At 66.6% G+C, this 461,373-nt stretch carries 396 protein-coding genes, 1 tRNA gene, 24 pseudogenes and 1 riboswitch (1 of these 422 only partly in view); of the genes and pseudogenes, 173 read left to right on the top strand and 248 right to left on the bottom strand.

The window, feature by feature from the left end; translation table 11 throughout:
- On the bottom strand, positions 1-461 hold the 5' portion of the coding sequence (locus tag EET10_RS03160) for a TetR/AcrR family transcriptional regulator (protein ID WP_036398777.1). It extends 226 nt beyond the left edge of the window; only the first 461 of its 687 coding nucleotides appear in the window; the start codon lies at positions 459-461; the stop codon falls past the left edge of the window.
- Between the two features lie 352 nt (positions 462-813).
- On the opposite strand from EET10_RS03160, the gene EET10_RS03155 reads away from it, so the two are divergent.
- The 8 genes from EET10_RS03155 to EET10_RS03120 are packed head-to-tail and all read left to right on the top strand — an operon-like array spanning position 814 to position 9,588.
- Complete coding sequence (locus tag EET10_RS03155) at positions 814-1,233, top strand: MmpS family transport accessory protein (protein WP_036398779.1); 420 nt, start codon at positions 814-816, stop codon at positions 1,231-1,233.
- A complete protein-coding gene (locus EET10_RS03150) occupies positions 1,230-4,136 on the top strand; it encodes an MMPL/RND family transporter (protein WP_036398781.1) in 2,907 nt (968 codons plus the stop codon). The genes EET10_RS03155 and EET10_RS03150 overlap by 4 nt, the downstream gene beginning before the upstream one ends.
- Before the next feature lie 51 nt (positions 4,137-4,187).
- Complete coding sequence (locus EET10_RS03145) at positions 4,188-5,504, top strand: NAD(P)/FAD-dependent oxidoreductase (protein ID WP_036398782.1); 1,317 nt, start codon at positions 4,188-4,190, stop codon at positions 5,502-5,504.
- Positions 5,498-6,217 (top strand): DUF1365 domain-containing protein, encoded by a 720-nt coding sequence (locus tag EET10_RS03140; protein WP_122501894.1) that lies wholly within the window; start codon positions 5,498-5,500, stop codon positions 6,215-6,217. Before EET10_RS03145 ends, EET10_RS03140 begins: the two co-directional genes overlap by 7 nt.
- Positions 6,214-7,494, top strand: a complete 1,281-nt coding sequence (locus EET10_RS03135) for a class I SAM-dependent methyltransferase (RefSeq protein ID WP_122501893.1) — start codon at positions 6,214-6,216, stop codon at positions 7,492-7,494. Before EET10_RS03140 ends, EET10_RS03135 begins: the two co-directional genes overlap by 4 nt.
- The gene (locus EET10_RS03130) at positions 7,491-8,285 is read left to right on the top strand and encodes a DUF1295 domain-containing protein (protein WP_063466946.1); all 795 of its coding nucleotides are present in this window, start codon (positions 7,491-7,493) and stop codon (positions 8,283-8,285) included. Before EET10_RS03135 ends, EET10_RS03130 begins: the two co-directional genes overlap by 4 nt.
- A gap of 44 nt (positions 8,286-8,329) precedes the next feature.
- On the top strand, positions 8,330-8,893 hold the full coding sequence (locus tag EET10_RS03125; protein WP_036399602.1) for a sigma-70 family RNA polymerase sigma factor: 564 nt from the start codon (positions 8,330-8,332) through the stop codon (positions 8,891-8,893).
- Entirely contained in the window at positions 8,890-9,588 is a 699-nt protein-coding gene (locus EET10_RS03120; protein ID WP_036398788.1) for an anti-sigma factor, read from the top strand. The genes EET10_RS03125 and EET10_RS03120 overlap by 4 nt, the downstream gene beginning before the upstream one ends.
- A gap of 62 nt (positions 9,589-9,650) precedes the next feature.
- On the opposite strand, the gene EET10_RS03115 is transcribed toward EET10_RS03120, so the two are convergent.
- Together EET10_RS03115 and EET10_RS03110 are read right to left on the bottom strand one after the other, a co-directional pair.
- Positions 9,651-10,499: a hypothetical protein gene (locus EET10_RS03115; RefSeq protein ID WP_063466945.1), complete on the bottom strand. Its 849-nt coding sequence runs from the start codon at positions 10,497-10,499 to the stop codon at positions 9,651-9,653.
- A gap of 21 nt (positions 10,500-10,520) precedes the next feature.
- Positions 10,521-11,054, bottom strand: a complete 534-nt coding sequence (locus tag EET10_RS03110; RefSeq protein ID WP_036398792.1) for a mycothiol transferase — start codon at positions 11,052-11,054, stop codon at positions 10,521-10,523.
- 63 nt (positions 11,055-11,117) lie between these two features.
- Here EET10_RS03110 and EET10_RS03105 point away from each other — a divergent pair, with 63 nt between their 5' ends.
- The 3 genes from EET10_RS03105 (at position 11,118) to EET10_RS03095 (ending at position 14,866) form a co-directional block, all read left to right on the top strand.
- Positions 11,118-12,845: an N-acyl-D-amino-acid deacylase family protein gene (locus EET10_RS03105; protein ID WP_122501892.1), complete on the top strand. Its 1,728-nt coding sequence runs from the start codon at positions 11,118-11,120 to the stop codon at positions 12,843-12,845.
- Between the two features lie 94 nt (positions 12,846-12,939).
- Positions 12,940-14,400 (top strand): PPE family protein, encoded by a 1,461-nt coding sequence (locus tag EET10_RS03100; protein WP_122501891.1) that lies wholly within the window; start codon positions 12,940-12,942, stop codon positions 14,398-14,400.
- 70 nt (positions 14,401-14,470) lie between these two features.
- Positions 14,471-14,866 (top strand): pyridoxamine 5'-phosphate oxidase family protein, encoded by a 396-nt coding sequence (locus EET10_RS03095; RefSeq protein ID WP_122501890.1) that lies wholly within the window; start codon positions 14,471-14,473, stop codon positions 14,864-14,866.
- A gap of 151 nt (positions 14,867-15,017) precedes the next feature.
- On the opposite strand, the gene groL is transcribed toward EET10_RS03095, so the two are convergent.
- Complete coding sequence (groL, locus tag EET10_RS03090) at positions 15,018-16,640, bottom strand: chaperonin GroEL (RefSeq protein WP_063466942.1); 1,623 nt, start codon at positions 16,638-16,640, stop codon at positions 15,018-15,020.
- Positions 16,641-16,926: 286 nt separating this feature from the next.
- On the opposite strand from groL, the gene EET10_RS03085 reads away from it, so the two are divergent.
- Entirely contained in the window at positions 16,927-17,406 is a 480-nt protein-coding gene (locus EET10_RS03085) for a cupin domain-containing protein (RefSeq protein WP_099187981.1), read from the top strand.
- Here the strand turns inward: EET10_RS03085 and EET10_RS03080 are convergent.
- Complete coding sequence (locus tag EET10_RS03080) at positions 17,391-18,830, bottom strand: flavin-containing monooxygenase (protein ID WP_036398796.1); 1,440 nt, start codon at positions 18,828-18,830, stop codon at positions 17,391-17,393. The genes EET10_RS03085 and EET10_RS03080 overlap by 16 nt on opposite strands.
- Positions 18,821-19,300 (bottom strand): VOC family protein, encoded by a 480-nt coding sequence (locus EET10_RS03075; RefSeq protein ID WP_036398798.1) that lies wholly within the window; start codon positions 19,298-19,300, stop codon positions 18,821-18,823. The genes EET10_RS03080 and EET10_RS03075 overlap by 10 nt, the downstream gene beginning before the upstream one ends.
- A 68-nt stretch (positions 19,301-19,368) precedes the next feature.
- Between EET10_RS03075 and EET10_RS03070 the strand changes: the two genes are divergently transcribed.
- Positions 19,369-20,331 (top strand): SDR family NAD(P)-dependent oxidoreductase, encoded by a 963-nt coding sequence (locus tag EET10_RS03070; RefSeq protein WP_063466939.1) that lies wholly within the window; start codon positions 19,369-19,371, stop codon positions 20,329-20,331.
- A gap of 17 nt (positions 20,332-20,348) precedes the next feature.
- A complete protein-coding gene (moeA, locus tag EET10_RS03065) occupies positions 20,349-21,554 on the top strand; it encodes a molybdopterin molybdotransferase MoeA (protein ID WP_063466938.1) in 1,206 nt (401 codons plus the stop codon).
- Between the two features lie 2 nt (positions 21,555-21,556).
- On the opposite strand, the gene EET10_RS03060 is transcribed toward moeA, so the two are convergent.
- Positions 21,557-21,784, bottom strand: a complete 228-nt coding sequence (locus tag EET10_RS03060) for a hypothetical protein (protein WP_036398803.1) — start codon at positions 21,782-21,784, stop codon at positions 21,557-21,559.
- A gap of 92 nt (positions 21,785-21,876) precedes the next feature.
- On the opposite strand from EET10_RS03060, the gene EET10_RS03055 reads away from it, so the two are divergent.
- From EET10_RS03055 to EET10_RS03045, 3 genes are read left to right on the top strand one after another with little or no spacing between them, the layout of a single operon-like run.
- Complete coding sequence (locus EET10_RS03055; RefSeq protein ID WP_081260480.1) at positions 21,877-22,635, top strand: phosphatidylserine decarboxylase; 759 nt, start codon at positions 21,877-21,879, stop codon at positions 22,633-22,635.
- Positions 22,632-23,492, top strand: coding sequence for a CDP-diacylglycerol--serine O-phosphatidyltransferase (gene pssA, locus EET10_RS03050; RefSeq protein ID WP_036398805.1), 861 nt, complete (start codon positions 22,632-22,634; stop codon positions 23,490-23,492). Before EET10_RS03055 ends, pssA begins: the two co-directional genes overlap by 4 nt.
- Positions 23,489-25,693, top strand: a complete 2,205-nt coding sequence (locus tag EET10_RS03045) for an AAA family ATPase (protein WP_099187979.1) — start codon at positions 23,489-23,491, stop codon at positions 25,691-25,693. Before pssA ends, EET10_RS03045 begins: the two co-directional genes overlap by 4 nt.
- 36 nt (positions 25,694-25,729) lie before the next feature.
- Here the strand turns inward: EET10_RS03045 and EET10_RS03040 are convergent, their stop codons facing one another.
- The 5 genes from EET10_RS03040 to napA all read right to left on the bottom strand — a co-directional run bounded on the left by EET10_RS03040 (position 25,730) and on the right by napA (position 29,242).
- Positions 25,730-26,377, bottom strand: coding sequence for an LON peptidase substrate-binding domain-containing protein (locus tag EET10_RS03040; protein WP_036398807.1), 648 nt, complete (start codon positions 26,375-26,377; stop codon positions 25,730-25,732).
- A gap of 44 nt (positions 26,378-26,421) precedes the next feature.
- Complete coding sequence (locus tag EET10_RS03035) at positions 26,422-27,585, bottom strand: glutamate--cysteine ligase (RefSeq protein ID WP_423793595.1); 1,164 nt, start codon at positions 27,583-27,585, stop codon at positions 26,422-26,424.
- The gene (gene sodC, locus EET10_RS03030; protein WP_036398809.1) at positions 27,566-28,282 is read right to left on the bottom strand and encodes a superoxide dismutase[Cu-Zn]; all 717 of its coding nucleotides are present in this window, start codon (positions 28,280-28,282) and stop codon (positions 27,566-27,568) included. Before sodC ends, EET10_RS03035 begins: the two co-directional genes overlap by 20 nt.
- Before the next feature lie 114 nt (positions 28,283-28,396).
- Entirely contained in the window at positions 28,397-28,870 is a 474-nt protein-coding gene (locus EET10_RS03025) for a LytR C-terminal domain-containing protein (protein ID WP_036398811.1), read from the bottom strand.
- 63 nt (positions 28,871-28,933) lie between these two features.
- A complete protein-coding gene (gene napA / locus EET10_RS03020) occupies positions 28,934-29,242 on the bottom strand; it encodes a nucleoid-associated protein NapA (protein WP_023370272.1) in 309 nt (102 codons plus the stop codon).
- Between the two features lie 372 nt (positions 29,243-29,614).
- Here napA and EET10_RS03015 point away from each other — a divergent pair, with 372 nt between their 5' ends.
- From EET10_RS03015 to EET10_RS31900, 5 genes and pseudogenes are all read left to right on the top strand, one after another.
- Positions 29,615-30,208 (top strand): peptide deformylase, encoded by a 594-nt coding sequence (locus EET10_RS03015; RefSeq protein ID WP_036398813.1) that lies wholly within the window; start codon positions 29,615-29,617, stop codon positions 30,206-30,208.
- The gene (locus EET10_RS03010; RefSeq protein ID WP_036398815.1) at positions 30,208-31,098 is read left to right on the top strand and encodes an N-acetylglutamate synthase, CG3035 family; all 891 of its coding nucleotides are present in this window, start codon (positions 30,208-30,210) and stop codon (positions 31,096-31,098) included. Before EET10_RS03015 ends, EET10_RS03010 begins: the two co-directional genes overlap by 1 nt.
- A 17-nt stretch (positions 31,099-31,115) precedes the next feature.
- Positions 31,116-31,931, top strand: a complete 816-nt coding sequence (locus EET10_RS03005; protein WP_174719724.1) for an exodeoxyribonuclease III — start codon at positions 31,116-31,118, stop codon at positions 31,929-31,931.
- Positions 31,932-32,058: 127 nt separating this feature from the next.
- Positions 32,059-32,505 carry a hypothetical protein gene (locus EET10_RS03000; RefSeq protein WP_036398818.1) on the top strand — a complete coding sequence of 149 codons (447 nt, stop codon included), beginning with the start codon at positions 32,059-32,061 and terminating at the stop codon, positions 32,503-32,505.
- A gap of 733 nt (positions 32,506-33,238) precedes the next feature.
- Positions 33,239-36,853 (top strand): annotated as a pseudogene (locus EET10_RS31900) (HAD-IC family P-type ATPase); the annotation flags it as partial.
- On the opposite strand, the gene EET10_RS30460 reads toward EET10_RS31900, so the two are convergent.
- Positions 36,816-37,091, bottom strand: a complete 276-nt coding sequence (locus EET10_RS30460; RefSeq protein ID WP_244601825.1) for an Rv1535 domain-containing protein — start codon at positions 37,089-37,091, stop codon at positions 36,816-36,818. The pseudogene EET10_RS31900 and the gene EET10_RS30460 overlap by 38 nt on opposite strands.
- 63 nt (positions 37,092-37,154) lie before the next feature.
- On the opposite strand from EET10_RS30460, the gene EET10_RS02990 reads away from it, so the two are divergent.
- Positions 37,155-37,430, top strand: coding sequence for a hypothetical protein (locus EET10_RS02990; protein ID WP_099188630.1), 276 nt, complete (start codon positions 37,155-37,157; stop codon positions 37,428-37,430).
- Positions 37,431-37,468: 38 nt separating this feature from the next.
- Here the strand turns inward: EET10_RS02990 and EET10_RS02985 are convergent, their stop codons facing one another.
- From EET10_RS02985 to EET10_RS02975, 3 genes are all read right to left on the bottom strand, one after another.
- Positions 37,469-41,323: a SpoIIE family protein phosphatase gene (locus EET10_RS02985; protein WP_122501888.1), complete on the bottom strand. Its 3,855-nt coding sequence runs from the start codon at positions 41,321-41,323 to the stop codon at positions 37,469-37,471.
- 9 nt (positions 41,324-41,332) lie between these two features.
- Positions 41,333-41,701: an STAS domain-containing protein gene (locus EET10_RS02980; RefSeq protein WP_036398821.1), complete on the bottom strand. Its 369-nt coding sequence runs from the start codon at positions 41,699-41,701 to the stop codon at positions 41,333-41,335.
- A 93-nt stretch (positions 41,702-41,794) separates the two neighbouring features.
- The gene (locus EET10_RS02975; protein ID WP_081260477.1) at positions 41,795-42,490 is read right to left on the bottom strand and encodes a PAS and ANTAR domain-containing protein; all 696 of its coding nucleotides are present in this window, start codon (positions 42,488-42,490) and stop codon (positions 41,795-41,797) included.
- Between the two features lie 146 nt (positions 42,491-42,636).
- On the opposite strand from EET10_RS02975, the gene EET10_RS02970 reads away from it, so the two are divergent.
- From EET10_RS02970 to EET10_RS02955, 4 genes are all read left to right on the top strand, one after another.
- Positions 42,637-44,421, top strand: coding sequence for a PE family protein (locus EET10_RS02970; protein WP_122501887.1), 1,785 nt, complete (start codon positions 42,637-42,639; stop codon positions 44,419-44,421).
- 61 nt (positions 44,422-44,482) lie between these two features.
- A riboswitch (TPP riboswitch) is annotated at positions 44,483-44,593 on the top strand.
- Complete coding sequence (thiC, locus tag EET10_RS02965; protein WP_423793554.1) at positions 44,578-46,218, top strand: phosphomethylpyrimidine synthase ThiC; 1,641 nt, start codon at positions 44,578-44,580, stop codon at positions 46,216-46,218. (Overlaps the previous riboswitch by 16 nt.)
- Positions 46,219-46,295: 77 nt before the next feature.
- On the top strand, positions 46,296-47,123 hold the full coding sequence (gene thiD, locus EET10_RS02960) for a bifunctional hydroxymethylpyrimidine kinase/phosphomethylpyrimidine kinase (RefSeq protein WP_063468393.1): 828 nt from the start codon (positions 46,296-46,298) through the stop codon (positions 47,121-47,123).
- A complete protein-coding gene (locus EET10_RS02955; RefSeq protein ID WP_063468373.1) occupies positions 47,120-47,740 on the top strand; it encodes an alpha/beta hydrolase family protein in 621 nt (206 codons plus the stop codon). The genes thiD and EET10_RS02955 overlap by 4 nt, the downstream gene beginning before the upstream one ends.
- A 25-nt stretch (positions 47,741-47,765) precedes the next feature.
- Here EET10_RS02955 and EET10_RS02950 read toward each other — a convergent pair whose 3' ends face one another.
- From EET10_RS02950 to EET10_RS02920, 7 genes are all read right to left on the bottom strand, one after another.
- Positions 47,766-49,283, bottom strand: a complete 1,518-nt coding sequence (locus EET10_RS02950) for an HNH endonuclease signature motif containing protein (RefSeq protein WP_122501886.1) — start codon at positions 49,281-49,283, stop codon at positions 47,766-47,768.
- Positions 49,284-49,596: 313 nt separating this feature from the next.
- Complete coding sequence (locus EET10_RS02945; protein ID WP_036398829.1) at positions 49,597-50,079, bottom strand: Rv1419 family lectin; 483 nt, start codon at positions 50,077-50,079, stop codon at positions 49,597-49,599.
- Positions 50,080-50,325: 246 nt separating this feature from the next.
- The gene (locus tag EET10_RS02940; protein ID WP_051490274.1) at positions 50,326-51,822 is read right to left on the bottom strand and encodes a neutral zinc metallopeptidase; all 1,497 of its coding nucleotides are present in this window, start codon (positions 51,820-51,822) and stop codon (positions 50,326-50,328) included.
- A 189-nt stretch (positions 51,823-52,011) separates the two neighbouring features.
- The gene (locus tag EET10_RS02935) at positions 52,012-53,469 is read right to left on the bottom strand and encodes a M28 family peptidase (RefSeq protein ID WP_063468387.1); all 1,458 of its coding nucleotides are present in this window, start codon (positions 53,467-53,469) and stop codon (positions 52,012-52,014) included.
- A complete protein-coding gene (locus EET10_RS02930; RefSeq protein ID WP_036398831.1) occupies positions 53,466-54,962 on the bottom strand; it encodes a M28 family metallopeptidase in 1,497 nt (498 codons plus the stop codon). Before EET10_RS02930 ends, EET10_RS02935 begins: the two co-directional genes overlap by 4 nt.
- Before the next feature lie 152 nt (positions 54,963-55,114).
- The gene (locus EET10_RS02925) at positions 55,115-55,540 is read right to left on the bottom strand and encodes a DUF2752 domain-containing protein (RefSeq protein ID WP_036398833.1); all 426 of its coding nucleotides are present in this window, start codon (positions 55,538-55,540) and stop codon (positions 55,115-55,117) included.
- A 9-nt stretch (positions 55,541-55,549) separates the two neighbouring features.
- Positions 55,550-55,879 carry a CD225/dispanin family protein gene (locus EET10_RS02920; protein ID WP_036398835.1) on the bottom strand — a complete coding sequence of 110 codons (330 nt, stop codon included), beginning with the start codon at positions 55,877-55,879 and terminating at the stop codon, positions 55,550-55,552.
- A 516-nt stretch (positions 55,880-56,395) separates the two neighbouring features.
- Between EET10_RS02920 and EET10_RS02910 the strand changes: the two genes are divergently transcribed.
- Entirely contained in the window at positions 56,396-56,917 is a 522-nt protein-coding gene (locus EET10_RS02910) for a hypothetical protein (protein WP_063468388.1), read from the top strand.
- Between the two features lie 3 nt (positions 56,918-56,920).
- Here EET10_RS02910 and EET10_RS02905 read toward each other — a convergent pair whose 3' ends face one another.
- The 4 genes from EET10_RS02905 to thiO are packed head-to-tail and all read right to left on the bottom strand — an operon-like array spanning position 56,921 to position 59,661.
- Positions 56,921-57,691, bottom strand: coding sequence for an SGNH/GDSL hydrolase family protein (locus EET10_RS02905; RefSeq protein WP_063468389.1), 771 nt, complete (start codon positions 57,689-57,691; stop codon positions 56,921-56,923).
- Positions 57,688-58,392: a thiazole synthase gene (gene thiG / locus EET10_RS02900; protein WP_244601821.1), complete on the bottom strand. Its 705-nt coding sequence runs from the start codon at positions 58,390-58,392 to the stop codon at positions 57,688-57,690. Before thiG ends, EET10_RS02905 begins: the two co-directional genes overlap by 4 nt.
- A 52-nt stretch (positions 58,393-58,444) precedes the next feature.
- A complete protein-coding gene (gene thiS / locus EET10_RS02895; RefSeq protein ID WP_036398839.1) occupies positions 58,445-58,642 on the bottom strand; it encodes a sulfur carrier protein ThiS in 198 nt (65 codons plus the stop codon).
- Positions 58,639-59,661 (bottom strand): glycine oxidase ThiO, encoded by a 1,023-nt coding sequence (gene thiO, locus EET10_RS02890; protein WP_063468390.1) that lies wholly within the window; start codon positions 59,659-59,661, stop codon positions 58,639-58,641. The genes thiS and thiO overlap by 4 nt, the downstream gene beginning before the upstream one ends.
- A 193-nt stretch (positions 59,662-59,854) precedes the next feature.
- Here thiO and thiE point away from each other — a divergent pair, with 193 nt between their 5' ends.
- Positions 59,855-60,514 carry a thiamine phosphate synthase gene (gene thiE, locus EET10_RS02885; protein ID WP_122447163.1) on the top strand — a complete coding sequence of 220 codons (660 nt, stop codon included), beginning with the start codon at positions 59,855-59,857 and terminating at the stop codon, positions 60,512-60,514.
- Here the strand turns inward: thiE and EET10_RS02880 are convergent.
- Complete coding sequence (locus EET10_RS02880; RefSeq protein ID WP_036399624.1) at positions 60,486-61,109, bottom strand: NUDIX hydrolase; 624 nt, start codon at positions 61,107-61,109, stop codon at positions 60,486-60,488. The two genes, thiE and EET10_RS02880, sit on opposite strands and share 29 nt — an antisense overlap.
- A 183-nt stretch (positions 61,110-61,292) precedes the next feature.
- On the opposite strand from EET10_RS02880, the gene glnX reads away from it, so the two are divergent.
- From glnX to EET10_RS02865, 3 genes are read left to right on the top strand one after another with little or no spacing between them, the layout of a single operon-like run.
- Positions 61,293-62,612 carry a protein kinase G-activating protein GlnX gene (gene glnX / locus EET10_RS02875; protein ID WP_036398843.1) on the top strand — a complete coding sequence of 440 codons (1,320 nt, stop codon included), beginning with the start codon at positions 61,293-61,295 and terminating at the stop codon, positions 62,610-62,612.
- Positions 62,612-63,589, top strand: a complete 978-nt coding sequence (locus EET10_RS02870; RefSeq protein WP_036398845.1) for a glutamate ABC transporter substrate-binding protein — start codon at positions 62,612-62,614, stop codon at positions 63,587-63,589. Before glnX ends, EET10_RS02870 begins: the two co-directional genes overlap by 1 nt.
- Positions 63,589-65,877, top strand: a complete 2,289-nt coding sequence (locus tag EET10_RS02865; protein ID WP_099187971.1) for a serine/threonine-protein kinase PknG — start codon at positions 63,589-63,591, stop codon at positions 65,875-65,877. Before EET10_RS02870 ends, EET10_RS02865 begins: the two co-directional genes overlap by 1 nt.
- Positions 65,878-66,267: 390 nt before the next feature.
- Here the strand turns inward: EET10_RS02865 and EET10_RS02860 are convergent, their stop codons facing one another.
- On the bottom strand, positions 66,268-67,128 hold the full coding sequence (locus tag EET10_RS02860; RefSeq protein WP_036399626.1) for an endonuclease domain-containing protein: 861 nt from the start codon (positions 67,126-67,128) through the stop codon (positions 66,268-66,270).
- A gap of 218 nt (positions 67,129-67,346) precedes the next feature.
- Here EET10_RS02860 and EET10_RS02855 point away from each other — a divergent pair, with 218 nt between their 5' ends.
- Together EET10_RS02855 and EET10_RS02850 are read left to right on the top strand one after the other, a co-directional pair.
- Positions 67,347-68,657 (top strand): DUF1800 domain-containing protein, encoded by a 1,311-nt coding sequence (locus EET10_RS02855; protein WP_122501885.1) that lies wholly within the window; start codon positions 67,347-67,349, stop codon positions 68,655-68,657.
- Entirely contained in the window at positions 68,654-69,835 is a 1,182-nt protein-coding gene (locus tag EET10_RS02850) for a DUF1501 domain-containing protein (protein ID WP_036398849.1), read from the top strand. Before EET10_RS02855 ends, EET10_RS02850 begins: the two co-directional genes overlap by 4 nt.
- On the opposite strand, the gene EET10_RS02845 is transcribed toward EET10_RS02850, so the two are convergent.
- The 3 genes from EET10_RS02845 to fgd are packed head-to-tail and all read right to left on the bottom strand — an operon-like array spanning position 69,797 to position 74,067.
- Complete coding sequence (locus EET10_RS02845) at positions 69,797-70,969, bottom strand: acetate kinase (RefSeq protein ID WP_036398851.1); 1,173 nt, start codon at positions 70,967-70,969, stop codon at positions 69,797-69,799. The genes EET10_RS02850 and EET10_RS02845 overlap by 39 nt on opposite strands.
- Positions 70,959-73,049: a phosphate acetyltransferase gene (gene pta, locus EET10_RS02840; protein WP_122501884.1), complete on the bottom strand. Its 2,091-nt coding sequence runs from the start codon at positions 73,047-73,049 to the stop codon at positions 70,959-70,961. The genes EET10_RS02845 and pta overlap by 11 nt, the downstream gene beginning before the upstream one ends.
- A 7-nt stretch (positions 73,050-73,056) precedes the next feature.
- Positions 73,057-74,067 carry a glucose-6-phosphate dehydrogenase (coenzyme-F420) gene (fgd, locus tag EET10_RS02835; RefSeq protein WP_036398855.1) on the bottom strand — a complete coding sequence of 337 codons (1,011 nt, stop codon included), beginning with the start codon at positions 74,065-74,067 and terminating at the stop codon, positions 73,057-73,059.
- A 217-nt stretch (positions 74,068-74,284) separates the two neighbouring features.
- On the opposite strand from fgd, the gene EET10_RS02830 reads away from it, so the two are divergent.
- Positions 74,285-75,049, top strand: coding sequence for an MBL fold metallo-hydrolase (locus tag EET10_RS02830; RefSeq protein ID WP_036398857.1), 765 nt, complete (start codon positions 74,285-74,287; stop codon positions 75,047-75,049).
- A gap of 136 nt (positions 75,050-75,185) precedes the next feature.
- On the opposite strand, the gene EET10_RS02825 is transcribed toward EET10_RS02830, so the two are convergent.
- The 3 genes from EET10_RS02825 to EET10_RS02815 all read right to left on the bottom strand — a co-directional run bounded on the left by EET10_RS02825 (position 75,186) and on the right by EET10_RS02815 (position 77,611).
- Positions 75,186-75,869 (bottom strand): class I SAM-dependent methyltransferase, encoded by a 684-nt coding sequence (locus EET10_RS02825; protein ID WP_063467539.1) that lies wholly within the window; start codon positions 75,867-75,869, stop codon positions 75,186-75,188.
- Positions 75,870-76,299: 430 nt separating this feature from the next.
- Positions 76,300-77,205 carry an SAM-dependent methyltransferase gene (locus EET10_RS02820; protein ID WP_122501883.1) on the bottom strand — a complete coding sequence of 302 codons (906 nt, stop codon included), beginning with the start codon at positions 77,203-77,205 and terminating at the stop codon, positions 76,300-76,302.
- Between the two features lie 25 nt (positions 77,206-77,230).
- On the bottom strand, positions 77,231-77,611 hold the full coding sequence (locus EET10_RS02815) for a DUF3054 domain-containing protein (RefSeq protein ID WP_036398861.1): 381 nt from the start codon (positions 77,609-77,611) through the stop codon (positions 77,231-77,233).
- A 35-nt stretch (positions 77,612-77,646) separates the two neighbouring features.
- On the opposite strand from EET10_RS02815, the gene EET10_RS02810 reads away from it, so the two are divergent.
- Together EET10_RS02810 and EET10_RS02805 are read left to right on the top strand one after the other, a co-directional pair.
- Positions 77,647-78,834 carry an acyl-CoA dehydrogenase gene (locus tag EET10_RS02810; protein WP_122502730.1) on the top strand — a complete coding sequence of 396 codons (1,188 nt, stop codon included), beginning with the start codon at positions 77,647-77,649 and terminating at the stop codon, positions 78,832-78,834.
- Between the two features lie 83 nt (positions 78,835-78,917).
- Entirely contained in the window at positions 78,918-79,544 is a 627-nt protein-coding gene (locus EET10_RS02805) for a hypothetical protein (protein WP_099187967.1), read from the top strand.
- Between the two features lie 47 nt (positions 79,545-79,591).
- Here EET10_RS02805 and EET10_RS02800 read toward each other — a convergent pair whose 3' ends face one another.
- The 3 genes from EET10_RS02800 to lpqS all read right to left on the bottom strand — a co-directional run bounded on the left by EET10_RS02800 (position 79,592) and on the right by lpqS (position 80,822).
- Entirely contained in the window at positions 79,592-80,011 is a 420-nt protein-coding gene (locus EET10_RS02800) for a PE/PPE C-terminal domain-containing protein (protein WP_167480121.1), read from the bottom strand.
- Between the two features lie 107 nt (positions 80,012-80,118).
- Entirely contained in the window at positions 80,119-80,328 is a 210-nt protein-coding gene (locus tag EET10_RS02795) for a PPE domain-containing protein (protein ID WP_081260638.1), read from the bottom strand.
- Between the two features lie 185 nt (positions 80,329-80,513).
- Positions 80,514-80,822 (bottom strand): putative copper homeostasis (lipo)protein LpqS, encoded by a 309-nt coding sequence (lpqS, locus tag EET10_RS02790; protein WP_051490226.1) that lies wholly within the window; start codon positions 80,820-80,822, stop codon positions 80,514-80,516.
- A 399-nt stretch (positions 80,823-81,221) separates the two neighbouring features.
- Here lpqS and EET10_RS02785 point away from each other — a divergent pair, with 399 nt between their 5' ends.
- Positions 81,222-82,637, top strand: a complete 1,416-nt coding sequence (locus tag EET10_RS02785; protein WP_063467543.1) for an NAD(P)/FAD-dependent oxidoreductase — start codon at positions 81,222-81,224, stop codon at positions 82,635-82,637.
- Between the two features lie 388 nt (positions 82,638-83,025).
- On the opposite strand, the gene EET10_RS02780 is transcribed toward EET10_RS02785, so the two are convergent.
- The 3 genes from EET10_RS02780 to purT are packed head-to-tail and all read right to left on the bottom strand — an operon-like array spanning position 83,026 to position 86,063.
- Positions 83,026-84,255, bottom strand: a complete 1,230-nt coding sequence (locus tag EET10_RS02780; protein ID WP_036399631.1) for an O-succinylhomoserine sulfhydrylase — start codon at positions 84,253-84,255, stop codon at positions 83,026-83,028.
- 21 nt (positions 84,256-84,276) lie between these two features.
- Entirely contained in the window at positions 84,277-84,699 is a 423-nt protein-coding gene (locus tag EET10_RS29950) for a rhodanese-like domain-containing protein (RefSeq protein ID WP_036398871.1), read from the bottom strand.
- On the bottom strand, positions 84,696-86,063 hold the full coding sequence (purT, locus tag EET10_RS02770; protein WP_099187965.1) for a formate-dependent phosphoribosylglycinamide formyltransferase: 1,368 nt from the start codon (positions 86,061-86,063) through the stop codon (positions 84,696-84,698). Before purT ends, EET10_RS29950 begins: the two co-directional genes overlap by 4 nt.
- 396 nt (positions 86,064-86,459) lie before the next feature.
- Here purT and EET10_RS02765 point away from each other — a divergent pair, with 396 nt between their 5' ends.
- Positions 86,460-87,791 (top strand): PPE family protein, encoded by a 1,332-nt coding sequence (locus EET10_RS02765; RefSeq protein ID WP_122502729.1) that lies wholly within the window; start codon positions 86,460-86,462, stop codon positions 87,789-87,791.
- A 7-nt stretch (positions 87,792-87,798) separates the two neighbouring features.
- Here EET10_RS02765 and EET10_RS02760 read toward each other — a convergent pair whose 3' ends face one another.
- Both EET10_RS02760 and EET10_RS02755 read right to left on the bottom strand, forming a co-directional pair.
- Positions 87,799-88,449, bottom strand: a complete 651-nt coding sequence (locus tag EET10_RS02760) for a PaaI family thioesterase (protein ID WP_122502728.1) — start codon at positions 88,447-88,449, stop codon at positions 87,799-87,801.
- A gap of 14 nt (positions 88,450-88,463) precedes the next feature.
- Complete coding sequence (locus tag EET10_RS02755; protein WP_063467547.1) at positions 88,464-89,762, bottom strand: adenylosuccinate synthase; 1,299 nt, start codon at positions 89,760-89,762, stop codon at positions 88,464-88,466.
- A gap of 87 nt (positions 89,763-89,849) precedes the next feature.
- Here EET10_RS02755 and EET10_RS02750 point away from each other — a divergent pair, with 87 nt between their 5' ends.
- The 4 genes and pseudogenes from EET10_RS02750 to EET10_RS30455 form a co-directional block, all read left to right on the top strand.
- Positions 89,850-90,497: a hypothetical protein gene (locus EET10_RS02750; protein WP_036398873.1), complete on the top strand. Its 648-nt coding sequence runs from the start codon at positions 89,850-89,852 to the stop codon at positions 90,495-90,497.
- A 10-nt stretch (positions 90,498-90,507) separates the two neighbouring features.
- A complete protein-coding gene (locus EET10_RS02745; protein ID WP_036398875.1) occupies positions 90,508-91,287 on the top strand; it encodes a site-2 protease family protein in 780 nt (259 codons plus the stop codon).
- A gap of 42 nt (positions 91,288-91,329) precedes the next feature.
- On the top strand, positions 91,330-92,238 hold the full coding sequence (locus EET10_RS02740) for a cation diffusion facilitator family transporter (RefSeq protein ID WP_063467562.1): 909 nt from the start codon (positions 91,330-91,332) through the stop codon (positions 92,236-92,238).
- A 2-nt stretch (positions 92,239-92,240) separates the two neighbouring features.
- Positions 92,241-92,630, top strand: a pseudogene (locus EET10_RS30455) (GNAT family N-acetyltransferase); the annotation flags it as partial.
- A 563-nt stretch (positions 92,631-93,193) separates the two neighbouring features.
- On the opposite strand, the gene EET10_RS02730 reads toward EET10_RS30455, so the two are convergent.
- Entirely contained in the window at positions 93,194-93,607 is a 414-nt protein-coding gene (locus EET10_RS02730) for a DUF3151 domain-containing protein (protein WP_081260640.1), read from the bottom strand.
- Between the two features lie 150 nt (positions 93,608-93,757).
- Here EET10_RS02730 and EET10_RS02725 point away from each other — a divergent pair, with 150 nt between their 5' ends.
- Positions 93,758-94,588, top strand: a complete 831-nt coding sequence (locus tag EET10_RS02725; protein WP_063467550.1) for an Rv0361 family membrane protein — start codon at positions 93,758-93,760, stop codon at positions 94,586-94,588.
- Between the two features lie 72 nt (positions 94,589-94,660).
- Here EET10_RS02725 and fbaA read toward each other — a convergent pair whose 3' ends face one another.
- Complete coding sequence (gene fbaA / locus EET10_RS02720) at positions 94,661-95,692, bottom strand: class II fructose-bisphosphate aldolase (protein WP_036398877.1); 1,032 nt, start codon at positions 95,690-95,692, stop codon at positions 94,661-94,663.
- 96 nt (positions 95,693-95,788) lie between these two features.
- On the opposite strand from fbaA, the gene EET10_RS02715 reads away from it, so the two are divergent.
- On the top strand, positions 95,789-96,472 hold the full coding sequence (locus EET10_RS02715; RefSeq protein WP_063467551.1) for a VTT domain-containing protein: 684 nt from the start codon (positions 95,789-95,791) through the stop codon (positions 96,470-96,472).
- Here the strand turns inward: EET10_RS02715 and EET10_RS02710 are convergent.
- From EET10_RS02710 to EET10_RS02665, 10 genes are read right to left on the bottom strand one after another with little or no spacing between them, the layout of a single operon-like run.
- Positions 96,461-97,576, bottom strand: a complete 1,116-nt coding sequence (locus tag EET10_RS02710; protein WP_036398878.1) for a glycoside hydrolase family 76 protein — start codon at positions 97,574-97,576, stop codon at positions 96,461-96,463. The genes EET10_RS02715 and EET10_RS02710 overlap by 12 nt on opposite strands.
- 11 nt (positions 97,577-97,587) lie before the next feature.
- Positions 97,588-98,790 (bottom strand): vWA domain-containing protein, encoded by a 1,203-nt coding sequence (locus EET10_RS02705; protein WP_425293758.1) that lies wholly within the window; start codon positions 98,788-98,790, stop codon positions 97,588-97,590.
- 10 nt (positions 98,791-98,800) lie between these two features.
- Positions 98,801-99,433: an SRPBCC family protein gene (locus tag EET10_RS02700; protein ID WP_063467553.1), complete on the bottom strand. Its 633-nt coding sequence runs from the start codon at positions 99,431-99,433 to the stop codon at positions 98,801-98,803.
- 13 nt (positions 99,434-99,446) lie between these two features.
- Positions 99,447-100,334 carry an AAA family ATPase gene (locus EET10_RS02695; protein ID WP_122501882.1) on the bottom strand — a complete coding sequence of 296 codons (888 nt, stop codon included), beginning with the start codon at positions 100,332-100,334 and terminating at the stop codon, positions 99,447-99,449.
- Positions 100,331-100,906: a nucleotidyltransferase family protein gene (locus EET10_RS02690; protein ID WP_122502727.1), complete on the bottom strand. Its 576-nt coding sequence runs from the start codon at positions 100,904-100,906 to the stop codon at positions 100,331-100,333. Before EET10_RS02690 ends, EET10_RS02695 begins: the two co-directional genes overlap by 4 nt.
- A complete protein-coding gene (locus EET10_RS02685) occupies positions 100,903-101,775 on the bottom strand; it encodes an XdhC family protein (RefSeq protein ID WP_036399638.1) in 873 nt (290 codons plus the stop codon). Before EET10_RS02685 ends, EET10_RS02690 begins: the two co-directional genes overlap by 4 nt.
- Positions 101,776-101,781: 6 nt before the next feature.
- Positions 101,782-104,193 carry an aerobic carbon-monoxide dehydrogenase large subunit gene (locus tag EET10_RS02680; RefSeq protein ID WP_063467554.1) on the bottom strand — a complete coding sequence of 804 codons (2,412 nt, stop codon included), beginning with the start codon at positions 104,191-104,193 and terminating at the stop codon, positions 101,782-101,784.
- Positions 104,190-104,666: a (2Fe-2S)-binding protein gene (locus EET10_RS02675; RefSeq protein WP_036398884.1), complete on the bottom strand. Its 477-nt coding sequence runs from the start codon at positions 104,664-104,666 to the stop codon at positions 104,190-104,192. Before EET10_RS02675 ends, EET10_RS02680 begins: the two co-directional genes overlap by 4 nt.
- A gap of 2 nt (positions 104,667-104,668) precedes the next feature.
- On the bottom strand, positions 104,669-105,559 hold the full coding sequence (locus EET10_RS02670) for an FAD binding domain-containing protein (RefSeq protein WP_036398886.1): 891 nt from the start codon (positions 105,557-105,559) through the stop codon (positions 104,669-104,671).
- A 31-nt stretch (positions 105,560-105,590) separates the two neighbouring features.
- Entirely contained in the window at positions 105,591-106,760 is a 1,170-nt protein-coding gene (locus EET10_RS02665; protein WP_063467555.1) for an XdhC family protein, read from the bottom strand.
- Between the two features lie 33 nt (positions 106,761-106,793).
- Here EET10_RS02665 and EET10_RS02660 point away from each other — a divergent pair, with 33 nt between their 5' ends.
- Both EET10_RS02660 and EET10_RS02655 read left to right on the top strand, forming a co-directional pair.
- Entirely contained in the window at positions 106,794-107,759 is a 966-nt protein-coding gene (locus tag EET10_RS02660; protein ID WP_036398888.1) for a LysR family transcriptional regulator, read from the top strand.
- A 17-nt stretch (positions 107,760-107,776) separates the two neighbouring features.
- Positions 107,777-107,995: a dodecin family protein gene (locus EET10_RS02655; RefSeq protein ID WP_023370097.1), complete on the top strand. Its 219-nt coding sequence runs from the start codon at positions 107,777-107,779 to the stop codon at positions 107,993-107,995.
- Positions 107,996-108,134: 139 nt separating this feature from the next.
- On the opposite strand, the gene EET10_RS02650 is transcribed toward EET10_RS02655, so the two are convergent.
- The 5 genes from EET10_RS02650 to ttfA are packed head-to-tail and all read right to left on the bottom strand — an operon-like array spanning position 108,135 to position 111,882.
- Positions 108,135-108,779: a TrmH family RNA methyltransferase gene (locus tag EET10_RS02650; RefSeq protein WP_036399640.1), complete on the bottom strand. Its 645-nt coding sequence runs from the start codon at positions 108,777-108,779 to the stop codon at positions 108,135-108,137.
- On the bottom strand, positions 108,776-109,669 hold the full coding sequence (locus EET10_RS02645) for a hypothetical protein (protein ID WP_122501881.1): 894 nt from the start codon (positions 109,667-109,669) through the stop codon (positions 108,776-108,778). Before EET10_RS02645 ends, EET10_RS02650 begins: the two co-directional genes overlap by 4 nt.
- Before the next feature lie 10 nt (positions 109,670-109,679).
- The gene (gene pyrE / locus EET10_RS02640) at positions 109,680-110,219 is read right to left on the bottom strand and encodes an orotate phosphoribosyltransferase (protein ID WP_036399641.1); all 540 of its coding nucleotides are present in this window, start codon (positions 110,217-110,219) and stop codon (positions 109,680-109,682) included.
- Positions 110,206-110,979, bottom strand: a complete 774-nt coding sequence (locus EET10_RS02635; protein ID WP_036398890.1) for an SDR family NAD(P)-dependent oxidoreductase — start codon at positions 110,977-110,979, stop codon at positions 110,206-110,208. The genes pyrE and EET10_RS02635 overlap by 14 nt, the downstream gene beginning before the upstream one ends.
- 45 nt (positions 110,980-111,024) lie before the next feature.
- The gene (ttfA, locus tag EET10_RS02630) at positions 111,025-111,882 is read right to left on the bottom strand and encodes a trehalose monomycolate transport factor TtfA (protein WP_036398892.1); all 858 of its coding nucleotides are present in this window, start codon (positions 111,880-111,882) and stop codon (positions 111,025-111,027) included.
- A 254-nt stretch (positions 111,883-112,136) separates the two neighbouring features.
- Between ttfA and EET10_RS02625 the strand changes: the two genes are divergently transcribed.
- On the top strand, positions 112,137-112,577 hold the full coding sequence (locus EET10_RS02625; RefSeq protein ID WP_211187884.1) for a DsrE family protein: 441 nt from the start codon (positions 112,137-112,139) through the stop codon (positions 112,575-112,577).
- A 12-nt stretch (positions 112,578-112,589) separates the two neighbouring features.
- Positions 112,590-113,543 carry an enoyl-CoA hydratase/isomerase family protein gene (locus EET10_RS02620; RefSeq protein WP_036398894.1) on the top strand — a complete coding sequence of 318 codons (954 nt, stop codon included), beginning with the start codon at positions 112,590-112,592 and terminating at the stop codon, positions 113,541-113,543.
- Here EET10_RS02620 and clpB read toward each other — a convergent pair.
- Positions 113,447-115,993 (bottom strand): ATP-dependent chaperone ClpB, encoded by a 2,547-nt coding sequence (clpB, locus tag EET10_RS02615; protein ID WP_036398897.1) that lies wholly within the window; start codon positions 115,991-115,993, stop codon positions 113,447-113,449. The two genes, EET10_RS02620 and clpB, sit on opposite strands and share 97 nt — an antisense overlap.
- Before the next feature lie 303 nt (positions 115,994-116,296).
- On the opposite strand from clpB, the gene EET10_RS02610 reads away from it, so the two are divergent.
- From EET10_RS02610 to EET10_RS02595, 4 genes are all read left to right on the top strand, one after another.
- Complete coding sequence (locus EET10_RS02610) at positions 116,297-116,944, top strand: GAP family protein (protein WP_036398899.1); 648 nt, start codon at positions 116,297-116,299, stop codon at positions 116,942-116,944.
- A 136-nt stretch (positions 116,945-117,080) separates the two neighbouring features.
- On the top strand, positions 117,081-118,247 hold the full coding sequence (locus EET10_RS02605) for an FAD-binding oxidoreductase (RefSeq protein ID WP_063467559.1): 1,167 nt from the start codon (positions 117,081-117,083) through the stop codon (positions 118,245-118,247).
- 101 nt (positions 118,248-118,348) lie between these two features.
- The gene (locus EET10_RS02600) at positions 118,349-119,239 is read left to right on the top strand and encodes an aldose 1-epimerase (RefSeq protein ID WP_122501880.1); all 891 of its coding nucleotides are present in this window, start codon (positions 118,349-118,351) and stop codon (positions 119,237-119,239) included.
- Positions 119,240-119,405: 166 nt separating this feature from the next.
- Positions 119,406-129,428: a PPE family protein gene (locus EET10_RS02595; protein WP_122501879.1), complete on the top strand. Its 10,023-nt coding sequence runs from the start codon at positions 119,406-119,408 to the stop codon at positions 129,426-129,428.
- A gap of 305 nt (positions 129,429-129,733) precedes the next feature.
- Here EET10_RS02595 and EET10_RS02585 read toward each other — a convergent pair whose 3' ends face one another.
- Genes EET10_RS02585 through dnaK form a run of 4 tightly spaced genes read right to left on the bottom strand, consistent with a single transcriptional unit; the run spans position 129,734 to position 133,878 of the window.
- Complete coding sequence (locus EET10_RS02585) at positions 129,734-130,105, bottom strand: heat shock protein transcriptional repressor HspR (protein ID WP_036398901.1); 372 nt, start codon at positions 130,103-130,105, stop codon at positions 129,734-129,736.
- Positions 130,105-131,292 (bottom strand): molecular chaperone DnaJ, encoded by a 1,188-nt coding sequence (gene dnaJ, locus EET10_RS02580; protein WP_036398903.1) that lies wholly within the window; start codon positions 131,290-131,292, stop codon positions 130,105-130,107. The genes EET10_RS02585 and dnaJ overlap by 1 nt, the downstream gene beginning before the upstream one ends.
- A 58-nt stretch (positions 131,293-131,350) precedes the next feature.
- Entirely contained in the window at positions 131,351-132,016 is a 666-nt protein-coding gene (grpE, locus tag EET10_RS02575) for a nucleotide exchange factor GrpE (protein ID WP_036398905.1), read from the bottom strand.
- Complete coding sequence (dnaK, locus tag EET10_RS02570; RefSeq protein WP_036398907.1) at positions 132,013-133,878, bottom strand: molecular chaperone DnaK; 1,866 nt, start codon at positions 133,876-133,878, stop codon at positions 132,013-132,015. Before dnaK ends, grpE begins: the two co-directional genes overlap by 4 nt.
- Positions 133,879-134,532: 654 nt before the next feature.
- Between dnaK and EET10_RS02565 the strand changes: the two genes are divergently transcribed.
- The gene (locus EET10_RS02565) at positions 134,533-135,960 is read left to right on the top strand and encodes an amino acid permease (protein WP_036398908.1); all 1,428 of its coding nucleotides are present in this window, start codon (positions 134,533-134,535) and stop codon (positions 135,958-135,960) included.
- On the opposite strand, the gene EET10_RS02560 is transcribed toward EET10_RS02565, so the two are convergent.
- On the bottom strand, positions 135,949-136,497 hold the full coding sequence (locus EET10_RS02560) for a nucleotidyltransferase family protein (protein ID WP_036398910.1): 549 nt from the start codon (positions 136,495-136,497) through the stop codon (positions 135,949-135,951). The two genes, EET10_RS02565 and EET10_RS02560, sit on opposite strands and share 12 nt — an antisense overlap.
- 392 nt (positions 136,498-136,889) lie before the next feature.
- On the opposite strand from EET10_RS02560, the gene EET10_RS02555 reads away from it, so the two are divergent.
- The 5 genes from EET10_RS02555 to EET10_RS02535 are packed head-to-tail and all read left to right on the top strand — an operon-like array spanning position 136,890 to position 141,840.
- On the top strand, positions 136,890-139,229 hold the full coding sequence (locus EET10_RS02555; RefSeq protein WP_099187955.1) for a xanthine dehydrogenase family protein molybdopterin-binding subunit: 2,340 nt from the start codon (positions 136,890-136,892) through the stop codon (positions 139,227-139,229).
- Positions 139,226-140,113 carry an FAD binding domain-containing protein gene (locus tag EET10_RS02550; RefSeq protein WP_122501878.1) on the top strand — a complete coding sequence of 296 codons (888 nt, stop codon included), beginning with the start codon at positions 139,226-139,228 and terminating at the stop codon, positions 140,111-140,113. Before EET10_RS02555 ends, EET10_RS02550 begins: the two co-directional genes overlap by 4 nt.
- Positions 140,106-140,609 (top strand): (2Fe-2S)-binding protein, encoded by a 504-nt coding sequence (locus EET10_RS02545; RefSeq protein WP_036398914.1) that lies wholly within the window; start codon positions 140,106-140,108, stop codon positions 140,607-140,609. Before EET10_RS02550 ends, EET10_RS02545 begins: the two co-directional genes overlap by 8 nt.
- Positions 140,610-140,667: 58 nt before the next feature.
- Complete coding sequence (locus EET10_RS02540; RefSeq protein ID WP_036398917.1) at positions 140,668-141,219, top strand: hypothetical protein; 552 nt, start codon at positions 140,668-140,670, stop codon at positions 141,217-141,219.
- A gap of 36 nt (positions 141,220-141,255) precedes the next feature.
- Positions 141,256-141,840, top strand: coding sequence for a hypothetical protein (locus EET10_RS02535; protein WP_036398919.1), 585 nt, complete (start codon positions 141,256-141,258; stop codon positions 141,838-141,840).
- A gap of 126 nt (positions 141,841-141,966) precedes the next feature.
- Here the strand turns inward: EET10_RS02535 and EET10_RS32130 are convergent, their stop codons facing one another.
- Entirely contained in the window at positions 141,967-142,539 is a 573-nt protein-coding gene (locus EET10_RS32130) for a hypothetical protein (RefSeq protein ID WP_136624705.1), read from the bottom strand.
- Here EET10_RS32130 and EET10_RS02525 point away from each other — a divergent pair.
- The gene (locus EET10_RS02525) at positions 142,514-144,271 is read left to right on the top strand and encodes an Hsp70 family protein (protein WP_036398921.1); all 1,758 of its coding nucleotides are present in this window, start codon (positions 142,514-142,516) and stop codon (positions 144,269-144,271) included. The two genes, EET10_RS32130 and EET10_RS02525, sit on opposite strands and share 26 nt — an antisense overlap.
- 5 nt (positions 144,272-144,276) lie before the next feature.
- On the opposite strand, the gene iniC is transcribed toward EET10_RS02525, so the two are convergent.
- From iniC to EET10_RS30445, 3 genes are all read right to left on the bottom strand, one after another.
- Positions 144,277-145,758, bottom strand: coding sequence for an isoniazid-induced dynamin-like GTPase IniC (iniC, locus tag EET10_RS02520; protein ID WP_036398923.1), 1,482 nt, complete (start codon positions 145,756-145,758; stop codon positions 144,277-144,279).
- A 16-nt stretch (positions 145,759-145,774) separates the two neighbouring features.
- On the bottom strand, positions 145,775-147,598 hold the full coding sequence (iniA, locus tag EET10_RS02515) for an isoniazid-induced dynamin-like GTPase IniA (RefSeq protein ID WP_122501876.1): 1,824 nt from the start codon (positions 147,596-147,598) through the stop codon (positions 145,775-145,777).
- 102 nt (positions 147,599-147,700) lie between these two features.
- A complete protein-coding gene (locus EET10_RS30445; protein WP_082273169.1) occupies positions 147,701-148,663 on the bottom strand; it encodes a hypothetical protein in 963 nt (320 codons plus the stop codon).
- A gap of 240 nt (positions 148,664-148,903) precedes the next feature.
- Here EET10_RS30445 and EET10_RS31535 point away from each other — a divergent pair, with 240 nt between their 5' ends.
- Positions 148,904-149,641 carry a hypothetical protein gene (locus EET10_RS31535; RefSeq protein WP_281280113.1) on the top strand — a complete coding sequence of 246 codons (738 nt, stop codon included), beginning with the start codon at positions 148,904-148,906 and terminating at the stop codon, positions 149,639-149,641.
- 627 nt (positions 149,642-150,268) lie between these two features.
- Here EET10_RS31535 and EET10_RS30435 read toward each other — a convergent pair.
- Together EET10_RS30435 and EET10_RS02505 are read right to left on the bottom strand one after the other, a co-directional pair.
- Positions 150,269-150,361, bottom strand: a pseudogene (locus tag EET10_RS30435) (IniB N-terminal domain-containing protein); the annotation flags it as partial.
- A gap of 275 nt (positions 150,362-150,636) precedes the next feature.
- Positions 150,637-151,176 (bottom strand): Rv0340 family IniB-related protein, encoded by a 540-nt coding sequence (locus EET10_RS02505; protein ID WP_036398928.1) that lies wholly within the window; start codon positions 151,174-151,176, stop codon positions 150,637-150,639.
- A 205-nt stretch (positions 151,177-151,381) separates the two neighbouring features.
- Here EET10_RS02505 and iniR point away from each other — a divergent pair, with 205 nt between their 5' ends.
- The 4 genes from iniR (at position 151,382) to EET10_RS02485 (ending at position 160,036) form a co-directional block, all read left to right on the top strand.
- Positions 151,382-153,823: an isoniazid response ATPase/transcriptional regulator IniR gene (gene iniR / locus EET10_RS02500; RefSeq protein WP_244601818.1), complete on the top strand. Its 2,442-nt coding sequence runs from the start codon at positions 151,382-151,384 to the stop codon at positions 153,821-153,823.
- 169 nt (positions 153,824-153,992) lie between these two features.
- Positions 153,993-156,914, top strand: a complete 2,922-nt coding sequence (locus EET10_RS02495; RefSeq protein ID WP_063466333.1) for a (Fe-S)-binding protein — start codon at positions 153,993-153,995, stop codon at positions 156,912-156,914.
- 30 nt (positions 156,915-156,944) lie between these two features.
- The gene (locus EET10_RS02490) at positions 156,945-158,234 is read left to right on the top strand and encodes a pyridoxal phosphate-dependent aminotransferase (protein WP_036398932.1); all 1,290 of its coding nucleotides are present in this window, start codon (positions 156,945-156,947) and stop codon (positions 158,232-158,234) included.
- A 251-nt stretch (positions 158,235-158,485) separates the two neighbouring features.
- A complete protein-coding gene (locus tag EET10_RS02485) occupies positions 158,486-160,036 on the top strand; it encodes a PE family protein (protein WP_063466332.1) in 1,551 nt (516 codons plus the stop codon).
- Between the two features lie 237 nt (positions 160,037-160,273).
- Here the strand turns inward: EET10_RS02485 and EET10_RS02480 are convergent, their stop codons facing one another.
- On the bottom strand, positions 160,274-160,663 hold the full coding sequence (locus EET10_RS02480) for a hypothetical protein (protein ID WP_036398934.1): 390 nt from the start codon (positions 160,661-160,663) through the stop codon (positions 160,274-160,276).
- A gap of 115 nt (positions 160,664-160,778) precedes the next feature.
- Here EET10_RS02480 and EET10_RS02475 point away from each other — a divergent pair.
- A pseudogene (locus tag EET10_RS02475) lies at positions 160,779-161,038 on the top strand (transposase); the annotation flags it as partial.
- On the opposite strand, the gene EET10_RS30430 reads toward EET10_RS02475, so the two are convergent.
- The 3 genes from EET10_RS30430 to EET10_RS02465 all read right to left on the bottom strand — a co-directional run bounded on the left by EET10_RS30430 (position 161,034) and on the right by EET10_RS02465 (position 162,892).
- Positions 161,034-161,492 carry a DUF6262 family protein gene (locus tag EET10_RS30430; RefSeq protein ID WP_244601817.1) on the bottom strand — a complete coding sequence of 153 codons (459 nt, stop codon included), beginning with the start codon at positions 161,490-161,492 and terminating at the stop codon, positions 161,034-161,036. The pseudogene EET10_RS02475 and the gene EET10_RS30430 overlap by 5 nt on opposite strands.
- A gap of 4 nt (positions 161,493-161,496) precedes the next feature.
- Entirely contained in the window at positions 161,497-161,718 is a 222-nt protein-coding gene (locus EET10_RS30425) for a hypothetical protein (protein ID WP_246013594.1), read from the bottom strand.
- Positions 161,719-161,869: 151 nt separating this feature from the next.
- Positions 161,870-162,892: a tyrosine-type recombinase/integrase gene (locus EET10_RS02465; protein WP_246013593.1), complete on the bottom strand. Its 1,023-nt coding sequence runs from the start codon at positions 162,890-162,892 to the stop codon at positions 161,870-161,872.
- A gap of 339 nt (positions 162,893-163,231) precedes the next feature.
- On the opposite strand from EET10_RS02465, the pseudogene EET10_RS02460 reads away from it, so the two are divergent.
- Positions 163,232-163,477, top strand: a pseudogene (locus EET10_RS02460) (globin family protein); the annotation flags it as partial.
- Between the two features lie 32 nt (positions 163,478-163,509).
- Here EET10_RS02460 and EET10_RS02455 read toward each other — a convergent pair.
- A pseudogene (locus tag EET10_RS02455) lies at positions 163,510-164,343 on the bottom strand (molybdopterin-dependent oxidoreductase); the annotation flags it as partial.
- A gap of 112 nt (positions 164,344-164,455) precedes the next feature.
- On the opposite strand from EET10_RS02455, the gene EET10_RS02450 reads away from it, so the two are divergent.
- The gene (locus EET10_RS02450; RefSeq protein ID WP_036398936.1) at positions 164,456-165,754 is read left to right on the top strand and encodes an IS256 family transposase; all 1,299 of its coding nucleotides are present in this window, start codon (positions 164,456-164,458) and stop codon (positions 165,752-165,754) included.
- A gap of 46 nt (positions 165,755-165,800) precedes the next feature.
- On the opposite strand, the pseudogene EET10_RS02445 reads toward EET10_RS02450, so the two are convergent.
- From EET10_RS02445 to EET10_RS02405, 7 genes and pseudogenes are all read right to left on the bottom strand, one after another.
- Positions 165,801-166,751 (bottom strand): annotated as a pseudogene (locus EET10_RS02445) (cytochrome b/b6 domain-containing protein); the annotation flags it as partial.
- 406 nt (positions 166,752-167,157) lie between these two features.
- A complete protein-coding gene (rfbA, locus tag EET10_RS02435) occupies positions 167,158-168,024 on the bottom strand; it encodes a glucose-1-phosphate thymidylyltransferase RfbA (RefSeq protein ID WP_036398940.1) in 867 nt (288 codons plus the stop codon).
- A 10-nt stretch (positions 168,025-168,034) separates the two neighbouring features.
- Positions 168,035-168,409: a nuclear transport factor 2 family protein gene (locus tag EET10_RS02430; protein ID WP_036398942.1), complete on the bottom strand. Its 375-nt coding sequence runs from the start codon at positions 168,407-168,409 to the stop codon at positions 168,035-168,037.
- An 11-nt stretch (positions 168,410-168,420) separates the two neighbouring features.
- Positions 168,421-169,176, bottom strand: a complete 756-nt coding sequence (locus EET10_RS02425; protein WP_036399656.1) for a maleylpyruvate isomerase family mycothiol-dependent enzyme — start codon at positions 169,174-169,176, stop codon at positions 168,421-168,423.
- 167 nt (positions 169,177-169,343) lie between these two features.
- Positions 169,344-169,637, bottom strand: coding sequence for a DUF4190 domain-containing protein (locus tag EET10_RS02420; RefSeq protein WP_081260806.1), 294 nt, complete (start codon positions 169,635-169,637; stop codon positions 169,344-169,346).
- 251 nt (positions 169,638-169,888) lie between these two features.
- The gene (locus EET10_RS02410) at positions 169,889-170,746 is read right to left on the bottom strand and encodes a nucleoside phosphorylase (protein WP_244601814.1); all 858 of its coding nucleotides are present in this window, start codon (positions 170,744-170,746) and stop codon (positions 169,889-169,891) included.
- Positions 170,704-171,066, bottom strand: a pseudogene (locus tag EET10_RS02405) (NAD(P)/FAD-dependent oxidoreductase); the annotation flags it as partial. The gene EET10_RS02410 and the pseudogene EET10_RS02405, both read right to left, overlap by 43 nt.
- A 6-nt stretch (positions 171,067-171,072) precedes the next feature.
- Here EET10_RS02405 and EET10_RS02400 point away from each other — a divergent pair.
- Positions 171,073-171,408: pseudogene (locus EET10_RS02400) on the top strand (NAD(P)/FAD-dependent oxidoreductase); the annotation flags it as partial.
- Between the two features lie 84 nt (positions 171,409-171,492).
- On the opposite strand, the gene EET10_RS32125 reads toward EET10_RS02400, so the two are convergent.
- Positions 171,493-171,783 (bottom strand): hypothetical protein, encoded by a 291-nt coding sequence (locus EET10_RS32125; protein WP_051490230.1) that lies wholly within the window; start codon positions 171,781-171,783, stop codon positions 171,493-171,495.
- Between the two features lie 101 nt (positions 171,784-171,884).
- Here EET10_RS32125 and EET10_RS02390 point away from each other — a divergent pair, with 101 nt between their 5' ends.
- Together EET10_RS02390 and EET10_RS02385 are read left to right on the top strand one after the other, a co-directional pair.
- Positions 171,885-172,613, top strand: a complete 729-nt coding sequence (locus EET10_RS02390; RefSeq protein ID WP_122501875.1) for a TetR/AcrR family transcriptional regulator — start codon at positions 171,885-171,887, stop codon at positions 172,611-172,613.
- A gap of 25 nt (positions 172,614-172,638) precedes the next feature.
- Positions 172,639-173,265 carry a class I SAM-dependent methyltransferase gene (locus tag EET10_RS02385; RefSeq protein ID WP_036398948.1) on the top strand — a complete coding sequence of 209 codons (627 nt, stop codon included), beginning with the start codon at positions 172,639-172,641 and terminating at the stop codon, positions 173,263-173,265.
- On the opposite strand, the gene EET10_RS02380 is transcribed toward EET10_RS02385, so the two are convergent.
- Positions 173,246-173,845 (bottom strand): TetR/AcrR family transcriptional regulator, encoded by a 600-nt coding sequence (locus EET10_RS02380; protein ID WP_036398950.1) that lies wholly within the window; start codon positions 173,843-173,845, stop codon positions 173,246-173,248. The genes EET10_RS02385 and EET10_RS02380 overlap by 20 nt on opposite strands.
- A 57-nt stretch (positions 173,846-173,902) precedes the next feature.
- Here EET10_RS02380 and EET10_RS29445 point away from each other — a divergent pair, with 57 nt between their 5' ends.
- Positions 173,903-174,064 (top strand): hypothetical protein, encoded by a 162-nt coding sequence (locus EET10_RS29445; RefSeq protein WP_167480118.1) that lies wholly within the window; start codon positions 173,903-173,905, stop codon positions 174,062-174,064.
- A 19-nt stretch (positions 174,065-174,083) separates the two neighbouring features.
- On the top strand, positions 174,084-175,433 hold the full coding sequence (locus EET10_RS02375) for a cytochrome P450 (protein WP_063468370.1): 1,350 nt from the start codon (positions 174,084-174,086) through the stop codon (positions 175,431-175,433).
- Here EET10_RS02375 and EET10_RS29440 read toward each other — a convergent pair.
- Positions 175,408-175,545: a hypothetical protein gene (locus EET10_RS29440; protein WP_167480117.1), complete on the bottom strand. Its 138-nt coding sequence runs from the start codon at positions 175,543-175,545 to the stop codon at positions 175,408-175,410. The two genes, EET10_RS02375 and EET10_RS29440, sit on opposite strands and share 26 nt — an antisense overlap.
- A 344-nt stretch (positions 175,546-175,889) precedes the next feature.
- On the opposite strand from EET10_RS29440, the pseudogene EET10_RS31895 reads away from it, so the two are divergent.
- The 3 genes and pseudogenes from EET10_RS31895 to EET10_RS02360 all read left to right on the top strand — a co-directional run.
- Positions 175,890-176,198: pseudogene (locus EET10_RS31895) on the top strand (rhodanese-like domain-containing protein); the annotation flags it as partial.
- 117 nt (positions 176,199-176,315) lie between these two features.
- Complete coding sequence (gene mddA, locus EET10_RS02365; RefSeq protein ID WP_036398956.1) at positions 176,316-177,080, top strand: methanethiol S-methyltransferase; 765 nt, start codon at positions 176,316-176,318, stop codon at positions 177,078-177,080.
- Between the two features lie 474 nt (positions 177,081-177,554).
- Positions 177,555-178,022: an aminotransferase class V-fold PLP-dependent enzyme gene (locus EET10_RS02360; protein WP_051490231.1), complete on the top strand. Its 468-nt coding sequence runs from the start codon at positions 177,555-177,557 to the stop codon at positions 178,020-178,022.
- Between the two features lie 77 nt (positions 178,023-178,099).
- Here the strand turns inward: EET10_RS02360 and EET10_RS02355 are convergent, their stop codons facing one another.
- The gene (locus tag EET10_RS02355) at positions 178,100-178,774 is read right to left on the bottom strand and encodes an Rv0324 family HTH-type transcriptional regulator (protein ID WP_063468366.1); all 675 of its coding nucleotides are present in this window, start codon (positions 178,772-178,774) and stop codon (positions 178,100-178,102) included.
- A 105-nt stretch (positions 178,775-178,879) separates the two neighbouring features.
- Between EET10_RS02355 and EET10_RS02350 the strand changes: the two genes are divergently transcribed.
- From EET10_RS02350 to EET10_RS31890, 3 genes and pseudogenes are all read left to right on the top strand, one after another.
- On the top strand, positions 178,880-179,233 hold the full coding sequence (locus EET10_RS02350; protein WP_036398960.1) for a DsrE/DsrF/TusD sulfur relay family protein: 354 nt from the start codon (positions 178,880-178,882) through the stop codon (positions 179,231-179,233).
- Positions 179,234-179,252: 19 nt separating this feature from the next.
- Positions 179,253-180,467, top strand: a complete 1,215-nt coding sequence (locus EET10_RS02345; RefSeq protein ID WP_036398962.1) for an NAD(P)/FAD-dependent oxidoreductase — start codon at positions 179,253-179,255, stop codon at positions 180,465-180,467.
- Between the two features lie 27 nt (positions 180,468-180,494).
- A pseudogene (locus EET10_RS31890) lies at positions 180,495-180,933 on the top strand (PIG-L family deacetylase); the annotation flags it as partial.
- Positions 180,934-180,967: 34 nt separating this feature from the next.
- Here EET10_RS31890 and EET10_RS02335 read toward each other — a convergent pair.
- From EET10_RS02335 to pcp, 6 genes are all read right to left on the bottom strand, one after another.
- Positions 180,968-182,299, bottom strand: a complete 1,332-nt coding sequence (locus EET10_RS02335; protein WP_036398965.1) for a UDP-glucose dehydrogenase family protein — start codon at positions 182,297-182,299, stop codon at positions 180,968-180,970.
- 76 nt (positions 182,300-182,375) lie between these two features.
- A complete protein-coding gene (locus EET10_RS02330; protein ID WP_423793615.1) occupies positions 182,376-183,833 on the bottom strand; it encodes a DUF7159 family protein in 1,458 nt (485 codons plus the stop codon).
- Between the two features lie 134 nt (positions 183,834-183,967).
- Positions 183,968-185,527 carry a DUF7159 family protein gene (locus EET10_RS02325; RefSeq protein WP_244601813.1) on the bottom strand — a complete coding sequence of 520 codons (1,560 nt, stop codon included), beginning with the start codon at positions 185,525-185,527 and terminating at the stop codon, positions 183,968-183,970.
- A gap of 96 nt (positions 185,528-185,623) precedes the next feature.
- Entirely contained in the window at positions 185,624-186,196 is a 573-nt protein-coding gene (dcd, locus tag EET10_RS02320; protein WP_036398966.1) for a dCTP deaminase, read from the bottom strand.
- Between the two features lie 81 nt (positions 186,197-186,277).
- Complete coding sequence (locus EET10_RS02315) at positions 186,278-186,934, bottom strand: VldE C-terminal domain-containing protein (protein WP_122501874.1); 657 nt, start codon at positions 186,932-186,934, stop codon at positions 186,278-186,280.
- A gap of 118 nt (positions 186,935-187,052) precedes the next feature.
- A complete protein-coding gene (pcp, locus tag EET10_RS02310; protein ID WP_036398969.1) occupies positions 187,053-187,721 on the bottom strand; it encodes a pyroglutamyl-peptidase I in 669 nt (222 codons plus the stop codon).
- Between the two features lie 42 nt (positions 187,722-187,763).
- Between pcp and EET10_RS02305 the strand changes: the two genes are divergently transcribed.
- From EET10_RS02305 to EET10_RS02290, 4 genes are all read left to right on the top strand, one after another.
- Positions 187,764-188,519 (top strand): ZIP family metal transporter, encoded by a 756-nt coding sequence (locus EET10_RS02305; RefSeq protein WP_099187951.1) that lies wholly within the window; start codon positions 187,764-187,766, stop codon positions 188,517-188,519.
- Between the two features lie 29 nt (positions 188,520-188,548).
- Positions 188,549-188,622 (top strand) — tRNA-Gly (locus tag EET10_RS02300).
- Between the two features lie 173 nt (positions 188,623-188,795).
- Entirely contained in the window at positions 188,796-189,191 is a 396-nt protein-coding gene (locus tag EET10_RS02295) for a hypothetical protein (protein WP_122501873.1), read from the top strand.
- On the top strand, positions 189,158-189,571 hold the full coding sequence (locus tag EET10_RS02290) for a hypothetical protein (RefSeq protein WP_122501872.1): 414 nt from the start codon (positions 189,158-189,160) through the stop codon (positions 189,569-189,571). The genes EET10_RS02295 and EET10_RS02290 overlap by 34 nt, the downstream gene beginning before the upstream one ends.
- Here the strand turns inward: EET10_RS02290 and EET10_RS02285 are convergent.
- From EET10_RS02285 to EET10_RS30415, 17 genes and pseudogenes are all read right to left on the bottom strand, one after another.
- A complete protein-coding gene (locus EET10_RS02285; RefSeq protein ID WP_167480116.1) occupies positions 189,568-190,413 on the bottom strand; it encodes a DNA adenine methylase in 846 nt (281 codons plus the stop codon). The two genes, EET10_RS02290 and EET10_RS02285, sit on opposite strands and share 4 nt — an antisense overlap.
- Before the next feature lie 178 nt (positions 190,414-190,591).
- On the bottom strand, positions 190,592-191,167 hold the full coding sequence (locus EET10_RS02280; protein WP_122501870.1) for an EVE domain-containing protein: 576 nt from the start codon (positions 191,165-191,167) through the stop codon (positions 190,592-190,594).
- A complete protein-coding gene (gene istB / locus EET10_RS02275; protein ID WP_051490151.1) occupies positions 191,164-191,979 on the bottom strand; it encodes an IS21-like element helper ATPase IstB in 816 nt (271 codons plus the stop codon). The genes EET10_RS02280 and istB overlap by 4 nt, the downstream gene beginning before the upstream one ends.
- On the bottom strand, positions 191,976-193,235 hold the full coding sequence (istA, locus tag EET10_RS02270) for an IS21 family transposase (protein ID WP_036398116.1): 1,260 nt from the start codon (positions 193,233-193,235) through the stop codon (positions 191,976-191,978). The genes istB and istA overlap by 4 nt, the downstream gene beginning before the upstream one ends.
- A gap of 78 nt (positions 193,236-193,313) precedes the next feature.
- Positions 193,314-194,744 (bottom strand): tyrosine-type recombinase/integrase, encoded by a 1,431-nt coding sequence (locus EET10_RS02265; protein WP_122501869.1) that lies wholly within the window; start codon positions 194,742-194,744, stop codon positions 193,314-193,316.
- A gap of 1 nt (position 194,745) precedes the next feature.
- On the bottom strand, positions 194,746-195,066 hold the full coding sequence (locus EET10_RS29075) for a hypothetical protein (RefSeq protein ID WP_136624703.1): 321 nt from the start codon (positions 195,064-195,066) through the stop codon (positions 194,746-194,748).
- Positions 195,063-195,266: a hypothetical protein gene (locus EET10_RS02255; protein WP_122501867.1), complete on the bottom strand. Its 204-nt coding sequence runs from the start codon at positions 195,264-195,266 to the stop codon at positions 195,063-195,065. The genes EET10_RS29075 and EET10_RS02255 overlap by 4 nt, the downstream gene beginning before the upstream one ends.
- On the bottom strand, positions 195,263-195,925 hold the full coding sequence (locus EET10_RS02250; RefSeq protein WP_122501866.1) for a recombinase family protein: 663 nt from the start codon (positions 195,923-195,925) through the stop codon (positions 195,263-195,265). The genes EET10_RS02255 and EET10_RS02250 overlap by 4 nt, the downstream gene beginning before the upstream one ends.
- 95 nt (positions 195,926-196,020) lie before the next feature.
- On the bottom strand, positions 196,021-196,377 hold the full coding sequence (locus tag EET10_RS02245; protein WP_136624702.1) for a hypothetical protein: 357 nt from the start codon (positions 196,375-196,377) through the stop codon (positions 196,021-196,023).
- Between the two features lie 250 nt (positions 196,378-196,627).
- The gene (locus tag EET10_RS02240; protein WP_122501864.1) at positions 196,628-198,313 is read right to left on the bottom strand and encodes an IS1634 family transposase; all 1,686 of its coding nucleotides are present in this window, start codon (positions 198,311-198,313) and stop codon (positions 196,628-196,630) included.
- 590 nt (positions 198,314-198,903) lie between these two features.
- Positions 198,904-199,461, bottom strand: coding sequence for a hypothetical protein (locus EET10_RS02235; RefSeq protein ID WP_122501863.1), 558 nt, complete (start codon positions 199,459-199,461; stop codon positions 198,904-198,906).
- A gap of 6 nt (positions 199,462-199,467) precedes the next feature.
- The gene (locus EET10_RS31885; RefSeq protein ID WP_342774186.1) at positions 199,468-200,637 is read right to left on the bottom strand and encodes an AAA family ATPase; all 1,170 of its coding nucleotides are present in this window, start codon (positions 200,635-200,637) and stop codon (positions 199,468-199,470) included.
- Positions 200,635-201,135 (bottom strand): annotated as a pseudogene (locus tag EET10_RS31525) (bifunctional DNA primase/polymerase); the annotation flags it as partial. The gene EET10_RS31885 and the pseudogene EET10_RS31525, both read right to left, overlap by 3 nt.
- Positions 201,136-201,312: 177 nt before the next feature.
- Positions 201,313-201,552, bottom strand: coding sequence for a hypothetical protein (locus EET10_RS02225; RefSeq protein ID WP_122502726.1), 240 nt, complete (start codon positions 201,550-201,552; stop codon positions 201,313-201,315).
- Positions 201,553-201,712: 160 nt separating this feature from the next.
- A complete protein-coding gene (locus tag EET10_RS02220) occupies positions 201,713-201,907 on the bottom strand; it encodes a hypothetical protein (RefSeq protein ID WP_122501861.1) in 195 nt (64 codons plus the stop codon).
- Between the two features lie 162 nt (positions 201,908-202,069).
- Complete coding sequence (locus EET10_RS02215) at positions 202,070-202,762, bottom strand: hypothetical protein (RefSeq protein WP_122501860.1); 693 nt, start codon at positions 202,760-202,762, stop codon at positions 202,070-202,072.
- Positions 202,759-202,902: a hypothetical protein gene (locus tag EET10_RS30415; RefSeq protein WP_246013592.1), complete on the bottom strand. Its 144-nt coding sequence runs from the start codon at positions 202,900-202,902 to the stop codon at positions 202,759-202,761. Before EET10_RS30415 ends, EET10_RS02215 begins: the two co-directional genes overlap by 4 nt.
- Positions 202,903-203,087: 185 nt before the next feature.
- Here EET10_RS30415 and EET10_RS02205 point away from each other — a divergent pair, with 185 nt between their 5' ends.
- The 3 genes from EET10_RS02205 to EET10_RS02195 all read left to right on the top strand — a co-directional run bounded on the left by EET10_RS02205 (position 203,088) and on the right by EET10_RS02195 (position 206,249).
- Positions 203,088-204,488, top strand: coding sequence for an IS1380 family transposase (locus EET10_RS02205; RefSeq protein WP_122502310.1), 1,401 nt, complete (start codon positions 203,088-203,090; stop codon positions 204,486-204,488).
- A 316-nt stretch (positions 204,489-204,804) separates the two neighbouring features.
- Positions 204,805-206,016 carry a hypothetical protein gene (locus EET10_RS02200; RefSeq protein WP_246013591.1) on the top strand — a complete coding sequence of 404 codons (1,212 nt, stop codon included), beginning with the start codon at positions 204,805-204,807 and terminating at the stop codon, positions 206,014-206,016.
- 5 nt (positions 206,017-206,021) lie between these two features.
- Positions 206,022-206,249, top strand: a complete 228-nt coding sequence (locus EET10_RS02195; protein ID WP_122501857.1) for a hypothetical protein — start codon at positions 206,022-206,024, stop codon at positions 206,247-206,249.
- Between the two features lie 120 nt (positions 206,250-206,369).
- Here EET10_RS02195 and EET10_RS02190 read toward each other — a convergent pair whose 3' ends face one another.
- Positions 206,370-207,290, bottom strand: a complete 921-nt coding sequence (locus EET10_RS02190; RefSeq protein WP_246013590.1) for a hypothetical protein — start codon at positions 207,288-207,290, stop codon at positions 206,370-206,372.
- A gap of 662 nt (positions 207,291-207,952) precedes the next feature.
- Entirely contained in the window at positions 207,953-209,770 is a 1,818-nt protein-coding gene (locus EET10_RS02185; protein ID WP_122501856.1) for a flavin-containing monooxygenase, read from the bottom strand.
- A 203-nt stretch (positions 209,771-209,973) separates the two neighbouring features.
- On the opposite strand from EET10_RS02185, the gene EET10_RS32120 reads away from it, so the two are divergent.
- The 3 genes from EET10_RS32120 to EET10_RS02170 all read left to right on the top strand — a co-directional run bounded on the left by EET10_RS32120 (position 209,974) and on the right by EET10_RS02170 (position 213,157).
- Positions 209,974-210,453, top strand: a complete 480-nt coding sequence (locus tag EET10_RS32120) for a nucleotidyl cyclase domain-containing protein (RefSeq protein WP_425461681.1) — start codon at positions 209,974-209,976, stop codon at positions 210,451-210,453.
- Positions 210,454-212,100: 1,647 nt separating this feature from the next.
- A complete protein-coding gene (locus EET10_RS02175; protein WP_051490237.1) occupies positions 212,101-212,460 on the top strand; it encodes a hypothetical protein in 360 nt (119 codons plus the stop codon).
- Between the two features lie 358 nt (positions 212,461-212,818).
- A complete protein-coding gene (locus tag EET10_RS02170; protein ID WP_167480115.1) occupies positions 212,819-213,157 on the top strand; it encodes a lipoprotein LpqH in 339 nt (112 codons plus the stop codon).
- Positions 213,158-213,299: 142 nt separating this feature from the next.
- Here the strand turns inward: EET10_RS02170 and EET10_RS02165 are convergent.
- The 6 genes and pseudogenes from EET10_RS02165 to EET10_RS02140 form a co-directional block, all read right to left on the bottom strand.
- Positions 213,300-213,614 (bottom strand): annotated as a pseudogene (locus EET10_RS02165) (alpha/beta hydrolase); the annotation flags it as partial.
- Positions 213,615-214,276: 662 nt separating this feature from the next.
- Positions 214,277-216,169 carry a serine/threonine-protein kinase gene (locus EET10_RS31520; RefSeq protein WP_036398998.1) on the bottom strand — a complete coding sequence of 631 codons (1,893 nt, stop codon included), beginning with the start codon at positions 216,167-216,169 and terminating at the stop codon, positions 214,277-214,279.
- A 36-nt stretch (positions 216,170-216,205) separates the two neighbouring features.
- Positions 216,206-217,702: a bifunctional phosphatase PAP2/diacylglycerol kinase family protein gene (locus tag EET10_RS02155; protein WP_036398999.1), complete on the bottom strand. Its 1,497-nt coding sequence runs from the start codon at positions 217,700-217,702 to the stop codon at positions 216,206-216,208.
- Between the two features lie 21 nt (positions 217,703-217,723).
- Positions 217,724-218,338, bottom strand: a complete 615-nt coding sequence (locus EET10_RS02150) for a muconolactone Delta-isomerase family protein (protein WP_063467805.1) — start codon at positions 218,336-218,338, stop codon at positions 217,724-217,726.
- A 60-nt stretch (positions 218,339-218,398) separates the two neighbouring features.
- A complete protein-coding gene (locus EET10_RS02145; RefSeq protein ID WP_063467817.1) occupies positions 218,399-219,280 on the bottom strand; it encodes a glycoside hydrolase family 16 protein in 882 nt (293 codons plus the stop codon).
- Positions 219,281-219,456: 176 nt separating this feature from the next.
- Complete coding sequence (locus tag EET10_RS02140) at positions 219,457-220,476, bottom strand: NADP-dependent oxidoreductase (RefSeq protein ID WP_063467806.1); 1,020 nt, start codon at positions 220,474-220,476, stop codon at positions 219,457-219,459.
- 56 nt (positions 220,477-220,532) lie between these two features.
- Here EET10_RS02140 and EET10_RS02135 point away from each other — a divergent pair, with 56 nt between their 5' ends.
- Positions 220,533-221,267, top strand: coding sequence for a DUF3060 domain-containing protein (locus EET10_RS02135; RefSeq protein ID WP_036399002.1), 735 nt, complete (start codon positions 220,533-220,535; stop codon positions 221,265-221,267).
- A gap of 4 nt (positions 221,268-221,271) precedes the next feature.
- Here the strand turns inward: EET10_RS02135 and EET10_RS02130 are convergent, their stop codons facing one another.
- From EET10_RS02130 to EET10_RS02115, 4 genes are all read right to left on the bottom strand, one after another.
- A complete protein-coding gene (locus tag EET10_RS02130; RefSeq protein WP_036399004.1) occupies positions 221,272-221,658 on the bottom strand; it encodes a hypothetical protein in 387 nt (128 codons plus the stop codon).
- A 67-nt stretch (positions 221,659-221,725) separates the two neighbouring features.
- Positions 221,726-223,129: a DUF7159 family protein gene (locus EET10_RS02125; RefSeq protein WP_122502724.1), complete on the bottom strand. Its 1,404-nt coding sequence runs from the start codon at positions 223,127-223,129 to the stop codon at positions 221,726-221,728.
- A 226-nt stretch (positions 223,130-223,355) separates the two neighbouring features.
- Positions 223,356-225,251, bottom strand: a complete 1,896-nt coding sequence (locus tag EET10_RS02120) for an Hsp70 family protein (RefSeq protein ID WP_063467808.1) — start codon at positions 225,249-225,251, stop codon at positions 223,356-223,358.
- Positions 225,252-225,404: 153 nt separating this feature from the next.
- On the bottom strand, positions 225,405-226,634 hold the full coding sequence (locus tag EET10_RS02115; protein ID WP_036399007.1) for a hypothetical protein: 1,230 nt from the start codon (positions 226,632-226,634) through the stop codon (positions 225,405-225,407).
- 43 nt (positions 226,635-226,677) lie between these two features.
- Here EET10_RS02115 and EET10_RS02110 point away from each other — a divergent pair, with 43 nt between their 5' ends.
- Complete coding sequence (locus EET10_RS02110) at positions 226,678-227,190, top strand: nuclear transport factor 2 family protein (protein WP_036399009.1); 513 nt, start codon at positions 226,678-226,680, stop codon at positions 227,188-227,190.
- A 9-nt stretch (positions 227,191-227,199) separates the two neighbouring features.
- Here the strand turns inward: EET10_RS02110 and EET10_RS02105 are convergent, their stop codons facing one another.
- Both EET10_RS02105 and EET10_RS02100 read right to left on the bottom strand, forming a co-directional pair.
- Positions 227,200-227,856: a L,D-transpeptidase family protein gene (locus EET10_RS02105; protein ID WP_036399011.1), complete on the bottom strand. Its 657-nt coding sequence runs from the start codon at positions 227,854-227,856 to the stop codon at positions 227,200-227,202.
- Positions 227,857-227,958: 102 nt separating this feature from the next.
- Positions 227,959-228,627 carry a phosphatase PAP2 family protein gene (locus tag EET10_RS02100; protein WP_122502723.1) on the bottom strand — a complete coding sequence of 223 codons (669 nt, stop codon included), beginning with the start codon at positions 228,625-228,627 and terminating at the stop codon, positions 227,959-227,961.
- A 57-nt stretch (positions 228,628-228,684) separates the two neighbouring features.
- Here EET10_RS02100 and EET10_RS02095 point away from each other — a divergent pair, with 57 nt between their 5' ends.
- The 3 genes from EET10_RS02095 to EET10_RS02085 all read left to right on the top strand — a co-directional run bounded on the left by EET10_RS02095 (position 228,685) and on the right by EET10_RS02085 (position 231,361).
- A complete protein-coding gene (locus EET10_RS02095; RefSeq protein WP_036399013.1) occupies positions 228,685-229,167 on the top strand; it encodes a hypothetical protein in 483 nt (160 codons plus the stop codon).
- A 55-nt stretch (positions 229,168-229,222) separates the two neighbouring features.
- Complete coding sequence (gene bluB, locus EET10_RS02090) at positions 229,223-229,873, top strand: 5,6-dimethylbenzimidazole synthase (RefSeq protein WP_036399015.1); 651 nt, start codon at positions 229,223-229,225, stop codon at positions 229,871-229,873.
- A gap of 66 nt (positions 229,874-229,939) precedes the next feature.
- Positions 229,940-231,361 carry a sulfatase family protein gene (locus EET10_RS02085; protein WP_036399017.1) on the top strand — a complete coding sequence of 474 codons (1,422 nt, stop codon included), beginning with the start codon at positions 229,940-229,942 and terminating at the stop codon, positions 231,359-231,361.
- A gap of 557 nt (positions 231,362-231,918) precedes the next feature.
- Here EET10_RS02085 and EET10_RS02080 read toward each other — a convergent pair.
- Entirely contained in the window at positions 231,919-232,701 is a 783-nt protein-coding gene (locus tag EET10_RS02080) for a trans-aconitate 2-methyltransferase (RefSeq protein ID WP_036399681.1), read from the bottom strand.
- A 152-nt stretch (positions 232,702-232,853) separates the two neighbouring features.
- On the opposite strand from EET10_RS02080, the gene EET10_RS02075 reads away from it, so the two are divergent.
- Positions 232,854-234,065 carry an alpha/beta hydrolase family protein gene (locus EET10_RS02075; RefSeq protein ID WP_122447160.1) on the top strand — a complete coding sequence of 404 codons (1,212 nt, stop codon included), beginning with the start codon at positions 232,854-232,856 and terminating at the stop codon, positions 234,063-234,065.
- On the opposite strand, the gene eccE is transcribed toward EET10_RS02075, so the two are convergent.
- The 18 genes and pseudogenes from eccE to EET10_RS01985 form a co-directional block, all read right to left on the bottom strand.
- On the bottom strand, positions 234,052-235,056 hold the full coding sequence (eccE, locus tag EET10_RS02070; protein WP_036399019.1) for a type VII secretion protein EccE: 1,005 nt from the start codon (positions 235,054-235,056) through the stop codon (positions 234,052-234,054). The genes EET10_RS02075 and eccE overlap by 14 nt on opposite strands.
- Positions 235,053-236,453, bottom strand: a complete 1,401-nt coding sequence (gene mycP, locus EET10_RS02065) for a type VII secretion-associated serine protease mycosin (protein ID WP_063467811.1) — start codon at positions 236,451-236,453, stop codon at positions 235,053-235,055. Before mycP ends, eccE begins: the two co-directional genes overlap by 4 nt.
- Positions 236,450-237,868, bottom strand: coding sequence for a type VII secretion integral membrane protein EccD (gene eccD / locus EET10_RS02060; protein WP_099187947.1), 1,419 nt, complete (start codon positions 237,866-237,868; stop codon positions 236,450-236,452). The genes mycP and eccD overlap by 4 nt, the downstream gene beginning before the upstream one ends.
- A gap of 63 nt (positions 237,869-237,931) precedes the next feature.
- Positions 237,932-238,837: an ESX secretion-associated protein EspG gene (locus tag EET10_RS02055; RefSeq protein ID WP_036399021.1), complete on the bottom strand. Its 906-nt coding sequence runs from the start codon at positions 238,835-238,837 to the stop codon at positions 237,932-237,934.
- 8 nt (positions 238,838-238,845) lie between these two features.
- The gene (locus EET10_RS02050) at positions 238,846-239,136 is read right to left on the bottom strand and encodes a WXG100 family type VII secretion target (protein WP_023369886.1); all 291 of its coding nucleotides are present in this window, start codon (positions 239,134-239,136) and stop codon (positions 238,846-238,848) included.
- Between the two features lie 27 nt (positions 239,137-239,163).
- The gene (gene esxG / locus EET10_RS02045; protein WP_023369884.1) at positions 239,164-239,457 is read right to left on the bottom strand and encodes a type VII secretion system protein EsxG; all 294 of its coding nucleotides are present in this window, start codon (positions 239,455-239,457) and stop codon (positions 239,164-239,166) included.
- A 33-nt stretch (positions 239,458-239,490) separates the two neighbouring features.
- Positions 239,491-241,053, bottom strand: a complete 1,563-nt coding sequence (locus EET10_RS02040; protein WP_099187945.1) for a PPE family protein — start codon at positions 241,051-241,053, stop codon at positions 239,491-239,493.
- Between the two features lie 2 nt (positions 241,054-241,055).
- Positions 241,056-241,364, bottom strand: coding sequence for a PE family protein (locus EET10_RS02035; protein WP_036399023.1), 309 nt, complete (start codon positions 241,362-241,364; stop codon positions 241,056-241,058).
- Entirely contained in the window at positions 241,361-245,353 is a 3,993-nt protein-coding gene (gene eccCa, locus EET10_RS02030; RefSeq protein WP_099187943.1) for a type VII secretion protein EccCa, read from the bottom strand. The genes EET10_RS02035 and eccCa overlap by 4 nt, the downstream gene beginning before the upstream one ends.
- Entirely contained in the window at positions 245,350-246,930 is a 1,581-nt protein-coding gene (eccB, locus tag EET10_RS02025; protein ID WP_036399025.1) for a type VII secretion protein EccB, read from the bottom strand. The genes eccCa and eccB overlap by 4 nt, the downstream gene beginning before the upstream one ends.
- Positions 246,927-248,780, bottom strand: a complete 1,854-nt coding sequence (gene eccA, locus EET10_RS02020) for a type VII secretion AAA-ATPase EccA (RefSeq protein ID WP_036399027.1) — start codon at positions 248,778-248,780, stop codon at positions 246,927-246,929. The genes eccB and eccA overlap by 4 nt, the downstream gene beginning before the upstream one ends.
- Before the next feature lie 585 nt (positions 248,781-249,365).
- A complete protein-coding gene (locus tag EET10_RS02015; protein WP_036399029.1) occupies positions 249,366-249,656 on the bottom strand; it encodes a WXG100 family type VII secretion target in 291 nt (96 codons plus the stop codon).
- 29 nt (positions 249,657-249,685) lie between these two features.
- Positions 249,686-249,979, bottom strand: a complete 294-nt coding sequence (esxG, locus tag EET10_RS02010; protein WP_036399031.1) for a type VII secretion system protein EsxG — start codon at positions 249,977-249,979, stop codon at positions 249,686-249,688.
- Positions 249,980-250,025: 46 nt separating this feature from the next.
- Positions 250,026-251,360 (bottom strand): PPE family protein, encoded by a 1,335-nt coding sequence (locus EET10_RS02005; protein ID WP_063467815.1) that lies wholly within the window; start codon positions 251,358-251,360, stop codon positions 250,026-250,028.
- Positions 251,357-251,671, bottom strand: a complete 315-nt coding sequence (locus EET10_RS02000) for a PE family protein (RefSeq protein WP_036399035.1) — start codon at positions 251,669-251,671, stop codon at positions 251,357-251,359. Before EET10_RS02000 ends, EET10_RS02005 begins: the two co-directional genes overlap by 4 nt.
- A 540-nt stretch (positions 251,672-252,211) precedes the next feature.
- Positions 252,212-253,686: pseudogene (locus tag EET10_RS32580) on the bottom strand (PPE domain-containing protein).
- Between the two features lie 138 nt (positions 253,687-253,824).
- Positions 253,825-254,730 (bottom strand): class I SAM-dependent methyltransferase, encoded by a 906-nt coding sequence (locus EET10_RS01990; protein ID WP_099187939.1) that lies wholly within the window; start codon positions 254,728-254,730, stop codon positions 253,825-253,827.
- Positions 254,731-254,740: 10 nt separating this feature from the next.
- Positions 254,741-256,140 (bottom strand): annotated as a pseudogene (locus tag EET10_RS01985) (PPE domain-containing protein).
- A 290-nt stretch (positions 256,141-256,430) separates the two neighbouring features.
- On the opposite strand from EET10_RS01985, the pseudogene EET10_RS30395 reads away from it, so the two are divergent.
- A pseudogene (locus EET10_RS30395) lies at positions 256,431-256,982 on the top strand (PE family protein); the annotation flags it as partial.
- Between the two features lie 930 nt (positions 256,983-257,912).
- The gene (locus EET10_RS32105) at positions 257,913-259,202 is read left to right on the top strand and encodes a hypothetical protein (RefSeq protein WP_425461702.1); all 1,290 of its coding nucleotides are present in this window, start codon (positions 257,913-257,915) and stop codon (positions 259,200-259,202) included.
- A 117-nt stretch (positions 259,203-259,319) separates the two neighbouring features.
- On the opposite strand, the gene EET10_RS01975 is transcribed toward EET10_RS32105, so the two are convergent.
- Positions 259,320-260,228 (bottom strand): oxygenase MpaB family protein, encoded by a 909-nt coding sequence (locus EET10_RS01975; RefSeq protein WP_063467071.1) that lies wholly within the window; start codon positions 260,226-260,228, stop codon positions 259,320-259,322.
- Positions 260,229-260,317: 89 nt separating this feature from the next.
- Between EET10_RS01975 and EET10_RS01970 the strand changes: the two genes are divergently transcribed.
- Positions 260,318-261,037: a TetR/AcrR family transcriptional regulator gene (locus EET10_RS01970; protein ID WP_036399039.1), complete on the top strand. Its 720-nt coding sequence runs from the start codon at positions 260,318-260,320 to the stop codon at positions 261,035-261,037.
- On the opposite strand, the gene EET10_RS01965 is transcribed toward EET10_RS01970, so the two are convergent.
- Entirely contained in the window at positions 260,970-261,518 is a 549-nt protein-coding gene (locus EET10_RS01965; RefSeq protein ID WP_036399041.1) for a hypothetical protein, read from the bottom strand. The genes EET10_RS01970 and EET10_RS01965 overlap by 68 nt on opposite strands.
- Positions 261,515-262,099 (bottom strand): VOC family protein, encoded by a 585-nt coding sequence (locus EET10_RS01960; RefSeq protein WP_036399043.1) that lies wholly within the window; start codon positions 262,097-262,099, stop codon positions 261,515-261,517. The genes EET10_RS01965 and EET10_RS01960 overlap by 4 nt, the downstream gene beginning before the upstream one ends.
- Before the next feature lie 89 nt (positions 262,100-262,188).
- Between EET10_RS01960 and EET10_RS01955 the strand changes: the two genes are divergently transcribed.
- The 4 genes and pseudogenes from EET10_RS01955 (at position 262,189) to EET10_RS01940 (ending at position 266,613) form a co-directional block, all read left to right on the top strand.
- Positions 262,189-262,797: a TetR/AcrR family transcriptional regulator gene (locus EET10_RS01955; protein WP_036399045.1), complete on the top strand. Its 609-nt coding sequence runs from the start codon at positions 262,189-262,191 to the stop codon at positions 262,795-262,797.
- 1 nt (position 262,798) lies between these two features.
- Positions 262,799-263,914 carry an alpha/beta hydrolase gene (locus tag EET10_RS01950; protein WP_036399047.1) on the top strand — a complete coding sequence of 372 codons (1,116 nt, stop codon included), beginning with the start codon at positions 262,799-262,801 and terminating at the stop codon, positions 263,912-263,914.
- Positions 263,915-263,985: 71 nt separating this feature from the next.
- Positions 263,986-264,332, top strand: a pseudogene (locus tag EET10_RS01945) (NAD(P)-dependent oxidoreductase); the annotation flags it as partial.
- Positions 264,333-264,405: 73 nt separating this feature from the next.
- A complete protein-coding gene (locus EET10_RS01940; RefSeq protein ID WP_036399049.1) occupies positions 264,406-266,613 on the top strand; it encodes an acyl-CoA dehydrogenase family protein in 2,208 nt (735 codons plus the stop codon).
- A 74-nt stretch (positions 266,614-266,687) separates the two neighbouring features.
- Here EET10_RS01940 and fadD2 read toward each other — a convergent pair whose 3' ends face one another.
- Positions 266,688-268,358, bottom strand: a complete 1,671-nt coding sequence (gene fadD2, locus EET10_RS01935; RefSeq protein ID WP_036399051.1) for a long-chain-fatty-acid--CoA ligase FadD2 — start codon at positions 268,356-268,358, stop codon at positions 266,688-266,690.
- A 67-nt stretch (positions 268,359-268,425) separates the two neighbouring features.
- Between fadD2 and EET10_RS01930 the strand changes: the two genes are divergently transcribed.
- On the top strand, positions 268,426-269,673 hold the full coding sequence (locus EET10_RS01930; protein WP_425461680.1) for a DNA polymerase domain-containing protein: 1,248 nt from the start codon (positions 268,426-268,428) through the stop codon (positions 269,671-269,673).
- Here EET10_RS01930 and EET10_RS01925 read toward each other — a convergent pair whose 3' ends face one another.
- Positions 269,674-271,050 carry a NarK family nitrate/nitrite MFS transporter gene (locus EET10_RS01925; protein ID WP_099187934.1) on the bottom strand — a complete coding sequence of 459 codons (1,377 nt, stop codon included), beginning with the start codon at positions 271,048-271,050 and terminating at the stop codon, positions 269,674-269,676.
- A gap of 170 nt (positions 271,051-271,220) precedes the next feature.
- Between EET10_RS01925 and EET10_RS01920 the strand changes: the two genes are divergently transcribed.
- The 8 genes from EET10_RS01920 (at position 271,221) to EET10_RS01885 (ending at position 278,695) form a co-directional block, all read left to right on the top strand.
- Positions 271,221-272,213: an ABC transporter substrate-binding protein gene (locus EET10_RS01920; RefSeq protein ID WP_063467075.1), complete on the top strand. Its 993-nt coding sequence runs from the start codon at positions 271,221-271,223 to the stop codon at positions 272,211-272,213.
- Between the two features lie 113 nt (positions 272,214-272,326).
- Entirely contained in the window at positions 272,327-272,989 is a 663-nt protein-coding gene (locus EET10_RS01915) for a 5-oxoprolinase subunit B family protein (RefSeq protein ID WP_036399055.1), read from the top strand.
- Positions 272,990-273,003: 14 nt separating this feature from the next.
- Complete coding sequence (locus EET10_RS01910) at positions 273,004-273,882, top strand: 5-oxoprolinase/urea amidolyase family protein (protein WP_036399057.1); 879 nt, start codon at positions 273,004-273,006, stop codon at positions 273,880-273,882.
- 7 nt (positions 273,883-273,889) lie between these two features.
- Positions 273,890-274,435 (top strand): GNAT family N-acetyltransferase, encoded by a 546-nt coding sequence (locus EET10_RS01905; protein WP_036399059.1) that lies wholly within the window; start codon positions 273,890-273,892, stop codon positions 274,433-274,435.
- 351 nt (positions 274,436-274,786) lie between these two features.
- Positions 274,787-276,199: an MFS transporter gene (locus tag EET10_RS01900; protein ID WP_122501851.1), complete on the top strand. Its 1,413-nt coding sequence runs from the start codon at positions 274,787-274,789 to the stop codon at positions 276,197-276,199.
- A 78-nt stretch (positions 276,200-276,277) separates the two neighbouring features.
- Positions 276,278-277,420: a uroporphyrinogen-III synthase gene (locus tag EET10_RS01895; protein WP_036399063.1), complete on the top strand. Its 1,143-nt coding sequence runs from the start codon at positions 276,278-276,280 to the stop codon at positions 277,418-277,420.
- Positions 277,417-278,142: a sirohydrochlorin chelatase gene (locus tag EET10_RS01890; RefSeq protein WP_051490242.1), complete on the top strand. Its 726-nt coding sequence runs from the start codon at positions 277,417-277,419 to the stop codon at positions 278,140-278,142. Before EET10_RS01895 ends, EET10_RS01890 begins: the two co-directional genes overlap by 4 nt.
- Positions 278,143-278,239: 97 nt before the next feature.
- Entirely contained in the window at positions 278,240-278,695 is a 456-nt protein-coding gene (locus tag EET10_RS01885) for a TetR/AcrR family transcriptional regulator (RefSeq protein ID WP_023369818.1), read from the top strand.
- Positions 278,696-278,732: 37 nt separating this feature from the next.
- Here EET10_RS01885 and nirD read toward each other — a convergent pair whose 3' ends face one another.
- Together nirD and nirB are read right to left on the bottom strand one after the other, a co-directional pair.
- A complete protein-coding gene (nirD, locus tag EET10_RS01880) occupies positions 278,733-279,089 on the bottom strand; it encodes a nitrite reductase small subunit NirD (RefSeq protein ID WP_036399068.1) in 357 nt (118 codons plus the stop codon).
- Between the two features lie 14 nt (positions 279,090-279,103).
- Positions 279,104-281,677 carry a nitrite reductase large subunit NirB gene (gene nirB / locus EET10_RS01875; protein WP_122502722.1) on the bottom strand — a complete coding sequence of 858 codons (2,574 nt, stop codon included), beginning with the start codon at positions 281,675-281,677 and terminating at the stop codon, positions 279,104-279,106.
- Positions 281,678-281,893: 216 nt separating this feature from the next.
- Here nirB and EET10_RS01870 point away from each other — a divergent pair, with 216 nt between their 5' ends.
- The 6 genes from EET10_RS01870 to EET10_RS29435 all read left to right on the top strand — a co-directional run bounded on the left by EET10_RS01870 (position 281,894) and on the right by EET10_RS29435 (position 286,771).
- Positions 281,894-282,355 carry an Hsp20/alpha crystallin family protein gene (locus tag EET10_RS01870; protein WP_036399070.1) on the top strand — a complete coding sequence of 154 codons (462 nt, stop codon included), beginning with the start codon at positions 281,894-281,896 and terminating at the stop codon, positions 282,353-282,355.
- A 228-nt stretch (positions 282,356-282,583) separates the two neighbouring features.
- Positions 282,584-282,880 (top strand): hypothetical protein, encoded by a 297-nt coding sequence (locus tag EET10_RS01865; protein ID WP_036399072.1) that lies wholly within the window; start codon positions 282,584-282,586, stop codon positions 282,878-282,880.
- A gap of 78 nt (positions 282,881-282,958) precedes the next feature.
- Positions 282,959-283,783 carry a hypothetical protein gene (locus EET10_RS01860; RefSeq protein ID WP_036399075.1) on the top strand — a complete coding sequence of 275 codons (825 nt, stop codon included), beginning with the start codon at positions 282,959-282,961 and terminating at the stop codon, positions 283,781-283,783.
- Between the two features lie 40 nt (positions 283,784-283,823).
- Positions 283,824-285,758: a fumarate reductase/succinate dehydrogenase flavoprotein subunit gene (locus tag EET10_RS01855; protein WP_036399077.1), complete on the top strand. Its 1,935-nt coding sequence runs from the start codon at positions 283,824-283,826 to the stop codon at positions 285,756-285,758.
- Positions 285,758-286,504, top strand: a complete 747-nt coding sequence (locus EET10_RS01850; RefSeq protein WP_036399078.1) for a succinate dehydrogenase/fumarate reductase iron-sulfur subunit — start codon at positions 285,758-285,760, stop codon at positions 286,502-286,504. Before EET10_RS01855 ends, EET10_RS01850 begins: the two co-directional genes overlap by 1 nt.
- 111 nt (positions 286,505-286,615) lie before the next feature.
- On the top strand, positions 286,616-286,771 hold the full coding sequence (locus tag EET10_RS29435) for a hypothetical protein (protein ID WP_167470566.1): 156 nt from the start codon (positions 286,616-286,618) through the stop codon (positions 286,769-286,771).
- Positions 286,772-286,849: 78 nt separating this feature from the next.
- Here the strand turns inward: EET10_RS29435 and EET10_RS01845 are convergent, their stop codons facing one another.
- A complete protein-coding gene (locus EET10_RS01845; protein WP_036399079.1) occupies positions 286,850-287,338 on the bottom strand; it encodes a flavin reductase family protein in 489 nt (162 codons plus the stop codon).
- Positions 287,339-287,833: 495 nt separating this feature from the next.
- On the opposite strand from EET10_RS01845, the gene EET10_RS01835 reads away from it, so the two are divergent.
- Positions 287,834-289,669 carry an acyl-CoA dehydrogenase gene (locus EET10_RS01835; protein ID WP_036399083.1) on the top strand — a complete coding sequence of 612 codons (1,836 nt, stop codon included), beginning with the start codon at positions 287,834-287,836 and terminating at the stop codon, positions 289,667-289,669.
- 305 nt (positions 289,670-289,974) lie between these two features.
- Here EET10_RS01835 and EET10_RS01830 read toward each other — a convergent pair whose 3' ends face one another.
- Positions 289,975-291,303, bottom strand: a complete 1,329-nt coding sequence (locus tag EET10_RS01830; protein WP_051490243.1) for an acetyl-CoA C-acetyltransferase — start codon at positions 291,301-291,303, stop codon at positions 289,975-289,977.
- A gap of 166 nt (positions 291,304-291,469) precedes the next feature.
- On the opposite strand from EET10_RS01830, the gene EET10_RS01825 reads away from it, so the two are divergent.
- Positions 291,470-292,834 carry a 3-oxoacyl-ACP reductase gene (locus EET10_RS01825; RefSeq protein ID WP_122501850.1) on the top strand — a complete coding sequence of 455 codons (1,365 nt, stop codon included), beginning with the start codon at positions 291,470-291,472 and terminating at the stop codon, positions 292,832-292,834.
- Positions 292,835-292,851: 17 nt separating this feature from the next.
- Complete coding sequence (locus tag EET10_RS01820) at positions 292,852-293,694, top strand: MaoC/PaaZ C-terminal domain-containing protein (protein WP_122501849.1); 843 nt, start codon at positions 292,852-292,854, stop codon at positions 293,692-293,694.
- 3 nt (positions 293,695-293,697) lie between these two features.
- Here the strand turns inward: EET10_RS01820 and EET10_RS01815 are convergent, their stop codons facing one another.
- Genes EET10_RS01815 through EET10_RS01805 form a run of 3 tightly spaced genes read right to left on the bottom strand, consistent with a single transcriptional unit; the run spans position 293,698 to position 296,841 of the window.
- The gene (locus tag EET10_RS01815; RefSeq protein WP_036399091.1) at positions 293,698-294,960 is read right to left on the bottom strand and encodes a chloride channel protein; all 1,263 of its coding nucleotides are present in this window, start codon (positions 294,958-294,960) and stop codon (positions 293,698-293,700) included.
- 9 nt (positions 294,961-294,969) lie between these two features.
- On the bottom strand, positions 294,970-295,608 hold the full coding sequence (locus EET10_RS01810; protein WP_036399093.1) for a TetR/AcrR family transcriptional regulator: 639 nt from the start codon (positions 295,606-295,608) through the stop codon (positions 294,970-294,972).
- 57 nt (positions 295,609-295,665) lie between these two features.
- Positions 295,666-296,841, bottom strand: coding sequence for a glycoside hydrolase family 3 N-terminal domain-containing protein (locus EET10_RS01805; RefSeq protein WP_036399095.1), 1,176 nt, complete (start codon positions 296,839-296,841; stop codon positions 295,666-295,668).
- Between the two features lie 455 nt (positions 296,842-297,296).
- On the opposite strand from EET10_RS01805, the gene EET10_RS01795 reads away from it, so the two are divergent.
- The 5 genes from EET10_RS01795 to EET10_RS01775 all read left to right on the top strand — a co-directional run bounded on the left by EET10_RS01795 (position 297,297) and on the right by EET10_RS01775 (position 304,706).
- The gene (locus EET10_RS01795; RefSeq protein WP_023369784.1) at positions 297,297-297,470 is read left to right on the top strand and encodes a DUF2613 domain-containing protein; all 174 of its coding nucleotides are present in this window, start codon (positions 297,297-297,299) and stop codon (positions 297,468-297,470) included.
- A gap of 58 nt (positions 297,471-297,528) precedes the next feature.
- Positions 297,529-301,770: an alpha-(1->3)-arabinofuranosyltransferase gene (locus EET10_RS01790; protein WP_122501848.1), complete on the top strand. Its 4,242-nt coding sequence runs from the start codon at positions 297,529-297,531 to the stop codon at positions 301,768-301,770.
- 1 nt (position 301,771) lies between these two features.
- Positions 301,772-302,533 carry a glycerophosphodiester phosphodiesterase family protein gene (locus EET10_RS01785; RefSeq protein WP_036399100.1) on the top strand — a complete coding sequence of 254 codons (762 nt, stop codon included), beginning with the start codon at positions 301,772-301,774 and terminating at the stop codon, positions 302,531-302,533.
- 71 nt (positions 302,534-302,604) lie between these two features.
- The gene (locus EET10_RS01780; protein ID WP_036399102.1) at positions 302,605-304,050 is read left to right on the top strand and encodes a lipase maturation factor family protein; all 1,446 of its coding nucleotides are present in this window, start codon (positions 302,605-302,607) and stop codon (positions 304,048-304,050) included.
- A 332-nt stretch (positions 304,051-304,382) separates the two neighbouring features.
- Positions 304,383-304,706, top strand: coding sequence for a GNAT family N-acetyltransferase (locus EET10_RS01775; RefSeq protein ID WP_036399104.1), 324 nt, complete (start codon positions 304,383-304,385; stop codon positions 304,704-304,706).
- A gap of 15 nt (positions 304,707-304,721) precedes the next feature.
- On the opposite strand, the gene EET10_RS01770 is transcribed toward EET10_RS01775, so the two are convergent.
- The 3 genes from EET10_RS01770 to EET10_RS01760 all read right to left on the bottom strand — a co-directional run bounded on the left by EET10_RS01770 (position 304,722) and on the right by EET10_RS01760 (position 310,716).
- Entirely contained in the window at positions 304,722-308,051 is a 3,330-nt protein-coding gene (locus tag EET10_RS01770; protein WP_122501847.1) for a serine/threonine-protein kinase, read from the bottom strand.
- Between the two features lie 54 nt (positions 308,052-308,105).
- A complete protein-coding gene (locus tag EET10_RS01765) occupies positions 308,106-308,684 on the bottom strand; it encodes an OsmC family protein (RefSeq protein WP_051490244.1) in 579 nt (192 codons plus the stop codon).
- A 382-nt stretch (positions 308,685-309,066) separates the two neighbouring features.
- Positions 309,067-310,716 carry an acetolactate synthase large subunit gene (locus EET10_RS01760; protein WP_122501846.1) on the bottom strand — a complete coding sequence of 550 codons (1,650 nt, stop codon included), beginning with the start codon at positions 310,714-310,716 and terminating at the stop codon, positions 309,067-309,069.
- A 66-nt stretch (positions 310,717-310,782) separates the two neighbouring features.
- Between EET10_RS01760 and EET10_RS01755 the strand changes: the two genes are divergently transcribed.
- The gene (locus EET10_RS01755) at positions 310,783-312,156 is read left to right on the top strand and encodes an NADP-dependent succinic semialdehyde dehydrogenase (protein WP_063467080.1); all 1,374 of its coding nucleotides are present in this window, start codon (positions 310,783-310,785) and stop codon (positions 312,154-312,156) included.
- A gap of 101 nt (positions 312,157-312,257) precedes the next feature.
- Here the strand turns inward: EET10_RS01755 and EET10_RS01750 are convergent, their stop codons facing one another.
- From EET10_RS01750 to EET10_RS01740, 3 genes are all read right to left on the bottom strand, one after another.
- Positions 312,258-313,208, bottom strand: coding sequence for a R2-like ligand-binding oxidase (locus EET10_RS01750; RefSeq protein ID WP_122501845.1), 951 nt, complete (start codon positions 313,206-313,208; stop codon positions 312,258-312,260).
- On the bottom strand, positions 313,205-313,888 hold the full coding sequence (locus EET10_RS01745) for a TetR/AcrR family transcriptional regulator (RefSeq protein WP_036399110.1): 684 nt from the start codon (positions 313,886-313,888) through the stop codon (positions 313,205-313,207). Before EET10_RS01745 ends, EET10_RS01750 begins: the two co-directional genes overlap by 4 nt.
- Positions 313,889-314,073: 185 nt before the next feature.
- The gene (locus tag EET10_RS01740; protein ID WP_122501844.1) at positions 314,074-315,783 is read right to left on the bottom strand and encodes an acyl-CoA dehydrogenase family protein; all 1,710 of its coding nucleotides are present in this window, start codon (positions 315,781-315,783) and stop codon (positions 314,074-314,076) included.
- Positions 315,784-315,922: 139 nt separating this feature from the next.
- On the opposite strand from EET10_RS01740, the gene EET10_RS01735 reads away from it, so the two are divergent.
- Positions 315,923-316,903: a phosphotriesterase family protein gene (locus EET10_RS01735; RefSeq protein ID WP_023369760.1), complete on the top strand. Its 981-nt coding sequence runs from the start codon at positions 315,923-315,925 to the stop codon at positions 316,901-316,903.
- A gap of 11 nt (positions 316,904-316,914) precedes the next feature.
- On the opposite strand, the gene EET10_RS01730 is transcribed toward EET10_RS01735, so the two are convergent.
- Positions 316,915-318,081 carry an acyltransferase family protein gene (locus tag EET10_RS01730; protein WP_099187928.1) on the bottom strand — a complete coding sequence of 389 codons (1,167 nt, stop codon included), beginning with the start codon at positions 318,079-318,081 and terminating at the stop codon, positions 316,915-316,917.
- Between the two features lie 177 nt (positions 318,082-318,258).
- Between EET10_RS01730 and pgfA the strand changes: the two genes are divergently transcribed.
- Both pgfA and EET10_RS01720 read left to right on the top strand, forming a co-directional pair.
- Positions 318,259-319,548 (top strand): cell envelope lipid trafficking protein PgfA, encoded by a 1,290-nt coding sequence (gene pgfA, locus EET10_RS01725; RefSeq protein ID WP_165800733.1) that lies wholly within the window; start codon positions 318,259-318,261, stop codon positions 319,546-319,548.
- A gap of 9 nt (positions 319,549-319,557) precedes the next feature.
- Complete coding sequence (locus EET10_RS01720; RefSeq protein WP_036399114.1) at positions 319,558-321,255, top strand: MmpA family trehalose lipid delivery protein; 1,698 nt, start codon at positions 319,558-319,560, stop codon at positions 321,253-321,255.
- Between the two features lie 11 nt (positions 321,256-321,266).
- On the opposite strand, the gene EET10_RS01715 is transcribed toward EET10_RS01720, so the two are convergent.
- Positions 321,267-322,430: a glycosyltransferase family 4 protein gene (locus EET10_RS01715; protein WP_122501843.1), complete on the bottom strand. Its 1,164-nt coding sequence runs from the start codon at positions 322,428-322,430 to the stop codon at positions 321,267-321,269.
- A 280-nt stretch (positions 322,431-322,710) separates the two neighbouring features.
- On the opposite strand from EET10_RS01715, the gene EET10_RS01710 reads away from it, so the two are divergent.
- The 3 genes from EET10_RS01710 (at position 322,711) to EET10_RS01700 (ending at position 326,818) form a co-directional block, all read left to right on the top strand.
- Positions 322,711-323,472, top strand: coding sequence for a class I SAM-dependent methyltransferase (locus EET10_RS01710; protein ID WP_051490279.1), 762 nt, complete (start codon positions 322,711-322,713; stop codon positions 323,470-323,472).
- Between the two features lie 44 nt (positions 323,473-323,516).
- The gene (locus EET10_RS01705; protein ID WP_036399118.1) at positions 323,517-324,986 is read left to right on the top strand and encodes an aldehyde dehydrogenase; all 1,470 of its coding nucleotides are present in this window, start codon (positions 323,517-323,519) and stop codon (positions 324,984-324,986) included.
- Positions 324,987-325,198: 212 nt separating this feature from the next.
- Complete coding sequence (locus EET10_RS01700) at positions 325,199-326,818, top strand: hypothetical protein (protein WP_136624700.1); 1,620 nt, start codon at positions 325,199-325,201, stop codon at positions 326,816-326,818.
- 45 nt (positions 326,819-326,863) lie between these two features.
- Here the strand turns inward: EET10_RS01700 and EET10_RS01695 are convergent, their stop codons facing one another.
- Positions 326,864-327,676, bottom strand: a complete 813-nt coding sequence (locus tag EET10_RS01695) for a crotonase/enoyl-CoA hydratase family protein (RefSeq protein WP_174719668.1) — start codon at positions 327,674-327,676, stop codon at positions 326,864-326,866.
- 308 nt (positions 327,677-327,984) lie between these two features.
- Here EET10_RS01695 and EET10_RS01690 point away from each other — a divergent pair, with 308 nt between their 5' ends.
- Positions 327,985-328,623, top strand: coding sequence for a TetR/AcrR family transcriptional regulator (locus EET10_RS01690; protein WP_036399120.1), 639 nt, complete (start codon positions 327,985-327,987; stop codon positions 328,621-328,623).
- A 55-nt stretch (positions 328,624-328,678) separates the two neighbouring features.
- Here EET10_RS01690 and EET10_RS01685 read toward each other — a convergent pair whose 3' ends face one another.
- The 3 genes from EET10_RS01685 to EET10_RS01675 all read right to left on the bottom strand — a co-directional run bounded on the left by EET10_RS01685 (position 328,679) and on the right by EET10_RS01675 (position 330,770).
- Complete coding sequence (locus EET10_RS01685; RefSeq protein WP_122501842.1) at positions 328,679-328,975, bottom strand: hypothetical protein; 297 nt, start codon at positions 328,973-328,975, stop codon at positions 328,679-328,681.
- Complete coding sequence (locus EET10_RS01680) at positions 328,972-330,459, bottom strand: class I adenylate-forming enzyme family protein (protein WP_036399124.1); 1,488 nt, start codon at positions 330,457-330,459, stop codon at positions 328,972-328,974. The genes EET10_RS01685 and EET10_RS01680 overlap by 4 nt, the downstream gene beginning before the upstream one ends.
- A 122-nt stretch (positions 330,460-330,581) precedes the next feature.
- A complete protein-coding gene (locus EET10_RS01675) occupies positions 330,582-330,770 on the bottom strand; it encodes a methyltransferase family protein (RefSeq protein WP_244601809.1) in 189 nt (62 codons plus the stop codon).
- 1 nt (position 330,771) lies between these two features.
- Here EET10_RS01675 and EET10_RS01670 point away from each other — a divergent pair, with 1 nt between their 5' ends.
- Positions 330,772-330,963 carry a TetR/AcrR family transcriptional regulator gene (locus EET10_RS01670; RefSeq protein WP_167480113.1) on the top strand — a complete coding sequence of 64 codons (192 nt, stop codon included), beginning with the start codon at positions 330,772-330,774 and terminating at the stop codon, positions 330,961-330,963.
- Between the two features lie 69 nt (positions 330,964-331,032).
- Here EET10_RS01670 and EET10_RS01665 read toward each other — a convergent pair whose 3' ends face one another.
- From EET10_RS01665 to EET10_RS01645, 5 genes are read right to left on the bottom strand one after another with little or no spacing between them, the layout of a single operon-like run.
- A complete protein-coding gene (locus tag EET10_RS01665) occupies positions 331,033-331,815 on the bottom strand; it encodes a crotonase/enoyl-CoA hydratase family protein (RefSeq protein WP_036399126.1) in 783 nt (260 codons plus the stop codon).
- 42 nt (positions 331,816-331,857) lie between these two features.
- Complete coding sequence (locus tag EET10_RS01660) at positions 331,858-333,267, bottom strand: WS/DGAT/MGAT family O-acyltransferase (RefSeq protein ID WP_036399128.1); 1,410 nt, start codon at positions 333,265-333,267, stop codon at positions 331,858-331,860.
- 52 nt (positions 333,268-333,319) lie between these two features.
- The gene (locus EET10_RS01655) at positions 333,320-334,531 is read right to left on the bottom strand and encodes an alpha/beta hydrolase (RefSeq protein ID WP_051490245.1); all 1,212 of its coding nucleotides are present in this window, start codon (positions 334,529-334,531) and stop codon (positions 333,320-333,322) included.
- Positions 334,532-334,559: 28 nt separating this feature from the next.
- Positions 334,560-335,102: a hypothetical protein gene (locus tag EET10_RS01650; RefSeq protein ID WP_036399132.1), complete on the bottom strand. Its 543-nt coding sequence runs from the start codon at positions 335,100-335,102 to the stop codon at positions 334,560-334,562.
- 1 nt (position 335,103) lies between these two features.
- On the bottom strand, positions 335,104-336,417 hold the full coding sequence (locus tag EET10_RS01645; RefSeq protein WP_036399711.1) for a molybdopterin-dependent oxidoreductase: 1,314 nt from the start codon (positions 336,415-336,417) through the stop codon (positions 335,104-335,106).
- 264 nt (positions 336,418-336,681) lie between these two features.
- On the opposite strand from EET10_RS01645, the pseudogene EET10_RS29425 reads away from it, so the two are divergent.
- A pseudogene (locus tag EET10_RS29425) lies at positions 336,682-337,614 on the top strand (hypothetical protein); the annotation flags it as partial.
- Positions 337,615-337,620: 6 nt separating this feature from the next.
- Here EET10_RS29425 and EET10_RS01625 read toward each other — a convergent pair.
- Positions 337,621-337,896 carry a hypothetical protein gene (locus tag EET10_RS01625; RefSeq protein WP_136622872.1) on the bottom strand — a complete coding sequence of 92 codons (276 nt, stop codon included), beginning with the start codon at positions 337,894-337,896 and terminating at the stop codon, positions 337,621-337,623.
- 103 nt (positions 337,897-337,999) lie between these two features.
- On the opposite strand from EET10_RS01625, the pseudogene EET10_RS01620 reads away from it, so the two are divergent.
- Positions 338,000-338,224: pseudogene (locus EET10_RS01620) on the top strand (alpha/beta hydrolase fold domain-containing protein); the annotation flags it as partial.
- Positions 338,225-338,289: 65 nt separating this feature from the next.
- On the opposite strand, the gene EET10_RS01615 reads toward EET10_RS01620, so the two are convergent.
- The 3 genes from EET10_RS01615 to EET10_RS01605 are packed head-to-tail and all read right to left on the bottom strand — an operon-like array spanning position 338,290 to position 341,803.
- Complete coding sequence (locus tag EET10_RS01615; protein ID WP_063468289.1) at positions 338,290-339,612, bottom strand: amidohydrolase family protein; 1,323 nt, start codon at positions 339,610-339,612, stop codon at positions 338,290-338,292.
- Positions 339,606-340,763, bottom strand: a complete 1,158-nt coding sequence (locus tag EET10_RS01610; RefSeq protein ID WP_063468288.1) for a CoA transferase — start codon at positions 340,761-340,763, stop codon at positions 339,606-339,608. Before EET10_RS01610 ends, EET10_RS01615 begins: the two co-directional genes overlap by 7 nt.
- 29 nt (positions 340,764-340,792) lie before the next feature.
- Entirely contained in the window at positions 340,793-341,803 is a 1,011-nt protein-coding gene (locus EET10_RS01605) for a MaoC family dehydratase (RefSeq protein WP_063468287.1), read from the bottom strand.
- A gap of 78 nt (positions 341,804-341,881) precedes the next feature.
- Between EET10_RS01605 and EET10_RS01600 the strand changes: the two genes are divergently transcribed.
- Positions 341,882-343,009, top strand: a complete 1,128-nt coding sequence (locus EET10_RS01600; RefSeq protein ID WP_425461701.1) for an acyl-CoA dehydrogenase family protein — start codon at positions 341,882-341,884, stop codon at positions 343,007-343,009.
- A gap of 82 nt (positions 343,010-343,091) precedes the next feature.
- Positions 343,092-343,499, top strand: a complete 408-nt coding sequence (locus EET10_RS01595) for a CD225/dispanin family protein (RefSeq protein WP_036399140.1) — start codon at positions 343,092-343,094, stop codon at positions 343,497-343,499.
- A 38-nt stretch (positions 343,500-343,537) separates the two neighbouring features.
- Here EET10_RS01595 and EET10_RS01590 read toward each other — a convergent pair whose 3' ends face one another.
- The 5 genes from EET10_RS01590 to EET10_RS01570 form a co-directional block, all read right to left on the bottom strand.
- Complete coding sequence (locus EET10_RS01590; protein ID WP_122501841.1) at positions 343,538-344,491, bottom strand: enoyl-CoA hydratase/isomerase family protein; 954 nt, start codon at positions 344,489-344,491, stop codon at positions 343,538-343,540.
- 3 nt (positions 344,492-344,494) lie between these two features.
- Positions 344,495-346,024: a fatty-acid--CoA ligase FadD4 gene (gene fadD4 / locus EET10_RS01585; RefSeq protein ID WP_036399144.1), complete on the bottom strand. Its 1,530-nt coding sequence runs from the start codon at positions 346,022-346,024 to the stop codon at positions 344,495-344,497.
- Between the two features lie 612 nt (positions 346,025-346,636).
- Positions 346,637-347,155 (bottom strand): NifU family protein, encoded by a 519-nt coding sequence (locus EET10_RS01580; protein ID WP_244601805.1) that lies wholly within the window; start codon positions 347,153-347,155, stop codon positions 346,637-346,639.
- A gap of 47 nt (positions 347,156-347,202) precedes the next feature.
- On the bottom strand, positions 347,203-349,116 hold the full coding sequence (gene feoB, locus EET10_RS01575; RefSeq protein WP_099187920.1) for a ferrous iron transporter B: 1,914 nt from the start codon (positions 349,114-349,116) through the stop codon (positions 347,203-347,205).
- Complete coding sequence (locus tag EET10_RS01570) at positions 349,113-349,397, bottom strand: FeoA family protein (protein ID WP_122501840.1); 285 nt, start codon at positions 349,395-349,397, stop codon at positions 349,113-349,115. The genes feoB and EET10_RS01570 overlap by 4 nt, the downstream gene beginning before the upstream one ends.
- A 222-nt stretch (positions 349,398-349,619) precedes the next feature.
- Between EET10_RS01570 and EET10_RS01565 the strand changes: the two genes are divergently transcribed.
- Positions 349,620-349,967, top strand: a complete 348-nt coding sequence (locus tag EET10_RS01565) for a hypothetical protein (RefSeq protein WP_063468285.1) — start codon at positions 349,620-349,622, stop codon at positions 349,965-349,967.
- A gap of 371 nt (positions 349,968-350,338) precedes the next feature.
- Here the strand turns inward: EET10_RS01565 and EET10_RS01560 are convergent, their stop codons facing one another.
- The 5 genes and pseudogenes from EET10_RS01560 to EET10_RS32100 all read right to left on the bottom strand — a co-directional run.
- On the bottom strand, positions 350,339-352,162 hold the full coding sequence (locus tag EET10_RS01560; RefSeq protein WP_122501839.1) for a phosphoenolpyruvate carboxykinase (GTP): 1,824 nt from the start codon (positions 352,160-352,162) through the stop codon (positions 350,339-350,341).
- 201 nt (positions 352,163-352,363) lie between these two features.
- A complete protein-coding gene (locus EET10_RS01555; protein WP_244601804.1) occupies positions 352,364-353,926 on the bottom strand; it encodes a hypothetical protein in 1,563 nt (520 codons plus the stop codon).
- Positions 353,923-354,990, bottom strand: a complete 1,068-nt coding sequence (locus EET10_RS01550) for a hypothetical protein (protein WP_099187918.1) — start codon at positions 354,988-354,990, stop codon at positions 353,923-353,925. The genes EET10_RS01555 and EET10_RS01550 overlap by 4 nt, the downstream gene beginning before the upstream one ends.
- Positions 354,991-355,131: 141 nt before the next feature.
- A pseudogene (locus EET10_RS30390) lies at positions 355,132-355,335 on the bottom strand (STAS domain-containing protein); the annotation flags it as partial.
- Between the two features lie 103 nt (positions 355,336-355,438).
- Positions 355,439-355,993: pseudogene (locus EET10_RS32100) on the bottom strand (reverse transcriptase domain-containing protein); the annotation flags it as partial.
- Positions 355,994-356,731: 738 nt separating this feature from the next.
- Here EET10_RS32100 and EET10_RS01540 point away from each other — a divergent pair.
- Positions 356,732-357,040 (top strand): annotated as a pseudogene (locus EET10_RS01540) (ISAzo13-like element transposase-related protein); the annotation flags it as partial.
- A gap of 46 nt (positions 357,041-357,086) precedes the next feature.
- Here EET10_RS01540 and EET10_RS01535 read toward each other — a convergent pair.
- From EET10_RS01535 to EET10_RS29415, 7 genes are all read right to left on the bottom strand, one after another.
- Entirely contained in the window at positions 357,087-358,625 is a 1,539-nt protein-coding gene (locus tag EET10_RS01535) for an FAD-dependent oxidoreductase (protein ID WP_063468279.1), read from the bottom strand.
- A complete protein-coding gene (locus EET10_RS01530; protein ID WP_063468278.1) occupies positions 358,622-359,128 on the bottom strand; it encodes a hypothetical protein in 507 nt (168 codons plus the stop codon). Before EET10_RS01530 ends, EET10_RS01535 begins: the two co-directional genes overlap by 4 nt.
- 139 nt (positions 359,129-359,267) lie before the next feature.
- Positions 359,268-362,186, bottom strand: a complete 2,919-nt coding sequence (locus EET10_RS01525) for an MMPL/RND family transporter (RefSeq protein ID WP_099187916.1) — start codon at positions 362,184-362,186, stop codon at positions 359,268-359,270.
- Complete coding sequence (locus tag EET10_RS01520; protein WP_244601803.1) at positions 362,183-362,629, bottom strand: MmpS family transport accessory protein; 447 nt, start codon at positions 362,627-362,629, stop codon at positions 362,183-362,185. The genes EET10_RS01525 and EET10_RS01520 overlap by 4 nt, the downstream gene beginning before the upstream one ends.
- Before the next feature lie 109 nt (positions 362,630-362,738).
- Positions 362,739-363,314 (bottom strand): class I SAM-dependent methyltransferase, encoded by a 576-nt coding sequence (locus tag EET10_RS01515; protein ID WP_051490251.1) that lies wholly within the window; start codon positions 363,312-363,314, stop codon positions 362,739-362,741.
- A 25-nt stretch (positions 363,315-363,339) separates the two neighbouring features.
- Positions 363,340-363,951, bottom strand: coding sequence for a TetR/AcrR family transcriptional regulator (locus tag EET10_RS01510; protein ID WP_036399157.1), 612 nt, complete (start codon positions 363,949-363,951; stop codon positions 363,340-363,342).
- A 174-nt stretch (positions 363,952-364,125) separates the two neighbouring features.
- The gene (locus tag EET10_RS29415) at positions 364,126-364,293 is read right to left on the bottom strand and encodes a hypothetical protein (protein WP_167480111.1); all 168 of its coding nucleotides are present in this window, start codon (positions 364,291-364,293) and stop codon (positions 364,126-364,128) included.
- Between the two features lie 164 nt (positions 364,294-364,457).
- On the opposite strand from EET10_RS29415, the gene trmB reads away from it, so the two are divergent.
- From trmB to mmpL3, 3 genes are all read left to right on the top strand, one after another.
- Positions 364,458-365,264 carry a tRNA (guanosine(46)-N7)-methyltransferase TrmB gene (gene trmB / locus EET10_RS01505; protein ID WP_036399723.1) on the top strand — a complete coding sequence of 269 codons (807 nt, stop codon included), beginning with the start codon at positions 364,458-364,460 and terminating at the stop codon, positions 365,262-365,264.
- Complete coding sequence (locus EET10_RS01500) at positions 365,265-366,020, top strand: NYN domain-containing protein (RefSeq protein ID WP_036399159.1); 756 nt, start codon at positions 365,265-365,267, stop codon at positions 366,018-366,020.
- Positions 366,021-366,112: 92 nt separating this feature from the next.
- Positions 366,113-368,968 (top strand): trehalose monomycolate exporter MmpL3, encoded by a 2,856-nt coding sequence (gene mmpL3, locus EET10_RS01495; RefSeq protein WP_099187914.1) that lies wholly within the window; start codon positions 366,113-366,115, stop codon positions 368,966-368,968.
- On the opposite strand, the gene EET10_RS01490 is transcribed toward mmpL3, so the two are convergent.
- Positions 368,965-370,119: an AI-2E family transporter gene (locus tag EET10_RS01490; RefSeq protein ID WP_082273180.1), complete on the bottom strand. Its 1,155-nt coding sequence runs from the start codon at positions 370,117-370,119 to the stop codon at positions 368,965-368,967. The two genes, mmpL3 and EET10_RS01490, sit on opposite strands and share 4 nt — an antisense overlap.
- 171 nt (positions 370,120-370,290) lie before the next feature.
- On the opposite strand from EET10_RS01490, the gene EET10_RS01485 reads away from it, so the two are divergent.
- The gene (locus EET10_RS01485; protein ID WP_036399163.1) at positions 370,291-371,472 is read left to right on the top strand and encodes a lysylphosphatidylglycerol synthase transmembrane domain-containing protein; all 1,182 of its coding nucleotides are present in this window, start codon (positions 370,291-370,293) and stop codon (positions 371,470-371,472) included.
- Positions 371,473-371,503: 31 nt separating this feature from the next.
- Here the strand turns inward: EET10_RS01485 and EET10_RS01480 are convergent, their stop codons facing one another.
- A complete protein-coding gene (locus EET10_RS01480) occupies positions 371,504-372,103 on the bottom strand; it encodes a hemophore (RefSeq protein WP_081260412.1) in 600 nt (199 codons plus the stop codon).
- Between the two features lie 243 nt (positions 372,104-372,346).
- On the opposite strand from EET10_RS01480, the gene EET10_RS01475 reads away from it, so the two are divergent.
- Both EET10_RS01475 and EET10_RS01470 read left to right on the top strand, forming a co-directional pair.
- Positions 372,347-375,379 carry an MMPL family transporter gene (locus tag EET10_RS01475; protein WP_122502719.1) on the top strand — a complete coding sequence of 1,011 codons (3,033 nt, stop codon included), beginning with the start codon at positions 372,347-372,349 and terminating at the stop codon, positions 375,377-375,379.
- Complete coding sequence (locus tag EET10_RS01470) at positions 375,376-375,897, top strand: hypothetical protein (RefSeq protein WP_036399168.1); 522 nt, start codon at positions 375,376-375,378, stop codon at positions 375,895-375,897. The genes EET10_RS01475 and EET10_RS01470 overlap by 4 nt, the downstream gene beginning before the upstream one ends.
- 8 nt (positions 375,898-375,905) lie before the next feature.
- On the opposite strand, the gene EET10_RS01465 is transcribed toward EET10_RS01470, so the two are convergent.
- Entirely contained in the window at positions 375,906-376,607 is a 702-nt protein-coding gene (locus EET10_RS01465; protein WP_036399170.1) for a membrane protein, read from the bottom strand.
- Complete coding sequence (locus EET10_RS01460) at positions 376,604-377,242, bottom strand: hypothetical protein (RefSeq protein WP_063466734.1); 639 nt, start codon at positions 377,240-377,242, stop codon at positions 376,604-376,606. Before EET10_RS01460 ends, EET10_RS01465 begins: the two co-directional genes overlap by 4 nt.
- A 42-nt stretch (positions 377,243-377,284) precedes the next feature.
- On the opposite strand from EET10_RS01460, the gene EET10_RS01455 reads away from it, so the two are divergent.
- Positions 377,285-379,288, top strand: coding sequence for a M13 family metallopeptidase (locus tag EET10_RS01455; protein ID WP_246013589.1), 2,004 nt, complete (start codon positions 377,285-377,287; stop codon positions 379,286-379,288).
- On the opposite strand, the gene EET10_RS01450 is transcribed toward EET10_RS01455, so the two are convergent.
- The 6 genes from EET10_RS01450 to ricR all read right to left on the bottom strand — a co-directional run bounded on the left by EET10_RS01450 (position 379,272) and on the right by ricR (position 386,341).
- Positions 379,272-379,997 carry a hypothetical protein gene (locus tag EET10_RS01450; protein WP_122501837.1) on the bottom strand — a complete coding sequence of 242 codons (726 nt, stop codon included), beginning with the start codon at positions 379,995-379,997 and terminating at the stop codon, positions 379,272-379,274. The two genes, EET10_RS01455 and EET10_RS01450, sit on opposite strands and share 17 nt — an antisense overlap.
- Before the next feature lie 359 nt (positions 379,998-380,356).
- Positions 380,357-382,612 (bottom strand): molybdopterin-dependent oxidoreductase, encoded by a 2,256-nt coding sequence (locus EET10_RS01445; protein ID WP_122501836.1) that lies wholly within the window; start codon positions 382,610-382,612, stop codon positions 380,357-380,359.
- A complete protein-coding gene (locus tag EET10_RS01440; protein WP_099187912.1) occupies positions 382,609-383,196 on the bottom strand; it encodes a TetR/AcrR family transcriptional regulator in 588 nt (195 codons plus the stop codon). Before EET10_RS01440 ends, EET10_RS01445 begins: the two co-directional genes overlap by 4 nt.
- Positions 383,197-383,506: 310 nt before the next feature.
- Complete coding sequence (locus EET10_RS01435; RefSeq protein WP_036399179.1) at positions 383,507-384,532, bottom strand: L,D-transpeptidase; 1,026 nt, start codon at positions 384,530-384,532, stop codon at positions 383,507-383,509.
- Between the two features lie 119 nt (positions 384,533-384,651).
- Positions 384,652-385,908 carry an MFS transporter gene (locus EET10_RS01430; protein ID WP_051490252.1) on the bottom strand — a complete coding sequence of 419 codons (1,257 nt, stop codon included), beginning with the start codon at positions 385,906-385,908 and terminating at the stop codon, positions 384,652-384,654.
- Positions 385,909-386,050: 142 nt separating this feature from the next.
- Positions 386,051-386,341: a copper-sensing transcriptional repressor RicR gene (gene ricR / locus EET10_RS01425; RefSeq protein WP_036399730.1), complete on the bottom strand. Its 291-nt coding sequence runs from the start codon at positions 386,339-386,341 to the stop codon at positions 386,051-386,053.
- A 123-nt stretch (positions 386,342-386,464) separates the two neighbouring features.
- Between ricR and ilvD the strand changes: the two genes are divergently transcribed.
- Positions 386,465-388,159 carry a dihydroxy-acid dehydratase gene (ilvD, locus tag EET10_RS01420; protein ID WP_036399181.1) on the top strand — a complete coding sequence of 565 codons (1,695 nt, stop codon included), beginning with the start codon at positions 386,465-386,467 and terminating at the stop codon, positions 388,157-388,159.
- 3 nt (positions 388,160-388,162) lie between these two features.
- Here the strand turns inward: ilvD and EET10_RS01415 are convergent.
- Positions 388,163-388,300 (bottom strand): annotated as a pseudogene (locus EET10_RS01415) (O-methyltransferase); the annotation flags it as partial.
- 137 nt (positions 388,301-388,437) lie between these two features.
- Between EET10_RS01415 and mymT the strand changes: the two are divergent.
- Positions 388,438-388,593 (top strand): copper-binding metallothionein MymT, encoded by a 156-nt coding sequence (gene mymT / locus EET10_RS30380; protein WP_281280104.1) that lies wholly within the window; start codon positions 388,438-388,440, stop codon positions 388,591-388,593.
- A 37-nt stretch (positions 388,594-388,630) separates the two neighbouring features.
- Here mymT and EET10_RS01405 read toward each other — a convergent pair whose 3' ends face one another.
- From EET10_RS01405 to EET10_RS01390, 4 genes are read right to left on the bottom strand one after another with little or no spacing between them, the layout of a single operon-like run.
- On the bottom strand, positions 388,631-390,700 hold the full coding sequence (locus EET10_RS01405; RefSeq protein ID WP_036399736.1) for a beta-glucosidase: 2,070 nt from the start codon (positions 390,698-390,700) through the stop codon (positions 388,631-388,633).
- A gap of 44 nt (positions 390,701-390,744) precedes the next feature.
- Complete coding sequence (locus tag EET10_RS01400; RefSeq protein WP_036399183.1) at positions 390,745-391,257, bottom strand: TIGR04338 family metallohydrolase; 513 nt, start codon at positions 391,255-391,257, stop codon at positions 390,745-390,747.
- Positions 391,254-392,003 carry a DUF2786 domain-containing protein gene (locus EET10_RS01395; RefSeq protein WP_036399185.1) on the bottom strand — a complete coding sequence of 250 codons (750 nt, stop codon included), beginning with the start codon at positions 392,001-392,003 and terminating at the stop codon, positions 391,254-391,256. Before EET10_RS01395 ends, EET10_RS01400 begins: the two co-directional genes overlap by 4 nt.
- Positions 392,004-392,038: 35 nt before the next feature.
- Complete coding sequence (locus EET10_RS01390; protein ID WP_036399187.1) at positions 392,039-392,878, bottom strand: alpha/beta hydrolase; 840 nt, start codon at positions 392,876-392,878, stop codon at positions 392,039-392,041.
- 94 nt (positions 392,879-392,972) lie between these two features.
- Here EET10_RS01390 and EET10_RS01385 point away from each other — a divergent pair, with 94 nt between their 5' ends.
- The 5 genes from EET10_RS01385 (at position 392,973) to EET10_RS01365 (ending at position 398,881) form a co-directional block, all read left to right on the top strand.
- Positions 392,973-393,956, top strand: coding sequence for a sigma-70 family RNA polymerase sigma factor (locus EET10_RS01385; protein ID WP_036399189.1), 984 nt, complete (start codon positions 392,973-392,975; stop codon positions 393,954-393,956).
- Between the two features lie 7 nt (positions 393,957-393,963).
- On the top strand, positions 393,964-395,400 hold the full coding sequence (locus EET10_RS01380) for an alpha/beta hydrolase domain-containing protein (protein ID WP_063466739.1): 1,437 nt from the start codon (positions 393,964-393,966) through the stop codon (positions 395,398-395,400).
- 137 nt (positions 395,401-395,537) lie between these two features.
- Positions 395,538-396,263 (top strand): pirin family protein, encoded by a 726-nt coding sequence (locus EET10_RS01375; protein WP_036399738.1) that lies wholly within the window; start codon positions 395,538-395,540, stop codon positions 396,261-396,263.
- A 47-nt stretch (positions 396,264-396,310) separates the two neighbouring features.
- Positions 396,311-397,693 (top strand): YhgE/Pip domain-containing protein, encoded by a 1,383-nt coding sequence (locus EET10_RS01370; protein ID WP_122501835.1) that lies wholly within the window; start codon positions 396,311-396,313, stop codon positions 397,691-397,693.
- A gap of 75 nt (positions 397,694-397,768) precedes the next feature.
- Entirely contained in the window at positions 397,769-398,881 is a 1,113-nt protein-coding gene (locus EET10_RS01365; RefSeq protein ID WP_099187906.1) for a phosphodiester glycosidase family protein, read from the top strand.
- Here the strand turns inward: EET10_RS01365 and EET10_RS01360 are convergent.
- The 14 genes from EET10_RS01360 to fadD5 form a co-directional block, all read right to left on the bottom strand.
- A complete protein-coding gene (locus EET10_RS01360; protein ID WP_036399195.1) occupies positions 398,874-399,581 on the bottom strand; it encodes a YoaK family protein in 708 nt (235 codons plus the stop codon). The two genes, EET10_RS01365 and EET10_RS01360, sit on opposite strands and share 8 nt — an antisense overlap.
- A 23-nt stretch (positions 399,582-399,604) precedes the next feature.
- Positions 399,605-400,477, bottom strand: coding sequence for a hypothetical protein (locus EET10_RS01355; protein ID WP_063466741.1), 873 nt, complete (start codon positions 400,475-400,477; stop codon positions 399,605-399,607).
- Complete coding sequence (locus EET10_RS01350; protein WP_036399198.1) at positions 400,444-400,998, bottom strand: hypothetical protein; 555 nt, start codon at positions 400,996-400,998, stop codon at positions 400,444-400,446. The genes EET10_RS01355 and EET10_RS01350 overlap by 34 nt, the downstream gene beginning before the upstream one ends.
- Complete coding sequence (locus EET10_RS01345) at positions 400,995-401,981, bottom strand: RDD family protein (RefSeq protein WP_122501834.1); 987 nt, start codon at positions 401,979-401,981, stop codon at positions 400,995-400,997. The genes EET10_RS01350 and EET10_RS01345 overlap by 4 nt, the downstream gene beginning before the upstream one ends.
- Entirely contained in the window at positions 401,978-402,754 is a 777-nt protein-coding gene (locus tag EET10_RS01340) for a hypothetical protein (RefSeq protein ID WP_036399202.1), read from the bottom strand. The genes EET10_RS01345 and EET10_RS01340 overlap by 4 nt, the downstream gene beginning before the upstream one ends.
- Positions 402,724-404,280 (bottom strand): virulence factor Mce family protein, encoded by a 1,557-nt coding sequence (locus tag EET10_RS01335; RefSeq protein ID WP_036399204.1) that lies wholly within the window; start codon positions 404,278-404,280, stop codon positions 402,724-402,726. Before EET10_RS01335 ends, EET10_RS01340 begins: the two co-directional genes overlap by 31 nt.
- On the bottom strand, positions 404,274-405,398 hold the full coding sequence (locus EET10_RS01330) for a virulence factor Mce family protein (protein WP_246013708.1): 1,125 nt from the start codon (positions 405,396-405,398) through the stop codon (positions 404,274-404,276). Before EET10_RS01330 ends, EET10_RS01335 begins: the two co-directional genes overlap by 7 nt.
- 269 nt (positions 405,399-405,667) lie before the next feature.
- The gene (locus EET10_RS01325; RefSeq protein ID WP_063466743.1) at positions 405,668-407,275 is read right to left on the bottom strand and encodes a virulence factor Mce family protein; all 1,608 of its coding nucleotides are present in this window, start codon (positions 407,273-407,275) and stop codon (positions 405,668-405,670) included.
- Complete coding sequence (locus tag EET10_RS01320) at positions 407,272-408,861, bottom strand: virulence factor Mce family protein (RefSeq protein ID WP_099187904.1); 1,590 nt, start codon at positions 408,859-408,861, stop codon at positions 407,272-407,274. Before EET10_RS01320 ends, EET10_RS01325 begins: the two co-directional genes overlap by 4 nt.
- Complete coding sequence (locus EET10_RS01315; protein ID WP_036399208.1) at positions 408,858-409,898, bottom strand: virulence factor Mce family protein; 1,041 nt, start codon at positions 409,896-409,898, stop codon at positions 408,858-408,860. Before EET10_RS01315 ends, EET10_RS01320 begins: the two co-directional genes overlap by 4 nt.
- A complete protein-coding gene (locus EET10_RS01310; protein WP_063466745.1) occupies positions 409,895-411,214 on the bottom strand; it encodes an MCE family protein in 1,320 nt (439 codons plus the stop codon). The genes EET10_RS01315 and EET10_RS01310 overlap by 4 nt, the downstream gene beginning before the upstream one ends.
- A 4-nt stretch (positions 411,215-411,218) precedes the next feature.
- Positions 411,219-412,088, bottom strand: coding sequence for an MlaE family ABC transporter permease (locus EET10_RS01305; RefSeq protein WP_036399210.1), 870 nt, complete (start codon positions 412,086-412,088; stop codon positions 411,219-411,221).
- Position 412,089: 1 nt separating this feature from the next.
- On the bottom strand, positions 412,090-412,806 hold the full coding sequence (locus tag EET10_RS01300) for an MlaE family ABC transporter permease (protein ID WP_425461700.1): 717 nt from the start codon (positions 412,804-412,806) through the stop codon (positions 412,090-412,092).
- A gap of 306 nt (positions 412,807-413,112) precedes the next feature.
- The gene (fadD5, locus tag EET10_RS01295; protein WP_036399214.1) at positions 413,113-414,762 is read right to left on the bottom strand and encodes a fatty-acid--CoA ligase FadD5; all 1,650 of its coding nucleotides are present in this window, start codon (positions 414,760-414,762) and stop codon (positions 413,113-413,115) included.
- A 147-nt stretch (positions 414,763-414,909) separates the two neighbouring features.
- Between fadD5 and EET10_RS01290 the strand changes: the two genes are divergently transcribed.
- Positions 414,910-415,629 (top strand): GntR family transcriptional regulator, encoded by a 720-nt coding sequence (locus EET10_RS01290; RefSeq protein ID WP_036399216.1) that lies wholly within the window; start codon positions 414,910-414,912, stop codon positions 415,627-415,629.
- On the opposite strand, the gene EET10_RS01285 is transcribed toward EET10_RS01290, so the two are convergent.
- Positions 415,626-416,066 carry an SRPBCC family protein gene (locus EET10_RS01285; RefSeq protein ID WP_036399218.1) on the bottom strand — a complete coding sequence of 147 codons (441 nt, stop codon included), beginning with the start codon at positions 416,064-416,066 and terminating at the stop codon, positions 415,626-415,628. The genes EET10_RS01290 and EET10_RS01285 overlap by 4 nt on opposite strands.
- Positions 416,067-416,144: 78 nt before the next feature.
- Positions 416,145-416,681 (bottom strand): acyl-CoA thioesterase, encoded by a 537-nt coding sequence (locus tag EET10_RS01280; protein ID WP_082273181.1) that lies wholly within the window; start codon positions 416,679-416,681, stop codon positions 416,145-416,147.
- A gap of 14 nt (positions 416,682-416,695) precedes the next feature.
- Here EET10_RS01280 and EET10_RS01275 point away from each other — a divergent pair, with 14 nt between their 5' ends.
- Complete coding sequence (locus EET10_RS01275; RefSeq protein ID WP_036399743.1) at positions 416,696-417,802, top strand: alcohol dehydrogenase catalytic domain-containing protein; 1,107 nt, start codon at positions 416,696-416,698, stop codon at positions 417,800-417,802.
- 23 nt (positions 417,803-417,825) lie between these two features.
- Here the strand turns inward: EET10_RS01275 and EET10_RS01270 are convergent, their stop codons facing one another.
- Complete coding sequence (locus EET10_RS01270) at positions 417,826-418,374, bottom strand: hypothetical protein (protein ID WP_036399220.1); 549 nt, start codon at positions 418,372-418,374, stop codon at positions 417,826-417,828.
- 172 nt (positions 418,375-418,546) lie between these two features.
- Positions 418,547-419,716 carry a CaiB/BaiF CoA transferase family protein gene (locus tag EET10_RS01265; RefSeq protein WP_036399222.1) on the bottom strand — a complete coding sequence of 390 codons (1,170 nt, stop codon included), beginning with the start codon at positions 419,714-419,716 and terminating at the stop codon, positions 418,547-418,549.
- A 379-nt stretch (positions 419,717-420,095) separates the two neighbouring features.
- On the opposite strand from EET10_RS01265, the gene EET10_RS01260 reads away from it, so the two are divergent.
- On the top strand, positions 420,096-420,797 hold the full coding sequence (locus EET10_RS01260; protein WP_036399224.1) for a DUF427 domain-containing protein: 702 nt from the start codon (positions 420,096-420,098) through the stop codon (positions 420,795-420,797).
- Between the two features lie 14 nt (positions 420,798-420,811).
- Here the strand turns inward: EET10_RS01260 and EET10_RS01255 are convergent, their stop codons facing one another.
- Together EET10_RS01255 and EET10_RS01250 are read right to left on the bottom strand one after the other, a co-directional pair.
- Complete coding sequence (locus tag EET10_RS01255; protein WP_063466748.1) at positions 420,812-421,726, bottom strand: LLM class F420-dependent oxidoreductase; 915 nt, start codon at positions 421,724-421,726, stop codon at positions 420,812-420,814.
- A gap of 4 nt (positions 421,727-421,730) precedes the next feature.
- Positions 421,731-422,612 carry an acyl-CoA thioesterase gene (locus EET10_RS01250; RefSeq protein ID WP_063466749.1) on the bottom strand — a complete coding sequence of 294 codons (882 nt, stop codon included), beginning with the start codon at positions 422,610-422,612 and terminating at the stop codon, positions 421,731-421,733.
- A 171-nt stretch (positions 422,613-422,783) separates the two neighbouring features.
- Here EET10_RS01250 and EET10_RS01245 point away from each other — a divergent pair, with 171 nt between their 5' ends.
- Complete coding sequence (locus tag EET10_RS01245; protein ID WP_036399228.1) at positions 422,784-423,332, top strand: TetR/AcrR family transcriptional regulator; 549 nt, start codon at positions 422,784-422,786, stop codon at positions 423,330-423,332.
- Between the two features lie 15 nt (positions 423,333-423,347).
- Here EET10_RS01245 and EET10_RS01240 read toward each other — a convergent pair whose 3' ends face one another.
- Entirely contained in the window at positions 423,348-424,688 is a 1,341-nt protein-coding gene (locus tag EET10_RS01240) for an FAD-binding oxidoreductase (protein WP_063466767.1), read from the bottom strand.
- A 131-nt stretch (positions 424,689-424,819) separates the two neighbouring features.
- Between EET10_RS01240 and EET10_RS01235 the strand changes: the two genes are divergently transcribed.
- From EET10_RS01235 to EET10_RS01215, 5 genes and pseudogenes are all read left to right on the top strand, one after another.
- Positions 424,820-425,710, top strand: coding sequence for an alpha/beta hydrolase (locus EET10_RS01235; RefSeq protein WP_036399229.1), 891 nt, complete (start codon positions 424,820-424,822; stop codon positions 425,708-425,710).
- A 124-nt stretch (positions 425,711-425,834) separates the two neighbouring features.
- Complete coding sequence (locus EET10_RS01230) at positions 425,835-427,343, top strand: PE family protein (protein ID WP_063466751.1); 1,509 nt, start codon at positions 425,835-425,837, stop codon at positions 427,341-427,343.
- A gap of 175 nt (positions 427,344-427,518) precedes the next feature.
- Positions 427,519-429,000, top strand: coding sequence for a PE family protein (locus EET10_RS01225; RefSeq protein ID WP_036399230.1), 1,482 nt, complete (start codon positions 427,519-427,521; stop codon positions 428,998-429,000).
- Between the two features lie 133 nt (positions 429,001-429,133).
- Complete coding sequence (locus EET10_RS01220; RefSeq protein WP_063466752.1) at positions 429,134-430,690, top strand: PE family protein; 1,557 nt, start codon at positions 429,134-429,136, stop codon at positions 430,688-430,690.
- Between the two features lie 198 nt (positions 430,691-430,888).
- Positions 430,889-431,059, top strand: a pseudogene (locus EET10_RS01215) (PE-PPE domain-containing protein); the annotation flags it as partial.
- Between the two features lie 405 nt (positions 431,060-431,464).
- Here the strand turns inward: EET10_RS01215 and EET10_RS01210 are convergent.
- From EET10_RS01210 to EET10_RS01200, 3 genes are all read right to left on the bottom strand, one after another.
- Positions 431,465-431,731, bottom strand: coding sequence for a hypothetical protein (locus EET10_RS01210; RefSeq protein WP_136622871.1), 267 nt, complete (start codon positions 431,729-431,731; stop codon positions 431,465-431,467).
- A 25-nt stretch (positions 431,732-431,756) separates the two neighbouring features.
- Positions 431,757-432,209: a hypothetical protein gene (locus tag EET10_RS01205; protein ID WP_136622870.1), complete on the bottom strand. Its 453-nt coding sequence runs from the start codon at positions 432,207-432,209 to the stop codon at positions 431,757-431,759.
- 248 nt (positions 432,210-432,457) lie between these two features.
- A complete protein-coding gene (locus EET10_RS01200) occupies positions 432,458-433,090 on the bottom strand; it encodes a TetR/AcrR family transcriptional regulator (RefSeq protein WP_036399235.1) in 633 nt (210 codons plus the stop codon).
- Between the two features lie 183 nt (positions 433,091-433,273).
- Between EET10_RS01200 and EET10_RS01195 the strand changes: the two genes are divergently transcribed.
- Entirely contained in the window at positions 433,274-433,399 is a 126-nt protein-coding gene (locus tag EET10_RS01195; protein ID WP_099187902.1) for a hypothetical protein, read from the top strand.
- 273 nt (positions 433,400-433,672) lie between these two features.
- Entirely contained in the window at positions 433,673-435,136 is a 1,464-nt protein-coding gene (locus EET10_RS01190; RefSeq protein ID WP_099187900.1) for a PE-PPE domain-containing protein, read from the top strand.
- Positions 435,137-435,174: 38 nt separating this feature from the next.
- Here EET10_RS01190 and EET10_RS01185 read toward each other — a convergent pair whose 3' ends face one another.
- From EET10_RS01185 to EET10_RS01170, 4 genes are all read right to left on the bottom strand, one after another.
- Complete coding sequence (locus EET10_RS01185; RefSeq protein ID WP_063466754.1) at positions 435,175-436,599, bottom strand: NAD(P)(+) transhydrogenase (Re/Si-specific) subunit beta; 1,425 nt, start codon at positions 436,597-436,599, stop codon at positions 435,175-435,177.
- On the bottom strand, positions 436,596-436,931 hold the full coding sequence (locus tag EET10_RS01180; protein WP_036399237.1) for an NAD(P) transhydrogenase subunit alpha part 2: 336 nt from the start codon (positions 436,929-436,931) through the stop codon (positions 436,596-436,598). Before EET10_RS01180 ends, EET10_RS01185 begins: the two co-directional genes overlap by 4 nt.
- A 4-nt stretch (positions 436,932-436,935) precedes the next feature.
- On the bottom strand, positions 436,936-438,045 hold the full coding sequence (locus EET10_RS01175; protein WP_122501832.1) for a Re/Si-specific NAD(P)(+) transhydrogenase subunit alpha: 1,110 nt from the start codon (positions 438,043-438,045) through the stop codon (positions 436,936-436,938).
- A 244-nt stretch (positions 438,046-438,289) separates the two neighbouring features.
- Complete coding sequence (locus EET10_RS01170; RefSeq protein WP_036399748.1) at positions 438,290-438,751, bottom strand: nuclear transport factor 2 family protein; 462 nt, start codon at positions 438,749-438,751, stop codon at positions 438,290-438,292.
- A gap of 151 nt (positions 438,752-438,902) precedes the next feature.
- Here EET10_RS01170 and EET10_RS01165 point away from each other — a divergent pair, with 151 nt between their 5' ends.
- From EET10_RS01165 to EET10_RS01140, 6 genes are all read left to right on the top strand, one after another.
- Positions 438,903-440,123 carry an acyl-CoA dehydrogenase family protein gene (locus EET10_RS01165; protein ID WP_099188611.1) on the top strand — a complete coding sequence of 407 codons (1,221 nt, stop codon included), beginning with the start codon at positions 438,903-438,905 and terminating at the stop codon, positions 440,121-440,123.
- Entirely contained in the window at positions 440,116-440,928 is an 813-nt protein-coding gene (locus tag EET10_RS01160; RefSeq protein ID WP_036399240.1) for a tyrosine-protein phosphatase, read from the top strand. The genes EET10_RS01165 and EET10_RS01160 overlap by 8 nt, the downstream gene beginning before the upstream one ends.
- Positions 440,929-441,032: 104 nt before the next feature.
- On the top strand, positions 441,033-442,673 hold the full coding sequence (locus EET10_RS01155; protein WP_063466755.1) for a PE family protein: 1,641 nt from the start codon (positions 441,033-441,035) through the stop codon (positions 442,671-442,673).
- Between the two features lie 97 nt (positions 442,674-442,770).
- Complete coding sequence (locus EET10_RS01150) at positions 442,771-444,453, top strand: PE family protein (RefSeq protein WP_122501831.1); 1,683 nt, start codon at positions 442,771-442,773, stop codon at positions 444,451-444,453.
- 270 nt (positions 444,454-444,723) lie between these two features.
- On the top strand, positions 444,724-446,496 hold the full coding sequence (locus tag EET10_RS01145; protein ID WP_063466768.1) for a PE-PPE domain-containing protein: 1,773 nt from the start codon (positions 444,724-444,726) through the stop codon (positions 446,494-446,496).
- Positions 446,497-446,781: 285 nt separating this feature from the next.
- Positions 446,782-448,527: a PE family protein gene (locus EET10_RS01140; protein WP_122501830.1), complete on the top strand. Its 1,746-nt coding sequence runs from the start codon at positions 446,782-446,784 to the stop codon at positions 448,525-448,527.
- Here the strand turns inward: EET10_RS01140 and EET10_RS01135 are convergent.
- From EET10_RS01135 to EET10_RS01100, 8 genes are all read right to left on the bottom strand, one after another.
- A complete protein-coding gene (locus EET10_RS01135) occupies positions 448,524-449,492 on the bottom strand; it encodes an NADPH:quinone oxidoreductase family protein (protein ID WP_063466757.1) in 969 nt (322 codons plus the stop codon). The genes EET10_RS01140 and EET10_RS01135 overlap by 4 nt on opposite strands.
- A 5-nt stretch (positions 449,493-449,497) precedes the next feature.
- On the bottom strand, positions 449,498-450,358 hold the full coding sequence (locus EET10_RS01130) for an SDR family NAD(P)-dependent oxidoreductase (RefSeq protein WP_036399243.1): 861 nt from the start codon (positions 450,356-450,358) through the stop codon (positions 449,498-449,500).
- Between the two features lie 90 nt (positions 450,359-450,448).
- Positions 450,449-451,957, bottom strand: coding sequence for an aldehyde dehydrogenase family protein (locus EET10_RS01125; RefSeq protein ID WP_036399245.1), 1,509 nt, complete (start codon positions 451,955-451,957; stop codon positions 450,449-450,451).
- 146 nt (positions 451,958-452,103) lie between these two features.
- Positions 452,104-453,405: an MFS transporter gene (locus EET10_RS01120; protein WP_244601801.1), complete on the bottom strand. Its 1,302-nt coding sequence runs from the start codon at positions 453,403-453,405 to the stop codon at positions 452,104-452,106.
- Between the two features lie 266 nt (positions 453,406-453,671).
- Entirely contained in the window at positions 453,672-454,616 is a 945-nt protein-coding gene (locus tag EET10_RS01115) for a class I SAM-dependent methyltransferase (RefSeq protein WP_036399247.1), read from the bottom strand.
- On the bottom strand, positions 454,616-455,548 hold the full coding sequence (locus tag EET10_RS01110; protein ID WP_122502718.1) for a class I SAM-dependent methyltransferase: 933 nt from the start codon (positions 455,546-455,548) through the stop codon (positions 454,616-454,618). The genes EET10_RS01115 and EET10_RS01110 overlap by 1 nt, the downstream gene beginning before the upstream one ends.
- A 219-nt stretch (positions 455,549-455,767) precedes the next feature.
- Positions 455,768-456,406, bottom strand: coding sequence for a TetR/AcrR family transcriptional regulator (locus EET10_RS01105; RefSeq protein ID WP_036399249.1), 639 nt, complete (start codon positions 456,404-456,406; stop codon positions 455,768-455,770).
- A 2-nt stretch (positions 456,407-456,408) separates the two neighbouring features.
- Positions 456,409-457,392 carry a pirin family protein gene (locus EET10_RS01100; protein ID WP_036399250.1) on the bottom strand — a complete coding sequence of 328 codons (984 nt, stop codon included), beginning with the start codon at positions 457,390-457,392 and terminating at the stop codon, positions 456,409-456,411.
- A gap of 118 nt (positions 457,393-457,510) precedes the next feature.
- On the opposite strand from EET10_RS01100, the gene EET10_RS01095 reads away from it, so the two are divergent.
- Entirely contained in the window at positions 457,511-458,950 is a 1,440-nt protein-coding gene (locus EET10_RS01095) for a chloride channel protein (RefSeq protein ID WP_063466758.1), read from the top strand.
- Between the two features lie 7 nt (positions 458,951-458,957).
- On the opposite strand, the gene dps is transcribed toward EET10_RS01095, so the two are convergent.
- A complete protein-coding gene (dps, locus tag EET10_RS01090; RefSeq protein ID WP_122440589.1) occupies positions 458,958-459,503 on the bottom strand; it encodes a DNA starvation/stationary phase protection protein Dps in 546 nt (181 codons plus the stop codon).
- A gap of 85 nt (positions 459,504-459,588) precedes the next feature.
- Positions 459,589-460,533, bottom strand: coding sequence for a DNA-3-methyladenine glycosylase family protein (locus tag EET10_RS01085; protein ID WP_122501829.1), 945 nt, complete (start codon positions 460,531-460,533; stop codon positions 459,589-459,591).
- A gap of 53 nt (positions 460,534-460,586) precedes the next feature.
- On the opposite strand from EET10_RS01085, the gene EET10_RS01080 reads away from it, so the two are divergent.
- On the top strand, positions 460,587-460,970 hold the full coding sequence (locus EET10_RS01080; protein WP_036399754.1) for a nuclear transport factor 2 family protein: 384 nt from the start codon (positions 460,587-460,589) through the stop codon (positions 460,968-460,970).
- Between the two features lie 7 nt (positions 460,971-460,977).
- Here the strand turns inward: EET10_RS01080 and EET10_RS01075 are convergent, their stop codons facing one another.
- Positions 460,978-461,358 (bottom strand): DUF427 domain-containing protein, encoded by a 381-nt coding sequence (locus EET10_RS01075; RefSeq protein WP_036399252.1) that lies wholly within the window; start codon positions 461,356-461,358, stop codon positions 460,978-460,980.
- Positions 461,359-461,373: the final 15 nt, after the last annotated feature.

Raw genomic sequence — 461,373 nt, 5'->3', positions numbered from 1 at the left:
TCGATCGCGTCCGCGAGCGCGATCACGGCGGCGGTGCTGGTGCGCTTCACCTCGACCACCCGGTCGACATCCACCTCGTGTTCGAGGTGCAGGTGAAGATTGGCCAGCAGGTCACAGAACAGCGGATCGGCGGCCAAGCCGTCGGCCAGAGCCTGCGCCACCCGCGAGTGCGACATCGGGCCGGGCTCACTCAAGCTCTCGCATACCGTCTTCGACCACCGCACCCAGCCCTCGGCCGCGAGGTGGAGCAGGACCTCCTTGTGGGAGGTGAAATAGCGGCGTACCGCCGAGTAGTGAATCCCGGCGCGGCTGGCGACGGCGGTCAAGGTCACCGACGCCACCCCGGTTTCGGACGCCAGCGAACGCGCCGCTTCCATCAACGCCGCGGCACGCCGGCGTTTGTTCTCCTCGGTGCGGGCGCGCCGGAACGTGAGTTGCGCCACTGGCAGAGGATAACGCACATCATGTGATTTGCGAGCGGTAAGCCAACCGAGTACCGTGCCGTTACGCACGTGATATGCGTTACACTGCCCCGGGTGGGGGAAGGCGTCGTTCCGCACACCGCAATGATTTACTTAGGCAAGGCTAGGCACAGTATTACGGGCTCGAGGTGATTCAGGATGACCCACGGCGGCTTGCCGCGGCGACCGGGGTCTTGGGCCCGGCTGATCGAGTGCGTGGTCGTGGTGCTCTGTCGTTGGAAGCCGTCGAAAGCCCTTGAAAGGCCTTGAAAGCTGGGAAGGACTTTCACGGGGCGGGTATGGTTCGCCCGTAGCAAATACCAACCGGCGAAGGGAACTTGAGATCTTCAAGGTGCTGTCGCGGACGTGGATCGCACTGGTAATCCTGGCGGTGATCATCGTCGGGGGGTTCACCGTGCACCGGATTCGGGGCTTTTTCGCGTCCGAGAGGCGGGAGTCCTATTCCGACAGCAACCTCGACAGCAAACCCTTCAACCCCAAGCAGATCACCTACGAAGTGTTCGGGCCACCCGGGACGGTGGCCGATATCAGCTATTTCGATGTCAATTCCGACCCGCAGCGGGTCGATCAAGCCGTGCTGCCGTGGTCGTTGCACTTCACCACGAATTTGGCGGCAGTGATGGGAAACCTCGTCGCCCAAGGTGATACCGACAGCATCGGCTGCCGGATCACCGTGGACGGCGTGGTCAAGGCGGAGAAGGTTTCACACGAGGTCAACGCGTACACCTACTGCCTGGTGAAGTCGGCGTGACCATCAAGTACGCGAACGACCCCGACACCGGCAGCCACGCCGAAAAGCCGTTGATAGCGCGGATCATCCACGCGTTCGCGGTGCCGATCATTCTCGGCTGGCTGATGATCTGCGTTGCGCTCAGCGTTTTCGTGCCGTCGCTGGAAGAAGTCGGGCAGGAGCGCTCGGTGTCGCTGAGCCCCAAGGAAGCGCCGTCGTACCAGGCCATGAAGCACATCGGGCAGGCGTTCAACGAAGGCAACACCGACAGCGTCGCCATGATCGTCTTGGAGGGCAAACAGCCACTCGACGACGCGGCCCACAAGTATTACGACGTTCTCGTCCGCAAACTGCGAGCCGATACCAAGCATGTCCAAAGCGTCCAAGACTTCTGGGGCGATCCGCTCACGGCGGCCGGGGCACAAAGCAACGACGGCAAAGCCACCTACGTCCAGCTGAATCTCGCCGGCAACCAAGGCGAGCCGTTGGCCAACGAGTCCGTCGAAGCGGTGCGCAAGATCGTCGCGGACACGCCGGCGCCGCCCGGGGTCACGACGTACGTCACCGGCGCCGCGGCGCTCGTCGCGGACATGCACCACAGCGGCGACAAGTCGATGGTCAAGATCACGGTGACGACGGTCGTGGTGATCTTCGTGATGTTGCTGCTGGTCTACCGCTCGCCGATCACCGTCATCATGCTGTTGCTGACGGTCGGGGTGGAATTGACCGCGGCCCGGGGAGTGGTCGCACTGCTCGGCCACAGCGGGGCCATCGGACTGTCCACCTTTGCCGTCAGCCTGCTGACCTCACTGGCCATTGCCGCCGGCACCGACTACGGGATCTTCATCTTCGGGCGCTACCAGGAGGCCCGTCAGGCCGGGGAAGACCGGGAAACGGCCTTCTACACGATGTACCGCGGTACCGCCCACGTCATCCTGGGCTCGGGCCTGACGATCGCCGGCGCGACCTTCTGCCTCAAGTTCGCCCGGATGCCCTACTTCGAAACCCTCGGCATCCCCTGTGCGGTGGGGATGCTGGTGGCGGTGTTCGCGGCGCTGACGCTGGGGCCCGCCGTGCTGACCGTCGGCAGCCGATTCGGGCTGTTCGACCCCAAGCGGCTACTCAAGGTTCGTGGCTGGCGCCGGGTCGGCACCGTGGTGGTGCGCTGGCCGCTGCCGGTACTGGCCGCCACGTGCGCGGTCGCCCTGGTCGGTCTGCTCGCGCTGCCCGGATACCGCACCAACTACAACGACCGTTCCTACCTGCCCACCTTCATCCCCGCCAACGAAGGATTCGCCGCCGCGGAACGCCATTTCTCGCAGGCCCGGATGAAGCCCGACGTGTTGATGATCGAGTCGGATCACGACATGCGCAATCCCGCGGACTTTCTGGTGCTGGACAGGCTGGCCAAAGGCATCTTCCGGGTTCCGGGCATTTCCCGGGTGCAGGCGATCACCAGGCCCGACGGAACGGCGATGGACCACACGTCGATCCCGTTTCTGATCAGCATGCAAAACGCCGGCCAGGTGCAGACCCTGAAGTATCAGCGGGACCGGATCGACGACATGCTCAAACAGGCCGACGAGATGGCCAAGACGATCGCGATCATGAAGCAGATGTACAGCCTGATGTCGCAGCTCGCCGAGAATACTCACCACATCGTCCGCGACACCGAAGAGATGCAGCAGATCACCAACGAACTGCGCGACCATATCGCGGACTTCGACGACTTCTGGCGCCCGATCCGTAGCTACTTCTATTGGGAGAAGCACTGTTACGACATTCCCATCTGCTGGTCCTTCAGGTCGATATTCGACGCGCTGGACGGACTCGACCAGGTCGACGAGAAACTCAGCGCTCTGGTGGCCGATACCAAGAACATTGACCGGCTGATGCCGCAGATGCTGGCGACCTTCCCGCCGATGATCGACAGCATGGAAAGCATGCGGATCATGATGCTGACCATGCACAGCACCATGGCCGGCTTCTACGACCAGATGAACGAGATGAGCGACAACGCGAACGCCATGGGGAAGGCGTTCGATGCCGCCAAGAACGACGACTCGTTCTATCTGCCGCCCGAGGTCTTCAAGAACAAAGACTTCCAGCGCGCCATGAAGTCCTTCCTGTCACCCGACGGGCATTCCGCCCGCTTCATCATCTTGCATCGGGGAGATCCGCAATCACCCGAGGGAATCGCGAGCATCAATGCGATCCGCACCGCGGCCGAGGAGTCGCTCAAGGGAACCCCGCTGGAGGACGCCAAGATCTATCTGGCCGGGACGGCGGCCGTCTTCTACGACATCGCCGACGGCGCCAAATGGGATCTCCTTATTGCCGGGATCTCTTCGCTGTGCCTGATTTTCATCATCATGCTGATACTGACGCGCGCCTTTGTCGCGGCGGCGGTGATCGTGGGCACGGTGGCGCTTTCGCTCGGTGCCTCATTCGGGCTGTCGGTGCTGTTGTGGCAGCACATCCTCAGCATCGAGTTGCACTACATGGTGCTGGCGATGTCCGTCATCGTTCTGCTGGCCGTGGGGTCTGACTACAACCTGCTGCTGGTCTCGCGGTTCAAGGAGGAAATCGGCGCCGGGCTGAACACCGGCATCATTCGCGCGATGGGCGGTACCGGCAAGGTCGTGACCAACGCCGGGCTGGTGTTCGCGTTCACCATGGCGTCCATGGCCGTCAGCGATCTGCGGGTGATCGGCCAGGTGGGTACCACTATCGGCCTGGGTCTGCTGTTCGACACGTTGATCGTGCGTTCGTTCATGACGCCGTCGATCGCCGCGCTGCTGGGCCGCTGGTTCTGGTGGCCGATGAAGGTGCGTTCACGTCCGGCCCGAATCCGGTCGGCACCAAGCGGTTCCGGGGAGGAGCCGCAAACCGACCGGCTGATGGCGATGAGCGGCGAACACTAACGCCGGTTTGGTCCATCCCGTCCGAGCTGCCGACGGTTCCGAATACCTGATGTGCAGCAACGACACCCCTCAGAACGCTCGATAGCGGTCATCGGCAGCGGCGTGGCCGGCCTGACCGCCGCCTACGTGCTGTCCGGCCGTGACCGAGTCACCTTGTACGAGGCCGACACCCGGCTCGGCGGACACGCCCACACCCATTACGTCGATCGCGGCGACGGGGCGCACGACGGCAGCGTCATCGCGGTCGACTCGGCATTCCTGGTCCACAACGACCGCACCTACCCGACGCTGTGCCGACTGTTCGACGAACTGGGTGTCGCCACCCAGGAGTCGGACATGTCGATGTCGGTGCGCGCCGACGGCATCGGCCTCGAATATGCCGGGGCTCTGGGAGTCCGGGGACTGTTCGCCTGCCGGCAGGCACTGCGGCCCCGCTACCTGCTGATGCTCGCCGAGATCTTGCGCTTCCACCGTGCGGCCTCGCGGCTGCTGCGCGAGGAAGCCGGCGACCGACTCGAAACATTGGAGGCGTTCCTCAAGCGGCACCGCTTCTCGTCGTTTTTCGCCGACTACTTCATCACTCCCCTGGTGGCCGCGGTGTGGTCGTGTGCGAGCGAGGACGCGTTGCGCTACCCGGCCCGGTATCTGTTCGTCTTCCTGGACCATCACGGGATGTTGTCGGTGTTCGGCTCGCCCACCTGGCGCACCGTCACCGGGGGCTCGGCCACCTACGTGCAGGCGATCGCCTCCCGGCTGGCCGAGGTGTCCACGGGCACCCCGGTGCATTCGCTGCGCCGGGTCGCCGGTGGCGTGGTGGTGCAAGCCGGTCACGACACGCCGCGATTGTTCGACGCCGCCGTCGTCGCCGTGCATCCCGACCAGGCCCTGCTGCTCCTCGACCCGCCGACCGCCTGGGAACGGCACGTGCTGGGAGCGATCCCCTACTCGACCAACCGGGCCCAGCTGCACACCGACGAGTCGGTGCTGCCCCGCCACACCGGCGCCCGCGCGTCGTGGAACTACCTGGTGACACCGGGCACCGACCACGTGGTGGTCAGCTACGACGTCAGCAGGCTGATGCGCATCGACGACAACCGAAGGTTCCTGGTCACCCTCGGCGGCCATGACCGGGTGGACCCCGGGTCGGTGCTTGCCGAGATGACCTACAGCCATCCGCTGTACACACCGGAATCGGTTGCAGCCCAACGCTTATTGCCCACCCTCGATGACGATCGGGTGGTGTTCGCCGGGGCCTACCACGGCTGGGGGTTCCACGAGGACGGCGCCGCCTCCGGGCTGCGCGCGGCCCGGAGGCTGGGGGCGGACTGGCCGGCCGCAACCCGAAGGGAAGTGGTGGTGCCATGCTGACTCCGGCGATCTACCGCACCACCATCACCCACGCGCGACGCGCCCCGGTGCACCACTCGTTCGAATACCGAAGCTACAGCTGGTATGTCGACGTCGACGAGCTGCCGCAGCTGCCCTGGTGGCTACGAACGTTCGCCCGATTTCGCGCCGACGACCACTTCGCCGCCGCGTCGTCGGGCACGCCGCACGGTTCGCTGCGCGACCGGCTGGAAGCGTTCTTCGATGAGCGCGGCGTCGCTGTTCCCGACGGCCGGATCACCGCACTGCTGCAGGCCCGCGTGCTCGGGCATGTCTTCAACCCGTTGAGCGTCTATTGGTGTCACGACCGTGACGGCCGGGTGCGCCATGTGGTGGCCGAAGTGCACAACACCTATGGAGAACGGCACGCGTATCTGCTGCCGCCGGCCGACCTGCCCGTGGTGACGGCCAAGAAGTTCTACGTCTCGCCGTTCAATGACGTCGAGGGGCATTACGTGGTGCGAGCGCCGCGGCCCGGCGGCGAGGTCGACGTCACGGTGGCGCTACACGGCGAAAACCACCCGGCGTTCCCGGTATTCGTCGCGAACCTCCGCGGGACACGACGACCCGCGACAACCAAGGAAGTCGCACTCATGCAATGCATTTCACCGTTGGCCCCGTTGGTGGTGGCCGCCCGCATCCGGATACAGGGGATCACACTGTGGTTACGTCGAGTGCCAGTGGTACCGCGATGAGCATCGAAACAATCGGAACACCTTCGGTCACAATAGATTCCGAGCGCTGGCCGGCTGTCGCCGAGGTGCCGTCCGGACCGGTCGCCGCGACGTCGGCGGCCATCGCCGACTGGCTGTTGCGTCGCGCGGTCGCCCGACTGCCGCTGCGACTGGTCTACCCGGACGGCACGGCAGTCGGCGCCGGCGACGCCACGTCGGCGAGGCTGACGGTTCACCGCCCGAAGGCGCTGGCACGACGGATCGGGCGGCACGGCCTGATCGGCTTCGGCGAGTCCTACCTGGCCGGTGAATGGTCGTCGGAGGATCTCACCAGAGTGCTGACGGTCCTGGCCGAGTCGGTCGCCGACCTGGTTCCGGGCCCGCTGCAGTGGCTGCGTCCGCTGGCGCCGGCGTTCGAGCCGACCCGGGGCGATCCCAGCCGCGATCAGGCCCGGCGTAACGTCGCCGAGCACTATGATCTGTCGAACGACCTGTTCGCTGAGTTCCTCGACGAAACCATGACCTATTCGTCCGCGCTGTTCCGCGATCTTCCCGCCGCGTGGCCCGATTTGGCTGCCGCCCAACGGCGCAAGATCGATCGGCTACTCGACATGGCCGGTGTCGGGCCGGGCAGCCGGGTGCTCGAGATCGGCACCGGCTGGGGCGAGCTGTGTATCCGGGCGGCCGCCCGCGGGGCCCGGGTGCGATCGGTCACGTTATCGGTGGAGCAGCAGCGGCTGGCGCGTCAGCGGGTCGCCGCCGCGGGCCTGTCCCATCGGGTGCAGATCGACTTGTGCGACTACCGCGACGCGCGGTCGGGGCATGACCCTTATGACGCGATACTCTCGGTCGAGATGATCGAGGCCGTCGGATACCGCTCCTGGCCAACGTATTTCGCGGCGCTAGACCAGCTGGTGCGCCCGGGCGGCCGAGTGGCGATCCAGGCGATCACGATGCCCCACGACCGGATGCTGGCCACCCGCAACACCCGCACCTGGATCCAGAAGTACATCTTCCCCGGCGGGCTGTTGCCGTCCACGGAGGCCATCGCGGCGATCACGAACCGCCACACCAGCCTGCGCACGGTCGACACCGCCTCGCTGCGACCGCACTACGCCGAGACTCTGCGGCTGTGGCGGGAGCGGTTCGTCCAGCGGCGAGACCGGTTGGCACACTTGGGTTTCGATGAGGTGTTCGCCCGGATGTGGGAGTTCTACCTGGCCTACTCCGAGGCGGGATTCCGGTCCGGGTACCTGGATGTCGTCCAGTGGACGTTCGAGCGCAAGGATGACCGATGAACGAGGCTGCCATCTTCCAGGTATCGGGTGCTTCGGCGCTGGCGCTGGCCGTGGTGCATTCGACGACCTTCCTGATCGGCAGGTGGCTCGGCCGCTACAACGTCGTCGACGTCGCCTGGGGGTTGGGGTTCATCGCAGTAGCAGCCGTGGCGGCCGTATTCGGCACCGGTGACCCGGCCCGGCGGTGGCTGCTGCTGGCGCTGGTGACGGTGTGGGGGCTGCGGCTGAGCTGGCACATGTACCGCAAGACCGCCGGCAAGGGTGAGGATCCCCGCTATGCCGACCTGCTGCGCGGCGCCACCACAGGTCAGGTGGTGCGCAAGGTCTTCGGACTGCAGGCCTTCCTGACGCTGTTCATCTCCTTCCCGCTGCAGCTGTCGGCGATCACCGGGCCCACTCCGAAGCCATTGCTGGCGGTCACCGGTGTCGGCGTGGCGGTGTGGCTGGTCGGGGTCGTCTTCGAAGCGCTCGGTGACCGCCAGTTGCGGGTCTTCAAATCCGACCCGGCCAATCGCGGGGCCATCATGGACCGTGGCCTGTGGGCCTGGACCCGCCACCCCAATTACTTCGGCGACGCCTGTGTCTGGTGGGGGTTGTGGCTGATCACCATCACCGGCTGGGTGCCGCTGCTCACGGTGGTCTCGCCGTTGTTGATGACCTACTTCCTTGTCGACGTGAGCGGGGCCCGGCTGACCGAGAAGTACATGAAGGGCCGTCCAGGTTTCGCCGAATACCAGCGTCGTACAGCGTATTTCGTGCCCCGGCCACCGCGATCGGCGCGTCAGTTATGACCGGTTTGGCGATTTCGGTGCGACCTGACGATAGGCTACCGTCGATGACGGGACCGCCACGGCTGAGCAGCGACCTCAGCGCCCTGTTGCACCAGATCGCGCGGGGCGACCGTGACGCGTTCGCAACGTTCTACGACCACACCAAAACCCGGGTGTACGGACTGGTGGCGCGGGTGCTGCGGGACCCGGGCTACAGCGAAGAAACCACCCAGGAGATCTACCTCGAGGTGTGGCGCACGGCGTCGGAGTACGACGCCGTCAAGGGCTCGCCGCTGGCCTGGTTGCTGACCATGGCACACCGGCGCGCCATCGACCGGGTACGCGCCGAGCAAGCCGGCAGCCAGCGGGAGTCACGCTACGGCGTGGCCAATATCGACCCGGCCAGCGACGTCGTCGCCGACTCCGCGATCGCCGGTGACGAACGGCGCCGGGTCGCGGCATGCCTGGGCGGGTTGACCGACGCGCAGCGGGAGTGCATCGAACTGGCCTACTACGGCGGCCTGACGTACGCCGAGGTGTCGCACCGGCTGGCCACCAACCTGTCGACGATCAAATCGCGCATGCGTGACGCGCTGCGCGGTCTGCGGAACTGCCTGGGTATGTCATGACCGAGCCGACCGATTTCGGACTGTTGGAGCTGGCGATCCCGTATGCCCTGCATGCGATGTCCGACGAGGAACGAGTCGACATCGAGCGCATGGTCGCCGCGGCACCCTCGGCGATGACGGCGGCCTTCAACGAAGAAGTCCGCGCGGTCCGCGAGACGATGGCGATCGTGTCGGCGACCACGGCCACCGAACCGCCGGAACGACTGCGCGCGGCCGTGCTGGACACCGTCAAGCCGACCGCTAGCCGCCGTCAGTCACGTTGGCGCACAGCCGTTTTCGCGTCTGCAGCCGCTGTGGTGGTGGGACTGGGCGCGTTCGGCCTGGGCACCGTGCTGCGGCCGCCGGCGCCGCCGACGGTCGCCGAGCAGGTGCTGGGCGCGCCGGATGTGCAGACCGTTTCGCGCCCGTTGGGCGGCGGGACCGCCACGGTGATGTTCTCCCACGACCGCAATGCCGGCGTGCTCGTGATGAACGACGTGCCGCCGCCGTCCCCGGGCACCGTCTATCAGATGTGGCTGCTGGGCGCCAACGGCCCGACCTCGGCGGGGACCATGGGCCCGGCGGCGGTGGCGCCGTCGACGAAGGCCACGCTGACCAACCTGGGGAACTCGACCGCGCTGGCGTTCACCGTCGAACCGGGCACCGGTTCTACGCAGCCGACCGGCGCGATCCTGGCCGAGCTGCCGCTGCGTTAAGAGGGGCGCCAGCGCGCCCGCAGCCATGACCCCACTCGCGACCTGTGACGCTACCGCAACGGCTACTTCCACAGGCTTCCCAGCACCGCCGCCAGCACGCCCAGCACCACCAGTGCCGCACCGGCGACCAGCGTCAGGTTCAGCCACAGGTGCAGGCTGCGCTCCGCCGTACCGACCATGACGTCGGCCACCCGCCGGATATCGCCAGTGGTCCGATTGAGCGCGTCGTTGATATACCGCCTGCCGATCTCGATACCCGCCCAGCCGCCCGCGCCGACGAGCAACGCCGAAACGCCGAGGCTGGTCAGCGCCTTGCCTCGGCGGCGCGCGGTGGCCAGCATCAGTAACGCGCAGCTCGCACCCGAGGCTGCGGCGCCGATACTGACCCACGGCCCCCACACCGCCAGCCGCCGCAGCTGTCCCTGGTGCACCGGCCGGGGCGCCGACACCGTCAGCGGAACCTGCAGCGTCGCCGGCACCGTGACGTGGTAGCCGCTCAACACCTGCTGCATCGAGCTGTCTTGCAGCATCGGGGCCAGATCGACCACCCATTGATCACCGGCGCGGCCAGAACGCGGCTCGCCGAACAACCAGCCGTGCGCGACCCGGTTCGCCCGGGCGAACAGCGGCGGAAACGCCGGGCCGGCGGTGAAGGCTGCGGCAGCATCGTGCACCGTCGAGTTATCGACCGGAGAACTCGGGCGCCCATGCCGGGCGATCAGCGCCAGGGCGCGGGTAGTGAGCTCGGCCGCCATGGCGGACTGCAGAACCGGGTCGCGGGCGGCCTTTTGGGCCAGCGCGGCATAGCCGTCCTCGTCGATGATCGTTGTCTGCGCCCACGCCGCGGGGACGGCTACCGTCAGCGCGACCGTGGTGGCCAGCCAGAACACCACCGTGGCAGCAAATCGCACGCCTCACAAGCTACTGGGCAGCTACGGCACGATCCCGCGCAGGTAGGCGGCCTGACCGAGGTGTTGCGCGCAATCGTCGATGATGCTGACCAATCGCATGCTGGCGGTTACCGGCGGATCCCAATGGGTGTCCACGATGCGCGCCAGCTCGTCTGCGGTCACGCCTGCGACGTACTCGAGGGTGAGCTGGTGCACCGCGTGGTAGTAACCGGACAGCAGCCCCGCCGGTGCGCGCACCTTGCCCACCTCGGCGGGGCTGTGCCCGTAGCCGGTGTCGTCGCGCGGTAGGTCAAGGCCGAACCGGTCGACCCAGCCGTCGCGCGTCCACACCTGCTCCACGCCGGCGATGTGGGCCAGCTGGATGTCCTGGACGCGGGCACTGTGCCAGAGCAACCAGGCGATGCTGTTGGCGCTCGGGGTCGGCCGGTAGGCGGCGACGTCGTCGGTCAGGCCGTCGGTGAGGTCGTCGGCGTGTTCGATCAGGCGGGTGAACGCGTCACGCAGCAGCTCCCGGGCCGGGGCGTCGTCGGCGTCGTTGGCATCGGGGCCGGCCATAACGGCGACTTTACGGGCGGGGCAACGATCATGGCACCATCCACGCGGTCGTAGATTAATTAGATGACCTACGACCTGCTCATCCGCAATGGCACTATCGTCGACGGGCTGGGCGGCGAACCGTATGTCGGTGACGTCGCGGTGCAAGACGGCGTCATCAAGGGTGTTGGTGTTGTCAACGGCGAAACCGCCAAGCGCGAGATCGACGCGACCGGACTGCTGGTCACCCCGGGTTTCGTCGACCTGCATACCCACTACGACGGCCAGGCCATCTGGTCCGACCGGCTGACACCGTCGTCGGCGCACGGAGTGACCACGGTGGTGATGGGCAACTGCGGGGTCGGCTTCGCGCCCTGCCGCCACAAAGACCACGACGTGCTCGTCGACGTGATGGCCGGGGTCGAGGACATTCCCGGCGTCGTCATGACCGACGGCCTGCCGTGGACCTGGGAAACCTTTCCCGAATACCTGGACGCGCTGGAGACGCGCCAGCGTGATATCGATGTGGCCGTCTACCTGCCGCATTCGCCGCTGCGGGTTTACGTGATGGGGCAGCGCGGCGCCGACCGCGAGCCGGCCACCGCCGAAGACCTGGCGAAGATGCGGGCGCTGGCCAAGGAGGCGGTCGAGGTCGGCGCGCTGGGCTTCGCGTCGTCGCGGTTGACCATTCACAAGACCGAAAGCGGTTCCCCGATCCCGAGCTACGAGGCCGCCCGCGAGGAGATCGAGGAGATCGCCAGGGGTGTGGTCGACGGCGGCGGCGGGCTGCTGCAGTTCGTGCCCGACATTCCTGCCGGCGGCTATCAGCCGGTTTTGCAGATGGTGTTCGACGTCGCCGAGGACGTACGGCTGCCGGTCACCTTCACGCTGGTGGTCGCCAACACCGGCGATCCGACGTGGCCCGACGCCATCACGATGATCGAGAAGGCCAACGGGGCCGGTGGAGACATCACCGCGCAGCTGCTGCCCCGCCCGATCGGGCTGATCATCGGGCTGCAACTGTCCGCCAATCCGTTCGTGCTGTACCCCAGCTACCGCGAGATCGCGCACCTGCCGCTGGCGCAGCGGGTCACCGAGATGCGCAAGCCCGAGGTACGCGCCCGCATCCTGGCCGACAAACCCGGCCACGGCCATCCGATCCTGTATGTGGCCCAGGCCTGGGACTGGATCTTCCCGCTGGGCGACAGCCCCGATTACGAGCCGGACCCGTCGGGCAGCATCGGGGCCCGCGCCCGAGCCCGCGGGGTGAACCCGATGGAGGAGGCCTACGACCGGCTGCTCGACGACGACGGTCACGCCATGCTGCTGGTCGCCACGAGCAACCTCGAGAACAACTCGCTGGATACCGTCGGCAAACTGCTGCACCGCGACGACGTGGTGCTCGGCCTCGGCGACGGCGGCGCCCACTACGGCATGATCTGCGACGCCAGCTACTCGACGTACTTCTTGGCGCACTGGGCGCGCGACCGGGCGTCCGGGCGGTTCACGGTGGCCGAGGCCGTGCGCGAACTCACCTCTGTTCCGGCCCGGGTGGCCGGGCTGGCCGACCGCGGACGCATCGCCGTCGGCTACAAGGCCGACCTCAATGTCATCGACCACGGCGCGCTGCGGCTGCACAAACCGGTCATCAGATACGACCTGCCCGCCGGCGGGCGGCGACTGGACCAGACCGCCGAGGGCTACGTCGCGACCGTCGTCTCGGGCGAGGTGATCGCCGAGAACGGTGTTCCCACCGCCGCCCGACCAGGCAAGCTGGTCCGCGGACGTCGGTCCGCTCCGGCCCCCGCCTGAGCACTTAGGGGGTTCCTGTGCACCGGGTATGGATATGCAGTTTTCCTGCGCCGATATGGCCACGTCGAGGGGCTCGGGCGGGTAGTTTGGGCTAGTGACAAACCCGCATTTCGCGTGGTTGCCGCCAGAGATCAATTCGGCACTGATGTTCGCCGGTCCCGGCGCGGGACCGCTCCTTGCCGCGGCCGGGGCCTGGAGCGGCCTGGCCGAGGAACTGGCGTCGTCGATGTCGTCGTTCAGCTCGGTGGTCGCCGAGCTGACCAACGGCTCTTGGCTGGGTCCGTCTTCGGCGGCGATGATGGCCGTCGCTACCCAATACATGGCGTGGCTCGGCGCGGCCGCAACCCAGGCCGAGCAAGTCGCGGCTCAGGCCGCGGCCACGGCCACGGCCTTCGAGGCGGCGCTGGCGGCCACAGTGCAGCCCGCGGTGGTCGCGGCCAACCGTGGCCTGATGCAGGTGCTGGCGGCCACGAACTGGTTGGGGTTCAACACCCCGGCCATCATGGACATCGAGGGCGCCTATGAGCAGATGTGGGCGATGGATGTGGCGGCGATGGCGGCATACCACGCCGACGCATCCGCGGCCGCGTCACTATTGGCGCCCTGGCAACAGGTGCTGCGCAACCTCGGCATCGACATCGGCAAGAACGGCGCGATCAACCTCGGCTTCGGCAACACCGGCAGCGGAAACATCGGTATCGGTAACACCGGCAGCGGCAACCTGGGCATCGGCAACACCGGCAGCAGCAACATCGGCGGCGGCAATACCGGCAACAACAACGTCGGCATGGGCAACCTGGGCAATAGCAACCTCGGCATCGGCAGTACCGGCAATCATGACGTCGGTGTTGGGCTGACCGGCAATAACCAGGTCGGTTTCGGCGGCCTCAATTCCGGTAGCGGCAACATCGGCTTCGGCAACTCCGGCACCGGCAACGTCGGCTTTTTCAACTCCGGCAACGGAAACCTGGGAATCGGCAACTCGGGCTTCCTCAATAACGGGTTTGGGAACTCGGGAAATATCAACACCGGCTTTGGCAACGTCGGCGGCATGAGCGCGGGCCTGTGGCCGTCGGTGATGCAAGGCAACGTGCCGGGATCGGCCGGCTTGGACGCGGGGTTGGCCAGCTCCGCGAGCTACGCAACCGGTGGCACGGCAACCTTGAGCTCGAGCATCCTCAGCTCCGCCCTCGGTCAGACGGGCGGCCTGCACCCGGGTCTGGCAAACGCGCTCAACCCGGCCCCGGCCACACCCCCGGCCGCGACGCCGATCACCCCTCCCGCCGGAATTGACCCCGGGACCGCGAACACCGGCAACGCCAATGCCGGCACCGGCTCCCCTGCCAATGCCGGATCGCGCAGCGCGGGCAGCGGGTACACCAGTTTCTACAACTCGGGCAACAACGATACGGGTGTGCGCAACACCACTGTTCGCGAGCCGGTCAGCGGGGCTCCGGTCCTTCCCGGGTCGGGCATCCCCAAGTCGACCTTCTACCCCAGCCGCGAACCGGCCGACCCCGGCACCGGCATCAAACTGCCGGTTCGCTCAGACTAGCCCCAACTAGCCCCAACCAGCCCGGCAGCGCACGTCCTCCCGTCCGCACCGGGCGTCTACTCTCGACTGCATGGGCGCTAAAAAGGTAGACCTCATGCGGCTGGCCGCGGCCCTGGCCGACTATCCATTCGCCTACCTGATCACCGTCGATGACGACTACCGCGTGCACACCGTGACCGTCGAGCCGGTACTGCGCGGGGCAGTCCTCGACGTAGGGCTGGTCGGCGGAGGAACCCGCAAGAACCTGGCCCGTCGCCGCGACGTGACGCTGCTGTGGCCCCCGCGTGAGCCCAGCGGCTATTCGCTGATCGTTGACGGCAGCGCCGAAGTAACAGGAGCCGGTGAGGAGACCGTCCGTCTGTGGGTGGCGCCCACCCGCGCGCTGCTGCATCGCGAGGCCGACCCCGGCTCCGCCGCGGCGGCGAAGGGATGCCGCCACGACTGCGTGGTGTTCTCGACGCCGTAGCTCAAGCCCTGCGCGCGCGCCGAGACTGCGGTCATTGCGTCGAAACTGCGGTGAGCGCCCGCGTTCCCGCCCTCCTATCGCGCTGTACGCAGTCTCGGCGCGCGAAAAAGCCCGGCCCCCTGCGAGGGCCGGGCTTCTTCGCTTGCACGGACTAGAAGTCCATACCTCCCATGTCGCCGCCACCGGGCATGGCAGCCTTTTCCTTCTCCGGCTTGTCGGCGACGACCGCCTCGGTGGTCAGGAACAGCCCCGCGATGGACGCCGCGTTCTGCAGCGCCGAACGGGTCACCTTGACCGGGTCGGCAACGCCGGCCTTGAGCAGGTCCTCGTACACGCCGGTCGCGGCGTTGAGGCCGTGTCCCGCGGGCAGGTTGCGCACCTTCTCCGCGACCACGCCGGGCTCCAGGCCCGAGTTGAACGCGATCTGCTTCAGCGGAGCCTCCAGCGCCACCTTGACGATGTTGGCCCCGGTGGCCTCGTCGCCCTCGAGCTTGAGCTCGTCCAGCGTGGGCGCGGCCTGCAGCAGCGTCACACCGCCGCCGGCGACGATGCCCTCTTCGACGGCCGCCTTGGCGTTGCGCACCGCGTCCTCGATGCGGTGCTTGCGTTCCTTGAGCTCCACCTCGGTGGCGGCACCGGCCTTGATCACCGCGACGCCGCCGGCCAGCTTCGCCAGGCGCTCCTGCAGCTTCTCGCGGTCGTAGTCGGAGTCGCTGTTCTCGATCTCCTGACGGATCTGCGCCACCCGCCCGGCGATGGCGTCGCTGTCGCCGGCGCCCTCGACGATGGTGGTCTCATCCTTGGTGACGACGACCTTGCGAGCCTTACCGAGCAGGCTCAGGTCGGCATTCTCCAGGGTCAGGCCGACCTCTTCGCTGATCACCTGACCGCCGGTGAGGATCGCCATGTCCTGCAGCATCGCCTTGCGGCGGTCACCGAAGCCGGGGGCCTTGACCGCCACCGACTTGAAGGTGCCGCGGATCTTGTTCACGACCAGGGTGCTCAAAGCCTCACCCTCGACGTCCTCGGCGATGATCAGCAGCGGCTTGCCGGCCTGGATGACCTTCTCCAGCAGCGGCAGCAGGTCCTTGACCGTCGACACCTTGGAGCTGACCAGCAGGATGTAGGGGTCTTCCAGCACTGCTTCCTGACGCTCGGCGTCGGTGACGAAGTAGCCGGAGATGTAGCCCTTGTCAAAGCGCATACCCTCGGTGAGCTCGAGCTGCAGGCCGAAGGTGTTGGACTCCTCGACGGTGATGACACCCTCGTTGCCTACCTTGTCCATCGCCTCGGCGATCAGGTCGCCGATCGACTGGTCACCGGCCGAGATGGCCGCGGTGGCCGCGATCTGCTCCTTGGTCTCGACCTCCTTGGCACCCTTGAGCAAGGTCTCGGTGACCTTCTCGACGGCCTTCTCGATGCCGCGCTTCAGGCCCAGCGGGTTGGCGCCGGCCGCCACGTTGCGCAGGCCCTCCTTGACCAGCGCCTGCGCGAGCACAGTGGCCGTGGTGGTGCCGTCGCCGGCGACGTCGTCGGTCTTCTTGGCGACTTCCTTGACCAGCTCGGCGCCGATCTTCTCGTACGGGTCCTCCAGTTCGATCTCCTTGGCGATGGAAACCCCATCGTTGGTGATCGTGGGGGCGCCCCACTTCTTCTCCAGGACGACGTTGCGGCCCTTGGGTCCCAACGTCACCTTTACCGCGTCGGCGAGGGCGTTCAGGCCCCGCTCGAGGCCGCGACGGGCCTCTTCGTCGTACGCAATTGTCTTGGCCATTGCGAAGTGATTCCTCCGGATTGGGAATGAAACTGGGGTCACCGGGTGACCCCGTTACTTACGCTGGCCGGGCGCAGTGCCCGCGACGGACGATCGCAGCTTGCGTGCTGGACCTCACCGTCCCGACCTAGCACTCGCCGGTGGAGAGTGCCAACGTCATTCTTAGCACTCGCCCATGACGAGTGCAAGGACGCCGGCGACGATGCGCGCCGCGGCGGCACGCCGGGGAGCGAGCCCGTCGCCAACGGCTCGGTCAGGTCGAGGCAGACTCGGGCACACTGGATAGATGTCGTATCCCCCGCCCCGGTACACCGGCGACAAGGGGGAAGTCAGTGCCCGGCTCACGCGCTTCGACGAGCCACCCGATTTCGAGTTCGGCGGCACCACCTACCACTACCTGGCCACCCAACAGTCCACTGACGGCGATTTCGGCCTCTACCGGGTCGACATCGCCCCCGCCGGCGGCGGTCCCGGTCCGCATTTCCACAAGACGATGTCGGAGTCGTTCTTCGTCCTGTCAGGGTCGATGCGCATGCACGACGGCCGGGACTGGATCGACGCGTCGGCCGGCGACTTCCTTTATGTACCACCCGGCGGAATCCACGGCTTCCGCAACGAGTCTGGGCAGCCCGCGTCGATCCTGATTCTGTTCGCTCCGGGGGCACCACGCGAGGGCTACTTCGAGGGCCTGCCCGGCCTGGCCGACATGACCGACGACGAACGGCGCGAGTTCTTCATCGGTCACGACAATTACTGGATCCAGTAGTCGCCGGGCACCATGGCACGGGTGCGCTCGAAGAACGTCCGGCCGCTGTAAGGCAATTGGGTGACGACCTTCCCACTCGGATGCCGGAAGTAGTTGGCACACGCCAGCCACACCTTGCCTTCCATGGCGGCCTGGATTTCGTCGTTGTAGCGCCGCTGCGCCGCGGGCGTCACCTCGACGGTGCGTGCCCGTCGGCCGGTCAGCACGTCGAGGATGTGGCGGATGAAGGTCGTCTGCGCCTCGTGGATGTAGATGATCGAGTTGACCCCGTTGGTGTTGGGGCCGTAGAGCGTGAAGAAGTTCGGATATCCGGCGACCAGGGTGCCCAGATACGCCTCCGCGCCGTCGCGCCAATCCTCACGGAGCCGGCGGCCGCCGGTCCCGTACACGTCGATGCTGGCCAAGTAGTCGGCGGCCTTGAACCCGGTGCCGTAGATGACGGTGTCGACGCGATGTTCGACGCCGTCGACGGTGCGTACGCCGTGTTCGGTCAGTTCGGCGATAGCGGTGGTTTCCAGGCTGACGTTGGGCAGCGAAAAGGTGGGGTACCAGTCGCGCGACATCAGCGGTCGCTTGCAGCCGACCGGGTAGTCCGGAGTCAGCTTGGCGCGCAGTGCGGGGTCGGCCACCTTGCGCAGCAGGTAGCCGCGCGCCAGTTCGGTCGCCTCACTGGTCTGCGCCGCGTCGATGTCGAAGCTGGAGGACTCGTAGGAGTCGAACGCCTCGTCGCGCAGTTTCCGAGCGGCGGCCGGGTCGCACTCGAACAATTCCTGCTGCTCGGCGGTGAACGGAATGTCGAATCGTGGCGAAATCCAGATCGGGGTCCGCTGGAACACCGTCAGCTGCGCGGTCCGCGGGGCGATCGCCGGAACATACTGGATCGCGCTGGCGCCGGTGCCGATGGACGCGACCCGCTCCCCGGCCGTCGACTTGCTGTGGTCCCAGCGCGCCGAATGGAACCGCCGGCCGCGAAACCGTTGCGTCCCTGGGATGTCCGGGATGCTGGGCAGGTCGAGCATGCCGACGGCGCTGACGACGACCTCGAATTCGTGCCGGCGGCCGTCGTCGGTGGTCAGCATCCAGCGCTTGCGGGCATCTGACCAGCGTGCCGTGATGACCGCGGTGTTGGGCCGCAGCTGGGCCTGCAGCCCGTAGTCGGCGGCGACCTTCTCCAGATAGGCCAGGATCTCCGGCTGGTTCGCGTACGTCTTGCTCCAGCGCGGGTTGGGTGCGAACGAGTACGAGTACAGATGCGACGGCACGTCACAGGCCGCGCCCGGGAACGTGTTGTGACGCCAAGTGCCGCCGAAGCCGTCGGCGCGGTCGAAGATGGTGAAGTCATACCCGCCGGCGGCGAGTTGGATGCCCATCGCGATGCCGCCGGCGCCAGCTCCGATCACCGCGACCCGCGGCTTCAGTCCCATTGCGCGAAATAGGGTCGTTCCGGCCGGCTCTTCTCGACCAGAATGAACACCACTCCCCACGGGTCGGCGAACCACGTGGTGCGGACTCGCGCCACCTCTGCGATCCCGTCGACCAGGAAGCGCACCCCTTTGCTTTCCAGGTCGGCGCGGGTGGAGTCGAGATCGTCACAGATCAACGCGACGTGCGTCAGGCCGTGATCGCTCAGCGCCGCCGCGGCCCGGTGGCCGGAACCTTCGATGTTGAGGTACTCGATGACCTCGAGGACGCGGTCGCCGTCGCCGGGCAGGCCGACAATCGCCGCCTTCATCGTGGGGTCCGACACCAACCCGCCCATGTCGTCGCGAATGGCGTTACCGGCCATGACGAACGGCGGCGAGAGCACTTGCAGGCCTAATACCTCGCGATAAAACGCCACCGCCGCCGCACAATCGGGTACGCAGATGCCGGTGTGCGCCAAACCGGTAATCACGTTCTCAACTTTACCCAGTCAAGCAGCGCCGGGCGCCGCCGTCGACGCCACTGAGTATCTTGTGCCCCATGGCCTCTGACGTCTCGAAAAACGCCACGGCTAACCGAAGGTGGACGCGGGCCGACATCCCGGATCAAAGCGGCCGGGTGGCCGTCGTCACCGGCGCCAACACCGGCCTGGGCTACCACACCGCTGCGGTGCTGGCCTTCCGCGGCGCGCACGTGGTGCTGGCGGTACGCAACCTCGAGAAGGGCAACGCCGCCCTGGCGCGCATCGTCGCCGCCGCGGGCCAAAATGCCCGGAAAGTAGACGTCACGCTGCAGCAGCTCGACCTGAGCTCGCTGGGTTCGGTACGCGCCGCCGCCGACGCGCTGCGTGCGGCGTATCCCCGCGTCGACCTGCTGATCAACAACGCCGGGGTGATGTGGACGCCCAGGCAGGTCACCGAGGACGGGTTCGAGTTGCAGTTCGGCACCAACCATCTCGGTCACTTCGCGCTGACCGGCCTGCTGCTCGACCGTCTGCTGCCGGTGCGAGGGTCGCGGGTGGTGACGGTCAGCAGTCTGGGTCACCGGATTCGCGCCGCGATCCACTTCGACGACCTGCAGTGGGAACGCGGCTACGACCGCGTCGCCGCCTACGGCCAGTCCAAACTGGCCAACCTGCTATTCACCTACGAGCTGCAGCGCCGCCTGGCGGCGGATCCCAAAGCCGCCACCATCGCCGTCGCCGCCCACCCGGGCGGCTCCAACACCGAGTTGGCGCGCCACCTGCCGCGGATGGTGCGACCGCTGTCCAACATCTTCGGGCCGGTGCTGTTCCAGAGCGCGGAGATGGGTGCGCTGCCGACATTACGGGCCGCCACCGACCCGTCCGTCGAGGGCGGGCAGTACTGCGGTCCCGACGGTTTCGCCGAGCAACGCGGCCACCCTAAGCTGGTGCAGTCCAGCGCTGCGTCACACGATGAGGATCTGCAACGCAGGCTGTGGGCGGTCTCCGAGGAACTGACCGGCGTCCACTTCCCGGTCTAGCGGACCATAATGGCCGGGTGCGATCAGTAGCAGAACACCAGCGCGTCGTCACCGACATCATCCGGGCACGTCCGGCGGTGACACTCGCGTTGAGGGAAGCCCAGGGCCTGGTCCTGGCCGGCGACGTGGTCGCGCAGCTGTCGCTACCGGTGTTCGACAACTCGGCGATGGACGGGTACGCGGTTCGCGCCGAGGACACCGCGGGTGCGACGGACGAGCATCCGGTGATGCTGCCGGTGGCCGAGGACATCCCCGCCGGGCGCACCGACGAATTGCGGCTGGCACGCGGCACCGCGCACCGCATCATGACCGGCGCGCCGATGCCGTCCGGCGCCACGGCTGTCGTGCCGGTCGAAGCCACCGACGGCGGCGTGCAAACGGTGGCGATCCGACAGCAGGCCACGCCGGGTAAGCACATCCGGCGTGCCGGCGAAGACGTCGCCGCCGGCACCACCGTGCTGCACGCCGGCCAACACGCGACGCCGGCCGCGCTCGGTTTGGCCGCGGCCCTGGGACTGCCCGAACTGACCGTGATTCCGCGCCAACGGGTGCTGGTGATCTCCACCGGATCCGAACTGGTGCCGCCGGGTAGCCCGCTGCGGCCGGGGCAGATCTATGAGTCCAACGCCGTCATGCTGGCCGCCGCGGTGCGCGACGCGGGCGCCGTGGTGGCGGCCACCGAGACCGCCGGCGACGACGTCGCGCAGTTGGCGGCGATCATCGAGCGCTGCGCGGGTGACGCCGACCTGATCATCACCAGCGGCGGCGTCAGCGCCGGGGCGTACGAAGTGGTCAAAGACGCCTTCGGCCGGGCCGGCGACCAGGGCGTGGAATTCGTCAAGGTGGCGATGCAGCCGGGAATGCCGCAGGGCGTCGGCGTGGTGGCGGGCACACCGATCGTGACTCTCCCGGGTAACCCGGTCAGCGCGCTGGTGTCCTTCGAGGTGTTCATCCGGCCGGCACTGCGCATGGCCATGGGTTTTCCCGATGCGTTGCGGCCGCGGCGGGCCGCGATGCTCACCGAGTCGGTGACCTCGCCGCGCGGCAAACGGCAGTTCCGGCGGGCGGTACTGGACGCCGACAGCGGGCAGGTCACCAGTTACGGCCCGCCGGCCTCCCACCATCTGCGCTGGCTGGCCTCGGCCAACGCGCTGCTGGACCTGCCGGAGGACGTCGTCGAGGTATTCGCCGGAACCGAGGTGCAGGTCTGGGATCTGTCCTGATCTCAGACCGCCGGTGACACGATCGCGTCGCGGTGGCATTGGCCGGCCGCTTCGAACGCGCCGGTGTAGTGGATCGCTACCGAGGCAACCGAGATCGTCAGCGCCGTCGGCACCAGCGCCATACCGGCACCCAGCGTCGCGAATCCCGGCACGCTCAGCACCGGATTGGCGCTGACCAGCGCCCAGGACTGGGCCGAGGCTCCCCCGATTACTCCATCCCCGAGGGCCACTGCAGCCAAAGTCCGGCAGTCGCGGAGATCGGCCGGATCGGCACCGGATCGACTCGGGCACACCGGACGCCCGCCTTCCGTAAGATGACCGCGTGGCACGACGCCCCCGCCGCCCTTCCGCTCAGGAGGGCCCCTCCTACCCGGAACCGACGCTGAGCCCGCAGCACCTGCTGGCGTTGGTGCGATCCACCGTTCCGCCGATCCACCCGGCGGGGCGGCCGTTCATCGCTGCCGGCCTGGCAGCGGCGTCGGCCGGGATTCTGGGCCAGGCCGCCACCGGACGCAATCTTCGCTGGCTGCGCCGGACGGGTCTGCTGGCCGCGGGCGCATGTGCCGGGTTCTTCCGGCACCCCTCCCGGGTGCCACCCACCCGGCCCGACGCCATCGTCGCACCCGCCGACGGCGTGATCTGCGTGATCGACTCCGCGGCGCCGCCCGCCGAACTCAGCATGGGCGCCGCACCCCTGCCCCGGGTCAGCATCTTCTTGTCGATTTTCGACGCCCACGTGCAGCGGTCACCGGTGAGCGGCGAGGTGATCGCCGTGCAACACCGGCCCGGCCGTTTCGGGTCCGCCGATCTGCCCTCGGCCAGCGACGACAACGAGCGCACCAGTGTGCGGATCGGCACCCCTAGCGGCGCCGAGGTGGTCGCCGTGCAGATCGCCGGGTTGGTGGCGCGCCGCATCGTGTGCGACGCACATGTCGGGGACAAGCTGTCGATCGGTGACACCTACGGCCTGATCCGGTTCGGCTCGCGGCTGGACACCTACCTGCCGCCGGGCGCGGAACCCGTGGTCAGAGTGGGCCAGCGGGCGATCGCCGGCGAGACTGTACTGGCCGACCTGCCATGATGACCAAGCCCCGGATCAGGCGAGGGGTGAACCTGCATCTGTTGCCCAGCGCCATGACCGTGCTGTCCATCTGCGCAGGCTTGACTTCTATCAAGTTCGCCCTCGACCACAAGCCGATACCCGCGATGGCGCTGATCGCGGTGGCCGCCATCCTCGACGCCCTGGACGGCCGAGTGGCCCGCATCCTGGATGCCCAGTCGCGGATGGGCGCCGAAATCGACTCCCTGGCCGATGCCGTCAACTTCGGCGTGACGCCCGCGCTGGTGGTATACGTGACGATGCTGTCCAAATGGCCGGTCGGCTGGATGGTGGTGCTGCTATATGCGGTATGTGTGGTGTTGCGGTTGGCCAGGTATAACGCTCAGCTGGACGACGGCACCCTGCCCCCCTACGCGAAGGAATTCTTCGTCGGAATGCCCGCGCCGGCGGGCGCGGTGTCCATGATCGGTCTGATCGGCCTCAAACTGCAGTTCGGCGAAGGCTGGTGGACGTCGGTGTATTTTCTGGCCTTCTGGATCACGGGCACGTCGCTGCTCATGGTCAGTGCCATCCCAATGAAGAAGATCCACACCGTCGCGGTGCCGCCGAACCTGGCGGCCCCACTGTTGGCGGTGCTGGCGATCGTGGCGGCCGCCGCCGTCCTGGCACCCTACATCCTGATCTGGGCCATCATCATCTCCTACGTGTGCCACATCCCCTTCGCGGTACGCAGCAAACGTTGGCTTGCCGAACATCCCGAGGTGTGGGGCGAAAAACCCAAGCAACGACGTGCCGCCCGGCGCGCGATCCGCCGAGCCCAGCCGCACCGGCGGTCGATGGCGCGGCTGGGGCTGCGTAAGCCGGGCGGGCGGTTGTGACTCGTTCCGGCGACCCGGTTGGGACTCGCCCCCTCGGGGCCCCGCAGCTGACGCTGACCGCCCGGCTGAATACCTCGGCCGTCGACTCGCGCCGGGGTGTGGTGCGGCTGCACCCGAGCGCCATTGCCGCCCTGGGCATCCGGGAGTGGGACGCGGTATCGCTGACCGGGTCCCGGACGACCGCGGCGGTGGCCGGCATGGCCGGCCTGCACATTCCGGTCGGCACCATCCTGCTGGACGACGTCACGCTGTCCAACGCCGGAGTACGGGAAGGCACCGCGGTGCTCGTCAGCGCGGTCACCGTCTACGGCGCGCGAACGGTGACGTTGAGTGGCTCGACGCTGGCCTCTCAGTCGATCTCGCCGCTCACCCTGCGCCAGGCCCTGCTCGGCAAGGTGCTGACCGTCGGCGACGCGGTGTCACTGCTGCCCCGCGACCTGGGTCCCGGCACCTCGACGTCGGCGGCCACCCGCGCGTTGGCAGCGTCGGTCGGGATCAGCTGGACCTCGGAGCTGTTGACGGTGACCGGCGTCGATCCCGAAGGACCGGTCAGCGTGCAGCCGAACTCCCTGGTCACCTGGGGTGCCGGCGTACCCTACCGGGCGTCGACGGCCGCGGAGAAGGCCAGCGTCGCCACCCCGGAGATCCAGGTCGAAGAGCTCAAGGGCACCCAGCCGCAGGCCGCCAAGCTCACCGAATGGCTCAAGCTGGCCCTCGACGAGCCCCACCTGCTCAAGACCCTGGGGGCGGGTGCCAACCTGGGGGTGCTGGTGTCGGGTCCGGCCGGCGTCGGCAAGGTGACATTGGTTCGCGCGGTGTGCGCCGGGCGCCGGCTGGTGGAGCTGGACGGACCGGAGGTCGGCGCGCTGGCCGCCGAAGACCGGCTCAAGGCCGTGGCCGCTGCCGTGAAGGCAGTGACGGCGGTGCGTGACGGCGGCGGCGTGCTGCTGATCATCGACGTCGACGCCCTACTGCCGGCGACCCCCGAGCCGGTGGCCTCACTGATCCTGGCCGAGTTGCGCACCGCGGTGGCCACCGACGGCGTGGCGGTGATCGCCACCACCGCCCGGCCCGACCAGATCGATGCGCGACTGCGCGCGCCCGAGCTGCTGGACCGGGAACTCGGTCTGCCGCTGCCCGACGCCGGCACCCGCAGGGCATTGCTGGAAGCGCTGCTGCGGCACGTCCCCACCGGTGACCTTGACCTCGACGAAATTGCTAGCCGCACACCGGGTTTCGTCGTTGCCGACCTGGCCGCGCTGCTGCGCGAGGGGGCACTGCGGGCCGCCTCGCGGGCCAGCGCGGACGGCCAGTCACCGAAACTGAACCAGGACGACCTGGTCGGCGCGCTGACCGTCATCCGGCCGCTGTCCCGCTCGGCCGGCGAAGAGGTCGCCGTCGGCAGCATCACACTCGACGACGTCGGCGATATGGCCGAGGCCAAGCAGGCGCTGACCGAATCGGTGTTGTGGCCATTGCAGCACCCCGACACCTTCGCCCGGCTGGGCGTCGACCCGCCCCGCGGGGTGTTACTCTACGGCCCGCCCGGCTGCGGCAAGACCTTTGTAGTGCGAGCGCTGGCCAGTACCGGGCAGCTGAGCGTGCACGCGGTCAAAGGCTCCGAGCTGATGGACAAGTGGGTCGGCTCGTCGGAAAAGGCGGTGCGCGAGTTGTTTCGGCGCGCCCGCGACTCCGCGCCGTCCCTGGTGTTTCTCGACGAGGTCGACGCGCTCGCACCCCGGCGCGGCCAAAGCTTCGATTCCGGAGTGAGCGACCGGGTGGTGGCGGCGCTGCTGACCGAGCTCGACGGCATCGACCCGCTGCGCGACGTCGTCGTGCTGGGCGCCACCAACCGGCCCGACCTGATCGACCCGGCCCTGCTGCGCCCGGGGCGGCTGGAACGCCTGGTGTTCGTGGAACCACCGGACGCGGCGGCGCGGCGCGAAATTCTGGGTACCGCCGGCAGGTCGGTCCCGCTGGCCGCCGACGTCGACCTGGACGAGGTGGCCGCGGGGCTCGACGGGTACAGCGCCGCCGACTGCGTGGCCCTGCTGCGGGAGGCTGCCCTGACCGCGATGCGGCGTTGCATCGATGCCGCCGACGTCACCGCCGCCGACCTGGCCGCCGCCCGGGAAATCGTACGGCCGTCGCTGGATCCGTTGCAGGTAGCGGCGCTGCGTAGCTTTACCGAGGGCCGTTAGCAACGCGGGCCGGCTGCACGACCGATAACCGGCGCGTTATCCGGACAGCTGGAACTCCACTATCGCGGCCACCGCGTCGACGGCCTCGCCCAGCGCTGCCAGCCGGCCCGCCGCCGACGGCGCCGACAGCACCGCGTAGCGATCAGCGGTGCCCATCGGAATCCGAGATGCCAACGCATACAGACGTTGCCCCGCTTCCGGGTCGGCACGGCCGTAGCCCAGCAGTTCGTCTCGACCCGGCAACTGCGCACCACGGGCCGCCGCGATCCGGTCGAACAACGCCATCACCCGATCCTCGAGTTCGAGCAGCTGCGCTTCGGTCACCGGTTCTGCGGGCTCGTCGGGCCAGCTGTGCGCGATCGCCCGCGGATAGGGATCGTCGGGCAGCCACTCGGCCACCCGAATGCGTTCGGCGGTGCGGCAACGCAACAGGAATCGGCCGAGGCCGAGATCGGCGCATTCCTCGATCCTGGCCAATGTCCCTACGTCACAACGTGTTTCACCACCACCGACCTCACGCCCGCGCGAGATCAGCACGACGCCGAACGGATCGCCGCTGCCCGTGCAGTGCCGCACCAACGCGGTGTAGCGCGGCTCGAAGATGCGTAACGGCAGGTCCTGGCCGGGCAGTAGCGCCGTCTCGAGCGGGAACATGGGCAGCTCCACCGGTGCGAAAGACGCCATCAGCTAAACCTAAGGCCATCGAGGCGGGAGTTGATAGCCCGACCCTAGATGTCGAGCTCCGCAACCAGTGCGTCGACGACGGCGCGCAGGTCACCGTCATGGTCCTCGGCCACCCGCCGCTGCCGCTGGTAGGAAGCACCCACCCGGGGGATCTCGGCCACCGCGGCCAGCTCGTCGGCACAGTTCAGCGATTTGGCGACCGGCTCCAGCCGGGTCAGCAGATCGTCGAGGTCCTCGGTGACCAGCCGCTCGTTACTGTCGGCGTCCAAGATGATCACCGCGTCCAGGCCGTAGCGAGCGGCACGCCACTTGTTTTCCTGGACATGCCACGGAGGCATGGTCGGCAGCGTCTCCCCGGCGTCGAGCCGGCGGTCCAAGTCGACCACCAGGCAATGGGTGAAGGCGACCAGCGCGCCGAGCTCACGCAAGTTGGAGATGCCGTCGCACACCCGTATCTCGATCGTGCCCAGATGCGGTGAAGGTCTTATGTCCCAACGGATTTCGTCTATATGGTCGATGATGCCGGTCTTCTTCTGGTCGTAGACGAAGCCTTCGAACTCGGCCCAGGTTTGGAACTGGAACGGCAACCCGGCGGTGGGCAGCTGCTGAAACATCATGGCCCGGTTACTGGCATAGCCGGTGTCTTCGCCGCCCCACCAGGGTGAGGATGCCGACAGCGCCAACAGGTGCGGGTAGTAGTTGAGCAGCGACGAGATGATCGGCATCACCTTGTTGGCCGACGAGATCCCGACGTGGACGTGCACGCCCCAGATCAGCATCTGGCGGCCCCACCATTGGGTGCGTTTGATCAATTCGGCGTAGCGCGGCGCGTCGGTGAGCTTCTGGGTCGACCACCGCGCGAACGGGTGGGTACCGGCGCAGAACAACTCCATGCCGCGGTCCCGGACGATCCGGCGCGCAGAGCCCAGGGTGTCACGCAGATCCTGCATCGCCTCGGCGGCACAGTCACAGATACCGCTGACCACCTCGACGGTGTTGCGCAGCAATTCCTTGTGGACGCGCGGGTTTTCGCCGATCTCGGCGATGACCGCGGTGGCTTCGTTGCTCAGATCCCGGGTCTGCGCGTCGACGAGGGCGAACTCCCATTCCACACCGACGGTCGGCCGTGGTGACGGGGCGAAATCGATTCGGACATCACCTTTGTTGGGCGTCCTGTTGACCGGCGAGCTAGCCGGCACCGATGACACCACACGCGACCCGCTTGCCGGCGTCACCGGTGGTCATCGTGGTCTGATCGGGTCCCGGTGTCCCGTTGGCCTGGGTGTAACGGTCCGCCGGGATGTTGGCGAAATTGTCGGCTCCGGCGTGAATGATGATCGCGGTTTTTTCGCCGCTCACCAGGTCGTCCATGGTGAAGGCATCGGTGGTGGTCACCAGCGTGCCGCTGCCGTCACCACGCACCTGCAGCGACGTCAAGTCACCATTGGATTGTCCGGCCTTAGCACGCCCGGGCACCTGGAAGTGCCCGCCGGCGGACAGGAAGTCGCCCGGAGCCCCGCCGGACGGGGCGACCGAATTGGGCTCGCATTTGCCCGCCTGGTGGATGTGCACGCCGTGGAAGCCGGGTGCGAGGCGACCGGTGCCGGTTGTCACGATCGTGATGGTCGCGTACCCGTTGGCGAACTCGAACTTGGCGGTCGCAACCTCGGTGCCGTCGGGTGCCCGCAGCTGGGTGGTCAAGCCCTGTGCGCCGGGCACTCCCTCCTGATGGCCCCGGCCCTCCGACGGCGCGGGTGATCCGGTCCAGACTGACGGCGTGGTACCCGGTGTTGTCGAGGCGTGTTGCGGTGACGAGCACGCACTTGCCAGCGCGACGCAAGCGGCCGCGGACAGGGCGGACAGGGTGGCGGCTACGACGGGGCGGTGACCGGCGGGCATAGACATAGCGGAGAGCCTAGCCTGGCGCCCAAGCGGGTCGAAACGACCCGCTTGGAAGCCGGGCGATTAGACCCAGCCTGGCGCCCAAGCGGGTCGAAACGACCCGCTTGGAAGCCGGGCTCAACCCGTGACGAGGACGATGACGCCGGGCGGTTGGTCGGCAAGTTCGGCGATGCGCCGCTCGACGGGCGCTCCCAGTTTCTGTCCCACCGCGTCCGCGGTGGCGCGCTCGCCCTCGGCATCGCCGTAGTAAACGGTGGTGGCGGAGACATCCGACACGGCGAGGTTGGTGACCTCGGTCACTTTGAAACCGGCCGCCTTGAGTTGGTCCGCGGTCCGCCCGGCGACTCCCTCTTTGCCGGAGATGTTGTACACCCGCACCTCGGCCTGGTTCGCTGCGGGCTTGGCGCTGGTCGAGCTGGGCGCGGTGCTGGTGGTCGTCATGCCGGCCACCGTCGACGAGTCGTCGTCGGATTTCCCGGACGAACCCAGGGCTTGCCAGCCCAGCAGCAGGAAGATGACACCCAAGAACAGCAGCACCATCACCATGGCCCGCAGGGGAAGCCCCGTAGAGTCGGGTACGCGCTCGTTCATCGAGCCCACTGTAGCCAGGAGTGGCCCGAAACCTGTAACGGCACGTCAAAAGGTGGACGGGTGTCAGGTCACCTCGAAGCCGAGGCGCCGCGCCGCCCGCGCCTTCTGACGGCTGGCTCGCAGCCGCCGCAGCCGTTTTACCAGCATGGGGTCGGCGGCCAGCGCCTCGGGCCGGTCAACCAGCGCATTGAGCACTTGGTAATAGCGTGTCGCCGACATGGAGAACAGCTCTTTGATCGCTTCTTCCTTGGCACCGGCGAACTTCCACCATTGACGTTCGAAAGCCAGGATGTCGTGCTCGCGACGGGTCAGACCTTCGGCAATGTCAGAGTCGTCCCCCGCTCGATTTGCCCGCGCCATAGCGCCGTCCATATTGGTTCCCCTGGGCCCTTCCGGCGAATGCTCACTTGGCTCGAATGACTTGACCTACAAAGGCGCATGTTCCGGCGAATATTGAACCACGCCGGGAACTGTTGCCCGGTGAGCCTGACCCGCGAGTCGGCCGATTGACTGCACGCAGCGCGGTGATCGCCCAAGGCCGTCACGTCCACATGAGTGTGCGTTGGAGGCTTCGAGAGTGCGAATACGGCGGCCCACAGGCGTCAGGCGCACCGTCCGTACACACTCAAAGCCACCAATGCACAGGCGGCCGGGCTGGGCGACTCGACGGGCCAACTCGACCGCCCACGTTGTCCACCCGCCGCGGCGCGGCGCGGATGGTCGGCCCGCCTAAGCTAGCCGACCATGGCAGTTGTACCTATCCGCATCGTGGGCGATCCCGTCTTGCACACTCCGACCAAGCCGATACCGGTCGGCGCCGACGGATCGCTGCCGGCCGATCTGCCGCAACTGATCACCGACATGTACGACACCATGGACGCCGCGTACGGCGTCGGCCTGGCCGCCAACCAGATCGGCTACGGACTGCGGGTGTTCGTCTACGACTGCGCCGAGGACCGCGGCAAGACCGCGCGCCGCCGAGGGGTGGTCGTCAACCCGGTGCTGGAGACTTCCGAACTCCCCGAAACCATGCCCGACCCGGATAACGACGAAGAGGGCTGCCTGTCGGTTCCCGGCGAGTCGTTTCCCACCGGGCGGGCCAAGTGGGCGCGGGTCACCGGTCTCGGCGCCGACGGCACACCGGTCGACATCGAGGGCACGGGCCTGTTCGCGCGGATGCTGCAGCACGAAACGGGACACCTGGATGGCTTCCTGTACCTGGACTGCCTGATCGGCCGGTATGCCCGCAGCGCGAAACGCGCGGTCAAGTCACACGGCTGGGGCGTGCCCGGCCTGTCGTGGCTGCCGGGCGAGGGCCCCGACCCATTCGGTCACTGATGGCGGTCTCGTGGCCGGACGCCGGGACGCGGGTGACGGTTCGCTACCGTCGGCCCACCGGGTCGGTCCCGCCGCTGACCGACGCGGTCGGCCAACTGCTGACAGTTGACCCGACGGTGCGGGTGCGGACGAAGACCGGCGCGACCGTCGAGATCGCACCCGCCGACGTCGTGGCGGTGCGGGTACTGACCGATGCGCCGGTACGCACCGCGGAGATCCGGGCCATCGAGCACGCGGCGGCCAAGGCCTGGCCCGGTGTGGAACATGCCTGGCTGGACGGCTGGCTGCTGCGAGCCGGTCACGGAGCCGCTCCCGCCGATTCGGCAGTGCCGCTGGACATCTCGGCCCGGGCCGGCACCGTGCCCGCGATCGCCGACTGGTACCGGGCCCGCGGCCTCACGCCTCGGCTGGCCATCCCCGACCGGCTGCTGCCCCAGCCGACCGGATGGGTGCCCGAACACACCGAACGCCTCCTGGTGCGCGACGTCGACGACGTGGAAGAAGTAGCCACCCGCCGAACCGACCGCTCGATCACCGTGTCCGCCCGTCCCGACGAAAGCTGGCTGCGGCTCGACGACCGCCGGATACCCGTTGACGTCCTTATCGCAGTCGTCGACGGTGAACTCGCTTTCGGCAGCTGCCCCGGGGTGGCCGCCGCACGCGCGGCCGTCACCGACGCACCGGACGGCACGCGGTGGGTGGGGCTGTCGGCACCCCGCGACGGCGAGCAGTCCCGCGCCGCCCCACTGTATGAAGCACTGCTGGCCTGGGGCGCTCGCCGCGGCGCGACCCGCGCATACCTGAGCGTGCCGGACGCCGGCCCGGCCCAGCTACTGGGTTTCCGGCCGCACCATCGCCGCCGCTACCTGCGGCCACCCGATAGCCTCTAGCCATGCCCGAGGGCACCCTGCGGCTGGCCACCTGGAACGTGAATTCGATTCGCACCCGCCTGGACCGTGTCCTCGACTGGCTTGCCCGCGCCGACGTCGACGTATTGGCCATGCAGGAGACCAAGTGCGCCGACGGCCAGTTCCCCGCGCTGCCGCTGTTCGAACTCGGCTATGAGGTGGCACATGTCGGCTTCGATCAATGGAACGGTGTGGCAATCGCATCCCGGGTCGGTATCGACGATGTCCAGATCGGCTTCGACGGCCAACCCACCTGGAGCCGTAAACCGGAGGTGGCGGCCACGGCGGAGGCTCGCGCCCTGGGTGCCACCTGCGGCGGCGTGCGGGTGTGGAGTCTGTACGTGCCCAACGGTCGCGCCCTGAACGATCCGCACTACACCTACAAGTTGGATTGGCTTGCGGCGCTGAAGAATACGGCCGAAGGATGGTTACGCGACGATCCCGCCGCCGCCATTGCGCTGACCGGCGACTGGAATATCGCTCCGACCGATGACGACGTCTGGAGCACCGAGTTCTATACCGGAGCCACGCACGTCTCCCAGCCGGAGCGCAACGCGTTCAATGCCATTGTCGACGCCCAATTCGCCGATCTGGTAAGGCCTTTCACCCCCGGACCGGGGGTCTACACCTACTGGGACTACACCCAGCTGCGGTTTCCGAAGCGGCAGGGAATGCGTATCGACTTCATCCTCGGCTCGCCCGCGCTGGCGCGCCGTGTCGTCGACGCGCAGATCGTCCGCGAGGAGCGCAAGGGTAAGGCGCCCAGTGACCACGCGCCGGTCTTCGTCGATGTACGCGACGACTCGACTGCATAACCGACAGACACTCTCCGGTCACTCTTCGTTGTCCTGGCGTTGGTAACGTGGCAGGCTTTTAGTAGACATGCGTGCTGTGAAGTGTGCGGCCCAGAGTAGATAAACGATTACAAGCCAGGGAGTCATCATGGGAGTCGTCGGCGGAGCGGTCCGCAGCGTTGGTCGAACGGTGAGTCAGGCCGCCACGGTGACCACGGCGGCCGCCGGCGCCGTCGGCGGCGCGGCGGTCAACGGCGTTGTCGGCGGCGTAAAGGGAGCCGCGGAAGGCATGCAGCGCGGACTCAGCACCGGCACCAAGTCGACACCGGCGGCCGCGTTGGCCATCGGCGCGCTCGGCGTCACCGGAATTGTCGAGTGGCCGATCCTGTTGGCTGTCGGGGGCGGCGCGTTGTTGTTGCGCCGGATGAACAAGAAACCCGGGGACTCCGGGCCGCCGGTGAAGGCGAAACTCACCTCGGTACCCAGCGAGTCCGAGCCGGAAAAGGCCCCACCGCAAAAGACAACCGGCAAGGCACCAGCCAAGAAGACGGCCGGGCGTCGGGCAGGTAGCACCGAGCTGCGCAGCACCAACTGACGGCGGTGTTGAGCACCCGTTGAGCATTGCCAAGTCCATAACACGGTCTCTGCCGCTGCGCGCCCTCGCGACTGGCATTCAAGCGACCACCGCGCTTACTGTCGCATCGGTCACGGTCGCCGCGGACGTCGCCGAAACGCTGGGCAAGAGGGCGGGTTCGGTCACCAAGGTGTGTTTCGAGGCGTGTTTGGAGGCCGGCACCGCGCCGCTGCGCGACGGAGCCAATGCGGTTTCCGGCGAGCTGTCCCGCGAGACACTGAGCCGGCACTGCTGGCGCGGTGACGACCGCGCCTGGATCGAGGTGCGGGGCCTCGGCGACGACGGCGAACTCGGCCGCCTCGTGCTCGAGTCGATACGGGCCCACCCCGGCGTGGCGTCGGCCAGCCTGAACTACCCGTTATCCCGTGTCGTCGTCGGCATCGACGAGCCGGCGACAACGCTGCGGGAGCTGTGCCGGGTCGTCGCTGATGCCGAAAAGCGTTACTGCTCAACGCACGACGCGTATGTCCGCACGCCTGCCCGCAGCCTGCCGGGCGATGGCGTGGTGCTGGCTACCCGAGCGGTGACCCTGGCCGCCAACGCCGCCGGGCTGGGCCTGGCGGTCAGTGGCCGGGCCCTGCGCTGGCCCCGATTGCCGATCAGCGTGCTCGCGGGCGTGGTGGCGCTGGACTATCAGCCGCGATTGCGCGGCCTGCTCGAAGAACGCATCGGCGCCGCGGCGACCGACACCGTCATGACCCTGGCCGTCGCCGCGGCAGAGACGCTCACGCAGGCGCCGGCGTCGCTGTCGGTGGGCCTGGCGATGCAGACGCTCAAAGCCGCCGAATCCCGTGCCGCCGCGCGGGCCTGGCACTACCACGAACCACTGTTGGCGCGGTATGCGGACCAAGCCCCGAGGGAACCAGTCCGCCGGTCCGCGCCTACCGTCGAGCGCGCTACCGGGCGTTTTGCGCTCATCCAGGCGATCAGCGCCGGTCTGGTCGGCGCCAGCACCCGCAACCTGGACATGGCCGCCACCGCCACGCTGGTGGCCACGCCGAAGGCCAGCCGAACCGCCCCCGAGGCGTTTGCCGCCGCGCTCGGGCAGGGGCTGGCCGATCACCATCGGGTGTTGCCGTTGCGCCCCGAGGGCCTGCGCCGCCTGAGCAAGGTCGACGCGATCGTCGTCGACCCTCGGGTACTGTGCACCGAAAAACTGAGGGTGGCCCGCATCGTCGGCGCCGAGCAGGACGAGCTGTCGGCGGCCTGGAACCGCGCGCAGCTCCTCCTGGAAAAAAACGGTCTTCGTCCCGGCTGGCACCCGGTTCCCGGAATGACTTCTGGCACAACGGACTCCGGTGTCAGAGCGCTTTTTCTGCCGGCCCACGACCCATTCGCCGCGGCCGTGGTGGCCGAGGCACATCGCACCGGAGCGGAACTGGTCGCGGTCGACGACGGCTCGTTGGGCGAGCTGCGGCCGGCATTCGACGATATCCGGCCGCTGCGAAAAGGCGCGCCCAACGGCTCGATCGACGATGCCCTGGCCGGCGCGGTGGCCGATCTGCACGAGGCCGGCCGGACCGTAGCGGTGTTGTCCGCAATTGGTGGGCAAGCCATTTCGTCGGCAGATGTGGCGCTGGGGGTATTGCCGCGCGACGTGGCCGGCCCGACGTGGCATGCCGACCTGTTGCTACCCGACCTTGCCGCCGCCTGGCGCATGATGCACGCCATTCCCGCGGCCCGGGAAGCACGCCGGCGTGGCATCGAAATCTCTGGTGGCGCATCGGCTTTGGGCGCTTTGCTGATGCTGCCCGGGGTCCGCGGGCTGGGTCCCGGACCAGTGACCACCGGAGCGGCGGCGGGGATGCTGTCGGGATATCTGTTGGCGCGCAAGATCGTCGGTGCGCAGCCGCCGCGCCCGGCGGCCTTCCACGAGTGGCACGCAATGTCTGCCGAGCAGGTCCGTAAACTCCTGCCGTCACCGGATGACCCGGCGCAGCCGGCACCGGAGCACTCGACACTGGCCACCCGCGCCATCGCCGGTGGCATTCACACGGCACAGCGCGGTGCCCGGATGACCGTGGGGCCCGCGCAGGCGATCGGGCAGTTTCTCGGTGCGGTGCGCGCGGAATTGTCCGATCCGCTGACCCCCATGCTGGCGCTGGGCGCCACCGCCAGCGCGGTGCTGGGGTCGCCCGTCGACGCGGTGATGGTCGGCTCGGTGCTGACCGGCAACTCGGTACTCGCTGCGACTCAGCGGTTGCGCGCCGAAAGCCGACTGAATCGCCTACTGGCGCTGCAGGTTCCGCCGGCCCGGAAGGTGGTGACCGGCGCGGGCGGACAGCGGGTGTACCGCGACGTCATCGCCGAGCAATTGCAGCCCGGCGATGTCATCGAGGTGCGAACCCACGAGGTGGTCCCCGCCGACGCCCGGGTGATCGAGGAGGTCGACGTCGAGGTCGACGAATCCGCGCTCACCGGCGAATCGCTGTCGGTGACCAAACAGGTCGACGCCACCCCGGGTGCGGACCTGGCCGAGCGCCGTTGCATGTTGTACGCGGGCACCACCGTCGTCGCGGGTACCGCGGTCGCGGTGGTGACCGCCGTCGGCGCCGACACCCAGGAACGGCGCGCGGCCGAACTCGTTTCCAGCGACCTGTCCAACGTCGGTCTGCAATACCAGCTGAGCCAGCTCACCAACCGGGCCTGGCCGGTCAGCATGACCGGCGGCGCGGTGGTCACCGGGCTGGGGCTGCTGCGCCGCCAGGGCCTACGGCAGGCGGTGGCCAGCGGCATCGCGGTCACCGTCGCCGCCGTCCCGGAAGGCATGCCGCTGGTGGCGACGCTGGCACAACAAGCCTCGGCGCGACGGCTGACGCAGTTCGGCGCGTTGGTCCGCATCCCGCGGTCGGTGGAGGCGCTCGGCCGGGTCGACATGGTGTGCTTCGACAAGACCGGGACACTGAGCGAGAACCGCCTGCGCGTGGCCAAGGTGCGCCCGGCGCCGGGGTACAGCGCTGACGAGGTGCTGCGCTGCGCCGTGCACGCCGCTCCCGCCACCAACGGCGGCCCGCAGCTGCATGCCACCGATGTCGCGATCGTGGCGGCGGCGCCGTCCGGTGTGGCCGGCAACGGGGACCCACCCGACGCTCACCTTCCGTTCCGGTCCGGCCGGGCGTTTTCGGCCTCGGTGTCGGGCACCGAGCTGACGGTCAAAGGTGCGCCCGAGGTGGTCTTGGCGGCCTGCGGCGCCGATGGCCCCGACATGGACCGGACGGTCGCCGCACTGGCCGCCGACGGGTTGCGGGTGATCGCGGTCGCGCGTCGTGAGCTCGACCCGCAGCAGGCTCGCTCGGTGCTGGACGACCCCGACGACATCGCCCAGTTCTGTCGCGACGGCCTGTCCCTGGTGGGCTTCCTCGGGCTGTCGGACACGCCCCGCGGCCCGGCCGCCCAACTGCTCGCGGACCTGCACGAGCACGGGCTCGACGTGCGGCTGATCACCGGCGATCACCCGATCACCGCCGCCGCGATCGCGCAAGAACTGGGTATGTCGGTGACCACCGACCAGATCATCAGCGGTGCGCAGTGGGATGCGTTGTCGCGCAAGGACCAGGAACAGGCGGTGGCCGAGCGGACTATCTTCGCCCGGATGACCCCGGAGAACAAGGTGCAGATCGTGCAGACGCTGGAACGCAGCGGGCGGGTCTGCGCGATGGTCGGCGACGGCTCCAACGACGCCGCCGCGATCCGGGCCGCCACCGTGGGGATCGGTGTCGTCTCGCACGGTAGTGACCCCGCCCGGGTCGCCGCCGACATGGTGCTGATCGACGGCCGCATCGAATCGCTGCTGCCCGCCATCCTGGAGGGTCGTCAACTGTGGCAGCGGGTCCAGGCGGCGGTGTCGGTGCTGCTGGGCGGCAACGCCGGCGAGGTGGCATTCGCGATCATCGGCAGCGCCATCAGCGGAACCTCGCCGTTGAACACCCGACAGCTGCTGCTGGTGAACATGCTGACCGACGCGTTGCCCGCCGCGGCGCTGGCGGTCAGCAAGCCCCGCGACCCGACGAGCCCGGACGCCCGCGGCCCGGACCAGCGTGTGCTGTGGCAGGCGGTAGGCGTCCGCGGGGCGACCACCGCTGCCGCGGCCACTGCGGCGTGGACGATGGCGAGGTTCACCGGCCTGCCGCGGCGCGCATCGACCGTGGGACTGGTCGCACTGGTCGCGGCCCAGCTGGGCCAAACCCTGCTGGACTCCCATGACTGGCTGGTGGTGCTCACCGCGCTGGGCTCACTGGCCGCGATGGGAACCCTGATCAGCATTCCCCTCGTCAGCCAGCTGCTCGGCTGCACCCCGCTCGGCCCGGTCGGGTGGGCGCAGGGCCTGGGGTCGGCCGCCGCCGCGACCGCCGCGATGGCCGTTCTGAACCGCATTCTGGACAGTACGGATGCGGAACCGGATCCATCGGGCCCGCTGCCGGCTTCCGCTCCACGATCTCCACGACCCCGACACGCCACAGCAGCGCGTAAAGCTCCCGCAACGGCACGCTCAGCACCGCGGCTATCGACGAAACCAGCGGATCGGCCAGGGCGTCGGTCGTCGACATACTCCCGACGGTGACCCTACGACACTGCTCGGCGGCAAACCCTTCGTTACTGAAAGGCAAATGATGGTAGAAAAGAAGGCTCGTCGCGGAACATCGCAGCGTGAAGCCGTGAAGAAGATCAGAGAGGGCGAGACCTTCGTGGTTAATCTTCCGTTGGTAGGACAACTCGAAGTGCCGCGGCCCGAACAACTGGCCTACTACGGCGGTCTGGCCGCGCTGGCCGCCCTCGAACTCATCGACTGGCCGGTCGCTTTGGTGATCGCGACCGGACACGTCCTGGCGAACAACCACCACAACCGGCTCCTGGAAGAACTCGGCGAGGCGATGGAAGAGGCCTAACTCCTAACCAGGTCTGGTCAGGTCTGGTCAGTTCCCCGTCAGTGCCCTGCCGCGCCGTCGAACTGCAGCGCAACCCGGGTTCCGCCGGCAGTACGGACGGTGTCGACCCGGTCAGCGAGCCCGCCCATCAGGGTGAGCCCGCGTCCGCGCCGCTGGCTGCGCAGGCTGGCCGAGGAATCACCTGCCCACCGGCCGGAGTCGCTGACGGTGACCACGACCCGGTCCCGGTGCAGGAAAGCCTCGATGGAGACGGTTTTGCGGGCATCGCAGCCGCTGCCGTGTTCGATTGCGTTGGTCACCGCTTCTCCCGTGGCCAGCAGGATCTTGTCGCTACCGGCGGGTGCGATGTCGAGGGTTGCCAACCAGTCCCGCAGGCGCTGCCGAGCGCCCGGGATTTCCGCCGGCACAGCGCGCAACACGGTGGCGAAACTGCGCGTCCCGACATGGCTGGGCCGAAGCGCCAGCACCACGACGTCGTCGCGGTAGCCGTCCGGGGGGCACATGCGGTGCAGCAGTTCGGTGCAGACCGCGTCGACGGGCAGCCCGGCGCATGCTGCGGCCGCGGTGTGCAGACGGGCGAATCCCTGGTCGAGCGTCTCCCCGGCCCGTTCGATCAATCCGTCGGTATAGAGCAGGATCAAACTTCCCACAGGTAGCTCAGCATGGCCGGTGGCCTCGGCGGAGTCTTCTCCGTACGTGGCCACCGGGGGCCGCCGGCCCGACCGGAGATAGACCGGGCGACCGTCCGCGGAGACCAGCAGCGGATAGGGATGCCCGGCACACAGATACCGCATGGCTCCGCACCCGGCATCCGGTCGGGCGTCGATGACGGCGTAGGCAACGGTGGCGCCGCGGGCACCGGCGATGGTAGCCGCATACTTGTCCAGCGCCGCCAGCACATCGGACGGCTCGGCCGACGTGAGCGCGGAGGCAGCCACCGCCGCGCGCAGTCGGCTCATCACGATCGCGGCGGGCAGACCATGCCCGACGACGTCACCCACCGAGATCCCGATCGTGCCGTTGTCGTCCAACGGCGTCACCGAATACCAGTCGCCGCCAACCCGCATCGCTTCACCCGCCGGTTGGTACACCGCGGCCACCACCGCGGCCGTCGACCCGCGATTCAGGTCGAGAAGGTGCTCCTGGAACGAGACGGCAATCCGGTGTTCCTGGGCTCTGAGCAGCACCCGGTCCAGTGCGGATTGGGTGAATTCGGCGATCCGGGTAAACATGTCGAGTTCGGCGGCGTCGAACTGGCGCGGCGTGGGCCAGAGCAGGATCAGCACTCCGACGACACGGCCGGTGCGACCGCGCAGCGGGTGGGCGACACAGGCGCGCACACTGGCAGCGGTGTCCTGCACGGCGTGTTGATAGCGCGGCGGCAGCGCCAGGGTGTCGCTGACGACCATGGGTGTTCCGCGGCGGATGACGTCGGGTCCGACCAGGGGGCTGTTCAGCGAGACCACGTGATACCGGTCGCGCACTTCGGCGGGAAGCCCGCCGGCGTATTCGAAGCGGGCGTAATCGCCGTCGACAACCCCGATTCCGACCGCGGCCGCGTCCGAACCGAACCGGGAGTCGAGCATCGCGGCCAGTATTCCGGCCACCGAGTCGGTGGCCTGCAGCGCGGCGTCAAGCTCGGCCAGATCCACCGCCAGTCCCCGCCGCCTGCGCTCGCGGTCGACGGCGGCCAGCCGCGACTTCACCCGTTCGACGAGTTCCTGGGACCGGAACGGCTTGGGCAGGTAGTCGTCGGCGCCGCCGGCAAGGCCTTCGCTGACGGCTTCGGCGCCGGCCCGGGCGGACAGCATGATCACCGGCGTGGCCGCCAGGACCGGATCATCACGAATTGCCGCGACGAATTCGAATCCGTCCAGGGACGGCATCATGACGTCGGTCACGATCACATCCGGGTGCAGCCGGCGAGTCGCATTCAGCGCCGCCTCGCCGTCGGCGACCAGCACGGTCTGCCAGTGCGGCGACAACACCCGGTCCAGATAGGCCCGCATGTCGGCGTTGTCGTCGACGATCAACACCAGCTCGCCGCCCTGGTCACGGGTGATCTGCGTGCGCGGCGCCGACGACCCCACCCACTGGCTGGCCTCCTCCACGTACGGATTGTTCCCGCCCTTCGTTCGGGTGTACGGCGGGTCGACCGCGGTGTCGCCCACCGACGACGGAAGCCGAATGGTCACGGTGGTACCGCGACCCGGTTCACTGTCGATCTGCACCGTGCCGCGCTGCAGCTCGACCAGCCCGCGCACCAGGGACAGTCCGATGCCGGTGCCCTCCGCGCTGCGCCCGCTGACGTTTGCCGCCCGGTAGAAGCGCTCGAACAGGCGGCCCAGGTCGTGTCCGGCAATCCCGACTCCGGTGTCGCGCACGGCAGCGCGGCAGTGCGCGCCTTCGCTGCGCACCTCGACCGTGATCGATCCGGTCAACGTGTACTTGACGGCGTTGGACAGCAGGTTCAACACGATCGTCTCCCACATGTCCGGATCGACATCGGCTAACACTGGATGACAGTCCAGCACCAGATCGAGACCTGCGCGCGCACACAGCTCGCTGAACGAGGAAGCGATATCCGAGGTCAACGCCCCCACGTCGGTGCATGCCAGCTTCGCGTTCGCCCGGCCGGCTTCGATGCGGGAGAAGTCCAGCAGCGAGTCCACCATCCGCTGCAGACGCTGCGCGTTACGTCGCGCAGTGCCCAGCCGTTCGGCCAGGAGTGTGCCGGACCCCGCGTCGGACTGCGCGTCGTCGAGCGGCCCGAGCAGCAGCGTCAGGGGCGTGCGGAACTCGTGGCTGACGTTGGTCAAAAAGGCTGTCTTCGCCCTATCCAGTTCGGCCAGCGCATCGGCTCGCCGCCGTTGCTGCTCATAGGAGCGCGCCGCTGCGAACGCCGCGGACAGCTGGTCGGCGAGCAGCTGGCAGAAGCTGTGATACAGCGGGTCCAGCGGACGGCGCGGATTCGTCCCGACTACCAGCGCCCCGGGGGCCGAGTTCTCGCCGAGCGGCAGCACCAGCGCCTGCCTCGGGCAGTCCTGGGTGAAAACTGTGTCGATGCCAGGCATCAGCTCGTCAAGGTGGCCGATGACGAGCGCCGTCTCCCGCGATCGCACTGCGGGATCCCACCCTGTCAGCAACGCCAGGTCGGCGGGCAGCACCGGCTGCATCGACGGCGTGGCACCGCGCAGCGGGGCCCCGTCCCTATCGGTGTCGGGCCCGTCGCGCACGTAGACCGCGATGAACGGCAGATCCTCGGGCTGGCCGGCACAGGCGGTGACGGCTGCGCTCACCGCGTCGTCGATAGTGCGGGTCTCCATGGTCGCCGATGCCACGGCATTGAGCAGGTGCAGGCGGCGCTCGCTCAGCACCCGCTGGGTGGTTTCGATGACGGCACAGAAGACGGCGGTGACGGCGCCGCGGCCGCCGATGATCGGGCTGTAGGTGAACGTGAAGTACCGCTCCTGCGGCATGCCCGCCGTCACCAGCGGCAACATCAAGTCATCCGACCAGGTGGCCTTGCCGGTCGTCACGACTCCGGCCAGCATCGGCCCGATCGCTGTCCAAATTTCCGGCCACACCTGCCGGCCGGCAGCGCCCAGAGCCGCCGGATGCTTGTCACCCAGGATGTGCGCATACGCGTCGTTGTACATCAGGAACAGCTCTGTCGGGCCCAACCACAAGACGATGGGAAACCGCGACGTCAAAGCCACCGCCACCGCCGCACGAATCTCGGGTGACCAGTCGGCGGGGGGGCCGAGCGGATGAACTGCCCAGTCGAATTCGGCGAAACGCCGGCCCATCTCACCACCCAACGGGACCGCGGCCGCCAGGTCATCGGGTAGCTGTCGCCTACCGGATGTGCTGGGCGGGGCCGGCTCGCTCATCGCGCCTGTTCACAGCTCCTTGGGTCGGGCCGTCTGCAGTGCCTGCGCCAGGGTTGGGTAGATCTGGAGAATGCGGTCCAGCTCGGTCACCTTTATCGGCTGGGTGACCTGACCGTGGCCGGCGACCAGCCGGACCGACGTCCCGGCGGCGGCGCCCTGCTCGTGGCAATCCAGTACCGCGTTCAATCCCGCGCTGCCGAAGAACGTCACCGGCTGCAAATCGATGACGACCAGGCGGGCGGGGTGGGTGGCGGCCAGCTGCAGGGCCGTGGTCAGGTGGGCGGTGAGTTCGTCCACCGTGGTCGAGTCGATGTCACCCTCGGCACGCACCACAACGGCGTCCTGGCGAACCTCACACTCGACCGCCAGCAGGTCCATGGCCCTCACTCCGCCCGCGAACATGTCGAATTCCGGTTGCTAACTGGGGCGGGGCGCCCGACCCACGCCTGCGCCGTCCTAGATCGCTACAGCCTAATCCGGTCCGGCCGGGATACGTTCATGCACCGTCAGCAACAGGTGGTCGAACTGGCTTTGGACCGTCGCCGACGGGGCCGGCAAGGTGGCGACTTCGGCGACCAACTGCTTTGCCAGTGCGCGCACTTTGGTATTGGTCTCTTGCGACCGCCACTGCAGGACACGGAAGGCTTGCTCGGGACTGACCCGGTACACGGCCATCAGCACACCCTTGGCCTGCTCGATCGCCGCGCGGTTCTCGAACAGGTCGGGTAGGGCCTCGTCGAGCACTTCCTGCCGGGCTTCGTCGAAGGTGTCGGTGAGGTCGATGTAATAGCCGGCGGTGCCCAACACCGCACCCGAATCGTCGAGCATGCGATCGGCCACGACGATCGCGTCGTGCACGTTGCCCCCGGTGTCGACGAATCGATGACGGCTCGAAAACGAGCCACCCGAGCGCAACGCGTAGTCGAGCAAGTCCTGGACATGGGCGCGATCGTCGGGATGTTTGTGCGACAGCAGCAGCTTCGTCGTCGGCACAACCGATCCGGGTTCGTAGCCATGCATTCGTGCTACTTCGTCGGACCACTCCCAACGTTGACCGACGAACCAGAAACGAAAACCGCCGACATTCAAGTATTCACTGGCCCCGGCGGGCAATGCGCCGCCGGTCGGATGGTCACGGCAGTCGGGCAGGTGCACGTGTGAAATCATCCCACTTCGTCAGCCGACCGGCCAGCAGGATCCAGACGCATCGACACAGCTGTGCCGCGCTGCGCGGCCGCGAGCACCTTCTGTTAAATACGCCAAATCCGGCGGTCAAGCGGCGGTAAGCTACTTTAGCCTGACGGGAGCACATCATGTCCTTTGTGATCATGTCGGCGGCTGAAGTGGCCTCGGCAGCAACGGATCTCAGCAAAATCGGTTCGACAATCGGCCTCGCCAACTCGATGGCGGCCACCCCGACGACTCAAGTGCTCGCCGCCGGCGCCGATCAGGTGTCGGCCGCGGTCGCGGCGCTATTCGGTACCTACGGGCAGCAGTATCAAAAGCTGAGCTCCCAGATGGCCGCGTTTCACGACGAGTTCGTGCGGACACTCAACGCCGGAGCCGCGTCCTATGCCAGCGCCGAGGCCGCCAGCGTCCAGCAGATGCTGCTAGACGCGATCAACGCGCCGACCCAGGCGCTGTTGGGCCGCCCACTGATCGGCGACGGAGCCAACGCGACGACGCCCGGCGGTAACGGCGGGGCCGGCGGCATCCTGTTCGGCAACGGCGGTAACGGCGCGCCGGGCGCGTCGGGCCAGGCCGGCGGTAGCGGCGGACCCGCCGGGCTGATCGGCAACGGCGGCGCCGGCGCGACCGGAGGCTTGGGCGCACCAGGGGGTAGCGGCGGCGCCGGCGGGTGGTTGCTCGGTAACGGCGGAGCCGGCGGAACCGGTGGCGCAGGTGTGGCCAACGGTGGATCCGGCGGCGTCGGCGCCCCCGGTGGTGCCGGCGGCAGCGGCGGTGCGGCCGGACTCTGGGGCAGTGGCGGGACCGGCGGAGCTGGTGGCGTGGGCGGGTCCCTAGATGTGAACGACACCGAGGGCGGGGCCGGCGGGGTCGGTGGCTCCGGTGGGGCCGGCGGGCTGCTCTACGGTAACGGCGGGGCCGGCGGATCCGGCGGGGCCGGCGGGGCCGACACCGGAAGTCCCATCGGGCTTGGCGGAACTGGCGGCACCGGCGGCGCCGGGGGCGCGGCGAGGCTGTTCGGCGTCGGCGGGGCCGGCGGGACCGGCGGGAGCGGAGGCACGGCTAACGGCACATCTGGGGCCGGCGGAATCGGCGGGCTGGGCGGGCACGGGGCTGGCGGCGGGTTGCTGTGGGGCGATGGCGGAGCGGGCGGTGCCGGCGGCAACGGGGGCGCCGGCACCATCTTCTCGCTCGGGGGGATCGGCGGTGACGGCGGCAGCGCCTCGCTGATCGGCACCGGCGGGGCCGGCGGGGCCGGCGGCAATGCCGACACTTCAAGTGCCAACGGCGGTTTCGGCGGGCACGGCGGTAACGCCGGTAACGGCGGCCAGCTGTTCGGCAATGGCGGAGCGGGCGGCGCCGGCGGAAACGGAACTATTGCCGCCGATCAAAACGGCGGGGGCGGCGGCGGTGGCGGTCGCGGCGGTTTCGCCGGGCTGATCGGTAATGGCGGGGCCGGCGGCGCAGGCGGAAACGGCGCGGCCAGCTCGGCTGCGTTCGGGACCGGCGGGTCCGGCGGCGCCGGCGGGGCCGGCGGCGACGCCAAGCTGATCGGCAACGGCGGGGCCGGCGGGGCAGGGGGAACCGCGGACCAGGGCGGGCCCAACGGTAACGGCGGTAAGGGCGGTAGTGGCGGGGCCGGCGGCCATGGCGGGGGGCTGTTCGGCGACGGCGGATGGGGCGGGGCCGGGCAGGCCGGCGGGGCCGGTGGCGCCGGTGGATCCGGCGGCCAGGGTGGCTCGGGCGGCGACGGCGGTGACGCCGTGGGGTTGATCGGCAACGGCGGCAACGGCGGGGCCGGCGGCGGCGGTGGGCTCGGCACTCCCCCCGGTGGCGGCGGCAGCGGCGGCAAGGGCGGTACCCGTGGGCAGCTTTTCGGTACTCCCGGTGCGCCCGGTGCGCCAGGCTGACGGTAAGACTCCGCCGCCCCTGCACAGCGGTGCCGCGCTGCGCTAGCGTTGGGTACATCCACCTAATCCACACGGGAGCGCACGCCTAGTGCGCTGAGAGGACGGCTCGGGGCCGTCGACCGTACGAACCTGACCGGGTAATGCCGGCGTAGGGAGATGACAATGACCCTGACCACCGAACCGTCGGCACCGTCGGTGACCACCGGACCCATCGCGGGCAGCAGCAAGGCTTATCGCGTTCTGGACGGGGTGCCCGGCGCTCGCGTGCCGTTTCGGCGGGTGCACCTTTCCACCGGCGATCACTTCGACCTCTACGACACCTCCGGCCCCTACACCGACCCCGACGCGGTCATCGATCTGACCGCAGGCCTGCCCGCGCGGCCCGGGGTGGTGCGCGATCGCGGCACCCAGCTGCAGCGCGCCCGTGCCGGCGAGATCACCGCCGAGATGGCGTTCATCGCCGTGCGCGAAGGGACGCCGGCCGAGCTGGTCCGCGACGAGGTCGCCCGCGGGCGCGCGGTGATCCCGGCCAACCACAACCATCCCGAGAGCGAGCCGATGATCATCGGCAAGGCGTTCGCGGTCAAGGTCAACGCGAACATCGGCAATTCGGCGGTGACGTCCTCGATCGCCGAGGAGGTCGACAAGATGGTGTGGGCCACCCGGTGGGGCGCCGACACCATCATGGATCTGTCCACCGGTAAGAACATCCACGAAACCCGCGAGTGGATCCTGCGCAATTCGCCGGTGCCGGTCGGCACGGTGCCGATCTATCAGGCGCTGGAGAAGGTCAAGGGCGACCCAACCGAGCTCACCTGGGAGATCTACCGAGATACCGTGATCGAGCAGTGCGAGCAGGGCGTGGACTACATGACCGTGCACGCCGGGGTGCTGCTGCGCTATGTGCCGCTGACCGCCAAACGGGTGACCGGGATCGTGTCCCGCGGCGGATCGATCATGGCCGCCTGGTGCCTGGCCCATCACCGGGAGTCATTCCTGTACACGAACTTTGAAGAGCTGTGCGATATTTTCGCGCGCTACGACGTCACATTCTCGCTGGGCGACGGACTGCGGCCGGGTTCGATCGCCGATGCCAACGACGCCGCGCAATTCGCCGAGCTGCGCACCCTGGGCGAGCTGACCAGGATCGCGAAAGCCCATGGCGCACAGGTGATGATCGAAGGACCAGGCCACATACCCATGCACAAGATCGTGGAGAACGTGCGCCTGGAAGAAGAACTGTGCGAGCAGGCCCCGTTCTACACGCTGGGGCCGCTGGCCACCGACATCGCGCCGGCCTACGACCACATCACCTCGGCCATCGGCGCGGCCATCATCGCCCAGGCCGGCACCGCGATGCTGTGCTACGTCACCCCCAAGGAACACCTTGGGCTACCCGACCGCAAGGACGTCAAGGACGGGGTGATCGCCTACAAGATCGCCGCGCACGCAGCGGATTTGGCCAAGGGGCATCCGCGTGCGCAGGAAAGAGATGACGCGCTGTCCACTGCTCGATTTGAATTCCGGTGGAATGACCAGTTCGCCTTGTCGCTGGATCCCGACACCGCACGGGAATTCCACGACGAGACGCTGCCCGCCGAACCGGCCAAGACCGCACACTTCTGCTCGATGTGCGGGCCGAAGTTCTGCTCGATGCGCATCACCCAGGATGTGCGGGACTATGCGGCCAAGCATGGTCTCGACAGCGAAGAGGCCATTGAGGCAGCTATGGCTGAGAAGTCCCGCGAGTTCGCCGAGCACGGCAACCGGGTGTATCTGCCGATCACACAGCGGTGATCGCAAGCGCGGCGGAGCCGGGCGCCGCGGGTCACCGCTCATCCGACTCATCCGACTCATCCGACTCATCCAACACCGTGAACTATCTGCCCGTGCCGCCCTCGGGGACGACCCCGCTGCGGGTGCTGACGATCGCCGGGTCGGATTCCGGGGGCGGCGCCGGCATTGAGGCGGATATGCGGACCATGGCGTTGCTGGGGGTGCATGCGTGTGTCGCCATCACCGCCGTTACCGTGCAGAACACGTTGGGCGTCAAGAGCTTTCACGAGGTGCCCTCCGATGTTGTCGTCGGCCAGGTCGAGGCCGTGGTCACCGACATCGGTATCCAGGCCGCCAAGACGGGGATGCTGGCGTCCTCGCGCATCATTTCGGCGGTGGCCGCAACGTGGCGCCGGCTCGAGTTGGGCGTTCCGCTCGTCGTCGACCCGGTCTGCGCATCCATGCACGGCGACTCGCTGCTGGCCGCGTCGGACCTGGATTCGCTTCGCGCTGAATTGTTTCCGCTGGCCATGCTGGTGACGCCGAATCTGGACGAGGTGCGCCTGCTGGTGGATATCGACGTGGTGGACGGCGAATCGCAGCGTGCGGCGGCCAAGGCCCTGCATGCCCTGGGTCCGCGCTGGGCGCTGGTCAAGGGCGGGCATCTGCGGTCGTCGGAACGCAGCTGCGATCTGCTTTACGGTGGGGCCGATTTTTACGAGTTCGACGCGCCGCGGGTGAGTACGGGCAATGACCATGGCGGGGGCGACACGCTGGCCAGCGCGCTCGCCTGCGCACTGGCGCACGGATTCACCGTGCCCGACGCGGTGGCCTTTGGAAAGCGTTGGGTCACAGAATGTTTGCGCGCCGCCTATCCCCTGGGGGCCGGGCACGGCCCCGTCTCGCCATTGTTTCGGCTGTCATGAACCTCGATCGGATCGCGGGCATCGCGCATGAACCCGACGGCCGCGCCAACGGCGTCGTGGTCGTGACTCACGGTGCTGGTGGTAGCCGTGAATCTGTTCTGCTGCAACAGCTTTGCGACGAGTGGGCGCGGCGCGGCTGGTTGGCCGTCCGGTATAACCTGCCCTACCGTCGCCGCCGCCCGAAAGGGCCGCCGTCCGGCTCGGCAGAATCCGACCGTGCGGGCATCGCCGAAGCGATCGAGCTGTGCCGTGGCCTGGCGGACGGCCCGCTGATCGCGGGCGGCCATTCCTACGGAGGCCGGCAGACGTCGATGGTGGTGGCTGCCGATGGCGCAGCGGTGGACATCCTGGCACTGTTCTCCTATCCGGTGCACCCGCTCGGCAAACCGGAGCGAGCCCGCACCGAGCACCTGCCGAACATCACCGTGCCCACGGTGTTCACCCACGGCAGCTCCGACCCCTTCGGTAGCATCACAGAGCTGCGCGATGCCGCGGCGCTGATCACCGCGCCCACCGAGATCGTCGAGATCACCGGCGCCCGACACGATTTGGGCTCGAAGACCGTCGACGTCGCCGCGCTGGCGGTCGACGCGGCGCTACGCCTGCTGTCCGGCTGACTCCGGACAGACCGGACCCTGTCCGCTAAAAGGGCGGTGGTTCGTCGTCCACGACGACGGCGATGTCCTGGTCCTCCGATTGCTGCTGGACGGCGACGCGCTCGTGGATCTGGTGGTTTTTTCGCCTTTCGGCGGCGATGTAGCGAGCACGGTTCTGCGCCCGGGTGGTGGCCCGCAGCGCCATCTTCGCGGTACGGTCGCCACAACACGCGGTGGCTTGCGAGGCTTGCCGGGGTGCCTCGCCGGTGGGCGCACACAAGCTGGGAAACAGCAGCGCGCTGCCCGGGGTGGTGACGTAGGTATCTCCGGACGGAGAGGTCCAGATCACCGCGCCGTCGGGCAGTTGTTTGTCGCGCCATCCCCAGAAGGTTTTCAGCAAATGATGTCGGCGGCAAAGGCATTTCAAGTTTGAAGCGTGGGTGGCACCGCCGTCGCCGTAGGGGATGGTGTGGTCGATGTCGGCGTGCATCGCCGGGTGGTCGCAGCCGGGAAACCGGCACGTCAAATCCCGGCAGCGGACAAAATCAGCCAACGCCTGCGACGGCGTGTAGCCGCGCTCGGGCGCCGCATCGACCGGGTGCACGACCGGGCGCAGGCGCGCCGACTCGGCCAACTCGGCGAGCAACTCTGCCGGGATGAGGCCCTCGGCGCCGACCAGTGCGCCCGGATTTGTCGAAGTGCCGTCCACGCTGGCCCGGTCGGCGACCACGTGGATCACCACCGGCCGCGGCGCCGGCGTCGTCCCGGTAGGGCACGCCGACTGCCCGCAGCGACACTCCAGCCGCTCGGCTCCGGCCGCCAAGGCCCCCAGTGCGTCGGCACGGCGCTGGTCGCGGGTACGCGGGTCATCTACACATACCGCGGCGGCCAACGCATCCAGCCGCGCATCAAGCGCCATGGCATCGCTGGTGACCATCCTGCCGCCGACTTCGGTAAGACCGTTGCCGCTGCCCCAGATCGAGAATTCCCGCTCGGCCTGCCGCTCCCGGACGCGCCGCACGGCATCACGATCCGCACGCGCGACGACCCGGTCGATATAGGCGGACAGGCGAGAGCGTGTCATCGACGGCCATCGGCTCGCCTTCATGGCAAGCTCGGCGTCCACGGCGGCCATTACCTCGGGATCTTCGATCAGCTCGGTGCGATACACCATCGTCTGGAACATCGCGTAGCTGATGTCGCCGGCCAGTAACGCCGCACCGGACTTCGGCAGCCGGTTGCGCACGGCGCGTGAATAGTGCAGGTAGCTCGACGCCAAAGCCTGGCTGATCCGCAATGCCGCCGAGACCTCCGCACTCACCGCATCCCAGGTATCGGTCCCCCACGACTCGCGGTCGCCAGAAGCCCTCAGCCGCAACACATCCAGCTCGCCGATGGCGGCCAGCCGCTCACCAGCGGCCCGGTTTTCCGCCCGCGACGCCGCGCAAAGCCGGTCCACGATGGCGGCAGATGCCGGCGTGGTCGGCGGATGGCGCCGCTCGGCCATGGCATCGAACCTCTCGATCACCTCTGGTGGCGACACGGTGACGCTGGCATCGAACATACTTTCGATTCTACACCGCTCCGCTGACAGGTGCGCATCGACGGCGATCAGAGCCGGGTCGGCACCGGCCCGGCCGGGTGGGGTGTCACCTCCACCACACCAGCAAGTCCGCGCACCGAGGCCCCAGTGACGGCGCTACCGTCAAGGATTGACGAATCCGCAATGCCTGCAATCACATTCGTGACCATGCGCGATTATCGCCGGTAGGCGCACGACACCAGGACCGAGCGGCGGGAGCGCAGTCACCGCTGCTGAGTCGCCGGAATACATCGGCCGGCTACTGCCCTTGCTCGGCCCACTCCGGCAAGCGCGATCACGGAACGCTATCCCACTGCTGTTCGGGTGCATCGGCGTTGCACCAGCGGGTGGACACCCAGGTTCCGGGATCCGGGCCGCCGAGAACGGCGAGACAGCCACCAAGGCCATTGCCGATCTGGCCGTTGGGCTGGATTGTCCAATGCTGGCTGATCCAATTGCTACAGGGATTGAGCTTCGCCCAGAAACCCTCCCCCGGTTGTTGCAGGCACTCCCCGGGAAAGGCCACGCTCTCGATCTCTCGGTCACCGTTGACATTCCAGCGCTGGAAGTCCGTGCCATTGCAGGGGTTGATCACCACCGGGCTGACCCAGCTGCCACTCGGGGCGTCCAGACAGAAATCGCCTAATCGGCTTTTCAACTGGACCGGGCCGTCGGCGCTCGCCGTGCCGGCGCACAGTATCGCGACGCCGAACACCGCGCCCGCAAGGGCAAGGACGCGGGTCCGGCGCACACTGGTCGTCAACACCGGTTCACCCATCCCGACTCCATTACCACCTCGGCGAAGCTCCACCGACCGCGCGGCGCAGTTCGCACCGAAACCACAGCCGCCGCAGCCGGTTTGCCACGGATAGCGAGATCCTCACTTTAGCCCGCGTCCAACCACTTCGCATCTGGTGAGGCGTTCCCCGCTGGGACTCCGCATGGCCGTGGGCACCTACACCGGCGAGTTTCACCGGCCAATCCTGCTCGGGGCAAAGGACTTCCGAGCGATCCAACGCGTGCGCTACAGCGCGTAACGCGAATAGCAGGCCTCCATGTCGCCACCCACTCCGGCACGGAATGCCGCGATCCGGGTGAACCCGGCCGGCACGCTGATCCCGTCGGCGTCACTGGCCACCATGTGGTTGGTCAGCAGTCCGGAAACGGCTTCGTCGAGATCACCGGCGGTCAAAATGAGTTGCTGACCGGAGGGCAGGTCGATCGGCTCGGCCATTTTCCGGTGCGCAACGCCCGTCAGGCAGGCCGTCCGCAGGGCGGTCCACGGACTCTGCATCGCCAGCCCGCGTTCATGCTGCGCCGCCAGTGCATATCTCGACATCACGATCGACAACGCGGTGTCATCGCCTTGCGGCAACGACTGTTCGTCGGTGCCGGCGACCTTTCCCATGGTCGCCAACGCCGCCAGGTCAACGACAATCGTGTTGCTGGCCGGACAGTATGACGCCGGCGGGCTGGGCTTGGCATCTCGGCAGCCGGTGGCCTGGTAGGACAGCGTGGGCGGATTCTTGGGCGAAAAGATCTTGCCCATCAACTCCATCAGCGTCTTCAGTGTGTCTTCGTTGATCGCGACCTCACCGGTCTCCTGGCTCCCGCTGCTGTCGACCCGCAGGCCGGTCGGCAGGTCGCCACGGCGCCGCTCGATCTCGGACTTGTTGATCGCCGCGCAGGCCTCGGTCCCGCTGAGGAAGCCCATCTGGAAGGCGCTGACGCGGTCCAGGGCGGACCCGTGCTCGTCGTCGTTTTCCGCATCCGCGTCCATCACCGGGTCGCGGGTGGTGATGATCCCGGCGAGCACGTGGTCGAGCCCGTCCGCGGTGCTCAACGTAAAGCGTGGCGACTTACCCGCGGCCACCCAGTACAAATAGACGCCGGCGAAGCAATCCGCTTGTTGCTCACGGACAATGGTGGCGTCGTTGCGGGTCACCAGCTTCGCCATCACCTGAAGGGCATGCCCGAACTCGTGTGCTAACACTCCGGTGACGGAGATGTCGCCGAAATACCTCTCGGCGACCGGCATGAATACTCCTCGGTCCCAGGCGATCATGTTGCAGCGCGAGGTGAAGAACGCGTTGACCAGCTGATAGGTCTCGTTGTTGCAGACCATCGGGCTGCTGGGGTCGTTGGAGTCGTAAGACACCAGTTTGTCGACAGGCTTGAACGTGCCCTTGAGGGCTTCGCTGTAGACGGCTTTCCAGTAATCCTGGATGTCGTTGACCGACAGCAACGACAACTTGTCGATCGGTCCGTTGTTGGTGTTGATCACCGTGCCCGTCGCAGCGGGCCCGTCGGGACGGGGGCCGCTGGGACCGTTGGTAGCGGGCAGACCTCCGACCCGGAACGGGTCGTTGAGGATCGACAGCGCACGTCCCTCCACCATCGTGGTACAACCGGCCACCACCAGCATGGCACTCAGGCCGGCCGCCGCGGCGCGTAGCGATGCGGTCAGCCCGCGTGTGCGTCGCCGCCGCAATGGACGTCTTGCCCGACCGCAGTTATCCATGTAATCGACCCCGATCCCGACCGCCTGCACCCAAGGTTCCCAGTTTAGATCGGTTGGTTGGAACTCAGTGCGCAAACCAACCAGCGACGCCGCAAAAAGTCCGGGTGCCGCATACGGCCCGAGCAGGCCCGTGCCACAACGGTTTCTATAGATGCCGGAGCTGCCGGACCCCGGCCGGCGCGGCAACCGCTACGACACCGGCGCGCGATGGCGCTTGTCGTGTGGGGTGACGCCGTTGACGCCCCCGACGGACTGCGCATAGCTGCCCACCGCGAACGCCACTGCCGAGCCCATCACCGCCAATGCCTCGCGGTTGATGTTGTCGACGGTGTCCCGAGGGCTCAGGTAGTTGGGATCGAATGCCACGCCGGCCTGACCCCCCCAAAGGCGTGCCTGCACAGTGGTTTTCGTCTGGGAGGCACCGGTGGTCAGACCGCCGATCGGCACCCCGGCGACCAGGAAAGAATGGTAGTCGGCACCGGCGGTCAGCGGCATGTCAGCGGGCCGCTTACCCGCCAGGTTCACATAGCCGGCGAGGGTGCGTTCGATGCCGGCCGAACCTTCCGGGACATCGGCTGACGCCACACCGGGACCCGGCGGCCCGGACTGGTCACCGTCGTCGGTGAAGAAGCCCGCGTTGGGCGAGCCCAGCATGTCGAAATTCAGGTACATCGCGATGTTGTTGAGCTGTTCACCATTCAGACCGAAGACGTAGTCCATCGCACCGGTGAGCCCGGCGCCCCAGAAGGCGAACCGCACCGCATTGTTGACCGCCGGCAGCGGCCCCAACTGCAGCGCTGTTTCCAGCACCGCGGCCACCCCGGACCCGCCGTCGTTGATGCCCGGGCCCCCGGCTGGGCTGTCGAGATGTGCGCCGAGCATGATCACCTCATTCGGCGTCCCGGTTTTTGTCTGCGCCAACACATTCCGCGATGTGATCTTGACGTTTTCGGTGTCCAGCACCAGCCGCACCTGGGCGGTCGCGCGTCCCAGGGCAGCGGCGACGTCGGCGTCGACCACCGCGACGGGCACGGTGAGCCGGTTGTAGTAGCCGGGGCTGAAGAGGGTCGGCGGGCTTCCCCGTCTCGTGGGCTCACTCACCACGATCAGCCCGATAGCACCTTTGGCGAGGGCGCTGTTCTGCTTGTCGACGATCGAACAGCGCGTATCGTCCACCACGGCGATCGCGCTCTTCGGCAGGACGGACGGGTAGTCGCCGACGGCACAGCCGGCCGGTTGGGTGGGCCGCGCCGGCTGGCCGGTCAGGCCACCGGGTGGCGTCCGAACCAGCAGCGAGGCCTGATCGACGGGATAACTGCGGCCGGCGACCGTCAGCGCCGGTTTACCCTGCGACGCGGTGTACACCCGCTCGAACTGTGGGGTTGATACCTCAAACCCCTTGGTGCGCAGCGCATTCGCCACATAGTCGACGCTAGCGTCGTAGCCACGCGTACCCGTCGCCCGGTTGCCGTTGTTGGCGTTGGCGATGGCCTGCAGCGCACGCAGGTGGGTGAACATCCCGTCGGCGGTGACCTTGCCGGCCAACATGCGACCCAGGTCGGGCGCCGCAGCCGGCGGCGGCTTGGGCGCCGAGCATGCGGCCGGCAGGCAGGCCAGTAGCAGCGTCGCTATCAGGCTCCGCATCATGGCTTGACGAGCACGTGACGGGTGCGATCCTCTATCGGGGGAACACCGTTACGGCCGGTCAGGTCCTGCGCGTACAGGCCCACTGCGTAGGCGACACCGGCGCCCTGGATGCCCAGCGCCGTGCGGTCGATGTGCTCTAAGGTGTCACCCTTTTGGTGATAGTTGGGATCGAAGGGCTCGTTTGCGGTGCCGCCCCACAGCTTTGCCTGCTCGTCGGTCTTCTTGACCTCCGCGCCGGCAAAGAGCCCGCCGGACGGGATCCCCGCCAAGGTGAATCCGTCATAGTCGGAACGACCGTCGAACGCCGTGTCCTGCGCGGTCTTGCCGGCCAACTTCAAATACGCGACCAGCAGCCGCTCGATTCCGGCCGAGCCTTCGGGCACTACCGGCTGGCCACGGCTGTCCAGTGGCAGCGACTGGTCTCCGTCATAGGTGAAATAGCCCGGATTGGGGGACGCCAGCATGTCGAAGTTCAGATAGAGCGCTATGTTCCTCAGCGCGTCGAGATTCAGCGACTCGACATAGTTGCGGGAACCGATCAGCCCCAGCTCCTCGGCACCCCAGAATCCGAACCGCACCGCGTTGTGCACCTGTGGCGAGTTGCCCAGTTGAACTGCGGTTTCCAGAACCGCGGCCACTCCGGAGCCGTTGTCGTTGATACCGGGACCCTCGGCCACGCTGTCCAAATGGGCGCCTGCCATCACCACATCGGTGGTGGACCCGGTCTTCGTCTGCGCGATGACGTTGCGCGCCTTGAAACTCTGGGTGCTCGCGGCGAGCTTGACCGTTGTCGGCCCGGACTTCCCGCGCAACTGCATGCCCACCGACTTGGTGACACCGACGACCGGAATCTTGACGTCGGTGTTGACCCCCAGGGTGCCGCCCATCGACTGCTCGTCGACGTTGTCGACGATGATCAGCGCCGCGACGCCCTGCTGTGCGGCGACGTCTTCTTTCTGGGCGAACTCGCAACTGCCACGGTCCACCAGCGCCACGGCACCCCGTGCGGGCAGTTTGTCGTAATCGGCGGCGGTGCAACCCGGGCTGTCGTCGGTAGGAACCGACAGCAATGGCCCGCTCACCCCGTCCGGGGCGGTGCCGAGGCTGTACTCCAGCGCATGTGCCTCCACGGTCAGGCCACCGACGGTCACCGACCCCTTCTCGGCGTGGAACACGCGGGCCGAAAACTCGGGTGTCTGCACGTCAAAACCGCTGTTGCGCAAGGTGTTGACGACGTAGTCGACGCTGGCGTCATAGCCCGGGGTGCCAACCGCCCGGGTGCCGTTGTTGGCGTTGGCGATGTCCTGCAGTTTGGCAAGATGCGCCATCATCGCTTCGGTATGCACCCGGTTGTGCAACGCGTCGGCGAACTCGGCCGCGGCGGGATTGCCGGTAAGGCTCCGCGGACAGGCCGACGAATGAACACAACCGACCACCAGCAGGGCAACGACCCCCATCACGGCCATCACCGCGGTCCTTGATTTGTTCGCCATCGCGCCCCAGATTAGACCGCGGTCCAGCCATGGCGCCGCTTGACACCCATCCGGCGGGCAATCGATTCGGGCTTAACTGAATCCAGGTGAACCCAGACAGACCCGGCCAGACCCGGCCACACGCAGCCAGACCCAGACGAACTCAAACGAATTCAGACGGACAAAGCGGTGAACGGCGCCACCGGGATGTTGCGCACCACGAACCAGGCCAGCACCAGCGACAGCGTCACCAGGGCAGCCCAGCGATTGCGCTGCCAGCCGCCTATTCGACGGCCCACCAGGCGACCATACGTCCACGCCAGGTAGGCCCACACCAAGAGCACCACCGCCGCCAGGCCGAGAGCGTTGAATCTGGCGGCGGCCAACAGATTGCCGTGCACCAGGCTGTACAGCATCCGCAGGCTGCCACAGCCGGGGCAATCGATTCCCAGCAATGCCTTGGTGGGGCACACCGGCAGCGGACCGTTCGGCGTCGTCGGGTCACCCACCCAGATAACGGCGCACACCGAGACGGTGGCCGCGGCCACCAGCAGTGGCGCACCCAACCGCAACGGCACCGACCCTTGGTGGGTCACCATGTGCTCGCCCTAAACCATCCCCACGAGGATGGCCGCGCTCGACGTCCCCGCGTTCAGCGCGCCGACCGCCATCAAGATGCCGTAGATGACGATCACGACCACACCTGCGATGGCCGACCACATCACGAACTTCTTGGCGCTGTCGGCGGCCGCCTGGGCCTCTGCATAGCGCCCCTGTGCCCACAGCCCACTGACCTGGGTGGACTTGACGATCGCAACGATTCCAAGCGGAAGACAGCAGAACAACGTCACCAGAATGGACCACACCAAGTAGTTGTCAGGTTGTTGCCCGGCAGGTGGCTGCTGCGGCGGGTAACCAGGCGGTGGTGGTTGTGTCATGAAAACTCCAGATCAAGAGAAGTTAGCTGGCCTAAAGCGTTGCCTACCATACCCGAGAGGCGTCGCGACGGCATCACCTAATCGAAAAATTCGCGCGGCGGCAGGCGCCCGCCGAACCGACTTCCGTGCCGCAGTCCGGCGCCCTTGTCTGAATCGGCTCGACCCGGATTACCCGGGCGGCAATCGTTTACCGCTGCGACCAGGGTCAGCCGGAGCCAGAACCCACAGTCGATCTCGAGCAAAACGTATTGTCCGACAGTCGATTTCAGCAACAAAGGGCACCAGCGCCTAGACGTGCTGGCAGCTTGATCAATATTTGCCGCACACCAAAATTAATGTCACGACAGACAATTTCCCACAGAATATGTGTTCGGGCGCAGACATAGACCTGTAACGGGCCCTATAACGGCCCTTCCATACCGATCGGCAAAGCCCTGTTTTCCGACCAGCGACACCAATACACTCACCGATGTCAACGCAGCCGCATCGTCGGTCCGACACACCAAGGAGTCAAGGATGTCTCACTTCACCACCGCGCTGCGAGCCGCGACGGCTGCAGCACTCATGGGTAGCCTCGCTTACCTGGGTACTGCCACCGCGAATGCCGACCCCACCGGCGCTGCGTCCGACGTCAACACACTCGCCGGTTCGGTGTCGAAGGGTTACGGCCTCAACAACTGCACGGCCCAGACGATCACCAGCGGCGAACTCGCCGCGCTTTCCTGCGGGCAAAACCCCGACGCCGCGGGACCCGCCCTGGCCAAGTACATCCTCTTCGCCACCCCCGACGATATGAACGGCTCGTTCAAAGCCAGCATCAAGGACGAAACCCTCACCGCGTGCGGGGACAGCGGCCAGTCGCCGACCACCTGGCGCCAGGGCAGCGCGGGCGCCACGGCCGGACAGGTGGCCTGCGGCACCTACCAGGGTGCCGCCGAGATCATCTGGACCACCGACGCCAAGAACGTCCTCAGCTACATCCGTGCCGGCAACTCGGATGTCCCCGCGCTTTACCAGTGGTGGCGGACCAACGGCTGACGCTTACAGTTGGGCCGCAACCAGTTTCGCCACCGCGCGCATCCCGGCGGCATTGGGGTGCAGCGGCGCCGGTCGCGCCGGTAGCGGCACCCCGAGCCGTGCAGGCTTTTCCGTCCACGGCTCGGGTGACCATGCGTGGTGGTCGCGGCTGGCTGCCGCGGCGCGCACGACCTCACAGCCGGTGAGCGCGGCGGCGTCAGCGGTAAGCCGCTCCAGCGTTGCGGCAACGTGGCGGCCGAGTTCGCTGTGCGCCGCGGACAGCGGCGGAGCCGGCACGCCCGCCGGTGGCAACAGCGTGAGGTAGTCGACGAAGAAAACCCGCGCCTGCGGCGCCTGCCGGCGTACCGACCGGCCGACCTCGCACAGCGAGTCGAAAACCTGGGCCAGGGCCTGATCGCGGGAGTTACGGTCCAGCAGTTCGGCGATCCACGCGCCGAGCATCGGCAGGCGCCGCGCCGGTCGCGGCAATGCCGCGGCCATCAGCAGCGGGATGTAGCCGACGTCGTTGCCCCCGATGGTGACCGTGACCAACGACTCCGAGCCGTCCAGCGCGGTTATCTGGGGCGGCGCGCCGTGCTGGTGATCACGCAGCACATTGGCGGTGGTGGCGCCGGAGTAGGTGACGTCCACCAACTCCAGGCGTTGTTGTTCGGCGACCAGGTGCGGGTAGTTGCGGGCCGATCGGCCGGATCGCCACGGCGCGCCGGCCGCCCGGGGCCGGATGCCCGGACCAGCTGCCATCGAGCTGCCAAGCGCCACATAGCGTTTGGTCATAGCTCGGGGCTGGAGGCCTGTGCCCAAAAGCGTTTCGGGATCCTGCCGGCCCGGCGCGCCAGATACCCGGCGGTGACGGCCGCGGCCATGGCGGCGGCCATCGCCGGGGGATCTGCGGCCCGGGTCACCGCGGTGGCCAGCAACACCGCGTCACAGCCCAATTCCATCGCCAGCGCGGCATCGCTGGCGGTGCCGATGCCCGCGTCGAGCACCACCGGAACACCGGCCTGCGCCACGATCATCTCGATATTGTGCGGGTTGGTGATGCCGAGGCCGGTACCGATCGGTGAGCCCAGCGGCATCACCGCCGCACAACCGGCGTCCTCGAGGCGGCGGGCCAGCACCGGGTCGTCATTGGTGTAGGGCAGCACCACAAACCCGTCGTCGACCAATTGCTCTGCGGCCCTGACTAATTCAACAGCATCGGGTAGCAGGGTGCGCTCGTCGGCGATCACTTCCAGCTTGACCCAGTTGGTGTCCAGCGCCTCGCGGGCCAGCTGCGCGGTCAGCACCGCCTCGGCGGCGCTCCGGCACCCCGCGGTGTTGGGTAGCGGCACGATACCCAGCCGGTTGAGCAGGTCGAGCAGACCGGTTCCGCCCTCGGCGTCGACCCGGCGGATCGCGACGGTGGTCAGCTCGGTACCCGAAGCGACCAACGCCTCTTCCAGCACCGCCAGATTCGTCGCTCCCCCGGTGCCCATGATCAGCCGCGACGCGAAACTGCGGTCGCCGATCGTCAGTTTGTCACCCAGGTCAACCACCCTGCACCGCCGTCACCACCTCGAGCCGATTACCTTCGGAAAGCGTTGTCGCCCAGTCAGATCGAGGAAGCACCGCGCAGTCCAGGGCTACCGCAACGCCGCGGTCCGGGAAACCCAGCGACTGCAGCAGCGCGGCCACGGTGGTTTGCTCGTCGATCTCCACCTGCTGCTCGTTGACGACGACGATCATGCGCTCGCTCCGACCGCAGCGAGTTCGGACATGATCTGCTCGGCCGTCCACGGCGCCAACAGGAATCCCGATCGGCCATGGCCCGCGGCGACCAGGGTCCGCGCGTCCAGGCGTTGCACGATCGGCAGGTTGTCGGGCGTCATCGGCCGCAGTCCCGCCGAGCACTCGGCCAATTCGTACTCACCCAGGGCCGGCAGCACCGCGCACGCGTCGTCCAGCAGGTCACGCACACCCGACACCACCGGTGCGGTGTCGCGGCCGTGTTCATACTGGGTGGCGCCCACCACCACCCCGTCCGCCCGCGGCACCAGATACACCTGACGGCCATGGACCCGGGCTCGAATCACTCTGCGTGACAACGGCATACAACCTTTCCGCCAGCGCAGCCGTAACACCTCGCCCTTCACCGGGCGCACCGGCAGTCCGGGCCACAACGCGGGAGCGTCGATGCCGTTGGCGATCACCACCACGTCACCCTGGGCGTCGGACAACCCGGTCACCGGAGCAGCCCAGGCGACGCCGAGGCGCTCACAGTCCACGATCAGCGCGTCGAGCAATGCGCGGTTGTCCACCGCCAGTTCGGTAGGCGCGCGAAAGCCGTGCCGGATGCCTTGTGCCAGCAGGGGTTCGACGTCGCGGGCGGCCGACTCCCACACCACCGGGTGTCCCTGCTGCGACAACCAGTCCGCAACGGTATGCAGGTCGGCGACGTCGGCCCGGTCGACGGCCACCACCAGCGACTCGCGGGCGGTGACCACGTGTGACGGCAGCCCGTCCAGGAAACCGCCGTCGTGCCACAGCCGCAGCGACTCCAGCCCGAGCCGTAACAACCGTTCCTCGCCCGGCCAGCCTTCGCTGTGCGGGGCGATCATGCCGCCGGCGACCCACGACGCGCCGGGCTCACCGCTGCGATGCACCCGCACCGACCATCCGGCCCGGGCCGCCCGGCGCGCCACCGACAAGCCGATGACCCCGCCGCCGATCACGGCTAGTGACCCCGCGGGTGTGGGTGCTGACATCCTTGCTCCCTTCGCCGGCATGACCCGGATCAGGTGTGACGGTCAGGACAGGTCCAGGGTGCAAGTTGGCTTGCACAATGGAGGTGCCCACTCTCAGTCCCGCTGGTTACCCGGGACTCCCGTGCCTACAGGGGTTGTTCTGGGTTCCAAACTAGCGCGCTAGCGTCGCAGTGTGCAGTCCCGTCTGGCCCGCGTGGCTCGTCTTACCGAGGCGCGGCTCTATCTATGCACCGACGCCCGTCGTGAGCGCGGCGACCTGGCCGAGTTCGCCGACGCCGCGCTGGCCGGCGGCGTGGACATCATCCAGCTGCGGGACAAGGGCTCGGCCGCGGAACAGCGGCTCGGCCCGCTGGAGGCACTCGACGAGCTGGCGGCCTGCGAAATCCTGGCCGACGCGGCCCGCCGGCACGGCGCCCTGTTCGCGGTCAACGACCGCGCCGATATCGCTGCGGCCGCAGGCGCCGACGTGCTGCACCTGGGTCAGCGCGACCTGCCGTCGAGCGTGGCGCGGCAGATCGTCGGGCCGGGCATGCTGCTCGGCCGGTCCACCCACGACAACGACCAGGTTGCTGCGGCCGCCATCGGAGATGCCGACTACTTCTGCGTGGGACCCTGCTGGCCCACCCCGACCAAGCCCGGCCGACCGGCGCCGGGGCTGGACGTGGTGCGGGCCGCCGCCGCGATCGGTGGCGACAAACCGTGGTTCGCGATCGGTGGTATCGACGCGCAGCGCCTGCCCGAAGTCATTGCTGCCGGCGCCCGCCGGATTGTGGTGGTGCGCGCCATCACGGCGGCCGACGACCCGAAGGCCGCCGCCCAACAGCTCAGGTCAGCGCTTCCAGCAGCGAGCTGACCCGAGGGCTCAGCTGCGACGGCGCCAGGTCCGCGTCGCCCGGCATGCACCACACGAACACTCCGTCCTCAATTTCCACCGTGCACGGCAGGCGTCGCCGGCGTTCGTCGCCCCGGTGCAGCGGCACGGTGACCGGGGCACTGCGCAGCAGCTGCCAGCTGGCGGCGAATCCGGGATGCAGCGGCAGGTCGGTCACGTCGTCCTCGGCAACCCAGCGCAGCTCGGCGCTTTCCCGGTTGGGCACGGTGTGCAGCAACTCGTCGGTGTCGGCGACGACCGTCGTATAAGTCCAGGCGGTGCCGCGTGGGCTGGCTGTCACCAGTACCGCCCGCACGACAAGGCGGTCGGCGGCCAGGCCCGCCTCTTCCCGGGCTTCGCGGACCGCGGTCTGTTCCGGGGTCTCATGGCTGTCCCGGGCGCCGCCCGGCAAGCCCCAGGTGCCACCCTGATGGCTCCACACCGCCCGGTGCTGCAGCAGCACCGCCGGGCCGCCGTCGGGCAACGGGGCCCGAAGTAGCAGCCCGGCCGAGCCGAATCGGCCCCAGTAGTGGGCGCCGTTGTCGGATACCACCCATCCGTCCCCGTCGCCCTGCACCAATTCAGGATATGTACGCGAGCCGCCGGGGACTCCCAGGTATTCGAGGGTGATTAGGGTAATTAGGTCTGCCTCCCCACATCTGTCGGCGCATTCTCTTAGAATTCGCTTATCCGGGTTGGTGACTGAGCCGAACAAGCCGAACAAGCCGAACAGATATCGAAAGCTGAGGTCGCAGCAGACGTGACGGTTGAGCTGGCGCACCCGTCGACCGAGCCGCTGGGATCGAGGTCGCCCGCCGAACCGGCCCATCCGCGCTGGTGGTTCGTCTCGACGACACCCGGGCGGATCCTGACCATCGGCATCGTGTTGGCAGCCCTGGGCGTGTCCAGCGCGTTCGCCACGTCGACGACGATCAACCATCGTCAGCAAGTGCTGACCACCGTGCTGGAACATACCGAGCCGCTGTCGTTTGCGGCCGGACGGCTCTACACCACACTGTCGGTGGCCGACGCCGCGGCAGCCACCGCGTTCATCGCCCAGGCCGAACCCCGCGCCGTCCGGCTGCGCTACGAGCAGGCCATCACCGACGCGGCGGTGGCCGTGACCCGCGCATCGAGTGGGCTCACCGATGAGTCGTTGGTGCAATTGCTGGGCCGGATCAACGCTGAACTGGCGGTCTATACCGGCCTCATCGAGATCGCACGCACCAACAACCGCGCGGGTAACCCGGTCGGGTCGTCGTACCTGTCGGAGGCATCGGGGCTGATGCAGTCGACGATCCTGCCCGATGCACAACAGCTGTACCAGGCGACGTCGGAGCGGGTCGACACGGAAACCACCGCATCCACCCAGATCCCGGCGCCGGTGATCCTGGTCGTCACCACCACGGTGGTCTTCGGCGCCTTCTCGCATCGCTGGCTGGCCCGGCGCACCCGCAGACGGATCAATCCCGGTCTTATCGTCGGTGCGCTCGGTATTCTTGTCATGGTGGTCTGGGTCGGAACCGCATTGACAATCTCTACGGCCGCCAGCCGTAGTGCCAAAGACACGGCGGCGGAGTCGCTCAAGACCGTCACCAATCTGGCGATCACCGCCCAGCAGGCGCGAGCCGACGAGACGCTGTCGCTGATCCGGCGCGGCGACGAAGAGATCCGCAAGCAGTCGTTCTATCAGCGCATCGACACCATGCACCACCAGCTCGAGGCCTACATGGCCCGCCGCGACGCCGTCGACAAACCCGATCTGCAGGGCGCCGATCAGCTGCTGGTCCGCTGGCAGCAGGCCAACGACCGGATCAACTCCTACATTTCGGTCGGCAACTATCGGGCCGCCATCCAGGTTGCGTTGGGCAAGGGCGAGGACGACGCCACGCCGGCGTTCGACAAGCTCGACGAAGCGCTGACCAAAGCGATGGAGCAAAGCCGTATCCATCTGCGCCACGACATCCTCCACGCACGCCGAGGGCTGGCTGGCGCCCAGCTGGGCGGCGTGGTGCTCAGCCTGGGTGCGGCCATCGCGGTGGCCCTCGGACTGTGGCCCAGGCTGAAAGAATATCGGTGATGAGCGGCCTGCCCAGCGTCCGGCGGGCCGTCACCGCGCTCGTCTCGGCGATCGTGCTCGCCGGCTGCGGCCACTCCGAATCGCTGAAAGTGGAGACGACGCCGACGCTCCCGTATCCCACGCCGGTCGGAATGGAGGTGATGCCGCCCGAGCCGCCGCTACCGCCGGACTCGGCGAGCCAGGACTGCAACCCGACCGCCAGCCTGCGTCCCTTCCGCACCAAGGCCGAGGCCGATGCCGCAGTGGCCAATATCCACGAGCGGGGCCGGTTGATCGTCGGGCTCGACATCGGCAGCAACCTGTTCAGCTTCCGCGACCCGATCACCGGCGATATCACCGGCTTTGACGTCGACATCGCCGGGGAGGTGGCGCGTGACATCTTCGGCAGCCCGTCACATGTCGAGTACCGGATCCTGTCGGCCGCGGAGCGCATCACCGCGCTGCAGACTTCCCAGGTCGACGTCGTCGTCAAGACCATGACCATCACCTGTGAGCGACGCAAGCTGGTGAACTTCTCCACCGTCTACCTGGATGCCAACCAGCGCATCCTGGCCCCCCGTGACACGTCCATCTCGAAGGTGTCGGACCTGTCCGGCAAGCGGGTTTGCGTAGCCAGGGGCACCACGTCGTTGCGGCGTATTCGCGAGATCGCGCCGCCGCCGGTCATCGTGTCGGTGGTCAATTGGGCCGACTGCCTGGTGGCGATGCAGCAGCGGCAGATCGATGCCGTCAGCACCGACGACTCGATTCTGGCCGGACTGGTGGAAGAAGACCCTTATCTGCACATCGTCGGGCCCGACATGGCCAATCAGCCCTATGGTATCGGGATCAACCTCGACAACACCGGGCTGGTCCGGTTCGTCAACGGCACACTCGAACGGATCCGCACCGACGGCACTTGGAATACGTTGTACCGCAAGTGGTTATCGGTCCTCGGTCCGGCACCGGTGCCACCCCAGCCGAGGTATCTCGATTGATGTCGTCGAAGCCCGCGCACAACGACTCAGCCACTGACGATCAGGAAGGCCGAGAAGAGCTGGCTCACGGCCCGCAGTCCGCTGACGTGCAGACCGGTGCGGCCGCGGGCAGCCGGCCACCGGCGACTCAGGCGATTTTCCGTCCTGATTTCGACGATGACGACGACGACGTGTCCATCTCACTGGGCGCGATGGACACCCAGCCGCAGGAGCGCATGTCGGCCGCGACGCGGGCGCTGCCGCCGGTCAGGAAGCTGGGCGGCGGCCTGGTGGAGATTCCGCGGGTGCCCGATACCGATCCGCTCAAGGCGCTGATGACCGACCCGGTGGTCCCCGAGTCGAAGCGGTTCTGCTGGAACTGCGGGCGCCCGGTAGGTCGCAGCGGCGCGGAGGGCACGGGCGCCTCGGAGGGCTGGTGCCCGTACTGCGGCAGTCCGTACTCGTTTCTGCCGCAGCTGAGCCCCGGCGACATCATCGCCGGTCAGTACGAGGTCAAGGGCTGCATCGCGCACGGCGGAATGGGCTGGGTGTATCTGGCGCTCGACCACAACGTCAACGACCGTCCCGTCGTGCTCAAGGGGCTGGTGCACTCCGGGGACGCCGAGGCGCAGGCGATCGCGATGGCTGAGCGGAAGTTCCTCGCCGAGGTGGTGCACCCGCAGATCGTGCAGATCTTCAACTTCGTCGAGCATACCGACCGGCAGGGGGATCCGGTCGGTTACATCGTGATGGAGTACATCGGCGGGCAGTCGCTGCGGCGCGGCCGCGGCGAGAAGCTGCCGGTCGCGGAGGCCATCGCCTACATCCTGGAGATCCTGCCGGCGCTGAGTTATCTGCATTCGATCGGCCTGGTCTACAACGACTTGAAGCCGGAAAACATCATGCTCACCGAGGAGCAGCTCAAGCTGATCGATCTGGGTGCGGTGTCGCGGATCAACTCCTTCGGATACCTCTACGGCACCCCCGGCTTCCAGGCTCCCGAGATCGTGCGGACCGGTCCGACGGTAGCCACCGACATCTACACGGTGGGGCGCACCCTGGCGGCACTCACGCTCAACCTGCCGACCCGCAACGGGCGGTATGCCGACGGTCTGCCCGACGACGACCCGGTGCTGGACAAGTACGACTCCTTCGGCCGGTTGCTGCGCCGCGCCATCGACCCCGACCCACGACGGCGATTCGCCACCACAGACGAGATGTCGGCGCAGTTGACGGGCGTGTTACGGGAGGTGGTCGCCGCGGACACCGGGGTGCCCAGGCCCGGGCTGTCGACCATCTTCAGTCCCAGCCGGTCCACCTTCGGCGTGGACCTGCTGGTCGCACACACCGATGTGTATCTGGACGGCCAGGTCCATGCGGAGAAGCTGACCGCCAAGGAGATCGTGACCGCGCTGCAGGTACCGCTGGTCGACCCGACCGACGTCGCGGCCCCGGTCCTGCAGGCCACAGTGCTGTCTCAGCCGGTGCAGACCCTGGACTCGCTGCGCGCTGCCCGCCACGGCGCTCTGGACGCCGAAGGTGTCGACCTTTCCGAATCGGTCGAACTGCCGCTGATGGAGGTCCGGGCGCTGCTGGACCTCGGTGATGTCGCCAAGGCCACCCGCAAACTCGACGACTTGGCCGAGCGGGTGGGTTGGCGGTGGCGGCTGATCTGGTACAAGGCTGTCGCCGAGTTGCTCACCGGCGACTACGACTCTGCCATCAAACATTTCACCGAGGTGCTGGACACCTTCCCAGGCGAACTCGCACCCAAACTGGCGCTGGCCGCGACCGCGGAACTGGCCGGCTACACCGACGAGCACAACTTCTACCAGACGGTGTGGCAGACCAACGACGGCGTGATATCGGCGGCGTTCGGCCTGGCCAGAGCTCTTTCGGCTAAGGGTGATCGAGCCGGCGCGGTGCGCACCCTCGACGAAGTGCCGCCCAGCTCAAGGCATTTCACCACCGCCCGGCTGACCAGCGCGGTGATGTTGCTGTCGGGACGGTCGCGGAGCGAAATCACCGAGGATCAGATCCGCGACGCCGCTCGACGAGTGGAGTCGCTGCCGCCCACCGAACCGCGCGTGCTGCAGATCCGCGCGCTGGTGCTCGGCGGCGCGATGGACTGGCTGCAGGACAACCAGGCCAGCACCAACCACATACTAGGGTTTCCGTTCACCGATCACGGGCTGCGGCTCGGCGTCGAGGCGGCGTTGCGCAGCCTGGCGCGTATCGCGCCGACGCAGCGGCACCGCTACACCTTGGTGGACATGGCTAACAATGTGCGTCCCACCAGCACGTTCTAGGTTTGTTATTTGAGGTGCTTGGGCGTTGGGCGGACGCCCGGGCTGGTGTTTCCATAGCCTTACGGGCGTCTTGGGCTGCGGTAATCACAGCTGCCACATGAATCACTGTCTGGGGTGGTGCGCCTCGTTGTGACTCATGTGACTGACGTGATCGACTGCCGTCGCGCCGGGCCGTGAGCGGGTTACTACCTCAGCAGCGGGGCTGGGCGTCCAGTGTGCGCCCAGGGCGTCGAGTGTGCGCCCAGGGACTCGAGTGTGCGCCCAGGGCGTCCAGTGTGCGCCCAGGGCGCAAAAACCGCCCAGATACCGCCCAGGATGCACCGTCGACGCCATGGACGCACACTGGAAACCAGCACGGCACAACCGAACTCCGCCCCCGCCGCCCGGGGCTCACCGCACAATCGAATTGCGCTCCGCCATCGCCGCCTGCACGCGACGCAGGATGTCTGCGGGGCGATCCTCGGCGACCACCCGGATGATGATCCACCCCAGCTGCTCGAGCAGCTCGACGCGTCGAATGTCCTTGACGTACTGCTGGCGGTCTCGTTGATGATGGTCGCCGTCGTATTCGACGGCGACCATATAGTCCTCCCAACCAAGGTCGAGGTACGCGAACGGCATGCCATCGGCTCCTGGTACCGGTATCTGCGTGCGCGGCCGCGGAAATCCGGCATCGATCAGCAGTAGCCGCAGATAGCTTTCCCTCGGTGATTGTGCGCCAGGGTCGACGAGATCCAACGCGGTCTCCAGCTGGCGCACGCCACGCGCCCCGGGATGACGGGCGGCGACGCACAGCACATCGTCGACCTTGAAACCCGTCGCCCGAGCCAGCGCATCCAGCCGGACCACAGCCGAGCGGACCGCTCCGCGACGGCCAATGTCGAAGGCGGTGCGCTCGGGTGTGGTGACTGTGCGCCCGTCCATGGTCTGTGTTTCTCCGTCGCCCAGGACGTCGCGCCGCGCCAGCACACCGTGCGGCGGCCGGGAATTCCGACATATCAGCTCGACGGGAAAGTCGACGGGAATCCACTGGGCCCCGTGCAACGCCGCAGCCGCCGCACCGGCAATCACAGCCGAACCATGCGACCACAGCCAGGCAGCAGCAATCCGCTGCTCCAGCGACACCTGCGCCCGTCGCGACAGGTAGACATTCGGCAGTACGGCGCGGTAGTGCGTGCGCAGCTGATGCCGGGTCAATGCTCCACACGCCAGCGCCTCGCTGCCGAGGAACGGCGCTTGCGAATCCCACATGACGGGAAGATTGGCACGCAGACCGCCGACGGTGATTACCGATTTCCACAGACTTGGAATCGAGTGTGCGTCCACGGCCGCGAGTGAGCGTGTATGGCGGGCGTCACCGCCGGAATCCCTGCGTGGGCTCACACTGAGAGCCCCCACCTCACGCTCGACGCCAGCGACACCACCGATGCACATAGCGAAAACACAGCTTCACCGGCCACAGTTATTGCATGGCCGGGCAATCCGCGCGGTGGATCACCACGGCCCGAGTCCTGCGCCGGGCCGGGTTCGGGGTGAGCGGCCGCGAGGTGGACGCGGTGGCCGGTCAAGACTGGCCGGCCTACCTCGACGCCGCCCTGGCCGCCGACCCCGACGCGGACCCGGGCGTCCAGGAAATCCCGATGCCCGTACTGCCCACGCCGCGGCCCCCGGGCAAGAAGGCAACCCCGGCGGTGCGCGAAGAGTTCAAGCGCGAGCTGGCCGAGCAGCAGGCCGTGCTGTCCGGATGGTGGCTGCGCCGCATGGTCGCCGTCCGGCAGCCGCTACACGAGAAGCTGACCCTGTTGTGGCACAACCACTTTGCCACTTCAGCGCGGAAAGTCCGGGTCCCGGCATATCTGGCAGCGCACAACCAGAAACTGCGCACGCTGGCACTGGGCGACTTCCGCACGCTGGCCTACGCCATGCTCACCGACGCCGCGATGCTGCGCTGGCTGGACGGGCAGAGCAATACCGCCAAGGCCGCCAACGAGAACCTGGCCCGGGAATTCATGGAGCTGTTCGCGCTGGGCCACGGCAACGGCTACACCGAGGACGACGTGCGGGCCGGTGCCCGCGCGCTCACCGGATGGGTGATCGGCGCCGACGGCCGGACATCGATGCTGCCCAGGCGCCACGACTTCACCGTCAAGACGCTGTTCGGGCTCACCGGTAACTTCGACGCCGCCGGGTTCTGCGACGCGGTGCTGGCCCAGCCGAAGTCCGCGCAGTACGTCGCGGGCCGGTTGTGGCAACAGGTGGCCTCCGACGAACCACCGTCCACACCGGTGCTCGACCGACTGGTCAGCGCCTACGGCCCCAACCGCGATCTACGCGCCCTCACCCGCGCCGTTCTCACCGACGAGGAGTTCACCGGCGGCCGGGCAACAGTCGTCACCACCCCGGTCGAATGGCTGGTGGGCGTGATCCGGTCGCTTCGGGTCCCTGTCGACAACCACCTCAAGCTGATCGAGGCGACACTCAAAGTGCTGGGGCAGCGGCCATTCTTTCCGCCGGACGTCGGCGGCTGGCCGAAGGGCCAGGTGTGGCTGTCCACCGCATCCGCCGGGACGCGACCGCGCGTCGCCCTCCACCTGGCGAACACGGCCGACCTGTCGGCCATCGAAAACACCGCGGCGCGCGACCGGATCGACGCCGTGGGCTACCTGATCGGCGTGGGCGCATGGTCGGACCGCAGCGCCCGCGCACTCGCCCCGCTGGTACGCCGACCGCCCCAGTTGGTCGCGGCAGCCGTCAACGCGCCGGAATACCTGACGTCATGATCAACCGCCGCAGATTCCTGATCGCCAGCGCCGGCGTCGGCGCGGCCGGTCTGCTCTCCGGGGCGGTGGCGGTCAGCTGGCGCGATCTGCAGCACGCGGCCTACGACCGTCCGCTTGCCGACGACGCCGGCGTGCTGGTCATCGTCACGCTCTACGGCGGCAACGACGGGATCAACACCGTAATCCCTTACGCCGACAACGCATATCACGACGCGCGTCCCGAACTCGCCTACACTGCGGGCGATGTCCTGCAGCTGGACGCGCAGCTGGGACTCAACCCCGCGCTGCGCGGTCTGGCCCAACTATGGCAGCAGCGGCAACTGGCGATCGTGCGCGGCGCCGGCTATCCGAAGCCCGACCACAGCCACTTCCGCTCCATGGACATCTGGCAGACCGCATCGCCGGCCGAAGCGGTCTCGACGGGCTGGATCGGTCGCTGGCTCGACGCCACCGGAGATGATCCGCTGCGCGCGGTCAACATCGGTGCCGTCCTGCCCCCGCTGGCGGTGGGCGAAAAACACACTGCCGCAGCGCTTTCCGTCACCGTAGCGCCGCAGGCCGCGGACAGGTTCGACGCGACGATGCAGGCGCTCAGCGCGCCAGACCCGAACGACACCCCGGCGATGGCGGCGGTTTCCAGGGCCTATCGCGACGCGCGCACCACCGACGCGGCGTTCGCGTCCCTCAAGCCGGAAAGCGGCCACAATTCGCTGGCCACCCAGCTGAGCATGGTAGCCGCTGCGATCACGGCGCGGGTGCCGACCAGGGTTTACACCGTGCAGCTCGGCGGATTCGACACCCACGCCGACGAACGCGACACGCAGCAGCGGCTATTGCAGACGTTCGACGAGGCCGTCGCCGGATTCCTGCGCGAGATGGCCGGCGATCGCTGCGGCCGCAACGTCGTCGTGCTGGCGTATTCGGAGTTCGGCCGCCGGGTGGCCGCCAACGCTTCCCAGGGCACCGATCACGGCACGGCCGGGCCGGTCTTCGTCGCGGGCGTGCCCGTCAACGGCGGCTACTACGGCGACGAGCCCAGTCTCACCGACCTCGACCACGGAGACCTCAAGGCCACCAAAGACTTTCGCGACATCTACCACGAGCTGCTGGTACACACCCTGGCAAGCGACCCGGCACCGTCAGTCGGAACCGGCCGGACGAGCCTCGGTTTCCTGTAGGCAGTCCCGGGCGATCGCCAATTCCTCGTTGGTGGGGATCACCAGCACCGCGATCGGCGAGTTGTCCGACGAGATCTGTCGGGCCCCGCCCGCCGGAGCGGCGTTGCGCCCCGCGTCGAGTTCGATGCCCAGCTCAGCCATTCCGGCCAGCGCGTCACGACGCACCGCGCTGTCGTGCTCGCCGATGCCCGCGGTGAAAGTCAGCACATCGGTGTGTCCGAGCACGGCCAGATAAGCACCGATGTATTTACGCAACCGGTGGACGAATACGTCGTAAGCCAATCGCGCCGCGGGGTCGCCTTGTTCGATCATCTGGCGCAGCCGGCGGAAATCGCGCTCACCAGCCAGACCCAACATCCCCGACCGGTGGTTGAGCATCGACTCGATCTCGTCCACACCCATGTTCGCGGTGCGCCATAAGTACCACATGATGCTGGGATCCACATCACCGCTGCGGGTACCCATCACCAAGCCCTCCAGGGGAGTCAGGCCCATGGAGGTGTCGACCGGGCGGCCGGCGGCGATCGCCGAAGCCGACGCACCGTTTCCCAGATGCAGCACAATCTGATTCAGAGTTTCCAGCGGCCGGCCGAGGACGGCGGCGGCCCGCTCGCTGACGTAGCGGTGCGAGGTGCCGTGAAATCCGTAGCGGCGGATCTGCCATGTCTCGGCCAGGTCCCGGTCGATCGCATAGGTCGCCGCTGCGGCGGGTAGGTCATGGAAAAACGCCGTGTCGAACACCGCGACGTGCGGGACGTCGGCCAGCATGGTGCGTGCCACCTTGATGCACAGCACCGCGGGCGGGTTGTGCAGCGGAGCCAACACCGACAGCTCCTCGAGCCGGGCCACCACCGCATCGTCGAGAAGCGTCGGCCGGTGAAAGTCCTTGCCGCCGTGCACCACCCGGTGTCCGACCGCCACCAGGCCACAGGTCCGCACGTCAATGCCGTCCTCGGACAACATGTCGAACGCACGACGCAGCGCCGTGTCGTGGTCGGGCACCGAGGACGACGCTTCGCCGATCCGCTCGATATTGCCTGCCGCCCGTGAAATACCGGACACCGGATCGATCAACTGGAACTTCAGCGACGACGAGCCGGAATTGAGAACCAGCACCAGCCGGCTACCTGCCATCGTCGATCCCCTGCGCCTGAATTGCGGTAATGGCAACCGTGTTGACGATGTCCTCGATCAGCGCTCCGCGCGACAGGTCGTTCACCGGCTTGCGCAGGCCCTGCAGCACCGGGCCGATCGCGATGGCTCCCGCCGAACGCTGCACTGCCTTGTAGGTGTTGTTGCCGGTGTTGAGATCGGGAAAGATCAGCACCGTCGCCCGGCCGGCCACCGGCGAATCACGCATTTTGGCGGCCGCGACCGCGGGGTCCACCGCGGCGTCGTATTGGATGGGCCCCTCGACCAGCAGCTGCGGCTCCCGTGAGCGGACCAACTCCGTTGCTGTCCTGACCTTTTCGACGTCCGCTCCGGTCCCTGACGCCCCGGTGGAGTAGGACAGCATGGCCACCCGCGGTTCGATACCGAACTGTGCGGCGGTGCGCGCCGAGCAGATGGCGATATCGGCCAACTGCTCGGGCGTCGGGTTCGGCACGATCGCGCAGTCGCCGTAGGCCAACACCCGATCGGGCAGGCACATCAGAAAGATGCTGGACACCGTCGAGATACCCGGGGCGGTTCCGATGATCTCCAGGGCGGGACGAACGGTGTGCGCGGTGGTATGGGCAGCTCCGGACACCATGCCGTCGACGTGGGCATTGTATACCAGCATGGTGCCGAAAGACGATACGTCACAAATGATTTCACGTGCCAGCTCGGCGGTGATGCCGTGCGACTTCCGCAATTCGGCATATTGCTCGGCGAAGTGGTCGCACAGCGGGCTGGTGCGCGGGTCAAGCACCTTTGCCTGGCCCAGATCCACGCCGAGTTCGGCTGCGCGCGGCCGGATCCGGGCCTCGTCGCCGAGTATCGTCAGGTCGGCGATGCCGCGCTGCAGCAGGCGGCCGGCGGACTTGAGGATGCGGTCGTCGTCGCCCTCGGGAAGCACGATGTGTTTGCGGTCCAAACGCGCGCGTTGCTGCAGGCCATAGGTGAACATCTGCGGTGTGGTCACGGTCGGGATCGGGATGGCAAGGTGGGTCATCAGGTCGGCGGCATCGACGTGGCGGTCCATCAGCTCCAGCGCGGTGTCGATCTTGCGCTGCGAGGTTGCGGTGAGCCGGCCGCGGGCCGCCGCGGCGGCGCTGGCGGTCTCATAGGTACCCAATGTGGTGGCGATGATCGGCAACCTCAGCCGCAGCCCCGACACCAGCGCCGCAATCGACGGATGCAAGTCGAAACCGCCGTTGAGCACGATGCACGACAGCGACGGAAACCCCTCGGCCGCATGGGCGCTGGCGACGGCGAGCACCACGTCGGAGCGGTCGCCCGGGGTGATCACCGCCATGCCGTCGCGCAGCCGCTCCAGCACGTGATCGGCGGTCATCCCGGCCACCAGCACGTCCAGCACCTCGCGATTGCGCAGCGGCGCCTCACCGCTGATCGCCGTCCCGTCGACGGCCCTTTCCAATTCGGCTACCGTCGGCGCCGACAGCAGCGGCTCCTCGGGCAGCACGTAGCTGGGCGGCCCGACGATGCGCAGCGCTTCGCCGACGGCCGCCAGTTCCGCCGGGTCGCAGCGGTTGGCCACCACCGCCGCGGTGTGCGCGTGGTGGGCCGACAACTCGGCCAGACACACCCCGACGACGCTGACCACCTGGTCGGCGGTGCGGCCTTTGGCATTGACCGCCAACAGCACCGGCACGCCGAGGTTGACCGCGATCCGGGCGTTGACCGACAGTTCGGTGGGGGTGGCGACGTCGGTGTAGTCGCTGCCGACGATCACCACCGCGTCGCACTTGTGCGCCATCGCGTGATACGCGGCGACGATGTCGGTGACCGCGGAATCGGTGTCGCCATGCAGCTGTTGGTAGGTCACACCCACGCATTGCTCGTAGGGCAGGCCCGCGGTGGTGTGTTCCAGCAGCAGCTCCAGGAGGTAGTCGCGCGCCCCGGATGCTCGCGTAAGTGGCCGGAACACACCGACTTTGGCGACCGTCGCGGTCAACCGGTGCAGAATCCCCAGCGCGATCGTCGCCTTACCGGACGCAGGTTCGGGCGCAGCGATATAGATCGCAGTGGTACCCGGGGAGCTGGAAGACACCTGCCGTTCAGCCCAGCCGTCGCAGCCGCGGCGCCAGGTCCGTTTCGAACAGCTGCAGGAATCGGCGCTGGTCGTGCCCGGGCGCGTGGAACACCAGGTGGTTAAGGCCCCACGTCACGTACTGGCCCACCTTTTCCACGGCTTCGTCCGGGTCGGACGCCACGATCCAGCGCTTGGCGATCTGCTCGATCGGCAGGGCGTCGGCGGCCTTCTCCATCTCGATCGGGTCGTCGATGCTGTGCTTCTGCTCGGCGGTCAGCGACAGCGGCGCCCAGAACCGGGTGTTCTGCACAGCCAGGTCTGGGTCTGGGTCGTAAGAGATTTTGATTTCGATCATCTTGTCGATGTCGTCGGCGTCGCGGTTGGCCGCGGCCGCCCCTTCCAGGACGCCCGGGATCAGCTTTTCGGTGTAGAGCTCTGCGCCCTTGCCGGATGTGCAGATGAAACCGTCGCCGGCCCGTCCGGCGTATTTGGCCACCGCCGGACCACCGGCGGCGATGTAGACCGGCACGCCGCCCTCGGGCACGTCGTAGATGGAGGCACCTTTGAGCCGGTAGTAGTCACCGTCGAAATCCACACGGTCGCCGCGCCATAGTTCGCGCATCAGCCGCACCGATTCGCGCAGCCGGGCGAACCGTTCCTTGAATTCCGGCCAGGCCCCCTCGTATCCGGTGGCGATCTCATTCAGCGCCTCGCCGGTTCCCACGCCCAGGAAGACGCGGTCCGGGTATAGACAAGCCATGGTGGCGAAGGCCTGCGCGATGACGGCGGGGTTGTAGCGGAAGGTCGGGGTGAGCACCGAGGTGCCCAGCAGCAGCCGCGTGGTGCGTTCGCCGACGGCGGTCATCCACGACAACGAGAACGGTGCGTGCCCGCCCTTGTGGCGCCAGGGCTGGAAATGGTCACTGACCGTCGCGCTGTCCATGCCGTGAGCTTCTGCGACGACGCCAAGTTCGACGAGTTCGCGCGGGGCGAATTGTTCAGCCGATGCCTTGTATCCGAGTTTGAGTTCAGCCACTCGTTCTTTCTACTCCTGCACCCGGGGAGCCGGTGTCGGCGCCGCACCGAAACCAGGCGCGAGCGCTGCAGCCGAATGGCGACCAGATTGCACCCCGGGACAGCCCAGAGCCGGGTCCGGCCGTGGCGATAATCGGTTGTTGACGATCAAACGCGTTGCAGCCGTTACGCTGATCGCGCGGTTATCGGGCTGGCAATGCCTTGACGTAGGAGAAGACATGGCCCACCAGCTGAAGACGGAGCTTGTTCAGGTTACCGAGAAGGTTCACCTCGCCCATGGGCACGCGGTCAACTGGGTGCTGGTGATCGACGACACCGGGGTGATGCTGATCGACGCCGGTTATCCCGGCGATCGCGCGGAGGTGCTGGGGTCGCTGCGCCTGTTGGGCTATCAGCCTGGGGATGTGCGCGCAATCCTGCTGACCCACGCGCACATCGACCACCTGGGCACCGCGATCTGGTTCGCCCGTGAGCATCACACCCCGGTGTACTGCCATGCCGACGAGGTCGGGCACGCCAAGCGCGAATACCTGGAGCAGGTGTCGATACTCGATGTCGCGCTGCGTCTCTGGCGGCCCCGCTGGGCGGTGTGGACCGCTCATGTGGTGCGCAACGGCGGCCTGGTCCGCGACGGCATTCCGACGACACGGCCATTGACCGCCGAGGTGGCCGCGGGGCTGCCGGGTCATCCGATGGCGATCTTCACTCCCGGACACACCAACGGGCATTGCTCGTATCTGGTCGACGGCGTACTGGCCAGCGGCGATGCCTTGATCACCGGCCATCCCTTGTTGCGCCGCGGCGGGCCGCAGCTACTGCCGGCGGTGTTCAGCTACAGCCAGCAGAACTGCATCCGCAGCCTGGCGGCGCTGGCCCTGCTGGAAACCGAGATCCTGGCGCCGGGCCACGGTGCGCTGTGGCGCGGCCCGATCCGCGCGGCCACCGACGAGGCCCTGCAGCGAGCGGGAGCATTCGCCCGCTGATCAGGGCCGGCCCCGCTCACTCCGCCAGTTCGCCCGTCGCGAACCAGACACTCTCGCAGGCCATTTCCACGTCGCAGAACAATTGCTCGTAAGTCACGTCGATCACCTCCTTCCGGATTCAAGGGCGACGCGATTTTCAGCGTCGCTTCGCCAGCAACCACCGGGTCGAATTGGGCGCGGCGGTCGTCAGGGTGAGCCCGGCCGCCGTCAGCTCGTCTCGCACGGTCGCCGGGCTGACGCGCTGCAGCACGAGCGACTGGTGCCATCGCCGGCCGTCGGCCGTCAAGGTGAACTCACCCGTGATGATGCCGCCGGCGTTGGAGTGGATCGTCAGGGTCGCTGCCGCTTGCCCGAACGTCACGGTCTTGGTCCAGCCCTGCTGCCGGGACGCCAACATCGAGGGCGGCACCCATTCGATGATGACCTGCCCGCTCGGCGCGAGATGGTGGGCAAACGTTGCCAGCATCGATCTGCGCAGCGGGGCGTCCGGGTAGTTGATCAGGTTGGAGACCAGCAGCACGGCGTCGAACTTCTCGGCCAGCCGGACGTCCTCGATGCGGGCCTGAATCGCTCGGGCGCGGCGGATGTGTGCGAGCATCTCGGGCGAGTCGTCGACGGCCGTGACCCGATGACCGAGCGCGGCCAGAGCGTCGGCGATACGCCCGGTGCCGGAGCCCAGCTCCAGCACCGAACTGTTGGGTGTCAGCAGCGACTGAATGTGCTCGATTTCGCCCAGTGACGGCATCCGCCGGTAGATTTCGACCGCGCTGCCGTCCTGTGTCACTACACTGACACCGGGAATCGTTGCGCTGCTGGACATTCAGTTAGTTTTCCGTCAGGGCCGATCATCATATCGTCAACCATAGTTGACGGAAACCTATAACGCCGTGGCGCCGCGGGCAAGCCGCGTTTGCGGAATCCTTACACCCGCGCGCCCGGTCCCAGGCCCAAATGCTCACGCAACGTCTCACCGGCGTACTCGGTATGCAACCCACCGCGCTCCTGCAACAGCGGCCCGCGTATTCGACGCGGCGGATTCGGTCCGGGTCGAGGTAGGCGCCGTCCTCGACGTCGGCCGGCGCACCACCTCGACGTAATCCCGGGCTTCTTCGAACAATTCGTCGGGATTCACCGAGCGGCGGCCGAACAGGGCCGCCCCGTGAGTAATGACCCTGAGCCTCGGCTGCCAGCCGGTCCGGTCGTGCGACATAAAGTCAAGCGTGGTAACGGCTTTCGAGATGCGGAAGGCTCTAGACCAGCGTCGCGGTGACGTATCTGGGTGTGATCGCCACGTCACGAGGCCGGACACTCCAGCGGCCGGGCATTCCCATCGCGGCGAACAGTTCGACGACGTCGCGGTCCACCGTCTCCCAGCCGTTGGATGCCAACCATTCCGGCAGATAACGGTATTCACCCGGATACGTCAGCGCTGCCAGGTCTACGTCCAGGCCGAACTTGCGCCAGCGGTCGACGAAAGCCCGTCCCGCCTTCTGCTGTAACGGTGTCCAGGTGGGCATGTGATCGGCGGCGAACCGGCTGCCGAGCGCACTCACCGCGGTGACGTCTTTCAGCAGCCGCTCCTGCCCGCCGGGCGGCAGGTAGCCCACGAGCAGGTTCTCGGCAATCCACACCGTGGGCTGGTCCGCGTCGAAACCGACCCGCCACAAGGCCGCCAGCCAATCCTGACGAAGGTCGATGCCGACCGCACGGCGGTGCGCTGTCGGCTTGGCGCCCAGCCCATACAACAAGCGGGTTTTGAATTCGATCACTCGGGGCTGGTCTATCTCGTACACCGTTGTTCCCGGTGGCCACCACAGCCGGTATGGCCGGGCATCGAGGCCCGACCCCAGGATCACCGCCTGACGAATCCCCGCCCGGCCCGCGTCGGCAAGGAAACCGTCGAGGAATCGGGTGTGGGTCACCAGGATGTCGATGAGCGCGGCCGTTGTCCGGTTTTCGGCCTCGTCGGTCTCCACCAGATCGCCGTCGATAATCCGGGTGAAGTACGGCACTCCCGCGGCGCGAACCAACGGTTCGGCGAACGGGTCGTTCAGCAACCCGGCGGCGGCGCCGACGGCCCTGGCGGTGGCGCCGAACGTCGCGGTTACCCCGACGCCGGTCGCCGGATCCCAGTCGTCGTCATCGGTGCGTACCATCTGCCCTCACCCCGTCAGGGCCTCGTCACACATCCGAACGGCGGCGCAGCATCAGCCCGGCGGCCGCGCGCCAACCGAGCAATAACACGCCGGTGACCGACGAGGCGACCACGACGAAACTCACCGCCACACCGGCCGCCGTGGCCTTGCGCAACACCATGCCGACCGCCACCGTGCCGATCCACACCATCACCCCGGTGGGTGTCACGCTGGTGGGCCGTCGCCAGCCCCGCGACACCAGCCATCCGGCGAGGGTCCCGCTCAGAAACGGCCACGCGGTTGTCGCGACGCCGGCGACGCTGATGCCCTCGGCATGGCTGCGGCGCCCGAGGGTGCAGAAGATCAGGACGGCGACCACGTCGGTTGCCAACGCGCCCATCCAGGAGAGCCGGCGCCGCGGTTGCATGGAGCGAGATTACCGGGCCGGGCAGGATGTTGGTCATGAGCACTGACACACCGCCCGCCTTCGACCGCTACGACCCGCTCGGGCTGGACGCGTCGCTGTCCGCCGATGAACTCGCGGTCCGCGACACCGTACGGCAATTCTGTGCCGAACAGGTGACGCCGTTCGTCACCGAGTGGTTCGAGAACGGCGACCTTCCGGTGGCCCGCGAGCTGGCCAAACAGTTCGGCCAACTCGGCCTGCTGGGAATGCATTTGCACGGCTACGGATGTGGGGGCTCGTCCGCGGTCCACTACGGCTTGGCCTGCCTGGAGCTCGAGGCCGCCGATTCCGGCATCCGGTCGTTGGTATCGGTGCAAGGTTCGCTGGCAATGTTCGCCATTTGGCACAACGGCTCCGAGGAGCAGAAGCAGCAATGGCTGCCCGGCATGGCGGCCGGTGAGCTGGTCGGCTGTTTCGGGCTGACCGAACCCGACGCCGGATCCGACCCGGCCGCCATGAAAACACGGGCCCGACGTGACGGCTCGGATTGGCTGCTCGACGGGCGAAAGATGTGGATCACCAACGGTTCGGTCGCCGACGTGGCAGTCGTGTGGGCCGGCACCGACGAGGGAATCCGCGGATTTGTCGTGCCCACCGACACCCCGGGCTTCACCGCCAACACCATTCACCACAAGCTCTCGCTGCGAGCGTCGATCACCAGCGAGTTGGTGCTCGACAGTGTCCGGCTGCCCGCCGAAGCGATGCTGCCCGCCGCTATTGGACTCCGGGCGCCGCTGGCGTGCCTGTCCGAGGCGCGTTACGGAATCGTTTGGGGCGCAATGGGTGCGGCGCGCTCGTCGTGGCAGTCCGCGCTGGACTATGCTATACAGCGCACCCAATTCGGCCGTCCCATCGCCGGATTCCAGTTGACTCAGGCGAAGCTTGTCGACATGGCCGTCGAACTGCACAAGGGCCAACTGCTCGCGCTGCATCTAGGACGGCTCAAAGACCGTGTCGGCCTGCGCCCCGAGCAGGTCAGCTTCGGCAAGCTCAACAACACCCGCGAGGCGATCGAGATCTGCCGGACCGCGCGGACCATCCTGGGCGGCAACGGAATATCGCTGGAGTACCCGGTGATCAGGCACATGGTCAACCTGGAATCGGTACTGACCTACGAGGGCACCCCCGAGATGCACCAGCTGGTGCTCGGCCAGGCCTTCACCGGCATGGCCGCATTCCGCTGAGCCAGCCCGGGCCGATGGTTCAGCCGGCACGTTCTATTCGAATCCGCCCCACCCGTGACGCCAGGACAGTAGATGATGGGCGTATGTCACACCGGATCGTCGTCGCCGTGGCTGTGTGCGGGCTGTCACTGGGCGCTCTGACAGTGGCCCCCAAGGCAGTCGCCGAGCCCACCGTTACGCTGCCGCCGATGACCTCCACCGGCAGCGGTCCGATGATCGCCGGCCCCGGCGCGGCGCCGGGCCTTTCCCAGCAACTGACCGGCCTCAACAACCCGAATGTCCAGGAGGTCGACGGCTCGGACGCGGCTCAATTCATCATCGCGGCCGCCTCGGTGACCGACCCGCAGCTGGCTGCGCCCTTCGTGCTGCTGCACCGTGCGTTGGCCTGCCAGGGCAACGGTGCGGGGTCGGGTCCCCCGTTCGGGGCCCGCGCCTACCGGCGTGCGGACGGGCTGTGGGGAGGCGCGATGCTGGTCGCGGCCAAGAGCGCCACTGCGAACGTCGACGCATTGGTCAGCTGCGTCAAGACCAATTGGCGCCGGTCCACCGCGGGCGGCGAAAGCGCCATGTGCAACAACGGCTGGACCACCCCGACCGACGGCGATCTGCGTCGCACCGAGGTCTACTACATCTTGCTCGCCGGCACGGCCGCAGATTTCTGCACCGGGCTCAACGCCAGGTACGCCACTAACGCCAGCGGCTGGCCGTGAGCCGGCCCCGTCGCCCGGTCCGTCGCGACGCACGGGACCCGGCGGGCTCATCCGCCGAACAGCGGGCGCGGCATCACCGTGGGGGGCGCCCCGGGCCGTGGCGTCGTGCCGTTCAGGCCGCTCGCACCACCGCGGCTGGGCATTCCGGCAATCGGCAACCCGCCCAACAGGTTTCCGCTCGCACCTGACTGGGCGGCCACAACACCGGCGGCGCCGCTCCACGGCGCGGCCGCGGGGCTGACCGTCATTGCGGTCGAGGCCCAACTCGACGGCACCGACAACGGTCCCAGCGACGCGGCCTTGCCCACCTCGGCCGCGACGGCCGATGCGGTCCCCGCCGTGAAAAGCCCTGCCGCCGGCGCCACCGCTCCGACACCGGACAGCGCCGAGCCCAGCGTTGCGGCATCGCTGGCCACCGCGGTGGTGGACGAGCTGAGAAGCTTTGCCACCGAGCTCACCGAGGACATTGCCGACATCGTCGAACTCATCGTCGAGGCAGCCGCGCTGGCGGGCGAAGTCAACGAGGTCAGCAGGCTCAGGCATTCCGCGAAGTTCCACCCCGAAGCCGACGCCGTTACCGGCTGGGCGAGATCGCCACCGCTGCCTGGCCTATCCAGGTGTGGCCGGTGACGGCCGAGATGGTCGCGGCGCACGAATCCGCCGCGCAGTACAGCTCGTCGGCTACTGCTTCCCACGCTGCCGCCGCGCCCAGCAGCGACCCGGCGCCAGGGCCGGTATACATTTTCGCCGAAGTGGCTTCGGGTGCCAATGCACCAAAATCCATTTCGCTTGACCTTCAACTGAATTAGCTCTACGCACACTGCGCTCAACGTCAGATGCGGCGCTGCACAGCCGCTTTGACGCCTGAGGCGACGGCGGAAATGCCGATCACAACGAAGACGACCGCCGAAGACATACCGATTGTCGGTTTTCAGGCGAGCCGAAAACGGCGCGCGGCCGCTTGACCGGTCAGCGACGCGCTACCCAGAGCCGGGTCAAGAGCACCCGACCGGAGATGGCCCAATGTGGCGTGGCAGGCGGACTGCGCCCACCGAACGCCACCGGGTCAACGAACAGACCAACGAGACCGACCACCGCGAGCATGGCGACGACACCCAGGGCCGGCGTGACCGACTGCGGCAGTATGGCCGTCGCCAGCTTGCCGGGACACAGCGATGCCGCAGCGTCGGAACGCTGCGCGTGCTTCCCGTTGATCACCAACTGATGGTCGGCGTCGCGAGGCGCGACTGTGATAGGTGGGCCGGGGAAAATTCCCATCGCGGCAACCCGCAATGACCGCCTGCCACCCCGAGCAGCAACGCGGCCAGAGCCGCGATGAGCGCAGATCGCCCAAGCAGCCTCGAGACAGTGCCCGCCTGCCGGAGGGCCACGGCGGCACCATATACCCCCACCCGTATATTGCAACCGTTGTGCCGCTCCGCGGAAAGGCACCGCACTTCATCGCGACCGCACCCATCCGATAGCGCCACCAAACGAACGAGACTGGCCGGCAATAGGTTTGCTTCCGAACACGACCGGAAAGCAGACGCAGATGATGCTCGGCGCACGGTGGGGCCCGGAAACAATCGACGTCAGCCCGGGCGAAGTCGTACGGTATACATGCGCCGCAGTGACCCTGAGACTGTCGCAGCGAATGACGAAAACTGAAGGAGGACCATGACGCCCCCACCCAGCGAAGGCTCGTCCGTCGGCAGGCGCCATCACGTCGTCATCATCGGCAGCGGTTTTGGCGGGCTGACCGCGGCCAAGGCGCTCAAGCGAGCCGACGTCGACGTCACCCTCATCTCCAAGACGACCACCCACTTGTTCCAGCCGCTGCTGTACCAAGTGGCCACCGGAATTTTGTCCGAGGGTGACATCGCCCCGACCACCAGGCTGATCTTGCGCAACCAAAAGAACGTGCGGGTGTTGCTGGGTGAAATCATCGGCATGGACCTGAACGCAAAGACGGTCACGTCGAAATTGATGGACATGGAGACGGTCACGCCGTTTGACAGTCTCATCGTGGCAGCCGGTGCGCAGCAGTCCTATTTCGGCAACGACGATTTCGCCATCTTCGCGCCCGGCATGAAGACCATTGACGATGCCCTGGAGCTGCGTGGGCGGATCCTGGGAGCGTTCGAGGCCGCCGAAGTCGCCACCGACCATGCCGAGCGCGAACGCCGGCTGACTTTCGTCGTGGTCGGGGCCGGTCCCACGGGCGTGGAGCTCGCCGGGGAGATTGTCCAACTCGCCGAGCGCACCCTCGCCGGGGCATTTCGAACCATTACGCCCAGCGAGTGCCGGGTGATCCTGCTCGACGCCGCGCCCGCGGTACTGCCGCCGATGGGCCCGAAGTTGGGTCTCAAGGCGCAACGAAAGCTCGAGAAGATGGACGTCGAAGTCCAGCTCAACGCGATGGTGACCGCCGTGGATTACAAGGGCATCACGGTCAGGGACAAAGACGGCACCGAGCGCCGCATCGACTGCGCGTGCAAGGTGTGGGCGGCCGGCGTACAGGCCAGCCCGCTGGGCAAGATGGTGGCCGAACAGTCCGGGGGAACCGAAACCGATCGCGCCGGACGGGTAATCGTGGAACCCGACCTCACCGTCAAAGGACACCCGTACGTCTTCGTGGTCGGTGATTTGATGTCGGTGCCCGGTGTACCCGGGATGGCCCAGGGCGCCATCCAGGGGGCACGCTATGCCACCACGATCATCAAGCACGCGGTGAAAGGCCATGACGACCCGGCCAACCGCAAGCCGTTCCACTATTTCAACAAGGGCAGCATGGCCCTCATCTCCCATTTCAGCGCCGTCACCAAGATCGGCAAGGTGGAGTTCGCCGGATTCTTCGCCTGGCTGGCGTGGCTGCTGCTGCATCTGCTGTACCTGGTGGGCCACCGCAATCGCATTGCCGCCGCGTTCTCCTGGGGGCTGGCCTTCCTGGGCCGCACACGCGGGCAGATGGCCATCACCAGCCAGATGGTCTACGCCAGGCTGGCGATGCGCTATGTCCAGGCGCGGGCCGAAGAAGGCGCCCTGGCCGCTGCCGAACAGGCCGAAAGGGCCGAACAGCGAGCGGTCGGTTAGGTTGCCGTCCAGGACGCTGGTCGCCGCGCCGGCGTCCCGTAGCCGGCGGACGTTACCTGCGCCACCGCAGTCGCCGAGAAGCCGGTGCGCGGTCTGCCCGCCCGTATCTTCGCTCAAACCTCTTGTGGTGGCGGATTTCCGGGGATGACTTACGTGCTCAACCGGTCGGCTGTGATGCTGCCGCATCGAGTGTGCGGTGACGGCTTTGAGTGTGTATGTAGGGCGGGAAAAGCGCCGCGGGCCGCCCTGGCGGCACACTCGACGCCCTGGCGGCACACTCGACGCCCTGATTGACATACCCACCCAACCGCGTCCGCCAACACTCACCGCGACAACCTAACGCGCCCAAGATATTTGGAGCGCGAGAGCCGGGCACTACAGACGCCGACTAGCTCAACGCCCGGTCCAGATCGGCGATCAGGTCGTCGGTGCCTTCCAGCCCGACCGAGATGCGGACCACGTCGTCACCCAGGCCGATCGCGGCGCGGCCCTCCGGGCCCATGGCCCGGTGCGTCGTGGTAGCCGGATGCGTGACAAGCGATTTCGCGTCCCCGAGGTTGTTGGAGATATCGATCAGCGCAAGCTTGTCGAGCACCTCGAACGCCCGTTGCTTGGCCGCACTCTCCGGAGCGTCCAGCGCGAAGGTGACGACGGTTCCGCCGCCGGACATTTGCCGCTTGGCCAGGTTGTATTGCGGATGTGACGGCAAAAACGGGTAGCGCACCCAACTCACCGCGGGATGGGCTTCCAGGAACGCGGCGATCCGCAGCGCCGAGGAATTGCTGTGCTCGACCCGAACCGCGAGTGTCTCAAGGCCTTTCAGCAGCACCCAGGCATTGAAGGCGCTCATCGCCGGTCCGGTGTGGCGCATCAGTTTCTGCACCGGGCCGTCGATGTACTCCTTGTCACCAAGGATGGCGCCGCCGAGCACCCGGCCTTGGCCGTCGATGTGCTTGGTGCCCGAGTACACCACCACGTCAACCCCGAGCGGAAAGCCCTGCTGCAGCAATGGCGTGGCAAAAACGTTGTCCAGCACGACTTTTGCACCGGCGGCATGTGCCAGCTCAGTCACCGCGGCGATGTCCACCAGCGACTGCATGGGATTCGCCGGCGTCTCGAAGAACACCGCTCGGGTGGGCTTGGAGGGGTCGGCCAGCGCCTGCTCCCATTGCGAAAGGTCGTCGCCGTCGACGAAAACCGTCTGCACTCCCCAGCGCGGCAGGATCTCGTTGCACACCACAAAGCACGATCCGAACAGGCTGCGCGCGGCCACCAACCGATCCCCGGCCGCCAGCAGCGCGCCCAGCGAGGTGAACACCGCCGCCATGCCGCTGGCGGTGGCGAATGCCGCCGGCGCTCCCTCGATCAGTCGCAGCCGCTCCTCGAACATCGATACGGTCGGGTTGCCGTAGCGCGAGTACACGAAGTGGTCCAGCTCGCCGGCAAACGACTGCTCGGCCGTCGCCGCCGACTCGTAGACATAGCCGGACGTCAGATACATCGCCTCGGCGGTCTCGTCGAACCCCGAGCGCAACAGCCCGCCGCGCACTCCGATGGTGGCCTGGCTGACACCGTCGGGCAGCGGCTTGGGCGTGCGGACCGAACGCGCGCCGGTCATCGCCGCCACCCCGTCACCGGATCACCCCTGCCTCCACGGCAATCCGATTGCCCGCCAACCGACCACACCACGATGACCCTCGGCGTCGAGGTGCCCTTCGAAGCCGTCCAACACGTTGTAGGCCGGCGTGATCCCGGCGCCGGTTGCGGCTTCGGCAGCGCCGATGGAGCGATGACCGGAGCGGCACAGGAAAACGACCGGCCGCTCGCCCGGACCTTCCGCGGGCGCGATGGCGTCCTGCAGTGCGGCGACGAAGTTCGGGTTGCGCGCTCCGTCGACGGTGTTCCACTCGATGTAGACGACGTCGCGGCCCAGGCTGGACAAGTCCGGTACACCGACGAAATGCCACTCGGCGGCGGTCCGCACGTCCACCAACACAGCCTCAGGGTTGTCGCTGAGCATGGTCCATGCTTCGAACGGCGTTAGATCTCCCGCGTAGCTCACCTGCCCGAGTCTCGCATACTGAGCCGGTCGGCGACGTCTCGGGCGCGGCCGCGCGCGGTCCCCACGTCGGGCGCGGTCGCCAGCGCCACGCCAAGCCTGCGCGCTGCGGCGGCGCGCGCACTCGTAAACACCCGGACATCGCTTTCCGGGACGCTCAGCGCGGCCGTCAGCGTCTCGGCACTGGGCGCCACACCCGCCGCCGCCCGGCCCGGGCCGACCACCCGAGCGGCGCCCGGCGACACCATCAACGTGTCCACCCCAAGGCCCATAACCGCCCGGGCCTGCAACTCGAAGGCGGAAAGCCGCTGGCTGCACAGGGTGACCCAGGCGCTGTCGCCCGGCCACGCGGTGACGTCGGCGAAGTACACCTCGTCGCCGTTGACCATCAATTCGACGCTGAAGACACCCCGTCCGCCGAGTGCCTTCACGATGCGGGCGGCTATCGACCTGGCCGCGTCGTGCGCGGCGGTACTCAGCTGCTGCGGTTGCCAGGATTCCAGGTCCCCGTCACCCCGGTCGTCTGCGCCGCGATAGCCGACCGGCGCACAAAAGGTGATTTCCGGTCCCGCCGGCCCGTCGCTGCACACCACGATCAGGGTGACCAGAACCTCGATATCGACCACCCTCTCGGCCCACACCCTGGGAGGTGCGCCCGCGAGCTCACCTCCGGCTGCGAGATGCCAGGCACGCTCGATCTCGTCGGGCCCGCGGACCACCGACCGCTCCCGACCGCTTACCTTGGCGACGGGTTTGACCATCAACGGGTAGCCGGCGTGAGCGGCCACCGCCTGGAGTTCGGCAAGCGATGCGACGAACCAGAACGGTGCGGTAGGCAGGCCGAGCTCGTCGGCGGCCAGCTTGCGCAGGCCTTCCCGGTCACGGGTCAGCCGGACGCTGCGGGCGCTGGGCACCAGCTCGGTGTACCACCCGTCAGACCGAGCCTGCCGGGCTTGGCCGGCTTGGAGAGCATCGAGTGCGTCGACGCTGACCACGTCGGTGAGCGTCACCACGAAGTCCGGATGCAGCCGAGCAAAGAGCGCCGCCAGCTCGTCGGCATCGGCCATTGAGACGACAAGCGCCTGGTCGGCGACGCGGTGCGCGGGCGCATCGGGGCGTTCGTCGGCAGCGATCACCTCTGCGCCAAAGCCTTGTAACGCAACTGTCAGCTCCCGGCCCAGCTCATCCGAGCCCAGCAACAGCACCCGCGGCCTGCCATCGGGCTCGGCCGCCGCCGGCAGGCCGGTTGCGGCGGGCGACACATCCAGGGCCGTCGTCGCGTCGTCCCGGGCCGGACCGTCGCCAGCCGCCGGCCGCTCGTCATTACCGGTGAGCTCATCCCGTCCCTCGGTCAAGCCGTCAGTCACCAGCTCACCCTCTCCATCGGTAGTGGTCCCGCTGCTCAAGGATAGGGGCGCTGGCGCGGGTGCCGAACGCGGCGGGACCAGCGAGGCCCGCGGCAACGCAATTACCCGCCGTAACCGTGGGCTCGCTAAGAGAAAGGCGCTTCTGCGCTCATTTCTCGAGTTTTTGTGTAACCCTGCTCACAGCCCGGTGTTTGCCTCGCCTACGAGCATGTGGGTCGGGTGAGTGGCGGGCGGTCATTTGCGCCATCCGAATAGAAGGCCCTTCGCGGACCGCGCAATTTCCGTCAAGGAGAAGTTCATGTCTTTCGTGATGACCCGGCCGCCGGTGGATGCGGCCGGCGATGCGACTCACGCCGCGGCGGCGGGCCGGGGGGGGACATCGCGATGATGATGGGAATGGACTTCGCGGCACTGCCGCCGGAAATCAATTCCGCAAGGCTGTATGCCGGTCCCGGCTCAGCTCCGCTGCTGCACGCGGCGGCGGCCTGGGAGCGGCTGGCCAACGAACTGAACGCCACGGCCGCGTCGTATTCCGCGGTGATAGCCGGGCTCACCGGCGACGAGTGGCGAGGCCCGTCGGCGCTCTCGATGGCGGCCGCGGCCGCGCCCTACGTGGCGTGGATGCGGGTCACTGCGGCTCAGGCCGAGCAGGCCGCGGCTCAGGCCGTTGCCGCGGCCAACGCCTACGAATCGGCGTATGCGGCGACGGTGCCCCCGGGGGAGATCGCGGCCAACCGCAGCACCATGGTCGCGCTGGCGCGGACGAACATCTTCGGACAGAACACGCCGGCGATCGCCGCCAGTGAAGCCGATTACAGCGAAATGTGGGCTCAGGACATTGTCGTCATGGACGGCTACGCCGGCAGCTCGGCGGCCGCGTCGGAGTTGCCGCCGTTTGCCGCCCCGCCCCCGACCACGACCGGGATCCAACCGGCGCCCGACGCCACCACCGCTCAGGCGGCCAGCACGGCCGCCCCGGCGGCGGCTGCGCCGGCAGCCGCAGTCGTGGAATTGCCCGACTTGGTGAACCTGCCCACACCGCTTGGGGAACTCGACTTTCTGGTGGCCGCGGCGGTGATCGTCGCAGCCGGCAGCTGGGGGCTGCAGGCGGCGCAGCTGATCGAAATCTATCGCCACGACGAGGTCGATGAATGGGAGAAGGATCTGGGTGCGAGACAACCCGACGAGAGTGCCGACGACGGATCGACCTGTGTCCCCAGCCCCGGCCGCGACAGCACTGGCCGCGTCCCCCTGCCAGGCCGGGTGTTCACCCCGCCCCAGCCGCCGATCGCCGCGCTGTCCGGCTACTCGGCCAATATCGGCGGGCTCTCGGTGCCGCAGAGCTGGATGCTTCCGCCGGCGGTGCGCCAGGTCGCTGCGATGTTCCCCGGCACCACACCGATGTACATGACGGACGGTTCGGACAGCGGCTACACGGGCATGGCGGCGGCGGGCTTGGCCGGGACCAGCCTGGCCGGCCTGGCAGCCCGGGGCGGCGCCTCCTCGCCCACCCCGGCCGCGGCCGCACCGGCAGCGGGTGGCGGGGCCGCGGCGGCCGGCAGACCTGCGGCGAACACACCCTCGATCCCGGCGGCCGCCGGCGCGAACATCCCGGGGTTGCCGTCCGGTTTACCGCCCGGCGTGGTGGCCAACCTGGCCGCGACGTTGGCGGCCATCCCGGGGGCGACCATCATCGTGGTGCCGCCGAACCCGAGCCAAAGCCAGTAGCTTCCCGTTAGGGCTGGCCGGGCAGCAGCCGCACCATCAGGCCGTTGCCCTCGGCCAACACCGTCTCGCCAGGGCCGCGGGCGTCGACCAATTCCGCGGACACGAACGCTTTGCGGCCCTCGCTCCGGGTCACCCGTCCCCGGATGACCAGCGGCGCATCGATCGGGGTGATTTTGCGGTAGTCGACGTGCAGGAAAGCCGTCCGGCTGATCGGCCGCCCCGCCGCATGCGACACCATGCCGAACATGTGGTCGAACAGCAACGGCAGCACGCCACCGTGCACCGCGTGGTTGCCCCCGACATGAAACCGGCTGAACGAACCCGTCATTTCCACACCGTCGGGCCGGTAGCGGGTCAACGTCCACGGCGGCAGTAACAGGCTGCCCATGCCGGGCAGATCGGGGGTCCGCCCGGCCGGCCCCTTGCCTTCCTCGGCCCGGTACGGACCCAGCAGCTCGACCAGCGCGGCGGCGCGCTCGGCGGCCTCGTCCCACACGTCGTCACCCGGGTCTGCCGACACCGCCAGGTCCTGCAACCGGCGCATCGTCGTCACGAAACGGCGGAAACCCGCGCCGGGGCTGGCGGGGGCGTATTCCGGAAAGCCGCCGTGGTGCTGGTATTCGGGATCTTCTTCTTCGGGGCATCCGTCTGACGCCAGCGAGGAATAGTGCGTCACGGACGGGCCGCCAGGACGTCGCGGCGCACGATGGTCTGATCCCGTCCGGGACCGACACCGATGCACGAAACCGGCGCTCCGGCGAGCTCTTCCAGCCGCAGCACGTAGTCACGAGCCTTGGCCGGCAGGTCGTCGAAGTCACGCGCGGCGGAGATGTCTTCCCACCATCCCGGCAGCTCCTGGTAAACCGGCTCAGCATGGCACAGATCACTCTGGGTCATCGGCATCTCGCCGGTGTGCTTTCCGTCGATCCGATAGCCGACACACACCGGCACCGTTTCCAGGCTGGACAGCACGTCGAGTTTGGTCAGGAAGAAGTCGGTGATGCCGTTGACCCGGGTGGCGTAGCGCGCGACGACGGCGTCGAACCAGCCGCAGCGCCGGCGCCGGCCGGTGGTCACCCCGAATTCGCCGCCGGTCTTGGACAGGTATTCGCCGTTCTCGTCGAACAGCTCGGTGGGGAACGGGCCCGAGCCCACCCGGGTGGTGTAGGCCTTGAGGATGCCCAGCACCGTGCGAATCCGGGTAGGGCCGATGCCGGAGCCCACGGCCGCCCCCCCCGCCGTCGGGTTCGACGAGGTCACATAGGGGTAGGTGCCATGGTCCACATCGAGCAACGTGCCCTGGGACCCTTCCAGCAACACCGTTTCGCCGGCATCGAGCGCGTTGTTGAGCAGCAGCCGGGTGTCGGCGATGCGATGGCGGAAACCGTCGGCCTGCTCCAGCAGCGATTCGACCACCTGCGCCGGCTCCAGGGCCTTGCGGTTGTAGATCTTGACCAGCACCTGGTTCTTGAATTCGAGTGCGGCCTGGACCTTGTGGGCCAGCTGCTCGGGGTGGAGCACATCGGCGACCCGGATCCCCATGCGGGCCACCTTGTCCTGGTAGCAGGGGCCGATGCCGCGGCCGGTGGTGCCGATCTTCTTGCTGCCCATGTAGCGCTCGGTGACCTTGTCGATGGCCACGTGATAGGGCATCAGCAGATGCGCGTCGGCCGAGATCAGCAGCTTGGAGGTGTCGACCCCGCGCTCTTCCAGGCCGTGCAGCTCGTCGAGCAGGACCCCGGGGTCGATCACCACGCCGTTGCCGATGACGTTGGTGACGCCGGGGGTCAGCACACCCGACGGGATGAGGTGCAACGCGAAGTTCTCGCCGGTCGGCAGCACGACCGTGTGCCCGGCGTTGTTGCCGCCCTGGTAACGCACCACCCACTGCACCCGCCCCCCGAGCAGATCGGTGGCTTTACCCTTGCCCTCGTCGCCCCACTGGGCGCCGATCAGGACGATTGCCGGCATGACGCGCTCCCACCTGCTCTCGCGGGTTGTGCCCGCCTATTGTGGTCCAGCCGGTGACTTACCCTACCCAGCGGTTTGCGAGGAACCATGCATAACGGGGCGAAACTGCCCAGCACCGCGGTATTGGTGTTCGGTGATCGGCCGGTGCCCGCCACCTTGACCGGCCTGCCGACGCACCGACCCGGCGACCTCGACACCGCAGTCTGCTCCTACCGGCGGCTCATTGTGATCGGCGATGACGCCGACCTGGCCGGCGTGCTGACCCGGCTGCTGCGCGCCGGCCGACTCGACATCGAGGTGGGCTACGCGCCGCGTCGGCGCACCAGGGCCTGCCGGGTGTATCGATTGCCGGCCGGGCGCCGTGCGGCGCGGCGGGCGCGGCGGGGAACGGCCCATCGGGTGCCGCTGATCCGCGACGAGACCGGGACGGTGATCGTCGGCCGGGCCGGTTGGCTGCCGCTGGACCGGGCGCGGCTGATCCGCGGCGAGGCCGTGGTCGACGACACCGTGTTGTTCGACGGCGACGTCGCCGGGGTGTGTATCGAGCCGACGCCGGAGTTGCCGGGCCTGCGGGCCGCACTGGACACCGTACCGTGGCGCCGCTGGGTCAGCGGACGGGCCGCTCAGCTGGGCACCACCGGCGCCTTGGTGAAGCGCGACGGTGTCGCGGCACCCCGATCGGTGCGAAGATCCGCGTTCTACCGCCACGTCGAAGGCTGGCTGCTGGTCCGGTAGTTTTCGACCGGTGAGAGAGAGAGGCCTGCACGAGTCGGTGCGACCCAGCCCGATCTTTCTGGGCCTGGTCGCACTGACGGCCGTGGGCGGGGCGCTGGCGTGGCTGTCCGGGGTCAGTGCGCGGCCATTGGCCTATGCCGGAGTGTTCATCTTCGTGATCGCCGGCTGGTTGGTCTCGCTGTGCCTGCACGAGTTCGGGCATGCGTTCACCGCCTGGCGATTCGGCGACCACGACACCGCGGTGCGCGGCTACCTGACCCTGGACCCGCGGCGCTACAGCCATCCGGCCATGTCGCTGTTGTTGCCGATGGTCTTCATCGCGCTGGGTGGAATCGGCCTGCCGGGCGCGGCGGTCTACCTGCGGACGTGGTTTATGACGCCGACCCGTCGCAGTCTGGTCAGCCTGGCCGGACCGGCGGCTAACCTGGCGCTGGCAGTGCTGCTGCTGACCGCAACCCGGTTGCTCTACGACGAGCACCACTGGGTGCTGTGGGCCGGGGTGGCGTTCCTGGGCTTCCTGCAGATCATGGCGGTGGTGCTGAACCTGCTGCCGATCCCGGGCCTGGACGGTTACGACGCCCTGGAGCCGCACTTGAGTCCGCAGACGCAGCGGGCGCTGGCGCCGGCCAGGCAGTTCGGCGTCTTCATCCTGCTGTTCGTCCTGCTGACACCGGTACTGAACCAATGGCTGTTCGGGATCGTGGGCTGGCTCTTCGACTTTTCCGGAGTGCCGCACGTGCTGGCGACCGCAGGCAATTCGCTGACTCGGTTTTGGAGCCGCTGGATCTGATCATGTTGCGATATATGCGTTGTTATGCATATATTACTGGTCATGGGCGCTGTCCACAATCACACCTCGCATGCCCCGGCCGGGGCGGACGTCTCTCGCATGATCCCGCGGATGATCGCGGCCGCGGCCATCCTGGCGGCGTTCTTCGTGGTGGAACTGACCACGGCGCTGCTGATCAACTCGATCGCCCTGCTGGCCGATGCCGGACACATGCTCACCGACGTCGTCGCCGTGTTCATGGGGCTGGCCGCCGTCGTGCTCGCCAGGCGGGGCAGCTCGTCACCGGCCCGCACCTATGGTTGGCATCGAGCCGAGGTGTTCACCGCGGTAGCCAACGCGGTGCTGCTAATCGGGGTCGCGCTGTTCATCCTCTACGAGGCGGTGGACCGTCTTCGCGAGACTCCCGCGGTGCCCGGGATGCCGATGATCGTGGTGGCGCTGGCGGGCCTGGTCGCCAACTTCGTCGTGGCGATGTTGTTGCGGTCCCATTCCGAGGGAAGTCTGGCGGTCAAGGGCGCCTACATGGAAGTCGTGGCCGATACCGTCGGCAGCTTCGGCGTGTTGATCGCCGGCGTGGTGACCGTCACGACGCGGTGGCCCTATGCCGACGTGGTGGTGGCCGTGCTGGTCGCGCTGTGGGTAGCGCCCAGGGCTCTGTCGCTGGCCCGCGCAGCATTGCGCATCCTTTCCGAGTCGTCGCCCAGCCACATCGACGTGTCGGAGCTTCGGACGGCGCTGGGCTCCGTGGACGGTGTGACGGACGTGCACGACCTGCACGTGTGGACCCTTGCACCCGGAAAGGACATGGTCACCGCACACCTGACCAGCGGCGGCGAGTTGACCACAGTGCTGCGGGAGGCGCGTGCGCTGCTGTACGACCGGGGGCTGAAGCACGCCACCGTTCAGGTAGAGCTGCCCGAGGATGCCCGATACTGCGCTGCCAACCTGTAACCATGACTGCTGACCGCCTGATCCGGCCGCTGCGCGACGCCGACCTCGCGGCAGCGAGCGCGATCTGCCGACGGGCATTCGCAACGTTCATGAGGGTGCCCGACACGCAGACCTTCTGGGCAGATCGTGAGTATGTCCGGACACGGTGGCGCACCGATCCGGATGCCGCGCTTGCCGCCGAGGTAAACGGCGCCGTGGTGGGCTCGAATTTCGCGACCAAGTGGGGCAATTTCGCGTTCTTCGGACCGCTGACGGTGACACCGGAGCTGTGGAATCAAGGCATCGCTCAGCAGTTGATGACGGCCACGATGGAGCTGATCGACTCCTGGAATGTGACCGCAGCAGGGCTCTTCACGTTTGCGCACAGCCCGGGCCACATCCACCTCTACCAGAAGTTGGGCTTCTGGCCTCGGTTCCTGACCGGGCTACTCGCCAAGACGGCCACCGAGCCGGCGGCCGTCTCGTTCACCAGACTGTCGCAGGCCAGCGCCGCCGAACGGACCGGTCTGATCGATGCCTGCCGTGCCCTGACCGACGACATCTACGACGGCCTGGACGTCAGCGCCGAGATTCGGTCGGTCCACACCCAGCAATTGGGCGACACCGTGCTGCTGTGCAGCGGCGACTCGCTGGACGCATTCGCGGTCTGCCACCTGGGCACCGGTGCCGAGGCCGGCGCGGACACGTGCTATGTCAAGTTCGCCGCTGTCAGCCCGAGGACATACGCCGAACGCGTCTTCGGGCAGTTGCTGGATGCCTGCGAAACGCTCGCCGTGCATCAGGGCATGCGCCGAGTGGAAGCGGGCGTCAACCTCAACCGTGGCCGGGCTTATCAGAGCATGCTCCGTCGCGGCTTCACGGCCGAGTCGTACGGCGTGTCGATGCACCGACCCGATGCACCCGCCTACAACCGGCCCGACACCTACGTGTCGACGACCTGCGGTGACCAACCCGGTCAGAGGCCCAGCGCCGGGCGCGCCGCGGCGTCGCAGTCGTCCAGCAGGTCCACGCACCGGTCGTACTCGTCGGTTTCCCCGATGGCATCGGCGGCCCGCGCCAGCGCCGCCACGCAGCGCAGGAAGCCTCGATTGGGCTGGTGCGAATACGGCACCGGACCGAAGCCCTTCCAGCCGTTGCGGCGCAACTGGTCCAGGCCCCGGTGGTAGCCCGTACGGGCGTAGGCGTAGGCGGTGATGGCCTTGTCGTCGGCAAGCGCCTCCTCGGCCAGCGCCGCCCAGGCCACCGACGCCGACGGATGTGCGGCGGCGACGATGCCCGGGTTTTCTCCGGCCAGCAGCTCGGCCTCGGCGTCACTGTCGCCGGGAAGCAGGATCGGATCAGGCCCTAGAAGATCACCCATCGGCGTCATGACCCCTATTCTGCAACTTCGCCCATCCGCCCTCTTCGGGCCGGTGGTCATTTCCCAAGGACCCCGCCCCACCTCGGCGATCGGGCGAATCGGGGGTCGAATCGCTAAGCTCCGAACTACCCACTCGATAGCGAGAGGACAACAGCGCTTATGCCCAACGCACCCGAACCCGACCGCGGCGACACCGAAACCGGGGACCAGTCGGCCGGCAATGAAGGCGCCGCAGGCACCGAGGGCCAGCCTTTGATCCCCGACCCTCTGATTCCCGATGACGCCGAAACCGAGACCGTGGTGATCTCCACCTCCGACCCGGCGGACAACCCGGGGTCGGCAAACGCGGACCTGCCGCGCGAACGCCGCTTTACCGCGCCGGGCTTCGACGCTAAGGAGACCCAGGTCATCGCCACCTCTCCCGAGCCGGCCACCGAGGTCTTCCACACCTCCCCGGCACCGCCCGGTCCCCCGCCGCCGATCGGCGGACCACCGAAAACCGCTATGCCACAGTCGATTCCGCCTCGCAGTGGCAAGCCGCCATTGCGACAACGCAACTGGGGTTGGGTGTTGGCGATTGTCGTGATCGTGCTGGCGGTGGCGGCCGTCGCCATCCTGGGTACGGTGCTGTTCACCCGCGGCAAGCACGCGAAAGTGTCGCAGGAAGAGCAGGTGCGGCAAACCATTCAGAGTTTCGACGTGGCGATCCAGACCGGCGATCTGACCACGCTGCGCAGCATCACCTGCGGCACCACCCGCGACGGCTACGTGGACTACGACGAACACTCCTGGAGCGAAACCTATCGACGGGTTTCGGCGGCCAAGCAGTATCCGGTCATCGCCAGCATCGACCAGGTGGTCGTCAACGGCCAGCACGCGGAAGCCAATGTCACCACGTTCATGGCCTACGACCCGCAGGTCCGCTCGACGCGCAGCCTCGACCTGCAGTTCCGCGACAACCAGTGGAAGATCTGCCAGTCCCCGAGCTAGTAAGGGGGCGAGCAGTCGCAAAAGCCCCCGACACGCCGGCCGTGCGGGGGCTTTTGCGACTGCTCGGCGCAGCTAGCCGAGGGACTTTCCGGCGCAGTGCAGGTCGTTGCAGGCCTCGATCACCCGCTCGGTCATCCCGGCCTCGGCCTTCTTGAGATAGCTGCGCGGGTCGTAGACCTTCTTGACCCCCACTTCACCATCGACCTTGAGCACGCCGTCGTAGTTGGTGAACATGTGACCGGCGATCGGGCGAGTGAACGCGTACTGGGTGTCGGTGTCGACGTTCATCTTCACCACGCCGTAGCGCAGCGCCTCCTCGATCTCGGACTTCAGCGACCCTGACCCGCCGTGGAAGACGAAATCGAACGGCTTGGCGCCCTCGGGCAACCCGAGCTTGGCCGCCGCCACCTGCTGCCCCTGGGCCAGGATGTCGGGACGTAGCTTCACGTTGCCGGGCTTGTAGACGCCGTGCACGTTGCCGAACGTCGCGGCCAGCAGGTACTTGCCGTGTTCACCGGCGCCGAGCGCGTCGATGGTTTTCTCGAAATCGTCCGGGGTGGTGTAGAGCTTGTCGTTGATTTCGTTGGCGACGCCGTCCTCTTCGCCGCCCACCACGCCGATCTCGATCTCGAGGATGATCTTGGCGGCGGCCGCCGCCTTGAGCAGCTCCTGGGCGATCACCAGGTTCTCGTCGATCGGCACCGCCGACCCGTCCCACATGTGCGACTGGAACAGCGGATTGCCGCCGTTGCTCACCCGCTCCGACGACAGAGCCAGCAGCGGCCGCACGTAGCTGTCGAGTTTGTCCTTGGGGCAATGATCGGTGTGCAGCGCGACGTTGATCGGGTACTTGGCCGCGACGACATGGGTGAACTCGGCCAGCGCAACAGCACCCGTCACCATGTCCTTGACGCCGAGGCCGGAGCCGAACTCCGCACCCCCGGTGGAGAACTGGATGATGCCGTCGCTGCCGGCGTCGGCGAAGCCTTTGAGTGCGGCGTTGACGGTCTCCGACGACGTGCAGTTGATGGCCGGAAACGCGTACGCGTTCTCCTTGGCACGTCCCAGCATCTCGGCGTAGACCTCGGGCGTTGCGATAGGCATGAAACTTCCTCCTCGAAGAACGCTGGGTGTACTCAGTATTGCAACTCACCAGTTTGTGTCCAGGCCGGTGGGTCTGGCCCGGTATGTTGGGACATCGTGAGCGTCGCCGTGACGGCCCTGCCGGACATTCTCGACCCGATGTACTGGTTGGGCGCCGACGGGGTTTTCGGATCCGCCGTGTTGCCCGGGATCTTGATCATCGTCTTCATCGAGACCGGCCTGCTGTTTCCGCTGCTGCCCGGGGAATCGCTGCTGTTCACCGGCGGACTGTTGGCCGCCAGTGCGAACCCGCCGGTCACCATCGGGGTGCTCGCCCCAGCCGTGGCTGTGGTGGCGGTGCTCGGCGATCAGAACGCGTACTTCATCGGCCGCCGGATCGGGCCGGCACTGTTCAAGAAGGAAGATTCGCGGTTCTTCAAAAAGCACTATGTGACCGAGTCGCATGCATTCTTCGAAAAATACGGGCCCTGGACGATCATCCTGGCCCGCTTCGCGCCGTTCGTGCGGACCTTCGTCCCGGTGGTCGCCGGCGTCTCCTACATGCGCTATCCGGTATTTCTCGCGTTCGACATCGTCGGCGGCATCGCCTGGGGCGCCGGCGCGACGCTGGCCGGCTACTTCCTGGGCAACGTGCCGTTCGTGCACCACAACCTGGAAAAAATCATCCTCGGCATTCTGTTCGTCTCGCTGCTGCCGGTGATGACAGCGGCGTGGCGTACCTACCGGTCGCGGCGGCGGGACAAGGACCGCGACAAGAACGAGGCCGCACTACCCGAGTGAGCTGACAACGGCGACGCTGTGGGCGGCCTCCATCAGCATCCAGCCCGACAGCTGGACCGACAGATCGCGCTCCGGGATCTCGGAGCTGTTCACCGCCCCCGCGACGAACTGAGCCTGCTGTCCGCCCGCGGCGGGCAGTTCGGCGTTACGGTCCCAGAACGCCCCGAATACCGGCAACCCGTCCACCGTCTGCCGATAGTCCCACGCTGATTTCGCCGACGACAGCACTACCTTGGCGGCGGTGCGGCGAGCCGCGACGTCGTCGGCGGCGTCGCCCGGCAAAGTGGTGGCCACCAGCGCAAGGTAGCGAGCGGTGATACCCGCGAACAGACCGCCGTCGCCGCCGCCGGCGCCGCGCAGCACACCCGCCGGAGCCATGTGCTCGTCCACGGCGGCGACCAGCCGCTGCACCCGGGCGAAGTGGCGCTGGTCGCCGGTGCGCGCCGCTAATTCGGTCTCCAGGCCGAGCACCACGCCCTGGCAGTAGGTGTACTGGGCACGGACCAACGACCCGTCCTTGATGCCGTCGAACACCAGATGCGTCTCCGGATCGATCAGCGTGCGGTCGACCCAGTCGGCCATCTGCTGGGCCCGCTGCAGCCAGTCGTCATAACGGGCCAGGAAGATCCCGGCCGGGCCGTTGGCGGGGGCGTTGAAGAACTGGTCCTGCTTGCGCCACGGGATACCGCCGCCGTCCTCGGGTGCCCATGCCGTGACGAACTGGTCGGCGAGTTTGGGCAGCGCGCGCCGCCGCTGCACCCCGGCGATCCGGGCGGCACGCTCCAGGGCCAGCGCCAGCCACGCCATGTCGTCGTAATAGCTGTTGGTCCAGGAGAAGTTGTTGCGCAGCCGATGCGAGCGCACCTGCCGGTTGATGCTGGTGTGTCGCAGCGGCTGTGGGTCCCGCAGCTGCGCATCGAGCAGGCAATCCAGCAGATGCGCCTGCCACCAGTAGTGCCAGGTGCCGAACAATCGGTCTTTGCGGGCCGCCGGCCAGGCCACCACGCCCAGCTGCGTCCCCGGCATCGCCCAAAGCCGTCTCAGGTGCCGCTGGGTGACGGCGGCTTCGGAGGTGGCGGCCCGGTTGGCCCAGAGCTGGTCCATGCCTGCCGACCCTATCGAGTGCCGGCGAGCACGAACAGCTGACGCAGGCCGGCCAGTGAGTGGGCGGACAGAAAAAGATCACAATAGGGCAGCGCCACCGCCATCGAACCGGTCAGCGGCCGGAACTCCGCCTGCGCGGCGCGTGGGTTGAGCCAGATCAGCAGCTCGGCGCGGCGACGCACCCGGGCGAGCGCGTGGTCCAGCACGTCGGGAGGATCGCTGTCCCAGCCGTCGGAGGCGATGATGACCACCGCGCCGCGCAACGCATTGCCGTAGGGCGAGGCCAACAGGGCGCCGACGCTGCGGCCGATGAACGTGCCGCCATAGCGGTCGGTCACCTTGGCGTTGGCCCGTTGCAGCGCGACCTCGGCCGAGCGGTGCGACAACACCGCGGTGAGCCGGGTCAGGGACGTCGAGAAGGCGAACACCTCGGGCCGGATTCCCGCCTGGCGCAACGCTGCGGCTCGCATCAAGTGCAGATAGATCGCGGCGTAGGGCTGCATCGACCGGCTCACATCGCAGACCAGCACGATCCGCCGGGGCCGGCGGCGCCGCCTGGTTCGCGCCAGCAGCATCGCCTCCCAGCCGGTCGACCGCGACGCGTTGATGGTCGCGCGCAGATCGATGTGCTTGCCGTGCCGGCTGGACTCCAACCGCAGGCTGCGCCGACGCGGCCAGCGTTGCACCGCGGTCTCCAGCCACGCCCCGAGCAGCCTGAGGTCGTCGCGATCGAACCGGTCGAACGGTTCGTCGGCCAGGGCAGCGATGCGGCTGGGCAGGTACTCCGGCAGGTGGACACTGGGGCCGGCGGCGCCGGTCTCTTCGGGGCTGGTCCGGGTGGCCCACGGCAAGGTGTCGACGCCACCGCCAGATCGGCTGCCGGCGCGGTGCCCGGTCCCGGCCGCGGGGGTGCGGGCGCCGGCAAACGGCAGCGACGGCGCGGGCGGCCCGGCGGCATCACGGTCGAGGGCGCCGAACAGCGCGGCAAACACCGCATCGAAGGCGACCAGATCTTCCATCCGGTTCACCAGGGTCAAGCGGGCGGCCCAGTACAGCGCCACCGCGGTGTGCGGCACCAACTGGCGCAGCGCCTGCACGAAGCTCGTCTGTCCGCCGGCCGACACCAATATCCCGGCGCTGCGCAGCCGTGCCACCATTGCGGCCGCGAACGCCGCCAGATCGACGCCCCGCAACAACGGCGTGTTGATGGGCATGTTCATGTCGTCAACGTCGCCGGCGCAGCACCCAGAGCAGCACCAGCACGGCCGTCACCGCCAGCGCCACCGCAGCGTACTTCTTCAGCCGGTCGGCCCCGGCGAGCTCCAGCAGGTCGATCGGGGCGGTTTCGGCGGCAGCAGTGCCTGCCGAGCGCGCGGGGCCGGCCGGCTCGGGACCGGTCGCGGTTGCCGGGCCCGCCGCCGCGAGTTCAGCTTCCAGCGAATCGACGAACTGGCTCAGCAACTTCTCTGAAACCTGCTGCAGCATTCCGCTGCCGAACTGGGCCAGCTTGCCGACGATCTTCAGGTCGGTGTCGACGGTCACCTGGGTACGCTCGCCCGCCTCGTGCAGCTGGGCGGTGACGGTGGCGGCGGCGTTGCCGGTGCCCCGGGCTTCCTTGCCTTTGGCGTCGATCACCGCGCGGTGCTGGTCGCGGTCCTGCTCGACGAAATGCACTCGGCCGCTGAATTCGCTGGTGACCGGACCCACCTTGACCTTGACCTTGCCGAGATAGTCGTCGCCGTCGTGGCCGGTCAGTTGCGCCCCGGGCATCAGCGGGATCACCTTCTCGAGGTCGCACAGCACGTCCCAGGCCTGTTCGATCGGGGCGCTGACGCTGAACTCGTTGGCGATCTTCATGCTGCGGGTCCTCTCATGTCCGGCTGCACTCGGTGAAAGCGGCGTACGCGTCACGAATGAGCGTACGGTCGTCGGGTGTCTTGGCCAGCGCCCCCAGGCTGGCGAACGCAGCCGGAACCGATTCGTCCTGCAGGTCGGCGACGCCGAGCGCCACCAGGGCGGCTACCCAGTCGATGGTCTCGGCCACCCCTGGTGGCTTGTCCAGGTCGAGATCGCGTGTGCGGCCGACGAATTGGGTGGCGTGCTGGATCAGCGGCGCGGTGGCCCCGGGCACCGTGCGGCGCACGATCGCGGCGGCGCGGGCCGGCTCCGGGTAGTCGATCCAGTGGTACAGACAGCGCCGCCGCAGAGCGTCGTGCAGGTCACGGCTGCGGTTGGAGGTCAGCACCGCGACCGGCGGGCGCTCGGCGACGAAGGTGCCCAACTCCGGGACGGTGACGGCGGATTCGCCGAGGAACTCCAGCAGCAGCGCTTCGAATTCGTCGTCGGCGCGGTCGATTTCGTCGATCAGCAGCACCGGTGGCCGTGGGCCGCGATGGCGGACACAACGCAGGATCGGCCGGTCCACGAGATAGGCCTCGGTGTAAAGATCAGCCTCGTGAATACCGGTGCCCTGCGCTTCGGCCAGCCGGATGGACAGCAGCTGGCGTTGGTAGTTCCAGTCGTACAGCGCCTCGCTCGCGGTCAGCCCCTCATAACACTGCAGCCGGACCAGGGTGGTATCCAGCACGGCGGCAAGGGTTTTGGCCGCTGTCGTCTTGCCGACGCCCGGCTCGCCTTCCAGCAGCAGCGGTCTGCCGAGGGTGACCGCGAGATAGATTGCCGAGGCGGTCCCGAAGTCGAGCAGGTAGTCGTGCGCGTCGAACCGGTGGACGACGTCGTCGGGGGCGGTGAACATCACGATGTCACCAGCCGCTGGTAGTCGTCCCAGGTGTCCACGTCGAGCGGCATCGGACCGTCGACCCTGAGTTCGCGCACCTGGTGCCGGCCCGACTCCATCAGCTTCCACACCCCCTTGTCGCCGTGCAGTTGTGTCAGCTCACCGAAGATGGTGCGGGCCAGCCAGAATGGATGTCCGACGCCGTCGGCATAGCGGCACACCATGATTTCGGCCGCCGGTCCTCGGGTCGCCATCTGCCGCAGCGTCGTGGGATCCACGCCCGGCTGGTCACCCAGCATCAGCACGATGCCGGCGGCCTGCGGGGCCACCCGTTGCAACGCCTCCCGCAGCGACGCCGAACACCCGGCCCCGTGGTCGTCGGTGACCACCACGTCGACTCCGGCCAGCGGCACCGTGTCACGCACCTGCTCGGCGCCATTGCCCAAGGTCACGATCACCTGATCGAATCCGGCGCGGCGAGCGACATCCAGGGTCGCTCCCAGCAGCGTTGTATCCCGGTATGGCAGCAACTGTTTGGGCGTACCCAGCCGTCGGGAACTGCCGGCGGCCAGCACGACACCGGTGACCGTCATCCGACCGGCCGGTTTGCGAACGCGGCGCGGCATCCCGCACCGCAGAACCAGTAATCGGTGCCTTCTCGCTGCAGGTGCTCGGTCGTGGGCGTCACGGTCACCGTCATGCCGCATACCGGGTCGACCGCTGCCCGCGGCGCGGTTGCCGGCACGCTCAAATTGCCCTTGCGCAGGGCGTCAATAAGCTCGGCGGCGATCGACACCGCGATCTCCGCCGGCGTCTTGGCGCCGATCGGCAATCCGACCGGCGTGTGGATGCGGGCCCGCTCGGCCTCGGACAGGTCCAGCGAGCTCAGGATCGAGCCGCCGCGGACCTTGCTGGCCACCAGGCCGATATACCGGACGCCGTTATCCAGTGCGGCACGGATGATTTCGGCCTCCGGGCCACCGTGGCTGGCGATCACGAGGGCAGTCGGCGCTGCGGCGCCGGCAGCCGGCTCGGTGTCGCGTCGCGCGTCGTAGCCAAGCACGCCACACAGCTGGATCAGCGCGTCCGCGATCGGCGTGGCGCCGTATACCCCGATCAGTGGCGCCGGCAGCTGCGGGGTCAAGAAGATCTCCAGTGCCCCACCGGACAGGCACGGGTTGACCACCACGCAGGCGCCGGGCGCTTCCGGGAAGTGCACGTCGCCGTCGGGAAGCACCCGCAGCAGCACGCTTTCGCCGGCCTGCAATGCGCCCAGCGCCGCCTTGCGGACCGAGTTCTGCGCGCACTGGCCGCCGACGAAGCCTTCGATTGTGCCGTCCGCCAACAGTATTGCCTCGTCACCCGGATAGGCGGAAGTCGGCGGCTGAGCCCGGACCACGGTCGCGTGCACGAACGGTGTTCGTGCCGCCAGTAGTTGCTGAGCCCGTTCGCTGATCGTCATCATGGTCTAAATCGGTGGCCTCGCCCGGCCCTGCATGGCTTCCCACACCCGCGACGGTGTCAGCGGCATGTCGGCGTGCCGAACTCCGAACGGGGCCAACGCATCCACCACCGCGTTCACCACCGCGGGCGGGGATCCGACGGTGGCCGACTCGCCGATGCCCTTCGCGCCGATCGGGTGATGCGGTGACGGCGTGACGGTGTGGCCCGTCTCCAGGTGCGGCACCTCAAGCGCGGTCGGGATGAGGTAGTCCATTAGCGAGCCGCCCAGGCAATTGCCGTCCTCGTCGAAAGCGATCATCTCCATCAGCGCCATCCCGATTCCGTCGACGACACCGCCGTGCACCTGGCCCTCGATGATCATCGGGTTGATCCGGGTGCCGCAGTCATCCACGGCCAGGAAGCGGCGCACCTTGACCACGCCCGTGCCCGGATCGACGTCCACGACGCAGAAATACGCGCCGTAGGGGTAGGTCAGGTTCGACGGGTTGTAGCACACCTCGGCGTCCAGCCCGCCCTCGATGCCCTCGGGCAGATCACCGGCGCCGTGGGCGCGCATCGCGATGTCGGCGATGGTCACCGACGCCGACGGGTCACCCTTGACGTGGAACTTGCCCTTCTCCCATTCCAGGTCGGCCACCGAGACTTCCAGCATGCCCGAGGCGATGATCTTGGCCTTGTCGCGCACCTTGCGGGCCACCAGAGCAGCGGCCCCACCCGATACCGGGGTCGAACGGCTACCGTAGGTGCCCAGCCCGAACGGAGTCTGGTCGGTGTCGCCGTGCACCACCTCGATATCGTCGGGCGGGATGCCCAGCTCCTCGGCGACGATCTGCGCAAACGTCGTCTCATGACCCTGGCCCTGCGTCTGAACCGAAAGCCGCACCACGGCTTTGCCCGTCGGATGCACCCGCAGCTCGCAGCCGTCGGCCATACCGAGGCCGAGAATGTCCATGTCCTTGCGCGGCCCGGCGCCCACAGCCTCGGTGAAGAACGACATGCCGATGCCCATCAGCTCGCCTTGCTGCCTTCTGCGCCGTTGTTCCTCGCGTAACGCGTCGTAACCGATCATGTCCATGGCCTTGCGCATGGTGGCCTCGTAGTCGCCCGAGTCGTACACCCAGCCCGTCTTGGTGGTGTACGGGAATTGCTCGGGCTTCAACAGGTTTCGCAGCCGCAGCTCGGCCGGGTCCATCTTCAGCTCGAAGGCCAGGCAGTCCACCAGCCGCTCGACGAAGTAGACCGCCTCGGTGATCCGGAAGGAGCACGCATAGGCCACCCCGCCGGGCGCCTTGTTGGTGTACACCGCCGTCATGTGGCAGTAGGCGGCTTCCAGGTCGTAGCTGCCGGTGAACACCCCGAAGAAACCGGCCGGGTACTTCGTCGGCGCCGCCTGACCGTTGAACGCGCCGTGGTCGGCCAGCACGTTGGACCGCAACGCCAGGATCTTGCCGTCCTTGGTGGCCGCGATCTCGCCGACCATGATGTAGTCGCGCGCGAAACTGGTGGAGGTCAGGTTCTCGCTGCGGTCCTCCATCCACTTGACCGGCTTGCCCAACACCAGCGAACCGACGATCGCGCACACATATCCGGGGTAGATCGGCACCTTGTTGCCGAAGCCGCCGCCGATGTCGGGCGAGATGACCCGGATCTTGTGTTCGGGCAGGCCGGCAACCAATGCGTACAGCGTGCGGTGGGCGTGCGGCGCCTGCGAGGTGGTCCACAGCGTCAGCTTTCCGGTCACCGGGTCCAGATCAGCTACCGCGCCGCAGGTTTCCATCGGCGCGGGGTGCACCCGCGGATAGACCATCTCCTGCTTGACAACCACATCGGCCTTGGCGAACACGGCTTCGGTGGCGGCGGCGTCGCCGGTCTCCCAGTCGAAGATGTGGTTGTCTTTCTTGCCTTCCAGATCGGTACGGATCACCGGCGCGGCCGGATCGAGCGCCTTACGGACGTCCACGACAGGATCGAGCGGGTCGTACTCGACGTCGATGAGCTCCAGCGCATCGCGAGCCGAATACCGGTCTTCGGCAACGACGAACGCCACCTCTTGGCCCTGGAAGCGCACCTTGTCGGTGGCCAGCACGGCCTGCACGTCATTAGCCAGTGTCGGCATCCAGGCTAGGCCCTTCTCCGCCAGGTCGGCGCCGGTCACCACCGCCTTGACCTTCGGATGGGCAAGGGCCGCAGTGGTGTCGATACTGACGATGCGGGCGTGCGCATACGGGGAGCGCAGGATCGCCAGGTGCAGCATGCCGGGCAGCGTGACGTCGTCGACGTAGGTGCCGCGGCCGCGGATGAAACGGGGATCCTCCTTGCGCAGCATCCGGCCGTGGCCGCACGGCTTCTGGTCGTTGTCAGCGGTGTCTTCCGGCCGTCCCTCCGGGGCTGGCGGACGTGACTCGACGGTGGTCATGACTCTGCCTTTGCGATGGAGTTCTTCGCCGCCCATTGGATGGACCGCACGATTGTCGTGTATCCGGTGCACCGGCAGATCTGCCCGGAGATCGCCTCCCGGATGGTCTGCTCGTCGGGATCGGGGTTGCGGTCCAGCAGGGCCCGGGCGGTGATCATCATGCCCGGCGTGCAAAAGCCGCATTGCAACCCGTGGCAACGCATGAACCCTTCCTGCACCGGGTCGAGCTGACCATCGACAGCCAAGCCTTCCACCGTCCGTACGCTGTGCCCGGATGCCATGGCGGCCAGCATCGTGCACGACTTCACCGGGACGCCGTCGACGTCGACCACGCAGGTTCCGCAGTTGCTGGTGTCGCAGCCCCAGTGAGTTCCGGTGAGCCCCAACTGATCCCGGAGGAAATGCACCAGCAGCATCCGGGGCTCCACCTCGGCGGTGACCTGTTCGCCGTTGACGGTCATGTTCACCTGCATGACTAGTTCCCTTCCGGCTCAGGGATGTTGCGCACCCGCTCGGTCGCGGTTCGCAGCGTGCGGATCGTTAATTCGCAAGCCAGGTGCCGCTTGTACTCGGCGGTGCCGCGAATATCGGTTACCGGATCGCAGGCTTGGCTTGCTTGCCGGCCCGCCTCCGCGAAGGTTTGTTCGATGGCCGGCCGGCCCACCAGCGCCTGGGAAAGCTCGGCGAGCGCTGTCCTATTGGGATTCACCGCGGTGAGACCCACCCGGACGGCGGCGATGGTGTCGCCGTCTAGCGTGATCGATGAACCAACCGCGGTGACGGCCCAATCACCAACCCGCCGTTCGACTTTCGCATAGGCGCTGGAGGTGTTGTGCCGCACCGGGATACGTACCTCGACCAGGATCTCGTTGTGCGCCACCGCGGTCTCGTATGGTCCGACCAGGAAGTCGTCGATCGCTATCTCACGCTCGCCCGATGGCCCCCGCGCCAGGCACACGGCGTCCAGCACCGTGCATACCGTCGACAGGTCCTCGGCCGGATCGGCCTGACACAGCGAACCGCCCAGGGTGCCGCGGTTGCGGACCACCGGGTCGGCGATGACGCGTTCGGCATCGCGAAAGATCGGGCACACCGCCGCCAGCGTGTCCGACTCCAGGATCTCGCGATGCCGCGTCATCGCACCGATGCGCACCAGGGTCGGGTCGGTGATCACGTATCCGAGCTCGGGCACCAGGTCGTTGATGTCGACCAGATATTCGGGGTTGGCGATACGGAGCTTCATCATCGGCAGCAGGCTGTGGCCGCCGGCGACGACCCGCGCCCCCTCCCCCAACCGATCCAGTAATCCGATGGCGTGGTCGACGCTGGTCGCACGCTCGTATTCGAAGGGCCCAGGTACTTGCATGCGCCCAGTGTCAGCCGCTGCTCAACAAGCGTCAATATCGACTTAAGTGATCGCTGAACTCGCCATCTAGCTGCGTGTCATGGTGGATCCGCCCGTCGGTCTCGGCCAGCGGGCGCCCGTCGCCGCCCCACCGCCGGGCGATGATGTCGCCGGCGATCGACACCGCGGTCTCCTCGGGCGTACGGGCGCCGAGGTCCAGTCCGATCGGGCTGGACAACCGGCTCAGTTCGGCGTCGGTCAGCCCGACCGCCCGCAGCCGCTGCAACCGGTCGTCGTGCGTCCGGCGCGATCCCATCGCCCCGACATACCCGACGCGGGCCAGCCGCAGTGCCACCTCGAGCACCGGCACGTCGAACTTCGGATCGTGGGTGAGCACGCAGATCACGGTGCGCTCGTCGATGGCGCCGGCCTCCGCCTGGGCCGCCAGGTAGCGGTGCGGCCACTCGACGACGACCTCGTCGGCCGTCGGAAAGCGCACCGACGTGGCAAAGACGGCGCGAGCGTCGCAGACGGTGACCCGATAGCCCAGGAACGATCCCTGCCGCGCCAGGGCGGCGGCGAAGTCGATCGCGCCGAACACCAGCATCCGCGGGCGCGGCGCGTAGCTGGACACAAAGACCTCCATGCCTTCGCCCCGGCGTTGCCCGTCGGGGCCGTACTCGAGAATTTCGTTGCGTCCCAGCGCAAGCAAACCGCGTGCGTCGTCGGTGACCGCAGCGTCGGCACGCGCCGAACCCAGCGATCCCGCCACGGGGCTGCTGGGATCCGGATGCACGACGAGCCGCCGGCCAACCCATTGCGTGTCCGGGTGAGTGATCACGGTCGCGATCGCCACCGGCCGATGGGCGGCGATGTCCTGGGCCACCGCGCCGAGTTCGGGAAACGTTGACTGCGAGACGGATTCGACGAAGACGTCGATGACGCCGCCGCAGGTCAGGCCCACCGCGAAGGCGTCATCGTCGCTGAACCCATACCGTTCCAGCCGCGGTGTCCCGCTGTGTACCACCTCGGTGGCAAGTTCGTAGACAGCACCTTCCACGCAACCACCCGACACCGAGCCACTCACCGAACCGTCGGGCGCCACCACCATCGCCGCACCCGGGGGCCGGGGCGCAGACCGCAATGTCCGCACGACCATCGCCAACCCCGCGGTATCACCGGCGCGCCAGATCGACAGCAGCTCGGCCAGCACGTCACGCATTCCCTTAAACTAGGCCAGAAGTAGGCTCTTTCCATGACTCCGGCTCAACTTCGGGCCTATTCGGCGGTGGTGCGGCTGGGCTCGGTGCGAGCGGCCGCCGCAGAGCTCGGCCTCTCCGATGCCGGGGTCTCCATGCACATCGCGGCGTTGCGCAAGGAGCTCGACGACCAACTGTTCACCAGGACCGGCGCCGGGTTGGCGTTCACTCCCGGCGGGCTGCGGCTGGCCAGCCGGGCAGTGGAAATCCTGGGCCTCCAGCAACAGACGGCGATCGAGGTCACCGAGGCCGCCCACGGCCGCCGGCTGCTGCGCATCGCCGCGTCCAGCACCTTCGCCGAGCACGCGGCACCGGGCCTGATCGAGCTGTTCTCGTCTCGAGCCGACGACCTGTCCGTCGAGTTGAGCGTGCATCCGACGAGCCGATTCCGCGACCTGATTCTGTCGCGGGCGGTTGACATCGCCATTGGCCCAGCCAGCGAAAGTTGCCACGGCGCTGACGGTTCGCTATTCGTACGGCCGTTTCTGAAGTATCAGATCATCACTGTCGTGACACCCAACAGCCCACTGGCCGTTGGCATTCCGACGCCAGCGTTGTTGCGCCAGCAGCAGTGGATGCTCGGCCCCTCTGCGGGAAGCGTGGACGGAGAGATCGCAACCATGTTGCGGGACTTGGCGATTCCAGAGTCACAGCAGCGAATCTTTCAGAGCGATGCCGCTGCCCTCGAGGAGATCCGGCGAGTCGGTGGTGTCACGCTGACCATCGGCTTCGCGGTCGCCAAGGACCTGGCCGCCGGACGGTTGGTGCACGTGACGGGTCCGGGACTGGATAGGTCCGGCGAGTGGTGCGCCTCGACGTTGGCACCCTCGGCCCGTCAGCCCGCGGTGTCTGAACTGGTCCGGTTCATCACCACCCCGAGGTGCACCCAGGCAATGATCCGCGGCAGCGGAGTCGGTGTGGCGCGGTTTCGCCCGAAGGTCCACGTCACCTTGTGGAGTTAGCTATACGCTTTACCCCCATGAGCGTGTACAAGGTGATCGACATCATCGGGACCAGCCCTACCTCCTGGGAGCAGGCCGCGGCGGAGGCGGTGCAGCGAGCGCGGGAAAGTGTCGACGACATCCGGGTCGCCCGAGTCATCGAGCAGGACATGTCGGTGGACTCCAGCGGCAAGATCACCTTCCGGATCAAGCTCGAGATCTCGTTCAAGATGAGGCCGGCCAAACCACGCGACTAGTTCGCTGTCGGGCTCGGGTGCCGAGCGTGCGTCTGCGGCTTTGAGTGTGTATCCAGGGCTGCGGATTCGGCGCGATCGCTCCCTCACGGCACACTCAACGCCACAGACGCACACTCAACGCCGCAGGCGCACACTCAAATCACCACGCTCGCGACAGATCAGCGTGCTGACGTATCCAGGCATGCATCGCGATCCCGGCGGCCACGCCGGCGTTGATGCTGCGGGTTGAGCCGAACTGGGCAATCGACACCGTGATCGACGCTCCGGCGCGGGCGTCGTCGGTGATGCCGGGTCCTTCCTGACCGAACACCAGCAAGCACTCCCGCGGCAGCGTCGTCTCCTCCAGCCGCACAGCACCCGGGACGTTGTCGACGGCGACCACCGTCAAACCGGCGCCAGTCGCGAACTCCATCAACTCGGCGGTGCTGTCGTGGTGACGCAACCGCTGATAGCGGTCGGTCACCATGGCGCCACGGCGGTTCCAGCGCCGACGGCCGACGATGTGCACGGTGTCCACGGCGAACGCGTTGGCGGTGCGCACCACCGAACCGATGTTGGCGTCGTGGCCGAAGTTCTCGATCGCCACATGCAGCGGGTGCCGGCGGGTGTCGATGTCGGCGACGATCGCCTCCCGGGTCCAGTACCGGTAGGCGTCGACGACATTGCGAGTATCGCCGTCGCGCAACAACTCTGGGTCATACCGCAGGTCGTCGGGTAGGTCACCCACCCAGGGACCGACGCCGCCGGCCGGCACCGCCCATTCGGTGGGCCCCGCTTCGTTCATCGCGACGTCCACACCGCGGCGTGAGTGCCCACGATCGCCACCGTCGCATACAGCAGCGCCTGGTTGATTTCACCCTGGGTGCACAGCGACGCGTCGATGTGTACGGCGTCGCGGGACGCATCCGGCAGGATCAACACCGATGCACCGTAGGTCGCGCACGCCGGGCTCAACCCGCGGCCGGGCAACGTCGGCGCGGCAAGCAGCATCATTGGCCCGCCGCGGGCGGCGGAGTCGTCGCGATAGCGGGTCGCCAGCGCATCGGCCGCCATCCCCAGCAGCATGTAGCCGTTGCCGGTGAATGCCGCTGGGTCCCCGAGCTGGGTCTTGGTCACCGGGGCACCGTCGGCGCGCCACGCCGACAAGCTGGTGGTCTTGACCACTAGGCCGGTGTCGTTCTGATTGGTCGGCAACATCCCCACCGGAAATGCGGCCGGGTACGCCGCCGCGGTGTTGGCGATTCGATCATGAGGCGAGTAGGTATACACACCGCGCACCGCGCTGCGGTCGGTCAGCGGGCCCAGACAGACCGTGCCGGTGAGCCGGTCGGGCGGCGCCGACAGCGGCTTAGCGATATCACGCACCTTGGTCATCGCGTCGTCGCAACTGCCGAGGCCGGTCGACTCCAGCGGATGGGACAGCGCTCCGTAGAGGCCGTAGCGAACGTCCTCGGGTTTGGCGTGTGGGGCATGTGGATCGCTCGGCGAAGCATCGACGTCGACCAGTACGTAGTCACCGGACCAGCGCAGATTCGACACCGCCATGTTCCAACCCAGCACCGGCAGCGACTCGCCCAGCCGGGCGCTCTGGGCGCCGTAGATGCGATCCGTTGTCGAACGGGAGCACGCCACCAGGCAGGACAACGCCACGATCAGCGCAATCAGGACACGCACCGCCGGCGGCCTAGCCCAGACCTAGATCGGCAAGCCCCAGCACGCTGCGGTACGGCAGACCTTCGGCTTCGATAGCCTCGGCGGCACCGGTGGCGCGGTCGACGACAGTGGCCACACCGACCACCTCGCCACCGGCGTCTTGCACGGCGTGCACCGCAGTCAGCGCGGAGTTGCCCGTGGTACTGGTGTCCTCGACCACCAGGACCCGCTGACCGGACACCTCGGAACCCTCGATAAGTCGTTGCAAGCCATGGGTTTTCGTCGACTTGCGGACGACGAACGCGTCGATCGGGCGGCCGGGCGCGTGCATGATGGCGGTCGCCACCGGGTCCGCGCCGAGCGTCAGGCCGCCGACGAGCGCATAGTCCCAATCGGCGGTGAGTTCGCGCATCAGCCTGCCGATCAATGCCGACGCCCGGTGATGCAGGGTGGCGCGGCGCAGGTCGACGTAGTAGTCGGCCTGTTTGCCCGACGACAGGGTGACGCGCCCGTGCACCACCGACAACCGGCGCACCAGCTCGGCGAGCTCGCCGCGGTCAGCTTCGGCCACTGCCGCCGCCGACACGTTTGACAGCCGCCCTGACCAGGCCCCGCGGCATCAGCCGCCCGGCCGTGACGATCGCCTTGTAATGCAGGCCTGGGACGCTGATCACCTTGCCGCGGGTGACATCGGCCAGACTCTGGCTGACCACGTCGTCGACCTCGAGCCACATGAACGACGGGAGCTTGGCCATGTCGATGCCGGCCCGGGCGTGGAATTCGGTGTGCACGTAGCCCGGGCATACGGCGTGCACACTGACACCGGTGCCCTGTAACCCGTTGGCCAAGCCCTCACTGAACGAGATCACCCAGGCTTTGGACGCCGAGTAGGTCGACCCGCGGCCGGATAGCAGACCGGCGACGCTGGCGATATTGATGACAGTGCCCGCGCCGGCTTCGAGCATGGCCGGCAATGCGGCCCGGGTCAGTTGCATAACTGCGGTCACGTTGACGTCGAGCTGCGCCTGCAGTAGGGCGGGATCGGTCGTCCAGAATTCCCCGGAGGTGCCCAGACCGGCGTTGTTGACCAACACCCGAACGCCCCGGGAGAGCCGTTCGGCGACCTTGGCCCGGTCGGTCGCGTCGGCCAGGTCGGCGGGCAGGATCTCGACGCCGCCGGCCTGCGCTTCCAACTCGCCGGCCAATTGCTGCAACCGGTCGACATCGCGGGCGACCAGAACCAGGTCGTAGCCGTCACGCGCGTAGCGTCGCGCGTAGCCGGAGCCAATCCCGGAAGTCGGACCTGTGATCAGCGCGACGGGCCGTGGCATGAGCGACAGTGTACTGACCGGCCGACGGCCCCCCGGGCCCCGCTATCAGTGCTGGAAGTTGCTGGCTTGCCGACCGTTACGACCGGTCGGCGGCGGACGCCGAACGCCTTCGGGACGATCTTGGTCACGACGCACCGGTTCGGCCAGCCGACGAGCCGGATCGGGTATCAGCCCGGCGGCCGGGTCGACCTGAGCGCGCCGGGACGGCAATTCGGCCTGACGTGCGGACGCCAGGGGACGCCCCGGTGCTGCGTTGCGCGCCGGTTCGGGGCTCTCTTGAGAGGTCTCGTCCTGCGGCAGCGGCGGCAACACCCGCAACAGGTCGTTGAACTGGCGCACGGTGCGCAATCCCTCGTCCCACTGCGCGCGGGTGCTGGAGATCGGCATGCTGACCAACGTCCAGTTCTGCTCGTTCCACATGATCTCGGCGCAGTCGGGTGCGGTGTGCGCGAAGGTGACCATGCGCCGGTCGCAGGCCCGCCGGGCCGCGTCGAGATTGGTGGAGTAGACCATCCGCGGCCCGATCGCGCCGAGCAACCAGATGTCGCTTTCCCGGGGTTCCTTGAGCCCCTTGAGCCGCAGGTCCACCACGACGTTGGTGCCTACCTTGCGGTGCAGGGCGATCACCGTGGCGACTTCCTCGAGATCGAAGATGTAGACGGCCTCGCCGCGGATCTGACCCAGCACGACGTTCTTGGCCGGGACATCACCGACCGTCGACATCACACCGCGCTTCCAGCGATGCAGGATTTCAGTCGACTCGCGCTCGTAGTCGAAGCCGTGCGACCGCGCCCACGACCTACGACGTCGGCTGCGCCCGCGTCGTCGATCGATGTCGACGTACAGCAACACCACCGCACCGACGAAACACAGCGCGGACAGCGTGAACCAAAGCGGGACCACGGGAGACAGCCTATCTGCTGATCGACCCGAATAAAGAATCCGAGCAGGTCACAACCGAATCACAGGACGCAAAACCAGGCGCGTCGCATGCCCGTCGCATGTGGCGGCAAACGTATTTCACGGTGGCCGCGGCGCCCCGGGATGCGCCCGGCACCACTGCTGCAGCACGGAAACGCACGGGACGGGTAAATCCAGGTGGATTCGGGTGGATCATTGCCGACATCGAATCCGCACTATCGAGACGGGAGTCATCTGTGTCCCTTGCCGACGAAACGCTGCATATCGACGTTCCGGTCGAACTCGACGAGGTGAAAGTCGCGTTCAGCGTGGCATCGCTCACCTTCGAAGGCGACATGCCGGCCGTGCTGTTCCACCTGGGAATCGTCGTGGCCGACGCGGCCGCCTGGAAGGCCAGGTCGCACGTCGTCGCCGTGTTCCACACGAATGCCGGACATGTGACACTCGACGACCAGGCCTACAACGCCAACCGGCACGTCAGCACCGGCAATCCGTACAAGCTGGTGCTGGCCGACCTGATAGCCAAGGGCGTGCACATCGAGTTGTGCGGGGCCACCGCGAGGGCCAACGGTTGGCGCAATGCCGACCTGATCCCCGGAACCAGAATCAACAGGAATGCCATGGCCAGACTGACCCAGCTGGTGCAGCAGGGATACGTGAAGATCTCGGAGGCGTAGGGAGGCGTACGGATGTACCAGGATTACCGGCTCATCCGCATCTGCAGCGCGAACGGTGTCTGCCGGGCGACGATCGATCACCCGCCGATCAACGTGCTGGACATGCCCTTGCTGACCGAGATCGACCGGCTCTTGCGGGAAGTCGCCGGCGACGACGGGGTGCGAGTGCTGATCGTCGACTCGGCCGATCCGGAGTTCTTCATCGCACACGCGGATGTCTCGCTGCTCGGCGACTTGCATTTCCGTCCCGAAAGTGCGGACACCGCGCTGCACGACGAACTGTCGTTCCTCCACGCGATGACGGAGCGGATCCGAACCCTGCCGAAGGCAACCATTGCGGTTGTCGAGGGAATCTGCGGTGGTGCTAGCTGCGAGTTCGTGATGGCCTTCGACATGCGTTATGCCGCGCTCGGCACGACCGTGCTGGGTCATCCCGAGGTTTCGGTGGGAATCATTCCCGGTGGCGGAGGCACTCAGCGACTCCCCCGTTTGGTCGGTCGCGGGCGGGCCCTCGAGGTGATCCTGGGCTGCCAGGACGTCGACGCCGCGACGGCCGAGGCCTGGGGATATATCAATCGGGCGCTGCCGGCCGACGAGCTGCGTGGGTTCGTCGACACGCTAGCGGCCCGCATCGCCTCGTGCCCGCCGGCGGCAATCGCGGCCGCCAAACGCGCGGTGGACGCCGCCCTGGACCAGCGGCTGGACGTCGCGACCGGCCTGCGCATCGAGGATCAGCTGCTTCGCAAAACGCTGGCCGAACCCGCAGCACGCCGACTGCTGCGGGCGATCATCGACGCCGGTGCCCAGACCCGAGACTTCGAGCTGGGCACCGCGCCGAAGCCGCCCGCCCGGCCGTCACGCCGGGGAACTCAGCCCAGGATCAGCGAATCGCCGTCGGCGCTGACGTTGACCGGCACCACGTCGCCGTCGTGCACCTCGCCGGCGAGCAGCATCTTGGCCAACTGATCGCCGATGGCCTGCTGCACCAACCGCCGCAACGGGCGCGCACCGTACACCGGGTCGAATCCGCGATGCGCCAGCCACTGCCTGGCCTGCAGCGACACCTCCAGCTGCAACCGCCGCTGCGCCAGCCGTTTCTGCAGCTGCGCCAACTGGATGTCGACGATCTGCACCAGTTCCTCGGGGTTGAGGCCCTCGAAGATCAGCACGTCGTCGAGCCGGTTGATGAACTCCGGCTTGAACGTGGCCCGCACCGCGGCCATCACCTGTTCTGCGCTGCCACCCGATCCCAGGTTGGACGTCAGGATCAGGATGGTGTTGCGGAAGTCGACGGTGCGGCCATGGCCGTCGGTGAGCCGGCCCTCGTCGAGCACCTGCAACAGCACGTCGAACACGTCGGGGTGGGCCTTCTCGACCTCGTCGAACAGCACCACGGTGTAGGGGCGGCGGCGCACCGATTCGGTCAGCTGTCCACCGGCCTCGTACCCGACGTAGCCGGGCGGGGCACCGATCAACCGGGCCACGGTGTGCTTCTCGCCGTACTCGCTCATGTCGATGCGCACCATCGCGCGCTCGTCGTCGAACAGGAAGTCGGCCAGCGCCTTGGCGAGCTCGGTCTTACCGACGCCGGTCGGCCCGAGGAACATGAAGGCCCCGGTCGGCCGGTTGGGGTCGGAGACGCCGGCGCGGCTGCGGCGCACCGCATCCGAAACCGCCTGCACCGCCTTCTTCTGCCCGACCACGCGCTTGCCCAGCTCGTCTTCCATCCGCAGCAGCTTGGCGGTCTCGCCTTCGAGCAGCCGCCCGGCCGGGATACCGGTCCAGGCCGACACCACGTCGGCGATGTCGTCCGGGCCGACCTCCTCCTTGAGCATCACCTGCTCGCGGGCCTGGGCCTCCGGCAGCGCCGCGTCGAGTTTCTTCTCGACCTCGGGGATCCGGCCGTAGCGCAGCTCGGCGGCCTTGGCCAGGTCGCCGTCGCGCTCGGCCCGCTCGGATTCGCCGCGCAAGGCTTCCAGCTGCTCCTTGAGCTCACGGACGATCTCGATGGCGTTCTTCTCGTTCTGCCACCTGGTGGTGAGTTCGGCCAACTTTTCTTTCTGGTCGGCCAGCTCGGCGCGCAGCTTCTCCAGCCGCTCTTTGGAGGCCTCGTCTTCCTCCTTGGCCAGCGCCATTTCCTCGATCTCCAGCCGGCGTACCAGCCGCTCCACCTCGTCGATCTCGACGGGCCGCGAGTCGATTTCCATCCGCAGCCGGCTGGCGGACTCGTCGACCAGGTCGATCGCCTTGTCCGGCAGGAAGCGGGCGGTGATGTAGCGGTCCGACAACGTGGCCGCGGCCACCAACGCCGAGTCGGTGATCCGCACGCCGTGGTGCACCTCGTAGCGGTCCTTGAGCCCGCGCAGGATGCCGATGGTGTCCTCCACCGACGGCTCGCCGACGAACACCTGCTGGAAACGGCGCTCCAGCGCCGCGTCCTTCTCGATGTACTTGCGGTACTCGTCGAGCGTGGTGGCGCCGACCAGCCGCAGCTCGCCGCGGGCCAGCATCGGCTTGATCATGTTGCCGGCGTCCATCGCGCCCTCGCCGGTCGCCCCGGCGCCGACGATGGTGTGCAGCTCGTCGATGAAGGTGATGATCTGCCCGGCCGAATTCTTGATGTCGTCGAGGACGGCCTTGAGCCGTTCCTCGAACTCGCCGCGATACTTCGAGCCGGCGACCATCGAGCCGAGGTCCAAGGCGATGATCGTCTTGTCCCGCAGGCTTTCCGGGACGTCGCCGGCGACGATCCGCTGGGCCAGGCCCTCGACGATCGCGGTCTTGCCGACGCCGGGCTCGCCGATCAGCACCGGGTTGTTCTTGGTGCGACGGCTCAGCACCTGCACCACCCGGCGAATCTCGTTGTCGCGGCCGATAACCGGGTCGAGCTTGCCCTCGCGGGCACGGGCGGTCAGGTCGGTGGAGTACTTCTCCAGCGCCTGGTAGGTCGCCTCGGGTTCGGGGCTGGTGACGCGGGCGGAGCCGCGCACCTTGACGAACGCCTCCCGTAGGGCTTGCGGGGAGGCGCCGTGGCCGTTCAATAGTTTGGCGACGTCGGAGTCACCGGTGGCCAGGCCGACCATCACGTGCTCGGTGGAGACGTACTCGTCGTCGAGCTCGGTGGCCAGGTGCTGCGCGGCGGTGATCGCCGCTAAGGATTCGCGCGACAGCTGCGGCTGCGCACTGGCGCCGGTGATCTGCGGCAGCCGGTCGAGTAGATGCTGTGCTTCGGCGCGGACCGCGGCGGGCTCGACACCGACGGCCTCGAGCAGCGGCGCGGCGATTCCGTCGGCCTGCGTCAACAGGGCCATCAGCAGGTGGGCAGGCCTGATCTCGGGATTGCCGGCAGCCGAGGCCGCTTGCAGGGCCGACGTCAGCGCCGCCTGCGTCTTGGTGGTCGGGTTGAAAGAGTCCACGACAACTCCGTTCGGGATCTAAGTTCGGTAAAAAATGCTTGTCAGGATATAGAACGCCGCCAATGTTGAGTCTGTTCCGCTCAAGCCTAGGTTGTCGGCGAACGCCCGGCCATACTTCTGATACCACCTGGCTCAGCTTGGTAACAAGAGACCCCCGAAGTCCGGGAGAACCAGCGGGGGCGACGGCGATCACCGCGCGGCGGTGGTGGCAGCGGGCGGACGCTCAGTCCCCCCTGTGATGGCGGGTGCATCGCGATGACGTCAGCTACCGTTCTTCGCGTGACGGTCGGAGAGTCTTCCTAAATGGTTGAAGTGGTGCCGCTTGCCCTGGTGATCACGGTTTCGCCGCTATCGATCATCCCGGGAGTGCTCGTCTTGCACGCGCAACATCCGCGGGAGAGCGGTCTGGCCTATCTCGCCGGTTGGCTGCTCGGGCTGTCCGGGCTGACCGCCCTTTCCATCAGCATCTCCAACCTGTTGGGCGGTCTGCGTGAGACGCCCCCCGCATGGGCGTCCTGGATGCGGATCGTCCTGGGCATGGCGCTAATCGTGTTCGGCGTCATCCGCTGGCTGACCCGCCGCGGTCACGACCACATACCGGCCTGGATGCGAACGCTCACCTCGGTCGCCCCCAGGCGGGCGGTGCTGACCGCAGCGGCACTGACCGTGCTCAATCCCAAGGTGTTATTCATCTGCGCGGCAGCCGGATTGGCAATCGGCACCGATGCACTGGGTGACAGCGGCACGGTGATAACGGCCGCGCTCTTCGTAGCTGTCGCCGGCTCGTCGGTCGCGCTTCCGGTGTTGGCCTATGCCGTCGCCGGTGAGCGCCTCGACGCTCCGCTGGAGCGACTGAAGGATTGGATGGAAAAACACAACACCGCACTAGTGGCGGCGATCTTGGTGGTGATTGGGTTAGCGGTGCTGCACAAGGGAATTCACGCTCTGTAGGGCGTGGCGGCTTGCGCTCGCCGCTTCTTTCCCGGCTCGAAGCGGTGTTGCCCGCAGTCGCCGGAAGTCACTTTAGATGTTCGAGGATGTTCGAGACCGCTGAGCACCACGCCCGGCGAGCCTAGAATCGTGGTCCGTGGGCCTCGAGGACCGAGATGCATTGCGGGTGTTGCGTGACGCGTTCGCCCCATCGGAGGGCCCTAACGACCTCGTCCGCCGGTTCTACACCAACTGGTTTGCCCTCGACGTTTCGGTGCGCGACCTGTTCCCTCCCGAAATGGAAAGTCAACGGGCAGCTTTCGCGCATGCGCTGCACTGGGTGTACGGGGAGCTCGTCGACCAGCGCGCCGAAGAACCGGTGGCCTTCTTGGCCCAGCTCGGCCGGGACCACCGCAAATACGGCGTGCTCCCAAACCAATACGACACCTTGCGCCGCGCGCTGTATCAGACGCTGCGCGGGTACTTGGGCAGTTCCTGGACTGACACCGTCGAGCGGGCCGCCGACCAGTCGCTCAACCTCATCACCGGGGTGATGAGCGGTGCCGCTGACGCTGAGCAGGGACCCGGGTGGTGGGACGGGACCGTGGTCGAACACACCCGGGTGTCGCGTGACCTCGCGGTCGTCCGGCTGTGTCTGGACCACCCGCTGCACTACCACCCCGGCCAGTACGTCAACGTCCATGTCCCGCAATGCCCGCGCCGCTGGCGATACTTCAGCCCCGCCATTCCGGCCGACCCGGGTGGCCGGATCGAATTCCATGTGCGCGTGGTGCCCGGCGGGTTGGTGAGCAACGCCATCGTCGACGAGACCCGGCCCGGCGACCGGTGGCGATTGTCCAGCCCGCATGGCGACTTCCATGTGGACCGCGACGGCGGCGATGTGCTCATGGTCGCCGGTAGCACCGGCCTGGCGCCGCTGCGGGCACTGATCATGGACCTCAGCCGGTTCGCTGAAAATCCCCGGGTCCACCTGTTTTTCGGAGCTCGCTATTCCTGCGAGCTCTACGACCTGCCCATGCTGTGGCAGATTGCCGCACACAATCCGTGGCTGTCCGTCTCGCCGGTCTCGGAGTACCCCCGCGACCCGTCGTGGGCCGCCGATTACCCCGACGTGTCGCCGCCGCGCGGCCTGCATGTGCGTCAGACCGGGCGGTTAGCCGACGTGGTCACCAAGTACGGCGGCTGGGGCGACCGACAGATCCTGATCTGCGGTGGCCCGAACATGGTCCGCGCGACCAAGGCCGCTCTCATCGCCAAAGGCGCACCGCCGGAACGTATTCAGCACGACCCGCTGTCGCAGTAGGGTGGCACCGGGCCGCACCGCACCGCGGTACCGGCCCCATACCGGAAACGCCGGCAGCCGAACCCGCCGGTCAGGCCGGGCCGGCCAACTAGGCTGACGGGGTGCACGTCGTCACGCTGCGCGACCCGTCCTCATCGGTGGCGGCGCAATTCGTGCCCGAGGCCGGAATGATCGGCAGCGCACTGACCGACGGCGGTGTGCAACTGCTCGGCCAACGAAGAGGTCTGGACGCCTACATCACCGCGGGCAAAACGATGGGGATACCGATTCTTTATCCGTGGGCGAATCGGCTGGGCGCCAATACCTATAGCGCCGAAGACGTGACGGTGACGCTGGTTCCCGGAGCAAACGGAGTTCGCACCGACCCCGCCGGGTTACCCATCCACGGCGTCCTGGCCGCATACCCGGGCTGGCGGGTGACGGCCGAATCGGCGAACGAACTGACCGCCGAACTGGACTTCGGCGCCGACCCGACGTTGCTGGCCAGCTTCCCGTATCCGCATGTGCTCGCCATGGCCGTGCGGCTGGTGGAGCGCACGTTGACGGTGCGCACCACGGTCACCGCGACCGGGGACCGGGCGGTGCCGCTGTGCTTCGGCTTCCACCCCTACCTGCACATCCCGGACATCGCCCGCGGCGACTGGATTATCGAGACACCGCCGCTGCGCCATCTGGGTCTCGACGAACGTGGATTACCCACGGGAGAGACGGCGGAGCAGCCGGCGATGTCACGGCGATTGGGTGACGAGGCTTTTGACGACGGCTACGACCAGGTTGGCGAGGGATCGGTCTTCGCGGTCTGCGGCGGCGGCCGCCGCCTCGAAGTGCATTTCGAACGCGGCTATCCGGCAGCGCAAATCTTTGCGCCCCCGGGCGAGGACGTGGTGTGCTTCGAGCCGATGGCCGCGCCGACGGATGCGTTGCGCCGCGGCGGTTATCGGGTGGCCCGCCGCAGTGAGCCGGCGGTCGCCCAGTTTTCGATCCGCGGGTGAGCCGGCGCCGCTCACCCGCGCACGCTCTGAATTTTTCCCCCAAACAAATACGGTCCGGCCTCGCACTTCCGAATAATCGTTACGCTAGGAGACTCACGGACCCGAGGGATGCGACGGGATTGCCTGCCTCTGCGACGGCGACCGACGGTTCCAGCCAGGAGAGCTGATGAATTTCGCGGTCTTGCCCCCGGAGATCAACTCGGTGCGTATGTATCTCGGCGCGGGGCTGGGGCCGATGCTCACCGCGGCGGCGGCTTGGGACGGTCTGGCTGCAGAGCTGGGTTCGGCCGCGACGTCGTTTTCCTTGGTGACCTCGGGGCTGGCAGGTTCCTTCTGGCAGGGCCCGGCCTCGCAAGCGATGGCCGATGCGGCCGTCCCCTATCTGGGCTGGTTGAACGCAGCGGCTAATCAGGCTGAGCAGGCGGCACTCCGGGTGCGGTGGGCGGCGGCCGCGTTCGAGGCGGCGCTGGTGGCCACGGTGCATCCGGCCCTCATCTCGGCCAACCGCACTCAGCTTGTGTCGCTGGTGTTTTCGAACCTGCTCGGGCAAAACGCGACCGCGATCGCCGACGCCGAGATGCAGTACGAGCAGATGTGGGCCCGGGACGTGGCCGCGATGTTGGACTACCACGCCGCGGCGTCGGCGGCCTTGTCGACGCTGACGCCGTTCCCGCCGACGCTGGCGGGTCTGGTTAACCCAGCCACCGTCAATGCTGCCGCGGCCGCCGCCCAGGACATTATCGTCCCCTTCCGCAACGTGGGCTTGGCCAACGTCGGCCAGGGCAACGTCGGCAACGCCAATATCGGCGATTTCAACTTCGGGTCGGGAAACACCGGCAGCGGCAATATCGGTAGCGGCAATATCGGCACCAACAACATTGGCTTCGGAAATTCCGGCCCGCTGTTGACGGCAGCCCTTCGCAGCATCGGCTTCGGCAACACGGGCAACGGGAATATCGGTATCGGTAATACCGGTGACAACAATATCGGCTTCGGCAACACCGGCAACGGGAACCGCGGCATCGGGCTCAATGGGGACGACCGGTGGGGTTTCGGTGGCATGAATTCGGGCACCGGCAACGTCGGCTTCTTCAACTCGGGCACCGGTAACGTGGGGATTGGAAATTCGGGTACCGGAAACTGGGGCATCGGGAACTCGGGTGCTGGCTACAACACCGGCATTGGTAACTCGGGCGACGTCAACAGCGGCTTCTTCAACTCCGGCATCGTCAACACCGGTATCGCCAACTCCGGCGGCAATAACAGCGGCAGCTGGAACTCGGGCAGCTTCAACACGGGCGCCTTCAACGTCGGCGACTACAACACGGGCTGGCTGAACTACGGCAACTACAACACCGGTATAGCCAACGCGGGCAACGTTGATACGGGGGCCTTCATCTCGGGCAGTTACAGCAACGGCTTCTTCTGGCGGGGCGATTACCAGGGCGGTGGCCCCGGCATCGGCAACACGACGAGCATCCCGTCTTCGGGTTTTTTCAATTCCGGCACCGGCAGCGCATCCGGATTCTTCAGCTCCGGCGCCAACAATTCAGGCTTCTTCAACTCCTCGACCGGAAGCCAAGGCAACACCGGAATCGGCAACTACGGAGCTCTGCTGTCGGGGCTGGTGAATACGGGCAACACGATGTCGGGCCTCTTCAACGCGAGCACGCTGAGCCTCGGCACGGCGGCCCTTGTCTCGGGTGCGGTGAACACCGGCAACCACATGTCAGGTTTCTTCGGTGGGCCCTCGAACTTCAATGTCGGCTTCGCCAACAACGGCCGGCTGAATTTCGGCAATGCTAACCTCGGCAGCTTCAACTTCGGCAGCGGGAATGTCGGTAGTGTCAACTTCGGCGGCGGAAATGTCGGCGACGCCAACCTGGGCAGCGGGAATTCCGGCTTTTTCAATGCCGGCTTCGGAAACCTGGGCAGCTACAATATCGGCTCGGCAAATCTGGGCAGCCACAATATCGGCCCGGCGAACCTCGGTGAATTCAACGTCGGCTTCTGGAACGCCGGCGACAGCAATCACGGATTTGCCAATAGCGGTGACAACAATGTCGGCTTCGCCAATACCGGCACCAACAACATCGGCATCGGACTCACCGGCACCGGCCAGGTCGGGTTCGGCGCCCTGAACTCCGGTACCAACAATATCGGCCTGTTCAACTCCGGTGCCAACAACATCGGCCTGTTCAATTCGGGCACCGGCAACGTCGGCGTCGGCAACACCGGCACCAGCAACTGGGGGATCGGCAACCCGGGCACCGGCAATACCGGTATCGGCAATACGGGCAGCTACAACACGGGCGTGTTCAACGCGGGCATCGTCAACACCGGCTTCGCCAATACGGGCGACTACAACACCGGCGCGGCCAACCGGGGCAGCTTCAACACCGGCTGGTATAACCCCGGCGACTACAACACCGGATGGTCCAACCCCGGCGACTACAACACGGGCGTGTTCAACACCGGAAACGTCAACACCGGCGCGCTCAACTCCGGCGATTTCAATAATGGATTCTTCATCAGTGCCGACAACCAGGGCCAGATCGCCGTCAACCTGAATATCACCACTCCGACCGTACCCATCGATTTCGAGATCCGAATCCCGGTCTACAAGGTATATGATCTCGGCGGGCAGGTATATACCATTCCCGGCTTTTATTATCCCAAGACGGCTTTCGGAAACTTCTACCTCGGCCCGATGACCATTCCGACGTCTTCGATCTCCGCTCCTCACGTTACCCTCACTACCGGCAGCCACACTACTGCGATTGAGATATCTATCCACGGCGCCCTCGAGGGCCGGACTATCCCCATCATCAATATCGCCGCGGCACCGGGTTTTGGGAATTCGACGAGTGGTCCGTCGTCGGGGTTTTTCAATAGTGGGTCGGGTAGTTCGTCGGGGTTCGGTAATTTCGGGGCCAACAATTCGGGGTGGCAGAATTTCTCGACGGGGGTGTTGGGGAATTCGGGGTGGCGCAATGTCGGTGCGTTGCAGTCGGGGGTGGCCAATCTGGGAAACACCATCTCGGGTTGGTACAACACCAGCACCGTGGATCTGGCCAGCGTGGCCCAGGTTTCCGGGGTGGCCAACATCGGCACCGATCTGTCGGGGGTGTTGCACAGCGCGGCGGGCACGGTGTTCAACGCCGGGCTGGGCAACGTGGGTCAGCTCAATGTGGGCTGGGGCAACCTGGGCAGCTTCAACATCGGCAGCGGCAATGTCGGTGACTACAACCTGGGCAGCGCCAATATCGGCGAGCACAATCTGGGCAGCGCCAATATCGGCAGCGCCAACATCGGGTTCGCCAACACCGGTGACGCGGTGGTCGTGGGGCTCGACAACATCGGGATCGCCAACACCGGCAGCCACAACCTGGGCTGGGCCAACACCGGGGTGGGCAATATCGGCTTGGCCAATACCGGCACCGGCAATATCGGTGTCGGGCTTAGCGGTGATCATCAGGTCGGGTTCGGCGGATGGAACTCCGGCACCAACAACTGGGGCCTGTTCAACTCCGGTGCCAACAACGTCGGCGTGTTCAATTCCGGCAGCGGCAACTTCGGCATCGCCAACTCCGGTAGCTACAACACCGGCATCGCCAACACCGGCACCACCAACACCGGATGGTTCAACTCCGGGGCGGTCAACACCGGCGCGGCCAACGCCGGCAGCTACAACAGCGGCTGGTACAACACCGGCACCACCAACACCGGCATCGCCAACCCCGGCGGACACAACACCGGCTGGTTCAACACCGGCACCTACAGCACCGGCATCGCCAACGCCGGCACCCTCGACACCGGCGCCTTCATCACCGGCGACATGGACAACGGCCTACTCTGGCGCGGCAACTCCCAAGGCCTCTACGGCGGCAATTACACGATTCATGTGCCCCAAATTCCGGTCAACGTGGCCGGAACGCTCTTCATCGATATCCCCATTACCACGGCCTTCGACGGCAACACCGTTTATAGCGGTATGACCATCAGCGATATTCCCTTCGGATTCACCAACCACATCGGTCCGATCCCGGCGCTGGTAGGCACGATCAACGCTCTGTACATCCCGCAAATCACGCTGGCCAGTCCGATACCCGCGCCGCAAGGAACCATCGGATCGCCGGGCACTTTGCTACCTATCACCGGGTACGGCACTATCGGCCCCTTCGACATCACCATTTTCAATTTCGGCATGGTGCCCGGCTACGGGAATTCGACCAGCCTGCCGTCGTCGGGCTTCTTCAACACCGGCACGGGCAGCTCATCGGGATTCTTCAATGTCGGTGCGAACAATTCGGGTTGGCAGAACGTATCCTTCGGAAGCGTCGGAAACTCAGGGATCAAGAACTGGGGCTCGGCGCTGTCGGGCCTGGCGAACCTGGGCAACACCATGTCGGGCCTGTTCAACACCAGCACAGCGGGCCTGTCCACCCCGGCCAACGTTTCCGGATTCCAAAACGTCGGCACCAACCTGGCGGGCTTCTTCCGCGACTACATCACCGATGCCACCGACTTTAACGTCGGCCTCGGCAACATCGGTGACATGAATATCGGTTTCGGCAATATCGGGGACTACAACCTCGGCTCGGGCAACAGCGGCAGCTACAACTTTGGTAGCGGTAATATTGGGCTCTATAACCTCGGTCCCAGCAACGTGGGTGATTACAACGTCGGCTCCGCGAACTTGGGCAGCTGCAATATCGGCCTTGGGAACCTGGGTGCGAACAACTTCGGCCTCGGGAACTTGGGCGATTACAACGCCGGTTTCGGAAACGCCGGCGACGCCAATATCGGCTTCGGCAACAGCGGCACCGGCAATATCGGCATCGGCCTTACCGGCACGGGACAGGTCGGGTTCGGCGCGCTGAACTCAGGTAGCGGCAACAGCGGCTTGTTCAACTCGGGCGCCAACAACATCGGCCTGTTCAACTCCGGCACCGGTAACGTCGGCATCGCAAACTCGGGCACCGGTAACTGGGGCATCGGCAACTCCGGCCATATCAACACCGGTTTGCTTAACGCCGGTGATGTCAACACCGGCCTCTTCAATGCCGGCAACGTCAATACGGGTATGGTCAACGCCGGGCACTACAACTCCGGAAGTTTCAACGCCGGCAGTTTCAACACGCTTGGATTCAACGCCGGCAACTACAATTCGGGCTACCTGAACACCGGCGACTACAACACCGGCCTGGCGAATTCGGGCAACGTCGACACCGGCGCCTTCAACCTGGGCAGCTACTCCAACGGCGTGTTATGGCGCGGTGACTACCAGGGCCTGGTGGCGATCGACTACGAGATCGTCATTCCCGACACCGCCATCCCGGCGTATCTGGAGCTTCAGGTACCGGCCAATCTCCCATTCAGCGGCACATTTGGCTCCCTTGTTCTGGAGAGCTTCACGCTCCCCAAATACACCGCCGATGTCAAAATACTCGGCTTTCTGAAGTTGGAAGCAGTCAGCGTCGGCCCGATCACCGTTCCCAACATTTATATTGACCTGCCATCGTTTTCCGGGACTCTCGGCTCACCCAGTTCTGTTCTGGAACTCAGCGGTCCCGGCAGCATCGGACCCATCAGGATCCCGATTGTCCACATCCCGGCGGCTCCAGGCTTCGGGAACTCGACCGCGGTACCGTCGTCAGGTTTTTTCAACTCAGGCAACGGAAGCTCATCGGGAATCGGCAACGTCGGCGCCAACCTGTCTGGGTTCTGGAACGCAGCGTCCGGCAGCTCGGGAATCTCCGGGTACAAGAACCTGGGCGACCTGCTATCGGGCGTGTCCAACTTGGGCAATACCGTTTCGGGTTTCCTGAACACCGCCACGGCAAGTCTCGCAACACCTGCCGACGTTTCCGGCATCGGAAACACCGGCAGCCACATTTCGGGTCTTTTCAACGGTGTGTCGAACATCAACCTAGGATTTGCCAACCAGGGCAGCTTCGACGTGGGCAGCGGAAACGACGGCAGCTACAACCTGGGAAGTGGAAACGTCGGCAGCTACAACGTCGGCTTCGGGAACTTCGGCGACGGCAATATCGGCTCTGGAAACTGGGGCAGCGGCAACGTCGGTCCGGGTAACTGGGGCAGTCACAATATCGGCCTGGGGAACCTGGGCACTAACAACGTCGGCCTCGGAAACCTGGGCGACCTCAATGTCGGTTTGGGAAATGCCGGTAACTCCAATATCGGCTTCGGGAATACCGGGACCGGCAACATAGGCATTGGTCTCACCGGCACGGGCCAGATCGGGTTCGGCACGCTGAACTCAGGTAGCGGCAACAGCGGCTTGTTCAACTCGGGCACCAACAACATCGGCCTGTTCAACTCGGGCACCGGAAACGTCGGGATCGGAAACTCGGGCACGGGCAACGTCGGCATCGGCAACGCGGGCACCGCCAACACCGGTATCGGCAACCCGGGTGTCGGCAACTGGGGCTACGGGAACCTGGGCAACTACAACACCGGCATCACCAATACCGGCAGCGTCAACACCGGCTTCTTCAACACCGGCGGCGTCAACACCGGCATCGCCAACCCCGGCGACTACAACACCGGCTCCTACAACACCGGCAACACCAACACCGGCATCGCCAACCCCGGCGACTACAACACCGGCTGGTTCAACACGGGCGACTACAACACTGGGTTGCTCAATTCGGGCGACGTCAACACCGGCGTTCTCATCGCCGGTAACTACAACAACGGCTTCCTGTGGCGGGGCGATTACCAAGGTCTGGTTGGCTTCAGGGCCGGAATCTATATTCCCGAATTCCCGCTGCTGAATCTGGGTTTGGGTCTGCCGGTGAACATTCCACTCAATCTCGGCATCACGGACCTGAACGTAACCGGCTTCACCATTCCAGAGTTCAAGGTGAGCGTCTTGAACTCGGACTATCTCAGCGTGGACATCGGGCCCATCGTCATCCCCACCATTACCGGCGTCCTGCCCCAGCTGACCGCCCAAATCGGCTCACCGACGACGTCGGTAGCTGCCGTTCTCACCAGCGGCGTGGGCCCCATCAACGTGACGTTCATAGATATTCCCGCACAGCCCGGTTTTGGGAATTCGACGAGTGGTCCGTCGTCGGGGTTTTTCAATAGTGGGTCGGGTAGTTCGTCGGGGTTCGGTAATTTCGGGGCCAACAATTCGGGGTGGCAGAATTTCTCGACGGGGGTGTTGGGGAATTCGGGGTGGCGCAATGTCGGTGCGTTGCAGTCGGGGGTGGCCAATCTGGGAAACACCATCTCGGGTTGGTACAACACCAGCACCGTGGATCTGGCCAGCGTGGCCCAGGTTTCCGGGGTGGCCAACATCGGCACCGATCTGTCGGGGGTGTTGCACAGCGCGGCGGGCACGGTGTTCAACGCCGGGCTGGGCAACGTGGGTCAGCTCAATGTGGGCTGGGGCAACCTGGGCAGCTTCAACATCGGCAGCGGCAATGTCGGTGACTACAACCTGGGCAGCGCCAATATCGGCGAGCACAATCTGGGCAGCGCCAATATCGGCAGCGCCAACATCGGGTTCGCCAACACCGGTGACGCGGTGGTCGTGGGGCTCGACAACATCGGGATCGCCAACACCGGCAGCCACAACCTGGGCTGGGCCAACACCGGGGTGGGCAATATCGGCTTGGCCAATACCGGCACCGGCAATATCGGTGTCGGGCTTAGCGGTGATCATCAGGTCGGGTTCGGCGGATGGAACTCCGGCACCAACAACTGGGGCCTGTTCAACTCCGGTGCCAACAACGTCGGCGTGTTCAATTCCGGCAGCGGCAACTTCGGCATCGCCAACTCCGGTAGCTACAACACCGGCATCGCCAACACCGGCACCACCAACACCGGATGGTTCAACTCCGGGGCGGTCAACACCGGCGCGGCCAACGCCGGCAGCTACAACAGCGGCTGGTACAACACCGGCACCACCAACACCGGCATCGCCAACCCCGGCGGACACAACACCGGCTGGTTCAACACCGGCACCTACAGCACCGGCATCGCCAACGCCGGCACCCTCGACACCGGCGCCTTCATCACCGGCGACATGGACAACGGCCTACTCTGGCGCGGCAACTCCCAAGGCCTCTACGGACTCAACCACACCATCACCGTCTCCGAAATCACCGGGTACTTCGACTTCTCCGTATTCGGCGATATCCCGCTAACCGCCACCATCACCCCGGCCAACATCGACGCCTTCACCATTCCGACGATTCCCTTCAGCGGACTCAACGACCATCTCGGCGGCAAAGTCGAAGGCACGGTTGGACCCATCTCGATATCAGCCATCTCCTTCAGCATCGCCAGCCCCGCGGTGAACTTGCATTTCGGCGGCTCCAACGGTTCGCCGGTGGTCGACATCGGCGGCAACGGCAGCGTCGGCCCCATCTACATTCCGCTCATCGACATCCCGGCCAGCCCGGGATACTTCAACGCCACCGGGCTGCCGTCGTCGGGTTTCTTCAACGCCGGCACGGGCAGCTCGTCGGGCTTCTTCAATGTCGGTGCGAACAATTCGGGCTGGCAGAACGTGTCCTTCGGAAGCCTCGGAAGCTCGGGGATCAAGAACTGGGGCTCGGCGCTGTCGGGCCTGGCGAACCTCGGCGACACCATGTCGGGCCTGTTCAACACCAGCTCGTTGGACCTGTCCACCCCCGCCCATGTTTCGGGATTCCAAAACATCGGCGCCGACCTGGCGGGCTTCTTCCGCGACGGAACGAGCACGGTTTTCAACGTCGGGCTGGCCAACCATGGCATCGTGAATTTCGGCAGCGCCAACATCGGCAACGACAACCTCGGCAACGGAAATATCGGCAACCTCAACCTGGGCAACGCCAACATCGGCGACCACAACGTCGGCAACGGCAACATCGGCAGCGAAAACTTCGGCAACGGCAACATCGGCAGCGGCAACATCGGGTTCGGAAATGTCGGTAGCTCGTTGACGGCGGGGTTGAACAACACCGGGATGGGCAACACCGGAAGCCACAACTTCGGCTGGGGCAACACCGGAGACGGCAATATCGGCTTCGGGAACAACGGCAACGGAAATATCGGTTTTGGGCTCACCGGCGACAACCAGCGCGGCTTTGGCGCCCTCAACTCCGGCAGCGGCAACATCGGGTTGTTCAATTCCGGAACCAACAACATCGGCATCGGTAACTCGGGCACCGGAAACTGGGGCATCGGCAACTCCGGCAACTACAACACCGGCATCGGCAACACCGGTAGCACCAACACCGGATGGTTCAACTCAGGCACCGCCAACACGGGCATCGCCAACTCCGGCAACTACAACACCGGTTTCTACAACGCGGGCGAAACGAACACGGGCAGCTTCAACAGCGCAGACCACAACTCGGGCGGCTTTAACTCCGGCATGTACAACACGGGCTACTTGAACGCGGGCGACTACAACACCGGCATCGGCAACACCGGTGACGTCAACACCGGCGCCTTCAACTCGGGCAACTACAACAACGGCTTCCTCTGGCGAGGCGATTACCAAGGTTTGGTTCAGCTCTCCTACAAGGTCACCATTCCCGAATTCCCGTACCAGGGCGACGTCCATGGCCTCGTCGAACTACCAATCCAGGGCACCATCAACGAAATCACCCAGGATGCGTTCACCATTTCCAAGATCCGGATCAAAGTCGTTTTGCACCAATGGCCCGGAATAAATATCACCGTCTATGACGGTGACATAGGCCCTTGGACAATTCCCGCAAATGTGCTATCGACTCCAATTCATATCGATGACATCGTTCGCACAACCTTCGAAAAGTCCGGCGATGGCACCGCGGGCCCATACACCTTCGGTTTTGACTTCGTCCAGGGACCGGGATTCTTCAATTCAACGACGACTCCGTCGTCGGGCTTCTTCAATTATGGCAGTGGCGCGTCGTCCGGTTTCTTCAACTCAGGCGCTGGTCTATCGGGAATCATCAACACCGGCACGAACCATTCGGGTATCTGGAACGCCGGCGGACTGGAGGACTCGGGCTTCTTCAACTACGGCGCGCTGGCATCGGGTCTGTTGAACAAGGGCAACACCATCTCGGGCATATTCAATACCAGCACAGTGGATCTCGCGACGCAGGCATTTGTATCCGGCGTCGCAAACATCGGCACCCAAGTGTCCGGCTTCTTCCATAACGTCAGGCTGCCGTAACCGAACAGATGAGACGCGACCGACCGAACACCGCCGGTCTCGCAGCACGCCTACGTGGGGCCACGTCGGTTCGCTGCTGAGCGTGCGCACGGTTCTACCCGATGTGGATCGTACCGATGAGCGGCCGACCATCATTGAATGGCACAACGAGACCACATTGTCGATATTTTCTGGAAAAATTGTCACCGCGATGACGGCCGGCCAGGCGGTGGTTGAGGCGTTACGTTCCCGTACCGGTATTCCGAGGACGATCACCGGTAGTCGGCCGGAAGGACGTGAGCGGGCGAGCGAACGGCGCCGTCGGCTCACCGGCGCGGTTGCCAGAGGACGAGGGCCGTGCTCTTAGGCAACACCGCAAGCTCACGACGTTGATTGGCGCGCAGGACCGCCAATTCCTCGGCCATTTCCTTGACCCTCGCCTGCAGCGCTTCCACCTGATTCGTCAGCTCGATGATGCGCTTGATGCCGGCGAGATTGACGCCCTCGTCCTGCGAGAGATGCTGCACCTGACGCAGCAGGTCGACGTCCCGCTCCGAATAGCGCCGCCCCCCACCCGAAGTGCGCCTCGGACTGACCAAACCCAGCCGGTCATAGGTGCGCAACGTTTGCGCGTGCATTCCGGCCAGCTCGGCAGCCACCGAGATCAGAAACGTCCGAGACTCGTCCTTCTTGGCCATCAGCGATTACCCGCCCAACCGGCCCTGGGGTTGAACCCGCTGGACCGCTCGGCCGCCGCGTAAGCCTGAAGTGCCTCTTCGGCGGCGCCTTCCAAATTCGGCGGAACGGCCACCTTCACCGTGACGAGCAGGTCGCCGCTACCGCCGCTGCGCTTGGGCACGCCACGTCCGCGCACCCGCAAGATGCGACCGTCGGCGGTGCCCTTCGGCACCCGAACGCCGACGGTCCCATCCAGCGTCGGCACGGAAAGTGTTGAACCCAAAGCCAATTCGGTAAAGCTGACCGGAACGGTCACGGTCAGGTCATCACCGTCGCGCCCGAACACGGGGTGCGGTCGAACATGCACCGTCACATACAGGTCTCCCGACGGCGCACCGCGCAACCCGGCTTCGCCTTGGCCGGGCAATCTGATCCGCTGTCCGTCCTCGACTCCCGGCGGGATCCGCACATTGATGGTGCGGGTACGGGTGGTGACGCCAGTGCCTTTGCACTCATCACACGGGTGCTCGATGATCGAGCCGCTACCCCGGCAATCGGTGCAGGGCTCGGAGAAGCCGAACGCGCCCTGATTCCGGTTGATTACCCCGGCGCCGTTGCAGGTCGGACACACCTTAGGGCTGGTGCCCGGCCGCGCTCCGCTGCCGTGGCAGTTGGTGCACGGCGCCGGACTGGTCAGCCGCAACGGCATCGCCACGCCCTTGGCGGCCTCAACGAAATCAAGCTCGGTCTCGGTCTCCAGGTCGTTGCCGCGTCGCGGCCGACTGGGACGGGCGCTGCCCCCGCGGCCGAACAACCCGCCGAACAAGTCACCGATATTGGTCCCGCCGGAACGGCTGGCGGCGTCGAACAAATCATTGAGGTTGAACTCGGCGCCATCGGAGCCGTAGCCGCCTCCCCCGAAACCCCCGAAACCGCCGGCGTCGAACCTACGGCCGCCGAAACCGCCGCCGGCAAAAAGCCGGCGCGTTTCGTCGTACTCCTTGCGCTTGGCCGGATCGGTGAGCACTTCCTTTGCCTCGGAGACTGCCTTGTAGCGATCCTCGGCCGCCTTGTTGCCCGGGTTCCGGTCGGGATGATTCTCGGCGAGCAGCTTACGAGCCACCCGCTTGATTTCTTCAGCGGTAGCGTCAGAGGAGACGCCAAGCTCCTTATAGAAGTCCTTCTCGACCCATTCTCGCTGGGCCATGTTGCGTCACCTCCTCACCTTCGTCTCCGTAGTTTTGACTCGCCTGTGATTCTCGGCCTTATTCACCGGGCACGTCGGCGTTATCGCTCGTGTCGGGCTGCTCGGTTTCGACGGGGCCGTCGGCCGCGGGCGGAGCGTCCGATTCGGCCGTGTCGTCGGCAACCGTGTCGACGACGGCGACCAGGGCATTTCGCAGAACATGCTCACCGAGCTGGTAGCCCTGCCGCATGACGGTTCCGATCACCGGCTTGGCGTCTTGTCCGCCACCGCCCTCGTGCTGCACCGCCTCGTGCAGCACCGGGTCGAAATCCTCGCCCTCGGCACCAAATGGCTTCAGCCCCAGGCCGGTCAACGCGCTCATCAGCTTGTCGGCGACGGCCTTCAGCGGCCCGGAATCCAGGTCTCCGTGCTTGCGCGCCCGCTCGATGTCGTCCACCGCATGCAGCAATTGGCTGACAACGGCGGCCTTGGCCCGGTCCGCCGCGGCCTGCTGGTCACGCAGCGCACGCTTGCGATAGTTGGCGAAGTCGGCCTGCACCCGTTGCAGATCGGCCGTCAGCTCGGAAACCTTTTCCGCCAGTTTGTCGGTGCCGACCGCCGAGCTTGCGGGTACCGTCCCTCCCGGCGTATCGCCGGGAGGGACATGGCGTACCTCGCCCGTTTCCGGATCGATGCGCCGCTTGTCGGTGACCGTCACCTGTTCGTGTGGGTTGCTTTCGGTCACTTGGACTCCCGGTCGTCGTCGACCACCTCCGCGTCCACCACGTCGTCAGCCGAGCCCGACGGGGCGCCGCCCGGCTGCGCCGCGCCGGCAGCGCCGGCCTCAGCCTGAGTGGCCTCGTAGATCGCCTGTCCGAGCGCCTGCGATTCGTGGCCGAGCTTTTCCATCGCCGATTTGATCGCGGCGATATCGGTGCCACCCAGTGCCGTCTTCGCCTCCGCGACCGCGGCTTCGACCTTGCTCAGCGTCTCTTCGGGAACCTTGGAGCCACCTTCGGCCTCGCGTTGTTCTTTGACGAACTTCTCGGTCTGGTAGACCAGCGTCTCGGCCTGGTTGCGGACGTCGGCCTCTTCGCGACGCTTGCGGTCCTCCTCGGCGTGCGCCTCGGCGTCCTTGATCATCCGGTCGATCTCTTCCTTGGACAGGCCCGAGCCTTCCTGGATCCGGATGGTGTTCTCCTTGCCGGTGCCCTTGTCCTTGGCCGTGACATGCACGATGCCGTTGGCGTCGATGTCGAAGGTGACCTCGATCTGCGGGACGCCGCGGGGCGCCGGCGGGATGCCGGTCAGCTCGAAGGAGCCCAGCAGCTTGTTGTGCGCGGCGATCTCGCGCTCACCCTGATAGACCTGGATCTGCACCGACGGCTGGTTGTCGTCGGCGGTGGTGAAGGTCTCCGACCGCTTGGTCGGGATCGTGGTGTTGCGCTCGATCAGCTTGGTCATCACACCGCCCTTGGTCTCAATACCCAGGCTCAACGGCGTAACATCAAGCAGCAGAACGTCTTTCACCTCGCCCTTGAGGACACCGGCCTGGAGAGCCGCCCCAACCGCTACAACTTCATCAGGGTTGACGCCCTTGTTGGGTTCCTTGCCGCCGGTGAGCTCCTTGACCAAGTCGGTCACCGCAGGCATCCGGGTCGAGCCGCCCACCAGCACCACGTGGTCGATGTCCGACACCGAGATACCGGTGTCGGCGATCACCGACTGGAACGGCTTGCGGGTGCGGTCCAGCAGGTCCTGGGTGATGCGCTGGAACTCTGCCCGGGTCAGCTGCTCGTCGAGGAACAGCGGGTTCTTGTCGGCGTCGACGGTGATGTAGGGCAGGTTGATCGACGTCGACTGGCTCGAACTCAGCTCGATCTTGGCCTTCTCGGCGGCCTCGCGCAGCCGCTGCATCGCCATCTTGTCCTTGGTCAGGTCGATGCCGCTGGTGCCCTTGAACTTGTCGACCAGCCAGCTGACGATGCGGTCGTCCCAGTCGTCACCACCGAGATGATTGTCACCACTGGTGGCCCGGACCTCGACCACGCCCTCGCCGATCTCCAGCAGCGAGACGTCGAAGGTGCCACCGCCCAGGTCGAAGACGAGGATGGTCTGTTCCTTCTCGCCCTTGTCCAGGCCGTAGGCCAGCGCGGCCGCGGTGGGCTCGTTGACGATGCGCAGCACGTTGAGGCCGGCGATCTGGCCGGCGTCCTTGGTGGCCTGGCGCTGGGCGTCGTTGAAGTAGGCGGGCACGGTGATCACCGCGTCGGTGATGTCCTCACCGAGGTAGGCCTCCGCATCGCGCTTGAGCTTCATCAGGACACGCGCGCTGATCTCGGGCGCGGTGTATTTCTTGCCGTCGATTTCGATGGACCAGTCGGAGCCCATGTGTCGCTTGACCGAACGCACGGTGCGGTCGACGTTGGTCACCGCCTGGTTCTTGGCGGGCTGGCCGACCAGCACCTCGCCGTTGCGCGCAAACGCGACGACAGACGGAGTGGTCCGTGAGCCCTCGGAGTTGGCGACCACGACGGGGTCGCCACCCTCCAGCACGCAGACGACGGAGTTGGTGGTCCCGAGGTCGATTCCGACCGCACGAGCCATGGTGATTCCTCCTGAGTAGGTAGACCTTCTGTACTGCACTATGCTGAGTGAACCCCGCTCAAGCCTGCTCCCAAGGGGACTTGGTGTCAAACAGGGTTGAGTCGAATTCACTCAACTTGTTGAACATGTTAACGGCGGGTGCCACCGTCTTGTTCCCGGGTGCGGCGGCCACTTGCCCACTCCACTTATTGGCACTGCTTGGCGGATGCGTCTGGCTTGTCGAAGGCGGAGCGTCTAGCCGTCGGGAATGCTCACGAGCCGAACCGCAGCAGATCGGTGTTCCAACGGACGGCAGCCCATGCGGCTGGAACAGCTCCTGTCGCTGGTGCCGCGGCGTCAGACATATGGCGTCTAGACATGAGGTCTCATCCATCAACTTGTTCGGCGAGTGTGCGATGACGGCGTCGAGTGTGAGGTGAGGGTTTCGATCGTGCACTGTGGGTTGAAGTCGTCGGGTCAGCCCATCCCTAGCTCACACTCGACGTCCCCAGCACACACTCGACGTCCCCACCTCACAGTCGACGCCCCCACCGCACCGCAAAAATCCGCGTGCCGCTTAGTTCCCCAGGTGTCATGCATTACCTGGCAACGGTGGGATAGCCTGACAGCCAATCTCGCGGCTTTTCCGCGCAAGCCATGCCGATAAGGAATTCGATGGCACCGCCTCCCAGCATGCTCACCCGCGAAGACACGGGTTATCACAAGGATCTCAAGAACCGTCAGCTACAGATGATCGCGCTCGGTGGCGCCATCGGCACCGGCCTTTTCCTCGGCGCCGGCGGCCGGCTCGCGTCCGCCGGGCCGGGACTGTTTCTGGTGTACGGGATCTGCGGCGTCTTTGTCTTTCTCATTTTGCGCGCCTTGGGCGAACTGGTGCTGCACCGCCCGTCGTCTGGATCGTTCGTGTCCTATGCCCGCGAATTCTTCGGCGAGAAGGTGGCGTTCGTAGCGGGCTGGATGTATTTCCTGAACTGGGCGATGACGGGAATCGTCGACACCACTGCGATCGCACATTACTTTCATTACTGGCCCGCATTCCATGTCATCCCGCAATGGACACTTGCGCTGGTCGCGCTGGTGGTGGTCTTGTCAATGAACCTGATCTCGGTACGACTTTTCGGGGAATTGGAGTTCTGGGCCGCGCTGATCAAGGTGTTGGCCCTGGTGACCTTCCTCTTCGTGGGCACGATTTTCCTGGCAGGCCGTTTCAAGGTCGACGGTCAGCAGACCGGGATATCGCTGTGGAACAGCCACGGCGGACTGCTGCCGGTGGGCTTGCTGCCGCTGGTTCTGGTCACGTCGGGCGTGGTATTCGCCTATGCCGCAGTCGAATTGGTCGGAATCGCAGCCGGGGAAGCCGCCGACCCGGAAAGGATCATGCCCCGCGCGATCAACTCGGTGGTATTCCGCATTGCGGTCTTCTACATCGGGTCGACGATTTTGCTGGCGCTGCTGCTGCCCTACACCGCCTACCGAAACCACGTGAGTCCGTTCGTGACGTTTTTTTCCAAGATCGGTTTTTCCGGTGGCGGCAGCCTGATGAATCTCGTGGTGCTCACCGCGGCTCTCTCGAGTCTGAACGCCGGACTGTATTCCACCGGGCGGATTCTGAGGTCGATGGCAATCAACGGCAGCGGTCCAAAGTTCACCGCGCCGATGTCGAAAAACGGTGTGCCATATGGCGGAATCTTGCTCACCGCCGGGATTGGGCTGTTCGGCATCCTGCTCAATGCCATAAAGCCGAGCCAAGCGTTCGAAATCGTATTGCACATAGCCGCGACCGGCGTCATCGTGGCCTGGGCGACGATCGTGGCCTGCCAGCTGCGGCTGCACTGGCTGGCGAACGCGGGGCAGCTGCAACGGCCGAGCTTCCGGATGCCGCTGGCCCCTTACAGCGGGTATCTCACGCTGGCTTTCCTGGCCGGCGTGCTGGTCCTGATGATGTTCGACAAAGAACACGGTCCCTGGATGCTCGGCGCGATGGTCGTGGGAATTCCCGCCCTCATCGGCGGCTGGTATGCGGTGCGCCACCGTGTCCTGGCCATTGCCCGGCACACCGTCGAGTCGACGTCACCCGGCTGACGGCTCATCGATGTCGACGCCGGTGGCCAGGTCGCTGCAATCGACGAGCTCAACATCGGGCGCGATGCGTAAGTAGGCCGCCGCACCCTGGTCGCCCGACATCGCTGCCAGGACTGCGGGCCAGTGGCTGCGTGCGATCACCACCGGATGGCCGGGCCGCTCTCCGAAGCAGGCCCGCGCCAGACCACCGCGGGAGCTCAGCGCCCGCGTGAGAACGCGCCTTACCACCGATGCGCCGACATCGGGTGTATCGACGACGTGCACGACGGCGAAGTCCGCCTGCATGCGATCAGCCTGAGCGAGGCCGGCGCGAACCGACGCGCTCACACCCAGCTGCCAATCCGCGGCGGTAATCGCGGTGACGCCTCGCGGGGCCGCGACCTGGGCAGCGCCCAGCACCAGAATGACGTCGGCACAGCCACCGCCCAGCAGCGCGGCCACCGCTGTCTCCAACCAGCCTGTTACCAGGACTTTTGGCTTTCCATAACGCCGCCCCGCCCCCGCGGCCAGCAGGACTCCGACGACGCGATCACGCACTGCCGCCGCTTCGCGTCGCCGTCACTTTCCACCGCGATAGGTGCACTCTCCCATGATGGCATCGCACTTCATGAATCGCTCGTACGGCGGCGCGGGCAGCCATCAGATCGAACAGGGGAACCGTGGGACGGCATTCGGCTTGGCCCGGGGGCGCGGCGAGCGCATCGGTGCGTAGGCCGCTACGCCCTCGTCAGCGCCGGCGCAGCCGGCGCCTCCCAACTGCCGCGCGCTAGCTGTAGCGCCGCGCGGCGCCCGGCGGCGAGCCCGCCTCCGACGATGCCCGGGCCGAAGGTGCCTATCGCGCTGGTAATCGTGCTCTCATATTATGACACTGGCCTTCTCGCTAATCGTGACTGCGCTGTGCCCAGCGCCGAGGCATCGGATGGAGCGCCATGACTCAGGACTTGCAGGGGACCAGCGCTACCCCGGCGCCCCGCTACGCCGGCACTCGTGTGCAGCGCGTCGAAGACGCCCGGCTGCTGACCGGGCACGGCAGCTTCGTCGACGACATCTCGCGGCCCGGCATGCTGCACGCCTGTTTCGTGCGCAGCCCGTTCGCGCGGGCCCGGATCAACAGCATCGACGCCTCGGCAGCGCTGGCACTGCCCGGCGTCCACGCGGTGTTCACCGCCGCGGACCTCAATGCGGATGTCCGGGAGGCCTGGCACGCCGTCGCGGGTAAAGACGTCCCGGACACGCCGCGGCCCCCGCTGGCCGAAGGCGAGGCGAAGTTCGTCGGCGACCCGGTTGCCTTGGTCGTCGCCGAGAACCGCTACCTGGCCGAGGACGCGCTCGAACTGGTCGATGTCGACTACGAGCCATTGCCGGCAGTCGTCGACTTCAGGCGGGCGCAGTCCGCCGATGTGCTGGTCCACGACAGCTACCCGAACAACGTGGCCGGCGGGATGGGCGGGGCGCCGCCGGATGAAAGTATCTTCGCCACTTCGCCTTACGTCGTCGAAGAGCACCTATACCAGCAGATCTACCTGCCCGTGCCGATCGAGACCCGCGGCCTGGTGGTCGAGTGGGCGGCGGCTTCCGGAGAACTGACCGTTTGGGCGTCGACCCAGACTCCGCACGAACTGCGCGCGTTCTGTGCCCGCCTGTTAGGCATTGCGGCACAACGGGTTCGGGTCATCGCGCGGGACACCGGCGGCGGCTTCGGCCAGAAGGTCCTCCCGATGCGCGAAGACATGTGCATCATGCTGGCCGCCCGGAAGGTGCCCGCGGCGCTGAAGTGGATCGAGGACAGGCGCGAGAACCTGATGTCGGCCGGGCAGGCGCGTCACGTCGACGGCAGGGCCAGGATGGCGTTCGACGACGAGGGCAACATCGCGGCCGCGGACATCGACTTCGTCCAGGATATCGGGGCTTATCCGACGCCTTACCCGGTGTTGACGACGGCCGCCATCGGCATGTTCTTCCCGGGTCCGTACCGGGTGCCCAAGGCCAGCTTCAACTACAAGACGGTCTTCTCCAACACCACCGGCTTGGCGGCCTACCGCGGTCCATGGCAGTTCGAAAGCCTCGCGCGCGAAGTACTTCTCGACATCGCCGCGCGCAAGATGAACATCGATCCCGTCGAGCTGCGCCGCCGCAATCTGCTGCGCCGTGACGAGATGCCGTACTTCAACCCCAACGGCATGCCCTATGACCACGTCGCTCCGATCGAGACGTTCGAACAGGCCGTGAAAATCGTTGACCACGAGGGTTTCCGCAAGGAACAGGCCGAGGCCTTGACGCACGGGCGCTACCTGGGCCTCGGCTTCTCGGCCTACATCGAGGCCACGGGCGCTGCTACCGGTCACATGGCTACCGAGGGCGCCACCATCCGGATGGAACCGACCGGCAAGTTCACGGTCTACGTCAACGGCGGCTCGAGCGGAAACAGCTTGGAAACCACGGTCATTCAGCTGACCGCCGACGTGCTGGGGGCGGATTTCGACGACGTGGGCACCGTCCAGGGCGACACCGCGACCACGCCGTACGGGGCCGGGACCCAGGGCAGCCGTAGCGGACCGATGACCGCCGGGGCCGTCAGCGAGGCGGGGACCATGCTGCGCGAAAAGATCGTCAAGCTGGCCGCACATCGCCTGAAGGTGGCCGAATCAGAAGTGGAACTGGCCCATTCGCGCGCCGCCGTACGCGGCGATCCATCCAGGCAGGTGACTTTCGGCGAACTGGCTGACGTGGCCTACTACTCACCGCAGCAGTTGCCCGCGGGAATGTCGCCCAATTTGGAGGCGACCGCTCGGTTCAACTCGCCCAACCCGATTCACTGGGCCAACGCGACCCACGCCTGCACCTGCGAAGTCGACACCGAGACCGGCAAAGTCACGCTGCTGCGCTACATCGTCAGCGAAGACGTCGGGCCGATGATCAACCCGGCGATCGTGGAAGGACAGATCGCCGGCGGAACGGTACAGGGCATCGGCGGTGCACTGCTGGAAAGCCTCGTCTACGACGACGACGGCAACCCCCTGGCCACAACATTCGTCGACTATCTGCTGCCGACCGCCACCGAGGTGCCGCTGATCGAATACGGCCACGTCGAGATCCCGGGCCCGGGCCCGGGCGGATACAAGGGTGTGGGCGAAGGCGGGGCAATCGGCTCGGTGCCCGCTGTGATCAACGCGATCAACGATGCCCTGGCGCCGCTGGGCGTGACCATAACCCATTTGCCGGCCAGTCCGGCGTCGATCGTCTCGCTACTGGAAGGAGCGTCGCGGTGAAGCCGGCAGCATTCAACTACCACCGCCCCGACACCGTCGAAGCGGCTGTAAGCCTGCTGGCCGAACTCGGCGAAGATGCGAAAATCCTTGCCGGAGGCCAAAGTCTGGTGCCGATGTTGTCGATGCGGCTGGCCTACTTCGATCATCTCATCGACATATCCCGGCTGCCCCAACTGCACGGTATCGAAGCCCGCGGCGACCAACTGTGGATCGGAGCGGGAACCACCGAAGCCGTAGTTGGCGCCGATGCGCAAGTGCGCCAATCGGTTCCGTTGCTGAACTTAGCGACGCCGTTCGTCGGGCACTTCCAGATCCGCAACCGCGGCACCCTGGGCGGATCGATCGCGCATGCCGATGCCGCCGGTGAATACCCGGCGGTGGCGCTGGCCCTGGACGCGGTGCTCGAGGTGCTTTCGCCGCGAGGGCGACGCGAGGTCGCCGCGGCGGACTTCTTCGCCGGCCTGTGGGAAACCACCATGGAGCCCGACGAGGTGCTCACCGGCGTCCGGTTTCCGGTGTGGAATGGCCGATCCGGCTTTGCGGTACGCGAATTTGCGCGCCGGCAAGGCGATTTCGCGATCGCCGGAGCAGTCGTCGGGGTGCGGCTCGATGACCATGACCGGGTGTCGCGATGCGCGATCGGGTTGCTGGGCCTGGGCGCCACGCCCAAGCGTGCGACGGCGGCCGAAACAGCGGTCACCGGCATGCCGCTGCGCGACGTGATACCCGAAGAGATCGGCCGGGCGGCCATGTCGGAACTCGACGACATTCCGTCGGACCTGCAGGGGTCGGCGTCGTACCGCAGCCGGGTGGGTGCCGCCATGACGGCACGCGCCTGGACCCAAGCAGCCCAGCAAGCAAACGCCGGAGCCAGTTATGCATGAGCGATCAGTCCAGTTCTCGGTAAACGGAAATTCCGTCGCCGCCAGCGTTGAGCCGCGGATGACGTTGGCGGACTTCCTGCGTGACAAGTGCGGACTCACGGGCACTCATCTCGGGTGCGAGCACGGTGCCTGCGGCGCGTGCACGGTGTTGCTGGACGGTGCTGCCGTGCGCTCGTGCCTGCTGTTCGCGGTCCAGGCCGACGGCAGGGAGGTGACGACGGTGGAGGGTGTCGCATCAGCCAGCGGCGAGCTTTCACCGGTGCAGTCGGCCCTGCGGGAGTGCCATGGACTGCAATGCGGCTTTTGCACCCCGGGGTTCGTCATGTCGATTACCGCGTTGCTGAACGACAATCCCCAGCCCACCGACGACCAGATACGCGAAGCCCTATCCGGCAATTTCTGCCGATGCACCGGCTACCAGGGCATCGTGGCGGCCGCGCGCCGGGCCGCAGAAGTAATGGGCCACGCCGAAGCCGAAGGCGCGTCACTGCGGTAACTTGCGTCACCTGCTGCGTAATCTGAGTTTTGGTCTTTGAGAATTTCGGGAGTAGCGCGTGCGGTTATTGCAGATCGGGGCGGCCCTGCTGGCGGCGGGTGCGCTCGGTGCCGGATGCGATTCCACTATCGACGGCAAGCCGATCGCCAGACCGGGTGCCGGGCCAATCGAGCCGTCGTTCCCGACGTCGCGGCCCAGTACCTCGCCACCGACCGGCACGGCGCCGCTGCCGCCGACACCGCCGGCCAGTCCGACTACGCCGGCCGGTGCCATTCCGTTGCCGCCAGACCAGAACGGTTACGTCTTCATCGAGACCAAATCCGGCCAGACCCGCTGCCAGATCAACAAAGACAGCGTCGGCTGCGAGGCGCCGTTCACCAATTCCCCCATCAAAGACGGCGAGCATGCCAACGGCGTGCACATCACCGCCGCCGGCACCGTGCAGTGGGTTCTCGGCAATCTCGGCGCGATCCCGACCGTCACCATCGACTACAAGACCTACGACGCGCAGGGCTGGACCATCACCTCCACCACCGAGGGCACCCGCTTCCAGAACAACAGCACCGGGCATGGCATGTTCGTCAGCATCGACCGTGTCAGCACCTTCTGAGCTGGGAAGCACCACGGCGTAAGTACCATCGGTTTTGTGGCACGCTACGGACCACCCGAAGACTTCCACAACCAGCCGACCCAGTACGGCGGCTTCGGACCCGGCGGCTACCCGCCGGCCGACCGGCCTCCGCCGAACCAGCCGTACCAACAAGCCCCTCCCCCGCAGACCCAGCACGGGCCGCCGTCTGACCAATTCCCGCCGCCCGACCAACCCGAACCCCCCGAGCAATCCAACCTCGACGAAGAACCCAAACCGTGGTATCGCAAGCCGGCGACGCTGATCGGCTGGGCGCTGCTATGCCTGATCCTGATTGCGCTGATCATCTACGGCATCACCCAGCTGATGGGTGGTCAGCAGGGCACAAACCCGACCCCGACCACCACGACGACGGCCCCCACGACCACCACCACGACAGTGGAGTCGACCACGACCACAACGACTCCATCGCCGACGACGACAGCTGAGGCTCCGCCGGCCACCACGCCGCAAGGCCAGCCGCCGGCTCAGCAGCCGACCCACGCCCCGACGCGGCACTTCCCGCATCTGCCGCCGTTGCCCTCGGTGATCACCATTCCGGGAATGCCGTCGCCGATCACCCTCCCGCCGAATCTGCCGTAAGGCTGCTGATCGGTAACGGTCCGCGTGGCTGCCGTATGCCGGAGGCCGTCGCGGGCTAGCATCTGCGGCCGTGGCAAGGTACGACCCGCCCGATTACGGCGCCAACGACCCGACGGTCTATGGCAACTACGGATACAGCGCCGGCCCGGGCGAATACGGGCAACAGCCCCAACCTGCGCCCACCACCCCGGGATGGCGCAAGCCGCTGGCATTGGTCGGCTGGGGCGTACTGATCGCGGCCCTCATCGCGCTGATCGTGTACGGCATCATCCAGCTTGCGCACGGTCGCCCCACCCCCGCGTCGGTCACCACCACCGTCACCACCACGGCACCGACCACGACCACCCGGACCACGACGACCACCACCACGACCACCGCGACCACTGCGACGACCACGACGACGACCACCACGACCACCACGACCACCACGTCGCCGACGACGACCACCACCACCACCACGACCACCACGGCACCGACGCAGCCGACGACGACAGCCAACCCGTCGCCTGGGGCGTTGCCGACTCTGCCGTCGCAGATCACGCTGCCGATACCGACCGTGATCAACTTGCCGCCAGGCCTCTGAGCCGATCCCTGCACTTCGACGGCGGCTATCGTGGGGAACGGCCGTCGGCCACCGATCGCCGGCAACGCAATGGACCGCAGGGGGTGCGAGATGACCGTTTCGCTCGGGTTGTCCATCGGGGTGGCCAATCTGGTCGCGGCCCGGGCGGATGGCACCCCGGTGCGACGGGCATCGGTGTTACGGCTGTTCGAGCATCGGGCAGCCGAAGTGGGCCTGCCAGAAGAGAACCCGGACTTTGCCGAGCCGGGCCTGGTGTTGCGCGGTTTTGTCGAGCGGGTCGGCGACCCGGCGCCGCTGGTTGCGGCCGACGGGACCAGGCATCAGGGCGAGGCCCTCACGGTGGAAGCACTCAACGCCATGGCGCGAACCGTCGGCTACGGCGCCCCGATCACCATCGCGGCTCCGGCCTACTGGTCCGAAGGCCAGTTCGCCGCGCTGCGCGGAGCACTGCTCAGCCAGCCCGCATTGGCGCCCGACGGCGTGCCGGCAACGGTGATCTCCGATGCCACGGCCTCACTGGCGGCGCTGCACGCCAGGCCCGGATGCCCGACAAGTGGCGTCGTCGCGCTGTGCGACTTCGGCGCCGCGGGCACGAGCGTAACCTTGGCCGACGCCGGTTCGAACCTCCGCCAGATGGGCCCGACGTTTCGGTACCGCGAGTTCTCCGGCGACGAAATCGACCAGCTCGTCCTGGGCCACCTGCTCAGAGTGGCCCCCAATGTCGACAGCACGGAAGTGTCGGGCACCGCCACCCGCATGGGATCGGTGACGCGTCTGCTCGGCGGATGCCGGTCCGCCAAGGAGCAACTGTCGACGATGACGACGGCCACCATTGCCACCGGCGCCGGCGAGCCGGTTCGGCTGTCGCGCAACGATTTTGAGCAACTGATCGCCGCCCCCCTGGTCCGTTTCGTCGGCTTTGTCGAAGAGATATTGCAACGCAACGGGTTTCGGGAGGCCCTGGCCGCCGTGGCCACCGCGGGCGGCGGTGCCGCGATCCCGCTGGTGACCACCCGCCTGTCGGAACGCTTGCAGGTGCCCGTCTTCACCACGCCGCAACCGTCGTCCAGCGCCGCGATCGGCGCGGGCCTACTTGGCCAGGCGCAGTCGTCAGCGGGTGCCCCTACCGGTGCCGGACCCGCCGTCGACGCGCCTACTCATATCGTCGGCGCGGTCGTCCCTACCGAGGCAGCGCCGACGGCGTGGGTCAACCCACCCGCCACCGAACCGGCCAACCTCCCGCTGGCCTGGTCCGAAGACGCTAACACCGGCAACGAACCGGTGCCCTACACCGGACCCGATGCCACTGGTGAATACGGTCGCACCGCAACGGCTTTCGACCAGCAGCGTGACCAGCCGCCGGCTACCGAAGCCGAACCTCTGCCGTGGTACAAGCGCGCTGCCGTGGTCTTCAGCCTGGCCGCGGCGGGATTGGCGATATTGGTCGCGGTGGTGTTGGGGCTGACACTGGGCCCGAGCAGGAGCAAGCCGGTCAACACCACATCGCCGGTACCCCCGCCGACACCGCAGACGGTGACGGTGGTCGGGCCGAACAACAGCCCCACGGTGACGGTGATAACACCAAGCACCACAACGCCGCCGCCGCCGGCCACCACGACAACCACGCCGCCGGCTACCACCACGACCACGACCACGACGTCTCAGCAGCCCACGACTACCACCACCACCACGACTGCTCCACCGACCACGACAACCACCCAACCGACCACAACCAAACCGACAACGACCGCCCCGCCGACGACTACCGCGCCGCCGACGACCACTCAACAGCCACCGACAACGACAGCGGCGCCCATCACACCGACCACGGCGGCACCGGGGGCCTAGCGTCGTCAGCGCCGTGCGGCGAATCCGGCCACCAGCGCCTCCGCACTGCGCACCGCCGCGCGACAGGCCCTGGCGGTGAATGGATCGTTGAGCGGATGTTCGGCCCGGCGGCGCCAACGCTGCACCGCGGCGAGCGCGGCGCGTGGACCGTCAGGGTAGTTCTCCGGATTCAGGCCCAGCCGGGCCGCGGGACTGGTCCCCGAGCCACCGATGATGCGGCGCAGCGACGAGAGTTCGTCCTCGTTCAATGTCGTTGTCCGCGAAGGCAATAGACTCAGCACCCGAAGTTCCTCGAAGGCGTGGGTGTCGGCCAACAGCGGGTCGATGTCGGCGATCACGTACGGCGTCGCCATGACCGGGTGCAGCTGCACGAACCGGCGCAACGACACCAGCGCGGTATGCGCCTTGAGCATGTCGGCGCGTTGCGCGAACTGCTGATCGATCACCTTGCGTAGCTCCACCAGTCCGCTGCGCTCCAGCAATTCGGCCGCCAGGCCTGACGAATCGGTGATCCCGGCCGCCAGCAGGGCAATCGAAATGCGGATACCGAACATGCCGAACCGCTCGAGCAACTGCGCGCGCGTGCCCGCGTCCACCGGTAACGGACTGTCCGGCCGGACGAAACGATCCACGCTCAACAGGGCCTTGTTGAGTTCGGCGGCATCTGCGCCAGCCAGTTTCTTCAGTGCGACAAACTCGGCCTGGCGCAACGTGCGCGCGGTCAGTGCAAGCAGCCCGGATACCGGCACCACCGCCTGACAGACGCCCGTCCGACTCAGCTCATCGGTGAACCGCGTGGCCACATCCTTGGCCGACACCATGGCATCGATGCGCCCCGCACCTATTTCGTCGGCCCGCGACGCCACACCGATGATGCCCAGCGCACCCGCCGAACCACCCACGAGCCCGCCAATCTGCTTGAGCAAGGCGATGTCTGCGGCATTGAGAGTCCGTAGCAGGAACACCACCGCGTCCACCCGCGGCACCCCGTCGGCGGGCACCAAGAGCCGCACGGTGCGCTCGGAGGTGTCGCGCGCCAGCGACGACGTTCCGGGGGTGTCGATGAGGGTGGCGCCGGCCAATTCCTCGGCGGGCCACTCGACGTCCAGGTCGACGATGTCGGCTGGATTGAGCCGGCTCAAGTCGAAACTCAGACCACCCCGATGGGTGATCGGCACATTCGTGCGGCGTCCGCCGCGGTGGTTGGCGGTCACCCTCGGCGCCGGACCGTGCCGGAACCAGGTCACGATCCGGGTTGCCTCGGTGGCATCGGTCGGGGCGATGTCGTCGCCGACAAATGCGTTGACCAGAGTGGATTTGCCCGCCTTGAGCGTGCCGGCCAGGGCGATCCGGATCGGTTCGCCCAGGCGCGCCCTGATGCGCTCGAGCTCGTAGAAGACGTCTGCCCGCTGCCGGTAGGCCGGCTCACCCCGGTAGGCCTCGATGGTTCCGCCCAGAATCGCGCGGACCCGATCGGTTGTGCTCACTCTCGTCCCAGCGGCGTCAGCATGGCTTCAATTTGCGCAAGTTGTCGGTCACCTGGCTCAGGATGTCCAGCTGTCGTTCGAGTTCGCGAATCCTGTTGTCGCGCTCGGCTTCTTCCAGATGTGCCGCGGTGACGGTGGCTTGCAGCGATTCGTTCAACGAACGGGTGAGCTCGTTGGCGATGTCGCGGTAATGGTCGCGTAACGTGCGCTGGATCATCTTGAGCCGGTCGCGCGACTCTTTGCCGACCACGAACGAGACGTCGTCGACGAAGCGGCGCACATTGGTCTTGGCCTCGGCGCGGGCCCGCAGCAGCCGGTTCTCCTTGTCCTCCTTGTAGGCCATCCGTCCGAGTATCAACCCAGCCCCCACCGACACGGGGTTGAACAGACCGAGACCGGCCACCGAGGACAACATCCCGATCATCACCACGCCGCCGTAGGAACCCCGCAATCCGGAGACCATTTTCTGAGCCTTGCCGGCCGGTTTGGATTCCAGCCGGGCCAGCGCCTTGAGCTGGCCGAAATCAGCGCCCATGGCGCGCTTGCTCAGCTCCGGGGACATCACCGAATCCAGCCCCGCGTCGGCGAACGAGCGCGCGACGTCGTCGGCCAATGCCTCGGCGCGATGATATGCCCAGACAAAGTTGTCCCCGACAGCGGTGGCGATCGCGTTTTCCACGTCGGCGCCGATCTCGGCCCAGTGCAGCGTCGGATCACACGAATCGATTTGCCGCTCAGCATCTTCGGTGACTGCCCGGAAGCGCGCCCGCAAATCGTGATCCACATCGGTGCTCAGGTCGGTGAAACCGTCATTGAGCACCTGCTGCCACAACGCGGTCTGCTGCAGAGCATCCTGGGCTTCGCGCTTGCGGCGCTCCAAGTCGGAAGCCAGCCGGTCCCGCACCGCCGGGTCGTTGATGACCGACAATTCCGAACCGGCGGATATCGCTAATTGCTCTGCAGCCGAACGTATTTCACGCAGGACTTCGTCACGGACCCGGTCGGTCTCGCGGGACAGCACCTTTTCGCTGAGGAACTTCACGATCGCCGGGAAGTTGGATTCTTCGTTGAGTTCCTTGTCGTTGAGCGTGACGGCGTGGCTGCGCAACAATGACGAGACGGGGATGATCGGCATGGGCACGCGGGCCCGCTGCAGGTGCGCGGCATTGGTATTGACGATCTCGCGCCAATGCGGGTACAGGTCGGTTTTGGTGGCCACCACCACCCCGACCGGACAGACCTGGTGTGCCTTGCGAAGAAACCACATCTCCGGTTCGGTGAATTCCTGGCTGGCGTCGCTGACCATCAGCAGCGCATCGGCGTCGGGCAGCAGTCCCAATGTTGCCGACAGATGCGGCTGCCCGTGGCCGCCCACACCGGGGGTGTCGATGAACGTCAGCCCACCCTGAAGCAGCGGACTCGGCGCGCCGATCTCCACTCGCAGTACTGCGCGGCCGTGGGCCTGCGGGGCCCGACGCAGATCGGTGGTGACGTCGTCGACCGGGATGTCAACCGCGCTCGTCTCACCATTGGGCCCCGCCGCCAGGATGATCCGAGCCGACGGCCGGGCGCTATAGCTGACGACGGTGATCACGACGGTGGCCTCGTCATCTCCCACTCGCGCCACCGGCAGATTGAGCAGCGCATTGAGCAGTTGACTCTTTCCCTGCTTGAGCTGGCCGGCGATCACCACCCGGATGCGCGGGTCGGTGATCCGCTCGCGGGCGCGCCGCAACCGCCGCACCAGATCACCACGTTCGTTGAGTTCGGCGATCGCGATGGTGTGATCGATCAGCTCGACGATCACACCGACCCGGCGCGGGTCATCGGGTTGAGTCACCGGACTGCCCCACTTTCTCGATCGTCTGCAAATACGGTAGGCGCATGAACCGGCGGGGACCACGAAGGTCCCCGCCGGTTTTGCCGCGCCGGTTCCGCCGAATCAGAACCCGTGCGGACCCATCGGGCCGTGCGATGGCGGCTCGGTGGGCATCGGCGGCGTGTCTGGCACCGGCGGCTCATGGCCGAACACCGATGGACTCGGCGGCGCGTGCTGGACCGGCGGCTCGACCGACTGCTCCTGCGGCGTTATTACGGGCGCGTGCTCAACCGGAGGAGTGTGCGCCGGCGCAGGCATCGGCGTCGGCGCGTCCGGCGCCGGTGCGCTGATCACCGGAGGTTGCGCGCCACCGAGCCCGACAGTGCCCGGGCTGTGGACGACGGGACCTTGACCTGCAGGACCCGAGGGAGGCGTCAGGTGGCCATCAGCCCCGGCGCCAGCGCCGCCCTGGATGACCGGACCGTGGGCCGCGGGGACGGTAGGGCCTTGCTCAACCGGCGTGCTACTCGTACTACCCACGCCGCCGCCGAGCGCGGCGCCTTCGTGGCCGAGGATGTCGCCATGCGCCCCGCCGGCTGTGGTTCCGCCAACTCCGGCTTGGCCACCAAGGCTGGTCTCGCCACCGACACCGGCGGCTGTGCCGCCCAGCCCGGTCATCGTTCCGCCGCCCAGCCCGGCAGCGCTGCCGCCGATGCCGGTGGCTGTGCCGGCCAGGCCGGTATGGGTGCTTACGCCGGTCCCCGCTGAAGCCAGACCCGCCGATTGAGGTGCCGCGTGTGCACCCAGTGCGCTGCTTTCGCTGCTCAGGATGTCGGTGCGGGCAGTCGCTCCAAGGCCCAGGGCGCCACCGCCGGTAACACCGGTTTGACCGCCGACGCCGACCCCGGCCAACGGACCGGAAATGTTCGGGGTAGCTGCACCGCTCAGGGCAGCGCCTTCGCTGGCGATCAATCCAGCCTGACCGCTTGCGCCCAGCGATGCGTTGCCGCCAATACCGGTCAGGCCGCTGACATTGGTTACGCCGGCGATCCCACCACCAGCTGAGGCCGCTGCGCCACCGCTCAACGCTGCCTGCCCGCCTATGCCGAGACCGGCCTGGCCGGCGATACCCGCCTGGCTCGCGATACCCGCCTGGCTGGCGATACCCGCCTGGCCGGCGATACCCGCCTGGCCGGCGACAGCGGCCTGGCCGGCGACAGCGCCACCGGCACTTACGGCCGCCTGACCGCCAATACCCGCCGCTCCGCCGACAGCGCCACCGGCCTGGCCGGCGACAGCGCCACCGGCCTGGCCGCCAATGCCACCTTGGCCGCCAACACCGACCTTGCCGCCAAGGCCGCTACTGGCCTGACCACCGATCGCGCCACCGGCCTGACCACCCAGGCCGCCGCTGATGCCACCGCCAAAGCCGCCACCGGCCTGACCACCAACACCAGCGCCAACCACGCCACCGGCCTGACCACCAATCGCGCCGCCGACGCCACCGCCAAACTCGCCACCGATCGCGCCGCCAACCTGACCACCAACGCCAGCACCGACCACGCCACCGGCCTGACCACCAACACCAGCGCCAATCACGCCGCCGGCCTGACCACCAACACCAGCACCAACCACGCCACCAGCCTGACCACCGATCGCGCCACCGGCCTGACCACCCAGGCCGCCGCTGATGCCACCGCCAAAGCCGCCACCGGCCTGACCACCAACACCAGCGCCAACCACGCCACCGGCCTGACCACCAATCGCGCCGCCGACGCCACCACCAACCACGCCGCCGGCCTGACCACCAATCGCGCCGCCGACGCCACCGCCAAAGCCGCCACCGACCGCACCGCCAAACTCGCCACCGATCGCGCCGCCAACCTGACCACCAACACCAGCACCGACCACGCCACCGGCCTGACCACCAATCGCACCAACGGCCTGACCCGCCAGACCAAACCCGGCACCACCCCCGAAGGCGGCATCCCCACCGAGCCCGCCGCCAAGGCCCCACCCCAGGCCGGCGCCAACCTGACCACCAACCGCGGCTTGGCCTCCTAGACCAAAGCCCACACCCGTCTGGAAACCCAGATCCGTGTGCGCACCTAGACTTAGGCCGACTCCGGCCTGGGCACCAATTCCGGCCTGAAGACCGGCACCAAAACCTAGACCAGCCTGGGCACCCCAGCCCGTCTGCGCGCCAAGGCCAACGCCTAACCCGGCACCGACCTGCGCGCCGATTCCAGCCTGGACTCCGCCACCGAAGCCCACACCGACCTGACTGCCGAAGCCTCCGGTTGGGGCGGCAAATACGGCACCGGGCAAGAATCCGCCCGCACCGGTCTGCCAATCCAGGCCGCTCTGACTCCAAACCCCGGCACCCAAACCACTAGTAAGGCCGGCGCCAATGTCGGCTGCAATGACATTCGCCGCGGAGGCGCCGACCTCGCCCGCGAAGAGGCCCCCGCCGCCGGCGGTGGCGCCTGCGTCGCCCGCGACGGTTCCGGCTTCCTGGGCGACAAACGTCGATGCCATGCCACCCCCGTCCGACGCCAGCGCAAGGCCGTGCCGATCGGCCACCGCCTGCTGTAACCCACCGATGGGGTCGCCGGCACCAAGATCAAGAAAAGGCAGCGCGGTGGCCGCGGCCGACGAGAACTCCGCGGGCGACACATTGATCAAACCGGCGTTGGTCATGGCCTGCCCGGGAGCGGCGACGAACGACCTCGCCGCGTCTTCACTGCGAAACAGGCTCAGGATGTAGTCGACCAGCGAGGTCATGTTCGCGTCCCTTCGATTGAGGTTGTTGTTCGCCGAGAAGGCCGGCGCTCTGCCATCAACGCTATGGAGTCATCAGGTCGCCGAAATCGGGGTCGGATCCCCCGGTCAATCAGGTACCCATCGGGATCGTCCGGGTCACCCCATTAGGGGATTAGGGGAATCAACACGGCCCCTACGAGGATCCGGAAATCGCCCCTACTGTCGGCATTTGTGCACGTCAAAACACCGATAGAACAAGCCGCGGCGTGATCGATCAGATCAATGAAGGAAGGGATTCACCCGTGGATACCGAACCCGTGGTGATCGGGGTCGTCGGTGTGCGGGTGAATGATCGGGTGATCCCAGACAGCCGGGTCGTGCGCCGGGAAGCTACCGTCGTCGAACGTCGAATCGGGCGTGTCAGCACCGGTGACCAGCACTGACGGCTGATGCGGTTCGATTCCGACCGGATGAGGATCGGCAGCGTTTTCGCTGGCCCTCGGGACGACGGGTTCGTTGATCACATAGCTGGCCGGGCTGTGCTGCTGGACCACCGGCGCCGTGCTGTGCGGTGAGAACGCATCGAGAGCAGCCGTCGCCGCACCGCTTGCCCAGACGTTGCCATGGTCAGTGACTTGAGTCGCGCCGGCTGTGCCGGCCGAACCGGCCATCGACAGCGAATCCGACACCACCGGAATCAGATTGTTCACGTCGGCGCTGGTCACATTCGTCAGGTGCGCATCGGCGATCGCCTGGGCCGGGTTGGCCGCATAGCGTGCGGCCGCCTCGGCATCACGTACAAGCGAGATGACGAAGTCGAGCAACGAGTTTGCCATCTCGCCTCCACATCGCACATGTCTCGCGTTAGCACGATGCTATCGGTTGACGCCAGGTCTGTGTTCGGTGTGAAACCCGCGGTCCCCGCGATCCCATTAGGGGGTGTCACGTTAGGGGAATACCGGGGTTATGGGGCCAACCGGATATGGTGAAACCGCTGCCGACCACACCAGTGAACACCCGCGAAGGATGCGATATGAGCCAGTGGCTGGACTCGCGCGATGCGGCGACACATCGGTGATCCCCTCCCCCACCGATGTCCCGCCCGGCGCACGCGGTGTCCTCGACCACGTGGCCAACGCCGCCACGACGCCGGTCAAAGTCCTAGTCTGTGGTGGCATCGGTACCGGCAAGACATCCCTGTTAGCCGCGGCACGCGAGACGCTGCGCCGCACCGGGTTGACGGTCCTGACCCGCCCCCCACGGGACGGCGATCCGCCCGACGCGGCGCTCGTCGTCGACGACGCCCACCTGCTTACCGACGCCGAACTGCTGCGGCTTACCGAACGGGCATCCGACCCTCGCGCAACGCTCGTGGTGGCCACCGAAGACCACCAGCACAACCCCGCGCTATGTGCTCTGACGACGGCCATCGACCGGGAGCGCCCTCGACTATCGCTGGGTCCGCTGCCGGTTGCCGAGCATCTGCGTGAGTGCACAGCCGGGCTGCCGTTCCTTATCCATGCGGTGTCCGACGGAGCGCACCCGCCGCCACAGGCCGCCACGTTCGCGCTCGTCGAGCGGTTGCGCCGGCTCGACGAACCCACCCTCGACGCGCTGCTGCTGATGTCGCTGAGCTTAGAGTTAGGGATCACCGATGTGGCTGCGGCGCTTGGGGTTTCGACACCAGACGCGCGCCGGCTCGTCGATCGCGCGCATGCCAGCGGACTCGTCATGCCGTCCCATCCCGCGGCCTTCCTGCAGACAGTGCATGACGCCATCGCCCGGATTGTCGGCAACGCACACCATCATCACGTCGAAACATCGCTGCTGCGCACACAATTCGACATCTCGCCGGTATCTCAGGATCTTGCCTTGCGACTAGCCGAACATGGGCTGCGTGACGACCGGCTGGCCGGCATCCTCAGCCGACAGGCCGTCGCCGCGGGCGACTCGGCGCGCAGCGCACGGCTGTATCGCGCAGCGGTCGATGCGGGTGCGACCGGGCTGACCTCCCGGCTGGCCGATGCGCTTGCCCTCACTGGTGATTGCGCAGCAGCGGCAGCCCTGGCCGACCAACTGCTCAGCTCGCCCGACTCTGCCGAACGCGCTGCGGCGGTAAGGATTGCGGCCAGCGTGGCCGTCCATGATGGCAATTCCGCTCAGGCTGCCGAATTGTTCGGCTGGCTGGGCCCATACCCGGACGCGGTGGTCGGCTCGACCGCGGCCATCGTACTCGCGGCCGCGGGTGATCTGGCGGCTGCACGAGCCGCGTTGCGGCTCAAGGACTCTGGCCCGCCCACGATGGCCGCGCGTGCTTCGCGCAGCCTCGCCGAGGGGCTACTACTGACCATGGATCAGCCCTATCCGGCCGCGATGGCAAGACTGGGCCAGGCCCTTGCGGCCCAACAACCCATCGGCGAAGTCTTCCCGGACAGCCCCGCCGCGCTGGTCACGTTGGCCGCAATACACGCCGGCGACCCCGTCCGCGCCCGCGGTGTGATCGGGCGTGCGGTGCACGCCGATCGGGACGCGTTGTTCCGCGGCCGGCACCTACTGCTGTCCGCCTGGATCAAAATGCAGGACGGTCAGCTGCCGTCGGCCGCCGCGGATGTCGCCGCAGCCGGCACGGAGCTGCACCGACGTGACACGTTGTGGGCCGCGGCGCTACGCATAGCCATCGCGCGCCGCAGTGGCGACACCGGCGCGCTACACACGCAGTGGCCCGCAGCCATGGAGGTGCTCGCCGAATATTCCGTCGATCTGTTCGGCCTGTTGCCCCTCGCTGAATTGTGGGTGGCCGCCACCCGAATACGCCAGCAGGACCAACTGCGACACCCCGTGAATGAGGCGTTCGCCCTTCTGGATTCGCTGGGCAGCCCGCCCTTGTGGGCCAATCCACTGCATTGGGCCGGGGTGCACGCCGGAATACTTGCCAGCTCACCGGAATCGGTAGCGCCGCACGGTCAGGCCCTGGCCGCGGCGGCGGCCCACAGCGGCCTCGCGCAGATCCTCTCCGGCGCCGGCCGGACCTGGCTACGAGTGCTGGCCGACCAGGTCGACGCCGACGAGGTCACTGTGGCGGCGCGGTCGCTATCCCACGTTGGCCTGACCTCGGACGCGACCAGGCTGGCCGGTCAGGCTGCCCTGCAAACACCGGACGCCAAGGTTTCGGGGGCGATGCTGCAATTGGCCCGAGACCTCAAGCTGGGGACGGGTTCTGCGGACGTCATGGACATGGAGCCAACCGCGGGCACCTCGCCTGCACCGCGCCAGCCGCCGACGGGCACTCCGCTATCGGATCGCGAACGCGAAGTCGCCGAGTTGCTGCTGCTGGGGTTGCCGTACCGCGACATCGGCAGCCGATTGTTCATTTCGGCCAAGACGGTCGAACATCACGTCGCACGGATCCGCCGGCGGCTCGGCGCTGAGTCCCGCTCGGAAATGTTGTCGATGCTGCGGGCAATGCTGGCCCCGCCGTCCTGAGCCCCAGGTGAGACCGCAGCCCTGAGGAGCAAGGTTAGGACAGCCTATCTCGCGTCGAACACGGCAAAGATGTCAGTATAGGCAGGTTGAGCAGGCAATAAAGCACGCCAGAGTGACCCAAAATGACCCCAACATGACCCAAATTGACTAGGCATTGGAGAGACTTTCGGTGACCACGCAGACGCTCATCAGACTGGTAGTCGGCCTGGGCATGACCGCAATAGTGGGCGCGTTCGCGCTGCGGCGGGTCTGGTGGCTGTACAAGCTGATCATGTCCGGTCAACGGGCCAGCGACCGCACCGACAACCTCGGGATCCGGATCTGGACCGAGATCGCCGAGGTGTTCGGCCAGCGCCGGCTGCTGAAGTGGTCGATCCCGGGCCTGGCGCACTTCTTCACCATGTGGGGCTTCTTCATCCTGCTGACGGTCTATATCGAGGCCTACGGGTTGCTGTTCCAGCCCGACTTCCACATCCCGATCATCGGCCGATGGGACGCGCTGGGCTTTCTGCAGGACTTCTTTGCGACCGCGGTGTTCCTCGGGATCGTCACCTTCGCGATCATCCGGTTGCGGACGGAGCCCAAGGAGTACGGCCGCGGCTCACGGTTCTATGGCTCACACACCGGCGGCGCGTGGCTGATCTTGTTCATGATCTTCAACGTCATCTGGACCTATGTGTTGGTGCGCGGATCGGCGGTGAACAACGGCACGCTGCCCTACGGCAAGGGGGCGTTCCTGTCTCAGTTGTTCGGCGCGATCCTGCGTCCGCTGGGCCACACCGGTAACGAAATCCTGGAAACGGTGGCCCTGCTGCTGCACATCGGCGTCATGCTGGCCTTCCTGATCATCGTGCTGCACTCCAAGCACCTGCACATCTTCCTGGCCCCGATCAACGTCGTGTTCAAGCGCCTGCCCGACGGGCTGGGCCCACTGCTGCCCATCGAGGCCGACGGCAAGCCGATCGACTTCGAAAACCCGCCCGACGAAGCCGAATTCGGCCGCGGCAAGATCGAAGACTTCACCTGGAAGGGCATGCTCGATTTCGCCACCTGCACCGAATGTGGGCGCTGCCAGTCGCAGTGCCCGGCGTGGAACACCGGCAAACCGTTGTCGCCCAAGCTCGTCATCATGGACCTGCGGGACCACTGGATGGCCAAAGCGCCCTACCTGCTGGGCGAGAAGGACGCCGCAACGGAGGGCGGCTACGTCGAATCCGGTCGCGGCGAACACCACCACGTTCCCGAATCCGGCTTCGGGCGGGTCCCGGGGTCCGGACCGGAACAGGCAAACCGGCCGCTGGTCGGCACCGCCGAACAGGGCGGTGTCATCGATCCCGACGTGTTGTGGTCATGCGTGACCTGCGGGGCCTGCGTGGAGCAGTGCCCGGTGGACATCGAGCACGTCGACCACATTGTTGATATGCGCCGCTACCAGGTGATGATGGAGTCGGAGTTTCCCTCCGAGTTGTCCGTGCTGTTCAAAAACCTTGAGAACAAAGGAAATCCGTGGGGACAGAACGCCTCCGACCGCACCAACTGGATCGACGAGGTCGACTTCGACGTCCCGGTCTACGGCGAAGATGTCGACAGCTTCGACGGCTACGAGTACCTGTTCTGGGTGGGCTGCGCCGGCGCTTACGACGACAAAGCCAAGAAGACCACCAAGGCCGTCGCCGAGCTGCTCGCCATCGCCGGGGTGAAGTTTCTGGTGCTGGGTGCCGGGGAAACCTGCAACGGCGACTCCGCACGCCGCTCGGGCAACGAGTTCTTGTTCCAGCAACTGGCCGCCCAGGCCGTCGAGACGCTGGACGGGGTGTTCGAGGGCGTGGAGACCGTCGACCGCAAGATCGTGGTCACCTGCCCGCACTGCTTCAACACCATCGGTAAGGAATACCGGCAGCTGGGCAGCAATTACACGGTCTTGCACCACACTCAGCTGCTCAACCGGCTGGTGCGCGACAGCAGATTGGTCCCCGTCACCCCGGTCTCTCAAGACATCACCTATCACGACCCGTGCTATCTGGGCCGGCACAACAAGGTGTACGAGGCGCCGCGCGAGTTGATCGGCTTCGCGGGCGCCAACCTCACCGAGATGCCACGCCACGCCGAGCGGAGCTTCTGCTGCGGGGCGGGCGGTGCCCGCATGTGGATGGAAGAGCACATCGGCAAACGGATCAACCATGAACGCGTCGACGAGGCGCTGGCCACCAATGCCGCCACCATCGCCACCGGCTGCCCGTTCTGCCGGGTCATGGTGACCGACGGCGTCAACGACCGGCAGGAAGAAGCCGGTCGCAGCGGCGTCGAGGTGCTCGACGTGGCCCAGGTGTTGCTCGGGTCGCTGGATCGCGACGCGGTGAAACTGCCGGAGAAAGGCACGGCCGCCAAAGAGGCCGAGAAGCGGGCTGAGAAGACCGAGAAGAAAGAGAAGGCCGCGCCGAAAGCCGCCGCACCGACCGCTCCGGCTGACACACCGGCTGAGGCACCGACCGAGGCTCCGACGCCTACTGCGCCGGCCGCGCCGGCCAAGGGGCTGGGCATAGCGGGCGGAGCCAAGCGGCCCGGCGCGAAGAAAGCAGCCCCCAGCGCTGGCGTCGACAAAGAAACCGCCGAAGCACCCGCAGCCGCACCCGCCAAGGGGCTCGGCCTGGCAGCCGGAGCGAAGAAGCCCGGCGCCAAGAAAGCAGCCCCCGCCCCTGGCGTCGAAAAAGAAACCGCCACGGCGCCCGAAGTGGCGCCGGCTGCCCTGGCCAAGGGCCTCGGCATCGCCGCCGGCGCCAAGCGACCCGGCGCCAAGAAGGCCGCCCCGGCAGCGACCGCCCCCGCGGCTGAGCCCGCCACGACACCGGAGGCCGAAACACCGCCCGCGGCGCCCGTGAAAGGTCTGGGGATCGCCGCCGGCGCCAAGCGGCCGGGAGCGAAGAAAGCCACCCCAGCGGCGGCGGCGCCCGAGCCGGCCGCCCCTGGAGAACCTGAAACCGAACCGGAGTCCGAGTCCGGTGCCCTAGCCGATGCTGACACGGCTCCCCCCGCAGCGCCCGTCAAGGGACTGGGCATCGCACCCGGCGCCCGTCCACCGGGGAAGCGCTGATCACGGTTTGACACCTGTCAGCAAATATCGCTGGACAGCGATGAGACCATGGATGACGTGACTACCCACCAGCTGCCATGGCACGCCTCCACACACCACCGGCAGCGCACCTTCGCACAGTCGTCCAAGCTTCAGGACGTCCTGTACGAAATCCGCGGACCGGTACACCAACACGCCGCGCGGCTGGAAGCCGAAGGTCACCGCATCCTCAAGCTCAACATCGGCAACCCGGCACCGTTCGGTTTCGAGGCGCCCGACGTGATCATGCGCGACATGATCCAAGCGCTGCCCTACGCCCAGGGATACTCCGACTCCCAGGGCATCCTGTCGGCTCGCCGCGCGGTGGTCACCCGCTACGAGCTGGTCGACGGCTTCCCCCGATTCGACGTCGACGACGTCTACCTGGGCAACGGGGTGTCCGAGCTGATCACCATGACCTTGCAGGCCCTCCTGGACAACGGCGACCAGGTGCTGATTCCCTCACCGGACTACCCCCTGTGGACGGCGTCGACCTCGTTGGCCGGCGGCACGCCCGTGCACTACCTCTGCGACGAGACCCAGAACTGGCAACCTGATATCGCCGACCTGGAATCCAAGATCACCGAGCGCACCAAGGCCCTGGTCGTGATCAACCCGAACAACCCGACCGGGGCGGTCTACAGCCGCGAAATCCTCACTCAGATGGTCGATCTGGCCCGCAAGCATCAACTGTTGCTGCTCGCCGACGAGATCTACGACAAGATCCTCTACGACGACGCCAAGCACATCAGCGTGGCCTCGCTCGCCTACGACATGTTGTGCCTGACCTTCAACGGCTTGTCCAAGGCATACCGGGTCGCCGGATACCGGGCCGGCTGGTTGGCGATCACCGGACCCAAGGACCATGCCAGCAGCTTCATCGAGGGGATCAGTCTGCTGGCCAACATGCGGCTGTGCCCGAATGTTCCTGCGCAGCACGGGATTCAAGTCGCGCTCGGTGGACATCAAAGCATCGAGGACCTCGTCCTGCCCGGCGGCCGGCTACTCGAGCAGCGCGACGTCGCCTGGACCAAGCTCAACGAGATTCCCGGCGTTTCCTGCGTCAAGCCGGAGGGAGCGCTTTATGTGTTTCCCAGGCTGGATCCCGAGGTCTACGACATCGCCGACGACGAGCAACTCGTCCTGGACCTGCTGCTGTCGGAGAAGATCCTGATCACCCAGGGCACCGGATTCAATTGGCCGGCACCGGACCACCTGCGCATCGTCACGTTGCCGTGGGCGCGCGATCTTACTGCCGCAATCGAGCGGCTGGGCAACTTCCTAGTCAGCTACCGGCAGTAGGTCCCGGCGCTCGAGTCCAAAATTCCAGCGTGCCGCCGAGCTCGTCGCTCGGGTAGCACCACCTCGGACGCCACGGGGCCGGGACGCTGCACGAATCCTGCCTAAAGCGCGCCGTTGTCCGTGCGAACAATCTTTGGCCAAACCCCCCGTAACCCGCCCACGACCCGCATACGATGCAAACCTACTTAGCCGATGGTGAGTGGGCGATCCAGTCGTCACGCGCTTCGGCGATGAACAGGTGGGAGGGGTCCATGTCGTTTCTTACCGTGGCGCCAGAGGCATTGGCGGCGGCTGCGTCGGATGTTGCCGGGATTGGGTCGGTGCTCAGCGAGGCCAACGCGGCCGCGGCGGGCCCAACCACTGCGCTGCTCGCGGCCGGAGCCGACGAGGTGTCGGCCGCTATCGCAACGCTGTTCGGCTTCCACGGTCAGGCCTACCAGGCGCTCAGCGCCCAGGCGGGGGCGTTTCATACCCAGTTCGTGCAGGCGTTGAACGCCAATGCCGGCTCCTACGCGGCCGCCGAAGCAACCAACGCGGCCCAAAGCATCCTGGTGGACCCGCTGAACGGAATCAGCCAAGCACTGACCGGGCGCGCACTGATCGGCAACGGCACCAACGGGGCACCGGGAACCGGGCAAGCCGGCGGGGCCGGCGGCTGGTTGATCGGCGACGGCGGTAACGGCGGATCCGGCCAATCCGGGGTGTCCGGCGGGCAGGGCGGCAACGGCGGGGCCGCCGGACTGTTCGGTAACGGCGGCCTGGGTGGAGCCGGTGGCAGCGGCTCGATCAACAACGGCGGCAACGGCGGGAGCGGCGGAACCGCCGGACTGTTCTACGGCGCCGGCGGCGCCGGCGGCGCCGGCGGGAACGGCTCCGCCAACGGCGGTAATGGCGGCCTTGGGGGTGCCGCCGGCCTGATCGGTAACGGCGGCGCCGGCGGCGTTGGCGGAGTGGGCAGTAGCGGCTTGTTGACGGGCGGCGGGGCCGGCGGCCAGGGTGGGTCCGGCGGCATACTCTTCGGCAACGGCGGCGCTGGCGGCGCCGGCGGACTCGGTGACGTATTTGTCGGCGGGACCGGCGGCAACGGCGGCAATGCCGGGTTCTTCGGCGGGGTCGCCGGGGCCGGCGGCGCGGGCGGCGACTCGTTGGGTAGCCTTGCGGGCTCCGGCGGCAACGGCGGCCACGCGGGGCTGTTCGGGACCGGTGGCGGCGGAGGCACCGGCGGGGCGAGTTCCGTCGGGTTCGGTGGAAGCGGCGGCGACGGCGGCCGCGGCGGACTGCTCTCTGGCACGGGCGGCAATGGCGGCACCGGCGGGCAAGGCAGCCTCCTTGGCGCCCCGCTCACCAGCACAGGCGGTGCCGGCGGCAACGGTGGAGCCGCCGGCCTATTCGGCTTGGGTGGAGCGGGCGGTGCAGGTGGGGCCGGCTATGCCGACACTGCCGGTGCCAGCGCCACGGGCGGTGCCGGCGGCGCCGGCGGGTCCGGCGGCATCGTCGTCGGCAACGGCGGGGCCGGCGGCAACGGCGGGTCCGGCTTCCTGAGCGCCGGCGCCGCCGGAGAGGGCGGCAACGGCGGCAACGGCGGCAAAGCCGGGCTGATCGGCAACGGCGGCAGCGGCGGCAACGTCGGGACGCCCGGAGCGAACGGTCTCGGCCTCGGTACCGGAGGCAACGGCGGCAATGCACAGCTCATCGGCAACGGCGGCAACGGCGGCAACACCGGCAAAGCCGGAGTCGGAACCCCCGGCAACCCCGGCTCTGGCGGGTTGCTGTTCGGCGAGATCGGGCAGCCGGGGCTCTAGTTCGTGCAACCAGCCGGATCGCAGGCGCTGATCTGCCACGGAATGTCAGGCCGGCAGCAGGGCTGATCGAATAGTCGGATCGCCAAAACTCGCGTTTGTCGTCGAGATATTTGGCCGCCGCCGCACGCGTCCCGGTGGCACTCTGATGTACCAGAGCCGCCATCGCGTCAGACGGCGTTCCCGGGTGGCGCAATTGACTAATCGCCAGCTGCTTGGCCTCCTCGGTCTTGCACCGCCCTAGAGCCAACGCACCAAGTCCGACTTAGTCGGAAACTCACGCTCGGAACGGATCAACGCCGCCACCCGCAGGAAGTCCGAGCGATCACAGACTTGAGCCAGCGCAAACCCGGTGGCCTCGAGCTCTTCGTCGCAAAGCGGCGGGTCGATATCGAACTGATGAAACACGATGTCAGCGGCGGCGCGATTACCATTCGCATGCTTGGTAAACAGGTTGCGGATCAACGCGACTCGCCAGGCACGGCGATCCTCGTTAGCTGGAACACGTTCGTCGAGGTGCTGCAGCCAATCCACCATGATCGGCACCGCCTGCGGATAGTCATGGCGCGAGTTCATCAGCTCCCAGACGGTGTCTTCGGGAATGCCGACGGCATCCAGCTCGGCCTTCATCGCCTGCTCGGATTCTGGCCACGTGCCGGGCTCCCCTGGCGACCTCATGACAAATTCTTACTATGAACCGTACCGGGTTTCTTGCACACCTTCTTCTGAGCGAAGGATGGGCACGATGCCGAGCAAGTACGACGAGAACACCAAGGCCCAAGGCGGTTCGGTTGGTTCGCGAACACCGCGATGACTACGCCACGGGAGTGGGCGGCGATGCGGGAGATCTCTGGCCGACTGGGGATGAGCGCGGAGACGCTGCGCAAGTGGGTGCGCCAGGCCGAGGTCGACGCAGGCGAGACGGCCGGGGTGTCCAGCGAAGAAAAACAAGAGCTGCGTGAGCTGCGCAGGAAGAACCGCGAGCTCGAAACCACAATCGTTATCTTTGGCTGGACCGATGGTTTTGCGGCGTGAGCTGAGCTTTGCGTCGTGGACGGTGTCCGTGACGTGGGTGGCGGCGACGCGGTTGACGCGGAGTTGTCCGTGCAGGAGCGCGATCTGGTTCCGCAGTTGACGGTTTTCGTCCTCGAGTTCGCGAATGCGTTCGTGGGCGAGTGTGAGGCGTTGCCGCAGCGAGGCGATCGGATCCGCGCTCGATTCGGGCAGGTGCCGACTCGGCCGTCTCCGGTTTGGCGGTCAGTCGGCGGAGTTGGTCGCGCAGTTCGGTCTGGGCGTAGAGCCATGAGCGGGAGACGCCGGCATGGGCGGCGATCTGCATGACGGTGCACCGCTGGCCGGTTTCGTCGAGTTCCTGCAGGGCTTGGCGGGCCCGTTCGAGGGTGTCGGCGCGACGGCGTTGGGCAGCGGCGACGAGGTGCTGACTGTTGTCACGACGCATCAGATCAGTCCTTCACGCAACATGTTTCGTTGTCCGCTGCGGCGCAACGGCAGTCGTGTTGGTCGGCTTCGAGGGTAGTGATGATGGTGAGCAGGTTGGTTTCGACGGTGCGGTTCATCTCGGCCAGGCGGGTGTGGCCGTCGGTCTTGGCGCGTGTGATCAGCGTGCGGGTGTCGTCGAGCTGCCTGCGGTGTTGGGGTAGGAATGCGGCGGTCGTGATGAACACTGGGCAGGTCAGGCACGCGTTGGCGTGCGGGCACGATTTGTGTAGCGGTAAACCGCAATAGCCATTGGGTAGAACCATTTTCGCGCGGGCAAGGTTCTGTTTCATCCATTCGGCATCGGCGAGCGGTCCGTCGATCGTGGTGTCGATGGGCTCACCAACGGATGTTGATCTTCTGGGCGCGTTCCCAATGCTCGCGAATGGTGCTGTCGGCCAGGCGGGCATACACAGCCGTCATGGTGTGGCTGGTGTGGTCAAGCAGCCGTCGGACCACTTCCTGCGGCACGTCATGGTTGATCCACCGAGTGGCCGCTGTGTGCCGGAACTGGTGAGCTGTGACATGGACTGGCTGATCGAGTTCGTCTGTGACACACCACGTTTCGGGCCACTGGCCGAGCTGGAGGTGGAACGTCGCGGTGGGAATGGGCAGCCGCCCGCCGGGGTTGGCGCTGCTGCGCGGCAACAGCACACCGGTAGTGGGGAACCGTTGCTTAGTACACGCCTGCTGCGCCTCGATCATGGTGGCCAGTTCGTCGTCGATGGGCACCACCGCGTCGCGGCGCATCTTGTGGTTGCGATAGCGCAAATAGACCGCGCCCTGCGGGTCGCGGACCAGGCAGTCCAGTGGTAGCCGGGTGGCGTCGCCGATGCGCAAGCCGGTGCGGATAAGGATCTCTACCAGCAGCCGGATCCGGGGGTCGCTGATCCGGTCAAGGTTGGCTGGGTTTTCCAACTGGCCCATGACGAACTCGGGGATTGCCCGCGGTGCTGGTGTCTCGTCGCGGCGAGGCTGATCACTGGGATACAGCTGCACCTCAGCCGGCACCGATGCCCACCGGTGCTGGCGCACTGCGTGGAGAAAGCCGGTCACGCAGCCGATTTCGGCGCTGCGGGTCTTCGGGTGCGCGATTTCGACCGCCAGTCGGGCCAGATAGGCCTCCAACGCCGCGCGGTCGAGCCCAATCGGGCCAGGCGAGCTCGCCAATCCCGGTGTCAGCCGCGACAACCGCACCAGCGCAATGCGGTCCCGTCGCAGCTGCCCCAGCCCGACTCCGCACGACATTCGCCACCGGCACCAACGTTTGACCAGCTCTCGCAGCCACGGTGGTTGCACCGCGGTGAAATCCAGGCGGGCCCCGTCATGGCCGGAAACACCGAGCCGTCGTAGCCGCCACACGTCACGCTCGTATTCGCTGTCCCAGCCGGTCCCGTCGCGCAGGTCAAGCAGGCACTCGATCGCATAGGCGAGGAACGCGCGCGGAGTGTGCAGCGCGGCTGCGGCCGACAGCCCGGCCAGCCAGTCGTCGAGCGGACGCTCCAGCAGCGACTCGACTTCTTATGCCGACCTTTGAAATATGCCGATGATTTCGGCAATGGTGCAGGCCGATGGTGGTGTTGAGGTGCAAAAGGTCGGCATAGTCGCGTAGCCGAGATCACGCTTCAGGCACGGAAGTGTCTGGAGGTGAGGTCCGTGACGAAGAGATCGCCGATGGCCCGGTCGTATCCGGTTCGGGTCGCCGGTCTCTACCGGGGCAGCGCATTGCACGCCCACCGGCATGTCCACCAACGAACACCGTTGAGCAGCAGTCATTTTGTCCGCTGGCTGACGGTGTGGAACTGCACAGTCGACGAAATGTTCCAGGGTCCCGTCGCCGAGCACGCGAAGGTCCAGGGCGCCAGGATCGCCTGGGCCATGCACCGGCGGCTAACGGGAACGGACGCAGCAGAACTCGACGCCTTGATCACCCGCCAAACCGGCTGAGTCCGCGGGCCGGCCCGCTGACTCCGGTTGCCCTAAATGGTCTGATGACGCCCGAAGAATTCATGGTCTTCGTTGTAGCCGCCGTAGCCGCTACCGAGTTCGGAGTAATGCGCGACGAACTCGATACCCTTGAGCCACTTGACGTGCCGAAAGCCGTGCTGCAATTCATTACGCAGCCGCAGCGGTGCTCCATGCCCGTAGCTCACCGGCTCGCCGTTCATGTCGTAAGCCAGCATGGTCAGGTGGTGGCTCATCTGCTGGATCGGATGGGCCACGTAGTAGATCCCGCCGTCGGCGCCGGGCCCTAGCGAGTAGAACACCACCCATTTGGCCTCCGGCAGCGGTTTGACGATATCCATGATCGTCCGCATCGACACGCCACCCCATTTCGCGACACCCGACCAACCCTGGATGCAGAAATGCTGGGTGATCTGTTCGTGGTAGGGCAGGTCGCGCAAGTCGGCCAACGAGAACTCGGTGGGGTTCTCGACGAGACCGTAGACCCGCAGTCGCCAATCCACGAAGTTGTTCTTCTCCAATTCTTTGTACTCAACCGATTCCGGGTAGGTGCCGTTGTGCCAGAAGTACGGCGAGATGTCCTTCTCGGTGAACGCACCGGGCTTGAAATTGGTGTACTCAAACAACCGCTGCAGCGGCCCGATGAGCGCGTAACCAACTCGCTGCACGGTACGGGGATGGCGAAAAGTCAACGGCGTGGCCATCACCCAGCCGATGGCTACCACGACCATGGCTGCCGCGAAGATCCAGAACCCGACCCAGCCATTGTCGTCGCGGGCGGCGAACATGTGGTTGAGATTGCGCAATGCCTCGGTGGCGAAGACCAGCGTGACGTGGACGAGGATGAAGGAGGTTGTCCCGGGTCTCGTAGAAATTGAGGTGGCGGTCCCCCGCTCGTGACCTGCCGTGTGGTAGGTGTCGGGCGTTCCGCCAAGAACACCATCGAGAAGGGGACCACCAATGAAGAACAGTAGTCAGGACAGGGCCGAAGACGCGACGATGGTCGCGATTCCAGAGCACGTCAGTGTGGCGATGGCCGAGATCGCCGGAAACATGTCCGAGGGGTTGCTGGCGCTGGCCATCGGAGCGGGGCTGCAGGTGATGCAGATTCTGATGGAGTCCGACGTGACCGCAGCTGCCGGGCCGAAAGGCAAACACGATCCGGCACGCACCGCGGTGCGACACGGCCATGAGAACGGCTCGGTGACCCTTGGTGGGCGACGCGTGCCGGTCAGCCGTCCGCGGGTGCGTGCCGTCGACGGGTCCGGCGAGCTGCCGGTGGCCTCCTATGAGCTGTTTTCGTCCACCGAGATCCTGGGACGGATGGCGATGGAGAAGATGCTGGCTGGGCTGTCCACTCGGCGTTACCCGGTTGGGCTTGAGCCCGTCGGTCAGCAGGTGAATGAAACTGCCTCTGCCACAAGCAAGTCTGCGGTATCGCGGAAGTTCGTGGCGATGACCGAAACCGCGCTGGCCGAGCTGCTGGCCAAGGACCTGTCCGGGCTGGATGTGGTGGCGCTGATGGTCGACGGCGTGCATTTCGCCGAGTCGTGCTGCGTGGTCGCGTTGGGCATCGACATCGACGGCGTCAAGCACCCGTTGGCGGTGGTGGAGGGCTCCACCGAGAACGCGACCCTGGTGAGCGACCTGCTGGTGGGCCTGCGGGACCGCGGCCTGAATGTGGCCCGCCCGATACTGGTCGGCATCGACGGATCCAAAGCGCTGCGCAAAGCCGTGGTCGACGTGCTCGAGCGCCCGGTGATCCAACGCTGCCAAATCCACAAGGTCAGGAATGTCAAAGATCATCTGCCGCAACGACTTCGGTCCATTGTAGGCCGTAGGATGACCGATGCCTACCACGCCGAGTCGGCGTTGGAGGCCCAGGCCGCGCTGCAGGCGTTGGCCACCGAGTTGGACCGCACCCACTCCGGCGCGGCCGCGTCCCTGCGCGAAGGGCTCGAGGAGACGCTGACCGTGCTGCGCCTGGGTGTGCCACCCGCCCTGGCCCGCACCGTGCGCTCGACCAACACCATCGAGTCGATGATCTCGGTGTGTCGTGAACACGCCGGCAACGTCAAGCGCTGGCGTGACGGCAAGATGGCGCTGCGCTGGTGTGCGGCCGGCATGGTCGAGGCCGGCAAGCAGTTCCGCCGCGTCAACGGCCACCTGCACCTACCGGCGCTGCGCGCCGCACTCGAGCGGGAATTCGCCGAACCTGTCGCACCCATCGTGCACAATGACGTGGTGAGCGCAGCCTGATGCTCACCGGACCGCCACCGAAGTTCCACGGAACTCGGGACATCCTCAGGATGAAGAACAGGAAATACACCAGCACCAGAAAATGCAGCGAGCGCGCGGCCTGAATGCTGAACCGCTTACTGATCACGGTGAAACGCATTGACAGGGCCGGCGACATTCCGAGACCGGTGATGAGGGCGAGCGGTGCGGCGATGAACACGGTGGTGAAGTACGCCAGCAGCTGCAACGCGTTATACGCGACCCATGTGTTGTCTACCGGCCAGCTCAACGACAGGTATTGAATTGCTACCGACGCGGCGTTGGGAAAGACGTCCCAGCTGGTAGGCACGATGTGCCGCCATTGGCCGGTGGCGAACAGCAGCACATAGAAGACCGCGCCGTTCAGCAGCCACAAGACGTCGATGCCCAGGTGCCACCACCGCGCCAGCCCAATGGAATGCCGAATTCCGGGTAATCCCAGCTGACGGGGCAGGGCAACTGAATCATCCTTGGCCGTCCACAGCGGGTCATCCGGCACCGGCTTTGCCACGCACAGCCACTCGTCCTTGCCCGGCGTGGCATTGCGACTGAAATACAGCCGTGGATGATCGCACAGGATCTGAATTCCGGAGCGGATGATGAACATCATCAAGAACAGGTTGAAGAAATGCGACCAGCCCACCCAGGCGGGAATGCCCGGGCCGACGCCGGACGGGACATGGGTGCCGGGATATCGCTGGATGAACGCCTGGACGGCCGGCATGTTGTGCAGCCCTTTGCCCACTGCGACCGCCGCGACCAGCAGGGCAAACCCGATGGGAATCAACCACAGTAGGTTCAGCCACCTGTCACGACCGACACGCAGGCGCGGGGCGATCGCCCGCTTGTCTTCTATACCGCCGGCCCAGGTCTCCGGGTTGACAATGTTCTCAGCGAGGCGCAGCTCGGCGCGGTAGCCGAAGGCCAGCTCTCCGTCACCGCGCGCAGCGGTAGCCGTTCCCGGCGAATCAACAGGCATGACCGCGCTGCGACGCTCGCCAGGAAAGCTTTGGACATCAGGGGCCTGGTCGGTCATCTCGCGCCTATCTATTTTCTACAATATATGCTGTGTAAACAGTACGCCATGGCGTGCATGTTCGGCAGACCGGGCGCTGACCTGGCCGGGGTGCTCCTAGCGTGCGGGATCGCGCCGAGCGCCGTGGACCCTACGACGGGTTACGAAATCGCGCTCACACGGAGCTCGGGGGCGTTGCTTGACTCGTCAACACGTTGCCCGACTATGCGCGACAAAATCCGTTGCGCGCCTGAGGTTGTCGCTCAGAGGGGGCAAATGCGTACCGCCTGAACCCGACAGATCGACAACCGTCCTCACGCACGGAGGAGGCGCCGAACCTCGCCGCCGCCACCGGCCAAACTCGCTGAAATTAGTTGCGCTCCAACAGGTCCAGCAAGTAGCTGCCGTATCCGGATTTGGTCAGGCTGCGGGCGTGGCGTTCCAGTTGCTCGTCGTCGATCCAGCCCAACCGCCACGCCACTTCCTCAGGGATGCTGACCTTGAGTCCCTGCCGGCGTTCCAGCGTCCGGACGAAGTCGGCGGCATCCAGCAGCGAGTCAAATGTGCCGGTATCTAGCCACGCCGTCCCGCGGGCCAGCACCTCCACCGCTAACCGACCCTGATCGAGATAGAACTGGTTGACCTCGGTGATCTCATATTCGCCACGCGCGGATTTCGTCAAACCTCTGGCGATCTCGACCACGTCGTTGTCGTAGAAGTACAGCCCCGGCACCGCATAATGCGACTTCGGCGTGGCCGGCTTTTCCTCCAGCGACACGGCCATGCCCTCGTCGCTGAACTCGACCACCCCGTAGGCCGACGGGTTGGCCACCCAATAAGCGAAAATCGCGCCACCACTGACGGATTGGAACCTGGTCAAACTGGTGCCCAGACCTGGCCCGTAAAAGATGTTGTCCCCCAACACAAGTGCAACTGAATCGCTGCCGATGTGATCCGCGCAGATGACAAAGGCCTGTGCCAGTCCCTCGGGACGATTCTGGGTGGCGTAGCTGATATTGACCCCCAAGTGCCTGCCGTCGCCGAGCAGGCGGTGAAAACCGGGCGCATCGTGCGGGGTTGTGATCAGTTCGATGTCACGGATGCCGGCCATCATCAAAGTGGTCAACGGGTAGTAGATCATCGGCTTGTCATAGACCGGCAACAACTGCTTGCTGATACCCCTGGTGATCGGGTACAGGCGGGTTCCCGAACCACCGGCCAAGATGATTCCACGCATCAGCAGCTCCTCAATCGACCGAGTCCTCCTCGGTGAGTTCGGTAGCCGCCAGCGCCGCCGCCAAGTCGTCGTGCCGAAAGACCGCGGTCACGTGGTCGTGGACCACGCGGAACGCCGATGCGACGGTCTCGACGGACCCGACATCGTCGCGGTCCACCAACTGCTGTTCGACAACCACCACCCCCTCGTGCACGTACATCTGCCCCGGCTCGACCGTCGTCGTCACCGAATCAGCCCACCGGCGCAACGCCTCATGACCCTGCACCGCCCCGTGCGCGTCGCCGATGTCGATGTCGTCGCTTGACAACGACACCAACATCTCAATATCACCGGCATTCAATGCGTCATGCCAAGCCAGCACCGTAGCGATTTCCGACGTCGTCATGGTCTGCCAGTCTAAAGAGGCGTACGGTCCAGCCAATTCCGCCACACGGCATCGTCGCCGAACACCTCGATACCGGTGTCGGCGACCGGAACTCGGCGCGCCATCGCCAGCAGCAGCTCGGCGGCGCGGCCGCGCAGCGCCACGGTCGCCTTGCCGTGCTGGTGCGACCAGGAAATCCGGCCATTGTCGACGGCGATGGTCCATTCACCGGCGGCGCCAAGGCCCGGATCGGTGGCGTGCACATGCAAAGTGTCGCTCCCCTCGAGCGGAGGGGCAGCACCGTCGCCGCCCGCCTGGACGACAATCCGCTCCAAGAATTCGCTGATCCCGTCGGCCGCGATGTCCGGCTCGAGTGTGAAGTCGCTCCCGACGGCGACCGCGGCGTCCGCCCGGTGCACCGCCACCTCGTGCAGCCGGCGCCGGATCCACCAGCCCGCCGGGCGCTGACCGAGGAAGGTCCACACCGGCGTTTGCGCTCCGGTCTGCTCGACGGCATCGACGAGACGCTGTGCTCCACCGTGCAGCCAGGTGATCGCGCCGTCGAGATCGGCTGGGGGCTTTCCCTCTTCGACACTGCGCGGGTCCAAGAAGCTGTCTAGTCGATCACGCACGATCTGCGCCGCCCAGCGGTCCCCACGCCCGACGTGGCGGAACAGCTGTCCGAGGTTCCATCCCGGGCATGTCGGCACCGGCGTCGATTGGTCGGCGTTGCGGAAGAGGTCGCCAAATGCCCGGGTCTGGTCAAGATATGCCGACGGGTAGTCCACGGCGGTCACGCTACTCGCGGCCCGAACTGATCCCCAGCCCGGAGTTCGGTCATCGCGCTGCCCGGCGTTGCCGGAAGTTGCCTACCGCTTGCACCGGTGCAGTTGACGCGATGCTCGGCGAGCCCGGCACTGCTGCGCCCGACCCTGGTAACGCGGCGGCGGACGTCTCAGCGCGCCTGGCGAACCGGACGGGTGCGCCAGACCAGCAGTATTGCGACGGCAATCGCGATCAGGGAAGACGACAGCCACCATGCGGAGATCACCAAAGCGGCTATCGCAAGTTCGCGACCATGCTGCCGGCGGTGGGCGATCTGGTAGAGCGCGACGATGCCGAGGGGAATGCTCACATACAGCAACCCCAGCAGACTCGTCACCAACGCCACGACCGCAAAGCCGTTCATGGTCATCGACCGCGCGCAGACATCCTGTGGGAACGCCGTCGCCGGAGTGGCGTTGGTCATGTTCGGTACCTACCTCGTCGGCTGGCCGCCACGCGGCCACTTGGTTGACAAGCAGATATTCGCGGCCGACGCTGCACGGATGCTTGATGAATTCTTGGTGCGACTGCGCGGTTCCGGTCTGGGAGCGCGACGGCCCAACCGCCTGTCCGGGCAGCCACCGCTGTTCCCAGCTCGTGCGTGCTACACGCGCATTAGCCGCTGCCGCAACTGATGTGACCGCAGGGTACTCACCCCCGGCATGGCACTGGCGGTCAAGACCCTTCAGGCCGGTCAGAGCCAAGAATCGCAGTCGCGACGGCATAGGCAACCGTGAGCGAAACGTTGACTCCGTTGTCGGCGCCTTTTTCGAAATCGTCGCCGGCTACGGCCATGGTGTTGGTGATATGCGCCAGACAGACGACCTTCTGGTGCGCCGCAGCGGCGTAGGCGTACAGTGCCGCGGCCTCCATCTCGACGCATGCGATTCCGCGTCGCTCGGCTTCTTTGATTGCCAATGCGGTTTCCCGGTAGGGAGCATCGGTCGTCCAGGAACTTCCCGCGACTACGTGGATGCCGTTGCTGTCGAAGACATTACGAAGTTTGTCCTGGAGTTCCTCGGCGAGATAGCTCCATTCAGCAGGCGCAACGTAGTGCGCGCTGGTTCCTTCGTCGCGAAGCGCCCGTTCGATGAGCACGAAATACGGTGGTGTCTCGTTGCCGCTAATGCGTCCTGCGGACGTGATGCTCACGGTCAATGATGCGCCCGAGGCGGCTAGCTGCTCGGCGACTAACACCGCGAACGGCGCACCGACAGCCATGCCGACAACTCCGATTTCAAGCCCGTCGACCCGGGTGACCCACATGTCGGTGTGGTAGCAGGCCCAGCCCGCGTGCCGGTATCCGGTGCCGGCGCGCTCCAGGTGGCGCACCATGTCACCATCAGGATCGAGAACGCACACCGCCGGAACAGCCTTGTCCGGCAAGGACTTCTGACGACGCGCCTCGCGCAGCAGATTCGCCGGGCGAAACACCGAAGGTGCGTCGAAGTCCTTTGGCGCAACCAGCGGATAACCCTCTTGGCCGTCGATCACGATGCCGACGTTAGCGCATTCCTCCAGCGGTCCAGCCACGCCCGCTCTTGGGCAACCTTCTCGTGGTGAAACGCCGCCGAGGGCGGGTACAGGGTCACCAAAGGTACGGGTGCGCACAGGAAATTGCCTTCGCCCTTAGCTCCCTGGTGATCACCGGTCTCGACATAGCAGGCACCCTCCCCGGTGATAAAGCGCTCCGGCACGTCATCGCCGCGATGGCGGGCGACACCGTGCGCAACAACTTCAGCCTGGGCTTGGGCGAACACCGCCGCCTTGGGCAGCGGCTTACCATTCGGCAGCGTCAGCACAGTCGCGTCACCGATAGTCCACACGCCGTCGACCCTAGTGGACAGGGGTCGACGCGTCGGATCGCGGTGCCGGTAGCGGGGGTGTCGTTCAAGTGCCGGCCGCGCCGGTCGGGGTGACGTTCCTCATGGCCGCCCAACTCGGCGATCGATCCGCGTACGGAGCTGTACACATCGACACCTTCACACCCGATCCGCTGCCGATGCCCGTCGCGGGACCCGAGGTCGGCGAGGCTTTGGTGGCGATGCTCAAGGATCGGGGCATCGGTTTCCAACCCGAAAGGCCATCACGCAGTTCGATTCCGCATCCAAGGACGTTGCATTTCGACGATGGCACGTCGACGCCCTGACCTGCTCGCGGTGGTTCGGCCACACGTGCGGTCGGCCGCGGCGCGGTAAACCGGCCTCAGCGAGGCCGGGTGGATCGCGGCGGATCCGCGCATCCTTCGCGCGCAGTTCCCTCGGGCCACCCCCCACAACTCACAGCACCGACAAGCCCAGCGTACCATCAAAGCTATTGTGCGCCAGAATGATTCGATCCTCAGATGGCAGCAGCCGGCGGATAATGCCAGCGGTGGTGGTGAGGCCGCCGACACCGACACCAAGAATGAGAACTGTCTTGCTCATGACCCTGAATCCTTCTTCCTCGACGTTGATGATCGGGTTGGCCTCGGGCCGCGCCGAGCAACTGAGGCGCCCACCACCCGATGAGCTTGTTGTTGGCGCCGTTGGGAGGGTCGTGCACGACAGCAACTTCATGGTCTGTTCCACAACGCTTTGGATAAGCACATACGACCTAAGAGGTCCGCACGAAGTTCCTCCGTCCCAACCCTGGAGTTGACTGACTCAGTCGGTCACTTTATGCTCAGTCCGTGGCCCGCACGATCCCGCCTGACCGATTCCCCGCGGTCGTCGCTGCGTCGGCGCGGGTGTTCATCACACACGGGTACCAGCGCACGCAGGTGCAGGACGTGGCAGACGCCCTCGCCTTAGCCAAAGGCACCCTGTACGGATACGCTCAAGGGAAAGCCGCGTTATTCGCCGCGGCGGTGCGCTATGGCGACGCTCACGAGACCCCGCCCCCGACGACCGACCTCCCCGTGCCGGCCCCAAAAGAAGGCGAGATCGCAGCGCTGGTTTCAGGGCGTCTGATCGCCGAGATCGCCGACATGCGGCTAACGCAGGCGCTACGCGACTCATTACCGCCCGATGCAGCAGCTGCGGACACGCGCACCGAGGTCGCCGGCATCGTCACCGATCTCTACAGCCGGCTGGCCCGCCACCGGATCGCGCTCAAACTGGTTGACCGGTGCGCCCCCGAGCTCCCCGACCTGGCAGAGGTGTGGTTCGGCACCGGGCGGGATGCCCAGGTCGATGCGGTCCAGGCATACCTGGTACACCGCGAACGCGCCGGCCATCTGAGTCTGCCCGGCCCCGCGCCGGTGGTCGCACGGACCATCGTCGAACTCTGCGCGTTGTGGGCAGTTCACCGCCACTTTGACCCGGCACCGAAGTCCGGGTCAATCGCCGGACCCAGCGACGATGCGGTCGCGGCGACCCTCGCCGAATTCGTCGCTCGAGCCACCACCGCTGCCAGATAGCCGTTCCAATCGAGGAGGTCGCCTCATGGCCCTCACAGCACCGGCCCGACGGTACCTGTCCAGTCAGGCGGCGCGGCCCCGCGGTGCATTCGGTCGCCTACTGGGACGGATTTGGCGAACCGAGACCGCCGGCGTCAATCGCGTCGCCGTCGAGATCCTGGCGCCAGCACCGGGTGAGCGCATCTGCGAGATCGGCTTTGGCCCCGGCCGAACCCTTGGGCACCTCGCCGCCGCCGGCGCCGAGGTGATCGGCGTCGAAGTTTCCCCGACCATGATCGCAATCGCCACCCGACATAACGCGAAAGCCATTGCCGCCGGGCTCATTTCGCTCTATCAAAGCGATGGAATAACCCTGCCGGTTGCTGACCGCAGCCTGGACAAGGTGCTCAGCGTGCACAACTTCTACTTCTGGCCGGATCCCCGCGCCAGCCTTGCCGACATCGCTCGGGTACTGCGGCCGGGCGGCCGACTCGTCCTGACCTCCCTGTCCGATGACCTACCGCTCGCAGGGCGTTTCGACCCCGTGATCTACCGCGTGCCCACCACTGACGACACGGTGGCGTGGCTCCGCGCCGCCGGCTTTGTCGACGTCTGCATCGAGCGCAGGTCGGACCATCCGGCGGTTGTATGGTTCACGGCGACTGCGACGTGACGTTGCCGATGTCGACCAGTGCTTGCAGTACCTCCGCCGATCGCGGGGTGGCCGACGGGTCGGCGATCCACTGGATCATGAGGCCATCGATGACGGCCATCAGAACCGAGACGATGGCGGCGAGGTTCCCGGGTGGTTTGAACCCGGTGTTCGCGAGAGCAGCGCGAGCTAGATCGACCGAATGTTGACGTACGTCGGCATATCCGGCAGCAAGGCGCTCCCGGAGCACCGCTGAGCGCACCGCCGGCGCGTAGGACTCGACGCATGCGTAGACAGCGGGACGAATCTGCTCGAACGAATCGACGGTGGCTTCCAGAACAGCCCGGATCTGTTCGGCGGGACCGGTGGCTGCGGACTGATCGAACGCGTCCCGGACCCGCTCGTTCCAGGTGGTAAAGCAGCGGCCGAGTGCGTCGTCGAGCAGAGCCCCTTTGCTGCCGAAGTGGTAATTGATCGACGCGACGTTCATCCCCGCGGCACGCGCGATGTCCCGCGAACTGGTGTTGCTGTAACCGCGTTCGCGCAGGCAGGTAAGAGCACCGTCCAGCAGTTTGTCGCGGCTCGTTCGCTGCTGTTGCACCAAAGCATCGTATCGTGATAAACAATCGTTTCAATCAAACATTTGTTTAAGGACATCATGCCTATCGAGTTGGTCCGCGTCATCAGGGTGGTCAACGGCGACGGCGGCCTGCGCGACGAACTTGCGTACCTCTTCGGCAACCTGCGCGCGGCGACGTCGTGCGTTTGTGCGATATCAGTCACCGGGGTCTGCGGATCAATCCGCAGTGGAAGGACCTGACGTGCGACAACGACGTGGCCTGGCCGGGCGCCGAGGCGCAGCGCCAGGCCGCACGGTGACCGCGAGCCTGCCTCCGGGGCCGTCGCTACCCCCGGTTGTACAAAGCGTGCTGTACCTGAAGTTTCGGGAATGGTTTTTGCCGGCGATGCACCGCAAGTACGGCGATGTGTTCTCGCTGCGGGTGCCCCCGTACGCCAACGACCTCGTCGTCTATTCCCGTCCCGAACACATCAAAGAGATTTTCACGGCAGACCCCAAGACGCTGCACGCCGGTGAAGGCAACAAGATCCTGAGTTTTGTCATGGGCGAGCACTCGGTGCTGATGACCGACGAAGCCGAGCATGCGCGGATGCGATCGCTGCTCGTGCCTGCGTTCACCCGGGCCGCACTGCACGGATACCGCGACATGATCGCCACCATCGCGCGGGAGCACATCGCGCGCTGGCCCGCCGGCGAGCACATCAACAGTCTTGATTGCATGAACGCGCTCACCCTCGACGTCATCCTGCGGGTGGTGTTTGGGGTCGCCGACCCAAACGTCAAGGACGAGTTGACCATTCGTCTACAAGACATCGTCAACATCCATCCCGTGATCCTCGCAGTGCTTCGGTACCCCTCCCTCAAACGCGTGAATCCGTGGAGGCGCTTTGTGGAGAACCAACGCAAGATCGACGAGATCCTCTACCGCGAAATCGCTTCCCGCCGTGTCGCTTCAGACCTCAATGCCCGCACCGACGTGTTGTCCCGGCTCCTGCAAACCAAAGACACGTCCGCGATTCCGCTCACGAATGCCGAGCTCCGCGACCAGCTCATTACCTTGCTGCTGGCCGGCCATGAAACGACCGCCGCGGCGCTGTCCTGGACACTCTGGGAAATCGCCCAGGCGCCGGACATCCAAAGCCAGGTGATCAACGCAGCGGTCGGCGACGACGACGGCTTTCTGGAAGCGGTCTTTAAAGAAGGGATGCGCCGGCACACGGTAATTGTCTCCACCGCAAGGAAACTCACCGTCCCGAGGCAGATCGGCGGCTGGAGACTCCCGGCGGGGGCGGTGGTCAACACGTCGATCCTGCTGGCCCACGCGAGCGAGGAATCACACCCCAATCCACGCGAGTTCCGTCCCAGCCGCTTCCTCGACGGCAACGTGGCGCCGAACACGTGGCTCCCCTTCGGCGGGGGAGTGCGCCGATGCCTCGGCTTCGGGTTCGCACTTACCGAGGGTGTCGTCATCCTGCAAGAGATCTTCCGCCAGTTCACCATCACCGCCGCGGAACCGACCAAGAGTGAGACTCCGCTGGTCCGCAACATCACCACCGTCCCCAAACATGGTGCGCGCCTGCGGCTTACCCCGCAGCGCCCGGTTTGGTGACGATGATGCGCCACAGCCGCCGGGGCAGCTCACCTTCTTGGAAGGCGGGCGCGTCTTGCAGGATCCCAGCCGGCAGCCAGACTCTCCACCAGCTCGCGGAGAAGAAGTGCATCACAGATCCTTCGCCCCCGCGGTTTGCTCGTCGATTGCGGCAACCACTGACTGATCAATAATTCTATTGAATTAGCGATTATTGGACTATAGTGGGACGGTGACGATCGCCCACGGGGCCGAGCGTGACTTTAGAGATCGGCTATGCGCAGAGCCCGTCCACATTGGCGAGGCCATTTCCAGCGGGCATCGCCTCGAGATCATCGATGTCCCAGCGCCAGGTGAGTGCACTGTTGATTCGCTCGCGACCGCCACCGGACTCCCAGTACGCCGGGCCCAGCTGGTGGCAGCACGACGGAATGTACTGTCCATCGACTACGCGTCCTGGCCCCAAGTCACCGCCTGATGCTGGCCTTGCGTGAGACCGCGGAGCACCACCTGGCCGAGGCAGCCGGGCTTTTGGCCGACTTCCTGGACGATCGCGACCGTCTCGAGCCGGTAACACCTGATGAGCTGGATCAGCGGATGGCCACTGGCGACGTCGTGCTGCTCGAGGCGCGCCCACAACAGGAGTATTCGGCCGGACATATCACGGGAGCGGTTTCGACGCCGGTCGCCGACATCGGTGCCCGCATCGCCGAACTCCCCCTTGACAAGAACTATGTCGCGTACTGCCGAGGGCCGTACTGCGTACACGCAAACGCGGCGGTCAGGGTGCCGCATGCGCATGGACGTCGCACGCGCCCCCTGACCGAGGGCTTCCCCGAGTGGCGGCTTGCAGCGACCGGTAAGCGACCGCAGTCGCGAGATCGAATGAATAAGGAGGACACCATGTCAAGGCTGCTGATAGTCGGCTACGGAGCGATCTGCTATGTGGTCTTCCTGGCGGCATTTCTGTACGCGATCGGTTTCGTGGGAAACCTTGTCGTGCCACGCACGATCGACAACGGCGTCACAGCGCCTACCCTCGCGGCGCTTGCGGTCGACATCGTTCTGCTTGCCCTGTTCGCCGTGCCGCACAGTGTTATGGCACGACCGGCGTTCAAGCGGTGGTGGACACGGCTGATCCCGGCGACGATCGAGCGCAGCACCTATGTGCTGGTGTCGAGCCTGCTGCTGCTTCTTCTGTTCTGGCAATGGCGCTCCATGCCCACCACCATCTGGAATGTCGGCTGGCCGCCCGGGCGCGTTGCGCTACAAACATTGTTCTGGCTCGGCTGGATCATCGTGCTCACATCGACATTCATGATCAACCATTTCGACCTGTTCGGACTGCGACAGGTCTACCTGGCGTCACGAGAACGCTCGTACAGTGCAGTCGAATTCCGCACCCACCTGCTCTATCGGCTGGTGCGGCATCCGATCATGCTGGGCTTCATCGTGGCATTCTGGGCCACACCGACGATGACCGTCGGCCATCTGTTGTTCGCGGTAGCGACAACTGCCTACATTTTGATCGCCGTGCCGATCGAAGAGCATGATCTGAGCCGATCGCTGGGCGATGACTACCGGAAGTACCGCGATCGCGTACCCATGCTCATTCCTGGGATTCGCTTGCCCAAGCAACGCTCTAGCGCCGACACCGGTCCCCGGTGATCTGGTAAGTGCTGGCAGCGGGGCAACGGCTTGCCGGGTTGTCGACGACATCGACGACCGGTACCTCACCGCTGCCAAAGGGATGTCGTCGGAAAGTCTGCTCAACTACGAAATCCCCACGTGGCAAACGTCTTCATCGTTCTGCTGACAGAGCGTCGGATCCTTGCGGTGGGCGCGATCTGCGTCGGTTTGTGGATCGGACTTTCCTACCGTCACTACGGGCAGCGTCAACGCGGCACTACTGCTCATCGCGGCGACGCCGGCTTCCACCGGCTTGGGGGCGCACCTACGGACCACAGCACACGCCGACACCACCGCCCAGCACCGGGCCGTTTGGCTCTTGCCACAGACGAGGCGAACTTTGATGACTGAGATCTACCTCGACTACAACGCGAGCACCCCCATCGACCCGATGGTGGCCGACGTTATGAGCCCATTGCTTCACGAGGCCTTCGGCAAGCCTTCCAGCGACCATTGGGCAGGCCGGCCGGCAAGGGCCATGAGAGCGGACGCCGCGCCGGCACCGAAAGCGCACTGCTTGCCACCGGGCTGGGCCAAGCCTGCGCCTTGGCCCAGGACCTCACCGCCATGGCCAGGGTGCGCGTGCTGCGTGATCGCCTTTGGCAGGCACTGCATGAGACGTACGGCAGTCGGGTGGTGCTCAACGGTCATCCGCATCATCGGTTGCCCAACACTGTCAACGTCGGCTTCATCGGTCATGTCGGGGCCGACATTCTCGCCGGGTTGCCCGGTGTCGCGGCGTCGACAGGTTCGGCCTGCCATTCCGGCCTCGTGGCACTGTCGCCGGTGCTCGCCGCGATGGGCGTCCCCAAAGAGGTTGGCATCGGGGCGATCCGGTTCAGCCTGGGCCGACCGACAACCGCAGCCGAAGTCGATGCGACCATCGCGTCGATTGCCGAACTGCCGGACCTGTCGACGTGAGCAAGGTGGACAGACGCCGCGCATCACTGAACCGCGCACATCGGTGGCCTGCACGGCGACGCCCAGTGGCGAAATCATCAGCTCGCCACTGGCGCACCCTCGTCGATCGGCAATCCGGCCAAGCGCCATTCGAGCATGCCGTCGTCGAGTCGCTTTACCGCCCGGCCCGCTGCATGAGCGATCCGGACCGCGTCGGGGGCCATGACGCAGTAGGCGCCGCGACAGTAAGCGACGACGTCACGATCGGCCGGTAGTTCAGCGAGCCGGTCGGCCAGTTCGGCTACCGGAATGTTGATAGCGCCGGGGATGTGCCCGGCGTAATACTCCTCACGCGGTCGCACGTCGACGAGCGTCACCTCACCGGCGTCACGGCGGCGCAGCAGTTCGGTACGGGTGATGGCATCCTCGGGCGAACCGAGGGCTGCCGCCGCCGCGACCGCCACATCGGCCAGATGCGCATCGGCGACGGCCTGCACCAGCGTGAACAACCTCGCCACGTCGTCCCCGGCCAACCGGTAGTACTGACGCGTCCCGTCGCGACGGGCTTCGACGAGTCCACCGCTCTTGAGCGCCTGCAGATTCGCCGATGCGGTGGTCAGATTCATCCCGGTCGCCGTTGCGATCGCTTCGACGGTGCGCTCCCCCTGAGCCAGCAGGTCCAGGATCTGCAGTCGCCGGCCATTGCCCAGCGCCTTACCCACCCGCGCGATCTGCTCGAACAGCACCGCCTTGCGATCGGATTGCCTTGTCATGTTGCTTCTCCATTATTAATTGGAATATGGTATCTATTGTTGCTTGGAATTACATCGTAAGACACCAGCCACGGATAACCTGCCACGTCATCTGGAGAGGACCCGATGAAGTACCTATTCGTCCTGCACGATCCGCCGTATGGCACCGAGCGCACCTATAACGGCATCCGATGGGCGCGCAGCTTGCTGGATTCCGACCCGTCCGACCAGGTGCGGGTGTTCAACTTCGCCGACGCGGTCATCTCGGTCACCGCCGGTCAGCGCGTCCCCCCGGGCTATTACAACCTCGCAGCGATGACCGCGGCGCTCGTCGAGAAGGGAGGGGTGATCGGCAATTGCGGCGCGTGCATGGACGCACGCGGCTTGCCCGACGACCGGCTGATCGAAGGCGCCCACCGCTCCACGATGGCCGAGCTGGCCGACTGGACCGCCTGGGCCGACCAGGTCATCAACGTCTGATTTCAAGAAGGGAAGGGCCATGGCTATCCATATCGTGATCGTCGGGGGATCTTTCGGGGGACTGACCGCTGCTTTCGAACTGCGTCACCACTTGGATCCGGACCAGGTAAAGATCACCCTCATCTCGAAGAACAGCCGGTTCGTCTTCATCCCGTCGCTGCCCTGGGTGGCGATCGGACGCCGCAACGTGGACGAGATCTCCTTCGCGCTCGCGCCCGTGCTCGCGCGCAAGTACGTCGACTTTGTGTGCGACAGTGTTGAACGCATCGACGCGGCGAAGAAGACGGTCAGCACCGGTGCAGGCGACTATCGCTACGACTTCCTGGTGGTGGCCACCGGGCACCGCAGCGCCAACGAGAAGGTGCCGGGCCTGGGACCCTTCGACGGCCCGGGACATTCACTGATGTCGGCACCGGAGGCCGAAGAACTCAACGAGGCGATCGCCCACCTGCTACACCAACCCGGACCCGTCGTCGTCGCGGCCGCACCGGGAGCAAGCTGCATCGGCCCGGCCTACGAATTCGCGTTCGAAATCGACCATCTGCTGCGACGCCGGCGATTGCGGCACCAGGTGCCGATCACCTTCGTCACCCCCGAGCCATTTCTGGGGCACATGGGCATGGGCGGTGCGGGGGCCATCCGCCAGATGCTGGAAGGCGCACTGGACGAACGCGATATCCCGTACCAAACCTCGGCCGCGGTGACCGGCATTGGTGTCGACGCGGTCGAGGTGGCTGGGTCAGGGTCGATCCCGTCGGCGCTGTCGATGGTGATTCCACCCCTTGCCGGAGTTGCGGCGGTCGCGAACAGCCCCGGCTTGGCCAACCCCAATGGCTTCGTCCCCGTCGACGAGCGCTACCGGCATCCGGATGCCGACGGCGTCTACGCGATCGGCGTCGCGACAGCCATGCCACCGGTCGCCCCGACACCCGTGCCGGTCAATTTCCCCAAGACCGGAGACATGACCGAGCAGATGGCCACGGTTGCTGCCGCAGACATCGTCGCCAGAATCACCGGCGGCGAGGCAACGGTTGCCGAACTTCGCGCGCGCTGCGTGATGGATATGGGCGATGAAGGCATCTACATGTCCGTCGACCCCGTCCGGCCACCCCGCGACACGATCCCCACGATCTCGAAGGGGCGCCGCTGGTTGTGGGCGAAGCGAGCGTTCGAACGCACTTACCTATTCACCGCCCGGCACGGCCGGCGGGTCCCTACCGCGTTGGGCTGGTGACCCGATTCAGGCAACGTCCGCCGTTGCCTGCCTCGCGCTCGCGAGGTGCTCGCGGTGTTCGCTCAACCGGACAACGAGTCCTTCGGGCTCGCGGCGGTTCTGCGCGGTTTCACCACGCAGGGCACACGCGTTCGAGCGTTGTGCTTCACCCATGGCGAGGCCTCCACGCCCGGCCAGACCGACCGACACCTGGCGAGGTGAGATGCGAGGAACTCGCTGCGCGGCGTCGGCATCCGGTATTCCCGTGTTGGCTTGCGCGCTGCCACACGAGGTTGCGGCTGAGCCCAACGTCTAGTTCGGTGCCCCGTTCGGGGTGCGCGGTCGCGGTGAGTTCGACATCGTGATCGAGGTTGATCGCGCGCGACAGCGGGCCGCGATCGACTGCCACGCCACACCATGCGCCGACAACCCCGCGCTGTGGCGGCGTCTCGGCCTGCTATGTGACCGGGAGTACTTGCGCTGGTTACTCTCCAAGGCGAATTCCAATCTATTTGGCCCTTTCAGCGGTCCAATCGCCGTGAACCGAGGCGAAACACCCGCCAGCCCGAGCGCTCCCAGCGGGCGACGTCGAGGCAGTTGCGGCCGTCGACAATAACGCGGGCCCGCACTCGGTTGGCCAGATCGTCGGGATCGAGGTCGACGAACTCACGCCATTCGGTAAGCACCAGCACGGCGTCGGCGCGCTCACATGCCTCCGCAACCGAAACCGCGTAGTTCAGGGTGGGGAACACCCGGTTTGCGTTGTCGAGGGCCTTCGGGTCGTACACGTTGACCGCAGCACCGTTGAGCTGCAGCTGGCCCGCGACGTTGAGCGCCGGCGAGTCGCGCACGTCGTCGGATTCGGGCTTGAATGCCGCGCCGAGCACGGCGATGTTGGCACCCAGCAGCGAACCACCGCACGCAATTGTTGCCAGCTCGACCATGCGAGTGCGCCGGCGCATGTTGATGCTGTCTACTTCGCGCAGGAACGTCAGCGCCTGGTTGGCACCGAGTTCGCCGGCGCGGGCCATGAACGCGCGGATGTCCTTGGGCAGGCATCCGCCACCGAAACCCAAACCGGCGGTGAGGCATTGGCGTCCGATGCGAGGGTCGTATCCAAGCGCGTCGGCTAACAAACTCACATCGGCGCCCGCAGCTTCGCAAACTTCGGAGATCGCGTTAATGAATGAGATCTTGGTTGCCAGAAAGGCATTGGCGGATACCTTGACCAGCTCTGCGGTCTGCAGATCGGTCACCAATAACGGTATCCCGGCGTCCAGCAGCGGGCCGTACAGTTCGCGGACCGCCGCTTCAGCGCGTATCGAATCATCCTGCACACCAAGCACAATGCGATCCGGATTCATGGTGTCGTGGACTGCGAAGCCCTCGCGCAGGAACTCCGGGTTCCACGCGATTTCAACGGCCACATTCGGCGGCGCCAGCGCGGCGGCCCGACGGCCCAGCTCGGTGGCGGTCCCAACCGGGACCGTCGACTTGCCGATCAGGACCGACGCCCTGCTCAGACGCGGTACCAGCGTGTCGATCACGGCATGGACATGGCACAGGTCCGCACCGTATTCACCTCGCTTCTGCGGTGTTCCGACGCCGAGAAAATGCACGTCGGCGAACTCGGCGGCCATGTCATAGTCGGTGGTGAATTGCAGCCGGCCAGCAGCCAGATTGTCGCGCAACAGCTTTCGTAAACCGGGCTCGTAGAACGGAATGTCACCGCCGGCCAGCTTGGCGACCTTGCCCGGATCGATATCGACCCCCACGACCTGGTGCCCCAGCTCCGCCATGCCGACGGCGTGGGTGGCGCCCAGATAGCCGGTGCCGAAAACGCTGCATCGCATACCACCGTGTGTAGGTGCCCCCGATGAGCGGGCCACATCGCGACGCTGAACGGCAGATGACGGCTATCCGGCGAAATCAGAAGCCGGGGACGAATGGGATGTTGAACCCGCCGCGACCGTGCCCGCCGCCATGGCCGCCGCCATGGCCGCCGCCGCCCGGGAAGCCCCCGCCACCGCCGGGGGGACCAAAAATAGGGACCGGGATCTGCACGGGCACGGGGATGGGCACCGGCGCCGGGGCAGGGGCCGGAGCCTCCGGAACCGGAGCCGGGGGCGGCGCGGGTGCGGGAGCCCGTGGCGCCGGAGCGGGCTCTTGCGGAGCCGGTGCGGGAGCCTGTGGAGCCGGAGCGGGCTCTTGCGGTGCCGGCGCCGGAGCCTGCGGGGCCGGCGCCGGTGCGGGAGCCTGCGGTGCGGGCGCGGGGGCTTGCGGTGTCGGCGCGGGAGCGTGGGCTGCCGGTGCCGGCGCCGACGGTGTCACGACGTTGTGCCCGGGGTCGGGCTTGACGTCGGTTGACGACCGGATACTGACGGCCAGCGAAAGCGCAAGGGCCGCAACACCAATGACGAAGATCGACGTCACGATGCTCGCGAGCACCGGGAACGGCTTGCGCTCCGGCTGATCATCGGGGACCGCACTGTCGGGCACGACGCTGTCCGGGACGGCGCTGTAAGCCAACGGCCCCTCGCCTGTTTCCACGCTGTCGGAGACGTCGTTGAAGTAGGCGGCGTCGAGCCGGTAGGGGTCCAGCGCGCCGGTACCGGGGTCCTGTGCGTAGGCCAGCGCGGCCGTCGACGACACGAAGAGGGGGGTGTTAGCCGAGGCCAGTGCCGCGCCTCGGGCCAGCGCAGTATCGGGTTCCTCCGCCGCGGTCACCGGAAGCGCGGTCGCGGTCTCCAGCGCCGGCTTGATCATCGGGATGTCGACACCGGAGCCGACGACGAATATGGCGTCCGGATGTGTCTCCAGGCTTTCGGCGCTGGAGACCAGCTCGGTCAACTGGGCAACCGCGGTGTCGTCGTCGTCGGAAAGCAGCTGTCGCTGGATGTCGGCGATCGAGCCATCCGCGCTGTCGACCACCGCAAGAGTCGCGGTCTCCGGCTCGATGAACAGCAGCGCCGTGTGGGCGTAGTTGGTCTCGTTGCCAACCGCTTGTGCCAGGGCCGCCGCGGCCAAGAATGCCGAGACCAGCACGACCTTTTCGATTTTCTGGTTGGCCAGTGCCTCACGCAGCGCAGCGGCCTGGGCCGGATCCCGCCAGGTCACACCGGTCGAGGCCAGCTGGTAGCCACCCTCAGAGGCACCTTCCCTGGTACCGAGGATTGCCGAGACCACCTGTTGGGCCGCACTGACAGTCGCCCCATCCCCGTCGCCGGAGACGTCGAACTCGTCCTGGTCAACTAGTGCGCCGTCGCCATTTTCGCCTTCGACCAGCACCATCCGGACTGCGTTTGGCGCCATCGACACGCCAAGTACGGTGTCCAAAGCTCCCCCATATAGTCTTTTGCATCGTCGCGGATACGTGACTGCGAACATTGCTCCGGGTCCCCAACCCGCATTTCAATCTTACTCGCGGCCCGCAACTACTCCCGGAGTTGGTTTGCTGCGACGCCCAAGACTCGTGGCTCCATCGCCCGCCAGGAGTGCTGAGTCCGACAGTTCGCAGTTTGCTATTTGGGTCCGTGCCCGCCGCCGAAGCCGCCGTGGCCGCCACCGCCGTGGCCGCCGCCACCGAAGGGACCCTTACCGCCGACCGGACCCTTACCACCGACCGGCCCCTTGCCGCCTGGGCCGCCGCCGAACAGCCCGCCTCGACCGGGGACACCGGCACCACCACCACCGGGGCTATGCCCCGGTTTAGGTGACGGCCTCAAGGCCGGAGGAGGTTGTCGGACCGGCTTGCGCGGACCCGGGCTCCCGACTCGGGGCGGCGACGCCGGAACCTGAACGCCCGGCGCAGGCGCTTGCGGTTGGGGCCGGGGCACTTGCGCCGGGGCCTTTGGCACCGGCGGGCGCAGCAGCGTCTCGGGACCAGTCGCAAGGACCGGGGGCACCAGGATCGGCAGCAGGGGCGGCACCACGACCGCCGGATCACGCGCCGGCGCAGCCTGCCGAATCGGAACCTCCGGAGCCGGCAACACCGGCACCGGTAACGCCGGTAGAACCGGAGCCTCCGGGACAGAGGCCGCAGGCAATGGAGCCGGCGGTTGCGGGCTTGCGGCTCGGGGTGCCCCAGCGGGTCGCGGCAGGTCGATCTTCGGCTGCGGAGCCGCCGCGACCTGCGGGGGCGCGGGAGCAGGCTCCGGCGGCGTGACGAGATGGTTCTCGCTGGGTTTGGGCAGCAAGGCGACGGTCGGACGGATGTTGATCGCCAGGGCAACTTCGAGCGCCACCACCGCGGCGATGGCGATCACCGCGACCGCACTGCCGATCAACAGGGCCGACCGGCGGTCGGCAGAGTCGTCGGGCACGGAGCCTGCGACGAACTCATCGCGAAGAAGGTCGGGATCGGGCAGATCCTGCGCATAGGCCAGAGCCGCGGTGGAAGAAGCGAACAACGGCGCGTTGCCCGACGCCAGCGCCGCACCCCGAGCCAGGGCCATCTCGTCTTCCTCCGGCACGCTTACCGTCAGCGACGTCGCCGCGTCGAGCGCGGGTTTGATCAGGGAAACGTCGACGCCCGTGCCCACCACGTAGACACCGTCGGGACCGGACGGCATCGACTCGACGCCGGCGACCAGGTCGACCACCTCGGCCACCGCCGTGTCGTCGTCCTGGGAAAGCAGCTGCCGGCGCACCTCGCTGACCGACCCGTCGGCGGTGTCCACCACCGCCAACGTCGCCATGTCCGGTTCGACGAACAACACCGCCGTCCGGTCGTAGCCGACGGCGCCGCCGACCGCCTGCCCCAACGCGGCCGCAGCCAGAAACGCCGAAACCAGCATGACGTTGTCGAGCTTGTGGGCGGCCAGTGCGTCGCGCAGTGCCGCAGCCGACGTGTCGTCGGGGCACGTCACGCCGACGGAGGAAAGTCGCAAGCCGGCCTCGACCGCGCCCTCCCTGGTGCCCAGAATCGCGGCGATCACCTGGTCGGGTGCGCTATTGGTGGACGGGTCCGGGCCGACGGGGAAGGTGTCTTCTTCGACGATCAGGCCGTCACCGTCTTGGCCTTCGACCAACGACATCCGAACCGCGGCCGGTGCCATCGAAATGCCAAGTACAACGTCCAAAACCCCTCCCAAGGTTTTGCGACCGGCGGTGGACGAAGGAGAACACGCCCAAGAAAGATGTTAGTCCGACAAACAATGCCGGGAGCCGGCCCGAAGCTATGTAGAACGTATGAAGTTCACATAGGAACGCGACGGCGTCGGGCCGCGCTGACCTTGATACTTGGATCCGACACCGCTGCTCCCGTACGGATGCTGAGCCGGGCTGGTCAATCGCAGAATGCACAACTGGCCGATCTTCATTCCCGGCCACAGCGCTATCGGCAGGTTGGCGACGTTGGACAGTTCCAGCGTGATGTGGCCGCTGAAGCCGGGATCGATGAAGCCGGCGGTGGAGTGGGTGAGCAGTCCCAGCCGGCCCAGCGACGACTTGCCTTCCAGCCGTCCGGCGAGATCGTCGGGCAGCGTGAACAGCTCCAACGTCGAGGCCAGCACAAACTCGCCAGGGTGTAGGACGAACGGATCTCCTTTGGCCGGCTCCACCAGGCTGGTCAGCTCGTCCTGTTGCTTGGCGGGGTCGATGTGGGTGTAGCGAGTGTTGTTGAAGACCCGAAACAGGCAGTCGAGCCGGACGTCGACGCTGGACGGCTGCACCAGGCTGTCGTCGAATGGGTCGATGCCCAGTCGTCCGGCGGAGATTTCGGCTCTGAGGTCACGGTCAGAGAGCAGCACCCGACGAGCGTAGCTGCCGGTGGCGGCGCAGCGGCTCGTGTCGGCTCAGCGGCGCGCGGCCTCAGCCGGCTGGCGCTGAGCTCAGCGCAGGTAGATTTCCTCGCCGGTCGGGTAGCCGCCGCCGGTGGTGGTGATGTGGACGTGGTCGTAATGGCCGGCACCGGACTTCCGTGCGCCTTCGGGCGTGTAATAGACGCCCCGCCAAATCGCATCCTGTATGCCGAATCGGCTTGCGTTCAGCAACACGTAGCCGACGATCTGATTACCCAGCGCAATACCGTCGGCGCTGCCCGGATCCGGAATCATCACGTCAAGCGCCAAACCGTTGGGATGCCACCGCAACGCGTCCGCTCGAACGCCGCCGATTTCGTGGATCTCGGGGAACAGCGCACTGATACTGCGAGCCACCAGGATGGTCTTGACCTGAAGGCCCTGCTCTGGGGCAGCCCCCGGCGGCAGTGCCCGGGACCGGGTGTCGACCCGCCACCGGGATGCCGCAGCGAACTGACCGCTTCCCAAACCCGTGCCCGCCTCGCTACCAGGCATTCTCGACACCAAAGCCGGCGGAGTGGCCGCCACTATCTCCAGGCAGCAGGGCCCGTCACCCTGGTCGACAACACGCGCGCCGAGGGGACCGACATCGCCGGCCACCGCGAAGAAAACAGCAGCTGGGGCCAGGACAGCGGCCAGGACTGCTGGCGACCTTCGCCGTTCCCGGGCTAACGAGTGCCTTCCCACCTGACGCACTCTACGAGATCACGAAACAATAAACATCCCCTATATAGGAAATTATTCTTCGCGTAAACCAGCGGTTTATCAGAGCGCACCGGCAAAGGCGCGGCTACCAGTAGTGATGTCAGATCTGCAATCGAGACCGCACGGGTTCGCCGATATCAGACAATTGTCGAACCGCGGCCTCGATACCGGCAGCCACCCCGGCGACCGCCGTTTCCACGGACATGCTCGGAACACCGAGGTTGCGCTCCAGGGCGGCAACGCTGGGCAGGCACGGCAGATGCATCCAGCCGGCGCGGATCGGCAGGGCGTTCGTCGCGATGTGGTGCAAGACGCCGTACATCAGGTGGTTGCAGACGAACGTTCCGGCGGCATCGGAGACGTCGGCGGGCACGCCGGCCTCGCGCATGGCGACGACCATGGCGTGGCTCGGTACCGTCGCATGGTAGGCAACGGGGCCGGCCGGGTCCGTCTGCTCTCCGACCAGAACCGTGCCGGCGTTGTCGGCAAGCCCGTATCGCCCGCAATCGTTGATGTTTTGTGCGAGTCGCTCGACAGTGATCATGGCGCGCCCCGGATATTCGCCCAACATGACCACCACCTCCGGCCGAATGTCGGCGATGGCCTGCCGCGTTGCGGCGATCGACTCGAAGAACACGTTTGGCACGATCCGGATGATCACCGTCGCGCCGGCGATGACACGACCGTCGAGTGCCGCGGCGGTGAGCTGCGCCGGGTTGGCCGGAGTGTTGCCGTACGCTCCGAATCCGGTGACCAGTACCTGCGACATGATGCTCCTTGATCTGCGGTCTGCGCGCTTGCGCGATGACACATTTTCGACCGGACCCGGGAGGTTGGCATCAGCATCGTGACGACGGCCGCGTCCCTGGTCGCCTTCCCCGTTGTCGCCGGGATCATCGGCGGCGTGGTCGCGGTGGTGCGGAGCCCGTCGCCTGCACTCGTCAGTGGCGTGCAGCATTTCGCGGCGGGGGTGGTCATGGCGGCAGTGGCCGGTGAGGTACTGCCGAATCTGCGCGCCCGGGGTTCGCTGTGGCTGATCGTCGTGGGCTTTAGCGCGGGCGTCGCGGTGTTGATCGGGCTGCGGCATTTCGACGGCGACGAGCATTCCGCTGACCTCAAGGTTTCTGGCGGTGTCTTGCCCATCGGGTTTCTCGCCGTGGTGGCGGTCGACCTCTTCATCGACGGGTTGCTTGTCGCAACCGGCGCGACCGTGTCTCGACGGACCGCGGTCATCATCGCGATCGCCTTGACGGTCGAGGTGCTGTTTCTGGGGCTGACGGTGGCGCTGCGTTTGGCCGGCTCGGGAGTGCATCGGGTGCGGGCCGCGGTGATCACCGGGGGCGTCAGCCTGGTCACCGCGGCGGGGGCCGTGCTGGGCGCGCTGGTGCTCGGCGGCGCCGGTGCCGACGTCCTCACCCTCGTGTTGGCCTTTGCGGCGGCGGCGCTGCTGTGGCTGGTTGTCGAGGAGTTGCTGGTCGAGGCGCACGAGACGCCGGAGCGGCCCTGGATGGCGGTGATGTTCTTCGCCGGATTCTTGATCCTGTACTGCCTGGGAGTGATGGAATGACCCGGATGCTAGCCTTCTGAAGCAACCACGCCGATGTAGTTCAATGGCAGAACATCAGCTTCCCAAGCTGAATACGCGGGTTCGATTCCCGTCATCGGCTCCACGTTTACCAGGACCTTCGCCAGATTCCCGCTCTTGTCGCTGGCCGCCGGTCCCGTATCGGTCCCGTACCCCGACGCCCCGCGCGCCGCCGTGGCGATAGCTATGAAAGGCCTGGCATACTCGCCATGCCGCGACGCCACCTCTCCGACGCCGCGCGGGATGGGGTTCTCAGAGATGGCAGACGACGGCCTACCGCTACGTGACCGCGGACTGAATGCGGTCGAGATGACAGCGCTGAGACTGATCCTCAGCACTTACCGAGACGGCAGCGGCCAGGTTGTGCTGAAAGCCACCGGGGAAACCATGCCTGGCTTTCGTGACTTCGAGCGCGCGCTGGCCGCAGTCACCAACGGCGCCACGACGGAGAACAAGGGAATCTTCGACGTGATCGTCCCGGCGTCCCCGCTGCCGTACGGCCTGTCCGCGAAGATGTCGAAGATTCAGCCGGAACGCAACAAGTGCAGCTTCATGGAGCTTGCTAACTCAGCTGCGAAATTTCGGCAGAACCTACTCGACAAACAGATCAACTGGAACCGATGTTGGCCGGCCCCGAAATCGTGGATCAGGTGACAGGCTGGCATCTCGCCGAGGCAGAAGGCATCGACGTCCCGCACAGCAAGTACGTAATTCTCGCGCACAACAATCCTTGGACGCAGTTCCAGTTGATCTCGTTCCCGCTGACCCTGAAGGTGGCAAACCCGAAGGGCGAAGTGGAATGGCTTATCGAAGGCGCGTCTCTTAACGGATACATCGACGACAACGGCCGACGTCACCGACTCTGGCAGTGCTACATGAACTCTGGCGGCCAGCTCAAGTACTACCCGCCGCTCCATTGGGCTGACTGGATGTCAGCGGCCTTTGCTCTGGAGAAGCCACCTGTCGGCTCACCTTCGCAGCGCGCACAGGAGTACTTCCCAGAGCTCTGGCCCGAAGGCTTCGGCGATACCTAGGCTGGTTTCACCCACAACACTTCAGTGCGCGCCGCGCCCTTCTCCACTTTCGGCGGCTTCAGTTCGTGAGTAGCCCAGTCGGACAACATATCTGCGTACAAGTCAGTCGCGTACGCGCTCAGCACAACAGGCCCAGGATGCGCACGCAACGTCTCAAGAAGTTCCACGTGTTCGGCATCCGTCATTTCAAAGCCGTACATCGTCTGAGTGCGGGAACTGTGGACGTACGGCGGGTCGGCGTAGATCAAGCAATCTGCGCCCGCGTGACGCTTGATGACCTCAATAGCCGGTCGGTGGTCAATCTCGGCGTCACTTAGCCGCCACGCGAGTACCCGCAGTTGATCGGGAACCTTCTGCCATCGATGGCTCATCCCACCCGCACGCTGCTTAACACCCCGGCTCTTCCAACCCGTCTTCTTGGCTAGATCGCTCGCGTGAGCCTGCCAGCACCGCACCACGAATCGTCGTGCGTCTTCTACCGGGTCGCCGGTCAAAATGTCCGAGTCGACGTATTCGTCGCGTGACCATGGTGTTGCTTCCAATGCCCAGCACAGGTCTTCGGTGTGATCACGAAGCGCACGGAAGAGGTTGACGACCGAGCCGTTGGTGTCGTTAATGACCTCATGCTGCGATGCCTCCTTCGAGAAGAACACCGCACCGCTACCGAAGAACGGCTCCACGTAGTGGTAGTGCGGGCCAAAGTGTTGGATGATCGCGCCCGCGAGCGACCACTTCGATCCTGGATAGCGCAACACTGCCGGTGAGGGCCGCGACGGGGCGGCCTCCACTTCGATCAGCGAGAGCGTTTCCGCAATAGCCCCGTTTACTGCAACCTTCGCCACCGATGCCGATCCTCTCGTCGGTCTGCCACGCGACTCGCTGGCACCACGTGCTAGGAACCTACCGCTGCCGATAGCCCCCGCGCCGGGTACGACTCGCCGTTTCCAGCAGAGTTAGTTGGGTTCAGCATATTCGAACATATGTTCGAAGACAATAAGGATTTCTGTGGCTCCCGCCCGACTACGACTGGGACGTCTCAATCGCACGCTCGTCGGCGCTCCGCAACCGCAACCGTTCGGCGATCATCTCGGCTGGCTCGTCGGGAACCGGGGCGAACCCGCGCTGGAATTTGTCCAAGGTGAAGTCGGTCTCGTGCTGGTGGCTCCGAACGAACCCAATGAATAGAGGCTGTTTGACCTCTAGGTCGAAACGGATGGGGATGAGGTAAGACCACCTTGCGAGGCCGCCCGCCCACGGTATTTCACTGCTTCGCTTCGCGACCCTAGCCTCACCCATGACCGTGCCGATCCCGGCGTAGCCACGGCCACCCAGCCAAAAGAGGAGGTGATCTCCCTCCTTTGCGGTGAATCCCAACTTCGACTTTCCGGGAATGCCCCATAACTCGGTCGACTTGCAGAGGTCCCAATTCTCGGGTTCACCCTTGGAGATCGTGCAGACAAACCAGGTCATGCCGACAGACCTTACGCCCGCGACCTCGGCTTTAACCTCCCAATGCTCAACCGTGTAGCGGATGTCAACGGCGGCCGAAAATTGACCCCTTTTCGACGGTTGAAAATTGACCCCCTTGGTGTTCATTCTTCGGTGGTCGATCCCGGGACGCGCCCGAGGTCGCGGTCTTTGATGCGGTAGGAGTCGCCTTTGAGGGCGATGACTTCGGCGTGGTGGACGAGGCGGTCGATCATGGCCGCGGCTACGACGTCGTCGCCGAACACTTCGCCCCAGCGGCCGAACGGTTTGTTGGAGGTGACGATCAGGCTGGCCCGCTCGTAGCGCGATGACACCAACTGAAAGAACAGGTTGGCGGCTTCGGGTTCGAAGGGGATGTAGCCGACTTCGTCAATGACGAGCAGTGGGTAGCGTCCCAGCCGGAGGAGTTCGGGTTGAAGCCGCCCGCCGTGGTGGGCTTCGGCTAGCCGGGCGACCCATTCGGAGGCGGTGGCGAACAACACCCGGTGGCCGGCCTGACAGGCCCGGATCGCGATTCCGATCGCCAAGTGGGTCTTGCCGGTGCCCGGCGGCCCCAGGAAGACCACGTTGTCACGGGCGGTGACGAAGTCCAGGGTGCCCAGGTGCGCGATCAGGTCACGTTTGAGGCCGCGGGCATGGTCGAAGTCGAACTCCTCCAACGACTTCCGCGATGGGAACCGGGCCGCGCGGATGCGGCCCTCACCGCCATGGGACTCGCGAGCCGAAACCTCGCGCTGCAGACAGGCCACCAGGAATTCCTCATGAGTCCAGGATTCGGTGCGGGCCCGCTCGGCCAATCGGGCGACTGCTTCGCGCATCGTGGGTGCTTTCAGGGCGCGGGTCAAAAAGCTGATCTCGGCACTCAGGTCCCGGTGGTTCGAGGACGCCACGGTCGTGCGCGTGGTTTTGGTGGTGGTCATGACACCAGCCCGCCTTCGCCGAGATCGATGCCCAGGGCGGTGTCGTAGTCGGCCAGCGCCCGCTGTTCCACGCTGATCTGATCCGCAGGTTCACGCACCGGACGCAGCGCGCCGATGCGGTTGCAGCGCAGCATGTTCGCCGCCGCGCGGTGTTCGGGGTCGGTGATGGTTTGATGCCACGCCCACACCCGCTCGTGATCGGCGACCAGCTTGCCTTCGCAGAACACCCGTACCCGGTCCAGATCAGCCAGGACCTCGATGCGCCGCCCGATCACGCCCGGGTGCACGGAGTAGTCGTTGGAGTCCAACCGCACGTAGTGATCGCGCGCCAGCCGTGTGGTGGCGCGCCAACCGGTCGCCGGCGCCACCGGCGGCAGCGCCAGCATGGCCTGACGGTCCGCGCCGATGCGCTCGGTCGGGGCGCAGCCCAGTACCCGGCGGGTCCGCCGATTCACCGTCTGCAGCCACTGCTGGAGTTGGTGGTTGAAATCGCCGGGACCGCTGAAGGTTCGGCCCGGCAGAAACGAGCGCTCCAAGTAGTCATGGGCGCGTTCGATGATGCCCTTGTGCTCGGGTTCTCGAGGTTTGAGGACCACCACCTTCGCACCCAGAACCCCGCGGAACGCCTGACACTGGCCGGTGAGCTCGACCCGGCCTGAGCGCCAGCGTCCGATCGCGCCCTCCCCGTCCCAGACCAGGGTGCGCGGCACCGCCCCCAGCGCGTGGATCAACTGCCACCACCCGGCGAACAGATCCTCAGCGCACCGCGACGGAACCAAGATCGCGGCCAGCCACCGCGAATACCCGCACACCATCGTCAGCACCGGAAGCTGCATCGGGGTACGGACCTGCCCATAGCCGACTGGGACCGTGGTCGGTGGGAACCAGAAGTCGCACTGGGCGATCTCGCCGGCCTCATACGTCGTACGCCCCGCCGGGTCCGGCGGCAAAAACGCCGGCCGCAACTCCCGCACGCGCTCCTTGAACACCGTCATCCCCCGCGTCCAGCCGACCCGCTCGGCGATCACCGTCGCTGGCATCGTCGGCACCGCCTTGAGCTGGGCACGGATCGCGTCTTCGAATGCATCCACCGCAGAGCCCGCCGGTTTGCGCTCATACTTCGGCGGGCCCTCAGCGGCCAACGCCGAGCGCACCGTATTGCGCGAGATGTTCAACGTCCTGGCGATCGTCTTGATCGGCAACCCTTCCGCTCGATGCAACCTGCGGATCTCAGCCCAGTCCTCCACAGCTAACAACTCCCTTCTCCTCTCGGCTCGTAAGCCGAGACTCAGACGAAGGGGGTCAAAATTCGGGCGTCGACACGGGGTCAGTTTTCAGGCGTCGCCGACAGCGGAATCACATTGCCGTAGTTGGCTTTCTGCGCCGGGGCCGCGAGTGCTCCCAGCGCGGCCATGTTGCCGGTGTGATCGTCGGTGTTGATCAGCTTTCGCGTAAACGGTGAGCGTCGTCTTGACGTCCCGATGCCCCATCAACTCCGCGATGTCGATGGGCCTGATGCCCGCCGCGATACACAGGCTTGCGTACGTGTGGCGCAGCGAGTGGAACGACTGGTCCGGGTCCACCTTCGCGGTCGGGGTGAGCCTGTTGGCGCGCAACACCGCCGGTCGGTAGATGGCCTTGTAGAACGTCGCGTGGCGTAGCGGCGTCGTCCAGTCGAGCACTAACCGCTGCTCCGCTTCCTCCACAGTGAGTTCGGCGAGTGCGTCGGCCTGTCGTCGCGCGCGGTCCTTCGCGGTCGCGCTCGGGGCTGCCTCGTCCACAGCCGTACTGGCCGCTCCCGGTGCCGCGTTGTCGGCCCGCACTCCGGTAGGCCGGGGCGGGGTCAGCGACATACCGGGCCACAGGGGCGCGGCGGGGTCATCGGCGCGCGGGTGCTCGGCGAGGTAGTCCCGCAGCAACTCCGTCGTCTCGGAGGTCAACGGCACGCGGCGGTAGCTCTGCTTGGTCTTGAGCGGGCCGTACTCGATGGTCGCACCCTTCGCCCGCGTGGCCTGCTGGACGCGCAGCACGCCTGGCTTCGCCGCGACGTTCGGGTTCCGTGGCGCGTCTGGGAGTTCGACGTTGGCGATGGTAAGCCCGCCCAGTTCCGCCGCGCGCAACCCCGCCCATGCGGCGACGTGCACCAGGACGTTGTACGGCCAGGGCGTCGCATCGACAAGTGCAGAAACCTGTGCGGGCGTGAGGAACATGGCCCGATCCACGACTACCCCGACCTGGCCGCCGTTGGTGCCGGTCTCGGTGGGGAGCTTGATGTACTCGGCGGGGCTTTTCGCCAGCCGGCCATCCTGCTCCAGAACCATGCGAACGGTCCAGAACGCGTGCCGCACGGTCGAGGGCTTCTTGCCCGCCTCGGTGAGCCGGTTGACCCACGCCTGGATGTACTCGCGAGTGATCTTGTTGAGCGGGTAGCCGCCAAACACCGCGTCAATGCCCAGCGTCTTGCCGTCGCCGCGCCGGGTTGCGGCCGGGGCGAGGGCGTAGCGGTGGTTCTCGGCGTTGTTGCGGGTGTCGGCCTTGCGCGACTCCAGCCAGATCGCCGCCGCGTCCCGGAACAACATCTTGCCCTTGCCGGGGTCGAAGTCCATGCCCGTCAGCGTTTCCGCGTCGGCCTTGACCGCGAACGCCTTGGCGTCCTTCCGGGTGCGGAACCCGCCCTTGGTCCGTTCGGTGCCGTCGGGCGTGTACCACCGCACCACGTATGTTGTTGTTCCGCTTGTGCGTACGCGCTTCTGAACGCTTGCCATGTCATGAATCCTGTTCTCGGGGTGTGGGTCCGGTGGTCACGTGGGAGTCGCCGCTCAGAACGGCGCTGATGGTCGATTGGGTGACGCCGTAGATGTAGGCGAGGTCGCCCTGGCTCCACTTGCCCGCCGCGTAGTCGGCGCGGATGGACCGCACGTCCTCGGCGGTGAGCTTGGGTCGCCGGTCTACCCGCGCAGGTGTGCGTTCCGGCCCGCTCTCCGCGTGCTCGGCGGGTTGCGCGCCTAGGGCCGTCGCCGGGGACCGGGGCGTACTCGGCACCGAGTACGGGCGACCGTCCGGTGTGCGCTTGACGAGCGGCCTCATGCTGGCTCCACCTCGTCCGCGAGGTAGTAGGCGGTGTGGTGGTCGCCCAGCGGGTAGCCGTGCTCCGCGCAGAACTGCACGGTGTACACCAGCGCGCCGTCGTCGGCCTCCCAGGTATTCGCAATCGTGCCGACGCGGCCGGTGTAGGGGTCGCCGCGCGCCGTGACGAGCACGCGCGAACCGGGGCGGTGGGCGGTCATGCTGCCGCGCCGTTCTTGTTGGCGCGCTTGAGGACGTCGCTGACGGTCGTCGGGTACCACTTCGGCCCGCCGCCTGGCGTCGGCACCTTCTGGGCTGTGAGACGCTGCGCGATCTTGTTGACGCTCAGTCCGTCTCGTGTGCTCATGCGCACTATGCGTTTGGCCAGGGCGCTGTCGGGTGCGATCTGCGGGGGTCGGCCCAACTGCGTGCCCTGTCGCCGCGCCTTGTCCAGACCCTCCTTGGTCCGCTCGCTGATCTTGCGGCGCTCCTCGGCAGCGACGGCGTTGCGAACGTCTGCGGTGAGCCGCTGACTCGGGTCGCCGCTGTCCGCACCGTCGCAGTCCATCAGCCGCCACGCGTTGCGGTGGGCGCGCTCGAACAGGCTCGCGTGGTCGAGTTGGCTCCGTGTCGCGCGGTCCAGCGAACGCACCAGCAGCGCGTCTGCCACACCCGTCTCTATGACCGCGATAGCGACCTCTCTGCCGTACATTCGTACCGAATCAGCGCCGCTTACAACATCACTCGTCACCGTAAGCAGTTCGTAGCCGCGCTCGTCGCAGAACTGCCGCAGCGAATCATGTTGCGCTCCAAGCCCGTAACCATTCTTACCCTGATCCTTGGTACTCACTCGAACGTAGCCGATCACTCGTCTTGCCATCTCGCCTCCTATAGCCGTGACCGCCGAAACGGTCGTTTCGGCTATTACGCTACGCCAGCTTTTATGCCTCTCACCTGCGATTATGTGCCACCTGGCTACCGTCGTCGCCGCGCCTTGGTGATGCGGGCTGCCCGGTTCGCTGCGGCGACCTCTGCGGCCGCGTCCTCCAGGGTCACGAGTTCGCGGCTAGGAGGTGCTGCGGGCGAGGGTTCAGCCCAGTCGGGCACGTTCGGGCGGTCCGCACGCTCTCCGACACGCTCGGGTGTGTCTTCGACAACCTCCGCGTCCACGATGTCGACGTCGGGCGCGGGTAGCGCGGGCGGTGGGGTCGGCGGCAGCGGTTCCCCGCGCTTCATCGCCTCGTGCTGCGCCTTGGTCACGTGCGCGACGTCACCAAGTAGTTCCTCCCACGGCGCTTTGACCTCAACGGCCACTTCGGTCTTGGCTCCCATGCCCGCTCGGTCAAGTGCATCCCGAATCGCTGCTAGCGCAACATTGTCTGCAACGTCGCCATCGAGTGCGAACTTCAAGAGTCGCTGCACGAGAACATCGGCGGCTTGGTCGAGGCGGCGTCGCGCCGCGGCCTTCACCTAGCGGGAGTTTCCGGCCTTTCTTGATTGTGGGTCTGGTTTCGCCTGGTGGGATGGCTTTTTCGGGCAGCGCTGGTGTATTACCCAACTCGCTGTGAGGGGCCCGGCGGGGTCAGCGGGTGGGTGCGTATTGGTGGATGTCGAACAGGTCGGCCAGTTTCTGTTGGGTGGGGGTGGTGTCGGTGAGCATGCGTTGCACGCGGGGGCGTCCCTTGCCGCCGTCGTGGTAGAGCAGCACGGTTTCTTCGATGCCGGCGAGCTGGTCGAGTAACTCGCGCACGGACAGGTGCAGCCCAGCCTGGTCGGCGTGGCGGCGCATCAGGTGGGCGACGGCCAAGGCGAGCACGCAGTAGGACACGTGTACGCGGATCTTGGAGTCGGTCCAGTGGTGCATTGGGCTGAACGAGACCACGTGCGGGTCCTTGAGCTGGCGGAAGCCGAATTCGGCGTCGGATTGGGAGCGGTAGGCGGCCACGATGTCGGGCACCGGCCAGTCGCGGTTGGTGAACAGGATCCGTTTGCCGAAGATTCGTTGTTCCAAGCGTTTTCGGGCTTTGCTGTCGGTGTGCCAGGCCAGCCGCAACTCGGCGGGCTGCTCGCCGGTGAGGGTGACGGTGATGATATCGGCCACCCAGCGGGGTTTGCAGATCGCAGCGATCTGGGCCTGCACCTTGTCGCGGTCGCGGCGGGTGTGGCCGCGGGCCAGGCGGGCGGCCAGCTCGGCCAGCCGACGCCGCGCCTTGGCCAGGGTCTGGTCCAGGCCGCGGGCCTGCTTGGCCGCCAGGTTCGCCGAGTGGGTCAGCACCGCGCGGCGGGTCACCCCGAGCGCGGTGACGGTGGTGTCGACGAAAGTCAGCCCGGGATAGCGGTCTTCGTCGACGACACGGTAGTCGCGCGCCGGGATGCCCAGCAGGTCGGGGTGATCGCTGGGCGGCAGCGACCCGACGAACCCGATCCCGTGCTCTTCGACGACCGTGTGGTTGTCGCCGCTGTTTTGCCCGGCGTCATAGACCACGGTCAGCGACTCGACCGAGGACACCAGGTCGCGGTAGCGGGCCACCAGCTCGTCGATGACCGTGGGGAACTGGGTGACATCAGGCCGATCACCGGGATAGGCGTGGCTGATCACCGGCACCCCGCCGTCGCGGGTGATGACCAGCGCCAACCCGACCAGCCGCAGATCGGTGCGTTTCTGTTTGGCCTTGCCGCGCTGCGCGATCGACGCCTTCGCGTTGCCGGTGTCGATGAAGGTGGCGAAGTTGGTCATGTCCAGCGCCAGCCCGGTCAAATCCAGCCCGAACTCGCCGACCATCGCCCGCCCGAGCCGGGTCTCGATCTCGCGCAGCTCGCTCTCGCCGAGGCGGTCCATCGCGTCCCAGAACCGGCGGTGATCCAGCGCGGCGCGGCCCAGCTTCACCCATCGCGGCCCGGCCGTGCTGGCCCACCAGTCGGCGAATTCGCGTTTGGAGCACGGGTCGACGATTCGGTTCGCGCATGCCAGCGCGATGTAGGTGCCCACCGACGCGGCCGCGTCCGCGCGACGCGGCGCCACCTCGTCGACGATCCCGGCCACGTCCAGCCGCCTCAGCGTCGACCACACCGCCGCCAGATCCCCGAACTGCTTGTGCTGGCTGCGGATCGGCTGCCCGCTCGGCGTCGCCGACAGCTTGGCCAGCACCTCATCGGCGCTGCCCAGATACTGCTGGGACACGATGCGCGGCTTGCCGCCCACCCGCGCCGATTCCACCAGGTAGTAGTAGGTCTGCTTGCCGCGGCGCTTCCCCACGATCGACGCCATATATGGGTAATACTCTCTCGTCACACAAACCTCAAGCACCACAACGAAAGACACGCCGATCAACTAAAAAGGCCGGAAACTCCCGCTAGGGGGCTGAGCCGCCGTGTACCGGGCAGACGTTCGCGCCGCGTGCTGCTGGTCGTCGGCATTGCTCGCCCGTGCGTTGGCTCCGCGCCGTGCACTTCCCGTCGAATCCCATCAGTTTAAGGTCGGCGCGTTCAGAGGTAGGCATCTCGGTTCTCCTGTTTCCGTTTGGTTTTCATCGTTCGCCCGGTCGCCATGTCTCGGGTGGTCTCGGCTCCATGCGCGGGTTCCGCCTCGGCCTTATGGGATGACCCCGCCGGGTGCGCGGTGATGGTCGCCACCAATACGGCGGTTCAATCGGCGTGTAAACGGTGCTCATTCGATCCGCCTAGCCCGCCGGTGTTTTCGATCCTCGACCACCTTGGGCAACCCAACCCGTTCCCTATAGGCGCGGCGGGGAGGGTACGGGTTCCCTCCCCCGCCCGCTTCCGACGCCTCACCGGGGCAACCCGTACCGTTGAGGGGTACGGGTTCGATCCTGCTGTCTACCAGCTGTTTTCCCGCGTTCACGGTTCAACCCGTTCCGAACCCATACCGTTTTCGGTATCGGTTGCGGCAACCCGTTCCGAGCCCGGTACGGGTTCGCCAAGCCGGTATCGGTTCCGGCGCACCCGTTCGGCGTTCTCCCCCGGTCCGACGAGTGCGCGTTTCACGGAGCGTTTGCCCTCCGGGCGCTCGCGTTCTTGGACGACGAGGGCACCGTTGGCCTTCAGAACTTGCAACGTCTCGTAGGCCTTGTCCTTATTGCCGCCGACCTTCGCCAACACGCCGGTCTCAGTCAGGGCGAACGGCTCATCGTCTATGACTTGGAGGATGCGCTGGATCGTCTTATCAACCTGTCCCGCAGCCGACTTCCCCGCCATCGGGCGGGTATCCCAATCGACGCCACGCCACATGGTTGTGTCGGGGTCTGCGCTATCCCGCTCCAACGTCCAATCGACCTCAAGGTGCTTTCCGCTGCCTCGGCGGGTACCAGACTCGACTTCTAGCCAGAACTTGCCGTCTTCGAGATTTGGTGTCTCCCGGTGCTTCTGCAAGATCCAGGAGTCGGCCCACTGCGACATGCCTGCCTAGGCGATGTTGTCGAGGTCCAACCGCGTGCCGGTGGTCTTCTTGAAGTGGTCGCCGACGATCAACGCCGCCTCGCCACCGATCAACTCCCGTAAGTTCGCCAACATCGGCCCGCGTGCGTAGACGTTCTGCACCTCAACATCGCCCGGGTGATAGGCGTGTAGCGGATCCAGCACCACCAAGGCGGGCTGCAACTCATCCAAGTGCCGCTTTATCGCGTCAGTGAACTCGCCGTCGTCCAACATCCCCACGCCAAACTCGGCACCGAACTCCAAGTCCGGCAAGATATCGGTGATCCCGTACCGTTCGGCGATAACCTGGTGTCGGTTAGCGAAGGTGGTGCGCCCGCCCTCGCCAGGCAGGTACAGCGCCGGCCCCGGCGACACGACGTGATACTTGTCGAACAACGGCCTCCCCGATGCGACCGCAAGAGCAAGTGCTTGCAGATTCCATGTCTTCAAGGACTTCTTGTCGCCCGCAAGGACGCCTGCGGATCGCTCGGGCCAGATGCCCCTCACCAGCCACCGCATCGGCTCCACCGGCTCGGCAAGCTCGCGTGCCGTCACCAAGCAATACCGGCCCGCCCTGCCGGGGTCGTTTGCCAGCCGGTCCGTCCATGCGTCGCAGTCGAACTTGGTCTTGTCAACGGCGCACGTGTCCTCAGGCACGTAGTCGCCCCATATCGGCTGGATCTTGTCGAGCGCCCCGGCGATGCTGCGGCCCATCTCCGCGCCTAGCGTCTCCAGGTCGCGCTTCCCCACCGCAGCGGGCCAGCCAGCCCGCGTCACCTGGTCAAGAGCGGCCTTCACTCCTGCATGACCTTCGGAGGCCAACTTGAGCAACCGCCAGTGCGCGTCCCGAAGTACGTCGTGGGTGCTTGAACTGGCCTCAATCTTCGCCACCCACTCGTCCACGGCGCTCTCCATCTCCGAGCACATCCCATCGCCGTAGCCCGGTCGGGCCTCCAGCCACTCCCACAGCTGGCCGTCCGACAGGCCGCTTATCGGGTCATCGCTCTCGCCCATCCCGCCGCGCGTCAGGTGGGTGAACCAGGCCTTCGGCAGGACCGCGACCTGCTCCAGGGTCGGCATTCCGTCCTCGAACCGCTCCAGCGATTCGGCCCCCGCGTCCGCGAGCTTGGACGGCGCGCCCCAACCCCACTCGTACAGGGCATCCTCTGCATCGGGATTGGTGCTCGGGTGAACCACCATGTACCGGTGGCGCTTCTGGATCACCTCAATGGAGTCCTCGGCCTTCCCCGCGAACCGGTAACCCTTCGGCACCAGGAACACCGCGATGCAGCTTCCGGTGGAGAGCCTGGCCCCGCTCAGCGCGGTCGCGGGTAGTTGGCCTAGTTCGGCCTCCAAGTCACGCAGCTGCTCCGCGCCGCGCTTCTCAGAGTCGCCCTTGGAGTAGTTGTCGACGTCGATGCCGACCAGTTCCCACCCGTCGACATTGTTGCCCGCATAGATCGGCGGTAGGTCGTCGCGATCGGCCAGAGACTCGCGTGGGACGTCAGACAGTCGCAGCGCGATGTTCCCACTCCGGTGGTCACGGATCCACGTCGCAACCTGTTCGTCATCGGGGTGTGGTCTACCACCCCCTGTGAATCCAGTTGGAGGCGAGGACTTCTGCCCGCGCGGGAGAGGAAGTGTGCCCATGAATCCATTGGCGCGATACTTGGAAGCAGCGCGCCCAAATACACTCTTGCTGCGACGCTTCGGATTTCGGCGGCATCGGTTTCAGGTAGACTCGGCATTGTTCTCCTTCAGGGAATACGGCACCCCGGCCCCGTCCGTCAGCGCCCGCCAGGCATAAAGACTTTGGGTCGGGGTCTTCTGCATTTACAGTTGGCGTGCAGGAACTTTCGATGCGCTGTACGCACCAGCCTGCTTACGGGATCGCAGCCACGCGAGGCCGTCCCGCCGTGAGAAGAAGTTGCCATTGCCGAGTCGCGTCGGCTCAATCTCGCGGTTGATCACCGCCATCTTGATCGCGCGCCGAGTAACGGGGATGCCCTCGTCGTAGTGCAGCCACTCCCACAACTCAGTTTCAGTCATGGTCGGCTTATCATCGTCGTCCACGGACGCCTCCAAACTCCAGTTCCTACATGGGGTTTGCGTCCACGGCAATCCCTGTCTACAGACGCGCCAGGGGCCGACTCTTACTCTACCCGAACCCGCACCGGGTTCGCCCGAACATGTTTCGTCTGTATCCGGGCGAACGCGGCAGCGAGGTAGTCGATTAACCGATAGTTATCGACATCGAGGTTGTCGTCATCGGCCAAGCATCCATGACTGCGCGCATAGTGTGCTGGAATGCAGCCAGCGCCGACTCGACGTCATTGACGAAGTCACAATGGAACGTGACTCCCTTCGACCCCGCGCTGTGCAGGTGCCACTCGTCCGGCGTTGGGTAGTCGTCATCAATCGATGCCATTTTTCCTCCTTGGCGGTTCGGACGCAGGACCATCCTGCGGACCTACCTCCACTATGGGCACGATCGAAACTGTCTGCACGAGAATCTTTTTCGTGTTTGATTCGGGCCAGTCTGGCCCGCGACAGAATTACGTATTGACTGTCTAATTTGCGCTTAGCTCGCCTATACGTATTCTCGCATCGACGGGAGCGCAGCGGTCAGCTCGGCCTCGCAGCCCCAGCAGCACCGGAACAGGAGGATGAGCGCGCCCCGGTCCACCGGCAGCAGCCGCGTGCGGCCGCCACAGTCCTCCGCGACGTTGACGTTGCACTCCAGGCCGCAGCCGCCCGCACAGCCGTAACGCTCACAGTGGAACCAGTCGAGCGTGTCGAGCTTGTTGGTGATGTGACCCGCCGCGTAGCTGACAGGTGTGGGCAGACGCGTTGGCGAGTCGTGCCAGCGGTCGCGCACGATGTCGACATGGTTGGTGCCGACCGTCCATATCTTCAGCGCGCTTTGTTCGTAGATGGCATTGGGATCGTAGTAGGCGTCACCGTCCCACGTGTCGTAGCAGAGCACCGGCGTCTCACCCTCGGCCCTGGCGCGCGCATCGCAGGCCGCTTGGCGGTGGAACTCGTCAGCCGCCACATCGGCTCGCGTTCGCATCGCGGGCACACCTGTCAAGATCACGTCCGCGAGGGTCAGATTGTTCCAGGCGCGCTTGATGATCTGCTCGGCCCGCATCGACGCCTGCACCTGCGTATTGGCGCGGGGGTTCATTGCCGGGCGGCCCACCGGGGCCTGCGCAGCCGCGCGAGTGAAGAGGTGCGGAGCCATGGGCGTGAAGCCACGCGGTTCGGGCGTCGTGTCGGTCATGCGGTTTCCGCCTCCCCCGCAACCGCCACCACCCAGTCGTACAAGTCCTGCGTGCTGAAGTAGATGGCGCCTTTGATGATTCGGCGGGGTATCTGCTTCTTGTTGGCGGCGGACACGACGTGATTCAAGCTCAGCTGCACGCCAAGCTCGCCGGTGATCCAGGCGTGCGCGGCCTTTATACCTTTGATCGTGGGGAGCTTACTTAGCCTGAATCCGTGGATCGGCTGGTGGTTTGATCGGCGTGTGAACAGCGAAAATGCCTTCTGGCCTGGGATAATACGAGTGCTGAAGTCGTCTTTTTCCAGTGTTCAGGAAGGCATTTTCGGTGCATTCATCGTATACGTTCACTCTCGGGTCGGCGGTGTTTGACGAGCCGAATCTGGTGTCGGCCGCGGGTTTGGTTCCGGTGCTGGAATTGGCTGAGCAGACCGGGCTTTCGGAATTGATCGGTGAGCATGTGGATCTGCCGTCGACACGGGTGGCCTCCGGTGCGGTCAACCCGGTCGGGAAGCTGACCTCGATCATCGCCGGGATGATGTGCGGCGCGGACTGCATCGACGACGTCGACGTGTTGCGTGCCGGCGGCACGCCACGGGTGTTCAACGAGGTGTATGCGCCCTCGACATTGGGGATCTTCTTGCGCGAGTTCACTTTCGGGCATGCCAACCAGCTCGCGGCCGTGGCTCGCGCGCATCTGGTGGCGCTCGCGCAGCGGGTGCCGCTGTTGCCCGGCATCGAAGAGCGCGCCTTTTTGGACATCGACTCGCTGCTGCGTCCGGTCTACGGGCGCCATAAGCAGGGTGCTTCGTTCGGGCACGCCAAGATCGCCAGCCGTGCGCTGCTGCGGTTGGGTCTGTCGCCGCAGATCACCACGATCTCGACCGCGCAGGCCCCACCGGTGATCGCCGAGGCGCGGCTGCGCAGCGGTAAGGCCGGCTCCGGCCGCGCCGCGGCCTGGCAGGTCAAACAAGCCATCACCACCGCCCGCGGGTGCGGGGCCGGCAAGATCATGCTGCGCGGCGACACCGCGTTCGGCAATAAAAAGGTGATCGGCGCCTGCATCGCCGAAGGCGTCGAGTTCTCCCTGTCGATGACCCGAAATCGGGCCATTACCACCGCGGTCGAGGGCATCGACGAGGCCGCCTACACCCCGGTGCACTACCCGGGCGCGGTCGAAGACCCTGACACCGGGGCGCTGATCTCCGATGCCGAGGTCGCCGAAACTCCCTACACCCTACGGCTGGGGCGGGGCAAGAAGATCACGGCCCGACTGGTAGTGCGCCGGGTCAAAGACGCCCGCTACCCGGATGCGTTGTTTCCGGTGTGGCGCTATCACCCATTTCTGACCAACTCCGAGCTGCCCACTGCCGAGGCCGACATCACCCACCGCCGCCACGCCATCATCGAGACCACCTTCGCCGACCTGATCGATGGCCCACTGGCTCGGATCCCTTCAGGGCTGTTCGCCGCGAACTGCGCCTGGTTGGCCTGCGCGGTGATCGCCCATAACCTGCTGCGCGCCACCGGGACCCTCGCCGGCGGTCACCACATCGTGGCCCGCGGTGCCACCCTGCGCCGCGACCTGGTCAACGTGCCCGCCCGCTTCGCCGCACCGGCCCGCAAACCGATGCTGCACCTACCCGTCCACTGGCCCCGACAAGTCGAGTGGAAAGCCCTGTGGGACAGCGTCATCGGCTACCCGACTGCGCAACCCCGCGCCGCTTGACCAAGCGGCCAGCCCCTGTCCACCCCGCCATCCAGGCCCGACCCGAGGAACCCCTAAAGGAAAAGCTGGTGCAGGCCAGCGGATCACATACACGCCAAAGTGTCCACGCCCCAGCGCCACTCGCCCGAACCCGCCGATGACCACCCGAAATCATCGATCCACGGATTCAGGCTTAGCTCCACATTTGGTACGGGTGGTTTGGTCGGCGCTGTTGCACCGAACCATGTTTCGTTCGCCATCACGGCGACTCCTTCTGTTGGGGAACGTAATTCCGAATCTAGTCCAGTTCCGCACGGGCCCGCTCGGACTTCTTCCCGTGTTCCACCCGACCCTGCGCGCGGCGCTCATACGCTCAGCGCAGCAACGTGTTTCAGGCGTAGCGTCGAGTCAAGCAATACTTACGGGAGTAGATATGACAATCAATAGACACGGAACCGCTACCCGCGGAGACACTTTGGTGAATCGCCTCGCGGATGGCGTCGAGCTCGATGATATCTGGGTCGAGATCACCGACGCGCTGAGGGCGTACAACGAACAGAAGTCGGCCTTGGCGGGCCTGTTGTCGTTCAAGACCACCAATGTCGCCGAGGCCGTCCCGCAGGGCGCAGATTTGCCCCTGTTCGAGGAAGCCACCGAGTTCGGTACCCCGCGCGGTATCGCAGACCCGACCTACCTGTCCCTCGGGTTCACATTCAAGGACTTCGACGTTGCGAGCCGCATGTCGTGGAAGTACCTGCGCGAGGCCGACTCTGAGCAGGTTGTGAACCGCGTGGCGCGCATCTTGGGCGGCGACAACCAGCTGGTAAATGGTTCGATCTTGCAGCGCCTTCTTGACCCCACGGTTCGCGTGAACGACTGGGGCCACACGGTTTACGGTCTGTACAACGGCGATATGCAGCCACCCGACTACCTTGGGAAGAAGTTCGCCGCCGACCATAAGCACTACCTCACGACCTTGGGCACGGCGCTCGACAGCATCCATGTCGAGGCCGGCATCTCCCACGTCAAGGAGCACGGCTACGGCGCGCAGTCGGGCCGCTTCCTGCTCCTGATGCATCCCGACGATGTCGTCTCGTCCAAGATCACGTCGTGGCGGGCCGGGGTCGAGTACCGGACTGGTGGGCCGCTGCCGAAGTTCGATTTCGTTGTCAGCAGCAACGCGCCAGCGCGGATCACGCACGAGCACGTCGAGGGCGCCACTCCGCCACCGGAGTACGCAGGCCAGCCGGTCGTTGGTTCGTACCGTGGTGCGCTACTGGTTGAGTCGTACTTCATCCCCCAGGGCTACGTCATCATCGCCGCCACGGGTGGGGCCAACTCCAACGACAACCCGGTCGGCTTCCGTGAACATCAGAACGCGGCTTACCACGGGCTCAGGGTGATTCCTGGCGTCGGACCGTACCCGATCCAGGAGCACTTCTACGTCCGCGCTTTCGGCACTGGTGTTCGCCATCGGGGCGCAGCCGTTGCCATCCAGATCACCAACAACGCGAACTACGCCGCGCCCGTGATCGTCGCGCACCGTTAACCGCCATGGGCTTCGACAGAAAGTGGTACGGCCCGTCGTGGGGTTCCCGCTGCGGACTCGACGGCCCCACGGAGTTCTCCTGGGGGCCGGGGCCTGTGCCGCCCGGCGCGGAGTACGCGACCCCAGAGGATGGCGGCGCTTACCGGCCCAAAGCTCCCGACATGGTCGACCCGCCGCGTCGTACACGCCGCAGCGAGGCGCGCGGCAATCCCGGCGACGTCATCGCCCAATGAGCAGGCCGGTAGCGGGTGGCCCAGCAGCGCCCGTTACCGGCCCCTAGTCGGCCCGGTCGCGGGTTGTCTGGCCCGTCGCCCGCGACCGGACTGCGCGATCCGGCGGTAACAGTGCCTCGCCTAGCTCGCCTCTGCCATCGCGGACTCAGCCAACACGGCGAACCCGAAGTAGAGGTGACTGAGATTCGTTATGGCGCTCAGCACCGAATGCTTGTAGTAGCAGGCGTTCTGTTCAGCTTCCAGCAGCGTCGACAGGTTCGCCTCTTCATCTTCCGAGAAGTGGATGGTGTCGCCATAGTTGAAGGTCAAAATCAGCTTCTGCGGGTTGATGTTCGCGTAACTGAAGGGCGGCACGTCGTCCTTACGTTCCGGCGGCACGGGCGGGGCCGCCATCTCACAAACGATGGTCTGGAGCATTCGGTTCATCAACGCACCGCGCGCCCTGGCCCACTGCTCTACAACACTTCTCACCGCTTGCCGCTCAGTGGCGAGCAACGATTTGCTGGCTCTCATCAGTCGACCCTTTACGCGGTCGAATGACGCCGAGTCCTGATTACTGTGCAGCTGGCGGAAAGCGATCGAAGTCCCGGCGAAGGCTTCAGGAGTAGGGAACTTCAACGTGATTTCGGGCTCGCCGCCCTGCTTTTGGCTGAAGTACATCCCGCTCTCGTCGTTCAGCGCGGAGTATCCCGCAAGCTGGCGGCACAAACGTACGTAGCGCTTGAGGACGCGCCTGTCGTCATCCGCCAGCGCCGGTAGAACAGGGAACCCATTCGGGTCCGGCAGATTGAACGCGTAAGTCAGAAGCTCCCAGTGGTGCCGAAAGCCGTGGCTCTCGCCAACCGCGTGCTCAATCAGCGGCGGCTCAAAGTTCAGAGCTACCGGCTGGATCGAGTTCTCATACGGGACCATGTCGAGCGTCCGCGTGCCGGTCAGAGGGTTCACGACGTTCTTGGTGATCTTTGCGAGCTTCTGAATGTCGCCCCACTCAAACGACAGGATCTCGGATGCGTCGTAGTCAGCGGGCGTCATCGGGCTCATATCAAGCATTCTCCCAAGGGCGACTGACACCAGCCCGTCTCAAGCCTTTGTGTCGCCGCCGGTCCCGTATCGGTCCCGTAGACGCAGCCGAACTGCGGACGTACCGACGCCGTACCCGAGGCGTCCACTACCCGTACCGAAATTGCATCTGACCAGTGCAAACGCTGGGGCTCGGCAGCACGTCTACCAGCGCCTATCGCTCACCCGTTCGGGCGTAGAAAATACTTCCCAAGCTGAATACGCGGGTTCGATTCCCGTCATCGGCTCCACTTTGAGCAGCGCGAAGCTGTTCGAAGCGTTCGAAAACCCGGATTGCGTGTCACGACGATGTCACAACTCGCGGACAACAACTCGGTCCAGCTGACCAGGAGAAACGGTTTGCTGACTGTCGGTGGCGGGGCTGGCGTGAAACAACTTCGGACAGCTCGGAATTCACGAAGGCTGCTCGCGTCGACGCGCGCCGCACCGATGGGCTCCCGGCGAGGGGGATGCCCCGCGGTCGACGAACATCACACCCGGGGCGGGGAATTTCGAAGGCGCGTGCGAGGACGCGTTCACGGTGGCGGCCAGCTCGTCGTAGGTCAGCTCGCCCAGGGAGCGGTCCTTGACGGCGTGGATCAGGATGGGGCGTTCACCGCACCACGTCGCTCGCCGCGAGGTGACTAGCTCACGTGGTGCACCTCTTGTAAGCCGTACACCGGCGTGGGAATCCCTTCATGGCGGGCCTTGAGCTGGAGGCCGAGAAAGAGCGAGTAGTGCCGTGACTGGTGCAGGTTGCCGCCGTGGAACCACAGATTCTCCTGCTGGGTCGGCTTCCACATGTTGCGCAGCTCGCCTTCCCACGGCCCCGGGTCTTGGGTGGTGCCCGACCCGAGGCCCCACACCTTGCCGACTTTGTCGGCCACGCTTTGGCCGATGAGGTCGGCCACAACGCTATTCATCGACCTGAAGCCGGTGGCGTAGACGACCAGATCGGCGGGCAGTTCCGTGCCGTCGTCCAGAATCACCGACTGCTCGGTCAGCCGCTGGACTCCGCCGTGGCATAGCTTGATGCTGCCGTCGCAGATCAGGTCGCAGGCGCCAACATCGATGTAGAAGCCGCCGCCGCGCCGCAGATACTTCATGAACTGGCCGGAATCGTCGTCGCCGAAATCCAGCCGGAAGCCGACCCTTTCCAGGCGTTCGTATAAGTCCTTGTCCCGCAACCGCATTGCATCCGATATCGGTTTCTGGAAGTCCGCGATGATTCGATAGGGCAGCGATGCAACCGTCAGGTCAGCCTTCTCGGTGGTGATACCGGCGGCCGCCGCCTGCTCGGAGTAGAGGCCGCCGAGCGCGATTTCCAGCACCGCGTCCGACGCGACGACGAGGGTGGACCCGCGCTGCACCATCGTGACGTCAACACCCTTCTCGTACAGGGCTTTACAGATGTCGTGCGCGGAGGTGCCAGAGCCGATCACCACCGCGCGTTTACCCACATAGGAGTCCGGGCCGGGGTGCTCGCTCGAATGATGCTGATCTCCTCGGAAATGGTTCTGGCCGGGGAGCTCTGGGACGTTGGGCTTGCCGGCCATTCCTGTCGCGAGCACCAGGTGGGTAGGCCGCAGCGTGAGCCGTTCGCCGGCGCGGTCGACCTCGACCGCCCACTGGTTTGCCTGAGCATCAAACGACGCCGACCGGCACGTGGTCGAGGTCCAGTACGGGATCTCCATCACCCGGGTGTAGAACTCCAGCCAGTCCGCGATTTTGTCCTTCGGCGAGAACACCGGCCAGTTCGCCGGGAACGGCAAGTACGGAAAGTGGTCGTACCACACCGGATCATGAAGGCACAGCGTCTTATACCGCTTGCGCCAATGGTCACCCGGGCGGGCGTGCTTGTCGATGACGATGGCCGGGACCCCAAGCTGGCGGAGCCGGGCACCCAACGCGATTCCGCCCTGGCCGCCGCCGACAACCACGACGTAGGGCTGCTGCGAATAGCCAAGCGACGCATCCTGTTCCGCGCGCTTCTCCGCCCACGACCGGCCGTCGGCATCGGGGCCGTGCACGGCGCCACGTATGCGGCGCGGACCCATCGGCTCCTCGTGGCCCTTGAGCTCGTCCAGCGCGGTCAGCAGCGTCCAGGCGAGATCGCCCTTGAGCCGAAGATGACCGACACCCCGGCCGACCGCGGTCTCGAATTCAATGAATGCCGATGTCACACCGCCGCCCTCGTCGGTCGGTGCTTCCCGGGCACGGAATCCCGACGGGTCGGTGTCGGCGAGTCGTGCGCGCAACATGTCGGCGATGCCGTCGCGGCCCTCGACCGTCTTGATGTTCCACGTGAACGCCACCAGATCGCGCCATAGGCTGTCCGGAACGAATTTGGCAACCACGCGGTCGATGTCACGCGCCGCGAGGGCAGACTCGAAGCCGGCCAACCACGCCTCAACGCGGGCCTGCGGTGATTGGGTGATGGCCGCGTCCAACTGTTGAGTCATGCGGGGCACGCTACACGCCGGAGGGATCCGGCCTCGCCTTGTACAAACTGGTCTCCGCGCTGGTAGAAGCTACGCCGGCTACGCCAACCCGTTCGTCCCGTTCACGCCGAACAACCCGCCGATGCCACCGGCGCCAGGGTGCTGGTCGCGAACAGGCCCTCCCCGGCGTTGCCGCCGTTACCACCACTGCCAACAGCACCGCGTTGCCGCCGTTACCGCCGTTACCGCCAAGACCGCCCGCCAGCGCCGCCCACACCGCCATTGCCGAACACCCCGGATTTGCCGCCGGCCCCGCCGGCACCACCGATGGGCAAGTTGGCCAAGTTGCCGGCACCGCCGCCGGCGCCGCCATTCCCGCCGTCACCGAAGAGGAATCCCGCGTTGCCACCGGCTCCACCAACACCGCCGAATCTGCTGGCGTACCCGCCGACGCCGCCGGCGCCGCCGGCACCGCCCAGCAGGCCGCCGTCGCCGCCGGAGTGAAGCGGCATGGCGGTGCACACGGCGCTCGCATCGGCGCATTGGCGGGAGCCGGTGAGGTGCTGGCCAGCCGCCCCGTCCGCGACCTCTCCGCCGGGTCGGGCCTGACCTTCGAAAGCCTTGGGCCACAACATCTCAAGGGCCTACTCGAAGCGATCGACGTCTACCGGGTCACTACACCGACGAACGGCCTGACGAAGTAGCGCTATCACGTTGCCCGCCTTGGGCTCCGGCGGGATCACAGTGGCGGCCATCTCGAGTATCAGATGAGCCCCGGCGACTTCGTTGCTGGCATCCACTCCAGCGGCGTTAGCAACGCCTCGAAGGTCGTCCGTCCCAACGTCTGAAGACAGACCAAGGTCTCACTTATATGACAGCGGACACGCAGTGTGGCCGAGCCTTGGTTCAGGCCGAGCTTCGCCGAAGCGCAGGACCGCTTCTTCAGCAGCGTGTTCGCCACCGAGCTACCACCGGCCAGTCATGAGAACTCGCCGCTAGGGTGCGGGCCGACGCCGGTGCACTTGAACGGCCACCGTGGGACGTGGGCTTGCCGATGGCGATGGCAACACCCTCGGCGTATCGAATTTCCGGTTTTCCCTTGGCTGGGAACCACCAGCGTCCAACGTTACTGCGGTGCTTCGAAGACCATACGACGCGGTAGCTGCAGCGGCCAATCATTTTCCCAGTGCCTCCTTGGTTCTCGTGCACCTGGTGCCATACCGGACCAGCGGTCAAACCGGGCAGCCCAACGATGTGTGGGACATCAGAATCACAACGCAGCATTGGCTTCACCGCGCGATGAATACGGATAGCGATAAACGATCCCCACGGGGGCCGGACACATATCCTTTTCCTAGTGTAGCGGCGCGGTGCGGGTCCAGCCCGTAACGACTGCCCGAAATCCATTGATGTGAGCGAACACACATGCACGCACCAGCATTGAGGCCGCCGCACGGATGGTGTCGAGCGTGCATCTGAAATGGAAACTTCGCAGCCAGCAGGCCACGTCGAACGGAATCGGCACCGTCATCGTAGGCGTCAAAAGTGGCCCACCCCAAACGATCTGCCTCAGGACCGAGGCGAAAATGGGGAGAATATGACTGCCGCGCCGAGCAACCAGCATCGACTCTTATCACGGGCCGGAACCGGCACTGCCCGGCAAGCACCCACAAACAACGCCCCATGGGCTCAGATCGTCACAAGCGGTATCGATGCACCGGGTTGCCACGGTAGCCGCCGTACCAAGTTGTTCGCCACCCGATGCTCACCAGCGAAACGATGCCGTAGCGACGAAGCCCGGAACGGGCTCTGGTGGTGAGGATTTCAGGCACCATCTTCGACGTTTGGGTTGTTGCCGGAGAGCGCCCGCCGCCTGCGGACCCTTCGACTTATGTCGGCGAGTTAGCTTGCAACAGCGTGGTTTATCGCGCTGGATTGGTAACTGGGATGCCAGTCAGCCTGTGCCGGGGCTCAGCGCCGTCCTCGACGCCGATGGTGGATCCGCCCGAGCTGTACCCACCATCGACAGCTCCCCAGACCGATCGCACCCGCTTGACCAGTGCGAACGAATGCTGTTTCACCACAATGCGTTTACCCCACATTTGGCAGGGCAAACCTAGAATGTCATCGCTGTTGGCGCCGGACTGTGCCCGGTGATGCCGTCTACAGACACCAACCAGCCTGTCGGCCCGCGATCTGGACGGCGGCCTCCCTGATTGGCGAACCCGCAGCGCTTCAAGCGGGGTCTTTCGCCATGCCGTCGCGGGCCTTCGAGCACCTAAGCTAAGAGCGCACGGAGCAACGGCGTTCCGCCGAGGAATGATCAGCGCACCAATGGGTATGACCGAGGCATGGTTGTACGACGAATACTGCTTTTCGCGGGTGCGGTGGCGTTGCTGGTAGGTGTCGTGGGACTGCTGGCTCCGGTGTCGGTTTCCCCTGGATTGCACACCGTCGGGTGCGGAAGCGCCTTGGCCCCGGATCTCTCCGCCGCCAGAGCCAGAGACGACAGGACCCCGGCCAATGTGCCGATCGACGGCAAGGTTGTTGCGGACATCAATTACACAAGGCTGTGTCAGCTGGAGATCGAAGATCGACGGATCTGGACGATCAGCCTGGCCGCGCCCGGAGCGCTCGCGGTCATCGTGGCACTGGCGCTGGCAGCGTGGTTCAAGCGCGCGCCACCGCCGATGACAAGATCGACACTTTAAGCCGTCACCTGGCCCGCGACGCGGTGCGCCGATCGATTCATTCGCGCGGCGCCCGGCAGCAGTGAGTCCTCAATCGTTGCCGAATTGATATCTACTCCGGTGTTTTGGCCGGGATTTCCGTGGCTACGCCATCGTGGAAGGAGGTCCCTTAACCAAGGCGGTGGCTCATGCATCGGTGTCCGCGGTTTGACCTGACCGGAAAGTACCCAGCTGCGCCGCCGGATGCCGTGAGCAAGTGAGTGTCGCAGTCAAGTGACCGGTTGGAACCGCGGTGCATAACCGAGTCGTCAGCGCCACGGCGGCAGTATCGGTCATTGCGGCTGTCGTAGCCGGATGCTCGTCGGAATCCCACGCGCGGGTGGAGGCCCGCACCATCAAAGTGCTCATCAACGGTAGCGACACTGGCCGTCACCTGGTCGATTGCACGCAGGTGCGCTGGCTTTGGAGCTTGAAGACACTTAAGGACGATCCCGGCCTCACCGCGCAACTAGAAACCGGGGGAGACGTTGTCGCAAAATTGGTGCAAGTCAACAACCTCGGCGGTTTCACCGGCACCTTCGGGCAAGACATTATCGGTGCGGCACAGGCCAGCTTTCGGAATGGGACTTTCAAGATCGTCGGCACCGCAATCGGGTGGTATCACGATAAGCCCGGTGAACGATCGAGCGCGAGGTTCGAAATCATCACCGCGTGTTGATGAGGTCGGCGCATCGATCTGTCCGAAAGCTGGAACTTGTCGCCGGATTGCGGAGGCTTGTTGCGACAGATTGGCGGTGTACGGGTCACACCACGGCGAGAAGAAAAGTATTGCCTCATCCACTATTTCGGTTGCTAGCACCGTGCATCGCAAGGTACTTCAGTACGACCCAACAACCCATCGAATGACCGATGAGCACTGGCGGAGAATCCATCTCGGCCACAACAGCGTGCACGTCATCCACGTAATCGGCTATGGAACAAGACTTGAGAGGCTTGGACGAGCTGCTGGCACCGTGGCCGCGAAAGCTCAGCGCGACGGCGCGGTAACCCTTGTCAGCGAAGAAGTCCAAAAAGTGCTCGTCCCAGACCGACGCTGTGCTGCAAGCGCCGTGAACAAACAGCAGCGGAACAGGATGCGATTCGGCCGCAGACCCCTTGTCAATGACTTCGAGCATAGGTGTCTCTCCGGCCGGTTGCGCATTGCTTCAGCAATCTTCGCAGCCACTTGCGGCTGATCCGCGCCGGCGCCCGTCACGGCGAGTACTGCGCTGGCGACCAGGGCTGGGTCGTCCATCATCGGCACGTGGTTGACGTCGGGGCAAAAGGATGAATGTCGCCCGGGGCAGGCGCTTACGGGCAACCTGACCGTATGGCGTGCCCGAAAAAGGCGAATCTTTCTCCGACCCGCTCAGCGGAGTCTGGTTCCGGCAGTCACATCGTTCACAGTGATCTCTGGCCCGGCGCGCTGCACAATCTGCCCACCTCAGTGCGATAAGTAAAGGCGCGCAATGAATTTGTCGCTCAAAGACGGGCAAGACGAGACATCCCAAACCCGTGGAGACTGATGTGGCTAATGGGAAAGTCGCCGTTGCATCCGACGACTCGGGGCATCAGATCAGCGTCGTCCTACGTAGCCTGCGGCCGCGCGATCTGTGACTCGACGCGGCCGCAGGCCGCAGGCCGCGTGGGCGTCGAGCAGATCGTCGCGACCACCCCCGCGGAACCGGCCGCCGACCGACGCATACTCCGAAAACCCAGAGCCCGAGGTGCTGTAACGCCACGCGCAGTTGCGTGAGCCGACCCAAGGCGTGACACCACCAACAGCCGATCGCGAAGCCTAATCGCCGGTGCGCTCGAACCTCTCGTCGAACTCGACGCTGAGGGTGCACGACTTGATCTGTTCATGGTGACCGTGCGCTGTGAGCAGCATGATCGGATCCTGCGGCGGTTGCGGCAGGGCGAACTCCGCGGTGTCTTTGACCGGCGTCGTGTCGCCGCCGGCGCATGTCGCTTCCCGCTCGGTCGACAGGATCCAGCTCCTGCTGCTGAACACCAGCGGTTTGGAGCCGTCCGGTGGCGCGTGGAAAAAGCTCATGCACCGCTCGCCGGTGCGCAGGCAATCGGTACGGACGGCCCAGTCGTATTGCTTGGGTGTCGCGCCGTTGGCCCATTTGACCGTGTCGTGGTAACGGCCGTGCAGCGCCTCGGCCGGCGACACCACCCGCGGCGCCTGGCTCGCCGGATCGGACACGGCGTTGACGTCGACATCTCCGGTCCGGGTGAAGGTCACCGCCTTCTTGATCGCACACCCGTTGGCGCTGGTCTTGCTGAATTCGCCGGAAAGTGTGCCGTCCGGCCGCGGTCGCAGTATCAAGGCCACCCAGAATTCGGCGTTGACGTCCTGGCACGTGGCCGTGGTGAGACCCACCGACACCCAGTGTCCGCCGACGTCGTCGAACACCATCGTCGGCAACGAGGTGATCTCGCCGCCCAGGCGTGCCGCCGTGGCCACGCAGCCGGTGGGGCGGCACACCGAGCGCACCCCCCAGGTGGTCGTCGAGGCCGTCGCACCCGGGATGGCGAGGCCATCCAGGCCGGGGCCGGTGGCCGCGTCGTAGTCGCCCCGATAGGTCCCGGTGAACGGACCGGCGCTGGCCGCCGCCGCGCTCGGCGGCGCGCTTGCGGGACTGCGACTCTGGTTACCGGATAGCTTGACGGCCGCGAGAACGCCGGCCGCGCCGAGCACCACGACGGCAGCCAGCGCGGCAACGAGGACCCGGCTGCGTCGTGCCGGGCGCTTGCCAACGGGTTCGGGACTCGGTGGCGCAAACGCCGCACGCGTCGGCGCCAGCTGGGTGTCCTGGCCGCTCGGCCCGGAGCCAGCGAGCGTCGGCGCGCAACCGGACCCCAGATGTTCGGTGAACTCGCGGCAGTGGGCGAACCGCTCGGCCGGCTTCTTGGCCATCGCCCTGGCAAACACCGGATCCAGGGCTGCCAGTTCGGGGCGACGCTCGCCGATCGGCGGCGGCGGGGCCATCACATGTTTGGTGATGACGGTCGCGGCGCTGGGCGACTCGTAGGGCTGGGTTCCGCTGAGCATGTGGAAAGCGGTGCAGGCCAACGCATATTGATCGGCGCGCCCGTCGATCGGCTCGCCCATCAGTTGCTCGGGCGCAGCATAGGCGACGGTGCCGATGGCAAAGTTCGTGGCGGTCAGACCCGCGGTGTCGTCGACCGGCCGGGCAATGCCGAAGTCGGCCAGGAACACCCGTTGGGTGTCCGACCCGGGATCGGCGATCAGGATGTTGGCCGGTTTGACGTCGCGATGCAGCAGACCGCGCTGGTGTGCGTAATCCAGTGCCGATCCCACCGCGGTGATGATCGGCACCGCCAGCTCCGGCGGCATGCCGCGGGGATAGCGGTCGCGCAGCAGTTTGGCCGCGTCAGTGCCGGCGACGAAGTCCATGGAAATCCAGAACTGGCCGCCGGATTCGCCGCGGTCGTGGATGCCGAGGATGTTGGGATGCCAAAGGCTGGCAGCGATCTCGGCCTCGCGGACGAACCTTGCCCGGTACTGCGCGTCGGCGGTGAGCTCAGCCGGGAGCACCTTGAGCGCGTCGCGGCGCGGCAACCGCGGATGCTGGGCCAGGTACACCGTGCCCATCGCGCCCGCGCCCAACACCCGCAGGATGGTGTATCCCGCGAACACCTCGCCCACCGCGAGCGGCATTGGCACATGTTAGGTCGGCGTTTTCGGTCACACAGGTCAATTCGACGGAAGCGGGCGAAATACCGGCAGCACCCGATACTTGGCGCTGAAGCTGGCCCTGTCGTATTCCTCGCCGACTTCGCCGTCGTGCGCGACGACGGTGGGTCCGTCAACGGCGGTGAAACTGAACTCCGGCACTTGCAGTTCGTGGTAGAGCGGGCTGCGTTGCAGACGGCCCAGCGCCAGCGCGCCCAGAATCCGCAGGGTCGCCAGCCTCCGGCCGGTTTCCAGAATGCGGACGTCGATCAGGCCGTCATCCATGCGGGTACGCCGTGCCGGGGCGAATCCGGTGGGCAGATATATCGAGTTGCCCAGGAAGAACAACGACGTGTGCACGGTCTTGTTGTCGTAGCGGATCCGGACGGGCTGGTCGCGGCGCAGCGTGTGCAACGTGGCATAGATGCTGGCCAGCGGCTTGCCGACGCGCCTTTCCAGCTTTTCGCGGTACCGCACGAAGGTGGGGTACGCGCCGATGCTGGCGTTGTTGACCACCATCCGGCTTTCGTTCAGGCACACCAGGTCGACGCAGGCCACGCTGCCCGCCCGGATCGCCTCGACGGTCTTGGTCACGGTGTCGCAGCCGATGTCCTTGGCAAAATGGTTGAACGTCCCGGCCGGAAACACCGCCAGCGGGAGCCCGGCATCGTAGGCGACCGCCGCGGCGGCCGACACCGTGCCGTCTCCCCCGCCGACCGCCAGCACCTCGGCGCGCCCGGCCGCGTCACGCAGGACCTGTTCCGGGTCGTCGTCGGGACCCAGCTCGACGATCTCGGTCCGAGGCAGCTCGGCACGGATCTCGTCGAGCACCCGGGCTCCGTTACCGCCGCCCGATGCCGGGTTGATCACCAGGACGACTCCGGCGCCGTCTGGTCGTGGCGGGGTCCGCACCCGAAGCGGTTCGGTAGTCGGCAACGTCGTCTCGACGACCGGTGGCACCAGCCGCCCGCCCAGCACGGCGACGCCGGCGCCGATGCCGAAACCGGCAAGGACATCGCCCGGGTAATGTGCTCCGGTCGCCACCCGGGACAAACCCACCAGGCCGGCCAGCAATGCCAGGGCGAACCCCAGCAGTGGATTCTCCAGCCCGACCCCCACGGCGAACGCGGCCGCACTAGCCGAATGCCCGGACGGCAGTGAATTGGATGTGGGGCGCCTATGCACTCGTCGGACCAGCGGCACCGAGTCATCGAGGGGACGCGGGCGCCGGCGGATTCGCTTGGCGACCTGGTTGGTCACCAAGCTGGTGACTCCCAGCGTCACGACGCCGCGTACGGCGCCGCGCTGCGCCGCAGGCCTTTTCGTGGCGATCAGGCCCGCGGCGATGGCGAACCACAACTTGGAGTGATCGGCCGCGCGGGTCAGCGGCGGCATCACCGAGTCGAGCAGCGGTGTCTGCGCCTCGGCGATCACCCCGAACAGTTCCCGATCGAGGCTGCCCAGACCCCGGGTGATCGCTGTGATACTTCGCGCGCGTTGCCGGGGCCACCTGTTCACTCACCCCACCCTAACTCCGGGTCACCGCGCCCGAATCGGGTCGTTGGGATGTGAGCTCAGCGGCGTGGTCTCGATGGTCATCCATCCCGACAGCGGCAGCGATTCCAGGATGGCCATCAGCTCGCCGGGATCACGGGCCCGCCACAGACCCACCATGCGCGGGCCTTCCGGCCCGTCGGGCAGCGTCCAGAGCCGCACCAGGTGTCCGGCCTCGGCCAGGTCACGGGCGCGGCGGGCCTGGCGCGCCGCGGCGTCGTCGACGACCTGCGCCGCCGTGCCCGGTGGCACCGTGACGGTCATGGCGATCAAGAACTCCGGCCCCTTACCGGGCCGCGGAGTTATCCCCGCGCCCGGCGGGTCGTCGGGATGGCAGCCGAGCGCGCAGACCTCGTCGGTGCGCCAGATCCGCAGCGGCATCGACGCGAGCAGTTGCTCCAGCCGCTCGTCGTCGGCGGCGGCGAAAAGGCCGAGCGTGCGCCGTTCGCCCGGCCGCAGCGGCGGGCGCCACAGCCGAAGTAGGTTTCCCCGGGTCGCGAGCTCGCGGGCATGCGCGGCCTCACGAGCGCGGACGTCGTTGACCTGATCCAGGGACGTGCCGTCGGGAACGCGGGTGGTCATCGTGACCAGAAATTCCATGCTGTCTCCCGGGCACGCCATGCTGAGGGCTTTGTGAAGGTAACCCCGGAGCGCGGCGCTCTAGAAGACGCGAACCCAGTCGACGAGCATCTCCTGCGGATAGCTGCCGGCCGCCGGATCACCGCCACCGGAGCCGCCGACGGCAAGGTTGAGAACCGGGAACATCGTGTAGTCGGGATCGTTGAACGGCCACTCGCGGATGGGCTCGTCCAAATTCTCGATGCCGGTAGCGGGGACAGAGAAGTACGGCTGCATGCCGTCGGCGTAGTCCAGCCAGAAGTACATGCCGCTCGGATTCCAGCTGACTCGCCAGTTGTGCCAGCCATCGTCAACGCCGATCGGGCACGTCTCGAAGGCTGTCCCGTCCGGGTTCGCGTGCACCGTGGTTCCCGAGGGCCAGGTGCCGTTGCCGTACCACTCGATCAGGTCGACCTCGCCGCTGCGGCCGGGATCGTCGTTGGACAGCCACCAGGCCGGCCACATACCGGGCGCCAGGCAGTTGAACTTGATCCGGGCTTCCCACGTGGTCCCGATGCCGCCCCGCCACAGACCGTGGACCAGGCCGCCGAAGTAGCTGTTGCCGTCCCGGGTGGCGCGCAACACCAGGTTGGAGTTGCCGTCCAGGAACACGTTCTGGCGGCTGTCGCGGTACTGTCCCCAAAATTGGGGCTGGTCGAACCCGACGGGATTCCTGATCGGCGTCCGGTGATTCGACACCGCCCACTTCGACGGATTGGGGGCCGAGCCGGCCGGGCCGTCGAACTCGTCGTGAAAGAGGAAGCCACCGGTTGCCCCCGCGGCCGGGGCCAACGGCGTCGGACTCGCCGGAGCAGCCGGAGGGGACGGGGCGGCCAAGGCCGTAGGGGCCGGGATCGCGGCCGCCAGCGCGCCGAATCCGGCCATCATCATCAGTCGGCGACGGTCAATCTCGGGCATAAGCATGGGACGATAGCAGCTCACTTTGCGCCGTGCCGACTCTGGGGCGACCCCTCTTCGCTTTGCGTCCAGGCCGGCGCGGTAACCGAGCGGGGCCGCCGCCCGGTTGTGCAGCGCGATCGCCGCCCGCTGAAATGGCAAGCAGCGCACTATCTCTCGCGCGGCTTCAGTCGCGTCGCGGTTCAGGCGCCGGACGGTTCGCTGATCTTGACCAGCGTCTTGCCGATGTTGGCCCCGGTGAACAGCCCGTTGAGGGCGTCGACGCACGACTCGATGCCGTCGAAAATGGTCTGCCGGTGTTTGAGCCGCCCCTCGGCCTCCCACTGGCGCAGGAGGGCGAAAGCCTCGTCGAAGCGGCCCCACTGCTCGAGAGTATTGAACCCCTGCATGAGCGCGCTCTTGGACAGCAGGTTGACGTAGTTGGCCGGACCCGGGTGCTCGCCGGTCAGGTAACTGGAGATGACACCGCACAGCACCACCCGCGCGTGGTGGGCGAGCCGGCCCAGCACCGCGTCGAGGATGGGGCCACCGACGTTGTCGAAGTAGACGTCCACGCGCTGGGGGCAGTGCGCTTTGAGGGCGGCGGCCAGGTCCTCGTTCTTGTAGTCGATACACGCGTCGAATCCGAAGTCTTCGACCACCGCCCGGCACTTCTGCGGCCCGCCGGCGATGCCCACCACCCGGGCTCCGGCGATCTTGGCGATCTGCCCGGCCACCGATCCGGTGGCGCCCGCCGCCGCCGACACCACCACCGTCTCGCCCGGCTTGGGCCGGCCGATGTCGGTCATCCCGAAGTAGGCGGTGGCCCCTGTCGGCCCGTACACCGACATGATCGCCAGCTGGTCACTCTCCCCCGGGATCGGTGTGCTGAACACGTCGTCGCGAATGATCACATACTCCTGGAAACCGGTCAGCGTGGTGACGACGTCGCCGACAGTGTAAGCGTCGCAACGTGTTTCGACGACTTCGCCGATTCCGGCCGCCCGGATGACCTCGCCCAGCTGCACCGGCGGAAGATAGCCGGGCTGATCGTCCAGCCAGGTTCGCGCGGCCGCGTCGATACCTACATACGTGGTGCGCAGCAGCGCCTCGCCCGGCGCGGGCCGGGGCGCCGGTGACGTGACGAGTTCGGTGTCGTCGGACTGCACCAGCCCGGTGGGACGGCGACGTAACACGATCTGGCGGTTGGGCAGATCCGGCACGATGTCGAGCTTATTCGGGCCTATTCGGCACGGTCCCGTTATGGGAGCATCTGTGCATGAATCCAGAGGACGACCCGGAAGCCCGGATCCGCCAGCTCGAGCAACCGCTGGCCGACGCGGCGCGCGCATCCGAGCTGGGGAGTCCGCAGCCGCCCGGCGGCTCCGCATACCAGGGCTATCCGCCGCCCGGCCCGGTGCCGCCGCCACCGCCGATGCCGCCTCCCTACGGCTCGACGTATGGGTCCTATGACTCGTATGGCTATCAGTCGCCCTTCCCGGGGGCCACACCGCGATCGTCGTCGGGCAACCGCCTGTTCTGGATCTTGGCCGCGGTATTCGTGGTCGGGATCCTGGTCGTGGTCGGTGGCATCGTCGCCTACGCGGGAAGCCACATTTCGCGCACGTTGTCCACCCTGACCCCCACCTTCCCGACGATCAGCGGCCCACCCGGGACCGTCCCGCCGCCCTCGGGCAGCAGGACCCGGAACCCGACGGCCGGTCCGTCGACGTCACCGGCGTCGCCGCCGGGCGGAAATCTCAGTGTCAGCGGCCTCAACGAAAACAAGACACTGGCCTGCAACGACAGCGTCGTCGAAATCAGCGGAATGTCCAACACGGTCGTCATCACCGGCCATTGCGCAAGCCTGACCGTCTCGGGAATCGAGAACACCGTCACCGTCGACGCCGCCGACACCATCGAGGCCTCCGGCATCAACAACAAGGTCACGTATCACTCGGGCGCACCGAAGGTCAGCAAGTCCGGCAGCGGCAACGTCGTCCAGCAGGACTGAGGAGTTACGTCGGTTCGTCGGCGGGATCGTCGAGGACGCTGACCGCGATGCCGTAGGGCAAGAAGCGCACTTTGCGCTTGGGGTCGGTGTTGTCCTTGTTGGCCCGCAGGGCGTCCAGTTCGGTCGCATACACCTGTTCGACGCGGGCACCGCCGTCGGCATCCACCGTGTAAATAGCCCACACCCCGTCGCCGGCCTCGCCCGCGGTTTCCGGAGCCGGACGCCTGCGCCGCCCCAGATCTTCGAAAATCATCGACCACCCCGACCGGTCGCCTGGGCCGGTGAGGAACCTGTTGATCCGCTCGAACGCGTCGCGCAGACCCTCACTGCCTTCCCTGATCACCCGATCGAAGTCGTCGGGGTCGAATCCGAATGGACCGTTGCTGCCCACGCGACCTCCTCGAAATTCATCCAGTTACTGCCCAGTGTGCTGGCAGTGGACCCGATCCGCTACCCGCCTACGGCCCCGGCTCGGGTGGGGGCGGCGGTGGCGCAGGCGGGTAGATCGGAATCGGGATGGTGACGAACGGGACGTGCAGGTACATCGTCGCGATCGGGCTCGGCGGGGGAGCCTCCGGCGCCGGCGCCGGCGGGGGCGCGGCCGGCGGCGTGGTCGCCGGCGCTGCCGGTGGCGGGGCCTGCTCCGCGGGAGCCGGCACCGGTGCCTGGCGGGTCGGCGCGCGACGAGGCGCCGCCGGCGGTGCCGCATTGACCGCCGTTCGGGGCGGCTGGGCAACCACCGGAGGCGGCGCCGGCGAGGCCGGTGGCGGCGCCGCCTCCGGAGGCGGCGCGGCCGGCGGAGGCGGCGCGGCCGGCGCAGAACTCGGAGCAGGCAACTGCACTTGCGGCACGGTCTCCGGTCCCGCCTGAACCGAGGGCACGGCGCCGGCGCCCTCGGGCGGGCCGGGCTGCGGAGCAGCCATCGGCCGCACATCCGACGAGATCACCAGCAGCCCGGTCGCGAGGGCCGCCGCTGCGGCCAGGGCACTACCGGCCAGCTTCACCGGCCGGCGCCGCGGAGCGATCTCGTCGTCGTCCTCGTCGAGGGCGCTGTAGGCCAGGGCGCCTTGCCCGGGGTCGGCATGAGCACTGACGTCCAGGTAGGTCGGGGTCAGAGCGCGCGGGTTCACTTCACCGGTGCCCGGGTCCAGCGCGTAGGCCAGCGCGGCCGTCGACGACACGAAGAGCGGCGCATTCGCCGACGCCAGCGCCGCGCCGCGGGCCAGCGCCATGTCGGGCTCCTCGGGGACGCTCACCACCAGCGATGTCGCGGCCTCCAGCGCGGGTTTGACGGGGACAATGTCGACCCCGCAACCGATCAGGAACACCCCGTCCGCCCGCGAACCCGCCGCGTCGAGACCGGAGACCATCGGCGCCAGTTCGGTCGCCACGGCGATGTGGGCGCCAAGAGACTGCCGATGCAGGTCGACGATCGAGCCGTCGGTGACGTCGACGACTGCCAGCGTCGCACTGCCGGCCTCCACGAACAGCATCGCGATGTGCTGGTAGTCGAGCGCGGCGCCGACGGTCTGTGCCAGGGCGGCCGCAGCGAGCAGCGGCGAGACCAACATGACGCTTCCGATGTCGCGGGCGGCAAGCTCGTCACGCAGCGCACCGGCGCCGCCGGGGTCGATCCACGTCACCCCGGTCGATGTCAACCAGTAGCCGCCCTCGGCCGCGCCCTGCCGGGTGCCGACAATGGCCGCAATCGCCTCGGCCGCTGCCGCCGAATTCGCCGAGTCCTGCGACGCGACGACCTCGAAGCTCTCTTCCTCGACGGTGGCACCGTCGGCGTTTTCGCCTTCGATCAGCACCAAGCGGACCGCCGAGGGCTCCATTGATACCCCAAGTACGATGTCCATCTGGCCCTCCCAGGCCATGTGATAACTAGCCATGGGGGTCTAAGGCGGACGAGCGTACCGCGCCGGCCGCCGTCGACAATCCTCACGTCGCATTGCTGGTGCGACTAGTTGCATCCAAATAGCTGGCGCTTATAAAGTTGTGCCCAATTTGGACACTACTCGTGTCCAGCAGGTCGCGGACCCGTTCTGGTTAAGCTCAAAGCTGACTGCCAGGCGCGGAGTCAGCTCAGGGGGTGCCGGAACCCGCGAACGGGTTTTGCGGCCCCTGAGGCTGCTGGGTCTGCGGCGCCGGGTTTTGCGGAGCCTGATTCGCCGGCACCTGAATCGGTATCGGCACGGGCAGCAGCGGGACGTGCAACCACTCCGTGGTCATCTTCACCGTCGAGGTGGTGGTCGGTGCATCTTCAGTCGTGGTGTCCTCGGGCTCGGCCGTCGTGGTCGGCGTCGCCGAGGTGGTGCTGGTCGGCCGGGGACTCGTGGTGGTGGTGAGCCGGGGCGCGGTTGTCGTGGTCACCGCCGGCGACGGCGCCAGCGTCGACGTCGGCGGTGGCGCCGTCAACGTCGGTGAGGGCGGTGGTGGCGCGACGGTGGTGGGGGCCGGTGCCGCACTTGGCACCGGCACCGAGCTGGGCGGCGGGTTGACCGGGCTGGGCACCGCGGCGCTCGGCCGCAGCGACACGGAGGGCGCGGGCAGCGGCACCACACTGGGCACCACGGGAGCCTGGCGCCGCTCGACGCCGGTCAAGGTGAATGCCACACCGCCGATCGCGGTCATCGCCACCACCGCGGAGAGCCCGATCAGCAGCTGAGAGAACCGGAACCGGCGCCACGGTGGTTCTTTGGGCGGGTCGATCACGTTCAAGCGCATCGACCAGCACGGGCCGTCCTCGTTGTACGAGTCACCCTCGAAACGCACCGGCACGTCGCCCGGGAAGTCCGTTTGCGACCAGGCCAGCTCGCGATCGGTCACCGCCTCCTGGTCGATCACCATCACGTCGCCGGCCGGCAGCTCGATCACGGCGGTACCCGACGCGGCAGCAGCCCTGGCCATCAACCCGACGGACGTCCGAGTGCGGAAGTCCAGGTCTCGCCCACGGGCAGCCAGCAACAGCGCACCGGCTGCGGCCGCGCAGGCCGGCTGCGAAACGGTCAGCACCGGGAGCCGGGTGTGAAAGGAAAGGCGTTGAGTGACAAGCGGAATACTGGCGCCACCGCCGACGGTGACCACCGCCGCCAGATCGGTCCAACTCGCCTTGTTGCGCGCCAGCATGTCGTCGAACGCGTAGATGAAACCGGTCAGCCGATCCTGGATCAGGTCATCGAGCGTGTCCCGGGTAAACCGGATCGTAGTGCTGGTTCCGGCCAGCTCCGTAGCCAATTCCGTAACATCGACGGTGGATAACCGCTCCTTGGCCTCTCGGCACTGTTCCTTCAGTAGGCCGAGCTGGGCGACGGCGGCGGTGCCGGCCTGATCGATGTCGTCGTGGCCGAGCCGGTCGATGACATGCAGCAGTATCGCCTGGTCGATCTGTTCACCGGAGAAATCCGCGTAACGCAGTGTGGCGCTTATCGGTTCGAAATCAGACTTGGTCTCCACCAAAGTGACGTACGAGGCGGAGCCACCGAAATCGAGCAAACCGACCACGCCCCCGGCCGGGATAGCCAGTTCGGTGTTCGCCGCCGTCATCGCCGCGATTGTGTCGGGGACCAGCTGCGGCGCCATACCGCTACGCACGAAGCCGACGTGCGTGCGCAGACCGTTACGCAGCGCCTGGACAGTTCCGGGTTTCCAGTAGGCGGGGACGGCGATCGCGATCTCCGACGAACTCGCGTCCACGCCGGCGGCGACCACCATCGCGTCCAGCGCCTCGATCGTCAGCAGGTCCGGATCGTGAGCCGACCCGTCCGGGGACACCAGGGCAACCGAGTCGCCGACGCGTTCCACGAAGCCACTCATCAATGTGCCGGACTCGGCCACGTCCGGGTTACGGCCGAGCACACCGATTTTCGGGGCGCAGTGCGGGTACAGCGTCAGCACAGCGCGACGAATGACCGGAGAGCTTCGGTTAGATGCCGCAACCAGGTTCGTGGTCCCGATCGACAACCCCAGCGGGTCGTACATAGAGCGGATACTTTCGTCGATAGGGTCGAAGGCCAGGGTCAACCATATCCGCGGGCATACCGTATTGGGTTCGCTCCCAATCTCATTGGTATGCGGTCGATGCCGTGTCGTCACCGAAAAGGTACAGCCATCGCCTTGACATATGGCGTGGGGTCAGACCACGGTCAGCGGCAGCGAACGCCTCGGCTGGAATACAAAGCTCGACCCGCCACTTACCTTGGCCACCAACACCTCCGGCAATTCGGATGCCGGGCTCTCGGTGTTCACCAGCTCGGCGGTCCACTCGGTGTTCGTCCCGCCGAGCCGGACGGCGACGTGCGGGTCGACCGCGGTGGCGACCGCCTGCAGTGGTCGTCCGGATTCGGGTGTGCACAGCGAAATCCATGCGGCGTCGTCGTGCCCCGGCGAGCGGTGCAGAAGCAACCTGTCCCCCGTCGTCTCGGCCTCGATATAGCCGGCGGGGTTGAACAGCGGGTGCAACTCGAATACCCGTAACACGCCATCGATTCCGCCGGGCAGGGCCAGCGCGCGGTGGATGCGCTCCGCGGCCAGCCCGGCTATCCCGATCAACTGGCGGGTGCTGATCGACCGCGCCAGTTCGGCGTCCGCACCGGCGCGTTTGCCTACCGCGATGGCGAACGACAGGTAGAGCAGGTGCATTTGCAGACAGATTTCGTCCGCTATCCGCACCAGCGCCGAGTGGGAGAAGGCACCGAAGTCGAGATCGGCCAGCAGCGGGCCCGCATAGTCGGCGAGTCCGTCGTCCGAACGGTCGACGGCCACCAATTCCCAACGCGCAGCTTTACTTTGCGCAACGGCGTCCAGCGCCGGGATGCCCCGGGCCTCGGGGTTGGACTCGTCGATGACGACGGTCCACGCGCAGTGCGGATGCCGGTCGGGTGGCACCCGCGGCGGCCGGTGGAGGGGCCGGACCTGCGCCCGCGGGTTGGTGGCCACGGCCGTGGCGTCGAAGGTGGGGTCTTCGATGGTGTGGCACATGCCGAAGACGTACTCGTCGCCCATCGGTTCGACATCGAGCAGCGCACCGCAGTGGTCGAGGCGGAATTCGCCGTGCCAGCGATCGTGGACCGTGAAGCGGAAATCCATGAATTGCGGTGGAGCGCCGATGTCGAGTTGCAGGCCCTTGAAGATGGTGGGTACGTCGTCGCCCTCGAAGTTCAGCGCCTGTTGCATGCGCCTGGTGTAGATCGGGCTGGCTGCGGCCCACTCCTCGATCGCGATCTGCAGCATCTCCTCGCGACCGAACGCCTGGATGCACCACGCCATGCCGGAGCGGTCGATCAGCTGCCCGATCAACAGCAGTTCGGGCACCAGGATTGCCAGCTCCGCGCGGGACAACCCGGCGTAGCGGGATTGGCTCATGCCCCGACGATAACGTCGGCGGCGAACGTGCTGCAATGACGTGATGAACCCTGCAGACCTGGCTGCCCTCGCCGCGGATGTCGCACATTTCGCCGATGTCAAGGACGTCGAAGCAATCAAACAGCTCAAGTACCGCTATCTGCGGGCCCTGGACACCAAGCACTGGGACGACTTCGCCGACACCCTCACCGAGGACGTGCGCGGCGACTACGGCTCGTCGCTGGGCAAGGAACTGCATTTCACCAACCGCGACGACGTGGTGGAATACCTGCGCTCGGCGTTGGGACCCGACATCATCACCGAACATCGGGTAACCCATCCGGAGATCGCGGTGACCGGCGACACGGCGACGGGCAGCTGGTATCTGCAGGATCGCGTCATCGTCGCCGAAGCCAATTTCATGCTGATCGGCGCGGCCTTCTACCGCGACGAGTATCGGCGCACCCCCGACGGCTGGCGGATCAGCGCCACCGGATACGACCGCACCTACGAGGCGACGATGTCGGTAGCCAACCTGGGGTTCACCGTGCGACCGGGCCGCGCGTTGGCTGACTGACGGCCCCGGTTACTTCGCGATCGCGATCACCGCGCCGGGCCGCAACCACCGGATGATCTGCACCAGCGTCGCATCGTCTATTGCCACGCATCCCGCTGTGGGTCCGCCGTCGGTGGTGTGGAAGAAGAACGCGGCACCGCCGCCGGGCACCTTGTTCTTGTTGACGCCCATCACCACCGAATGCTTGTACTGCGGGATCTGTAGGTTCTCACTCTCGGCGGTGTTGAACGGGCACTGGGCCTTCTGACACACCTGCATGGTGTTGAAGGTGGGGCTGTGGTCGTCCCCACTCCACCAGTGGTTGGGTCCGACTTGCGTATACGGAAGTCCGCCACCGGGATTGGGCGCGGTACCGAAGGCCGAGTCCAGGCTGTAGACGCCCATCGGGGTAGCCGGATAACCGCTCTTGGCCTGCGGCGCCATTCCCGCCGAACCGACATGGGTGGGAATCCCGGTCTTGAGTGGCTGCCAGCCGGCGGCGGTGCGCTGGTACACATCCATTTTCGCGGTAGAGCCGCCGGTCGAGACCACCGAAACCACCTGCGTGGCATTGCCGACCGAGTTCGCGAACCACGGATTGCCCGCCGCGACGGTCACCGGGGCGAATCCCAGGGCCGCTCCGGCCAGGCACACCGCAGCACTCAGTACAGCTCCCAGTCGGTGCATCGTTTCATCGTCAAGGGGACGAAACCTCAGGGTCAAGTAAAGGTTTAATCCCGGTTGGATCACTGCGCCGAGACACTGCGAAAAGCGCCGCGCCGCAGGGCGTCAGCGGACTTCGGCAAGCCGGGCCGGCTCCGCATCCGTTACCCGTAGCGGCCGAAACACCCACAGGCACACCAGAAAATACACGTATCCGAGCAACCATCCCGCGATCACATCGGACGGGTGGTGCACATTCAAAGCCACCCGGGCCGTTCCGACCGTCAACACACCCAGCGCGGCCACCGCAACCGAGACGACGCGCATCCACCGGTGACTCGTCATCGGCCACAGGAAGGTCAGCAGCGCAAGCACACTGGCCGTCAACTCGAGCGCATGCCCGGACGGGAACGAGGTCGATGGCGCGGTGACGAACTCCGTCACCGGTCGTGGCCGGCCGGCCAGATCCTTGGCGGCCATCGTGACCAATCCGTTGAGCGGCAAACAGGCCAACAGCAACAGCGCCATCCGCACCTTGTGCTGCAACGCCGCAACCACCGCCAGCACCATGCCGATCAGCCGCATGGGGATCGGGCCCAGCACGAACGACACGCCGACCCAGAAGTCCACCCAAGCCGGGTGCTTGATCCCGATGTCGTGCGCGGCGTTCAACAACGACCAATCCAGGCCGTGCACCCAACCCCAGTCATGGCGGTGCCCCACCCACAAGACGGCGTAGCCGACGATCGCAGCCGCCGCGAGGATCACGGCCACGCTCATCGGGCGACGGATCATGTTCAACGGATACCAGGCGACGGTGCGGCCCGGCCCGAGCGGCCCCATACTGGCCTCATGGCGGTGATTTTTCGCAGAATGTTCGGCATCGGAAAGCTACCCGCCGACTTGCGGGATCAGCTTGAGGCCGAAGGACTCATCTACCTCGAAGAGTATGTCGCGGTCACCAGGCGGTTCACCGGCGCAATTCCCGGTTTGCGGGCATCGCACAGCATTGCCAGCTACCCGGGCGCGCTGGCGTTCACCGCGCAGCGGGTGCTGGGAACGCTCTCGTCGCTGCCCAAGCTGGCCGGCCGCGCCGTCGACGTGCGCTGGGACGCGCCCCAGACCGGTGCGGCAACCGCCGAGATCTCGTCGACGGGGCTGCAACTGGATCTCGACGTCGCCAAGGTGGACCCGCGGTTCCACGGGCAGCTGTCGCTGCACTTCAAAACGGACATCGGCGAGGACGTGCTGGCTCGCCTGCCGCTGCGGTCACTTGCCTTCGACGTGCCGCCCGAATACGTGTTCCGCGCGGTCGGAGTTACCTACAGTCCCTGATCCGGGTAGTCCCCGATCCGGGCCGCACGGGCCACACCTTTTCTACGATGACCGGGTGACCGAATTTGCGTTCACCGCCGCGGAGCGGCGGGCGGTGTATCGCGTGATCTCCGAGCGTCGGGACATGCGCCGCTTCGTGCCCGGCAGCGTGGTGCCCGAAGAGGTGCTGGCTCGGTTGCTGCACGCCGCACACGCCGCGCCCAGTGTCGGTCTGATGCAGCCCTGGCGGATCATCCGGATCACCGATAGGGCGCTGCGCAACGACATCCACGCCCTCGTCGACGAGGAGCGCGCGCGGACGGCCCACGCCCTGGGCGAACGGGCCGAGGAGTTTCTTGCGCTCAAGGTCGAGGGCGTTCGCGAATGCGCCGAGCTGCTGGTGGTGGCGCTGTGCGACAACCGGGACGTGCACATCTTCGGCCGGCGCACACTACCCCAGATGGATCTGGCGTCGGTGTCCTGCGCGATCCAGAATCTGTGGCTGGCGGCTCGCGCCGAAGGCCTCGGCATGGGTTGGGTGTCGCTGTTCGATCCGCAACGGTTGGCGGCGCTGCTGGGGATCCCCTCCGATGCGGAACCGGTGGCAGTGCTGTGTTTGGGCCCGGTGCCGGAGTTTCCGGCACGGCCGGCGCTGGAGTTGGACGGCTGGGCCGTCGCGCGGCCGCTCCCGGAGTTCGTCTGGGAGAACCGCTGGGGACAGGCTTGAACTTCGCCGGTTCGGTCGACACCGGGTATCGTCGCCGCCGCAAGCACGCTCGAGAGGCGGCAAACGGTGACGGGTGAACGCGACGACGGCCAAGACGCCATAGACGGTAAAGACAACGTGCTGATCGTGCATTGGCACGACCTGGGGCGCTACCTCGGTGTCTACGGTCACCCGGATGTCGTGAGCCCGCGACTGGACCAGCTTGCCGCCGAGGGGATCTTGTTCACCCGGGCGCACGCCACCGCGCCGCTGTGCTCGCCGTCGCGGGGATCGCTGTTCACCGGTCGCTACCCGCAAACCAATGGGCTGGTGGGGCTGGCCCATCACGGCTGGGAATACCGCAGCGGAGTCCGGACACTGCCGCAACTGTTGGGCGAGCAGGGTTGGTATTCAGCCCTTTTCGGGATGCAACACGAGACGTCCTACCCCGCGCGGCTGGGATTCGACGAATTCGACGTGTCGAACTCCTACTGCGAATATGTGGTCGAGAAGGTGCGGGAGTGGCTGCAGGATTGCGTGCCGGATCTTTCCGGCCAGCCGTTCCTGCTAACGGCAGGGTTTTTCGAAACCCATCGGCCCTACCCGCACGACCGCTACCAACCGGCCGACAGCGCAGGCGTCGACGTCCCCGACTATCTCCCCGATACCCCCGCAGTGCGCCAGGACCTGGCTGATTTCTACGGAGCCATCACCACCGCGGACGCCGCCGTCGGCCGGATGCTGGACACGATGGCCGAAACCGGGCTGGACGCCAGCACCTGGGTGGTGTTCCTGACCGATCACGGCCCGGCGTTTCCGCGTGCCAAATCCACGCTCTACGACGCCGGAACCGGCATCGCCATGATCGTGCGCCCACCCACCCGCCGGGAGGTTGCCCCGCGCGTCTACGACGAATTGTTCAGCGGCGTCGACCTGTTACCGACACTGCTGGACCTGCTGGGGATCGACATCGCGGCCGATGTCGACGGCCTGTCACACGCGGCCGCCTTGGTCGGGGCCGACACCGTCGCCGAGCCGGTTCGCGACCATGTGTACACCACCAAGACCTACCATGACTCCTTTGACCCGATACGTGCAATCCGCACAAAGGAATTCAGCTACATCGAGAACTACGTGCCCCGCCCGTTGCTGGATCTGCCGTGGGACATCGAGGAAAGCCCGTCCGGGATGGCCGTCGCACCGTTCGTCAGGTCACCGCGACCGCAACGGGAACTGTACGATCTGCGCGCCGACCCCACCGAGACCACGAATCTGCTGACCGGTGCCGCCGCCGCGAAGATCGACGCGGTCGCAGCGGATCTCGCCGTCCGGCTTCACGATTGGCGTCAGCGCACCGGAGACGTGATCCCGTCGGAATTCGCCGGTACCCGCATCGCAGAGCGTTACACCGAAACGTATCTGCGGATCCATCGGACGACGCCCAGCAGCAGGTCGGCGATCGCGGCCGACCGCGGTATCGAGGAAGAAGCCGCGCCGGCCGGTCAATAGCGCGATCCTCGAATACGCCGGCGCAACCGCCTAATTGGCCACACCTGCCGCCTCGGTCCGGTGTGCCCGCGTCACTCAATTCAAGGTGACCACAAATGCTGCTGGTCATCGATGTCTGCGGGCCTTGCTGCGCACACCCGGCTGGGCGTCAGTCCTCGGCACGTCGGTTCGGCTGCCATGCCGCCGTATCGAGTGCGCGGTGACGGCTTTGAGGGTGCTTGTAGGGCGGGAAAATCCGCGGCGGGCCGCCCTGGCGGCACACTCGGCACCCTCACCGCACAGTCGGCGCCCTCACCGCACACTCGACGCCCTTAGCGCACACTCGGCACCCTCACCGCACACTCGGCGCCCTCACCGCACACTCGGCGCCCTCACCGCACACTCGGCACCCTCACCGCACGGTCGACGCCCTCCCCGCACAGTCGACGCCCTTAGCGCTCACAGCGACAACGGATGTGGCGCAACCAGCGCAGGCAGCGGCATCGACGCGGCCTGTGCGAAACGCGACACGGCCGACGAGCCCGACGGGCCGACCGCCGATACGAATTCGCCAAGACTCAAGAACCGCGGCGTGCTCCCTCGACCTCGGCGACGATGAATAGCCGGCGGAACGGGAAGATGGTGGTGCCGTCGGCGCGGCGCGGGTAGGCGTCGTCGAGCAGCGGAATCAGCTCCTGGCGGAACTGCTGCCAACCCGCGTCGTCCAGCCTTTCCCGCACCGGAACGAGCGCGGTGCCGGTGATCCATTCCAGCACCGGGTGCTCACCGGTGAGCTGGTGCAGGTAGGTGGTCTCCCAGGCATCGACCTTGCATCCGGCGTCCATCAGCAGATTCGCGTAGTGGGCCGGCGGATGCACCACCGCTCCCACCCGAAACGGGATGTCGCGCAAGAGCTTTGCGTACGGCTCCCGCCGGGCCAGAGTCCGCACCACGGCGTGCGACGGGGTATCGAAGTTGCCCGGGACCTGAACCGCTATCCAGGATCCTGCCGCCAGCTCGCCGGCCCAGCGGACCAGCAGTTCCGAGTGTTCGGGCACCCAGTGCAGTGCGGCGTTGCTGACCACCACATCGGTGTCTGGCCGAGGCTTCCAGTTCCGCACGTCGCAGGTCGTGGCGTCGATACCGCGTTCCCGGGCGGCGGCTACCATTTCCGGTGAACTGTCCAAAGCCTCGATCGTCGCCTCGGGCCAGCGTCGCGCCAGGTGCCGCGTCAGGTGGCCGGGTCCGCAACCCAGGTCGACCACCCGGCGCGCCCGCTTAGCGCCCACCCGGGACACCAAGTCATAGAACGGACGGCTGCGATGATCCGCAAAGGCCAGGTAGACGTCGGGATCCCACATGTCGGTCCTCCTGATCAACACCGTCGCCAATCGGGTGTTATGGAACAACCTATTACCGATGGGGTCCGGACGTGCACCGCGTTGCCCCAGAAATTGACGACACTGTCGAATTCGCCGACACCCCGCGATATCGGCGAGATAGCATCGACGGGATGTCGGAGTTTTCGGGGATGTCTCCAGCGGATCCCATAGATCCGCCGGTCCCGATTCCCGACGTACCCGGGGCCGACGCCGGCGCCGAAGGGCTACCGCCACGATCTGCGCTCTCGCTGCGTCAACGCATCGTCGTCGAGTCGTCGGCCGTAGGCGATATCGCCCTGCGCACCGCGGCGTCGTCAGTGCTGTCCACCACGGTCGCACCGGCCGTCCTGGCGACCGCCTTACTACGCGTCAATTCCGGCAGCGAACGCAGCAATTTGAACTTCTACGCCGAACTGGCCGCCGAACATGATCCGGCAAGGTCCTTTCCGGCACCGACGGATCTGCCCAGGATTTCGTCGCGGCGCGCCAGCCCGCTCGCCGAGTGGATCGCGCGCGGCACCGTCGACGACATCTCGTTCGCCAGCGGCTTCCGGGCGGTCAACCCCACCATGCGTAAGCAGTGGAGCGGGTTGACCGCAAACAACGTGGTGCACGCACAGCATTGGCGCCATGACGACGGGCCGCGCCCCACGTTGTGTGTCATCCACGGTTTCATGGGCTCGTCGTACTTACTCAACGGGCTGTTCTTCTCACTGCCGTGGTATTACCGGTCCGGTTACGATGTGCTGTTGTACACCTTGCCTTTTCACGGCAAGCGAGCCGAGAGGCATTCCCCGTTCAGCGGTTTCGGTTTCTTCGCCGGCGGCTTGAGCGGCTTCGCCGAGGCGATGGCCCAAGCGGTGTACGACTTTCGCTCCATCGTGGACTACCTGCGCCACACCGGCGTCGAGCGCATCGCACTGACCGGAATATCGCTGGGCGGCTACACGTCGGCGCTGGTTGCGTCGGTGGAGAATCGACTCGAAGCCGTCATCCCCAACTGCCCGGTGGTCAGCCCGGGCAAACTGTTCGACGAATGGTTTCCGGCCAGCAGGCTGGTCCGGCTGGGCCTGTGCCTGTCACGCATCAGCCGTGACGAGCTGAGCGCCGGGCTGGCCTACCACGGCCCGCTGAATTATCAGCCGCTGCTGCCCAAGCACCGCCGGATGATCATCACCGGCCTCGGCGATCGGATGGCTCCACCCGAACATGCCGTAACGCTATGGGAGCACTGGGATCATTGCGCGCTGCACTGGTTCCCCGGCAGTCACGTCATGCATGTGAGCCAGTTGGATTACCTGCGGCGGATGACGCTGTTCCTGCGCAGTTTCATGTTCGATTAGCATTAGCGGCCTCGGTGAGCGCCGTGTGCCCCGCCCAAGCCGACGGGGTGGGCCACACCAGTCGCTCCAGCAGGCCGTCGGGCGCGTCGGTATGTCCGTCGAGTCGCCGGGTGGACGACGGCTCCAATGCCGCCAGTGCCAGCCACTGGCTGCCGCGTTGCAGAGTCAGTCCAGCCATCGGCGCAGCGCCGTCGGGACGCGTGTCGGTGCGGAACGCGCACGCGACGGCAATCGTGGGCGGGCCGTCCGCTCGACCGGCGGTGCCGATCTCCAATGCCGCCCAGGTCTCACGCGCCGGATGCGACCACACGGCAGCCAATGTTTCCGGCAATGCGGCATCCACGCTGACCCGGTATGCGGCAAGGTAATCGGAGTCGCCGTGGCGCACGCACCGCCACGTTTCGCGATCGGCTCGGGCCAGCAACCGCGGCGCGTCGTCACGCCCAACCGTGCCGACGTCCCAGCCGATTTCGCGAAGGTGGTCGGCAAGCCGGCGCGCGGCGACCTCGGCGGTCTGCTGCAACGGGATTCGGGGTGACCGGGCCTGCAGCGCCGCTAGGTTGGCCACGGCCGACACCGTCATCCCGATCCACAGCTCCCGCTCGCCCGCCGCGTTGACATGCCCGGTAATTCGGACGGCGTCGGCGCGGATGCCGTAGCGGTCCAGGTACCCGGCTATCAACGGCAGCGGGAGCACCTCCAGGCCCGGGGCCGGCGGACCGATCCGCAGCAGCGCCGTGGTGCGCACCTGGGCTGCGGGATCGGTGCCCGACCGCCGTCGCCGCATCATGGCCAGCCGGCGACGCACGATCGTGGTGAAGTGCAGTCCGCGCCACCAGCCGAACAGGACGATCACCACCAGGGCGGCGATCCCGATCAGCCAGTAGTCGCGGGTCGACTGCCACGGGTAAGCCATCGCCGCGGGCACCATCGCCAGCAGCGCCACGGCGATCCGCCCGTTTCCCGGGCGCGGAATCGAATTGGGGCTCACGGGATCGGCTCCTTTCGCCGGCGCACCGCCGCCGCAGTTGCTGCGGTGATGCCGACCAGCAATGCCAACGCTGCGGCTCCGGCGAATGCGACGTTGCGGGGTGTGGTGTCCTTGGGCTTGGGTGCCGGTGGAACTGCAACGGGTTTCGCCGTTGCCGCCGCTGGCGCTCCTGATTGCCGGGCGGGCAGTTGCCAGGTCAGCGCCGCCACCGGATCGACGGCGCCGGTGCCGACGATGTTGGACGGGGCGCGGGCGCCGTTGTGGGCGGTGGCGGTGATGCGGCCCACCACCTCGCCCGCGCTCAGGCCGGGATACTTGCTGCGGACCAGCGCTGCGACGCCGGAGACGTAGCCGGCCGCGTAGCTGGTGCCGCTGATCGGCACCAGTTGCTGGTGGTCATTGGGAAGGCCGTTGGCCAGGCCACCGCCGTCGCCATTGCTCACCGACAGAATGTTTTCCCCGGGTGCGGCGATACCCACCCACGGACCGGCCATGGTGAACTTCGACGGCTGGCCGTCCGGCGCCAAGGATGCCACCGACAACACGTACGGCTGCCACCACGACGGGATGGAGATCGAGGTGACGCCGGCCCAGTTGCGTGGATCGTCCGGGCGGCTCAGGTCGGTCAGCGGGTTCGAGTCGCAGGAGCTCCCACCGCCGCCCGAGCCGGCCGCGCCGCTGTTGCCGGCGGCGGCCACGATCACCGCGTCCTTGTCCACGGCCGCATACCTGATCGCCGCCCCCAGGGCGGACTGGTCGACCGTCCGGTCGGCGGGCAGGCAGGTCACCGCGGAGATGTTGATCACCCGGGCGCCGAGGTCGGCGGCATGCACGATCGCGCGGGACAGCGTGTCCACGTCGATCGCTGCCCGGGCCAGCGTGGGGTCCCCGCCTGAGGTCCGCGGCGAGAATTTGGCCGAGGTCACCCGGATTGACAGCAACCGCGCCGCCGGCGCGACTCCAGCGAAGCCGTCGGCGCCGGGCTGCCCGGCGACGAGCCCGGCGACCAGGGTGCCGTGCCCGTCGCAGTCGGTCAGGCCGTCGGTCGAATCCACGAAGTCGCCACCGCCGTCTACGTTCGGCAATCGCGGACCCGGTTGTACCCCGGTGTCGATGATGGCCACCAACTGACCGTCACCGCGCGAGAATTGCCATGCCGCAGGCAGATTCAGCATCGCTTGGCTGGGTGCCGGGACACCGACGTCGGTACCCGCCATGAGTCCCGAGACACTGCAGGCACCGCGTTGCTCCATCGGCTGCACCGGCCCCGGGGTACCACTGGGCGGATCCACGGTGGCGTCGACCACCGGCGGCGCGATAGCCGACGCCGGCGGAGCAGTGGCCACCACCACAGCCAGAATTGCTGCGCAGCAACCTAATCCGGTGCCACGTGTCATCGATTGAGGACCCAGGTGAACAGGCCGACCAGGTATGCCATCACCGGGATGAGCGAAACGTCCAGGCCGGCGGCGACAAAGCCCAGCAGGCGGCGCAGCGGCAGAGAGTAGCTGTCCGGCGAGGCAATGGCAGGGTTCAGCGCAACGACGATCCAGGCCAGCACGAGTACCGCAAGCACCAGCACCGCGCCCAAGGCGGCGACATAGCGCCCGGTCGCCGTGTAGACCACCAGCAGGACTCCCGCCACCAGATGCGGCTGGGCCAGCAACCAGGCCTTGCAGGCGGCCGAATCCCATACGCGGGCGCGCAGCGCGGTCGCGGCTGCCGTCGCCGCCACCACGTACCAACCCACGCCACTGACCGCTTCGGGGCGCACCGCGATGGCCACCGATCCCAGGACGCTCAGCAGCACGGCCGCGGCGATGAAACCGCTCTGATGGGCGTCACTGACGCGCACCCGCCGCGGCAGGTCTTCGAGCACCCGCAACGACGGCGCCGACGGGGTGGGGTCCCCCGGCGCCGGGATGACCGGCAGCGGAAAGCGCGCCCACAGCGCCGACAGCTGAGCCGCCTGGATGGTGATCAGCAGCGCGGCCACGATCAGCCCGCAGCCGACGCTGCGCATCGGCAGCTGCCACAGCACTTCGGCGCCGGCGGCCAGCCATACCCCGGCTGCCGTCACCGCCACCGCGGTGAAGAAGGCGACGATGCGCTCACGTTCGGCGCTGGGCACCATCAGGCAGATCAGAGACCACGCGGTGACACCCGCAGCCGCCAGCAGCAGCTGCGCCGGCCCGAAGTTCCCGGGCACCGCCAGCGCCAGTGCCCCGGCGATCGGCACCAGCGCGGCAATCGACATCGCGGTCCCCGTCCGTGGCGAGCGGGCCGTGACCAGCAACCCGGCCACCGCCAGCACCACCGCGATCCCGCTGACCGTGACCAGGCCGGCCAACGCGTCCGTCGTCACCCGGTAGCTGACCGCCAGGCCGGTCGCCACCAGAGCCACACCGATCACCGCGGCGAGCGCCCCGCGCTGGATATGCTTTGGCCCCCAAGGGTTCAGCCGCGAACTCGAGAAGATCATGGCGGCGTCGGCGATGTCCTCGACGATCCCCGGGGCGGCCGGACCGGTGGGCACCGGCTGCAATGCGAGCAGATCACCGTCGACCACCCCGACGGTGTCCAGGCTGGCGTCGAGGCTGAACGGTGCACCGCCGATGGGCGCCAGGCTCAGGTGCGCAGCCGCACTCAAACCGGCCTCGCCGCCATCGCCGTTCTCCGCCGCGGGAATGACCAAACGCTGGACCGCGGGCAGGATTTCGCGCAGCGGCAGCTCCGCGGGCAGGGCCATCTCGGTCAACCGGCTGTCGGCGAGGATGGCGACGCGGACAATCGGCATCACGGTGCCCGACATCACCGGACCGTCCAAATCCGTTGGGGCCGTTGCGGAGACATCGTACTCACTTTCTGATTTCGGTTATGAGGGTTGTCCGGAGAAGTCGCGGGACAACCGCTGGCCGGGGAACCATTGCCCCTCAGGCAGGTTGGCGATGAGTTGCTCGATCGCGACGGCAGTCGCAAACGGTGTCCCGGGGCTGAAGGTCGACACCCACTCGCCGTCGAAGGCTCGGGACGGACTCACCAATACCCGGCCCGCGGTGGTGTCGACGATGCTCAGACCGACGTCGGTGGTGGTGTGCTGGCCGTCGCGGTTGCAGCCGGCGACGATTTCGACGTAGCTGCGCGGCCCGGAGAAGACCGCCTCCACCACCGGCCGTGCCGACGCCGGGATGCCCAGGTAGTCAAGGACTTCCTCGAGTGGCGCGCCGGAACGCAGCCGCTCGTCGGCGCGGGCGCCAACCCGCATGGGCATGCTGAACTCCTCGAACCGGGCCGGCGCCCGCTGCGACAGCCCGACACCGAGGACCGGAACCAGGGCCCGCGGGTCATCGATATCCATTGCCGTGAAGGTGATCAGCTGAGCGCTGCGCAGTGCGACGACGGTGTTGAATTTCCGGGAGGTCTTGCCGCCGGCGCCGACCCGCCGGGCGACAATGCCACGCAGCAACTCGCCGGTTCCCTCGGCCGATGCCGGCCCTATGTAACGTAGGTCCAGCCACCGGTCGGGGAAGCACACCACTTTGATCCAGTCGGCCACCGCGGTGTTGACGGTACCGTCCGGCGACATCAACCCCAGCCCGGTCAGCTCGTCTTTCTGACGCTCGAAGAACGCATTTCGTTGCGCGCTATCGGTGTATGGCGGGGTGATGGCCAGCACCCACGGGAAACTGCCGGCCCCGACGCTTTCGGCGATGAACCATGCGTTGTCGACCGTCAGCTCGACGGCGTTAGGCTGCGACGGTTCTGCGGATTCTGCAACCATCTAACTTGCTAGCCGCCCCATTTTGCGGCTTCGGCCTGGTCGCGGGCCATCATCGCCATGGTGTTGGCTTCGTGCGTGCCGGCCATCGACTGATAGGCCCGCACCAGGTCTGCCATCGCCTGGTTCCACTGCGCCTGCCATGCCTGATACGTCAACCCGGTGTCGCCTTGCCAGGCGTTCGACAGCGCGGACTGCTCGGCGGCGATATCCGAGCCCAGCCCCTGCATGGTGCCGGCATATCCCGACATGTCCCCGGCGTGTCCCAGCATCGCCGGGTAGTTGTACATGATCTGTGACATCACAACTCCTTTCGGTTGTCTGTGGGCTCAGAACGCCGTGTAGCTGGACGCAGCAGCGGAATCGGCGGCCACATAAGTTCCGGCGGCGTCACCGAGGTTGGCCTGGGCGATGTCCAGCAGGGCGTTGACCCTGGCCGCTGCCTCCACGAACCGGGCGTGGGCGCCCTGAAACGCGGCGGCGGACTCGCCCTGGTGAAACGCCTGCGCCGACATCGCCGCCTGCTCGGCCTGACCGATCGTGTGACGCATCAACGCCGCCTTGGCGCCAAACGCCGACTGGGAGGCCACCAACTGCGGAATGTGGGCATCCAGAAGACTCATAACAACCCCTTTCTCTGACAATTCGGATTTCGGTTACACGCTGTCGTGGTGCGAAGCGTCGGCTCCCCCTTTCGGTACGCCTTCCTGCAGGCCGTCCCAGCTGCTCGGTACCATCGGCATCCGCGGACCGCCCCCGAACTCGTCACCGGCCAACGCCGTCAGGCCGACCGCACGCAGCACCGGCTCTTGGGCTGCGGTCCCGGCGAACCCGAGCGGGCCCGCCCCGCAGTCGGACGCCTGGGCGGGGTCCCCGGTTGCCGCGGGGCCGGCGCCGGAGTCCATGTCGAGGAATTCGTCGCCGTAGTCCCGTAATTCGCGTCGCGAGCGGCGTCGCGCGCGGCTTGCCGCGCGGCTTGCCGCTGCCGCGCCGGCGGCCGGGATGGTCGCCGCCGGCGCCTTGAGGCTGCCTCGGCCACCCACCGTCGGACCCGAGGTGGGTCCCCAATCATCAATGCCGCCAACTAGGTAGGCAAAACTTGCGGGAGCCGGGGCAGCCGGGGCCGGCGCGGCGCCGGCCGAAGCACCAGCTCCGGGTGGTGCCGGAGCCCCCGCGAGGCCGCTGGCCGTTGAGGCAAGACTGACAGCCGGCCACGGAGACGCCGACGTGACGGCGACCGCCAGCGGTATTCCCGCGGCCGGGCCGGCAGCCACCGCGATCTCGGCTGGCGCCAGCGCCGCGAATGCTATCGCGCTCAGACCTAGGCTGAGCGCGGCCGGCACCAGGAACGGCGAACTAAACACCATGCCCCAGGTGGGCCAGCCGACGAGGTTGAAGAAGACCTGGTATCCCAGCGCGAACAACAGTGGGCCGTAGGTGATCAACGCCGCCACCGGGTTGGTGAGGAAGGCGATGATGATCTTTATCGAGTTGCCGATGGGGTCCTGCAGGAACGTCGCGATCTCTTTTAACATCCAGCCGTAGAAGCCCGTGTAGGCGTTCCACATGTCCTGGAGCAGCTGCCAGAGGAACTGCCAGGGGTTGAACGTGGCGGCGGCGGCTTGTGCCTGAGCCGCGTTGGCGACCATCCCGGCGGCCGGCTCGCCGCCGGGATTCATCACTGCCGGCGCGGGAGCAGGCGGCGGGACCGACGCCAGGGCGCTACCCGCGGCCGCCTGATAAAGGCCCATGGTCGCGGCAGCCTGGACCCACATGCGCAGGTAGTCGGCCTCATTCAGCGCGATCGGAATGGTATTGATGCCAAAGAAATTCGTCGCCACCAAGATGCCATGAATGACGTGGTTGGCGGCCAGCTCCACCAGGGTCGGCATGGCCGCTAAGGCAGCCGTGTAGGCGGCCGCGACCGCCTCGTGCTGGGTCGCGATCGCCGCGCTGTCGGCGCTGGCCTGCATCAGCCACGCCACATAGGGCAGATGTGCGGCGACATACTGCTGCGCGCTCGGCCCCTGCCACGCTCCCGCTTGCACCGCCCCCAGGATCCCACTGAGTTCTGCTGCGGCCGCGGCATATTCGGCGCTGAGCAGATTCCACGCCGCGGCCGCCGCCAGCAGCGAACCCGGACCAGGACCACTGCTCAGCAACGCCGAATGCACCTCGGGCGGCGAAGCAATCCAAAGGGGCCCCAAGGGCGCGACCATGGTCAGGCGCCCGCGATCCCGTAGGTAGCCGCGGCCGCCGCATCACCGGCGAGATAGCTTGCGCCCGATTCGCCCACCCCGACGCCCGCACGTCCCAGTTCCTCGACGCCTTCGGCGGCGACGACGGCGTGCTCCTGCCCCTGGACGCTGAACTCGGCGGCGGTCTGCAGCGAAACCGGATCCACGGCAGGCGGCACCACCGCGGTGATCGACGGAGCCGCGGCAGCATGCGCGGCCGCCAGCCGCGCCGTCAGCGCCTCCACGGCCGCGCTGGCAGCGGTCAGCCCCTCCGGAACCACTCGCAACGTCATGACTGACTCCCCTTCTGTTGCGTTTCACCAAATGTCGCGGCCTCCCCGACGAGCGGGTTGACCAACTGCATGTAGGTCGGAGATTCGCTGTCGCTCAACAACACCGCGCGTCCAGGAGGCAACCGGTCGAATCGCTGACCCCGGATCTTCCCGCTGTCGGCCGGATTGCCCGAAAGCATGACGGTGGTCGCCTGCAGGTCGTTGAACCGCCGCAGCAGCTGGCTGGTCATCAGCGCGTGGCCCGAGCCGGAGGCACGCGCCGTCACGATCACCCGCAAGCCCAAATCGCCCGCCTGCCCGAGCAGACCGATGAGCGGGGTCCAGGGCCGCTGTCCGATGTACGGACCCGTCATGGCCGCCGAATCCGGGATCTGGTCGACGTCGTCGATGATGAGGTAGTGGGTGTGGCCGTGGTAAGTCCAGTGGGCCAGCTCGGCAGGAGACAGGCCGGCCGGTGGCCGTCGTGACTCGATGAGGTTTGCCAGCCCGAGCATCGCCGGGATGACCCGGTCGATGTTGGCGGTGTATTCGTTGTCGGGGAACAGCGGTTCGTCGACGAGATGCAGCCGGCGGTCCAGCACGGTGAAGGCCACCTGGTCGGCGGTCGAGTGCGCGCGGATGGTGCGGATCAGGTGGCGCAGCAGGGTGGTCTTTCCGGACTTGCTGTCGCCGAACACCATCAGCAGCGGATTGGCGGCGAAGTCGAGCATCACCGGCGCCAGGTCTTCCTCGCGCTGGCCGATGACAATCTGATCCGGTCCGCGATACAGCGCGCCGACCGCTTCGGCAGCGAGGTTGGTGGGTAGCAGCCGCACCGGCGGGGCGGCAACTCCGGGGTAGCGGGCGTTGATCGCGGCAACCTGTTCCGGCTCCGGAGCGGCGAACAGGAAGTGCTCGGCGGCCATGGTCAGCCCGCGGCCGGGCTGGTCGGCCGGGACGGCGTCGGCCGGCCGGCGCAGCGCCCCGACCACCCGCACATTGCTGTCGCGCGCGTCGTGCAACTTCAGCTCCAGGCGCAGCCCCAGGCCGTCGCGCATCGCCAGCGGCACCTCCAGCCAGCTCGGGGTGGTGATGATCACGTGGATGCCGTACGCCAGACCCACGTTGACCAACTCGGTTACCTTGGACAGCAATGGGTTTCGTGTGTTGAACTGGTCGATGTTGTCGCGGCCGAAGGCGTAGAGGTTGTCGATGACCAGGAACACCTCACCGTAGCCGTCGTCGGGAGCCGAACCGTTGCCACCGCGGTTGCGGAACACCTCACGCTGCTGCCGGGACAGCAGCAGCTGTTCCAGCTCACCGAAGGTACGCCGGATGCGTTCGGGTTCCAGCGCCGACGCGACGCTGCCGACATGGGCCAGACCGTCCAGTGAACGCAGTTGTCCGCCGCCGTAATCCAGACAGTAGAACGTCACCTCGCGGGGTGAGTGCAGGCTGCCGGCCGAGAGCATAAATGTTTGCAGTGCAGTCGATTTGCCGGACTTGGGACCGCCGTGGATCACCATGTTGCCGGCTGACGACCGGGCGTCGAACACCAGCGGATCGCGGCGCATCTCGAACGGCTTGTCGATCTCTCCGAGCGGCCAGCGCCAGTGCCGTGGCGGCACCGCGGCTCGGGCCAGCAGTGCGGTGAGCGGGATCGGTTCGTCCAACGGCGCCAGCCACAGCTGGGGGGCTCGCGGTCCGTAGCGGGCCAGCTGTTCGCCGACGGTCGCGATCAGCTTGCGCGGCGGGCCGGCCGGTTCCTCGGCATCGGCGGTGGCGATCACCGTGCCCGGGTCTGCCTCCACCGCTGCGGCCGTGAAGATCTTGGGTTCTGGGAGTGATTGCACGACACGGGCTTTGGTGGTGCGTGGCGGCTCGTAGATGCCGTCGACGTAGGTGCTGCGGAACTTGATCGGGGTGGCCCCGGGCGCGGGCACCAGGAAGCCGATGCCTTTGTGTTCTTTGCCGGACTCGATGTGGTAGGCGTCCTCCACACCGATGATCTGGCGGGAAACGCTGGGGCTGGCCACTTTCAGCCCGATCCGGTAGGAGGTGTTCTTGTCGATGTCCTTGATCTTGCCGACATCCAGCGTCTGGGACGCGAACAGGATGTGGATGCGGAACGAACGCCCCTTGCGTGCCACATAGTCGAAAAGCTCGGCGTATTCCGGATGATCGGCCAGCATCAGGGTGAACTCGTCGGCCACCACGAACAGCGTCGGGATTGGCGCTAAGTCGAATGTCCCGGCGGCCCCGGATTCTCGAGCATTTTCATACTCGAGCACGGAGTTGAACGCGCTGCCCTGGACGCGGCGGCCGGCCTCGCGCAGCAGCGTTTCACGGCGGGCCACCTCACCGCGCAGCGTGTCGGCGAACCGGTCGGCCAGCGACTTCTTCTCGGCCATGTTCGAGATCACCGCGACAACCTGCGGGAAATTCCGGAAGCTGTCGGCGCCGGCCTCGCCCTTGAAGTCGGCGTAGATGACGATCAGCCGGTCCGCGGAATGAGTCGTCAACAGCGCCAACAGAATCGACATCAGCGTCTGCGACTTGCCGGAACCCGTCATCCCGATCATCAGCCCGTGCGGACCCATTCCGCCTTCGGCTTCGTCCTTGAGATCGAACATCAGCGGCTCGCCGGTGGCGGTGACGCCGATCGGCACGCGCAGCTCGTCGTCGCGACGGCGCGGCGCCCACAGCGCCGGCACGTCCAGCCGGGACGCATCCGGGATGCCCAGCAGCGTGGTGAAACTCGCGCCCCGGGTGGCCGCGGAGCGCAACCCGGCGTGCGTCGGGTTCGAGTCCCACCGGGACAGCCGGCGGGCCAGGTGAGCGGCCTCGTCGGCGCCGAACTCGTCGGCATTGTCGATATAGGGCTGCCAGCCACCGGTCTGCCACCGCTGGATGCCACCGTCGGTCATCTGCAGGATCGGTTTTTCCGGATCGGAATATTGCTCGCGATGCGGTGGTGTGGCCGAATAGTGCACGACAGTCACCCCGGCACGGCCCACGCCGAGCGTCGACGCGGTCACGTCGTAGTCTGGATCGTCGACCACGATCAGCAAGTGCCGCAACGCATCTGCTGCCGCACCGGTGAATGCCGGACGGTCGAGCAGGGTGGAGCCCAGCATTTCGACCAGCTCGTCGGCGTCGGCCGCCAAATAGCGGGCCGGGCCCACGCCATCGGCCTGCCCGGGAATGTCCACGTGCGGCAACCACTTCAGCCAGGACCAGTCACTGCTCTCCAGATCGGGGCTGGCCAAGGCCACCCCGAGGACCGTCGGATCGTGCCAGGTGACCGCCTGCGCCAGCCACGCCCGCAGCGCCGCACGCACCTGCGCGTGGTCGCCGAGGACGGTGATCCGCGAAACCTTGGTGACGTCGATTCCGGTGGGAACGTCACGTACGGTGCGCTGCGTGTCGAGCAGGCTGCGTAATGCGCTGTGCGACACCGGCTCCAGGTCGACTTCGTCAGCGGTGTCGTTGACCCGCAGCGTGGTAGCCAGGGGGGCGGAGTGGCGTCCGGCACGCAACACCAGGAAATCCGGATCGTGGGGGTCGCGCTCCCACTGGCGGCGGGATCCGGGCACCGAAGCCAGGGCCTCCGGTTCCGGATGAGACCACTGCGCGGCCGCGCGCTGCTCAGCTGCCTGCGCACGGATGTTGTCCCGGACCACCGACAGATAACGCAGATAGTCGGCCCGCTCGGCGTCGACTTCCTCGGTGCGCATCTTGTTGTCGTTGCCGCGAAATAGTGAGGTGGCCGCCAGCAGCATCACGAAGGGAAAGAACAGGGTCTGCGGAGAAATCAGCCGCATCCCGGTCGCGACCATCGCGACGATCATGCCGACGATGAGGATCCCCATCAGGTAGGGCATCGCGCGTCGCAACAGGGACGGCGGAATGACCCGGGGCAACTGGGGTGGCGCCTCGATGGTGATGGTGCCCTTACGGGTCGTCGGCGGAGTCAGCCGCCGGCGAGCCTCGAAGATCAGTCTGCTCATCGGGACCCTCCATCGGCCGACGCCGCGCGCCCGGGCTTGGTGTCCGGCGGCAGGGCATCGTGAGCCAACAACGCGTCGGCCCGTGACAGCGTCGGGCCCGACGCGAACAGCGTCAGGAACGACCACGGAATGGTCAGCGGCGGGGTCTGCAGGCCAAGTGCCTCAACGGTTTTGCGTCCGCCTTCACCCTCGGTGTCGATGCCGTAGCGCACCCCGGTATCGGAGACCCAGAACAGCGAGCCGGTGGCCGGAGCCGTTGCACCACCACCCACGCTCTGGGTGAAGTAGCCGGTGCCCGGCGGCAGCGCGACCTCGGTGGCGGTGGTACCGCCGCCCCCGACCAGGTCGACGGTGTGCACGGCGTCGGCCACCGGCAGCGCCGCGCCGCTGAGCAAGCTCAACGAACTGGTGGCCGCCCCGGCCGGCTTGCTCCAGTACGCGCACGTGACGGGGCTGCTCGCCACGTCGACCAGGCTCAGCGACTGAACCGGATAACGCGTGGTGTCCAGCATGCGTGACACGGGCAGCTTGGCCACCTGGTCTGCGCTCAGCCGTGGCGGCTGCTGCAAGCCGAAGGAGTTGGTGTTGCGCAGGAGCGCGGCCAGCACCGGCGAGATCGGCTGCAGACCGTCCGGCAGCACCGCGTAGTACTGCGAGGTTTCGGCTTTAGCGGCGCCATTGAGGGTGACGTCCTCCACCACCGCGCCGACCGGCACGGGCACATCGAAGGCCGGCTGACTACCGGCGTTCGGAATGACCGGCGCCGTCAGTGGCGGCGCTTCGGGAATGGCGTTGAACAACCCCAACGCGATGGGCCGCGGCACGAGTGCGTCGGTGCCCAGCCCGAGCGCGCTGGTGACCGCATGGTCGTTTAGGTCCAACTGGCTGCGCCTGCCGTCCCATAGCAGCCAGCTGCCCGTGCCGTTATCGACCAGGACCGCCTGGGCGGAGCCGAGCGCGGCCGCGCGGGCGCCGTCGCTGTCCGGCCGCCCCGCAATGACCGTTACCGCCGTGCTGTGGGCGCTGCGCCCACCCTGCCCGCTGACGGAGTCACACACCGTCCAGTTGGCGTCGCGGGTGGTGTTCTGCACCATCCGCTCCGGGGCGCCCGGAATGCCGATCAGATTCCCACGCGGAAAGCGGTCCAGTTCAGAGCTTTTCACCGTCGTGGGGTTGACCGGCTTACCGACGATCAACCGCGCCGAGGTCAGGTTGAGCACCGGGTGCACCGCGTCGCCGACCCGCACATACAGTGCGGCGGTGGACCGGTCGGCCAGCACCGGACTGGTGCCCGCCTGGCCGTTGGGCCGGATCAGTGAGAACACGAAGCAACCGACCAGCCCGGTGACCAGGACGAGCGCCCCCATCAGCACCGCGCGTGACTGGGTGCGCAGCGGGTCGACGAGCATTCGGGTGTCGTGCAAGGCAATACCCGAGGCGATGCGGCGCATCACGAACCGCCAACCTGTTACCTGGTGGCGCGTGACGAAACCCCGGCGGTAGACCACCTTGTCGGGGTTGTGATTGACCGGGGTGCGCGAAGCAAACGAACGGCGTTCTGGATCAGGGTTAGTCATGCCGGCACCGAGAGTCCCAGGCCGCGCAGCAGCGGCTCCACGGACCTGTTCACGTCCTCGGCGGTGATGGTCATCAGCTCCTCGTCGCTGAACTCGCCGGTTCCGGCGTGCTCGGAGTGGTCAAGCCGGAATTCACGTTCTTCCTCCGCGCGTTCGACGATGTTGCGGACGAACCGCCCATTGCCCGCTATGTCGAGGCTGCGGCGCATGATGCCGTTGGAGTCCGGGGTCGCCGCCGCCGCCAATGCGGCGAACAACGCCTCCAGGTGGTCGAGCGCCGATCGCTCGAAGACGCTGTCTCGCTGTTCGGCCATCTTGTGCGCGATCTCCACCAGCTCGTGTGAGGTGTACGACGGGAATTCGATGCTGCGGGTGAACCGCGACCGCAGGCCCTCGTTGGTGTCCAGGAACTTGTCCAGGTCGGCCCGGTACCCGGCGATGATCACCACCAGCCGGTCGCGGTCATTTTCCATGCGGGCCAGCAGGGTGTCGATCGCCACCAGCCCGAAGTCGTTTTTGGCGCCGGTGGCCACCAGGGCATAGGCCTCGTCGAGGAACAGCACCCCATCGAGTGCGCTGTCGATGATCGCGTTGGTCTTGGCCTCGGTCTCGCCGATGTGCTGGCCGATGAGGTCGGCGCGATGTACCTCTCTAATGTTCTCCCGCTTCAAAAGCCCCAGGCCGCAATAGATTTTGGCGACGACCCGGGCAATCGTCGTCTTGCCCGTCCCGGGCGGGCCGGCGAAGATCAAGTGGTGCGTGCGCTGGGCCACCGTGAGCCCACGCTGCTTGCGCACCAGTTCCATGGCCACCGAGCTCTTCAGCCGTGATACCTGATTTTTGACCTCGTCCAGGCCGATGAATTCGGCGAGCTGACGTTCGGCCTCGTGGAGCAACGCGGCCTTGCGCTCGTGAGCCGCGGGATCGACGAAATCGTCTGCGCTGGGCTCGGTTTCGGGATCCCATGGGTCCGTGCGGGCCTCGATCCGGGCCGCGGTGGTGGTCACAATGCCGAAGCTGGTGTCCGACAGGGCCTGCTCGACCTGCTCGTTCTCCGGATGGGCCGCATACAGATCCTGAAGTACCTCGGCGGCCGACTCCTCGTCGACATGCGCGCGCAGCACCAGGGCCTTGGCCAGTGCCCCGTCAAGCGCCGCGACCGGGACCGGACCTTCGGGCTCCTCCAGATACGACAACGCCGGGGCGAACATGCCCAACCGGGCCAGCGCGGTGCCCAGGGTGATTTTGGCGGCATGAGCGAAGGTCTGGTCGAGTTCGGGATCGTTGACGATCGGTGTCAGCAGTTTGACGACGTCCGACCAGCGTGCGGCACGGTAGTTGACGACGACCATGAGCCAGCGGGCTTCGCGCCAGCCAGGCCGGCGCCCGGTGATGCCGGCAACCACGTCGTACGCCTTCGCGTAGTCACCGGTCGTCGCGAGTGCCGCTGCGTACGCGAGATGGAAATCGTCCGGGCCGGTGGCCCGGAACCGCAAGTACAACCCCGTGTCGTAATGAAACCCCAACGCGTTGGGCGCCAGTTCCACGTGGCGCTGCAACACGCCCGCGGTGGCCGCGGTGCGGGACACGGCTTCGAGCACGGCAATGGACTGGTCACCGGCGGCAGCCAGCCCCGTCCACGCGTCGCACTGGTCACCGGCGATGCGGGTGAGCGCGGTGAATCCCGACCGGGCAGCAGTCAGGTCGGCCGGCCGGCGCCGGTCGTAGACGGCGATGCCCAGCGCCCGGCAGCAGGTGGCGAACCGGCTGACGACGTCAGCGTCTACCTTGCCGCTTGTCCGGGGTACGACGGAGTGAGTTGCGAGCATACCGATATCACTGCGTTCCACGCTCCCGCCGTCTCCTGAACCTAAGGTCGCCACTGGTCATTACCGCCTGAAGCTGGCCTCCCGAAGTTAGCATTGCATAAGCTAACCTGTCGAGGGTGGCTCCGGTCGGGTTGCCTCAACATGTGGTGGCCAATCTCGTGGCACTGACCAGCGCCTTGTGGGCGGCGGTCAGCACTCGCGGCTTCATGCCAGACGTTCCTCCTATTCGAACCCACCCAGCACTATGCAGCTTAGTGAACATGATTTTCATTACCAAGGGCGGGTAGTGCCGACCCGGGCCAGTAATCGGCGTCGTGTCGCCCATGACGACCACGCCTGATTCGGAAAAAAATCTCACAGATCGTAACTATTGTCAACTATTGTCTACTGCTATTTTTGTCGCAATGTCGCTTTCGCGGTTGCAAGCACCGATCACGTACTGGGTCCCGAATGCCGGGCCGAGGCCGGACCCACCTGGCGCGGGTCGAGCCACCGGCCCGGCAAGCGTCCGGGAGTAGTCGTCGTGATCATCCGAAGAGCATTGAGTTGGCGAATGCAGCTAGTTGGTGATCACTCCGGCTGGCGCCGACCAGCTGCTCCGTTCGGTTAGGCGCCCCACTTGGCGGCCTCGGCGGTGTCGCGGGCCAGCATCGCCATCGTGTTGGATTCGTGGGTAGCGGCCATCGACTGGTAGGACCGCATCAGGTCCTCCATGGCCTGGTTCCACTGGGTCTGCCAGCCCTGGTAGGTCATCCCGGTATCGCCCTGCCAGGCATTCGACAGCGCGGCCTGCTCGTTGGCGACATCGGCGCCCAGGCTGTGCAGGGTGCCGGCATACCCGGACATGTCCCCGGCATGGCCGAGCATGGCCGGGTAGTTGTACATGATCTGTGACATCACAAGTCCTTTCGAGGTGCTAGGGCGACTCAGAAGCCGGTGTAGGTGGACGCGGCGGCGGCATCGGCGGCCACATAGGCGCCCGCGGCGTCACCCAGGTTGGCCTGGGCGATATCCAGCAAGGTGTTGACCTTGGCGGCGGCCTCCACAAAGCGGGCGTGAGCGCCCTGAAACGCCGCGGCGGACTCGCCCTGATGGAACGCCTGCGCCGACATCGCCGACTGCTCGGCCTGACCGATGGTGTGACGCATCAGCGCCGCCTTGGCCGTAAACGCCGACTGTGACGCGACCAACTGCGGAATATGGGCATCCAGCAAACTCATAACTCTTCCTTTCGATGTGGTATTCCAGTTATTCGTTGTCAGCTCGTCAAGCTGCAAACGCCTGTTGGCTGCCCGCTTCGAGGGCAGTCGACTCCCAGGTGGCCGGCAGCATCGGCAGGTGCGCGGCACCGCCGTACTCGGCGCCCTGCAGCGCAATCAATCCGCACGGCTGTCCGACGATCTCCTTGCCGGCCGTTCCGGCAAACCCCAATGTCCCAGCGCCACGATCAGAAGCCGATGCCGACGCCGGCGTGATCCCGGAACCCGGCTGCACTGTCGACACCAGGCGCGCCGGCTCCGCCGCCCCAACAGCAACCGCCGCAGCACCGGGCGCCGGCTCCACTGCCGCGACCGCCACGGCCGGCGCAGCAGCCAATCCCGCAGCCGGCGCGGCCACCACAGCCGCCGCCGGCATAGCGGCCAATCCGGCCAATCCGGCCACAGGAACAACAGCAGCAGCCATCGCTCCCACCGCAGTGCCCATCAAGAGCGAACCGACACCGAACAAATTGCCAATAATCCAGCTGCCAATAACGTCGACAACTTCCAGGACAAGAGCGAACAGCAGCAATGGAATCAGCATCACTCCGATGGCAAACCAGGTCTCGGTGAGAACCAGCATTATCACGGCTTCGAGTGCCACCCAGAAATTCAAATTCACAAGTGCGAGGATCAAATTGTACGACCACAGAACGAACGAGAAGGCGGCGTTCACCAATAACTGGCCGATCTGTGTCCATGCCTTCGAGAACAATTCCAGGAACTGAAGTAATTGATGCCACGGGAAGGGGGTAAGGGTTTGACCCGCCGTGGCCGCGGCGTTGCCGGCCTCCCCCACGCCGGGTTTGACCAGTACCGGCGCCGGCGTGATATGCGGTGTCGAGACCAATGCCGCGCCGCTGACGGTCTCATAGACGCCCATCGTGGTCGCGGCCTGGATCCACATCCGGACATAGTCGGCCTCGTTGAGCGCGATCGGAATGGTGTTGATACCAAAGAAATTCGTCGCGACCAATACCCCGTGGGTGACGTGGTTGGCGGCCAGTTCCGCCAAGGTCGGCATTGCAGCCAGTGCGCTGACGTAGGCCGCAACCACGGTGTCATGCTCGGCGGCCGTTGCCGCACTGTCGGCGCTGGTTTGCATCAGCCACGCCACATACGGCACGTGGGCGGCCACGTACGCTTCGACGCTGGGGCCTTGCCACGCGCCAGCCTGCACCGCTGCCAGTATGAGCGTGAGTTCTTCTGCCGCCGAAGCATATTCGGTACTCAGCGATGTCCATGCCGCCGATGCTGCCAGCAGCGGAGCAGGGCCGGCACCGGCGCTGAGCAATGCCGAATGCACCTCCGGCGGGCTGGCCATCCACAGCGGCGCGGTCATACCCAACCGCCTAGGGCCGAGTACGTCACCGCCGCCGCGACGTCACCGGCAGCGTAACTGACGCCGGATTCAGCGACACCGATCCCCGAACGGCCAAGCTCTTCAATGCCTTCGGCCGCCACCGCGGCGTGTGCGCTGCCGTGCGCGCTAAACCCGGCCGCGGCCTGTACCGACACCGGGTCAGCCGCCGGCGGCACCACAGCCGTAATCACCGGCAGTGCAGCCGCATGCGCGGCCGCCAGGCGAGCGGTGAGCGCTTCCACCTCCGCGCTGGCCGCCGCCAAACCTTCCGGAACCACTTGCAACGTCACTATCGACTCCTTCCGATTGTGTCTCATCCACCTGCACGACCGAGGGCCTTGTCGGCCACAGCTGTCGGACGCGGTGCGGAAAAAAATCTCACGGATCCTAACTATTGTCAACAGTTGTCAATAGCTACGGTTACGTAGGAAAAACCTACGTGTGCGTAGGCATTTCGCACCGACAAGAGTCGTTGAGCGACGGCGGAATGTACCGTTGCCACCCGCTGCGGCGGCGAGATCCGGTCGCGTTCGTCGAATTGCACCTGTGGTTCTGCCCTCTAGTTCGACCCTTTGGTTCGACCCTGTATCCCCCGCATCTGAGTGACCAGCGAATCAGGCTGCCCGCCAAATCTTTTCGTAGTGGAACCGGTCAGGTGCGAACAAACGGCGGGTGCGGTTGGCGGGTATGGGGATGATTCGCTGAGTCACGCTGCGGTGGACGCGCGTGCCAACGATTACTTGCCGAAGCTATTGCGGCCCTTTTTGTTCAGGTTCGTTGAGCCAGCAGCAGATCTGACTATCACTGATATCACTATCTGCCAACGGATTTCATGAAACCGGATCGGTATTCCAACCACCGGGAACCATTGGCACGACCGGTCCGTCACCGAACCCGCCGCCGGTGAGCGTCGCCAGCCCTGCGGCTTTCTGGATGCCTTCCGGCTTGCGGTTCCGGTGAATCCCAGAATCCCCGCACCCTGACCGGACGCCGTGGCCGGAGCAGGCGCTGTATCCGATGCGGGTTTCCGGGTCCAGAAATTTGTAGCGAAAACCACAGTCCTGCAACGCCTTCCGACGACGCCGACGCGCGCGCTTCTCCTCCCGTGCCCCCGCAGCAGCCGCCGCCGGTGTGGCAACGTGATCCGGTTCGGGCGCTGACCGCCGGGCGGAACCGCTCATGGCCGAGTCGAACCCCACGCCGGGGCCCCCGACGACATAGGGAAAAGCCGCACCGCCGACCCCGGCGGCCGGCGGTGGTGCGGCGGACGCCGCTGACACCGCGGCCGGCGCGGCCGGCGGCGCGGGGGCCGTCGTTGGAGCCGCAGCCGGCGTTGCCGCCGCGGTCCCGAACGAGGGGCTGGCGACGGCATTCAGGCCGGGCTCCGACGTGGCGGGCATCGGCGCAACCACCCCCTGGGGCACTGCGGCCGGCTGGATTCCAGCCAGCGCACTCAACCCGGCAAAGCCGGCCACGAGACCGGGGGCCATGATCGGCAGCGCCAGCGGGAGGGCCTGCAATTGCGGGAACGTGCTGATGACTTCGCCCACGTGGCTGATTTCGTCGGCAACAAGTAACGGAATGTCGTTCTGAATTGGCGCGATCGACGCGGACGGGTTCTCCGGAAATTCCTCCAGATCCCTGCCGAGGGTCTGGGTGATTTCGGTGAAACGGTTTATCCACCAACTCAACTGCGTCGGGTCGCCACCGTCATAGTCGACGATTCCGCCGTGGTCACCCTCGTCGGCGCCGTCGTCGGCGTGCATTACCTCGATTTCCGGGGCCGGCTCGGCCGGCGGCGCGGACGCCACCGCAGCACCGGAGAGCGCCTGATACGTCGACATGGTGACAGCCGCCTGTATCCACATCCGGGCATAGTCGGCCTCGTTGAGCGCGATGGGAATGGTGTTGATCCCCGAAGAAGTTGGTCGCGACCAGTACTGCATGGGTTGCATGGTTGGCCGCCAGTTCCGCCAGCGGCGGCATCGCGGCCAGCGCCGCGGTGTAGGCCGCGGCGCTGGCCTCATGCTGAGCGGCCCCTCGTCGCGCTACTCGCGCCGGCCCGCGACAGCCAGGCCAGGTACGGCACGTCGGCGGCCACATGGCGTGCGGCGGTCGGTCCCTGCCAGGCGCCGGCCTGAACCGCCCCCGGATGCTCGGCGAGCTGCTCTGCCACCGCGGCGTATTCGGCACTCAGCGAACTCCACGCCGACGCCGCAGCCAACATGCCGCCCGGCCCGGGGCCACCGCTGAGCTGGGTCGAATGCACCTCTGGGGGCCAAGCCATCCACACCGATGCTGTCATGGTCAGGCCAGGCGGTCGAGAGCAGCCGCTAGCGCCATGCAGGCCTCCTTGCCGGAATACGCGGTGGGCCGTCAGTAGTCGTACGCCGGCCCGGAAAAGTTCCCGCGCAAGGCGAACTCATTGCGTCTTCCGATGCGCCTACGGCTTGGTGGCGCTGACCAGAGTGTTGCGCACAAACAGCGCCCCGGCCTCGGTCCCCGGTTCCGGCACCGGCCGGCCGACCTCGCGGAGGTACTCGACCAACGGAGTACCGAGTGCAGTCCAGCCATGCGCCCCGAACCACTCGGTGGCCGGTGCGCACTGCTCGTTGTAGACCAACTGGAAAAACGGATTCGCGTCACCGGCCGCGACGACGGCACGTTCTTCTTCCACTTTGGCGGCGAATTCCTCCGGGGGAAGCGGGCTTCCGTCCTCCACGGCGGCGTGGCTGCCAGGACAGGCGAGGATGTCGATTCCGGTGAACAGCTGCTCCTGCGCGGCGGCCGGAAGATAGATCAGCAGCCCCTCGGCGATCCATGCCGACGGTGTGGCAGGATCAAAGCCGTTGTCTTGCAACGCTTGCGGCCAGTCTTCCCGCAGATCGACCGGGATTTCACGTCGCTCGGCGCGCGGGGTAGCGCCGTGCCGGGACAGCACCTCGCGTTTGAAATCGAGCACCGGCGGCCGATCCAGCTCGAAGACCGTGGTTCCATCCGGCCAGGGCAGCCGGTAGGCGCGTGAATCCAGTCCGGCGGCCAAGATGACCACCTGGCGCGCTCCGGCGTCGGCGGTCCGCTGGAAGTAGGCGTCAAAGTACCTGGTGCGGGCGCCCTGGAAATCGACGAAGTGCTCGCCGAATTCCTTGCTCTTCAAGTCGTGGTCGGGAGCCTTGCCGTCGAGCACGTCGGCCCAGGAACCGCCGACGGCCCGGCAGAACAGTTCCGCGTACGGATCGACGGCCAGCGGGTCGGGCTTTTGGGCCTCCAAAGCCCGTGCCGTGGCGACGAAAAGCGCGGTCGATCCGACACTCGTGGTGATGTCCCAGGTGTCACCTTCACTACGCACCCAACCGACATTAATGCCTGGCTGGGCCGTCCGGCTCCCAGGTACCGGGGAGCATCGGCTCCCTGGGTCCGGCATCGAACCGATCACCGGCCAGCGTGGCCAGGCCTGCCGCCGCGCCGGCTGTGTCCTCGTGAACTGTGCCGGCGAATCCCAGGTTCGCCGCACCTTGATCCGAAGCAGTCGGCGCAGCCGGCTCCTCGTCCTGCGGTACGTCCCAGTCCGGGCCGACCTCGACGTCCATAAACTCGTCGCCGTAGCCCCGCAGCGCCGCGCTGCGGCGCCGCCGCCGTCGGGCCTGCTCACGGGCGGCCGCCGTGGCGGCCGCGGCGGCGGCGCTGGTCGCGGAGGAGGGAGCCGGCGCCGGCGCGGGTGCCGCAGCCGACGGGGTAACCGACGGCGGCATCCCGGCGACCGGCACCAGGGTGGGCGCGGTGGCTACCGACGGCGCCGCGACCGGCGGGATTCCGGCCAGGCCGGACAGCCCCGCAAACCCGGTCACCGCCCCGAGGTTGGAGATGGCGCCGCGGATGGCGACAGCGAGCAACTGCGGGGACTGGCTCAACGTTTGGACGATCTGCGCGACGTGAGTCTGCCAGTCGAACAGCATCAGTTCGACGAGGATTTGCATCGCCGCCGCCGGGCTGGTGAACAGTTCCTTGGTGAACGTTTGAAAGTCCTGGCTGAATTCGAGAGCACGAACAAGCCACCAGATGGGCTGGGCCGCATTGGTGTACTCGTCGTACGGGATGCCATTGACCGTGCCTTCGGCGGGATCCCAGATCACCCGGCCACCGGTGATGATGCGCAGGACTTCGGCAACGAAGTTGTCGATCGGCGTGGGGTCACCCCCGTGTTCATGGTCATGGCCGTCGTCGGCGGCTTCGGCTGTCACAATCTGCGGCGCCGGGGTGGTCCGCGGTGTGGATGCGACAGCCGCTCCGGACGCCGCTTCGTAGGTCGTCATGGTGCTGGCCGCCTGAATCCACATCCGCACGTAATCGGCCTCGTTGAGCGCGATCGGGATGGTGTTGATCCCGAAGAAGTTCGTCACCACCAACACGCCGTGGACGGCGTGGTTGGCCGCCAGCTCGGCCGGCGTCGGCATCGCCGCCAGCGCGGCGGTGTAGGCGGCGGCCACCGTTTCGTGCCGCGCGGCCGCGTCCGCACTGACCGTGCCGGCTTGCATCAACCACATCAGATAGGGCACGTGGGCGGCCACATACCGCTCAGCGCTGGGACCTTCCCAGGCACTGCGCCCAGCACGGCCATGAGTTCGTCTGCCACGGCGCCGTATTCGGCACTCAGCACCGACCGCGCCGCCGCCGCGGACAGCAGCGAACCCGGTCCCGGGCCACTGCTGAGCAACGCCGAGTGGACCTCCGGCGGCGACACGATCCACACCGGCCACATCACCGCGAACCACTGCAGATGATGAACATGATTTTCATTATTGCTCTTCGACCACCGCGGACCGCCACCGTGCAAGTCCGGTAATCGATGTGGGGCTCGGCCACGCGGGCCATCACCGTCGAGGGTGGGCGGTCGCGGCCGCAGGCTCGCAAAACCTCGCCCGGATTTCCGGCAAACCCACCACTGTGTCCGCCGCACGGCGATACGCTGTGCTGGCCGATTTTCTCTGGTGACGGGGGAGGCTCCAGATCGGCGTGACAGCGCAGTCATGGCGTATCGGGAGGTGTCAGATGTCGTTTCTGATCGCAGCGCCGGAGGCGCTGGTGGCAGCGGCAACAGATTTAGCCACTATCGGGTCGACGGTCGGCGCAGCCAATGCCGCCGCCGCGGCCAACACGACGAGCTTACTGGCCGCGGGCGCGGACGAGGTTTCGGCGGCGATTGCGGTGCTGTTCGGTGCGCATGGCCAGGCCTATCAGGCGCTGGGCGCGCAGGCGGCCGCATTCCACCAGCAGTTTGTGCAGGCCCTGACCGCGGGCGGGACCTCGTATGCGGCTGCCGACTATGCCGCTGCGACGCCGCTGCAGCCCCTCTTGGACGCGCTCAATGCGCCGTTCGTCGCCGCTACCGGGCGTCCACTGATCGGCAATGGCGCCAACGGGGCCCCGGGGACCGGGGCCAACGGCGGGGCCGGCGGTTGGCTGATCGGCAACGGCGGAGCCGGCGGGTCCGGAACGTCCTCGACGACCGCCGACGGCGGCAAGGGCGGCGCCGGGGGGGCGGCCGGGCTGCTCGGTAGCGGCGGGGCCGGCGGGGCCGGCGGCAACACTTCGGCCGCCGGCAAAGCCGGCGGGGCCGGGGGGGCCGGGGGCAACGCCGTGCTGATCGGCGCCGGCGGCGCCGGCGGCGCCGGGGGTAGCTCGACGGATGGCGGCGGCGCGAACGGCGGGGCCGGCGGGGCCGGCGGCAACGCCGGCATGCTCTACGGCGCCGCCGGGAACGGCGGTCCCGGAGGGTTGACAAACGGTGTCGGTGCCACCGGCGGCGCCGGCGGGGCCGGCGGAGCCGGCGGGCTGTTCTCCGACGGCGGAGTCGGCGGGGCCGGCGGGGCCGGCTCGTCCGGCGGCGCCGGCGGGGCCGGCGGGGTCGGCGGGCTGTTCTCCGACGGTGGTACCGGCGGGGCCGGCGCAACCGGCAGCGTCGTCGCCGGCACCGGCGGGAAAGGCGGAGCGGGCGGTGACGGCGGGATGTTCGGTGCCGGTGGTACCGGTGGCAGCGGCGGGGGGGCCAGCGTGGGTGGCGCCGGCGGGGCCGGCGGTAACGCCGGCACGCTCGCCATCGGAGCCGCGGGCGGAGCCGGCGGCTCCGGCGGACAAGGCCTCCTCACCGGCGGCGGGGACGGCGGAGCCGGCGGCAACGCCGGCATGTTCTTTGGCTCCGGCGGCGCCGGTGGCGCCGCCGGGGCGGGCTTGACCAAGGGTGGAGCGGGCGGGGCCGGTGGCAACGCCGGCATGCTCAACGGCTCCGGCGGCGCCGGCGGCACCGGCGGCGCTGGTAACACCGGCCCCGGTGGGGCCGGCGGAGGCGGCGGCAAGCCCGGGCTGATCGGCAACGGTGGTAACGGCGGTGATGGCGGCGCCAGCGCGGCCGCCGCCGGCGGCAACGGCGGCACCGGCGGCAACGGTGTGCTGATCGGGAACGGCGGTAACGGCGGCAGCGGCGGCACCGGCGCAACCCCGGGCAAAGCCGGCCTCGGCGGCCTCGGCGGGTTGCTGCTGGGTGCAGACGGAATACCCGCTCCGCCCAGCCCCAGCCCGCTGCACACCCTGCAGCAGGATGTGCTCAATGTGGTTAACCAGCCCGTTCAGGCCCTGACCGGGCGTCCACTGGTCGGCAACGGCGCCAACGGAGCTCCGGGGACCTCGACTCGCGGCGGGGACGGCGGCTGGTTGTTCGGCAACGGCGGCAACGGCGGGCACGGCAATACCAATACCGCCGCCGGCGGCACGGGCGGGCCCGGCGGGGCCGGCGGGGGCGGCGGGGTCCTGTTCGGCAGCGGCGGCACCGGCGGAAGCGGCGGGATAGCCACCGGCGTCGGCGGGAAAGGTGGCGCCGGCGGCGCCGGCGGTTCCGCCCTGCTGATCGGCTCCGGCGGGACCGGCGGCACCGGCGGGTTCGGAAACTCCGGCGGCGGTGGCACCGGCGGCGCCGGCGGGCGCGGCGGCAACGCCGGCTTCTTCTTCGGCGCCGCCGGAACCGGTGGCGCAGGAGCCGCCCCCGGTAACCCGACCGGCGTCGGCGGCGACGGCGGTACCGGCGGGCTGTTCGCCGACGGCGGGGCCGGAGGAGCCGGCGGGTTCGGCGGAGGCGGCGGCAAAGGTGGGAACGGCTTGGTCTTCGGCGCCGGCGGCACCGGAGGGACCGGCATGTTCAGCGGCAACGGCGGGGCCGGTGGGGACGGCGGGCTGTTCGGCGCCGGCGGTACCGGCGGCTCCGGCGCCGGCTCCACCGGCAACAACGGCGGGGCCGGCGGGTCCGGCGGCAACGCCGGTATGTTCGCCCTAGGTCCGTCCGGCGGAGCCGGCGGCAGCGGCGGGGTCTCCAACAACCTCGGCGGGAAGGGTGGGGCCGGCGGGTCCGGCGGTTTGTTCTTCGGCTCCGGCGGCGCCGGCGGTAACGGCGGATGGGGCGGGGCCGGCGGCAACGCCGGCACCGGCGGTGCCGGTGGCGCCGGCGGCAAAGCCGGCTTCCTCATCGGCTCCGGCGGCGCCGGCGGCGCCGGTGGCGCCGCCGGCGGCGGTGCTACCCCCGCCGGCACCGGCGGCAACGGCGGGGTAGGCGGCGCGGCCGGGTTGTTCGGCAGCGGCGGTAATGGCGGGGCCGGCGGTGACGCCGGACCGACCACCGGCACCGGCGGCAATGGCGGTAACGGCGGCAACGCCGTACTGGTCGGCGATGGCGGCAACGGCGGTAATGGCGGGAAGGCTGCAGCCAATGGCAAGGCCGGCACCGGCGGCACCGGCGGGCTGATCGGCGCGGACGGGTTGAACGGGTTGCCGTAGCCGGACAGGCTCCGGTCTACGGCAACCGCGGTTTCGTCGGGCGATGCCCCTGGCGTGGGCCGCATTGGCGGGCAGCCACCCACGCAGGTTGCCCCCTCACGGCGGGGCTGTCGCCCGCTACACCAGCGGGCGCCCGGCCTTGATCCGCCGGTCCAAGTCCCAAAGCATCAGGTTGAACGGGAACTGCCGGACGGCCCGCGGCATCATGGCATTCACCGTCCCAATTACCGCCATCAACCGGTCGAAAAGCTGTTGTTTGCCGGCGTCCCAGGGCAACCGCATCTCGTCGCGAAACCGTTGCGGCAGAAAGCCAGTGGTGATCAGCAACGCGATACTTTCCGGAACCCTGCGCAGCACGCCGGGCAAGGGCACACCCGGTATCCGGGCTGCGGCAATCGGATACAGGTAGTCGCGAACGGCGTCGTCGATACGCACCTTCTTCAGCGACTCCTGCCAATACCGGTCAAAAGCAGCTCGATCCGGTGGCCACATCTCCGGCGGTACCTGCAGCGTGGTCGCCAACGCCATAGTCTCGCGGTAATGACGGTCGGCCTCTGCGTCGTCCAATTCGCCGACGAAGATGCGGTGCACATCAGCCGCGCCCTTGCACATGCATGCCGCCACCCATAGCTGCAACTCGGGGTCAAATGCGTTGTACTGCACCGGACTTTCGGATGTCGAGTACACCTGAGCGTGCGCCCGGTTCACCGCGCGGCGGTAAGCAGTTTGCTGGGCGTCGCTGCCGGCCATGGCCACCGCGAGATAGGTAAAGGTGGTGCGCGTCCGCTTGATCGGGTGCAGGTCCAACCGGCCGCTCTCGACCCGGCTCTCCACCACGCCGTAGCCGACTTCGGGTCGCGCCAGCTGCATGATGACGTTGGCCGGGCCGGCCAGCAGCGCGATCCCCATCAAGTTGTCGTCGGTGGCGGCCGGCCGCGCGCGCCCAGCCCGCCCGGGCCGGGGTGGGTCGGCCACCGGACGCTCGACATGGGGAACGGGCTGGCGAACCGCACCGGGAATTGCCACCGTACGTCCTCCTGCCGAGCCGAGCCGACCCGCTAATTGTGATAACGCCTGTTTCCCGATATTGCTCGGGTCCCTGCCCTGGTGTCAAGATGACGTTCGTGACCGAAGACTCCGGGTCAGGCGAACCCTCCGCACGCCCGTACCGCGGCGTCGATGCGGCCCAGCGGCTGGCCGCGCGCCGTCGGCAGTTGCTGGACGCCGGCTTGGACCTGCTCGGCTGCGACGACGGGGACATCACTGAACTCACGGTCCGCGGCGTCTGCCGCCGGGCCGGCCTGTCGGCCAGGTATTTCTACGAAAGCTTCGCCGACAAGGACGAATTCGTCAGCGGCGTGTTCGACTGGGTTATCGCTGAGCTGGCCGCCACCACCCAGGCGGCGGTGGCGGCGGTGCCGCCACACGAGCAAGCTCGCGCCGGGATGGGCAATGTGGTGCGGACCATCGCCGGCGACGCGCGCATCGGACGCCTGCTGTTCAGCACACAACTGGCCAACCCCGTGGTGATGCGTAAGCGCGCCGAATCCAGCACGCTGTTCGCCATGTTGTCCGGTCAGCATGCCGGCAACGCGCTACGAATTCCGGCAAATGAGCACATCAAGGCGGGCGCGCACTTCGCCGTCGGCGGAGTCGGCCAGACCATCAGCGCCTGGCTTGCCGGGGACGTCGCGCTCGAGCCGGACCAACTCGTCGAACAGCTCGCGTCGTTGCTCGACCAACTCGCCGACCCGAAGCTCTACCACCTCACGGGAACAGCGGCAGGTGCCACAGCCGCGTCCCCGGTCGAATCAGCCAGAGCCGCGCCAAGGTAAGCCGCATGATGCGCTGCGCGCTGGTGATCATCACGGCAGCAACCGGCAGCTCCAGGGACACCGCGGTCAACACCGACCACCAGCGCTCGTCGGGCCCCGCCGTCATCAGGTCGAACCACGCGTCACAGATCAGCAGCACCCCCGTGGTGAACGAGGTGAGTAGCAACAGCTGGCGGCGCAGGTAGCCCAACACGGCCGTGGCCATCATGAACCCGACCAGCAGAATGTCGAAACCGACCCAGGTGGCCGGCCAATTGTGCGCGACGTAGTTGGCCGGCAGTGTCAGCCCGAGAAATGCCGTCCACGGGATCAGCGCCAGCGCGCAGCCGATGACCAGGCGCAACCGGACACGCCGAGTCCGCGCGAGGGTGGTCTCGTCCACCAACTCACCCAGCGGCCGCTCCAGCCGGGAAATGAGCTCTCGCCGTTGCTCTGGACTCAATGCGGCGATCTGATCGTCGGTCAAAATGCCGTCAGTCACGGCTTACTAGCCACCGCCGCGGGGCGCCGGTCGGCCGCCGTCCTCGGGACGGCAGGCGTGTCGTTCTCGGTGAATTCCTTTATCCAGCATGCAAATTCCAGGGTGATGCCATCAGGGTCCTGGAAATAGAACGAGCGCACGTACACCCCGGGATGCACCGTCGCCGATACCTGCATCTGGCTCTCGTCATGATTGAGCACCGGGCCCACCCGCACCCCTTTGTCCTTGAGCCGCTGCCGGTAAGCGTCGAACTTTTCGGCCGGGACGTGGAACGCCAGATGGTTCATGGTGCTCACAGCGCTGGTGATGTCGCCAATCCCCGGGATGGCGCCGGGCGAGGAAATGCCCGGTACTCGATCGGGCGCGCCGGCGAACCAGAAGAAGGCGACGCAGTCGCCGTTGCCGGCATCGAAGAAGAAGTGCTGCCCCTGGCCGCCGGGCAGGTCGAGCGACTTGATCAACGGCATGCCCAGGATGTTGCTGTAGAAGTCGACGGTGCGCGCCATGTCCGAACACACCAGCGCGACGTGGTTGATTCCGCCGAGTTCGAACTCGGTATTGGTGTTGTGCGGCTTGATCATCGTGCGGCTCCGATCGGCCCCTGCCCTGGCTAAGACGCAAATCTGAATCTAACATCAGGTTCAGTTTCGCTCCAGAGGAGGTGCGCCCGATGTCTGCATTTCCGACGCACCGCGGGCGGCGGACCCACGCGGCGATCGACACGGCCGCCCGAACGGTTATCGCGCGCAAGGGAATCCTGGCCACGACCGTCGCCGATATTGCCGCCGAGGCCGGCCGGTCGACCGCGTCCTTCTACAACTACTACGACTCCAAAGAAGCCATGGTGCGTCAGTGGGCACTGGGCTTCCGCGACGAAGCCAACCAGCGGGCCCAGTCCGTTACCCGGCATGGCCTGTCCAACCGTGAGCGCGCATATGAGGCTGCTGCCGCGCACTGGCACACCTACCGGAACCGGCTCGCGGAGATGATCAGCGTGTCGCAGTTGGCCATGGTCAACGACGACTTCGCCCAGTATTGGGCCGAGATGTGTGCGATTCCAACCTCTTTCATCACCGACACAGTCAAACGCGCCCAGTCGCAGGGTTATTGCCCAGGTGACGACCCCCAGCTGATCGCCGAGGCTATCGTTGCGATGTTCAACCAGTTCTGCTACCTCCAGCTCAGCGGGGCTCGTGCCAGAGAACCCGACGACCAGGCCTGCATCCAGACCCTGGCCAACATCTACTACCGAGCTATTTACGGCGAGGAGGTTCACTGAATTGCCCGATGTTGCACGCGAGTTCGTCGGCTTGCCATCGCCGACCGCCGGACGCGCCGGTGCCGGCGGACACCCGTGCCAGGGTCTCTACCACCACGTCGCCGGAACCAAGCCCACGGTGGCGATGATCGCCACCCACTACCAGATCGACTTCTCCGAACACTATCTCGCCGAGTATATTGCCGCCCGCGGGATCGGCTTCCTGGGCTGGAACAGCAGATTCCGCGGCTTCGAAAGCAACTTTTTGCTCGACCACGCATTGGTCGACATCGGTGTCGGAGTGCGCTGGCTGCGCGATGTCAAGGGCATGGAAACGGTGATATTACTGGGCAATTCGGGGGGTGGCTCGTTGATGGCCGCTTATCAGTCGCAGGCGGTCGACCCGAACGTCACCCCGCTGGAAGGTATGCGCCCAGCCACCGGGTTGACCGAGTTGCCCGTCGCCGACGGCTACGTCGCCACCGCTGCGCACCCCGGCCGCCCGGATGTGCTCACCGCCTGGATGGACGCCGCCGTCGTCGACGAAACCGATCCCGTGACAACGGATTCCGATCTGGATTTGTTCAACGAGGACAACGGACCGCCCTACTCCCCCGAGTTTCTCGCCCGATATCGCGCCGCCCAGATAGCGCGCAACGAGCGCATTACCGAATGGGCGCAATCCGAGCTGAAACGGGTACGTGCCGCCGGTTTTTCGGATCGGCCGTTTGCCGTGATGCGAACCTGGGCCGACCCGCGCATGGTCGACGCCACCATCGAACCGACCAAACGTCCGCTCAATTCGTGCTACGCGGGGGTTCCGGTGAAAGCCAACCGCTCAGCGCACGGCATCGCCGCGGCGTGCACGCTGCGCAACTGGCTGGGCATGTGGAGCCTCCGGGTGGCCCAAACCCGGGCCGAGCCGCACTTGGCCCGGATCACCTGCCCGGCGCTGGTGATCAACGCCGACGCCGACACCGGAGTGTTTCCCTCTGACGCCCAACGCATCTACGACGCGCTCGCCGGCAACGACAAGACCCGGACGTCGATCGACACCGACCACTACTTCACCACGCCGGGTGCGCGCGACGCGCAGGCCGACACCATCGCCAGCTGGATAGCCGACCGATGGCGCTAACAGTTCTCGCCCACTTCATGCCCGGCGAGAAGGTGCTTGATCTTGTTGCACCCGAACAAGACTGACTCGACATTCGATCGTGCGCCGAAGATGACGACGCGTCCTTCTATCGCGAATTGCGCGAAGCACAAGTGATTTGGCATCCGCTTCGTCCGCTGTCGGGCACCTACCTACACCGCGGGCCCGGATGCGGCTGGTCCACAAATTCGGCGCGGGGGTGAACACCATCGATGTAGCCGCAGCGACGCGACGCGGTACCCGCGACGACGGACGCCCTGGCTGGCGACCGTTGCCGCACCGGTTGGCCGGCGGCGACACCACCTCCCTGCACGAACCGTTGACCGGTGACACCAAGCAGCTGATCGACGCCGGCGCGCTGGCCCGGATGAGGCCGGATTCGGCGCTGGTGAGCACGGCACCCGTTGGCCAACCTGGCCAACCAACCCACCGGTTGTTAGCTTGGAAGGAACTCGCGCAAGGGAAGGCGAACAATGCCGATCGCAATCACCCGTGAACATCAAGACCTCGCCGATTCGGTGCGATCGCTGGTGGCGCGTGTGGCGCCGTCGGAGGTGGTGCATGCGGCCCTGGATGCAGACCCCGGCACCCCGGTCGAAAACCCGCCGCCGTACTGGCAGGCAGCCGCAGAGCAGGGGTTGCAGGGGGTGCACCTGGCCGAATCGGTGGGCGGTCAGGGTTTCGGGATCCTCGAGCTGGCCGTGGTGCTGGCCGAGTTTGGCTACGGCGCGGTGCCCGGGCCATTCGTCCCCTCGGCGATAGCCAGCGCGCTGATTGCGGCGCATGACCCCGAGGCCAAGGTGCTTTCCGAGCTGGCCACCGGGGCGGCCATCGGTGCCTACGCACTTGATTCCGGGCTGACCGCCACGCGTCAGGGTCTGCAGGACAAGGGGGTACTGGTGATCCGCGGCGAAGTCCGCGCGGTCCCCGCGGCGGCTCAGGCCGCCGTTCTGGTGCTGCCGGTGGCCATCGACAGCGGCGAGGAGTGGGTGGTACTGCGGGCCGAACAGCTCGAAATCGAGCCGGTCCGCAGCCTGGACCCGCTGCGGCCCATCGCACACGTGCGGGCCAACGCCGTCGAGGTCACAGACGACGTCGTGCTGAGCAATCTGAGCATGACCACCGCCCACGCGCTGATGTCCACGCTGCTGTCGGCGGAGGCCGTGGGTGTGGCCCGCTGGGCCACCGACACCGCATCAAGCTACGCCAAGATTCGCGAACAGTTCGGCAGGCCGATCGGCCAGTTCCAGGCGATCAAACACAAGTGCGCCGAGATGATCGCCGACACCGAACGCGCCACGGCCGCGGTGTGGGACGCCGCCCGCGCCTTGGACGAGACAAGCGAGGGCAGCCCGGACGTCGAGTTCGCCGCGGCGGTAGCGGCAACCCTGGCGCCGACAGCAGCCCAGCGCTGCACGCAGGACTGCATCCAGGTGCACGGCGGCATCGGCTACACCTGGGAGCATGACACGAACGTGTACTACCGCCGGGCGTTGATGCTGGCCGCCTGCTTCGGCCGCCACACCACCTACCCGCAACGGGTCGTGGATACCGCGACCACCACGGGTATGCGCCCGGTAGACATCGACCTGGACCCCGACACCGAGAAACTGCGGTCCGAGATCCGGGCCGAGGTTGCCGCGCTGAAGGCCATGCCGCGCGAGCAACGCAGGGTCGCCATCGCCGAAGGCGGCTGGGTGCTGCCCTATTTGCCCAAGCCGTGGGGTCGGGCGTCCGGCCCGGTCGAGCAGGTCATCATTGCCCAGGAGTTCACCAGTGGACGGGTCAAACGGCCGCAGGTCGGCATCGCGGCCTGGATCATCCCGTCGATTGTCGCGTTCGGCACCGAAGAGCAGAAGCAGCGCTTCCTGCCGCCGACCTTCCGCGGTGACATGATCTGGTGCCAGCTGTTTTCCGAGCCCGGCGCCGGCTCGGACCTGGCGGGGCTGACCACGAAGGCGACCCGGGTCGACGCCGGCTGGCGCATCACCGGCCAGAAGATCTGGACGACGGCCGCCCAATACGCGCACTACGGCGCACTGCTAGCCAGAACGGACCCGAACGCCCCGAAGCACAACGGCATCACCTATTTCCTGCTGGACATGAAAAGCCAAGGCGTGCAGGTAAAGCCGCTGCGTGAACTGACGGGCCACGCGATGTTCAACACCGTCTACCTCGACGACGTGTTCGTTCCCGACGAGTGCGTGCTCGGTGAGGTGAACCGGGGCTGGGAGGTCAGCCGCAACACGCTGACGGCCGAACGCGTGTCGATCGGCAGCAGCGACGCCAACTTCCTGGCTACCCTGCCGCAATTCGTCGAGTTCGTCCGCGACGGCCATTTCGACCAGGTCGCCCAGCACCGCGCCGGTCAACTGATCGCCGAGGGTCATGCGGTCAAGGTGCTCAACCTGCGCTCGACGCTGTTGACCATCGCCGGGGGTGACCCCATGCCGTCAGCGGCGATTTCCAAGCTGTTGTCGATGCGCACCGGCCAGGGCTACGCCGAATTCGCGGTGTCGACGTTCGGCACGGACGCCGCGATCGGCGACACCGATGAGCCGGCGGGCAAATGGGGCGAGTACCTGCTGGCCAGCCGCGCCACCACGATCTACGGCGGCACGTCGGAGGTACAGCTGAACATCATCGCCGAACGACTGCTCGGCCTGCCCCGCGACCCCTAAGTTCCCTGCGCCGAGCAGACGCAGAATCGCGGGGGCGCCGGGCGCACCATGCGATTCCGTGTCTGCTCGCGCCGCTAGATCTCCATCTCGCGCAGTTCACGCTTGAGAATCTTGCCGGTGGGATTGCGCGGCAGCTCATCGATGAAGATCACTTCCCGCGGCACCTTGTACCGCGCAAGGTGGTCGCGCACATAGTGCTTGATGGTGTCCTCGTCGACCTCGGCATCGGGCTTTTTCACCACGAATGCGCGCAGCCGCGCGCCCCACTCCTTGTCCTCGACACCGATCGCGGTGGCCTCCACCACGTCGGGATGCCCGCTGATCAGATCCTCCACCTCGGCCGGGAACACATTCTCACCGCCGGAGACGATCATCTCGTCGTCGCGGCCGCTGACGTAGAGCAGGTTGTGCTCGTCGAAATAGCCGACGTCACCCGACGACATCAGGCCGTCGATGATCTGCTTGTGCCCGCCGCCGGTGTAACCCTCGAACGGGAAGGCATTGCCGACGAAGATCCGCCCGACCTCGCCCTGCGGCAGCTCCTTGCCGTTCTCGTCGAGGATCTTGACCTTCACACCCTTGACGACCGGCCCCACCGTCGCGGGGTTGCGCTCCAGGTCCTTGGGCCCGGCGATGGTGGCGAACGCGATCTCGGTCGAGCCGTACATGTTGTAGATGACCGGCCCGAGGTCCTTGAGCGCGCGCGAGGCCAACTCGGCGCCCAGCTGCGACCCGGACACGAACACGATCTTCAGGCTGGACAGATCGGGCTTCTTCTTCATCTTTTCGATTGCATCGAGGATGCGCGACAGCATCACCGGCACCACCACCATGGCGGTCACCTTGTGCTTCTCGATGTCTTCCAGCACCAGCGGAGGCTTGAACTTCCGCCGCAGCACCAGCGTCGACCCCAGGAACATCGCGATGGTGGCATGCAGGTAACCCAGCGCGTGGAACATCGGCGCCGGCAGCGACGTCACCTCGTTGGCCTTGAAGGGAACATGCGACAGGATGCCGCCGACGGGCGCCAGCGTCGGCGGGGTGCTGCGGTTGGCGCCCTTCGGGGTGCCGGTAGTTCCACTGGTCAGGATGATGATCGACGCGTGCTTGCCGGCCTTGGGTGCGGGCGCGGTGCTGCTGCGCGCGATCAGGTCGGCGAGGGTCTCGTCGGTGCTTCCCGACGGCTCATCTTTATCGGGGTTGGTGCCCAGGGCGCGGAGCTTGCCCAGCGGCGGCTCGGCCTTGCTGACGGCCTTGGTGTACTCGTCGTCGTAGATGATCAGCTTGGCGCCTTCGCGCTCCGACACCTCCTTGATCTGCGGGCCGGAGAACTCGCTGTTGAGCAAGATGATGCGGGCGCCCACCCGGGCTGCGCCGTAGTTGGCGATAAGGAACCAGCGGTGGTTGCGCGCCAGGAGAGCCACCCCGTCACCGGCGCGCACCCCCTTGGCGAGCAGGGCGTTGGCCAGAGCGTGGGCGGCGTCGTCGAGCTCCTTATAGGTGAACTCGCCGTCTTCGTCGATACAGGCTGCCCGGTCCGGATGGCGTCGGGCGTTGAGCGACGGCAGCATACCGAACTCGCCCCACTTCACGATTTCGTTTGCCATCGCGGCATAGTTCAGCGGCGACTCCAACCGGAACGCGCCCGATTCGACGATCTTGCGCACGTAGTGCAGTTCGGAGGTACCGCGGTCGACGTATTGCTGGATCTTTCCGAGCCCGGGCAAGTCACTGAGGTTAGGCATAACCTCACAATATGTGACGGGAGTCGCAAAGCGGCCAGAAGGTATTCCGGAATTAGCATTGGCTCCTATGACCCGTCCGGCATCACTGGACGTCGCCGGACACCGTGTCACCATCACCCATCCGGACCGAGTGGTGTTTCCCGGCCCGAACGGCCGGTCCGGATATACCAAGCTGGATCTGGTTCGTTACTACCTCTCGGTGGCCGATGGCGCGCTGCGCGGCGTGGCCGGCCGCCCGATGATCCTGAAGCGTTTCGTCAATGGCATCTCCGAAGAAGCGGTGTTCCAGAAGCGTGCCCCCGCTAACCGCCCGGACTGGGTCGACGTTGCCGAACTGCGGTACGCGTCGGGCACGTCCGCCAACGAAGCCGTCATCCACGACCCAGCGGGGCTGGCGTGGGTGATCAACCTGGGCTGCGTCGACCTCAATCCGCACCCGGTGCTGGCCGCCGACCTCGACCATCCCGACGAGCTGCGGATCGACCTGGACCCGATGCCGGGCGTCGAGTGGCGGCACATCATCGACGTCGCCCTGGTGGTGCGTGCGGTGCTCGAGGACTACGGCCTGACCGGCTGGCCCAAGACGTCCGGTTCGCGCGGCTTCCATGTGTACGCCCGGATCGCGCCGCGCTGGCCGTTCTCGAAGGTCCGGCTGGCCGCCCAGACCGTTGCGCGCGAAGTCGAACGGCGCGTGCCCGACGCCGCAACCAGCCGCTGGTGGAAGGAAGAACGCGAGGGCGTGTTCGTCGACTTCAACCAGAACGCCAAGGACCGTACGGTCGCGTCGGCTTACTCGGTGCGGGCCACTCCCGACGCCCGGGTATCGACCCCGCTGGGCTGGGACGAGGTGCCCGACTGCCATCCGGAGGACTTCACCCTGGGCACCGTTCCGGACCGGTTCGCCGAGCTGGGTGACCCGTGGGCGGGGATGGACGACGCCGTGGGCCACCTGGACCGGCTGCTCATGCTGACCGAGGAATTGGGGCCGCCGGAAAGGGCGCCCACAGGGGCCGGCCCACGGGCCGGCCGGCGCCGGTCCTCCAAGCCGCTGATCGAGGTCGCCCGCACCAAGACCCGGGACGAGGCGATGGCCGCTCTGGACACCTGGCGCCACCGCCATCCCGCCGCAGCCGACCGGCTGCATCCCGCCGACGTGCTCGTCGACGGGATGCGCGGGCCCAGTTCCATCTGGTACCGGATCCGGATCAACCTGCAGCACGTGCCACCCGACCAGCGACCCGCGCAGGAGGAGCTGATCGCCGACTACAGCCCCTGGCCGAACTATCCGCCCAAGCCGAAACCCACGGACACCTGATCAAATCCGACTCGTCGCGGCTCCCCTGCGCAGGTAGCGGTACCACGTCACGATCAGCAGGCCCAGGAAGAAGACCAGGTAGCAGCGCAGCGCCGGTTCGATACTGCCGAACTGCGCCTTGGACCACGCATACGCCAGGGGCACCAGAAACCCGCCCAGGGCACCGACCGCGGAGATGACGCCCAACGCACCCGCGGCCTGGCGGCGCATCTGGACCATGGTGTCGGGGTCACCGCCCGCGAGCTCACCTTTGACCGTGAAAATCCGGGAGATCATCCGGTAGGTCGATCCGTTGCCGATGCCGGTGGCCACGAACAAGAACATGAAGCTCAGGAAGAACAGCGGAAAGTCGACCGCTTGAACCGACCACAGCGCCGCTGCCGCTCCGACCGCGAGCATGACGAAGCTGCCGGCGGTGATCCGGGCACCGCCGATCCGATCAGCGAGCCTGCCACCCAGCGGACGGATGACGGATCCGATGGCAGCGCCCAGGAAAGCCCAGCCCAACGCGATGTCGCCGCGGCCGAAGACGCTGGTCAGCAAGGTCGGAAAGGCAGCGGAGTAGCCGATGAAGGATCCGAAAGTGCCGATGTACAACAACGACAAGACCCAGGTGTCGGCGTGCCGCAATGCCTGCCAAACGGGTTTCACGTCAGCTTTGGCCTCGGTGAGGTTGTTCATGAACAGATAGGCACACACCGCGGCGGCCACGGCCAGCGGGACGAGCAACAATCCGGCACGTGCCAGCGCCACGCCGCCGCCGGCGACCACGACCGACGGAATGACCTTCTGCACCACTGCAACCCCGATGTTGCCCCCGGCCGCGTTGAGACCCAGCGCCCAGCCCTTGTCACGCTCCGGGAAGAAGAACGAGATGTTGGCCATCGAGGAGGCGAAGTTGCCGCCCCCTACCCCCGCCGTCGCGGCGATCACGACCAGCAGCACGAACGGGATGCCGGGATGACTTACCGCCCACGACAGCAGCAGACAGGGAACCACCAACAAAGTTGCCGAGATGATCGTCCAGTTGCGGCCACCGAAGATCGGGACGGCAAATGTGTAGGGCAACCGCAGCAACGCACCGACCCCGCTGGGCACCGCGACCAGACAGAGCGCCTGGCTGGCCGACAGCGCCCAGCCAGAGGCGGCCGGGTGGCCACCGACGGCCGTCATATGCACCACCACGATGCTCCACAGCATCCACACGCTGAAACCGATGTGCTCGGCGAAGATGGAGAAAACGAGGTTACGACGGGCAATCGGTCTGCCCGTGCGCTCCCAGAACTCGGGGTCTTCCGGGCGCCAGTCGTCAATCCAGGGACCTTCGACATAAGGCGCGCGCGGTGGGGCCTGCTGGATCACCGGGGCGCTGGTCATGGCCCGACGCTAACGGCGCGCTGTTACCGGCTCCGGCGCCCCCAGTTACGTGGCCGAAAAGCAAACATCACAACGGTCTTGCGATGCCTGTCAGAAAAATGCGGCGCCGGTGGGGACGCACAGGCATTGCGCGGCGGTGAGCCGACTCGGGCACGCGATAGTCTCACGCGGTGCAACGGGGATGGAGTCGGCGCGGATTCCTGCAGGTCGCTGGAGCAACGGGGCTCGTCGCCGCCGGGATTTCGGGATGTTCGTCACACGAATCGAAACCGGGCACACCCGGCGGCGGGGCGGTGACCATCACTCACCTTTTCGGCAAGACCGTCGTCAAAGAGCCGCCCAAGCGCGTGGTCAGTGCGGGCTTCACCGAGCAGGACGACTTGCTGGCGGTCGGTGTGGTCCCGATCGCGGTGACCAACTGGTTCGGCGACCAGCCGTTCGCCGTATGGCCGTGGGCCCAACCCAAGCTCGGAGCGGCGCAGCCGGTGGTGTTGAACCTGGACAACGGAATTGCGGTCGATCAGATTGCCGGCCTGAAGCCCGACCTGATCGTGGCCATCAACGCCGGCGTCGACGCCGACACCTATCAGAAGCTGTCGGCGATCGCCCCGACCATCCCGCAGTCCGACGGCGACGCGTTCTTCGAGCCGTGGAAGGACCAGGCAACCACCATCGGCCAGGCGGTTTTCCAGGCCGAGCAGATGAAGTCGCTGATCGACGACGTCGACCGCAAGTTCGCCGAGGTCGCCCAGAAGAATCCGCAATGGAAGGGCAAGAAGGCACTGTTGCTGCAGGGCAGGCTGCGACAGGGCAACGTGATCGCCACCATGGCCGGCTGGCGGACCGACTTCCTCAACCAGATGGGGTTGGTCGTCTCCGACGCCATCAAGCCCTACGCCGCCGACCGGCTCGCGGTCATCCCCCCCGAGCACATCAAAGAGGTGCTCGATTCCGCCGATGTGTTGATCTGGTCCACCGAAAGCCCGGACGACCAACAGGCGTTGCTGGCCGACCCCGCGATAGCGGCCGCGGGGTCGACCGCCCAGAAGCGCCACATCTTCACCACCAAAGACCTGGCCGGCGCGATCGCGTTCGCATCGCCGCTGAGTTATCCTCTGGTGGCCGATCAGCTTCCCCCGCAGATCGGCGCGATCCTGGGCTGAATTCCCGGTTGGCAATGCCGCTGACCGCATCCTCATGAGCGTTTGCTAAGGCACCTCTGGCAGTGCTCCAAGATCCCTCGCCCGAGCGCCGATATCGGGGCTACCGTCGAAAGATGAGCGTGACGAACCTCTCCAGCGACCCCGCAGCCGACGCGGTGACGCGCACCGTTCTGGACTACGGCGACCAGGCCCTGATGGTGCAATGTGACAGTACCGCTGAGGTTTTGGCGTGGACCGACGCACTGCGCGCGGCGGCCCTGCCGGGAGTGGTCGACATCGTTCCGGCTTTGCGGACGGTGTTGGTCAAACTGGCCGCACCCCGCTTCCAAGGGGTTACCCGCCAGCGGCTGCGCCGGTTGCCGGTCGGCTCTGCGGCAGCACCGACGGATCGCCGGGGCGATCACCCCGTCATCGACGTCGTCTACGACGGCCCGGATCTCGCCGAGGTCGCCGCCCACACCGGCCTGACCGCCGCACAGATCATCAACGCCCACACCACAACCCCGTGGCGGGTGGGATTCAACGGGTTCTCGCCCGGTTTCGCCTACCTCATCGGCGGCGACCCACGGCTGCGGGTGCCTCGCAAGTCCGAACCGCGAACCGTGGTGCCGGCCGGATCGGTCGCTCTCGCAGGCGAATTCAGCGCGATATATCCTCGCCAGTCGCCGGGCGGGTGGCAGATCATCGGCCACACCGAAGCCGTCTTGTGGGACGTCACCAGACCCAACCCCGCGCTGCTCATGCAGGGCATGTGGGTGCGGTTCCGGGCTGCGTAACAGGAGCGGCTGCCATGGCGATCCTGGAAGTTCTGCGCACCGGCCCGCTGGCCATCGTCGAAGATCTCGGCCGGGCCGGCCTCGCCCATCTCGGTGTCGGCCGCTCCGGAGCCGCCGACCGCCGCTCCCACACCCTGGCCAACCGGCTCGTCGCCAACCCCGACGATCGGGCCACCGTCGAGGTCACCTTCGGCGGGTTCTCGGCACGGGTTCGCGGCGGCGACGTGGACATCGCTGTGACGGGGGCCGACACCGATCCGACTGTCAACGGAATCATGTTCGGCACCAACAGCATTCACCACGTCCGTGATGGCGAGGTGATTTCACTGGGTACGCCGCGCGCCGGGCTTCGGACGTATCTGGCTGTACGCGGCGGTATCTGCGTCACCCCGGTGCTGGGTTCGCGGAGCTACGACGTGATGTCGGCGATCGGCCCTGCGCCGCTGCAAGCCGGCGACCTGCTGCCGGTCGGCGAGCACACCGCCGACTATCCCGAACTCGACCAGGCCCCGGTGGCCGCCTTCACCGGAGACACGGTCGAACTGCTGGCGATACCGGGTCCGCGCGACGACTGGTTGGTCGATCCCGACGCTCTGGTCCACACCGACTGGGTGGTCTCCGACCACAGCGACCGGGTCGGGACGCGGCTGGTCGGGCGTCCGCTGCAGCACCGCGACCCGGACCGCCAGCTGCCCAGTGAGGGCACCACCCGCGGCGCGCTCCAGGTGCCGCCCAATGGCTTACCGGTCATCTTGGGTCCCGATCACCCGCTTACCGGCGGCTATCCGGTGGTGGGTGTGGTGATCGACGAGGACATCGACAAGGTCGCCCAGGTGCGGCCGGGCCAGCACGTGCGGCTGCAATGGGCGAGGCCCCGCACGCAGGCCCGTTAGCCGGCCCGTGCACGCCCAGGTCCACACCGCACGCTTGGTGCACACCGCCGATCTGGACGGCGAGACACGCCAGCGCATCCATCAGATGGTGGCCGAAGCCTTTGCCGGCGACTTCACCGAAGACGACTGGGAACATGCCCTGGGCGGGATGCATGCTCTGATCTGGCACCACGGCGCGATCATCGCGCATGCCGCGGTGGTGCAACGGCGGCTGATCTACCATGGCGGCGCGTTACGCTGCGGTTACATCGAAGGCGTTGCAGTACGTGAAGATTGGCGCGGCCAAGGGCTGGTGGGGGCGCTCTTGGACGCCAGCGAGCAGGTGATACGTGGCGCCTATCAACTCGGCGCGCTCAGCTCCTCGGCTCGAGCCCGCAGGCTGTACGCGTCGCGGGGTTGGTTGCCTTGGCTCGGCCCGACGTCGGTGCTGGCGCCCACCGGCCCGGTGCGCACTCCCGACGACGACGGCGCCGTATTCGTCCTGCCGGTCGAGGTCACTCTGGACACATCGGCGGGACTGATGTGCGATTGGCGCGCGGGCGACGTCTGGTAATCGACACGTAGTTCCATTGTGCGCCAACGTCTGCTGCTCGAACACACAGTGAACGCCGATGACCCGCAGCACATTCGATGCGCAACTCAAGGCGCCTGCCAGGAAGCTTCCAGACAACTGGAATTCAACTTTCAGGCGATATCGCGCTCACCAGGTTGACTCACTTCCATACTCGATGTGAGCATCGAAAGGACTGCGACACATGCCTGGTGACCGCGGGCTGCCTGCATCCCGCCGACGATGAGTTGCGGTGGGATGGCTCGACGGGGGATCTGAGTGCACTCCGTTAAGGATGCTGCGCTCGTGACGTCTGTTCGGGACAGAACGCCGCGCACGAAAGGTGAAGACCGTATGGGCCGCAACCATTGCCTCCCGGACTGGAATCCGGAAGACATCGCGGCCTGGGAAGCCGGTAACAAAAAGATCGCGCGGCGCAATCTGCTGTGCACGATGGCCGGCGACCATGTGGCCTTCTCGATATGGTCCCTGTGGTCGGTGATGGTGTTATTCATGCCGGCATCGGTCTACGGCTTTTCCGCCGGCGACAAGCTGCTGCTCGGCGCGGTCGCCACGCTGGTCGGTGGCTGCGTGCGTATCCCATACACCTTGGGTATCGCGAAGTTCGGCGGCCGCATCTGGACGACGTTCTCGGCATTCGTGCTGCTGATTCCGACCGCCGGCACCATCGTGCTGCTGGCCAACCCCGGACTGCCGCTGTGGCCGTATGTGGTGTGCGCGGCGCTGACCGGGCTGGGCGGCGGCAACTACGCGGCCTCGCTGGCCAATGTCAATGCGTTCTACCCGCAACGGCTCAAGGGTGCGGCGCTGGCCGTCAACGCCGGTGTCGGCAACCTCGGGGTCGCAGTGATCCAACTTGTCGGCCTGTTGGTGCTGGCCACAGCGGGCCACGAGGCACCGTACTGGGTGTGTGCCACGTACCTTGTGCTGCTGGCGGTCGTGGGCATCATGGCGGCGGTGTTCATGGACAATCTCGAGCACCGCATCGAGATCAACCACATGCGGTCGATCCTGTTCGACCGCGACACCTGGGTGATTTCGCTGCTCTACGTTTGTACGTTCGGCTCGTGGATCGGGTTCTCGTTCGCGTTCGGGCAGGTCTTGGAGGTCAATTTCACGGCCAACGGCGAAACCGCGAAGCATGCGTCACTGCACGCCGCCCAAATCGCCTTCGTCGGACCATTATTGGGCTCCCTTGCCCGGATATACGGCGGACGCTTGGCCGATCGCCTCGGCGGCGGTCGCGTCACGCTCGGCGTGCTGGCCGGCATGATCGTGGCCGCCGGGATGCTGGTCGGCATCAGCACTTACACCGACTATGCCGCGGCGACAACCACCACCATGGTGGGCTACGCCGTGGAGGTCGTCGGGATCATCGGATTTATGGCGCTGTTCATCTTGTCCGGAATGGGTAATGGGTCGGTGTTCAAACTGATTCCGTCGGTGTTCGAGGCACGCAGCAGGTCACTGCTGGTCACCGACGCCGAACGCCGCCACTGGGCGCGTGCCATGTCGGGAGCGCTCATCGGAATCTGTTCGGCAGTCGGCGCACTCGGCGGCGTGGGCATCAACCTGGCGCTGCGTGAGTCCTACCTCAGGAGCGGCACCGAGACGTCCGCGTACTGGGCGTTCCTGGCGTCCTACGTCGTTGCCGCGATCCTGACCTGGATGATGTATGTACGCCGGCCGGTTTCGGAAACCAAGGTCCACGAGGCGAAGGCCCCAGTCCAGCTCGCGCGGGTGTGAGCACCGCCTCAACCATGGGCAATGCCCAGGCAATTGCCTTGTAACGCCGCCGCAATTTACGACGCTTAGACAGTTGATATGGCCCAGCGGAACTCTGAGCCACTGCGGGGCTTCCGCATTGCAGTGACATCGGCTCGCCGCGCCGACGAGCTGTGCGCGTTGCTGCGCCGTCAGGGTGCCGAGGTATGCAGTGCCCCGGCGATCTCGATGATCGCGCTGCCCGACGACGACGAACTCTACCGCAACACCCAGGCGTTGATTGCCGATCCGCCGGACATACTGGTGGCGCATACCGGCATCGGCGTTCGGGGCTGGATAGCCGCCGCCGAGGGGTGGGGGCTGGCCGGTGGGCTGGTCGGGGTGCTGTCTGCGGCCCGGGTCATATCTCGCGGGCCGAAAGCCACCGGGGAGTTGCGCGCCGCCGGGTTACGCGAGGAATGGTCCCCGGACTCGGAGTCGTCGCTGGAGGTCTTGGACTACCTGCTGCGATCCGGCGTATCCGGGAAGCGAATCGCCGTCCAACTGCATGGCGCCACCGACGATTGGGACCCGTTCCCGGAGTTTGTCGGCGGGTTGCGCTCGGCGGGTGCCGAAGTGGTGCCTATCCGGGTATACCGCTGGAAGCCAACACCATTGGGTGGCGAGTTCGACCAGTTGGTCGCCGGCATTGGCCGACGACAGTTCGACGCGGTCAGTTTCACCTCGGCACCAGCCGCGGCGGCGGTACTGGAGCGGGGCCGCCAGTTGGGTATCGAGGAGCAGCTATTGGCGGCGCTGCGCAACGATGTGCACGCGATGTGCGTGGGCCCGGTCACATCGCGCCCCTTGACCCGAAAAGGCATCCCCACGTCGGCTCCGGAACGAATGCGATTGGGAGCCTTGGCCCGGCATATCGCCGAGGAATTGCCACGGCTCGGATCGTGCACCCTCACCGCCGCGGGGCACGTCGTCGATATCCGCGGGACCTGCGTGTTGGTCGACGATTCCATCAAGACGCTGCCGGCATCGGGAATGGCGATTCTGCGAGCGCTGGCCCGACGCCCCGGCGACGTCGTCGGGCGCGACGAACTGCTCGCCGTGTTACCCGGCAACGGCGACGACACCCATGCCGTCGACACCGCCGTGCTGCGGCTGCGAACGGCACTGGGCGACAAGAACATCATTGCAACGGTGGTCAAACGCGGCTACCGGCTGGCCGTCGACACGCAGGACGACGAATGAGTCTGATCCTCACGGCACACGGCACCCGCAGACCGGCCGGTGTCGCCATGATCGGCGACCTTGCCGCACGGGTAAGCGCATTGGTCGACCAGACCGTGCACGTTGCGTTTGTCGACGTGCTGGGACCCACCCCCCGCGAAGTGCTCTCCGCATTGTCCCCCGCAGCGGTATCGGCCCAACACGCAATCCTGGTGCCCGCCTTCCTGTCTCGCGGATACCACGTCCGAACCGACCTGCCGGCTCACGTCACAGCCAGCGGCCATCCGGCCGTCACCGTCACCCCGGCATTGGGACCCAGCCGGGAGATCACCAGAATCCTGGCCCACCAGCTAGTGAAATCCGGTTGGCGTCGAACCGATTCGGTGATCTTGGCGGCGGCGGGAACATCGGACCACCGAGCGCACGCCGACCTGCACACCGCTCGGACGTTCCTGTCGACGCTTACCGGATCCCACGTGGAGCTGGCGTTCGCGGCCACCGGCGGTCCGGATGCATGCACGGCAGTTGCCGACGCCCGCCGAAGCGGTGCGCGCCGCGTCGTGGTCGTCTCTTATCTGCTGGCCGAAGGTCTGTTTCAAGAACGACTACGCGCCTGCGGCGCCGATCTGGTGACGCCGCCGCTGGGCGAGCATCCAGGATTGGCGCGGTTGATCGCTGGACGATTCCGCAGTGCCATCCGGTGTCGATGGGGCAGCCGGCGAATGCAACGCATGCCGAACTAGGTGGAAGACAAGTTCTTTGCCGGCACGGCTGTGCCGGAAGGGCACGCCGGTGTCACGGACGCTTGATCTTTGATCACATCCGCGCAATCCTGGCACCATGGCCCATCACCAGGAGCCCTCACGCGGGCTCCTCGACCCGGTAGCCAAGATGCTGCGGCTGCCGTTCAGCACACCGGAATTCATCGACAAAATTGTCACCGGAAGCGTCAACCAGGTCGGCCGCCGAACGCTTTACATGCTGATTACCACCTGGGACGCCGCAGGCGGCGGCCCGTTTGCGGCCAGCGCCATCGCATCCACGGGCCTGGCCAAGACCGCCGAAATCGTGCAGGCGATGTTTATCGGGCCGGTCTTCAACCCGCTGCTGAAGATGCTGGGGGTCGACAAGATCGCGGTCCGGGCCTCGTTATGCGCTTCGCAGCTGGTGGGCCTGGGCATCATGCGCTACGGGGTGCGCTCGGAGCCGCTGCATTCCATGTCGGTGGAGGCCCTTGTCGACGCCATCGGCCCGACGATGCAGCGCTACCTCGTAGGCGATATCAGCCGCGGCTAGTCCGCTGCTCGGCCTGATGGGCCGGCGGTCGGCGCGGTCAGGCTGCGATCCGCGCGACCTGGATGTGGCCCTCGGGTGTGACGCGCGCCGGGTAAACCGGTACCGACACCCGCGGATCGTCCAGGCAGCTACCGTCGTCGAGCGCGAAAGCCTGCTTGAGAATCGGTGATTGGACCGTGACCCGTCCGCCGCGATCTCCGACGATTCCGCGGGACAGCACGGCCGCGCCGGAGAACGGGTCCACGTTGCCCACCGCGCGCACCGAGCCGTCGTCCAGCCGGAACAGCGCCGCCTGGCTCCCGTCGTCGAGCAGCACACCGACACCACGGCCGGGAATGAGGTGGTCGTACGCACACGCGGTGGTCCACACCTGAATGTCGTTGATAAGTGTCATGATTCCCTCCCTGACTATGAGCGCATCCGCGGCATGCCAATGGGCACAGGCACTTTACGCCCGGCACGCTCGGTGAACGTCACGGTCGAATCGACCGCGTCGGGGGCGTTGACGAAGGAGACGAACCGTGACAGCTTGTCCGGATCCTCCAGCACGCCCTTCCATTCGCACTTGTAGTTGGCAACATGCCGCTCCATTGCGGCCTCGAATTCCTCGGCCAAGCCGAGCGAGTCGTCGCAGACGACCTCGCGCACATGGTCGAGCCCAAGCGATTCCACCCACGGCGCGGTGCGTTGCAGCCGGTCGGCCGTGCGGATGTAGTACATGAGGAACCGGTCGATGTAGCGGACCAGCGTCTCGGTGTCGAGGTCGCTGGCCAACAGCTGGGCATGCTTGGGAGTCATGCCCCCGTTGCCGCCCACATAAAGGTTCCAGCCTTTTTCGGTGGCGATGACGCCCACGTCCTTGCCGCGCGCCTCAGCACATTCCCGCGCGCAGCCCGAAACGCCCAGCTTGATCTTGTGCGGTGCGCGCAGGCCGCGGTAGCGCAATTCCAGATCGATGGCCAACTGCACCGAATCCTGTTGCCCGTAACGACACCAGTCGCTGCCCACGCAGCTTTTCACCGTGCGCAGTGCCTTGCCGTACGCGTGGCCGGACTCCATGCCCGCATCCACCAACCGCTTCCAGATTTCCGGAAGCTGGTCAACCCGGGCACCGAACAGGTCGATCCGCTGCCCGCCGGTGATCTTGGTGTACAGCCCGAATTCCTGGGCGATCTGGCCGATCAATATCAGGTGCTCGGGCTTGATGTCGCCACCGGGGACCCGGGGCACCACCGAGTAGCTGCCGTTCTTCTGGATGTTGGCCAGGAAGTGGTCGTTGGAATCCTGCAGCGCGGCCTGCTCGCCGTCCAGGATGTGGTCGGAGCCGGTGGACGCCAGGATGGAGGCGACCACGGGTTTGCAGATATCGCAACCTTTTCCGCGGCCGAAGCGCTCCAACAGACCGGAGAAGGTCCGGAGCTCGGTAGCCGAAATGATCTCGAAAAGCTCAGCCCGCGACTGGCTGAAGTGCTCGCACAGCGCCTTGGACTGCTCTACACCCTCGGCTTCCAGCAGTTGCTTCAGCAGCGGCACGCACGACCCGCACGAGGTGCCGGCCGCGGTGCACGCCTTGAGGGCCGGCACGTCGGCGCAGCCATCGGCGATCGCGCACTTCAGGTCGCCCTTGGTCACGTTGTTGCAGGAGCAGATCTGCGCCGAATCCGGCAGCGCACCAACCCCCAAGGCACCAGCCCCGTCACCGGATCCCGCCGGCGCGATCAGCGCCAGCGGATCCCCGGGCAACTCGCTGCCGACCATGGGCCGCAGCACCCCGTACGACGAGGCGTCACCCACCAACACGCCGCCCAGCAGCGTCTTGGCATCGTCGGAGAGCACCAGCTTGGCGTAGGTGCGCTTCACCGCGTCGTTGATGACGACCTCGAGGCAGTTCTCGGTCGCGCCCATCGCATCGCCGAAGCTGGCGACGTCGACGCCCAGCAGCTTGAGCTTTGTCGACAGATCCGCCTCCGGGAACTCGGCAGCACCGCCCAGCAGCCGGTCCGCCACCACCTCGGCGCTGGTGTATCCCGGTCCGACCAGGCCGTAGCAGCACCCCTCAATTGCCGCCACCTCCCCGACCGCATAGATATCGGGATCACTTGTCCGGCAAGATAAGTCGGTGAGCACGCCGCCACGTTCGGCGATCGCCAGACCCGCCGCCCTCGCCAACTCGTCGCGCGGGCGGATACCGGCGGCGAAGATCACCACCCCGGCATCGATGCTGTCACCGTCGGTAAGCTGCACCCGCACCGACGCAGAACCATCTGAGTGTTCAACGGGCTCAATGGATTCAGTGCCCGTGCCAACGTGGACGGCGATCCCGAGATCAGTGATCATGCGAGCGAGCAGGGCGCCGCCGGCCTCGTCGATCTGCTGGGCCATCAGTCGCGGCATCATCTCGACGACGTGCGGCTGCAACCCGAATTGGCGCAGCGCATTGGCGGCTTCGAGTCCCAGCAGGCCGCCACCGATGACCACTCCGGCGCCGGTGTGAGCCGAGTTCAGTGTGCGTTGGGCGCCGGCGCGGATCGCGTCGAGGTCGTCCAGCGTGCGGTAGACATGGCATTCGGGCAGGTCGTGCCCGGGCACCGGGGGGACGAATGCATAGGAGCCGGTGGACAGCACCAGAGCGTCGTAGCGGTGACGCTGTCCGTCGGCGGTGACGACCGACTTGGTCGCCCGATCGATCTCGGTCACCCGGGTGTTGAGCAGCAACCGCACCCGATCGTCGCCGGCATAGTCATTGCCCGGCAATGCCAACAGGCCGCGGTCCCAGCTTTCGGTGTAGGACGTCAGCCCGACCCGGTCGTAGGCAGCGTCGGCCTCCTCGGCCAGCACCGTGATCCGCCATAAGCCGCCGGTGTCGCGGACACGCAGTGCCTCCACCAGGCGGTGGCCCACCATGCCGTGCCCTACCACGATCACGTGCCGTCGGCAGGGCGATTCCCCGTCGCGCGCGCGAGTAGTTCCGGCTGAAGCCATGCCATGAAGGTTAAAGGCGGAAAATTGCCGGAAAATCGCCCACTGTGACAGCCCGATGACATGGCGCTCACAGCTGGGAACAGCCTGTGTGATTGCGTTCACTAGCGGCGAAAGCCCAGGTGGAACTTTAGCGGCGGCGACTCATGTTCTACGGGATAGCCGGCCCGGCACAGCGCCGGGCACAGCTAACTCACAAGGAAGCATAAGGAGATATCCATGAGCAATCTCGCATTGTGGTCACGTCCGGCGTGGGGCGCCTGGGACCCCGACCGCTTGTTGCGTGACTTCTTCGGTCCTGCGGCGGTGACGGACTGGTACAAGCCGGCGACCAGCGGGTTCAGCCCGGCCGCGGAGATCCTCAAAGACGGCGACGACGCCCTGGTCCGCCTGGAGCTACCGGGTGTCGACGTCGACAACGACGTCAACGTCGAGGTCGAGCTCAAGAACGGGGTGAGCCGCCTGCTCATCCACGGTGAACACCGCGACGAACACGCGGAGAACACGGACGGCCGCGTCCTGAAAGAGATCCGTTACGGATCATTCCGCCGGTCGTTCCAGCTGCCCGCCCACGTCACCGGGGAGGCCATCACCGCGTCGTATGACGCCGGCGTCCTGACGGTGCGAGTCAGCGGCGCCTACGCGGGAAATCAGGCGCAGCGCATCGCGATCACGAAGTAACCGGTCAGTCCGGCGACCTGATCCGGCGGGGTGAATGGCCCCGCCGGATCCGCCGGTTCCGGGCCCGGTCCGCGCCCAAGGTCGACCTCGCCGGTTGGGCTCGGCTGGCGGTGCGATGCCCTGTGCATCGCAGCGGAGTGCGGATACCATCGGGTGACGTATTGTGATCCGAAACACCTTCGCCGTCCAGGAAGACACAGGCCGTCCAGGAAGATACAGGGAGTTACGTTGTCCGCCTCTGCTGAAATCGCCGAACTGCACGACCTCATCGGCGGTCTGCGGCGATGCGTGACCTCGTTGAAGTCGCGATACGGCGACGACCCGGCGATGCGCCGCATCGTCATCGACGCCGACCGGATCCTCACCGACATCGAATTGCTCGACACCGATGTTTCTGAGTTGGACCTGGATCGCGCCGATGCCCAGTATTCCGGCGAGAAGATCGCCATCCCCGACACCGACTACGACCGCGATTTCTGGCGCGACGTCGACGACGAAGGTGTCGGCGGTCACAGTAGATACTGACAACCAAACCCCGCCGAAAAGAGGGCCCTCTATCTGTGTACCCTTCGACGAGATACCACTCGAAGAGGATCACACCAGATGAGCGCACCCACGGCGAACCGTCCTGCTACCGGCGTTTTCTCAACCACCCGGGCGCAAATCCCCGAACGGACCCTGCGCACCGACACCTGGTGGTGGGCACCGCTGGTCACCAACATCGGATTCCTGGCGTTCATCGTCTATGCGACCACCCGGGCATTTTGGGGTAGCGGCTACTGGGTCGAGAAATACCACTACCTGACGCCGTTCTACTCACCGTGCGTCAGCGCGTCCTGCGAGCCTGGCGCGAGTCACCTCGGCGTCTGGTTCGGGCACTTCCCGTGGTGGATTCCGTTGGGAATGCTGGTATTACCGTTCCTACTGGGTTTCCGGCTGACCTGCTACTACTACCGCAAGGCCTACTACCGGTCGGTGTGGCAGTCACCGACCGGTTGCGCGGTACCTGAGCCGCGGGCCCATTACACCGGCGAAACCCGGCTTCCGCTGATCATCCAGAACAGCCACCGGTACTTCTTCTACATTGCCGTGGTGGTGTCGGTGATCAACACCTACGACGCGGTCATGGCCTTCCATTCACCGTCCGGTTTCGGCTTCGGTTTGGGCAACGTCATTTTGGTGACCAACGTGCTGCTGCTGTGGGCCTACACGGTCTCCTGCCATTCATGCCGGCACGTGACCGGCGGCCGTCTCAAGCATTTCTCCAAACACCCGGTCCGGTATTGGATCTGGACGCAGGTCAGCAAGCTCAACACCCGGCACATGCTCTTCGCGTGGATCACCCTGGGCACGCTGTCGCTGACCGACTTCTACATCATGCTGGTGGCTACCGGAACCATCACTGACTTGAGATTTATTGGCCAATAAGCCATTTCAAGATTGTCAGAATTTAAGCTAGCGAGGTTTCATGGTTGAGGTCGAACGGCACTCCTACGACGTGGTCGTCATCGGTGCCGGCGGCGCAGGGTTGCGGGCGGTCATCGAGGCACGTGAGCGCGGCTTGAAGGTCGCGGTGGTGTGCAAGTCGCTGTTCGGCAAGGCCCACACGGTGATGGCCGAGGGCGGCTGCGCGGCCGCGATGGGCAACACCAACCCGAAAGACAACTGGCAGACCCATTTTGGCGACACCATGCGCGGCGGCAAGTTCCTGAACAACTGGCGCATGGCCGAACTGCATGCCAAGGAGGCGCCGGACCGCGTCTGGGAGCTGGAGACCTACGGCGCCCTGTTCGACCGCCTCAAAGACGGCAAGATCAGTCAGCGCAACTTCGGCGGCCACACCTACCCACGGCTGGCCCACGTCGGTGACCGCACCGGCTTGGAGTTGATCCGCACCATGCAGCAGAAGATCGTCTCGCTGCAGCAGGAGGATTACGCCGAACTCGGCGACTACGAGGCGCGGATCAGGGTGTTCGCCGAATGCACGATCACCGAGTTGCTCAAAGACGGTCCGGAGCACGAAGAACGGATCGCCGGAGCGTTCGGCTACTGGCGCGAAAGCGGCCGGTTCATCCTGTTCGAGGCACCCGCGGTGGTGCTGGCCACCGGCGGGATCGGCAAGTCGTTCAAGGTGACGTCCAACTCCTGGGAGTACACCGGCGACGGGCACGCGCTGGCGCTGCGGGCCGGCGCGTCGCTGATCAACATGGAGTTCGTCCAGTTCCACCCGACCGGCATGGTGTGGCCGCCCAGCGTGAAGGGGATCCTGGTCACCGAGGGTGTGCGCGGCGACGGCGGGGTCCTGAAGAACTCCGAGGGCAAGCGGTTCATGTTCGACTACATCCCGCCGGTGTTCAAAGGCCAGTATGCCGAGAGCGAGCAAGAAGCCGACCAGTGGCTCAAGGACAACGACTCGGCCCGCCGAACCCCTGACCTGCTGCCCCGCGATGAGGTAGCGCGGGCGATCAACTCCGAAGTCAAAGCCGGCCGGGGCACCCCGCACGGCGGCGTCTACTTGGACATCGCATCCCGGCTGACGCCCGAGGAGATCAAACGGCGGCTGCCGTCGATGTATCACCAGTTCATGGAGCTGGCCGGGGTGGACATCACCAAGGAGCCGATGGAAGTCGGGCCCACCTGCCACTACGTGATGGGCGGCGTCGAGGTGGACGCCGACACCGGCGCGGCCACGGTTCCCGGGCTGTTCGCCGCCGGCGAGTGCTCAGGCGGTATGCACGGCTCCAACCGGCTGGGCGGGAACTCGCTGTCGGACCTGCTGGTTTTCGGCCGGCGGGCGGGCTTGGGTGCGGCCGACTATGTGCGGGCCCTGAGCAGCCGTCCGACGATTTCATCGGAGGCCGTCGACGCCGCCGCCAAGCAGGCGCTCAAGCCGTTCGAGGGGCCGACGGACGGTTCGGCGCCGGAGAACCCGTATGCACTGCAGATGGATTTGCAGCACGTGATGAACGACCTGGTCGGCATCATCCGCAAAGAAGACGAGATCACCCGGGCATTGACACTGCTGGACGAGCTGTGGAGGCGATACCAGAAGGTGCAGGTAGAAGGGCATCGTCAATACAACCCGGCCTGGAACCTGGCCATCGACCTGCGCAATATGCTGCTGGTCAGCGAGTGCGTGGCCCGGGCCGCACGGCAACGCAGCGAAAGCCGGGGCGGTCATACCCGTGACGATCATCCCGGCATGGACGCCAACTGGCGCAACACCTTGCTGGTCTGCCGCGCCGCGGGCGATGGCGACACCGGCGACGGTCCCCATATCACCATCACGCGGGAGTCACAGGTGCCGATGCGACCGGACTTGCTGGAACTCTTCGAGATTTCCGAGCTGGAGAAGTACTACACCGACGAAGAGTTGGCTGACCATCCGGGACGGAGAGCGTAATGGGCTACAACGCGTGCTTGCGAGTGTGGCGTGGCGACGAGAGCGGCGGCGAGCTCCGCGACTTCACCGTCGAGGTCAACGAGGGCGAAGTGGTGCTCGACGTCATCCACCGTCTGCAGCAAACCCAGACGCCCGACCTGGCGGTGCGATGGAACTGCAAGGCCGGCAAGTGCGGATCGTGCTCGGCGGAGATCAACGGCAGGCCGCGATTGATGTGTATGACCCGGATGTCGACGTTCGCCGAGGACGAGGTGGTCACCGTCACGCCGTTGCGCACCTTCCCGGTGATCCGCGATCTCGTCACCGACGTCTCGTTTAACTACGAAAAAGCCCGCGAGATACCGTCTTTCGCGCCACCGAAGGATCTGCAGCCGGGCGGGTACCGGATGGCGCAGGCCGATGTCCAGCGCTCGCAGGAGTTCCGCAAGTGCATTGAGTGCTTCCTGTGCCAGAACGTCTGCCACGTCATCCGCGACCACGAGGAAAACAAGCAAGCATTTGCCGGGCCGCGATTCTTGATGCGGATCGCCGAACTAGAGATGCATCCGCTGGACACCCGCGACCGGCGCAAGGAAGCCCAGGAAGCTCACGGACTGGGATACTGCAACATCACCAAATGCTGCACCGAGGTGTGCCCGGAAAACATCAAGATCACCGACAATGCGCTGATCCCGATGAAGGAGCGCGTGGTCGACCGCAAATACGACCCCGTCGTCTGGCTGGGTAACAAGCTGTTCCGGCGCTAGCTAGTTCGGGGACTCACCTCCGGCCGTTAGGCCGACAGCGGCATCGGGTACCCCTCCCATGTGCGTGACGTGGGGTCAAGCCTGTCCGCAGCCGGAAAGGCAGGAGGAATGATGCGGGAAACCAAGAGCATTAACGACATTCGAACCGCAATCAGGGAGTTGTCGGTGCGCGCGGAACTCGCGCACAAAGAAGGACGACATGAAGACGCGGCCGAAATCGAGGGCCGCATCCAGGGGTTCCGGGATGAGTTGGCCGAGCGCCCGTAGCGGCCAGCCTGAAGCGGGCTGCCGCACAGGTGCCGCCCTTGACCGCAGGCTCCGTCACCGCGGTGGGCCGACCGGCGCTCAGACGCCGAGCCGACGAAAGACGCTGCGGTGGAAAACGATCGGTGCGACGTCGGCATCCACGGTGACCTGATTGACCCGCAGGACGACGATGGTGTGATCCCCGGCCGGGATCAGTTGCTCGATCGCGCTCTCCAGCCACAGGCTGGTGCCCTTGACGAAGACCGCGCCGCTGTCGCTGGACACCGTCTCGAGCCCGGCGAACCGATCCCCGGTCTTGGCGGCGAGGGTGCGCGCCGCCTCGTCATGAGTTTCGCCCAGCACACTGATACCCAGCATCGGGGCAACCTTGAGTTTGGGCCACGTCGTGGAAATGTTCTGCACGCAAAACGACACCAGCGGCGGGTCCAGCGAGACGGGAACGAAGGTGCTGGCGGCCAGGCCTTCTCGGATCCCGTCGATTTCGGCGGCGATTGCCACCACCCCGGACGGGAAGTGTCCGAAAGCCTCACGCAGTGAGGACGGTGTGAGGTTGCTGTACGAATTCACCGGACTTCATTCGCCCCTCGAGCCGAGGACGGATTTCTCGCAGCCGACACTACCCGGCGCGATATCGAGGACGTATCCGTACTGGGATGCCACATCCGGGTCGTAGTCCGCCTGCGGCACTGCGGACAGCCGCCGCGCCGCCCCGCGAATCCTGCCCACGAGCTCTCGGACACGCGGTGGCTGGTCACACAGAAGCCCCGTTTGCCGGGCGGCCTCACGCCGGGTGCTGTGCCGGTGACCGGTCGGGGTCTGCAGATCCACTACCGGTAACGCCGCGACACCCGTTCGCGACAGTGAGCATCATCGTCGCAGGTAGCAGGGCCTGCCGGGGATGCCGACGCGGCGGATCCAACCGGTTGGTTGGTTCGCACGTGAAATATAGCTCACATCTACTTGCGTACAACTACGTCGCCGATATATTTTAACGGTGTTACTGGTGGGTAACTTAGACCTAGTACCCAACCGCAAGTGGCATTCTCAACGAGGAGGACCGTAGTGAGCCACTACAAGAGCAACGTCCGCGACCAGGTTTTCACCCTGTTCGAGATGTTGGGCGTTGACAAGGCTTTGGGCAAGGGCGAGTTCAGTGACCTGGACGTCGACACCGCCCGGGAAATGCTGGTCGAGGTCAGCCGATTGGCTGAGGGACCGGTGGCCGCGTCGTTCATCGAGGGCGACCGCAACCCGCCGGTATTCGACCCGAAGACGCACTCGGTGACGCTGCCGGAGGCGTTCAAGGATTCCGTCCGCGCGGTGATGGACGGCGGCTGGGACAAGGCCGGTGTCGAGGAGGCCCTGGGCGGGATGCCGATGCCCAAGGCGTTGGTCTGGGCGCTGCACGAGCACTTTCTGGGCGCCAACCCGGCGGTGTGGATGTATGCCAGCGGCGGCGGCTTCTCCAACATCCTCTACCACCTGGGCACCGAGGAGCAGAAGAAGTGGGCCGTGCTGGCTGCCGAGCGCGGCTGGGGCTCGACGATGGTGCTCACCGAGCCGGACGCGGGCTCGGACGTGGGCGCCGGACGCACCAAGGCCGTTCAGCAGGAGGACGGCTCGTGGCACATCGACGGCGTCAAGCGGTTCATCACCTCCGGTGATTCCGGTGACCTGTTCGAGAACATCTTCCATCTGGTGTTGGCCCGCCCCGAGGGTGCGGGTCCGGGCACCAAGGGGCTGTCACTGTTTTTCGTGCCGAAGTTCCTGTTCGACTTCGAGACCGGCGAGTTGGGCGAGCGTAATGGCGTCTTCGTCACCAATGTCGAACACAAGATGGGTCTCAAGGTGTCGGCGACCTGTGAGCTGTCGCTGGGCCAGCACGGTGTGCCCGCCAAGGGCTGGCTGGTCGGCGAGGTGCACAACGGCATCGCACAGATGTTCGAAGTCATCGAGCAGGCCCGCATGATGGTCGGCACCAAGGCCATCGCAACGCTGTCGACGGGCTACCTGAACGCGCTGGAATATGCGAAGTCGCGCGTGCAGGGCGCCGACCTTACCCAGATGACAGACAAGACCGCGCCGCGGGTGACCATCACGCATCACCCCGACGTGCGACGCTCGCTGATGACCCAGAAGGCGTACGCCGAGGGTCTGCGTGCGCTCTACATCTACACTGCGACGTTCCAGGATGCGGCGGTTGCCGAGGCGGTGCACGGCGTGGACGCCAAGCTGGCCGCCAAGGTCAACGACCTCATGCTGCCGATCGTCAAGGGTGTGGGTTCCGAGCAGGCCTATGCCAAGCTCACCGAGAGTCTGCAGACCCTCGGTGGCTCCGGCTTCCTCCAGGACTACCCGATCGAGCAGTACATCCGGGACGCCAAGATCGACTCCCTCTACGAGGGCACCACCGCCATCCAGGCGCAGGACTTCTTCTTCCGCAAGATCGTCCGGGACAAGGGTGTCGCGCTGGCCCACGTATCGGGCCAGATCCAGGAGTTCGTCGACAGCGAGTCCGGTAACGGCCGGCTGAAGGCCGAACGGGCGCTGCTGGCCAAGGCGCTCACCGACGTCCAGGCCATGGCGGCCGCGATGACCGGCTACTTGATGGCCGCTCAGCAGGACGTCACCAGCCTCTACAAGGTGGGCCTCGGTTCGGTGCGGTTCCTGATGAGCGTCGGTGACCTGGTCATCGGCTGGCTGTTGCAGCGCCAGGCCGCGGTGGCGGTGGAGGCTCTCGACGCCGGTGCCACCGGGGACGAGCGCGCCTACTACGAGGGCAAGGTTGCGGTGGCGTCGTTCTTCGCCAAGAACTTCCTGCCGCTGCTGACCAGCACCCGCGAGGTGATCGAGGCCCTGGACAACGACATCATGGAGCTCGACGAGGCCGCTTTCTAAAAAGCACTCATACAAGAGCCAGATCCCCCGTTTCGTCGTTGAAACGGGGGATCTGCGTCTGTGGGGCATCCGGAAAAGACCGCCGCTGGATCCCCTCGCTCCAGCGGCGGCCTTTTTCGTACGCCCGTCGAAAGGACTGCCGACCGGCGGTCGACCAACGGATTGCCCCGCGCTGCGGCCGGGGTCGGGGGGTCAGACCACAACGCGGGGCTATCCGAGCTAACAATTACCCATCGGCTCCGGGTAATAAACCCGCCGACAAATCTTTTCGTTTCGCGGACTTTGGGCGCCTTGTTCAGACCTTGTCAGGCCTCGAGGATCGCGGCTACACCCTGGCCACCGGCCGCACAGATCGAGATCAGTGCACGAAGGGGCTTAGCCGAGCTGCCTTTGCCCGTCGCCTTCTTCTCATTCAATTGCTTGGCGGCCTGAGCCAGGATCCGTCCACCCGTCGCGGCGAAGGGGTGACCGGCAGCCAATGACGAACCGTTGACGTTGAGCTTGGAGCGATCGATCGCGCCGAGCGCGGCGTCAAGGCCCAACCGCTGCTTGCAGTACTCCTCGGATTCCCATGCCTGCAGGTGCGCCAGCACCACCGAAGCAAACGCCTCATGGATCTCGTAGAAGTCGAAATCCTGCAGGCTCAACCCGTTTCGCGCCAGGAGCCGCGGCACGGCGTAGGTGGGCGCCATCAGCAGGCCGTCGCTGCCGTTGACATAGTCGACGGCCGCGGTCTCGGCGTCGACGAGGTAGGCCAGCGGTGACAGCGAGTGGTCGGCCGCCCACTGCTCGCTGGACAGCAACACGGCGGAGGCGCCGTCGGTCAGCGGAGTCGAATTACCCGCCGTCATCGTCGCATCGCCGGCCTTCACCCCGAAAACCGGGCGCAAGGCGGCTAATTTCTCGGCGCTGGAGTCGGGCCGCATATTGTCGTCGCGGTACAGCCCCAGGAATGGCGTGACCAGGTCGTCGAAGAATCCGCGGTCGTAGGCGTTAGCCATATTGCGATGGCTGGCTGCGGCCAGCTCGTCCTGGTCGACGCGTTTGATGCCCAGTTGCTTGGTGGTGATGGCCGCATGCTCTCCCATGGACAACCCGGTACGCGGCTCGCTGTTGGCCGGGATCTCCACGCCGAGGTTGGCCGGCAGAGTGCCCAGCAGCTTCAATCGCTGCACATTGGACTTGGACCGGCGCAGCTTCAGCAGGTTCCGGCGCAGGTCGTCACCCAGGCCGATCGGCGGGTCGGACGTGGTGTCCACACCGCCGGCAGCGGCCACGTCGTACCGACCGGACGCGATCCCGTCGGCGGCGACGATCGCGGCCTGCAGGCCGGTGCCGCAGGCCTGTTGCAGGTCGACGGCCGGGGTGTGCGGCGACAACTCCGAGCCCAGCACACACTCGCGCATCAGGTTGAAGTCGCGGCTGTGCTTGAGCACCGCGCCGCCGGCCACCAAACCCAGGCGTTCACCGCGCAGGTTGAACCGGTCTACCAGTCCACCCAGCGCTGCGGTGAACATGTCCTGGTTGGACGCGTCGGCATAAGCGCCGTCGGACCTGGCGAAGGGAATGCGATTGCCGCCCAGGACGGCGACTCGACGCTTGGACTCGGAATTCTGTTGAGCAGCTGCGGGCACTTTGCGTTCTCCGGGTATCTGCGGGTTCTTGGGTATTTCGGAGGCCTTGCGGATTTTTGGGCATCAGCCGTTGCAGGCCATACTACCCACTGTTCTTACTCTCAAGTAAGTTCGTCCTCGCTACGGTTGCTTATAGCAACGCATACCCGACACGGAAGGCAGCTCTGTGGCTCCCAAGCTCTCGTCCGATCTGTTCTCGCAGGTTGTCAGTTCTCGACCCGGATCGTTCGTGGCCAAGCAACTCGGTGTCCCGCAACCCGAGACGCTGCGCCGGTATCGACCGGGAGATCCGCCCTTGGTCGGATCGCTGCTGATCGGGGGGGACGGCCGAGTGGTCGAGCCGCTGCGCGCCGCTCTGCACAATGACTACGACGTGGTGAGCAACAATCTCGGCGGCCGCTGGGCCGACTCGTTCGGCGGGCTGGTCTTCGACGCCACCGGCATCACCGACCCGGCCGGGCTCAAGGGACTGCACGAATTCTTCACGCCGCTGCTGCGCAATCTGGGCGCCTGCGCACGGGTGGCGGTGGTGGGCACCACTCCCGAAGCGATCGCCGACACCCACGAACGGATTGCGCAGCGCGCACTGGAGGGCTTCACCCGCTCACTGGCCAAGGAGTTGCGGCGCGGCAGCACGGTCGCGTTGGTGTACCTGGCGCCCGACGCCAAGCCCGCCGCCACCGGGCTGGAATCGACCATGCGGTTCATCCTCTCGGCCAAGTCGGCCTACGTCGACGGTCAAGTGTTCTATGTCGGGGCGGCCGATTCCACGCCACCGGCCGATTGGGACCGGCCGCTCGACGGCAAGGTCGCCATCGTCACCGGCGCTGCCCGCGGGATCGGCAAGACGATCGCCGAGGTGTTTGCCCGCGATGGCGCCGCGGTGGTGGCGATCGACGTGGAGTCCGCCGAGGAGGCTTTGGCCGAGACCGCCAGCAGCGTGGGCGGCACGCCGCTGTGGCTCGACGTCACCGCCGACGACGCCGTTGACAGGATCACCGAGCACCTGCGCGACCACCACGGCGGCAAGGCCGACATCCTGGTCAACAACGCCGGTATCACTCGGGACAAGCTGCTGGCCAATATGGACGACGCCCGCTGGGACTCGGTCATCGCCGTCAATCTGCTTGCCCCCCTTCGGTTGATCGAGGGCCTGGTCGGAAACGGCAGCATCGGAGAGGGCGGGCGAATCGTCGGGTTGTCGTCGATCGCCGGCATCGCAGGCAACCGCGGGCAGACCAATTACGGCGCCACCAAGGCCGGGATGATCGGCATCACCCAGGCGCTGGCGCCCGGGCTGGCCGACAGGGACATCACCATCAACGCCGTCGCGCCGGGATTCATCGAAACCCAGATGACGGCGGCCATCCCGCTGGCCACCCGCGAGGTGGGCCGGCGGCTGAACTCGCTGATGCAGGGAGGGCAGCCCGTCGACGTGGCCGAGACCATCGCCTATTTCGCCAGCCCGGCGTCGAATGCGGTTACCGGCAACGTTATTCGGGTCTGCGGCCAAGCCATGATCGGCGCTTGAGCGGCTAGGAGGATCCGGTGAACCAGCCAAGCGGCCTGAGAAACATGCTCCGCGCGGCGGCGGGGGCGTTGCCCATGGTGCCGCGCGGCGGCCAGCTGCCCACCCGGACGGTGACCGTCGAGGAGCTTCGGATCGACCACACCAATGTGGCCGACTATGCGGCGGTCACCGGTCTGCGCTACGGCAACGACGTTCCGTTGACCTACCCGTTCGCGTTGGCGTTTCCCTCGGTGATGGCATTGGTCACCGGTTTCGATTTCCCTTTCGCCGCAATGGGATCGATACACACCGAGAACCACATCACCCGGTATCGGCCGATCGCGGTGACCGACACGGTCGGCGTGCGGGCGCATGCCGAAAACCTCAGGGAGCATCGCAAGGGGCTGCTGGTCGACCTGGTGACCGAGATCAGTGTCGGTAACGAGCTCGCCTGGCAGCAGGTGACGACGTTCCTGCATCAGCAACGCACCAGCTTGTCCGGCGAACCGAAACCGCCGCCGCAGAAGCAGCCCAAGCTGCCCCCGCCGTCTGCCCTGCTGCGGATTACGCCGGCCCGAATCCGCCGCTATGCGGCCGTCGGCGGAGATCACAATCCCATCCACACCAATCCGATCGCGGCGCGGTTGTTCGGCTTCCCCACCGTCATCGCACACGGGATGTTCAGTGCTGCAGCGGTTTTGGCGAACATCGAGGCCCGGCTGCCGGACGCGGTGCGGTATTCGGTGCGATTCGGCAAGCCGGTGCTGCTGCCGGCCAGTGTCGGCGTCTACATCGACGAAGCCGATAACGGCTGGGACCTGACGTTGCGCAACATGTCGAAGGGGTATCCGCATCTGACCGGGACTTTGCGGCCGCTGTAGCGATCAGCCCGCGCGATGGTCGAGGTGTGGGAGCCGGCCGCCGACAGCGAGCCTCTTCAGTGCTTGCGCGCCGGCCGCGGTGACCAAGAAGACCACCAGCATCCAAATCGGTGGCCGGGCCAGCTCCCAGACGAAGATGGCCGCCCAGATCGGCGAGTCCTGGGTGACCGCAAGCACGCCGGCGGCACCGGCCAGCGAGATCACCGGCCCGTGCAGGTGCGTCCCGGCCGCCGTGTTGAGCGTCAGCACCAGCAGCGACCCCGCCGCAGCGCCGGTGGCCAATGACGGCGTCAGCAATCCCCCGGCTCCGCCCGCACGCAGGAACAGCGCGGTCAACAACGGCTTTAGCACCAAGATCACGGCCGCCGAGGACAGCGTCATCCCGCTGGCCAGACTGACCGTCAGAATGCTCTTGCCGTTTCCGGGCAGCTGGGGCCACCAATGCGAACAGATCCCGGTCAGCAACCCCGCAGCCGCCAGAGCCGGGATCAGCATCCAGGACCGCAGCAAGGTGCGCGGCCGCGCCGCCGCCATGATCCGGTTGAACGCCAAACCCACCGCGAGCGCGAATGGCGCCAGCAACAATCCGTGCGCACTGAGCAGATACGTCGATTCGGCACCGGGCCAATCGAGTTCGGGGCGATCATGCGTGACGGCCGAACCGATCGCGACGGCCAGGCTGGACGTGATCAGCGCCGCACCCACCGCCCGCAACCGCCAGGTGTTGAGCATGATCCGCAGGGCGAATAGCGCCCCGGCCAGCGGGACCGCGTAGACCGCCGCCAGCCCGGCCCCGGCGGCGCATGCCAGCAGGATCTCCCGATCGCCGGGTGACAGCCGCCTTAGCCATCGGGTTCCGACATCGGTGAGGGCAGCGGCGAATTGGCGTGGCGCGCCTTCGCGGCCGAGCGAGGCTCCGGAGCCCACCAGCACGATCTGAAGCGCGGCGTCGATGCTCCACGACACCGGCGGTATCCGCTCGTGCCGAGCGATGGTTCCGGCCAGCGGCGGCACCTCGGTGCTGCGGCGCAAGATCCACCAGCCCAGTCCCGCCAGCGCGGCACCGACCATGGGCCCCACCGCGCGCCGGACCGGACTGCTGCCGGTGATCCCGTCGAGCAGCGAGCCGAAAGTGTAGTGGTAGGTGAGGTGTTCGATGAAGCGCAGCAGCACCGTCGTTGACAACCCGGCGAGCCCGGCCAGCAGGCCGGCGATGAGCACCGCGCAGAAGAAATCGAGGTGGGGGCGGGCCGGCCGGTTAGGCACCGCACGAATCTAGCCTGCGGCGACATTGGAACCCAGGTTCGGGCCGGTGTCGCGTTCGGCGGGCGGGCCCTTGAGGCCGTGCCAGAACAAGTCGATCATCATCTCGGCCGCCTCGTCGACGTCGATGTCGCCGACGCTGAGCCGGGTGCCGACCGCCTCACCCGCGCCCACCAGCGCCACGGCCATCATGTCGATTTCGGCCTCCGACCGCGGGCTGCGAGTCCCGGCGTGCAGCATCCCGGCGACCAATTCGATGATCTGCTCACGTCCCTCGCGCACCGTCTGGGCGAACGCTTGCGAGCTGGTGGCCTGGGTGTACATCACGATCCAGGACGCCCGGTTGGCGTCGATGTAGCGCAGGAACGACACGATGGCGTTGCGCAGCAGGTCTTTTGGGCTCACGGTCAAGTCGATATCGGCGCGCAGCGCGTCGATGAACCGGTTCATTTCACGGTTCAGGCAGGCGCCGAACAGGTCTTCCTTGGAGCCGTAGTACAGGTACAGCATCGGCTTGGAGATTTGCGCCGCGGCGGCGATCGTGTCCATCGAGGTCTCGTGATAGCCGTTGGCCGAGAACATCTGCACGGCGGCATCCAGCATCTGCTGTTCGCGGACAGCACGCGGTAGCCGCTTCGTACCACCTGCCATTGCCGTGCACCCCTCCAGCCGGTCAATCCGACTCTAGGGTAAGCAATGCGGGGTCAGCTAATGACCACAGTTCGGGGAGACGTTCTTCATCGCTGCCACCCGGACAACCGATTCGTCGACCGCGGGCATCTGTAATTCGCCGGCAGCCAATGCTTGTTCCAACCGGTCAAGCACCGCGGGCACCTCTTTGGTCGTGACCCACAATGCGATGTCGGTGCCGGCCTGCAAGGTGCGTAACACCGCCTCGGCCACGCCGTACCGGTCCGAGATCGCGGCCATGCTGGAAAGGTCGTCGCTGAACACCGGGCCGCCGAAAGCCGGGCCACCATAACCGGTGCCGGTGCGCAGTAGGTCCACCGCGGCCTTGCTCAGGCTGGCCGGTTCGCTGCCGGTCAACCCGGGAACCTGCAGATGGCCCACCATCACCGCGACCGGGGCCTGGGTCAGCAGGGTGCGGTAGGGCACCAGGTCACTGGCCACCAGCTCGCTCAGCGGCGGCGTCGTCACCCCGCCGGTGTGTGAATCGCCCGAGCCGCGCCCGTGACCGGGGAAGTGCTTGAGCACCGGCAGCAGCTCGGCGTCCCGCAGCCCCTGCGCGTATGCGCCGGCGTAGGCGGTGACCTTATCCGGATCCGAACCGAACGAGCGGTCCCCGATCACCGTGTCGTCCGGGGCGTCGGTGATGTCAACCACCGGCGCGAAGTCGACGGTGATACCCAGCTTCTTCATCTGCCGGCCCCGCTGCAGCGCCAGATCGTGGACCTGCGCAACGGTTTGGGTCTGGGCCAACTCCCGCGCCGACGGCCCCCGGCCGCCGAGCAGCGAGTGCAACCGCGATACCCGGCCGCCTTCTTCGTCCACACCCACCGCCAGCGGCAGCGGGCCGGCACCGGCGGCGAGGTCGGCCAGCGGGCCGTTCAGCATGGACAGGTCGGTGTCGCTGCCGATCAGGATGCCGCCGACGCGATAGGTGCTCACCACGGCCTTGGCGTCGGCGGCGTCGCGCACCCCCACCATCAGCAGCTGGGCCAGCTTGTCGCGGGTGGACAACGATGCCGGCACGGCCGTCGGATCGGCACACACCCGTGGTGCGGGAGCGGCGACCGGGGGCGGTCCGGGCGGCGTGCTCGACGCCGTCGCCGACGACGATCCGGTCCGGGTGCCGCCGTGGCTGCAGGCGGCCACCAGGACCGAGACGGCCGCAAACACCGTCAGTGTGCGCGGGAAAGCCATCCGGACATGCTGTCACGGTGGTGCTTCGGCGCCGGGTTTGGGGGCAACCGCTGTTACCCCTCGTTACACAGCCGACCGATCCCGCAAGACGACCCCGGAAAGCAGGGACGCGCTATGCCCGGGTTCACACTGCCAGCAGCTGCCAGCACCGGCCAGCAGCGGCCGGTAGCGGCCGGTGGTGCGGCCGCCTGTCGATGGGCGCCGCGGCGACCGTCGGCGTGACCCCGCTGATGCAGGGCACCAGTATGGTGCCCGAGCGGGACGTGCCGCGAGCGTGGTGCACTACGGCGACCGGTGTTCTGGCGACTATTGCCCGCCGCCCTGCGGCGAGACGTCGCCATGGCTGAACATCGCGCCGCGGCCCGACGATCGCTCCCGACGGCCATGAGACCGCGTTCTGCTAGGTTGGCGCTAAGTTTCTTTCAGCCACCACGTCACGCCCCGAGGAGCTCACAATGAACCGGATCGTCGCGCCCGCCGCCGCGAGCGTGGTGGTTGGTCTGTTGCTGGGCGCGGCCGCAATCTTCGGTATCACCCTGATGGTGCAGCAGGACACGAAGCCGCCATTACCCGGGGGCGATCCGTCGTCGTCAGTGCTCAACCGGGTCGAGTACGGCAACCGTAGCTGATAGCCCGGCGGCGTCGGCTTCGAAGGTCAGCGCGGCGGCGCTTGCAGCAGACCCGCCGGTGACGCCCCTGTCCCGCCGGTGGTTGCTATTGGTCGGGGCGGTGTCGCTGACGCTGACGTTCGCTCAATCCCCCCGTCGCGTCTCCCCCGACACCAAACTCGATCTCACCGCCAACCCGCTGCGGTTCCTGGCGCGCGCGACGAACCTGTGGAACAGCGAGCTGCCGTTCGGCCAGTCCCAGAACCAGGCTTATGGCTACCTGTTTCCGCACGGGACGTTCTTCCTGGCCGGCCATCTGCTGGGCATCCCGGGGTGGATCACCCAACGGCTGTGGTGGGCGGTGCTGCTCACGGTCGGCTTCTGGGGGCTGCTGCGGGTTGCCGAGGCGCTGGGCATCGGTAGCCCCGCATCGCGGGTGATCGGGGCGGCGGCGTTTGCGCTGTCGCCTCGGGTGCTGACCACGCTGGGGTCGATCTCGTCGGAAACCCTGCCGATGATGCTGGCGCCCTGGGTGCTGCTGCCGACGATTCTGGCCCTGCAGGGAAGCGACCCGAAGGGCACGTCGGGCCGATCGGTACGGACGTTGGCGGCACAGGCCGGTGTGGCGGTCGCGCTGATGGGCGCGGTGAACGCCATCGCAACGCTGGCCGGTTGTCTGCCCGCGGTGATCTGGCTGGCCTGTCACCGGCCCAACCGACTGTGGTGGCGCTATACCGCATGGTGGCTGGTGGCGCTGGTGTTGGCAACGCTGTGGTGGGTGGTGGCGCTCAGTCAGCTGCGCGGGGTCAGTCCGCCGTTCCTGGATTTCATCGAATCCTCCGGCGTGACGACGCAGTGGTCGTCGCTGGTGGAGGTGTTGCGCGGCACCGACAGCTGGACGCCATTCGTGGCGCCCGACGCGACCGCCGGAGCGCCGCTGGTGACCGGGTCGGTCGCGATCCTGGGTACGTGTCTGGTGGCGGCGGGTGGGCTGGCCGGACTGGCCAGCCCGGCGATGCCGGCCCGCGGACGGTTGGTGACGATGCTGTTGGTCGGGGTGGTGCTGCTGGCCGTGGGCTACAGCGGTGGGCTCGGTTCGCCGCTGGCCCACCAGGTGCAGGTGTTTCTGGACGCGGGCGGCACTCCGCTGCGCAACGTGCACAAGCTGGGGCCGGTGATCCGGCTGCCGCTGGTGTTGGGCATCGCCGAGTTGCTGGGCCGGATACCGCTACCCGGCAGCGCACCCAGGTCGGAGTGGCTTCGCGCGGTCGCGCACCCCGAGCGCGACAAGCGGATCGCGGTGGGAGTCGTCGTGCTGACCGCGCTGGCGGTCAGCACCTCGCTCGCCTGGACCGGTCGGCTCACCCCATCCGGCACCTTCGGTGCGATACCGCGGTACTGGCAGGAGGCCGCCGACTGGCTCAACGCGCACAACACCGGGACGCCGACGCCCGGGCGGGTGCTGGTGGTACCGGGGGCGCCGTTCGCCACCCAGGTGTGGGGCACCAGCCACGACGAGCCGCTCCAGGTGCTGGGCAGCAGCCCGTGGGGAGTACGCGACTCCATCCCGCTGAACCCGCCGCAGACCATCCGGGCGCTCGATTCGGTGCAACGCTTGTTCGCGGCCGGACGCCCCTCGGCCGGCCTGGCCGATACCCTTGCCCGCCAAGGCATTTCCTATCTGGTGCTGCGGAACGATCTGGACCCCGAGACGTCGCGCTCGGCGCGGCCGATCCTGGTGCACCGCGCCATCGCCGGCTCACCCGGGCTGGCGAAGGTGGCGGAGTTCGGCGCGCCGGTGGGTCCCGGCTCGCTGGCCGGGTTCGTCAACGACAGCGGATTGCGGCCACGCTATCCGGCCCTAGAGATTTACCGAGTGATACACCGATCCGGCGGGTCGGTGGCGGCACCCTACTTCGTCGACACCGACGGGCTGCTCCGCGTCGACGGCGGGCCCGAGGTGCTGCTGCGTCTCGACGAGCGTCGGCGGCTGTCGGGTCAACCGGGGCTGGGTCCGGTGCTGATGACGGCCGACGCCCACGCGGCCGGCCTGCCGGCACCCCTGGTGACCGTCACCGACACCCCGGTGGCCCGCGAAACCGACTACGGCCGCGTCGACCAGCACTCCTCGGCGATCCGGGCGCCCGGGGACGCCCGGCACACCTACAACCGGGTGCCCGACTATCCGGTCCCCGGCGCCGACCTGGTGTACGGGGGGTGGACCGGCGGCCGCGTCACGGTGTCCAGCTCGTCGGCGGATTCCACCGCCATGCCCGACGTGGCCCCGGCCACCTCTGCGGCGGCCGCGATCGACGGCGACTCGGCAACCGCCTGGGTGTCCAACGCGCTGCAGGCCGCCGTGGGGCAATGGCTGCAGGTGGACTTCGATCATCCGGTGGCCAACGCCGTCATCACCCTGACGCCGAGTGCGACCGCCGTCGGCGCACAGATCCGGCGCATCCTGGTCGAGACCGTCACCGGCAGCACCACCCTGCGGTTCGACGAGCCGGGAAAACCGCTCACCGCGGCGCTGCCCTACGGCGAAACGCCGTGGGTGCGGGTCACCGCGGCCGCCACCGACGACGGGTCCGCGGGGGTGCAGTTCGGTATCACCGATCTGGCGATCACCCAGTACGACGCATCCGGGTTCGCCCAGCCGGTCCAGTTGCACCACACCGTGTCGGTACCCGGGCCGCCGGCGGATTCAACGATCGCGCGCTGGGACCTGGGGTCCGAACTGCTGGGCAGGCCGGGTTGCGCGCCGGCGCCCGAAACGGTGCGCTGCGCCGCGTCGATGGCCCTGGCGCCCGAGGAGCCCGTCAATTTCAGCCGCACGCTCACCGTGCCACGCCCGACGGCGGTAACCCCGACGGTGTGGGTGCGGCCCAGGCAGGGGCCCAAACTTGCCGATCTGATCGCCGAGCCGGACACCACCCGCGCTCACGGCGATTCCGATGTACTCGATGTCCTGGGCTCGGCCTACGCCGCCACCGACGGCGACCCCGCCACCGCATGGACCGCACCCCAGCGGGTGGTGCAGTACAAGTCGCCGCCGACCCTGACCCTCAGCCTGCCGCGGTCCACCGAGGTGGCCGGACTGCGCCTGCTACCCAGCCGGTCGGCGTTGCCCGCCCATCCGACGATGGTGGCCGTCGACCTGGGCGACGGGCCCCAGGTGCGTGCGGTCGATGGCGACGGCGAGCCGCAGACGCTGTCGTTACACCCCGGCGTCACCGACACGGTCACCATCAGCCTGCTCGACTGGGAAGACATCATCGACCGCAATGCGCTCGGCTTCGACCAACTCAAGCCTCCCGGGCTGGCCGAGGTGACCGCGCTCGGGGCCGACCTTAGGCCGATCGCGCCCGCGGACGCCGTGCAGAACCGATCCCGAGAGATCACCGTCGACTGTGAGCACGGCCCGGTCATCGCGGTGGCCGGCCGCTTCGTGCACACGTCGATTCGGACCACGGTGGGCGCGCTGCTGGACGGCGAACCGGTTGCCGCGCTGCCGTGCGAACGCGAGCCCATCTCGCTGCCGCCGGGCCGGCAGGAGCTGCTGATCAGCCCGGGCGCGGAATTCGTTGTCGACGGTGCCCAGCTGACAGCTCCGGAAGCAGCCGAATTACCCTCCACCGCAACGGTTCCCGCATCAACCGGGGTGTGGGGCCCGGGCCGTCGGGAGGTGCGGGCGCCCGCCTCGGCAACCTCGCGAGTGTTGGTGATACCGGAAAGCATCAACCCCGGCTGGGTAGCGCGTACCAGTAGCGGAGCCCGGCTGACCGCGGTCGTGGTCAACGGCTGGCAACAGGGCTGGGTGGTGCCCGCCGGTGATCCCGGCACCATCATCCTCACCTTCGCACCCAACTCGGTGTATCGATCGGGCCTGGCTCTCGGGCTTACGTTGCTTCCGGTGCTGGCCCTGCTCGCGCTCTGGCGGCGGCGAGGGCAGGACCTCGGCCATGCGGCCGTACGCCCTTGGATACCCGGGCCGTTGGCGGCGGTAGCGGTGCTGGCGGCGGGCGCGGCGATTGCCGGTGTGGCGGGAGTTGCCGTGGTAGGCGCCGCCTACGGGCTGCGGTATGCGCTGCGTGATCGGGAACGGTTGCTCGACTGGGTCACCACCGGATTGAGCGCGGGTGGTCTGATTCTGGCCGGGTCAGTATTGTCTCGTCATCCGTGGCGCTCGGTGGACGGCTACGCCGGCCATTCGGCGAGTGTCCAACTGCTGGCCTTGATTTCGCTCGCGGTGTTGGCCGCATCGGCGTCGATACCGGCCACGGGTGGGAGTCCCGGACTGGACCCCGAACAGGAGACTTGACGTGGAGTTCTTTCGCAGCACCGGACCAATTGCCATGGCGCACCGCGGGTTCACCTCGTTCAGGCTGCCCAAGAACAGCATGGCGGCCTTTCACGAGGCAGTGAAACTCGGGTTCCGTTACCTCGAGACAGACGTTCGCGCCACCCGGGACGGCGTCGCGGTGATCCTGCATGACCGCCGGCTCCCGCTCGCGTCCGGAGTCTCGGGTGCGATCGACCAGCTGTCCTGGCGACAGGCCAGTGCGGCGGATCTGGGCTCCGGAGAACCGATTCCGACGCTCGAAGAACTACTTGTCACGTTCCCGGACGCGCGGGTCAATATCGACATCAAAGCCGAGTCGGCCATCGAACCGACCGTCGAGGTCATCGAGCGGTTGAAGGTGCACGACCGGGTGCTGATCGCGTCGTTTTCCGACCGGCGTCGCCAGCGGGCCGTACGTCTGCTCACCCAGCGGGTTGCCAGTGCGGCGGGTACGGGTGCGTTCATGGCGTTCATGGCGGCCCGGTCGGCGGGCCGGCGGGCGTATGCGCAGCGGATGCTGCGCGACAGCGACTGCGTGCAGTTGCCACCGCGGCTGGGCGGCGTGCCGGTGATCACGCCGGCGTTGTTGCGGGCAATGCATGCTTCCGGACGTCAGGTGCATGCCTGGACGATCGACGACCCCGCGGCCATGCATGCGCTTCTCGACATCGGCGTGGACGGCATCATCACCGATCGCGCGGACCTGCTCCGTGAGGTGCTTACGTCGCGGGGACAGTGGTAGGGGCGCGGCACCTGTTGGCTACCAGTTTGCCGACTGGTTAACTGGATACGCGGGTTCGAGGAGTTGCGGCCATGGGATGGTTTTCGGCACCCGAATACTGGCTGGGCAGAATGGTGCTCGAGCGGGGCGCCGCGGTCATCTACCTGACCGCGTTCATCGCCGCCGCGCTGCAGTTCCGGTCACTCATCGGAGAGCAGGGAATGCTGCCGGTGCCGCGATATGTGGCCGGCAGGTCCTTCTGGCGAACACCGAGCCTCTTTCACCTCCACTATTCCGACCGCTTGTTCGCCGGCGGGTGCTGGCTCGGCGTCCTGCTGTCGGCGGCGGTCGTCGCCGGTTTGGCCGACTTGGTCCCGTTGTGGGCCGCCATGCTGATGTGGCTCGCACTGTGGGTGCTGTATCTGTCGATCGTCAACGTGGGCCAGGTGTGGTACGGATTCGGTTGGGAATCATTGCTACTCGAAACCGGATTCCTGATGATCTTCCTGGGCAACGCCCGGGTGGCACCGCCGATTCTGACGCTGTGGCTGGTGCGCTGGCTGCTGTTTCGGGTCGAGTTCGGCGCGGGACTGATCAAGATGCGCGGTGACCCGTGCTGGCGCAACCTCACGTGCCTGTACTACCACCATGAGACGCAACCCATGCCGGGGCCGCTGAGCTGGTTCTTCCATCACCTGCCCAAGCCGCTGCACCGTATCGAGGTGGCGGGCAACCATTTTGCGCAGCTGCTCGTGCCGTTCGGATTGTTCGCCCCGCAACCGGTCGCCAGCATTGCGGCGGCCGTCATCATGGTCACCCAGCTGTGGTTGGTGCTCTCGGGAAACTTCTCGTGGCTCAACTGGCTGACGATCCTGCTGGCATGCAGCGCGGTCGACCAGGCATCGCTGGCGGCGGTGCTGCCGGTACCTGCTCAACCCGCGCTGGCTGGACCGCCGCTGTGGTTCACCGCCCTGGTGTTCGTGTTCGCCGCGGCGGTGTTGATTCTGAGCTACTGGCCGGCACGCAACATGCTGTCCACCCGGCAGCGGATGAACATGTCGTTCAACCCCTTTCATTTGGTGAACACCTACGGCGCATTCGGCACCATCAGCCGCAGCCGCCACGAGGTGGTGATCGAGGGAACCGACGATGCAGCGATCACCGACACTACGGTGTGGAAAGAGTACGAATTCAAGGGCAAACCCGGCTCCGTGCGCCGATTGCCGCGGCAATGGGCGCCCTACCACCTACGCCTGGATTGGCTGATGTGGTTTGCCGCGATCTCTCCGGGCTACGCGTTGCCCTGGATGACGCCGTTGCTGACGCGACTGTTGCGCAACGATCCGCCGACGCTGACGTTGTTGCGGCACAACCCATTTCCTGATAAGCCGCCACGGTATGTGCGTGCTCAGCTATATCGGTACCGCTTCACCACTTTTCAGGAGCTGCGACGCAACCGCGCCTGGTGGCATCGCACGCTGGTAGGTAGCTACGTGCGGCCGATGTCGCTCGGGAGAGCCGAATCACCGCCCGGGTGAGGGGCGCCCCACACCCGGTTCTGCGTCGGTGGACATCCGTCGTGCCCAGCTATCCGCGACAACGAGGCATCGCGCCGGTCCCCGGCTTGCGACGTCGTCACGGGATTATCGATACGGTCGCCGGATGGCCGCTGCCCATCCGGCCACGTCCGCGGTTGTCGGCGACGTCCCGAACCGCCACCAGCGACGCCCGTTCCTCCTTGGCGGACAATTGCGTATCGGTTGCCCGGCCGTCGCGAGCGCTCTGGCAACTCCGCGGGTAGCGTCGCTACTACCAGCCCTGGAGTTTGTGTCAGCGGAAATGCCGCACCAACCGACCTGATAGAGGGGTTATGACCGAACCGACCGTCACCAACGCCACCGAAAACAAGCGTTACGAGATCAGCGCCGACGGCGTGCGAGCCGGGCTGACCGCCTATGTCGACACCGGCGGCCAGCGCATCTTCTACCACACCGAAGTCGATGAGAAGTTCTCCGGCCGTGGCCTGGCCAACCAACTCATCGCCGCGGCGCTGGCCGATACCCGCGCGTCGGGAAGGCGCATCGTGGCGATCTGCCCGTTCGTCGCGGCCTACGTCGACAAACACAACGACTACGACGACATCCTCGACCCGATCACTCCGCAGGCGCACGCAGCAGTGCGAGCTCGGGCTTGAGTTCGGGGCAGTTCTTCAGCCGAGTCCCGCGTCCGTAAGCAGCCCCGGCAGTCCGTGTTCGCGGCAGCGCGCGACGACCGCGGGCGCCAGGGCGTTGGCGTCGTCGATTTTCCCTGTTGCCCTGAGTGTTTCGACTAGCAGCAGCTGCGCACCCAATGCCGCCCAGGGCCGTCGCCTGCCGTCGATGCCGGCAAGCAGATCGGCGGCACGCCGGCATGCCTGCTCCTGGTCCTCTGCCGAGTCGCTCGCCGATAACAGGCGAATGCCGGAGTCCTCGTCGAGTTCGGCGGTGATCGTGGCGATTCCGTCGCCACGGGGAGGCTGATGAATGGTGCGGGTCGCGCGCAACCGGACCGCGATCTCCTGCGGGATCGCGATACCCAGCCGGATTCGCTCATTGTTGACGGCGGCCGCCAGCCTCGGCAGCCGCAGCCGCTCCGCCGCCGCCATTCCATCGGTGAGGCGATCGATCGCGGCACCGCGATCCCCTTGCACTGCCTTGACTCTTGCACCCGTCACGTACCTGGCGATCATGATGTCGACTCCGGCACCCTCGGACTCCAGCTGGTAGCCCTCGTCGAGCAAACGGGTGGCCTCGGCCAATTCGCCGGTCTGGTAGCGCAATTCGCCGAGAAGGGCGCTGGCGAGCCGCGCCGCGTAGGAGTGCTGTCCCGCCGCCGCGCCCAACTCGTAGGCTTCCCGGAAATTCTTCAGGGCGCCGGGAATGTCGAGCCTATACCTGGCAGCGATGCCGCCGAAGCAATGTGCGTACACGCCGGCGAAGGGGCCCATCATCTCCTGGTAGGGCTCCGCCCACGCGAGTAGCCGATTCGCGGCGTCGAATTCGAAACGGTGGACTGCGGCGAACGCTGCCAGGCTTCCCGCCACGCCGCCCACCCGCGGATGGAAGCTGTCCGGCCGTGCCAGTGCCTCGGCAACCAGATGATCGATGGCGTCCACCCTGTCGGCGAAGACCTCTCCGACTGCACGCAGCACGTCGGCCTCCACCCGCAGATCTGCCCGCGTCACGTCGCCGAGATCAGCGCGACCCAGTGCCGTCTCGAATGACTTCAGCGCCGCGGCGGCGGGCGCCAACCGTTGCAGCAGAACGTTCGTCCACGCCAGGGTCAGCTGCAGCCGCGCTCTCGAAACCACCAATCGCGGCGGCAGTTTCTTGACGATTTCCAGCAGCGTCGTCATCTTCGATTGCTCGAGCAGGTTGGTCTCGTCCTGCTCGACCAGGTCGACCGCCCGGGCGGCGTCGCCCGAGGCCAGCGCGTGGTCGACGGCTTCGTTGAGGTGGTCGTGTTCGGCGAACCAGTCCGCAGCCACGCGATGGAGTTGGCCTACCCGGTCGGGGTGGTCACGTTCGAGCCGGTGGCGCAGGAATTCGGCGAACAAGTGATGGTAGCGAAACCAGTTCGGGTCGTTGTCGATTCGCTGCAGGAACAGGCCGCGCTGCTCGACGTCTTCCAGCATTGCCTGCCCGCGCGGCACCTCGGCCAGCGCGGACGCCAGCCCACCACAGGTGCGCTCGGTGATCGATGTCGCCAGCAAGAAGTCGAGCAACTCTGGTTCCAGGCTGTCCAGCACGTTCTCGGCGAGGAAATCGCCGATCATCTCGCTCGCACCGGAGATCCGGCTCACCAGGCTTCCGGCGTCGGCGCCGCCGCGCAGCGACAACGCCGCCAATTGCAGCGCGGCGACCCATCCGTCGGTCGAGGTGGTCAGTGCCCGCACGTCACCATCCGGCAGCCCCAGGCCGACATCGTTGAGCAGCGATCGCGCTTCCTCGACGTCGAAACGTAGTGCGTCACTGTCGATCTCGACGAGTTCGTCGCATATCCGCAATTTGCTCACCGGTAGCCCGGCACGTGACCAGCTGGTCACGATGACCTGCAGATGGTGGCAGCCGCGCTCGAGCAGAAAACCGAGCGCGCCGATGGTCCGGGTATCCGACACCCGGTGCCAGTCGTCGATGACCACCACCAGCCGGTCGTCATTCTGGTGTATCTCGTCGATGAGCGCGGTCAGCACATATCGGGCCGCGTCGTCGCCGTGCTCGTCGAGCACCTGTCCCAGCGACGCGGCGAGCGCCGGGCGGACCTGCCGTATCGACTCGAGTAGGTGCGCCAAAAACCACACCTCGTTGTTGTCGTCGTCGTCGATGGTCAACCAGCCCACGGGTATCCGACTGCCCAGCTCCTCGCGCCACTGGGCCGCCAGCGTGCTCTTGCCGAAACCGGAGGGCGCGTGGATGAGGACCAGCCGTCGCCGTCCGCCCGCCCGCAACACGTCGAGCAGCCGGTTACGGACAACCAGCGATCGGGTCGGAACCGGCGGTCGGTACTTCGTCGTCGGCGTCGGCGGTGTCGGTGTGGCTCCAGTGTCCCGCCGCACCGCCGAGGGGGCCGCCGGCGACGTCCGGCGCTCCACGCCCAGATCGACGGGCAGGGCCATCTCGTCGACGGCGACGCCGCTGGCGCGTTGAACGTCGCGCAGCTCGTCGCCGAACGCCGCCGCACCCGGTGGGCGCGCCGCGGGATCGCGCGCCATCGCCCGTTCGATCACCGCGGCCACGTCAGCCGGCAGTCCGTGCTCCCGCAGATCCGGGACCGGCTGCGACGTGATGCGCAGGAACTGAGCGATGACCTTCTCACCGCTGCGGCGCTCGAATGCGGCGTGTCCGGTCAGCGCGCAAAACAGCGTAGCGCCAAGGGAATACAGATCCGACGCCGGTGTGGGCGCATTGCCTTCGAGCACTTCGGGCGCGGTGAACGCCGGCGAGCCGGTGATGATCCCGGTGGCGGTCTGGAAGCCGCCGGACATCCTGGCGATTCCGAAGTCGGTCAGTTCCGGTTCGCCGTACTCGGTAAGCAGGATGTTCGCCGGCTTGACGTCACGGTGCAGGATGCCGGCACGATGGGCGGCCGCGAGTGCGCCCGCGAGCTTCACGCCGATGCGCAGCGTCTCACCCCAATCCAGCGGCCCATGGCTGCGGATCAGCGATTCCAGCGAATTCTTGGCGTGGTAGGGCATGACGATGAACGGCCGGCCGCTCACCGTGGTGCCGACCTGCAGGATGGTCACGATGTTCGGGTGGCCGGACAGCTTGCCCATTGCATGCTGCTCACGCAGGAAGCGCTCGAGGTTCTCCGGATCCAGGTCGGTGGTCAGCACCTTGACGGCGACCATGCGGTCCAGCAGCGGCTGCGCGCACCGGTATACGACGCCGAAACCTCCGCGCCCGATCTCGGCGACGTCGTCGAATCCCGCCTCGCGCAGTTCCGCGGGGATGTCGGGGACCAGACCCCGCTGCGTCGGGTGCGAATCGACGTCGACCATCGCCGGTCACTATCCTCCCCAGGGAGGCTGTTGAGCTCCGCTGACACTGACACCCTAGCGCCGATTGCGGTCAGCGAAAACGGGATGGGAGCCAACGCAAGAAACGCGCTGCGGTGCCCGCCATGTGCTTGATCCGGCAATCCGCGCGCCATTATCCGCCGGGGCCAGGACCGACTGGCCCGGCCGAGTGTTGCCGCTCAGTGGCAACCGCTCCTGGTGCGGGGTGCCCGAAGTTGAGGCAAACACCCCACGCGACCGCGGCGGCTGCGACCGATGATCAGGGCAGCGCGGCCGGTGTGGCCGTAACCACTGCTGAGCGATCGACGCAATACCGGCGGTCAAGCAGCCGCCGAGCGCAACCAGTACGTATTCGACGGGCGCGGCGCCGTTGTCATGTCCGGCAAATGCCAACGGGTGATCGATGTCATACGTGAACGGCGTCTTGTGGTGCTGTTCCGCCCCCAAGCCGTAGAATGTGTCGATGGTGGCTCGACTGCGGGTTCCGTTGACCCAGCGGTGATTTGCGCGCCACTGAAATTGGGCCAATTGTGGTTCACCGGCCAATGTGGTACGGGCTGCGAGCAGAGCGTCGACGTTGACGCCGTTGTCGACGGAAGCGTTCGTGGTGGTCATGGTTTTCCTTTCTGTGTACCAACCGGTTTCATGTTGAGGTTGGCGATTTCTCATGAGTTGCAACGACTCCGGCCTGCAATTTCGCAGCGGATGAGTGTCAATGCCCGTCGGCTGGCGCAGCTGGACATGCATATGATGGTCCGGGCGCCAATAATGTCCGCGCATCGAGGCATCTGCCCCAAGTTCCGCAGAGCGGCGAGCCTTTGGGGGTACGACCTGTTGGCGACTCTGCCGGCAGAACCTGTTACGCCGATACCGCTTGTCGTCGGCGATATCTCGGCTGAAGAAGCCGGACAGGTTGCGGGCGATTCCGGCCAGGCCTCCGATGGATTCGAGTGTTTGGAAGCCCCGCCTAAGCCGAAGGGCCGGCCGCCGCCCGAAGCTACAGTGTGCCGTCCAACTGTCCCAGCCGGTCCGTCAGGCGCAGGTTCTCGGAGTAGTCGACGGGACAGGAGATCAGTGCGACACCGTCGTCCTCGAGCGCGGCTTTCAGTGTCGGCAGCAATTCCTCGGCGCTGGTGATGCGATACCCCTTGGCGCCAAAGCTTTTCGCGTAGCTCACCACATCGGGATTGCCGAACTTGACGTAATAGTGTTCGCCGAGTTCGAGGTCCATCTTCCACTCGATGAGCCCATATCCGCCGTCTTCCCAGATCAGCACCACCAGCGGTATCCGCTCCCGGACGGCGGTCTCGATTTCCTGCGAGTTCATCAGGAACGCGCCGTCGCCGACGACGGCCAGCACCTTGGCGTCCGGCCGGGCCAGCTTGACACCGATGGCCCCAGGCAGGGAAAAGCCCATGGTGGACAAGCCATTTGATATCAGACAGGTGTTGCGTTGGTACGTCGGATACAGCCGGGCCATCCACATCTTGGTGGCCCCGGTGTCGACCAGTACGACGTCGTTGCGCCCGAGCGCCGCCCGGGTGTCGGCCACCACTCGTTGCGGTGCCAGCGGGAAACGCGAATCCTGTTGTCCCCGAGCGAATTCTTCTTCGAGTAAGCCGGATCCGGGCATGTCGGTGCCGCAGTCGAAGCGGTGGCCGGACAGCGCGTCCGTCAGCGCATCCAGGGAGGCGCTGATGTCGCCGATGATCCCCACCGCGACCGGATAGTGTGCGTCGACCTCGGCCGGGAAGCGGTGGATATGAATGATCTTCTTGTCGCCGCCCGGGTTGATCTGGACGGGGTCGAACTCCTGTAGCTCGTAACCGACGGCGATCACGACGTCGGCGTCGTCGAACCCGAAGTTGACGTAGTCGTGCCGCATGAACCCCATGGTGCCGATGCTGCTGGGGTGGTCGTCGGGCATCACGCCCTTGCCGTGGAACGTGTTGGCCACCGGCACGCCGAGCGCGTCGGCGAACCGGACCAGTGCCGCGGTCGCGTCGCCACGGGCGGCGCCATGTCCGGCCAGCACGACGGCCCGGCGAGCCGCGCGCAGGATCTCGACGGCGCGTGCGACCTGTCCCGCCGCCGGCGCGTCGGCGCGCACCACATTGCGCGGCAACGGGGCCAGGTCGCAATAGTCGGCTGCGTCGGCGTCCAGATGCTCGGGCACCGCCAGGTACACCGCCGCCGGGCGTTCGGTCTCGGCGACCTTGAACGCTTTGCGGAACATCTCCGGTATGGCGCGCGCGGTGGGCACGCCGGCGGCCCACCGGGTGATCGGGGCGAACATCGACACCAGGTCGACGTACTGGTGCGATTCCTTGAACTCCCGGTCGTGACCCACCTGCGCCGAGATCGCGACCATCGGGGTGCTGTTGGTGGTCGCGTCCGCGACGCCGAGCTGCATGTTGATCGCGCCCGGTCCCAGCGTCGTCGACACCACCGCGGCGCGGCCCGTGACCCGGCCGTACATCTCGGCCATGAACGCGGCCGCCTGCTCGTGCCGGGTGAGCACATAGCGGATGTCCGATGCGGCCAACGCCTGTACGAAACGGATGTTCTCCTCGCCCGGTATCCCGAAGACGACGGACACCCCCTCGCTTTCCAGGCACTTCACCATGAGTTGGGCGGCGGTAGTCACACTGGCCACGATAGTGGCAGGCTGGGCGGGGAACCTTCCGCTAGACCACCAGCAGAGGATGTCACCGTGCCCATCGCCTCGATCAACCCCGCCACCGGAGAGACCGTCAAGATCTTCACACCGGCGACCCGCGAAGAAGTCGACGCCGCGATCGCGCGCGCCTATGAGCGGTTCGCCGACTACCGCCACACCAGCTACGGGCAGCGCGCCCGGTGGGCGAACGCCACCGCCGACCTGCTCGAGGCCGAGGCCGACCAGACCGCGGCGGTGATGACGCTCGAGATGGGCAAGACGCTGGCCTCGGCGAAAGCCGAGGTGCTCAAGTGCGCCAAGGGATTTCGCTACTACGCCGAGAACACCGAAGCGCTGCTCGCCGACGAGCCGATCGACGCGGCGAAGGTCGGGGCAGCCAGGGCCTACACCCGCTACCAACCGCTGGGGGTGGTGCTGGCCGTGATGCCGTGGAACTTCCCGCTGTGGCAGGCGGTCCGGTTCGCCGCGCCCGCCCTGATGGCCGGCAACGTGGGTCTGTTGAAGCACGCGTCGAATGTGCCGCAGTGCGCGTTGTATCTCGCCGACGTCATCGCGCGCGGCGGGTTCCCCGACGGTTGCTTCCAGACGTTGCTGGTCCCATCAAGCGCGGTGGAAGACATCCTGCGGGATCCGCGGGTGGCCGCGGCCACGTTGACCGGCAGCGAACCGGCCGGCCAGTCGGTGGGCGCCATCGCCGGTGACGAGATCAAGCCCACCGTGCTCGAGCTCGGCGGCAGCGACCCGTTCATCGTGATGCCCTCCGCCGACCTGGACGAGGCGGTCAAGACGGCCGTCACCGCCCGGGTGCAGAACAACGGCCAATCCTGCATCGCCGCAAAGCGGTTCATCGCGCACACCGACATCTACGACGCCTTCGTCGACAAGTTCGTCGAGCGGATGGCTGCGCTGCGGATCGGAGACCCGACCGACCCGGACACCGACGTGGGTCCGCTGGCCACCGAGTCGGGCCGCGACGAGATCGCCAAACAGGTCGACGACGCCGCGGCGGCCGGCGCGGTGATCCGCTGCGGCGGCAAGGCCCCGGAACGGCCGGGCTGGTTCTATCCCCCGACGGTGATCACCGACATCACCAAGGACATGGCGCTCTACACCGAGGAAGTCTTCGGGCCCGTCGCCTCGGTGTACCGTGCCGCCGACATCGACGAAGCGATCGAGATCGCCAACGCCACGACCTTCGGGCTGGGGTCCAACGCCTGGACCCGCGACAACGCCGAGCAACAGCGCTTCGTCGACGAGATCGAGGCCGGGCAGGTCTTCATCAACGGCATGACGGTGTCCTACCCGGAATTGCCCTTCGGCGGCATCAAGCGATCCGGCTACGGCCGGGAACTTTCCGGACACGGGATCCGCGAGTTCTGCAACGCCAAAGCCGTCTGGGTCGGCTAACCTTCCGCTGGCGAGCAGCCGCAGAATCGCATCAGCACCGCGATAGTTGTGCGATTCTGCGTCTGCTGGCGGGGCCTCGAGGGTCTGGGACGACCCGGGGCCTAGGCCGAGGCCGAGGCCGCGGCCAGGGCGCGCTCATCCTCCTCGGCGAAGGTGTCCTCGAGCTGCACCGGCGTGAAGTCGAGGTCGATTTCGCCGACCGGGCGGCCGCGGGCGCTGCTGATCGTCCCGAAGCGCCGCATGCCCTTGTCGCTGGAATACGTTATGAACTCCTCCACCGACAGGTCGAAGGGCATCGGGTCCCCGTAGAGGGCGAAGCCGTCCTGGGTAAGTTGCAAGGCCAGCGGGATGAGCTCATTCATCCGCTCTTCGAACACCGTCCAGTTGGCGTCGTTTGCGGCGACGTGGCGCCGGCAGGTGAAGGTGCCCCACGCCATGTGGCGGCGCTCGTCGTCGCTGATGTGCCGCACCAGCCGCTGCATGCCGGGAAGAATGCCGCGCTCCACACAGATCTTGTGCCACGCGTAGTAACCGGTGAGCGCGAGCATGCCCTCGACGATGTGGTTGTAGGTCACCGATGCCCGGACCTGGGCCGCCGGCGACGGATCGGTGGCCAACGCGCTGAGGCATTCCGGCAGTTCGTCGTAGAACATCTGCCGGTAGGACGGCAGGTCGTCGAGGTAGCCATGCAGGTCCCCGGTGACGCCGACGGAGTCCAGCCACATGCGGAACACCTGGGTGTGCTTGGCCTCCTCGAACGCGAACTGGGTCAGATACATCTCGTCAGCGAGGCGCCCCTCAGCCCGCATGGCGGCCATGAACGGCTGAATGTCCTCGGTCACGGCTTCCTCACCGGCGACGAACTGGGCGCACAACCGGATGGCATAGTCGCGTTCGGCGTCGGTCAGCCGATCCCAATCCTCGCGCTCGCGGGAGAAGTCGATGTCGGCCGGATCCCAGAATTTGGCGTTGCCGCCGGCGAACAACTTCAACGGCAGGCTGTTCCAGTTGAGGCCGCCGGCGGCCAGCGAGCCCGAGCGTGTCCGTGTCATGTGACCTCCTCAATTTCCGAGGCGAGTTCCGCGGAGAGTTTCGGGGAGAAGGCCGCCGCCAGCACGGCGACCAGCCTGCGCACGGCCAGCGCCGGCTGCTCGGGCGTGGGTTCGTCGAGCCCCAGCACGGGGTCCAGACCGCGCATGTAGGGCGCCAGCGCCAAGTGCGGAAAGATCAGCAGCAGCAGGGACAACAACACGTCGATGTCGGCATCGGCGCGCAGGTCACCGCGGTTTTGCGCATCGCGCACCAACGGCCGCAGCACTTCCAGGTAATGACGATGAATGACGCTCCGCACGCTGATGCGGGCGTCGGTGTCGACCTCCAGCGTCGCCGCGGCATGAAGGGCACGCTCGCGGGGGTGTTCGGCGTAGTAGGCGACCCAGCCGTCGAGCAGGTCGGCGAGAAATTCGAAGAACGGCCGGCTGGGATCGAGCTGACGGATGAGGTTCTCCATGTACGAACGCACCCGCTGGCTGCCGATGTCGGCGATGAACGCGTACAGGTCCCGCTTGTCGGCAAAGTATTGGAACAGACTTCCCTTGGCGACCCGCGCGCGCCGTGCGATGACGTTCAGGCTGCCGTTGGAAAACCCGTGTGCCCCGAACTCGGCCTCGGCGGCTTCCACGATGGCCGCCCGGCGAGCCGGGTCGACGCGCGCCCATGTCACCGTCGGCATACGCCTCCTCGCATCGATGACCACTGGTCATTCTAGTGTGAGGTGCGTCATAGTCAAGCGCGCCCAGCTCGGCTCAGCGTCAGCACCACCCGCCGCTGCCCCCGGTCAACATCGTCGGAGAGCTACCCGGCCCGGCCTCAGCGGGATTTGGGTAAGCGCCTGGCCTGAAGCGATGCGTCCGCCACTTAGGGCCGCATCTCGTATGCGCCGTTGAGCGGCAGCACGTGTTCCTTCCAGATCCGGTCGTAGCGCGCCGGGTCATGGACGGGACGGCGGATCATCCGCATGGCGAACCGCGCCTGCTCGTCCGTGGTGGCCGATTTGTCGTTGAGCTCAACGGCATAGCTGTTGAAGTCGCGGACCAGCAAGCCGAAGATCTCGTCGATCAGCGCCTCGTCCACACCCGACAGCGGGGCCTCTTCCAGGATGAGCTGGCCGTAGGGCACCGTCGCAAAGAGCTGTCCCACACCGAACGCGAAGTCGATGTCCTTTTGCTGGGCGGCATCCGGGGTGGCCGACGCCAGCATCTCGGCGAGCACGTCGACCTGCTCGCGCAGCAGCGCGACATTGGGTAGATGGGCGTAGCTGTCGAACGACGCCCGCCAATTGTGGAAGCGCACCTTGCCCAGGCCGCCGGTCGGGCCCTGGTTGAACAGGAAGGTGTCGTCGGCGGCGTCGTCTCGGCGCGAGATCAGCGGCAGCGCGGCGTCGGGGGCGAACAGGTAGTTGGGCATGAACTTGCCCAGCAGCCCGATGTTGATGTGGACGGTGCCCTCCAGCCGCGGCAGCAGCCCGATTTCGCGGGCCACGGTCTCGAAGAAGGTGTCCTTCTCCACGCCCTTGGCCGCGATGACGTCCCACAGGGCGATGATGACGCGCTCACCCTCGCTGGTGACCTTGGCCTTGGTGAGCGGGCTGTATAGCAGGTAGCGCCGGTCGTCCGCCGACGCGCTACGCATGTAGTCGCTGGCTCGGGTGGCCACCAGCCGCATCGCGACCAGCCGCGCGTAGGCGTCGGTCAGCAGCCGGCGCACGTGGCTGAAGTCGGTGACGACGGTGCCGTACAGGTGCCGGTTGGCGGCGTGGGTGATCGCCTCGTACATGGCGTGGGTGGCCATGCCGACGGCACCCCAGCCCAGGTTGTACTTGCACACGTTGACGGTGTTGAGCGCGGCGTGGAAGGCGCCCATGCCGCGGTGCAGCAGGTCAGCCTCGGTGACCGGATAATCGTGCAGCGCGTAGTTCGCCACGTAGTTCTGCGAGTTGACCACGTTCTTCTTCAGCTCGTAGCGGTCGTGCTGGGAGTCGGCGGCGAAGAAGACGTACTCCGGGTTGCCGGACGAGTCGTCGATCTTGCCGAAGGTGGAGACCATCCGGGCGACGTTGGCGTTGCCGATGTAGTACTTCTCGCCGTTGGCGACCCAGCCGTGCTCAGATGGCGTGAGGATCATGTCGGTCTGGTACACGTCGGCGCCATGGGCCTGCTCCGACAGGCCGAAAGCGAACACTTCGCCCTGTTCGAGCTGGGCGGCGGCCTTGCGCTTGGCGTCCTCGTTGTCGCTCATCCAGATCGGGCCCAGGCCCAGGGCGGTGACCTGGAACGGGTACCAGTAGCTCAGCCCGTAGAAGCCGATGATCTCAGCGAACTCGCTGATCCGGTAGGTGTCCCAGCGGCAGTCGTCCGAGGCGCCGTACTGCGCGGGCGTCAGCAGCGAAGCGAAGATCCGTTCCCGCCCCATGTGGTCCAGAAAGTCGGAGTACCACACCCGCTCGTGGTCGTCGTGCTTGAGGCGCGCCTTTCCCCGGGACTCGAAGAAGTCCACGGTGGCCTGCATGATCTGCGCCGAGCGGCGGTCGGGATATTTGCGTTGCAGGCGGTTGGGGTTGAGCAGCATGAGGGTGGCTCCCGGGCGGATTCGAATGTGTTCGGAAATGGACGCGGGTAGACCGTACTGCAAGACCGCCGTCGTTGTTACCGGGTGCCGACAAATCGGCACTGTTGGCTGACTGGCGTGGCGACCTAGCATCGGCTACGTGTCAGAACTCAATACCGCCCGCGGGCCCATCGATACCGCTGATCTCGGCGTCACGCTCATGCACGAGCACGTGTTCATCATGACCACCGAAGTCGTGCAGAACTATCCCGACGCCTGGGGAGACGAGGACAAGCGGGTGGCAGATGCGGTCGCCCGGCTCAACGAGCTGAAGTCCCGGGGCGTGGACACCATCGTCGACCTGACGGTGATCGGCCTGGGCCGCTATATCCCGCGCATCGCCCGGGTGGCCGCGCAGACCGAGCTGAACATCGTCGTCGCCACCGGCTTGTACACGTATAACGACGTGCCGTTCTGTTTCCACTATCTCGGACCGGGCACACAGCTCGACGGCCCGGAGACCATGACCGACCTGTTCGTCCGCGACATCGAGCAGGGCATCGCCGACACCGGTATCAAGGCCGGCATTCTCAAGTGCGCCACCGACGAACCCGGCATCACCCCCGGTGTCGAGCGGGTGTTGCGCGCCGTCGCGCAGGCGCACAAGCGCACCGGGGTGCCGATTTCCACCCACACCCACGCGGGGTTGCGGCGCGGGCTGGAGCAGCAGCGCATCTTCGAAGAGGAGGGTGTCGACCTCAGCCGGGTGGTCATCGGGCATTCGGGCGACAGCACCGACGTCGGCTACCTGGAAGAACTCATCGCCGCCGGCTCCTACCTGGGGATGGACCGGTTCGGCCTCGACGTCATCCTGCCGTTCGAGGACCGGGTGAACATCGTGGCGCAGATGTGCGAGCGCGGTCACGCCGACAAGATGGTGCTCTCACACGACGCCAATTGCTACTTCGACGCGCTGCCGGAAGCGCTGCTGCCGGTCGCCGCCCCGAACTGGAATTACCTGCACATCCACAACGACGTGATTCCCGCCTTGAAGCAGCGCGGTGTCACCGACGAGCAGCTGCACACCATGCTTGTGGACAACCCGCGGCGCATTTTCGAGCGGCAGGGCGCTTACGAGTAGCCGTACGGCGCTTACGGCGCGACGGCGTCCGCTTCCCGGTCGACGTCCTGCGGCTCGATGTGCTTGGCGCGTTTCTCCCACCGGCGCAACGCTTCCCGGCAGGGCGACTCGACCAGGGCATAGCTCACCGCGGCGATGGCGAAACCGAAGATCAGCGTCAGCGCCAGCACCGTCGGCAGGTGGCCGGTGAACGGAAAGATGCCGACCACCGGAAACACCATGTCCAGCGCGGCCAGGTGCCAGATGAACAGTCCATAGGACCACCGCCCCAGCGTCACCATGGCGGTACTGCCGAGCAGCCGGTGCGGTGTCGTCGGTCGGTCCAGCACCAGGGGCGCGACCAACGCCCACGCCACCAGCGCGCCCATCGCGGTCTTCACCGCGAATTGGGTCGCCGTGCCCTGAACCAAGCCCGCCGGACCGGCCAGCGGTGATGCCGCGACCAGGTAGGCGAGCACCGCCACGACGGCCATGAGCACCCGGCGGCGCGCCAGCCGGTGCGGCCACCCGATCGGGCTGTGCGCCCACTCGGCCAGCAGCATTCCCGCGGCAAACCATGAGAAAAACGCCGGCGGCCAGTTCAGCGGGTTGGTGCCGGGATCGGTGTGCACGGGGATGAAAGCCCAGGTCCAGCTGACGACCCCGAGGGCGGCGATCGCCGGCACCCGCGCGCCGACCGGAATGCGGCGGGCCAGCAACGCGAGCACCGGCAGCGCCAGATAGAACGTGACCTCGACGGACAAGCTCCACATCTGAGTCAGGCCGCCGGTCAGGGTGAGCGGCACATAGATCTGGGTGAGCGTCAGGTTGGCCAGCCACACCGTCGGGCTGGCGTGATCGGCGTCGGGCAGCAGGGACAGGATCACGACCACGGCCACCACGTACCCCGGCATGATGCGGACCGCCCGCGATCGCAGATAGTGACCGGTACGCGGGCGTGGTCCGGCAGCTCGCGCCGCCGCCGCGTGTCCGCGCCACAGCAGGAATCCCGACAGCGCGAAAAACACCGCGACGGCCAGATCGAATCGGCCGAACAGCCGGCCGGCGACGCCACTGGAATGCCCGGTCTGGAATGCGGCATGGGTGACGACCACGCCCATGGCCGCGCATGCGCGCATACCCTCGACGGCGGGCAGGAAGCTGCGCGTCCCGCCCACTTGCCGGCTATCGGTCACCATCACAGTGTGCCCGTGTGCCGAGGCGCGAATGGGGTACACCGGCGAAGTGGGACAGGTAGGCAGCCCGGGGCAATACATTCTGCTGTTAGGGTCAAACGGGTTTTGCCTCGCTGCTTGGTCAGGTCGGAGCGGATCGCAACTGACGAGTCCATGGTCTGAGAAGGAGGTCACGGCAACGTGAACCGAGCAGTCATGTTGCGGATGGCCGCATTAGGGACGATCGGGCTCGGAGCCGCTCTGCTGATGGCCGCACTGCTGCTGTCCACCTATACCAGCAGCAGGATCGCCAAGATACCGCTGGATATCGATGCCACGCTGATCAGGCAGGGCACCGGGTCGGCGCTCGACTCGGCATCTTTGTCCGGTGATCACGTCGTGGTCAACCAGAACGTACCACTGGTGTCCCAACAGCAGGTCACTGTCGAATCGCCGGCCAACGCCGATGTGGTCACCCTCCAGGTCGGCACCTCGGTGCGGCGTACCGACAAGCAGAAGGACACCGGTCTGCTGCTGGCGATCGTCGACACGGTCACCCTTAACCGCAAGACGGCGATGGCCGTCTCCGACGACACCCACACCGGCGGCGCGGTCCAGAAGCCGCGCGGTCTCAACGACGAAAGCCCGCCGACCGCCATCCCGCTACGTCACGAAGGATTGGCCTACCGCTTCCCGTTTCACACCGAGAAGAAGTCCTACCCCTACTTCGATCCGATCGCGCAGAAGGCGTTCGACGCCAATTACGACAGCCAAGAGGACGTCAACGGCTTAACCACCTACCGCTTCACGCAGAACGTGGGCTATGGCTCCGACGGGAAGTTGGTTGCGCCGATCAAGTACCCGTCGCTGTACGCCGGTGACGAGGACGGAAAGATCACCACGACGGCGGCGATGTGGGGCGTTCCGGGCGAACCGGGCGAACAGATCACGATGAACCGCTACTACGCCGCGCAGCGAACCTTCTGGGTGGACCCGGTGACCGGCACCATCGTCAAGGAAACCGAACGCGCCTATCACTACTACGCGCGCGAGGCGATGAAGCCCGAGGTGACGCTGGCCGACTACAAGGTCACCTCCACCGAAGAGACCGTCGAATCCCAGGTGAACTCCGCCCGCGACGAGCGCGACCGGCTGGCGCTGTGGTCGCGGGTGTTGCCGATCACCTTCACTGCCGTCGGCTTGATCGCGCTGGTCGGTGGTGGCCTGCTCGCGTCCTTCAGCCTGCGCACGGAAAGCGCCCTGACGGAGCCCGGCCTCGACCGCGACGACACCGACTACTTCCGGCGCGCCGGGCTGGAGCAACCTGTGCCCGGAGCCGAAGCCGAGACGGAGAAACTGCCTACCCAGCGTCCCGAATTGCCGGCAGACCCGGCCGCACCCGCGGCGGAGTCGCCGCCGCCCCCGTCGGCCTCGACCGAGCCGCCACCGGAATCCGGACCGCCTGAGACTCCCCCCTCGGAACGGGCTTAACGCGTCGACGTGCGCTGGTTGCGACCGGGCTATGCGTTAGCTCTGGCGCTGCTGGTGGTGCTGCCGCTACTGCGACCCGGATATCTGCTCGTGCGCGACGCGGTGTCCACCCCGCGGTCGTATCTGTCCGACACCGCCCTCGGGTTGACCGCGGCGCCCCGCGCGACGCCGCAGGATTTTGCGGTGGCGCTAGCGTCGCATCTGGTCGACGGCGGCATCGTGGTGAAGGCATTGCTGGTCCTGGGCCTCTGGTTCGCGGGCTGGGGTGCGGCCCACCTGGTGACGATGGTGCTGCCGACGGCCGGAGCCGGTGGCCAGTTCGTCGCGATCACGATCGCGATCTGGAATCCCTATGTCGCCGAACGGCTTTTGCAGGGGCACTGGAGCCTGTTACTCGGCTACGGCTGCCTGCCGTGGGTTGCCACGGCGATGCTGGGGTTGCGCTTGAGCGGATCCGGCTTTTTCGCCCTGGCATTTTGGACGGCGCTGGCCGGACTGACCCCGACCGGGCTGCTGCTCGCCGCCACGGTTGCCCTGGCCTGTGTGGCCGCGCCCGGTGACGGCCGGCCCCGTTGGCTTTGCGCCGCAACGGGATTGGGTATTGCGGTGGTCGGCGCGCTGCCCTGGCTGACGGCGTCGGCCCTCGGTTCGTCGTTGGCCAGCCACACCGCGGCGAACAGGCTCGGCGTCAGCGCGTTCGCGCCACGCGCCGAACCCGGCCTGGGCACGCTGGCCAGCCTGGCCAGTCTCGGCGGAATGTGGAATGGCGAAGCCGTACCCGGCTCGCGCAGCACGATTTTCGCGGTGCTGTCCGCCACGGTCTTGCTCACCGTGGTAGCCGTCGGGCTGCCCGCCGCGGCGCGTCGTCCGACCGTGGTGCCGCTGCTGGTGCTGGCGGGGGTTTCGGTGCTGCTGCCGGCGGCTTTGGCCGCCGGCCCGGGGCTGCGGGTGCTGACCGCGATGGTTGACGCCGCACCCGGCCTGGGCGTGCTGCGGGACGGACAGAAGTGGGTGGCGCTGGCGGTGCCGGGTTACGCCGTGTGCGGCGCGGGGGCGGTGGTGACGCTGGCACGCTGGTCGCGGCCTGCCGTGGCGGGGTTGGTCTGCTGTGTGGCACTCGTCTTGGCGTTGCCGGACCTGGCATGGGGCGTGTGGGGCAGGGTCACACCCGTGCACTACCCGCCGGGGTGGGCGGCCGTCGCGGCGGCGATCAACCGTCAGCCGGGGACTGTCGCGGTGCTGCCCGCCGGCACCATGCGGCGCTTTTCCTGGTCGGGGCCGGCGCCGGCGCTCGATCCGCTGCCCCGCTGGGTCCGCGCCGACGTGCTGACGACGGGCGATCTGGTTATTTCCGGGGTGACGGTTCCCGGGGACGGCGCTCACGCCCGCGAGGTGCAGGAGTTGCTGCTGCGCGGAGCCGATCCGTCGGCGTTGGCGCGGGCCGGGGTCGGCTGGGTGGTCGTCGAATCGGACAGCGCCGGGGATATGGGTGCGGCCGCGCGCACGCTCGAGCGGCTGACGCCGGCCTACCGCGACGGCGAGTTGGCGCTGTATCGGATCGGCGGCTCGGGCGGTGGTGTCCCGGCTGGCCGCCTACGAGCGACGACGATTGCGCATTGGGCATGGCTTTGCCTGTTGCTGGTGGGTGGGGCAGGCATGGCCGGCTGTTGGGTGCGTCGACACGCCCGCGCAGATCGCCGAGGATGAAGTCTCGCGGATTACACCACGCCGCTGACGAACTCGCCGGCCAGCACCGTTTCGAGCACCATGCGCATGGCTTGGGCGCTTTGTCGCCAAGAGAATTCGCCGCTGCGCACCTGCGCCTTGACGCCGAGTTGATCGCGCAGTACCGGGTCGGAGAGCAGTTGTTCGAGCCGGTCCACGAGTTCGCGGTGGCTGTCGACCAGGATGCCGGTCACCCCGTCGATGATCGAGTCGGACAGACCGCCGGAGGATCGATACCCGACCGTGGGCACGCTGTGCTGGGCCGCCTCGACCACCGCCAGACCCCACCCCTCCTTGCGCGACGGCAGCAGGTGCACCCAAGAGCTTTGCAGCACATGGTGTTTGGTGAGGTCGTCGACATGACCATGGAAAGTCACAGCGTCGGAAATGCCGAGCCGGTTCACGTGGTCGACGAGTCGCTGCCGCCACCAGCCGCCACCGACCACGTCGAGGTGCAGACCCGATATCCCCGGGTTTCGTCGCCGTAGCTCCGCCACGGCTTCCAGCGCATCCTCGATCCGCTTGTGCGGTACCAGCCGCGACAGCACCACCACCCGCGGCGTGGCCGCTCGCGGCACGGACAACGTCTGCGCCGGCGCCTCGTCGACTCCGTTGCGGACCACCGCAATTCGCCCGTTATCCACACCCAGAGCGACCAGATCACGCGCCGACGGCAACGACACCGTCACGTACTGGTTGTACCGGTTGAGCCGTGGCGACAACCTCGACTCGACGAACCAGCCCAGCCGACCGAGCACCGGACCGGCCACCGGCCACTGCTCGCGATGGCAGTGGTGGACCAGCACCACCGTGCGACGCCCATACAAGAGCCGGGCAAGAAACGGCAGACCGTTTTGGGTGTCGACGACCACGTCCGGCCGCGCCCTGCGCAGCGGGCCCAACCGGAACCGCGCCAGTGCCATCGCTACCAGCGCCCATACGTACACCGAAGAGCGGCCACCGGCGCGGCTGATCCGCACCCCGTCGATGACTTCACGTCGCTGCGCCCCGGGATAGCGGGCGGTACGCAATGTGACCTCGACACCGGATGCGACCAGCTGCGCGCCGATGCGCTGCAGATAGGTTTCGCTGCCACCGCCCTGGGGATGCCCGGTATCGCGCCAGCACAGCAGCAACACCGAACGCAATTCAGACATCAATCGCCAGCCTAGCCTGGCGACGATGCGCGCCGCCCGGCGGCGCGAGGTGGTGGCACGGCGCCGAGTGTGTACCGGCGGCGCCTAGTGTGTACCGGCGGCTGAATCCAAGACCTGTCGACCGCCCAGAATGCACGACCAAAGCCGTAGAGGCACAGTCGATGGTGCCTGAGACCCGCCCCAGCTGATCGACATCGTGGGCGGCGCGAAAGGCGTGGACAGGAGCGGACAGCGGACAGCTGACGTGCGTAGGGTGTGGCCGGTGGCCGTCGCCTCACATATCACCGATGTCTTTGCACGCCGGGCGACACTGACCCGCTCGCTGCGGTTGCTGTCGCAATTCCGCTACGAGCAGTCAGATCCGGCACGTTTCTACAACGCCCTGGCGGCCGACACCGCGACGATGGTCGGTGATCTCTGGCTGGCCGGCCACGGGGAGCCGCCGACCGGTCGCACACTGCTCGACGTGGGCGGTGGTCCCGGATACTTCGCGACGGCGTTCGCCGACGCCGGAGTCCGTTACATCGGCGTCGAACCAGACCCTGACGAAATGCACGCCGCCGGTCCGAGGCACACCGGTGCCCCAGGTGCATTCGTCCGAGCTTCGGGAATGGCACTGCCATTCGCCGACGACTCGGTGGACATCTGCCTGTCTTCCAATGTCGCCGAGCACGTGTCGCGGCCGTGGCAGCTCGGCGCCGAGATGCTACGGGTGACCAGGCCGGGCGGGTTGGTCGTGCTGTCGTACACCGTCTGGCTCGGTCCGTTCGGCGGACACGAGATGGGTTTGACCCATTACCTCGGCGGTGCCCGCGCCGCCGCGCGCTATGCCCGAAAACACGGCCATCCGGCGAAAAACAACTACGGGTCGTCGTTGTTTGCGGTCTCGGTGGCCGACGGTCTGAAGTGGGCCGGCAGCACCGGTGCCGCGATCGCCGCTTTTCCCCGCTACCACCCGCGATGGGCGTGGTGGCCGACGTCGGTGCCGCTGCTGCGGGAGTTCTTGGTGAGCAACCTGGTGCTGGTCCTGCAGCCGCGATAATGGAACGTGTTCTCGTTTCCGGTCGGCTTGGGTAGGGTGGCGCCATGAGCGACAGCCACACGACCGAATACGACAAACTCTTCATCGGCGGTAGGTGGACGGAACCGTCGACCCCGGAAGTCATCGAGGTGCACTGCCCGGCGACCGGCGAATACGTGGGCAGGGTTCCCATGGCGGCACCGGCCGACGTCGACGCCGCAGTAGCCGCGGCACGGGCAGCATTCGACAACGGACCGTGGCCCGCGACACCGCCGAAGGAGCGCGCAGCCGTGATCGCCGCCGCGGCCAAGCTGCTCGAGGAGCGCAAGCAGCTGTTCACCAAACTGCTCGCCGACGAGACCGGTCAGCCGCCAACGATCATCGAGACGATGCACTGGATGGGTTCGATGGGGGCGCTGAATTTCTTCGCCACACAGGCCGTCGACCAGGTCAAGTGGCGCGAGATCCGCAGCGGCTCCTACGGCCAGACCATCGTCCATCGCGAGCCCGTCGGTGTCGTGGGCGCGATCGTGGCGTGGAACGTGCCGCTGTTCTTGGCCATCAACAAGTTGGGTCCCGCACTGCTGGCCGGCTGCACGGTGGTGCTCAAGCCGGCCGCCGAAACCCCTTTGACGGCAAACGCTTTGGCCGAGTTACTGGCCGAGGCCGGGCTGCCCGAGGGGGTGCTGTCGGTGGTGCCCGGCGGTATCGAGACCGGTCAGGCATTGACCTCCAACCCCGACGTCGACATGTTCACTTTCACCGGCAGCTCGGCCGTCGGCAAGGAAGTGGGCAAGCGCGCCGCCGAGCTGCTCAAGCCATGCACGCTGGAACTGGGCGGAAAATCGGCGGCCATCATGCTCGAAGACGTCGATCTGGCCAGCGCTGTCCCGATGATGGTGTTCTCCGGAGTGATGAACGCCGGACAGGGCTGTGTGAACCAGACGCGGATTCTGGCGCCGCGCTCCCGTTATGACGAAATCGTCGACACGATAAGCACTTTCGTGCAGGCATTGCCGGTGGGGCCGCCGTCGAACCCGGCCGTACAAGTGGGGCCGCTGATCTCGGAGAAACAGCGCGCCCGCGTGGAGGGATACATCGCCAAGGGTATCGAGGAGGGCGCACGGCTGGTATGCGGCGGCGGCCGCCCGGAGGGCCTGGACAACGGATTCTTTGTCCAGCCAACGGTGTTCGCCGACGTCGACAACAAGATGACGATCGCCCAGGAAGAGATCTTCGGGCCGGTGCTGTCGATCATCCCCTACGACACCGAAGAAGATGCGATCAAGATCGCCAACGATTCGGTCTACGGGCTCGCAGGCAGCGTCTGGACCACCAATATCCCGCACGGTATTGAGATCTCCGAAAAGATCCGCACCGGCACCTACGGAATCAACTGGTACGCCTTCGATCCCTGCTGCCCGTTCGGCGGCTACAAGAACTCCGGAATCGGCCGCGAGAACGGGCCGGAAGGTGTCGAGCACTTCACCCAGCAGAAGAGCGTGCTGATGCCGATGGGCTACACCGTCGAGTAACCAATGGCGAGCAGACGCAAAGTCCCGAACTCGCCGCTTTGTTTGGGGCCTTTTGCGTCTGTTCGGCCAACTAGCAGTAGCGAGTGTCCTCATACGTGAGTTTTGAGGCTCGGCCATTCGGCCGGGTGTGGTGGTAGAGACGAGGGATCTCCGTGTTCGGAGATCCCTCGTGTCGGTCGTAGCCTCGGGTTGTTCAGACCAAGGAGGCAATGATGGCCGACTATGCAACTTTACTGTGCGATCATGTGACGCTCACCTGTCGGTCGGTGGACCGGATCTTTTTGCAGGCATATGTGCCGAAACTGCAGTCGGTGGGCGGGGTGTGCCAGTTTCTGTACTGGCAGAAGGGGTTTGGAATTCCGTCGTCGGCGGCGTTCGGCAAGATCGGCGACGCCTACGTCGCCGAGGTGCACCGGTGGGCTAAGGCGAACGCGATCCCGGTGCGCCGCTTCGCCAAGGGCGAGAACAAGGAGGAGATCGCGCGGCCATTGATCGAGGAAGCCGAAAGGGAGGGCGGCGAGGGGCGGGTGGTGTTGATCGGGATCGCGCAGGAAAAGACCCCGATATGGCGCTCGTGGAAGGCCAAGGGCCAAGAGCATGTGGCTCATCCGCACATGGAGTGGGCTCGCCAGATGGGCTTTGTTAATCATTTCTACTTTTACCTGTGGGATCCCGACTGGGGTGGCGCGTTTTGGAAGACCAATGCCTACGCACCGTGGCCGGTGTGGATCTGGCTCAACGGGCACACCTGGGCGCAACGGCAATGCGACCGGCTGGGCATCGGCTACACCGCTCTAGACAACGGGTTCCGCGACTGCGAGGACCCCGCCGCGCTGCAGCGCATCTGCGACCGACTGGGGTCGGGCGCGGTGAAGAGCTTCTTTTGGCGCTGGCAAAAGCTGTTGCCATCGCCGTTCACCCGCGATGACTTGCGTGCGGGCTACGTCTACGAACTGGCGTTTCGCCAATTCGAGGTTTCTGATACCCGGGTGTTCGACCGGCCCGCGGCCGGGCGATCGTTTTTCGAACAGCTCATCCGTGACCACCTCGACATCGGACGCCCGGAGAAGGTGTCGCTGATCTTCGACCGGCGCATCAGCTCGCGCACGCCGGGCACCTGGCGCACCCAAGTGATCACCAAGGGTGTGGATCCGCAGATCAGCTGCTACTACAAGTCGAGTCGGATCAAGCAATACTTCAAGGAGCATCGGGCGTTGCGCACCGAGACGGTCATCTGCGACACCCGCGATTTTGGCATCGGTCGGCGGGTGACCGCCGAGAACTGGAAGGCCCTTCGGGCGGTTGGCGAGCATGCCAACCAGCGTCTATGCGACGCACAAGCCACCGATGCCCGGCCCGCTCCGGATGTGGCCACCTTCACCGAGGTGACCCGACCCTCACAGATCGACGGTCAACATGCCCCCGGACTGCGGTTCGGGGATCCGCGGGTGATGGCGGTGCTGGCCGCTATCGTCGGATTCACCCATCTGCTCGCCGGGTTCGACAACCCAGCCCTGGTTCGAGCGGTAACCACCTTGCTGGGCTGCTCCTACACAAGCCGCCAAGCCACATATGACCTGCGCCGGCTCAAACGCAAGGGGCTCATCGTCAGGCTGCCGGGCCACCACCGCTACCAACTCACCCCGCTGGGCCGCCGCGTCGCGGTGCTGTTCACCAAGGTCTACGGACGTGTTCTCGCACCCGGCCTGGCCGAGTTAGACCCAAGGCTCCCAACGGATGATCTCGCCAAACGCAGCGATCTGGCGATCGCCTGGCGCCAACTCGAACGACACCTCAATCAATTCACAAACGCAGCACTCACCGCGGCCTGAACCGCAACTTGATCTAATTGTGAACTTCGCCCTCACCAAGCGAAGCTAGCGACCCTCAAAGCGGGCCTGTCGTCGTTCGATGAATGATTGGACCCCCTCGGCGGCGTCGGCGGTGGCGAACAAAGCCGCGACGTCGGGACGCAGGCGTTCGATGGCCGCCGCCTCGCCCTGCCGGCGGGCCAGGTGCGACGACGCCAGCGTGGCCTTCACCCCCAGCGGCGCGGCGCGGTCGGCGATCGTGTGGGCGATCTCGCTCGCCCGTGCCAATGCCGCCGCGGCGTCATCGGCCACCTCCTGGACCAGCCCGATGCGGTGCGCCTCGGCAGCGTCGAATTCCTCGCCGGTGAGCAGCCAACGCATGGCATTGCCCCAGCCGGCGTCGCGGGGCAGGCGGATGGTCGCCCCGCCGAAGGGGTATATCCCGCGCTGCACCTCCAGCTGGGTGAACCGGGTCCCGGCCGCGGCAATGCGAATGTCGGCGGCCAGCAGCAATTCAATGCCCAACGTCATGCACCAACCGTGCACGACGGCGACCAGCGGTGTGGTCCAGTCGCCGTCCAGCCGCCAGGGATCGCGGCCACCCTCGGGGAAAGCCGACTCCCCGGCCGCGATGCCGGGACCGACGTCGACGAGATCGAGACCGGCGGTGAAGTGGTCGCCGTGGGCGAATAACACCCCGGCGCGCAGCGAATCGTCGGCTTCCAGCAGCCCGCACGCCGCGGACAGATCGGCGAGCATCGCCCGGTCGAACGAATTGCGTTTGTGTGGCCGGTTCAGCCCGATCAGCAAAACGTGCCCGTCGCGCTCGAGGGACACGGTGCCGAGGTCGGGCAGAGCGGGCTGTGCAGCGCTAGTCATCGGCACAGTGAACCCCACAATAAGGCATTATGCAATAGACCATAGTTCCGTTGGCAGGTTTGTTGGCAGTTCGATGCGGGCTCTTCCGCAACGAGCGCGGATATATTATGCTGTTTCACATAATCGTGGCCGGTGATCCGGTACATGAGGCAATACCTTCCACCGGGAGTAACCATGTGGATCATCGAGCTCAACATCGCCGGCTTCCGATTCACTCGCCAACTGCCCGATCGACGCCGACGACCACTTCGGTTCCACCCACGCCATCTGCACTGGCCGGTACCGCGTCACGGCCACTCGCACGCCGCATGACGCCGACCGGCACGGCCGCGAAGAAGCGCGGCCGCACGCGGGACAAGATGCTGGTCAGCGCCGCCCAGGTGCTGCGCGAACGTGGCGCGTCCGGGGTCACCATCGACTCGGTGCTCGCGCGCAGCGGCGCCCCGCGCGGCTCGGTGTACCACCACTTTCCCGACGGCCGAAATCAGATACTGACCGAGGCGCTTCGCTACGCCGGTGATTCGATCACCGCCGTGATCGACAACGCTGCCGACCGGGGTGCCCGGGTTCTGCTGCGCGAGTTCGTCGATTATTGGCAACACCTGCTCACCGAGGGCGGCTTCACCGCGGGCTGCCCCGTGGCCGCGGCAGCGCTGGGCTCGGCCGACGACGAACTCGAGCTATCCGCGGAGGCCGGCGCCATCCTGAACCGCTGGTGCAGCGCGTTGACTCGGGCGTTTATCACCGACGGTTTCGACGAGTCGGACGCGGCGTCGCTGGCGGTGACCTCCGTCGCCGCGCTGGAAGGCGCGATCATGCTGTGCCGCTCGACGCGTTCCGCCGAGCCGTTACACACCGTTGGCGACCAGCTCCAATTCTTGGTTTCTGCAAGGGAATTCGTTCGCCATAGCGGTACTGCCGTCAATCAGAACGGCCCGCGAGATTAACGGCGGCGCCCACAACGGCCCAGGGCGGGCGTGATCCAGTTTGCCAGACCCGCGCTCAGTCGCTGGCCGGCAGCGGCTTGACCTCTTTGAGGTGAAGCTTGGTGTCACCGACGCTCAGTGACCCGGCGCCTGGTTTGGTCACCAGCACCTCGGCCCCGTTGTCGTCGACGTAGCGCTTGCCCATCACCGAGCCGTCGGCGAACGCCGGGTCGAGCTGGCCGGACCGCTCGGCGCCGATCGCCACCATCGGTACGCCACCGCAGCGCAGGTCGTCCAGGCTCTCCGTAGTTCTGACGACGATGACCTGGGTGTCACACACCTGGCTGGCGAGACGGGTTCCGTTCTTGATCATGATGTCGTTCCTGCCAGTTCTTCGATGATCTGCCGGCGAAGTACCTTGCCGGTGGCGGTGGTTGGCAACTCGTCGCGAAACACTACCCGGTCCGGGGTACGTGACCCGCGCAAACTGCTACGCACATGGTCGCGCAATTCCTCCGGGTCCGGGTCGGCGCCTGCAGACGGCACCACCACCGCGACAATCGCCTGGCCCCAATGCGGGTCCTCGATACCGACCACGGCGACGTCACGCACCTGCGGGTGCTCGATAAGCACCTCCTCCAGCTCGGCGGGAGCGATGTTCTCACCGCCGCGAATGATGGTGTCGTCGCTGCGGCCGCCGATGAACACGTAACCGTCGTCGTCGAGAACCGCGATGTCCTTCGTGGCAAACCAGCCGTTGTCGTCGAGCACCGAACCGATTCCGGTGTAACGCCCGGACACCTGCGCGCCGCGGACAAACAACTCGCCGCTTTCACCGGGACCCAGCACTGCGCCGTCCTCGCCACGGATCTGCACCTCGACGCCGGGCACCGGCCGCCCGACCGATCCCAATCGCCGGGCGAGCGCGGCGTCCGACGCCGAGAGCGCGGTGCGGTGGTCATCGGGGGTCAGCACCGCGATCGTCGAGCTGGTCTCGGTCAGGCCGTAGGCGTTGACGAAGCCGACATCCGGAAGCAGTTCCAGGGCGCGGCGAACCAGCGGCAGGCCCACCCTCGAGCCGCCGTAGGCCAGGTTGCGCAAGGTGGGCAGCTTGTGTTCGCCGGTTTCCAACACGGAGACGATGCGGTCCAGCATGGTGGGCACCACGGTCGCGGTGGTGACCTGTTCCGCGTTGGCCAGCCGCACCCATTCGAGCGCGTCAAAGTCGGTCAGATACACCATCTTTCGACCAGCGTACAGGTTTGACAGCGCCGCCCCGACACCGGCGATGTGGTAGGGCGGCACGCAGATCAGTGCGGCGTCGCCGGTGCCGGCCGAGTCGAATTCGACAGTCCCGGTGACGTAGCTGGTGAGGTTGTTGTGGGTGAGTTCGACGGCTTTGGGCTGCGACGTGGTTCCCGAGGTGAACAACACGATCGCCACCGCGTCGGGGTCGGCAAATTCCGACACCGGGTCGGCGCCGCCGGCCAGCGCCAGGAATTCGTCCGAACTCATCGACGGTGTATCGCCGAGCATCCCCCGGTAGCGGTCGTCGGCGATCACCAGGGGTTCGGGCAGCCGGTGGATCAGCGCGTGGATGCCGTCGGCGGAGAGCCGATAGTTGATCGGGGTGAAGGGCAGCCCGGCGCGTGCCGAGGCGAAGATCAGCAGCGGCAGCATCGCCCCGCCGGTGCCGACGTACACCGCATGCCGGGCATTCGACGCCGCGAGTACCCCGGCGCCGCCGTCGGCGAGATCGCTGAGCTGCTGAGTCGTCAGCCGCAGGTCTCCCGAGACGACAGCCGTGCGGTCAGGATTGCTCGATGCAGCCATCTCGAGAAGCAGCGAAACGCTCATCGGCGACCCTTCCCCGGTCCCCCGGACCTTTACAAATCTAGCTTTCAGTGTAACTCATGAGCGTCGGGGTTCGAGGGCAGCGACAGCGACAGCGCACACCAGGCCGCGGGTTTGTGAAAAGCCTAGCGCCAGGCCGAGATTCGCGGAATCCAACCGGGAACGTTGCGGCGGTACTCGACGTATTCGGCGCCGTAGCGCTGTCGCAGATGCGGCTCTTCCCAGAATCGGATGGCAACCAGCTGGACCACCCAGAAGGTGGCAAACCACAGCAGCAACCAGCCCGACGCGGCCACCGCCGCCTCACCGAGCAAGATGCACAGCACACCCGAGTTCGGTGTCACCGATGCACAGTTGCGGGCCGAGCTGGTGGCCAGCCATCTGGCGGGGTTGGCGTTCGCGCGCTACCAGCTCAAGATCGAACCGATCGCGTCGACCGGCGTCGATGAACTGGTCGCCTGGTTGGGTCCGACCGTGCAGCGCTACCTGACCGCACCAATCCCGTAAGTTCCGCGAGCAGCCGCAAAGGCGCCCGACACGCCGGGCGTTTCGGCGCTTTCGCGGCTGCTCGCGAGCTCAGGTGCCGGTCCAGCGCGGCGGACGCTTCTCGGCGAACGCGATCGCGCCTTCCCTGGCGTCGTTGGACATGAACACCGGACCGAAGATCTTCAGCTGCTCGGCGAACCGGCTTTCCAGGCTCCAGCCGCGTGATTCGGTGATGATCCGCTTGGTGGCGGCCACCGCCAGCGGCCCGTTGGCGGTGATCTTTTCGGCCAGCGCAATAGCTGCCTCGAGCGCCCTGCCGGGCTCGGCCAAGATGTTGACCAGACCCAGCTCGTGGGCACGTTCGGCGGGCAGGTTGTCACCGGTGAGCGCCAGCTCCATGGCGATCGCATACGGAATGCGCTCGGGCAGCCGCAGCAGTCCCCCGCCGCCGGCGACCAGGCCACGTTTGACCTCCGGAATGCCGAACGCCGAATCCCTTGCTGCCACAATCAGATCGGTGGCCAGCGCCAACTCGGTGCCGCCGGCCAACGCGTAGCCCTCCACCGCCGCGATGAGCGGCTTGGCGGGTGGACGTTCGGTGAAGCCCAGGCCGCGGCCTTCGACGACGACGTTCTCCCCGCGGGCGAAGGCCTTGAGATCCATTCCGGCGCAGAACGAACCGCCCGCGCCGGTGAGGATCCCCACCGAGAGGCCGGCGTCGGAATCGAGGCGGTCCATCGCGTCGGCCAGACCCCGGCTGACCGCGGCGTTGACCGCGTTCTTGGCCTTCGGCCGGTTGATCGTGATGATCAGGATCCGACCACGCTGTTCGACAAGGACTTCGGGTTCGGTGGTGCCGGGTTCTTCGCTCACAGTGGTTCGCAGCTCCTTCTGATGTGGATCAGGATGTGGCCGTCAGGCTTGCGCCAGCGCCAGCTCGACGACCGTTAACTCTTCGGAAAGTCCAGCGGCCCTTCGTATTTCAATGAAATCCGCGATCATGGCCTCGGTCGCCTCGTGCGGATCCCTGAGGGTGGCGCCGTCGGTGAGCACCGAGATGTTCAGCTGGTCGACATAGCTCCACACGGTGATGTTCAGCCCGCTGCCCGCGGTCAGCGGGCCCACCGAATAGATCTCGGTCACCAGCGCACCGCCCACCCTGCCGCGTTGGCGCGGGCCGGGAACGTTCGAGATGTTCAGGTTGAGGATCTTGTTCTGCCCGTTGCGGCCGGACATCCACCGAAACATCGCCTCGGCACCGGCCGGTGGAAAGTAGGCCGCCCAGCGGCTGATCAATTCCGGTCCCAGCAGCTGGTGACTTTCCTTGGCGGACAATGCGTTCTCGCGACAGCCCCGCACCCGTTCCAGCGGGTCGTCGCAGTCGGTCGGCAGCGCCACCAGCATGCCGCTGAAGTGGTTTCCCGAGATCCGCTCCGGTGAGAAGTCGTAGCTCACCGGGACGGAGGCCAGCAACGGTTCGGCCGTGCCGTCGTAGCGCAGCAGCAGGCTGCGTAGCGCTCCGGTGGACATGGCCAGCACCATGTCGTTGATGGTCGCCCCGAGCCTTTTCCCCGTCTCCTTCACATCGACCAGCGCCAGTGTGGCGGTGGCGAACCTGCGCTCCGGGGTGATCTTGTGGTTCATGAAGGTCGGCGGCGGGGTGAACGGCCGGGTCAATTCGGGAGAGAGTTTGCGCGCGCTACGCCGCACCCGGCCCAGACCCTCCGCGGTGTACCGCATTGTCGCGGGGACCCGCCCCAGGTGGCGCAGGTGGTCAACGAACGCCGAACTCATCAGCTCCCGCTTGCTCGGGGCCGGGTCCGACACGTACGGGTTGCCTTCCGGTCCCGGCAGCAGATCCATGCCGCGTGCCATCAGGTTGGCCGAGGCGACCCCGTCGGCCAGCGCATGGTGAATCTTGGCGACCACCGCCACCCGGTGATTGGCTAGGCCCTCAACGAAATACATCTCCCACAGCGGGTATCTGCGGTCCAGCGGGGTGCTGGCGATCTGGCCGATCGCCTCGTCCAATTCGCGCCGGCCGCCCGGCGGCGGCAGCCTCCATGGCCGGATGTGGTAGTTGAGATCGACCTCGCAGTGCTCACGCCACATCGGATGGTGGAACTTGAGCGGGATGTCGATCAGTTGATAGCCCAACGGCTCCAGCTTGCCCATGCGCCCGCCGATGACCTCGCGAAACGCCTCGATACCGAACTGGCGGCTGTCCGGGTCCAGCTCGATCACCGCGACCTTGATGGTGTGCATGTGCACATTCGGTGTTTCGCTGTAGAGCAGTACCGCGTCCCAGCCGCTGAGCCGTTTCACCGCAGCCCCCTGGTCATAGCGCGACTTTACAACCGGCGCAATCGGCCGGCGCCTAGATGACCTCTTTTGCGCACTGTTTCCGGGTGCGGTGAACGTGGTTGAGGAACAGCGAGATCGCGTGCGTGGTGGGGCCGGTGCGAGCACCGTCGAGCAGGTCGAAGCCGTGGCCGGCCCCCGGCAATTCCACATAGGCCACCAGCGACCGCGACACCGCACGCAGCCGTTCGACGAAGCTGCGCGCCTGCGCCACCGGGATGACACCGTCGCGGCCGCCGTGAATGACCAAGAACGGGGGCGCATTGGTGTGCACTCGGGCTATCGGCGAGGCGTCGCGAAACACGTGCGGGTGGCGGGTGATCCTGCGCTTGACCACGACCCGCTCCAAGAAATCGACGAACCGCACGCGTTCCGCGGTGGAGCGGTCCTGCCAGTCGTAGCGACCGTAGATCCCGACCGCGGCGTCGACCGAGGTGTCGCAGCCGTCCGGCAACTCGCCCTGGTAGCCGGGGTCGTTGGCGGTGAGCCCGGCCAACGCGGACAGGTGCCCGCCGGCCGAGCAGCCGGCTATCGCGATGAAGTCGCGGTCCCCGCCGAATTTGTCGACGTTGGCCCGCGCCCAGGCGATGGCGGCCTTGACGTCTTGGATGTGGCGCGGCCAGCGGTGGTGCGGGGCGACGCGGTAGTCGATCGACAGGCACACCCAGCCCTGCTCCGCCATGCGCGACAGCAGCGCATACCCCTGCATGGTGCGGCTGCCGTGTATCCAGGCGCCGCCCGGGACGAACAGCAGCACCGGCGCGGGATGGGTGGGAAGCTCCTTGCGGCGCCACACGTCGAGCAACTGCGCCGGGCTGTTGCCGTAGTGGACGCCTCGGCGGTGCAGGTAGCGGCGGTGCCGCAGGGCTTCGCAGACCGGTGGGGTGCGTTGCGGCGCCGGCCATTCGAGGTCCAGGTCGGCGGCCGCCACGATGCCGCGCAGCGCCGCGGCCGAAACCTCGTTGGTGCTGGCGCGGTCGCGGCGGCGGAGGCCGCTGGTTGCCGGGGTGAGCCAGTCCTTGGCCCTGGTGGACACGAATTCCGGTGCATGCCGGGCACCCCAGACGCTCATAGCGGTGACACTGCCCAGCGGCTCGAGGTGCTTGCCCACCACCGGCAGCGACGCCCCGGCGACGCTCAATGCCAGCAGGTAGTCCCCCGGACGGGCCCGCAAAAACCACTTGACCTGGGACATCATTGTCGGGATCGTCGGGCGGCTTGCCGTCATGGGGGGAGCGTACCCCGCCAGGTTCGCGCTAACCACGATCACATCGCGGTGGTTCGCTACCGCGCTGTGGGCCGGCCGCGGCCTGTCGACGCCCAACGACGCGCCGGGCAGCGTAAACGACGGCGCTGGCGGCGAACATCGTCGCGGTCAGCAATAGCCACCTGCCCAGAAACGGCTGCTGAGTCTGGCCGGTCGCGGCCAGGTAGGTCGGTGCGCCCTGTTCGATGATGCCGGGCAGGAAGATCAGCAGGGTCAGCCCCGCTCCCAGCGCCGGGATGCGAACGTGGTTGCGCGCGCTGACTTCTGGTTGACAGCGGCCCGGCCGACGCCCAGGCGCCGCTAGGGCGCGGTCGGCCAGCGCGTAGAGCGGGAAGAGCAGCAGGTCGTGGGCGATCAGGGCGGCAGCGAACCAGACCGCGATCGACTGCCACCAGGTGCCGGGGTTCCACAGCGTGGCGGGCGTGAAGGTGGCCAGCAGGTAGCCGAGCAGCGCGAAGCCGGACAGCATCGTCAACAGGTGCAGTGGATGAGCGCCGTAGTAGTGGCCAAACCATTTTGTCGCTCTTCGCATTTCAGCTCGGCTCGAATTCTATGACCGCGACCCATTTGGTGTTGTGCACACCCGGCAGCGCGGGAACGATGATGCGGGCCGGGTAGCCGTGGTCAAGGGGTAGGTCGTCGCCGTTGACCCGCAATGCAAGTAGCGCATCGGGATCGTTGATCTGGTTGGCGTGCAGGCGCGCCGTGCCGAATGCCCCGCCGCGCTGCAACGACACCACTTGCGCCGAGCGCGGTGCCGGGACCCCGGCCATTCGGGCCAGGTCGGCCAGCCGGACCCCGGTCCAGGTCTGCACGGTCGACCAGCCTTCCACGCAGGCGATCGGCAGCCGCGCGGTGCGCTGCGGCAGTCCGGCCAGGGCGGCTCGATCCAGTACCACCTCTACCGGACCGCCGCGCAGTATCAGCCGCCACCTCTCGCCGACGCTGTCGGGTGTGATCGCGGCGGCTGCAGCGGTCTTGTTGACCGGGAAATCTCGACCGCGCCCGCGTGGCAAGAGCAGTGCCACGCTGCGCGCCGGCCCGCCGAGGGTCTGACCGACTGTCAGCACCGCGATCAACAGCACACCGGAGCCCACCAGGGCCAGGGCGCCGCGCCTGCTCACTGTCGGCTCCGCCGGGGCGGCTGCCACCAGCCCGTCGGGATCCGGCGGTTCGGGCCGGGTGTCGGTCACGTTGGCGTGCAGCACTTCTCGCATCGACAGCGACCGCAGCCCGGTGATCATGCGCGGAATCTTGAGCGCGATATGCATCAGGAAACCGGCGATGAAAACCCACGCCCCGAAATAGTGCCCGGCGTAGAAGCTGAACCCGAAGATGTAGTCGTACTGGATGTTGAGCACCCCGGTGACGATCTCGAACAGCACCCCACCGACCAGCATCAACAACGACACCCGTTCCAGCAGCTGGGCGATCGACCGTGCGGGCGGCCAGACGAACAGTTTCGGGATCACCGACCACAGCTTGGCCAACACCACCGGGATGATCAGCAGACCCAGCCCGACATGGACACCCTGGGTCAGCCGGTACAGCCACGACGGCCGGGTGGGCCAGGCGAATGCGGGCAGCCGCAGCCACCCGACGTCGCCAGGGATCGCCTGACCCAATTGCGGTGCATAGGCGATATAGGACAGCAGTCCGGTGATGACCACGATCGGCAACGTCACCAACAGCACCAGTCCGAACACCGATGTCAGCCACGGGCCGCGCAGCGGGCTGCGAAAGCGGTTCAGCCGGTGCGCACCCGGGGGTGGATAACGCTCCAGAGTGCGCCAAAGGCCGACGGGAAAACCGTGGGTTGGGTCTTGTTGTCGCTCCGGAACACCTATCGGGCCGCCAGGCTGGCGATCACCTGCCCGCCGATCAGCGTCCGCCCCGGCCGCGCCGCCCGTGTCGCGGCGCTGTTTACGCCAACCGATGCCCTTCGAATCCACGGCCCGACCTCCCGCGCTGACTCTAGGCGAACCTAACCGTGCGCGCGTGCAACGTCAGGTCGTACCCGGCTGATGTGACCGACGCGCATCCCTCATCGCGTCTCATCGCGGCGATGGTGGAGCCGAGACCTTGGCGGCGACGTATGCACACCCGCGAACGGCGGCCACGGCGGACTACTCATCGGCAACGGCGGCAACGGCGGCGCCGGAGCGGCCGGGTTGTTCGGCAACGGAGGCAACGGCGGCGCCGGCGGACTGTTCGGCAACGGAGGCAACGGAGGAACCGCGGGGACCGCTGGCGGATTCGGCGGTAACGGCGGCAACGGCGGCGCAGCCGGACTCTTCGGGAACGGCGGCAACGGCGGAGCCGTCGGAACCGCCGGGATCGGCGGTAACGGCGGTCACGGCGGTCACGGTGGCCTGTTGTATGGCAACGGGGGCAACGGGGGCAACGGCGGCGAGGGTGGGGCTGGTAGGGCTGGTGGCGGTTCTGGGAACAATCAGATTGGCGGGAGTGACGGGGCAGGTGGGGCTGGTGGCGCTGGTGGCGCTGGTGGAAGCGCGCGATGGTTCGGTGATGGTGGTGCCGGCGGGGCCGGCGGGCAAGGCGGGGCCGGCGGTGGTTCCGGACAAGTTATGTACGCTACCGGTGGTTCTGGCGGGGCCGGCGGTACTGGCGGGGCCGGTGGTGCCGGCGGCCTCTGGATAGGATCGGGTGGCTCCGGAGGGGCCGGTGGTAGCGGGGGCACCGGCGGGAACTCTTGCGGCGGCGCCACTGGGGGATCTGGAGGTAACGGCGGCGCTGGAGGAGACGGCGGTATTGCCGGACTGATCGGAAACGGTGGGGAAGGCGGCAATGCCGGCCACGGCGGGATTGGCGGCCTGGGTGAATGGAAGGGAAGCAATGGGGCCGGTAATACCGGTGGCGCCGGCGGGAATGCGCTGTTTGTCGGTAACGGCGGCGCGGGCGGAGAAGGGACCGGCGGCTTCGCGGGCGGCGCCGGAGGCACCGGCGGGCGACTGTACGGCGACTCCGGATCGGATGGGTTGACTGAGCCCGGCTCTTCACCTATTGAGAAGGTTCGTAAGTAAGTCGAGTCAGGCGGCGATGCGGACCGAATTCGGATCGCGAAAAATCCCCCGACCAGGCCCCGGGACTGTCTGCTTATGCAGCCTGTGCGGAGTGTTGGTGGCGCTGGTCTTGAGATCGTTATTGCTGGTGACGCCGGTCTTGTCGACCGGCCGTGTTTTGACGTTCTTCCACATCCACTCGTCGGCGTGAGTTCGGGCCACTACCCCGGCAGGAAGAACAGTTCGAGCTTGTCGTTGGCGGAGGCAAGAAATTGCTTGAGGCCGCCGGATGAGGATGGCCATGCCAGTCAAGGCTTTCGCTTTGGCCTGAATTCACGGATGAACAGGCTCCGTGGTGGGTGTCGGAACGAGGAAAGTGCCGGGGCCGCCCCGACCGCGCCGGTGAGCACGGATCTGGATCGGCGTCGGCACCCATGACCTGTTTCACGACGAGGACCTCGACCATGCCCGGCGGTTGGAAGCCGCCGGGGTGCCCTGTCGGGTCGACCTGGTGCCGGGCGCGGTCCACGGCTTCGACGTGGTAGCACCGAAATCCCAAGTGTCACAGCGATTCTTCGCTAAGGCTCAGAAGTGCGGTGTGCTGCGGGCGGCGCTGACGCAGGTGGGTTGATCAGCGCCGAATGGAATGCCACGGCGAAATTCCGGCGGGGCGGGGCCCGGCTTTTCGCCGTGGCGTTACGCTCGCGGGCAATCCGGGCCGCTGGTATAGGCGATCTCGCCGCCGACGATGGTTGCCGTCACCAGGCCGGCGTCCAGCTGAGCCAGCACCGTCGCGGGCGGGGGCGACAGCACGCACAGGTCCCCAGGTTGCCCCGCCGCAACCGTGCGCGCCCGCCCCGGCTCATCCGGGTGACCCAGAAACATTGTCAAGGCTGTTCGCGCCGGGACGCATTCATCGGGATTGAGCACGGCCCCCCCGGTTGTGGCGCGATGCACCGCGGCGCGCATGGCCGCCCACGGGTCGCCGCGACCGAACGGCATATCGGTCGACAATGCGACCGGCACTTGCGCTTTCAGGAGCGACGCAATTCGCCAGAGCTGATGAAGCTCGACGGCCGGGATCTCGGCACGGTACTGATCACCGCGCTCGGCAACGAAATTGGGCTGAGTCACCACGGTCACCCCGAGATCGCACAGGTCGGCCACGTTGTCGTCGGGCACCACGGCGGCGTGCTCGATCCGATCGAGCTGATGGGTGCCGGCAGCGCGCAACGCCGCGATGGTCACCACCAGCTGAGCCGCGGTCACGCAGTGCACGGCCACCGGGCGGCCGGCGTGGTGGCAGCCGGCGATCCAGGTCGTCAGGGCGTCCAGATCCAGCCGATCGTCGTGCAAGATCTTCTTGCCTGGCGCCAGGAGCCGCACTCGCGGCCGGAATTCGCCGCGGCGATGCGCCGTCAGCAACGAGTCCATGTCGTCGGCACCGAGATCCGGGGTGGCGTCGGTGACTCCGGTGACGCCCATCGAGGTGAGCCGATCGCTCAGCCGCGCAAGGTCGATTTCGCGCCGTGGCAACCCGTCCGGCCAACCGGAATCGGCGCTGGGCAGCCGACCATCGGGGTGGCCGGCCAGGCCGACGCGGCCCAGTGCCGCGGAGTTGAGAATCCACTGGGCACCACTGCGATGCTGGATGCGCAGCGGAATATCGGGAACCAGCGCATCGAGCACGTCGCGGTCCAACCGCCCGGCGACGGACTCGTGGTATCCGATCGCGCGGATCCACCCGTCGGAGCTTGGCATGGCCATCGACAGTGCCTGTGCCAGCATCCTTTTGGTCAAGACAGCCGGTGGTCCGAGGAGTAGCGAATCCAGCGCCGCGGCCGCCGAGCGCAGGTGCACGTGGTGGTCGTGCAGGCCGGGCAGCACCGTCCCGCCGGCTGCGTCGAGAACCCGTTCACCCGGCGCAGCGACCAGGCCGTCGCCGACTTCGTCGATCAAAGCGCCCACCCGGATGTCGGTCCTGGTCCCGTCGAGCAAGGTCGCCCGCCGAATCAGCATGGCCGCGCGAGTCTTTGACCGACGAGGCGGCGCACGGCGTCGTTGTCGGCGCCGCGTTCGGCGGCCGCCCCGCACGGCGGCGGCGGCGACGGTGGCAGCGCCGGGTACGTCGATGCCGATGCCGTCAGTGGTAATGCCGCATAGCTGGCGGCGACGGAAGTCAGGGATACGTGGATGAGTTCGCCGCCGCCGCGGCCCAGCGATTCGGTGATCGCCTGGCTTGCCTCGATGCCGGCCAGCGGGTCGGCGATGGCGTCGCCGCAGAACACCGGCCCGTCGGCAGCGGATCCGACGAGTCCACCGGCCACCGCGGCGTCGTCACCGAATGCCGGCCGGCCGGGCTGTTCGCCATAGCCGTTGACGCGCAACCAGATTCGCCCGGGCCGCGGCGCAATGTGGTCGGGTCCGAGGCGTCGTCGCGCCAACGCAGCGGGCCGTGAACCCTCGATCACGATGTCCGCGACCGTCAACAGCTGCCGCAGCTCGCCGGCCTGTTCGTCGAAATCGAGGCAGTACGAGAGTTTTTCACCGTTGATCCAATCGAAGAAGGCGCGGTCGCCGGCCCTGGTGCCGTCGGGACGGCGCGGGCTTTCGATTTTCACGACGGTCGCCCCGGCCCGGGCCAGCAGCTGCCCGCAGAGCGGACCGGCCCACATCGACGACAGGTCGGCGACGAGCAGGCCGGCCGGTCCGCGCACCGCTCCGCGCGGCCCGACGCGACGAATCCGCGGCGGTGCGGCCGTTGCCTCGCCGAGCGCCGCGGCGGGGATGTCGAGGAGCTGGGTCCGATCGATGATCGTGGACCGATGCGACGTCGCGACCCATCGCTGCAGGGTGGGCCAGGGGTCTTCGGGCAGCCGATCGACCTGCAGCAGCGCGGGAACGGCGGCGACGTCGTCGGGGCGCGACAATGTGATTGCGAGCCAGCCGTCGGCGGCCGCGACCAACCGGGTGGCTCCGCCGGCCGACACCCGGCCCCGGCGGGTCAGTCCCAGCAAGCCGGCCCGCCCGGTCAGCAGAGTGGCCGCATGGGCGGTGATCGTCTCGGCGCGGCTCAGCACGTTGGCGCGGGAGAAGTCGGGCGGCCCGCCGGGCAGACCGGTCAAGTAGGCCAGCCCGCTACTCCCCCACCTGGCCAGGGCGCAGCTCACCCTGCCGAGCGTAATGCTCGCGCGGCGGTTCAGAACTGCAGCGCGGTGAAGCGCCAGTCCAGCACCTGCCGGTCCGGCTCGGCGGCGTCGCTGACGGCGTAGACCTGCGACCGCAGCCCCAGCACGCCGCCGTTCCCGGTGGGCTCGGCGGACTCGACGTGCAGCGCGCTATAGAGGGTGTCGCCCTCGCGCACCGGCCCGGTGTGGTCGCAGTGTTGCCAGCCCAGCACCGCCACCAGATTCGGCAGCAATCGGCAGGCCTGCGCGAACGCCAGCCCGATGGTGTGCCCGCCGTAGACCAGACGCCGCCCGCCGACACGCGAATCATGGTGTGTCGCGGCAATATTCAGGGTGAGCCGGGCCAGCTCGGGTGCGCTGCTGACCAGGTCTGCGGTGCTGTGCAGGACCGAACCCGCAATAGCGGCGTCGAAGTGCGGACCCGGCACCCGGTTGCGGAAGGCCTCGGCGTCCCAATGGGCGGTGGGGTCGACGGCCGGTCCGGTCACGTCGGCGCCGATGGTGGACAAATCATCGCCGGGGGCCTCGGGACGGTCAGGCCGCCAATCCGGGCTCGCGGGCAGCATCGCGCACCGGTAGAAGTCGAGCACCAACCGATCGGCCTGGTCGACGGTCGTCATCCGCAGCGCCGCCAGTCCTGTTGGGGCGCGGCCCGGTTTGGCCGCGTTGGCCCGCAATCCGACCACTTCGGTGCGCGTGCAGACGGTGTCGCCGATCACCGGGAACCGGTGAAACGTCAGCCCCCGGTAGAACAGGTTGGCTTTGACCCGCTGAGTCACCAGGGTCGACTGCCCGATCGCCACGTCGCACACCAGGCCCGGGTGCGCCAGCGGTGCGGATGCGCCGATCACCGCCGCGCACAGCTCCGCGTCCAGGGCCAGCCGCAGCCGGTCACCCACGATTGCCTGATGGGCCGCGGCCAGCCCCGACGACAGCGTCATCGCCGGTGCCCAGTCGAATGTCTGGCCTACCGAGAGGTCGTCGAAGTAGGGGCCGCCCGGGCGGGTGTCCGCGTATGTCACAACGCCACATGCTGGCAGCCGGTCGAAGCGAGGGTCAATATGACACGGGTGAGCAATGAGCTGAATCACGAAGAAGCGATGCTGGTCGACACCGTGCGGGCCTTCATCGACCGCGATGTGAAACCGAACGTCCGCGAGGTGGAGCACGCCAACGCCTACCCCGAGGCGTGGATCGAACAGATGAAGCGGATCGGCATCTTCGGCCTGGCGGTCCCCGAAGAGTACGGCGGGTCGCCGGTGTCGATGCCGTGCTATGTGCAGGTCACCCAGGAGCTGGCCCGCGGCTGGATGAGCCTGGCCGGGGCGATGGGCGGGCACACCGTGGTGGCCAAACTGCTGACGCTGTTCGGTGCCGAAGAGCAGAAGACGGCGTATCTGCCGCCGATGGCCACCGGCGAGCTGCGGGCCACCATGGCGCTCACCGAGCCCGGCGGCGGCTCAGACCTGCAGAGCATGTCGACCACCGCGCTGGTATCCGAAGCGGGCGGCTTGCGGATCAACGGCGCCAAGACCTGGATCACCAACGCGCGCCGCTCCGGGCTGATCGCGTTGCTGTGCAAGACCGATCCCAATGCCCTACCGCGCCATAAGGGAATCTCGATCGTGCTGGTCGAGCCCGGACCGGGCCTGACGGTGTCGCGGGACCTGCCCAAGCTGGGCTACAAGGGCGTCGAGTCCTGCGAGCTGTCCTTCGACGACTACCGGGCGCCGGTATCGGCGGTTCTGGGAAACCGTATGGGGGAAGGCTTTTCGCAGATGATGAAGGGCCTCGAAACGGGCCGCATCCAAGTGGCGGCCCGTGCCCTGGGGGTGGCAACCGCGGCGCTGGAAGACGCGCTCGCCTATGCCCAGCAGCGGGAGAGCTTCGGCCAGCCGATTTGGAAGCATCAGGCCGTCGGCAACTATCTGGCCGACATGGCAACCAAACTCACCGCCGCCCGCCAACTGACCCGCTACGCCGCCGAGCGCTACGACAGCGGCCAGCGCTGCGACATGGAGGCCGGAATGGCCAAGCTGTTCGCCTCCGAGGTGGCGATGGAGATCGCGTTGAACGCGGTGCGCATCCACGGCGGCTACGGCTACTCAACCGAATACGACGTCGAACGCTATTTCCGCGATGCGCCCCTGATGATCGTCGGCGAAGGTACCAACGAGATCCAGCGCAATGTGATCGCCGGACAACTGGTGGCCCGGGGCGGCATCTAGCCGGTACCCGGCCGGCCGGTGCTGTATATTTGCCTGACTTCGCCCAGGGAACCCAAGGGTAAGGCACCAAAGGAGGGCAGCCATGAGTTATCCGCCAGGGCCGTACGGAGGTTCCCCAGAGTGGCAGGGCCAGCAGCCGGGCTGGCAGGGTCAACAGCCGCAACCCGGTTGGCCGGCCGCGCAGCCGGGCTATGCGCCAGAGCCGGATAACTACCTCGTCTGGGCGATCCTGGCCACGATCTTGTGCTGCCTCCCGTTCGGGATCGTATCGATCGTGTACTCCACCAAGGTCTCCGGGCTGTGGGCCCAAGGCCGCTACGCCGAGGCTCAGGCCGCATCCGCCAACGCCAAGAAATGGGCGATAATCAGCGCGATCGCCGGGGCGGTCATCGGTGTCATCGTCGGGGTGATTTACGTGATCCTGATTGCGGTGGCCGTATCAGTCGATCACAACGTGCCCTCCACTGTCACCACCTATTCCGGCTACTGACCGAGGCGTCCCAACGTTGAGCGCCAGCAGGTCTGCGCCTAGCCGGCGCCCGCCGAAATGGCGTCTACCAGGCCCCAGGCCAGTGCGGTCTCGGCGTCGATAGTTCGGCCGGAAAGCACCAGATATGCCGTGCGCCAGCGTCCGATCCGTCGGGTGATGCTGACGGTGCCACCGGCGCCAGGGATCAGCCCGAGGCCCAGTTCCGGCAGCCCGAACACCGAATCGGGCCGGGCCACGACCCATCCGCAGAACGCCGCCATCTCCAGCCCGCTGCCCAGCACCCGCCCGTGCACCTCGGCCCGGCACGCCGGGCCAAGCCTTGCTCTGAGTTCGTCGAGCACCAGCGCCGGACTATGCCGGGTGCGGGCGAAGTGCGCACTTACCGGATCGGCAAAGGTGCCGAACTCGGCAAGGTCTCCACCACTGCAAAACGATGGGCCGTTGCCGCTCAACACGATTCCGGAGACTGACGGATCCAGCTGGGCGATGGTCAGCGCCTCCAGCAGTGCGGCGCGCACATCGGTGGAAAACGCATTGTGTCGTTGCGGCCGGTTGAACCGGATACGCAGGGTGTCCTCGTCGCGCTCCACGAGCACCGCGTCGGCCGTGCCGGGAGCGGTGGCCGGGCCGCGATCGTCGAGCCAGCGCGCGAATTCCGGTCCGGCCTGCAGGGTCGAATAGGCCAGTGATTCGGTGACCACGCCGGCCAACGTCGCTCCGGCGGGATCCAGAGCACGCAGCACGTCGTCGCACATGGCGCTGGCCTGCGGCCAGCGTTGGCAGCGCCGCGTCACGTCGGCCAACGCCTCGGGCACCGACGCCACGCTGACCACCCGGCGATCGCCAGATGGCTCGTCAGTAAGCGTGAAAGTCGCTGTCTCCAGCCAGAATCCATCCGTAGGCGAGCCGTGAGCGACGATCACGCCGGGTGGCGAGGCCGCACCGGCGTCCCGCTCATCCGCGGGTTTCGACAGGTCGACGACACGCAACATCGGTCAAGCCGAATACTTCTCGATCAGCCCGTCCTTGTAAAGCTTGCCGGTGTCGGTGCGCGGCAACTGCGCCTCGAAACCGATGGCCTTCGGACATTTGAAGTGCGACAGGCGATCCCGCAACCACACCAACAGTTCAGCAGCGAATTCCTCGGTTGCGTCCGCTGGGTCGATGGTCTGCACCGCCGCCATCACCCGCTGCCCCATCTCTTCGTCGGGGACACCGAAAACCGCCGCGTCGAGCACCTTCGGGTGCGTCACCAACACGTTTTCGGTTTCCTGCGGGTAAATGTTGACGCCGCCGGAAATGATCATGTGATGGCGCCGGTCGGTCAGGTACAGGTACCCCTGGTCGTCGAGATAGCCGATGTCGCCCACCGTCACCCAACCGCGCTTGTCGCGCGACGCAGCGGTTTTCGACGGATCGTTGAGATATTCGAAGGAGTATCCACCCTCGAAATAGATCTCGCCCGGCTGGCCCGGCGGCAGTTCGTTGCCGTCGGGGTCAAGGATATGAACCGCGCCCTGCATCGGCTTGCCGACCGAACCGGGGTGCGCCAGCCAATCCTCGGCGGTGATCAGCGTGGACCCGATGGCTTCAGAGGACGCGTAGTACTCGTCGACAATCGGCCCCCACCAGTGCATCATCTGCATCTTGATCTCGACCGGACACGGCGCCGCGGCGTGCATCACCCGCTTCAGGCTGGACATATCGTACGAATTACGCACCGAATCAGGCAGTTTCAACATCCTGGTGAACATCGCCGGTACGAACTGGCCATGCGTCACCCGGTAACGCTGGATGGCGTCGAGTGCCGACTCGGGATCGAACTTCTCCATCACCACCGTGGTGATACCGCCGGCCTGGGCGCTCATCGACCACACCGACGGGGCGGTGTGGTAGAGCGGCGCCGGGCTCAGGTACACCGATTCACGGTCCATCCAGTAATCGATCAGCACCGACATCATCCCGGGCGCCTGATCCGGTGGGACATGCGGTAATTCGCGTTTGATTCCCTTGGGCCGGCCGGTGGTTCCCGACGAGTACTGCAGCAGGTCGCCTTCCAGTTCGTCGTTGATCGGTGTGCCGGGTTGGCCGGCAACGCATTCCGGGTATCGCTCCCAGCCCGCCAACTCGCCGTCGGCGATCATCAGCAGCTCCGGCAGCCCTCCGGGAAGATGGCCGGCCAGACCCGCGCAGGTCTCGCGCAGCGCCACGGACCCGACAATCGCACTGGCGCTGCTGTTGTCGACGATGTAGGCCGCCTCGGCCGGGGACAGGTGGGTGTTGATCGGCACGTAGTACAAGCCGCTGCGGCGTGCCGCCCACATGACAGCGTGGATGTGCTCGTTGTTCTCCATCAGAATGGCGACGACGTCGCCTTCCCGCAGCCCCGCCTGACGGAATCGGTGCGCCAGTCGATTGGCTCGGGCTTCCAGCTCTGCGAAGGTGACGACGGTCCCGGACGGATGCAGGATGACAGCCGGTTTGTTGGCGCTGTCCCCGTCGCCCAAGTGCTGGCGGATCTGCATGAGCCGACTGTACGTCGCATCCCGGTTACCGGCGCAATAGGGCGCGGTCCCCCGGTGCCGGCCACCTGAGTCGGGCTATCCAGCGTTCATCGATGTCGACTAACCGGCTCTAACGATCCGGCCGCAGCCCCGAGCCAATGAAATGGCCTTGCGGTGCTGGGTATCTCAGCGTCGCCTCGTCGCCACGGGCGAACTTCGGTCGTCAACGGTTAGCCCACCGCCGACCGCCGGCAGCGCCATCAGCTCAGCGCCGCGGCGATGATGGTTAGGTCAGTGGTGGCCAGACTTATCGGCAGGGCCGCATCTTCAGCCGCTAACCGGACACCGGTTGAGGCGTCATACCTAAGAGCCGACGCGACATCGTCAGCGGCCTTCATCGGGTCACCGGCTGCCCAATGTGCCTTTGCAGCGATCTGCCACGGCAATGCGGCGCGGGTCCGGATTAGCCAATTTCGAGTTCGGGGGGCGGCCGCCGTTACGCACGGTGCGCGGAGACAGCGGCGTTGTTCGCGTAACAGCGCTCGCGTCCGTACGCCTCCAGGCCCATCTGGTGCACCGTCAAAGCCAGCACCGTCAAAGCCAGCGTCTGGTTCCGGGCAGATGCGGCAGCACTCAACGAACGACTAGCGAGCGCAGCCTCTTACCTAATACCGTTGCAGTTGAAGGGTTTTCAGGGATAACGGCGACCTCGATACCCGCTCGTCGCCGCAGTTCGCCCTGCAACCTGTCGCGAAGCGTGGACTTCGAGGCGAGGCATCCGCGGCAGGCACCTGACATCCGCACAGTCACGTTGAGACCGACAACGGAAACCAGTTCAATCGACCCGCCGTGCGAACTGGCAAGCTCCCCGATCGGACCGGCGAGCACTTCCTCCGCGATCGTCGTCAACTGAGCCTCGGAGCTCATTGATTGGCCGACCCGCCAACCGGCCGGGTCCACCAGCGCCTCGGTGAGCGCCGTGCGAATATCGTCTCCCACCTCGCGCCAGCTACGGGTTTCGCCGACGGTGATCAAGATATCGGTGGCGCACACGACGATCTCGGCGATCAGTCCACTCTTCAGTAGTGCGCCCAGACTGCCCGGTGCGTGCTGGACAATGCCGAGGGGTGGCAGCCGGTCCGGTGCGACCACCCATCGCAGTTGTCGCGGATTGCCGGTGGCGGTGGCGTGCAGGGGGATCATGCACCCAGGCCAATCGCGATCGATCTGGCTGCGAACGCCGCTACCCAGGCGAGACCGAACATGTAGGAGAATGCGACCGCAGGCCACCGCCAGGAGTTCGTTTCGCGGCGCATCACCGCGACGGTAGACATGCATTGCAACGCGAAGACGAAATACGCCAGCAGCGCGATAACAGTCGGCGCGCTGAACAACTTATGGCCGTCGTCGTCCGGGAGAGCAACCAGTGCTCCGTGCGGATTGTCGGGGTCGGTCGCCGCCGACACCTGACCAATGGCTGACACGAACACTTCGCGCGCCGAAAAGGATCCCAACAGTGCCACATTGATGTGCCAATCGAAACCGAGTGGTTTGAATACTGGCCCAATCGCCTTCCCGACGTCGGCGGCGTAGCTATGGTCCATCACATACGTGCTGGCCTGCGTCTGCGACATGTGTGCGGTCTCTGCCGCAGGCGCCGGCAGATTGAGCAGCACCCACAGCACCACCGACGTGCCCAGGATGATGGTTCCCGCCTTGCGCAAGAACATCTTCGCCGAATCCCACATCGCGTTGAGCAGGTTCCTGGGCGACGGAAAGCGGTAAGGGGGAAACTCCATCGTGAACGGCAGAATATCGCTGCGCAGGATCGTCGACTTGAACACCGAGGCCGCGATCAGCGCCGAGGTCCCGCCGCACAGATAGAGCAGAAACATCACGACACCCTGAGCGCTCAGGCCCCACCAGTGCGTCCGCGGCGACACCAGCATTCCTACCAGCAAAGTGAACACCGGAAGCCTGGCCGAACACGTCATCAGCGGGGCCGTAATGATTGTGGCGATCCGGTCACGAGATGACGGCAGCGTGCGCGTGGCCATGATCCCCGGGATTGCGCAGGCGAACGACGACAGCATCGCAACAAATGCGCGACCTTCCAATCCCGTCGCGGCCATCACCCGGTCCATCAGGAACGCGGCCCGTGCCATGTAGCCGACGTTTTCCAGCAACGCAATCAGCAGGAACAGCAAGACGATCTGCGGGATGAACTGCAGCACCGTGCCGACACCGCCGATGAGCCCCTGGCCGAGCAGACCGCGCACCACATAGTTGTCGATGTGGTCGCTGACCAGTCCACCGAGCCAGCCGAGCACTCGGCCCACCCGGTCCTGCAGCGGCGCGGCGACAGTGAAAACGATTTGGAAGAAGCAGAACATCACCGCAAAGAAGATCGCGGCGCCCCATAGTGGGTGCAGCACCACCGCGTCGATCCCTCGCGTGCGCCGATCGGGTTGCGGAGCAACGTAACCGGCCGCGTTGAGCACCGAGGTGCCCCAGGCGCCGACGGCGTCATCCTCGCCCGGGGGCAGCAGCGGGGGACGCTGCCACCGCTCGAAGGACGCCAGCCGATCGCGCACCGTTTCGACGCCCACGCCGCGGTTCGCAATGACCGCGACGACCGGGATGCCCATCGCCGTCGACAAGGCGTCGACGCCGATGTCGCCGCCGCGGGCGCTCAATTCGTCGGTCATCGTCAGCGCCAGCAGACACGGCAGGTCAAGCCGCAGCACCTGCGCCACCAGGACAACGGACCGGTGCAGCGTGGTCGCGTCGGCCACAATGACGATCGCGTCGGGGCAGCCCGTGTCAGCCATCGCGCCGGCCAGTACGTCAGCCACCACCTGCTCGTCTGGGCTAATCGGGTCGAGACTGTAAGTGCCGGGCAGATCCTCAACCGCGATCTCGATGTCACCGGACTTGGCGATGCCGACGCTGCGCCCGACTGTGACACCCGGATAGTTGCCGGTCTTGGCGCGTAGTCCGGTCAGCTGGTTGAACACGGTCGTCTTGCCCGCGTTCGGACTGCCAACCAGGGCTACCCGTGGCGCGGCGGCAGTCGAAATCGCGGCACCGCTTTTCTCGTGACAGGTCGTCATGCGCCGTTTCCTGGGTCAACTTCGATCAGCTGTGCGTCCCGCCGCCGCAGGCACAGTTCCGTGTCCTGAACCCGGTAGATAGTCGGGTCACCCAGTGGGGCGCGCCGAATTACCTCGACGACGGAGGCCGCCCGAAATCCCAACTGCCGCAGCCGCCGTGCCAACACCGAAGGCGCTCGCGGCACCGTTCCCACAATGGTTGCCCGCTGGCCCGGCCCCAACTCGGTAAGCGCGATCGCCGAACCCGATAGCCGAGGCGGGCGCGGCGCTGATTTTGGCATTCTCGTCCTCCGAAGTAATAAGTGTCGCCTTAGTAAGGTACACCTAACTTCGTTTGCGGCCATGGCCCGCTTACCCAGATGGGCACCGAAGCCGCGCCCGGGGGCGACTGCGGCAGCGGGCCAACCGGGCCACTGTGGGGTCATATCGGAACGTGCCTACCAGCCTTGTACCCTCTTCATGGGTTAAAGGTAGGCTACCCTTACTTAGTCCAAGGAGAGTCGATGGCTTTGCCGATCAACCGATCATCGCATGCGGCAGAATGCACTCGCAGCACGCGGGCGCATCAGGGCACCGCGCCGAATCCCGAGCGCCAGATCCACCGGGCCTGCGGGGACGTGCGCGCCGCACTGCACCAGGCACTCGAGTTACTCTCCGTGGCAACGGCCCCCCGATCCCGCCACGATGACGTGTTCCGGGTGTACAGCGACTTGGGGTATGTCCAGCATCATGTCGCGCTGGCCTTAGAGGCCACCGACCTGCTCGACCAGATGGTGGGCACTCAGCCCGAACACCGGCAGCCCTGGTCGTACTATCGCAGCCGGATCGGTATGAAGTTGCGGGGCACATGAGACAACGGCGAGGCCGACATACACGCCGACCAGCTCAACCGAAGGTCGGGCAACCGATGCAGCGCCATCATCGTGTAGCTCCGCCACGCATGCGTTCCACGCACAGTACCGTCACGCTCGTCGAGCTGTCGCCGCCGAAACTGCGCAAGCGATGTACATCTGACGACACCGCCAACCGAGTTGACCGCTGCTCAACCCAAGAGGCCCCAAACATGTGGTATTACCTGGGCAGCGACAACGGCCACGCCAGTCACAGTGGTTGCAAGCGCGTGCGGCTCGCGCCGCCTTGGTTCAGAAACTCCTGTGGCAGCAGTGATTACCCTGGTCGAGGCCACCGTTGATCCGGCGACCAAATCCAGCAGGGTAGGGTTCTACTCGGCCAGCCGCTCCTTGAGCGCGTCGAACTCGTCTTTGACGCCGGTCGGCAGTTTGTCCCCGACGAAGTCCAGCCACTCCTCGATGAGCGGCAGTTCCGTGCGCCACTCCTCGGGGTCCACCTTCAGCGCCTCGGCCACATCGGCCCGGTCGACATCCAAGCCCTCAAGGTCCAGGTCCTCGACGGCGGGAACGGTGCCGATAGGAGTGCTGCGGCCGCCGGCCTTGTGTTCGATGCGGTCGACGATCCACTTCAATACCCGGCTGTTCTCGCCGAAGCCGGGCCAGAGGAAGCGCCCGTCGTGGCCGCGGCGGAACCAGTTGACGAAGAACACCTTCGGCAGCTTGGACTCGTCGGCATTCTTGCCCAGGTTGATCCAGTGCTGGAAGTAGTCCCCGACGTTGTAGCCGAGGAACGGCAGCATGGCCATCGGGTCGCGACGCACGTTGCCGACCTTGCCCTCGGCGGCGGCGGTCTGCTCGCTTCCCAGAGTCGCACCGATGAACACCCCGTGTTGCCAGTCACGCGCCTCGGTCACCAGCGGAACGGTGGTCTTGCGGCGACCGCCGAACAGGATTCCGGAAATCGGCACGCCCTGCGGGTCGTCCCATTCGGGCGCCAGGATGGGGCACTGCGACATCGGGGTGCAATACCGTGAATTCGGGTGTGCCGCTTTGGTTTCCGTTTCGCGGATATACCAGTCGTTGCCCTTCCAGTCGATCAGGTGGTCGGGCTCGCCCTCCAGCCCTTCCCACCACACCTCGGCGTCATCGGTCAGCGCGACGTTGGTGAACACCGTGTTGCCCGCGGCGATGGTGCGCATGGCGTTCGGGTTGGACTTCCAGTTGGTGCCCGGCGCCACCCCGAAGAACCCGAACTCGGGATTGACGGCGTACAGCCGGCCGTCCTTGCCGAACCGCATCCACGCGATGTCGTCGCCGAGGGTCTCGGCGCGCCAGCCCGGGATGGTCGGCTGCAGCATCGCCAGGTTGGTCTTGCCGCAGGCCGAGGGGAACGCGGCGGCGAAGTAGTACGCCTTGTTCTCCGGAGAGATCAGCTTGAGGATCAGCATGTGCTCGGCCAGCCAGCCCTCGTCGTGGGCCATGGCCGAGGCGATCCGCAGCGAGTAGCACTTCTTGCCCAGCAACGCGTTGCCGCCGTAGCCGGAGCCGTAGCTCCAGATCTCGCGGGTTTCCGGGAAGTGGGTGATGTATTTGGTGTCGTTGCAGGGCCACGGCACGTCCGCCTGGCCCTCTTCGAGCGGCGCACCGACCGAGTGCAGCGCCTTGACGAAGAAGCCGTCGTCACCGATCTTCTCCAGCGCGGCCTTGCCCATGCGGGTCATGGTCCGCATCGAGACGACGACATATTCGGAGTCGGTGATCTCCACGCCGAGCTTGGGGTCCTCGGCACCGAGCGGGCCCATGCAGAACGGCACCACGTACATGGTGCGCCCCCGCATGCAGCCGCGATACAGGTCTTTCATGAGGGACCGCATTTCGTCCGGGTCCATCCAGTTGTTGGTGGGGCCGGCGTCGACCTCGCGTTCGGAGCAGATGAAGGTGCGTGACTCCACCCGCGCCACATCCGACGGGTCGGACAGCGCCAGGAAAGAGTTCGGGTACTTCTCCGGATTGAGCCGGGTGAACGTGCCGGCCTCGACCAACTGATCGGCGAGCCGCTGGAACTCCTCCGCTGAGCCGTCGGTGAAGACAACCCGGTCAGGCTGAGTGAGTTCGGCGACCTCCTCCACCCAAGACAGCAACCCCTGATGATTAGTCGGCGCGGTGTCTAAACCGGGAATGGTCGCTGAGGTCATCGAACTCTCCTGAGATTCTGCTGCGTATCTGCGGCTAGTTGTCGGCTGGTATCGGGCTTCGGGGATCCATCTGGGGTCGGTTTATGCGTTCGCTAGCACGACTGTTGACCCGGTGTGCTTATTAATACAGGTTATCGTGCATCACTTGTCGCGGAAGGCCAGGGCGGGTATAAGCCTCCTCACAAGACCGATTCAGAAGGATCAATATCCTTCACATTTGCTGTTGTTGCTGCCCTCGGCTGCTGGCGCGCCACCAGTAATGCCGACGCCCTCGGATCGGGTGCCAACCGTGGGTATACCCGGTTCGCCCAGTTCTTTACGCACCGCGTCGAGCGCGGCTTGAATGGCGGGCAGTTCCCGGTCCCGCAGGGCGGCGGCTCGCGCCGCGGCGATGGTGTGTTCGCGTAGTTCGGCGTCGATCACGCTGACCTGGTGGGCCACCCGGGCGTGCTCGGCCTCGTCGCGTCCGCTCAGCGCGGTGCTCAGCAGCGACTCGGCGGCCAGCACCCGACCGGCGACCAGTTCGTCCAGCACGCACCTCAGCGCCGCCATCACGTCACCCGTCCAGCGATCCAGCACGGCGCGGTCGCTCAGCAAGGCGCGGGTGTGGACCACCCACAGCGTCAACACCAACCCGACCGCCACACATCCGACGATCCCGGCCCCCGTCAGCCAGGGGTTCAGCCAGGCGTTGAACCGGGGCGCCAGTCCGGCCAGCAACCGGCTCAGCGTCAGTGCCACACCGAGTCCGAAGCCGGCACCCAACACCACCATGAGCCGGGTCTCCAACCGCCGGGACCTCAACGGCGGGGCCGGAAGGGCGACCGTCGGAAGGGTTTCGCCGGGTGGAAGCCCGATGGGCACGCTCAGCGCCTGCGCCACGTCGGCGAGCCTTTGGTGGACGGCCTCGCTCACCTCGGTGAGCGCTCCGGCGACCCGGCCGCGGGTGTGCTCTTCGAACTCGGCAGTCTTGCGCCGGGGCAGGACCGCGATGTCCTCCTGCAGCTCGACACGTATCGATGAACAACGGTTGCGGGCAAAGTAGGACAATTGGACCCGGGCCTGCTGGACCTGACCGCGCAGCGCGATGGCGTGCTCTGTTCTCGACTGACGCCGATGCCGCAGGGCCGCACTGCGTTCCGCACGCAGGGCATCCACCCGCGCCTTGCGGCCGGCGCCTTCGGCGTCGCGCCGGAACCGCTGCGCGACCGTCTGCAGCCGCCATTCCCAGGCACGCAGCCTGTTGCGCCGGGCGATGTCCGGATCGGCGAGCTGACTGAGCAGTACGGCGACCAGGTCGTCCATCCGCGGCTGCCCCAGCTGTGGCGCGGCGGCCGCACCCACCCACGGCACCTCGGCGTAACGAGGCGCATGCGCCGCCAGCGTGGCCCGGTCCGCCGCCAGCAACTCTCGCCAGCGGCGGTGCACGTCGACCTTCGACGCCACCCCGATCACCACGTCGGTGTGCTCGGCGGCGGCATCCAGCAGCGCGCAGTCGGATTCGGTCAGCGGGGCCGCCGCGGAGACTACGAACACCACCGCAGTCGGCGCGTCGCCGGGCGCCAGCTCCGGCGGTTCGACGAACTCATGTTGCGGCGCCCGATGCCGCAGAGCGGCTACCACGCTGCTGACGCCGGCCAGCCAAGGGCCGGTCACCAGCACCACGTTGCGGCGACGGATCACCGGCGGACCCACCTTGGGGCCGATCGCCGCCACCAGCGCGTCGACCCGGGCGGCCGGGTCTTCCCGGGCCGCCCCGATCACCCGTATCCCCCTGACTCGACTGACCCTCCCGCCCGCGACCAGAGCCGAAGCAATCCTCTGACGATGTCGGCACCGCAGGCGGCGTCCACGCGGGCGGCCCGACCACCGCGGGAACTGCGGTGATGCTGCCATCGCATCGCCCGCCGTAACAGCGCAGCCAGATCGTCGGACGCGATGTCTTCCGGTTCGAGGTGCTGCGCGGACACCGCGTCGAGGGCGGCGCTCATCCGGGCGAGCACGGTGTGGTCGCCGGATAAACATCGCGCTATGCGGTCGTCCGTCACGGCCATCGCCTCGAGCGCCGTGACGGCTTCGAGTATGCGGCGATAGCGCGTCGGGCCACCGGCGACCATCACCTGGGCGACGACGGCGTCGACACCGCTGGCCCGGCGCAGCAGGGCCTGTACTCCCGTCGGCGTTGCGCCGCGGCGCACCGCTGCGACGCCAAGTGCCATGCCGAACAGGTCGAGGGCCTCCAGCAGCCGCCTCCGCATCGGGATCGACACCGTGAGCGCCGCCGTCAGGAAGCCGTCGAAGGATCCGTTGAGGCAGTTCAGGCCGTCGGGGTGGGCGGCCAGCGCGCGCAACGCGAGCCAGCAGGCCTCATCGAGATCGTCGAATGCCGCGGCGGCGAGCAGCCCGATCATCGGTACCACGGGAAGACCGACCAGCGCGGAAAAGTGCGCGCAGCGGGTCTGCGCCGCGGCCATCGGCCCGGCCCCGCCGAACCCACTCAGATCTGCCTTGTTCAGCACGATCACCAGCGGCTGCCGGGCCTCGCCCACGGCGGCTATGGCGTCGCGGTCCTCGGGTTTGAGCGCCTCCGCCAGGACGTACAACTGGACGTCGGCGGCGCCGGCCGAGAAGGCCGACGACGCCAGCGGCAGTCCCGCGCCAGCCAGGGCACGCTCCACCGTGCGGCAACCCACCCCCCGGCGCCCGCGGACCGCCACCCGCAGCGGTTCCGCGACGCGCGCGGCGATCGGCTGCACCCGCTGGTCACCGGTTCGGCCAGCGAGGCGCGTCAGTTCGTCGACGAAAAGCCGATACCCCTGCCCCGTCATAGCCTCCTGCTCGGTCGCATGACACCGACACCGAATGGTGGCAGCTGCGCCCCGGCACCGCCAGCCACCCTCGAGCCGGGAGTGTATCTACCCGGTCACGAAAGACCATCAGCTGTCGAAACCGGCCGAATCCGACGACGCTCAGGTGATCGCGGGCGGCGGCGCTGCGGGCTCCACGCTGATCAGTTCGGTCAGACCGCTGATCTGCAGGACCGGCATCATGTGCGAACTCACGACCAGGCGCAGGTGATCGGCGTGCAGGTAGAGGGCGTTGATGGCCTTGCTGTCCAGGTACTCCACCGCGCTGAGGTCGACGGTGAGCATGTCGCCGGTGCTTGCCCAGACCCCGACGCCTGCGATCGATGACGGCACGCCGCCCGAATTCGATCAGCCGCGTCGTCTCTGGATGCAGCCCCAGCCCGAACCCCGCGAACCGTTCGCGTTGCTCGCCGAGGAATCGCCGCGCATCCTCCTCGTATTGAAACCCGACGATGAAGTCATCGGCGAATCGGACGATGATGACATCTCCGTTTGCGTGGTGACGTCTCCAATAGTCGGCCCACAGGTCGAACACGTAGTGCAGGTACACGTTCGCGAGCAACGGCGATGCCGATGCCCCCTGCGGTGAACCCTCCTCGCACGCCGACCACCGTCCATCCTCGATCACCCCGGAGGCCAACCACTTACCGATCAGCCGCCTAATCCGTTTGCCCGCGATTCGGTGCTCGACAAACCTTCGCAGCCAGGAATGATCAATTTGGCCGAAAAAGTTCTGGTTGTCCGCGTCGAGCACCCAGTTCACCCGCTTTCGTTCCATCCCGACCGCCAGAGCGTCCAACGCATCACGCGGGCCGCGCCCCGGCCGGAACCCATACGAGAACCCCCGGAAATCCACCTCGTAGACGGCGTTGAGCACCTCGACGGCCGCTCGCTGAACGATCTTGTCCTCCAGCGACGCGATCCCCAACGGTCGTAAACGACCATCGGGTTTCGGGATGTACACCCGCCTCGACGGCTTCGCCCAGTAACGTCCCGACTGCACCCGACCATGCAGATCCTGAAGGTTGGCCTCTAGATTCCGTCCATAGTCATCCCACGTCACCCGGTCCACCCCCGGCGCCGCCTTCGGACTGATCGCCCAATATGCCGCCCGCAGCCGAAACAGTGTGACGTGATGCAGCAGCGTAGTGAACCGCGCATCCTTACCCCGTCGTGCTACTTCACGCACACGGCCCAGCGCATTAGACGCACCAGCTCCGGCACTGAGTCCGGGATGCGTTTTGCTGTCCGCGTTCCCCCTTGGCTCGCTCCCTTTCCTCCCCCACCTCCGCGGCCGTGGCCTTGTTCGGTGGGTTCGCAGGTACTACGGAGCGATCCGACTTCCCACACTCGTACATCTCAGGCGTACCACCCTGTGCTCCCTGAGCGACCCAGCCCGTGATCAGCAGCCTGGTCAGGGTGGGATCTCCCGGTTCTCGCGTATGGAGGTTCCGTACATGCCATGGATCTTTGACCACGCGGGGTCCACCAACGGCTCGCGAAAGCGCCGCCAGCGATGTTGCCTTCCGCCTCTTGTACAACGTGGGCACCCCGATCGCATCATTTCGCGGCTCAATAGCCCGGCCTGCACGTACCCCCTGTCAACGCTTCGCCACGCCCTCGCGGGTCGTCGACGCATGACGCGGGGCCGCCGCGGGTCGCTAGCCCTTCGGCGTAGAGCTCCTGCATCTCTTCCTCCATACCGGTTTATCCCGGCCGCTTTCACAAGATAGAGCACCGATTATTTGCCCATATCTCGATGAACTGGCGCGGCAGGCCACTGACCAGCCACGAGGTGATCGTCGAGACCATCGCCGCGACCACTACCAGCACCGGACTCACCGTCCGCGCCGAACTCGACGACGGCGAATACCCCAAAGGCATCAAGATCCCCGACAAGCAGATCAAAGCCCTTGAAGCACAAGGCACCCTGGCGCGCCATGCATTCCACGACGAGTGGAACTACACCCTCAACCCCGAACCCCGACACGCCCGAGATCCACTAAGTTAATTCATCACACTCCCTAAGACGGTTGCGGTCGACGAGGAGGGGTCGCTCATGGACTTGTCGGTGGCGGTGCGCCGTCGAATCGAAGGCCCCAACGCTGGACGTAGGCGGTGAGGGGCTGCGGGTCGGAACCATGCATAGCGACTGCGACGTAGCCGTCTGGACGCACGAGGTAGGCGGCGTTGCGCGCCACGCCGGCACGTCTCGCTGTGTCGGTGAAGTTGAATTGGTGGGTAGCCAGTGCCAGATGTTCAGCGGCATCGAGGATCCGGGGATGGGCTTGCCCGTAGACGTGGAGTTGCCACGATAACGAGCGGAGAGGCTCGAAGTTGTCGCCGTCGGCGCTCGGGATCCACGGCAGCCGGTCACCGCCGCGAACGCGACCGGCCTTGCCCGTGTTGAAAGCACAGTCGTGGTAGGAGATGTGGATTTGTGAGAGCGCCTTGAACATCACTCGCCGCGTTACGGCGAATCGCGCGATCAGCGACAGCATGCGCGGCGCAACTTGGCTGCGCAGAAGGCGTGGGGTGCGGCCTTCGTCGACGAGGAACTGGAAGACCCGATCGGTGGTAGCGATCAGCGCTCGGGCGAAGGGAATGCGTTCTTGTTCGTAGGTGTCCAGCAGGGCACTGTCGGCGCGCTCGTGAAGGACCTCGGCGAGTTTCCATGACAAGTTCACCGCATCGCCGATTCCGGTGTTCATTCCTTGGCCGCCCGTGGGACTGTGGATGTGTCCGGCGTCGCCGGCGATGAAGACTCGCCCGCGGCGAAAGTGCGAAGCGACCCGATGATGCACGCGATAGGTGGAGAACCAGTTAGGACGGTCGACCTGTAATCCCAACAACGACTGCACGTGGGCGGCAACGTCATTCCATTTCACAACGGGCTGATGGCGCGCTTGAGATGGCGCCAGCCCGATCAAGCGCTTAGTGCCGGTGGATCGTACCGGCATCATCAGGCCTACCCCCTGCGTGCTGAGGCTGACGTAGACGTCGTTGCCGTGGGCTTCAGGGACGGCGGCGTCGGCGACGTAGAACAGCTGGTCGGAGGTTCCCCCGGGAAATCCGATGCCCAGGCATTCGCGAACGCGTCCGTGGGCGCCATCGCAGCCGACGACGTAGCGGTACCGCTCGGTCGGCTCGTTCGATCCGGTAGCGCCGGTATGCACCTCGACTCCGCCGTCACCGTGATCGATCAGTCGTTGCAGCTCGACGCCCCAGTGCACCGACACACCAACCTCCACCAGGCGGTCGAGCAGGAAGCGCTCGTGCTGATCTTGGGCGAAGCACAAGAGGAACGGATATGGACTGAGCCCGGCTCCCATCTCGGCGAGCGAAAAGCGCGCTGTGTCGTGTTCACCTGCGCGGACGTGGATGGTGGCGGCTTGTACGCCCTGTTCGGCGACAGCGTCACCGAACTGCAGTTGACGGTAGAACTCCAGGGTGCGCGCGTGCACGCCCATTGCACGTGATTCTGGGGTCGGGCCGCTTTTTCGGTCGATGATTGTCACCGCTATTCCGCGCCGCGCCAAGATCAGCGCGCTCACCAATCCGGTGGGGCCTGCGCCCACCACTAGGACGTCTTTCAACGGATGGTCTCCTCACCGGTGTGCTTGCCGAACGATGTTGGCTCGAAGGGTTCTTCGGCGATTTGGCTGTGGGCATTTATTGTGATGTCGCGCAGGCGCGAAGCGAGCCGGGCGATGCGCAGCATCTGCAGGGCGAGGTTGGTGGCTCCCAGCATGGGCAGCAGCCCGATCCAGGTGCGCAGTGAGGGCGGGTGTCCGTGGAGTTGATGCAGGCTGGCGAAGACGTAGAGGCATCCGACCGCGAACAGCGCCGCGGGCAGACAATAGGCCGCCGGGTTGCGGCGGTCGGCAATGAGCTGAGCAGCGAAGTCCCGTTCGTCGGGGCTCAGTGCAGCCCGGCAGCGTACTTTCCTGAGAACCAGGGATGCCGCGCGGTGTTGTTCGCTGACCGGTGTTGGTGGGCGGCGCAGCAGCCGGCGGACGAACACCGCGGCGACGCCAGCAAATAACGCTGCCGCGACGACGGCCACGATGGTCAGTGCGCCGGCGAGGTCGGTGGTCATCGCACCGTTCCCCTGCCAGGCTCGGTTTGTACGCGAGCAGCCGACGCCCACCCGGCCAGGACAGGCGATCGGCGGACCGTTTGGACACGGTGGTGGCGATGGCGCTGGCCGCGCAGGGGTTCGCTGGACGGTGTGGGTGTCATGCTCGGTGCCTAATAGGGTGTGGCGATGCCGGGTCGTCGTCGTCCCAGAGCAGTAGTTGGCGTACTGCGGGGCGGGGTCCGTAGGGGCGCAGCATCTGGCTGCTGGGGCGGGGGCGTACCCGTAGCGGCCACCAGAACCAGCGCCCGAGCAGGGCGGCGATGGACGGTGTCATGAACGCGCGCACGATGAGGGTGTCGAAGAGCAGGCCGAGTGCGATGGTGGTACCGACCTGCCCGATCGCGCGCAGGTCGCTGAACATGAAGGAGGCCATGGTCGCGGCGAACACCAGGCCGGCGGAGGTGACGACCGAGCCCGAACCGGCCATGGCCCGAATAATGCCGGTGTTCAGCCCTGCCCCGATTTCCTCCTTGAACCGCGAGATCAGCAGCAGGTTGTAGTCCGAGCCGACCGCCAGCAGCAAGATGACCGACAGGGCAAGCACGATCCACAGCAGGGGGATGCCGACGAGGTCTTGCCAGACCAGCACCGACAGCCCGAACGACGCGCCGAGGGATAAAGCGACCGTGCCGACGATGACCAGGGCGGCCACCAGGCTGCGGGTGACCGAGACCATGATGAGCAGGATGAGGCTCAGTGCGGCGATGCCTGCGATCATCAGGTCGTATTTCGCGGCGTCGCTGATGTCTTTGTAGGTGGCGGCGGTGCCGCCGATGTAGATGTCGGCGTTGCCCAGGGGGGTGCCCTTGACGGCTTCGGTGGCCGCGTCGCGGATGGCGTCGATGTGGGCAATGCCTGCGGGGGTGGCGGGGTCGCCGTCGTGGGTGATGATCATGCGGGCGGCATGGCCGTCTGGGGAGAGGAACAGTTTGAGGCCGCGTTGGAATTCAGGGTTGGAGAACACGTCGGGCGGCAGGTAGAAGGAATCATCGTTCTTGGCGGCGTCGAAGGCTTGTCCGAGGGCGGTGGCATTCTGCAGGGCGGCCTCGCTTTGGGCGTTGATTCCCGACTGCGTGGCGTAGTTGGTTGCCGCGAGATCGCGGTTGGTTTCCTGGCTGGCGATCTGGGGTGGGATCAGCGCGAGCAGCTGCGGCTGCAGTGCGTTCAGTCTGTCCAGACTGGCCGTGATGTTGCCGAATTGGTCGGTGAGCGCGTCGATTCCGTCGAGCGCGTCCAGGATGGAGCGCAGCGCGGCGCAGATCGGGATGTCGTAGCAATGGCTTTCCCAGTAGAAATAGCTGCGAATCGGTCGAAAGAAGTCGTCGAAGTCCGCAATCTTGTCGCGCAGTTCGTTCACCGTGACAACGGTGTCGTGGAACGCCTGGGTTTGTTCGGCGGTGGCGGCGCTGGCCTGCTGTTGGAGTGCGTATTGCCGTTTGAGGATGCCAATGGTGTTGTCGATCTCGGCGACCTGGGTGAGCAGGTCGTTGGCGCGTGCTTGCTGGTAGGGCAGATTCTGAATCTGGCCGGCGCTTTGGGCGCTGATTTGGAACGGGATGGAACTGTGGTCCAGCGGGGTGCCCAATGGCCGGGTGATGGATTGGACTTGGGCGATGCCTTTGGTGTGGAAGATGGCCTTGGCGATGCGTTCCAGGACGATCATGTCGGCCGGGGTGCGCAGGTCGTGGTTCGTTTCGATCATCACCAGTTCGGGGTTGAGCCGGGCCTGGGAGAAGTGCCGTTCGGCGGCGGCGTAGCCGGCGTTGGCTGGCGCGTCGGCGGGCAGGTAGCGCCGCTCGTCGTAGCTGGCCTGGTAACCAGGTAGGGCCAGCAGGCCCACCGCGGCCACCGCGACGGTCACCACCAGAACCGGTCCGGGCCAGCGGACCACCGCGGTGCCGATGCGCCGCCATCCGCGTGTTTGCATCGCGCGTCGGGGTTCGAGCAGACCGAACGCGGAGCCTACGGCCAGTACGGCGGGGGCCAGCGTCAGCGCGGCGGCCAGGGCGACGAGTACTCCGATGGCGCCTGGGGGACCCATACTTTGGAAATACGGGAGCCGGGTGAAACTCAGGCAGAGCACTGCGCCGGCCACTGTCAGTCCCGAGCCCAAGATCACGTGTGCGGTGGAGCGATAGGTGGTATGGAAGGCGGTTTGTCGGTCCGCACCGGCGTGGCGGGCTTCGTGGTAGCGGCCAAGCAGGAAGATCGCATAGTCGGTACCCGCGGCGATGACGAGCAGGGTGAGCAGGTTAGTCGCGAACGTCGAAAGCCCGATGATCCCGGCGTTGGCCAACAACGCCACCACACCGCGGGCTGCGGTCAGTTCGATGAGCACGGTGAACAGCACCAGGATCGTGGCCACGATCGATCGGTAGATGATCAGCAGCATGACGATGATGACGGCAAGGGTGATCAGGGTGACCTTCGCGATGCCCTTGCTGCCCACCAAGAGTTGGTCGGCGAACAGCGGTGCCGCGCCGGTGACGTGAGCCTTGACGCCGGACGGTGCCGGGGTGTGATCGACGATGTCGCGCACCGCGTTCACCGATTCCAGCGACAGCGTCTCACCTTGGTTGCCGGCCAGATACACCTGCACATAGGCAGCCTTGCCGTCGTTGCTCTGCGAGCCCGCCGCGGTCAGCGGATCGCCCCAGAAGTCCTGGACGTGTTGCACGTGGGCGGTGTCGGCGGACAGCCCGCGGACTAGGGTGTCGTAGTACCGGTGCGCATCGGCGCCCAGGGTCTGCTCTCCTTCGAGCACGATCATCGCCGCGCTGTCGGAGTCGAACTCGCCGAACACCTTTCCCATGCGCTTCATCGCCTGCAGCGACGGAGCGTCCGGAGAACTCAACCCGACGTTGTGGGCTTCGCCGACCTTCTCCAGTTGCGGAACGAACACGTTGGTGAAGACCGCGACCAGCAACCACACGAATGCGATCGGCACCGACCAATCGCGGATGAATCCCGCGATCCTATCGGTGAAAGAACGGTTCTCGGCGCGAGCAGTGGTCACCCGGACTTCTCCAAACAATAGGTGTAGGCGTTGTGTGTGGTGATGGTGCGTTCGTCCTTCACGTCGCCGTCGATAGTGATGCGGCAGCCCAACGAATCGCTGTTGCCCTGAGCGGCGACGTTGGTGAACACCGCCGGTTGGGTCGTCGTGACGTCGTAGGACCACGGCAGGGTGGCGTTATCGACGCGCTGCGGCTGGGCGTTGACGTCGAGGTAGGTGATGGTGGCCACTGCGCCGGGGTCGCCAAAGACTTCGAGGAGCACGCGTTTCGGGCTGGATGCGGACGTGTCGGCGGGCAACGCACCGCCCGCCGACACCGTATGCCCCGACCCGAAGATGCCGTGCAAGCGATATACACACCACCCCGCGACCACGACCACCACCACCGCGAGCAACACCATCCATCCTCGCGAAACCAAACGATCAATCGGCAACCCGCTCACCTTCACTTCCCTGCGACAATCAGCGGCCACACCGCAGCCCACTCGAGGTGCAGCCGGCGAGGCGGCGCCACGGAAAACATTGCGGGGATCTCCATTTGGCGAGCGGGTGTCAACGTCGGCGCAATTGATACCAATGTGCGGTGATGGTGTGGCGAACCAGCTTTCGCCTGACCGAGAAGTCCTTGCGCTGGACGGACTCGATCACGAAGTCCCGGTTGAACGCGTCGCGGATCTCACCGGCCTTCATGCGGATGCCCTCCCACATCACCAGCGGCGTGCCCGGTTTCATGACCGCGGCCAGCTCGGCAACGTAGGTTCCTTTGGCGGCGTCGGGCAACGAGTGATAGCAGCCCATGTCCAGCACCAAGTCGACCGGTTCATCGATCGGCAGATGCGAGAGCTGGGTGACGTCGCCATGCAGGAAGGTCACCCCCGCGACGCCCTGGGCGGCGCGGCGGGCTCGGGTGAGGCTGGCAGCCGAGAAGTCGACACCGGTGGCGCGCCAGCCGTGGGTGGCCAAATAGATGGCGTTGATGCCGCTGCCGCAGCCGACGTCGAGAGCGTGGCCAGGTGCCAGCGCGTCGGGTCCCTCGACGAGATCGCGCAATGGTTCGGGCGGCGGCGTCTCCCAGATCGGCCGCCCGAGTCGGTACAACGTGTCGAACAAGACCTGGCGCCAGATCACGACATCTCCTCTCGCGCGTTTCCGATCACCGAACAAGCTCGCCGAGCAGGTAGCGCTGCAGCGTCACACCCAGATCCGCGGCGACGCGCTCAGTCGGCCGGGAGGCCAGCGGCTCGATCCCAATGATGTAGCGCGCCAGCGTCATGCCAGCGATCTGCGACATCACCAGACCCGCCCGATATTCGGGGTCGTCGGCCTCCAGACGGTGCGCGATCGGGACCAGCAGGTTGCGCGTCAAGAAATCCCGGACCAGCCGCGCGGCTTCGGGTTCGGCGGTGGCCGCGCGAATCATGCCCACCATCGGCCGTCGGCGTACCTCGTCGTCGAGCACATCGAGCACTACCTGCGCCAACCGCTGACCGGCAGAAGCCGTCGCATCGCCGCCGACCACGTAATCGATCAACGCCACCGGGTCGATCGGCAACTCGACGACCGCCAAGAACAGGTCCAGCTTCGTGCCGAAGTAATGCGCTACCAAACCCGGGTCCACGTTGGCCTCCAACGCGACCTGCCGCATCGAGGTGCGGTCGTAGCCCAACGCGGCGAACTGCTTGCGGGCAATGTCGGCAATCAGGCCTCGGGTGACGTTGAGGCCCGGCCGCCGGCCGGTGTGCTTGATCACCGGCCGTGGGCTCATGTCGCGGTCCGAAACAAGATTACGAATTCAGCACATACGGAATTCCGCACGTACTGAAATATAGCCGAGGCGGGGCGCCGGCACAACCCATCACGACGTTGCGGTCAGCGCTTGGGCAGGGCTCTCATCACGTTGAGAGATGCCAGGTCATGGCCATGCGACGTCCTCCGCATCTCAGCGCAGGTTTGCGGCGACCTCTCGGTGGGCAACCGCCGCCGCATCCCGTTCGGCGCCGTCGAGTTTCGCCTCGTTGCGGCCAGGTTGCGCGCGTTCGACGATGTCGTATGTCTTGTCGCCGTTCTGCTCGCGCGTGGTGTCACCCTCTCGGCCGCGCGGAATCATTACTACTGCGTAGGGCCGCTGTCGGGACGCTGTCGGGCGCTTCTCGGGCGCCTGCGGGATCACGGGCATACCGGCGTCCGGCACGCCCGGCAGCGCTATCCGCTACCAGCCAAAGGCAACTGTTGGGTATCAATCTGGCCCAGGAGCGGCTACACCTGCGTTTCATGAGCCACCATGGACGAATGCACGCGCAACCCGAGATTGGGTTACGTCCCGACTCGCCGGCTCTGCCCAGCCCGGAGTCCGGCGAGCAAGACCGGGGCAGCGCGTGGGGCTATCTGCCGGCCACCAGCCTTCGCTCCCGCCATTCGGCGCTGTCGAGCACCCAGCGCCAGACCTGGGACCGGCGCTGGCCGCAGCTGGGCATCGACGCGCTCGCCGGGTCACCGCGCCGGGGACCGTTGAACACCCGGGCGTGGTTCGGCCGCGACGCGCCCCTGGTGCTGGAGATCGGCTGCGGCAGCGGGATCTCGACACTGGCAATGGCGCAGGCCGAGCCCCATCTCGACGTGATCGCGGTGGAAATCTACCGTCGGGGCCTGGCGCAGCTGCTGTGCGCGATCGACAGTGAGAACGCGACCAATATCCGGTTGGTCCGCGGCAACGGGATCGACGTGTTGAAAGACCTGATCACCGCGAATTCGCTGGCCGGGGTCCGGGTTTTCTTTCCCGACCCCTGGCCCAAGGCGCGCCACCACAAGCGGCGGCTGCTGCAGCCTGCCACGATCGCCCTGATCGCCGACCGGCTAATCCCCGGAGGTGTGCTGCACGCCGCGACCGACCACCCCGGCTACGCCGCACACATCGCCGCCGCCGGCGACGCCGAGCGGCGGTTGGCCCGTGCTGATCCGCGTACCGACGCACTGCCGATCTCGGTCGTTCGCCCCACGACCAAATACGAATCCAAAGCCCACGATGCCGGCAGCGCCGTCAGCGAGCTGGTCTGGAGAAAACCGAAATCAGATGACTAAATGAGCCTGACCGAAGACGTGACCACGCAAGCATCCGAACCCGTCGCCGGGCCCGTGGTATCACCGCTGCCGTCGGTGCTGCCCGGCGACTTGTCCAAGGACGGCCTGACCGGCTTAGCCCCGCCGACGGGTCGGGTGCTGTTGGTTTGGGACGCTCCCAACCTCGACATGGGGCTGGGCTCCATCCTGGGGCGCCGCCCGACCGCGCTGGAACGGCCCCGTTTCGACGCGCTGGGCCGCTGGCTGCTGGCCCGCACCGCAGCCGTCGCCGCCAGGGCGCCGGGCGGGCCGGCCATCCGAGTGGAACCGGAGGCCACCGTCTTCACCAATATCGCGCCCGGCAGCGCCGACGTGGTCCGCCCGTGGGTGGACGCACTGCGAAACGTCGGGTTCGCCGTCTTCGCCAAACCGAAGATCGACGAGGACAGCGACGTCGACCGCGACATGCTCGAGCACATCGACAAGCGCTACCGGGAAGGGCTGGCAGCCCTGGTCGTGGCCTCGGCGGACGGTCAGGCATTCCGACAGCCGCTGGAGGAAATCGCTCGCGGCGGAATCCCAGTTCAAGTGCTTGGATTTCGTGAACACGCCAGTTGGGCGCTAGCGTCGGATACCTTGGAGTTCGTCGACCTGGAGGACATTTCCGGTGTTTTCCGGGAGCCGCTCCCCCGGATCGGCCTCGATTCGCTACCTGAGCAGGGAGCTTGGCTGCAGCCGTTCCGGCCGCTGTCCTCGCTGTTGACCTCGCGTATGTGAACAGGCCCCGCGTCTGAAAGCCCGAGCGCCGGACAACCGAAAAGCAGTGCAAAGCAATGCGCGGGTCGCTAACGATCCAGTAAGGAGATTACGTGTTCGCCTGGTGGGGTCGAATTGTGTACCGCTACCGGTTCATCGTAATCGGCGTCACGGTGGCGTTGTGCCTCGGCGGCGGGGTATTCGGGCTGAGCCTGGGTAAGCACGTCACGCAGAGCGGTTTCTACGACGACAGCAGCCAGTCGGTCAAGGCGTCGATACTGGGCGACCAGGTCTACGGCCGGGACCGGACCGGTCACATCGTCGCGATCTTCAAAGCTCCCGACGGCAAGACGGTCAACGACCCGGCGTGGTCGAAGAAGATCACCGACGAGCTCAACCGATTCGTGCACGACCACCCCGACCAGGTGATGGGCTGGGCCGGCTACCTGCGGGCACCCGACACCACCAGCGCGGTCGTCAAGGGCATGGCCACCGAGGACAAGAAGTACACGTTCGTGTCCATCCCGCTCAAGGGCGACGACGACGACACCATCCTGACCAATTACAAGGACATCGCGCCCTCGTTGCAGAAGCTCGACGGCGGCACGGTTCAACTCGCCGGCCTCGAGCCGGTGGCCGAGGCGCTGACCGGCACCATCGCCACCGACCAGCGACGGATGGAAGTGCTGGCCCTGCCGTTGGTGGCCGTGGTGCTGTTCCTGGTGTTCGGTGGCGCGGTCGCCGCGTGTCTTCCGGTGATGGTCGGCGGCCTGAGCATCGCCGGCGCGCTGGGCATCCTGCGCTTGGTGGCGGTGTTCGGCCCGGTGCACTTCTTTGCCCAACCCGTGGTCTCGCTGATCGGCCTAGGTATCGCGGTGGACTACGGACTCTTCGTGGTGAGCCGTTTCCGGGAGGAGATCGCCGAAGGCTACGACACCGAAGCCGCGGTCAGACGCACCGTCATGACCGCCGGCCGAACCGTCGCCTTCTCGGCGGTGCTGATCATCGCCTCCGGGATCAGCCTGCTGATGCTGCCGCAAGGCTTCGTGAAATCTCTGACCTACGCGCTGATCGCCGCGGTCGGGTTGGCCGCCCTGCTGTCGATCACGCTGCTGCCGGCCGTTCTGGGTGTTCTTGGCCGGCACGTCGACGCGCTCGGCGTACGCACCGCATTCCGGGTGCCCTTCCTGCGCAACTGGAAGGTTTCGCGGGCCTACCTGAACTGGCTCGCCGACCGGCTGCAGAAGACCAAGACCCGCGAAGAGGTCGAGGCCGGCTTCTGGGGCAAGCTGGTCAACTGGGTGATGCGGCGGCCGCTGGTCTTCGCCATCCCGATCGTCCTCGGGATGATCCTGCTGGTCATCCCGTTGTTCAACCTGTCGCTGGGCGGCATGAGCGAGAAGTATCTGCCGCCCAACAATTCGGTGCGCCAGTCCCAGGAGCACTTCGACCAGCTCTTCCCCGGATACCGCACCAATCCGCTGACCCTGGTGATCCAGTCGACCAACCACCAGCCGGTCACCGATCAGCAGGTTGCCGACATCCGCAGTAAGGCAATGTCGATCAGCGGATTCATCGAACCCGACAACGACCCGGCGAACATGTGGCAGGAGCGCAGCGTCGCACCAGGCGCGTCGAAGGATCCCTCGGTACGGGTGCTGCAGAACGGGCTGATCAATCCGGGCGACGCCGCCAAGAAGCTGCAAGAGCTGCGCGCGATCACGCCACCCAAGGGACTCGAGGTATTCGTCGGCGGCACTCCGGCGCTGGAGCAGGATTCGATTCACAGCCTGTTCGCCAACATGCCGGCGATGCTGGTCATCCTGCTCACCGCCACCACGCTGCTGATGTTCCTGGCCTTCGGGTCGGTGGTGCTGCCGATCAAGGCCGCGGTGATGAGCGCGCTGACGCTCGGGTCCACCATGGGCATCCTGACGTGGATATTCGTCGACGGACACGGCTCGGGGTTGCTGAACTTCACCGCCACCCCGTTGACCGCGCCGGTGATCGCACTCGTGGTGGCGGTGGGATACGGCTTGGCGACCGACTACGAGGTGTTCCTGGTCTCCCGCATGGTCGAGGCCCGCGAAAGCGGCATGTCCACCCAGGAGGCCATCCGGATCGGCACGGCCACCACCGGCCGCCTGATCACCGCGGCCGCGCTGGTGCTGGCCGTGGTCGCCGGGTCGTTCGTGTTCTCCGACCTGGTGATGATGAAGTACCTGGCCTTCGGCCTGATGGCGGCGCTGCTGCTGGACGCGACCGTGGTGCGGATGTTCCTGGTGCCCTCGGTGATGAAGCTGCTCGGCGACGACTGCTGGTGGGCTCCACGGTGGATGCGGCGGGTGCAGACCCGCATCGGCCTCGGCGAGATCCAGCTGCCCGACGAACGCAAGCGGCCGGTGACCGACGGCCGCGTAGCCCGGCCTCCGGTCACCGCCGGCCTGGTCGCTGCCGGCCAACGTCCCCCGCACGATCCCACCCACCCGTCGACGCCGGAGTCGTCGCAACGCGGGTCCGCCCGGCCGGAGATCGGGCCTGCTCAGAGCGGGCCGTCCAGTGCGGGCACCAAGCAGATCCCGGTCAAGGCAAGCCAGCCGAACGAACCGCCGACAACTCGGCTGTCCACACCCGGCAAACCGGGCACACCGGGCCGCGGATCGAGCGCCCCCGCGCCGCCGGCACCGTCGTCGGCCCGGCCACCGGCGCCAACCCCGCCGCCGGCCCCATCGGCCGGTCAGACCCGCGCCATGCCGATTCCGGGGAGCCGTTCCGGCCAAACCGACTCGGCCGATGCCACAGCTAAGCTGCCGGTCCAACGGCCGGAGGACAGCGACTCCGACGCGGCCACTGAGCAGCTCGATGCGCGCAGCGCGCAGGGCGACAACGGCGCCGACGGCACCCGACGCCGGCGCGGGGCCGGCGGCCTGTCCGCCCAGGATCTGCTGCGCCGCGAGGGACGGCTTTAGGTTTCCTGCGGCTCTTCTTCGTCGGCCACGTCGGGATTGTCCGGTTCGGCCTGCAGGATTGTCGACGGCTCCTCGGGCTGCTCGGGCGCGGCCACCGGGTCCTTGGCCAGCAGCACCTGCATCGCGTTGTTGAGGAACGCGACCGTCGGGACGGCCAGCAGGGCTCCCACAATTCCGGCGAGTACCCCGCCGGTCGAAATGGCCAGGACAACTGCCAGCGGGTGAATCGAGACCGCACGACCCATCACCAGCGGCTGCAGCAAATGGGCCTCGAGCTGATTGACCGCGATGAGCAAACCCAGAGTGATCAGCGCGTAAACCAGTCCCTTGGCCAGTAAGGCCACCACCACGGCCAGCAAACCGGAGATCAACGCACCCAGCAGCGGGATGAAGGCACCCAGGAACACCAGCGAGGCCAGCGGCAGCGCGAGCGGCACCCCCATGATTGCCAACCCGGTGCCGACACCGATCGCGTCGGTCAGGGCGACCAGGAACGTGGCCCGCACATAGCCGATCAGCGAGGAGTATCCGGCGCGCCCGGCCTCCAGGACCCGGTCGCGGGCCGGGACGGGCACGATCTTGACCACGTACTGCCAGATGTTGCGGCCGCCGTACAGGAAGAAGATCAGCGTGAACAGCACCAACACCGCAGCGGTGAGCAACTCGGTAATGGTGGCGGCGGTGGAAATCGCGCCGCTGGTCAACTTGGCCTGATTATTGCGCAGCGCCTCGATCGCGGCGTTGCCCGCGTTGTCGATCTGTTCGCGGCGCAGATGCGCCGGCCCTTCGATCAGCCACCGGCGGCTCGAGTCGATGCTGCGTTCCACCTGCTTGACCAGATCGGGCAGGCCCACGATGAACTGGCTGATGACGAAGGCCAGGATGCCGCCAAGGATCGCAAAGCCACCCAGCAACACCAGCGACACCGCGGCACCGCGCGGCACACGCCGCAGGTCCAGCCAGTCCACGACCGGCACCAGCAACGCGCTCAAGATCAACGCCAGCAATACCGGAACGACGATGATCTCCAGTTTGCTGATGACCCAGATCACCGCGAGTGCGGCAGCGAAGATGACCAACAAGCGCCACGACCATGCCGCGGTCCTACGAACGAGGGGAGTCACCGAACCGTCGTCGAGACTTGCCGACATCCGGCAAGCCTAACCGGGCCGCGGTGCCCGGCTACCGCAAAGCCTGCCCGGGCGCGGCTGTGACGGTGATAGCCGCTGCCCGCCACGATCCGGTCACGACCCCGGAACGACCCTGACACAGTCGATGACGTGCGGAGATCGCGGTGCCACCGGCGCGGTTACCCTTATCCGGTGTCGCACGACGCCCCCGCCCGCAAGCTCGTCGACCGCCGCGACGAGGCGCCGCGCGGCAAGTACTGGTGGCTGCGCTGGGTGGTCCTCGGCATCGTCGCAATCGTGCTTGCCGTCGAGGTGGCGCTGGTATGGGACCAACTGGCCAAAGCGTGGATGAGTATCTACCAGGCCAATTGGTGGTGGCTGGTGGCAGCCATGGGGGCAGCGGCCGCGTCGATGCACAGCTTCGCGCAGATCCAGCGCACGCTGCTGAGATCGGCCGGTGTGCACGTCAAGCAATTGCGGTCCGAAGCCGCCTTCTATGCCGCGAACGCGCTGAGTACCACCCTCCCTGGCGGCCCGGTGCTGTCGGCGACCTTTCTGCTTCGTCAGCAACGCATTTGGGGCGCCTCGACCGTGGTGGCGTCGTGGCAGCTGGTGATGTCGGGTGTGCTGCAGGCCGTCGGACTGGCCCTGCTCGGGCTGGGTGGCGCCTTCTTCCTGGGCGCCAAGAACAATCCGTTCTCACTGCTGTTCACCCTCGGCGGCTTCGTCGCGTTGCTGCTGCTGGCCCAGGCGGTGGCGTCGCGACCGGAATTGATCGAAGGGATCGGCAACCGGGTGCTGTCGTGGGTCAACTCGATTCGCGGTAAGCCGGCCGACACCGGCGTGGCGAAGTGGCGCGAAACGCTCATGCAACTCGAGTCGGTCAGCCTGAGCCGACGCGACCTGGGAGTGGCGTTCAGTTGGTCGCTGTTCAACTGGATCGCCGACGTGGCCTGCCTGGGCTTCGCCGCGTACGCCGCCGGCGACCACGCCTCGGTCGCCGGGCTGACGGTCGCCTATGCGGCCGCCCGGGCGGTCGGCACCATCCCGCTGATGCCGGGAGGCCTGCTGGTGGTGGAGGCGGTGCTGGTGCCGGGCCTGGTGTCCAGCGGCATGGCCCTGCCCAACGCCATCTCGGCGATGCTGATCTACCGGCTGATCAGCTGGCTGTTCATCGCCGCCATCGGCTGGGTGGTGTTCTTCTTCATGTTCCGCACCGAGAACGTCGCCGATTCGGATGCCGACGACCCGCCAACCGACCCCGAGCTGGGACGCATCATCGGGGCTCGGCGCAGCGTTGCCGACGACCCGGCCGAAACGGCCCTGCAGGGCCCGTTGCCACCGCCTGATCGTGACTCAGCAGACGGCCGGTGAAACCAGCCAGGTGATTTTCTGTGTCGCGGTTTCAACGCCCCCGGACCGGACCGCCGGCTGCGGGCGGCTGGGTACCTGCCGACGGCTGGGTGCCTGCGGGCGCCCCGGCTGCCGGCGCCGCCCCGGCTGCCGGCGGCAAACCCGGCAACCCACCTGCGCCCTGCGCGGCCTGCGCCAGGTTCAGCGCCTGCGGAAACGTGACCGGCAGCTTGCACTGCACCGAAAGATTGGTCAGCGGGTGCGCAAGCGATTGCAGGTCGCCGGCAGCCTTGGGGTTCCGCTCGAAGTAACCCTTCAGTGATGCCAAGGATCCCAATGATTCCGGTCCCGCCGGCTGCTGCAGTGCCGCGGTCACCGCCTGGTTGGTCTCCGGATGCGAGTCCAGGTAGTCGCCGGTTTGCTTGGCGACCGAGCCGATCGTCCTGGCAACTTCACTGGCAGCGCAGGGATCGGTCGCCCCGGTTGCCGAGGGTCCGGCCGGCATGACCAGCGCGGCCGCCGACAACCCAACGGCGATCAAAGCGCCGAACAACCCGCGCCGCGCAGCACTACCTGCTCTGACAAACGACTGCGTACCGGCGTCGGATGCGCGCCCTGCGCCCGGCAGGCCACCACGTTCATGTGTCGACATCAGTTCCCCCGTCTAACCCGAATTGCGGACTCTTAATGCGCCGCACGGTCACGGACATCCTGCCACCTCCGGCGCCGGCACCGTCAAGGCCGACCACCCGGACCGGGGTTCGCCACAGCGTCGCGGTGCCGACATCGTTGCAGCTCAGCAACCAATAAGCCGACATAATTGACACGTGCTCTGCGGTAGGCTCGCGGGCACGCATTGCGCGAGAAATACCAGGAGAACAATATCCAGCAGTTCATGATGCGTCTGAGCCGCAACCTGCGCAGATTCCGGTGGCTGGTGTTCACAGGCTGGTTTCTCGCTTTGGTGCCGGCGGTTTATCTGGCCATGACGCAATCGGGGAATCTCACCGGCGGCGGCTTCGAGGTAGCCGGGTCGCAGTCGTTGCTGGTTCACGATGTCCTCGACGCTCAGTATCCCGACCAGGAAGCACCGTCGCTGGCGCTGGTGGCTACGCCCCGTCCGGACGCCAGCTTCTCAGACATCAACGACGCGGTCACCCGGTTGAGGAGCATCGCCGGCGAATTCCCCGGGGTAACCGAGGTACCCAACCCCACCCAGCGGCCCCCGCAGCCCGACCGGCCCTATGTGGTGTCGTTGCGGCTGGACTCCCGCAACACCGGCACTAGCGATGTCGCCAAGAAGCTGCGCCAAAAAATCGGCGTGAAAGGCGACAAGCCCGGGCAAACGGCGGACGGCCGGGTGCGGCTTTATGTCATCGGGCAGGGTGCGCTCAGCGCCGCCGCAGCGGCCAACACCAAGCACGACATCGCCGACGCCGAACGGTGGAACCTGCCGATCATCCTGATCGTCCTGCTCGCCGTCTTCGGCTCGCTTGCCGCCGCGGCGATCCCGCTGGCCCTCGGCATCTGCACGGTCGTCGTCACCATGGGCCTGGTCTATCTGCTGTCGATGCACACCACCATGTCGGTGTTCGTGACCTCGACCGTGTCGATGTTCGGGATCGCGCTGGCCGTCGACTACTCCCTGTTCATCCTGATGCGCTTCCGCGAGGAACTGCGTACCGGCCGTCGGCCGCAAGACGCCGTCGACGCGGCCATGGCCACCTCCGGGCTCGCGGTGGTGCTGTCCGGCATGACCGTGATCGCCTCACTCACCGGCATCTACTTGATCAACACCCCCGCGCTGCGGTCGATGGCGACCGGGGCGATCCTGGCCGTCGCGGTCGCGATGCTGACGTCGGCCACGCTGACACCGGCCCTGCTGGCCTCCTTCGCCAGGGCGGCCGCCAAGCGATCGGCCCTGTTGCACTGGTCCCGACGTCCGGAAAGCACCCAGTCCCGGTTCTGGGCCCGCTGGGTCGGGTGGGTGATGCGCAGGCCTTGGATAACGGCGTTGTCGGCATCGCTGGTGCTGCTGCTCATGGCGGCGCCGGCGACACAGATGGTGCTGGGCAACAGCTTGCTGCGACAGTTCGACTCGTCGCACGAGATCCGGGCCGGGGTGTCGGCGGCCGCCCAGGCGCTCGGCCCGGGGGCGCTGGGCCCCGCTCAGGTGCTGGTCACATTCCCCGACGGCGGCGCGTCGACGCCGGCGCACAGCCAAACCATCGCGGCGATCCGTCAGCAGATGACGCAGGCTCCCGACGTCGTGTCCGTGGCACCGCCGAAGTTTGCCGCCGACAACCGCAGTGCGCTACTCAGCGCGGTGTTGTCGGTCGACCCCGAAGACATGGGCGCCCGGCACACCGTCGACTGGATGCGGACCCACCTGCCCGGAGCGGCCGGCGGTGCCCGCGTCGACGTCGGCGGACCGACCGCGCTGATCAAGGATTTCGACGACCGGGTGGCGGCGACCCAGCCGCTGGTGCTGGCCTTCGTGGCCCTGATCGCGTTCGTGATGCTGCTGGTCTCGGTGCACTCGGTGTTCCTGGCCCTCAAGGGCGTGCTGATGACGTTGCTGTCGGTGGCCGCCGCATACGGCAGCCTGGTCATGGTCTTCCAGTGGGGCTGGGCGGAGAAACTGGGCTTTCCACACTTGAGTTCTATCGACAGCACCGTGCCCCCGCTGGTGCTGGCGATGACGTTCGGGTTGTCGATGGACTACGAGATCTTCCTGCTGACCCGGATCCGGGAACGCTTCCTGCACACCGGCCAGACCCGGGACGCGGTCGCGTACGGGGTGAGCACCAGCGCGCGGACCATCACCAGCGCCGCGCTGATCATGATCGCGGTGTTCTGCGGATTCGCCTTCGCCGGCATGCCGCTGGTGGCCGAGATCGGCGTCGCCTGCGCGGTCGCCATCGCGGTAGACGCCACCATCGTGCGGCTGATTCTGGTGCCGGCGCTGATGGCGATGTTCTCGCAATGGAACTGGTGGCTGCCGCGGTGGCTGGCCCGCATGCTGCCGTCGGTCGACTTCGACCGGCCGCTACCCGAGGTCGACTTGGGCGACGTCGTGGTGATTCCCGACGACATCGCCGCCGCAATTGCCCCCAGCGGCGACCTGCGGATGGTGCTCAAGTCTGCGGCCAGGTTCAAACACCTTGCCCCCGAATCGATTTGCGTGGCCGACCCGCTTGCCTTCACCGGCTGTGGACGCAGCGCCAAGGGACCCGAACACGTTCCGGGACTGGTCCGGGACGGCGCCGACGTCGCCGTGCCCGCTGCCGCCGCCTCGGCCCCCGCCTCCGCCGCCGCGGCAGCCACCGCCAAGCCCGGCGGTCAGTCGGCGGCCCGCAAGGTCGGCCAGGCCTACCGCAACAGCCTCGCCCGGGCTATGTCGTGGGCGGAGCGTCCGGTTCATCCGGTCACCGTGTGGCGCGGGCGACTCGCGATCGCCCTCGACGCCCTAGAGACCGACGCCGCCGAGCGCGCGGCCGCGAAAAGCGGCACGGACCGGCCCCGGTTCGAGCGGCGCAGCCCGATCGAGACGACCAACGTCCAGGTGCCCACCGGCGACCGGCTGCTGATCCCGACCGGAGCAGAAACGTTGCGACTCAAGGGCTACCTGATCATGAGCCGTAACAACAGCCGCGATTATGCCGAATTTGCTGACATGGTCGAAGCGATGGAGCCCGAAACCGCGGCCGTGGTGCTGGCGGGGATGGACAGGTATTACTGTTGTCAGCCACTGGGTTCGTATTCGAGGCGGCAATGGATGGCCACCCAGCTGGTCCGCCGGCTCGCTGATCCGCACCCGTCTGATGTCGACGACGAGTGGCCCGACCCTGATTCCGGGGCAAACTGGGAGGAGGTCAGGCAGCGCTGCCTGGCAGTGGCCGTAGCGATGTTGGAGGAGGCGAGGTGACGTTGGCCGCCGACCAGCGGAAACCGGTGCCCGCTCCGCCACCGCAACGGCCCGGGCGGGGAACCGGCGAACCCGGCACCGACCAGCCGGTGGAATTTTGGTCTACCGCTGCGATCCGCGCGGCGCTGGAAGGCGGCGACATCGCCACCTGGAAGCGCATCGCCGCCGCGCTCAAGCGCGACCCGTACGGGCGCACCGCCCGCCAGGTCGAAGAGGTCCTCGGAGGAGCTCGGCCGTACGGCATCTCCAAGGCATTGTCGGAGGTGCTGGACCGTGCCCGCATCCAACTGGAGGCCAACGAGCGTGCCGAGGTGGCCCGTCACGTGAAGCTGCTGATGGACCGATCGGGTCTGGCGCAGCAGGAGTTCGCGTCGCGGATCGGTGTGCAAATCGAGGACCTGACCTCCTACCTCGACGGCAGCGTCAGCCCGTCCGCCTCGCTGATGATTCGGATGCGACGGTTGTCGGACCGGTTCGTCCGGGTGCGTAACAGCACGCGCGCGGCCGACACCAACTGAGGCCCGGCCTAGCGGGAATTGATCGGCGTCACGTCGAGCACCAACCAGTCATTGCCGCGCTTGGTCAGCGTTACCCGGACCGCCGGCGCCGCCTGACTGGGGGGTTGACCAGGCGAGTTCTGGGTGACCCGCAGAATCACCGCCACGCTGGCGTCCGCGGGCCCGAGCGCCTCCACTCCGGCCGACAGCGTCGCTGCCTGAGCGGTGACCTTGCGTTGCGCCAGGTCGGCACTGGACTTGGCGTATTGCTCTTTGAACGCCTGCGCCCGGTCCGGGACCATCATCGCCGCGGCCCGATCCACCGAGGCGTTCGGCGCCGTCGGCGAGAACGACGCCACCGCCTCGGCCATCCCGGTGGCGACCTGTACCACCGTTCGGGAGTCGCGATTGAACTCGCGATCCGGCGTGGTCCAGTGGGTGTACCCGGTCAGCACCGCGGCCACCAGCGCGGCGGTGCACAAGAACACCACGGCCAGGCGCAGCCCCGGAGCGTCGTCGTCGGTGCCTACGGTGACGGCATCACGGCGAAACAGCCAGAAATTGACGGCCACACCCTCGGCGATCAGCAGCACCAACACCGAGCACGCCGAAATCCACCACCACGGCCAGCCGAGCACGAAGCCGATCACCAGCAGCGCCACGGCGGCCACCAGCGGCGCCACGATGTCGAATACGGCCAGCCGCCAGGCGTTTCTCGTCGGGAGTCTCAACGGATCGACTCCAGCCCGGAGATCATCAGCTTGCCGTCCACCTCGGAGACGTCGATCCGCAGGTTCCAGTGCACCGTCTGGGGCTTGGCACCGGCGTTCTCGGCGACCGACGTCGCCACCAACAGCACCGAGTCGGTCCGGGTGGCGAAGGGCGGCAATTTGGTGGTCACCACCGGCCGGGCGCTGCCGGGCTGGGTGTCCAGGTCGTGGTGGACGGTTTCGATCGCCACCGCCTCGATCCGGCCATTGCTACGCGTCTGCAACTTCTCCACCACCTGCCGGTAAGGCTGCACGGCGGCGTCGAAATCGGTGTTGAGCTGTCCGACCGTTCCGTCGTGCAGCCGCTGCAGGCTGGAGTCGACGTTGCCGGCGTTCATGTTGATCAGCACATCGGTCCATTCGGCGGCCGCGCGCATGACCCGACTCAGGTACCCGCGCTCGGCGACCTCGTCACGATGTGACGACCAGATGAGGACGCCGAGCACGACCGCGGCCACCGACAGCACCCCGAGAACGGTCGAGGCGATGCCGTAGTTGGAGAACATCGCGGCCTGCGTCGACTCCGGTTCGTCGGGCGCGGAGGTTGGGTCCTCGGAGTCGTCGGCCTCATCGACATCAGCATCCTCGTCGGGCATGGCCCGATCGTTGCACCCGATATGGGGTGGAAGGATGGCGGGGTGACAGTAGAGGCCACCCGCTCGGGTATCGACCTGAGCTACGTCAACGCCGATGCCCGCCCGCAAGACGACCTGTTCGGCCATGTCAACGGTCGCTGGCTCAAGGAACACCAGATACCGGCGGACCGGGCGATCGACGGCGCCTTCCGGCATCTGTTCGACCGCGCCGAAGAGCAGGTGCGCGATCTGATCGTCGAAGCAAGCCAAGCCCGTGGAAGAGGTGCCGCGACCGGCGGCGACGAGCAACGCATCGGCGACCTGTACGCCAGCTTCATCGACGAGGACGCCGTCGAACGCCGCGGTCTGCTACCACTGCACGACGAGCTGGCCACCATCGACGGCGCCGCCGACCGTGCCTGCTTGGCCGCTGTCATCGGCGCCCTGCAGCGCACGGGCGTGGGCGGTGGCATCGGATTTTATGTGGACACCGACTCCAAGGACTCCACCCGTTACCTGCTGCACTTCTCCCAGTCCGGCATCGGCCTGCCCGACGAGTCCTACTACCGCGACGAACGGCACGCCGCGGTGCTGGCGGCCTACCCCGGCCACATCGCGCGGATGTTCGGCTTGGTGTACGGCGACGCCCCCGAGGACCGGGCCGCCCACGCCGATATCGCGGCCCGCATCGTGGCGCTGGAGAGCAAGGTGGCCGCCGCCCACTGGGACGTGGTCAAGCGCCGTGACGCCGAACTCACCTACAACCTGCGCACCTTCGCCGACCTGCAGGTCGAGGGCGCCGGCTTCGACTGGGAGGGCTGGGTCACCGCGCTGGGCAGCACGCCGCAGGCTCTCCCGGAATTGGTGGTGCGCCAGCCCGATTATCTGCACGCCTTCGCGGCGCTGTGGAACAGCGAAGACCTCGACGACTGGAAGTGTTGGGCGCGATGGCGATTGATCCGTTGCCGGGCCCCCTGGCTGACCCGCGATCTGGTCGATCAGGACTTCGAGTTCTACGGCCGCAGGCTGACCGGCGCCCAGCAGATTCGCGAGCGCTGGAAGCGGGGCGTGGCCCTGGTAGAGACGCTGATCGGCGATGCGGTCGGAAAGCTCTATGTACAAAAGCATTTCCCGCCGGGAGCCAAGGCCCGCATCGACGAGCTGGTGGCCAACCTGCAGGAGGCGTACCGGGTCAGCATCGGCGAGCTGGAGTGGATGACCCCGCAGACCCGGCAGCGGGCACTTGCCAAGCTGGGCAAGTTCACCGCCAAGGTCGGTTACCCGGTCACATGGAGGGACTACTCCAAGCTGGTGATCGACCGTAACGACCTCTACGGCAACTTCCGGCGCGGCTATGCGGTCAACCACGACCGCGAGCTGGCCAAGCTCGGCGGCCCGGTCGACCGCGACGAGTGGTTCATGACACCCCAGACGGTCAACGCCTACTACAACCCCGGGCTGAACGAAATCGTTTTCCCGGGAGCCATTTTGCAACCGCCGTTCTTCGATGCCGAAGCCGACGACGCCGCCAACTACGGTGGCATCGGCGCGGTGATCGGGCACGAGATCGGACACGGCTTCGACGACCAGGGGGCCAAGTACGACGGCGACGGCAACCTGGTCGACTGGTGGACCGACGACGACCGCGCCGAATTCGCCACCCGCACAAAGGCATTGATCGAGCAATACGAGACGTACACGCCACGGGATCTCGGCGCCGGCCACCATGTGAACGGCGCGTTCACCGTCGGGGAGAACATCGGCGATCTGGGCGGGCTGTCCATCGCGCTGCTGGCCTACCAGCTGTCACTGAACGGCGAGCCGGCTCCGGTCATCGACGGCCTTACCGGCGTGCAGCGGGTGTTCTTCGGTTGGGCTCAGGTGTGGTGCACCAAAGCCCGCGAGGCTGAAGCAATCCGGCGGCTGGCCGTTGATCCGCATTCCCCGCCGGAATTCCGGTGCAACGGCGTGGTGCGCAACATCGACGCTTTCTACGAGGCTTTCGACGTCACCGAGAACGATGCGCTATTCCTGGAACAGCAGAGCAGGGTCAGGATCTGGAACTAATGCTGGTTCGCGATCTCCCAGCCGGGCAAGGCACGCCAGCCATTGCAGAAGCCTCACTGACGCATGGCACGTCACTATTCCGTCTTTCCCTTGATTCGGCCAGTCCTTCAGCCACCTCGGCCGCTCCTCGAAGCAAAATGTGCGACACTAACACCGCCATCAGCACGTAGCCGACCCATATCGGGTAATCCAATATGTATGCCAGCATGAAATAAGAGAACGTCAAAAACTTGACGACCACATTACTCGCCCGGGCCAGGTTGGATGCATAGATGGTCCGGGCGATGGAAGTCCTCATCTTCGACGACGTGCCTTTCGCGGCCATGAATGCATCTGCTACGGAATGCCTGACTATGACGATGAGCACGATGTAGAACGGAATCAAATGTACGCCGAGAAAGAGCGTCCAGAGTGCGTACTCTGTTATTCGGTCACCGGCGATGTCAATCCTGGGTCCCAAGGGGAATCGCTGCTCAATCTCCCGCTTTGCCTCCTGTATCGCCTTGCTATCACGCTGATCTCCGACGAGGTAGCGCGCATACGCGATGAGGCCGATCTTGCGGTCACTGTGCTGCCGCAATGCCAAATACCCGTCGACGCCGTCCAGCGTCAGCGATACCGCCAACAGGCTTATCGGGATCGCCGGATGAACTCGCAGAACTACCAGATAGAGGACGACGAAAAGGATGAGCAACCGGAGCGCTGTCACCTGGTCCGCGGTCCTGATGACATGAGAGCGCGGTCTTGCTGAGTGACGAACCCTCGCTGCCCAAGCCGTTGACGCCCGTGTTGGAGCCGCAGATCTCGCACTCTCCATGGCTACTTCCCGAGTAGATCCATCAAAATTCTGGGTGCCCGAATCCCGGTTGCGGCATTCGATCACACCCCGGCGCCACATCCTGACGTCGCCACGCCAAGTGTGCTGAGCCGAGGTGGGGCAAGGATGCAACGATGATGAAATCCCATGGCAGCGGCCTAACCAACGGACTCGGAACTGTTTACGGCATGGGCCGGCCGGTGATCTGCGGCTACCTGGCTGATTCGTTGGGCCGCCACCACCAGGCGTGGTTAACCCGGCGGTACGAGTGGCGCCCCGGTTCGGCAGGGTTCGATGCGCGCCGGCACATGTTTGTGCCACGGGGTGCCGGCATAGGGGTCACGCCACCGCGTCGATGTCAGCGTGTTCGGGGCGACGCCCGGGGTACGTAGCTGGCCGTCGTCGTCGGTGTAGTCCAGGCCAAAGCCGTTGGGCAGGGCGGCATGTCCGGGCAGCATCGTCTCGGTGATCTCGACGGTCGCCTCGGCGCTGCCGGCCGCGGTGGTGATGCGGGCTCGGCCGCCGTCGACCAGACCGAGAACTTGGGCGTCTTCGACACTGACCCGCAACGCCCCGTCGGCGTCGCGTTTGCGCCAGGACGGGTCGCGGAAGATGTCGTTGGCGGTGTAGGCGCGGCGCTCGCCCACCGAAAGCACGATCGGCAACTCCGGCGTCGTCAAAGCCGCCGAAGCTCGGCCCAATGACCTTATCTCGTCAAGCATTTCGGGGATTTCCAGGACGATCTTGTGGTCGGCGTGGCTGATCAACGCGAAGTCGTCCGGGTAGTTGTGCGCGGTGAAGGTGACCCCGGAGCGGCCGGACAGGATCGCGTCGAACAAGGCGTTGCCGTCGGCGTGCCCGGCGCGCCGGACGGCGTCGGGATAGGTCATCGCGGTCTTCTGGGCAAGCCCCCACAGGGCGGCCGCTCCCGCCAGCCCGTTCGGAAGCGTCGGGCCGAGGGTTTCGTAGAGCACGTAGGGAAGCAGTTTGGCCACAGTCGGATTGGTCGCCACCGCGGCGAGAAACGCTTGAGTGTACGCCTGGCGACCTTGCTGCGCTGCCTCGCGCAGCGGCCGCAGATCCGCGTCTTCGACAACATCCAACGCGCGTACCAACCGCGACCAGATTTCCGGTTCCGGCAACGTTCCCGGCAGCGGTTCCAGTATCGGGTGGCGCAGGTGCACCGCGTTGTGCGGGAACTCAAAGTTGAAAAAGGTCGCTTCGACCTTCTCGAACTGAGACGACGCCGGCAGCACGTAATGGGCCAGCCGGGCGGTTTCGGTCATCGCGACGTCGACGACCACCAGCAGTTCCAGCGTTGCGAACGCCTCCCTGCAGGCCGCCGAATCAGCAAGGGAATGAGCGGGATTCGCGCTTTCGACGATCATGGCGCGGAAACGGTCCGGATGGTCGGTCAGGATCTCTTCCGGTACGACATTGCCCGGCACCAGTCCGGCGATGATGGGAGCGCCGGTGACCGGCGTGCGTCCGGATACCGTACTGAACAACGGTGCGAACGACGAATGCAGATGCTGGCCGCCCTTTTTTGCGAAGTTGCCGGTGAGAATCCACAGCATCTTGTTCAGGTACGAACACAGGGTGCTGTTGGGCGCCTGCTGGACTCCGAGGTCCTCGAACACCGAGACGCTGCCCGCGGTTCCGATCCGCCGGGCCGCCGCTCGCAACAATTCTTCGTCCACTCCGCAACGTTGCGCGTAGTCGGCGACGGGAACCTCCCGCAGTACGGCGTGCACGGCGTCGACGCCGTGCACGTGTTCGCTGAGAAACGCCTCGTCACAGAGGTTTTCCTGAACCAGAACGGCCGCCAGTGCCGCCATGCACCAGGCGTCGGTGCCGGGCCGCACCCGCAGATGAAAGTCGGCCATCTTGGCCGTGTCGGTGACGACGGGATCGATCACGATCATCGATCGGGCGGGATCTTTGGCGATGTCGTTGAGCACCACTCGGGCCCGCGGGAAGCTCTGCGACATCCACGGATTCTTGCCGACGAACACCGATACCTCGGCGTGCTCGAATTCGCCGCGCGTGTGGCCGCCATACAGCTGCCAATCGATCCATGCTTCTCCGGTCTTTTCCTGCGCCAGAGCATTTGATCGGTAGCGCGCGCCCAACGCTTTCAGGAATGCGCCGCTGTAGGCACCGCCGAGATGATTGCCCTGCCCGCCGCCGCCGTAATAGAAGATCTTGTCGCCGCCGTAGATATCACGGATCCGCTTGAACCCGTCGGCGATTTCGACAATGGCGGTGTCCCAGTCGATTTCCTCGTAGGTTCCATCGGATCGGCGGCGCAGCGGCGAAGTCAGGCGACCACGGTTGTTCTGGTAGTGGTCCAGGCGCAACGCCTTGTTGCAGGTGTAGCCGCGGGACGCCGGATGCGCTTTGTCGCCGCGGATACGGGCCAGTTTGCGGTCTGCTACCTGCACCACGATGCCGCAGTTGCATTCGCAGAGGATGCAGGCAGTGGGCTGCCAATCCATGGTGGTCATTGCGGTTTCCCTTCCGGCAGCTCGGCCAGTAGCAGGTGGCGCAGCTGGCGGTGAACCGACTCAAGTGGCGCAAGGTCGCGCCGCACCCGGGCCAGCAGGAGCGCCCCTTCCAGCGCCGACACCGCCAGCGTCGCCAAATCGTTCGACCGGGCGGCCGGAATGCCGTCGCCGGCGAAGCGCCGCGCGAGCAGATCCGACCAGCGGTCGAACACCGCCGCCGCGTGCTCGATCACCGGCGCCATCCGCTCGCCGTCGGTGCCCTCGCCGGCTTCGACCGCCACCGCCGCGATGGGACAGCCCGCGCGAAAGTCGCTGGCGAGCAACTGCTCGCGGTACCAGTCGATCAGCGTGTCCAGCAGGTCGAGGCTGCCGCGCGGCTCGGTGATGATGGCCGCGACGTGCTCACCTGCGTAGTCGACGGCCTCGCACAGCAACTGGGTCCGCCCGCCCGGGAAGTAGTGGTAAGCCGAGCCGCGTGGCGCCCCGCTGTGCTGCAGCACATCGGAGATGGCGGTGGCGCGTGCGCCACGCTCGCGGATCAGCAGCGCGGCAGACACGACCATGCGTTCGCGCGGACTTCGCACGGCTACTCCTCGGGCCTCAACTGTCTATGTATGTTGCTATACATAATGCAGTTGCGCAAGGGCCGCCGGCCGCGGTTTGGGCGGAGGAGCGACTTTGGCACGGGAGCAGCCTGGCCAGGGAGTGGTTTGGGCACGGGATCGGCGCCTTAGGCCTGGGCATAGGCGCAGCCGGTGGCCGGATCAATCCCCGGTCCGAGCTGCAATGTCGGCGTCTATCCAGGCCCGGCGTCAGCACTGGTGAGCGACGCCGCGAGACAGGCTCAGATCCCTGGACGTCACCAGGTCCGCGACCGGCCCGCGAGCGCAGCTCTTAGATCTGCCAGTCCTGAGCGCCGTCGTTCTTGTTGTAGGTCCCCACGGAGTTCTTCACGATTACCGGGTCCCCACTGCCGAAGTTGTCGTAGAACCACTTGGCGTTGGCCGGACCGAGGTTGATGCAGCCGTGGCTGACATTGCGCTTGCCCTGATCACCTACCGACCACGGCGCGCTGTGCACGAAGTTTCCGCTGTTATCGATCCGGACGGCATCGGAAACGGTCACCTTGTACCCCTGCGGCGAGTTGACCGGGACCCCGTACGTCGAGGAATCCATCACCACCGTCGGGAACTTCTCCAAAACGTAGTACGTGCCGTTGGGGGTTTGGTGGTTACCGGCTGACATCCCCATGGACATCGGGAAGGTCTGCTGCACCACGCCGTTGCGGGTGATCGTCATCTGGTGCGTGGCGTCGTCGGCGGTGGCCACCAGCGCGTCACCGGTGCGAAAGCTCGACCTGGTGCCGGCCGCATCGATGTTGACCGCCGTGTTGGCCGGCCAGAACTGCAGCGGGCGCCACCGAACTTGGGTTGGACTCATCCAATAGAACTTGCCGGGGACCGGCGGGATCGACGAAATGTGGATGGCGCTTTCAGCCATCGGGCGGTCGGCGATGGGCACCTGGAAGTTGATGATGATCGGCTTGGCCACACCAACCATCGCGCCGTTGACCGGGTTGAATGTCGGCGGGCGGAAGGGCGGATCGCCGACAAACGGCGTCGGATCCTGCCCGGCGACCGGGCCGGCTGCGGCAGGTATCGCCAGCGGGTCGGGCGGCGGCGGTGCAAGCGGGTCGGACACCGGAGGCAGGGCCAGCGGGTCGGGTGCGGGAGCTCCCGGGTCGGCCGGCTCAGCCGGCGCGATCGCTTCAGGGTCGCCGGGCACCTGGTCCGGGTCCGCAAGTGCGGGACCGGCGCCCAGCAGCAACACCGAAACCACCCCGGCTACATTCACCGCGGCGAAGAGGCTTGCCCCCCTGCCTCTCCTGCCCCCCTTGCGGGCCCTCGTCCAGCGCGACATATGTCATCCCTCCGGTCACGTCCTGGCCCCCAGTGTGGCATAGCGCAGCGGCTGCTTTCCGGTCCCGCAGCCGCCCGGCACCACGTCAGCTGTTCAGTTCACGCCGTTGACCTGCAGCGTTAGTGAGCCTGTGAAGTTGCGCGCGGCCCCTCATCCGCAGCCTCGAAGACCCGCCGGGCCACCGATACCCCCACCAGTGCGACGCCCATCAAGATCGCCGATGCGGTGAGCATCAACGCCACACTGCGCTCGTACAGCAATCCACCGGCCAGTGAGCCGGCCATGATTCCCAGCTGAAACGCCGTCACATACAGCCCGGATGCTCCGTCGGGGTCGTCTGCTCCGCTGCGCATCGCCGCGGATTGCAGCATCGGCGACACGGCGGTGGCCGCCGCTCCCCACAGCACGATCGCCCCGGTCCCGACGACCAACGTCGTCACCGGCGCGCGGTCACCGCCGAAAGCCAGCCCCGTCAGCACGACGAACGCAACGGTCAGGCCGGCGACACAGAAAATCACCGCGCCCTTCGGCCGGCGGTCCAGCGGGCGCGCCACCAGGGCCACCGCGATCACTCCGGCGACACCGTAGGCGGCCAGCAGCCACGCCTGGCTCGGCCCGTGCACACCGACGACCTGCCGGATGACCACCACGATGTAGGTGTACGAGACGAAATGGCCGGTGACGCCGATCATGGTGATCAGGCTGACGATGATCAGCGCCCGATTGCGGTGGTGGCGCGATCGCGGACCAACGTGCTGTAACTGATCCGCGCTGAGCACGAGCTCGGGCAACAGCAGCCGGGCCGCCACTGTCACGGCGGCAGCCGCAACGGTCACGCACACCGCTGCCAGCCGCCAACCCCACATCAGGCTCAACACGGCCGTCAGGGGACTGCCCACCACCAGCGCCAGGCTGGTTCCGATGTAGATCGAGGTGGTGGCGCGTCCGGCGTGGCTGGCCGGCACCAGTCGGGTGGCGATCGGGGCGATCACCGACCACAGCAGGCCGTGGGTGACCGCACAGAGCACCCTTCCGGCGGCCAACACCGCGAAGTTGGGTGCCAGCGCCGAGATCAGCTGCGAAACGGTCAGACAGACCAGGGCGACCACCAGGGTCCGGCGGCGCGGCCAGTGCGCCGTCCAGCGCACCAACGGAACCGTCGTCAGAGCCGCGACCAGCGCATACCAGGACAACAGGGTCCCCACCAGGACGATGCTGATGTTCAGGTTCCGGGCAATCGCCGACAGCGCACCCACCGGCAGGATCTCCGCGGTGACGTAAATGAAGGCCGCGGCGGCCAGCACAGCCAGCTGCGCGGCGATCCGCGGCGTCCACGGTCCGGCGGCAGGGGCAACGGTTCGGGTCTCGGCAGTCATGGCGGTGACATCTATCGGCACTCGCGCATCGCCCGCGCACCGCGGTAGTGCGTCGCGACGATCACGCTGCACTCACCGTACGCACCGCCGCCGCGCCGTCACACGAAATGCGGGTCAACACGCCCGCGCGACTACCACGTACTCAGGAACGAACGAGCCGGGCGATGGCTGCGGAGGCTTCGGCGAGCTTGCTGTCCGCTTCGGTGCCGCCCTCGGCAACGGCACGGGTGACGCAATGGTTGAGATGCTCGTCGAGCAGGTTCAGCGCCACCGCTCGCAGGGCGCTGTTGATGGCGCTGATCTGGGTGAGGATATCGATGCAGTACTTGTCCTCTTCGATCATCCGCGCGATGCCGCGCACCTGGCCCTCGATGCGCCGCAGCCTCTTGGCATAGTTGTCCTTCTGCTGCGAATACCCGTAGTCGGTTGTCATCATTCTCCCAACGATCGGAACGCCCCAATCCTGTGGAAATCTCCGATCGGGCTGCCGTAAACCGTTATCCTACCTCATACCCTAGCGGGGTATGAGGTAGGGCGGCACGAGCATACTTGGACGATGCCCGAAGCCGACATCAAGCCCCGCAGCCGTGACGTCACCGACGGCCTGGAGAAGGCCGCCGCCCGCGGGATGCTGCGAGCGGTAGGCATGGGCGACGAAGACTTCGCCAAGGCCCAGATCGGTGTCGCGTCGTCGTGGAATGAAATCACACCGTGCAACCTTTCGCTGGACCGGTTGGCCAAGGCCGTCAAGGAGGGGGTGTTCGCGGCGGGCGGCTATCCGCTTGAGTTCGGCACGATCTCGGTGTCCGACGGTATTTCGATGGGACACGAGGGCATGCACTTCTCGCTGGTGTCGCGTGAGGTGATCGCCGACAGCGTCGAGACCGTGATGCAGGCCGAGCGGCTGGACGGCTCGGTGCTGCTGGCCGGCTGCGACAAGTCGCTGCCCGGGATGCTGATGGCCGCCGCGCGCCTGGACCTGGCGGCGGTCTTCCTCTACGCGGGCTCGATCCTGCCGGGGCTGGCCAAGCTCTCCGACGGCAGCGAGCGCGAGGTCACCATCATCGACGCGTTCGAGGCCGTCGGCGCATGCGCGCGCGGGCTGATGAGCCGGGAGGACGTCGACGCCATCGAGCGGGCAATCTGTCCGGGCGAGGGCGCGTGCGGCGGCATGTACACCGCCAACACCATGGCCAGCGCCGCCGAGGCGCTGGGCATGTCGTTGCCGGGCAGCGCGGCGCCGCCGGCCACCGACCGTCGCCGCGACGGGTTCGCCCGCCGCAGCGGGCAGGCCGTCGTCGAATTGCTGCGCCGCGGCATCACCGCCCGCGACATCCTCACCAGAGAAGCCTTCGAGAACGCGATCGCGGTGGTGATGGCGTTCGGTGGCTCGACTAACGCGGTGCTGCACCTGCTGGCCATCGCCCACGAGGCCGGCGTCGAGCTGGCGCTGGACGACTTCAACCGGATCGGGTCGAAGGTGCCGCATCTGGCCGATGTCAAGCCGTTCGGCCGCCACGTGATGTCGCACGTCGACCACATCGGCGGGGTGCCGGTGGTCATGAAAGCACTGCTGGATGCCGGTCTGCTGCATGGAGATTGCCTGACCGTGACCGGTCAGACGGTGGCCGAGAACCTGGCCGCCATCGCTCCGCCGGATCCGGACGGCAAGGTCCTGCGCGCGCTGAGCAACCCCATCCACCCGACCGGCGGGATCACCATTCTGCGCGGATCACTGGCTCCAGAGGGCGCGGTGGTCAAGACCGCCGGTTTCGACTCCGAGATATTCGAAGGCGTGGCAAGGGTTTTCGATGGTGAGCGAGCCGCGTTGGACGCCCTCGAGGACGGCACCATCACCAAGGGCGACGCGGTGGTGATCCGCTACGAAGGGCCCAAGGGTGGGCCCGGGATGCGCGAAATGCTCGCCATCACCGGGGCGATCAAGGGCGCGGGACTGGGCAAAGACGTGCTGTTGCTGACCGACGGCCGGTTCTCGGGCGGTACCACCGGCCTGTGCGTCGGCCACATCGCGCCCGAAGCCGTCGACGCGGGGCCGATCGCCTTCCTGCGCGACGGCGACCGGATCCGGCTCGACGTCACCAGCCGCACCCTCGACGTGCTCGTCGACCCGGACGGATTCGCGGCCCGGCAACAGGATTTCGCTCCCCCGCCGCCGCGCTACCGGACCGGGGTCCTGGCCAAGTACGTCAAGCTGGTCGGCTCCGCCGCCGGCGGCGCGGTCTGCGGGTAGCCACCCCTGCTGCGCGGAGACCGCGATGCCAGGCAACCCCGCGGCGTTGCTGGCCAGCAGCGCCGCGGACAACGCCGGGTCGTCGCCGATCAGCGTGCCGTCCAGGAAGGCATCGACGTCGTGCGGGGTCGGTGGGGCCATACCGAAACGCTAGTCCGATCCGCGCGCATCGCGGGCCGATCAAATTCCCCATTCCGGGTGTTTACCCGATACCCGTATGGGGTATAGAGTGATCGTGGTCATCCACTTGGGACTGCAGTCCCCCGATCCGAATGAAGGTGATATTCATGGCGACCCATGAGGCTGGAACCGAGTTGACCTGCGGCCACGAGGGCTGCGGCTGTCGCGTCCACGTCGAGGTCCCCTGCCACGGCTCCAGTGCGGGCGAGCCTCACCGCTGCGCCTGCGGCGACGACTTGGTCCCGGTCCAGTAAGCGGGCAGCCGGTGGTGCGTTCGGATGACCATCGCGCTCATCGCCCGAACGCACGACCGGCCAGCTCGACCTCGGCTGCCAGCGACAGCGCCACCGCCGAAGCGCCCACCGCGACCGCGTAGCGACCCGCCGTGATGCGCCAGCACCCGGCCCGGCCGTCATAGCCGGCCAGCAGCCGTGGGTCCGCTGCGATGCTCACCCGGACAACCTGGCCCGGCTCCAGCTCGACTCGCTGGAAACCCAGTAAGCGCAACCGCTTTGCGTCGGGCACGGCGGTCAGATACAGCTGCGGGATGTCCGACCCGCCCCGGTCACCGGTGTTGACGACACTGAAACTGACGGTCACGGTGTCGCCGCCGGTCACCGCCAGGTCGCGATACTCGAAGCTGGTGTAGGACAAACCGTGACCGAAGGCGAACATCGGGACCCGCCCGGTCCGCGCAAACCAGCGATAACCGACATCCGCGCCTTCGTCGTAGTCGATGGTGATCGGCGTCCCCGGCGGCGCAGCGGGCAGCTCCGGGCGCGGTGTCTGGCCGAGATCGGCCGGAAACGTGATCGGCAGCCGGCCCGACGGATTCACCCGTCCGGCAAGGATTTCCGCGATGGCCGTAGCGCCCGCCTGGCCCGGATACCACGCTTGCACGATGGCATTCACGCGGTCCCGCCAGGGCATGGCCACCGGGTTGCCGGTCTCGAGCACCACGACGGTGTTCGGATTGGCGGCGGCGACCGCCGAGATCACCGCGTCCTGGCCCCACGGCAGCGACAGGTCGGCGCTGTCGAAGCCCTCCCCTTCGGGTCGGATCGCGAACACGATCGCGACGTCTGCGCGGCGCGCCGCCACCACCGCCTCCGCCGGGCTGATGCCGGGATCGAAATCGATCTGCGCGCCCGGGAGTTGCCGTCTCAGCTCCTCGAGCGGGCTCGGCGGTACCAGGTAGAGATTGCGCAGGCCCGCCTGCAGGCCGGACCCGCCGATCGGGATCACGCTCGCGTAGCCGCCCGGCGGTACGACGGTGCTGGAGCCGTAGCCGGCCGGCACACCGACCTGTGCGTAGCCGCCGATGACAGCGATGCGCAAGCCCGAACCGGCAATCACCGGCAGCAGCCCGCGGTTCTGCAGCAGCACGACGCCCTGCCGCGCGATCTGCAGGCCAATCGCGTTGTGCGCCTCCATATCCGGTGCGGGCGCGGGTTCCCAGCGGTCGATTCCGACAGCGAACATCGAACGCAGGATTCGCCGGACCATGTCCGATAACCGTTCTTTGGGCAGCAGGCCCTCGGAGTAGGCGGCACGCAGTCGGTCGCCGAATGCCTCGGCCCCCCACAGCACGGCGTCGATCTGTGCACCGCATTCCTGGTCCAGGCCGGCAAGAGCGCACTCCCAACTCGGTGTCCCGCCCCAATCCGACATCACCCAGCCGCGGTATCCCCAGGCGCCCTTCAGCACGTCGTTGATCAGGACGGCGTTGGCGGCGGCGTAGTCGCCGTTGACCTTGTTGTATGCCGCCATCACCGCGCCGGGTTGGGCCCGCTCGATGGCGATCTCGAAGGCCAGTAAGTCGGATTCGCGGTGCGCGCCGGGATCGATGACGGCGTCCAGCCAGTGCCGGTTTGTTTCGTTGCAGTTCAGCGAATAGTGCTTGGTCGTGGAGATGACACCCTGCTGCTGGATGCCGATGATCTGTTCTGCGGCCATGGTGGCGCTCAACAGCGGGTCCTCGGAAAAGTATTCGAAGTTGCGGCCGTTGCGCGGGTCGCGGGCCAGATTGATGGCACCGGCCAATTGGACGTTGAACCCGCGGCTGCGGGCCTCCCGCCCGATCACCTCGCCGGCGGCGCGGGCCAGCGCCGGATCGAAACCGGCGGCCAGCGCCAGGCCGGCCGGCAGCGCCGTCGCCGTGTCGCCCGGACGGTAACCGGGATTGGTGACGCCTAGCCCGGCGTCGCTCATCCGCAGCGCCGGAACCCCAAGCCGCGCAATCCCGGGCACATACCCCGCACTCATCGGCACCTCCGGCGGAATGCGCTCGTCGCGCAACGGCCACCAGTCGCCGGCCCCCATGACGCCGACCAGCAGCGTAAACCGTTCGCCGTCGGTCATCTGGGGCTCGATCTCGCAGGCTCGGGCGTCGGGGTCGCATGGGCTCACCGCACACCCTCTTTCGCGTAGACGACCCGCAGAATGTGGCCAACCTCGGCTCCCATCACCAACTCGGCCAGCTCACACATCGTCGCCACGAACTGCGGCCCGTGCGGCGGCGGTACGCGGCACAAATGATGTGCGACTTCATGGAGCACGACCAGCTCGCGCATCGCCCAGGCGGCGGTGTCGCGGTCCGGGACGGCGATGGTGCCTGCGCCATCCCGGTTTTCGTAGTGCGCCGCGGTGGCCGCCCGGCGGGCACGCACCCGCAGCGGCGACACCGACGGCCAGTTCCGGCGCACCGCCGGCAGGCCCAGCACGTCGTCGACGTAGCGCTGCACCGACGCCACCGACGCGAACCGTCCTTCGGGCGGCAGCGTCAACCGCGTCCCGAAGAAGTCCACACTGGGTGATCCGTGCTCGACGGCACGGTCGAACAGGGTGCGGACGAATTCCTCGGCCGCATAAACCCTGGCCCGCTGAGAGTCGCGGCCCGAGGAGTCCTCCCGGGTCACCGGTCCAGGGCGGGTCGCGCTCCGGGCAGCTCGGCGCTCTGGCCCAGCCGGGCCTGCCGCCCGGCCCGGTCACCGGCGCGCCGCGCCGCCGAGGAATATCCGGCCGAGGCCCGGTGGGCCCGCCAGGTGCCGCGCGCCCGAGACGCGCCACGGTAGTAGTCGTGCAGCTCGATTTCCTTGTCCCGCAACGCGATAGCGGTTCCCGGTGCCCGACCGCGGTCCGCGGTGACTTCGCGGGTGGCCTGCGCACGGGCCTCGGCCAGGCGCTGACCGACTCGAGCGCCGAAGGCCAGCTGGAAGTTGAGCCTGGCGGTGATGGTGGGCGTCGGCCGGTGTGCCCCGGAGGTAAGGTAGGCATCGGAAGCCCGGACCATCTGCACCACCAGGCTGGCGTACAGGGCGTGGGTCGCGTCGATGTCCTCAGGGAACCCGTAGGCATACAGGAACGTCGAATTCGACGCGACGTCGCAGCGTACGTCGTTGGCCGCGGCGATCAGCACGAACAGCTGCACGTAGGTCCGCAGCCCGCGGGCGCCGGCCGTTCCGATGGTGATGGTGCGCTGGGTCGGCGCCTGCGCGGCCGAACGGTTGGCCGAATGTGACCGCGCCACCGCGAGGTCGATGGACGCCGCCGTGGCCATCCGCTGCGCGGCGGCCATGAACGCGTCGGCTTCGTGGGGATTGTCGGTGCCTTCGGCCTGACGCAGCAGGGCGGCGATGCGGGCCAGCATCTTGTCGTCGGTCATGGCGCCAAACTACTGCAGCGGTACGACAATTCGGTTCAGAGGCGTTTGGTGATCCAGCCGACCACGTCATCGAGCACCTGGTCGCGCTCCGGCTCGTTGAAGACCTCGTGGTAGAGCCCGGGATATTCCTTCAGCTCGACATCGGTGGATCCCACACATTCCACCAAGCGCCGGCTGCCCTCGATCGGGATGAGCCGATCGCCCGTGCCGTGCACCACCAGCAGCGGCGCGGTCAGCGCCGGCGCCCGTCGCGGCATGGTCTCGCCGACCTGCAGCAGCGCCCGACCGATCCCGGCCGGCACCCGGCCGTGGTACACCCGCGGATCGTTCTGGTAGTCCGCCACTACCTGCGGGTCGCGGGATATGGCGGTGAAGTCGAGCTCCTGGACCGGCAGGCCGGGCACCACGACGCCGAGAACCTTGGCGGCCAGCGCCACCACCGGCGACACCAGATCCTGGGCCGCCACCGCCGGCGCCGACAGCACCATCAGGTCGTAGTTGTCCGGGCGTTCCACACCGTAGGCGAACACGATCCCGCCGCCCATGCTGTGCCCGAGGACGATGCGCTTGAGGCCGGGGTTTTCCCGGGTGGCGATGCCCACCAGGGTGTCGAGGTCGGCGGTGTATTCGGAGATGTCGCGGACCAGTACCCGCTTGCCGCCCGAGCGGCCGTGTCCGCGATGGTCGAGCGCGTAGGTAACCAGACCGGCCTCACCGAACCGCTGCGCGACGTGGTCGTAGCGGCGGGCATGCTCGCCCAGACCGTGAGCGAGCACGACCACGGCTTTGGGTTCGTTGTCGGGTGTCCAGATGTCGTAGACGATGTCCACACCGCTGACACCGGCGAAGTTCCGTTCAGTGCGCGTCGCGTTCATTACGGGCAGCTTACGGGCTGCCCACCGACTGCACGGCGGCTCCCCGGGCGGGGTTGGGCGGGGTGTGTCATAGGCGCTGCGTAGGCTCGTCGGGGTGGGTCTGCTAGCACAGGACAATGAGCTGGGCGGTGATTTTTCCGCCCGTGCCGAACCCTACCGGCGCGAACTGCTGGCGCACTGCTACCGGATGACCGGATCGTTGCACGACGCCGAGGATCTGGTGCAGGAGACGCTGCTGCGCGCCTGGAAAGCGTACGACCGGTTCGAAGGCAAGTCCTCGATACGGACCTGGCTGCATCGGATCGCCACCAACACCTGCCTGAGCGCCCTGGAAGGCCGTCAGCGCCGGCCGTTGCCGACCGGACTGGGGACGTCAAACTCGGATCCGACGGCGGAGTTGGTCGAGCGCGGTGAGGTGCCCTGGCTGGAGCCGCTGCCGGAACCGACGAATGATCCGGCGGATCCCTCGGTCATCGTCGGGTCGCGCGAATCGGTCCGCTTGGCGTTTGTGGCCGCGCTGCAGCATCTGTCGCCGCGGCAGCGTGCGGTGCTGTTGCTGCGCGACGTGCTGCAGTGGAAGTCGGCCGAAGTGGCCGAGGCTATCGGCGCCACCACCGTCGCCGTCAACAGCCTGCTGCAGCGGGCCCGGTCCCAGCTGGAGACCGTGCGCCCCAGCGCCGAGGACCGGTTGAGCGCGCCGGATTCGCCGCAGGCCCAGGACTTGCTGGCCCGCTACATTGCCGCGTTCGAGACCTACGACATCGACCGGCTGGTGGAGCTGTTCACCGCCGAGGCGATCTGGGAGATGCCTCCCTACGTCGGCTGGTACCGCGGCGCGCGGGACATCATCACGCTGATTCACCAGCAATGTCCGGCCGAATCGCCCGGCGATATGCGCATGATCCCGTTGGTGGCCAACGGCCAGCCCGCCGCGGCCATGTATATGCGCGCGGGTCAGCGGCACGTGCCGTTCCAGTTGCATGTGCTGGACATGGTCGACGGCCGGGTGTCGCACGTGGTGGCTTTCCTCGACGGCTCACTCTTCCCGAAGTTCGGTCTGCCGCCGTCGCTGTCATGACGTTGTGATGGCTGCCGTTTCGCCCGTCCCCGGTAAGCCGCTGCTGCTGTTGGGCGCCTTCGACATCGGCAGCGTGGGCTACGTCGCCGAGGAATTCTTCGTGTCGGGCACCGCCGCCTCCTACGCCCCGGTGTCCGGGCTCGGCCCCGACGGCCGTTGGGTGGCAACACCTGCGGGCGCTGCCGAGTACACCACGCGGCTCGTGGCTTTGACCCCGGCCGACCGGACACGATTCAACGGCACGGTGCTCGTCGAATGGCTCAACGTCAGCGGCGGCATCGATGCCCCGGCCGTATGGATGATGGGTCACCGCGAAATCATTCGCGCGGGCTACGCCTACGTCGCGGTCTCGGCGCAGCAGGTGGGCGTCGCCGGGGGTGCCGCCCTGCTCGGCCTGGACATGTCACTCAAGAGCCAGGATCCGGCCCGCTATGCATCCCTGCAGCACCCGGGCGACGCGTTCTGCTACGACATCTTCAGCCAGGCCGGAGCACTGATCCAAGACCGTGACGTGCTGCGCGGGCTAGGCCCGCAACACGTTGTCGCCGTGGGTGAATCCCAATCGGCGATGTTCCTGACCACCTACATCAACGCCGTGGACCCGCTTGTCCAATGCTACGACGGGTACCTGGTGCATTCGCGCTTTGCGCCCGCCGCGCCACTGGATGGCATGTCAATCTTCGACGATTCGCCGACCGGCACGCCACGGGCGGTCCGGTTCCGTCCGGACCTGCGCGTGCCGCTGATCACCATCATCACCGAAACCGACCTTTTCGGCGGTGTGGGACATGGGTATTACCACGCAAGACAGCCCGACAACCGGTGGCTGCGGGTGTGGGAGATTCCCGGCGCCGCTCATGCCGACAATTACACGATCCAGGTAGCGCCCATCGACACCGGGTCCGCGCCGCTCGACGCCATCGTGGCCGCCTACGCACCAACGAAAAGCCTGATGGGGCAGCAACTTGACCACTACATCAACTTTGCGCCACAGCACCACTACGTGGTGCAGGCGGCGCTGGCTGCCCTGAACCGCTGGGTGCGCACCGGCCAGCCCGCGCCGGCCGCGCCCCGCATCGCAGTGCACCACGCCGATCAACCCCGCCCCGTTCTGGACGCCAATGGCCTGACCCGAGACGGCGTCAGGACGCCGTGGGTGGACGTTCCGATTGCGCGCACGTCGGGCATGGGCACCGAGGAAAGCGTCATGTCCGCCATTTTCGGCCGCGGCCAACCCTTCGACAGCGCCACCCTGCGCCGCCTGTACCCGGGCGGAGTCGACGAATATCTCGACAAGTTCACCACCGCGCTGGACCGAGCGCTTCAAGGCGGCTTTATCCTGCTCGCGGACCGACGCGAAATTCTGCAGCTCGCCGCCGCGACGTATCCCCGGGACGAGGCGCAGCGGCCGGCGAATCAGGGCTGGACACAACAAGGTTCGTGAGTGCCCCGCGCGGGCGGCGAGCCGATGCAGCCGGTGCTCCCCGCGGCCGCATCGCCGACGCCGAGGCGGCCAGTTACCGCCGCCCGAGGCGCCCCGCGGCACGCACCCCGGCAGCGGGCGCCACTACTGTGGAAACCATGCCTGCCACCGTGGAGATTCGGCGAGCCGCCGAGCGGGCAGTCACCATGACCGACTGGCTGGAATCCAGACATTGCTTCTCTTTTGGCGACCACTACGACCCGGACAACACCCATCACGGCCTGCTGCTGGTCAGCAACGACGACGTCGTGCAACCGGGGACCGGATTCGACACCCACCCGCACCGCGATATGGAAATCGTGACCTGGGTGCTGGAAGGTGAACTGACCCATCGGGATTCGATGGGCAACCACGGCGTGATCTACCCCGGTCTGGCCCAGCGCATGTCGGCGGGCAGCGGAATCCGGCATTCGGAAACAAATGAATCAGCGACGCGGCCAGTGCGTTTCGTCCAAATGTGGATAGTGCCCGACCGGACCGGCATTGACCCGGGCTACCAGCAGCACGATATCGGCGATGACCTGTCGAACGGCGGTCTGGTCACGATCGCCTCGGGCATCAACGGCCACGACGCCGTGATCACGCTGCACAACCGCAGCGCGGCCCTGCACGCGGCGCGGTTGCGGCCCGGCGACACGGTCGACGTTCCCGCGGCGCCTTATCTGCATCTGTTTGTCGCCCTCGGCCGGGTTGGCCTGGACGGGGCTGGCGAGCTGGCCGAAGGGGACGCGGTCCGCTGCACCGACACCGGGGCCCGGCGGCTCGCCGCCGACGGCCCCGCGGAAGTCCTGGTGTGGGAGATGCACACAAACCTGGGGTCCTGACCCCGCGCTGACACCACATAGAGTGGGCTCGACAGACAGGAGCCCACATGTCTCGATCACATCCGCGTCATGCCGCACCGAACCCCAAGCGCAGCATCAAGTCGGTTCGGACCGTGCGGTTCTGGGCGGCTCCGATCCTCATCACACTGGCCCTCATGTCGGCGCTGGCAGCCCTGTACCTGGGCGGAATCCTGAACCCGGCGACCAACCTGCGCCACTTCCCGATCGCGGTGGTCAACCAGGACGCCGGGCCCACCGGCAAACAGATTGTCGAGGGTCTGGTGGCCGGATTGGACAAGAACAAGTACGACGTACGCGTCGTCACCCACGACGAGGCCAAGCGGCTACTGGACCGGGCTGAGGTCTACGGTTCGGCCGTCATTCCGCCGACTTTTTCCTCGGCGCTGCGCGATTACGCGATCAGCGCCGTGCAGCCGACCCATGCGGACCGGCCCACGATTACCATCTCGACCAATCCGCGCGCGGGCACACTGGGCTCGAGCATCGCCGCCCAGACGTTGACCCAGGCGATGGCCGTGGTGAATTCCAAAGTCGGGCAACGTCTTAGCGCCGATGTTGCGGCGCAGACCGGCGGCGCGCCGCTGGCCGGCGCCGCTGCGCTGGGGTTGACCAATCCGATCGACGTCAAATCCACGGTCTACAACCCGCTGCCCAACGGAACCGGTAATGGCCTGTCGGCCTTCTACTATGCGCTGTTGCTGCTGCTGGCCGGATTTACCGGCAGCATCGTGGTCAGCACGCTGGTGGACTCGATGCTCGGTTACGTACCAGCCGAATTCGGGCCGGTGTATCGCTTCGGTGAGCAGGTCCGCATCTCTCGATTCCGCACCCTGCTGCTCAAGTGGGGATTGATGACGGTGCTGGCCTTGCTCACGTCGGCGGTGTACCTGGCGATCGCCCATGGCCTGGGCATGCCCATTTCCCTGGGTTGGCAATTGTGGCTGTACGGAGTGTTCGCGATCATCGCGGTAGGCGTCACGTCCAGCTCGTTGATCGCGGTGCTGGGATCGATGGGCTTACTGGTGAGCATGTTGATCTTCGTCATCCTCGGGTTGCCGTCGGCGGGCGCCACGGTCCCCCTCGAGGCGGTGCCGCCGTTCTTCCGCTGGCTGGCCACATTCGAGCCGATGCACCAAGTGTTCCTGGGGGTAAGGTCGCTGCTCTACCTCGACGGTCACGCCGAGGCGGGACTGTCCCATGCCTTGGCGATGACATGCATCGGTCTGGTCATCGGCCTGCTGTTGGGGGGGATCATCACCCACCTGTACGACCGCAAGGGGTTCCACCGGATACCCGGGGCGGTCGAGTTGGCCATTGCGGCGGAGCACCAGGCGCAGCACCAGGCACGGGAACGAGCCCGCGCCGGCGCCGTCGAAGGTCCGAGTGAAAATCCAAGCGAGCAAACGTAATTCGAGTGCCGCACAATCGTCATATCTCTGTTACATAAGTTGACAGTGTGACAGATGTGACTAATTCTGGGATGGCTGCTTCCCGATCGGGCCGAAAGGGCAACCGTGCTGACGCCATCTGCCAGCCTGCGCCGACTTGCGGCTTGTCTTGCCTTAGTGGCCGCATGTGCCACGCTCACGGCCACCACCGGACGACCCCTGGCCCATGCCGCCGACGGTCGCGAGATGCTCGAGCACGCCATCGCCACAACCAAGGGCTCCTACCTGGTGTACAACTTCGGCGGCGGGCACCCGATGCCGCTCCTCAACGGCGACGGCGGCCGCTACGAGATGAACAACGGCGGCCATCTCATGATCATCAAGAATGCGTCCCAGCGGCTGCAGCCGCACCTGCTGGTCGATACCCACACCGGTGACCAGGCGCGCTGCGAACACAACGCTGGGGCACGCACCAACGAAGGGCTTTGGCAGGCATCGGAGATCTATGCACCGCTGCAGGCCTGGCAGCGAATGGGACAGCCGACAATCGCGATCAACGCCAACTTCTTCGACGTACGCCCGCAAAAGGGCGGCTCCTGGAGATCGACCGGCTGCAGTTCGCCATTGGGCGCGTTCGTCGACAACACCCACGGCCAGGGCCGCGCCAACCAGGCGGTCACCGGCACCGTCGCCTACGCCGGCAAACAGGGCCTGTCCGGCGGAAACGAGACCTGGACCTCGCTGACCACCATGATCATTCCGGCGGGTGGTGCGCCATATGTGTTGCGGCCCAAAGGCAGAGAAGACTACGACCTGGCCACTCCGGTGATCCAGGACCTGCTCAACAAGAACGCAAAGTTCGTCGCCGTCGCCGGCATCGGGCTGTTGTCGCCGGGCAACACCGGCCAACTTCACGACGGCGGCCCGAGCGCCGCGCGTACCGCGCTGGCCTACGCGAAGCAGAAGGACGAGATGTACATCTTCGAAGGAGGTAACTACACGCCGGACAACATCCAAGACCTCTTCCGCGGCTTGGGAAGCGACACGGCGATCCTGCTCGACGGCGGCGGGTCGTCGGCAATTGTGTTGCGCCGCGACACCGGAGGCATGTGGGCCGGCGCGGGGACGCCGAAGGGCTCGTGCGACACCCGCGAGGTCCTCTGCGACTCCCATGAGCGGGCGTTGCCCAGCTGGCTCGCATTCAACTAGTAAGTGCCTGAGGCGTTTTGCGATCCACGGGGCCGTAGCGGAAGACCAGCATGCTCACCCAGATGACGGCGGCGGCCAGTGCGAAAACCGGCGCCACGGTCGCCCGGGACATGATGGCCCCGAGCAGGGCGCCGCCGCACATCGCCGCGATCACGCTATAGCGCAGCACGTTTCGGCCACCCGTGCCGCCAGCCAGCCGGCTCTCGGCGCCGATAGCGACGATGGTTGACGTCAACATTGTGGTACTGAGCTCGCGAATGCCGAATTCCCGAGCGATCGCGTTCTGCAAGCCGAACGTCAATGCGAGCCCACCGATGAGAAACAGCTTCGTGTTGTCGTGATAGTGCAGTACCCCGCTGCCGGCCAGTACCGACAACGTCGCCAGCACCAAGACCTCGGTCCCCAGCGCCGTGCTGATCCAGCGTCGTGGCTCGCGACCGAGCGCCCGAGTGAACCGGCCACCGATGATTGTGCCGATGACGAAGGTGACCACGGACACCAGGCCGGCGACCAGGTCGATACCCGTCTGCGACTTCGGCACCAGGCAAATGCCGAGGAAGATCACGTTGCCGGTCATGTTGGCCACGAACACATGCCCGAGGACCAGCACACTGATCGCGTCGGCCAAGCCGGTGGCGAAGGTCAGCAACAGCAGCGCGGCGATCGTCAACCGGTGATACCGGGGCGAGCTGACGGCCACGTAAACCCTCGACCAGGCCGGGGCTACAGGCGCGGCGTCAAATCCAGCGAGGTGATCGTCGTCATCCTGGTCACAAACCAGCGAGCGTTGTCCCGCTTCATGATCAGCCGATACGACAGATACTTCATTGCCGGAATGTTCTTGGTCAGCGGGCTGGTGGTGGTGGTGTTGGTGTACACGATGGCCACCGCATTGGGACCATCCAGCGATTCGACGGCGACGCCGGTGACCTCGGTGTTGTTGGTGACCTTGGCTTGCTTGTTCGGCGCGACGATGCTGTCGACGAATTTCCGGTATTGCGCTCCGAAGTCACCGCTGAGGTAGACCGCCGCGCGATCGGCCAGCTTATCCATGTTTTCCGGGGTGTAGGTCCACAACGTGGTGATCGCGTTCGCCGCGGTCCGCGCTACGTTGAGCTTGACGGCGACGACCGCGCGATCGGCCAGGTACGGCTGCAGGGTCGCGCCGGCAAAAGCGGCAGAACCCACGAAAAGCACGACGCCAACCGCGGCGACAGCGGCGGCGACTCGCTTGCCGCTGGGGCGTTTGACCTTGCCGGTCAGTCGCTTGAGGAACCCGACCTTGCGCCCGGCGCCGTCACCGGCGGCCTCACCGGCGGCCTCAGTGTCGGAGTCGGTGTCGGAGTCGGTGTCGCCCGAACCGTCGTCGTGACCGGCGGCCTCGTCGGAGTCGGACTCTTCGGAATCGGTGTCGCCGCCGTGCTCGGACTGATCGGCTGCCGCTGCCGCAACGTCGTCGCTTCCGGGGTCCTCGTCCGCCGCCTCGATTGCTTGAGTTGCCTGATCGTCGGTCTCGGCGTGGGAATCCGGCTCGGCGTGGGACGCATCCGAGTTGGCCTCGGTCAGATCATCTGCAGCAGGTTGCTGATCTTCCACTGATTCCCTTCCTGCTTAGCTATGGCAGCCCAACGGTTCGTGTTCTCGAAGACCTCTTTGCCATCGGGTGACTTGGAGGTGACCTCGGTGGCCACCAAAACGCTGGCAGTGCCGTCGTCGTTCCACCGTTCCACGCCCGCATCCAGGACCGTACCCTTGGCGGGTTCTGCTTGAGCGACCTGCAGCAGGATCTCGTTCGCCTTGTCGTGGTACTGCTTGGCGAAATCGCCGGTCGCTTGCGCCAATATCCGCTCGACGTATTCGTTGGCGTGATACGGGTCAACGGAGGTGAACTGCCCCATGAACCATTTCACGTAGTTGACCACCTCGTGCTCCCGGTGGGCGGCCCGATCCCGCGACACGTGCGCGACCAGCATCAAGCTGGATAGCGTGATCGCCACCGCCATCACCACCGCAGCAGAAATGGCCACAAGCGGGAATACCCAGGGTCGCCTCGGCAGCAGCGGGTGTGTGACCAGCAGGGGGCCCTCACCGGGGTGGAATCTGCGCCGCGGACTCATTTTCCGTCCCCAGGCGGCTTCGGTTTGGTCAGTACGGTCAGGTCGTCAACGCGCCAGTGGTCGTCCCGATCCCTTGCGAAGCTGACCCGGACGGTTGCGCTGATGTAGCGGATATCGGGCGGTGTGCCACGGCGACCCTGCATGAACAACAGCATGGTCGCGCGATTCGGCGTCGCGGACTGGATAGAACTGCCCGTCACCCAATACTCGTTGAGGACGGGGTGCCCCTTCGCGACGGTGTCCTGCTGGGCGGCCAACTGGCCGCGGTACCTGTCGGTGGTCAGTGATTGTGCTCGGGCGAAGTCCTCGCGCAACGTTTTCGGGTCATACGTCAACATCTGGGAGACCATCTTGGGGCCCTGCGTCGCAAGCTCTGCACGGGTTCGATCGGTTGCCTTGTCGTAGGAGTACACCACCGCGTAGCTCACACCGGCACCGCCCAGGCACAGCCCGGCCGCGGTGACCAGTGCCACCGCCGTCCACCGCCGGACCTTGGCCGGCCGCCCGCCGGGATCAACGGTTCGCACCTCGGTGCGCAACAGCATGTCGGCGAAGGTGCGCCGGTCCGGATCCCACAGCGGCCACAGCCATCCGACCATGAGCGCCACTGTGTCTACCAGGTGGGCAAGGTCGCGCATCATCAGCCGCCACGGGCCGACGGCGTCTCCAGCGGCCCGATTGTGGTGTACCACCGCGATTCCGCACAGGGCGCGTCCCAGGGTCCAACCGGTCAGGGAGGGCACTAGCCACCGGTTGACCGACATCAGCAGGGTCACCAAGGCCAGGATGGCGACGCACACCCACCACCATGAGCTGTCCGACGGCACGGTAAACGAGACCAGCGCCAGGGTCGCTACCACCGCAATACCCGGCAGCACATCAACGGCGAACGCAGCAACCCGCAAATGCCATGGCGCCAAAGCCTTTTCGGCTAGGACTTGGACGGTCTCGGGGGTCTGGATCTCCTCGACCACCACCGTCACTTCGTCACCTGGTCGAGTTTCGAAATCTTGTACTGGCCATCGGTAGGTGTCATGCGCACCCGCAGTCGGTAGCCCGTTTCCTGATCCTGCGCCTGATCGTTGGACATCCGGACGCGCAGGGCGACGAGCACGTCAACCGATCCGTCGGGATTGTTACGCTCGACCGCGGCCCGCATATCGGTCAACTGAACGTGCACGTTGGCGGCCTGGTACGCCTGAACGAGCATGCTGCTGTAGAGCACGGCTTGGGAGCGGTACTGATCGGTGCCGCAGTCGATGATCTTCTGTTCACTGGCGGCCATGGAGTTGGTATCCGGTGCCTGCGTGACCGCGACGCAGTCCTTGGCCACCTGAAGCGCTGCCGCGTTGTTGCGGGCTACAACCTCGCTCTGCTGGTGGGCACGCAGCGCCAGATAGCCGCCGGCCCCGATACCGCCGGCGACGAGCACCAGCGCCGCGCTGAAACCGACTAGCCACCCACGACCCAGACGCGACGGGCGCCGCTCGGCAGCCGGCGCCGCGATTTGGTCCTCACCTGCGGTGTCGGAGATGTCCGGACCGGCTCCGTCCTCCGATTCGACCGAGTCCTCGTCCGTCGCCTCGGGGCTGTCCTGACCGACCGCAGATCCTGCAGTCAGTTCACCCTCCGTGTCGGGGGTGTCTGAGCCGGTGTGGGCCTCGGATTCTGCCGAGTCCGCGTCCGTTGCCTCGGGGCTCGACGAATTATCCGCGTCGATGGGGTTCAGCCGGCTGGCGCCAGCATCTCCTTCCATCCGTCGTCTCCTGTTTTGGTCGAGTTTTCGACGGAGTATCTGACTCCGTCAGGCCCTACCAGTTCACCGCTCTGAGGGCTGTAGACCGCCGTGGGCGGCCCGCCCGGAGTGTAGACACAGGGGTTGGGCTGCTGTCCGTTGCACTGCACAGTACCCGAACCGGGCCGCTGCAGCGGGTCACTGACCGGCGGCGGCGTCCCGCCCGGAGGCAGTCTATCGGCCGGTGCCGGGTTCATGCCGTTATTGATCGACGGCGCCGGGATCACCAAGCCGGGCTTGACCGGCTGATCGCAGCGCGCCGCCGGCGCCGGGCACGTCAACAGCTGGTTGGGGTCGCCGTACCACGGATTGGTACCCGCCGGGACGTAGGGTTTCGGATCGCGGCACTCCCGCGGCGTCGCCGCTCGCTTGCCCGGGACGTCAACGCACGGAATGTTGCGCGACCCGCGCACGCTGTTGGCCGGGGTATCCATCGGAATCTTGCAGTACGTGCCCGTCGGCAACGGCTGCAGGCTGGTGTCGGCAAAGGAGCGCCACTCCGAGGCAGGGATGAACCCGGTCAGACACGGAGGCGGCTGGTTGATCGCCAACGCCAGGTCAAGGGCGGCCATGTTGGGGAACGGCGCGGCCACCGTCTGCGCGATCGAAGCACCCTGCGGCAAGAACACCAGCACCTGCTCGACGCCTTTGTGGTAGCGCTTGAGCAAGTCGAACACGACTTCGAGGTTCGCCAGCGTCTGCGGCAGCGAATCACGCACATCGGTGAAGACCTCGTTGAGCTGGTCAGCGGTCGGCGCTGCTTGGGACAGAATGCTTTTCACGTTCTGGTCCCGTTTCGCGGTCTGGGCGGCCAGGGTGTTGAGGTTGTGCGCCCAGCGTTCGATCGCGTCACCCGAGCGGACCTGGCTGTCGATGACCGGTCCGGAGTGGTCGATGATGTCGTTCACGTCGTTGATCTGGGTCCGGAAGTCACCGACGATCGCCTGCGTGGCGTCGACCAGCCGTTGCAGGGCAGGGCCCAAACCACCTACGGCTTGCGCCGTTTCGTCGAGCAGCACGGGGATCTTGTCCGCCGGCAACACCTGAAGGCCGCGGTTGGCGGTGTCCAGGGCCGGCCCGATCTCACTGGGCACCGTCCCCTTGGTGATCGTCTGTCCGGGCGAAAAGACCTTGCCCGGGTTGCCCGTTGACACCAAGTCCAGGTACTGCTCGCCGACCGCCGATACCGAATGCACGTTCGCCGACGCATCGACCGGGATCTTGTAGCGGCTGTCAATGCTCATCGTCGCCTCGGCGCCGGTGGGCGTCGGCTCCACGTCGGTGACCTTGCCGATGGTGACGCCACGATAGGTCACGTTGGCCGTGGGGTAAAGACCGCCCGATGCCGGCAACTCCGCCTTGAGCGTGTAGCGGCCGATGCCCGCCAGCGATGGAATCCGCAGGTAGTACACCCCCAGGACCAACAGCGAGACCACCGTCAGGACCGCGAACACGATCAACTGGCGTTTGATGAAGGGAGTCAGCATTGCCGGTCGCCCCTTTCCACCAGCGGTCCGCCGGGCGCGTCGTTCGGGTTCGGCGTGTAGCGGACGTCGGGGATCATCGTCTCGGGATCGCGGCCGAAGGACTGCTCGAGCGCGCGCAAGGCTCCGGAAAAGCCGGTACCGGTGAGCAAGGCGTTGTCCATGGCACTGAAGGTCACGTCAATCGTGGCGGACACGTTCTGGTAGTCGCCGCGGAACAGCTTCGGCACCGTATCGATGTCGTACGGCTGGGTGAGAATCAGCTTCAGCGCGCCGATCAGATACTGCGAGCCGCGGCCGAGTTCCTTGAGCGGGCATTGCAACGCTTGCAAATCGGTATGCAGCGGGCCGCGCGCCTCCGACAGGTACTGGTCGGTGACCTGGGTGAGCTGTCCCAAAGCGTCGACGGCGTTGATGAGCAGATCGCGCGTGTCGGCGAAGTGCTTGATCAGCGGCGGGATGTCAGTCAGCACCCGGTCCAGCACATCGGATCGGCGCCCCACGTAGGCCAGCAAACGGTTGGTGGAGTCGATAGCGTGGGTGATGTCATCGCGTTGCTGGTTGAGCTGGTCGGTAAAGGTGTCCAGCTTGGTGAGGAAGGCCCGAATCTGGTCGGCTCGCCCGTGGAAGACGTTGTAGACCTCGTTTTGGAGCACCTCGAGATTCGGGATGCCGCCACCGCGCAAAATCAGCGAGATGCTGGCCAGCGTTTGCTCGGTGTTGGGATATGCGGAGGAGTTCTTCAGCGAAATGGTGCAATCTTGCTTGCGGTGCGGTGGCGGGCACAGTGGCTGCGGCGACGGGTCGGGCGGCGACACGAGCTCCACATGCTGAGAACCCAGCAAACTGGTCTGGCCGATCTTCGCGGTTGCGTTCCTCGGTAGCTTGACGCCCTTGTCGATCCCCAGCTTGAGGGTCGCTATCCAGTTCTCCAATCTGATGTCACGTATCGAGCCGACCGTGACGTCGGCGACCATCACCTTGCTGTTGCCGTTGATCGCCAACGTGTCGGGTACCTGCACGTAGAGCACGTAGGACCCGTCGCCGGTGCCCGGACCACCCGGAATCGACACATTGGAGATCCCGCGCCAGCCACACGAACTCAGCATCAGTGCGACCATCAGCAACGCCAATGCCTGCCAGGCGCGGTGACGGACGCGTCCGACGGCGCCCCTCGGTGTCCAATGGCTCGGCTTGCTCTTCGCGCGTACCGCGCTCATCGCGCCCCTCGGTGTCCAATGGCTCGGCTTGCTCTTCGCGCGTACCGCGCTCATCGCGCCCCTCGGTGTCCAATGGCTCGGCTTGCTCTTCGCGCGTACCGCGCTCATCGCGCCCCTCGGTGTCCAATGGCTCGGCTTGCTCTTCGCGCGTACCGCGCTCATCGCGCCCCTCACTGACCCGCTCCTGCCTCAGCGGGAAGTGGAGCACCTACCGGCGCGGGCGCCGCGGCTGGACCGGGCGTCGGGGCAACCGGACCCGGGACCACCCCCGGGGCGGGTGGCGGCGGCTGTATCGGCACCGGGGCCTGCAAACCGATCGGCGGCAACACCGGGTACTCGTCGTACGCGTTCGGCGGTCCGGGTGGCGTCTGCAAGGTGGACTGAACGGGCTCGATGTCGGGGCCTCCCATGAGTTCGGCCAGCGACTCGGGGGTCATCAGACCCGCCGTGATCGGCCCTACCTGTTGCCCCTGCATGCCGGGGGCGACGATCCAGCCGGGCTGAGTGTTGCGGTGCGACAACGGAGTGTCCGGCACCCAGATACCCGGAACGGTCGTGTCCTTGTACCCGTTCGGCGGCTGCAGCCGTGGCTCGGAGTAGGCGACCTGCTTGGGCAACACCTCGGCGGTGCTGAAGAAGTTCACCCCGAACGGGAAGTAGTTGAACTTGATCGAGTCCAGGATCGGCGCCAGATACTGCGCACACAGTTCCGCCGACTCCTGATATCCGAGCCGGCTGGCGGCCTGAATAGAACTGCAGATGAACTGCATCGGGTTGGCGAAGGAGGTGATCTCCGGGATGGCCACGACGGACCCGTGCGACGGGTGGTAGATCTGGTTGACGTTCGACGCCGCCGTCGGCAGCACGTGCAAGGCGGTCTCCAAGCCGTTCAGCGGCTCGGGTTGAAGCAGCGTGTTGGTCGCCTCGGCCAGGTTGTTGACGTCGTGAGTCAACACCTCACGGTTCTTGTCGAGGAACGGCCGGATCGTCGTCAGCAAGCTGTCGAACTGCTGTAACGCATCGGAAAGTGCTTGGTCCGAGCTGACCAACCGGCCGGTAAGGTCGGCCAGGTTCTGGTTCAACGCCACGAACTGCGCGTCGTCCTGGTGCAGCGCGTTGACGAACAGCGCCAGGCTGCGGACCACCGCGAAGAAGTCGCCACGGCCTTCGTTGAGCGCCGTCAGTGCACGCGACAGGTTGTCCAGGGTGGTGTTGAATTGCTTGCCCTTGCCTTCCAGCCCGTACGCGAACGATTCCAGGACCTCACCGAACGGCCCCTTCGGCTGCTGTGGGGTGGGGCCGAGCTTGTCGATGATATTGGTGATGCTGTTGCGCAGCTCGTCCCACTCCACCGGCACCTGGGTGCGCTCGATCGGGATGACCGCGTTGTCGGCCAGTACCGGGCCGCCTTTGTACGGCGGCTCCAATTGGATCGAGCGCGACGCGACCAGGGTCGGGTTGAGGACCACCGCCGAGGCGTTGGCCGGCACCTTGTACTGGTTCTGATAGTGGAAGGTGACCTTCATCTTGTCGCCGGCCGCTTCGATGCTGTCGATCTTGCCTACCTGCAGGCCCATGATCTGGACCTTGTCGCCCGGGTAAAGAGCGTTTGCCGCGGGGAAGTAGGCGACCACGGTGTTGTTGGTCAGCTTCTGGTAAAGCCGCCAGCCGACGAACGCGGCGACGAGGGCCAGCACCACGATCAGCGTTCCGATGATCACCGTGGCCCGCGTCATCTTCGGCAGGCGCAGGTTACGGATGTCAAAGACGGTGCTCAATTCTGGCTACCTCCCGTCACACCGCTGCCGCCCGTGCCTCCTGGGTTGATGTAGGGGTCGGGCAGCTGCGGCCCGGGCCCGGGCGGTGCCGGCGGACCCGGCGGCAACCCCGGCGCGAACGTGGACGGCGGCGGCGTCGGTCCGGCCGGCGCCAGTTGCTCGGTGCGCGCACCCGGCGGCGCGTTCGGCGGCAGCGGCACCGGGGTACCCGGAACGTCCGGCGGCGGGTCGCCCGGCCGCCCCGCGATCGGGATGCCCGGCGTCGGCGGCAGGCCGTTCGGGTTCGGCGGTGACGCCTCGACATCCAGCGGCGCCGGGAAGTTGGGACCGCCGAACGGACCGAGGAGCGCCCCGGCACACGGCAGCGGGTTCCACGGCCTCGGCAGCCCCTCGTCACCGACGGTGACATTGCCGCCCGGATTGGCCGGCGTATACGAGCAGGGCGAACCTGGCGGGACCGCCGGTCCCGGGTGCTCGGGCGTGCCCTCCAGGACCCCCGGCGCCGGCGGCGGCGCGCCATTGGGGAACCGGGTGCCGTTCGGGTCGGGCCACCGGAATTCCGGCAGGCCGGCGCTGCGCCAGAAATTCTCCGGGTCCAGGCCGCGCTTCTTGAAGGCGGCGTCGATGAACGGCTGAATAATCTGCCCCGGAACCAGGTTGTGAATGACGACCTTGAAGAACGGCCCCGAAGCGATGGACTCATTCAGCGACGGCAGGAATCCGCCCACCATGAGCAGCCCGTTGGCCAGGTCGTCTTTGCGCTCAACCAGGATGTCGCTGACCTGACGCAGCTGCTCGAGCACATGGTTGAGGTTCGGGTTGTCGTTGATCAGCCCCTGCACCTGGGCCGAGAAGGAAGCGACGTTGGCCAGCAGTGCGTCGATGGCGCGCCCACGTTCGTTGAACGCGGCGATCAACGTCTTGGCGTTGACCAACAGGCGATCCACCTGCTGGCTGCGGTCCCCGAGGATGCTGGCCACCTGGTTGGCCTGCGCAAGCAGGTGCTTGATCTCCTCGTCGCGCTTGCCGATGGTGTCGGAGAACTTGGCCACGCCCTCGAGGGTGGCGCTCAGGTGCGGATACGTCTGGTCGATGGTCTGCGACAGCACATGCAGCGACTGCTTGACGGTGTCGATGTCCCAGCCGGTGGCCGCCTTGGTGACGTCGAAGAACGCGTCGTAAATCTGGTAGGGCGTGGTGCTTTGACCCAACGGCAACGTGCCGCCCGGCCGCAGCGGCTGGTTGCCGCGCGCCTCGATCTCGAGCACCTTCTTACCGAGGATGGTGTCGGTCCGAATCGCCAGCCGGCTTTCGGTGCCGATGACGTTGGTGCCGACCGAGAATTTGATCTTGACGTGGTCGCCGTCGATCGACAGCTCCTCCACCTTGCCGACGTCCATGCCGGCGATGCGTACCTTGTCACCCTTGTTGAGGCCGCCGGTGTCGGTGAACTGCCCGTAGTAGCTCGGCCGCGCGAACAACATCGGGACGCTGGTGAAGCTCTGGCCCACGGCGACGACGATGATCATCACCACGATGCCCATGAGCCCGATACGAAGCCGATTCGGGGGTTCCAGCGTTCTCATTGTGGCGTGCACCTACCCGTCGGCTGGGTGAAGAGCCGGACCGTGCGCACCGGCCCGCCGGGCTGCAGCCCATTGATCCTCAGGCTGATGTCGCAGGAGTAGAAATTCACGAAGTCGCCATAGGACCCGATGGTGCGCCCGATCATGTTCAGCGCGGTCGGGACCTTGTGCAAGAAATCGTTCAACTCCTGACGCTGGTCGATCAGCGGCTGCTGGACGGCATCGAGGTAGTTGACCGTCTTGTGCAGCAGTGCGCGGTCCTCGGCCAGCAGATCGGCCACGGTCCCGGCGGCGTTGCTGATGTGCACGATGCCGTCCGCCAACTGAGTGCGGTGGTCCTTCAACCCGGTAATCAGCACCTCCAGGTTGTTGACCGTCTGATCGAAGTCCTTGCGATGGCGAACCGTGGTATCCAGCACGGTGTTCAAGTTCTTCACCACCTCGCCGATCGCCTGGTCGCGTTCGGCGATCTGTGAGGTCAGCTGCGCGGTCTGGTCGAGAATGTCGTTGATGGTGCCGCCCTGACCCTGAAACACGGTGATGAGCGCCGAGGCGATGGTGTTGACCTTGTCCGGGTCCAGCGCCCGGAACACCGGCTTGAAACCGCCGATCAGTGCGTCGAGGTCGAGCGCCGGCGACGTGCGCGACAACGGGATGAACCCACCAGGCCGCATCACCCGGTCGCTGCCGTCGCCGTCACCGCGCTTGAGCTCCAGGTATCGATTGCCGATCAGGTCGAGGTAGCGGATCTGCGCCGTCGTCGATTGATAAAGGGGTATCGAGCGGTCGACCTCAAAATCCACCCGGACCCGTTTGCCGCCGTCGACCAGCGACACATTTTTGACCTTGCCGATCTCCACCCCCGAGGCGCGGACGAATTGTCCGGGCCGCAGCCCGCTGACATTGCTGAACTCAGCGGAGTAGCCGTAGGTGCGGTCGAAGCGGATCTGACCGAAAACGATGACGATCATCACGCTGAACAGCACCAGCACCAGTGCGAAGGCGCCGAGTTTTATTGCAGTACCGGTGATTTTCATGGGTTGATCGTGTTGTCCCCTACTTGACGGCCCCAGACGTATTCGATCGCGTAGGGCGAACCGGTCTCCAGGTGGTTATAGGGAGCGATGCTGTTGCCGGTGTCCATCACCAACTCGGGTGCCGGCCAGAAATCGTGGGTGATCTGCTGCCAGCAGCCCGGCGCACCGCCAGGGCCGCCATGTGCGTTGACCCGCGGCAGGTTTTCCGGATACATGTAGGGATTCGGTGCGCCGCCGACCACTCCGGCGGCCAGCCCGCCGATCTGTGACAGCAGCAGCGGCACCAGCGACGTCGGGTTCAGCATCAATCCCAACCCGGACAGCAGTTCGCTGTGAGTGGCCAGCGAATAGCCGTTGCCCCCGAGGAACGTGGCGGCCTTGGGCTCGATGTCGTGATAGTTGCGCAACGTGCAGAACAGCTCCGGGCTGTAGGTGTCCAGCAACTGAGCACTGGGCACCAGGTCGGCGGCGCCACGCGCCAGATACGGGCCACCCCGGCCGAAGACGTCCGCGCCGGTGTTGCCGAACCCGACCGCCGCAAGCAAAGCAGCATCCAATTCGCGCTGGTGCTGGTTGATCGTGCGCGCCGTGGGCACCGAATTGTCGAGGAAGTCGAACAAATCCGGCGATGCGTTGGCGTAAACGTCGCCGAGCGCCGCCAACTGCTGAATGTCGCGACGGGCCTGCGGCATCCGTGGGTTGACATCGTCGAGGATCGCGTTGGCGTTGACGATCGATTGCCCCAAGCGATCGCCCAACCCGGTCAGCGCCTGCGCGGCCGCGCTGAGCGTCAGGTTGAGCTTGACCGGGTCCACCTTCTCGGCGATCGAGGTGATGGTCTGGAACAAGGTATTGATCTCGGTTGTCACCCCGACGGCATTGATGACGCTCTTGGGGGTGAGGTGCCCCTTCGAGATGATGTTGCCCCGGTCGTCTTTTGGCGTCGTCAGCGAAACATACTTGCCGCCGAACACCGTGGTCGCCTTGATTTGTGCGTTGACGTTCTCCGGTACCAGCGAGAGGTACTTCGGATTGACGTTCAAGACGAACTTGGCGGCTGGTTTGCCGTCGCGCGTGACCTCCGAGATGCTGTCGACCCGGCCGATCTGCACGCCGTTGTACGTGACCTTCGAGCCGGGATCCATCACCAGGCCGGCCCGATCGGAAAACATCGTCAGCTTGACCTTCGGGGTGAAATCCCCACGAAACTGCAGGTACACCAACACGAATATGACAAGCGCGAGCACCAGAAAGACAACGCCCGCCGTCTTGTACGGCGGATCGCTGACCTTGTTGACCTTGGCCGGCATCGTCATGGCGCTACACCGTCAGTGCGAAGTTGGGGTCGACGCCGTAGAGCGCCAACGCGGCGGATAAGACGACCACGGGAATCGAAACCAGCGAGAAACGCATCGACCGGCCGACGGCCTCGCCGACACCGACCGGGCCGCCGCCGGCGCTGTACCCGTAGTAGCAGTGGCTGACCATCACCACCGCGGTGATGATGATCGCCTCCAGAAACGACCAGAAGACGTCGTCCGGGCGCAGGAACGTCCGGAAGTAGTGCTCGTAGGTGCCGGTCGACTGTCCGTAGAGCACCGTCGTGGTGATCTGTGGTGACAGGAACGCCATGATCATGGCCATCGCATAAAGCGGGATGATCACCGTCAGCCCCGCCAGGATCCGGGTGGTCGCCAGGAAGCAGATCGACTTGATGCCCATCACTTCCAGGGCGTCGATCTCTTCGCTGATCCGCATCGCGCCCAGCTCGGCGGTGGCACCGGCGCCGACCGTTGCCGCGATGGCCACACCGGTGACCACCGGCGCGGCGATGCGAACGTTGATCAGCGCGGCAAAAAAGCCGGTGAACGCCTCGACGCCGATGTTTCCCAGCGACGCGAAGCCCTGGATGGCGACCAGCGAACTGCCGGACAACGTGACGAAACCGACGATCGCGGCGGTGCCGCCGACGACGGCCATCGCACCGGTGCCCATTCCGATCTGAGCGATCAGCCGCAGGGTTTCCTTGCGGTAGCGGCTCAGCGCAAACGGCACGTTCCCGATGGCGACCAGCGCGAACCAGGCCAGCCGGCCGGTCGTGTCCAGTCCCCGGACCGCGCCCCCGCCATATCGGTTCAGATTGGCGGTGGCCCTGGGGAATCGGGCCCGCAATACCGCAGAAGTCGCCATGTCAGTGCCCCGTCCCGAACCGGACGCCGACCGTGGTCAGTACCACGTTGACCGCGAAAAGCGCGACCACGCAGAGCACGACCGTCTCGTTGACCGCGGTACCCAACCCCTTGGAGCCACCCCGGACGGTCAGCCCGCGGTAGCAGCCGACCAGCCCGGCGATGAGCCCGAACGTCGCCGCCTTGACCATCGCGATGACGACCTCCGGCAGGCCGGTAATGGTGGTGAGGGTGGCCAGGTAAGCGCCACCCGACACGTTCTGCAGATACACCCCGAACAGATAACCGCCCACCAGGCCGACGGTGATCACCAGGGCGTTGAGCAACGTGGCGATGAGCGTCGCGGCTATGACCCGGGGAACGACGAGCCGGTGGATGGGGTCGATGCCCAGCACCTCCATCGCGTCGATCTCCTCACGGATGGTGCGGGCACCCAGATCGGCGCAGATGGCTGTCGACCCGGCGCCGGCCACCACCAGCACCGTGACCTGCGGGCCGAGCTGGGTGACGGCCCCGATCGCCGCGCCGGCACCGGAGAGGTCAGCGGCGCCGAACTGGGCCAGCAGCACGTTGAGGGTGAAGATCAGCAGGACGGTGAACGGCACCGAGACCAAGATGGCCGGCAGCAGCGCGACCCTCATGATGAACCAGCACTGCAGGATGAACTCGCGCCATTGGAACGGCCGGCGAAACAGCGCCTTTCCGGTCAACACACACATCCGGAAGAATCCGCCGACGAGTGTGAGAGGCGTTTCCAATTGGTCGCGCAGATAGCCCACCAGGTGCGGACGCGTCGAGGTCGTCGTCACTGTCGCCTCCTCACCATGGGACCGCTCGGGTTGCGGCGTAACGGCCGATCATGTCGCACGCCTTCCTCCTTGCCCCATCCCTAGGTGTGTGACCGTCGGCTCCCTACCTGCAGGTAGTAACGGAGACCACAGGAATGTACCTGATGGCCGTCGGCGTGTGAACCGCATCCTCACAATTAACCCTTCGTCAACAGCGGGCAACCCGCAAAGGTCCTGTCAGTCGTCCTCTCTTGTCGTTGAATGCCTTGGCACAGAACGGTTTTCGAAGCTCTTCCGAACTCCGTAGCGCAACCGCAATTCGGTTTTGAGCACCTTGCCGGCAGGGTTGCGGGGCAGTGCCTCGACGATCTCGAGCGCCTTCGGGTGCTTGTAGCGCGCGAGCCGCTCGGTCAGGTACTCAGTTAGGTCTTCGATCCGGAGGGGGGCGTCCGTTACAGCCGCGATCGCAACCGGCACCTCGCCCCACTTCTCGTCGGGCCGGCCGATCACCGCGACTTCGGCGATGCCCGGGTGGCCGGCGAGAACGTTTTCCACCTCGGCGCAGTAGATGTTCTCGCCGCCGGAGATGATCATGTCCTTCTTGCGGTCGACCACCCAGACATAGCCGTCCTCGTCCATCCGAACGAGATCGCCGGAATGAAACCAGCCGCCCGCGAACGCTTCCGCGGTGGCCTCCGGATTGTTCCAATAGCCGCTCATCAATGTCGGTGCGCGGTAGACGATTTCACCAACCTCACCGACGGGGACGTCGTTCATCTGGTCGTCGACAACGCGGGCGGCGACCGTGGGGATCACCTTGCCGACCGAGCCGCGCTTGCGAATCGCGTCTTCGCCGAGCAACATGCAGGTGACCGGCGACATCTCGGTCTGGCCGAACGCTGCCAGAATCTGCGTTCCGGGAAAGACCTCCGACATCTGTCGCAGCAACGCGTCCGGCGCCGGTGCGGCCCCCCATGACATCACCCGCAATTTCAGGTTGCGCGGCCTTGCCTGCTGCTCGGCGCACACCGCCTGCCATTGCGCAGGCACCAGAAAGATCCCGGTGACCCGCTCCGCGGCCAGCACGTCGAGCAGTTGACCGGGATCGAACGCGCCCAGTGGGTAGAGCACGGTGGGGACGCCGAGCATCATCCCGGTCAGCATGTTGCCGATGCCGGCGATGTGGAACAGCGGGACGCCGATGAAACCGACGTCACTGTTGACGTTGGCGCCGCTGGTGTACAGCGCGGTGATGGCCTGCCCGGTGAGATTGGTGTGCGTCAGCACCGCACCCTTCGGCCGGCCGGTGGTCCCGGAGGTGTACATGATCAGCGCCGGCGCGTCGTTGGGGATGTCGACGGGTGCGGGCGGGTCCCCCGTTTCGTCCACCAGATCGTCGTAACCCAGGATGGTGTCGTCGGATGCGCCGCCGACCACCACGATCGTGTCCACCAGCGGCCGGATGGCGCGGACACCGGTGGCTACCGGTGCCAGCACCGCCTCGGTGATCAGCACCCGCGGTGCGCAGTCCTCTACCAGCAGGGCGATCTCTATCGGGGTGAGCCGGAAATTCAGTGGTACCGCGATGGCCCCGAGCATGTTGGCTGCCAACACCGACTCGATGAACTCGATGCGGTTGAGCATCAGGATCATGACCCGGTCGCCGAAGCCGACCCCTCGACGGCTCAAGGCACCGGCCAGCGAGGTGACCCGATAGCGCAGGTCAGACCACCTCACGGTGTGACCAAGAAACCGGAGTGCGGTCGCCTCGGGCTGCATCAGGGCGTGCCGCTGCAGCTGGTTGATCCAGTTTTGCCGCCGGGCCAGGTAGGGCTGCTCCAGGCCGGCTGCGGCCTGGCCCCGATGACTGGCCAGTTGCGCGGTCAACTGTGCGATCCCTTCACTCCTGCACCGCTTGCGTCACGCTGATATTTGATAAAACATGGTGTTATCTGGGTCACATTAACGGGCTCAGTGGCCTTTAAACAAGACCTGCGCAGTCCCGCGAAGCCCCCGAAAGTCCTGGCAGGCCGCATGAACGCTCCGCTATCCGCCCGGCCGCGAAGCCGGCGGCCACTGCGCCGGGCGCAGTTGTCCGACGAGGTGGCCGGCTATCTGCGGGCGGCGATCATGTCGGGGACGCTGCGTCCGGGCACGTTCATCCGCCTCGACGAGACCGCGGCCGAACTCGGCGTCAGCATCACCCCGGTTCGTGAGGCCCTGCTGAAGCTGCGCGGTGAGGGCATGGTGCAGCTGGAGCCGCACCGTGGTCACGTGGTATTGCCCCTGACCAGGCAGGACATCGACGACATCTTCTGGCTGCAGGCCACCATTGCCAGGGAGCTTGCCGCCGCGGCCACCGCCCGGATCACCGACGTCGAGATCGACGAGCTCAGCCGTATCAACGATGCGCTGGCCGTCGCCGTCGGGTCCGGTGACGCCGAGACCATAGCGACACTCGAGTTCTCGTTCCATCGCGTCTTCAACCAGGCCAGCCACCGAATCAAGCTGGCCTGGTTCCTATTGAATGCCGCCCGCTACATGCCGGCGCAGGTGTTTGCCGCCGATCCGCGCTGGGGCGCGGCCACCGTGGAAAATCACCGACGGCTGATCGCGGCGCTGCGTCGCCGGGATGCGGCCGCGGTGGCTGAGCACACCGTCTGGCAATTCACCGACGCGGCGCGCCGACTGACCGAAACGCTGGACCGCAACGGAATCTTCGGCCAAGCCGACCGGGTTGCCCCGTCTTCCTAGCCGGTGGCCAGGTTCTCGGCCCGCTGTTTGAGGTTCTCGGCGAGCTGCTCGAGGACGTTGTTGAGCAGCATCTTCACCATGGGCGCGGGCACCGGCAGGCTGGGCTCGACGTCGATGTCCACCGTCAGCAGGCTGTTGGCGCCGGTCTCCACCACGCTGAACAACTGTTCCTGCTTGAGAAATAGGTCGCCCTGCTGCATGACCGTTTGAATCTGATTCTCGCCCGGGTAATACACGGCGTGGATATAGATTCCCTCGAAGCCTTGGATCGCGGTGTCGAGCCGCACCTGGCTGGGACGCCCGTCGTCGTAGCGGTGCAGCACCCAGGCGCCCTTGATCCCTTCGTTCCATTCCGGGTACCGCTCGATATCGGCGACGATGCCCATGATCGCTACGGCGTCCGCGCTGACCTCGACGGTCTTGCTCAAAACTGGCATTGGCGAAGCATACCCGGGTAGCCGGCCGGCGCTGACCGTGCCGGTTCGGGCCTGATTTCGGGTGTGGCCCGGCCTATTTCACGCAGGCTTCACGCGGGCTGTGGCCAGCAGGGAGCGGACGGCTTCCGGGATCGGGACGGGTTTGCGGCTGGTCCGGTCGACGTAGACGTGTACCCAGTGCCCCAGCGCGGTGATCGGCTGCGGCCGGTCTGAGCCGGCTTGCCGGCCGGCCCGGAACACGCCGAGTCGGTAGGTGACGCTGCTGCGGCCCAGGCGGGTGACAGCCAGGCCCACCACCAGCTGTTCCGGGAAATGCAGTTCGGAGAAGTAACGACAGCCCGACTCGGCGACGATGCCCAGCGAAGGCGTGGTGAGCGGGTCGAGGTTGGTGCCCGTGTTGATCCAGGCGTTGATCGCGGTGTCGAAGAGTTGGTAGTAGACGGCGTTGTTGAGGTGGCCGAACATGTCGTTGTCGGCCCAGCGGGTGAGCACCGGCCACAGCACCGGGAAGTCGTCGCTGGTGAGGTTCTGCGGTGCAGGCGTTTCGGGCACCGACGGCACCGACGGCACCGACGGCACCGACGGCACCGACGGCACCGATGAAGCTGAAGCCATGGTTGTATTCCAACATGCTTCACATCCGCGGCGCGGTGCTCGAGCGGATCGGATCGCCTCGCCCGTACGTCGAGTCACGACCGATCGGCGTCGCGGACCTCGATCTGGAAGCGCCCGGCAGCGACGAGGTGCTGGTCCGCATCGAGGCCGCCGGCGTATGCCACTCCGACCTGTCGGTGGTCAATGGCAACCGGGTGCGGCCGGTGCCGATGTTGCTCGGCCATGAGGCCGCGGGGATCGTCGAGCAGGTCGGTGACCGGGTTGACGACGTAGCCGTCGGCCAGCGAGTCGTACTGGTCTTCCTACCGCGGTGCGAACACTGTCCGGCATGCGCGACCGGGGGCATGACGCCGTGCCAACCGGCCGGCGCGGCCAATACGGCCGGAACATTACTGGGCGGCGCCATCAGACTCAGCCGGCAGGGCCACCCGGTGTACCACCACCTCGGTGTCTCGGGATTCGCCACCCACGCCGTGGTCAACCGGGCCAGTGCCATCCCGGTACCCGACGACGTGCCGCCGCAGGTGGCCGCCCTGCTCGGATGCGCGGTGTTGACCGGCGGGGGCGCCGTACTCAACGTGGGTAACCCTCGGCCCGGACAGTCGGTCGCCGTCGTCGGACTCGGGGGCGTCGGGATGGCGGCGGTGCTCACCGCCCTGACCTATCCCGACGTCCACGTCATCGGTGTCGATCAGATACCGGAAAAGCTTTCCGTCGCAAAGAAACTCGGCGTCCACGATACCTACACGCCGCAGCGGGCCACCGATTCCGGAGTGAAAGCGGACGTGGTCGTCGAGGCCGTCGGTCACCCCGGCGCGCTTCAGACCGCGATCACGCTGACCGCACCGGGCGGTCGTACCGTTACCGTCGGGCTGCCGCCCCCGGACGCGCGGATCAGCATCTCGCCGTTGGGTTTTGTCGCCGAAGGCCGGTCGCTGATCGGCAGTTACCTCGGTTCGGCGGTCCCCAGCCGCGACATTCCCCGGTTCGTGTCGCTGTGGCGGTCCGGCCGGCTGCCGGTGGAATCGCTGGTGTCGTCGACGATTCGGTTGGACGATATCAACGCGGCGATGGACCATCTGGCCGACGGCACGGCGATCCGCCAGCTCATCACGTTCTGACCCTCTCGGTGGTCACACCGGCACTAGCCCCACCACCGCGTGTCGCAAAACAGCGTCTCGACCGACTCGACTGAGCCGCAGGGGATTCCGGCAGCCTTCAGCGCCTGACGCTTGAACGCCTGGGCGGCGGAGCTGAGCACATGCCGCACCGGGCTGATCGCGCTATTGAGCCCCCAAGGCCACTCGTCACCCCACAGCGCCACCTCGCCCGACCGGTGCTCGAGCGCCTCGAGCACCCGTTCGCGAACGCGATCGTCTGCCGCGAACGCCCCGGCGCTGACGGCCAGGCTCTGACCCCCTGGGCGGGACTCGGTCAATCCCGTCTCCAGATCAGCGGTCCGGGCCCCGAGGATCTGCAACGGCCGGGTGCCGCCGCCGCTCGGTAGCACTACCGTCACCTCCCAGCCGGCCGTCGCCCGGTCGTACAACCAGCCCCCGGCGGCGTGCACCACGTCGACGGCGCTGGTGGCCACCACCTCGAGCCGGTAACGCAGACACTTTGTGTCGGTCCGCGGCCCTCGGTGCGCATCTGTCGCCAGGTAATCGCTGATGCCGAAAGTGGGAGTGATCATCGGTTCATTCCTCGTGCGTGGACCACATGCGGACCGGTGGCTTGCCGCGGCTGTCAGGGGTGTCCGCCGCACCGGATGGCCCACCGGGACCGATCCGGTTTCGGCGAATCGGGTGACACGGCTCTTCGACAGCGTGACACTTTCGCGCAAATTTGTAAAGCTTCCGGGGCCGTCAGGACCGGCGCCGCGCCGCAAGTTCGGCCAGAACTTCCTCGGTGTGCTGGCCCAGCGCGGGAGCCGTCCAGCGCGGCGTCCATGGTGTGCCGTGGAAATCCGCCGGCGTGGCCACCATCGGCACGCTCGATTCCCCGTCCGGCACCTCGACGATGCCGCCCGCGGCGTGGAACTGCTCGTCGGCGACGACGTCCTCGAGCGTGTTGACCGGCGACCAGAAGAAATCCGGTTCGGCGGCGAAGGCTTCCGCCCATTCGGCAAGCGACTTTGTCGCGAAGATCTCGTCCAGCGCGGCGATGAGCGGCACGGCGTTGGCGGCGCGGGCGCGGGCATCGCCATACCGCGGATCGGCCAGCCATTCCGGCCGCCCGACCACGCGACACAACGCCGGCCAATGCCGATCCGCCTGAAGCCCGACGATCCAGAACCGCCTCCCGTCGCTGGCGGTGTAGTTGTTCATGCACGGGTTACCCATTGACTCGCGTTGTCCGACCGCAATCGGTTGGCCGGTGAGCAGATACGTGTTCAGGTCGAAGCTCACCGTGTAGGCGCCCTGGCGGTACAGCGAGGTGGTCACCAGTTGACCGGTTCCGCTGCGCTCGCGCGCGAGCAGTGCCGCGCAGACGGCGGCCGCCAGGGTCATGCCCGCCGAGTGATCGCCCATGCCGCCGCGCTGGAACGGCGGAATGCCGCCCGGCGGGGTGAGCAGATCGGCCACACCGGCGCGCGCCCAGAACGCCGCCACGTCGTAGGCGGCGCGGTCGGCGTCGGGCCCGGTTTCGCCGTATCCGGTGATCAACCCGTAGACCAGACGGGGGTTGTGGGCGGACACCGCCTCGAAGTCGAGCCCCAGCCGTTGCAATGCGCCCGGGCGCACATTGGTCACGAAAACGTCTGCATCGGTGAGTAATTCGAAGGCGGTGCGGCGACCGGCAGCGGTGGTGAGGTCCAGCACGATGCTGCGCTTGGAACGGTTGTCCATTTCGAAAGGCGGGTTCACCCCGAGATCGCAGCCCAGCATCCGCCCGAACATCCGGCCCGGATCACCGGTCGGCGGTTCGATCTTGATGACGTCGGCGCCCCAGTCGGCCAGGATGGCGGCCGTGGCCGGCCCGGCGACCCAGACCCCAAGCTCGACGACCGTGATGCCTGCCACCGGTCCCGCCATGGCTCATTCCTACTCCGGCTCGGTTGCCCGAGCCTCTCCGGGACCGAAGCCCGGCCCACGACCCTTCGAGGCAGGCACGCGCCGGGTGCGGTTGAGACATACGCAGTTGCGACGAAACGCCAACTCCGCATCGCGCACGCACAACCATCTCAAAATGAGAAGCCGGCTGGAGCGCCCGGTCATAGCACACTCACATTTCGGGTAACGGCGATCCGCGGCGGATACCGGCGGGCCGCCACTTACGCTTACCTGATAGCACGACGTCGCCGGGGTTCGCGGTCCGCCAGCACCGCGCCCGCAACCCTCCACTTGGCAGACGCGGCTCGCGGCGACGCGGTCACCATGGCCGCGGTGCGGGTGCCCCGTTGGGAGGAGCCTCATGAGTCTGGTGGCCGGACATGGTCCCCTCAGCCGGAACCCGGCCGGACACTTCTGTCCGCCGATACCCGCAAACGTCGTCTACATCGAACCGCATCCGCGCCGCATTCAGGCCTTCCGGAATGGACGGCTGGTCATCGACACCGAGCGGGCGCTACTGGTCCACCGGCGCGATCACCCGCTCAGCTACGTTTTCCCGGACGACGAGGTCGGCGGCCTACCGACCGAGCCCGAATCCGAAGCGCCCGGTTATGTTCACGTGCCGTGGGACGCCGTCGACACCTGGGTGGAGGAGGGCCGCAAACTCGTCCACTATCCCCCTAATCCGTACCACCGGGTCGACTGCCGCCCGACCACCCGTCACCTCAACGTCTCTCTCGCCGGGACAGCGCTGGTGGACACCCACGACACGGTGATCGTTTTCGAGACGTCGCTGGAACCGCGGCTGTACGTCGAGCCTTCGCAGGTGCGCACCGATCTCCTGCTGAAGTCGGACACGTCGAGCTACTGCAACTACAAGGGCGTCGCAACATACTGGTCCGCGGTCCTGGACGACGTCTTCGTCGAAGACGCCGCGTGGAGTTATACCGATCCGTTTCCGGAAAGCCTGCCGATCAAGGGATTCCTCAGCTTCGACGACACCCGCATCGATGTCATCGCGGAGCTTCCGGGCCGCGTTCTCGGGGCGACAAGGGTGCTGTGATCGACGACGACGGGTCAGGCGGCATCGATCACCAGAGTCCGGAACCGCTCGATGCTCTCCAGCACATGGGCGAGGCTGTCGCCGGGCAGCCCCACGTGCGCCCAGGTAACGCCAAGGGCTGCAAGCTTTTCCAACCCGGACAAGTACGCGTCGGCGTTGAAGCCGTCGCTCGCCGGGCTGCCCCCGTCGGCGTTGGTGAAAGTGATGTCGATTGCCGACCAGTCCCGGCCGGCCGCGTCGCAGTTGCGCCGTAAGTCCTCGATACCGTCGGCAAGCCGGTCCACCGAGTCGATGGCCGCGGTACCCGCGGTCTGGGCCAGCCGCGCAGGGGCGGGAAACGGACACCAGCCATCACCGTAGCGGGCGACGCGACGGCGGGCCGCCCGGGTGTTGCCGCCGATCCAGATCGGCGGTGGACTGAGTGGTCTGGGATGCGCGGTGATACCGCTCGCGGTGAAATGCCTTCCCGCAAAAGACATGTCATCGCTGGTCCACACCGCGCGGATGACCTGCAGCGCCTCCTCGAACAGCTCGGCACGCTCGTCGTAGTCGACACCCAGTGCCGCGAATTCCCGTTTCAGATATCCCACGCCGACCGCCAGGGTGAACCGGCCGCCGGACAGCAGGTCCAACGTAGCGCCGGACTTGGCCACCAGGAACGGGTTTCGGTACGGCAGCACCACGATGTTGGGAATCAGCCGCAGCGTCGTCGTCCGTGCGGCAGCAAAGCCCATGGCGACAAACGGATCCAACGCGTCATGGCCGCCCGCCTGAAGCCAGCGCTGCGACGGGGCCGGGTGGTCGGTGAAGCCGAACCCGTGAAAGCCGGCGCCTTCGGCCGCCGCGGCGATCGCCGCGATACCGGCCCCGGACAACAGCTCCGGGTTGTAGGGATGACTGTGCATCGGGTGGGTGACGGCGAAGCGCATACCGCTAGAACCGGGACCGGGCGTCGATCGCCGTGTCGGTGGTGCGCAGCGGCCGGATCATCGCCTCCTGGGCAAAGGACGCAATGAGTCCGCCCTCCTCGGTGTGCACGGTGCCGCGGACATACGACATCCCGGCGCCAACCTGCGTGCTCTCGTGGGTGTAGAGCAACCAGCCGTCCCAGCGCACCGGTTCGTGGAAGGCCACCGAGATCGTCATCGGCGCGGTGGACACGGTCAGATGCGCCTGGCTGGTGCCGATGCCCCGGTGCGCCCGCATGGTGGTCGAAATGCCCAGGTGCCCGGTGAAGTACGCGACCAGTGCCTTGGCCAGGTCGTCACGGGCCGGGATGGGGTCGTAGCGCAACCACGCGAACAGCTCGGGTGGCCCCACCTCGTCGGGACTGTTGACGTCGACCACGTCGACGAGTCGCAACTCGCGTCCGATCATCGGCATCCGCGAAACGTTGGCGTCCCCGGGCGCCGCGACGCCGGGCCGCGGCAGGTGATGGCGGATCACGTCGCCGGTGGGGACGTCGGCCAGGACCGTCATGGTGATGCAGCGCCGGCCGTCCTGCTGTGCCGAGACGACGGCGGTGGCGGTGGACCGGCCCTCGTGCACGACGTCGAGAAGCAACTCGACCGGCGGACCGACCGCGACGGCGCGGGAAAACACCGCGTGCGCCGAACGCACCGACTTACCTGGGAACCGCTTGGCGACAGCGACGATTGCCTGCGCGAGCACCTGGGTGCCCTCCACCACCTGCCGGTCGTCGTCCCCGGCGATGCCGGTGTCGGCGCTGAACCGATCGGTGTCCTCGGCCCGAACCTCGAAGAGCTCGAGCAGCCGATCGACCGACCATTGGGCCTGTTCAGAATCTGTCGTCAACTGCGTTCACCTCTTGCTCGCGACGCCAACTCACGGCCCAGCGTGACACTTTGCGCTCATTTTGTAAAGGTTGCGGGTTTGGGCCCTGCCGCCGGGCCGGCTCCGGCCGGTTGCCGGCGCGCAGCGGTGAAACACCGTGACACTTACCCAATGCTTTGTAAAGTTTGAGGCATGAGCCATGCGTTTGGGGCAACAGCTGCGGCCGAGACCGACAATTCGACCCGTCAGCGGATCCTGGCGGCCACCGCGGAAGTACTCGGCCGCAGCGGCAAGACCAAGCTCAGCCTCTCAGAAGTCGCGGCCCAGGCCGGGGTGTCACGTCCGACGCTCTACCGCTGGTTCGCGTCAAAAGAGGAGTTGCTCTCCACATTTACCCGCTACGAGCGCCAGAACTTCGAAAGCGGACTGGCCGAAGCGACGGTCGGGCTCAAAGGCGTCGAAAGGCTCGATGCCGCACTGCGTTTCATCGTCGACTACCAGCATTCCTACTCGGGAGTCCGGATGGTCGATATCGAACCGGAGCTGGTGATCGCACAGATGTCGGGTGTCATACCCGAGATGCGTGACGGCTTGCAGCGGCTTCTTCCCGGACCCAATGCCGCGGTGAAAGCAGCGACGGCAATCCGAGTCGCGATCTCGCACTACATCGTTCGAAGCGACGACGCCGATCAGTTCCTGGCTCAGCTGCGCCATGCCGTCGGCATCAAGGGGGCCGACTGAGCGCCAACCGCGCCTCTATTCGAACAACACCGCCGCGTTGAGATGGCCGGTCGGGTCCAGCGCCGCCTTGATAGATCGCATGACGGCGATATCGGTGGGCTCCCGGGACATCCCCAGGTACCGGCGCTTGCGGCTGCCGACGCCGTGCTCGGAGCTGACGTTGCCGCCGCACTCGGCGATCAGGCCCATCAGCTCCGGATACAGCACGGGTTCGTGGTCCGGCGGCAACCGCAGCACGTTGAGGTGCAGATTGCCCTCACCGATGTGGCCGAACAGGACCGGCAGCGCGTCGGCGACATGGGCGTGGATCAGCCCGACCGCGTCCCGGGCGAATCTGCCGATCGCCGGCAACGGCAACGAAACGTCTACCTTCAACGGTGGCCCATAGACGCCCAGCACCTCGGCCAAAGCTTCCCGGGTACGCCACAATCGTTGCCGGGCAGCGTTATCCACGCCGACCGCCGGTTCGCCGCAGCGCCGCATCCCGCCGAGCAGTCCGGCGAGCCGATCGGTCTGATCGTGGTCGGCGGCCAGTTCCACCAGCAGCAGCCAGTCTCCCTCGGCGGGAGCGGCCAGCCCCAGCTGCTCGCGGGTCAGCGCGGCCGCGCGGCCGTCGATCAATTCCAGTGCCGCGATTCCGTCCGCGTCCCGCAACACCCGGCCGGCGTCGACCAGCGCGTCGAGGTCGGCGAACCCACAGATCGCCGTAACCCGATGCGACGGAGCCGGATGCAGCCGCAGATCCAGCTCGGTGATGACGCCCAACGTGCCTTCGGCGCCGACGAAGAGCGCCGGCAGGTCGTAGCCGGTGTTGTCGCTGCGCACCCGGCTGTGCCGGCGCAGTACCGAGCCGTCGGGCAGCGCCACGTCCAGGCCCAGCACCTGTTCGCTCATGTTGCCGTAGCGCACCGTAAGAAGGCCGCCGGCATTCGTCGACGCCATACCGCCGACGGTCGCCGAATCGCGAGCCGACAGGTCCACGCCGAACACCAGACCCGCCGCCGTCGCGGCGTGCTGCACCGCCGCCAGTGTGGCCCCGGCCCCCACTGCGAGCCGGCGTTCGAGGACGTCGACATCGCTTACCGCACAAAGCCTTTCGGTGGACAACAGCACGTCGTCGTGTTCCGGGACGGTGCCGGCCACCAAGGAGGTCCGGCCGCCTTGCACGGTGACATAGGCCCCGGCGTCCCGGCATACCCGCAGCACCTCGGCGACCTGCTGGGCGGAGCCCGGCCGCACCAGCGCACTGGCATGGCCCCGATAGCGGCCGGTGTGGTCGACGCTGTGCGCGGCGAGCACGTCGGCGTCGGTGATGACGTGGTGCGAACCGACCACACTCGCCAGGCCGCGCAGCATGCTCACCACCGTTGGTGCGGCACGTGGGCGACGCGAATCGCCATGGCTGTCCTCCGTCATGCTGCGATGCTGTAGCGTTTCCAGACCGTAGTCCATCATCCGGCGGGCTCCGAACATCCCACGGAGGGGCTGTGCCCGAACGCGCGGACGTCTATTTCACCTCCGGCGCCGACCGGGTCAGCGCGTGGCTCTACCGTCCCACCGGCAGCGGCCCGTCACCCCTGCTGGTCATGGCGCACGGTCTTGGTGCGGTGCGCACCATGCGATTGGACGCCTACGCCGAACGGTTTTGTGCGGCCGGCTACGCGTGCCTGGTGTTTGACTACCGCAACTTCGGCGATAGCGAGGGTCAGCCCCGCCAGCTGCTGGACATCGGCATGGAGCTGGCGGACTGGGCGGCGGCCGTGGCATACGCCCACACCCTTGACGGCATCGACCGCGACCGAATCGGCTTGTGGGGCACGTCTTTTGCTGGTGGACATGTCATCGCCACGGCAGCCCGGGTCCCGGGCATCGCTGCCGTCGTCGCGCAGTGTCCGTTCACCGACGGCATCGCCGCCGTCCGCGCGATCAACCCGGGGACCGTCGCGCGGCTGACCGCACTGGCGATACGCGACGTCGTCGGCGCCGTGGCCAGGAGGCCGCCGGTGCTCGTGCCCACGGTCGGCAAGCCCGGCGAGGTTGCGGTGATGACCGCACCGGATGCCTACGAGGGCTACCTCAAGTTGGTGCCCAAGGGTGTCGAGTTGCGCAACGAGATCGCGGCCCGGATCGCGATGAAGGTCCTCACCTACCGCCCCGGCCGGCTGGCCGCGAAGGTCCGCTGCCCCATTCTGTTCTGCGTGTGCGAGACCGACTCGGTAGCGCCCGCCGGCCCGACCCTGCGTTATGCCGCCAAAGCACCCCGCGGTGAGGTCAAGGTGTATCCCGAAGGGCATTTCGCCATCTATGTCGACGACGCGTTCGAGCGCGCCGTCGCCGATCAGATCGCGTTCCTGAACAAGCACCTGAAAAGCGGCTAGTCGATACGGGCAAACCCCAGACTTCCAGGCGCGACGGCTCTACTCTCTGTAATTACCCAATACCCGCGGTTGCGGCTAGTTGCGGTGGGCCAGGGTGGGGCCCGGTGCCGGGAAGGACGGGGAGATGTCGTATGTGTTTACTGCCCCGCAGTTTTTGGCGTCTGCCGCGACCGATGTCGACGGTATCGCCGCAGCGGTCGGCGTGGCCAACGCGGCGGCTGCCGGACCGACGGCCAATCTGCTGGCAGCGGCCGGTGACGAGGTTTCGGCGGCTACCGCGGCGCTGTTCAATGCCTACGCCCGGGAGTACCAGGCGGTCGTCAGGCAGGCTGCTATGTTTCAGCAGGAGTTCACCGAATTGCTGGCCGCCGCGGCGGGCGCCTATACACAGGCCGAGGCCGCCAACGCGGCCCTGGTAAGCGGGGCTCTGAACGGGGCCCTGTCGAATGCGCGGGACGCGGTCACCACACCGATCCAGTCGCTGTTGACCAGCGCTGCGGCCGGCACCGGCGGATCCAGCGCGCTGACTGCGGTGCCGGCCGCGGCCTCGCAAATCGCGCTGATCATGGGCGGCACCGGAAACCCCGACCCCGACCCCAAATACCTGAATCGAATCAACGTCAAATACATTCAGCACCTCTTCCCCGGGGCCATCCCGAAGGCGCTCTTCACACCCGAGCAGTTCTGGCCGGTTACCCCCCAACTCGGCAACCTGACGTTCAACCAGTCCGTCGCCCAGGGTGTGACGGCGCTGAACAATGCCATCAACGCCCAAATAGCCATGGGAAACAAGGTCATCGCGTTCGGCTATTCGCAGAGTGCCACCATCGTCAACAACGAAATCAACGCCCTCATATCAGCGGGCGCACCCCATGCCGGCGACATCTCCTTTGTCATGATCGGCAATCCCAATACCCCCGACGGCGGAATACTGTCGCGATTCCCCGGCTTCTATATCCCGTTCCTGGATGTGTCGTTCAATGGCGCGACGCCGCCGAACAGCCCTTATGCGACAACCATCTACACCGCCCAGTACGACGGCATCGCCAACGCGCCGCGCTATCCGCTCAACATCTTGTCGGACATCAACGCCTTCATGGGCTACTTCTATGTCCACAACACCTATCCCACGCTCACGGCCAGCGAGCTCGCCAACGCGGTGCCGCTGCCGACGTCTCCTGGCTACGCGGGCCACACCCAGTACTACATGCTGTTGACTCAGGACCTGCCCCTGGTCCAGCCGATTCGCGACATTCCCTACGCCGGACCGCCGATCGCCGACCTGTTCCAGCCGCAGTTGCGCGTACTCGTCGACCTGGGCTACGGCGACTACGGACCGAACTACGCAAATGTTCCCACTCCGGCCGGGCTGCTCTCGATCCCTAACCCGTTCGCTGTCGGCTACTACCTGGCCCTGGGAAGCCTGCAGGCGCCCTACGCCGCCGCGGTGGAAATCGGTGTGGAAGCCGGATTCTGGGGCCCGGAGTGGTTCCCCCAGGCCTATCCGTGGATTCCGTCCATCAATCCGGGGCTGCATTTCTATATCGGCCAGCCCGAGGTGACATTGCTGTCCCTGGCGAGCGGGGGCCTCGGGTCGCTGCTGCATCTGATTCCGCCGCCCGTCTTCCCATGAGACGACGGCGCATGGCCTGGTCGCCGCGAGTTCAGGGAGTTCAGGTCCGCCGGAAACGTGGAATCGCCGGACTTCCCCGCGGGACCGCTTTAGTCTCTGTTCATACGTGATACCCGCAGTCGCAGGCCCGCTCCGTGTTCGAACGGGAGGCGCCCGGTTTGCAAAGGACTTAGCGATGTCGTATTTGCTCACTGCGCCAGAAATGGTGGCGGCGGCCGCCACTGATCTGGACGGGATCGCGGCGGCGCTCCACACGGCCAACGCGGCCGCGGCTGGCTCCACGACGGGATTGCTTGCGGCGGCCGAAGACGAGGTGTCGGCGGCTGTCGCGACACTGTTTGGCGCCTTCGGTCAGGAGTATCAGGCTGTCGTCACCCTGGCGACCGAGTTTCACAACGAGTTCACCCAGGCACTGGCCGCGGCGGCGAACGCCTACGCGCAAGCCGAAACCACGGCGTGCGGCGCGCTGAACGCATTCGGCACGCAAGTCCAGACCCTGTTGACCCCGCTGCTTCCCAATGGCGGCGCCGGTGGCATCAACCCGCCGTCGATAACCAGCCTCGGCACGCAGGTCGCCTTCATCATGGGCGGCACCGGTATCCCGGACCCCGACCCGATGTATGTGACAGGCGCTCAGACGCTGTTCATCCAGCCCCGTTTCCCGGGTTTTCTCTCGGATGCCCTGCACACGCCCGAGCAGTTCTGGCCCACCACTCCGAATCTGGGCAACCTGACGTTCGGCCGGTCCGTGGCCGAGGGTGTGGCTACTTTGAGCAACGCGCTCACTACGCAATTCAGCACCGCGGGCAACAGCGCCGTCGTTTACGGCTACTCGCAGAGCGCCGTGATTGCCACCATCGAAATACGCCATTTGATGGCCCAAGTCACCCCGCCGAGCCCCAGCGACCTGGGCTTCGTGCTGACCGGTAACCCGAACAATCCCAACGGCGGCGTCCTGCAACGCTTCACCGGCCTGTATGTGCCGGTCCTGGATGTGCTGTTCAACGGCGCGACGCCGCCGGATTCGCCCTACCCGACTGTCATCTACACCAACCAGTACGACGGCACCGGCAACTTCCCGCAATACCCGCTCAATCTCCTGGCGGACCTGAACGCCATGATCGGAATAGTCGACGGCACGCATTTCTACGTCGGCTTGCCACCGGACCAGGTTGCCAACGCTGTGCACCTGCCGACTTCCCCGGGCTACACCGGCAACACCGACTACTTCCTGGGTCTCACTCAGAAGCTGCCGCTGACCAGCCTCATTCGTCCGATTCCCTATGTGGGGACGCCACTTGCCGAGCTGGTCCAGCCGGACCTGCGGGTGCTCGTCGATTTGGGCTACTCCGACTACGGGCCGGGTCTGAGCTATGCGGACATTCCCACCCCCGCCTCGTTCCTGTCGGTTCCCAACCCGTTCGCCGTCAGCTACTACCTGGCCAAGGGCGCCGGGCAGGGAGTCCAAGCCAGCCTGGTGAATCTCGGTTGGTTGCCGCCGTCCTACATACCCACTGGGTATCCGTACGCTCCGTCGGTGGCCCCGGGTCTGAACTTCTTTGTGGGTCAGCCGAGCGTGACCGGCCTGTCCCTGCTGACCGGGGCCCTGGGCACCGCGGCCAAAGATCTGGGATGGATTCCGCCGTGGTGGGATTGATTCCGCCCATGCCGAGGCTTGCGCCTTGCTAATATCACATATTCGCTGACCGGCTGAAACCCCCGTTTTCCAGTGCAAGAACAGCTTGCTCATTCCCGCTGGGAAACGCCGGATCGTCAGGGGAGGACTTGCAATGACGCACCTCATCGCTGCGCCCGAAATGATGGTGTCGGCGGCTACAAATGCGGTGAAGATTGGTTCGGCAATCAGCGCGGCCGGCGCGGCCGCAGCGGGGTCGACGACCAATGTGCTGGCGGCAGCCGCCGACGAGGTGTCGGCGGCGATCGCGAAACTCTTCGGCGCATACGGCCAGCAGCTTCAGGCGGCCCTCACGCAAGCCACCGCGTTTCACGACGAGTTCGTCCAGACGCTGGCCGGTGCGGCAACCACCTACGCGCAAGCCGAGGCCGCCAATGCCGCCGCGGTGGCCAATGCTCTCGGCGGACTCAACGCGCAGGTCCAGAGCCTGCTCGCCCCGGCGGTCACCAACTCCACCACCGCGCCGACGCTGATGGCTGCCGCGGCGCCCGCCGCCTCCACGGTGGCGCTGGTCATGGGCGGAACCTTCGACCCGGAGCCCTTCCCCATCTACGTATCGCTGATCGACAACGCCTACATCCAGCCCTTCTTCCCCGGCGCAAACCCGACGGGCGTGAGTTACCCCGCCCAGCTGTGGCCGCTCACCATATTCCAAGGCAACCTGACGCTCAACGAGTCCGTCGCCCAGGGCATGACGGATCTGACTAATGCGATCAATTCTCAGATCGGCGCGGGAAATCCCGTCGTCAATTTCGGGTTCTCGCAAAGCGCTGTGGTTTCCACCAACGTGATCACCGAACTGATGGCTCTGCCCCCTGGCATGCGGCCCGACCCCAGCCAGCTGTCGTTCGTGCTGGCCGGTAATCCCGCAACGCCCAACGGGGGCTTCTTCACCCGATTTCCAGGCATTACCATCCCCTGGTTGGACATAACATTCACCGAAGCGACCCCACCGGATTCTCCCTACCCGACCACCATTTACGCCACCCAATACGACCCGGCCAGCGACTTCCCGCGCTACCCGCTCAATTTCTTGGCCGACCTCAACGCGCTAATGAGCACCGGACGACACGATTTGTACCCAAATCTCGACGTTAACGACGCGGTACGGTTGCCGACGTCTCCGGGGTATAACGGCAACACCCAGTACTACATGTTCATGACCAAGGACCTGCCATTGCTCCACCCGCTTCGCGACATCCCCTTTGTAGGTGAGCCGCTCGCCGAGCTCATCCAGCCCAATCTGCGGGTGCTGGTCGATTTGGGCTACTCCGACTGGGGAAACGGCCAGGACTACGCGAATGTCGTAACCCCGGCCAGCCTGTTTTCCATACCCGACCCCTTCGTCGTCGGCCGAGAATTGGTCGACGGCACCGTCAAGGGTGTCCAAGCCTCGCTCGTGGAAGTAGGCGTATTGCCGCAGTCGGTACTGCCGAACGAATACCCGTATCTTCCGACGCTGGACACCGACGTGAATTTCTACGCGGGCCAGCCAACCGTGACGGACATATCTTTGCTGACTCGCGCCGTCGGGCCGCTGCTGGACTTGATTCCGCCCATCCACCACATTCCTGCGCTGACTCCGTTAGCACTTCCGTTGATTCCGTTAGTACTTCCGTTGATTCAGCCATCACTTCCGTTGCTCGGGTAGCGCAGCTCAGGTGTAAGCCGAGAACTCCTGCTGACGCCTGCCAGGCCACGCTCGTCGGGAAGGACGGGCTCGTCGGGAAGGACAGGACGGACAGGCGATGTCGTACGTGCTCACCGCCCCCCGAGATGGTGGCGACCGCGGCCACCGACGTAGCGGGCATCCGATCTGCGATCAGCACGGACCGACCACCAGATCAACGCTCTCGGTAACAGTGTCGTCGTTTTCGGCTGCTCGCAGAGCGCCACGATCGCCACCAACGAGGTCAACGCCCTCATGGCCGCCGGTGCGCCATACACCGGCCAGCTGTCGTTCATGCTGGCCAGCAATCCCAACAACCCCGACGGGGGCATCCTCGCCCGGTTTCCGGGTTTCTCTGGGTGAAGCCGACGATGGGCGGCCAGCACCGCCATCACCCGCGGGTCCCCGAACGGCAGCCCGGGGACGTGTTGACCGTCGATCTGTGACGGTCGGGTCACCTGGGTAAAGGTGGCCACATCCGGAGCGGACCGAGCATCGGCTGCTTGCGCGTCGCACAGACGCTGGTTGGCGTGCTCGCCAACCGCCCGAAGGGCCTTCCAGTTCTCGGCGGTGACCCGCCTGCCGATGCCGAAGTCGCGGGTGTTGCAGATGACCGTCTCGGTGCGCAACGCTCGCTGCTCCTTGAAGTACTGCTTGATCCGGCCGGCCTTGTAATAGCAGCTGATCTGCGGATCAACCCCCTTGGTGATCACCTTGGTGCGCCAGCTGCCCGGGGTGGTAGCGATGATGCGCCGATCAAAGATCAGCGACACCGATTCCGAGCCGCCCGATATCCAGGTGATCGCGGAGGAGTTGCTCGAAACGACCGGCCCGCCGATTCACCGCACCCGCGCCGAGCCGGTCACAGATCCGCTGCAACGCTGCGGGATCCTCACAAACGCGAAATCCGTTGTCCAGCGCGGTGTAGCCGATGCCGAGCCGCTCGCACCGGCGCTGCGCCCAGGTATGCCCGTTGAGCCAGATCCACACCGGCCACGGCGCGTAGGCGTTGGTCTTCCACAACGCCCCCACCCCACTCGGGATCCCATCAGTAGAAGTAGAAATGGTTGACGAAACCCATCTGCCGACCCCACTCCATGTGCGGATGCGCCGCGTGTTCTTGGCCCTTGGCCTTCCAGGACCGCCACACCGGCGTTTTCTCCTGCGCGATGCCGATCAACACCACTTTCCCGTCGCCGCCCTCGCGTTCGGCCGCCTCGATCAACGGGCGGGCAATTTCCTCCTTGTTCTCGCCCTTGGCGAACCGACGCACCGGAACACCGTGCGCCTTGGCCCACCGGTACACCTCGGCGACGTAGGCGTCGCCGATCGTGCCGAACGCCGCCGACAAGGGAATACCGAACCCTTTCTGCCAGTACAGGAACTGGCACACCCCGCCCACCGACTGCAGCTTCGGCACATACGCCTGCAAAAAGATCCGATCCACCGATCGACAGGTGAGCGTCACATGATCCCGCAGTGGAGTCGCATAGTCGGCCATCACCGCCTCCTTGGCCTGAACAACCTGAGGCTACGACCGACCTCCGAACACGGAGATCCCTCGTCTCACCAGCTCACTCGGCCGAACGGCCGAGCATCACCCAACCAACGCTTACGTATGAGGACGCTCGCTTTCTATAGCTATAGCCAGACCGCCAACAACGGGCCTGTCGGTGCTCCGCTGCACGCTCGGGTCGATCCTGCATCTGATTCCGCCGGTGAATCCCTAACGGCCGACGGGTATCGTCGCTACGGTCCCAGCGGAGAATTCCTGCGGATCGACTCGTCGCGAATCAGCCCGCGCAGCAGCGCGGTGCTGAATTCGGCCGCGATCTCTTTGGCGGTGCGCCGTCCGCTCGGCCGCAGCCAGCGGTAGCTGCCCAGGGTCATCCCGATGTAGCCCAGCGCCACCACATGGGAGTCGCATTCGTAGAACTCGCCGCTGGCGATGCCGCGGTCGATGAGGCCGTGGACGTGCTCGTAGACCTGGGCTTCCTTCTCGCGAACCTCCGCCACCTGTTCGCTGGTGAACCATTCGGTGATGTAGGGCTGCTCCTGGAAGTACACCGCGGCCCGTTCCGGATTGCGCGCAATGCCGGTGAGCAGCCGCACGGTGTACTGGTAGAGCGCTTCGCGCGCGGTCCAGGACGGGTCGTCGTGCACGGCGGCCAGCGTGCCCTCGGCAGCCTGGCGATAGATGTCGAACAGGATCAACGCCTTACTGGCGTAGTAGTGGTACACCGTCGCCTTGTTCAGCCCGATCACGTCGGCGACGTCATCCATCCTGGTGCCGTGATAGCCGCGGGCAGCAAACAGCTTTGTGGCAACGGCCAGCAACTCCTCACGGCGCGAAAGCCCGTTCTCGGACGGCGTTTGTGGCATCGGTACTCGCTATCTCGCTGCCCGCGGGGCTCGGCGCCCCGAATCAAGGCTTAACCAATCAACTGGTTGGACAGTCTAGGCAGGGGCGGCACCGCCTGTCGCACCGACGCGGATCCGACTAGACTCCTGGGCGACCAAGTCGCGAGTCGATAGCGAGTCGATAGCGAGTCGAGAGGTGCAGTAATGGATCCAAGTCCTGACTACGACGTGAGCGACGAAATCGAGTTCTTCTTCAATTACCTGACCTGGGGCATCCGCGGGGTCCAGGACGGCAACGGCTATCCGCCGCCGGCCTATCCGCCCGTCTAGATATTCAGCGCCACCAGCGCGACCAACGAAACCGACAAGCTCCCGCGCGGCCGGCTAGCCCTGTTCGGCGACCTGCCGTTGGTAACGATCGCCTGATCCCAACCGGCCGCGATCGCGACCTTGGGGCCCAGCGGAAGCTGGAGTGGCCAAAATGCCGGATGTCCCGGCAGGACTTCTTTTAGGCTCTGGGCACCCGCTGTTGGGCCGGCCGCGCTTGGAAGGGCCGGTCCCCTTTTGACGGGTAATGGCCTTCGGTGTCGGACAGGAGACGAGATGCCCAGTGTGATCGCGGTCCCCGAGATGCTGGCGACGGCGGCCGCCGACGTGGATGGGATCGGTTCGGCGATTAGCGCGGCCGGTGCCGCCGCTGCGGGCCCAACGGCCCGTGTGCTGGCGGCGTCCGCCGATGAGGTGTCGGCGGCCGCTGCGGCGCTGTTTCGCGCATACGCCCGCGATTGTCAGGCGGTCCTGAACCAGGCCGGGGCCTTCCACAGCGAATTCACCCAGGCGCTGGCCGCCGCTGGGGCCGCCTACGCGCAGGCCGAGGCCGCCAACGCCGCGGCCATGTCGGGTGCACTTGACGCGCTTGACGCGCCAGTCCAGGCGCTGCTGGGACTGGGCAACCCCGGACCCGGCGGCGCCGTCACTGCGCCGACTTCGAATGTGATGTTGTCCGGCAACCCGGTCACGGCGTTAATCATGGGCGGCACCGGGTATCCGGTCTTTCCTGCGCCTGTCTTGGCGGCCCTTGACAGCGCGTACATCCAGCCAATTTTCGGGCCCAACAACCCGGTCGCCCAATACACGCCCGAGCAGTGGTGGCCGTTTATCGGGCAGCTGTCACTCGACCAGTCCATCGCCCAGGGCGTCACTTTGCTGAACAACGGAATCAACGCCGAACTACAAAATGGGCATGATGTCGTCGTTTTCGGCTATTCGCAAAGCGCCGCGGTAGCCACCAATGAGATACGTGCGCTTATGGCGCTACCACTTGCCCAACAGCCAGACCCCAGCCGGCTGGCTTTCATGATGATCGGCAATATCAATAACCCCAACGGCGGTATTCTGGAGCGTTACACCGGCCTTTACATCCCGTTCATGGATGTGTCGTTCGACGGTGCAACGCCACCGAATTCTCCCTACCAGACCTACATCTACACCGGCCAATACGACGGCTACGCCCACAACCCGCAATACCCGCTCAATATTTTGTCCGACATCAACGCCTTCATGGGCATCAGATTGGTCCACAACGCGTATCCCGTCACGGCCGCCGACGTTGCGAATGCCGTGCCATTGCCGACATCCCCGGGCTCCACCGGCAACACCCATTACTACATGTTTTTGACCCAGGACCTCCCGTTGCTGCAACCCCTTCGCGACATTCCCTTTGTCGGGCCCCCGCTCGCCGACCTGATCCAGCCGGACCTCCGGGTGTTGGTCGATTTGGGCTACGGCTACGGCTACGCGGATGTGCCCACCCCCGCCAGCTTGTTCGGATTCGTCAACCCGATCACAGTGATCTCCCACCTGGCGACAGGGGCCGTGCAAGGCCCGCAAGCCGCGCTGGTGGATATCGGCGTGTTACCGCAGTCCTCGCTGCCGGATACCTATCCCTATGTTCCGTCGGCGAATCCCGGCCTGGTGTTCAACGTCGGCCAGTCGAGTGTGACAGAGCTGTCGTTGCTGAGTGGCGCCCTTGGGTCCATAGCGCGATTGATTCCGCCTGTCATGTGAGACAGCCGCGCGCCGGCATCAGCCAACCGGGTACCGGGCTACAGCGCCTTGAGTTCCTCGGTGACCTCGGACACCGACTTCTTTGCATCCCCGAACAGCATCGTGGTGCCGTCGGCGTAGAACAGCGGGTTGTCGATACCCGCGAACCCGGAGTTCATCGAGCGCTTGAGCACGATCACCGACTTGGCCTTGTCGACGTTGAGGATCGGCATGCCGTAGATCGGGCTGGACGCGTCGTTGCGGGCTGCCGGATTGGTGACGTCGTTGGCCCCGATGACGATCGCGACGTCAGTGCGGGCGAACTCGTCGTTGATGTCGTCCATGTCCTTCATCGCGTCGTAGTCGACTTCGGCCTCGGCCAGCAGCACATTCATGTGCCCGGGCATCCGACCGGCCACCGGGTGGATGGCGTATTTGACCGTCACTCCCTTGTCCTCCAGCAATGACGCCATGTCCTTGACGGCATGCTGTGCCTGCGCCACGGCCAGCCCATAGCCCGGCACCACGATGACCTGGTTGGCGTAGGCCATCTGAATCGCGGCGTCGGCCGCCGACGTGGCCTTGACGTGCTTGTCGCCGCCGCCGTCGCCGCTGGGGGCCACGCCGCCGCCCCCGAAACCGCCCGCGACGATGGCCGGAATCGAGCGGTTCATCGCCTTGGCCATCAGGTTGGTCAGGATGGAGCCGGATGCGCCGACAATCATGCCGGCCACGATCATCGCGGTGTTGTTCAGCGCCAATCCGGCCGCTGCGGCGGACAGCCCGGTCATGGCGTTGAGCATCGAGATCACCACCGGCATATCGGCACCGCCGATGGGTAGCACCACCATCAGACCCAGCACACCGGCGGCGGCCAGCAGTCCGATCATCCACCACAGCGACACGCCGCCGCTGCCGGGATGCGCACCCAGCCCGATCACCACCGCAGCCACGACGGCGGCCGCCAGAAGCAGCAGGTTGACAGGCTGCTGCGCCTTGCCGAGGCCGATCGGGCGGCCGGAGATGATTTCCTGCAGCTTGCCGAACGCGATGATCGATCCCCAGAACGAAATCGATCCGATGATGGCGGCGAACAGCGAGGCCACCACGATGTGCACGGTCGGCGACTCGCCATGCTGGAACGCCGAGAAGCCGGTGGTTTCGATGAACTCCGCGAGCGCGATGAGCGCCACCGTTCCACCACCGACGCCGTTGAAGAACGCCACCAGCTGCGGCATGGCGGTCATCTTGGTCAGCCGCGCCGGCGGCACGCCGAGCACCACACCCACGACGAGGCCCGCGATGATCAGCGGCCATTGGCTGGTGTGCCGGATCATGACCAGTGTGGCCGCCACGGCGATGGTCATGCCGACCGCAGCAATGAGGTTGCCGCGCACCGCGGTCTTGGGCCCGGTCAGACCCATCAGACCGTAGATGAACAGGGAGAACGAGACGATGTAGAGGCCGATCACCAAGTAGTTCATTTGGCTGCCGGCTCCTGGATCTTGGGCTGTTCCTTAGCCTGCGGCTTCTTGCCCTTGAACATGCCGAGCATCCGGTCGGTGACGATGAAGCCGCCGATGACGTTCAGCGTGCCGAACACCACCGCGACGAACATGATGATCTGCACGGCCAGCGACGGGTGCTCGACCTCCCCGAACACCACCAGCGCACCGAGCACCACGATGCCGTGGATCGCGTTGGTTCCCGACATCAGTGGGGTGTGCAGCGTGTTGGGCACTTTGGAAATCACCGCGAACCCCACGAACCCGGACAGCACCAGGATCGCCAGGTTCTCCAACAGTTGGTCGTACATCTTTCTAGGAGTCCTCTCGGTCCTGTGCGCGGGTCACACACGATTCCGCGATGACTTCGTCGTCGAAGTCGGGAGCCAGCTTGCCGTCCTTGACCAGGAGCTCCAGCAGGGCCGTGATGTTCTTGCTGTATAGCTCACTGGCGTGCTCGGGCATGGTCGCCGGCAGATTCAGCGGCGAGGCGATGGTGACTCCGTGCTTGACCACCGTCTTACCGGGCTCGGTCAACTCGCAGTTGCCACCGGTCTCACCGGCCAGGTCCACCACGACACTGCCGGGCTTCATGGCTTCCACCGCGGCGGCGGTCACCAGCCGCGGCGCGGGCCTGCCCGGTACCAGCGCAGTGGTGATCACCACGTCGAAGCCGCTGATCGCCTCTTCCAGAGCCTTCTGCTGCTGGACACGCTCCTCGTCGGCCAGCTCGCGGGCGTATCCGCCCTCACCCGAAGCCGTGACTCCGACCTCCAGCCACTGCGCCCCGACCGATCGGACCTGGTCGGCCACTTCGGGCCGCACGTCGTAGCCGGTGGTGCGCGCACCCAGCCGTTTGGCCGTCGCCAACGCCTGCAGGCCGGCCACGCCGACACCGAGAACCAGCACCGTGGCCGGCTTCACCGTTCCCGCCGCGGTGGTCAGCATCGGGAAGAACCGGGTCGACTCCGATGCGGCAAGCAGCACCGCCTTGTAGCCGGCGACGTTGGCCTGCGACGACAGCGCATCCATGACCTGGGCCCGGGAGATGCGGGGAACGGCCTCAAGCGCGAAGGCCTGCACGCCGGCTTGCTTGAGCGCACCGATCGAGTTGTCGGCGTTGCGCGGAGCCAGGAAGCCGATCAGGGTCTGCCCGCTGTGCAGTCGGCCCACCTCCTCGGCGGTCGGCGGCGCGACCTTGACGACGACGTCGGCAGCCCACGCATCTCCGATGGTGGCTCCCGCATCGGTGTAGTGCTCGTCGGGTAGCAGCGCCCGCTGACCGGCACCGGACTCGACCACGACGGCAACACCACTGTTCACCAGTGAGGCGACCGCTTTGGGTACCAGCGCAACGCGGCGCTCGTCGGGCCGTGACTCGGCCACCACCCCTACCCTGATGGTGTGGGTCTGCGCATCTGTCATGGCGCGTACATCTACTTTCCTCATACTTTCGGGTACGTTCCTGCGTGATGGATATTCCGCCGGCTCGGCCGCGCGCCTGGCTACCATAACGCGTGCCCGGTTCACCACCGATTTGCGACCGTTCAGGTCGAGGTGCCGACAACCCTCAGCACACTGGTTGATAGTTCGCCGCTCGATGCGGATCCGGTAGCCGCCAGGCTGTTGTGGCGACACAAAGTGAGGTTGTGTGACGCAGCGACGGGCCTCACCAGAGCGGGATGTCCAGCCCGTGTTCGGAAGCCGGTCGCGGACCGAACCAGCGCCGCTCGGATTCGGCGATTCGCACGTCATTGATGCTGGCCTCGCGGCGCGCCATCAGCCCAGACGAGGTGAATTCCCACAGCTCGTTGCCGTAGCTGCGATACCACTGACCGGTGTGGTCGCGACACTCGTACTGGAACCGCACCGCGATGCGGCTGTCGTGGAAGTCCCACAAGCTCTTGCGCAGCGCGTAGTCGAGCTCGCGCTGCCACTTGCGGGTCAGAAAGGCCACGATCTGGTCCCTGCCGACGATGTGTTCGTCGCGGTTCCGCCATTGCGAGTCGACGGTGTAGGCCAGGCTGACACGGTGAGGGTCGCGAGTGTTCCAGGCATCCTCCGCGGCCTGGACCTTCTGGGTGGCCGTGTCGACGGTGAACGGCGGGAACGGGGGGCGGCTCTCGGTCATGACGCCCATTCCATCGCGAACAGACACAAACGCACCTTGATATCGGCGTGTCGCGGCGCCTATGCGTCTGCTCGTGAGCCGGGCGGTGCCCGCGGCCCGGGCCGGCAGCACGTGTCCTACGGTGCTTTAGGGTGGCGGAATGGACTTCGCGATGTCGCCCAAGGCCGTCGAATACCACCAGCGGTTGTCCGACTTCATGACGGAGCACGTCTTCCCGGCCGAGTACGACTACGAGAGATATCGCCAGGAAGCTGGCCCCGATGACCACACCGTGCCGCCGATCACCGAGGAACTCAAAATCAAGGCCAAAGAACGCGGCCTGTGGAACCTGTTCCTGCCGGCGGAGTCGGGCTTGACCAACCTGGAGTACGCGCCACTGGCCGAGCTGACCGGGTGGAGCCTGGAGATCGCGCCCGAGGCATTGAACTGCGCGGCGCCCGACACCGGCAACATGGAGATCTTGCACATGTTCGGCACCGACGAGCAGCGCCGGCAGTGGCTGCAACCGTTGCTGGACGGCGAGATTCGCAGCGCGTTCTCCATGACCGAGCCCGCGGTCGCCAGCAGCGACGCCCGCAATATCGAAACCACGATCTCCCGAGACGGCGGCGACTACGTCATCAATGGCCGCAAATGGTGGACGTCGGGCGCGTCGGACCCACGCTGCAAGATCTTGATCGTGATGGGGCGCACCAACCCCGACGCGGCCGCCCACCAACAGCAGTCGATGATCTTGGTGCCGATGGACACCCCCGGGGTGACGATCGTCCGTTCCACCCCAGTCTTCGGCTGGCAGGATCAGCACGGCCACTGCGAGGTGAGCTACGACAACGTCCGGGTGCCGGCAACCAACCTGCTCGGCGAAGAAGGCTCGGGCTTCGCGATCGCCCAGGCCCGGCTGGGACCGGGCCGCATCCACCACTGCATGCGCGCACTGGGCGGAGCCGAACGGGCACTGGCGCTCATGGTGGACCGGGCGCGCAACCGGGTGGCGTTCGGCCGCCCGCTGGCCGAACAGGGCGTGGTCCAGCAGGCAATTGCCAAGTCCCGCAACGAAATCGACCAAGCAAGGCTGCTATGCGAGAAGGCGGCTTGGACCATCGACCAGCACGGCAACAAGGAGGCACGTCACCTGGTCGCGATGATCAAGGCGGTGGCACCGCAAGTCGCGTGTGACGTCATCGACCGGGCGATCCAAGTACACGGCGCCGCCGGGGTCAGCGACGACACCCCGCTGGCCAGGCTCTACAGCTGGCATCGTGCGATGCGGATCTTCGACGGACCCGACGAGGTGCACCTGCGATCGATCGCGCGCGCCGAGCTGGGGCGGGAGAAATCCGCGTTCGCCGCAGCGGTCACCCGACATGGCTGACCTGGAACTACCGGGCGCATGGAACTTTCGTGACGTTGCCGAGAGCACCGCGCTGAGGCCGGGGCGGCTGTTTCGCTCCAGCGAGCTCAGTCGCCTCGACGACGCCGGCCGCGAAACGCTGCGCCGGCTGGCCATCACCGATGTCGCCGACCTGCGCTCGTCACGGGAGGTCGTCCGGCGCGGTCCGGGACGACTGCCTGCCGGCGTCGACATCCACCTCCTGCCGTTCCCCGACCTGGCCGACGACGACGCCGGGGCCGACGCCGACGCGCCACACGAACACGCGTTTCGGCAGCTCATGACCAACAGCCCGGACGGCGAATCAATCGACCAGGCCGCCGTCCGTTACATGACCGACGAATATCGCCAATTCCCCACGCGTACCGGTGCCCAACGGGCGCTGCAGCGCGTCGTCACCTTGCTGTCCGGCGGGCGGGCGGTGCTCACGCATTGCTTTGCGGGCAAGGACCGCACGGGCTTCGTGGTTGCCACCGTGCTGGAAGCCATTGGCGTCGACCGCGACGCCATCCTGACCGACTTCCTGCGCAGCAATGACGCGGTGCCGCAGTTGCGGGAACAAATCTCGGAAATGATCCGGCAGCGCTCCGACACCGAACTGACGCCCGAGGTGGTGACCTTCACGGAAGCCCGACTGTCCGACGGCGTGCTCGGCGTCCGGCCGGAGTACCTGGCCGCGTCGTGGCAGACGATCGATCAGACCTGGGGGTCGGTCGGCGCATACCTGCGCGACGCGGGGATTACGGCGGCCGATGTCGGCCGGCTCCGCGACGCGCTACTGGGCTGAACACCGATCTTTGAGGTCGGCCCAAAGGCCAGACACGATCGCGGAATCGCCTTACGCTCAACGGGTACCCGACATGTGCACCCCGTCGCCAGGAGGATGGCGTCTTGTCGTATGTTCTCACCCAGCCGCCGCTTATGGCTGCGGCCGCAACCGAGTTAGCAGGGGTCGGCACGGCGATCAGCGAGGCCGCTGCGTCCGTGGCAGGGCCGACGACCACGATCGCCACGGCCGCTGCAGACGAGGTGTCCGCCGCCATCGCACAACTCTTTGGCGCGTTCGGGCAGGAATACCAAGCGATCAACGCGCAACTCGGGGCGCTATATAACCAATTCACCCAAAACTTGGCAGCGGCCGCGAACGCCTACTTCGGCGATGAGGCCATCAGCGCCGCCACCCTGGTGAAAGGGGCCACCACCGGGCTCTTTACGCCGACCTCCCCCCCGGTGGTACCGCCGGTTTTCGGCCAGAACACGGCGATTGTCATGAGCGGCACCGGATCGCCGATACCCTCGATCCAGTACCTCACCAACATCACGAATCTATTCCTGCCGCCCGGCGTGGTCGTGAACCCGTTGAACACCATTGAGGAGCTCTATCCCATCACCGGCGTCAAATCCCTGCCCTTCCAAAATTCGGTGCAAACAGGGCTGCAGATACTCGACGCCGCGATTTGGGAGCAGATCCACGCCGGAAACCAAGTCACCGTTTTCGGCTATTCCCAAAGCGCCGTCATCTCGTCCCTGGAAATACAGCAGCTTCTCTCCCTGGGCCCCAATAAGCCGGACCCGAGTCAGCTCAGCTTCATATTCATCGGCAACGAAATGAATCCCAACGGCGGCATCCTTTCACGGATACCCGGGCTGAACATTTCGACCCTCGGCCTGCCGTTCTACGGGGCGACTGCGGACAACCCCTATCCGACGACTACCTACACGCTCGAATACGACGGCTTCGCCGACTTCCCGCGGTATCCGCTCAATGTCTTGTCCGACATCAACGCGGTTTTCGGGATCATCACCGTGCACACCCAGTATCAGTACCTCACGCCACAACAGGTAGCGGACGCCATACTCCTGCCGGTCGAGGGCGTGACGTCGAATCAGTACTTCATCATTCCAACCGCGCACCTGCCCCTGCTGGACCCGGTGCGGGCAATCCCGGTCATCGGACCGCCCCTGGCCGCGCTCATCGAGCCGGACTTGAGAGTGTTCGTCAACCTGGGCTATGGCGACCCGCGATTCGGCTATTCGACGAGCTTCGCGAATGTGCCCACCCCGTTCGGGCTCTTCCCCGACCTCCCGCCCGGCGTCGTCGTCGATGCCCTGGTTGCCGGAACCCAGCAAGGCATCAACGACTTCGCGGCAGCGCTGCCCGCTGCGCTCAACCCTCCCGAATTGCCGATGATCGGGTTCCCACCGTACATCCAGCAAATCCTGCCGCCGGGTCCGGGACCGGTGCCCGCGACACCCGCCAATATCGCCAGCACTTTTGCCGCCGTTGTGTCGGACAGCTACTCACTTCTGCTGCCCACGGCGGATCTGGGTCTGGCTTTTGCCACGATTCTTCCGGCTTACGACCTCAGCCTGTTCCTGAATCAGCTGCTACACGGAAACTTCATTGCCGCGATCGAATTGCCGCTGGCCGCCACCGCGGGCTTGGCCGCGCTGGGCAGCATGATCGAATTCATCGCGATCTTCAGAACGGTGGCGGCAATTATTCAGCAATTGCAGAGCCTGAACTTCTAGCTGGATTGCGGCTAGACGCGATGAAATGGCTAGGCGCTAAAGCGGCGGACGGGTTCGCACTGAGCGCCTGAGATTGGTCGTTAAGGAGGATGCGCCGATGCCGTACGTGCTCGTCGAGCCGCAGATGATGGCGACGGCCGCGGCAGATCTCGAACGCATTGGCGCCGCGGTCGGCTCGGCCAGTGCCGCGGCAGCCGGTCCGACCTCAAGCGTGGCGGCAGCGGCTGCCGATGAGGTGTCGGCGGCCATCGCGAATCTGTTCGGTGCCTACGGCCGGGAGTACCAGGCCATCGTCACGCTGCTGGAGGCGTTTCAGGTCGAGTTCACCCGGACGTTGGCCGCCGCCGGTTTGGCCTACGGCCAGAGCGAAGCCACCAACGCGGCAACCGTGTCGGCTGCCATCACGACGTCGTCACTGACGCCACCGACGGTTTCCCTGATCATGGGTGGCAGCGGAAACCCAACGCCCGGAACCGATTACGTCAACGGCCTGCTCAATTACATCAGTCCGCAATTCGGGGCCACCAATGCGCTGGCGCTGTTTACCCCGGAGCAGTTGTATCCGCTCACCGGTGAAAAGAGCTTGCCGCTGACCACGTCGGTGAGCCAGGGCGTCGAGATCCTGCACAACGCGATCCTGAACGAGGTCAACACCCTGGGAAACAGCGTCGTCGTCGGCGGGTACTCGCAGAGCGCGATCATCGCCTCGTTGGAGATGCGCAATCTGGCGGCCATGCCGCCGGGCACCGCTCCCCCCGCCGACAAGCTCGGCTTCGTCCTGCTGGCCAATCCGATGAATCCCAACGGCGGCCTCCTGTCGCGCTTCGCCGGCCTCAGCCTGCCGAGCCTGGGTGTGGAGTTCTTCGGAGCAACGCCCGCCGACACCATCTACCCGACCTCGATCTACACCCACGAATACGACGGGTTCGCCGACTTCCCGCGCTATCCGCTCAATATCGTGTCGGACCTGAATGCCATCGCCGGCATCGCCTTCGTCCACACCGATACTCCGGATATCAATCCGCAGACCCTGCCCCCGGGCGATCTGATCAAGTTGCCCACGGATCCGACGTACAACGGAAATACCTCGTACTACCTCATCCGCACCCACCATTTACCGCTGTTGACGCCGCTGAGATTCATTCCGGTGCTGGGTAATCCGCTTGCCGATCTCATCGAGCCGAATTTGACGACCGTCGTCAATTTGGGCTACGGCGACCCCCGTTACGGCTATTCGACCGCACCGGCGAATGTGCCCACGCCGTTCGGGCTGTTCCCTGAGGTCGACCCGGCCGTCGTCGCCGGAGAATTGGTCACCGGGACGCAGCAGGGCTTCAACGACGCGCTCAACGATATCCTCGGCCAAGGACCGCAAGGACCGCCCAGCGTGCCCAGCCTGGGTTCGTCGCGCCTGGTCGATCTGCTGACGTCGATCGCGTTGCCGCCACCCGAGACACTGGCTCCGCCGACGTCGATCGACGGCCTGATCACCGATCTGCAGGCCGCGAACACCTATCTCAGCAACACCATTTCCGGGGGGCTGTCCAGCGCTTACGAGGCGTTGCTTCCGACTACAGACATCCTCAACGCCGGCCTGACCGAAGTCCCGTCTTACAACGTCAACCTCTTCCTGGACGGCATCGAACAAACGGTCAATGGCGACCCGGTCGGGCTGATCAATGCCATCGGTTATCCGATCGCCGCCGACGTGGGGTTGCTTGCGCTTGCCGGCGGGCTGGAGGGCTTGGTCCTGCTGGGCATCGTCGTCACCGACTTCTAAGGCGGCGCAGCGCCAAAGCCCGCATTACGTCGGTCCGCGGCATTCAGTCCCTGATCGCCTGACGGCGCTGCGGGCCGGCGGTCGAGCACCCCGCGCGACGCCGGGTTCGGCTGAGATAGCCAAACGCGCAATACGATCCGACGGACCGAACTAGGCTGACAGATGCCGGACCTCCCGATGGCCGGTGCCGCCCGGGCCATCGGTTTCGCCTCATCGGCGCTATCACAACGAAAAAACCTGGGTTTGAAGGAATTTGAAGGAAATAGATCGATGACCAGCATGATCACCCAACCGCAACTGATGGCCGAGGCCGCCGCGAACATCGAGGGAATTCGTTCGGCGATCGCCCAAGCCAATGCCGCGGCCGCCGGCCCTACCACCGGTCTGGCGGCAGCCGCCGCCGACGAGGTGTCGGCCGCGGCTGCGACGCTGTTCGGCACATACGCACAGGAATACCAGGCGGTCATCAAGCAGGCCGCGGTGTTCCATGACACATTCGCCCAGGCCCTGGCCGCCGCCGCGACGGCCTACACGCAGGCGGAGGCGGCCAACGCGGCGATGGTGTCCGGGGCGCTTCGGGCGGTAACCTCGCCCATCGCGTCGTTACTAGGCGGAGGCGGAGCCGCGGCCGCCCCGGCTGGGGGCGCAGCGCCGGCGCCGGCGGCGCTGGCGTCGCCGTTCGACGCGTTGATCATGACCGGCAGCGGCACACCGATTCCATCACTGGCGTACATGCAGTCCGTTGCACCCTATATTTCGGGCACACCCAGCCAGTTGATCCCCCTCAACACCCCCGAGGGGTTGTATCCGCTCACCCAGATCAAAGACCTGCCGCTCACCCAGTCGGTGACCACCGGTGTGCAGATCCTCCACAACGCGCTCCTCGGGCCGCAAGGGCTGATCACAGCCGGGGGCAACGTCGCGGTGTTGGGCTATTCGCAGAGCGCGATCCTCTCCTCGATGGAGATGCGCCAACTCATTCTGCAGGGGAGCCCGAACACAGCCAACCTCAGCTTCACGCTGTTGGGTAATCCGATGGCCCCCAACGGCGGCCTGCTATCGCGCTTCCCCGGGTTGTCCATGCCGGCGCTGGGTCTGGAGTTCTACGGGGCGACGCCGTCGAATTCGGGTTACCAGCTCAGCCAGTACACACTTCAATACGACGGATACGCCGACTTCCCCCGTTACCCGATCAATTTCCTGGCGGACCTCAACGCATTCATGGGCATCCAGTTCGTGCACGGCGACTATCCATTACTGGATCCGAACAACCTTCCCCCGGGCTACAACATGGTCGAGCTGCCGGTGTCGCCGGCCAACAACGGCCTCGAGCACTACTACATGATCACCTACCCCGGGCTGCCGCTGCTGCAGCCGCTACGGGCGCTTCCGGTGATCGGCAACCCGTTGGCGGATCTGGTCGAACCGAACCTGACATATCTGGTCAACCTCGGCTACGGCGATCCCCACTTCGGCTATTCGACCGGATATGCGGATGTACCCACCCGATTCGGGCTATTCCCATCGATTGACCCGTTGACCTTCGCCGGCGACATGGTCGGTGCAGCCCAGCAGGGGGTGAATGCCTTCGCCGGCGATATCGGTGCCATGCTGCCGACGTCGCTGCCCGACTTCTCGCTGCCGGCCGCCGCGCTGACCGGCGGCTCGCCGACGGCGTGGGCGTTACCGACTCTGCCTGCGGCAACCGGTTCCCCCATCGACGGCATCATCGATGCCCTCAAGGCGGCCAACACCCACATCACCAACGCCATCAGCAGCGCTGCGGCCGACACCTACGCCATGGCGCTACCGACCGCTGACATCGTCAACACCCTGGCCACCAACGTTCCGTCGTATAACGTCAACCTCTTCCTGGACGGGATCCGGGAGCTGGCCAACGGTGACCCGGCCGGCATCGTCAATGCATTCGGCTATCCGGTTGCTGCAGATGTGGCCCTGCTGACCCTCGCTGGCGGCTTCCAGACCATCGTCTTGCTGAATGGAGTCGAATCGGTTATCGGCGACCTCACCGGTGCGGCCTAGCCGTCACGGTAACCAAAACCACTGCGGCGCAGCTGTTCTGAACCGGACGACCCGGGGGAACTGACCGTCCGCGACATCGCGGCCGAGCATCCGGCGCGGCCGCGTCGCGTTCCCCATGGCCCCGGCGGGCAGGGCAGCGTTTCGCCCCGCCGCCGTTTCGCTCAGATCACAAGCGGCCCTTACCGAAACGCCTTACGCTGACGAGCACCGGCTTCGGGCGCCGGATCACCTGTTTGGCCGATGCATCGGTTGGACAGGAATCCTGGTCGTTCGGAGGACGCACTGATGACGTATCTCACCACCGAGCCGCAGACGATGACGGCAGCGGCCGCCGATGTGGCGCGAATCGGTTCGGCGATCGGCGAGGCCAACGTGGCCGCGGCGGGGCGGATCACCGCTTGGGTGGCCGCCGCAGCCGACGAGGTGTCAGCGGCCACCGCTACCCTCTTCGGCTCGTACGCCCGGGAGTACCAGGCGGTCATGAGTCAGGTGGCGGCCTTCCATCAGCGCTTCACTCAGGCGTTGGCCGCCGCGGCAAGCGCCTACCTGGACACCGAAGCCGCCAACGCCGCCGCAGCGCTCGACACGCTGACCGCGCCGGTCCAGTCACTGCTGGGCCGCCCGCTGGCCGACAGCGCCAGAACCGTTGCGAACGCGCTCACCGCGATGACTGCGCCGGCGCCCGCGGCAAGTCCCACCACCGCTTTGGTGATGGGTGGCAGCGGCAAGCCGATACCGGACGCGGCCTTCGTGAGCAATGTCGTCGGCACCTACCTCACGCCCAATTTCCCTGGCGTGACGTTCAACCCGCGGGCCCTGTTCACTCCCGAAGGGCTGTATCCGGCTTTCGGCGCCAAGGATTTGACCCTGGACGCGTCGGTGTCTCAAGGACTGACCATGTTGGACGACGCGATCCGGCGGGCACTGGCCGCCGGCAACCCCGTCGCCGTCGTCGGCCTGTCGCAGAGCGCGGTCGTCGCCTCACTGGAGATGAGCAAACTCAGCCCTACCGGGGCGCCGAGTTCGCTACCGATAACCTTTACCCTGCTGGGCAACCCGGTCAATCCCAACGGCGGCCTGCTCACCCGTTTCCCCGGACTGAGCCTGCCGAGCCTGGGCATCACCGCCTACGGCGCACCCCCGGACAGTGCCTTCCCCACCAGCGTCTACACCATTGAATACGACGGCTACGCCGACTTCCCGCGGTACCCGATCAACATCTTGTCCGACGTCAACGCCCTGGCCGGCATCGTCTTTCTGCATGACACCTATCCGGAACTGACGTCGCTGCCACCCGCCATCACCTTGCCGACGCAAGGCCCCACCCAGACCACGTACTACATGATCCGCAGCCAGCATCTGCCGATCTTGACGCCACTGCGGGCGCTGCCGCTCGTCGGCAACCCGCTGGCAGACCTGATCGAGCCGGACCTGAAGGTGTTGGTCAACCTCGGCTATGGTGACCCCGCCTATGGCTATTCGACCGGGCCGGCGAACGTGCCCACCCCGTTCGAGCTGTTCCCGCCGGTCAGCCCGATCACCGTGCTGGGTCACCTGGTCGGCGGGACCCAGCAGGGTGTGGCCGCGTTTGCCAGCGACATCGGCGCCGTCGGCGCGCCGTCGCCGCCGGACCTGCCCCTGTCCGGCACCGCAAGTCCGTTCACCCCGCTCGACCTACTCGGTCAACCCCCTGCGACCATGTCGATCGACAGGGTCATCACGGGCCTGCAGGCGGCGAACACCGCCGCCACCAACGCAGTCTCGAACGCGATGTCCGGGATCTACTCGGCGCTGCTTCCGACCGCCGATATCGCGAACGCCGTCTTGATCTCATTGCCGTCCTACGACCTCAACCTGTTCCTGGACGGAATCACGCAAGCGGCCCACGGTGACCTGGCGGGTCTGGTCAACGCGATCGGCCGTCCGATTGCGGCCAACATGGGAGTGCTGACATTCGGTGCCGGTTTCGAGCTCACCGTCATCGGCAATGCCGTCGTCTTGATGCTCGGCGGTCAGATCGAGCCGGGCTAGGGCTCGAGGACCACCTTGCCGAGCACTCCTCCGTCGGCCAGGCTCTGTAACGCGGCCTGGGCTTCGGACAACGGATAGCGTTGCGGCGGAGGCGGTCTCAACCCAAGAGTGACCAGATAGTTCAAACCCCAGGAGAACAACGCCGCCGAACCGGGGACCTTGTTGAGGTACTCACCCCACGCGACGCCGAGCACGCCGACGTTGCGCAGCAGCAGCCGGTTGACGGTCAGCGTCGGGATGCTGCCCGCGGCAAAGCCGATGACCAGTAACTTGCCGTCGATGGCCAGCACCCGGATGGCGTCGTCGAAGCTCGGGCCGCCGACCGGGTCGACGACGATATCCACACCGCGGCCGTGAGTGTGCTTGTGCACCTGCGCAACCCAGCCATCCGTCAATCGCAGCACCACGTCGGCGCCGAGCGCGCCGACGTAGTCAACCGCCCCCTCGCGGTGCACCACGGCTATCACCTGCCGTGCGCCCATCGCCTTGGCAAGCTGGACGGCGGCCGTGCCCACCCCGCCGGCGGCACCGAGCACCAGCACCGTGTTGCCCGGCCGCATCGCGGCACGTCGGGCCAGCGCGAAGTACATGGTGTTGTAGTTGACCAACAACGACACGGCTTCCGCGTCGTCGAGTTCGGCTGGGCTGCGCACCACATTGGAAACCGGAACAGCCACCTGTTCGGCGTAGCAGCCGAGCACCCCGAATGCCGAGACCCGTTCTCCCACACGGAAACCCGAGTCCGGCGGCGCGGAGCGCACAACGCCCGCGGTTTCCAGGCCGGGCACGAACGGCGGCGGCAACTTCAGCTGGTACTCGCCCTTGCTCAGCAGCAGATCCGGAAAGCACACGCCGGCAGCGCGAACGTCGATGACAACCTTGTCGCCGTCATCGGGAATGTCGTCGATATCGGTGTAGACTATGCCGGACGGGCCGGAAAGCTCTTGTACGACACAGGCTTTCATACAAACTACAGCTTGAATCCGGCTTTTTGGGCGCCGGACAGGTCAGTGATCTCGGCCCAGTGCGCCGCCACATCCTGCACCGAAGGCGCGGTGTCGAAGGTGACCCCGGCGTTCTGGAACAACGCGGCCCGCTGCACCTTACCGCCACCGACGATGAACACCGACGCGTTGTCGGCGCATTCTTCGGTGCACAGGTAGGCCACCACCGGCGCGACGAAGTCCGGCGTGAGCTTCTCGAATACCTCGGGCGGCAGGATGTCCTGGGTCATCCGGGTGGCCGCGATCGGGGCGAGCGCGTTGGCGTGAATGTTGTACTTGGCGCCCTCCAGCGCCAGGGTGTTGATCAGGCCGACCAGACCGAGCTTGGCCGCACCGTAGTTGGTCTGGCCGAAGTTGCCGAACAGCCCGCTGGTGGAGGTGGCGACGACGACCCGGCCGTAACTCTGCTCGCGGAAGTGCGGCCAGGCCGCGCGGATGACGTTGTAGCCGCCGTAGAGGTGCACCTTGAGCACGGCGTCCCAGTTCTCGAACGTCATCTTGTGAAAGGTGCCGTCGCGCAGGATCCCGGCGTTGCTGACCACACCGTGCACCGCCCCGAACTCCTCGAGCGCGGTCTTGATGATGTTGGCCGCCCCCTCGGGCTCGGCAACGCTGTCGTAGTTGGCCACCGCGCGACCGCCGGCGTCCTTGATCTCGGCGACAACTTGGTCGGCCATCGCCGACCCGGCACCGGTCCCGTCACGGGCGCCGCCGAGGTCGTTGACGACCACGCTGGCCCCTTCCTTGGCAAGGGTCAGGGCGTATTCGCGGCCCAATCCCCCACCGGCTCCGGTGACGACGACGACGCGATCCTGCACTCCGGGCATCAGGTTCCTCTCTATCGGTAAGGACAAGGGGGTTGGCACGATCGGGGTCGGCCCGGCAGCCGACCGGGTCGTGGGGGCAGCTGCGTCCGGCTAGAACAGCTTGCGTGCCAGCTTGAAGGCGCGCTCGGTGTAGGGCGGGTAGATGATCTTCGAGAAGTCCGGACGGGTCGGCTTGGTCAGCACCGACTTGCGGTGACTGAACTCGTCGAAGCCCCATTTGCCATGGTAGGCACCCATTCCGGAGGCGCCCACGCCGCCGAACGGCAGCTTGGCCGTCGACACCTGGAAGGCCAGGTGGTTGACCAGCATGCCGCCGGCCGGCACCTCCTTGATCACCCGTTCGCGGATTTCCCGCGACTTGGTGAACAGGTACGCCGACAACGGCTTGGGCCGTGAGTTGACGAACTTGATCGCCTCGTCCACGGATTTGACCGTCAGCACCGGCAGGATCGGCCCGAAGATCTCGTTGGACATCAACGGGCCGGCCGGATCGGGGTCGACGACGACGGTCGGCTGGATGCGCAGGTTCGACGCGTCGCACTTGCCGCCCACCGCGACCTTGGCCTTACCGTCGGATTCGCCCTGGTTTTCGACAGCGGCCAGGTAACCGCTCAACCGGTCGAACTGGCGCTGGTTGACGATGCGCACCCCGGCCGGGTCGTCCTGGGAGCGGAACCTGCCGATGGCGGCGCCGATCTTGGTGACGAGCTCGTCGCGGATGGTCGCGTCGGCCAGCACGTAGTCGGGGGCGACGCAGGTCTGGCCGCCGTTGAGCAGCTTGATCCAGGCGATGCGCTTGGCGGCCACATCGATGTCCGCGTCGGCTGCCACGATCACCGGGCTCTTGCCGCCGAGTTCCAGCGTGACCGGGGTCAGATGCGGCGCCGCGCCTTCGTAGACCTTGCGGCCGATCTCGGTGCCGCCGGTGAACATGACCCGGTCCAGGCCCTGCGCGATCAGCGCCTGACTAACCGCGCCGTCGCCTTCGACCACGGCGATCGCGTCGCGGTCGAGGTAGCGGGGCACCAGCTCGGCGATCAGACGTGACGACGCCGCGGCGACCTCCGAGGGTTTGAGGATGACCGTGTTTCCAGCGGCGATCGCGCCGACCGCCGGGCCCAGAGTCAGATAGAACGGGTAATTCCAGGCGCCGATGATCAGCACGGTGCCGTAGGGTTCGTACTCCACCCAGCCCCGGCCGGGCAGCTGCGGCGCCTCGAGGAGCAGGTACTTGCGGCGCATCCACTTGCGCACCTTCTTGGCCGCGTACTTGGCTTCGCTGACCGTCACCGCGATATCGGCGATATACGCCTCGACCGGGTTGCGGTCCAGGTCCTCGGCAAGCGCCTCGGTGATCGCGTCCTCGTTCTCCTCCATCAACCGCTGCAACTGCAGCAATTGGTTCCTGCGCCACTCGACACTGCGAGTGCGTCCGGTGGCGAACGTCTTACGCAGCCGTACCACGGTTTCGGCGACTGTTTCGGCGACGTGGGTCGCTTTCGATGCGTCGGACGCGGGGGTGGGTTCAGCGGCTTCAGCGGCTGCGGGTTGGGCCGCCTTGAGTTCCTGAGCTTTCGGTGCAACCGATTCGGTGGTCATCGTTGTCCTTTCGTTTCCGGTCTTCCCGGGCTTCACGGGAAGTGACCCGGAGTGCTCTGCCACATCATGTGGTCGCACATCGGTGATATTGGCGATCCTAGTCATGCTGATAGGGCAGCAATAGGAAAGATCGGGCCCGATCTGTGTTACACCGACACGGCGGGTGACACTCTGCTACCGCCCGGAGGTCGTTCGGCACGAAACAGCGGTATCGCGACCGCCCCGGCGAGCAGGGACAAACCCGCAAACCAGGCGAAGGCGCCGGAGAAGCCGAGTGGCAACAGGATGGCCTGGAAGACCAGGCTGCCAATCCCCATGCCAACCCACAGGACGCAGGAGTTGAGCCCGATCGCCTGCCCACGCTGCCCGGGAAGGTCGGTGACAATGACAACCAGGGCCGGTTGGGTCATGTCGTACCCGAGCGACAGCGAGACGACGGCGGCTTGGAGCAATACCAACGACGACGGTTCACTGGCGAACACCGCGGCACAGGCGGCGGTCAGGGCCAACCCGAGCGGGATAACGCGCGCCCGCCCGTAGCGATCGGCCAGTCGACCGATGGCGGGGCTGAGCACCAGGCCCGGGATGCCGTAGCCGAGCAGCACCAGCCCGATCTGCTCTTCGTCGAGCTGAACGTGGTCATGCAGATAGACCCCCAGCCAGGTGTAGACCCCGGCGTGCAGCACCGCGTTGACCAGCACGTAGCCGTAGGTCCGGCGACCGCGGGAGGTGCTCAGCAGCTCCGCGAATCCAGCCGCGACCTGGCGGACCGACGACGGGCGCGCCGCCGCAACGGTATCGGGAACCGACCACAGCCCCAGCACCAGCAGCACCAGTCCGCCGACGGCCACCACACCGAACAACCCGTGCCAGCCGACCAGCGGTTCACCCAGCGCGCCACCGGCCGCGCCGAAGGCCATGCCACCGGCCGCTCCACCGAAGACCCATCCCAGCACCCGGCCTCGGCGCCGGTACGGCACCAGGTCACCGATCAATGCGACGCTGATCGGCACCACGCCGCCGGCGGCAACCCCGGTCACGAATCGAAGCGCGATGAATTCCCCGACATTGGTGGCCAGCGGGGTGGCTGCGGTCAGGACCACGAAGGCGCACAGCGACATAAGGATGACGCGACGGCGTCCCCACCGGTCCGATACCGTGCCCCACACCAGCACCGTCCACCCGTAGGGCACCAGGAACGCCGGCACCCCGAGGCCGACCATGCCCTCGGTGCTGCCGAAGTCGCGGGCCAGCGCCGGCAGGATCGGAGCAACCATGAAGATCTGCGCGAAAAGCAGGAACGCCGTCGAGGTCAGCAGCGCCAGTGTCAGCGCGAAAGAGTTCGCGTCAGTGTCCGCGGCGACCCCGCGGCGCGATACGTCGCCGCGGCCAACATGGCCCGGTGTGCCGCGCAGCAGACCGTGACCATCGGCGCTCCGGGTCGACACGGCCACAACCCCGGTTTTGGCGGTTAGTCCGCGCCCGCCTGATGAGGTGGGTCACCCACCGATAACGACGATAACGAGAAGTCCCTGGTAGTTGCCGATACGAGGGCTACCGTGCTGACCGCGTCGTCGAGGTCCATGCAACCACTTCCTTACCGGGTGACCGGACGGAGCCTCAGACTAACCCAGCCGCCGTCGGCCGGCCGTGGCTTTGAAAGCTTTGCTGCAGCGAATCCCAGCGCGGTGTTGGCTTTGAATGCTTTGCCGCGTCAGGGTTTGGCCGCAGTCATGAATCGGTTGGCGAACGGCCCGTCGTCAGGCCCCGGCGGCCGGCCCAGTCGCACCGCCTCGTCGCGCGCTTCCACCGACAGCGTCGCCCAGCCGTGGGCGGTGAACCAATCGGCCGGATCCGGTCGGCCTTCGTCGTCAAACCACAGGTCGAACGGGTTGAACGAGTCGTCCGAGCCGTTGGGGCCGGGGGCTTCTCGTTCAGCTCGTAGCTGTGCCCACTTCTGCTGCGCCTGTTGGCGCTTGTGTTGGTTGAATACGAAAATCTCGACGGCCACCCGGCTGCCCGGTCCGCTCAACGCGTCGACCGAGGCGAACATGGCCTCCTGCGTCGACGCCGGCAGGAACGGCAACAGCCCTTCGGCCAGCCAAGCCGCGGGACGGCTCGGGTCGAAACCGGAATCGCGCAGTGCTTGCGGCCAGTCATGGCGCAGGTCGACGGGCACTGGCCGCCGATCGGCAACCGGCCCGACACCGTGGGCTGCAAGGGTCCGCTCCTTGTACTCCAACACTTTGGGAAGATCGATCTCGTACACGGTGGTGCCGTCCGGCCAGTCCAAGCGATAGGCACGCGAATCCAGACCGGCGGCCAGCAACACAGCCTGGCGGATTCCGGCCCCGGCCGCGTCGGCGAAATACGTATCGAAGAAATGGGTGCGTGCCGCCTGGTAATCGATCATCTGCTGGGAATCGACGGTCAAATCCGGGTCAGCCTCGGAGCCGGGGTCCGGCGTCGGGGCCCACCAGGCGGCAACCTGCTCGCGAACTCCCACCAACTCGGGAGTGGACACCAACGGCTCGGCGAACTGGTCCCGAATGAGCGGATTGTCGCTGGCCGTCTCCGCCGCGCGGGCCAGGGCAACCATCACCGCGGTCGCCCCCACGCTGGTCGCAATGTCCCAGGAGTCGTCCGCGGTGCGCGGCATTACAACCGCTCCGCCGTCACGAACTCGGAGAACGCATCCTTGTCGTCGGCCATCGGTACGCCCTCAACCCAGCGGCCCACCCGGCGCATCTCGTCGCCGGCGTTCTGCGCGGTGGCGCGCCACCCGTGTTTGTTGAGCCAGTCTGCGACCTTCGCCCGGTCAGGGTCGTGGTAGATCAGCTCCTGCACATCGACGGTCTGCTCCATGCCCAGCGTCTCGGCCACCTTCTTGAATCGCTCCCGCATCAGTTCGCGCCGTTCGTCGGCGTGGTTGCCCGCGGTTTCGGCCGCGATCCGGCTCCCCGGCGGGCTGAGTTCGCCGATCTGGGTGAACAGCCGGTCCTGGGCGTCGGCGGGCAGGTACATCAACAGCCCCTCGGCCAGCCACCCGGTCCGGGCTGTCGGATCGAAACCGGCGGCACGCAGCGCGGCAGGCCAGTCCTGGCGCAAGTCGATCGGCACCTCACGGCGATCGGCCGACGGCGTCACCCCGTTTCCCGCCAGCGTTGCGGACTTATAGGCAAGCACCTGGGGCTGATCGATCTCGTAGACCGTCGTCCGGGCCGGCCAGTCCAGCCGGTAAGCGCGCGAATCCAGTCCCGAAGCCAGGATTACGACCTGACGGATCCCATGGGCGACCGCGTCGGTGAAGTAGGTGTCGAAGAAGTTCGTCCGCACGGCCTGGTAGCTGCGCATGTGCTGGACGGTCGCCGCGGTCTCGGCGTCGAGAGCCTGCATCTTGGCAACCATCTGCTCGTCGAGCATCGCCTCCCACAGGACGCCGGCATTGGCGTTGGTGACCAGCAATTTGGCGTACGGGTCGCGGATCAGCGGGGTGGGCTGTTCGGTTTCGACGGCCCGCGCCGCGGCCACCATCACCGCGGTGGCGCCGACGCTGGTTCTGATGTCCCAGGTGTCGTCATGAGTACGCAGGGTGCTCATTCGCGTGCTCCCGTTCTCTAGCGAATCTCAAGTTGGATGGACCGGCGAAAAGTGGTGCGAGACCGTGGGATTCGTCCCGGCGGCGCGCCACGAGGGTAAACCCGGGAAACGCCGGCCGGATCAGTCATACCGGGGCCAATGGTACCTAATAAGTTAGGCAACCTATACACTTTGTGGGCCAGGTCACTATCCGCGGTCGCGACCGGCCGGTCAGGCCTCCGACTTCCAGAGTGTGCCGGCCATCAACTGCCGCAGCGCCGCGATGATGTCCGCCATCTCTCGGTAGCTGCCCACGAAGCCGGCATAGAAGCCGACCCCGCACAACATGAGCAGCAGCGCCTCGGCCAAGGGAGCGGCCCGGGTATCGGCGGTCAGTTCGCCGCGCTCAACGGCATCGTGGACCGCCCAGATCAGGAATTTCCGGGAGCCGGCGACCGGGTCGTTTTCGGATCGCCCCAATTCCGGATGCCGCTGCGACTCGAGCACGGCGGTGGCCAAGAATGCAGCAGTGGATGGATTTTTCTCGTCTGCCTCCATCGCCACGGTGATGAACGCGGCCAGCCGCCGGAGCAGCGTCGGTTCGTGCCGTGCCCGCTCGATACCGGCAGTGACGACCAGCTCGTTGGTTTGGTCCACCACTTCCCGGTACAGCACCCGCTTGCTGCCGAAGTAATGGTTGATGGCCGGCCGGGTCAGGTCGGCGCGGACGGCGATTTCCTGGAAGGTCGCGCCGTCGTAACCGCGTTCGCTGAATACCTGCCGGGCGGCGCTGACGATACGCCGTCGCGTCTCGTCCGATTTTGCGGCAGGCGGACGTCCGGGGCCGCGACGTGCGGCGGTGGGCGGCATGCCTAGAGTCTGCCATCGCCCAGGTGCGGCATCAGCGCGTTCGGCGGGATGCTACGAAACTTTCCAGCCTGGTAGTCCTCGAGCGCCTCGATCACTTCGGCTCGGGTGTTCATCACGAAGGGCCCGTAGTGGAATACCTGCTCACGGATGGGTCGCCCACCCAGCAGCAGCACGTCAAGAGCTGTTGTCCCGTGGGCATCCGGCGCCGGGCCGGCGGTCACGGTGATCCGGTCACCGGGGCCCATCACCGCCAACTGCCCCCGCTGAATCGGGTGTCCAGCCCCGCCGACCGAGCCGCGCCCGGACAGCACATAGACCAGCGAATTGAAATCGCGTCGCCACGGGATGTTCAGCCGGGCGCCGGATGCGATCGTGGCGTGCGCCAGCGTGATCGGCGTGTGGGTGATCCCTGGTCCACGGTGGCCGTCGATCTCCCCGGCGATGAGGCGAACCAGGGCTCCGCCGTCGCCCGAGGCGATCAGCGTGACGTCGCCGCCCTCGATGGCCTGGTAGCGAGGCTGGGCGAACTTGTCCTTCTTCGGCAGGTTCACCCACAACTGGACGCCGTGGAAGATTCCGCCGCGCTTCACGGTGTCGATGGGCGGGGTCTCGATATGCAAGATGCCCGATCCCGCCGTCATCCACTGCGTCGCGCCGTCGGTGATCAGGCCGCCGCCTCCGTAGGAATCCTGGTGCGCGAGCTTTCCGTCGATCATGTAGGTGACGGTTTCGAAGCCCCGGTGCGGATGCCAGTCGGTGCCCCGGGGCTCGCCCGGCTGGTAGTCCACCTCACCGATCTGGTCCATATGCACGAACGGGTCCAGCGCGGCGGTGCCGATTCCGGCGAACGCCCGGATCACCGGAAAACCCTCGCCCTCGTAACCTCGCGGGCCAGACGTGATGGACCGGACCGGCCGCTCGGTCGCGTCGGCACCGGGCGCGGCCACCCGCGGCAGGGTTAACGTATCGGCGGTTACAGCGGGCATGCCTACCTCCTCATGAAGAACTCAGCAAGAACCATCAAGAACTAAGTGGTATAACCGGACCAGAGTCCGCTTATTCCCGGTTGTCATAGGATGACGTGATGCTTGCGAGGCTCGCACGGTGAATGACCCGACACCGGACGCCCCGGAACCCAGAGAGGCGCCGCCCGCCGCCGCTGGCGGGCGATTCGGCGCATCGATCAGAAGTGCCGGCTATCTGCGCAAGTGGTTGTTGCTGGGCATCACCATCGGCGTCATCGCCGGCCTGGGCGCTGTGGTGTTCTACCTGGTGCTGAAATACACCGGCGAGTTCCTGCTCGGCTATCTCGCCGACTACCACATTCCGACTCCGGTGGGCGAAGGCGGTAGCCGCGGGTCCCGCGGTTTCGCGCGTCCCTGGGCCATTCCGCTGGTAACGACGGGCGGGGCGCTGCTCTCGGCCTTCATCGTGGCCAGGTTCGCGCCCGAAGCCACCGGTCACGGCACCGATGAGGCCATCGAGGCGGTCCACACCGATCCGCGGGCCATTCGCGGGCGCGCGGTGCTGGTGAAGATGGTGGCCAGCGCGCTGACCATCGGATCGGGCGGCTCCGGCGGGCGTGAGGGCCCGACGGCGCAGATTTCCGCCGGCTTCTGCTCGTTGCTGACGCGGCGGCTGGGCCTGTCCGACGAGGATGGCCGGATCGCGGTGGCGCTGGGCATCGGCGCGGGTATCGGCGCGATCTTCGCCGCGCCGCTGGGCGGAGCGGTGCTGGCGGCGTCGATCACCTACCGCGACGATTTCGACTACCGCAGCCTGTTGCCCGGCTTCATCACCTCCGGGACGGCGTACGCGGTGCTGGGCGCCTTCCTGGGATTCGATCCACTGTTCGGCTACATCGACGCCGAGTACCGCTTTGAACGGGCGTGGCCGCTGTTGTGGTTTGTCGTGATCGGCCTGATCGCCGCGGCCGTCGGCTACCTGTATGCCCGCATCTTCCACGCATCGGTGGCACTCACCCACCGGCTTCCCGGCGGGCCGATCATCAAGCCGGCTGTCGGCGGGCTGCTGGTCGGATTACTGGGGCTACTGATCCCGCAGGTCCTGAGCAGCGGTTACGGCTGGGCGCAGCTGGCGGCCGACCGCGGATCGCTGATGGGCATTCCGCTGTGGATCATCGTCGTGCTGCCGATCGCCAAGATCATCGCCACCTCGCTGTCGATCGGCACGGGTGGGTCCGGCGGGCTGTTCGGGCCCGGCATCGTCATCGGCGCCTTCGTCGGCGCCGCGGTCTGGCGGCTGGGTGAACTCTCCGGCATCCCCGGTGTTCCGGACGCACCGGGAATCTTCGTGGTGGTCGGGATGATGGCGTGTTTCGGCAGCGTGGCACGCGCGCCGCTGGCGATCATGATCATGGTCGCGGAGATGACCGGCTCGTTCTCCGTGGTGCCCGGGGCAATCCTGGCCGTGGGGATCGCCGCATTGCTGATGTCGCGCACCAACGTCACGATCTATGAAGCTCAGCGGCTGAACCGTGAAGCCGCCGAGGCCGAACGCGCCGCGAAAGCCCGGCCCGAGTAGCCGCCGCTCAGGTGCCGCGCGCGGTGCTGGCGGCATCCCGCTCGGTGGCCGAGCCGTCATGGGCCAGCCTGCCGCCCGCGTTCTCCAGGTGCGCCCGGACAAACCACTGGAACTTCTCCAGATCCGCGGCGTGCCCGATCAGCATGTCCTGGGTGACCCGGTCGAGTTCCTCGGTCTCATCGATGGCTTTGCGGATGTCTTCGATCACGCCGGTGTAGACCAGGTCCAGCGCAGCAAGGTGAGCCTGGACGCAGTCCCGGCCCACCGAGTAGTCGTCCCAGGAACGGTCCTGGATGATCGCGCCCGGGGTGCCCTGCGGTGACGAGCCCAGGGCCGCGATGCGCTCGGCCACCTCGTCGGCATAGCCGCGCACCGCCTCGACCTGCGGGTCGATCATCTCGTGCACGCCGATGAAATTCGGTCCCACCACGTTCCAGTGGATGTGCTTGAGCGTCAGATGCAGGTCGTTGTAGGTGCTCAGCTGCTTCTGCAGCAGCTCGGCGAGTCGCGCGCCCTGCTTGTCGGTCAATCCGGGAATGGTGAACGGTGTCATCGGTTGGCCTCCTGAAGTTCGCCTATGGTCACTTCCTGGCAGGGGTACCCGATGGTGTCGGCTGCTAACACCGGGTCTGCGGGAGTCACAGCGAGTGGATCTGCTGCACCGGCAGCCGCGGCCCGCGGCGGGGCTCGCGGGCCAGTCCGCTGGCTTCGAGCAGGCGGACCACCCGGTGCCGGTGCGGCCGCATCGGCTCCAGCAGCTCGAGCATGCCGGCGTCGTCGACCGGATGGCCCAGCAGGGTCCAGCCGATCATTTTCGGGATGTGGTAGTCACCCACCGACACGGCGTCGGGGTCACCAAAGGCACGCTGCGCCGTCTCGGCCGCGGTCCACACACCGACTCCCGGCAGCGACGTCAGCGCCTCGCGTGCCTGCGCGGCCGGCACCGCGGTCAACCGCTCCAGCGACGCCGCCCGCCGCGCGCAGCTCACGACCGTGCGGGCCCGCCCGGGGTCGACGTTGGCGCGGTGGAACTCCCACGACGGGATGTGCCGCCAGGCCTCGGGCGACGGCGGCACCCGCATGCCCTCGGGCGCCGGCCCCGGGGCGGGTGTGCCGTACTTGGTCACCAGCACGCGCCACGACCGGAAGGCGTCGGCGCCGGGGACCCGCTGCTCGATGACCGCCGGGATCAATGCCTCCAGCACCTGTCCGGTGCGGCCCAGGCGCAGCTGCGGCAGCCGCCGGTGCGCGGCCGCGACCGTCGGCTCACTCGGCGCGAAATCCGCGGCGTCGTCGTCGGCGCCCAGCAGCGCCGGCAGCAGCTCGAGGAACTGCTCGGCCCCGGGGCCCCACGCCACGCAGTGGGCCGCGTCGCGCGCCACGCGGCTGATGCGCGCCGTGAGCGGCCCGCTGGCCAGCAGGCTGGTGCGCCAGATCGTGCCGTCTCCCGGGACGCGAAAGCAGGGATCGCCGCGGCCGCGTCGCAACGGCGCCAGGGTGTGCCCGAAGCCCCCCGCCCCGGGGAACGTGACTGTACGTGCGTCGATCAGTTGAGCCTGCCATGACCGGCGTAACCCAACCATGATCGGGACCTCGATTGACCGCGATCGGCCTGCCGCGACAGGATGACGATGTGATGACGCCGTTCGACGATCCGCAGGCCGAACTGGCATGGATGTTCATGCAGAGCATGTGCGAGGGCGGAGACCTCGACGAGGGTTTCACGTTGCTCAGCGACGACTTCACCTATTGGAGCATCGCCACCCGCTCGGCGATCGATAAGGCGACGCTGCGGCGCGCGGTCGAGCGCCGCAAAAAGAAGTTCGAGGTCACTATCGAATTGCTGCGCTGTGTCAACGAAGGCGAGACGGTCGTCGTCGAAGGGCAGGCCGAAGGCGTCACCGCCGGCGGCACCCGCTACGACAGCCCGTTCGTCTGCATCTTCGAATGCCACGACGGCCAGATCGTGTCGCTGCGCGAATACAGCGATACGCAGTCGTTGGCGAAGGTGTTTCCCTGAGTGGCTGCTATCCCGGCTCGACGCTGATGTCGGCCTTGTCGGGATAGAACGCGACGTGCCCGGCTATCGCGGCCACCGCGGGATAGGGCTGTTCGTAGGTCCAGATGGCATCCTCGACGGTGTCGCCGGCCGAGGTGGTCACGCTGTAGTAGCCGGCCTCACCCTTGAATGGGCAGTAGCTGTGCGTGTCGGTGCGGGTCAGCCGGTCCTGGGCGACGTCGGCCAGTGGAATGTATTGCACCGCAGGCAAAGTAGCCTCCCGCAACTCCAGGGCGGCAGTCGTGTCCGCGATGAGTTCGCCGTGGACGCGCACCTGTACCCGACCGTTGGCCGGTTCGATGGTGATGGGGTGCCCTGCGTTGGGTTCTACGACTTTTCGGTGGCTCATGGGGTGTGCAACGCC

The sequence above is a fragment of the Mycobacterium pseudokansasii genome, from assembly GCF_900566075.1.
Taxonomy (GTDB): Bacteria; Actinomycetota; Actinomycetes; order Mycobacteriales; family Mycobacteriaceae; genus Mycobacterium; species Mycobacterium pseudokansasii.
The sequence above is the reverse complement of the archived record's forward strand: the minus strand, read 5'-3'. Positions and strand labels throughout refer to the sequence as shown.

Excerpts from the sequence above, each read along its gene's own strand:
- EET10_RS03140 (WP_122501894.1), top strand. The coding sequence starts at position 5,498 with ATGCTGACTCCGGCGATCTACCGCACCACCATCACCCACGCGCGACGC.
- EET10_RS03135 (WP_122501893.1), top strand. The coding sequence starts at position 6,214 with ATGAGCATCGAAACAATCGGAACACCTTCGGTCACAATAGATTCCGAG.
- EET10_RS03130 (WP_063466946.1), top strand. The coding sequence starts at position 7,491 with ATGAACGAGGCTGCCATCTTCCAGGTATCGGGTGCTTCGGCGCTGGCG.
- EET10_RS03125 (WP_036399602.1), top strand. The coding sequence starts at position 8,330 with ATGACGGGACCGCCACGGCTGAGCAGCGACCTCAGCGCCCTGTTGCAC.
- EET10_RS03120 (WP_036398788.1), top strand. The coding sequence starts at position 8,890 with ATGACCGAGCCGACCGATTTCGGACTGTTGGAGCTGGCGATCCCGTAT.
- EET10_RS03110 (WP_036398792.1), bottom strand. The coding sequence starts at position 11,054 with ATGGCCGGCCCCGATGCCAACGACGCCGACGACGCCCCGGCCCGGGAG.
- EET10_RS03105 (WP_122501892.1), top strand. The coding sequence starts at position 11,118 with ATGACCTACGACCTGCTCATCCGCAATGGCACTATCGTCGACGGGCTG.
- EET10_RS03095 (WP_122501890.1), top strand. The coding sequence starts at position 14,471 with ATGGGCGCTAAAAAGGTAGACCTCATGCGGCTGGCCGCGGCCCTGGCC.
- groL (WP_063466942.1), bottom strand. The coding sequence starts at position 16,640 with ATGGCCAAGACAATTGCGTACGACGAAGAGGCCCGTCGCGGCCTCGAG.
- EET10_RS03085 (WP_099187981.1), top strand. The coding sequence starts at position 16,927 with ATGTCGTATCCCCCGCCCCGGTACACCGGCGACAAGGGGGAAGTCAGT.
- EET10_RS03080 (WP_036398796.1), bottom strand. The coding sequence starts at position 18,830 with ATGGGACTGAAGCCGCGGGTCGCGGTGATCGGAGCTGGCGCCGGCGGC.
- EET10_RS03070 (WP_063466939.1), top strand. The coding sequence starts at position 19,369 with ATGGCCTCTGACGTCTCGAAAAACGCCACGGCTAACCGAAGGTGGACG.
- pssA (WP_036398805.1), top strand. The coding sequence starts at position 22,632 with ATGATGACCAAGCCCCGGATCAGGCGAGGGGTGAACCTGCATCTGTTG.
- EET10_RS03040 (WP_036398807.1), bottom strand. The coding sequence starts at position 26,377 with ATGGCGTCTTTCGCACCGGTGGAGCTGCCCATGTTCCCGCTCGAGACG.
- sodC (WP_036398809.1), bottom strand. The coding sequence starts at position 28,282 with ATGTCTATGCCCGCCGGTCACCGCCCCGTCGTAGCCGCCACCCTGTCC.
- EET10_RS03025 (WP_036398811.1), bottom strand. The coding sequence starts at position 28,870 with ATGAACGAGCGCGTACCCGACTCTACGGGGCTTCCCCTGCGGGCCATG.
- napA (WP_023370272.1), bottom strand. The coding sequence starts at position 29,242 with ATGGACGGCGCTATGGCGCGGGCAAATCGAGCGGGGGACGACTCTGAC.
- EET10_RS03015 (WP_036398813.1), top strand. The coding sequence starts at position 29,615 with ATGGCAGTTGTACCTATCCGCATCGTGGGCGATCCCGTCTTGCACACT.
- EET10_RS03010 (WP_036398815.1), top strand. The coding sequence starts at position 30,208 with ATGGCGGTCTCGTGGCCGGACGCCGGGACGCGGGTGACGGTTCGCTAC.
- EET10_RS03000 (WP_036398818.1), top strand. The coding sequence starts at position 32,059 with ATGGGAGTCGTCGGCGGAGCGGTCCGCAGCGTTGGTCGAACGGTGAGT.
- EET10_RS30460 (WP_244601825.1), bottom strand. The coding sequence starts at position 37,091 with ATGTCGACGACCGACGCCCTGGCCGATCCGCTGGTTTCGTCGATAGCC.
- EET10_RS02990 (WP_099188630.1), top strand. The coding sequence starts at position 37,155 with ATGGTAGAAAAGAAGGCTCGTCGCGGAACATCGCAGCGTGAAGCCGTG.
- EET10_RS02985 (WP_122501888.1), bottom strand. The coding sequence starts at position 41,323 with ATGAGCGAGCCGGCCCCGCCCAGCACATCCGGTAGGCGACAGCTACCC.
- EET10_RS02980 (WP_036398821.1), bottom strand. The coding sequence starts at position 41,701 with ATGGACCTGCTGGCGGTCGAGTGTGAGGTTCGCCAGGACGCCGTTGTG.
- EET10_RS02975 (WP_081260477.1), bottom strand. The coding sequence starts at position 42,490 with ATGATTTCACACGTGCACCTGCCCGACTGCCGTGACCATCCGACCGGC.
- EET10_RS02970 (WP_122501887.1), top strand. The coding sequence starts at position 42,637 with ATGTCCTTTGTGATCATGTCGGCGGCTGAAGTGGCCTCGGCAGCAACG.
- thiC (WP_423793554.1), top strand. The coding sequence starts at position 44,578 with ATGACAATGACCCTGACCACCGAACCGTCGGCACCGTCGGTGACCACC.
- EET10_RS02955 (WP_063468373.1), top strand. The coding sequence starts at position 47,120 with ATGAACCTCGATCGGATCGCGGGCATCGCGCATGAACCCGACGGCCGC.
- EET10_RS02950 (WP_122501886.1), bottom strand. The coding sequence starts at position 49,283 with ATGTTCGATGCCAGCGTCACCGTGTCGCCACCAGAGGTGATCGAGAGG.
- EET10_RS02945 (WP_036398829.1), bottom strand. The coding sequence starts at position 50,079 with ATGGGTGAACCGGTGTTGACGACCAGTGTGCGCCGGACCCGCGTCCTT.
- EET10_RS02940 (WP_051490274.1), bottom strand. The coding sequence starts at position 51,822 with ATGGATAACTGCGGTCGGGCAAGACGTCCATTGCGGCGGCGACGCACA.
- EET10_RS02935 (WP_063468387.1), bottom strand. The coding sequence starts at position 53,469 with ATGATGCGGAGCCTGATAGCGACGCTGCTACTGGCCTGCCTGCCGGCC.
- EET10_RS02930 (WP_036398831.1), bottom strand. The coding sequence starts at position 54,962 with ATGGCGAACAAATCAAGGACCGCGGTGATGGCCGTGATGGGGGTCGTT.
- EET10_RS02925 (WP_036398833.1), bottom strand. The coding sequence starts at position 55,540 with ATGGTGACCCACCAAGGGTCGGTGCCGTTGCGGTTGGGTGCGCCACTG.
- EET10_RS02920 (WP_036398835.1), bottom strand. The coding sequence starts at position 55,879 with ATGACACAACCACCACCGCCTGGTTACCCGCCGCAGCAGCCACCTGCC.
- EET10_RS02910 (WP_063468388.1), top strand. The coding sequence starts at position 56,396 with ATGTCTCACTTCACCACCGCGCTGCGAGCCGCGACGGCTGCAGCACTC.
- EET10_RS02905 (WP_063468389.1), bottom strand. The coding sequence starts at position 57,691 with ATGACCAAACGCTATGTGGCGCTTGGCAGCTCGATGGCAGCTGGTCCG.
- thiG (WP_244601821.1), bottom strand. The coding sequence starts at position 58,392 with ATGGGCACCGGGGGAGCGACGAATCTGGCGGTGCTGGAAGAGGCGTTG.
- thiS (WP_036398839.1), bottom strand. The coding sequence starts at position 58,642 with ATGATCGTCGTCGTCAACGAGCAGCAGGTGGAGATCGACGAGCAAACC.
- thiO (WP_063468390.1), bottom strand. The coding sequence starts at position 59,661 with ATGTCAGCACCCACACCCGCGGGGTCACTAGCCGTGATCGGCGGCGGG.
- EET10_RS02870 (WP_036398845.1), top strand. The coding sequence starts at position 62,612 with ATGAGCGGCCTGCCCAGCGTCCGGCGGGCCGTCACCGCGCTCGTCTCG.
- EET10_RS02865 (WP_099187971.1), top strand. The coding sequence starts at position 63,589 with ATGTCGTCGAAGCCCGCGCACAACGACTCAGCCACTGACGATCAGGAA.
- EET10_RS02860 (WP_036399626.1), bottom strand. The coding sequence starts at position 67,128 with ATGTGGGATTCGCAAGCGCCGTTCCTCGGCAGCGAGGCGCTGGCGTGT.
- EET10_RS02855 (WP_122501885.1), top strand. The coding sequence starts at position 67,347 with ATGGCCGGGCAATCCGCGCGGTGGATCACCACGGCCCGAGTCCTGCGC.
- EET10_RS02850 (WP_036398849.1), top strand. The coding sequence starts at position 68,654 with ATGATCAACCGCCGCAGATTCCTGATCGCCAGCGCCGGCGTCGGCGCG.
- EET10_RS02845 (WP_036398851.1), bottom strand. The coding sequence starts at position 70,969 with ATGGCAGGTAGCCGGCTGGTGCTGGTTCTCAATTCCGGCTCGTCGTCG.
- EET10_RS02830 (WP_036398857.1), top strand. The coding sequence starts at position 74,285 with ATGGCCCACCAGCTGAAGACGGAGCTTGTTCAGGTTACCGAGAAGGTT.
- EET10_RS02825 (WP_063467539.1), bottom strand. The coding sequence starts at position 75,869 with ATGTCCAGCAGCGCAACGATTCCCGGTGTCAGTGTAGTGACACAGGAC.
- EET10_RS02820 (WP_122501883.1), bottom strand. The coding sequence starts at position 77,205 with ATGGTACGCACCGATGACGACGACTGGGATCCGGCGACCGGCGTCGGG.
- EET10_RS02815 (WP_036398861.1), bottom strand. The coding sequence starts at position 77,611 with ATGCAACCGCGGCGCCGGCTCTCCTGGATGGGCGCGTTGGCAACCGAC.
- EET10_RS02810 (WP_122502730.1), top strand. The coding sequence starts at position 77,647 with ATGAGCACTGACACACCGCCCGCCTTCGACCGCTACGACCCGCTCGGG.
- EET10_RS02805 (WP_099187967.1), top strand. The coding sequence starts at position 78,918 with ATGTCACACCGGATCGTCGTCGCCGTGGCTGTGTGCGGGCTGTCACTG.
- EET10_RS02800 (WP_167480121.1), bottom strand. The coding sequence starts at position 80,011 with ATGTCCTCGGTGAGCTCGGTGGCAAAGCTTCTCAGCTCGTCCACCACC.
- EET10_RS02795 (WP_081260638.1), bottom strand. The coding sequence starts at position 80,328 with ATGGATTTTGGTGCATTGGCACCCGAAGCCACTTCGGCGAAAATGTAT.
- lpqS (WP_051490226.1), bottom strand. The coding sequence starts at position 80,822 with ATGGGAATTTTCCCCGGCCCACCTATCACAGTCGCGCCTCGCGACGCC.
- EET10_RS02785 (WP_063467543.1), top strand. The coding sequence starts at position 81,222 with ATGACGCCCCCACCCAGCGAAGGCTCGTCCGTCGGCAGGCGCCATCAC.
- EET10_RS02780 (WP_036399631.1), bottom strand. The coding sequence starts at position 84,255 with ATGACCGGCGCGCGTTCGGTCCGCACGCCCAAGCCGCTGCCCGACGGT.
- EET10_RS02765 (WP_122502729.1), top strand. The coding sequence starts at position 86,460 with ATGGACTTCGCGGCACTGCCGCCGGAAATCAATTCCGCAAGGCTGTAT.
- EET10_RS02755 (WP_063467547.1), bottom strand. The coding sequence starts at position 89,762 with ATGCCGGCAATCGTCCTGATCGGCGCCCAGTGGGGCGACGAGGGCAAG.
- EET10_RS02750 (WP_036398873.1), top strand. The coding sequence starts at position 89,850 with ATGCATAACGGGGCGAAACTGCCCAGCACCGCGGTATTGGTGTTCGGT.
- EET10_RS02740 (WP_063467562.1), top strand. The coding sequence starts at position 91,330 with ATGGGCGCTGTCCACAATCACACCTCGCATGCCCCGGCCGGGGCGGAC.
- EET10_RS02730 (WP_081260640.1), bottom strand. The coding sequence starts at position 93,607 with ATGACGCCGATGGGTGATCTTCTAGGGCCTGATCCGATCCTGCTTCCC.
- EET10_RS02725 (WP_063467550.1), top strand. The coding sequence starts at position 93,758 with ATGCCCAACGCACCCGAACCCGACCGCGGCGACACCGAAACCGGGGAC.
- fbaA (WP_036398877.1), bottom strand. The coding sequence starts at position 95,692 with ATGCCTATCGCAACGCCCGAGGTCTACGCCGAGATGCTGGGACGTGCC.
- EET10_RS02710 (WP_036398878.1), bottom strand. The coding sequence starts at position 97,576 with ATGGACCAGCTCTGGGCCAACCGGGCCGCCACCTCCGAAGCCGCCGTC.
- EET10_RS02705 (WP_425293758.1), bottom strand. The coding sequence starts at position 98,790 with ATGCCCATCAACACGCCGTTGTTGCGGGGCGTCGATCTGGCGGCGTTC.
- EET10_RS02700 (WP_063467553.1), bottom strand. The coding sequence starts at position 99,433 with ATGAAGATCGCCAACGAGTTCAGCGTCAGCGCCCCGATCGAACAGGCC.
- EET10_RS02690 (WP_122502727.1), bottom strand. The coding sequence starts at position 100,906 with ATGACGGTCACCGGTGTCGTGCTGGCCGCCGGCAGTTCCCGACGGCTG.
- EET10_RS02685 (WP_036399638.1), bottom strand. The coding sequence starts at position 101,775 with ATGACGATCAGCGAACGGGCTCAGCAACTACTGGCGGCACGAACACCG.
- EET10_RS02680 (WP_063467554.1), bottom strand. The coding sequence starts at position 104,193 with ATGACCACCGTCGAGTCACGTCCGCCAGCCCCGGAGGGACGGCCGGAA.
- EET10_RS02675 (WP_036398884.1), bottom strand. The coding sequence starts at position 104,666 with ATGCAGGTGAACATGACCGTCAACGGCGAACAGGTCACCGCCGAGGTG.
- EET10_RS02670 (WP_036398886.1), bottom strand. The coding sequence starts at position 105,559 with ATGCAAGTACCTGGGCCCTTCGAATACGAGCGTGCGACCAGCGTCGAC.
- EET10_RS02665 (WP_063467555.1), bottom strand. The coding sequence starts at position 106,760 with ATGCGTGACGTGCTGGCCGAGCTGCTGTCGATCTGGCGCGCCGGTGAT.
- EET10_RS02660 (WP_036398888.1), top strand. The coding sequence starts at position 106,794 with ATGACTCCGGCTCAACTTCGGGCCTATTCGGCGGTGGTGCGGCTGGGC.
- EET10_RS02655 (WP_023370097.1), top strand. The coding sequence starts at position 107,777 with ATGAGCGTGTACAAGGTGATCGACATCATCGGGACCAGCCCTACCTCC.
- EET10_RS02650 (WP_036399640.1), bottom strand. The coding sequence starts at position 108,779 with ATGAACGAAGCGGGGCCCACCGAATGGGCGGTGCCGGCCGGCGGCGTC.
- EET10_RS02635 (WP_036398890.1), bottom strand. The coding sequence starts at position 110,979 with ATGCCACGGCCCGTCGCGCTGATCACAGGTCCGACTTCCGGGATTGGC.
- EET10_RS02620 (WP_036398894.1), top strand. The coding sequence starts at position 112,590 with ATGTACCAGGATTACCGGCTCATCCGCATCTGCAGCGCGAACGGTGTC.
- EET10_RS02610 (WP_036398899.1), top strand. The coding sequence starts at position 116,297 with ATGGTTGAAGTGGTGCCGCTTGCCCTGGTGATCACGGTTTCGCCGCTA.
- EET10_RS02595 (WP_122501879.1), top strand. The coding sequence starts at position 119,406 with ATGAATTTCGCGGTCTTGCCCCCGGAGATCAACTCGGTGCGTATGTAT.
- EET10_RS02585 (WP_036398901.1), bottom strand. The coding sequence starts at position 130,105 with ATGGCCAAGAAGGACGAGTCTCGGACGTTTCTGATCTCGGTGGCTGCC.
- dnaJ (WP_036398903.1), bottom strand. The coding sequence starts at position 131,292 with ATGGCCCAGCGAGAATGGGTCGAGAAGGACTTCTATAAGGAGCTTGGC.
- dnaK (WP_036398907.1), bottom strand. The coding sequence starts at position 133,878 with ATGGCTCGTGCGGTCGGAATCGACCTCGGGACCACCAACTCCGTCGTC.
- EET10_RS02565 (WP_036398908.1), top strand. The coding sequence starts at position 134,533 with ATGGCACCGCCTCCCAGCATGCTCACCCGCGAAGACACGGGTTATCAC.
- EET10_RS02555 (WP_099187955.1), top strand. The coding sequence starts at position 136,890 with ATGACTCAGGACTTGCAGGGGACCAGCGCTACCCCGGCGCCCCGCTAC.
- EET10_RS02545 (WP_036398914.1), top strand. The coding sequence starts at position 140,106 with ATGCATGAGCGATCAGTCCAGTTCTCGGTAAACGGAAATTCCGTCGCC.
- EET10_RS02525 (WP_036398921.1), top strand. The coding sequence starts at position 142,514 with ATGACCGTTTCGCTCGGGTTGTCCATCGGGGTGGCCAATCTGGTCGCG.
- EET10_RS32130 (WP_136624705.1), bottom strand. The coding sequence starts at position 142,539 with ATGGACAACCCGAGCGAAACGGTCATCTCGCACCCCCTGCGGTCCATT.
- EET10_RS02505 (WP_036398928.1), bottom strand. The coding sequence starts at position 151,176 with ATGGCAAACTCGTTGCTCGACTTCGTCATCTCGCTTGTACGTGATGCC.
- EET10_RS02485 (WP_063466332.1), top strand. The coding sequence starts at position 158,486 with ATGTCGTTTCTTACCGTGGCGCCAGAGGCATTGGCGGCGGCTGCGTCG.
- EET10_RS02480 (WP_036398934.1), bottom strand. The coding sequence starts at position 160,663 with ATGAAGGCCGAGCTGGATGCCGTCGGCATTCCCGAAGACACCGTCTGG.
- EET10_RS30430 (WP_244601817.1), bottom strand. The coding sequence starts at position 161,492 with ATGCGTCGTGACAACAGTCAGCACCTCGTCGCCGCTGCCCAACGCCGT.
- EET10_RS02450 (WP_036398936.1), top strand. The coding sequence starts at position 164,456 with ATGAAGAACAGTAGTCAGGACAGGGCCGAAGACGCGACGATGGTCGCG.
- rfbA (WP_036398940.1), bottom strand. The coding sequence starts at position 168,024 with ATGCGTGGAATCATCTTGGCCGGTGGTTCGGGAACCCGCCTGTACCCG.
- EET10_RS02430 (WP_036398942.1), bottom strand. The coding sequence starts at position 168,409 with ATGACGACGTCGGAAATCGCTACGGTGCTGGCTTGGCATGACGCATTG.
- EET10_RS02420 (WP_081260806.1), bottom strand. The coding sequence starts at position 169,637 with ATGACCAACGCCACTCCGGCGACGGCGTTCCCACAGGATGTCTGCGCG.
- EET10_RS02385 (WP_036398948.1), top strand. The coding sequence starts at position 172,639 with ATGGCCCTCACAGCACCGGCCCGACGGTACCTGTCCAGTCAGGCGGCG.
- EET10_RS29445 (WP_167480118.1), top strand. The coding sequence starts at position 173,903 with ATGCCTATCGAGTTGGTCCGCGTCATCAGGGTGGTCAACGGCGACGGC.
- EET10_RS29440 (WP_167480117.1), bottom strand. The coding sequence starts at position 175,545 with ATGCACTTCTTCTCCGCGAGCTGGTGGAGAGTCTGGCTGCCGGCTGGG.
- mddA (WP_036398956.1), top strand. The coding sequence starts at position 176,316 with ATGTCAAGGCTGCTGATAGTCGGCTACGGAGCGATCTGCTATGTGGTC.
- EET10_RS02355 (WP_063468366.1), bottom strand. The coding sequence starts at position 178,774 with ATGACAAGGCAATCCGATCGCAAGGCGGTGCTGTTCGAGCAGATCGCG.
- EET10_RS02350 (WP_036398960.1), top strand. The coding sequence starts at position 178,880 with ATGAAGTACCTATTCGTCCTGCACGATCCGCCGTATGGCACCGAGCGC.
- EET10_RS02345 (WP_036398962.1), top strand. The coding sequence starts at position 179,253 with ATGGCTATCCATATCGTGATCGTCGGGGGATCTTTCGGGGGACTGACC.
- EET10_RS02335 (WP_036398965.1), bottom strand. The coding sequence starts at position 182,299 with ATGCGATGCAGCGTTTTCGGCACCGGCTATCTGGGCGCCACCCACGCC.
- EET10_RS02330 (WP_423793615.1), bottom strand. The coding sequence starts at position 183,833 with ATGTTCGCAGTCACGTATCCGCGACGATGCAAAAGACTATATGGGGGA.
- pcp (WP_036398969.1), bottom strand. The coding sequence starts at position 187,721 with ATGTCGCAGGTACTGGTCACCGGATTCGGAGCGTACGGCAACACTCCG.
- EET10_RS02295 (WP_122501873.1), top strand. The coding sequence starts at position 188,796 with ATGGCAGACGACGGCCTACCGCTACGTGACCGCGGACTGAATGCGGTC.
- EET10_RS02290 (WP_122501872.1), top strand. The coding sequence starts at position 189,158 with ATGTTGGCCGGCCCCGAAATCGTGGATCAGGTGACAGGCTGGCATCTC.
- EET10_RS02280 (WP_122501870.1), bottom strand. The coding sequence starts at position 191,167 with ATGAACACCAAGGGGGTCAATTTTCAACCGTCGAAAAGGGGTCAATTT.
- istB (WP_051490151.1), bottom strand. The coding sequence starts at position 191,979 with ATGACCACCACCAAAACCACGCGCACGACCGTGGCGTCCTCGAACCAC.
- EET10_RS02265 (WP_122501869.1), bottom strand. The coding sequence starts at position 194,744 with ATGGCAAGCGTTCAGAAGCGCGTACGCACAAGCGGAACAACAACATAC.
- EET10_RS29075 (WP_136624703.1), bottom strand. The coding sequence starts at position 195,066 with ATGAGGCCGCTCGTCAAGCGCACACCGGACGGTCGCCCGTACTCGGTG.
- EET10_RS02255 (WP_122501867.1), bottom strand. The coding sequence starts at position 195,266 with ATGACCGCCCACCGCCCCGGTTCGCGCGTGCTCGTCACGGCGCGCGGC.
- EET10_RS02250 (WP_122501866.1), bottom strand. The coding sequence starts at position 195,925 with ATGGCAAGACGAGTGATCGGCTACGTTCGAGTGAGTACCAAGGATCAG.
- EET10_RS02245 (WP_136624702.1), bottom strand. The coding sequence starts at position 196,377 with ATGGGAGCCAAGACCGAAGTGGCCGTTGAGGTCAAAGCGCCGTGGGAG.
- EET10_RS02240 (WP_122501864.1), bottom strand. The coding sequence starts at position 198,313 with ATGGCGTCGATCGTGGGGAAGCGCCGCGGCAAGCAGACCTACTACTAC.
- EET10_RS02235 (WP_122501863.1), bottom strand. The coding sequence starts at position 199,461 with ATGTCGCAGTGGGCCGACTCCTGGATCTTGCAGAAGCACCGGGAGACA.
- EET10_RS02220 (WP_122501861.1), bottom strand. The coding sequence starts at position 201,907 with ATGGCATCGATTGATGACGACTACCCAACGCCGGACGAGTGGCACCTG.
- EET10_RS02215 (WP_122501860.1), bottom strand. The coding sequence starts at position 202,762 with ATGACCGACACGACGCCCGAACCGCGTGGCTTCACGCCCATGGCTCCG.
- EET10_RS02195 (WP_122501857.1), top strand. The coding sequence starts at position 206,022 with ATGGGCTTCGACAGAAAGTGGTACGGCCCGTCGTGGGGTTCCCGCTGC.
- EET10_RS02190 (WP_246013590.1), bottom strand. The coding sequence starts at position 207,290 with ATGAGCCCGATGACGCCCGCTGACTACGACGCATCCGAGATCCTGTCG.
- EET10_RS02185 (WP_122501856.1), bottom strand. The coding sequence starts at position 209,770 with ATGACTCAACAGTTGGACGCGGCCATCACCCAATCACCGCAGGCCCGC.
- EET10_RS02175 (WP_051490237.1), top strand. The coding sequence starts at position 212,101 with ATGGTTGTACGACGAATACTGCTTTTCGCGGGTGCGGTGGCGTTGCTG.
- EET10_RS31520 (WP_036398998.1), bottom strand. The coding sequence starts at position 216,169 with ATGCCGCTCGCGGTGGGCGAGGTGTTCGCGGGATACACCATCCTGCGG.
- EET10_RS02150 (WP_063467805.1), bottom strand. The coding sequence starts at position 218,338 with ATGGAATTTCTGGTCACGATGACCACCCGCGTTCCCGACGGCACGTCC.
- EET10_RS02145 (WP_063467817.1), bottom strand. The coding sequence starts at position 219,280 with ATGCTTATGCCCGAGATTGACCGTCGCCGACTGATGATGATGGCCGGA.
- EET10_RS02135 (WP_036399002.1), top strand. The coding sequence starts at position 220,533 with ATGAATCCAGAGGACGACCCGGAAGCCCGGATCCGCCAGCTCGAGCAA.
- EET10_RS02125 (WP_122502724.1), bottom strand. The coding sequence starts at position 223,129 with ATGGACATCGTACTTGGGGTATCAATGGAGCCCTCGGCGGTCCGCTTG.
- EET10_RS02120 (WP_063467808.1), bottom strand. The coding sequence starts at position 225,251 with ATGTACGACCCGCTGGGGTTGTCGATCGGGACCACGAACCTGGTTGCG.
- EET10_RS02115 (WP_036399007.1), bottom strand. The coding sequence starts at position 226,634 with ATGAGCCAATCCCGCTACGCCGGGTTGTCCCGCGCGGAGCTGGCAATC.
- EET10_RS02110 (WP_036399009.1), top strand. The coding sequence starts at position 226,678 with ATGAACCCTGCAGACCTGGCTGCCCTCGCCGCGGATGTCGCACATTTC.
- EET10_RS02105 (WP_036399011.1), bottom strand. The coding sequence starts at position 227,856 with ATGCACCGACTGGGAGCTGTACTGAGTGCTGCGGTGTGCCTGGCCGGA.
- EET10_RS02100 (WP_122502723.1), bottom strand. The coding sequence starts at position 228,627 with ATGATCCGTCGCCCGATGAGCGTGGCCGTGATCCTCGCGGCGGCTGCG.
- EET10_RS02095 (WP_036399013.1), top strand. The coding sequence starts at position 228,685 with ATGGCGGTGATTTTTCGCAGAATGTTCGGCATCGGAAAGCTACCCGCC.
- EET10_RS02080 (WP_036399681.1), bottom strand. The coding sequence starts at position 232,701 with ATGTGGGATCCCGACGTCTACCTGGCCTTTGCGGATCATCGCAGCCGT.
- EET10_RS02075 (WP_122447160.1), top strand. The coding sequence starts at position 232,854 with ATGTCGGAGTTTTCGGGGATGTCTCCAGCGGATCCCATAGATCCGCCG.
- mycP (WP_063467811.1), bottom strand. The coding sequence starts at position 236,453 with ATGACACGTGGCACCGGATTAGGTTGCTGCGCAGCAATTCTGGCTGTG.
- eccD (WP_099187947.1), bottom strand. The coding sequence starts at position 237,868 with ATGTCGGGCACCGTGATGCCGATTGTCCGCGTCGCCATCCTCGCCGAC.
- EET10_RS02055 (WP_036399021.1), bottom strand. The coding sequence starts at position 238,837 with ATGGTTGCAGAATCCGCAGAACCGTCGCAGCCTAACGCCGTCGAGCTG.
- EET10_RS02050 (WP_023369886.1), bottom strand. The coding sequence starts at position 239,136 with ATGTCACAGATCATGTACAACTACCCGGCGATGCTGGGACACGCCGGG.
- esxG (WP_023369884.1), bottom strand. The coding sequence starts at position 239,457 with ATGAGTCTTCTGGATGCCCACATTCCGCAGTTGGTGGCCTCCCAGTCG.
- EET10_RS02040 (WP_099187945.1), bottom strand. The coding sequence starts at position 241,053 with ATGGTCGCGCCCTTGGGGCCCCTTTGGATTGCTTCGCCGCCCGAGGTG.
- EET10_RS02035 (WP_036399023.1), bottom strand. The coding sequence starts at position 241,364 with ATGACGTTGCGAGTGGTTCCGGAGGGGCTGACCGCTGCCAGCGCGGCC.
- eccCa (WP_099187943.1), bottom strand. The coding sequence starts at position 245,353 with ATGAGCAGACTGATCTTCGAGGCTCGCCGGCGGCTGACTCCGCCGACG.
- eccB (WP_036399025.1), bottom strand. The coding sequence starts at position 246,930 with ATGACTAACCCTGATCCAGAACGCCGTTCGTTTGCTTCGCGCACCCCG.
- EET10_RS02015 (WP_036399029.1), bottom strand. The coding sequence starts at position 249,656 with ATGTCACAGATCATGTACAACTACCCGGCCATGCTCGGCCATGCCGGG.
- esxG (WP_036399031.1), bottom strand. The coding sequence starts at position 249,979 with ATGAGTTTGCTGGATGCCCATATTCCGCAGTTGGTCGCGTCACAGTCG.
- EET10_RS02005 (WP_063467815.1), bottom strand. The coding sequence starts at position 251,360 with ATGACCGCGCCGCTGTGGATGGCCAGCCCGCCGGAGGTGCATTCGGCA.
- EET10_RS01970 (WP_036399039.1), top strand. The coding sequence starts at position 260,318 with ATGACGTTCGTGACCGAAGACTCCGGGTCAGGCGAACCCTCCGCACGC.
- EET10_RS01960 (WP_036399043.1), bottom strand. The coding sequence starts at position 262,099 with ATGATCAAGCCGCACAACACCAATACCGAGTTCGAACTCGGCGGAATC.
- EET10_RS01955 (WP_036399045.1), top strand. The coding sequence starts at position 262,189 with ATGTCTGCATTTCCGACGCACCGCGGGCGGCGGACCCACGCGGCGATC.
- EET10_RS01940 (WP_036399049.1), top strand. The coding sequence starts at position 264,406 with ATGCCGATCGCAATCACCCGTGAACATCAAGACCTCGCCGATTCGGTG.
- fadD2 (WP_036399051.1), bottom strand. The coding sequence starts at position 268,358 with ATGCCTAACCTCAGTGACTTGCCCGGGCTCGGAAAGATCCAGCAATAC.
- EET10_RS01930 (WP_425461680.1), top strand. The coding sequence starts at position 268,426 with ATGACCCGTCCGGCATCACTGGACGTCGCCGGACACCGTGTCACCATC.
- EET10_RS01925 (WP_099187934.1), bottom strand. The coding sequence starts at position 271,050 with ATGACCAGCGCCCCGGTGATCCAGCAGGCCCCACCGCGCGCGCCTTAT.
- EET10_RS01915 (WP_036399055.1), top strand. The coding sequence starts at position 272,327 with ATGAGCGTGACGAACCTCTCCAGCGACCCCGCAGCCGACGCGGTGACG.
- EET10_RS01910 (WP_036399057.1), top strand. The coding sequence starts at position 273,004 with ATGGCGATCCTGGAAGTTCTGCGCACCGGCCCGCTGGCCATCGTCGAA.
- EET10_RS01900 (WP_122501851.1), top strand. The coding sequence starts at position 274,787 with ATGGGCCGCAACCATTGCCTCCCGGACTGGAATCCGGAAGACATCGCG.
- EET10_RS01895 (WP_036399063.1), top strand. The coding sequence starts at position 276,278 with ATGGCCCAGCGGAACTCTGAGCCACTGCGGGGCTTCCGCATTGCAGTG.
- EET10_RS01890 (WP_051490242.1), top strand. The coding sequence starts at position 277,417 with ATGAGTCTGATCCTCACGGCACACGGCACCCGCAGACCGGCCGGTGTC.
- EET10_RS01885 (WP_023369818.1), top strand. The coding sequence starts at position 278,240 with ATGGCCCATCACCAGGAGCCCTCACGCGGGCTCCTCGACCCGGTAGCC.
- nirD (WP_036399068.1), bottom strand. The coding sequence starts at position 279,089 with ATGACACTTATCAACGACATTCAGGTGTGGACCACCGCGTGTGCGTAC.
- nirB (WP_122502722.1), bottom strand. The coding sequence starts at position 281,677 with ATGGCTTCAGCCGGAACTACTCGCGCGCGCGACGGGGAATCGCCCTGC.
- EET10_RS01870 (WP_036399070.1), top strand. The coding sequence starts at position 281,894 with ATGAGCAATCTCGCATTGTGGTCACGTCCGGCGTGGGGCGCCTGGGAC.
- EET10_RS01860 (WP_036399075.1), top strand. The coding sequence starts at position 282,959 with ATGAGCGCACCCACGGCGAACCGTCCTGCTACCGGCGTTTTCTCAACC.
- EET10_RS01855 (WP_036399077.1), top strand. The coding sequence starts at position 283,824 with ATGGTTGAGGTCGAACGGCACTCCTACGACGTGGTCGTCATCGGTGCC.
- EET10_RS01850 (WP_036399078.1), top strand. The coding sequence starts at position 285,758 with ATGGGCTACAACGCGTGCTTGCGAGTGTGGCGTGGCGACGAGAGCGGC.
- EET10_RS29435 (WP_167470566.1), top strand. The coding sequence starts at position 286,616 with ATGCGGGAAACCAAGAGCATTAACGACATTCGAACCGCAATCAGGGAG.
- EET10_RS01810 (WP_036399093.1), bottom strand. The coding sequence starts at position 295,608 with ATGGCAGGTGGTACGAAGCGGCTACCGCGTGCTGTCCGCGAACAGCAG.
- EET10_RS01805 (WP_036399095.1), bottom strand. The coding sequence starts at position 296,841 with ATGGCTTTCCCGCGCACACTGACGGTGTTTGCGGCCGTCTCGGTCCTG.
- EET10_RS01795 (WP_023369784.1), top strand. The coding sequence starts at position 297,297 with ATGAACCGGATCGTCGCGCCCGCCGCCGCGAGCGTGGTGGTTGGTCTG.
- EET10_RS01780 (WP_036399102.1), top strand. The coding sequence starts at position 302,605 with ATGGGATGGTTTTCGGCACCCGAATACTGGCTGGGCAGAATGGTGCTC.
- EET10_RS01775 (WP_036399104.1), top strand. The coding sequence starts at position 304,383 with ATGACCGAACCGACCGTCACCAACGCCACCGAAAACAAGCGTTACGAG.
- EET10_RS01770 (WP_122501847.1), bottom strand. The coding sequence starts at position 308,051 with ATGGTCGACGTCGATTCGCACCCGACGCAGCGGGGTCTGGTCCCCGAC.
- EET10_RS01765 (WP_051490244.1), bottom strand. The coding sequence starts at position 308,684 with ATGACCACCACGAACGCTTCCGTCGACAACGGCGTCAACGTCGACGCT.
- EET10_RS01750 (WP_122501845.1), bottom strand. The coding sequence starts at position 313,208 with ATGACACGGACACGCTCGGGCTCGCTGGCCGCCGGCGGCCTCAACTGG.
- EET10_RS01745 (WP_036399110.1), bottom strand. The coding sequence starts at position 313,888 with ATGCCGACGGTGACATGGGCGCGCGTCGACCCGGCTCGCCGGGCGGCC.
- EET10_RS01740 (WP_122501844.1), bottom strand. The coding sequence starts at position 315,783 with ATGCTGCTCAACCCCAACCGCCTGCAACGCAAATATCCCGACCGCCGC.
- EET10_RS01730 (WP_099187928.1), bottom strand. The coding sequence starts at position 318,081 with ATGGTGACCGATAGCCGGCAAGTGGGCGGGACGCGCAGCTTCCTGCCC.
- EET10_RS01715 (WP_122501843.1), bottom strand. The coding sequence starts at position 322,430 with ATGTCTGAATTGCGTTCGGTGTTGCTGCTGTGCTGGCGCGATACCGGG.
- EET10_RS01705 (WP_036399118.1), top strand. The coding sequence starts at position 323,517 with ATGAGCGACAGCCACACGACCGAATACGACAAACTCTTCATCGGCGGT.
- EET10_RS01700 (WP_136624700.1), top strand. The coding sequence starts at position 325,199 with ATGGCCGACTATGCAACTTTACTGTGCGATCATGTGACGCTCACCTGT.
- EET10_RS01695 (WP_174719668.1), bottom strand. The coding sequence starts at position 327,676 with ATGACTAGCGCTGCACAGCCCGCTCTGCCCGACCTCGGCACCGTGTCC.
- EET10_RS01690 (WP_036399120.1), top strand. The coding sequence starts at position 327,985 with ATGACGCCGACCGGCACGGCCGCGAAGAAGCGCGGCCGCACGCGGGAC.
- EET10_RS01685 (WP_122501842.1), bottom strand. The coding sequence starts at position 328,975 with ATGATCAAGAACGGAACCCGTCTCGCCAGCCAGGTGTGTGACACCCAG.
- EET10_RS01680 (WP_036399124.1), bottom strand. The coding sequence starts at position 330,459 with ATGAGCGTTTCGCTGCTTCTCGAGATGGCTGCATCGAGCAATCCTGAC.
- EET10_RS01670 (WP_167480113.1), top strand. The coding sequence starts at position 330,772 with ATGCACAGCACACCCGAGTTCGGTGTCACCGATGCACAGTTGCGGGCC.
- EET10_RS01655 (WP_051490245.1), bottom strand. The coding sequence starts at position 334,531 with ATGACGGCAAGCCGCCCGACGATCCCGACAATGATGTCCCAGGTCAAG.
- EET10_RS01650 (WP_036399132.1), bottom strand. The coding sequence starts at position 335,102 with ATGCGAAGAGCGACAAAATGGTTTGGCCACTACTACGGCGCTCATCCA.
- EET10_RS01625 (WP_136622872.1), bottom strand. The coding sequence starts at position 337,896 with ATGGCCATCCTCATCCGGCGGCCTCAAGCAATTTCTTGCCTCCGCCAA.
- EET10_RS01615 (WP_063468289.1), bottom strand. The coding sequence starts at position 339,612 with ATGCTGATTCGGCGGGCGACCTTGCTCGACGGGACCAGGACCGACATC.
- EET10_RS01600 (WP_425461701.1), top strand. The coding sequence starts at position 341,882 with ATGCTGGTCGACACCGTGCGGGCCTTCATCGACCGCGATGTGAAACCG.
- EET10_RS01595 (WP_036399140.1), top strand. The coding sequence starts at position 343,092 with ATGAGTTATCCGCCAGGGCCGTACGGAGGTTCCCCAGAGTGGCAGGGC.
- EET10_RS01590 (WP_122501841.1), bottom strand. The coding sequence starts at position 344,491 with ATGTTGCGTGTCGTCGACCTGTCGAAACCCGCGGATGAGCGGGACGCC.
- fadD4 (WP_036399144.1), bottom strand. The coding sequence starts at position 346,024 with ATGCAGATCCGCCAGCACTTGGGCGACGGGGACAGCGCCAACAAACCG.
- feoB (WP_099187920.1), bottom strand. The coding sequence starts at position 349,116 with ATGACGACCTGTCACGAGAAAAGCGGTGCCGCGATTTCGACTGCCGCC.
- EET10_RS01570 (WP_122501840.1), bottom strand. The coding sequence starts at position 349,397 with ATGCCAAAATCAGCGCCGCGCCCGCCTCGGCTATCGGGTTCGGCGATC.
- EET10_RS01565 (WP_063468285.1), top strand. The coding sequence starts at position 349,620 with ATGGCTTTGCCGATCAACCGATCATCGCATGCGGCAGAATGCACTCGC.
- EET10_RS01560 (WP_122501839.1), bottom strand. The coding sequence starts at position 352,162 with ATGACCTCAGCGACCATTCCCGGTTTAGACACCGCGCCGACTAATCAT.
- EET10_RS01550 (WP_099187918.1), bottom strand. The coding sequence starts at position 354,990 with ATGACGGGGCAGGGGTATCGGCTTTTCGTCGACGAACTGACGCGCCTC.
- EET10_RS01530 (WP_063468278.1), bottom strand. The coding sequence starts at position 359,128 with ATGACCACCGACCTCGCCGGCGCACTGACCATCGTGGCCGTCGTCGCG.
- EET10_RS01510 (WP_036399157.1), bottom strand. The coding sequence starts at position 363,951 with ATGAGCCCACGGCCGGTGATCAAGCACACCGGCCGGCGGCCGGGCCTC.
- EET10_RS29415 (WP_167480111.1), bottom strand. The coding sequence starts at position 364,293 with ATGATTCCGCGCGGCCGAGAGGGTGACACCACGCGCGAGCAGAACGGC.
- trmB (WP_036399723.1), top strand. The coding sequence starts at position 364,458 with ATGAGCCACCATGGACGAATGCACGCGCAACCCGAGATTGGGTTACGT.
- EET10_RS01500 (WP_036399159.1), top strand. The coding sequence starts at position 365,265 with ATGAGCCTGACCGAAGACGTGACCACGCAAGCATCCGAACCCGTCGCC.
- EET10_RS01490 (WP_082273180.1), bottom strand. The coding sequence starts at position 370,119 with ATGTCGGCAAGTCTCGACGACGGTTCGGTGACTCCCCTCGTTCGTAGG.
- EET10_RS01480 (WP_081260412.1), bottom strand. The coding sequence starts at position 372,103 with ATGTCGACACATGAACGTGGTGGCCTGCCGGGCGCAGGGCGCGCATCC.
- EET10_RS01475 (WP_122502719.1), top strand. The coding sequence starts at position 372,347 with ATGATGCGTCTGAGCCGCAACCTGCGCAGATTCCGGTGGCTGGTGTTC.
- EET10_RS01460 (WP_063466734.1), bottom strand. The coding sequence starts at position 377,242 with ATGCCCGACGAGGATGCTGATGTCGATGAGGCCGACGACTCCGAGGAC.
- EET10_RS01445 (WP_122501836.1), bottom strand. The coding sequence starts at position 382,612 with ATGACCACCATGGATTGGCAGCCCACTGCCTGCATCCTCTGCGAATGC.
- EET10_RS01435 (WP_036399179.1), bottom strand. The coding sequence starts at position 384,532 with ATGTCGCGCTGGACGAGGGCCCGCAAGGGGGGCAGGAGAGGCAGGGGG.
- EET10_RS01430 (WP_051490252.1), bottom strand. The coding sequence starts at position 385,908 with ATGACTGCCGAGACCCGAACCGTTGCCCCTGCCGCCGGACCGTGGACG.
- ricR (WP_036399730.1), bottom strand. The coding sequence starts at position 386,341 with ATGACAACCGACTACGGGTATTCGCAGCAGAAGGACAACTATGCCAAG.
- ilvD (WP_036399181.1), top strand. The coding sequence starts at position 386,465 with ATGCCCGAAGCCGACATCAAGCCCCGCAGCCGTGACGTCACCGACGGC.
- EET10_RS01405 (WP_036399736.1), bottom strand. The coding sequence starts at position 390,700 with ATGACCGACGGCGAACGGTTTACGCTGCTGGTCGGCGTCATGGGGGCC.
- EET10_RS01395 (WP_036399185.1), bottom strand. The coding sequence starts at position 392,003 with ATGACCGACGACAAGATGCTGGCCCGCATCGCCGCCCTGCTGCGTCAG.
- EET10_RS01390 (WP_036399187.1), bottom strand. The coding sequence starts at position 392,878 with ATGAACGCGACGCGCACTGAACGGAACTTCGCCGGTGTCAGCGGTGTG.
- EET10_RS01380 (WP_063466739.1), top strand. The coding sequence starts at position 393,964 with ATGGCTGCCGTTTCGCCCGTCCCCGGTAAGCCGCTGCTGCTGTTGGGC.
- EET10_RS01375 (WP_036399738.1), top strand. The coding sequence starts at position 395,538 with ATGCCTGCCACCGTGGAGATTCGGCGAGCCGCCGAGCGGGCAGTCACC.
- EET10_RS01370 (WP_122501835.1), top strand. The coding sequence starts at position 396,311 with ATGTCTCGATCACATCCGCGTCATGCCGCACCGAACCCCAAGCGCAGC.
- EET10_RS01350 (WP_036399198.1), bottom strand. The coding sequence starts at position 400,998 with ATGAGTCCGCGGCGCAGATTCCACCCCGGTGAGGGCCCCCTGCTGGTC.
- EET10_RS01340 (WP_036399202.1), bottom strand. The coding sequence starts at position 402,754 with ATGGAAGGAGATGCTGGCGCCAGCCGGCTGAACCCCATCGACGCGGAT.
- EET10_RS01335 (WP_036399204.1), bottom strand. The coding sequence starts at position 404,280 with ATGCTGACTCCCTTCATCAAACGCCAGTTGATCGTGTTCGCGGTCCTG.
- EET10_RS01330 (WP_246013708.1), bottom strand. The coding sequence starts at position 405,398 with ATGGTCGCACTGATGCTGAGTTCGTGTGGCTGGCGCGGGATCTCCAAT.
- EET10_RS01320 (WP_099187904.1), bottom strand. The coding sequence starts at position 408,861 with ATGAGAACGCTGGAACCCCCGAATCGGCTTCGTATCGGGCTCATGGGC.
- EET10_RS01315 (WP_036399208.1), bottom strand. The coding sequence starts at position 409,898 with ATGAAAATCACCGGTACTGCAATAAAACTCGGCGCCTTCGCACTGGTG.
- EET10_RS01310 (WP_063466745.1), bottom strand. The coding sequence starts at position 411,214 with ATGACGATGCCGGCCAAGGTCAACAAGGTCAGCGATCCGCCGTACAAG.
- EET10_RS01305 (WP_036399210.1), bottom strand. The coding sequence starts at position 412,088 with ATGGCGACTTCTGCGGTATTGCGGGCCCGATTCCCCAGGGCCACCGCC.
- EET10_RS01300 (WP_425461700.1), bottom strand. The coding sequence starts at position 412,806 with ATGTGTGTGTTGACCGGAAAGGCGCTGTTTCGCCGGCCGTTCCAATGG.
- EET10_RS01290 (WP_036399216.1), top strand. The coding sequence starts at position 414,910 with ATGAACGCTCCGCTATCCGCCCGGCCGCGAAGCCGGCGGCCACTGCGC.
- EET10_RS01285 (WP_036399218.1), bottom strand. The coding sequence starts at position 416,066 with ATGCCAGTTTTGAGCAAGACCGTCGAGGTCAGCGCGGACGCCGTAGCG.
- EET10_RS01280 (WP_082273181.1), bottom strand. The coding sequence starts at position 416,681 with ATGGCTTCAGCTTCATCGGTGCCGTCGGTGCCGTCGGTGCCGTCGGTG.
- EET10_RS01275 (WP_036399743.1), top strand. The coding sequence starts at position 416,696 with ATGCTTCACATCCGCGGCGCGGTGCTCGAGCGGATCGGATCGCCTCGC.
- EET10_RS01270 (WP_036399220.1), bottom strand. The coding sequence starts at position 418,374 with ATGATCACTCCCACTTTCGGCATCAGCGATTACCTGGCGACAGATGCG.
- EET10_RS01265 (WP_036399222.1), bottom strand. The coding sequence starts at position 419,716 with ATGGCGGGACCGGTGGCAGGCATCACGGTCGTCGAGCTTGGGGTCTGG.
- EET10_RS01260 (WP_036399224.1), top strand. The coding sequence starts at position 420,096 with ATGAGTCTGGTGGCCGGACATGGTCCCCTCAGCCGGAACCCGGCCGGA.
- EET10_RS01255 (WP_063466748.1), bottom strand. The coding sequence starts at position 421,726 with ATGCGCTTCGCCGTCACCCACCCGATGCACAGTCATCCCTACAACCCG.
- EET10_RS01245 (WP_036399228.1), top strand. The coding sequence starts at position 422,784 with ATGAGCCATGCGTTTGGGGCAACAGCTGCGGCCGAGACCGACAATTCG.
- EET10_RS01240 (WP_063466767.1), bottom strand. The coding sequence starts at position 424,688 with ATGCTGCGCGGCCTGGCGAGTGTGGTCGGTTCGCACCACGTCATCACC.
- EET10_RS01230 (WP_063466751.1), top strand. The coding sequence starts at position 425,835 with ATGTCGTATGTGTTTACTGCCCCGCAGTTTTTGGCGTCTGCCGCGACC.
- EET10_RS01225 (WP_036399230.1), top strand. The coding sequence starts at position 427,519 with ATGTCGTATTTGCTCACTGCGCCAGAAATGGTGGCGGCGGCCGCCACT.
- EET10_RS01220 (WP_063466752.1), top strand. The coding sequence starts at position 429,134 with ATGACGCACCTCATCGCTGCGCCCGAAATGATGGTGTCGGCGGCTACA.
- EET10_RS01205 (WP_136622870.1), bottom strand. The coding sequence starts at position 432,209 with ATGGCCGACTATGCGACTCCACTGCGGGATCATGTGACGCTCACCTGT.
- EET10_RS01200 (WP_036399235.1), bottom strand. The coding sequence starts at position 433,090 with ATGCCACAAACGCCGTCCGAGAACGGGCTTTCGCGCCGTGAGGAGTTG.
- EET10_RS01195 (WP_099187902.1), top strand. The coding sequence starts at position 433,274 with ATGGATCCAAGTCCTGACTACGACGTGAGCGACGAAATCGAGTTCTTC.
- EET10_RS01190 (WP_099187900.1), top strand. The coding sequence starts at position 433,673 with ATGCCCAGTGTGATCGCGGTCCCCGAGATGCTGGCGACGGCGGCCGCC.
- EET10_RS01185 (WP_063466754.1), bottom strand. The coding sequence starts at position 436,599 with ATGAACTACTTGGTGATCGGCCTCTACATCGTCTCGTTCTCCCTGTTC.
- EET10_RS01180 (WP_036399237.1), bottom strand. The coding sequence starts at position 436,931 with ATGTACGACCAACTGTTGGAGAACCTGGCGATCCTGGTGCTGTCCGGG.
- EET10_RS01175 (WP_122501832.1), bottom strand. The coding sequence starts at position 438,045 with ATGACAGATGCGCAGACCCACACCATCAGGGTAGGGGTGGTGGCCGAG.
- EET10_RS01170 (WP_036399748.1), bottom strand. The coding sequence starts at position 438,751 with ATGACCGAGAGCCGCCCCCCGTTCCCGCCGTTCACCGTCGACACGGCC.
- EET10_RS01165 (WP_099188611.1), top strand. The coding sequence starts at position 438,903 with ATGTCGCCCAAGGCCGTCGAATACCACCAGCGGTTGTCCGACTTCATG.
- EET10_RS01160 (WP_036399240.1), top strand. The coding sequence starts at position 440,116 with ATGGCTGACCTGGAACTACCGGGCGCATGGAACTTTCGTGACGTTGCC.
- EET10_RS01150 (WP_122501831.1), top strand. The coding sequence starts at position 442,771 with ATGCCGTACGTGCTCGTCGAGCCGCAGATGATGGCGACGGCCGCGGCA.
- EET10_RS01145 (WP_063466768.1), top strand. The coding sequence starts at position 444,724 with ATGACCAGCATGATCACCCAACCGCAACTGATGGCCGAGGCCGCCGCG.
- EET10_RS01140 (WP_122501830.1), top strand. The coding sequence starts at position 446,782 with ATGACGTATCTCACCACCGAGCCGCAGACGATGACGGCAGCGGCCGCC.
- EET10_RS01135 (WP_063466757.1), bottom strand. The coding sequence starts at position 449,492 with ATGAAAGCCTGTGTCGTACAAGAGCTTTCCGGCCCGTCCGGCATAGTC.
- EET10_RS01130 (WP_036399243.1), bottom strand. The coding sequence starts at position 450,358 with ATGCCCGGAGTGCAGGATCGCGTCGTCGTCGTCACCGGAGCCGGTGGG.
- EET10_RS01125 (WP_036399245.1), bottom strand. The coding sequence starts at position 451,957 with ATGACCACCGAATCGGTTGCACCGAAAGCTCAGGAACTCAAGGCGGCC.
- EET10_RS01115 (WP_036399247.1), bottom strand. The coding sequence starts at position 454,616 with ATGCCGCGCACCGCGGACGACTCCTGGGACATTGCGACCAGCGTGGGG.
- EET10_RS01105 (WP_036399249.1), bottom strand. The coding sequence starts at position 456,406 with ATGCCGCCCACCGCCGCACGTCGCGGCCCCGGACGTCCGCCTGCCGCA.
- EET10_RS01100 (WP_036399250.1), bottom strand. The coding sequence starts at position 457,392 with ATGCCCGCTGTAACCGCCGATACGTTAACCCTGCCGCGGGTGGCCGCG.
- dps (WP_122440589.1), bottom strand. The coding sequence starts at position 459,503 with ATGACACCGTTCACCATTCCCGGATTGACCGACAAGCAGGGCGCGCGA.
- EET10_RS01085 (WP_122501829.1), bottom strand. The coding sequence starts at position 460,533 with ATGGTTGGGTTACGCCGGTCATGGCAGGCTCAACTGATCGACGCACGT.
- EET10_RS01080 (WP_036399754.1), top strand. The coding sequence starts at position 460,587 with ATGACGCCGTTCGACGATCCGCAGGCCGAACTGGCATGGATGTTCATG.
- EET10_RS01075 (WP_036399252.1), bottom strand. The coding sequence starts at position 461,358 with ATGAGCCACCGAAAAGTCGTAGAACCCAACGCAGGGCACCCCATCACC.